The organism is Lebetimonas sp. JS138 (genome assembly GCF_000523335.1).
In the GTDB taxonomy this organism is placed as follows: Bacteria; Campylobacterota; Campylobacteria; order Campylobacterales; family Nautiliaceae; genus Lebetimonas.
Window position 1 is genome coordinate 197,501 of the sequence record NZ_ATHT01000001.1, and the last position, 461,373, is coordinate 658,873.

General features: G+C 31.6%; 482 protein-coding genes, 7 tRNA genes, 2 rRNA genes, 3 other RNA genes, 6 pseudogenes and 1 CRISPR repeat array (2 of these 501 only partly in view). Of the genes and pseudogenes, 146 read left to right on the forward strand and 354 right to left on the reverse strand.

Annotated features, from left to right (window positions below; genetic code table 11):
- The 5 genes from DZ67_RS0101060 to DZ67_RS0101080 all read right to left on the reverse strand — a co-directional run.
- Positions 1-1,138, reverse strand: partial view of a citrate/2-methylcitrate synthase gene (locus tag DZ67_RS0101060; RefSeq protein ID WP_024786860.1) — the 5' portion only. Its footprint begins 713 nt before the window's first position; the window shows 1,138 of its 1,851 coding nt (coding positions 1-1,138); the start codon lies at positions 1,136-1,138; its stop codon lies off the left edge, out of view.
- Positions 1,138-2,472, reverse strand: coding sequence for an ATP citrate lyase citrate-binding domain-containing protein (locus tag DZ67_RS0101065; RefSeq protein ID WP_024786861.1), 1,335 nt, complete (start codon positions 2,470-2,472; stop codon positions 1,138-1,140). Before DZ67_RS0101065 ends, DZ67_RS0101060 begins: the two co-directional genes overlap by 1 nt.
- An 84-nt stretch (positions 2,473-2,556) precedes the next feature.
- Positions 2,557-3,702 (reverse strand): glycosyltransferase family 39 protein, encoded by a 1,146-nt coding sequence (locus DZ67_RS0101070; protein WP_024786862.1) that lies wholly within the window; start codon positions 3,700-3,702, stop codon positions 2,557-2,559.
- Positions 3,699-4,262 (reverse strand): anthranilate synthase component II, encoded by a 564-nt coding sequence (locus DZ67_RS0101075; RefSeq protein WP_024786863.1) that lies wholly within the window; start codon positions 4,260-4,262, stop codon positions 3,699-3,701. The genes DZ67_RS0101070 and DZ67_RS0101075 overlap by 4 nt, the downstream gene beginning before the upstream one ends.
- A 25-nt stretch (positions 4,263-4,287) precedes the next feature.
- Complete coding sequence (locus tag DZ67_RS0101080; RefSeq protein WP_024786864.1) at positions 4,288-4,623, reverse strand: winged helix-turn-helix domain-containing protein; 336 nt, start codon at positions 4,621-4,623, stop codon at positions 4,288-4,290.
- A gap of 59 nt (positions 4,624-4,682) precedes the next feature.
- Between DZ67_RS0101080 and DZ67_RS0101085 the strand changes: the two genes are divergently transcribed.
- Entirely contained in the window at positions 4,683-5,579 is an 897-nt protein-coding gene (locus tag DZ67_RS0101085) for a methylenetetrahydrofolate reductase (protein WP_024786865.1), read from the forward strand.
- On the opposite strand, the gene DZ67_RS0101090 is transcribed toward DZ67_RS0101085, so the two are convergent.
- The 12 genes from DZ67_RS0101090 to ppk2 all read right to left on the reverse strand — a co-directional run bounded on the left by DZ67_RS0101090 (position 5,576) and on the right by ppk2 (position 18,766).
- On the reverse strand, positions 5,576-6,400 hold the full coding sequence (locus DZ67_RS0101090) for a hypothetical protein (RefSeq protein ID WP_024790521.1): 825 nt from the start codon (positions 6,398-6,400) through the stop codon (positions 5,576-5,578). The genes DZ67_RS0101085 and DZ67_RS0101090 overlap by 4 nt on opposite strands.
- A gap of 10 nt (positions 6,401-6,410) precedes the next feature.
- Positions 6,411-6,977 carry a helix-turn-helix domain-containing protein gene (locus DZ67_RS0101095; protein ID WP_024790522.1) on the reverse strand — a complete coding sequence of 189 codons (567 nt, stop codon included), beginning with the start codon at positions 6,975-6,977 and terminating at the stop codon, positions 6,411-6,413.
- A gap of 5 nt (positions 6,978-6,982) precedes the next feature.
- On the reverse strand, positions 6,983-7,570 hold the full coding sequence (locus DZ67_RS0101100; protein WP_024786868.1) for a tetratricopeptide repeat protein: 588 nt from the start codon (positions 7,568-7,570) through the stop codon (positions 6,983-6,985).
- Positions 7,539-9,554 (reverse strand): urea transporter, encoded by a 2,016-nt coding sequence (locus DZ67_RS0101105; RefSeq protein ID WP_024790523.1) that lies wholly within the window; start codon positions 9,552-9,554, stop codon positions 7,539-7,541. The genes DZ67_RS0101100 and DZ67_RS0101105 overlap by 32 nt, the downstream gene beginning before the upstream one ends.
- A 7-nt stretch (positions 9,555-9,561) precedes the next feature.
- Positions 9,562-10,896 (reverse strand): alanine racemase, encoded by a 1,335-nt coding sequence (locus DZ67_RS0101110; protein ID WP_024791698.1) that lies wholly within the window; start codon positions 10,894-10,896, stop codon positions 9,562-9,564.
- A gap of 10 nt (positions 10,897-10,906) precedes the next feature.
- On the reverse strand, positions 10,907-11,908 hold the full coding sequence (locus DZ67_RS0101115) for a carboxylate--amine ligase (RefSeq protein WP_024790524.1): 1,002 nt from the start codon (positions 11,906-11,908) through the stop codon (positions 10,907-10,909).
- On the reverse strand, positions 11,892-12,140 hold the full coding sequence (locus tag DZ67_RS0101120) for a PqqD family protein (protein ID WP_024786871.1): 249 nt from the start codon (positions 12,138-12,140) through the stop codon (positions 11,892-11,894). Before DZ67_RS0101120 ends, DZ67_RS0101115 begins: the two co-directional genes overlap by 17 nt.
- Before the next feature lie 70 nt (positions 12,141-12,210).
- Positions 12,211-13,659, reverse strand: a complete 1,449-nt coding sequence (guaB, locus tag DZ67_RS0101125) for an IMP dehydrogenase (protein WP_024786872.1) — start codon at positions 13,657-13,659, stop codon at positions 12,211-12,213.
- Positions 13,656-15,011, reverse strand: a complete 1,356-nt coding sequence (gatA, locus tag DZ67_RS0101130) for an Asp-tRNA(Asn)/Glu-tRNA(Gln) amidotransferase subunit GatA (protein ID WP_024786873.1) — start codon at positions 15,009-15,011, stop codon at positions 13,656-13,658. Before gatA ends, guaB begins: the two co-directional genes overlap by 4 nt.
- Positions 15,008-15,115, reverse strand: coding sequence for a hypothetical protein (locus DZ67_RS0101135; protein ID WP_024786874.1), 108 nt, complete (start codon positions 15,113-15,115; stop codon positions 15,008-15,010). Before DZ67_RS0101135 ends, gatA begins: the two co-directional genes overlap by 4 nt.
- The gene (gene ileS / locus DZ67_RS0101140; protein WP_024786875.1) at positions 15,108-17,852 is read right to left on the reverse strand and encodes an isoleucine--tRNA ligase; all 2,745 of its coding nucleotides are present in this window, start codon (positions 17,850-17,852) and stop codon (positions 15,108-15,110) included. Before ileS ends, DZ67_RS0101135 begins: the two co-directional genes overlap by 8 nt.
- A 116-nt stretch (positions 17,853-17,968) precedes the next feature.
- Positions 17,969-18,766, reverse strand: a complete 798-nt coding sequence (gene ppk2, locus DZ67_RS0101145) for a polyphosphate kinase 2 (protein WP_024786876.1) — start codon at positions 18,764-18,766, stop codon at positions 17,969-17,971.
- A 50-nt stretch (positions 18,767-18,816) separates the two neighbouring features.
- Here ppk2 and DZ67_RS0101150 point away from each other — a divergent pair, with 50 nt between their 5' ends.
- Genes DZ67_RS0101150 through DZ67_RS0101170 form a run of 5 tightly spaced genes read left to right on the forward strand, consistent with a single transcriptional unit; the run spans position 18,817 to position 22,593 of the window.
- The gene (locus DZ67_RS0101150; protein WP_024786877.1) at positions 18,817-19,824 is read left to right on the forward strand and encodes a CinA family protein; all 1,008 of its coding nucleotides are present in this window, start codon (positions 18,817-18,819) and stop codon (positions 19,822-19,824) included.
- Positions 19,825-19,835: 11 nt separating this feature from the next.
- Positions 19,836-20,852 (forward strand): bifunctional 3,4-dihydroxy-2-butanone 4-phosphate synthase/GTP cyclohydrolase II, encoded by a 1,017-nt coding sequence (locus tag DZ67_RS0101155; RefSeq protein WP_024791699.1) that lies wholly within the window; start codon positions 19,836-19,838, stop codon positions 20,850-20,852.
- Complete coding sequence (gene hemH / locus DZ67_RS0101160) at positions 20,849-21,742, forward strand: ferrochelatase (RefSeq protein ID WP_024789109.1); 894 nt, start codon at positions 20,849-20,851, stop codon at positions 21,740-21,742. The genes DZ67_RS0101155 and hemH overlap by 4 nt, the downstream gene beginning before the upstream one ends.
- Positions 21,717-22,139 (forward strand): D-aminoacyl-tRNA deacylase, encoded by a 423-nt coding sequence (gene dtd, locus DZ67_RS0101165; protein ID WP_024786879.1) that lies wholly within the window; start codon positions 21,717-21,719, stop codon positions 22,137-22,139. The genes hemH and dtd overlap by 26 nt, the downstream gene beginning before the upstream one ends.
- A 1-nt stretch (position 22,140) precedes the next feature.
- The gene (locus DZ67_RS0101170) at positions 22,141-22,593 is read left to right on the forward strand and encodes a DUF2914 domain-containing protein (RefSeq protein ID WP_024791700.1); all 453 of its coding nucleotides are present in this window, start codon (positions 22,141-22,143) and stop codon (positions 22,591-22,593) included.
- Positions 22,594-22,800: 207 nt separating this feature from the next.
- On the opposite strand, the gene dnaK is transcribed toward DZ67_RS0101170, so the two are convergent.
- From dnaK to panB, 6 genes are all read right to left on the reverse strand, one after another.
- Positions 22,801-24,684, reverse strand: coding sequence for a molecular chaperone DnaK (gene dnaK / locus DZ67_RS0101175; protein WP_024786881.1), 1,884 nt, complete (start codon positions 24,682-24,684; stop codon positions 22,801-22,803).
- Between the two features lie 10 nt (positions 24,685-24,694).
- Positions 24,695-25,240 carry a nucleotide exchange factor GrpE gene (locus tag DZ67_RS0101180; RefSeq protein WP_035906993.1) on the reverse strand — a complete coding sequence of 182 codons (546 nt, stop codon included), beginning with the start codon at positions 25,238-25,240 and terminating at the stop codon, positions 24,695-24,697.
- Positions 25,227-25,979: a hypothetical protein gene (locus DZ67_RS0101185; protein WP_024786883.1), complete on the reverse strand. Its 753-nt coding sequence runs from the start codon at positions 25,977-25,979 to the stop codon at positions 25,227-25,229. Before DZ67_RS0101185 ends, DZ67_RS0101180 begins: the two co-directional genes overlap by 14 nt.
- Positions 25,980-26,078: 99 nt before the next feature.
- Positions 26,079-27,080 (reverse strand): AI-2E family transporter, encoded by a 1,002-nt coding sequence (locus DZ67_RS0101190; RefSeq protein ID WP_024786884.1) that lies wholly within the window; start codon positions 27,078-27,080, stop codon positions 26,079-26,081.
- An 8-nt stretch (positions 27,081-27,088) separates the two neighbouring features.
- A complete protein-coding gene (gene ruvB / locus DZ67_RS0101195; protein WP_024786885.1) occupies positions 27,089-28,081 on the reverse strand; it encodes a Holliday junction branch migration DNA helicase RuvB in 993 nt (330 codons plus the stop codon).
- The gene (gene panB, locus DZ67_RS0101200; protein ID WP_024786886.1) at positions 28,081-28,857 is read right to left on the reverse strand and encodes a 3-methyl-2-oxobutanoate hydroxymethyltransferase; all 777 of its coding nucleotides are present in this window, start codon (positions 28,855-28,857) and stop codon (positions 28,081-28,083) included. The genes ruvB and panB overlap by 1 nt, the downstream gene beginning before the upstream one ends.
- A 49-nt stretch (positions 28,858-28,906) precedes the next feature.
- Between panB and trpA the strand changes: the two genes are divergently transcribed.
- From trpA to rnpB, 3 genes are all read left to right on the forward strand, one after another.
- The gene (gene trpA / locus DZ67_RS0101205; protein ID WP_024791701.1) at positions 28,907-29,632 is read left to right on the forward strand and encodes a tryptophan synthase subunit alpha; all 726 of its coding nucleotides are present in this window, start codon (positions 28,907-28,909) and stop codon (positions 29,630-29,632) included.
- A 211-nt stretch (positions 29,633-29,843) separates the two neighbouring features.
- Positions 29,844-30,218, forward strand: a transfer-messenger RNA (tmRNA) gene (ssrA, locus tag DZ67_RS10365).
- 30 nt (positions 30,219-30,248) lie between these two features.
- Positions 30,249-30,572, forward strand: an RNA gene (rnpB, locus tag DZ67_RS10305) — RNase P RNA component class A.
- Here rnpB and DZ67_RS0101215 read toward each other — a convergent pair.
- Complete coding sequence (locus DZ67_RS0101215) at positions 30,566-31,507, reverse strand: tetratricopeptide repeat protein (protein ID WP_024786887.1); 942 nt, start codon at positions 31,505-31,507, stop codon at positions 30,566-30,568. The two genes, rnpB and DZ67_RS0101215, sit on opposite strands and share 7 nt — an antisense overlap.
- Positions 31,508-31,591: 84 nt before the next feature.
- Between DZ67_RS0101215 and dnaG the strand changes: the two genes are divergently transcribed.
- On the forward strand, positions 31,592-33,211 hold the full coding sequence (gene dnaG / locus DZ67_RS0101220) for a DNA primase (protein WP_024786888.1): 1,620 nt from the start codon (positions 31,592-31,594) through the stop codon (positions 33,209-33,211).
- Entirely contained in the window at positions 33,189-34,151 is a 963-nt protein-coding gene (locus tag DZ67_RS0101225) for an argininosuccinate synthase domain-containing protein (protein ID WP_024786889.1), read from the forward strand. Before dnaG ends, DZ67_RS0101225 begins: the two co-directional genes overlap by 23 nt.
- 59 nt (positions 34,152-34,210) lie before the next feature.
- Here the strand turns inward: DZ67_RS0101225 and mrdA are convergent, their stop codons facing one another.
- The 10 genes from mrdA to DZ67_RS0101280 all read right to left on the reverse strand — a co-directional run bounded on the left by mrdA (position 34,211) and on the right by DZ67_RS0101280 (position 42,249).
- Positions 34,211-35,989 (reverse strand): penicillin-binding protein 2, encoded by a 1,779-nt coding sequence (mrdA, locus tag DZ67_RS0101230; protein WP_024786890.1) that lies wholly within the window; start codon positions 35,987-35,989, stop codon positions 34,211-34,213.
- A gap of 358 nt (positions 35,990-36,347) precedes the next feature.
- Positions 36,348-36,827: an N-acetyltransferase gene (locus DZ67_RS0101240; protein ID WP_035906994.1), complete on the reverse strand. Its 480-nt coding sequence runs from the start codon at positions 36,825-36,827 to the stop codon at positions 36,348-36,350.
- Positions 36,824-37,414 carry a ribosome biogenesis GTP-binding protein YihA/YsxC gene (yihA, locus tag DZ67_RS0101245; protein ID WP_024790531.1) on the reverse strand — a complete coding sequence of 197 codons (591 nt, stop codon included), beginning with the start codon at positions 37,412-37,414 and terminating at the stop codon, positions 36,824-36,826. Before yihA ends, DZ67_RS0101240 begins: the two co-directional genes overlap by 4 nt.
- A complete protein-coding gene (locus DZ67_RS0101250) occupies positions 37,411-37,860 on the reverse strand; it encodes an LptA/OstA family protein (RefSeq protein ID WP_024786894.1) in 450 nt (149 codons plus the stop codon). Before DZ67_RS0101250 ends, yihA begins: the two co-directional genes overlap by 4 nt.
- The gene (locus DZ67_RS0101255; protein ID WP_156919557.1) at positions 37,857-38,297 is read right to left on the reverse strand and encodes a hypothetical protein; all 441 of its coding nucleotides are present in this window, start codon (positions 38,295-38,297) and stop codon (positions 37,857-37,859) included. Before DZ67_RS0101255 ends, DZ67_RS0101250 begins: the two co-directional genes overlap by 4 nt.
- 44 nt (positions 38,298-38,341) lie before the next feature.
- Positions 38,342-38,839: a KdsC family phosphatase gene (locus DZ67_RS0101260; RefSeq protein ID WP_024791703.1), complete on the reverse strand. Its 498-nt coding sequence runs from the start codon at positions 38,837-38,839 to the stop codon at positions 38,342-38,344.
- A gap of 76 nt (positions 38,840-38,915) precedes the next feature.
- Positions 38,916-39,485, reverse strand: a complete 570-nt coding sequence (gene hisB / locus DZ67_RS0101265; RefSeq protein ID WP_024786897.1) for an imidazoleglycerol-phosphate dehydratase HisB — start codon at positions 39,483-39,485, stop codon at positions 38,916-38,918.
- Positions 39,486-40,172, reverse strand: coding sequence for a septal ring lytic transglycosylase RlpA family protein (locus DZ67_RS11140; protein ID WP_024786898.1), 687 nt, complete (start codon positions 40,170-40,172; stop codon positions 39,486-39,488). It lies immediately after the preceding gene.
- Positions 40,169-41,503, reverse strand: coding sequence for a lytic transglycosylase domain-containing protein (locus DZ67_RS10185; protein WP_024786899.1), 1,335 nt, complete (start codon positions 41,501-41,503; stop codon positions 40,169-40,171). Before DZ67_RS10185 ends, DZ67_RS11140 begins: the two co-directional genes overlap by 4 nt.
- The gene (locus tag DZ67_RS0101280) at positions 41,500-42,249 is read right to left on the reverse strand and encodes a TatD family hydrolase (protein ID WP_024786900.1); all 750 of its coding nucleotides are present in this window, start codon (positions 42,247-42,249) and stop codon (positions 41,500-41,502) included. The genes DZ67_RS10185 and DZ67_RS0101280 overlap by 4 nt, the downstream gene beginning before the upstream one ends.
- A 95-nt stretch (positions 42,250-42,344) precedes the next feature.
- Here DZ67_RS0101280 and DZ67_RS0101285 point away from each other — a divergent pair, with 95 nt between their 5' ends.
- Both DZ67_RS0101285 and mog read left to right on the forward strand, forming a co-directional pair.
- Complete coding sequence (locus tag DZ67_RS0101285; protein WP_024791704.1) at positions 42,345-43,661, forward strand: malic enzyme-like NAD(P)-binding protein; 1,317 nt, start codon at positions 42,345-42,347, stop codon at positions 43,659-43,661.
- A 257-nt stretch (positions 43,662-43,918) separates the two neighbouring features.
- Positions 43,919-44,434, forward strand: coding sequence for a molybdopterin adenylyltransferase (gene mog / locus DZ67_RS0101290; RefSeq protein ID WP_024786902.1), 516 nt, complete (start codon positions 43,919-43,921; stop codon positions 44,432-44,434).
- Here the strand turns inward: mog and DZ67_RS0101295 are convergent.
- On the reverse strand, positions 44,429-44,761 hold the full coding sequence (locus DZ67_RS0101295; protein WP_024786903.1) for a hypothetical protein: 333 nt from the start codon (positions 44,759-44,761) through the stop codon (positions 44,429-44,431). The two genes, mog and DZ67_RS0101295, sit on opposite strands and share 6 nt — an antisense overlap.
- On the reverse strand, positions 44,751-45,179 hold the full coding sequence (gene rpiB / locus DZ67_RS0101300; protein ID WP_024786904.1) for a ribose 5-phosphate isomerase B: 429 nt from the start codon (positions 45,177-45,179) through the stop codon (positions 44,751-44,753). Before rpiB ends, DZ67_RS0101295 begins: the two co-directional genes overlap by 11 nt.
- 41 nt (positions 45,180-45,220) lie before the next feature.
- Between rpiB and DZ67_RS0101305 the strand changes: the two genes are divergently transcribed.
- Entirely contained in the window at positions 45,221-45,997 is a 777-nt protein-coding gene (locus tag DZ67_RS0101305; RefSeq protein WP_024786905.1) for a pyridoxine 5'-phosphate synthase, read from the forward strand.
- Here the strand turns inward: DZ67_RS0101305 and asnB are convergent.
- On the reverse strand, positions 45,992-47,731 hold the full coding sequence (gene asnB, locus DZ67_RS0101310; RefSeq protein ID WP_024786906.1) for an asparagine synthase (glutamine-hydrolyzing): 1,740 nt from the start codon (positions 47,729-47,731) through the stop codon (positions 45,992-45,994). The two genes, DZ67_RS0101305 and asnB, sit on opposite strands and share 6 nt — an antisense overlap.
- A 41-nt stretch (positions 47,732-47,772) precedes the next feature.
- Here asnB and DZ67_RS0101315 point away from each other — a divergent pair, with 41 nt between their 5' ends.
- Complete coding sequence (locus DZ67_RS0101315; RefSeq protein ID WP_024786907.1) at positions 47,773-48,567, forward strand: hypothetical protein; 795 nt, start codon at positions 47,773-47,775, stop codon at positions 48,565-48,567.
- Between the two features lie 211 nt (positions 48,568-48,778).
- Here DZ67_RS0101315 and DZ67_RS0101320 read toward each other — a convergent pair whose 3' ends face one another.
- From DZ67_RS0101320 to DZ67_RS0101345, 6 genes are all read right to left on the reverse strand, one after another.
- The gene (locus DZ67_RS0101320) at positions 48,779-49,267 is read right to left on the reverse strand and encodes a hypothetical protein (protein WP_024786908.1); all 489 of its coding nucleotides are present in this window, start codon (positions 49,265-49,267) and stop codon (positions 48,779-48,781) included.
- Positions 49,264-50,166 (reverse strand): radical SAM protein, encoded by a 903-nt coding sequence (locus DZ67_RS0101325; RefSeq protein ID WP_024786909.1) that lies wholly within the window; start codon positions 50,164-50,166, stop codon positions 49,264-49,266. Before DZ67_RS0101325 ends, DZ67_RS0101320 begins: the two co-directional genes overlap by 4 nt.
- 45 nt (positions 50,167-50,211) lie before the next feature.
- Positions 50,212-50,736: a YqhA family protein gene (locus tag DZ67_RS0101330; protein WP_024786910.1), complete on the reverse strand. Its 525-nt coding sequence runs from the start codon at positions 50,734-50,736 to the stop codon at positions 50,212-50,214.
- Positions 50,736-51,761, reverse strand: coding sequence for an aspartate-semialdehyde dehydrogenase (locus DZ67_RS0101335; protein ID WP_024786911.1), 1,026 nt, complete (start codon positions 51,759-51,761; stop codon positions 50,736-50,738). The genes DZ67_RS0101330 and DZ67_RS0101335 overlap by 1 nt, the downstream gene beginning before the upstream one ends.
- A gap of 9 nt (positions 51,762-51,770) precedes the next feature.
- Positions 51,771-52,886, reverse strand: coding sequence for a sigma-54-dependent transcriptional regulator (locus DZ67_RS0101340; protein WP_024786912.1), 1,116 nt, complete (start codon positions 52,884-52,886; stop codon positions 51,771-51,773).
- A gap of 154 nt (positions 52,887-53,040) precedes the next feature.
- Positions 53,041-54,078: an AraC family transcriptional regulator gene (locus DZ67_RS0101345; RefSeq protein WP_024786913.1), complete on the reverse strand. Its 1,038-nt coding sequence runs from the start codon at positions 54,076-54,078 to the stop codon at positions 53,041-53,043.
- 99 nt (positions 54,079-54,177) lie between these two features.
- On the opposite strand from DZ67_RS0101345, the gene cowN reads away from it, so the two are divergent.
- Positions 54,178-54,489: a N(2)-fixation sustaining protein CowN gene (gene cowN / locus DZ67_RS0101350; protein WP_024786914.1), complete on the forward strand. Its 312-nt coding sequence runs from the start codon at positions 54,178-54,180 to the stop codon at positions 54,487-54,489.
- A 299-nt stretch (positions 54,490-54,788) separates the two neighbouring features.
- Positions 54,789-54,926 carry a hypothetical protein gene (locus DZ67_RS10520; RefSeq protein ID WP_156919558.1) on the forward strand — a complete coding sequence of 46 codons (138 nt, stop codon included), beginning with the start codon at positions 54,789-54,791 and terminating at the stop codon, positions 54,924-54,926.
- On the opposite strand, the gene DZ67_RS0101360 is transcribed toward DZ67_RS10520, so the two are convergent.
- The 16 genes from DZ67_RS0101360 to DZ67_RS0101440 form a co-directional block, all read right to left on the reverse strand.
- Positions 54,923-55,186 (reverse strand): hypothetical protein, encoded by a 264-nt coding sequence (locus DZ67_RS0101360; protein WP_024791705.1) that lies wholly within the window; start codon positions 55,184-55,186, stop codon positions 54,923-54,925. The two genes, DZ67_RS10520 and DZ67_RS0101360, sit on opposite strands and share 4 nt — an antisense overlap.
- Positions 55,125-55,841, reverse strand: a complete 717-nt coding sequence (locus DZ67_RS0101365; RefSeq protein WP_024790543.1) for a hypothetical protein — start codon at positions 55,839-55,841, stop codon at positions 55,125-55,127. The genes DZ67_RS0101360 and DZ67_RS0101365 overlap by 62 nt, the downstream gene beginning before the upstream one ends.
- Positions 55,842-55,932: 91 nt before the next feature.
- A CRISPR array of direct repeats spans positions 55,933-57,697; the repeat unit is 30 nt; unit sequence ATTTCAATACTCCAATTGTATCGGTTTAAT.
- Positions 57,698-58,088: 391 nt separating this feature from the next.
- Positions 58,089-58,388: a CRISPR-associated endonuclease Cas2 gene (gene cas2, locus DZ67_RS0101370; protein ID WP_024786917.1), complete on the reverse strand. Its 300-nt coding sequence runs from the start codon at positions 58,386-58,388 to the stop codon at positions 58,089-58,091.
- Positions 58,385-59,380: a type I-B CRISPR-associated endonuclease Cas1b gene (cas1b, locus tag DZ67_RS0101375; RefSeq protein WP_024786918.1), complete on the reverse strand. Its 996-nt coding sequence runs from the start codon at positions 59,378-59,380 to the stop codon at positions 58,385-58,387. Before cas1b ends, cas2 begins: the two co-directional genes overlap by 4 nt.
- Before the next feature lie 8 nt (positions 59,381-59,388).
- On the reverse strand, positions 59,389-59,877 hold the full coding sequence (gene cas4, locus DZ67_RS0101380) for a CRISPR-associated protein Cas4 (protein WP_024786919.1): 489 nt from the start codon (positions 59,875-59,877) through the stop codon (positions 59,389-59,391).
- Entirely contained in the window at positions 59,871-60,110 is a 240-nt protein-coding gene (locus DZ67_RS0101385) for a hypothetical protein (protein WP_024786920.1), read from the reverse strand. The genes cas4 and DZ67_RS0101385 overlap by 7 nt, the downstream gene beginning before the upstream one ends.
- Positions 60,107-62,347, reverse strand: coding sequence for a CRISPR-associated helicase/endonuclease Cas3 (locus tag DZ67_RS0101390; protein ID WP_024791706.1), 2,241 nt, complete (start codon positions 62,345-62,347; stop codon positions 60,107-60,109). The genes DZ67_RS0101385 and DZ67_RS0101390 overlap by 4 nt, the downstream gene beginning before the upstream one ends.
- Positions 62,316-63,074, reverse strand: coding sequence for a type I-B CRISPR-associated protein Cas5b (cas5b, locus tag DZ67_RS0101395; protein ID WP_024791707.1), 759 nt, complete (start codon positions 63,072-63,074; stop codon positions 62,316-62,318). Before cas5b ends, DZ67_RS0101390 begins: the two co-directional genes overlap by 32 nt.
- A complete protein-coding gene (cas7b, locus tag DZ67_RS0101400) occupies positions 63,064-64,044 on the reverse strand; it encodes a type I-B CRISPR-associated protein Cas7/Csh2 (protein WP_024786924.1) in 981 nt (326 codons plus the stop codon). The genes cas5b and cas7b overlap by 11 nt, the downstream gene beginning before the upstream one ends.
- Positions 64,037-65,971 (reverse strand): hypothetical protein, encoded by a 1,935-nt coding sequence (locus DZ67_RS0101405; RefSeq protein WP_024791708.1) that lies wholly within the window; start codon positions 65,969-65,971, stop codon positions 64,037-64,039. The genes cas7b and DZ67_RS0101405 overlap by 8 nt, the downstream gene beginning before the upstream one ends.
- A 43-nt stretch (positions 65,972-66,014) precedes the next feature.
- Positions 66,015-66,698 carry a CRISPR-associated endoribonuclease Cas6 gene (locus tag DZ67_RS0101410; RefSeq protein ID WP_024786927.1) on the reverse strand — a complete coding sequence of 228 codons (684 nt, stop codon included), beginning with the start codon at positions 66,696-66,698 and terminating at the stop codon, positions 66,015-66,017.
- 312 nt (positions 66,699-67,010) lie between these two features.
- The gene (locus DZ67_RS0101420) at positions 67,011-67,493 is read right to left on the reverse strand and encodes an LPP20 family lipoprotein (protein ID WP_051440275.1); all 483 of its coding nucleotides are present in this window, start codon (positions 67,491-67,493) and stop codon (positions 67,011-67,013) included.
- Positions 67,494-67,537: 44 nt separating this feature from the next.
- Complete coding sequence (gyrA, locus tag DZ67_RS0101425) at positions 67,538-69,979, reverse strand: DNA gyrase subunit A (protein WP_024791710.1); 2,442 nt, start codon at positions 69,977-69,979, stop codon at positions 67,538-67,540.
- A gap of 112 nt (positions 69,980-70,091) precedes the next feature.
- Positions 70,092-70,685, reverse strand: coding sequence for a ComF family protein (locus DZ67_RS0101430; RefSeq protein WP_236619488.1), 594 nt, complete (start codon positions 70,683-70,685; stop codon positions 70,092-70,094).
- Entirely contained in the window at positions 70,636-70,848 is a 213-nt protein-coding gene (locus DZ67_RS0101435; protein ID WP_024786931.1) for a hypothetical protein, read from the reverse strand. The genes DZ67_RS0101430 and DZ67_RS0101435 overlap by 50 nt, the downstream gene beginning before the upstream one ends.
- Positions 70,848-71,384, reverse strand: coding sequence for a DUF3293 domain-containing protein (locus DZ67_RS0101440; RefSeq protein ID WP_024786932.1), 537 nt, complete (start codon positions 71,382-71,384; stop codon positions 70,848-70,850). The genes DZ67_RS0101435 and DZ67_RS0101440 overlap by 1 nt, the downstream gene beginning before the upstream one ends.
- Positions 71,385-71,479: 95 nt before the next feature.
- On the opposite strand from DZ67_RS0101440, the gene DZ67_RS0101445 reads away from it, so the two are divergent.
- Positions 71,480-71,923, forward strand: a complete 444-nt coding sequence (locus DZ67_RS0101445) for a hypothetical protein (RefSeq protein WP_024786933.1) — start codon at positions 71,480-71,482, stop codon at positions 71,921-71,923.
- Here the strand turns inward: DZ67_RS0101445 and DZ67_RS0101450 are convergent.
- The 5 genes from DZ67_RS0101450 to DZ67_RS11010 all read right to left on the reverse strand — a co-directional run bounded on the left by DZ67_RS0101450 (position 71,913) and on the right by DZ67_RS11010 (position 78,081).
- Complete coding sequence (locus DZ67_RS0101450) at positions 71,913-73,292, reverse strand: transglycosylase SLT domain-containing protein (RefSeq protein WP_024791711.1); 1,380 nt, start codon at positions 73,290-73,292, stop codon at positions 71,913-71,915. The genes DZ67_RS0101445 and DZ67_RS0101450 overlap by 11 nt on opposite strands.
- A gap of 101 nt (positions 73,293-73,393) precedes the next feature.
- The gene (locus DZ67_RS0101455) at positions 73,394-73,669 is read right to left on the reverse strand and encodes a YggT family protein (protein WP_024786935.1); all 276 of its coding nucleotides are present in this window, start codon (positions 73,667-73,669) and stop codon (positions 73,394-73,396) included.
- Between the two features lies 1 nt (position 73,670).
- Complete coding sequence (gene gltX / locus DZ67_RS0101460; RefSeq protein WP_024786936.1) at positions 73,671-74,972, reverse strand: glutamate--tRNA ligase; 1,302 nt, start codon at positions 74,970-74,972, stop codon at positions 73,671-73,673.
- Positions 74,973-74,981: 9 nt separating this feature from the next.
- Positions 74,982-75,356, reverse strand: a complete 375-nt coding sequence (locus tag DZ67_RS0101465) for a hypothetical protein (protein ID WP_024786937.1) — start codon at positions 75,354-75,356, stop codon at positions 74,982-74,984.
- 112 nt (positions 75,357-75,468) lie between these two features.
- On the reverse strand, positions 75,469-78,081 hold the full coding sequence (locus DZ67_RS11010; protein WP_024786938.1) for an ATP-dependent Clp protease ATP-binding subunit: 2,613 nt from the start codon (positions 78,079-78,081) through the stop codon (positions 75,469-75,471).
- A 227-nt stretch (positions 78,082-78,308) separates the two neighbouring features.
- Between DZ67_RS11010 and DZ67_RS0101475 the strand changes: the two genes are divergently transcribed.
- The 9 genes from DZ67_RS0101475 (at position 78,309) to DZ67_RS0101515 (ending at position 85,197) form a co-directional block, all read left to right on the forward strand.
- The gene (locus tag DZ67_RS0101475) at positions 78,309-79,553 is read left to right on the forward strand and encodes a S41 family peptidase (RefSeq protein WP_024786939.1); all 1,245 of its coding nucleotides are present in this window, start codon (positions 78,309-78,311) and stop codon (positions 79,551-79,553) included.
- 9 nt (positions 79,554-79,562) lie between these two features.
- Positions 79,563-80,270 (forward strand): phosphoribosylaminoimidazolesuccinocarboxamide synthase, encoded by a 708-nt coding sequence (gene purC / locus DZ67_RS0101480; protein WP_024790558.1) that lies wholly within the window; start codon positions 79,563-79,565, stop codon positions 80,268-80,270.
- On the forward strand, positions 80,267-80,506 hold the full coding sequence (gene purS, locus DZ67_RS0101485; RefSeq protein ID WP_024786940.1) for a phosphoribosylformylglycinamidine synthase subunit PurS: 240 nt from the start codon (positions 80,267-80,269) through the stop codon (positions 80,504-80,506). The genes purC and purS overlap by 4 nt, the downstream gene beginning before the upstream one ends.
- Complete coding sequence (gene purQ / locus DZ67_RS0101490) at positions 80,506-81,171, forward strand: phosphoribosylformylglycinamidine synthase subunit PurQ (RefSeq protein ID WP_024786941.1); 666 nt, start codon at positions 80,506-80,508, stop codon at positions 81,169-81,171. The genes purS and purQ overlap by 1 nt, the downstream gene beginning before the upstream one ends.
- Complete coding sequence (locus DZ67_RS10190; RefSeq protein ID WP_024786942.1) at positions 81,168-82,274, forward strand: peptidoglycan DD-metalloendopeptidase family protein; 1,107 nt, start codon at positions 81,168-81,170, stop codon at positions 82,272-82,274. Before purQ ends, DZ67_RS10190 begins: the two co-directional genes overlap by 4 nt.
- Entirely contained in the window at positions 82,271-83,230 is a 960-nt protein-coding gene (locus DZ67_RS0101500; protein ID WP_024791712.1) for a hypothetical protein, read from the forward strand. Before DZ67_RS10190 ends, DZ67_RS0101500 begins: the two co-directional genes overlap by 4 nt.
- Positions 83,214-83,909, forward strand: a complete 696-nt coding sequence (locus DZ67_RS0101505) for a lysophospholipid acyltransferase family protein (protein ID WP_024786944.1) — start codon at positions 83,214-83,216, stop codon at positions 83,907-83,909. Before DZ67_RS0101500 ends, DZ67_RS0101505 begins: the two co-directional genes overlap by 17 nt.
- Before the next feature lie 62 nt (positions 83,910-83,971).
- Positions 83,972-84,358, forward strand: a complete 387-nt coding sequence (crcB, locus tag DZ67_RS0101510) for a fluoride efflux transporter CrcB (protein ID WP_024786945.1) — start codon at positions 83,972-83,974, stop codon at positions 84,356-84,358.
- Complete coding sequence (locus DZ67_RS0101515) at positions 84,355-85,197, forward strand: zinc-dependent peptidase (RefSeq protein WP_024790563.1); 843 nt, start codon at positions 84,355-84,357, stop codon at positions 85,195-85,197. The genes crcB and DZ67_RS0101515 overlap by 4 nt, the downstream gene beginning before the upstream one ends.
- Before the next feature lie 177 nt (positions 85,198-85,374).
- Here DZ67_RS0101515 and DZ67_RS0101520 read toward each other — a convergent pair.
- The 13 genes from DZ67_RS0101520 to DZ67_RS0101580 form a co-directional block, all read right to left on the reverse strand.
- A tRNA-Asp gene (locus DZ67_RS0101520) sits at positions 85,375-85,451 on the reverse strand.
- Positions 85,452-85,466: 15 nt separating this feature from the next.
- Positions 85,467-85,542 (reverse strand) — tRNA-Val (locus DZ67_RS0101525).
- A gap of 2 nt (positions 85,543-85,544) precedes the next feature.
- Positions 85,545-85,620, reverse strand: a tRNA-Glu gene (locus DZ67_RS0101530).
- A 2-nt stretch (positions 85,621-85,622) separates the two neighbouring features.
- Positions 85,623-85,698, reverse strand: a tRNA-Lys gene (locus DZ67_RS0101535).
- Between the two features lie 83 nt (positions 85,699-85,781).
- Positions 85,782-86,117 (reverse strand): hypothetical protein, encoded by a 336-nt coding sequence (locus DZ67_RS0101540; protein ID WP_024786947.1) that lies wholly within the window; start codon positions 86,115-86,117, stop codon positions 85,782-85,784.
- Positions 86,114-87,046, reverse strand: coding sequence for an NAD(P)-dependent oxidoreductase (locus DZ67_RS0101545; RefSeq protein ID WP_024786948.1), 933 nt, complete (start codon positions 87,044-87,046; stop codon positions 86,114-86,116). The genes DZ67_RS0101540 and DZ67_RS0101545 overlap by 4 nt, the downstream gene beginning before the upstream one ends.
- 107 nt (positions 87,047-87,153) lie before the next feature.
- The gene (locus DZ67_RS0101550; protein WP_024786949.1) at positions 87,154-87,657 is read right to left on the reverse strand and encodes a 4Fe-4S dicluster domain-containing protein; all 504 of its coding nucleotides are present in this window, start codon (positions 87,655-87,657) and stop codon (positions 87,154-87,156) included.
- Between the two features lie 10 nt (positions 87,658-87,667).
- Complete coding sequence (locus tag DZ67_RS0101555) at positions 87,668-88,750, reverse strand: hydrogenase large subunit (protein WP_024786950.1); 1,083 nt, start codon at positions 88,748-88,750, stop codon at positions 87,668-87,670.
- Positions 88,738-89,112 carry an NADH-quinone oxidoreductase subunit C gene (locus DZ67_RS0101560; protein ID WP_035907001.1) on the reverse strand — a complete coding sequence of 125 codons (375 nt, stop codon included), beginning with the start codon at positions 89,110-89,112 and terminating at the stop codon, positions 88,738-88,740. Before DZ67_RS0101560 ends, DZ67_RS0101555 begins: the two co-directional genes overlap by 13 nt.
- Entirely contained in the window at positions 89,102-89,593 is a 492-nt protein-coding gene (locus DZ67_RS0101565; RefSeq protein WP_024786952.1) for an NADH-quinone oxidoreductase subunit B family protein, read from the reverse strand. Before DZ67_RS0101565 ends, DZ67_RS0101560 begins: the two co-directional genes overlap by 11 nt.
- A 2-nt stretch (positions 89,594-89,595) precedes the next feature.
- Positions 89,596-90,423 carry a complex I subunit 1 family protein gene (locus DZ67_RS0101570; RefSeq protein WP_024786953.1) on the reverse strand — a complete coding sequence of 276 codons (828 nt, stop codon included), beginning with the start codon at positions 90,421-90,423 and terminating at the stop codon, positions 89,596-89,598.
- Positions 90,420-92,270 carry a proton-conducting transporter transmembrane domain-containing protein gene (locus tag DZ67_RS0101575; RefSeq protein ID WP_024786954.1) on the reverse strand — a complete coding sequence of 617 codons (1,851 nt, stop codon included), beginning with the start codon at positions 92,268-92,270 and terminating at the stop codon, positions 90,420-90,422. The genes DZ67_RS0101570 and DZ67_RS0101575 overlap by 4 nt, the downstream gene beginning before the upstream one ends.
- Before the next feature lie 74 nt (positions 92,271-92,344).
- On the reverse strand, positions 92,345-93,190 hold the full coding sequence (locus DZ67_RS0101580) for a 1-aminocyclopropane-1-carboxylate deaminase (RefSeq protein WP_024791713.1): 846 nt from the start codon (positions 93,188-93,190) through the stop codon (positions 92,345-92,347).
- A 39-nt stretch (positions 93,191-93,229) separates the two neighbouring features.
- Between DZ67_RS0101580 and DZ67_RS0101585 the strand changes: the two genes are divergently transcribed.
- Entirely contained in the window at positions 93,230-94,753 is a 1,524-nt protein-coding gene (locus tag DZ67_RS0101585; protein ID WP_024791714.1) for a DUF2867 domain-containing protein, read from the forward strand.
- On the opposite strand, the gene fbaA is transcribed toward DZ67_RS0101585, so the two are convergent.
- From fbaA to DZ67_RS0101600, 3 genes are all read right to left on the reverse strand, one after another.
- Complete coding sequence (gene fbaA / locus DZ67_RS0101590) at positions 94,746-95,807, reverse strand: class II fructose-bisphosphate aldolase (RefSeq protein WP_024786956.1); 1,062 nt, start codon at positions 95,805-95,807, stop codon at positions 94,746-94,748. The genes DZ67_RS0101585 and fbaA overlap by 8 nt on opposite strands.
- 12 nt (positions 95,808-95,819) lie before the next feature.
- Positions 95,820-96,689 (reverse strand): peptidylprolyl isomerase, encoded by an 870-nt coding sequence (locus DZ67_RS0101595; protein WP_024786957.1) that lies wholly within the window; start codon positions 96,687-96,689, stop codon positions 95,820-95,822.
- A 62-nt stretch (positions 96,690-96,751) separates the two neighbouring features.
- Positions 96,752-97,468 carry a YebC/PmpR family DNA-binding transcriptional regulator gene (locus tag DZ67_RS0101600; protein ID WP_024786958.1) on the reverse strand — a complete coding sequence of 239 codons (717 nt, stop codon included), beginning with the start codon at positions 97,466-97,468 and terminating at the stop codon, positions 96,752-96,754.
- A gap of 52 nt (positions 97,469-97,520) precedes the next feature.
- Here DZ67_RS0101600 and nth point away from each other — a divergent pair, with 52 nt between their 5' ends.
- The gene (nth, locus tag DZ67_RS0101605; protein ID WP_024786959.1) at positions 97,521-98,165 is read left to right on the forward strand and encodes an endonuclease III; all 645 of its coding nucleotides are present in this window, start codon (positions 97,521-97,523) and stop codon (positions 98,163-98,165) included.
- Positions 98,166-98,351: 186 nt separating this feature from the next.
- Here nth and DZ67_RS0101610 read toward each other — a convergent pair whose 3' ends face one another.
- The 12 genes from DZ67_RS0101610 to rpoD all read right to left on the reverse strand — a co-directional run bounded on the left by DZ67_RS0101610 (position 98,352) and on the right by rpoD (position 107,197).
- Positions 98,352-99,026 (reverse strand): class I SAM-dependent methyltransferase, encoded by a 675-nt coding sequence (locus DZ67_RS0101610; RefSeq protein ID WP_024786960.1) that lies wholly within the window; start codon positions 99,024-99,026, stop codon positions 98,352-98,354.
- Positions 99,016-99,627, reverse strand: coding sequence for an ATP phosphoribosyltransferase (gene hisG / locus DZ67_RS0101615; RefSeq protein ID WP_024790572.1), 612 nt, complete (start codon positions 99,625-99,627; stop codon positions 99,016-99,018). The genes DZ67_RS0101610 and hisG overlap by 11 nt, the downstream gene beginning before the upstream one ends.
- A 16-nt stretch (positions 99,628-99,643) precedes the next feature.
- A complete protein-coding gene (locus DZ67_RS0101620) occupies positions 99,644-100,261 on the reverse strand; it encodes a type III pantothenate kinase (RefSeq protein WP_035907004.1) in 618 nt (205 codons plus the stop codon).
- Positions 100,262-100,300: 39 nt separating this feature from the next.
- A complete protein-coding gene (locus DZ67_RS0101625; protein WP_024786963.1) occupies positions 100,301-100,603 on the reverse strand; it encodes a hypothetical protein in 303 nt (100 codons plus the stop codon).
- Positions 100,604-100,615: 12 nt separating this feature from the next.
- The gene (locus DZ67_RS0101630; RefSeq protein ID WP_024786964.1) at positions 100,616-101,443 is read right to left on the reverse strand and encodes a tyrosine-type recombinase/integrase; all 828 of its coding nucleotides are present in this window, start codon (positions 101,441-101,443) and stop codon (positions 100,616-100,618) included.
- Entirely contained in the window at positions 101,436-102,401 is a 966-nt protein-coding gene (locus tag DZ67_RS0101635; RefSeq protein WP_024786965.1) for a hypothetical protein, read from the reverse strand. Before DZ67_RS0101635 ends, DZ67_RS0101630 begins: the two co-directional genes overlap by 8 nt.
- A complete protein-coding gene (locus tag DZ67_RS0101640) occupies positions 102,398-102,949 on the reverse strand; it encodes a hypothetical protein (protein WP_024786966.1) in 552 nt (183 codons plus the stop codon). Before DZ67_RS0101640 ends, DZ67_RS0101635 begins: the two co-directional genes overlap by 4 nt.
- Complete coding sequence (locus DZ67_RS0101645; RefSeq protein ID WP_084043329.1) at positions 102,949-103,860, reverse strand: tetraacyldisaccharide 4'-kinase; 912 nt, start codon at positions 103,858-103,860, stop codon at positions 102,949-102,951. The genes DZ67_RS0101640 and DZ67_RS0101645 overlap by 1 nt, the downstream gene beginning before the upstream one ends.
- Positions 103,839-104,312, reverse strand: a complete 474-nt coding sequence (locus DZ67_RS0101650) for a GNAT family N-acetyltransferase (RefSeq protein ID WP_024786967.1) — start codon at positions 104,310-104,312, stop codon at positions 103,839-103,841. Before DZ67_RS0101650 ends, DZ67_RS0101645 begins: the two co-directional genes overlap by 22 nt.
- Positions 104,302-104,463: a hypothetical protein gene (locus tag DZ67_RS10525; RefSeq protein ID WP_156919559.1), complete on the reverse strand. Its 162-nt coding sequence runs from the start codon at positions 104,461-104,463 to the stop codon at positions 104,302-104,304. The genes DZ67_RS0101650 and DZ67_RS10525 overlap by 11 nt, the downstream gene beginning before the upstream one ends.
- A 32-nt stretch (positions 104,464-104,495) precedes the next feature.
- Entirely contained in the window at positions 104,496-105,293 is a 798-nt protein-coding gene (locus DZ67_RS0101660; RefSeq protein WP_035907309.1) for an NAD+ synthase, read from the reverse strand.
- A gap of 89 nt (positions 105,294-105,382) precedes the next feature.
- Positions 105,383-107,197 carry an RNA polymerase sigma factor RpoD gene (rpoD, locus tag DZ67_RS0101665; protein ID WP_024786969.1) on the reverse strand — a complete coding sequence of 605 codons (1,815 nt, stop codon included), beginning with the start codon at positions 107,195-107,197 and terminating at the stop codon, positions 105,383-105,385.
- Positions 107,198-107,285: 88 nt separating this feature from the next.
- Between rpoD and flgF the strand changes: the two genes are divergently transcribed.
- Both flgF and flgG read left to right on the forward strand, forming a co-directional pair.
- Entirely contained in the window at positions 107,286-108,071 is a 786-nt protein-coding gene (gene flgF / locus DZ67_RS0101670; RefSeq protein WP_024786970.1) for a flagellar basal-body rod protein FlgF, read from the forward strand.
- Positions 108,072-108,163: 92 nt separating this feature from the next.
- The gene (flgG, locus tag DZ67_RS0101675; RefSeq protein WP_024786971.1) at positions 108,164-108,952 is read left to right on the forward strand and encodes a flagellar basal-body rod protein FlgG; all 789 of its coding nucleotides are present in this window, start codon (positions 108,164-108,166) and stop codon (positions 108,950-108,952) included.
- 5 nt (positions 108,953-108,957) lie between these two features.
- On the opposite strand, the gene DZ67_RS0101680 is transcribed toward flgG, so the two are convergent.
- Complete coding sequence (locus tag DZ67_RS0101680) at positions 108,958-110,196, reverse strand: Y-family DNA polymerase (protein WP_024786972.1); 1,239 nt, start codon at positions 110,194-110,196, stop codon at positions 108,958-108,960.
- An 83-nt stretch (positions 110,197-110,279) separates the two neighbouring features.
- Between DZ67_RS0101680 and DZ67_RS0101685 the strand changes: the two genes are divergently transcribed.
- Complete coding sequence (locus tag DZ67_RS0101685) at positions 110,280-110,906, forward strand: LexA family transcriptional regulator (protein ID WP_024786973.1); 627 nt, start codon at positions 110,280-110,282, stop codon at positions 110,904-110,906.
- Here DZ67_RS0101685 and aat read toward each other — a convergent pair.
- From aat to ligA, 4 genes are all read right to left on the reverse strand, one after another.
- Positions 110,895-111,575, reverse strand: coding sequence for a leucyl/phenylalanyl-tRNA--protein transferase (aat, locus tag DZ67_RS0101690; RefSeq protein ID WP_024786974.1), 681 nt, complete (start codon positions 111,573-111,575; stop codon positions 110,895-110,897). The two genes, DZ67_RS0101685 and aat, sit on opposite strands and share 12 nt — an antisense overlap.
- Before the next feature lie 76 nt (positions 111,576-111,651).
- Positions 111,652-113,805 carry an AAA family ATPase gene (locus DZ67_RS0101695; protein ID WP_024786975.1) on the reverse strand — a complete coding sequence of 718 codons (2,154 nt, stop codon included), beginning with the start codon at positions 113,803-113,805 and terminating at the stop codon, positions 111,652-111,654.
- Positions 113,806-114,099, reverse strand: a complete 294-nt coding sequence (locus DZ67_RS0101700; RefSeq protein WP_024786976.1) for an ATP-dependent Clp protease adaptor ClpS — start codon at positions 114,097-114,099, stop codon at positions 113,806-113,808. It abuts the gene before it with no gap.
- Entirely contained in the window at positions 114,089-116,131 is a 2,043-nt protein-coding gene (gene ligA / locus DZ67_RS0101705) for an NAD-dependent DNA ligase LigA (protein WP_024786977.1), read from the reverse strand. The genes DZ67_RS0101700 and ligA overlap by 11 nt, the downstream gene beginning before the upstream one ends.
- Positions 116,132-116,269: 138 nt before the next feature.
- Here ligA and DZ67_RS0101710 point away from each other — a divergent pair, with 138 nt between their 5' ends.
- Positions 116,270-116,605, forward strand: a complete 336-nt coding sequence (locus tag DZ67_RS0101710) for a hypothetical protein (protein WP_024786978.1) — start codon at positions 116,270-116,272, stop codon at positions 116,603-116,605.
- A 9-nt stretch (positions 116,606-116,614) separates the two neighbouring features.
- Here the strand turns inward: DZ67_RS0101710 and DZ67_RS0101715 are convergent, their stop codons facing one another.
- Together DZ67_RS0101715 and DZ67_RS0101720 are read right to left on the reverse strand one after the other, a co-directional pair.
- Complete coding sequence (locus DZ67_RS0101715) at positions 116,615-117,631, reverse strand: GNAT family N-acetyltransferase (protein ID WP_024786979.1); 1,017 nt, start codon at positions 117,629-117,631, stop codon at positions 116,615-116,617.
- Positions 117,621-118,796: an amidohydrolase gene (locus DZ67_RS0101720; protein ID WP_024786980.1), complete on the reverse strand. Its 1,176-nt coding sequence runs from the start codon at positions 118,794-118,796 to the stop codon at positions 117,621-117,623. The genes DZ67_RS0101715 and DZ67_RS0101720 overlap by 11 nt, the downstream gene beginning before the upstream one ends.
- Positions 118,797-118,941: 145 nt before the next feature.
- On the opposite strand from DZ67_RS0101720, the gene dapE reads away from it, so the two are divergent.
- Together dapE and DZ67_RS0101730 are read left to right on the forward strand one after the other, a co-directional pair.
- Positions 118,942-120,039: a succinyl-diaminopimelate desuccinylase gene (gene dapE / locus DZ67_RS0101725; RefSeq protein ID WP_024791716.1), complete on the forward strand. Its 1,098-nt coding sequence runs from the start codon at positions 118,942-118,944 to the stop codon at positions 120,037-120,039.
- Entirely contained in the window at positions 120,030-120,254 is a 225-nt protein-coding gene (locus DZ67_RS0101730; RefSeq protein WP_035907007.1) for a hypothetical protein, read from the forward strand. The genes dapE and DZ67_RS0101730 overlap by 10 nt, the downstream gene beginning before the upstream one ends.
- On the opposite strand, the gene DZ67_RS0101735 is transcribed toward DZ67_RS0101730, so the two are convergent.
- Together DZ67_RS0101735 and DZ67_RS0101740 are read right to left on the reverse strand one after the other, a co-directional pair.
- Positions 120,241-120,978 (reverse strand): hypothetical protein, encoded by a 738-nt coding sequence (locus DZ67_RS0101735; RefSeq protein WP_024786983.1) that lies wholly within the window; start codon positions 120,976-120,978, stop codon positions 120,241-120,243. The genes DZ67_RS0101730 and DZ67_RS0101735 overlap by 14 nt on opposite strands.
- Positions 120,979-120,997: 19 nt before the next feature.
- Positions 120,998-121,759 (reverse strand): ABC transporter ATP-binding protein, encoded by a 762-nt coding sequence (locus tag DZ67_RS0101740; RefSeq protein ID WP_024786984.1) that lies wholly within the window; start codon positions 121,757-121,759, stop codon positions 120,998-121,000.
- A gap of 68 nt (positions 121,760-121,827) precedes the next feature.
- On the opposite strand from DZ67_RS0101740, the gene DZ67_RS0101745 reads away from it, so the two are divergent.
- From DZ67_RS0101745 to DZ67_RS0101780, 8 genes are all read left to right on the forward strand, one after another.
- Positions 121,828-122,526, forward strand: a complete 699-nt coding sequence (locus tag DZ67_RS0101745) for a flagellin (RefSeq protein WP_024791717.1) — start codon at positions 121,828-121,830, stop codon at positions 122,524-122,526.
- A gap of 172 nt (positions 122,527-122,698) precedes the next feature.
- On the forward strand, positions 122,699-123,481 hold the full coding sequence (locus tag DZ67_RS0101750) for a transporter substrate-binding domain-containing protein (RefSeq protein ID WP_024786986.1): 783 nt from the start codon (positions 122,699-122,701) through the stop codon (positions 123,479-123,481).
- A gap of 31 nt (positions 123,482-123,512) precedes the next feature.
- Positions 123,513-124,226 (forward strand): amino acid ABC transporter permease, encoded by a 714-nt coding sequence (locus tag DZ67_RS0101755; RefSeq protein WP_024786987.1) that lies wholly within the window; start codon positions 123,513-123,515, stop codon positions 124,224-124,226.
- Positions 124,219-125,037, forward strand: coding sequence for an amino acid ABC transporter permease (locus DZ67_RS0101760; RefSeq protein ID WP_024786988.1), 819 nt, complete (start codon positions 124,219-124,221; stop codon positions 125,035-125,037). The genes DZ67_RS0101755 and DZ67_RS0101760 overlap by 8 nt, the downstream gene beginning before the upstream one ends.
- An 8-nt stretch (positions 125,038-125,045) precedes the next feature.
- Positions 125,046-125,789, forward strand: a complete 744-nt coding sequence (locus DZ67_RS0101765) for an amino acid ABC transporter ATP-binding protein (protein ID WP_024786989.1) — start codon at positions 125,046-125,048, stop codon at positions 125,787-125,789.
- 12 nt (positions 125,790-125,801) lie between these two features.
- Complete coding sequence (locus DZ67_RS0101770; protein WP_024786990.1) at positions 125,802-126,602, forward strand: transporter substrate-binding domain-containing protein; 801 nt, start codon at positions 125,802-125,804, stop codon at positions 126,600-126,602.
- Positions 126,599-127,555: an amino acid ABC transporter permease gene (locus DZ67_RS0101775; RefSeq protein ID WP_024786991.1), complete on the forward strand. Its 957-nt coding sequence runs from the start codon at positions 126,599-126,601 to the stop codon at positions 127,553-127,555. Before DZ67_RS0101770 ends, DZ67_RS0101775 begins: the two co-directional genes overlap by 4 nt.
- A complete protein-coding gene (locus DZ67_RS0101780) occupies positions 127,555-128,433 on the forward strand; it encodes a DMT family transporter (protein ID WP_024786992.1) in 879 nt (292 codons plus the stop codon). The genes DZ67_RS0101775 and DZ67_RS0101780 overlap by 1 nt, the downstream gene beginning before the upstream one ends.
- On the opposite strand, the gene DZ67_RS0101785 is transcribed toward DZ67_RS0101780, so the two are convergent.
- The 14 genes from DZ67_RS0101785 to DZ67_RS0101850 form a co-directional block, all read right to left on the reverse strand.
- Entirely contained in the window at positions 128,430-128,723 is a 294-nt protein-coding gene (locus tag DZ67_RS0101785) for a hypothetical protein (protein ID WP_024786993.1), read from the reverse strand. The genes DZ67_RS0101780 and DZ67_RS0101785 overlap by 4 nt on opposite strands.
- Before the next feature lie 10 nt (positions 128,724-128,733).
- Entirely contained in the window at positions 128,734-129,285 is a 552-nt protein-coding gene (locus tag DZ67_RS0101790) for a DJ-1 family glyoxalase III (RefSeq protein WP_024786994.1), read from the reverse strand.
- Positions 129,286-129,287: 2 nt separating this feature from the next.
- Positions 129,288-129,809: a Uma2 family endonuclease gene (locus DZ67_RS0101795; protein WP_024786995.1), complete on the reverse strand. Its 522-nt coding sequence runs from the start codon at positions 129,807-129,809 to the stop codon at positions 129,288-129,290.
- 21 nt (positions 129,810-129,830) lie between these two features.
- Positions 129,831-130,538 carry a hypothetical protein gene (locus tag DZ67_RS0101800; RefSeq protein ID WP_024791718.1) on the reverse strand — a complete coding sequence of 236 codons (708 nt, stop codon included), beginning with the start codon at positions 130,536-130,538 and terminating at the stop codon, positions 129,831-129,833.
- A 16-nt stretch (positions 130,539-130,554) separates the two neighbouring features.
- Positions 130,555-131,919 (reverse strand): oxygen-independent coproporphyrinogen III oxidase, encoded by a 1,365-nt coding sequence (hemN, locus tag DZ67_RS0101805; protein WP_035907009.1) that lies wholly within the window; start codon positions 131,917-131,919, stop codon positions 130,555-130,557.
- A 77-nt stretch (positions 131,920-131,996) separates the two neighbouring features.
- Positions 131,997-132,872 (reverse strand): hydroxymethylbilane synthase, encoded by an 876-nt coding sequence (hemC, locus tag DZ67_RS09640; protein WP_035907014.1) that lies wholly within the window; start codon positions 132,870-132,872, stop codon positions 131,997-131,999.
- A gap of 69 nt (positions 132,873-132,941) precedes the next feature.
- Positions 132,942-133,922: a porphobilinogen synthase gene (gene hemB / locus DZ67_RS0101815; RefSeq protein ID WP_024791720.1), complete on the reverse strand. Its 981-nt coding sequence runs from the start codon at positions 133,920-133,922 to the stop codon at positions 132,942-132,944.
- Positions 133,923-133,978: 56 nt separating this feature from the next.
- Positions 133,979-135,004, reverse strand: coding sequence for a uroporphyrinogen decarboxylase (gene hemE / locus DZ67_RS0101820; RefSeq protein WP_024786999.1), 1,026 nt, complete (start codon positions 135,002-135,004; stop codon positions 133,979-133,981).
- 210 nt (positions 135,005-135,214) lie between these two features.
- Positions 135,215-136,303, reverse strand: a complete 1,089-nt coding sequence (gene hemA / locus DZ67_RS09645; protein ID WP_236619995.1) for a glutamyl-tRNA reductase — start codon at positions 136,301-136,303, stop codon at positions 135,215-135,217.
- Position 136,304: 1 nt separating this feature from the next.
- Positions 136,305-138,743, reverse strand: a complete 2,439-nt coding sequence (gene ccsA, locus DZ67_RS0101830) for a cytochrome c biogenesis protein CcsA (RefSeq protein WP_024791721.1) — start codon at positions 138,741-138,743, stop codon at positions 136,305-136,307.
- Entirely contained in the window at positions 138,740-139,159 is a 420-nt protein-coding gene (locus DZ67_RS0101835) for a thioredoxin family protein (protein WP_024787001.1), read from the reverse strand. Before DZ67_RS0101835 ends, ccsA begins: the two co-directional genes overlap by 4 nt.
- A gap of 68 nt (positions 139,160-139,227) precedes the next feature.
- On the reverse strand, positions 139,228-139,800 hold the full coding sequence (locus DZ67_RS0101840) for a cytochrome c3 family protein (protein WP_024787002.1): 573 nt from the start codon (positions 139,798-139,800) through the stop codon (positions 139,228-139,230).
- A gap of 55 nt (positions 139,801-139,855) precedes the next feature.
- Positions 139,856-141,424, reverse strand: a complete 1,569-nt coding sequence (locus DZ67_RS0101845) for a sensor histidine kinase (protein ID WP_024791722.1) — start codon at positions 141,422-141,424, stop codon at positions 139,856-139,858.
- Entirely contained in the window at positions 141,408-142,058 is a 651-nt protein-coding gene (locus tag DZ67_RS0101850) for a response regulator transcription factor (RefSeq protein ID WP_024789235.1), read from the reverse strand. The genes DZ67_RS0101845 and DZ67_RS0101850 overlap by 17 nt, the downstream gene beginning before the upstream one ends.
- A 175-nt stretch (positions 142,059-142,233) precedes the next feature.
- On the opposite strand from DZ67_RS0101850, the pseudogene napA reads away from it, so the two are divergent.
- The 9 genes and pseudogenes from napA to DZ67_RS10805 all read left to right on the forward strand — a co-directional run bounded on the left by napA (position 142,234) and on the right by DZ67_RS10805 (position 150,543).
- Positions 142,234-145,024: pseudogene (gene napA / locus DZ67_RS09650) on the forward strand (nitrate reductase catalytic subunit NapA).
- 9 nt (positions 145,025-145,033) lie between these two features.
- Positions 145,034-145,849: a ferredoxin-type protein NapG gene (gene napG, locus DZ67_RS0101860; protein WP_024791723.1), complete on the forward strand. Its 816-nt coding sequence runs from the start codon at positions 145,034-145,036 to the stop codon at positions 145,847-145,849.
- Positions 145,837-146,676 carry a quinol dehydrogenase ferredoxin subunit NapH gene (napH, locus tag DZ67_RS0101865; RefSeq protein WP_024791724.1) on the forward strand — a complete coding sequence of 280 codons (840 nt, stop codon included), beginning with the start codon at positions 145,837-145,839 and terminating at the stop codon, positions 146,674-146,676. The genes napG and napH overlap by 13 nt, the downstream gene beginning before the upstream one ends.
- The gene (locus DZ67_RS0101870; protein WP_024791725.1) at positions 146,657-147,148 is read left to right on the forward strand and encodes a nitrate reductase cytochrome c-type subunit; all 492 of its coding nucleotides are present in this window, start codon (positions 146,657-146,659) and stop codon (positions 147,146-147,148) included. Before napH ends, DZ67_RS0101870 begins: the two co-directional genes overlap by 20 nt.
- A complete protein-coding gene (locus tag DZ67_RS0101875) occupies positions 147,148-147,621 on the forward strand; it encodes a 4Fe-4S dicluster domain-containing protein (RefSeq protein WP_024791726.1) in 474 nt (157 codons plus the stop codon). Before DZ67_RS0101870 ends, DZ67_RS0101875 begins: the two co-directional genes overlap by 1 nt.
- Positions 147,622-147,630: 9 nt before the next feature.
- Positions 147,631-148,575 (forward strand): nitrate reductase, encoded by a 945-nt coding sequence (locus DZ67_RS0101880; protein WP_024791727.1) that lies wholly within the window; start codon positions 147,631-147,633, stop codon positions 148,573-148,575.
- The gene (locus tag DZ67_RS0101885) at positions 148,572-148,916 is read left to right on the forward strand and encodes a chaperone NapD (RefSeq protein ID WP_024789241.1); all 345 of its coding nucleotides are present in this window, start codon (positions 148,572-148,574) and stop codon (positions 148,914-148,916) included. Before DZ67_RS0101880 ends, DZ67_RS0101885 begins: the two co-directional genes overlap by 4 nt.
- 86 nt (positions 148,917-149,002) lie before the next feature.
- Positions 149,003-150,148 carry a multiheme c-type cytochrome gene (locus DZ67_RS09655; RefSeq protein WP_236619998.1) on the forward strand — a complete coding sequence of 382 codons (1,146 nt, stop codon included), beginning with the start codon at positions 149,003-149,005 and terminating at the stop codon, positions 150,146-150,148.
- Positions 150,145-150,543 (forward strand): hypothetical protein, encoded by a 399-nt coding sequence (locus DZ67_RS10805; protein ID WP_236619999.1) that lies wholly within the window; start codon positions 150,145-150,147, stop codon positions 150,541-150,543. Before DZ67_RS09655 ends, DZ67_RS10805 begins: the two co-directional genes overlap by 4 nt.
- Before the next feature lie 155 nt (positions 150,544-150,698).
- On the opposite strand, the gene DZ67_RS0101895 is transcribed toward DZ67_RS10805, so the two are convergent.
- The 17 genes from DZ67_RS0101895 to aroQ all read right to left on the reverse strand — a co-directional run bounded on the left by DZ67_RS0101895 (position 150,699) and on the right by aroQ (position 162,961).
- The gene (locus tag DZ67_RS0101895) at positions 150,699-150,935 is read right to left on the reverse strand and encodes a c-type cytochrome (RefSeq protein ID WP_024787012.1); all 237 of its coding nucleotides are present in this window, start codon (positions 150,933-150,935) and stop codon (positions 150,699-150,701) included.
- A gap of 14 nt (positions 150,936-150,949) precedes the next feature.
- Positions 150,950-151,117 (reverse strand): hypothetical protein, encoded by a 168-nt coding sequence (locus tag DZ67_RS10530; RefSeq protein ID WP_156919560.1) that lies wholly within the window; start codon positions 151,115-151,117, stop codon positions 150,950-150,952.
- Between the two features lie 18 nt (positions 151,118-151,135).
- The gene (locus DZ67_RS0101905; protein WP_035907016.1) at positions 151,136-151,828 is read right to left on the reverse strand and encodes a cytochrome c biogenesis CcdA family protein; all 693 of its coding nucleotides are present in this window, start codon (positions 151,826-151,828) and stop codon (positions 151,136-151,138) included.
- Positions 151,828-152,238, reverse strand: coding sequence for a DUF255 domain-containing protein (locus DZ67_RS0101910; protein ID WP_024787015.1), 411 nt, complete (start codon positions 152,236-152,238; stop codon positions 151,828-151,830). The genes DZ67_RS0101905 and DZ67_RS0101910 overlap by 1 nt, the downstream gene beginning before the upstream one ends.
- Complete coding sequence (gene hemG, locus DZ67_RS0101915; protein WP_024791728.1) at positions 152,235-153,461, reverse strand: protoporphyrinogen oxidase; 1,227 nt, start codon at positions 153,459-153,461, stop codon at positions 152,235-152,237. The genes DZ67_RS0101910 and hemG overlap by 4 nt, the downstream gene beginning before the upstream one ends.
- The gene (gene lgt, locus DZ67_RS09660; protein ID WP_236620000.1) at positions 153,449-154,273 is read right to left on the reverse strand and encodes a prolipoprotein diacylglyceryl transferase; all 825 of its coding nucleotides are present in this window, start codon (positions 154,271-154,273) and stop codon (positions 153,449-153,451) included. The genes hemG and lgt overlap by 13 nt, the downstream gene beginning before the upstream one ends.
- Before the next feature lie 22 nt (positions 154,274-154,295).
- Complete coding sequence (locus DZ67_RS0101925; protein WP_024787017.1) at positions 154,296-155,579, reverse strand: (Fe-S)-binding protein; 1,284 nt, start codon at positions 155,577-155,579, stop codon at positions 154,296-154,298.
- A gap of 78 nt (positions 155,580-155,657) precedes the next feature.
- Positions 155,658-156,461, reverse strand: a complete 804-nt coding sequence (gene fliY / locus DZ67_RS0101930; RefSeq protein ID WP_024787018.1) for a flagellar motor switch protein FliY — start codon at positions 156,459-156,461, stop codon at positions 155,658-155,660.
- Entirely contained in the window at positions 156,454-157,527 is a 1,074-nt protein-coding gene (gene fliM / locus DZ67_RS0101935; RefSeq protein ID WP_024787019.1) for a flagellar motor switch protein FliM, read from the reverse strand. Before fliM ends, fliY begins: the two co-directional genes overlap by 8 nt.
- Positions 157,520-158,197 carry an RNA polymerase sigma factor FliA gene (locus DZ67_RS09665; protein ID WP_035907018.1) on the reverse strand — a complete coding sequence of 226 codons (678 nt, stop codon included), beginning with the start codon at positions 158,195-158,197 and terminating at the stop codon, positions 157,520-157,522. The genes fliM and DZ67_RS09665 overlap by 8 nt, the downstream gene beginning before the upstream one ends.
- A complete protein-coding gene (locus tag DZ67_RS0101945) occupies positions 158,190-158,528 on the reverse strand; it encodes a hypothetical protein (protein WP_024791729.1) in 339 nt (112 codons plus the stop codon). Before DZ67_RS0101945 ends, DZ67_RS09665 begins: the two co-directional genes overlap by 8 nt.
- 9 nt (positions 158,529-158,537) lie before the next feature.
- Positions 158,538-159,404, reverse strand: a complete 867-nt coding sequence (locus DZ67_RS0101950) for a MinD/ParA family protein (RefSeq protein ID WP_024787022.1) — start codon at positions 159,402-159,404, stop codon at positions 158,538-158,540.
- Positions 159,401-160,621, reverse strand: coding sequence for a flagellar biosynthesis protein FlhF (flhF, locus tag DZ67_RS0101955; protein ID WP_024787023.1), 1,221 nt, complete (start codon positions 160,619-160,621; stop codon positions 159,401-159,403). Before flhF ends, DZ67_RS0101950 begins: the two co-directional genes overlap by 4 nt.
- Before the next feature lies 1 nt (position 160,622).
- On the reverse strand, positions 160,623-161,105 hold the full coding sequence (folK, locus tag DZ67_RS0101960; protein WP_024790629.1) for a 2-amino-4-hydroxy-6-hydroxymethyldihydropteridine diphosphokinase: 483 nt from the start codon (positions 161,103-161,105) through the stop codon (positions 160,623-160,625).
- A 126-nt stretch (positions 161,106-161,231) separates the two neighbouring features.
- Entirely contained in the window at positions 161,232-161,396 is a 165-nt protein-coding gene (locus DZ67_RS10650) for a hypothetical protein (protein WP_173391318.1), read from the reverse strand.
- A 38-nt stretch (positions 161,397-161,434) separates the two neighbouring features.
- Entirely contained in the window at positions 161,435-162,451 is a 1,017-nt protein-coding gene (locus tag DZ67_RS0101970; protein ID WP_024791730.1) for a M24 family metallopeptidase, read from the reverse strand.
- A 12-nt stretch (positions 162,452-162,463) separates the two neighbouring features.
- Positions 162,464-162,961 (reverse strand): type II 3-dehydroquinate dehydratase, encoded by a 498-nt coding sequence (aroQ, locus tag DZ67_RS0101975; protein WP_024787024.1) that lies wholly within the window; start codon positions 162,959-162,961, stop codon positions 162,464-162,466.
- A gap of 75 nt (positions 162,962-163,036) precedes the next feature.
- Here aroQ and mqnF point away from each other — a divergent pair, with 75 nt between their 5' ends.
- Positions 163,037-164,251, forward strand: coding sequence for an aminofutalosine deaminase family hydrolase (gene mqnF, locus DZ67_RS0101980; protein ID WP_024787025.1), 1,215 nt, complete (start codon positions 163,037-163,039; stop codon positions 164,249-164,251).
- Here mqnF and DZ67_RS0101985 read toward each other — a convergent pair.
- The 4 genes from DZ67_RS0101985 to cobA form a co-directional block, all read right to left on the reverse strand.
- Positions 164,241-164,864: an OmpA family protein gene (locus DZ67_RS0101985; RefSeq protein WP_024787026.1), complete on the reverse strand. Its 624-nt coding sequence runs from the start codon at positions 164,862-164,864 to the stop codon at positions 164,241-164,243. The genes mqnF and DZ67_RS0101985 overlap by 11 nt on opposite strands.
- Position 164,865: 1 nt before the next feature.
- Complete coding sequence (locus tag DZ67_RS0101990) at positions 164,866-167,085, reverse strand: FtsK/SpoIIIE family DNA translocase (RefSeq protein WP_024791731.1); 2,220 nt, start codon at positions 167,083-167,085, stop codon at positions 164,866-164,868.
- A gap of 23 nt (positions 167,086-167,108) precedes the next feature.
- On the reverse strand, positions 167,109-169,697 hold the full coding sequence (gene flgL / locus DZ67_RS0101995; RefSeq protein WP_024787028.1) for a flagellar hook-associated protein FlgL: 2,589 nt from the start codon (positions 169,695-169,697) through the stop codon (positions 167,109-167,111).
- Between the two features lie 83 nt (positions 169,698-169,780).
- Entirely contained in the window at positions 169,781-170,911 is a 1,131-nt protein-coding gene (gene cobA / locus DZ67_RS10195; protein WP_024791732.1) for a uroporphyrinogen-III C-methyltransferase, read from the reverse strand.
- A 165-nt stretch (positions 170,912-171,076) separates the two neighbouring features.
- On the opposite strand from cobA, the gene DZ67_RS0102005 reads away from it, so the two are divergent.
- From DZ67_RS0102005 to DZ67_RS0102015, 3 genes are read left to right on the forward strand one after another with little or no spacing between them, the layout of a single operon-like run.
- Entirely contained in the window at positions 171,077-172,468 is a 1,392-nt protein-coding gene (locus DZ67_RS0102005) for a CmpA/NrtA family ABC transporter substrate-binding protein (protein WP_024787030.1), read from the forward strand.
- Between the two features lie 9 nt (positions 172,469-172,477).
- Positions 172,478-173,293, forward strand: a complete 816-nt coding sequence (ntrB, locus tag DZ67_RS0102010) for a nitrate ABC transporter permease (RefSeq protein WP_024787031.1) — start codon at positions 172,478-172,480, stop codon at positions 173,291-173,293.
- Entirely contained in the window at positions 173,293-174,090 is a 798-nt protein-coding gene (locus tag DZ67_RS0102015; RefSeq protein WP_035003050.1) for an ABC transporter ATP-binding protein, read from the forward strand. The genes ntrB and DZ67_RS0102015 overlap by 1 nt, the downstream gene beginning before the upstream one ends.
- Positions 174,091-174,129: 39 nt before the next feature.
- Here the strand turns inward: DZ67_RS0102015 and DZ67_RS0102020 are convergent, their stop codons facing one another.
- The 12 genes from DZ67_RS0102020 to moaA all read right to left on the reverse strand — a co-directional run bounded on the left by DZ67_RS0102020 (position 174,130) and on the right by moaA (position 186,949).
- Entirely contained in the window at positions 174,130-176,082 is a 1,953-nt protein-coding gene (locus tag DZ67_RS0102020) for a molybdopterin oxidoreductase family protein (protein ID WP_024791733.1), read from the reverse strand.
- Complete coding sequence (locus DZ67_RS0102025) at positions 176,072-177,835, reverse strand: hypothetical protein (protein ID WP_024789263.1); 1,764 nt, start codon at positions 177,833-177,835, stop codon at positions 176,072-176,074. The genes DZ67_RS0102020 and DZ67_RS0102025 overlap by 11 nt, the downstream gene beginning before the upstream one ends.
- A 105-nt stretch (positions 177,836-177,940) precedes the next feature.
- The gene (gene xseA, locus DZ67_RS0102030) at positions 177,941-179,284 is read right to left on the reverse strand and encodes an exodeoxyribonuclease VII large subunit (protein ID WP_024789264.1); all 1,344 of its coding nucleotides are present in this window, start codon (positions 179,282-179,284) and stop codon (positions 177,941-177,943) included.
- Positions 179,285-179,324: 40 nt separating this feature from the next.
- Positions 179,325-180,308 (reverse strand): alanine racemase, encoded by a 984-nt coding sequence (locus DZ67_RS0102035; RefSeq protein ID WP_024787035.1) that lies wholly within the window; start codon positions 180,306-180,308, stop codon positions 179,325-179,327.
- A 24-nt stretch (positions 180,309-180,332) separates the two neighbouring features.
- The gene (gene rpsR, locus DZ67_RS0102040) at positions 180,333-180,617 is read right to left on the reverse strand and encodes a 30S ribosomal protein S18 (RefSeq protein ID WP_024787036.1); all 285 of its coding nucleotides are present in this window, start codon (positions 180,615-180,617) and stop codon (positions 180,333-180,335) included.
- Between the two features lie 10 nt (positions 180,618-180,627).
- Entirely contained in the window at positions 180,628-181,092 is a 465-nt protein-coding gene (gene ssb, locus DZ67_RS0102045) for a single-stranded DNA-binding protein (protein ID WP_024787037.1), read from the reverse strand.
- Positions 181,082-181,417, reverse strand: a complete 336-nt coding sequence (gene rpsF / locus DZ67_RS0102050) for a 30S ribosomal protein S6 (protein ID WP_024787038.1) — start codon at positions 181,415-181,417, stop codon at positions 181,082-181,084. Before rpsF ends, ssb begins: the two co-directional genes overlap by 11 nt.
- A 79-nt stretch (positions 181,418-181,496) precedes the next feature.
- On the reverse strand, positions 181,497-183,155 hold the full coding sequence (locus tag DZ67_RS0102055; protein WP_024787039.1) for a chloride channel protein: 1,659 nt from the start codon (positions 183,153-183,155) through the stop codon (positions 181,497-181,499).
- Positions 183,148-184,536 carry a chloride channel protein gene (locus DZ67_RS0102060; protein WP_024787040.1) on the reverse strand — a complete coding sequence of 463 codons (1,389 nt, stop codon included), beginning with the start codon at positions 184,534-184,536 and terminating at the stop codon, positions 183,148-183,150. Before DZ67_RS0102060 ends, DZ67_RS0102055 begins: the two co-directional genes overlap by 8 nt.
- 92 nt (positions 184,537-184,628) lie before the next feature.
- Complete coding sequence (locus DZ67_RS0102065; RefSeq protein ID WP_024789265.1) at positions 184,629-185,012, reverse strand: hypothetical protein; 384 nt, start codon at positions 185,010-185,012, stop codon at positions 184,629-184,631.
- Positions 185,013-185,022: 10 nt separating this feature from the next.
- Positions 185,023-185,814, reverse strand: a complete 792-nt coding sequence (locus DZ67_RS0102070; RefSeq protein WP_024790637.1) for an SIR2 family NAD-dependent protein deacylase — start codon at positions 185,812-185,814, stop codon at positions 185,023-185,025.
- 178 nt (positions 185,815-185,992) lie between these two features.
- Positions 185,993-186,949 carry a GTP 3',8-cyclase MoaA gene (moaA, locus tag DZ67_RS0102075; protein WP_024791734.1) on the reverse strand — a complete coding sequence of 319 codons (957 nt, stop codon included), beginning with the start codon at positions 186,947-186,949 and terminating at the stop codon, positions 185,993-185,995.
- Between the two features lie 82 nt (positions 186,950-187,031).
- Here moaA and DZ67_RS0102080 point away from each other — a divergent pair, with 82 nt between their 5' ends.
- Positions 187,032-187,814 carry a ferritin-like domain-containing protein gene (locus tag DZ67_RS0102080; protein WP_024787043.1) on the forward strand — a complete coding sequence of 261 codons (783 nt, stop codon included), beginning with the start codon at positions 187,032-187,034 and terminating at the stop codon, positions 187,812-187,814.
- Here DZ67_RS0102080 and DZ67_RS0102085 read toward each other — a convergent pair.
- The gene (locus DZ67_RS0102085; protein WP_024787044.1) at positions 187,811-188,410 is read right to left on the reverse strand and encodes a hypothetical protein; all 600 of its coding nucleotides are present in this window, start codon (positions 188,408-188,410) and stop codon (positions 187,811-187,813) included. The genes DZ67_RS0102080 and DZ67_RS0102085 overlap by 4 nt on opposite strands.
- Before the next feature lie 75 nt (positions 188,411-188,485).
- Here DZ67_RS0102085 and DZ67_RS0102095 point away from each other — a divergent pair, with 75 nt between their 5' ends.
- The 17 genes and pseudogenes from DZ67_RS0102095 to DZ67_RS0102175 all read left to right on the forward strand — a co-directional run bounded on the left by DZ67_RS0102095 (position 188,486) and on the right by DZ67_RS0102175 (position 205,438).
- Positions 188,486-189,040 carry a TetR/AcrR family transcriptional regulator gene (locus DZ67_RS0102095; RefSeq protein ID WP_024791735.1) on the forward strand — a complete coding sequence of 185 codons (555 nt, stop codon included), beginning with the start codon at positions 188,486-188,488 and terminating at the stop codon, positions 189,038-189,040.
- On the forward strand, positions 189,037-189,327 hold the full coding sequence (locus tag DZ67_RS0102100) for a hypothetical protein (RefSeq protein ID WP_024791736.1): 291 nt from the start codon (positions 189,037-189,039) through the stop codon (positions 189,325-189,327). The genes DZ67_RS0102095 and DZ67_RS0102100 overlap by 4 nt, the downstream gene beginning before the upstream one ends.
- 22 nt (positions 189,328-189,349) lie before the next feature.
- Positions 189,350-190,306 carry a TolC family protein gene (locus DZ67_RS0102105; RefSeq protein ID WP_024791737.1) on the forward strand — a complete coding sequence of 319 codons (957 nt, stop codon included), beginning with the start codon at positions 189,350-189,352 and terminating at the stop codon, positions 190,304-190,306.
- Positions 190,303-191,391, forward strand: a complete 1,089-nt coding sequence (locus tag DZ67_RS0102110; RefSeq protein WP_024791738.1) for an efflux RND transporter periplasmic adaptor subunit — start codon at positions 190,303-190,305, stop codon at positions 191,389-191,391. Before DZ67_RS0102105 ends, DZ67_RS0102110 begins: the two co-directional genes overlap by 4 nt.
- A gap of 142 nt (positions 191,392-191,533) precedes the next feature.
- On the forward strand, positions 191,534-194,629 hold the full coding sequence (locus DZ67_RS0102115; RefSeq protein ID WP_024791739.1) for an efflux RND transporter permease subunit: 3,096 nt from the start codon (positions 191,534-191,536) through the stop codon (positions 194,627-194,629).
- Positions 194,630-194,702: 73 nt separating this feature from the next.
- Positions 194,703-195,059, forward strand: a complete 357-nt coding sequence (locus tag DZ67_RS0102120) for a rhodanese-like domain-containing protein (RefSeq protein WP_024787049.1) — start codon at positions 194,703-194,705, stop codon at positions 195,057-195,059.
- Positions 195,059-195,265: a hypothetical protein gene (locus tag DZ67_RS09675; protein WP_051428156.1), complete on the forward strand. Its 207-nt coding sequence runs from the start codon at positions 195,059-195,061 to the stop codon at positions 195,263-195,265. Before DZ67_RS0102120 ends, DZ67_RS09675 begins: the two co-directional genes overlap by 1 nt.
- 103 nt (positions 195,266-195,368) lie before the next feature.
- A complete protein-coding gene (locus DZ67_RS0102130) occupies positions 195,369-196,130 on the forward strand; it encodes a sulfite exporter TauE/SafE family protein (RefSeq protein WP_024787050.1) in 762 nt (253 codons plus the stop codon).
- Positions 196,131-196,139: 9 nt separating this feature from the next.
- A complete protein-coding gene (locus tag DZ67_RS0102135) occupies positions 196,140-196,415 on the forward strand; it encodes a hypothetical protein (RefSeq protein ID WP_024791740.1) in 276 nt (91 codons plus the stop codon).
- Between the two features lie 72 nt (positions 196,416-196,487).
- Complete coding sequence (radC, locus tag DZ67_RS0102140; protein WP_024787052.1) at positions 196,488-197,147, forward strand: RadC family protein; 660 nt, start codon at positions 196,488-196,490, stop codon at positions 197,145-197,147.
- Positions 197,147-198,709: a class I SAM-dependent DNA methyltransferase gene (locus DZ67_RS0102145; RefSeq protein ID WP_024787053.1), complete on the forward strand. Its 1,563-nt coding sequence runs from the start codon at positions 197,147-197,149 to the stop codon at positions 198,707-198,709. Before radC ends, DZ67_RS0102145 begins: the two co-directional genes overlap by 1 nt.
- Positions 198,672-200,141, forward strand: a complete 1,470-nt coding sequence (locus tag DZ67_RS0102150) for an RNA-binding domain-containing protein (RefSeq protein ID WP_024787054.1) — start codon at positions 198,672-198,674, stop codon at positions 200,139-200,141. The genes DZ67_RS0102145 and DZ67_RS0102150 overlap by 38 nt, the downstream gene beginning before the upstream one ends.
- A 114-nt stretch (positions 200,142-200,255) precedes the next feature.
- On the forward strand, positions 200,256-200,927 hold the full coding sequence (locus DZ67_RS09680; RefSeq protein ID WP_051440276.1) for a restriction endonuclease subunit S: 672 nt from the start codon (positions 200,256-200,258) through the stop codon (positions 200,925-200,927).
- Between the two features lie 276 nt (positions 200,928-201,203).
- Positions 201,204-204,242 (forward strand): annotated as a pseudogene (locus tag DZ67_RS09685) (type I restriction endonuclease subunit R).
- A gap of 68 nt (positions 204,243-204,310) precedes the next feature.
- A complete protein-coding gene (locus tag DZ67_RS10535) occupies positions 204,311-204,466 on the forward strand; it encodes a hypothetical protein (protein WP_156919562.1) in 156 nt (51 codons plus the stop codon).
- Positions 204,463-204,933: a cyclic pyranopterin monophosphate synthase MoaC gene (gene moaC / locus DZ67_RS0102170; protein WP_024787057.1), complete on the forward strand. Its 471-nt coding sequence runs from the start codon at positions 204,463-204,465 to the stop codon at positions 204,931-204,933. Before DZ67_RS10535 ends, moaC begins: the two co-directional genes overlap by 4 nt.
- A 13-nt stretch (positions 204,934-204,946) precedes the next feature.
- Positions 204,947-205,438, forward strand: a complete 492-nt coding sequence (locus tag DZ67_RS0102175; protein ID WP_024787058.1) for an NTP transferase domain-containing protein — start codon at positions 204,947-204,949, stop codon at positions 205,436-205,438.
- Here the strand turns inward: DZ67_RS0102175 and DZ67_RS0102180 are convergent.
- On the reverse strand, positions 205,422-207,554 hold the full coding sequence (locus DZ67_RS0102180; RefSeq protein ID WP_024791741.1) for a hypothetical protein: 2,133 nt from the start codon (positions 207,552-207,554) through the stop codon (positions 205,422-205,424). The genes DZ67_RS0102175 and DZ67_RS0102180 overlap by 17 nt on opposite strands.
- A gap of 48 nt (positions 207,555-207,602) precedes the next feature.
- On the opposite strand from DZ67_RS0102180, the gene polA reads away from it, so the two are divergent.
- Both polA and DZ67_RS0102190 read left to right on the forward strand, forming a co-directional pair.
- Positions 207,603-210,209 (forward strand): DNA polymerase I, encoded by a 2,607-nt coding sequence (gene polA, locus DZ67_RS0102185; RefSeq protein ID WP_024787060.1) that lies wholly within the window; start codon positions 207,603-207,605, stop codon positions 210,207-210,209.
- On the forward strand, positions 210,206-211,297 hold the full coding sequence (locus tag DZ67_RS0102190) for a hypothetical protein (RefSeq protein WP_024787061.1): 1,092 nt from the start codon (positions 210,206-210,208) through the stop codon (positions 211,295-211,297). The genes polA and DZ67_RS0102190 overlap by 4 nt, the downstream gene beginning before the upstream one ends.
- On the opposite strand, the gene DZ67_RS0102195 is transcribed toward DZ67_RS0102190, so the two are convergent.
- The 5 genes from DZ67_RS0102195 to DZ67_RS0102225 form a co-directional block, all read right to left on the reverse strand.
- Positions 211,269-211,775, reverse strand: a complete 507-nt coding sequence (locus DZ67_RS0102195; protein ID WP_024787062.1) for a methyltransferase family protein — start codon at positions 211,773-211,775, stop codon at positions 211,269-211,271. The genes DZ67_RS0102190 and DZ67_RS0102195 overlap by 29 nt on opposite strands.
- Entirely contained in the window at positions 211,772-213,244 is a 1,473-nt protein-coding gene (gene rmuC / locus DZ67_RS09690; RefSeq protein WP_051428162.1) for a DNA recombination protein RmuC, read from the reverse strand. Before rmuC ends, DZ67_RS0102195 begins: the two co-directional genes overlap by 4 nt.
- A gap of 9 nt (positions 213,245-213,253) precedes the next feature.
- A complete protein-coding gene (locus tag DZ67_RS0102210; RefSeq protein ID WP_024787063.1) occupies positions 213,254-213,817 on the reverse strand; it encodes a M48 family metallopeptidase in 564 nt (187 codons plus the stop codon).
- On the reverse strand, positions 213,810-214,475 hold the full coding sequence (locus DZ67_RS0102215) for a 3-methyladenine DNA glycosylase (protein WP_024787064.1): 666 nt from the start codon (positions 214,473-214,475) through the stop codon (positions 213,810-213,812). Before DZ67_RS0102215 ends, DZ67_RS0102210 begins: the two co-directional genes overlap by 8 nt.
- Positions 214,476-214,692: 217 nt before the next feature.
- A complete protein-coding gene (locus tag DZ67_RS0102225) occupies positions 214,693-215,514 on the reverse strand; it encodes a TIGR00282 family metallophosphoesterase (RefSeq protein WP_024790652.1) in 822 nt (273 codons plus the stop codon).
- Between the two features lie 40 nt (positions 215,515-215,554).
- Between DZ67_RS0102225 and DZ67_RS0102230 the strand changes: the two genes are divergently transcribed.
- From DZ67_RS0102230 to speA, 3 genes are all read left to right on the forward strand, one after another.
- Positions 215,555-216,346, forward strand: a complete 792-nt coding sequence (locus tag DZ67_RS0102230) for a hypothetical protein (protein ID WP_024787066.1) — start codon at positions 215,555-215,557, stop codon at positions 216,344-216,346.
- 26 nt (positions 216,347-216,372) lie between these two features.
- A complete protein-coding gene (hisS, locus tag DZ67_RS0102235) occupies positions 216,373-217,536 on the forward strand; it encodes a histidine--tRNA ligase (protein ID WP_024791742.1) in 1,164 nt (387 codons plus the stop codon).
- 115 nt (positions 217,537-217,651) lie between these two features.
- Positions 217,652-219,478 carry a biosynthetic arginine decarboxylase gene (speA, locus tag DZ67_RS0102240; protein WP_024791743.1) on the forward strand — a complete coding sequence of 609 codons (1,827 nt, stop codon included), beginning with the start codon at positions 217,652-217,654 and terminating at the stop codon, positions 219,476-219,478.
- On the opposite strand, the gene DZ67_RS0102245 is transcribed toward speA, so the two are convergent.
- The 17 genes from DZ67_RS0102245 to thiC all read right to left on the reverse strand — a co-directional run bounded on the left by DZ67_RS0102245 (position 219,475) and on the right by thiC (position 236,275).
- Positions 219,475-219,999, reverse strand: a complete 525-nt coding sequence (locus DZ67_RS0102245) for a chemotaxis protein CheW (RefSeq protein WP_024787068.1) — start codon at positions 219,997-219,999, stop codon at positions 219,475-219,477. The genes speA and DZ67_RS0102245 overlap by 4 nt on opposite strands.
- A 9-nt stretch (positions 220,000-220,008) precedes the next feature.
- Positions 220,009-222,357, reverse strand: coding sequence for a hybrid sensor histidine kinase/response regulator (locus tag DZ67_RS0102250; protein ID WP_024787069.1), 2,349 nt, complete (start codon positions 222,355-222,357; stop codon positions 220,009-220,011).
- A gap of 2 nt (positions 222,358-222,359) precedes the next feature.
- Positions 222,360-223,313, reverse strand: coding sequence for a chemotaxis protein (locus DZ67_RS0102255; RefSeq protein WP_024787070.1), 954 nt, complete (start codon positions 223,311-223,313; stop codon positions 222,360-222,362).
- Entirely contained in the window at positions 223,303-223,971 is a 669-nt protein-coding gene (locus DZ67_RS0102260) for a UDP-2,3-diacylglucosamine diphosphatase (RefSeq protein WP_024787071.1), read from the reverse strand. The genes DZ67_RS0102255 and DZ67_RS0102260 overlap by 11 nt, the downstream gene beginning before the upstream one ends.
- A gap of 26 nt (positions 223,972-223,997) precedes the next feature.
- Positions 223,998-224,975 (reverse strand): N-acetyl-gamma-glutamyl-phosphate reductase, encoded by a 978-nt coding sequence (gene argC / locus DZ67_RS0102265; protein ID WP_024791744.1) that lies wholly within the window; start codon positions 224,973-224,975, stop codon positions 223,998-224,000.
- Complete coding sequence (locus tag DZ67_RS0102270; protein WP_024787073.1) at positions 224,968-225,336, reverse strand: HepT-like ribonuclease domain-containing protein; 369 nt, start codon at positions 225,334-225,336, stop codon at positions 224,968-224,970. The genes argC and DZ67_RS0102270 overlap by 8 nt, the downstream gene beginning before the upstream one ends.
- Complete coding sequence (locus DZ67_RS0102275) at positions 225,329-225,628, reverse strand: nucleotidyltransferase family protein (RefSeq protein ID WP_024787074.1); 300 nt, start codon at positions 225,626-225,628, stop codon at positions 225,329-225,331. Before DZ67_RS0102275 ends, DZ67_RS0102270 begins: the two co-directional genes overlap by 8 nt.
- Before the next feature lie 15 nt (positions 225,629-225,643).
- Positions 225,644-226,072, reverse strand: a complete 429-nt coding sequence (dut, locus tag DZ67_RS0102280) for a dUTP diphosphatase (RefSeq protein WP_024791745.1) — start codon at positions 226,070-226,072, stop codon at positions 225,644-225,646.
- A 33-nt stretch (positions 226,073-226,105) separates the two neighbouring features.
- A complete protein-coding gene (greA, locus tag DZ67_RS0102285) occupies positions 226,106-226,591 on the reverse strand; it encodes a transcription elongation factor GreA (protein ID WP_024787076.1) in 486 nt (161 codons plus the stop codon).
- A 32-nt stretch (positions 226,592-226,623) separates the two neighbouring features.
- On the reverse strand, positions 226,624-227,655 hold the full coding sequence (gene lpxB / locus DZ67_RS0102290) for a lipid-A-disaccharide synthase (protein WP_024791746.1): 1,032 nt from the start codon (positions 227,653-227,655) through the stop codon (positions 226,624-226,626).
- Complete coding sequence (locus DZ67_RS10540) at positions 227,630-227,788, reverse strand: hypothetical protein (protein ID WP_156919563.1); 159 nt, start codon at positions 227,786-227,788, stop codon at positions 227,630-227,632. The genes lpxB and DZ67_RS10540 overlap by 26 nt, the downstream gene beginning before the upstream one ends.
- Before the next feature lie 148 nt (positions 227,789-227,936).
- A complete protein-coding gene (locus DZ67_RS0102305) occupies positions 227,937-229,910 on the reverse strand; it encodes a RecB-like helicase (protein ID WP_024791747.1) in 1,974 nt (657 codons plus the stop codon).
- Between the two features lie 29 nt (positions 229,911-229,939).
- Entirely contained in the window at positions 229,940-230,533 is a 594-nt protein-coding gene (locus DZ67_RS09695) for a UvrD-helicase domain-containing protein (RefSeq protein WP_024791748.1), read from the reverse strand.
- A gap of 54 nt (positions 230,534-230,587) precedes the next feature.
- Positions 230,588-232,849 carry a PD-(D/E)XK nuclease family protein gene (locus DZ67_RS0102315; protein WP_024787079.1) on the reverse strand — a complete coding sequence of 754 codons (2,262 nt, stop codon included), beginning with the start codon at positions 232,847-232,849 and terminating at the stop codon, positions 230,588-230,590.
- 14 nt (positions 232,850-232,863) lie between these two features.
- Complete coding sequence (locus DZ67_RS0102320) at positions 232,864-233,628, reverse strand: GTP cyclohydrolase I (protein WP_024787080.1); 765 nt, start codon at positions 233,626-233,628, stop codon at positions 232,864-232,866.
- 49 nt (positions 233,629-233,677) lie between these two features.
- Entirely contained in the window at positions 233,678-234,793 is a 1,116-nt protein-coding gene (locus tag DZ67_RS0102325; protein ID WP_024787081.1) for an Mrp/NBP35 family ATP-binding protein, read from the reverse strand.
- A 96-nt stretch (positions 234,794-234,889) separates the two neighbouring features.
- On the reverse strand, positions 234,890-236,275 hold the full coding sequence (thiC, locus tag DZ67_RS0102330) for a phosphomethylpyrimidine synthase ThiC (RefSeq protein WP_024787082.1): 1,386 nt from the start codon (positions 236,273-236,275) through the stop codon (positions 234,890-234,892).
- Positions 236,276-236,458: 183 nt separating this feature from the next.
- Between thiC and DZ67_RS0102335 the strand changes: the two genes are divergently transcribed.
- From DZ67_RS0102335 to DZ67_RS0102350, 4 genes are all read left to right on the forward strand, one after another.
- Complete coding sequence (locus DZ67_RS0102335; protein ID WP_024790662.1) at positions 236,459-237,580, forward strand: bifunctional 2-C-methyl-D-erythritol 4-phosphate cytidylyltransferase/2-C-methyl-D-erythritol 2,4-cyclodiphosphate synthase; 1,122 nt, start codon at positions 236,459-236,461, stop codon at positions 237,578-237,580.
- Positions 237,555-238,421 carry a response regulator gene (locus tag DZ67_RS0102340; RefSeq protein ID WP_024790663.1) on the forward strand — a complete coding sequence of 289 codons (867 nt, stop codon included), beginning with the start codon at positions 237,555-237,557 and terminating at the stop codon, positions 238,419-238,421. The genes DZ67_RS0102335 and DZ67_RS0102340 overlap by 26 nt, the downstream gene beginning before the upstream one ends.
- Positions 238,399-239,574, forward strand: a complete 1,176-nt coding sequence (locus tag DZ67_RS0102345; RefSeq protein WP_024787085.1) for a sulfate adenylyltransferase — start codon at positions 238,399-238,401, stop codon at positions 239,572-239,574. Before DZ67_RS0102340 ends, DZ67_RS0102345 begins: the two co-directional genes overlap by 23 nt.
- An 82-nt stretch (positions 239,575-239,656) precedes the next feature.
- Complete coding sequence (locus DZ67_RS0102350) at positions 239,657-240,118, forward strand: phosphatidylglycerophosphatase A family protein (RefSeq protein ID WP_442911233.1); 462 nt, start codon at positions 239,657-239,659, stop codon at positions 240,116-240,118.
- 4 nt (positions 240,119-240,122) lie between these two features.
- On the opposite strand, the gene DZ67_RS0102355 is transcribed toward DZ67_RS0102350, so the two are convergent.
- From DZ67_RS0102355 to pstS, 31 genes are all read right to left on the reverse strand, one after another.
- On the reverse strand, positions 240,123-240,749 hold the full coding sequence (locus DZ67_RS0102355) for a ribonuclease T2 family protein (RefSeq protein WP_024791750.1): 627 nt from the start codon (positions 240,747-240,749) through the stop codon (positions 240,123-240,125).
- A complete protein-coding gene (locus DZ67_RS0102360; protein ID WP_024787088.1) occupies positions 240,746-241,300 on the reverse strand; it encodes an IMPACT family protein in 555 nt (184 codons plus the stop codon). Before DZ67_RS0102360 ends, DZ67_RS0102355 begins: the two co-directional genes overlap by 4 nt.
- Positions 241,300-242,226 carry a ribose-phosphate pyrophosphokinase gene (locus tag DZ67_RS0102365; protein WP_024787089.1) on the reverse strand — a complete coding sequence of 309 codons (927 nt, stop codon included), beginning with the start codon at positions 242,224-242,226 and terminating at the stop codon, positions 241,300-241,302. The genes DZ67_RS0102360 and DZ67_RS0102365 overlap by 1 nt, the downstream gene beginning before the upstream one ends.
- A gap of 83 nt (positions 242,227-242,309) precedes the next feature.
- Entirely contained in the window at positions 242,310-243,329 is a 1,020-nt protein-coding gene (gene mnmA, locus DZ67_RS0102370; RefSeq protein ID WP_024787090.1) for a tRNA 2-thiouridine(34) synthase MnmA, read from the reverse strand.
- Positions 243,326-244,099, reverse strand: a complete 774-nt coding sequence (locus tag DZ67_RS0102375) for a tRNA 2-thiocytidine biosynthesis TtcA family protein (RefSeq protein WP_084021772.1) — start codon at positions 244,097-244,099, stop codon at positions 243,326-243,328. Before DZ67_RS0102375 ends, mnmA begins: the two co-directional genes overlap by 4 nt.
- Positions 244,096-245,286 (reverse strand): hypothetical protein, encoded by a 1,191-nt coding sequence (locus DZ67_RS0102380; protein ID WP_024787092.1) that lies wholly within the window; start codon positions 245,284-245,286, stop codon positions 244,096-244,098. The genes DZ67_RS0102375 and DZ67_RS0102380 overlap by 4 nt, the downstream gene beginning before the upstream one ends.
- A 134-nt stretch (positions 245,287-245,420) precedes the next feature.
- Positions 245,421-246,110, reverse strand: a complete 690-nt coding sequence (locus DZ67_RS0102390; protein ID WP_035907024.1) for a 5'-methylthioadenosine/adenosylhomocysteine nucleosidase — start codon at positions 246,108-246,110, stop codon at positions 245,421-245,423.
- On the reverse strand, positions 246,110-246,850 hold the full coding sequence (locus tag DZ67_RS0102395; RefSeq protein WP_024787094.1) for a nitrilase-related carbon-nitrogen hydrolase: 741 nt from the start codon (positions 246,848-246,850) through the stop codon (positions 246,110-246,112). The genes DZ67_RS0102390 and DZ67_RS0102395 overlap by 1 nt, the downstream gene beginning before the upstream one ends.
- A complete protein-coding gene (gene fabD / locus DZ67_RS0102400; RefSeq protein ID WP_024787095.1) occupies positions 246,847-247,752 on the reverse strand; it encodes an ACP S-malonyltransferase in 906 nt (301 codons plus the stop codon). The genes DZ67_RS0102395 and fabD overlap by 4 nt, the downstream gene beginning before the upstream one ends.
- A 213-nt stretch (positions 247,753-247,965) precedes the next feature.
- Positions 247,966-248,454, reverse strand: coding sequence for an FKBP-type peptidyl-prolyl cis-trans isomerase (locus DZ67_RS0102405; RefSeq protein ID WP_024787096.1), 489 nt, complete (start codon positions 248,452-248,454; stop codon positions 247,966-247,968).
- A 35-nt stretch (positions 248,455-248,489) separates the two neighbouring features.
- On the reverse strand, positions 248,490-249,356 hold the full coding sequence (locus DZ67_RS0102410; protein ID WP_024787097.1) for a tetratricopeptide repeat protein: 867 nt from the start codon (positions 249,354-249,356) through the stop codon (positions 248,490-248,492).
- Between the two features lie 31 nt (positions 249,357-249,387).
- A complete protein-coding gene (locus DZ67_RS0102415) occupies positions 249,388-249,981 on the reverse strand; it encodes an OmpA family protein (protein ID WP_024787098.1) in 594 nt (197 codons plus the stop codon).
- A gap of 10 nt (positions 249,982-249,991) precedes the next feature.
- Positions 249,992-251,155, reverse strand: a complete 1,164-nt coding sequence (locus DZ67_RS0102420; protein ID WP_035907025.1) for a translocation protein TolB — start codon at positions 251,153-251,155, stop codon at positions 249,992-249,994.
- A complete protein-coding gene (locus DZ67_RS0102425) occupies positions 251,152-251,835 on the reverse strand; it encodes a hypothetical protein (RefSeq protein WP_024790673.1) in 684 nt (227 codons plus the stop codon). The genes DZ67_RS0102420 and DZ67_RS0102425 overlap by 4 nt, the downstream gene beginning before the upstream one ends.
- On the reverse strand, positions 251,832-252,209 hold the full coding sequence (locus DZ67_RS0102430) for an ExbD/TolR family protein (protein ID WP_024787101.1): 378 nt from the start codon (positions 252,207-252,209) through the stop codon (positions 251,832-251,834). The genes DZ67_RS0102425 and DZ67_RS0102430 overlap by 4 nt, the downstream gene beginning before the upstream one ends.
- Positions 252,196-252,747 (reverse strand): MotA/TolQ/ExbB proton channel family protein, encoded by a 552-nt coding sequence (locus DZ67_RS0102435; protein ID WP_024787102.1) that lies wholly within the window; start codon positions 252,745-252,747, stop codon positions 252,196-252,198. Before DZ67_RS0102435 ends, DZ67_RS0102430 begins: the two co-directional genes overlap by 14 nt.
- Positions 252,734-253,108, reverse strand: a complete 375-nt coding sequence (atpC, locus tag DZ67_RS0102440) for an ATP synthase F1 subunit epsilon (protein WP_024787103.1) — start codon at positions 253,106-253,108, stop codon at positions 252,734-252,736. Before atpC ends, DZ67_RS0102435 begins: the two co-directional genes overlap by 14 nt.
- Positions 253,109-253,117: 9 nt before the next feature.
- Complete coding sequence (atpD, locus tag DZ67_RS0102445; protein ID WP_024787104.1) at positions 253,118-254,521, reverse strand: F0F1 ATP synthase subunit beta; 1,404 nt, start codon at positions 254,519-254,521, stop codon at positions 253,118-253,120.
- A gap of 9 nt (positions 254,522-254,530) precedes the next feature.
- Positions 254,531-255,406 (reverse strand): ATP synthase F1 subunit gamma, encoded by an 876-nt coding sequence (gene atpG, locus DZ67_RS0102450; protein ID WP_024787105.1) that lies wholly within the window; start codon positions 255,404-255,406, stop codon positions 254,531-254,533.
- Between the two features lie 3 nt (positions 255,407-255,409).
- Entirely contained in the window at positions 255,410-256,909 is a 1,500-nt protein-coding gene (gene atpA, locus DZ67_RS0102455; protein ID WP_024787106.1) for a F0F1 ATP synthase subunit alpha, read from the reverse strand.
- Positions 256,910-256,924: 15 nt separating this feature from the next.
- Complete coding sequence (locus DZ67_RS0102460; RefSeq protein WP_024787107.1) at positions 256,925-257,440, reverse strand: F0F1 ATP synthase subunit delta; 516 nt, start codon at positions 257,438-257,440, stop codon at positions 256,925-256,927.
- The gene (locus DZ67_RS0102465) at positions 257,440-257,943 is read right to left on the reverse strand and encodes a F0F1 ATP synthase subunit B family protein (protein ID WP_024787108.1); all 504 of its coding nucleotides are present in this window, start codon (positions 257,941-257,943) and stop codon (positions 257,440-257,442) included. The genes DZ67_RS0102460 and DZ67_RS0102465 overlap by 1 nt, the downstream gene beginning before the upstream one ends.
- A complete protein-coding gene (locus DZ67_RS0102470) occupies positions 257,940-258,365 on the reverse strand; it encodes a F0F1 ATP synthase subunit B family protein (protein ID WP_024790676.1) in 426 nt (141 codons plus the stop codon). The genes DZ67_RS0102465 and DZ67_RS0102470 overlap by 4 nt, the downstream gene beginning before the upstream one ends.
- Before the next feature lie 32 nt (positions 258,366-258,397).
- Complete coding sequence (locus DZ67_RS0102475) at positions 258,398-259,213, reverse strand: ParB/RepB/Spo0J family partition protein (RefSeq protein ID WP_024787110.1); 816 nt, start codon at positions 259,211-259,213, stop codon at positions 258,398-258,400.
- Positions 259,210-259,989, reverse strand: coding sequence for a ParA family protein (locus DZ67_RS0102480; RefSeq protein WP_024787111.1), 780 nt, complete (start codon positions 259,987-259,989; stop codon positions 259,210-259,212). Before DZ67_RS0102480 ends, DZ67_RS0102475 begins: the two co-directional genes overlap by 4 nt.
- A complete protein-coding gene (locus DZ67_RS0102485; RefSeq protein WP_024787112.1) occupies positions 259,986-260,636 on the reverse strand; it encodes a biotin--[acetyl-CoA-carboxylase] ligase in 651 nt (216 codons plus the stop codon). The genes DZ67_RS0102480 and DZ67_RS0102485 overlap by 4 nt, the downstream gene beginning before the upstream one ends.
- A 95-nt stretch (positions 260,637-260,731) precedes the next feature.
- Complete coding sequence (gene fmt / locus DZ67_RS0102490; RefSeq protein ID WP_024787113.1) at positions 260,732-261,625, reverse strand: methionyl-tRNA formyltransferase; 894 nt, start codon at positions 261,623-261,625, stop codon at positions 260,732-260,734.
- A 51-nt stretch (positions 261,626-261,676) separates the two neighbouring features.
- Entirely contained in the window at positions 261,677-262,456 is a 780-nt protein-coding gene (gene pstB / locus DZ67_RS0102495) for a phosphate ABC transporter ATP-binding protein PstB (protein ID WP_024787114.1), read from the reverse strand.
- The gene (gene pstA, locus DZ67_RS0102500) at positions 262,456-263,265 is read right to left on the reverse strand and encodes a phosphate ABC transporter permease PstA (protein ID WP_024787115.1); all 810 of its coding nucleotides are present in this window, start codon (positions 263,263-263,265) and stop codon (positions 262,456-262,458) included. The genes pstB and pstA overlap by 1 nt, the downstream gene beginning before the upstream one ends.
- Positions 263,262-264,296 (reverse strand): phosphate ABC transporter permease subunit PstC, encoded by a 1,035-nt coding sequence (gene pstC, locus DZ67_RS0102505; protein ID WP_024787116.1) that lies wholly within the window; start codon positions 264,294-264,296, stop codon positions 263,262-263,264. The genes pstA and pstC overlap by 4 nt, the downstream gene beginning before the upstream one ends.
- Before the next feature lie 58 nt (positions 264,297-264,354).
- On the reverse strand, positions 264,355-265,356 hold the full coding sequence (gene pstS, locus DZ67_RS0102510; RefSeq protein WP_024787117.1) for a phosphate ABC transporter substrate-binding protein PstS: 1,002 nt from the start codon (positions 265,354-265,356) through the stop codon (positions 264,355-264,357).
- A gap of 118 nt (positions 265,357-265,474) precedes the next feature.
- On the opposite strand from pstS, the gene DZ67_RS0102515 reads away from it, so the two are divergent.
- The 3 genes from DZ67_RS0102515 to DZ67_RS0102525 are packed head-to-tail and all read left to right on the forward strand — an operon-like array spanning position 265,475 to position 267,455.
- On the forward strand, positions 265,475-266,035 hold the full coding sequence (locus DZ67_RS0102515) for a PhoU domain-containing protein (RefSeq protein WP_024787118.1): 561 nt from the start codon (positions 265,475-265,477) through the stop codon (positions 266,033-266,035).
- Complete coding sequence (locus tag DZ67_RS0102520) at positions 266,032-266,664, forward strand: response regulator transcription factor (RefSeq protein WP_024787119.1); 633 nt, start codon at positions 266,032-266,034, stop codon at positions 266,662-266,664. Before DZ67_RS0102515 ends, DZ67_RS0102520 begins: the two co-directional genes overlap by 4 nt.
- 20 nt (positions 266,665-266,684) lie before the next feature.
- Positions 266,685-267,455 (forward strand): sensor histidine kinase, encoded by a 771-nt coding sequence (locus DZ67_RS0102525; protein ID WP_024790677.1) that lies wholly within the window; start codon positions 266,685-266,687, stop codon positions 267,453-267,455.
- On the opposite strand, the gene DZ67_RS0102530 is transcribed toward DZ67_RS0102525, so the two are convergent.
- From DZ67_RS0102530 to DZ67_RS0102555, 6 genes are read right to left on the reverse strand one after another with little or no spacing between them, the layout of a single operon-like run.
- Positions 267,418-267,531, reverse strand: a complete 114-nt coding sequence (locus DZ67_RS0102530; protein ID WP_024787121.1) for a hypothetical protein — start codon at positions 267,529-267,531, stop codon at positions 267,418-267,420. The genes DZ67_RS0102525 and DZ67_RS0102530 overlap by 38 nt on opposite strands.
- A complete protein-coding gene (locus tag DZ67_RS0102535) occupies positions 267,524-267,808 on the reverse strand; it encodes a hypothetical protein (protein ID WP_024787122.1) in 285 nt (94 codons plus the stop codon). The genes DZ67_RS0102530 and DZ67_RS0102535 overlap by 8 nt, the downstream gene beginning before the upstream one ends.
- Entirely contained in the window at positions 267,805-269,673 is a 1,869-nt protein-coding gene (gene mnmG, locus DZ67_RS0102540) for a tRNA uridine-5-carboxymethylaminomethyl(34) synthesis enzyme MnmG (protein WP_024787123.1), read from the reverse strand. Before mnmG ends, DZ67_RS0102535 begins: the two co-directional genes overlap by 4 nt.
- Positions 269,660-270,406, reverse strand: coding sequence for a flagellar biosynthetic protein FliO (locus DZ67_RS0102545; RefSeq protein WP_024787124.1), 747 nt, complete (start codon positions 270,404-270,406; stop codon positions 269,660-269,662). Before DZ67_RS0102545 ends, mnmG begins: the two co-directional genes overlap by 14 nt.
- The gene (fliN, locus tag DZ67_RS0102550; protein ID WP_024787125.1) at positions 270,406-270,711 is read right to left on the reverse strand and encodes a flagellar motor switch protein FliN; all 306 of its coding nucleotides are present in this window, start codon (positions 270,709-270,711) and stop codon (positions 270,406-270,408) included. Before fliN ends, DZ67_RS0102545 begins: the two co-directional genes overlap by 1 nt.
- Positions 270,711-271,109: a hypothetical protein gene (locus DZ67_RS0102555; protein WP_024787126.1), complete on the reverse strand. Its 399-nt coding sequence runs from the start codon at positions 271,107-271,109 to the stop codon at positions 270,711-270,713. Before DZ67_RS0102555 ends, fliN begins: the two co-directional genes overlap by 1 nt.
- Positions 271,110-271,152: 43 nt before the next feature.
- On the opposite strand from DZ67_RS0102555, the gene DZ67_RS0102560 reads away from it, so the two are divergent.
- From DZ67_RS0102560 to DZ67_RS0102580, 5 genes and pseudogenes are all read left to right on the forward strand, one after another.
- Positions 271,153-271,884 (forward strand): sulfite exporter TauE/SafE family protein, encoded by a 732-nt coding sequence (locus DZ67_RS0102560; protein WP_024787127.1) that lies wholly within the window; start codon positions 271,153-271,155, stop codon positions 271,882-271,884.
- Between the two features lie 8 nt (positions 271,885-271,892).
- Positions 271,893-272,348 (forward strand): hypothetical protein, encoded by a 456-nt coding sequence (locus DZ67_RS0102565; RefSeq protein ID WP_024787128.1) that lies wholly within the window; start codon positions 271,893-271,895, stop codon positions 272,346-272,348.
- A gap of 162 nt (positions 272,349-272,510) precedes the next feature.
- Positions 272,511-275,286, forward strand: a pseudogene (gene uvrA, locus DZ67_RS09700) (excinuclease ABC subunit UvrA).
- 66 nt (positions 275,287-275,352) lie between these two features.
- Positions 275,353-275,628 (forward strand): DUF134 domain-containing protein, encoded by a 276-nt coding sequence (locus DZ67_RS0102575; RefSeq protein WP_024787129.1) that lies wholly within the window; start codon positions 275,353-275,355, stop codon positions 275,626-275,628.
- Positions 275,629-275,638: 10 nt separating this feature from the next.
- On the forward strand, positions 275,639-276,232 hold the full coding sequence (locus DZ67_RS0102580; protein WP_024787130.1) for a NifB/NifX family molybdenum-iron cluster-binding protein: 594 nt from the start codon (positions 275,639-275,641) through the stop codon (positions 276,230-276,232).
- Between the two features lie 10 nt (positions 276,233-276,242).
- On the opposite strand, the gene DZ67_RS10200 is transcribed toward DZ67_RS0102580, so the two are convergent.
- The 5 genes from DZ67_RS10200 to DZ67_RS0102605 all read right to left on the reverse strand — a co-directional run bounded on the left by DZ67_RS10200 (position 276,243) and on the right by DZ67_RS0102605 (position 279,851).
- Positions 276,243-276,554 (reverse strand): YfaZ family outer membrane protein, encoded by a 312-nt coding sequence (locus DZ67_RS10200; RefSeq protein WP_051428458.1) that lies wholly within the window; start codon positions 276,552-276,554, stop codon positions 276,243-276,245.
- Positions 276,555-276,782: 228 nt separating this feature from the next.
- The gene (gene accA / locus DZ67_RS0102590) at positions 276,783-277,685 is read right to left on the reverse strand and encodes an acetyl-CoA carboxylase carboxyl transferase subunit alpha (RefSeq protein ID WP_024787131.1); all 903 of its coding nucleotides are present in this window, start codon (positions 277,683-277,685) and stop codon (positions 276,783-276,785) included.
- 17 nt (positions 277,686-277,702) lie between these two features.
- Positions 277,703-278,920 carry a beta-ketoacyl-ACP synthase II gene (locus DZ67_RS0102595; RefSeq protein ID WP_024787132.1) on the reverse strand — a complete coding sequence of 406 codons (1,218 nt, stop codon included), beginning with the start codon at positions 278,918-278,920 and terminating at the stop codon, positions 277,703-277,705.
- A 76-nt stretch (positions 278,921-278,996) separates the two neighbouring features.
- The gene (gene acpP, locus DZ67_RS0102600) at positions 278,997-279,233 is read right to left on the reverse strand and encodes an acyl carrier protein (protein ID WP_024787133.1); all 237 of its coding nucleotides are present in this window, start codon (positions 279,231-279,233) and stop codon (positions 278,997-278,999) included.
- A gap of 363 nt (positions 279,234-279,596) precedes the next feature.
- Positions 279,597-279,851, reverse strand: coding sequence for an RNA recognition motif domain-containing protein (locus DZ67_RS0102605; protein ID WP_024787134.1), 255 nt, complete (start codon positions 279,849-279,851; stop codon positions 279,597-279,599).
- A gap of 93 nt (positions 279,852-279,944) precedes the next feature.
- On the opposite strand from DZ67_RS0102605, the gene DZ67_RS0102610 reads away from it, so the two are divergent.
- Positions 279,945-280,373 (forward strand): hypothetical protein, encoded by a 429-nt coding sequence (locus DZ67_RS0102610; RefSeq protein WP_024787135.1) that lies wholly within the window; start codon positions 279,945-279,947, stop codon positions 280,371-280,373.
- Here DZ67_RS0102610 and dnaE read toward each other — a convergent pair.
- The 21 genes and pseudogenes from dnaE to DZ67_RS0102755 all read right to left on the reverse strand — a co-directional run bounded on the left by dnaE (position 280,370) and on the right by DZ67_RS0102755 (position 299,596).
- Positions 280,370-283,731: pseudogene (gene dnaE / locus DZ67_RS11215) on the reverse strand (DNA polymerase III subunit alpha). The gene DZ67_RS0102610 and the pseudogene dnaE overlap by 4 nt on opposite strands.
- Complete coding sequence (locus tag DZ67_RS0102620) at positions 283,706-284,326, reverse strand: Crp/Fnr family transcriptional regulator (RefSeq protein WP_024787136.1); 621 nt, start codon at positions 284,324-284,326, stop codon at positions 283,706-283,708. The pseudogene dnaE and the gene DZ67_RS0102620 overlap by 26 nt, the downstream one beginning before the upstream one ends.
- A complete protein-coding gene (locus DZ67_RS09715) occupies positions 284,323-285,438 on the reverse strand; it encodes a homoserine dehydrogenase (RefSeq protein WP_328286461.1) in 1,116 nt (371 codons plus the stop codon). The genes DZ67_RS0102620 and DZ67_RS09715 overlap by 4 nt, the downstream gene beginning before the upstream one ends.
- A gap of 79 nt (positions 285,439-285,517) precedes the next feature.
- On the reverse strand, positions 285,518-286,687 hold the full coding sequence (locus tag DZ67_RS09720) for an LL-diaminopimelate aminotransferase (protein ID WP_035907035.1): 1,170 nt from the start codon (positions 286,685-286,687) through the stop codon (positions 285,518-285,520).
- A gap of 124 nt (positions 286,688-286,811) precedes the next feature.
- The gene (locus DZ67_RS0102640) at positions 286,812-287,015 is read right to left on the reverse strand and encodes a hypothetical protein (protein WP_024787137.1); all 204 of its coding nucleotides are present in this window, start codon (positions 287,013-287,015) and stop codon (positions 286,812-286,814) included.
- Positions 286,973-287,416, reverse strand: a complete 444-nt coding sequence (locus DZ67_RS0102645) for a hypothetical protein (protein ID WP_024787138.1) — start codon at positions 287,414-287,416, stop codon at positions 286,973-286,975. Before DZ67_RS0102645 ends, DZ67_RS0102640 begins: the two co-directional genes overlap by 43 nt.
- A 713-nt stretch (positions 287,417-288,129) precedes the next feature.
- A complete protein-coding gene (locus tag DZ67_RS0102670) occupies positions 288,130-288,798 on the reverse strand; it encodes a TrmH family RNA methyltransferase (protein WP_024787141.1) in 669 nt (222 codons plus the stop codon).
- Positions 288,785-289,219: a hypothetical protein gene (locus tag DZ67_RS0102675; RefSeq protein WP_024787142.1), complete on the reverse strand. Its 435-nt coding sequence runs from the start codon at positions 289,217-289,219 to the stop codon at positions 288,785-288,787. The genes DZ67_RS0102670 and DZ67_RS0102675 overlap by 14 nt, the downstream gene beginning before the upstream one ends.
- Positions 289,216-289,500 (reverse strand): nucleotidyltransferase domain-containing protein, encoded by a 285-nt coding sequence (locus DZ67_RS0102680; protein WP_024789362.1) that lies wholly within the window; start codon positions 289,498-289,500, stop codon positions 289,216-289,218. Before DZ67_RS0102680 ends, DZ67_RS0102675 begins: the two co-directional genes overlap by 4 nt.
- Before the next feature lie 203 nt (positions 289,501-289,703).
- Positions 289,704-289,931 (reverse strand): hypothetical protein, encoded by a 228-nt coding sequence (locus DZ67_RS0102690; RefSeq protein ID WP_024787144.1) that lies wholly within the window; start codon positions 289,929-289,931, stop codon positions 289,704-289,706.
- A gap of 72 nt (positions 289,932-290,003) precedes the next feature.
- Entirely contained in the window at positions 290,004-291,224 is a 1,221-nt protein-coding gene (locus tag DZ67_RS0102695) for a major outer membrane protein (RefSeq protein ID WP_024787145.1), read from the reverse strand.
- Between the two features lie 169 nt (positions 291,225-291,393).
- Complete coding sequence (gene fabI / locus DZ67_RS0102705) at positions 291,394-292,176, reverse strand: enoyl-ACP reductase FabI (RefSeq protein ID WP_024787146.1); 783 nt, start codon at positions 292,174-292,176, stop codon at positions 291,394-291,396.
- Positions 292,173-292,859, reverse strand: a complete 687-nt coding sequence (locus tag DZ67_RS0102710) for a triose-phosphate isomerase (protein WP_024787147.1) — start codon at positions 292,857-292,859, stop codon at positions 292,173-292,175. Before DZ67_RS0102710 ends, fabI begins: the two co-directional genes overlap by 4 nt.
- Positions 292,856-294,052: a phosphoglycerate kinase gene (locus DZ67_RS0102715; RefSeq protein WP_024787148.1), complete on the reverse strand. Its 1,197-nt coding sequence runs from the start codon at positions 294,050-294,052 to the stop codon at positions 292,856-292,858. Before DZ67_RS0102715 ends, DZ67_RS0102710 begins: the two co-directional genes overlap by 4 nt.
- A gap of 63 nt (positions 294,053-294,115) precedes the next feature.
- On the reverse strand, positions 294,116-295,099 hold the full coding sequence (gene gap / locus DZ67_RS0102720) for a type I glyceraldehyde-3-phosphate dehydrogenase (RefSeq protein ID WP_024787149.1): 984 nt from the start codon (positions 295,097-295,099) through the stop codon (positions 294,116-294,118).
- Entirely contained in the window at positions 295,100-295,426 is a 327-nt protein-coding gene (gene rsfS, locus DZ67_RS0102725) for a ribosome silencing factor (protein WP_024787150.1), read from the reverse strand.
- A complete protein-coding gene (gene nadD, locus DZ67_RS0102730; RefSeq protein ID WP_024791751.1) occupies positions 295,404-295,946 on the reverse strand; it encodes a nicotinate (nicotinamide) nucleotide adenylyltransferase in 543 nt (180 codons plus the stop codon). The genes rsfS and nadD overlap by 23 nt, the downstream gene beginning before the upstream one ends.
- The gene (locus DZ67_RS0102735) at positions 295,934-296,356 is read right to left on the reverse strand and encodes a DUF523 domain-containing protein (protein WP_024787152.1); all 423 of its coding nucleotides are present in this window, start codon (positions 296,354-296,356) and stop codon (positions 295,934-295,936) included. Before DZ67_RS0102735 ends, nadD begins: the two co-directional genes overlap by 13 nt.
- A gap of 50 nt (positions 296,357-296,406) precedes the next feature.
- A complete protein-coding gene (gene argS / locus DZ67_RS0102740) occupies positions 296,407-297,999 on the reverse strand; it encodes an arginine--tRNA ligase (protein ID WP_024787153.1) in 1,593 nt (530 codons plus the stop codon).
- Positions 297,996-298,613 carry a guanylate kinase gene (gene gmk / locus DZ67_RS0102745; RefSeq protein ID WP_024787154.1) on the reverse strand — a complete coding sequence of 206 codons (618 nt, stop codon included), beginning with the start codon at positions 298,611-298,613 and terminating at the stop codon, positions 297,996-297,998. Before gmk ends, argS begins: the two co-directional genes overlap by 4 nt.
- Before the next feature lie 233 nt (positions 298,614-298,846).
- Positions 298,847-299,596 carry a response regulator transcription factor gene (locus DZ67_RS0102755; RefSeq protein ID WP_024791752.1) on the reverse strand — a complete coding sequence of 250 codons (750 nt, stop codon included), beginning with the start codon at positions 299,594-299,596 and terminating at the stop codon, positions 298,847-298,849.
- A gap of 111 nt (positions 299,597-299,707) precedes the next feature.
- Here DZ67_RS0102755 and DZ67_RS0102760 point away from each other — a divergent pair, with 111 nt between their 5' ends.
- Positions 299,708-300,169 carry a phospholipase D-like domain-containing protein gene (locus DZ67_RS0102760; protein WP_236618636.1) on the forward strand — a complete coding sequence of 154 codons (462 nt, stop codon included), beginning with the start codon at positions 299,708-299,710 and terminating at the stop codon, positions 300,167-300,169.
- On the opposite strand, the gene fliR is transcribed toward DZ67_RS0102760, so the two are convergent.
- The 4 genes from fliR to rpsB are packed head-to-tail and all read right to left on the reverse strand — an operon-like array spanning position 300,159 to position 303,423.
- Positions 300,159-300,926, reverse strand: a complete 768-nt coding sequence (fliR, locus tag DZ67_RS0102765) for a flagellar biosynthetic protein FliR (RefSeq protein WP_024787157.1) — start codon at positions 300,924-300,926, stop codon at positions 300,159-300,161. The genes DZ67_RS0102760 and fliR overlap by 11 nt on opposite strands.
- Before the next feature lie 42 nt (positions 300,927-300,968).
- The gene (locus DZ67_RS0102770; RefSeq protein ID WP_035003325.1) at positions 300,969-301,610 is read right to left on the reverse strand and encodes an ABC transporter ATP-binding protein; all 642 of its coding nucleotides are present in this window, start codon (positions 301,608-301,610) and stop codon (positions 300,969-300,971) included.
- 57 nt (positions 301,611-301,667) lie between these two features.
- Positions 301,668-302,591 carry a translation elongation factor Ts gene (gene tsf, locus DZ67_RS0102775; protein WP_035003073.1) on the reverse strand — a complete coding sequence of 308 codons (924 nt, stop codon included), beginning with the start codon at positions 302,589-302,591 and terminating at the stop codon, positions 301,668-301,670.
- 1 nt (position 302,592) lies between these two features.
- Positions 302,593-303,423 carry a 30S ribosomal protein S2 gene (rpsB, locus tag DZ67_RS0102780; protein WP_024789375.1) on the reverse strand — a complete coding sequence of 277 codons (831 nt, stop codon included), beginning with the start codon at positions 303,421-303,423 and terminating at the stop codon, positions 302,593-302,595.
- A 154-nt stretch (positions 303,424-303,577) separates the two neighbouring features.
- Between rpsB and luxS the strand changes: the two genes are divergently transcribed.
- Positions 303,578-304,111 carry an S-ribosylhomocysteine lyase gene (luxS, locus tag DZ67_RS0102785; protein ID WP_024787161.1) on the forward strand — a complete coding sequence of 178 codons (534 nt, stop codon included), beginning with the start codon at positions 303,578-303,580 and terminating at the stop codon, positions 304,109-304,111.
- A 135-nt stretch (positions 304,112-304,246) separates the two neighbouring features.
- Here luxS and ffs read toward each other — a convergent pair.
- Together ffs and DZ67_RS0102790 are read right to left on the reverse strand one after the other, a co-directional pair.
- Positions 304,247-304,344: signal recognition particle sRNA small type (gene ffs / locus DZ67_RS10370), an RNA gene on the reverse strand.
- 13 nt (positions 304,345-304,357) lie between these two features.
- Entirely contained in the window at positions 304,358-306,271 is a 1,914-nt protein-coding gene (locus tag DZ67_RS0102790) for a thioredoxin domain-containing protein (protein WP_051440277.1), read from the reverse strand.
- 252 nt (positions 306,272-306,523) lie between these two features.
- Between DZ67_RS0102790 and DZ67_RS09725 the strand changes: the two genes are divergently transcribed.
- Both DZ67_RS09725 and DZ67_RS0102800 read left to right on the forward strand, forming a co-directional pair.
- Positions 306,524-307,351, forward strand: coding sequence for a SagB/ThcOx family dehydrogenase (locus tag DZ67_RS09725; protein ID WP_024791754.1), 828 nt, complete (start codon positions 306,524-306,526; stop codon positions 307,349-307,351).
- Positions 307,293-307,934 carry a SagB/ThcOx family dehydrogenase gene (locus DZ67_RS0102800; protein WP_024791755.1) on the forward strand — a complete coding sequence of 214 codons (642 nt, stop codon included), beginning with the start codon at positions 307,293-307,295 and terminating at the stop codon, positions 307,932-307,934. Before DZ67_RS09725 ends, DZ67_RS0102800 begins: the two co-directional genes overlap by 59 nt.
- On the opposite strand, the gene DZ67_RS0102805 is transcribed toward DZ67_RS0102800, so the two are convergent.
- The 8 genes from DZ67_RS0102805 to DZ67_RS09735 form a co-directional block, all read right to left on the reverse strand.
- Positions 307,921-308,814, reverse strand: a complete 894-nt coding sequence (locus tag DZ67_RS0102805; protein ID WP_024791756.1) for a hypothetical protein — start codon at positions 308,812-308,814, stop codon at positions 307,921-307,923. The genes DZ67_RS0102800 and DZ67_RS0102805 overlap by 14 nt on opposite strands.
- A gap of 1 nt (position 308,815) precedes the next feature.
- Complete coding sequence (locus DZ67_RS10205) at positions 308,816-310,510, reverse strand: mechanosensitive ion channel family protein (RefSeq protein WP_024791158.1); 1,695 nt, start codon at positions 310,508-310,510, stop codon at positions 308,816-308,818.
- A 22-nt stretch (positions 310,511-310,532) separates the two neighbouring features.
- On the reverse strand, positions 310,533-311,150 hold the full coding sequence (locus tag DZ67_RS0102815; protein WP_024791757.1) for a MarC family protein: 618 nt from the start codon (positions 311,148-311,150) through the stop codon (positions 310,533-310,535).
- Between the two features lie 119 nt (positions 311,151-311,269).
- Positions 311,270-312,802, reverse strand: a complete 1,533-nt coding sequence (locus tag DZ67_RS0102820; protein WP_024791758.1) for an EAL domain-containing protein — start codon at positions 312,800-312,802, stop codon at positions 311,270-311,272.
- A 241-nt stretch (positions 312,803-313,043) separates the two neighbouring features.
- Positions 313,044-313,367: a hypothetical protein gene (locus DZ67_RS0102825; protein WP_024791759.1), complete on the reverse strand. Its 324-nt coding sequence runs from the start codon at positions 313,365-313,367 to the stop codon at positions 313,044-313,046.
- A gap of 18 nt (positions 313,368-313,385) precedes the next feature.
- Positions 313,386-313,616 carry a hypothetical protein gene (locus DZ67_RS0102830; RefSeq protein WP_024791760.1) on the reverse strand — a complete coding sequence of 77 codons (231 nt, stop codon included), beginning with the start codon at positions 313,614-313,616 and terminating at the stop codon, positions 313,386-313,388.
- Positions 313,617-313,618: 2 nt separating this feature from the next.
- The gene (locus tag DZ67_RS10545; protein WP_156919564.1) at positions 313,619-313,789 is read right to left on the reverse strand and encodes a hypothetical protein; all 171 of its coding nucleotides are present in this window, start codon (positions 313,787-313,789) and stop codon (positions 313,619-313,621) included.
- Positions 313,786-314,424 carry a type II toxin-antitoxin system HipA family toxin gene (locus tag DZ67_RS09735; RefSeq protein WP_024791761.1) on the reverse strand — a complete coding sequence of 213 codons (639 nt, stop codon included), beginning with the start codon at positions 314,422-314,424 and terminating at the stop codon, positions 313,786-313,788. The genes DZ67_RS10545 and DZ67_RS09735 overlap by 4 nt, the downstream gene beginning before the upstream one ends.
- Here DZ67_RS09735 and DZ67_RS0102840 point away from each other — a divergent pair.
- The 3 genes and pseudogenes from DZ67_RS0102840 to DZ67_RS10625 all read left to right on the forward strand — a co-directional run bounded on the left by DZ67_RS0102840 (position 314,417) and on the right by DZ67_RS10625 (position 316,257).
- A complete protein-coding gene (locus DZ67_RS0102840; RefSeq protein ID WP_024787171.1) occupies positions 314,417-314,683 on the forward strand; it encodes a hypothetical protein in 267 nt (88 codons plus the stop codon). The two genes, DZ67_RS09735 and DZ67_RS0102840, sit on opposite strands and share 8 nt — an antisense overlap.
- 575 nt (positions 314,684-315,258) lie before the next feature.
- Positions 315,259-315,498 (forward strand): annotated as a pseudogene (tnpA, locus tag DZ67_RS10815) (IS200/IS605 family transposase); the annotation flags it as partial.
- 3 nt (positions 315,499-315,501) lie between these two features.
- Positions 315,502-316,257 carry an RNA-guided endonuclease InsQ/TnpB family protein gene (locus tag DZ67_RS10625; protein WP_084021908.1) on the forward strand — a complete coding sequence of 252 codons (756 nt, stop codon included), beginning with the start codon at positions 315,502-315,504 and terminating at the stop codon, positions 316,255-316,257.
- Between the two features lie 485 nt (positions 316,258-316,742).
- Here DZ67_RS10625 and DZ67_RS0102875 read toward each other — a convergent pair whose 3' ends face one another.
- The 4 genes from DZ67_RS0102875 to DZ67_RS0102895 all read right to left on the reverse strand — a co-directional run bounded on the left by DZ67_RS0102875 (position 316,743) and on the right by DZ67_RS0102895 (position 318,479).
- Positions 316,743-317,081 carry a hypothetical protein gene (locus DZ67_RS0102875; protein WP_156919565.1) on the reverse strand — a complete coding sequence of 113 codons (339 nt, stop codon included), beginning with the start codon at positions 317,079-317,081 and terminating at the stop codon, positions 316,743-316,745.
- 97 nt (positions 317,082-317,178) lie between these two features.
- On the reverse strand, positions 317,179-317,520 hold the full coding sequence (locus DZ67_RS0102880; RefSeq protein WP_156919566.1) for a hypothetical protein: 342 nt from the start codon (positions 317,518-317,520) through the stop codon (positions 317,179-317,181).
- Between the two features lie 152 nt (positions 317,521-317,672).
- Positions 317,673-317,876 carry a DUF488 family protein gene (locus DZ67_RS11220; protein ID WP_024787174.1) on the reverse strand — a complete coding sequence of 68 codons (204 nt, stop codon included), beginning with the start codon at positions 317,874-317,876 and terminating at the stop codon, positions 317,673-317,675.
- A 48-nt stretch (positions 317,877-317,924) separates the two neighbouring features.
- On the reverse strand, positions 317,925-318,479 hold the full coding sequence (locus DZ67_RS0102895) for a hypothetical protein (RefSeq protein ID WP_024791762.1): 555 nt from the start codon (positions 318,477-318,479) through the stop codon (positions 317,925-317,927).
- Between the two features lie 708 nt (positions 318,480-319,187).
- Between DZ67_RS0102895 and DZ67_RS0102905 the strand changes: the two genes are divergently transcribed.
- Positions 319,188-319,979 (forward strand): hypothetical protein, encoded by a 792-nt coding sequence (locus tag DZ67_RS0102905; RefSeq protein ID WP_024791763.1) that lies wholly within the window; start codon positions 319,188-319,190, stop codon positions 319,977-319,979.
- 1 nt (position 319,980) lies between these two features.
- On the opposite strand, the gene DZ67_RS0102910 is transcribed toward DZ67_RS0102905, so the two are convergent.
- The 13 genes and pseudogenes from DZ67_RS0102910 to DZ67_RS09755 form a co-directional block, all read right to left on the reverse strand.
- On the reverse strand, positions 319,981-320,301 hold the full coding sequence (locus tag DZ67_RS0102910) for a hypothetical protein (protein WP_024791764.1): 321 nt from the start codon (positions 320,299-320,301) through the stop codon (positions 319,981-319,983).
- Between the two features lie 286 nt (positions 320,302-320,587).
- Entirely contained in the window at positions 320,588-320,731 is a 144-nt protein-coding gene (locus DZ67_RS10555) for a hypothetical protein (protein ID WP_156919567.1), read from the reverse strand.
- Positions 320,732-320,986 (reverse strand): type II toxin-antitoxin system RelB/DinJ family antitoxin, encoded by a 255-nt coding sequence (locus tag DZ67_RS0102920; protein ID WP_051433535.1) that lies wholly within the window; start codon positions 320,984-320,986, stop codon positions 320,732-320,734. It abuts the gene before it with no gap.
- Positions 320,987-321,133: 147 nt separating this feature from the next.
- Positions 321,134-321,298, reverse strand: coding sequence for a hypothetical protein (locus DZ67_RS10560; RefSeq protein ID WP_156919568.1), 165 nt, complete (start codon positions 321,296-321,298; stop codon positions 321,134-321,136).
- 451 nt (positions 321,299-321,749) lie between these two features.
- Positions 321,750-322,906 (reverse strand): annotated as a pseudogene (locus tag DZ67_RS09750) (IS256 family transposase).
- Between the two features lie 256 nt (positions 322,907-323,162).
- Positions 323,163-324,344: a CHASE4 domain-containing protein gene (locus DZ67_RS0102945; RefSeq protein WP_024791765.1), complete on the reverse strand. Its 1,182-nt coding sequence runs from the start codon at positions 324,342-324,344 to the stop codon at positions 323,163-323,165.
- 134 nt (positions 324,345-324,478) lie between these two features.
- A tRNA-Ser gene (locus tag DZ67_RS0102950) sits at positions 324,479-324,569 on the reverse strand.
- An 82-nt stretch (positions 324,570-324,651) separates the two neighbouring features.
- Entirely contained in the window at positions 324,652-325,023 is a 372-nt protein-coding gene (locus DZ67_RS0102955) for a NifB/NifX family molybdenum-iron cluster-binding protein (protein WP_024787184.1), read from the reverse strand.
- Positions 325,020-325,397: a NifB/NifX family molybdenum-iron cluster-binding protein gene (locus DZ67_RS0102960; RefSeq protein ID WP_024787185.1), complete on the reverse strand. Its 378-nt coding sequence runs from the start codon at positions 325,395-325,397 to the stop codon at positions 325,020-325,022. Before DZ67_RS0102960 ends, DZ67_RS0102955 begins: the two co-directional genes overlap by 4 nt.
- Positions 325,398-325,441: 44 nt before the next feature.
- Positions 325,442-326,032: a 6-pyruvoyl trahydropterin synthase family protein gene (locus DZ67_RS0102965; RefSeq protein ID WP_024787186.1), complete on the reverse strand. Its 591-nt coding sequence runs from the start codon at positions 326,030-326,032 to the stop codon at positions 325,442-325,444.
- Positions 326,032-326,739, reverse strand: a complete 708-nt coding sequence (locus DZ67_RS0102970; RefSeq protein ID WP_024789397.1) for a 7-carboxy-7-deazaguanine synthase QueE — start codon at positions 326,737-326,739, stop codon at positions 326,032-326,034. The genes DZ67_RS0102965 and DZ67_RS0102970 overlap by 1 nt, the downstream gene beginning before the upstream one ends.
- A complete protein-coding gene (locus tag DZ67_RS0102975) occupies positions 326,714-327,322 on the reverse strand; it encodes a fumarylacetoacetate hydrolase family protein (RefSeq protein WP_024787188.1) in 609 nt (202 codons plus the stop codon). Before DZ67_RS0102975 ends, DZ67_RS0102970 begins: the two co-directional genes overlap by 26 nt.
- Positions 327,319-327,879: a flavin reductase family protein gene (locus DZ67_RS09755; protein ID WP_024787189.1), complete on the reverse strand. Its 561-nt coding sequence runs from the start codon at positions 327,877-327,879 to the stop codon at positions 327,319-327,321. Before DZ67_RS09755 ends, DZ67_RS0102975 begins: the two co-directional genes overlap by 4 nt.
- A gap of 50 nt (positions 327,880-327,929) precedes the next feature.
- On the opposite strand from DZ67_RS09755, the gene DZ67_RS0102985 reads away from it, so the two are divergent.
- The gene (locus DZ67_RS0102985; protein ID WP_024790712.1) at positions 327,930-328,559 is read left to right on the forward strand and encodes an SIMPL domain-containing protein; all 630 of its coding nucleotides are present in this window, start codon (positions 327,930-327,932) and stop codon (positions 328,557-328,559) included.
- Here DZ67_RS0102985 and DZ67_RS0102990 read toward each other — a convergent pair.
- The 5 genes from DZ67_RS0102990 to DZ67_RS0103010 all read right to left on the reverse strand — a co-directional run bounded on the left by DZ67_RS0102990 (position 328,556) and on the right by DZ67_RS0103010 (position 334,898).
- The gene (locus DZ67_RS0102990; protein ID WP_024787191.1) at positions 328,556-328,972 is read right to left on the reverse strand and encodes a secondary thiamine-phosphate synthase enzyme YjbQ; all 417 of its coding nucleotides are present in this window, start codon (positions 328,970-328,972) and stop codon (positions 328,556-328,558) included. The two genes, DZ67_RS0102985 and DZ67_RS0102990, sit on opposite strands and share 4 nt — an antisense overlap.
- On the reverse strand, positions 328,962-330,002 hold the full coding sequence (locus DZ67_RS0102995; RefSeq protein WP_024787192.1) for a ribonucleotide-diphosphate reductase subunit beta: 1,041 nt from the start codon (positions 330,000-330,002) through the stop codon (positions 328,962-328,964). The genes DZ67_RS0102990 and DZ67_RS0102995 overlap by 11 nt, the downstream gene beginning before the upstream one ends.
- 71 nt (positions 330,003-330,073) lie before the next feature.
- Complete coding sequence (locus tag DZ67_RS0103000; RefSeq protein ID WP_024787193.1) at positions 330,074-332,503, reverse strand: ribonucleoside-diphosphate reductase subunit alpha; 2,430 nt, start codon at positions 332,501-332,503, stop codon at positions 330,074-330,076.
- 99 nt (positions 332,504-332,602) lie between these two features.
- Positions 332,603-334,675 (reverse strand): ferrous iron transport protein B, encoded by a 2,073-nt coding sequence (gene feoB / locus DZ67_RS0103005; protein ID WP_024787194.1) that lies wholly within the window; start codon positions 334,673-334,675, stop codon positions 332,603-332,605.
- The gene (locus DZ67_RS0103010) at positions 334,662-334,898 is read right to left on the reverse strand and encodes a FeoA family protein (protein ID WP_024787195.1); all 237 of its coding nucleotides are present in this window, start codon (positions 334,896-334,898) and stop codon (positions 334,662-334,664) included. Before DZ67_RS0103010 ends, feoB begins: the two co-directional genes overlap by 14 nt.
- Positions 334,899-334,995: 97 nt before the next feature.
- Here DZ67_RS0103010 and DZ67_RS0103015 point away from each other — a divergent pair, with 97 nt between their 5' ends.
- The 3 genes from DZ67_RS0103015 (at position 334,996) to DZ67_RS0103025 (ending at position 337,982) form a co-directional block, all read left to right on the forward strand.
- The gene (locus DZ67_RS0103015) at positions 334,996-335,532 is read left to right on the forward strand and encodes a Uma2 family endonuclease (RefSeq protein ID WP_035003079.1); all 537 of its coding nucleotides are present in this window, start codon (positions 334,996-334,998) and stop codon (positions 335,530-335,532) included.
- A gap of 1 nt (position 335,533) precedes the next feature.
- Positions 335,534-336,703, forward strand: coding sequence for a formate-dependent phosphoribosylglycinamide formyltransferase (purT, locus tag DZ67_RS0103020; RefSeq protein WP_024787197.1), 1,170 nt, complete (start codon positions 335,534-335,536; stop codon positions 336,701-336,703).
- A 109-nt stretch (positions 336,704-336,812) separates the two neighbouring features.
- A complete protein-coding gene (locus DZ67_RS0103025; protein WP_024787198.1) occupies positions 336,813-337,982 on the forward strand; it encodes an ammonium transporter in 1,170 nt (389 codons plus the stop codon).
- Positions 337,983-337,988: 6 nt separating this feature from the next.
- On the opposite strand, the gene DZ67_RS0103030 is transcribed toward DZ67_RS0103025, so the two are convergent.
- Positions 337,989-339,965, reverse strand: coding sequence for a methyl-accepting chemotaxis protein (locus tag DZ67_RS0103030; RefSeq protein WP_024787199.1), 1,977 nt, complete (start codon positions 339,963-339,965; stop codon positions 337,989-337,991).
- A gap of 52 nt (positions 339,966-340,017) precedes the next feature.
- On the opposite strand from DZ67_RS0103030, the gene bcp reads away from it, so the two are divergent.
- Complete coding sequence (bcp, locus tag DZ67_RS0103035; RefSeq protein WP_024787200.1) at positions 340,018-340,467, forward strand: thioredoxin-dependent thiol peroxidase; 450 nt, start codon at positions 340,018-340,020, stop codon at positions 340,465-340,467.
- On the opposite strand, the gene DZ67_RS0103040 is transcribed toward bcp, so the two are convergent.
- The 13 genes from DZ67_RS0103040 to mqnP form a co-directional block, all read right to left on the reverse strand.
- On the reverse strand, positions 340,464-341,597 hold the full coding sequence (locus DZ67_RS0103040; protein WP_024787201.1) for a CHAP domain-containing protein: 1,134 nt from the start codon (positions 341,595-341,597) through the stop codon (positions 340,464-340,466). The genes bcp and DZ67_RS0103040 overlap by 4 nt on opposite strands.
- Positions 341,598-341,617: 20 nt before the next feature.
- Entirely contained in the window at positions 341,618-342,073 is a 456-nt protein-coding gene (gene smpB, locus DZ67_RS0103045) for an SsrA-binding protein SmpB (protein WP_024787202.1), read from the reverse strand.
- 226 nt (positions 342,074-342,299) lie between these two features.
- The gene (gene proB / locus DZ67_RS0103050; protein ID WP_024787203.1) at positions 342,300-343,055 is read right to left on the reverse strand and encodes a glutamate 5-kinase; all 756 of its coding nucleotides are present in this window, start codon (positions 343,053-343,055) and stop codon (positions 342,300-342,302) included.
- The gene (obgE, locus tag DZ67_RS0103055) at positions 343,036-344,100 is read right to left on the reverse strand and encodes a GTPase ObgE (RefSeq protein ID WP_024787204.1); all 1,065 of its coding nucleotides are present in this window, start codon (positions 344,098-344,100) and stop codon (positions 343,036-343,038) included. The genes proB and obgE overlap by 20 nt, the downstream gene beginning before the upstream one ends.
- A 176-nt stretch (positions 344,101-344,276) precedes the next feature.
- Positions 344,277-344,534, reverse strand: a complete 258-nt coding sequence (gene rpmA, locus DZ67_RS0103060) for a 50S ribosomal protein L27 (RefSeq protein ID WP_024787205.1) — start codon at positions 344,532-344,534, stop codon at positions 344,277-344,279.
- A gap of 14 nt (positions 344,535-344,548) precedes the next feature.
- Complete coding sequence (rplU, locus tag DZ67_RS0103065; protein WP_024787206.1) at positions 344,549-344,857, reverse strand: 50S ribosomal protein L21; 309 nt, start codon at positions 344,855-344,857, stop codon at positions 344,549-344,551.
- Between the two features lie 171 nt (positions 344,858-345,028).
- The gene (locus tag DZ67_RS0103070; RefSeq protein WP_201768038.1) at positions 345,029-345,439 is read right to left on the reverse strand and encodes a RidA family protein; all 411 of its coding nucleotides are present in this window, start codon (positions 345,437-345,439) and stop codon (positions 345,029-345,031) included.
- A 7-nt stretch (positions 345,440-345,446) separates the two neighbouring features.
- Positions 345,447-346,322: a patatin-like phospholipase family protein gene (locus DZ67_RS0103075; RefSeq protein ID WP_024787207.1), complete on the reverse strand. Its 876-nt coding sequence runs from the start codon at positions 346,320-346,322 to the stop codon at positions 345,447-345,449.
- A gap of 184 nt (positions 346,323-346,506) precedes the next feature.
- Positions 346,507-346,899: a 30S ribosomal protein S9 gene (gene rpsI, locus DZ67_RS0103080; RefSeq protein WP_024787208.1), complete on the reverse strand. Its 393-nt coding sequence runs from the start codon at positions 346,897-346,899 to the stop codon at positions 346,507-346,509.
- Positions 346,900-346,904: 5 nt separating this feature from the next.
- On the reverse strand, positions 346,905-347,327 hold the full coding sequence (gene rplM, locus DZ67_RS0103085) for a 50S ribosomal protein L13 (protein WP_024787209.1): 423 nt from the start codon (positions 347,325-347,327) through the stop codon (positions 346,905-346,907).
- 88 nt (positions 347,328-347,415) lie between these two features.
- Positions 347,416-347,883 carry a DUF6115 domain-containing protein gene (locus DZ67_RS0103090; RefSeq protein ID WP_024787210.1) on the reverse strand — a complete coding sequence of 156 codons (468 nt, stop codon included), beginning with the start codon at positions 347,881-347,883 and terminating at the stop codon, positions 347,416-347,418.
- Positions 347,876-348,394 carry a hypothetical protein gene (locus DZ67_RS0103095; protein WP_035907047.1) on the reverse strand — a complete coding sequence of 173 codons (519 nt, stop codon included), beginning with the start codon at positions 348,392-348,394 and terminating at the stop codon, positions 347,876-347,878. Before DZ67_RS0103095 ends, DZ67_RS0103090 begins: the two co-directional genes overlap by 8 nt.
- Before the next feature lie 68 nt (positions 348,395-348,462).
- A complete protein-coding gene (gene mqnP / locus DZ67_RS0103100; protein ID WP_035907049.1) occupies positions 348,463-349,299 on the reverse strand; it encodes a menaquinone biosynthesis prenyltransferase MqnP in 837 nt (278 codons plus the stop codon).
- A gap of 132 nt (positions 349,300-349,431) precedes the next feature.
- Here mqnP and miaA point away from each other — a divergent pair, with 132 nt between their 5' ends.
- On the forward strand, positions 349,432-350,289 hold the full coding sequence (gene miaA, locus DZ67_RS0103105) for a tRNA (adenosine(37)-N6)-dimethylallyltransferase MiaA (RefSeq protein ID WP_024790714.1): 858 nt from the start codon (positions 349,432-349,434) through the stop codon (positions 350,287-350,289).
- 14 nt (positions 350,290-350,303) lie between these two features.
- Here the strand turns inward: miaA and DZ67_RS0103110 are convergent, their stop codons facing one another.
- The 12 genes from DZ67_RS0103110 to DZ67_RS0103165 form a co-directional block, all read right to left on the reverse strand.
- The gene (locus DZ67_RS0103110; protein WP_024787214.1) at positions 350,304-352,556 is read right to left on the reverse strand and encodes a tol-pal system YbgF family protein; all 2,253 of its coding nucleotides are present in this window, start codon (positions 352,554-352,556) and stop codon (positions 350,304-350,306) included.
- Between the two features lie 20 nt (positions 352,557-352,576).
- Entirely contained in the window at positions 352,577-353,908 is a 1,332-nt protein-coding gene (locus tag DZ67_RS0103115) for an NADH-quinone oxidoreductase subunit N (RefSeq protein ID WP_024787215.1), read from the reverse strand.
- On the reverse strand, positions 353,908-355,335 hold the full coding sequence (locus DZ67_RS0103120; RefSeq protein ID WP_024787216.1) for a complex I subunit 4 family protein: 1,428 nt from the start codon (positions 355,333-355,335) through the stop codon (positions 353,908-353,910). Before DZ67_RS0103120 ends, DZ67_RS0103115 begins: the two co-directional genes overlap by 1 nt.
- Positions 355,335-357,185, reverse strand: a complete 1,851-nt coding sequence (locus DZ67_RS0103125; protein WP_024787217.1) for an NADH-quinone oxidoreductase subunit 5 family protein — start codon at positions 357,183-357,185, stop codon at positions 355,335-355,337. Before DZ67_RS0103125 ends, DZ67_RS0103120 begins: the two co-directional genes overlap by 1 nt.
- On the reverse strand, positions 357,178-357,486 hold the full coding sequence (locus tag DZ67_RS0103130) for an NADH-quinone oxidoreductase subunit NuoK (protein ID WP_024787218.1): 309 nt from the start codon (positions 357,484-357,486) through the stop codon (positions 357,178-357,180). Before DZ67_RS0103130 ends, DZ67_RS0103125 begins: the two co-directional genes overlap by 8 nt.
- 2 nt (positions 357,487-357,488) lie before the next feature.
- Positions 357,489-357,956 carry an NADH-quinone oxidoreductase subunit J family protein gene (locus tag DZ67_RS0103135; protein WP_024787219.1) on the reverse strand — a complete coding sequence of 156 codons (468 nt, stop codon included), beginning with the start codon at positions 357,954-357,956 and terminating at the stop codon, positions 357,489-357,491.
- Positions 357,953-358,504, reverse strand: coding sequence for a 4Fe-4S binding protein (locus DZ67_RS11025; protein ID WP_024790715.1), 552 nt, complete (start codon positions 358,502-358,504; stop codon positions 357,953-357,955). The genes DZ67_RS0103135 and DZ67_RS11025 overlap by 4 nt, the downstream gene beginning before the upstream one ends.
- A 1-nt stretch (position 358,505) precedes the next feature.
- Positions 358,506-359,477, reverse strand: a complete 972-nt coding sequence (locus tag DZ67_RS0103145; RefSeq protein ID WP_024787220.1) for a complex I subunit 1/NuoH family protein — start codon at positions 359,475-359,477, stop codon at positions 358,506-358,508.
- 9 nt (positions 359,478-359,486) lie between these two features.
- Positions 359,487-361,136, reverse strand: coding sequence for an NADH-quinone oxidoreductase subunit C (locus tag DZ67_RS0103150; protein WP_024790716.1), 1,650 nt, complete (start codon positions 361,134-361,136; stop codon positions 359,487-359,489).
- 9 nt (positions 361,137-361,145) lie between these two features.
- Complete coding sequence (locus tag DZ67_RS0103155; protein ID WP_024787222.1) at positions 361,146-361,619, reverse strand: NADH-quinone oxidoreductase subunit B; 474 nt, start codon at positions 361,617-361,619, stop codon at positions 361,146-361,148.
- Positions 361,603-361,941, reverse strand: coding sequence for an NADH-quinone oxidoreductase subunit A (locus DZ67_RS0103160; RefSeq protein WP_024787223.1), 339 nt, complete (start codon positions 361,939-361,941; stop codon positions 361,603-361,605). The genes DZ67_RS0103155 and DZ67_RS0103160 overlap by 17 nt, the downstream gene beginning before the upstream one ends.
- Before the next feature lie 144 nt (positions 361,942-362,085).
- Complete coding sequence (locus tag DZ67_RS0103165; protein WP_024787224.1) at positions 362,086-363,795, reverse strand: ATP-binding protein; 1,710 nt, start codon at positions 363,793-363,795, stop codon at positions 362,086-362,088.
- Positions 363,796-363,839: 44 nt separating this feature from the next.
- Between DZ67_RS0103165 and DZ67_RS0103170 the strand changes: the two genes are divergently transcribed.
- Entirely contained in the window at positions 363,840-364,499 is a 660-nt protein-coding gene (locus tag DZ67_RS0103170) for a 16S rRNA (uracil(1498)-N(3))-methyltransferase (protein WP_024787225.1), read from the forward strand.
- Positions 364,500-364,508: 9 nt separating this feature from the next.
- Here DZ67_RS0103170 and rdgB read toward each other — a convergent pair whose 3' ends face one another.
- From rdgB to typA, 6 genes are all read right to left on the reverse strand, one after another.
- The gene (rdgB, locus tag DZ67_RS0103175; RefSeq protein ID WP_024787226.1) at positions 364,509-365,093 is read right to left on the reverse strand and encodes an RdgB/HAM1 family non-canonical purine NTP pyrophosphatase; all 585 of its coding nucleotides are present in this window, start codon (positions 365,091-365,093) and stop codon (positions 364,509-364,511) included.
- Between the two features lie 90 nt (positions 365,094-365,183).
- The gene (locus tag DZ67_RS10210) at positions 365,184-367,145 is read right to left on the reverse strand and encodes an EAL domain-containing protein (RefSeq protein WP_024791766.1); all 1,962 of its coding nucleotides are present in this window, start codon (positions 367,143-367,145) and stop codon (positions 365,184-365,186) included.
- 58 nt (positions 367,146-367,203) lie between these two features.
- Entirely contained in the window at positions 367,204-370,692 is a 3,489-nt protein-coding gene (locus DZ67_RS0103185) for an efflux RND transporter permease subunit (RefSeq protein ID WP_024790718.1), read from the reverse strand.
- Between the two features lie 8 nt (positions 370,693-370,700).
- Positions 370,701-371,741 (reverse strand): efflux RND transporter periplasmic adaptor subunit, encoded by a 1,041-nt coding sequence (locus tag DZ67_RS0103190; RefSeq protein ID WP_024787229.1) that lies wholly within the window; start codon positions 371,739-371,741, stop codon positions 370,701-370,703.
- A gap of 55 nt (positions 371,742-371,796) precedes the next feature.
- Positions 371,797-373,209 carry a TolC family protein gene (locus DZ67_RS0103195; protein WP_024790719.1) on the reverse strand — a complete coding sequence of 471 codons (1,413 nt, stop codon included), beginning with the start codon at positions 373,207-373,209 and terminating at the stop codon, positions 371,797-371,799.
- Positions 373,210-373,310: 101 nt separating this feature from the next.
- Positions 373,311-375,116 (reverse strand): translational GTPase TypA, encoded by a 1,806-nt coding sequence (gene typA / locus DZ67_RS0103200; protein ID WP_024787230.1) that lies wholly within the window; start codon positions 375,114-375,116, stop codon positions 373,311-373,313.
- Between the two features lie 118 nt (positions 375,117-375,234).
- Here typA and DZ67_RS0103205 point away from each other — a divergent pair, with 118 nt between their 5' ends.
- The 5 genes from DZ67_RS0103205 (at position 375,235) to DZ67_RS0103225 (ending at position 382,596) form a co-directional block, all read left to right on the forward strand.
- Complete coding sequence (locus DZ67_RS0103205) at positions 375,235-375,414, forward strand: hypothetical protein (protein WP_024787231.1); 180 nt, start codon at positions 375,235-375,237, stop codon at positions 375,412-375,414.
- On the forward strand, positions 375,402-376,076 hold the full coding sequence (locus DZ67_RS0103210; RefSeq protein ID WP_024787232.1) for a flagellar hook capping FlgD N-terminal domain-containing protein: 675 nt from the start codon (positions 375,402-375,404) through the stop codon (positions 376,074-376,076). The genes DZ67_RS0103205 and DZ67_RS0103210 overlap by 13 nt, the downstream gene beginning before the upstream one ends.
- 76 nt (positions 376,077-376,152) lie before the next feature.
- Entirely contained in the window at positions 376,153-378,066 is a 1,914-nt protein-coding gene (locus tag DZ67_RS0103215; RefSeq protein ID WP_024787233.1) for a flagellar hook-basal body complex protein, read from the forward strand.
- A gap of 125 nt (positions 378,067-378,191) precedes the next feature.
- Complete coding sequence (locus DZ67_RS11145) at positions 378,192-380,780, forward strand: flagellar hook-basal body complex protein (RefSeq protein WP_024787234.1); 2,589 nt, start codon at positions 378,192-378,194, stop codon at positions 380,778-380,780.
- 37 nt (positions 380,781-380,817) lie between these two features.
- Positions 380,818-382,596: a motility associated factor glycosyltransferase family protein gene (locus tag DZ67_RS0103225; protein ID WP_024790720.1), complete on the forward strand. Its 1,779-nt coding sequence runs from the start codon at positions 380,818-380,820 to the stop codon at positions 382,594-382,596.
- Here the strand turns inward: DZ67_RS0103225 and DZ67_RS09765 are convergent.
- The 14 genes from DZ67_RS09765 to DZ67_RS0103295 form a co-directional block, all read right to left on the reverse strand.
- Entirely contained in the window at positions 382,579-384,198 is a 1,620-nt protein-coding gene (locus tag DZ67_RS09765) for a helix-hairpin-helix domain-containing protein (protein ID WP_035907051.1), read from the reverse strand. The two genes, DZ67_RS0103225 and DZ67_RS09765, sit on opposite strands and share 18 nt — an antisense overlap.
- Entirely contained in the window at positions 384,188-384,487 is a 300-nt protein-coding gene (locus DZ67_RS0103235) for a DUF167 domain-containing protein (protein ID WP_024787236.1), read from the reverse strand. The genes DZ67_RS09765 and DZ67_RS0103235 overlap by 11 nt, the downstream gene beginning before the upstream one ends.
- Positions 384,488-384,548: 61 nt before the next feature.
- Positions 384,549-385,718: a lipid IV(A) 3-deoxy-D-manno-octulosonic acid transferase gene (waaA, locus tag DZ67_RS0103240; protein ID WP_035907053.1), complete on the reverse strand. Its 1,170-nt coding sequence runs from the start codon at positions 385,716-385,718 to the stop codon at positions 384,549-384,551.
- 10 nt (positions 385,719-385,728) lie between these two features.
- Complete coding sequence (locus DZ67_RS0103245) at positions 385,729-386,460, reverse strand: zinc ribbon domain-containing protein (RefSeq protein WP_024787238.1); 732 nt, start codon at positions 386,458-386,460, stop codon at positions 385,729-385,731.
- Positions 386,461-386,486: 26 nt separating this feature from the next.
- Positions 386,487-387,203 carry a Nif3-like dinuclear metal center hexameric protein gene (locus DZ67_RS0103250; protein ID WP_024787239.1) on the reverse strand — a complete coding sequence of 239 codons (717 nt, stop codon included), beginning with the start codon at positions 387,201-387,203 and terminating at the stop codon, positions 386,487-386,489.
- A gap of 13 nt (positions 387,204-387,216) precedes the next feature.
- Positions 387,217-388,083 (reverse strand): glycine--tRNA ligase subunit alpha, encoded by an 867-nt coding sequence (gene glyQ, locus DZ67_RS0103255; RefSeq protein WP_024787240.1) that lies wholly within the window; start codon positions 388,081-388,083, stop codon positions 387,217-387,219.
- Positions 388,084-388,092: 9 nt separating this feature from the next.
- Entirely contained in the window at positions 388,093-388,626 is a 534-nt protein-coding gene (locus DZ67_RS10215; protein ID WP_024787241.1) for a hypothetical protein, read from the reverse strand.
- Positions 388,619-389,899: an AAA family ATPase gene (locus tag DZ67_RS0103265; protein WP_024790721.1), complete on the reverse strand. Its 1,281-nt coding sequence runs from the start codon at positions 389,897-389,899 to the stop codon at positions 388,619-388,621. The genes DZ67_RS10215 and DZ67_RS0103265 overlap by 8 nt, the downstream gene beginning before the upstream one ends.
- A complete protein-coding gene (locus tag DZ67_RS0103270; RefSeq protein WP_024787243.1) occupies positions 389,896-390,759 on the reverse strand; it encodes a damage-control phosphatase ARMT1 family protein in 864 nt (287 codons plus the stop codon). The genes DZ67_RS0103265 and DZ67_RS0103270 overlap by 4 nt, the downstream gene beginning before the upstream one ends.
- The gene (locus DZ67_RS0103275) at positions 390,756-390,992 is read right to left on the reverse strand and encodes a glutaredoxin family protein (RefSeq protein ID WP_024787244.1); all 237 of its coding nucleotides are present in this window, start codon (positions 390,990-390,992) and stop codon (positions 390,756-390,758) included. Before DZ67_RS0103275 ends, DZ67_RS0103270 begins: the two co-directional genes overlap by 4 nt.
- Positions 390,993-391,055: 63 nt before the next feature.
- The gene (locus DZ67_RS0103280; protein WP_024787245.1) at positions 391,056-391,505 is read right to left on the reverse strand and encodes a DUF3972 domain-containing protein; all 450 of its coding nucleotides are present in this window, start codon (positions 391,503-391,505) and stop codon (positions 391,056-391,058) included.
- Complete coding sequence (gene purE, locus DZ67_RS0103285) at positions 391,505-392,002, reverse strand: 5-(carboxyamino)imidazole ribonucleotide mutase (protein ID WP_024787246.1); 498 nt, start codon at positions 392,000-392,002, stop codon at positions 391,505-391,507. The genes DZ67_RS0103280 and purE overlap by 1 nt, the downstream gene beginning before the upstream one ends.
- Entirely contained in the window at positions 391,999-393,255 is a 1,257-nt protein-coding gene (locus DZ67_RS0103290; protein WP_201767409.1) for a peptidase U32 family protein, read from the reverse strand. The genes purE and DZ67_RS0103290 overlap by 4 nt, the downstream gene beginning before the upstream one ends.
- Positions 393,255-393,938, reverse strand: a complete 684-nt coding sequence (locus DZ67_RS0103295; RefSeq protein ID WP_024787248.1) for a hypothetical protein — start codon at positions 393,936-393,938, stop codon at positions 393,255-393,257. Before DZ67_RS0103295 ends, DZ67_RS0103290 begins: the two co-directional genes overlap by 1 nt.
- Before the next feature lie 55 nt (positions 393,939-393,993).
- Here DZ67_RS0103295 and DZ67_RS0103300 point away from each other — a divergent pair, with 55 nt between their 5' ends.
- The 7 genes from DZ67_RS0103300 (at position 393,994) to flgK (ending at position 400,478) form a co-directional block, all read left to right on the forward strand.
- Positions 393,994-394,773 (forward strand): histidinol-phosphatase, encoded by a 780-nt coding sequence (locus DZ67_RS0103300; RefSeq protein WP_024787249.1) that lies wholly within the window; start codon positions 393,994-393,996, stop codon positions 394,771-394,773.
- Between the two features lie 41 nt (positions 394,774-394,814).
- Positions 394,815-396,056: an MFS transporter gene (locus DZ67_RS0103305; RefSeq protein ID WP_024787250.1), complete on the forward strand. Its 1,242-nt coding sequence runs from the start codon at positions 394,815-394,817 to the stop codon at positions 396,054-396,056.
- A gap of 258 nt (positions 396,057-396,314) precedes the next feature.
- Positions 396,315-397,313, forward strand: coding sequence for a flagellar basal body P-ring protein FlgI (locus DZ67_RS0103310; RefSeq protein ID WP_084021776.1), 999 nt, complete (start codon positions 396,315-396,317; stop codon positions 397,311-397,313).
- A 48-nt stretch (positions 397,314-397,361) separates the two neighbouring features.
- Positions 397,362-397,634, forward strand: coding sequence for a rod-binding protein (locus DZ67_RS0103315; protein ID WP_024787252.1), 273 nt, complete (start codon positions 397,362-397,364; stop codon positions 397,632-397,634).
- Between the two features lie 58 nt (positions 397,635-397,692).
- Entirely contained in the window at positions 397,693-397,872 is a 180-nt protein-coding gene (locus DZ67_RS0103320; RefSeq protein WP_024787253.1) for a flagellar biosynthesis anti-sigma factor FlgM, read from the forward strand.
- A gap of 31 nt (positions 397,873-397,903) precedes the next feature.
- A complete protein-coding gene (locus tag DZ67_RS0103325; protein WP_024787254.1) occupies positions 397,904-398,314 on the forward strand; it encodes a hypothetical protein in 411 nt (136 codons plus the stop codon).
- A 1-nt stretch (position 398,315) separates the two neighbouring features.
- Positions 398,316-400,478 carry a flagellar hook-associated protein FlgK gene (gene flgK, locus DZ67_RS0103330; RefSeq protein ID WP_024791767.1) on the forward strand — a complete coding sequence of 721 codons (2,163 nt, stop codon included), beginning with the start codon at positions 398,316-398,318 and terminating at the stop codon, positions 400,476-400,478.
- Here flgK and DZ67_RS0103335 read toward each other — a convergent pair.
- Positions 400,471-401,115 (reverse strand): hypothetical protein, encoded by a 645-nt coding sequence (locus tag DZ67_RS0103335; RefSeq protein WP_024787255.1) that lies wholly within the window; start codon positions 401,113-401,115, stop codon positions 400,471-400,473. The genes flgK and DZ67_RS0103335 overlap by 8 nt on opposite strands.
- Before the next feature lie 48 nt (positions 401,116-401,163).
- Here DZ67_RS0103335 and DZ67_RS0103340 point away from each other — a divergent pair, with 48 nt between their 5' ends.
- The 3 genes from DZ67_RS0103340 to DZ67_RS0103350 all read left to right on the forward strand — a co-directional run bounded on the left by DZ67_RS0103340 (position 401,164) and on the right by DZ67_RS0103350 (position 403,191).
- Positions 401,164-401,895, forward strand: a complete 732-nt coding sequence (locus DZ67_RS0103340) for a TIGR02757 family protein (RefSeq protein WP_024787256.1) — start codon at positions 401,164-401,166, stop codon at positions 401,893-401,895.
- 65 nt (positions 401,896-401,960) lie between these two features.
- A complete protein-coding gene (locus DZ67_RS0103345) occupies positions 401,961-402,647 on the forward strand; it encodes a F0F1 ATP synthase subunit A (RefSeq protein WP_024789458.1) in 687 nt (228 codons plus the stop codon).
- Between the two features lie 25 nt (positions 402,648-402,672).
- Entirely contained in the window at positions 402,673-403,191 is a 519-nt protein-coding gene (locus tag DZ67_RS0103350; protein WP_024787258.1) for a thiamine phosphate synthase, read from the forward strand.
- A gap of 61 nt (positions 403,192-403,252) precedes the next feature.
- Here the strand turns inward: DZ67_RS0103350 and DZ67_RS0103355 are convergent, their stop codons facing one another.
- Positions 403,253-404,080 carry a prephenate dehydrogenase gene (locus DZ67_RS0103355; RefSeq protein ID WP_024787259.1) on the reverse strand — a complete coding sequence of 276 codons (828 nt, stop codon included), beginning with the start codon at positions 404,078-404,080 and terminating at the stop codon, positions 403,253-403,255.
- Positions 404,081-404,150: 70 nt separating this feature from the next.
- On the opposite strand from DZ67_RS0103355, the gene bamA reads away from it, so the two are divergent.
- On the forward strand, positions 404,151-406,334 hold the full coding sequence (gene bamA / locus DZ67_RS0103360; RefSeq protein WP_024790722.1) for an outer membrane protein assembly factor BamA: 2,184 nt from the start codon (positions 404,151-404,153) through the stop codon (positions 406,332-406,334).
- Here bamA and flhB read toward each other — a convergent pair.
- Positions 406,326-407,375: a flagellar biosynthesis protein FlhB gene (gene flhB, locus DZ67_RS0103365; RefSeq protein WP_024787261.1), complete on the reverse strand. Its 1,050-nt coding sequence runs from the start codon at positions 407,373-407,375 to the stop codon at positions 406,326-406,328. The genes bamA and flhB overlap by 9 nt on opposite strands.
- A 40-nt stretch (positions 407,376-407,415) precedes the next feature.
- On the opposite strand from flhB, the gene bioD reads away from it, so the two are divergent.
- Complete coding sequence (gene bioD, locus DZ67_RS0103370) at positions 407,416-408,033, forward strand: dethiobiotin synthase (protein WP_024787262.1); 618 nt, start codon at positions 407,416-407,418, stop codon at positions 408,031-408,033.
- Positions 408,034-408,438, forward strand: a complete 405-nt coding sequence (locus DZ67_RS0103375; protein WP_084021777.1) for a hotdog domain-containing protein — start codon at positions 408,034-408,036, stop codon at positions 408,436-408,438. It begins immediately after the preceding gene.
- On the opposite strand, the gene DZ67_RS0103380 is transcribed toward DZ67_RS0103375, so the two are convergent.
- From DZ67_RS0103380 to DZ67_RS0103400, 5 genes are read right to left on the reverse strand one after another with little or no spacing between them, the layout of a single operon-like run.
- Positions 408,439-409,839 (reverse strand): DEAD/DEAH box helicase, encoded by a 1,401-nt coding sequence (locus tag DZ67_RS0103380; RefSeq protein ID WP_024791768.1) that lies wholly within the window; start codon positions 409,837-409,839, stop codon positions 408,439-408,441. It lies immediately after the preceding gene.
- Between the two features lie 17 nt (positions 409,840-409,856).
- On the reverse strand, positions 409,857-410,405 hold the full coding sequence (locus DZ67_RS0103385; RefSeq protein ID WP_024790723.1) for a DUF2393 family protein: 549 nt from the start codon (positions 410,403-410,405) through the stop codon (positions 409,857-409,859).
- Positions 410,402-411,070, reverse strand: coding sequence for a bifunctional phosphoribosyl-AMP cyclohydrolase/phosphoribosyl-ATP diphosphatase HisIE (gene hisIE, locus DZ67_RS0103390; protein ID WP_024787265.1), 669 nt, complete (start codon positions 411,068-411,070; stop codon positions 410,402-410,404). The genes DZ67_RS0103385 and hisIE overlap by 4 nt, the downstream gene beginning before the upstream one ends.
- The gene (locus DZ67_RS0103395; protein WP_024790724.1) at positions 411,060-412,121 is read right to left on the reverse strand and encodes a prohibitin family protein; all 1,062 of its coding nucleotides are present in this window, start codon (positions 412,119-412,121) and stop codon (positions 411,060-411,062) included. Before DZ67_RS0103395 ends, hisIE begins: the two co-directional genes overlap by 11 nt.
- 2 nt (positions 412,122-412,123) lie before the next feature.
- Positions 412,124-413,044, reverse strand: coding sequence for a branched-chain amino acid transaminase (locus tag DZ67_RS0103400; protein WP_024787267.1), 921 nt, complete (start codon positions 413,042-413,044; stop codon positions 412,124-412,126).
- 64 nt (positions 413,045-413,108) lie between these two features.
- Between DZ67_RS0103400 and DZ67_RS0103405 the strand changes: the two genes are divergently transcribed.
- On the forward strand, positions 413,109-414,572 hold the full coding sequence (locus DZ67_RS0103405) for an aldehyde dehydrogenase family protein (protein ID WP_024787268.1): 1,464 nt from the start codon (positions 413,109-413,111) through the stop codon (positions 414,570-414,572).
- Positions 414,573-414,663: 91 nt separating this feature from the next.
- Here DZ67_RS0103405 and recO read toward each other — a convergent pair whose 3' ends face one another.
- On the reverse strand, positions 414,664-415,281 hold the full coding sequence (recO, locus tag DZ67_RS0103410; RefSeq protein WP_024787269.1) for a recombination protein RecO: 618 nt from the start codon (positions 415,279-415,281) through the stop codon (positions 414,664-414,666).
- An 87-nt stretch (positions 415,282-415,368) separates the two neighbouring features.
- Here recO and gltB point away from each other — a divergent pair, with 87 nt between their 5' ends.
- From gltB to DZ67_RS0103435, 5 genes are read left to right on the forward strand one after another with little or no spacing between them, the layout of a single operon-like run.
- Positions 415,369-419,742 carry a glutamate synthase large subunit gene (gene gltB, locus DZ67_RS0103415; protein WP_024787270.1) on the forward strand — a complete coding sequence of 1,458 codons (4,374 nt, stop codon included), beginning with the start codon at positions 415,369-415,371 and terminating at the stop codon, positions 419,740-419,742.
- A gap of 33 nt (positions 419,743-419,775) precedes the next feature.
- A complete protein-coding gene (locus tag DZ67_RS0103420) occupies positions 419,776-420,045 on the forward strand; it encodes a NifU family protein (protein ID WP_024787271.1) in 270 nt (89 codons plus the stop codon).
- 18 nt (positions 420,046-420,063) lie between these two features.
- On the forward strand, positions 420,064-420,519 hold the full coding sequence (locus DZ67_RS0103425; RefSeq protein ID WP_024787272.1) for a hypothetical protein: 456 nt from the start codon (positions 420,064-420,066) through the stop codon (positions 420,517-420,519).
- Entirely contained in the window at positions 420,516-421,991 is a 1,476-nt protein-coding gene (locus tag DZ67_RS0103430) for an ArnT family glycosyltransferase (protein ID WP_024790725.1), read from the forward strand. The genes DZ67_RS0103425 and DZ67_RS0103430 overlap by 4 nt, the downstream gene beginning before the upstream one ends.
- The gene (locus DZ67_RS0103435) at positions 421,988-422,962 is read left to right on the forward strand and encodes an FAD-dependent monooxygenase (RefSeq protein ID WP_024787273.1); all 975 of its coding nucleotides are present in this window, start codon (positions 421,988-421,990) and stop codon (positions 422,960-422,962) included. Before DZ67_RS0103430 ends, DZ67_RS0103435 begins: the two co-directional genes overlap by 4 nt.
- A 33-nt stretch (positions 422,963-422,995) precedes the next feature.
- On the opposite strand, the gene DZ67_RS09775 is transcribed toward DZ67_RS0103435, so the two are convergent.
- On the reverse strand, positions 422,996-423,595 hold the full coding sequence (locus DZ67_RS09775) for a phosphatase domain-containing putative toxin (RefSeq protein WP_024790726.1): 600 nt from the start codon (positions 423,593-423,595) through the stop codon (positions 422,996-422,998).
- Between the two features lie 33 nt (positions 423,596-423,628).
- Between DZ67_RS09775 and DZ67_RS0103445 the strand changes: the two genes are divergently transcribed.
- The 3 genes from DZ67_RS0103445 to DZ67_RS0103455 are packed head-to-tail and all read left to right on the forward strand — an operon-like array spanning position 423,629 to position 426,227.
- On the forward strand, positions 423,629-424,564 hold the full coding sequence (locus DZ67_RS0103445; RefSeq protein WP_024787275.1) for a glycosyltransferase family 2 protein: 936 nt from the start codon (positions 423,629-423,631) through the stop codon (positions 424,562-424,564).
- Positions 424,565-424,570: 6 nt separating this feature from the next.
- On the forward strand, positions 424,571-425,416 hold the full coding sequence (locus tag DZ67_RS0103450) for a lysylphosphatidylglycerol synthase transmembrane domain-containing protein (RefSeq protein ID WP_024790727.1): 846 nt from the start codon (positions 424,571-424,573) through the stop codon (positions 425,414-425,416).
- Positions 425,409-426,227: a PLP-dependent cysteine synthase family protein gene (locus DZ67_RS0103455; protein ID WP_024787278.1), complete on the forward strand. Its 819-nt coding sequence runs from the start codon at positions 425,409-425,411 to the stop codon at positions 426,225-426,227. The genes DZ67_RS0103450 and DZ67_RS0103455 overlap by 8 nt, the downstream gene beginning before the upstream one ends.
- Here DZ67_RS0103455 and DZ67_RS0103460 read toward each other — a convergent pair.
- From DZ67_RS0103460 to DZ67_RS0103480, 5 genes are all read right to left on the reverse strand, one after another.
- The gene (locus DZ67_RS0103460) at positions 426,217-426,525 is read right to left on the reverse strand and encodes a phage holin family protein (RefSeq protein ID WP_024787279.1); all 309 of its coding nucleotides are present in this window, start codon (positions 426,523-426,525) and stop codon (positions 426,217-426,219) included. The two genes, DZ67_RS0103455 and DZ67_RS0103460, sit on opposite strands and share 11 nt — an antisense overlap.
- The gene (locus tag DZ67_RS0103465) at positions 426,522-426,776 is read right to left on the reverse strand and encodes a hypothetical protein (RefSeq protein ID WP_024787280.1); all 255 of its coding nucleotides are present in this window, start codon (positions 426,774-426,776) and stop codon (positions 426,522-426,524) included. The genes DZ67_RS0103460 and DZ67_RS0103465 overlap by 4 nt, the downstream gene beginning before the upstream one ends.
- 289 nt (positions 426,777-427,065) lie before the next feature.
- Positions 427,066-428,211, reverse strand: coding sequence for a murein transglycosylase domain-containing protein (locus DZ67_RS0103470; RefSeq protein ID WP_024787281.1), 1,146 nt, complete (start codon positions 428,209-428,211; stop codon positions 427,066-427,068).
- Between the two features lie 32 nt (positions 428,212-428,243).
- A tRNA-Thr gene (locus DZ67_RS0103475) sits at positions 428,244-428,320 on the reverse strand.
- Between the two features lie 55 nt (positions 428,321-428,375).
- Positions 428,376-428,451 (reverse strand) — tRNA-Asn (locus tag DZ67_RS0103480).
- A gap of 126 nt (positions 428,452-428,577) precedes the next feature.
- Between DZ67_RS0103480 and DZ67_RS0103485 the strand changes: the two genes are divergently transcribed.
- Together DZ67_RS0103485 and DZ67_RS0103490 are read left to right on the forward strand one after the other, a co-directional pair.
- Positions 428,578-429,234, forward strand: coding sequence for a molybdate ABC transporter substrate-binding protein (locus tag DZ67_RS0103485; RefSeq protein ID WP_024787282.1), 657 nt, complete (start codon positions 428,578-428,580; stop codon positions 429,232-429,234).
- Complete coding sequence (locus DZ67_RS0103490) at positions 429,225-429,890, forward strand: molybdate ABC transporter permease subunit (protein ID WP_024789480.1); 666 nt, start codon at positions 429,225-429,227, stop codon at positions 429,888-429,890. The genes DZ67_RS0103485 and DZ67_RS0103490 overlap by 10 nt, the downstream gene beginning before the upstream one ends.
- Here the strand turns inward: DZ67_RS0103490 and argJ are convergent.
- From argJ to DZ67_RS0103530, 8 genes are all read right to left on the reverse strand, one after another.
- Positions 429,887-431,062 (reverse strand): bifunctional glutamate N-acetyltransferase/amino-acid acetyltransferase ArgJ, encoded by a 1,176-nt coding sequence (gene argJ, locus DZ67_RS0103495; RefSeq protein WP_024790728.1) that lies wholly within the window; start codon positions 431,060-431,062, stop codon positions 429,887-429,889. The two genes, DZ67_RS0103490 and argJ, sit on opposite strands and share 4 nt — an antisense overlap.
- A 52-nt stretch (positions 431,063-431,114) precedes the next feature.
- Entirely contained in the window at positions 431,115-432,242 is a 1,128-nt protein-coding gene (locus tag DZ67_RS0103500; RefSeq protein ID WP_024787284.1) for a potassium channel protein, read from the reverse strand.
- 25 nt (positions 432,243-432,267) lie between these two features.
- Positions 432,268-432,453 carry a 50S ribosomal protein L28 gene (gene rpmB, locus DZ67_RS0103505; RefSeq protein WP_024787285.1) on the reverse strand — a complete coding sequence of 62 codons (186 nt, stop codon included), beginning with the start codon at positions 432,451-432,453 and terminating at the stop codon, positions 432,268-432,270.
- A 124-nt stretch (positions 432,454-432,577) separates the two neighbouring features.
- Positions 432,578-433,741 carry a 2,3,4,5-tetrahydropyridine-2,6-carboxylate N-succinyltransferase gene (locus DZ67_RS0103510; RefSeq protein WP_024787286.1) on the reverse strand — a complete coding sequence of 388 codons (1,164 nt, stop codon included), beginning with the start codon at positions 433,739-433,741 and terminating at the stop codon, positions 432,578-432,580.
- Between the two features lie 35 nt (positions 433,742-433,776).
- On the reverse strand, positions 433,777-435,384 hold the full coding sequence (locus DZ67_RS0103515) for a cation:proton antiporter (protein WP_024790729.1): 1,608 nt from the start codon (positions 435,382-435,384) through the stop codon (positions 433,777-433,779).
- Complete coding sequence (locus tag DZ67_RS0103520) at positions 435,377-435,763, reverse strand: secondary thiamine-phosphate synthase enzyme YjbQ (protein ID WP_024791769.1); 387 nt, start codon at positions 435,761-435,763, stop codon at positions 435,377-435,379. Before DZ67_RS0103520 ends, DZ67_RS0103515 begins: the two co-directional genes overlap by 8 nt.
- On the reverse strand, positions 435,764-436,510 hold the full coding sequence (locus DZ67_RS0103525; RefSeq protein WP_024789485.1) for a pseudouridine synthase: 747 nt from the start codon (positions 436,508-436,510) through the stop codon (positions 435,764-435,766). It abuts the gene before it with no gap.
- 107 nt (positions 436,511-436,617) lie between these two features.
- Positions 436,618-437,562 carry a KpsF/GutQ family sugar-phosphate isomerase gene (locus DZ67_RS0103530; protein ID WP_024787290.1) on the reverse strand — a complete coding sequence of 315 codons (945 nt, stop codon included), beginning with the start codon at positions 437,560-437,562 and terminating at the stop codon, positions 436,618-436,620.
- 128 nt (positions 437,563-437,690) lie between these two features.
- On the opposite strand from DZ67_RS0103530, the gene acnB reads away from it, so the two are divergent.
- Complete coding sequence (acnB, locus tag DZ67_RS0103535) at positions 437,691-440,288, forward strand: bifunctional aconitate hydratase 2/2-methylisocitrate dehydratase (protein ID WP_024787291.1); 2,598 nt, start codon at positions 437,691-437,693, stop codon at positions 440,286-440,288.
- Here the strand turns inward: acnB and DZ67_RS0103540 are convergent.
- From DZ67_RS0103540 to DZ67_RS0103555, 4 genes are read right to left on the reverse strand one after another with little or no spacing between them, the layout of a single operon-like run.
- Complete coding sequence (locus DZ67_RS0103540; RefSeq protein WP_024787292.1) at positions 440,274-440,618, reverse strand: phosphate-starvation-inducible PsiE family protein; 345 nt, start codon at positions 440,616-440,618, stop codon at positions 440,274-440,276. The two genes, acnB and DZ67_RS0103540, sit on opposite strands and share 15 nt — an antisense overlap.
- Before the next feature lie 36 nt (positions 440,619-440,654).
- Complete coding sequence (locus DZ67_RS0103545; protein WP_024787293.1) at positions 440,655-441,371, reverse strand: DUF445 domain-containing protein; 717 nt, start codon at positions 441,369-441,371, stop codon at positions 440,655-440,657.
- Positions 441,368-441,709: an arsenate reductase family protein gene (locus DZ67_RS0103550; RefSeq protein ID WP_024787294.1), complete on the reverse strand. Its 342-nt coding sequence runs from the start codon at positions 441,707-441,709 to the stop codon at positions 441,368-441,370. Before DZ67_RS0103550 ends, DZ67_RS0103545 begins: the two co-directional genes overlap by 4 nt.
- Positions 441,706-442,059 (reverse strand): rhodanese-like domain-containing protein, encoded by a 354-nt coding sequence (locus tag DZ67_RS0103555; RefSeq protein ID WP_024787295.1) that lies wholly within the window; start codon positions 442,057-442,059, stop codon positions 441,706-441,708. The genes DZ67_RS0103550 and DZ67_RS0103555 overlap by 4 nt, the downstream gene beginning before the upstream one ends.
- A 69-nt stretch (positions 442,060-442,128) precedes the next feature.
- Between DZ67_RS0103555 and DZ67_RS0103560 the strand changes: the two genes are divergently transcribed.
- A complete protein-coding gene (locus tag DZ67_RS0103560) occupies positions 442,129-444,039 on the forward strand; it encodes a motility associated factor glycosyltransferase family protein (protein WP_024787296.1) in 1,911 nt (636 codons plus the stop codon).
- A 9-nt stretch (positions 444,040-444,048) separates the two neighbouring features.
- Here DZ67_RS0103560 and DZ67_RS0103565 read toward each other — a convergent pair whose 3' ends face one another.
- Entirely contained in the window at positions 444,049-445,566 is a 1,518-nt protein-coding gene (locus tag DZ67_RS0103565) for a flagellin A (protein WP_024787297.1), read from the reverse strand.
- Positions 445,567-445,751: 185 nt separating this feature from the next.
- A complete protein-coding gene (locus tag DZ67_RS0103570; protein ID WP_024789492.1) occupies positions 445,752-447,269 on the reverse strand; it encodes a flagellin A in 1,518 nt (505 codons plus the stop codon).
- A 104-nt stretch (positions 447,270-447,373) separates the two neighbouring features.
- On the opposite strand from DZ67_RS0103570, the gene DZ67_RS09780 reads away from it, so the two are divergent.
- The 4 genes from DZ67_RS09780 to DZ67_RS0103590 are packed head-to-tail and all read left to right on the forward strand — an operon-like array spanning position 447,374 to position 452,100.
- The gene (locus tag DZ67_RS09780; RefSeq protein ID WP_024791770.1) at positions 447,374-449,194 is read left to right on the forward strand and encodes a hypothetical protein; all 1,821 of its coding nucleotides are present in this window, start codon (positions 447,374-447,376) and stop codon (positions 449,192-449,194) included.
- Positions 449,184-450,113, forward strand: a complete 930-nt coding sequence (locus DZ67_RS09785; protein WP_024790732.1) for a glycosyltransferase family 2 protein — start codon at positions 449,184-449,186, stop codon at positions 450,111-450,113. Before DZ67_RS09780 ends, DZ67_RS09785 begins: the two co-directional genes overlap by 11 nt.
- A gap of 11 nt (positions 450,114-450,124) precedes the next feature.
- The gene (locus DZ67_RS0103585) at positions 450,125-451,042 is read left to right on the forward strand and encodes a UDP-glucuronic acid decarboxylase family protein (protein ID WP_024787301.1); all 918 of its coding nucleotides are present in this window, start codon (positions 450,125-450,127) and stop codon (positions 451,040-451,042) included.
- Positions 451,039-452,100, forward strand: a complete 1,062-nt coding sequence (locus tag DZ67_RS0103590; protein ID WP_035003100.1) for a DUF354 domain-containing protein — start codon at positions 451,039-451,041, stop codon at positions 452,098-452,100. Before DZ67_RS0103585 ends, DZ67_RS0103590 begins: the two co-directional genes overlap by 4 nt.
- Here the strand turns inward: DZ67_RS0103590 and pseI are convergent.
- Genes pseI through pseB form a run of 6 tightly spaced genes read right to left on the reverse strand, consistent with a single transcriptional unit; the run spans position 452,090 to position 457,202 of the window.
- Positions 452,090-453,106, reverse strand: coding sequence for a pseudaminic acid synthase (gene pseI / locus DZ67_RS0103595; protein WP_024787303.1), 1,017 nt, complete (start codon positions 453,104-453,106; stop codon positions 452,090-452,092). The genes DZ67_RS0103590 and pseI overlap by 11 nt on opposite strands.
- On the reverse strand, positions 453,087-453,530 hold the full coding sequence (gene pseH, locus DZ67_RS0103600) for a UDP-4-amino-4,6-dideoxy-N-acetyl-beta-L-altrosamine N-acetyltransferase (protein WP_024787304.1): 444 nt from the start codon (positions 453,528-453,530) through the stop codon (positions 453,087-453,089). Before pseH ends, pseI begins: the two co-directional genes overlap by 20 nt.
- Complete coding sequence (pseG, locus tag DZ67_RS0103605; protein ID WP_024790733.1) at positions 453,499-454,347, reverse strand: UDP-2,4-diacetamido-2,4,6-trideoxy-beta-L-altropyranose hydrolase; 849 nt, start codon at positions 454,345-454,347, stop codon at positions 453,499-453,501. Before pseG ends, pseH begins: the two co-directional genes overlap by 32 nt.
- Positions 454,331-455,008, reverse strand: a complete 678-nt coding sequence (pseF, locus tag DZ67_RS0103610) for a pseudaminic acid cytidylyltransferase (RefSeq protein WP_024787306.1) — start codon at positions 455,006-455,008, stop codon at positions 454,331-454,333. The genes pseG and pseF overlap by 17 nt, the downstream gene beginning before the upstream one ends.
- Positions 455,005-456,213, reverse strand: a complete 1,209-nt coding sequence (pseC, locus tag DZ67_RS0103615) for a UDP-4-amino-4,6-dideoxy-N-acetyl-beta-L-altrosamine transaminase (RefSeq protein WP_024787307.1) — start codon at positions 456,211-456,213, stop codon at positions 455,005-455,007. The genes pseF and pseC overlap by 4 nt, the downstream gene beginning before the upstream one ends.
- Positions 456,213-457,202, reverse strand: a complete 990-nt coding sequence (gene pseB / locus DZ67_RS0103620; protein ID WP_024787308.1) for a UDP-N-acetylglucosamine 4,6-dehydratase (inverting) — start codon at positions 457,200-457,202, stop codon at positions 456,213-456,215. The genes pseC and pseB overlap by 1 nt, the downstream gene beginning before the upstream one ends.
- 65 nt (positions 457,203-457,267) lie before the next feature.
- Between pseB and DZ67_RS0103625 the strand changes: the two genes are divergently transcribed.
- Genes DZ67_RS0103625 through DZ67_RS11225 form a run of 4 tightly spaced genes read left to right on the forward strand, consistent with a single transcriptional unit; the run spans position 457,268 to position 459,573 of the window.
- Positions 457,268-457,477: a hypothetical protein gene (locus DZ67_RS0103625; protein WP_024787309.1), complete on the forward strand. Its 210-nt coding sequence runs from the start codon at positions 457,268-457,270 to the stop codon at positions 457,475-457,477.
- A gap of 41 nt (positions 457,478-457,518) precedes the next feature.
- The gene (locus DZ67_RS0103630) at positions 457,519-458,130 is read left to right on the forward strand and encodes a HupE/UreJ family protein (protein ID WP_024787310.1); all 612 of its coding nucleotides are present in this window, start codon (positions 457,519-457,521) and stop codon (positions 458,128-458,130) included.
- Between the two features lie 16 nt (positions 458,131-458,146).
- A complete protein-coding gene (locus DZ67_RS0103635) occupies positions 458,147-459,355 on the forward strand; it encodes an IS256 family transposase (RefSeq protein ID WP_024787311.1) in 1,209 nt (402 codons plus the stop codon).
- A 14-nt stretch (positions 459,356-459,369) separates the two neighbouring features.
- The gene (locus DZ67_RS11225; RefSeq protein WP_156919570.1) at positions 459,370-459,573 is read left to right on the forward strand and encodes a HupE/UreJ family protein; all 204 of its coding nucleotides are present in this window, start codon (positions 459,370-459,372) and stop codon (positions 459,571-459,573) included.
- 179 nt (positions 459,574-459,752) lie between these two features.
- Here DZ67_RS11225 and rrf read toward each other — a convergent pair.
- Both rrf and DZ67_RS0103645 read right to left on the reverse strand, forming a co-directional pair.
- Positions 459,753-459,868, reverse strand: a 5S ribosomal RNA gene (gene rrf, locus DZ67_RS0103640).
- 58 nt (positions 459,869-459,926) lie between these two features.
- Positions 459,927-461,373, reverse strand: a 23S ribosomal RNA gene (locus DZ67_RS0103645) (it continues 1,440 nt past the right edge of the window).

Here is a 461,373-nt window from a genome sequence, read left to right on the forward strand (position 1 = left end):
TATCAGGAGTAGCCACAGAACTAATAGGAATACCTGCATAAACAGCTTCTTCTCCCCTATCGTCACTGATTGTACAAACAAAATTTCTTGGTTTTCTAATTTTTCCTGCAGCAAGAGCTTTTGAATAATCTTCAGGAACAGGCGGAACATTAGGTTCTTTAATTTCTTCAATAACACCTTTTCCTTTTAATTCTTCATATACGCCTTTAATTACAAGAGGTAAATCGTTAAAGTTATCTGGAACGTGAATTCCGGCTTCTTTCATTGCTCTGTTTTTAGCTTCAGCAGTTTCAGCCTGGGCATTTGCACTGGCTCCGGCATGTCCAAATTGTACCCCACTGCTGAAATATTTTGCAATAGTACCTATACACCATCCGATAACCGGTTTAGTAATTTTACCTTCTTTTATTGCTTCGATTACTTTATATTCTTCTCTTCCACCTACTTCACCAAGTAATATCATATATTTAACTTGAGGATTTTTTTCCATTCTAAGTAAATGGTCGATAAATACGCTTCCTACGAATCTGTCACCACCAATAGCAACACCTTCGGCAATTCCGTCTGCATTTAGAGCTATAATATTTGAAAGTTCGTTAAATAAACCGCCACTTCTTGTTACAAGTCCGGCACTTCCGGGTCTATGAAGTTTAGATTTTACAATATTTTCAATGGTTCCGCCAATGTTTGCAACTTTAAATGCTCCTGGAACAATAGCACCCACAGTTGCAGGTCCTATTATAGTTACACCTTTTTCTCTTGCTTTTTTATTCATAAGCCTTGCAAGTCTTTCCGGAATTCCCTCAGCTGTTATCATAATTACTCTGAATTGATTCATATCAAGTGCTTCATTTGTTACATCATAAGCAGTTCTAAAAGAACCAAAATTAAGCAAAACATCTGCATTTGAATGATTTTTCACAGCTTCAGCAGTATTTTTATAAACAGGAATCATTACTTCATCTGTTCCAAAAAAGAATTTCTCAAATTTATTAGAACTTGTTGGAGCTACAATAGCTGCAACAGACGGTTTTTCCCTTTTAATTACATAATCATAATCAAGCATTCTTTGAATTGCTGATTTATTGTTATTCCAAAATATTGCCTGTGTATCCCTTGTAAATAGTGCATTACTCATTATTCAGCTCCTTTTTTGTCATCTTCAAGTGCCATTCTAACAATATCTGTAATATGTGTTTCAGGTCCGAAAACTTTAATTGGAAGTCCAAGTTTTTCAGCCGCCGCTTTTATATCTTTAAGACCTTTTTCATAATTCGGTCCGCCTCTTCTTACATAAATTCTGACACCTACATCTTTCATTTTATCTGCATATTTGTTAAATGCCTGGATAATACCTGTAAATGTTTTGGCTACATCTGTAAAGTTTGCAATAGCTCCACCAATTATTAAAATTTTATCTCTACCCTGAGGATCTTTTTCTCTTGTCATTAAATCAAGAACAGTCTCAGTATAAAATCTTGTTTCATCAGTAGTAGGACCACCTGAATATTCACCATAATTTGCTAATTCATTAACTCCACCGGCCAAATCGGCAATAGTATCCGCATAAACCACTGAAGCTCCTCCGCCTGCAACAAGTGTCCAAATTCTTCCCATTGGATTTAAAATAGTAAGTTTTAATGAAGCACCGCTTTTTGCATCAGCTTCGGCTATTGATTTTTCCTCAGGTGATTTTTCAGGCATACCAAAAGGTGTTGGAAATTCTATATCTCCCCATTTATCTTTCATTAAAAATCCAGCTGTATCGTCCAATCTTGCTACTAAATCTAAAATATAAACATTATTTCCTTGCAATACTAACGGATTTATTTCTAAATATGCAAAGTTTAAATCTCTAAAGAATTTATAAAACTGTTCCGCAAAAGTAACAAATCTTTCTTTGTTTTCTTCAGGAATGTCAGCCGGAACATTTGCCCTTACTAAATGCTCTAAATTTGCTTCATCCATATCTATCGGAATTTTAATTTCAGTAACTTTATCCCAATTTTCTTCTACTTCCATTCCACCGTGGGCACTTAGATATAATACATCATGATCAGCATCTAAAGTGGTAGCTGCTATATAATATTCTTCATCTTCAGTGTGCGGTGTAAAAGGTTCAACTATAAAATGGGTAAGCCTTCCTTTTTGCCCACTGAGCAAAGTCACATCATGGGAAGCTTTTTCATCTATCCATTTAGCCGCATCTTCAAGGGTAACATCTCCTGGTTTATTAACTTTAAATAAAACTAAATTGTTTTTACCCCTTTTACCAAAAAGCATATCAGGTTTTGCAACTAAAGGTTTTTCATTTAACCATGAATATTCTTCTTTTTTGGCCAATTCTCTTAACTCGTCTCCACTGGTAACCAATACACTTTCAAACGGATAATATAATCCGCTGAAATACTTTTCCCAATTTTGTTTAAAAAGTTTTTTTCCGTCATATTCACGAATAGGTTTTTGAGCCATTAATACTCCTTGAATTTTATTTTAAAAATTGTATCATTTATAAAAAATATTTGTGTTTAAATAATATATATTGAAATATTTTTCTTAAATAGTGTTTAATTTTGAAACATTTATTTTTAAAATTATCTTATTTTTGTGAAAAATCGAAACGCTGTTTTTATTTTTACTGTAAATCAATTTATATTTATCACCTTTTTTAATACCGTAAAACTCCAAAATTTCAGATAATTTTTCATTATTGCAGCTCATACTATATATTTTTTCTTTTTTTAAAATTTCAGCCAGATTTTTAGGAAAATAAAAACTGTAGCTTAATTTTTTTGCTGGCGTATATTTATTAAAAAACAAAGATATATCAAACATTATTAAAGATGTAAATAAAACAACAAATAATATTTTATAAAATTTTCTGAATCGTGGAAGTCTGACTTTATAAGATTTTAAAAACACTTTAACCATATTAATTACGAATCCTAAAGTATATGGAGCATAATCGTCTATTTTTATTTTCTGTCTGAAAGATAAAATCAGAGAAACAAAAAAAGCCGTTGCGGAAATAAAATATATTAAATCTTTTTTATAAAAAATATTTTTATATAATGCATACAAAAAATAGACAAATATAAAAGGCGAAAAAATTAAAAAATATGTACCGAATAGATCTAAAAAATAACCTTTCGGTCTGCCGTGTATTTTATATTCAAAGTAATTTGCATTAAAAGCCAATAAAATCAGACTAAAAATAAGCAGTTTTGTATCTCTTTTATAAATAGAATAAAAAATGAGCGCCAGATATAATGAAATTAAACTTTTGTCAACAAAAACATACAAAATTAACAGGATATAAGAAAAATTTCTGAATTTTTCATAACTATAAATAAATAACAGACTTAAAAAAATCAAATACACAGATTTATTGACTATCACAGAAGATATTATCATTCCCGGAATTAACATAAAAATATAAGTTGTGTAAATTATTTCTCTTTTTGTTTTCAGTTTTAATTTTGCTATATTATAAAAAATAACAACACTCAAAAATCCTGTAAATAATGAAGGGATACGCAACGCATAATCGTTTTTCCCAAATAAATCAAAAGAAAGATGTAAAATGTTTTTTAAAAAAGGAAAATGATTAATACTGTCTATTTCAACAAAAGAAAATGATAAAAATTCAACGCTGTATAAAAACAAAAAAAGATAAAAAATTATAATAGGCAGAAATTTCATAATTTAAGAAAATTGTTGATTATTTCTTTTCCGTGTTCACTCATAATCGATTCCGGATGATACTGAACTCCGAAAATTGGTTTATTTTTTACCCTCAGAGACATTACTTCATTATCATCAAGAGAATAAGACGTAGGTATAATAAATTCCGGCAGAGTTTTTTCATCCACCACAAGTGAATGGTATCTTGTAACCCTAAATTTTTCGGGAATATTTTCATATATATCATCATATATAGTTATTTCAATATCGCTTGTTTTTCCGTGCATCAAATTTTTTGCCCTTATTATTTTTGCTCCAAACGCATACGCAATTGACTGATGCCCAAGACATACACCAAGAATCGGTTTATCTATTTTCTTTATAACTTCCACACTGACTCCGGCTTCTTTTGGAGTCGAAGGGCCCGGGGAAATGATTATTTTTTCCGGATTTAATTTTTTAATTTCTTCTATATTCATTTCATCGTTTCTGATTATCTTCAAATTGGCCCCTAATTCCAGACAATACTGAACTATATTGTAAGTAAAAGAATCATAATTATCAATCATTAATATCATTAATAGCCTTTTTTAAGAAATTTTATCAAAATTTATCGTTATATTTTTCATTTATCTTTTTTTTAAATTCATTAATTTCTTTTTGTAAATTTTCAAAATTTTTAATAAGTTTTTTTCCGTAATCTGTCAAATATGTTCCTCCTCCGCCTTTTCCTCCACTTTGTTTTTCCACTACTTCTTTTTTAGATAAAGAATTAATGATATCTATTGCATCCCAAGCCGCCTTATAACTCATTTTCATCTCTTTTGCGGCTTTTGAAATAGAACCGTATTTATCAATTAATTTTAATAATCTTATCCTCCCTTTTCCCAAAAAACTTTTATTTTTTTTATCTATCCAGTAATTTATTTTTATTTCCATTTTTTTACTTTTTTAAAAATTATAACAAATTTGATAAAATTTCTTAAAAAAGGCTGTTAATGAAAGAAAAATTATTTAGTGAGAGTTTTTTAACGCTTGAAACAACTCCGCCTAAATTACCGACAATTGATCCTATGATAGAAAAATTAAAACATACAGAGGCATATAAATATGTAGACGGATTTACCACAACAGACTGCCCTTTAAGCAGACTAAAATACAATTCAATTATAGCAGCTTTTAAAATTCAGCAAACTTTTAATAAAAAAGTTATTGCAACAATGAGCATGAGAGACAGAAACATTATAGCGCTTCAAAGCGATTTACTTGGGGCAAACGATTTAAATGTTACAAATATTTTGGCACTAACAGGCGACCCGGCCAAAATGTCGGATCAGCCTAATGCAAAAGCGGTTGTGGAAGGAAGCAGTATAAAACTTCTTGAAATAATAAGGGCATTTAACAGCGGAATGGATTATGCGGGTAAAGAATTTAAAATAAAACCAAAACCAATAACTCCTTTTGCAGTAAGCAATTCATATGCAAAAAATTTTTATTCAATAGAAAAAAAAATTTATAAAAAAGTTAAACATTATGCTTTGGGAATAATTACCCAGCCTGTTTATGATATGGAAATTGTTGAAAAAATGCTTGATATTAGGGATAAAATAAGAAATAAATTTAAAGATGAAAGAAAAAAATTTGATATCGTTTTCGGTTTTTTTCCTATAACAAAACTAAAAACAGCCCAGTTTTTACATTCTCATGTTCCAGGCATTTATGTACCTGATGCATGGATAGAAAAATTAATAAAAGCACATAACATCAGCGAAGATGAAGAATATAAAGTTGGACTGGAACTCAGCAGAAATTTATTTAACAATTTGCAAAAAAAACACCCTAAAATTCACATCATGACAGCCAACAGATTTGAAATAGTAAAAGAGCTTTTTTAAAAAGCTCTTGAATATGACAACACATAAATATTTGAATAAGAATCCCCATTATCATCAAATTTATCTCTTTCAAATGAAACTTTAATATTATTAACTTTTTTGAAATTGTAATTTATATCTATTCCATAACCATTTTTATATTCGTCTCCGGTATTATAAACAACAAAACCATCATTTGCGATTTTATAGGCAAATTTACCAAATGTAGTTTTTAATGTTGTTGTCCAAGGACCTTTAAAATTTTGTAATTTCAAATCAAAGTTATTGTAATTTTTTTTAGGTGCAATACCATCTTTTGAAATATGAATATTATTATATTTTCCTTCCACGTAAAAACTACCAATATTTGAATAGTAATTACCAAAATTAAACCCTACTTTTGGAGTAATTTGTTTAACATTAAAATCTTTATAATCAGAAAAATAATAATCAACTCCAATATTATATTGTAAATATTTGTAATAATCAATTCCTCCAAAAAGTACTTTATTATAATGATATTTATCATACTGTTTCACCCAAAAATTATGCACTCCTGCATTAAATAACCAATTACTTTTATAATAAAAATTAATTTTTAATGTTAAATCTTTTTGTAACCAGTCTGGAATATTGTTTTTATAATCAATATTTAAATATTCCCCATCAATTTCAAATTTCACAGGCCATTTATAATAGCTATAATAAATTCCTCCTAATTTTGCTTTATCTTTTGATGTAGAACCGCTATAATTAATATAATTTCCATATGGCATAACAACAGATGAATTATATGCAAAACTTAAAACTGCAACACTTGATAAAAAAAGTATTTTTTTCATTTTTGCTCCTTTATTTTATTTTATAACCTAAATTTTTTTTATTTATAATATCAATACCTTTTTTTCTCAGGTTTGAAATTATAACTTTTATTGAATCAATATTTTCTATATAATCACAATTTTCAATCAATTCAATTTTTGAAATGTATCTGTTTTTATTGCTTAATAAAAAATCAATAATTTCTGTTTCAGCTTTTGTTAACTCTATTAAAATGTTTTTATGATATAAATGTTTTGTTTTAAAATTATAAATAAACTTTCCAAATTTTATTACCTCTTTTTTTGAAATTTTATTTCTTAAATATTTAAGTCTTAAAATAATTTTTTCATATTCACTGTATAAATAACAAAAATCACCAATATACAGAGCTTTTTTATAATATAATTCATCACATACATAATTTAAAAAAATTATATATCCATTATAAAAATTTTTTATTTTTTCAATTTCCCTGTAATTTGAAAAATCAGCTAAAATAACATCATAATGTTTAAAATTTACCTCATTGAAAAATGTTTCATTATCATAAACTTGTTTAAAATTAAATTCATTTGTTTCAAAAAAAGAATAATTCAATATATTCATTTTAAATATTTTTTTGCAATTATATTATTGGGATCTAAAATAATTACATTTTTAAATATCTCTTTTGCTTTTTGTTTATCCAACATTTCATATATTAACCCAAGTTGTGTTAAAAACAATACATTTGTTGGATAGAGTGTTAACATTTTATTTGCAACAGACAAAGATGATTTAAAATCTTTCTTATAATATAAAGCATTTGCCAAATAATAATTTGCATAAAAGTTATAATAATCTTTTTTTATTATAAGCTCTGAATATTCAATTGTTTTATCATATTTTCCCATATATAAATAAACTCTTGCTAAACCTAAAAGCGGTTCAATAGAATAAGGTAATATTAATGAGGCTTTTGTATAATGCTTTATTGAATTATTATAATTTTTATTTAAAAAAAAGAGATATCCTAGTCTTAAATTTAAAGTGTATCCATTAGGATATTTTTTATATAAAGGAATTAATACTTTTATAGCATCTTTATAATCCCCCATTTTTTCATAATTATAAGATTTATAATAAATATCTTTTATATTTAAAGCAAATAGATTTAAACTAACTATTATTAACATAATCCATTTTTTCATAAACTCTCCTTAACTCAAAATTTTTACTCTTAATCTTTTCAAAACCTTTTTCATAAAATGAAAAATAAACTTCACCAAAAGAAGACTTTACACACAAATTTTCTTTAAAATAACTATCTTTTTTTAAGAAAAATTTAAAATTAAATGGTAACAAAAATTCAATTAAAATTAATTTAAATTTATTAAGCCTTATGTCTATCGGTAATATATCTTCATAATTTATATTTTTATTAATAAGAGGAATTTTTGGAACTAATTTAAAAATTTCCTTAAGATATGAATCTTTTCCATCATACACATAAAAATAAAACAGTTTACCCTGCATATAAAAAAACAGTTTGTTTTTACCATCAAACAGGTAAAATTCCCCTTTGTCATTCATTTTTACAGTAAATTCAATTATATTTCCGTTATTATCTTTAAATTTGTAGATATCATCTAAAATAAAATTAAACCTTAATTTCATAGACTTATCTAAAATCGTAGCTTCTATTTCATCATCTTTTTTAGGCAGAGAATAAAAATAGAGTTTGTTATTTTTTATATAATCAAAAAATTTAAAAGGTAATGTTTCACTTCCTAAAACTCCGTACTTTTGAACCTGAATATGTATGTGAGGTTCTGGGGAATAACCGCTGTTTCCACATTTTCCTATAATATCTCCAACTTTCACATAATCTCCGACATTAACTTTTGCAGAATACTGCATTAAATGGGATATTTCTACAAAAAAACCTAAATCACTTTTTATAATTACATAATTCCCCCAATTATTAACCCTATCTACCTCTCCAATGATGTTGTCTTTTAAATCATCTCTTTTGGCAACAACATATCCATTAACAGGAGATAAAACATCTTGAGAAAAAGCAAAATAATCTTCTAAAAAAAGACCATCATTTCTATAGGATTTTCCGTTTTTTTTAATTACAAAATCATATGCGTATTTCCATTTCCCTTTATGGGTCCATTCCCCATCAAATGCCTGATAAACGCTCCATTTTCCTGAAAATGGCAAATGAATTTTAATATCGTTGCCTCCAAACCTGAATGTAGAACTCAAAAAAGAAATTAAAGATTTTTCAGGTGTCCCTTTTATTGAATAATTAAAATAAACATACCCTACACTATATAAAAGCAAAATCACCATTATTGTTATAAAATTAAAAGGAAGTGTATAAACCGGAAGTGAATATAACTGAAAAAATACTTGCATAGCATCAACAACAACAACTGAAACAATAACAGACAAAATTGCAATAAGATAATTTTTAAATGTTGGAAGTAAAAAAACACCCCCTATAGCCATTGCAATTAATATAAAATTAAAATTATATGCAGAATTTAATGCTTCATATTTATTTACAAAAAAAGAATGGAAAATAACTCCTGCATAAAAACCGATTATTGAAAGAAAAAATAAAATTCTAGAATAAATTAAAATTAATAAACTTATAACTACACCAGCCGCTTCAAAAGGTAAAAAAAATATTGTCCCCATAGAAATGAAATATTCTTTTAAAAAAGGAAAATTAACATCAAAAACAGGCGTATGGTTTAAAATATTATTAACAAGTGTTGTATATTTAAAGCTCGCTAAATAAAAAAACATACTCACTATTGCAAAAGGAAAAGAAAGAATAGGAAGTGAATATTTTATAAAAATTCTATTTAAAGAAAAAGAAATTAAAAAAGTCAGTATTGATAATATAAACGTCAATAAAATAGTGGCAATACTTACATCAAAATAAAATCCAACCCCCATTCCAACAAGCAAAGAGTTGTATAAATAAAAACCATATTTAATATATTCTTCTCTTATATTAATTAATTCTGCAAAAATTATAGTAGAAATAATGGCAACTAATCCTAATATACCTACACTTGGCAGTAAAAAAGAAAGAAAAAACAATATTACTGCTGCTTTTACATCTCTTAAAAAGAGAATAGAGATATAAGGCTTAAATAATATTTTTAAATCCATTTTTTTCCTATTTTAAATAATCCGGAATAATCTCTTTTTCAACAACATAATCCAAATCATCAGCTTTTCTTATTAAATGAATATTAGAATTCTTGTCTATAAGTACAACTCTTGGACGATATCTGATAAATTGCATTGACTGAGTGTAATTATATGCACCAACCGGCCAAATACTTAACACACTTCCTCTTTCAAGTGGAGGCAACATTATATTTTCCGCTATTACATCTATATTCATACAAAGAGGACCGTTAATTTGGCTTGGTTCATTTAAACCTTCATATCTTTTATCAAGAGCTATATCAAAATTATACCAAAATGCTGTATATAGTAAATTTACTCCAGCATCAACAATATAACTTTTTTTGCCATCAGGCATTCTTTTACTTGCAAAAACAGAAGTTAATAAATAACCTGCTTCATCAATTAATGCTCTTCCAGTTTCTAAATAAAGTTTTGGAAGTTTTTTTTCATTAAATTCATAAATTGCGTTTGTAATGGCTTCTGCATACTCATCTGCACTTGGTACAATTACTTCTGGAGACTGATATACTCCTTTTAGTCTATTTCTACTTGCAAATCCTCCTCCAATGTCAATATATTCAATTTCATAACCAAAATCATTTTCAACTTTTTGTTTTAAATTCATAAGTTTTCTAACTTCATTGGCATAAGCATTTGCACTTAACATAAATGTTCCTATGTGAGCATGAAGACCAATTAAATAAAGTTTTTTTCCTTTATATATTCTTTTTATTGCTTCATATGCTTCACCATTGTCTATATTAAATCCAAATCTTGACCATTGGGGATAAATCCCAGTATCCATATTACATCTTATAGCCACAGGAATATTAATTCCAAGTTCATCTGCAATATCTTCTAAATCATTTATTTCATACAAATGGTCTATATGAATTTTAGCACCCTCTTTAACAGCAACTCTTAAAGCCTCTTTTGGCTTATATGGGCCGTTAAAAATAATATCTTTCCCTTCAATCCCGTTTCTTCTTGCTTTTTGATATTCAAACTCACTTACAACTTCAGCCTTACTTCCAAGTTTATGATAAATTTTACATATTGCATCTAAATAATTAGTTTTATAACTCCACCAAAACTCAACTTCTGGATATCTACTCGAAAAAGCTTCTTTAAACTCTAAATATTTATCTTCAATAACCCTCTGACTAAAAACAAATAGTGGTGAGCCAAATTTTTCAACTAAATCCCTAACTTTTACTCCATCTATTTCACTTCTTATTTTTTGAGATTTAAGATGTGAACCATATTTACTTGCAAGTGCAAAATCAACTCTGTTTATTGTCGGTTTTTCATAATTCATTTTTTTCTCCTTAAAGTTCTTTTTTATTCATAAGTGTTAAAAATTTATTAAAATCTACACTCTTTTCTTCCACATATCTTATATACATTTTTTCAAGAGGATATTCCAAATTTTGTTTAACATTTTTACCATTTATTAATTCTATTAATATCTGAGGAAGATTAACTCCTAAATCAGTAGCAAAATACACCCATGCAGGAAATCTTGGATTTATCTCAATTAAGTAAATTTCATTTTCAAAAACCATTGCTTCAAGTTCAAAAGCCCCTCTCCAGTTTTTAGAAAATTCTATTGCCAAATTTAAAAGTTTTTCATTTTTAATACTAACAGCACTCCAAACTTTCCCTAAATCTGTTGTGGTTAATTTTTTAATAGCAACCCCGCCTTTGAGTTCATAGTTACTAATTCCTACATAATTAATTTCAATTCCGTTAATGACTTCCTGTGCCAAAAGAGGAAATCCCCATTCATTTGAAATTTTGTAAAAATATTCAATTGCCTCATCCAAATTATAAGCCTTATAGGCTTTGTAATAATTTCCTTTAACCATTACAGGAAAACCTAATTCTTTTGTAGCTATAATTAAATCATCAAGAGATAAAATTTTAATAGTTTTAGGATGTTTAACACCAAGTTTTTTACAAAATTCGCTAAGTTTTGATTTATCTCTCATTTCAAACTGTTTAAGGGTTGGTAAAAATGTTTTTAATCCCAATTCTTCAATGTTTTTCTGATATTTAATATATAAAGGTAGTTCAGCATCTAAGTTTGGTATTAAAACATTAATATCAGATTTTTCCTTAATATATCTGATTCTGTTTTCAAACTCTTCATAACCAAGAGTTGGATAAGGCATTAAATAAACTTTTTCAAATAAATCCTGATAAACTCCCGGCTCATTTGGGTCATAACTTAAGCCAATTAATTTATATTTATCTTTTAAACTTTTGGCAACTCCTATACCAGGAGCTGGATTGTCAGTGTTATTTAATCCACTAATTGCTATTTTCATTGATTAGCCCATAAATTTTTAATTTTTGAAAAAAATCATTAACATCAATATAAACTTCTCTCCAATCTTTATTAGTTTCAGATGAAATAATAGATATTATTTCATCTTTATTTTTACCTTCTTTAATTAGCTCAATAATTCTTTTTGCTGTATCATTTAACTGAAAGGTAATACCAAGAGATGGAATAAATCCCATATTATTTTCATCAATAACCATTTCATTTATCAACATAACAACTCCTTAATTTTTTAAAATGATAAAAAAGAAAGGTAAATGGAAAGTTAATGAAGAAAAAAGAAAATTATTGGTGATAATTAGGAGCTTCTTTTGTAATAGTTACATCATGCACATGTGATTCTTTAAGACCGGCACTTGTAATTTCCACAAATTCAGCCCTTTCCCAGAAAGTCGGTATATTTTTTGCACCGCAGTATCCCATAGAAGACCTAAGACCACCAATCAACTGGTGAATTACATCGGCAATTTTCCCTCTGTATGGAACCATACCTTCAATTCCTTCAGGAACCAACTTATCAGCCGCTGTTCCCTCCTGAAAATATCTGTCATTGCTTCCTTTTTGCATAGCACCGATACTTCCCATACCTCTGTATGCTTTATACTGTCTTCCCTGATACATAATAGTTTCACCTGGACTTTCTTCCGTACCTGCGAGTAAGCTTCCAATCATTACACAGCTTGCACCGACTGCCAAGGCTTTTGCGATATCTCCCGAATATTTAATACCTCCGTCCGCTATTACAGGTACATCAAATTCTGCCGCAGCAGCCGCACATTCATCAATCGCACTGATTTGAGGAACCCCTACGCCTGCGACTATCCTTGTTGTACATATACTTCCCGGACCTATTCCTACTTTTACACCGTCGGCCCCCGCTGCAATTAAATCTCTTGTTGCCCCTGCCGTAGCTACATTCCCGGCCACCACATCAACATCAAATCTTTTTTTGATATCACTAACCAAATCTAAAATACCCTGAGAATGACCGTGGGCCGAATCTACAACGATTACATCAACGCCGGCTCCTACAAGCGCGGCGGCTCTTTCAATTCCATTTCCGACCCCAACCGCAGCAGCCACTCTTAATCTTCCGTATTTGTCTTTATTTGCGTTTGGATAATCTTTTTTCTTTTGGATATCTTTAATGGTAATAAGCCCTTTTAAATAACCGTCTTCATCCACAATAGGAAGTTTTTCAATTTTATTTTTATGCAGGATTTGTTCTGCTTGCTCTAATGTTATTCCCTCTCTTGCGGTAATTAACGGCATAGGAGTCATAAGATCTTTTACCAATCTATTATAATTTTGTTCAAATCTAAGGTCTCTGTTTGTAAGAATACCGAGCAGTTTATCATTTTTATCAACCACAGGCACGCCAGAAATTTTATATGTTGCCATAATTTCAAGAGCTTTAGCAATAGTGTCTTCAGGGTAAACTTTGACAGGGTCTATTATAATACCGCTTTCACTTTTTTTAACTTTAATTATTTCTTTCGCCTGAGTCTCAATATCCATATTTTTATGAATTACCCCTATTCCTCCAAGTCTTGCCAATGCAATTGCAGCTCTTGCTTCTGTAACAGTATCCATAGCAGCAGAAACAATGGGAATATTTAAAGACACATTTCTTGTAAATCTTGTTTTTAAATTCACTTCTTTAGGCAAAACATTAGAATGCTGTGGAACTAAAAGTACATCTTCAAAAGTCAGAGCTTTATATTTTATTCTCATTTACTATCCTTTACAATGTTTTCAACTATTTTTGCACCGTCAAAAAGAGTCTGTTCGTCAAAATGTTTTGCAATAAGCTGCATACCTATTGGCATATTATCTTTATCTTTTGCAATAGGTTGAGAAATTGCAGGAACTCCCGCTAAGTTTACACTTATTGTATATATATCGCTTAAGTACATATCAAGGGGATCTTTTTTAGAATTAAATTCAAATGCTGTTGTCGGTGTGACAGGTATCAAAACCAAATCAGCCTCGCTGAATAATTTGTCATATTCGTTTTTAATGATATGTCTTACTTTTTGGGCTTTTAGATAATAAGCGTCATAATATCCGCTTGAAAGAACGAATGTTCCGAGCATGATTCTTCTTTTTACTTCTTCTCCAAACTGTGCTCTTGTCAATTTGTAAGTCTGTTTTAAATCTTTTCCTTCAATTCTGTTTCCGTATCTCATACCGTCAAATCTCGCAAGATTTGAGCTTGCTTCGGCCGTTGCCACTACATAATAAGTTGCCACATCTATTTTGGAATTCATCAGACTCTTATGAATAATTGTATGACCTTCTTTTTCAAGAGTGTTTATTACATCAAAAATAGCTTTCTTTATCTCTTCGCTTGCTTCATCTATATAATTATCAATTACCGCTATTTTTAATTTTCTGTTTTCATTAAATTCTATTTTTTTATTCTCAACAGGTGCTGAAGTTGAATCATTTCTATCATACCCGGCAATAATATTGTATAAAATTGCGGCATCTTCAACATTTTGTGTAATCGGCCCGATTTGGTCAAGACTGCTTGAAAAAGCCGTGAGCCCGTATCTGCTAACTCTTCCGTAAGTAGGCTTCATGCCCACAACCCCACAAAATGCGGCAGGCTGACGAATTGAACCTCCGGTATCACTTCCAAGAGCGGCAATTGCAAGATTGGCACCGACTACTGCGGCACTTCCCCCGCTGCTTCCGCCAGGAACCCTGTTTGGATTATTGGGATTTAATGTTTTTCCGTAAGTGCTTGTTTCTGTAGAACTTCCCATTGCAAATTCATCCATATTTGTTTTACCAAAAGGACTTAGTCCGTTATTTAGCATTTTTTCAATTACTGTTGCATTATAAGGGGCCACATAACCTTTTAAAATTTTAGACGCACACGTAATTTCCCAGCCTTTTACGTTTATATTGTCTTTTATTGCAACAGGAATTCCGTCTCCCAATTCATTTAAATCAGTACCTAAAAACTGTTCAATATACCCACCGAGCTCTTTTTTTTCTTTCGCTTTTTTCCTTATATCTTTTTTAATTTCCTTTATCTCTTCTTTAGGTAATGTTAAAGCTTCTTTCAGTGTTATCATTTATTCTCCTTTAAATTTTTAAGCCACAAATATATTAAATAACTCCCTACCGCCAAAAAAATTGCAGTTAAAGCAACAAGCCATGAAGGAACAGGTTTATCCATTTATAACCTTATTGCATCTAACACATAATCCGCCTTCTTCTTTTGCCAGATATCTCCAGCATCTTGGGCATTTATGCAGAGGAGATTTTTTAATTTTTATAACAAACTGCTCATCTTTTGTATGAAATTCGCCAAATTCCTCTCCTTCTATTTCATCACCAATCATACTGACAACAAAAAAATCAGCCATTTCTTCATTTATTAATTCCACATAATTCGTTTCAATGGCAAGTTCAAGAGTATCTTTTATAACTTTTTCTTTTTTAAGTTTATCAACAAGTTCAAAAAATCTTCTTCTTATTTCGAGAATTTCATCACTTATAGGATTTTCCACATCTGCCAAAGGGGTATATACAAAATCAAATACATCCTTTGCGTCTTCTTTTATAACATTAGGTGCATGCTCAACCGCTTCATCCATTGTATATGTAAGAACAGGTGCCAAAATAGAAACAAGACCTCTTGCTATTAAAGCCATAGCACTCTGGGAATTTCTTCTTTTAGGAGAATTTTTAGCCTCACAATAGAGTCTGTCTTTACAAACATCAAGATATATTGCGCTAAGCTCGGTAACTATAAAATTATTTAAAATATTAAGAGCTTTCGAAAAATCATATTTGTTAAACAGATATATAACCTCATCAAACACATTTTTAGCCCTGTTTAATATCCATTTATCTATATTTGAGGGAGCACTTAGATTTATTTCTTCCAAATCATTAACATTGGCAAGTAAAAATCTTATTGTATTTCTCAGCTTTCTGTATTGTTCAGAAACCTGTTTTAATATATTTTCCCCAAGTTTTATATCTCCGCTGTAATCACTGCTCGCAACCCATAACCTCAGGATTTCGGTTCCGTATTTTTTGGCAACTTCACTAGGTGCAACAACATTCCCTTTTGATTTGCTCATTTTTTCACCGTTTTCATCAACAGTAAATCCGTGTGTTAAAATTGATTTATACGGTGCTTTATTTTCAACTGCGGTTGAAACAAGCAATGAACTTTGGAACCAGCCCCTGTGCTGGTCGCTTCCTTCAAGATACATACTCGCCGGATAATTACCAGCATCGTATCTGCCTGATTTAAGCACTGCAAACCATGTAGAGCCGCTGTCAAACCAAACATCCAAAATATCATCTATTTTTTCAAGTTTAGGCGCCATTTCTTTTTTATTTTCAGGTAAAAGTTCCTCTATGCTCATTTCATACCAGGCATCGGCACCTTTTACTTTAAAAATACTATAAATATTTTCAATAATTTCATCGTCTATTATTAGCTCACCTGTTTCTTTATTTCTAAAAAACGCAATTGGCACTCCCCAGTCTCTTTGTCGTGAAATACACCAGTCAGGTCTGTTGCTGAGCATTGATGTTAATCTGTTTTTACCGGTTTTTGGGGTAAATTCAATATTTTCAATTTCTTTTAGGGCTTTGTTTCTTAGTGTATTACCTTCGTAATCTTTATCCATTGCTATAAAAAACTGTTTTGTCGCCCTGAAAATAACAGGATTGTGACATCTCCAGCAATGAGGATAAGAGTGGGTAAATTTAGAGGATTTTATTAAATTCTCACCAAGCAGTTCCAAAATTTTTTCATTTGCCTCGAATATATGCATTCCTACAAATTCGCTTGAAACTTCTCCCAAAAGTTTTTCAGTTTCTAAAGTTTTTGAATATTTACCTTCACTGTCAACCGGCTGTAATATATCCGAATATCCGTATTTTAACCATACTTTATAATCTTCTTCCCCGTGCCCCGGAGCCGTATGAACGCAGCCTGTTCCGCCGTCCATTGTCACATGTTCTCCGAGTAAAATCACAGAAGTTCTGTTGTTTAAGGGATTTATTGCTTTTAAACCTTCAAGTTCTTTCGAATCAAATTCTTTTACAATATCCCCTCTTACAACATCTTCACTTCTTAATGTCTCATAAAGAGGTTTGGCAACTATAAAATCATCGCTTGTCAAAACATATTTAACTTCAGGAGAAAGAGCTATTCCCATATTTGCCGGAAGCGTCCAAGGTGTTGTTGTCCAGATTATTATTTTGGCATGTTTAGTTCCAAGAGTTTTGTTTGCCTCTTTGCTTAGAGGAAATGTAACATAAATGGAATAATCTTGCTTTTCTTCATATTCGACCTCAGCTTCAGCAAGTGCTGTTTCATCATGCATACACCAAAAAACAGGCTTGCTTCTTTCTACTAAAAGCCCTTTTTTCGCTATTTCGCTTAATGCTTTATAAATATCCGCTTCAAAAGCAAAATCCATCGTCTTATAAGGATTTTCCCAATCTCCTATAATACCGAGAGCCTTAAATTCTTCTTTTTGTATTTCTATAAATTTGGCGGCATGAGTCCGGCAAAGTTCCCTTATTTTTGTTTTAGGAAGATTTTCTTTTTTTGCCCTTCCGATTTTCTTTTCAACCTGCTGCTCAATAGGAAGGCCGTGACAGTCCCAACCGGGTACATATCTTATATCAAAACCCTGAAAATAATAAAATTTATTGATTATATCTTTTAGAATTTTATTTAAAGCATGCCCTATATGAATATGACCGTTTGCATAAGGGGGACCGTCATGAAGATTAAATCTTTCATTGCCTTGTCTGTTTTGTTTCATTTTTTCATAAACATTTTCACTAAACCATTTTTTATATCTTTTTGGTTCGTTTTGAGGTAAATTTCCGCGCATGGGGAATGTAGTCTTGGGCAAAAGAAGAGTTTCTTTATAATCCATTAAAGTTTCCTTTTTTTGCGAAGTATTATACCATAAATGTTAAGTGAAAAATGAAAAGTGCAAAATGAAAAATAAATTATCTACAATTTTTCACTTTTAATCTTTAACTTTCCATTTTATTCAATATGCGAAACAAATTTCACAATAGTAGGATCAGGCAGAAAAAAATAATCTTTATCATCATAATCAAACTGGGAGATAATATCCCTTATTATATTAATTCTTGCTCTTTTTTTATCATTTGCATCAACTATAACCCATGGTGCATAAGGAGTTGAGCTTGCGGCAAACATATCATCTTTTAATTTTTGATATTCATCATAATGCTCATAACTTTTCCAGTCAAGTGTTGAGAGTTTCCATTTTTTTAGCGGATCCGTTTCACGGGATTTTAATCTTTTATACATTTCCTCCTTGCTGATGTTTAAATAATATTTAAAAAATTTTATTCCATCATCTACTATAAGTTCTTCAAATCTCGGACACTGACGGATAAATCTTAAATATTCCTCATGGGTGCAAAATCCGAAAACAACTTCAACCCCTGCCCTGTTGTACCAGCTTCTGTTAAAAAATACCATTTCTCCACCGGCCGGGAAATGAGGTACATATCGCTGAAAATACCATTCACTTTTTTCTTTATTGCTTGGTTTATCAAGAGCCACGCTTCTGGCAAACCTTGGATTTAAATGTTCAAGTATTCTTTTTATTGTTCCGTCTTTTCCCGCGGTATCCATTCCTTCAAAAACTATTAACATTCTTTTTTGATTTTTTTGAATCCATGTCTGAAGTTTTACAAGCTCTATTTGAAGATTTAAAAGTTCTTTTTCATAAAATTTATCTTTCAATTTTCCGTTTTTTTTAAACACTTTCTCTTTAGGCAAGGTATATTCAGGCAAATTGTTTTTTTTCATTTTTTACTCCTTTTTGATACAATAACTTAATTATAACAAAAGGATAAACAATGGAAGTAATTTTTGTAGGAAAAGCTTGGAAATTTAAAAAAAATCTAAGAGATGAACTTTTAAAAAAAATTGATTATGACAAACTTACATTTTTAGATAAATTCGATATTAATTTTAAGCCCCAAAAAGAAACACTGATTGTCACAGATGAAAATTCTTATCCTCTTGTAGCCAAAATATTTGCAAACCTTACAAATCAAAATTTAGTGGTAAAAGACAATTTTTTGGTTCCCGAAATGGCAAAATATTCTAAAAATTCCTTCTTAATTGATTTTTATTATCAAATAAATATAATATTATTAAAAGACCAAATACCTGAAATTTTAATAATATCCCCGGAATATGAAGAAATAAACATATTCAATCTGGATATAGAGAGTGCGAAACTGCTATTGGAGCCTGTTTTTAACGCCTATAAAATAAACCCCGTTATTTTCGAAGAAGCGGGAATAATAAAAATTTACACCGAACCTATTGATTTTAATATAAAAAAGGAAATTTTAAGCACTGTTCCCTATACTGTTTTTGGAAATATATTCGAGCATATTGTAAACAATCTACCTCCTAAAAAAATTACTTTTGCAGAAAGCTGCACAGGAGGGCTTATTGCAAGCACTCTAACAAAAATTTCAGGAAGCAGTAACTGCTTTGATGGAAGTGTTGTAAGCTATGCAAACAGAATAAAACACGAATGGCTTGGAGTTGAAGAGCTGACACTTGAAAAATACGGTGCTGTAAGCGAACAAACTGTAAAAGAGATGCTCCTCGGGGCACTTGAAATTTCTAAGGCAGATTATGCCCTGGCCGTTAGCGGAATAGCCGGACCTACAGGGGGAACACCTCAAAAACCAGTGGGAACTGTATATATAGGCGTGGCAAACAAAAAAGAACTTAAAGTAGAACTTTTACACCTCAAAGGTGACAGAAATTATAATCAGTATCTGGCAATGATGAATGCAATAAGACTTTTTATTACATTTAGCGGCCTTTATAGTAAAATTTCATAAAAAGGCAATTAATGGATTCAATTGAAAGAGTAAAAAAAGCAATAGAAGAAATTCAAAAAGGCAATATCATTATAATGATTGATGATGAAGACAGGGAAAACGAAGGGGATTTGGTTTATGCAGGAGTATTTTCAACTCCCCAAAAAGTAAATTTTCTGGCAAGCAAGGCCAAAGGTTTAATCTGTGTGTCTTTAACAAAAGAAATAGCGGACAATCTTAATTTAACCCCCATGGTTCCGCAAAATAAAGAGAATTTTTCAACAGCCTTTACAATAAGCGTGGATGCAAAAGAAACCAAAACTGGAATCAGTGCATATGAAAGAGATATGACTATAAAAAAATTAAGCTCACCTGTTTCAAAACCGGACGATTTTGTGCGACCGGGGCATATATTCCCGTTAATTGCAAAAGACGGAGGGGTACTAGTCAGAACCGGCCATACAGAAGGAAGTGTAGATATTTGCCGTCTGGCCGGGGTTTACCCCGTAGCGGTAATTTGTGAGATAATGAAAGAAGACGGAACAATGGCCAGAAGAGGAGATTTGAAAGAATTTGCAAAAAAACATAATTTAACAATTGTATATATTTCCGACATTGTAGAATACAGACTTCAGTATGAAAGCCTAGTGAGCATTAAAAAAAAAGAAAAAATAACTATTCAAGGTGTTGATTTTGAAAAAATAACTTTTATTGACCATTTAGGCAATAGACATTATGTCTTAGCAAACAATCCAAAAGAAACTACAAATGTAAAATTTTATTCTGTTATGAGTAATGTAGATTTTATTTTAAATGAAAAACTTATAGATGAATATAATAAAATATTAGATTATATTAAATATAATTCTGGTGTTATTGTTTTTATCAATTCAAATTCAAATGATAAAAATAAAGAGTTCGGAATAGGGGCTCAAATACTCAAAAACCTTGGAATAAAAAATTTAAATCTGTTTTCACACAAAAAAAGCGAATTTAATTCTTTGAAAGGATTCGGCTTAGAAATAAACAAATATCTGGAAATAAAATGAAAGCGGTAGTTTTGATGAATATGGGAGGGGCAAGAAGTGAAAAAGAACTTAAAGAATTTTTATTTAATATGTTTATGGATAAAAGAATAATAAACTCGCCTTTGAGATATTTTCTTGCGCCCCTTATTTCAAATATAAGATATAAAAAAGTATGGAAAAATTATGAAAAAATCGGCGGCAGCAGAATTTATAAAATTACTGAACAAATATCTAAAAAACTTAAAAACAGCAGTTTTGATGTTTTGTATTCCATGCGATACACAAAACCAAATTTAAAAGATTTAGATTTACAAAAATATGAAGAAATTATCTTTTTACCACTTTATCCACACTACTCTTTTACAACATACCAAAGTAGTGTTGATGAAATAAAAGAGCTTAATTTAAAAATTCCATATAAAATAATAAAACCTTTTTATAAAAATGAAAAATTTAATGAAATAATTAAAGCAAATATTTTAAATTCAATTGATAATCCTAAAAATTGGAATTTAATATTTTCAGCCCACGGACTTCCAAAAAGTATCATAAAAAAAGGTGATTCATACGAAAAAGAAGTAAATGAGCATGTAAATATTTTAAAAAAATTATTACCTGAATTTAAATCTATAAACTTAGCATATCAGTCAAGATTCGGACCGAGTGAATGGCTAAAACCTTATTTACACGAAAAGCTTAAAAAATATAAAAATGAAAATGTTTTAATTTATCCCATTTCATTTATGATAGACAATTCAGAAACAGATTTAGAACTTAAAATTGAGTATAAATACCTTGCAGAAGAAATTGGTATAAAAAATTATAAAGTGGTTGAATGTCCAAATGACAATGAAAACACAATAAATTTTTTAAAGGAATTAATTAATGAAAGCAATAATTCAAAGAGTTAATTATTCTACCGTTTTTGTTGAAAATAAATTAATTAGTGAAATAAATAAAGGATTAAATGTTTTAATCGGATTTGAATTAACCGATACAGAAGAAAATATTTATAAAATGGCAAAAAAAATTGCAACCTTAAGAATATTTGAAAATTTTTCAAAAAGTGTTTTAGATATTGACGGAGAAATACTTTTAATTCCAAACTTTACCATAACCGGAGTTACCAAAAAAGGGAGAAAACCCAATTTTCAATATGCTATGAAAAAAGAATTGGCACAGCAATTTTATGATAAAATGTTAAATGAATTGAATAATTACTGCACCTGTAAAAGCGGTAAATTCGGAGCCGAAATGAATGTAATAATACATAATGAAGGACCTGTAAGTTTAATATTGGAGATATAAAATGAAAAAAATTGCTTTTATGTTTTTGGCTGTTTTTGCGTTTTCATATAATTTAAAACAGTTTACAACATGCAAGAATGTAAAAAATCTCACACCTGTTGAAATAACTAATGTATTTACCACAAAAGACAAAAAAGTTTTTGCATTTGCAAAATTTACAAATATAGAGGAGAATAGACTGATAGATTTTGTATGGGAAAAAAATGTTAATGATATATGGAAGCTGTATGCCGATATACAACTTCCTATATACAAAGGCCTAAGATGGAGAACATATTCAAACATAAAAATCAGACCTTTTTTTACAGGTCATTGGAGAGTAAGTATTTATGACGGTAACAATCTAATTGCCATTAAAGAATTTAAAATTGTAAACGAAGAACGAAACAAATTCCGCTCAACAACATTAATCCATAATGTAAAAATTAATACACTGATTAAATATGCGGGATAAGAGAACAAATTTTTTACTACTACAGAAGGCAAAAGGCAAATAGCTACACAGCCTCCTGATTAAGGGTACTTTTTATTTCATATTATTTAATCAGTTTTAAATTTAAAATTAGGCACTGAGTAAATTATGCTTTTTATATTAAATAATAAAAAATATATACTAATTACAGTGACAGACACTTAATTTTAAAATAAAAAAAGCAGAGGATTATTCAACCTCTGCATCTATTACGTCGTCGTCCCCGCCTTTATTTTGTTGTTGATTCTGTTGTGCTCCACCTTGAGCCTGTCCGCTTGCCGCCATATTCTGAGCCGCTTTTTGCAACTGGGCTTCAAGCTCAGCTTTTAAGCTGTCAATTTTTGCTTTGTCTTCGCTTTGTGCCTGAATAAGTTCTTTTGCTTCTTTAATCTTAGCTTCAAGTGCGCTTATATCACCAAGTTTATCTTTATTGTCTTTTATGAATTTTTCAGCCTGATATGCAACAGCATCAAGTTCATTTCTTGCTTTTATAGCTTCAATTCTTGCTTTTTCTTTTTTATTTGCTTCTTCAGCTTCTCTAATCATTCTTTGAATTTCTTCTTCATTCAAAGTTGAACTTCCTGTAATTGTAATTTTTTGTTCTTTTCCGCTTGTTTTGTCTTTTGCGCTAACATTCAATACGCCGTTTGCGTCTATATCGAATGTAACTTCTATTTGCGGCACGCCTCTTGGTGCTGGCGGAATTCCTTCAAGATTGAATTGTCCAAGTGATTTATTGTCTTTTGCAAGTTCTGCCTCACCTTGCAATACATGAATTGTAACCGCTGTCTGGTTATCTTCAGCTGTGCTGAAAATTTGTGATTTTCTAACAGGTATTGTTGTACCTTTTTCAATAATTTTTGTCATTACCCCACCAAGTGTTTCGATACCAAGACTTAATGGTGTAACATCAAGTAACAATACATCTTTTACTTCACCTTTAAGAACTCCTCCTTGAATTGCCGCACCAAGTGCAACCACTTCATCAGGGTTTACAGATTTATTAAGTTTTTTACCGTTAAAATATTCGCTTACCAATTGTTGAACTTTTGGAATTCTTGTACTTCCTCCAACCATTACGATTTCATTGATTTCGTTTTTGCTAAGTCCTGCATCGTTTAACGCAGTATCAATATGTTTTAATGTTTCAGCCAACAAATCGTCAATCATTGCTTCAAATTTTGCTCTTGTCAATTTTTTAACCAAATGTTTTGGCCCTGTCTGATCTGCTGTAATAAACGGTAAATTTATTTCAGTTTCTTCTTTACTTGACAATTCTTTTTTAGCATTTTCCGCTGCATCTTTTAATCTTTGAAGAGCCATTTTATCATTGCTTAAATCAATTCCACTCTCTGCTTTAAATTCACTAATCAGCCATTCCATAATTCTTTGGTCAAAATCATCACCACCCAAAAATGCGTTACCATCTGTTGAAAGAACCTGGAATGTGCCATCTCCGATTTCAAGCACAGTTACGTCAAATGTACCTCCTCCTAAGTCATATACAAGAATTTTTTCTTCACCTTTTTTGTCAAGTCCGTAAGCAAGCGCCGCAGCTGTAGGTTCGTTGATGATTCTCAACACATTAAGTCCTGCAATTTTTCCAGCTTCTTGAGTCGCTTTTCTTTGTGAGTCGTTAAAGTATGCAGGTACTGTAATTACAGCTTCTGTTACTTCTTCTCCAAAGAATTCTTCTGCGTCTTTTTTAAGTTTCATTAAAATTTTTGCACTAATTTCTTGCGGAGTATATACTTTTCCGTCCACTTCCACCGCACAAGCTCCGTTTTTATCCACAATTTTATATTGAACGTGTTTTTTAGCTTCCTTGGCTTTTGGCTCATTACACATCATACCCATAATTCTTTTTACTGAATAAATGGTTCTTTCCGGATTTGTAATTGCCTGTCTTTTGGCAGGTTCACCTACCAACACTTCGCCTTTGTCTGTAAAAGCCACTACTGACGGGGTTGTGTTTCTACCTTCTTTATTTGGTATAATTTTTGCATCTTTTCCGTCATAGTAAGCCATTGCTGAGTTTGTTGTACCTAAATCTATTCCTATTACTTTTGCCATTTTTCCCTCCTTAAGATTTTTTATTTATTGTAACCATTGATGGTCTTATAAGTCTGTCTTTTAATTTATAACCTTTTTGATAAATATCCACTATTGCACCGTCTTCATGCTCTTCACTTTGAACATGCTGAATCGCCTGATGAATTTCAGGATTAAATTCATCATGCTCAACAGGCTCTATTCCGTGGTTTTTAAATGTATCAAGCATTTTTTTAAGTGTAAGTTCAACGCCTTCGAGAAGTTTATCGAAAGCTTCTTCTTTATTTTCTATATCACCGGCATGAACAATTGCAAGCTCTAGCGAATCAACTACCGGCAGTAAATCTTTTGCAAATTTTTCATATGCATATTCTATCAGTGCATCTGTTTCTTTTTTAATGATTTTTTTATCATTTTCACATTTTGCATAAGCCCTGAGTGCTTCATCGAGCTTTTGCTTTAATTCTTCATTTTCTTTTCTCAAAGCTTCCACATCAATTTGCTGTTTTTCATTTTGTTCTTGGTTTTTTTGATTATTTTTTTCATTTTCCATTTTTAACTTTTCATTTTTGTTCATCAGCCCCTCCTTCACTGAACAGGTTCAAAAAATTTGAATATATATCGCCTATCAATATATATTCATACCATTTGTCTTCAATTTTTTTCAAATCTTTATATATAAGTATGCTGTTCATAAAATTTAAACCTTTTCGAATTTTTTCAAATTCAAAATTTATAAAAGGTTTAATGTCGATTATTTGAGAAAATTCAAATAATCTTTTTTGATTATAACATAAATATTCATATACAGAATCAATTTTTTTAATTAATTCAGTTAAATTTAAATGATACAAATATGATTCAATCTGAGTGATATATACACCTTTAAGTGATTTTAAAAAATTAAAGATATTTTCATCATATTTAAATATCAGTTCATTTTTTTCAAATTCAAGAATTATAAATTTATGATATTTATAAACCTTTTTTAGCAACTCATTTTCAAAGATCTTGGCCGTAAAATAAAGGTTATTAAACTCTATTTTTTCTTCCAGCTTGTTAAAATCCAGATCAAATTCCTCAAAATATTCTCTCCAAAAAGCTTTTAAGGCTTTTTCGGAAGGTTTGGAACCGCTTGCCAAATGCTCTTTTTCTATCAATCCTGATTCTTTTAATTTTTGCAAATAGCTTCTTATACTCGAAGCTGAAAAAGGCAAATTTGCTTTTTCTTTCAGTTTAGTTGAGCTTATTGGAGATTCCTCTTTTAAATAATTTTTTATTAACTCCTCTAAAACTAACTCAACCTTATTTTTCATTTTGTCACTCTTTATGTTTAATTGACAATGTAATTATACAAAATAAATTTTATATTGTCAAGTTTTTTATATAAAATATTTAGGAAAATTTAGTCTATTTTACTCAATCTTCTCATAAAATCTAATTATTGACAAAAACATAGCGGTTACGGCGGGCCCTATAATAATTCCCCAAAGCCCGAAAGATGAAAGCCCGGCAAGAATAGAAAAGAATATAAGGAGTGAATTTACTTCAAATTCCCCTTTAAACAATTTTTTTACATTATCTATAATTATAGGTTTTATAAATGTATCCGCTATAACGGAAATCATAGCCACAGAATATATTGCAACTATTAACGCCCCCTCACTGTTTCCCTGAGCATATAAATATAAACTTACAGGTCCCCACATCAAAACACCGCCTACAACAGGAATAAGCGATGCAAAAGCATACATAACTGTAAAAAATATAAAGTTAAGCCCATATATACTTACAATAAATCCGAACAGTACACCCTCTAATAATGCCGTTAACACAGTGGAATAAAAAACTATACTCATCACTTCGCTTGTTCCAAAAAATATTTTTTCAAGCTTTTCATTTTCAAGAGGTATTATTTTTTGTAAAAACAAAAGTGTTTCTTTTCCGTATAAAACGGCAAAAAAGAAAAATATAACTATCAAAAACGCATCTTTTAAAAACACGGCGCTTTTTGCTGTAATTGTTCCTACAAAAGGCATAATGGTATTATAAATTTGAGTAATATGCTCCGGATTAATATAAGTTTTTACTTCATCTTGCATAAATGATGGAAGATAATGAATAAGATTCTGAGCTTTAGTCAAAATATTTTTTATTTCATTTATATCTATTTGAGTTATAACACTTCCCGCTTTGAAAATAAAATATAAAATAGGCCCGAAAATCAAAAAAGCAAAAATAAATGTAACTATTGTACTTACTAAATATTTATTTTTAATTTTTAATGAAATAAAATATATAACTTTTCCAAAAGCCACAGCCATTAATGAAGCAATAGCAATATCCAGCAGATAGGGTTTATATGTCAGATATACAAAATAACCTATAATTAATGTAAGAATTCCCAAAATTTTCATTTTTCCCCCTAAAATAGACTGCAAGACGTAAAATTTAAAATTTCATATGTTTTTCTTGTTGCAATTCTGCCTTTTGGCGTTTTTTCTATAAATCCGTTTGCAATTAAAAAAGGTTCAATCACCTCTTCTATTGTATCTGTATCTTCACTCAAAGCCGCAGAGATAGTTGAAAGTCCTAAAGGTTTTTTAGCCTCGGCCAGCAAACTTAAAAATCTGATATCAAGTTCGTCAAATCCGTATTCGTTAATTCCCAAAGCGTCAAGTGCGAAATCGGCAATATTTTTATCTATTGTTTTTTTATTTTCCACTTCGGCAAAATCCCTTACCCTTTTAAGCAGCCTTAAGGCAATTCTCGGGGTTCCACGCGAGCGTTTGGCAATTTCAACTGCGGCATCGTTATTTATACCGATATTCAGTTTTTTACTTGCAAGTTTAACAATAAGGCTTAATTCTTCAACATTGTAAAAATTAAGTCTGAAGCTCATTCCAAATCTGTCCCTTAAAGGATTACTCAGCATCCCGGCTCTTGTAGTGGCTCCTATAAGGGTAAATTTTGCAACATCAATTTTAATGCTTTGAGCCGCAGGTCCGCTTCCTATTACAATATCAAGCCTGAAATCTTCCATGGCTGAATATAAAACTTCTTCGATTGTAGATTTTAATCTGTGAATTTCATCTATAAACAGAATGTCACCGTCTTCAAGATTAGTTAAAATTGCCGCCAAATCTCCACTTTTTTCAAGCATTGGAGCGGCTATTGTTTTAATACTCGCATTCATTTCGTTTGCAATAATATTGGCCAAAGTTGTTTTACCAAGTCCGGGAGGGCCGAAAAAAAGAATATGATCAACCGTTTCGCTTCTTTTTTTAGCCGCTTCAATAAAAACTTTTAAATTTTTTTTAATCTGTTCCTGACCTATATATTCATCAAAATTTTTAGGTCTTAGTGATTTTTCGTATGTTTCTTCAAAACTTACTTTTTCTATTTCGACTATTCTCATTAATAAATCTCTTCAACGCTCGGAAATTTAGAATTTTTAACATCATCTACATATTTTTTGACAGCAACTCTAACCATCTCAGCCCCGTTTAAATAACGTCTTACAAATTTAGGTTTAAAGCTTTCAAAAAATCCAAGCATATCAGACCAGACTAAAACCTGGCCGGTCGTATATCTCCCTGCGCCTATTCCAATTGTAGGAATTTTTATTATCTCAGTTATTTCTTTTGCGACTTCTTCTTTTACTCCTTCGATTACAAGCATAACCGCACCCGCCTCTTCTATTGCTTTGGCATCTTCAAGCAGCTTTTGGCGGGAAATTTCGTCTTTTCCCTTTACTTTATACCCACCTTCACTTCTGCTAAACTGAGGCATTAAACCTATATGCCCCACCACAGCTATGGCGTTATTTGTCAATAATTTAACGGTATCCGCTTTTTCAGCTCCACCTTCAAGTTTAACGGCATCCGCTTTTGTCTCTTTATAAACCCTTATTGCGTTTTCAAGCGCTTTATTGGGTGTAGAATAACTTCCAAATGGCATATCGCATACAATAAAAGCTTTTTTTGCCCCGTTGCACACGGCTTTGGTATGATATATCATCTGCTCCATTGTAGCTGTCAATGTATCGTTTTCTCCCATAAAAGACATATTTAAACTGTCTCCCACCAAAATAATATCTGCAATATCATCAAAAATTTTTGCAAAAAGAGCATCATAAGCGGTAATCATAGTAAGTTTTTCTTTTTTTTGTAATTTTGAAATAGTATTTTTCATTACCTGCCTTTTGATATAATTTCATATAATTATATCACAAAGGAAAAGAATGAAAAAACTCATAGCATATATAACCTGCGCTTATCCGGATAAAAATTTCACCATTGATTTAATAAACTCTTTAAAAGAAAACGGGGTGGACGGAATTGAACTCGGTATTCCTTTTTCAGACCCCGTAGCTGACGGTCCAATAATTCAGGAAGCTGATAAAAGGGCATTGGAAAACGGTTTTAAAATGGACGATTTGTTTGAAGTAGGTGAAAAAACAGGAAATAAAATAGATACCTATTGGATGGGATATTTTAATAATTTTTATCATAAAGGTTATGATTTTATGGTAAAAAAAGCAAAAGAGACAAATATCAAAGGTTTTATCATTCCGGACCTGCCGTTTGAAGAAGCACAATATTATGAGAGTAAATTCCCTTTAATTTCCTTTGTGGCACCAACCGATTCTAAAGAAAGAATTAAAAAAATTCTTAAAAATCCAAAAGAATTTATATATCTCGTGGCGTATGCCGGAATTACAGGTGCCGCAAAACAGGAAGATTTAAAAGAGATTATTGAATACATAAAAAACATCACTTCAACCCCTTTATTTATAGGATTCGGTGTTAATGAAAAAACAGCCAAAGAAAAAGCAAAAGGCGTTGACGGGGTAATTGTAGGAAGCGCTTTTATAAAAATTCTTTTAGACGATTCGCTTAAAAACAGTGAAAAAATAGAAAACATTTCAAAAACGGCAAAAAATATAAAAGAAATAATTAATTCCTGAGCGTTTGTCTTATTTTTTAATTATAATACTTTTATTAAATTTAAACCTTAAATTTTTCTTAAAAAGGACTTGATTTTTTAAGGAAAAATTGATATAATTTTACTGTCAGCCGCAGTAAATGTAAGTTGAAAATGAAAAATTAAAGTGCAAAATGAAATGTTTTATAATATATTTTTAACTTTACACTTTTAACTTATAACTTATTTTTACTGGGGCTGACACGGATTTCGACGTGGGTAGAAAGCCCTAAGCTGCACGCGTGCCTGAGTAAGCACTAAAACGGCTCATTAAAAATAAACGCAGTAAATAACACAAATTACAGCCCAGCAGTAGCAAGAGCTGCTGCCTAATCATTAATTCGGGCGCCTTCGTCCGGTGAGGTTCGCCACAGCCTCGGACGAAGAGTAAAGTGTGGATAGAAATAAAGGCTTCGGATGCGGCCTTTATTTCGAAACTTTAGCATCCCTCTTTCCAAAAAGGCTTTGTTTGTTGGGCCTTGGAAAGAAGTAAAACCAATAAACTAAGCGTGTAGGCGCTTGGGGTACTCTACTGGCGGACTGGGGTTCGATTCCCCACAGCTCCACCAAAAGTTCAAGTTCTTGAATTTTTGATGGAGCTGGCATACCGGGAGGCTGCCCAAAAGGAGGAAAGTCCGGGCTGCGGCAAGGCAGGAGTCAGCCTAACAGGCTGCCGCCGAAAGGCGAGGGAAAGTGCCACAGAAATCAAACCGCCGATGGGGTTAATCCCACAGGCAAGGGTGAAAAGGTGAGGTAAGAGCTCACCGGGAATGTAGCAATACATTCCGCCGGTAAACCCACTCCGCAGCAAGAAGGGATGGTAAAGCCTTGCATATTTACCCTTCGCTCAAGCGGCACTGCAAAGTGTGCGCAAAGATAAATAGCCTCCAAAACAGAACCCGGCTTACAGGTATGCCTAAAGCTCTATATTCTTAAGATTTCTTTGCTCGGTTAAATTAAATATAACTTCTTCACTGAAAAGTTCATTACAGTTGGGACATCTTTTGGAATAAAGAGGAAAAGTTTTTTTACAGTTTTTACAAACATACTCAAATTCCAAAGTGGCAAAATCTTTTGGAAGATAATTTAAAACTTTAATTTCAAAAGGTGTAAATTCAGTAATTTTCCATTTACCGTTTTCTTTAAATTTTTTTGGTATATCACTCCTGTAAAAAATTAAATCAAAAAAATTATAAATCTCTTTATCATCAATTAATTCATAGGCTTTTTTAGGATTTGTTTGTAATAAATATGAAATATATTCCCTTTTAATAAAAGGATATTTTTTATAAACATCATCTATATTTTTAAATTCTTTGCAAAATTCTTTACAGCTTCCAAGTTTAAGATAATTCAAAACTGCGTTTGCTTTTTCTTTTTCCAGATTGACACCAAGTTCTTCAAATATTTCTATAATATCTACCGTTTCTTTATAATTGCCGAGTTTTTCGTCTATTATTAAAAGAGTTTTAAGCGTTTCTTTATCCCTTGGCCTGATTTGAAGAATCTGATATGCAACGGTTTTTGCTTTTTCCAAAAAACCGGCTTTTACATAAAGAGCTGTTATTTCTTTTAATATTTCAACACTTTTTACATTTTTATTTATCCACAGATAAATTTTTAACGCTTTTTCATAATCCCCCTCTTTTTTATAAGCACGGGCAAGCAAAATAAGCGCTTCAACAGAAGAATAATCAAGTTTAACATTTTCAATTTCCAAATATTCAAAATCTTTTAAAAAATTATGAAGTTTCTGTTCTTTTAAATATTCCCTAAACCTTCCGATGGCTATAGTTATTAGAGAGCTTAAAAGTATAATTATTATAAATAAAATAATCTGAAACAGAGGGTCACGCATATTTAATCCTTAAATAAATGAAAAATTAAAAATGTAAAGTTAAAAATTATCTTCAATTATACATTATTTTATTATAATTCCATTATGATAAAAAACGAATCGATAGAAAATTTAAAAAGTATCATAGATATTGTAGATGTTATAGGAAATTATATCCAGTTAAAAAAAGAAGGAAGCAACTATAAAGCCCTTTGTCCTTTTCATTCGGAAAAAACCCCTTCATTCGTAGTAAGTCCCGCCAAACAGATATACCACTGTTTCGGATGCGGTGCAAGCGGCGATGCCATAAAATTCGTAATGGATATGGAAAAACTCTCTTATCCGGAAGCTATAGAAAAACTTGCAAGTATGTACAATTTTAAACTTGATTACACATCATCAAAATCGTTTATAAAAATTGACATTTTAGAATCGGTTAATAATTATTACATTTCAAATTTATATAAAAACAAAACAGCTCTTGAATATCTAAAAGAAAGAGGCTTAAAAGATTCAACCATAGAAAAATTTTTCCTCGGATTCGCGCCCGATTCAACAACACAGATAAAATATTTTAAAAACGCCAAATTAGATTTTAAGGCTTTAAATGAACTTGGCGTTCTTGTAAACAACGAATATCCTCGTCTGATTGAGAGAATAACATTTCCTATTTTTTCCTCAAGCAATAAAATAATAGCTTTCGGGGGAAGAACCATAACAAATCATCCCGCAAAATATATAAACTTTACAAACACAAAAATTTTTAACAAATCAAAAATACTTTACGGGCTTAATTTTGCAAGGGAACATATTTTAAGAAAAAAAGAAATAATAATAGTGGAAGGATATATGGATGTGATAATGCTGCATCAGGCGGGATATGAAAATGCAGTTGCAACGCTTGGAACGGCACTTACCTTGGAACATCTTCCGATTTTAAAAAAATTAAATGCAAAAACAAATATTTTATATGACAGCGACAGTGCAGGAATTAATGCGGCTTTGAAAGCGGCCAAAATGCTTTATAGAGAATTTTTCGAGGGAAAGGTTATTTTGCTTGAAGGGGGCAAAGACCCTGCCGATATTGTTAAAAACGGCGAAAATTTAGAAAATTATATAAATAAAAGTATAAATTTTAAAGATTTTATAATTGAAAACACTATACAAAAATATGATATAAAAAATGCCGTTCAAAAACAAAAATGTCTTAATGAATTAAAAGAATATATAATAAAATTACCGGAAATTTTAAAAGAAGATTTTATCTTAACAACATCCCAGCTGTTACAAATAAACCAGAGACTTTTTTATATAAAAACAAACAAAAAACCTGAAAACCAAAATAAAAAACTGGATATAGCAGAAGCAAGCATTATAAAAACACTCTATGAAAACCCCGGTATAATGGATGAAATTGTTGAATATTTAAGCGTAGACGTTTTTAAAACCCACAAAAATGAATTGCAGCTTGTATATGCCGAAGATTTCAAAAATCCAGATTTGCTCGATATAGTTTTAAGAGATGAAGTTAAAATTCTTTCTTTCGAAGCGTTAAAAAATCAAATCAGAAAACTTTTAATTCCTTATTATCAGGAAAAAGTTCTAAAAATAAAATCAGATAAAAACTTAACCCCAAATGAAAAAATGCATAAATTAAAAATTTTTAATTTAAAACTTCAGCAACTTAAAAAAGGAGAGCTTGTTGAAAGCGATAGCACTCTTTAGCGGGGGGCTTGATTCAGCCCTTGCTATAAAACTTATTCAAGAACAAAATATTACGGTAGAAGCACTTTATATTGATATAGGATTTGAAACAAACAAAGAAAAAATTGAATTTTTAAAAAGAGCTTCTGAAAAATTAAATGTAAAATTACATATTGAAGACATAAAAGACGAATATATTAAAAATATACTTTTTTCCCCTAAATACGGATATGGTAAAAATCTTAACCCGTGTATCGACTGTCATGCGAATATGATTAAAGTTGCTAAAAATATTATGGAAAAAATAGATGCAAAATTTATAATAAACGGTGAAGTGGTTGGACAAAGACCTATGAGCCAGAGACTTCCTGCAATGAACGCAGTTACAAACCTTTCAGGTGCAAAAGGGCTTATTTTAAGACCGCTAAGTGCAAAATTACTGCCTCCTACCATTGCTGAAATAAAAGGATGGGTTGAGAGGGAAAAACTTTTGGGTATAAGTGGCAGGGAAAGGAGAGTGCAGCTTGAACTTGCTAAAAAATACAATATCGAGGATTTTATAGAATCTCCTGGCGGCGGATGCCTGCTTACCGATGCAAATTTTTCAAAAAGAGTTATTGACTTAAAAAACAGTCTTGGATTTAGCTCAAAAGAAATAGATATTTTAAAAGTAGGAAGACATTTTAACATAAACGGATATAAAATAATTATATCAAGAAACAAAGACGAAAATCCTGTACTTAAAAACTACAAAGGAGACTTGTTCGAAATAATGACATGCAATAATTTCCCTGGCCCTGTCGGTCTTATCCAAAAAAACACATCCCAGGATATAAAACAGCTTGCAAGTGATATGATGGTAAGTTATACAAAATTTGAAAAAGGAGAAATATTAATAGGGAACAAAAAATATCTTGGAGAAAAAAAAGATAAAAAAGAGTTTTCTAAGTATATAATTTGATTTTTATTAATTTTTCATTTTACATTTTACACTACTCACCACTCACCACTCACCACTCACTATTTTATGTATCCTTTTTTATAAAGCCAGGTATAAATTTTACTTACAATATCTCCCGCAGCTGAGCCTCCGTGCCCCCCGTGTTCTATTAAAACTGTTACCACAAACTGCGGTTTTCTGTAAGGTCCGTAAGTGCTCAGCCATGCATGAGAACGTTTAAAATAAGCAAGTTCGTCTTCTCTTTTTCTTTTTTTAACAGCCTGGGGGATAGAATAAACCTGTGCCGTACCTGTTTTCCCTGCTATTTGAAAAGGGGTATGAATATGTCTTGTGGCTGTTCCCCCCGGGGAATTACAAACTTCCCACATTCCTTTTCTTATTATCCATAAACTTCTTTTTTCTTTTTTACTTAAAACATCTTTTAAAACCGGCTTTTTAATATTATTGTCTATTTTTTCAACCAAAAAAGGTTTTGGCAATTTTCCACTTGCAATCAAAGCGGTATTTACAGCAACTTGCAAAGGAGTGGCCAAAAAATATCCCTGCCCTATAACAGCATTTAATGTTTCCCCTATAAACCACGGTTGGTGATATTTATTTACCTTCCATTTTTTATCAGGAACAATACCTGTTTTTTCATTCGGCAAATCTATTCCCGTTTTTTTGCCAAATCCCATTTTTTTAAGATTTTTGGACAAATAGTCTATTCCTATTTTTAAACCGAGCTGATAATAATATGTATCGACACTTCTTTTTATCGCTTTTATCAAATCTGTTTTTCCATGGCCTGAAGGCTTCCAGTCTCTGAATTTTCTTCCCCCTATTTCAATATACCCGGGACATTCTATTTTTTTCCACGGATTCCATTTCCCGCTTGCGGCAGCAATTAACCCTTCAGCGGGTTTGACAATGGAACCCGGAGGATAAAGACCGCTAACGGGTTTATTTAAAAGGGGATTATATATGTCAAATAAAAGTTTATTCCATTTATCTACACTTATGCCTTTTACAAAAAGATTGTCATCATACGAAGGATATGAAACAAGTGCCAAAATTTCTCCGTTTGTTTTCATTACCACAACCGCAGCACCTCGTTTATGTTCTTTTTTTAATAAATTGTAAATAAACGTTTGCAGATTTGTATCTATACTTAAAGTAATATTATGAGTAACAGGTTTTTTGACACTCAGTGTTTTTAATATTATGTTTCTTGCGTTTACAATAACTTTTTTTTCTCCCGCCTCTCCTTGCAAAATATTGTCATAATATTTTTCCACTCCTCTTTTACCGCTGATTTGGGTAAGTGATATCACACTGTTGTTTTTTAAATCGTTAATATTTGCACGGGAAACATATCCCAAAACATTAGCCAAAATTTCCTTATACGGATATTCCCTTAAGTAACTTGGCAAAATATAAAAATCCTCGTCTATTGACAAAAAAGGCTCTATTTTATAAATAGTGTTTTCATCCATATATTCAAGAATCGTCACAGGTTTGTGATTATATAAAGAATCATACATTTTATATGTTTTAATAAGCTTTGTTTCATTAATATCCGGAACAAGCTGTTTTAAAAAATCAATTTTTTCTTTTAATATATTTTCTTTTAAATGCGGTTTTAAAGCAATATCGAATCTTAATTTATTAAAAGCTACCGGCTTATTGAATCTGTCAAAAATAATTCCCCTTACAGGCGGCAGCAATATAGTTTTTTCTTTGTTTTCCTTTGCAAGTTTATTATATTTGCAATAAGAAAGAATGCTTAAATCATAAATCCTGTATATAAGAATTAAAAAAAACAGAAAAATAAATGTTATAACGATTTTGCTTCGCACTTAAAAACCTTGATTAATAAAATATCAAATGAATAATTGAACAGCATATACATTAACAAAACATATATATTTACAGACTGAACAAAATAGATAAATAAAAAAATATACACAATTAAGACAAATACAACATCCTGATATTCAGGATTAATATAATCTATAATTTTATTTACTAAAAAAAACTTCAAAAAAAGATAAATAAATAATAAATAATAAATATTTACATTATGAATAATTGAAAAAAAGCCTATATAAACCACTCCTAAAATCCATTCGTCACAAAATAAAAAAAATCCTATCAATATAGGAAAAAAAGGCAAAAGAGCACTAAAAGAATTTATAAAAAATATTAAAATTATTTTTATAAATGTGTTAAAAGTGCTGTTTCGTTGCAATTCGGAAAAAATTTGCATTTTATACAATCCGCCCATATTTTTTTATCCGGTATAGATTCTTTCGGTATTTCCACAAAACCGAGTTTTTCAAAAAATTCTTTTTTGTAAGTAAGCACCAAAACTTCTTTTAATCCTAAGCTTTTAGCTTCTTTTAATAAAGTGTTTACTATTTCTTTACCGATTCCTTTTCCCTGATAATTCTTTTTTACCCCGAGTGAACGAATTTCCCCCAAAAAAGGGGAAAAAATATGAAGTGCGCCTACACCTACGGGTTTTTTCCCATCGTAAGCGACAACATAAGAACGGATATTTGTAGCAACTTCGTCATCATCTCTTTTTAAGATTATACCCTCGTCTACATATTCTTTTACGACTTCCTGAATATCTTTTATATTTTTTAACTTCGGTTTTACTAATTTAATATCTTTTAATTTTTCATTTTTCATTTTTCATTTTCCATTTTATAATTTCCCCATAAAATCTGATTAATTTTTTCTTTTACTTTGTCAAAGCCTCTTTTTTTTATATTGGACACCAAAAGAGCATTTGGATAATCTTTTTTAAGTTTTGAAATTTCGCTTTGTTTTAGTTTGTCTATTTTTGTAAAAACAGTAATTATCTGCTGGTCTGGTCTTATAAATGAGTTTAAATAATTATCTACATTTTCATCTATTTCAAGATTCGGATGTCTTGCGTCCCTTAAATGAATAAAAAGTTTTATATTAAATCTGTTTTTTAAAAATTGATCCAGATTTTTACCCCACTCCTTTTTTAGCGACTTGGAAACTTTTGCATAACCGAATCCGGGTAAATCAATTAAAATAAATTTTTTATCATCATCTTCAATTTCAAAAAAATTAATAAGCTGAGTTTTTCCGGGTGTTGAAGATATTTTTGCTATTTTCTGGTTTAAAAAAGCATTTAAAAAACTGCTTTTGCCCACATTACTCCTCCCAAGAAGCGCTATTTCAAGCATACTCGGCTCAATCGCCTCTTTTATACTCGGGGCCGATTTTAAAAATTTCACTTTCATTTTTTAACCTTTATAATAATTACCGCAGGTTTGTTTACACCTTTTACAACCGCTTTTTTTGAAAATTTATTCAATTTTATATATCCGCCTTTTACGCTCTCATTAGTTTCTGTTTTCTTTACAAAAGCATTACCTTTTAAAATAATATCCCCGGAATTTACTTTATAATCCAAATAATCGCAGTATCCTTTATAAGTGGTGTTTTTATCCAGATTCAAAATAAATTTAACCCTCCCCAAAGCGACTAATTCTTTTAAAGATTTGTCTTTATTTAAATAAACTTTTATTTCATCGGCCAAAATATTGTCAATACCTTTTGTGGCGTTTACATCCCCTTTAAAATCCGAATAAAATTTATCAGGATAATAATTAAATGTTTTGCTTACAATTTTCAAATCATCCGCATGTAAAAAAACCAGCATTAAAAAAATTATTAATTTTTTCATTTTTTAACCTTTATATAATAAATTATATTTTTAGCATAAATATTCTTATTTCTGTCTATTTTAAAATATTTTCCTTTTCCTTTTGCTTTACCGGACGTGAAATTAAAATCATTTCCACTCAATGCTTTTTTTACTTCATAATAAATTACATTTTTGGAATGCAGGATATAATCACTGTTTTTATAAGTCGCATTTTTAGCTTTAATAACATTATTGTTTTTTAAAGCCCATTTCGCAAAATATTTTTCTTGTTTTACTATATCATTGGCATAAAGGTTATTGAATTCATAATAATTTTTAAAAATATTCAATTTTTTAAAAGTTCCGTTGATTTCCAAAACAAAATTATATTTTTTAAATGTTCCGTTAGCAACCTCGATTAAAGGCAGTGTATTATTGTTTTTATGTTTAACACTTTTATATGTTTTCGTAGACATAAAAACGGGAAACAACATTATAAATAATATAAGAAAAAAAAATATTATTTTTGCCATAATTCTAAAAATTTATTATATAAATTTTCTTCTTTTAACAAAATTTCAATCATTTCCGCAACGGCTCCTTCTCCGCCTTTTTTATTTAAAGGATAATTTACATATTCATAAATAAAAGATGAAGCGTCATAAGGGGCAAATGTTCTTTTTACAAGCTTTAACATAGAAAAGTCGTTCATATCATCACCTATAACCGCCACTTCATCCAATGTTATTCCAAAATGATTTGTTATTCTTTTAAGCTCATCCGCTTTATTTCTTATACCCTGCCTTACGATTGTAATATCAAGTTCTTTTGCCCTTCTTTCAACAATTTTAGAAACCCTGCCGGTGATAATCGCACTTTTTTTACCCAAAGCGTTCCACGATTTTATCATCAACCCGTCTTTGGTATTAAATAACTTTATTTCATCCCCGCTTTCACTGTAATATATTTTCCCGTCCGTCAAAGTCCCGTCAACATCAAGCACTATCAATTCAATCATATATTTACCTTTAATTTTTCACTTTAAACTTGGCTTTTGGCAACTCACTACTCACTACTCACAACTCACCACTCACTTATATAACCCCTTTTGTAGAAGGCACTCCGCTTTCTCTAAACTCAAGAGCCCTTCTAAGAGCCAGGGCAAAAGCTTTAAAAGCCGATTCGACTATATGATGTTTATTCGTTCCTCTTTTATAAATTATATGTGCACTTATTTTAAAATTAAATACCAAAGATTTAAAAAATTCTTCCACAAGTTCTAAATCAAAATCTTTTATTGCTCCGTCTATTGGCATTTCATAAACCAAATAAGGTCTGCCTGAAATATCCATAGCAACCTCAACTGCGGCTTCATCAAGAATTGCCACGGAATTTGAAAATCTTTCAATATTGTTAATCGGAAAAACTTCTTTATTTAAAGCCTGCCCTAAAACAATTCCGACATCTTCGACACTGTGGTGATAATCCACAAAAATATCACCTTCGCAGAAAATATTCATATCTATTCCGCTGTGTTTTGAGAAGGCTTCAAGCATATGGTCAAAAAAACCTATCCCCGTGGAAATTTCAGATTTTCCGCTCCCGTTTATGTTAACACTGATTTCTATATTTGTCTCTTTTGTTTTTCTTTTTATTTCAGTCATCTAATCTCCTACAATAAATCCGTTGATATTATTTTGAAGCTTAAATTTTTTGGCTTCGTTGTAACTTTCAAATCCGGTAATAAAAACTTTGTTTAAACCGTTTATAGTTTTAATAACCGTATTATAACCTAAATTTTTATATTTTTTAGCTGTAATTTCAGCTCCCTCATATCTTTGAAAAGCACCGATTTGAATCATATATCCGTTTACATAATCTTTTCCTTTAAAACCGACAACTTCCACTCTTACAGGTGCGGTTCCTGTAGCATCTATTCCGATTTTTTTGGCTGCCGCATAACTTAAATCTATAATTCTTCCTTTTACGAAAGGGCCTCTGTCGTTTATCCTTACAATTACACTTCTGCCGTTGTTTAAATTTGTAACTTTTACCATTGTGTTCATAGGAAGTGTTTTATGGGCTGCGCTATATTCATACATATTGTAAATTTCACCGTCGCTTGTATATTTTCCGTGAAAATTAGGTCCGTACCAGCTTGCTGTCCCCGTTTGTGTCCATCCGATTGGAACATGTTTTTTTGGAATATAAATATTACCGTTTACGGCATAAGCTTTTTGAGTCGCCTTTTTAGCCCCGGGTGTCGGATAAACCACTGTTTCATATTCTTTTTCGCTGCAACCCGTAAAAATAAGCAAAATTATCCCTATTAAAAACACTGTTTTTTTCATTTAAACTCCTGAGGAATTTTTAACACTTCTCCTATTCTTATTAAAGAAGATTTCAAATTGTTAATTTTTTTAATTTTATTAAAACTCACGCCGTATTTTCTGGCAATTTTTCTTAAAGAATCGCCTTTTTTAACCTTATAACTGACAAACACGGAATTTAAAGGGATTACAAGCTTCTGACCTATATGCAAAAATTTTCCTATTTTATTAAAATCCCTGATAAGTCTTATTTTAGTATCAAATCTTTTTGCTATTTTACCTAATGTATCCCCTTTTTTTATTTTATACACAAAAAAATGTTTTTTAGGATTAAAATGCAGCTTAAAATATGCAAGCTTTTCATAAGGAATATAAATATAATATTTATAAGGGGGTGTAAAAATATAATTCAGATGATAATTATGTTCCCTTAAATCTTTTAAAGAAACATGTAAAAGTCTGCTTACATATATAAGGCTTGTTCCGGGAGGCACTTCAACCTTTTCCCACGAAGCCGTTACCCCGCTGTTTAAAAGATAAGAATTCGAATATTTAATAAATTCATCACTGTTAAACAAAAAAGACATTGCCAGGATTTTTAAAATATATTTTCTTGTTTCTTTAGGGAGATACTGCCTTTTTAAACCTCTTTGATACTTTAACAGTCCGTTCAGACTTAAAGGCTCTTTTTTTAATTTCAAATAAAGTTTATGAAGAGGGGCATAAGCATATCTTCCGTGTCTTTGATAATTTTTAATTATTTTTCTGTATTTTTTAATTGTTTTATCTCTTTTACATTTTTTCCCCAGTTTTTTACACAGTTTATCCACTTTTGCCCTTACCACGGCCTCTACAATTCTGGCTTCCCCGGCATTATAAGCCATAACGGCCAGATACCATTTGCCAAAAAATTTATGCAAATTTTTCAAATATTCAATTGCCGCTTTTGTGGATTTTACAGCATCTTTTCTTTCATCGACATATTCGTTGATTCTGAGTCCGAATCTTTTGGCGGTAACGGGCATAAACTGCCAAAGTCCTATGGCTCTTTTATTTGACTTTGCGTCTATATTCAAGTAACTTTCTGCAAATGCGACAGAAATAAGCTCTTTTGGAATTTTGGAGGATATTATCTGATTTCTTATAAGAGGCAGATAATCATATCCGTTTTCCAAAAGATTTAAAAAGTAGTTTTTTTTCCTTTTTGAATAAATTTTATATAAATAATTTAATTTTTTATTGTTTATAAAACTGTTTTCAATATCCAAACTGTTTAATATTTGAATATTTTTATTAGTATATAAATCTCCATACAAAAAAACGGCTATTATAATAATTAAAAATTTTTTCATAATTTAAAAATCCTTTTAGCATTATTGGTTGTAATTTTTTCAACCTCTTCAGGACTGAGATTCCAGAGTTCACTGATTTTATCCCTTACATAAACAGTATACATAGGTTCGTTTCTTTTGCCCCTGAAAGGATGAGGTGTGAGATACGGGGCATCTGTTTCTATAACCACTTTTTCTTTTGGGATTTTAGGAAACACATTTACAAGTTTTTTAGCATTTTTAAATGTAATAACCCCGCCTATACCGTAATAAAATCTATCAGAAAATCTTAAAAGCTGCTCAGCCGCGTTAAAACAGTGAAAAACCCCTTTTATATCAGGGTTGTTTTCAATAATCTCTTGGGTATCACTTGTTGCATCTCTTACATGAACAATTATAGGTTTGTCATATTCCTTTGCAATATCAATTTGTGCCTGAAACATTTCTCTTTGTTTTAGACGCTGCTGTTCATCTTTTACCCAATAATAATCAAGCCCTATTTCCCCCACCGCAACGCATTTTGGATGATTTATATGTTCAAGCAGCAGTTTTTCTTCATATTTATCTATATCAACAGGATGTACCCCGACGGCAAAATATATTTCATCATATTTTTCAGAAAGTTTTATTGCCCTTGGTAAATCTTTAGGATCTGCCGCCGGAATTATAAATTTTTTAACCCCGTTTTTTTCTGCTCTTTTTATTACTTCATCAATATCATTTATAAATTTTTCATTATCCAAATGTGTATGTGTATCTATTATCATACTGCTTCCTTTTGTAACATTATCTTATAAAAAAGTATATATAGTTGTAAAGAATAGTAACTTTTAACTATAATTGTACAAAAAAAGGAGATTAAATGGCAAATAGACCAACTTTTACAAGAGAGGAAGCCTTAGAATACCACGCAAAACCGGTCCCTGGTAAAATTGCAATAGAAGTTACAAAACCTGTTAAAGATTCAAAAGACCTTTCAATCGCATATACCCCGGGAGTTGCAATTCCTTGTCTTGAAATAGATAAAGATGAAAACCTGGCATACGAATATACCAATAAAGCAAACCTTGTAGCGGTAATTTCTGATTCTACTGCGGTTTTAGGACTTGGAACATTAAAACCGGTTGCAGGCAAACCTGTAATGGAAGGGAAATCAGTATTATTTAAAAAATTTGCTTTTGTTGACGCATTCGATATAGAACTTCAGGTTCACGACATTGACGAAATTGTAAATGTTAGCTGGGCAATGGCGCCGACATTCGGAGGAATAAACCTTGAAGACATTAAAGCGCCGAAATGTTTTGATATAGAAAAAAAACTTCAGGAAAAATGCGATATTCCAATCTTTCACGATGACCAACACGGAACAGCAATCATTTCAGGTGCAGCTATAATTAACGGAGCAAAACTTACAGGCAAAAAATTAGAAGAGCTCAGAGTAGTAATTATAGGTGCAGGTGCCGCCGGACTTGCCGCTGCTGAAATGTATAAAGCTCTCGGAATTAAAAATATTGTAGTAACAGATTCAAAAGGTGCTATTACAACAAAAAGAACTGATTTAAATAAATACAAACAACCTTGGGCAGTAGATGAAGATATTGAAACTCTTGCAGATGCAATGAAAGGTGCTGATGTAATAGTTGGAAACTCAGTTGCAAACTGTATCACTCAAGATATGGTAAAAACTCTAAATCCAAACGCCATGCTTTTTGTTATGGCAAATCCAGACCCTGAAATCAAACCTGAACTTGCCCTTGAAGTAAGAGACGATTTAATCATAGGAACAGGAAGAAGCGATTATCCGAATCAAATAAACAATGTTTTGGGATTCCCGTACATATTCAGGGGTGCGCTTGATACACACGCAAAAGCGGTAAATATGGAAATGAAAATTGCAGCCTGTCATGCTTTGGCCAATCTAGCTCAAAAACCGGTTCCTCAATATGTAAAAGATGCATATAACGGAGCTGATTTGAAATTTAGTAAAAGTTATATCCTGCCTAAACCGTTTGACAGAAGGGTATTTGTTGACGAATCTGTAGCAGTTGCAAGAGCGGCACTCGAAACCGGCGTTGCAAGAATTAAAGTTGACAATATAGACAAATGGGTAGAAGGATATAAAAACCACCTAATTAATATGCTAAAAGAAAAAGAAGGAATCGATTACTACGCCGAATAATTTTTCCTCCTTCTTTTAAAACCCATAAAGATAAATTAAAAATAACTTCAAAGAAAAAAATAACAGCTCAATGTTTCATTTCGCTAACGCACCACTCAAATTTTGCTAAAAATTGCAAACAGCTACGCAGCTCTTACGGGTTAAATGCAATTTTTTTAACGCAAAATTTTCGTTAAATTATACAACGCTGTCATTTTTTTCTTTTTCGTTAAATAATTTAATCTTCTTTTGATATAATTTAGCAAAAAGGTTTTTTTATGCTAAAAGTTGGAATTGTTACAATGAGCGACAGGGCAAGTGCCGGAATATATGAAGACAAAAGCGGAAAAGAAATAGAAAAATTTTTAAATGAAAATATACAAAATGAATTTGAAATTATTTACAGACTGATTCCCGACGAGTTTAATGAAATTGTTAACACTTTAAAAGAATTAATTTCACTTAAATGCTCTTTAATTTTAACAACAGGAGGCACGGGACCCGCACCAAGGGACGTAACACCGGAAGCAACAAAAGAAGTAATAGAAAAAGAACTGCCGGGATTTGGGGAACTTATGAGAATGCATTCGTTAAAATATGTACCGACTTCAATTTTGGCCAGGGGAACTGCAGGGGTTGTCAAAAACACATTTATTTTAAATCTTCCTGGAAGCTCTAAGGCCATAAAAGAAAATTTAGAAGCGGTATGGGCGGCAATTCCGTATGCCGTTGATTTAATCGGAGGAGATTATATTGAAAGTAAAAGTGCTTTCAGACCCAAAAAAAAATCATAAAAGTGCTTCAATTTTATTTTCAAGGTCTTTAATCTTTTTCTTAAGCTGCTCATTTTCTATTCTGTATTGGGAATTTCTGTTTTTTACAGCTTTTAAATCACTTTTTAACTTATTAATTTCATCTTCAAGCAAAGACAGATTTCCAAGGGCCCTTTGAAGCTGAATCTGATATTTTTTTATCAGTAATTCCGCTTCTGCAAGATTTTCTTCCAATAATTTTTCGTTTTCATTAGTTTTTTCCCACAAATGTTTATAATAAAACATTTTAAATATTAAAAACAAAATTACTAAAATTGTAATTGATAAAAAAATCCAGTTAAATATCAATTTTTTTAACCCTTCTTTCGTGTCTTCCACCTTCAAATTCATGGGTCAGCCAAGCTTCGAGAATAGATTCCACTACACCCAAACCTACAATCCTGGCACCGAAACATAAAATATTGGCATCATTATGGCGTCTTGCCATTTCAGCCGTATAATAATCGTGACAAAGAGCGGCTCTAATACCTTTATGTTTATTTGCAGCCAGACTCATTCCAATTCCGCTGCCGCAGATAAGTATTCCTCTTGTTCCGGGATTAGCCAAAACCGCTTCGGCTACTTTATGTGCATAATCAGGATAATCCACACTTTCTTTTGAATAACACCCCAAATCCTCTACATCTATTCCTTTTTTTTGCAGATACTCTATTACAAAGGGTTTTATCTCAAATCCCGCATGGTCTGTTCCGATAAAATACTTCATATCTTTCCTTTTTGATAAAATTATAACAAAAAAGGAATAAAATGAAACTCGGAGTAAACATAGACCATATTGCAACATTAAGAGAAGCCAGAAAAATAAACGAACCGGACCCACTAATGGCTCTTGAAATTTTAAAAGAAGCGGGAGCCGACCAGGTTACAACCCATTTAAGGGAAGACAGGCGCCATATTAACGATTTTGATGCTAAAAGAATAATTGAAAGCAGTTTTTTACCGGTTAATATGGAATGCAGTATTAATGAAGAAATTATAGATATAATATGCTCTTTAAAACCCCACAGAGCGACAATAGTGCCTGAAAAAAGAGAAGAGGTTACAACGGAAGGCGGACTTGATCTGTTTAAAAATGAAAAAAGAATAATTAATGCCATAGAAAAATTACATAAAAATGATATTGAAGTTTCCCTTTTTATAGACCCGGATTTTGAACAGATTAAAAAAGCAAAAAATTTAAATGCCCAAATGATAGAATTTCACACAGGAAGATATGCAAATTTACATTTGGCGCTTTTTAGCAACTTAAATCATACACCTAATAAAGTTTTTGAACAAATGGATAGAATTACACTAAAAAAAGAATTAGACCTTGAACTTGATTTAATAAAAGACGCTTCAAAATTAGCAAAAGATTTGGATTTGGAAGTGGCCGCAGGGCACGGACTTAATTATCAGAATGTAAAAGAAATTGCAGATATTCCCGAAATAACCGAACTGAATATAGGTCACAGCATTATTGCCAATTCCATTTTTATGGGATTAAAAGAAGCCATTATTAAAATGAAAGAAATTATTTCATAAAAACTCCTTTTCATACCATCTGCTGAAAAGATATAAACTCCATAAATGCTGTTTATATCTCTTATGGCCTGTTTTTATAATTTCTTTTAAATATTCTTCGTTAAAAATTTTATTTTTTCTATTTATATCAACAATTTTTTTCAGTTCGTTTTCTTCTTTTAACCACTCCAGAAAAGGAAAAGCAAATCCCTTTTTTCTTCTGTTAACAATTTCTCCGGGCAGATATTTTTGGGCTATTTCTTTTATAATCCATTTTTCACTTCCTCTTACATTTTCTTCTAAAGAAAACACAAAATTCACCAAGTCCCTGTCTAAAAAAGGGCTTCTTGTCTCTATAGTATTACTCATAAACATTTTATCAAGTTTATTTAGTAAAACTTCTCCAATCCATACTTTCAAATCAAAATAGGTAAAATCAAAACTGCCCCACCCTTTTAAAAACCGTTTATAATCAACCTCTTTTGCCCTGACTTTCAAGACCCTGTTTATCTGCCTTTGAAAAAAAGTTTCGTTTATCCCCCTAAACACATCAACACCAGCAAAAAACCGCCTGAAAACCTCCCACTCTTTTATATCTTCATAATGCCTCTCAAGATATTTTTTAAGCCATTTTTTATTGGGCAGATATGCGTTTAAAAAACCTTCATATTCTTTATATCTTCTGTAGCCCAAAAACAGCTCGTCACTCCCCTCACCGCTTAAAACAACTTTTAGCGGGATATGTTTTGCAAGAAACCTTGCGGCAAAAAAACTACTGTCAGCAATCGGCTCGTCCATATAAAAAAGAGTTTTTTCAAAATTTTCAAAAAAATTATTTTTAGTAAAATTCACTTCAAAATGCTCTGAATTAATATGCTTTGCCGCAATTTTTGCATAATTTCTTTCATCATAATTATCATATCCATCATAACCGACGGAAAAAGTTTTAAGCTTTTGGAATTTAGAAGTAATTGCCCCGATAAGACTGCTGTCCACCCCTCCGCTGAGAAGCGAACCAATTTCAACATCCCCCTGAAGCCTTTTTTTTATGCTTTTAATAAGCAATTTTTCAACTTCTGTACAAACATTTTCCTTTTTCCATTTTCCATCGTGGCCGCTTTTCAAGCAGCCAGATGAGCAAGGCTCATTTTCCACTCTTTCAAAGTCGTACCATATTTTTATTTCTCCGTCATAATAACAACCCGCCGGAAGTTTATAAATTTCCTGATATATTGTATTGGGAGCGATGGAAGAATTGTATGCAAGATACTCAGCCAATGCATTAAAATTTAATTTCTTCCCTGTAAAAGGCAATATTGCTTTAATTTCACTTGCAAAAATACCTGTTTTTGTAAAATAAAGAGGCTTTTTACCAAATTCGTCTCTAAATAAAAAAAGCTTTTTGTCATAAACTGCAATTGCAAACATACCCTCAATTTTTTTCACAAAATCCACTCCAAATTTTTCCCAAAGCTTTGCAATTACTTCTATTTCAGTTTTTACATTTAAATTATATTTTTTTATTAAATTTTTATAATTATAAATTTCGCCGTTAAATACAAAAATCCTGTTTTCTACTTTTAAAGGCTGCATATTGATATTTACATTTTCAATTGCCAAACGGTTAAATCCGAAAACACCGCTTCTGAATTCAACAATATTTTGAAAATCCCTGCCTCTGTGAATCATCAAATCAAGGGCTTTCTTTACTTTTTTTAAATCATAACTGCCTATTATCCCAAATATTGCACACAAAATATTCCTTTTTTGATAGAATTCTAACAAAAAGGAAAGAAATGAAAGAAGTTTTCAAATATACCTTTATAACATTTGCGCAGTGGCAAAAATTATTATTTGTTATTTTGATTGTATCAATTTTTACGCTCATTGAAGCATATCCCGTAATCAGTATTATCGGATTTATTTTAGAAAAAATAATATATTTAAGTATAGGCGGTTTTTTAATTTATCTTGTAAACAACACAAAAAATACAGACGAATATTTCCATAATTTAAAAATTCAGCCGATAAGCAGTTTTTTATTCCATTTTATCCCTACCGCAATCGGAATTTTAACAGGTAATTTTATCATTATTTCTTTTTGGGCTTTTTTATTTGTAATAATTTTACAATTCAGCGGGAGCATGTATCTAATGGCAGATCCGCACTCATTTTTAATAAATCTTGAAAATGCTTCTTTCATTGCTCAGATTATGCTTGGAATTTATTTAATTTATTTACTTTTTTTCAGTTATATTTTTCTCGGTAAAATAGGGGAAGCTTTGAATAAAAGTGATTTTAAAGGCTCTTTTATTTCCATAATAAGTTCTTTAGTAGATTTTAGATTTTGGATAAGAACATTCAATTTCAGATATTTTATAATTTATCTTATCTGGTCTGTAAGTATTTTAATAATTTATTCAATTCTTTCATTTGCTTATTTATTTTATATTTTTCCTACAATTGCATTAAATCCAAATATAAGTTTATTAGTAATTCCTATTTTTGTAGGAATCACCACATTTATTAGCTATTTTACGTTTTTCTGTGCCCATTTCAGTTTTGTTACTACAAAGATTAATTGGCATTAACTAAAAAAATATAACGAAAAAGTAAAAAAATGACAGCGTTGCGGAATTTAGTGAAAATTTTGCGTTTAAAAAATTGCATTCAACCCGTCAGGGCGCTTGCGTTTGCAATTTTTAGCAAAATTTAAGTGGTGCTTTAGCAAAATGAAGCATTGAGCTGTCATATTTTTATCTTTAAAGTTATTTTAAAAATAATTTTTTTAATCAGTACAGATTAATTATTAAATTTTTTTTTATAAAAAATCAGGTAAGCAAATGTTACTGCAGGTACGACACTTAAGCCAAAAAGAAAACTTAATACATCAAATCTGTTTGATTTGCTTAAATATAAAAATCCTGCAACCAAAAAAACATATCCTAAAATCCTGATGATATTCATTCCGCCTTTAAAATTAAGTAAAATTGCCTCATACCATTTTAATCTGTTTTTTTTATATTTTTTAACTTCAATCTCTTCTTCATCGTCCATATTATGCGGGTCTTCATATTTTTTTAAAATATCCTCTCCTACATTGCCGTTTTGAAGATTATGCTTAACCATTCCGGCATAACCGAGAAAACTTCCTAAAATTATAAGTGAAGTCGAAAAAAAGGCAATCTGGGTATTATACAGCCAAAGCAAATTATTTTCCAAAAAACAAAAAACAATAATCCCCACATCCACTGCAAAAAGGATTTTAAAAACATTAAAAAATTCTTTCATACATACGCCTTATAAAATTTTACTCCGCCAACCCAAATTTCTTCAAGCATATTTTCTTTAATCAAATCATTAAAAATTTTTAAAGTATGCTCATCCAAAATATTTTTTACATCACTTTCACTAAAAGGTCTTTTTTTAAGTGTTTCAATAAGTTCTTCTTTTGTCAGATTTTCTATTTTATAATTAATTTTATCTCTTGTTGGAATAAAAATATTTTGATTTTTAATATTTTCTGCAAGTTCAAAAAGTTTCTCTATACTTACACCCTCAACATTATAAGCAGGGGGTCTGTCTATTGTGGATATATCTACCCTATCCGGCTTAATATTCGCCAAAACTTTGTTTAATTTTTTAAATTCCTCATCTTTGTCATTTATACCTTTTACCACCAAAATTTCTATAATCAGTTCACTTTTGTAAATTTTCCTAAATTCAATAATTCCTTTTATAATCTCTTGAATATCGATACCTTTGGCTGGTCTGTCAATTTTTTTGAAAATATTTGGGCTTACGGCATCAAGGGAAAGTTTTACAATATCAAGTTTTTTTAAGGAATTTTGAGTTTCTTTTTTCATAATGGTGGAAGAATTACTTAAAATTAAAAGTTTTTTATTTAATGTTTTTAATTTACCGATAAGTTCATCTAAATAAGGATAAAGAGTGGGTTCACCGTTACTTGTAACAGTCAATACATCAAACTGGTATTTTTGTACTGCATCTTTTACTTCATTAAAAATATCATCTACTTTTGGAGGATTGTCATAATTATTAACCGGTTTAGCCGGAGATAATTCACAGTATATGCAGTCAAAATTACATCTTTTTTTATCAGGGCTTAAATCAATTCCAAGGCTCATACCAAAACGGCGGGAGGCCACAGGACCAAATATGTATTTCATATTTCACTTCCATTTTTCATTATACATTTTTCATTATACATTTTTTTAATGAGCTCCTTTATGCATATAATAAAGTGCAAGGGCTAACGCTAAAATACTGCCGGCAAGATAAAGCATTTCAAGGGGTGTTGAAAAATTCATATGAATTACTTTTTTAAAAAAGCTTACAATCAACACCATTACGACAACTTTTCCGAGTTTGTCTTTAAGCTCATCTAAACTGTGAATTGCAAGAATTTTACTTCCTGTTTCACTTCCTTCCGCATCATCAATTTTGGAAATAAAAAGCTCATATAGGCCAAAAGAAAATAAAAGCATCACCACCGCAATCAAATACAAATCAACAGCACCTATAAGCCCTCCTATAAGCAGTGAATGGAAATTTTGGGGATGATAATGCGCAAAAAAGAATTTATAAGTCACAACCACCATATTCCAGACATCGTAACTTGCAACCGCAAATAAAGCTATTGCACCGAACATTCCGAAAATTACCGCCAGTATTACTATTATCCGACTGTTCCAGAGGGTACTTTCAAAAACTGCTTCAATTAAATTTCTTTTTTCCATTATTTCTCCATTTCTATCCATTTTTTTGCAATTCTCACGGCGTTTGTTGCAGCACCAACCCTTAACTGATCTGCAACATTAAAGAAATGAAGAATATTATCATCATATAAATCTTTTCTGATTCTTCCCACATACACATAATCGGTATCCGTAGCAATTACAGGCATAGGATATTCATTTTTTTCGGGATTGTCTATTACCTTTACATCTTCAAAATTTGCCAAAACTTCCCTTGCCTTTTCAACAGACACTTCTTTTTCACAATAAATACTAATAGCTTCACTGTGGCTTCTAAGAACCGGAACCCTCACGCAGGTTGCAGCCACTTTAATATCAGAATGCAATATTTTATTGGTTTCATTTACCATTTTCATCTCTTCTTTCGTAAAACCGTTATCCATAAATTTATCTATATGGGGAATTACATTAAGTGCAATCTGATATTGAAAAACTTCCCTTTCTTCCACTTTTTTATCCAATTTGAAATTAAAAACCGCCCTCATCTGCTCTAGCAGCTCTTCCATACCTTTTTTACCGGCACCGCTTACAGCCTGATAAGTGGCCACATCCACCCTGTTTATATTAAATTCTTTATGCAACGGTGCAAGAGAAATCACCATTTGAATAGTCGAACAGTTTGGATTGGCGATAATTCCTGTTTTTTTCCATAATGCAATATCCCCGGAATTCACCTCAGGTACAACCAAAGGAACATCCGGATTCATCCTGAAATAACTGGTATTGTCTATTACAACAGCCCCCGCTTCGGCTGCACACGGTGCAAATTTTGCACTCACACTCCCTCCCGCAGAAAAAAAAGCAATGTCTATTTCTTCTTCTTTGAATACATCACAGGTTAATTCTTTTACTTTTAATACATCACCTTTAAATTCAACTTCTTTTCCAACACTTCTTGCACTTGCAAGGGGAACAAGCTTTTTTACAGGTATTTCATATTCTTCTATAGCCCTTAAAAGCTCTTCTCCTACCGCTCCTGTCGCTCCTACTACTGCTACGTTAAACATTAATTCTCCTTATAATAAAAATAAATTTTCTTTTTTTATAACTTTTTCGCTTAAAATTGCCGCTCTTTCAATTATATTGATAAGCTCCCTTATATTTCCTCTGAATTCATAATTCAAAAGAGCTTCTTTTGCCTCATCGCTCAAATTTTTTTCTTCCAAACCGTATTCATTAATTGTTTTTTTAAGTATATCTTTTGCAATTGGAATTATATCTTTTTTTCTCTCTCTAAGCGGTGGGATTTTGACAGGAATTGTAGCAAGCCTGTAATATAAATCTTCCCTGAATTTATTGTTTTTTATCATTTCATCAATATTTTGATTTGTAGCACTTATTATTCTTACATCAATTTTAGTCGGTTTTGTGCTTCCAAGCCTGTTTATTTCTTTTTCCTGAAGCACCCTAAGGAGTTTTGCCTGAAGATTAAAAGGCATTTCAGCTATTTCATCTAAAAAAAGTGTCCCGCCCTGGGCCAGTTCAAAAAGTCCCGGTTTTGAAGCGGTAGCATCTGTAAAAGCCCCTTTTTCGTATCCGAAAAGCTCACTTTCTATTAAATTTTCAGGAATTGCACTCATATTAATTGCAATAAATTTACCGCTCCTGCCGCTGTTTTCGTGAATAAATTTAGCAAATTCCTCTTTTCCGACCCCGCTTTCACCAAGAAGCATTACACTGGCCATTGTAGGCGCCACTTTTTTAGATATATTTAAAACTTCTTTTGTTTTTTCATCTTCGGCAATAAAGGAAGGTTTAACCGCAGCTTTTTTACCCTTTGTTTTAGTTACAACTTTTTGATTTCTCTCAATCGCAGCAATTAAATCCTCGATTTCAAAAGGCTTTGTCAAAAAATCCTTAACCCCGAGCCTTAATGCCTCAATCGCCCTGTTTAACGTGGCGTTTCCCGTAATTAAAATTACTTCATATTTACCGTTTAATTCTTTTGCAAAGTCAATACCATCCATTTTAGGCATTGTAATATCAGAAATAATCAAATCTGTTGAATCATTCAATTTTTTAAGTGCGTCAATAGCATTTCTAAATTCAACGACTTCATATCCTTCGGATTTAAGTGCAAGTGAGAGAGATTTTCTCATATTTATATCATCTTCAACTACAGCTATTTTCACTTAAAAACCTTTTTTTAATTTTTATAAATTATAGAGAAAAATTAAAAGGTAGTCAAATGAAATTAAATAAACAGGATAAGAAGTTTACTTTTTTAATATACTCATTTTTTTAAAGAGAAGTATAAAAAAGTTTAACTGTTAACCAAACCTCTTCTTAATCTGTCTCCACGGCAGCATGTCCAAGATTATACGGAATTTGTGCCCGATAGTGATTTGGTGACATATTAAACCATTTTTTGAATGCCCTTGAAAAAACACTAATCTCCGTATAACCCAGGTACAGAGCGATTGTGGCAATATCAAGACTAAAATTGTGCAGGTAATGCAAAGCAAGTTTTTTGCGCACCGATTCAAGAAGTTTTGTATAAGAGTACCCTTCTTTTTTAAGATTATTTTGCAGAGTTCTAACAGAAACTGATAACTTTTTAGCTATAAACTCTATACTTATCCCATTATTTCCAATATGTATCAGAATCTGTTTTTCAGTCCGTGTATGCCAAGAGTTATCGTAAAGGTCTTCAATTATTTTCTTTGCCTGCTGTTCAAAATATTTTACCATCCCTTCATTTGGAGTTTGCAGCTCAACACAAAGCTTCTCTTTTGAAAACACAAGGGCATTTTCATAGGCATTAAATATTAACTTTTTTCCAAAAAGCCGATGATACTCTTCCGGTTCTTCTATCTCATTATGTTGAAAATAGGCATATTCCGGTTCAATATTCACTGCCGAAAGTTGTCTTATAAGGCTAATTACGGCAGCAAGATGAATTTCACTTTGATACCGGTTTAAAGCAACTAAAGGATTATTATAAAGATGAATGGCCAGTTTGTAACCTTTTTTAGTTTCTGTAAGAATAAACTCAAGGTTTTTACCTACTAAATGTGAATAATAACAAAGTTTTTCAAGCATTTCACTTACGGTTGCGGTATTGCTGAGCATATATCCAAGCAGTCCTAAAGATTGTGGGGAAGAAGCTTCTCCAAGATGAAGCGCTAAAAAAGGGTCATCACAAAGTTGTGAAGCCTTTTGAAAAAGAAAACGCAATTTAGAGCTTTTTATATATGAATGTTCCTTTGTAAAAATCTTCCGATCAATTCCCACAGCTTTTAATAAAAAATTGATGTCTATTTTATAATGTTTTTCTAACATTAATAAAACATATTGCAGAGTAATTACTGAAACATGTTCCAATTTTATCCTTTTTTTTCGCAATTTATCAAAAATATTTCTTTTTTTGTATATATAATTATACTGAATTTATTGGATAATAAGTGTAAAAAAGGATTGAAAATGGATAAAAAACCGAGAATAGATGAAAGATATACCAGCTTTGCCAATATAGATTGCTTTACTAATGCATGCAATGTTATCGGACACATGTTAAGAATCACAAAACAGCCGAATATGATGAATGCATACTGGGAAAAATATATTCCGCAAATTCCGGAAGCATATTTTAAACCTGAAAATAAAAATTTACAAAAAGAGGATGTTTTATATTTTGTATGTTCTAAGAAATTTTATCTTGAAGAGCTGTTTGAAGATGCCGAAGATGAAGCTGCACTTGCTGCATTAAGTGTTTGCGAATTAGAATGTTGTTAATACAACACCTATGATAAGATTTTTATAAAGTAACATTTGTTCTTTCAATCTTTAAATGCCTCTTTTACAATTTCAATACTTCACATAATAAGGGGATCAGGATTTTACTTTTTCTTGACATTAAATTCCAAGGGCTTAACGCAAGTTTATCTAATTTTGCTTTAAGACTTAACGACCTTGAAAACAGAGCTTTTGATATAGTTTGCAAGTATTTAGAAATAAATAACGATATAACAATAACATACCCTAAAACTTTCAGCATAATCGACACGCAAAAAGAAATAACGGTATTACAAGAAATGAAAGAACTTGTAAATTCTCCGACTTATTTTAAACTTAAAGCAATGCAAATAATAAGCAACGATTTAAACACTATTGACCCGGCAGATTTTGCGATTATTGCAAGTGAAGTGGAAGACAGTTTTAAGGAAACTTAAGCGGTTTCTGCTATTCTTTTGTTAAGATTATTTAAAATAATTCCTTTCAATTTCTTTAAAAATAGTTTATCACTCCCTTGACTTTTATCTTTTTCTATAATCTTTAATGCTTTTTTATCAAGTTCTATAACTTCTTTTTTGTTTTCAAAAGGAATTAATGCCTCTCTATCAGCTAAAAATAGATGTCCTTCTCCAAAATCACTCTCCCAAGTTTTTATATCTATCTTGTAACTTTTTAAAAGCTCTTTTAATTTTTTCATTTATTTTTCCTTTTCTAATTTCTCCGCCTACTTCTTTATGTAATTCTTCAAAACTTTTCTCATCAGGCTTAATTTTATAACTTGTCATAATTTCACCATTTTCATTAAAAACAACAACCCAATTATCTTTTTTATTATAGCACAAATTATCCCAACTGTTCTTATGAATTGCTAAAATATATGTATCCGCTTCAATTATACAATCTAACGTTTTCAAAATATAATCTTCTTCATTTGTAATATGTCCTAAATTTTTTCTTTTTACTATATGATTTTTAAATTTCTCTTTACTCATCCATAATTTATAAAAATCTTTTTTAACATTTTTTATTAATTCCACTCTTTTTAAAATTTTATTTTCAATTTCCAATTCTCTTCTTTTTTCAAAATTATATTTCCTATTGCTAAATAAATCCGCATATTTCCTTATCGGATACTTCGGTCTGATAGTATTAAAAATCTTTTCAATATCTTCGCCCTGCTTAAACCTGTTCAGCATATCGTAAGTGCCGAGTATTTCTCTCTGCTCTCTTTCGTCAAACTCATTCATTGTATCCTGCACGGTTTGTTTCCAGCTTTTCCTTTTGCCTGTAACTTTGCCGTAATACGGGGCATAAATACATCTGCAGTGAGGATGCAACGGTGTAGTCCTCATTTCCGCTTTTGGAACTATCCCACGACCAAATCCCATATTTAAATTTGCATAAAAATCACATATATCCGTTTTTGGATACTAAATGTTCACTATTTCAATACTCCAATTGTATCGGTTTAATATGATTATATAGTTCTTAAGTTAATCAATAATTTTAAAATTTCAATACTCCAATTGTATCGGTTTAATACGACTACAATAACATTCAAGTAATTTTGGGGATTAATTTCAATACTCCAATTGTATCGGTTTAATGCTATAAAAGGGCAAAACTTTTTGAAAGTATGAAAGCGATTTCAATACTCCAATTGTATCGGTTTAATACGAAAATTTAGAAGAAATAACAGATAATAATAAAATATTTCAATACTCCAATTGTATCGGTTTAATGTTTTCCGATAGAATGCGTAATGCTATTTTGAATTGATATTTCAATACTCCAATTGTATCGGTTTAATGTTTCTATACACAATAAACTTCCTTTTGAATAATATTTCAATACTCCAATTGTATCGGTTTAATTTCTTCAATATGATTCAAGTAATCTATTGGATCATATTTCAATACTCCAATTGTATCGGTTTAATAATTGCAAAAACTTAAATTCACTAATTGTTAAAAAAATTTCAATACTCCAATTGTATCGGTTTAATGTTTCTATACACAATAAACTTCCTTTTTTTAAATTATTTCAATACTCCAATTGTATCGGTTTAATAAATATGGCAGGCGATATGGAAAGACAAAGCAAAAATATTTCAATACTCCAATTGTATCGGTTTAATTTTATGATTTTATGCAAGAAATGAAGTAAACAATGAAATTTCAATACTCCAATTGTATCGGTTTAATCTTAATTCTTCCTTTTGTTTATTTTTTTCTTCTTCGTATGATTTCAATACTCCAATTGTATCGGTTTAATATAGATGTTCCTTTGATTGTTTTAAAAATTAAAAAATTTCAATACTCCAATTGTATCGGTTTAATATAATATAGTGCTATACTTTTTATAGGAATAAAGTTATTTCAATACTCCAATTGTATCGGTTTAATATTCTTCCGATAGAATGCGTAATGCTATTTTTTCAAATTTCAATACTCCAATTGTATCGGTTTAATAAAGCAGGATTTAACTCACTGCAAGCAAAAACAGTAATATTTCAATACTCCAATTGTATCGGTTTAATTGTCCTTCTAACCCACTTGATTGGGAAGATTATTTCTAATTTCAATACTCCAATTGTATCGGTTTAATCTACGGTTATCCAAGAAACAACAATTTGCATCTTTATTTCAATACTCCAATTGTATCGGTTTAATTATAAAAGCGAATGGGTATGCGAATAAGTTTAAGTATATTTCAATACTCCAATTGTATCGGTTTAATAAATAAGTGAAAAAGTAGCATATTATCTAAAAATTAATATATTTCAATACTCCAATTGTATCGGTTTAATTGGATTTCTTCCTTTTGTTTATTTTTTTCTTCTTCGTATCATTTCAATACTCCAATTGTATCGGTTTAATGAAGCTGAAGGTTTAGTTGATGAATTTGAAAAAAAATTTCAATACTCCAATTGTATCGGTTTAATACTTTAACTCTATTCATACCCTAACTCCCTTAAAATATTTCAATACTCCAATTGTATCGGTTTAATGAACCATCATTCCTTGTAGTTGGGTCTATATCTTTATTTCAATACTCCAATTGTATCGGTTTAATATTTAATGAAAATAATCGAAGGTTATCTGCTAAAAAATTTCAATACTCCAATTGTATCGGTTTAATAAGTAAATTTATGATGAAGATATTGGGAGATTAGATATTTCAATACTCCAATTGTATCGGTTTAATAGTTAACTTTTATTCATTTCAATACTCCAATTGTATCGGTTTAATATAGCTATGGAGCATATCCACTTACAAATCCAACCGTATTTCAATACTCCAATTGTATCGGTTTAATCAAATTAACATTCCTTGTAGTTGGGTCTATTTCTAATTTCAATACTCCAATTGTATCGGTTTAATATAAAGCCAACTGGGTATGCAACAGGTGTAAATAGATTTCAATACTCCAATTGTATCGGTTTAATACATCAAATTTCGGGCTTTTTGAAAAGTAATATCCCGAAAATTGGGGTTTTTCCAACCAAATTCAAAAAAAAATTAAATTTTCAAAAATCTTTTTCTAATTACGATTTTATCGATATTTGAGAATATTGTCAAGAAAAAAAGGTTGGAAATCAGATAAAAAGATTATTCTCTTTTTTACCAATTGTATCTTCTAAAAAGCTCTCTTTATTTTTAAGTTTTATTAAAGTTATAAAATCAAGTTCTTCATCTATGACTTTTTTAAGTTCTTTTTGAAGTTTAATTAAATTACTCGGCGATATTTCACCTCTGAAAACAGATTTTTGATGATGATTTAGATATTTTTTGCAGATTTTAAAAACCTTATGCACCCTTCTTTTTCCGGCTTCACTCTCTTCATCAGCAATATCATACATCAAAAAAACATAATTAACTTTATAATCTTTTTTCATCTCTTTTCCTTCAAGCTAAAAGGTTTAAATGGTTTATTTTGAATTAAAAATTTAATAAGTTTGTACCCATCAAGCTTAATAGCACTGTTGTAACTCACCATTCTTTTAAGTGTTTTATGTTTAAATTTTTCATTTAGTCTTTCCTCAAAAGCACTTATAAAAATTTTTTTGCCTTCTTCATTTAAAAGGGCATAATTAAATTTTTTATCAAAATGTTTTTCAACTCTCAGTTTTTTTCTGTTTACCAAATCAAAAATACTTCTAAAAACAATCACGGGCTTAAATGCTTCGCTTAAATCAAGGCTCAGACTAAACCTGCTTTCACTCGGAGTATGCAGAAAGCTAATAGACTGGTCTAAATGTGTCTTATAAATTGCACTTACTGTTTTAGTATAAAGCAGGGTATTGCCAAAAGAAATCAAAGCATTCATAGGATTATCAGGCGGTCTTTTAACCCTTTTATTAAACAAAAATTCCTCAGGCAAAAAATATTTGAAACTATCATAAAACCCAGCCCATATATTTCCTTCGATAAATAAAAGTTTATTGATATTATCCACTTTTTCAATAAACCTTGGAATATTCTCTCTTAAATATCTCAAAAATTCTTGAAGTTCATTTTTACCGTGCCTGAAATAGTGATACAAAACTTCATATATATTTTCACTAATCCCTAAAACAATCGCTTTTGCAATAATTAATCTTTCATTTTCATATGCTTTAACCTGTTTAATAGTCAAATTTCCACTAATATACTTTTCTTTTGGATAAAAACTCCCACTGTAATTTCCAAAATAATTAAAAAAATGCAAAACTATCCCAGCCCTACTGCAAAAATCCAAAAATTTTGAATTAAGACTTACTTCATTCATAAAATATATTTCCCTTACCGCCTCAACAGGAATATATTTCCACCCCTTTTCATTTCTAAAAGCAATTGAATTATCTTTTCTTTTAATTTCACCCATTGAAAAAATATATTTTGTTTTCATCCTATCCCTCACAAAAAACAAAATTCATAATAAGCACATTTTTTGCATTTACTCTCAAACACAGGCTCAGGCATAGGTAAACTCAGCAGATTTTCAATCTCTTTTATTATTTCTAAAAGCCTTTTTTCATTTTCATCGTTAAGTTCTATTTCAATTCTTTTTTTGTTTTGTTTTCTCTTTTCAAAAACTTCAAGCTTGCCTTTTTTTATAATTCCTTTTTGTTTAAGTCTGTATAAATAAAAAAGCAATTGCCATTTTGCCGCTTCCAAATCAGAATCACTCTTTTTTACTTCAATTACATAATCTTTTGTGATTTTATCTACTTTTATATTTTCGAAACTAACTTCATTTACTTTTGTTTCATCTATTTCGTGCAAAACCTTACCAATTCTAACATCTTCGCTGTTATCTTCAAGATTTATTTTATTATAAAAAAGCCAAAGTTTAGTTTTGCAGATAAAGTAGTATGAGATTAGCGTTCCCGTGAGGTCTACCAAAACAACCCTTCAACCCTATCTTTAACAAACTCAACTATTTTTAAACTACCAGTATCTTTGTCAAAAAATTCATTTGTGGATAGATAAATACCAAGTGCGTTTTCAAAATTTTCTTTTATCGTTGAAATAACTATATCTTTATCACTATCTTTCCAATAGTAAAAATTTTGATTGACCGTATATAAACTTACATTTTTCTTAATTTTTGAATATTTGCTTTCAATCTCTTTCATATTTTTTTTTTTATTTCTCTTTTTCGTTTATCTAATTCCACTAATTTTTCCCATAATTTTTTAGCTTTATCATCTAAAGGTATGAAAAAACTAAAACTAAGCGGTGATTCTTGAATAAGTTTAAAATTTTCATCAATATTTTTAAAATTTAATTCATTTAAATCTTTATCTATTATTTTATTATTGGGTTGTGGGTTATAGTATTTATCCAAAATTTTTTGTTCATATACATCTTTTTCATTAATCTTTTTGTATTTATCAAGTATATTTATAGTTTGTTTAATATCAAATTGATTGTATATTTTATAACCTTCAAACTCTTTATTATTAATAAATCTTGCAATTTTGATTATATCAGCTTTTCCAATCTCTTGTTTCTCTCCACTTCTATTTCTTCTTCCCATTGATTGAATAATCAAATCAAGTGGTGCTAATTCTTCAAAGCCATCTTCTAAAGATATATCAACACCTGCTTGAATTAATTGGGTTGCTACAACAATTTGTTTTATACCATTTTTTGAGTTTTGTTTTATTTTTTTGATAATAGATTTTCTAACAATTGGTGCAACAGCACTTGTGAGTAAAAATATGTTATTTTTAGCATAATTACTATCTATTTTCATAAGATATTCATATATATCATTTGCAATATTTACAGTATTTACCCTAAAAAGTAACTCTTTATTTGTTTTAAGTTTTTGATCTATTTTTTCATATAAGCTATCTTGTGAATATGTTTTTGAAATATCTATATTTATTTCATATCTGTTGAAAAAGTTATCTATCTCTTTTTGTTCTAATATCTTGTTTATTTCTTTAAATGTATAGCTATCTTTTAAAATCTCTTTTTTAATATTTGGAAAAGTAGCACTTGCGACAATAATTTTACAATTAAAAATTTCGCTCATAAATTTTAAAAATTTAGTAATTGTATACATATGTTTTAGTGGGATTAATTGAACCTCATCTATTAGAATAACACTATTGATAAATTGGTGAAATCTTTTTAAGAGAGCATTTTTTCTTTTAAAAATTCCATAAAATAGCTGGTGAAAAGATGTAACTATAAAATTACTTTCTAATGTATCTAATAAAAATTGTTTTTTATCTATATCATATTCATCACTACTATTGTCATTTATTTCAAATTCTCCACTTAATGAATGCTTTTCTAAAAATAATCTATTATCATTTGTATCAAATCCCATAAAATTTAAAAGTTCTTTTAAGATAGAAGCATTCTGCTCTATCAATGTGATAAATGGGAGTAAATAAAAAACTCTTTTATTTTTATCTTTTTCTTGTATCATCATAGCAAGCTTATAAAGCAAAAGTGTTTTTCCTGCTCCTGTTGGAAGTTTTATAAAAAATATTTTATTAGAGCTAATATTTTTATTTTCAAACTCTTTTATTAAACTTTTGTAAATTTTTTCTCTAATATTATCAAGTGGAGTTTTATTTTTATTTTTGAAATAATTGCTTTTAAATTTTTCAACTTTATTAGAATCTATTCTCAATTCATCAAAAGTTTTTAAAATGTTATCTCTAAAAATTGCATCTTCTTTGTCTGCATAAATGAGTAATGAAAAAAGCACCATAAAAATAAAAATATCATTATCTTTATAATCCTTAAACCTAAAAAAATATGGGTCTATATAATCAATATCTTCCATAAAAACTCTATTTTTATATTCATTTAGAAATTTTTCAAACTTTTCTGTGATATTTTCTAATTTTAAAAGTTTATAGTAGATACTATCTACTTCTTTACTATTTTTCTTTATACCTTTAAAAATTTCTAAAATTTTTTCTAATTCATCAACTTTTTGCATCTCTTCTGAATTATCTAAATTAAGATGATGATACCTAATAGCCATAAATACAAATGAAGCTAATCTTTCATCAAGTTGAAATTCATTAATAGCAACAAAATATCCAAAAAATGCAGAAATTAAACCATGTTCAGAAAGCTTTTTTTCTTTTATGCTTAAATTATCCTTTTTTAATTTATTTTGAAAATATATAGAAGTTTTTCCAAAATCATGACAATAACAAGCTATTTTTAACAATTGTTTAAACTCATCTTTTGAAATATTTAATAGTTTAAAATTAATATCAAGTTCATCAAATTTTTTTTTAGCTTTTTTATAAACTTCTCTTAAGTGAACTATCAATTTTCTATCTGGTTCAGTATGAGAAATCAAACTAAAAGAATTGATAGAGTCTATCTTTTTCATCTTTATACAATTTTCCTTTTAATTTATCTTTATTTGTAATTTCTATTGCATAATCACCAACAAAACTTATTATCTCTTTTGTTCTTGGCAAACTTCTATCTTGGTTAAAATAAACAGGAATTAATTCATTATAAAATGTTACCGGTTTGTTAATTTTAAATTTGATAAAATCCTTTTCAAATGAAGTATATAAGTTATTATTGATATTTTTTGCTAATTCAACATCAAATTTTTCACTAAACTCAATTTTTGCAAACAAAGATTGTAAGCCAAGATATGGATTATAAACAAATCTATTATTTTTTAACCTATCAATTAATTCCTTTTTTATTTTATCATCATCAATAATTAAAAATATTTTCCATTCCATATCTTTTAAAAATTCAAATCTTGTTGGACTCCTCTGTCCTCTTTGGGGAGGATTTCTTAATGGATTTTCATTAAAAGTAAATTTTGCACTTTTCCCTTGCATTAAATTAATTCCAATCAGATCTTTTTTAATTTTTGGGGTCAATAATTTTACTGAATACAAAAATTTTTCAAATGGTAATTTTTCTATATATTCATTTTTACCCCACCCCATTATAGCCCCAATCATTCCTAAAATTGCAGTTTTAGGCGGTATTACAAATGATTGAGGCTGAGAGTTTGCAAAAGGCTTTTTAAAAAGTGCATAATCACCATTTAAATTAAAACTAATTACCTCTTTTATCATTTTAAAGCTCACTTATAGTTTTACCTTGAATAGCAAAATATTTTATTTTATCTTTTAGTTCATTATCAACTTTTAAAAAATCTTTTTCAAAAGAAAATGTATCAATGTAAATTTTTACATTTTCTATCAAATCTTTTGAGTTATTTAAAAATTTGATAAGTTCATCAAAATTTAAATCATCTTTCATATCGTCAAATTCTCTATATTTAAATTTTTTTTCATTTTTTAACTTTATAGAATACTCAATATCAGGGATTTTATAGTAATCATCATTGTATTCTATCTCAATCAAAAGCCTTGATTGTTGAGAGTTTTTTGAACGAGTATTTTTATTGTTTATTTCATTCCAAAGTGCTATTTTCATCTTTTTCAAATCTTCTTCTTTGACTTTATTTTCTATACCAGTAGTTGGGTTAAAATAGCCTACACAAGAAAAAAGCCCATAAGGAAGATAACTATATGTTGCTATTGCTCCTTGTGCATTTCCTTCACTACTTACCATTATTGATGTGTTTTGAGTTGTTGGCAGGTAAACTTTATTTAGAGTTCTGTTAAACATTTTAAATTGAACTGCACCTGTTGCTTGAGTATTATATTCATCATTTTTTCCAGCAACTACAACACCAAACAATCTTACATCTATACATTTTTCTTTTAGTTGTTCTAAATTTTTTACGATATCAAATTCTTCTGTTTTTTTACTTTTCTTTACAACTTCCATTTTTTCAGATGATAATTCCACTGCTCTTGAACCAGTTGTTTTTTTGCCACTTTTATCAGAATAAAAAACTGTTTCATCTTCGTAATTATTATCAATGAAGTCACGAATATATCTTTTTAACCTTACATCAGATACTAAAGCAGTTTGAGTATCTTCATCATATCTTTGTTCACCTGTAAATGGATCTCCATTTGGAATACAATCTTTTGCATCATATAAAAACAAAAATTCTCTTTTATTTAGTTTTCTAATATCACTCATTATTTTCTCCTTCATTTTGTGGATTTGAATCTTGTTCAGATTTTACATTATTATATAACTCATTTCCTAAAAATAGCCCAAATATAAATTCATCTTTATTAAAAGTTACATTAGTTAAATGAATCATTTGCATTGTTGCTAATTTTATATTTATACTTTGCAATCCTTCATATTCATGAAATTTTGTTTTTGCAAAAATTTCGTTCATAAATGCTTCTACTGAATTTAGATTATTTCTTTCAATTCTTTTACCAACAAAAGATAAAATTTTTTTATCATAACCGTTAATTGACCAACTAAGTATTTGTAAACTTAGCCCAACACAAACTCCAAGTTTCATAGATGGTGAATCTTTTACTAAATTTGCATTATTTAAAAAGTAGGTTAGTTTTTCTTCATAAGTTTGACCAACAAAAAAATCTATGCTTTTTTCATCATTGTTCATTTTGATTTCTCCTTTATTTATTTCATTAATCCAGTTCAAAAACAACAAATGTTTAATTACTGTGCCATAATAGTATTTGTCTTTACTGTCCTCAGATTTGCTAATGCTATATTGCATATTTTCATTCATAACAATCATTAATCTATTTATATCTATTTTATCACCCAAAGCGATTTTTCTAAAAAGTGAGGTTCTAAATTTTTTATTTGAATCTTTATAAAAAATATTATAAATATGCTGTTGCCACTTAATATTTAATGTTTTATTAAATTTTGTTTTATAAGAATCTTTTAATTTTTCAAATAATTTTATTTTTAACACTAATTGTGAAGGAATAATATCTTTTACAAACTCTATTATTTCCTTACCACCCCCAGTTTTTGCAGGTTCCCAGAAATAAAAATTCAATAAAATATCAAAACGATTTGGATTTGAAATATTTTTATCTATTAAATTTATTAATCCATCTAAATTTGATTTAGACTCTTTTATATCATTTTGAAAACTTTTTAATACATTATCATTTAAACTAGTAGCAGTAATATAACTATATAACCCCATAAAATAAAAGTTGTTATGTGTTTCTAAAAAAGTTCTTCCAATCATAAAGTCTATATAAGCTTCTTTTGACAACAAAAAGAGATTTTCGTCATCTTTAAGATTGTATTTCACATTATTTTTATCAGTAGAAAATGGATAATAAAACCCCCCACTTGGATAAGCCTTTGCTTTTTTATTTGTATATATGTTGCAATTTGAAGAGTTTTTCTTTTTTATTAATTTTGCAGAATTGTTAAATTCAATATTTTCAAAAACTTTAAATAAAAGGCTATGTTTATAAAAATACATTTGTTTGTTATTTTTCTGTATAGTTATAATTATAGGAATTTTTTTACATAGCTCGTTTATTGTTTTAGTTTCTATTTTACCTTTTAATTCTGATTTTATTTTTGATTTCGCTAAATTGGCTAATTCATCTATTTTATCAATATTAGACAAAATAGCCTTAAAATATTTTGTTATTCTTGGATAAAATGGTATCTTATTATCAATTAACATTTTTATAATTTCTGGATAAATTATTCTATCAGCATCTTTTTTAGAAACTTTTTTCCCTTTAAAGTAATTTTTTTTGATTTCTTCATATACTTTATGGTATTTTGTTTCCATAACTAAAAAATTAATAATTTGCTCTAATGTTTTTTCCTTATTCTCGTATATAAACGAGCTTGGAAAAATATATAAAATATTGCTTTTTTTACCTCTATGAACACCATATTTTAAATATAATTCATTTCCCAATTTATCATAATCTTTATCTTCAGATAAATGTCTAATTTTGCTTTTTTCATCATTATATTTAAAATCTTTACCATTCCATTCTAAAATAATTTCTACATAATATTCAGGTAAACCTTTAAAAGTAAATACTGAGCCTAGTCTATTAGATACTCTTCCAATATCTATTATTTCTTTAATCATAATACACCTTTACAAAATAACTTTAAAAGTTTATCACAAACTTTTATCCCCATTTCAAAAATCCCCCTCCAACTGCACTGTTTTTGTGCCCTAAACCTGTGCCAAGAGCCGTGAAAGCCAGCTTTTGGAAGACTTCGTCACTTCTTGGTACAATATAAAACTTCCAGCCGAAAAATTTAAGCCCTTTATAAAAAAATGTCTGGGGTTTATTGTTTTTTATTTGAATATATTCCATGAAATTATTTTCAGGTTTTAATTTTTCATTAAAGACCATTTCGTATTTTCTTATTAAATTATCCTGAAGGGCGCTCATTAAATTTATTAAATCCCCGTTTTTTTGAAAAGTCCAAAAGTCTCCGTTTTTCATAACTACAAAAACAGGATTAAGTGAGAGCATATAATTTATCTTTTTATATTTTATTTTTTTAAATTCCACGCCTTTAACTTTAAAAATATTGTCTTCATATAAAAACAGTGAATTTAAAACCTTTTTAGCCAAGTTTTCATCGAAAGAGCGGAAATAAATATTTCCTTTTTCAAAAAATCCTTTAGCGTCAGCTTTTCCGAGATTTGAAAAAACATAATTTTTAGGCTCATTATTTTTATGTCTTTCAAAACCTGAACTAATCAAAGAAGTGGCAATAAGTTTTGAAACAGCCTCGGGTGATTTTTGAAAGTGTATAGGGGTTTTTAAATTTACATTTATTTTTAACTCAAAAAATTTCATTATTCTTCTTTCAAATAAAAATAAGCAGTTCCGTTATTTATAATGATATCAAATCTTTTAGGAGGAAAAGTAAGTTTTAAATAATTATTTTTTGAATATATATAACTTAGATTTAATATTATTTTATCTTTTTCTTTTTTACATAATTTTAAAGCATCTGTTTCATCTGATTTAATGGAAAAAATCAGTTTTTTGGGCGAATTTGAAAAAGTTAAAGCTTTTGAACAGTTAAGAGTATACTTTTTTACAGTTGCATTATTTGAAACTAATTGAAAAGAAAGATAATAATCGGCAAAAAGAAAAAGGGGGAAACTAATTATTATTAATAAATTTATTCCACATCCTTACATCAAGTTTTAAATTCATAGTTACATAATAAATCCCGTCTTCAAATTTTTCCGCCTGAATATCGGCTCCTCTAATAACGCCTTCAACGTAAGTATTGACATCTGAATTTTTAAGCATCAAGTCTTTTACAGTTTCTTTTGCATTTACTTTTACACCGTACATTTTTTCTGCAAGCTGTCTATAAGCATCTGCTATTGCAGCTCTTCTTGCAAGTATTTTAGCCTGGGCGGCATTTAGGGCATCAACAGGGGCAACACCTTCACCAGTTACATAAAGAGTGAGTATGTCACTTTTTTTTGATTCTGGTTTATTTAGAATAATATTTTCATTATATTCTTTATTTACTGCAACTTTTTTAGAAACCGGCTCTGTGTTTTTATTTGTCACCTTTGTACCTGCACATCCTATAAACAATAATGACACTGTAAGAATGATTTTTTTAATCATTTTTAACCTTTTTGTTTTCAAAATCGGAAAAAAAAGAAAAAACTTTAATTATTTTCTTCTTCTATTTCATCAGTTTCACTTGGAGTTTTGGCAATACTGACTACTTTATCCCCACTGTCGAGTTTTACTATTCTTACGCCCTGGGTATTTTTACCTGTTTTGGATATTGAATCTATACTGACCCTGATCATTTTACCGCTGCTTGTTAAAACCATCAAATCATGATTTTCTTCTGTGGCCACCACACCTACCAAATCACCTGTTTTGTTGGTAAGCTTCATAGCAATTACGCCTTTTCCGCCTCTGTTGGTTAATCTGTAAAGGTTGGCTTCGCTTCTTTTACCAAAGCCTTTTTCACTTACGCTTAAAATTTCCTGATTCTCATCTTTAAGAGCAAGGGCGCCTACCACCTCATCGCCTTGAATTTTAAAGGTAATACCTTTAACCCCTCTGGCCCCTCTCCCCATTTCCCTTACAGTATCCACAGGAAATCTTATGGCCTGTCCTTTCTTTGTAACAATAAAGAGTTCTTTATCCTCAGGCTCTACAATTGTAGCTGTTACAAGTTCGTCATTTTCATCTATCGTAATTGCCCTGACTCCTGTACTTCTTACATTTTTAAATTCATTTAAATTTGTTCTTTTGACAATTCCGTTTTTTGTAAAAAATGCCAAAGATCTGTTTTCATCAAAATCACTCGTTCTGATAATAGTCTGAATCTGTTCGTCTTTATCAAGGTTAATTAAATTAACTATTGCTTTACCTTTGCTGGTTCTGCTTCCTTCAGGAATTTTATAAACTTTCAGCCAGTGAAGCTGACCTTTGTTGGTAATAATCATCAGTGTATCATGCGCATTGGCAACATAAAAATCCTCTATAAAATCATCTTCATATGTTGTAAGTGCTTTTTTCCCTTTACCGCCTCTGTTTTGTCTTTCATATATTTTAAGAGGAACCCTTTTTACATAACCTCTGTGAGTTATAGTTAACACCATTTCTTCATTTGGAATTAAATCCTCTATATCTATTTCATCATAATCGTCTACAATATCGGTTAGTCTTGGGGTAGGATATTTTTTCTTAATTTCAAGAAGTTCGTCTTTAATAACACCGTTTAAAACTTCTTCACTTTTTAAAATGGAATTTAAATATTCAATTTTTTCCATTAACTCTTTATACTCTTTTTCAAGTTTTTCTATTTCAAGAGAAGTCAGGCGGGAGAGTTTCATATCAAGAATCGCCTGGGCCTGGATTTCACTGAGTTCGAATCTGTCTATTAAATTGGCTTTTGCTTCTTTTGTATCGGCAGATTTTTTAATTAATTCTACAACTTCATCTATATTAGCGAGTGCGATTCTAAGCCCTTCTAATATATGAGCCCTTCTTTTGGCTTCTTCTAATTCATAAATTGTTCTTCTGATAACAACAGTTTTTCTGTGTTTAATAAAAATATCAAGAAGTTCAAACAGGTTAAACAGTTTTGGCTGTTTGTCATAAATTCCAAGCATATTCACGCCAAAACTGACCTGCATCTGGGTATGTTTATAAAGATTGTTTAAAATAATTTCGCTCATTGCGTCTTTTTTAAGCTCTATTACAACCCTGATTCCCTCCCTGTCGCTTTCATCTCTTACTTCACTTATTCCGTCAAGCACCTTATCTTTAACCAAATCACTGATTTTTTCTATCAGTTTTGCTTTATTCACCTGATAAGGGAGTTCGTCAATTACTATTACTTCTTTATTTCCTTTATGTTCAATATGATGTTTTGCCCTTATTTTAATAGAGCCCCTTCCTGTTTTGTAGGCCTCTATTATTCCACTCTTACCGAAAATTGTACCCCCTGTAGGAAAATCCGGACCTTTTACAAATTTTAAAATATCCTCAAGTTTTGCATTTTTATTATCTATCATATAAATCAATGCGTCAATTAATTCACTTAAATTATGCGGAGGAATATTTGTAGCCATACCGACGGCAATACCGCTGCTGCCGTTTACCAAAAGATTTGGAAACCTGGCGGGCAAAACAACAGGTTCTTTTTCGCTACCGTCATAATTTGGAATAAAATCAACGGTATCTTTATCTATATCTTTAAGAAGCTCTTCGGCTATTTTGGTAAGTCTGGCTTCTGTATATCTCATAGCAGCGGCATTGTCTCCGTCAATACTACCGAAGTTACCCTGTCCGTCAATCAAAGGCATTCTCATAGAAAAAGGCTGGGCCATTCTCACAAGCGCTTCATATACTGCACTATCGCCGTGAGGATGATATTTACCTATAACATCCCCCACTATTCTTGCAGATTTTTTATATGGAGAACTGGCACTGATACCCATTTTATACATTGCATACAGGATTCTTCTGTGAACCGGCTTTAGACCGTCCCTTACATCAGGCAAAGCCCTTCCAACAATCACACTCATTGAATATTCTAAATAACTTTTTGCAAGGGTTTCTTCAATACTTACAGGAATTATTTGCATTCAAATCCTTTTTTAATTAATATTATACCAAAAAAGACGCAGAAATTAAGGAAAATAAAGCCTTTAAATACTGACGTAAAATTATTTTTGCAAATCATTATTTTTATAAAGTTTAAGACAAATCAGCCAGTACTATACTCAAATAAACATTCACACCATATTGGGATAAAACCTCTTTTGCCTCATTCAGGGTAGTGCCGGTTGTTTTTATATCATCGACCAAAATGACATCTATATTTTTAGGCCCTGAATATTTAAAATTTCTTGGATTTTTTAATCTAAATTCAAGAGACTCTCCAGCATATTTAACATTATTTGCGGAATGTAAAGAGTTAAACAAAGGAGTTAAAAATTTATTTTTCATTGATCTTGCAAGTATTGCCGTATGGGAAAAACCTTTTTTTATCCTGTCATCAACAGGAATTACAAAAAATTTTTCATTAATGTTTTGCGCAAAAATTTTAAATGAATTTTCGGCCAGAATTTTAAAAACCCTGTCTCCGAATCTGTGATATTTGTATTTGACAAGCCATTCAATTTCGTCATATCTGTAAAAACTTACGGTATTGTTTTTTATTTTTATATCAGGCTTTAAATATTTTTTCTGGCATTCATTACAGATAATTTCAAAACTGAAATTATTACAGATTATACATTTAAAAATCTTTATCCTTCGGTTTGTGTTTAAAAAGCAAATACAGAGCAATTGCGGCACCTATACTAAAAACACCCCCGCCTGCAAGAACCAGATTATCATTACCCGCCGTGGTTCCGCCCATAATCATACCGACAGCCACAAACATTATAAGTGCTGCGCTTACCCCCATTTTTTCACCGGTTGTTAGTTTTCTGTTTTGTAAATCGCGCATTAATTTCCTTTAAAATGAATCATATAATTATAATTGAGCAAATCTTCTTTACTTTCACATTCTGTAATTGAAATATATTCTCCCGAATTATAAAAAAAAGAATGCTGGTCAAACTCTTTTGCAATATTCAGTGCGTCGTCTTTTTCTATATCATAAACTATAAAAGAATATTCACCGTGGTCAAACAGCTCCCCCACACTCGAAAAATATTCATATCCAAATGTTTTCAATATAACTTCAAGTTCGGTATTTTTCAAAAAATTTAAAAAATCGTTTAAAATAAGACCTTTGGGATTATGAGCAGTTATTATTGCAAATTTTCTTTTTAAGACATCATAATCATCGGGAATAAACTGAAAAGAAAGCCACCCTCTCCCACTGATTGAATTAATTAAAAATTTTGTATATTTTAAATAATCTTTATATTTTTTTTTAAAATCAAGAACTATTTCTTCATCCACCATTAAAGCATCTTCCGCTTCGTCATAAATACATTTTCCTTTATAATCGCCTATTCCAATAACATTAAAACGCATTTTTGCCTCTTTTGGTTTTTTTCCATTTTACACAATTTTTTTTATTTAATCAATATGTTATAATACAAATTAACAATAATAAAACGGAGTCTGTAATGAAAAAATTGTTATTTATCTTGTTATTGATTTTTTTTAGCGGATGTTCTATCAAACCGGCATTAAAACACGACCCTTTTTATGAAAAAACACTAAAATATACCCAAAGGGCGCAGATAATCAACTCACTTGAAACCAAAGCACTGATTGACGCCGTTTATTTAAACGGTTTATACAAAAACAAATTTCAAAATCCGACATTTTTAATAGGTGTTTATAATGATTTTGATAATCAGTTAATAAATCAGGAATTTTCAATTTGTTTAAACGGACAAAAGCCTGTTAAAATTTCCTCCAAAATACCCGAATTTGTTTTATATAAAAATTTTCCTTTTTACAATTCATGGATGAGTTATTATTTAGTAAAATTCCCAGATACAGGCAAACCTTATATTTTAGAATACAAAAGCAAAGACTGGGGAGAAGCTAAACTTATTTTTTAAGAAGTTTATGGAGAGTTATATTTTCATCTCCGAAAATATGGGAATAAATAACATAATTTGTTATTACCTTTTTTCCATATTCTCTTGATTCATCTAAAGGTATTAATTCCATACTCAAAAAAGGCTCATATTTCCCTTTGTATTTAAAATTTGGAATTATTTTTCTCTTTACAAATCCTATTCCTCCGTTATAAGCATAGGCAACCGTTAAAGGGTCTTTAAGTTTTGAAAAAAGCCATTTCAAATGTTTTACCCCCAATATTATATTTTCTCTGTAATTAAACTGCCTGAAAACATCTCCTTTCATAGCTCTTACCAAAAACGGCATTATCTGCATAGTCCCGAGTGCGTAGCTTCTGCTGACACTTGAAGGAATAAACCTGCTCTCCTGCCTGGCTATTGCATAAACAAACGATTTAAAACTTATGTTTTTATCTTTATAAATATCGGGGGTTATAAAAATATTAATTTTATAATTAAAAGCCTTGTCCAAAACCAAGGCTTTTAAAGCAAGCGTTGCACTATTGTCAAGCTTTCTGGCAAAAGCAAATAAATCTTCTGACTTTTTAAAATCATTAAAAAATTTTAAAATATCCCAGGGGTTGCTTTCATTGTATTCAGGAGATTTTACAGAATTATAAATGATTTTATTTTTTATGAAAAATTTTTTATTCGCCTCTTCATATGCATATAAAGTATAAAAATCTATTCTTGTCCTTTTAAGAAGAGCATTAAAATATTTTTTTTCATCTGTTAAACGCCACAGCCAGAAATCTGTTTTTGAATTTTTCGTTATGCTTTTTAAGATATTTAGTGCTAATTTCTCTTTATTGCATTTCATAGCATTTAAAAAAAGCCACCATTTTGTTTTATCATCAAATTTTTTATAATCGATTTTTAAAAGAGAATCGGAAAGTTTAGGCAAATTGTTTAAAACAACACTTTTTACAAACATATAAAAATAACTGTCTTCAAAAATAGAAAAATTATTTATATACTGATCAATTCTTTTGTCCGGAAAATTCAAAATAAAATAATAGCCCAAATCCCTGTTTTTGAAAATTTTGGAAAAATCGTTATCAATAAAGCATTTTATGGCTTCTTTTACCTTGCCGTTTGCAAGTTTAGTATACAAATTAATCAATGTTTTTTTATCAAGCGTTGAAATTGTTTTTAGGGTTAACCCTCCGTCCTGAATACAGGAAACATCCACATCGTTTAAATATTCTTTTTTTACATTTATACATTTATAAATGTTTTCAAAAAGTTTATCTTTTTGAGCCAATATTTTTAAATGTAAAAAAGGCTTTGGTTTATAAAGGGAATTATATGCTTTATAAGCCAAAACAGTGGAATTTGTCTCTTTCATAAATTCCGTAAGATAAAAATCGCGTACATAGCTTTTTGGATGTGCAAGTATATTTGATAGATTCAGCGAAAAAAGAAAAAGAGGAATAAATAAAATAATTATCATAAGCTCATAATTATATTATTAATAAGTATCTGCAAAAATTCCAAAGCCAATATTAAAACAATCGGTGCAATATCAAACCCTCCGAAACGAGTAGGGATATAACGTCTAATCCATCTGTAAACAGGCTCCGTTACATTCCACAAAAACTGAACAATCGGATTGTAAGGATTTGGCTGCACCCAGGTTATCAAAGCGGCAATAATCACGACCCATACATATATGCTTATTATTAAATTAATAAACTGCAAAATCGATATTAAAATAGCATTCATTTTATCTCCTCTTTATTATTTCTTTAAGATACTGCAACATTGCCGTATATAAATCTTTTATTTCCGCCCCGTGTTTTTCATTTATTAAAAGCTCCCTTAAAGGCATAAACAGCTTTTTACCTTTAAGAGATGTGTTTTTCATTACTCTTTTTTTAAAATCGTCATAACTCTCTTCCAATTCATTTTCTAAAATCTCTTTTTTTAATATTTCTCTTTGCTGTTTAAACTCTTCATCTACGCTTTTTTCAAAAATCTTATTAAATTTTTCTTTTATCTCTTTTAAAGTAGAACTTTCGTCTCTTAAAATCTCAAGCAGATTTTCATAAATTTCATTTACTTCAAAAAGTTTATATAAATCAGTTAATTTTTTCAAATGCTGCTGATTTATAAATTTTAATTTTTCAATATCAAATTTGGCAGGTGCACGGGAAATTTTGGTTAAATCAAAAAATTCCACAGCCTCTTCAAGGGTGAATATCTCTTTTTCGAAGCTGTTTCCAAGCAATATCAGGTAATTGGCAATGGCTTCGGGTAAAAATCCCTCTTCTAAAAGCCATTTTACACTGCTTGCATTATCCCTTTTGCTCATTTTTTTACCCTCAGCATTTAAAATAATAGGCAGATGGGCATATTCTATTTTTTTATCATATCCGATTAAATTTCTTATATGAATCTGCTTTGGGGTGTTGCTTAAATGGTCTTCTCCCCTTATTACAAGAGAAATATCATAAATCATATCATCAATTGCGCAGGCGAAATTGTATGTAGGGGTTTTATCGGCCCTGAGGATAATAAAACTGTCGACTTCAAACGGGGAAAATCCCATCTCTCCTTTTATTAAATCTTTAAATTTTATATTTTTATCGGGCTTTTTAATTCTTACAACATATTTTTTATTTTCTTTTATATATTTTTGGAGTATTTTTTCGTCTAAATATTCACATTTACCGGAATATCTGTAAGGTCTTTTTTCGATTTTCGCCTTTTCTCTTTCAAAATTAATATCAGCTTCCGTGCAAAAACAGGCAAACGCTTTTTTTTCTTTTAAAAGTCTGTTTGCCATTTCCCCATGAAGATGAAAATTTCCGGACTGATAAACAACCTGGTCATATTTTATTCCAAAAAGGTTTAAAATATTAAGTATTTCTTTATCTTTTCCCTCGATATTTCTTTCTTTGTCCGTATCCTCAATTCTTACAAGATATTTTTCTTTTCTCTGTTTTGCAACTATATAATTAAAAATGGCAACCCTTAGGTTTCCAATATGCATATCCCCTGTTGGACTCGGCGCAAATCTTAACATTTATTTCCTTTAAAAAAATTTAAATACGGCTAAAACAATCATAATGATAAATACAAAATAGTTAATCCAGTATAAAATATTATAAGAATTATATGTAAATTTTTTCTTTTTTATTAAAAAATAAAATAAAATTATATTTTCTATCATAACTGCTATAAAAAATGTAAGTTTCACATGCAGCCAAACACCGGTTTTTGCCGCCGCCGGGTTTAATAAAATCAGTTTTGTCCCGTCAAATAAAACCAGCAACATAAAAACAAGGCTCAAAACACCAAAAAAAAATTTATCTTTTAAATCATTTTGTAAAGATTTGATAAACTGCAGAAAAAAGACTCCGTAACTAAAAAATAAGATTATATGCATACCATAAATCCAAAAATACATTTTTTAACCTTTTTGATGGAAATTATAACAAAAATTAAAACAAAAAACTCAAATATTTAGTGTCTGATACTTTTTTAAATTTTAATTAATAAAAGCCCGAAAGGGCTGAGAATTATTTATGATATCTGCCGGCTTCTGTACCGTTTACCTTAACCACTATAAAGTCTCCGTCTATATCAAATTCCACTTTGTCACCATCTTTAACTTTGCCTTCAAGAATAAGTTCTGCCAATGTATCTTCTATAACTTCAGCCATTGCCCTTTTAAGAGGTCTTGCACCGAATACCGGGTCAAATCCGACATCCGCAATAAAATCTTTTGCGCTTTCGCTTAAGATTAATTCAATATCCCTGTTAGCAAGTCTTGTTGTAATTTTTCTTAAAAGTATTTCAACAATCTGTTTAACCTGTTCTTTTCCTAAAGGATTAAATACAACCACATCATCAAGCCTGTTTAAAAATTCAGGTTTCATCCTTCTTTTTAGTTCCGCCCAAACAGCTTCTTTTCTGGCCTGAGCATCTTTTATTTCCATAATAATATCGCTTGCAATATTACTTGTTAGAATAATTATTGTGTTTTTAAAATCAACCGTCACACCTTTATTGTCTGTAAGCCTTCCGTCATCAAGCACCTGCAAAAGAATGTTAAACACGTCCGGATGTGCTTTTTCAATCTCATCAAACAATACCACACTGTAAGGTTTTCTTCTCACAGCTTCGGTTAACTGGCCGCCTTCTTCATATCCCACATATCCAGGCGCGGCACCGATTAGTTTTGATACAGAAATTTTATCCATATATTCGCTCATATCAAATCTTATCATTGCCTTTTCATCATCAAACAAAAATCTTGCTAATGTTTTTGCTGTTTCTGTTTTACCAACTCCTGTCGGTCCTAAGAACATAAAGCTGCCTATCGGTCTGTTTGGATCGCCAAGCCCGGCTTTATTTCTCTTAATTGCCCTTGCAACAGCTTTAATAGCCTCATCCTGTCCGACAACCCATTTTTTAAGCTCGTCTTCAATATGCAATATTTTTTCAAGTTCGCTTTGAAGCATTTTATTTACAGGAATTGCAGTCCATTTGCTTACAACATCGGCAACCGCTTCTTCATCTACAGCATTTTTAAGAAGAGTTCCCTCTTTTTGCATTTCTTCCCATTTTTTCTCAAGTTCTTCCACTTTTTTTCTGAGTTCTACAATTTTTCCGTATTCAATTTCGGCAGCTTTTGTAAAATCACCTTCTCTTTTTGCAATTTCAGCCTGGGTTTTTAGTTTTTCAATTTCTTCTTTTGTTTCGGCAATAGATTTTAATACTCTTTTTTCTTCTTCAAATTTACTTTCAAGTTTTCTTTTTTCTTCTTCAAGGTTTGCAAGTTCTTTTTCTATTTCATTTAATCTTTTTTCTATTTTTTCTTTATTTACGCTGCTTTCAAGCTCAAGCTGCAAAGCTTCTTTTTCCACCATAATCTGCTCAATTTCTCTTTTTATTTTGGCAAGTTCAAACGGTTCGCTTTCTATTTGCATTCTAATCTCAGCTGCAGCTTCGTCAATTGCGTCAATTGCCTTATCTGGTAAAAACCTGTCACTTATATATCTGTCGGTAAGTTTTGCCGCCGCAACCAAAGCTTCGTCTTTAATCAATACCTGATGGTGGGCTTCTAATCTTTCTTTAAGACCTCTTAAAATTCTGATTGCCTCATTTACACTCGGCTCATCGACCATTACAGGCTGGAATCTTCTTTGAAGCGCAGCATCTTTTTCAAAATATTTCCTGTATTCTTTCAAAGTTGTCGCACCTATGGTTCTTAACTCTCCTCTTGCAAGTGCCGGTTTTAAAATATTTGCCGCGTCCATACTTCCTTCGCTTGCACCTGCCCCCACAATTGTATGAATTTCATCTATAAATAAAATTACATCTGGATTTGCTTTTACTTCATCAACAACCGCTTTTAGCCTGTCTTCAAATTCACCTCTGTATTTTGCCCCTGCAATTAATGCCGTCATATCAAGCGCAATCAATCTTCTGTTTTGTAAACTTGTAGGCACTTCCTTTTTTACAATTCTCTGGGCCAGACCTTCGACCAGTGCCGTTTTACCGACACCAGGTTCACCGAGCAATATAGGATTATTTTTTGTTTTTCTGATTAAAATCTGCATCATTCTGTTTATTTCTTCGTCTCTTCCGATTACCGGGTCAAGTTCACCCGCCCTTGCTTTTGCCGTTAAGTCAATTCCATATTTGTTTAATGAATCAAGATTTTCATCCGCACTTTTACTCTCAATCTTTTTCTCTCCTCTTATTGCTTCAAGTGTTTTTTTAAGTTCCATTAAATCTACAAATTTACCAAGTGTATCTTTAAATGAATCAATATTTGCAATAAGCCATGTGTCAACAGCTATATATTTATCCCCAAATCTTGTGGCAAGCGCTTCGGAGTTTTGCAGACTTTGGATTAATTCTCTTCCTATTTTAATAGATTCTTTTGTAATATTGTCTACCTTTGGGAGTCTGTCAACAGCGCTTTTTAATTCAAGTTCTATTGCCGTTTTATCCACCCCCATTTTATTGAATGCCTGGTTAAGCACTGTATTTGTATTTGTTACAAGCCCCCATACCACATGCAACGGATGCACTTCAGGGTTTTTATTATGAAGCGCCAGACTTAGCCCGCTTTCAATTGATTCCATCATCTGATTTGTTAATTTTTCGAATAATTTTTCCATTATCTTCCTCCTTAAAGTTTTAGTTAATGTTATTATATCAAATTGAGTGCGTTTATGTCAAGTTTTTAATGCATTTTTTTATAAATTTTTTAATCTACTCACAACTCACTACTCACTATTTTCACTACTCACTATTTTCACTACTCACTATTTTCACTACTAACTATTTTATGCCATTGAAATTTATTTCCAATTATAATAGAATTTCATAAAAAAGGAATTTTTTAATGAAAAAATTAATCTTAGCCGTTTTTATGGTGGTTTCATTATTTGCAGAAACCAAAGAAACTCGTCTCGCAGCTTACGAAAAATTTGTAAAAGTGGTAAATATTATAGAGGCATATTATGTGGATGAACTTAATACAACCACTATAATTAATAAAGCACTAAAAGGTCTTTTACCAAATCTTGACCCACATTCGAGCTATCTTGACAAAAAGGCTTATCAGGAATTAAAAGTTCAGACAACAGGCGAATTCGGAGGCTTAGGAATTGTAATAGGCATAAAAAACGGTGTTTTAACAGTTATATCACCAATTGATGACACCCCGGCATATAAAGCGGGACTAAAAGCCGGAGACATTATTTTAAAAATAAACGGCAAAGCAACACTTGATTTGACACTTGACGAAGATGTCAATTTATTAAGAGGAAAACCTGGTACAAAAGTAACTCTTACAGTCGTAAGAAAAGGAAAAACATTTGATGTAACAATTACAAGGGCAATTATTAAAATCAAATCGGTTAAAGCTTATGCTCTGCAAAATTATCCTTCCATCGAATATATAAGAATCAGCAGCTTTGATAAAAATGTTGTAAGTTCTCTTAAAAAAATCCTTCTAAATCTTAAAAAATACCATAAAAAAGGTATTATAATTGATTTAAGAAACAATCCGGGCGGACTTTTGAACCAGGCTGTGGGCACGCTCGATTTATTTATCGACAAAGGCGTTTTAGTTTCACAAAAAGGAAGGGTCCCAAGTGAAAATCAGGTATTTTATGCACACTCAAGCGGAACATACAAAAACATTCCTATCGTTGTACTCGTTAACGGGGGAAGCGCAAGTGCAAGTGAAATAGTGAGCGGGGCACTGCAAGACAAAAAAAGAGCAGTTATAGTGGGAGAAACCACTTTTGGAAAAGGAAGCGTTCAGGCGATTATTCCTGTTAATAAAAATGAAGCGGTAAGATTAACGGTAGCTAAATATTATCTTCCGAGCGGAAGAACCATTCAGGCAAAAGGAGTTATACCGGATATTATAGTTCACCCTGCAAAAATAGAAAAAGTTAATGAAAACAAAGAAGGTTTAATTAAAGAATCCGAACTTAAAAACCATTTAAGAGCTGAACTAAATAAAACTAAACCTAAAAAAACAAAATATAATCAAAAAATTAAAAAAACAGACAATGATTTACAACTGATTACAGGGGCGAATATTTTAAAAGCACTGATAATTGCGAATCAAAAATAAGGAGAATAAATGCAACTTTTATATGAAGGAAAAGCAAAAAGAATATACAAAGCGCAAAATCCGGATGAAGTAATATGTGAATTTAAAGATTCCCTGACAGCTTTTAACGGTGTAAAAGCGGCAAGCGAGAGTGGAAAAGGAGAATTAAACTGTGCCATTACCACACTGATTTTTGAAGCTTTACAAAAAGAAGGAATACCGACACATCTGATAAAACAGATAGACAACACTAAACTGCTTGTTAAAAAAGTCGATATAATTCCAATAGAAGTGGTACTCAGGAACATTGCGGCAGGAAGCCTGTCTAAAAGGCTTGGACTTAAAGAAGGTAAAAAACTGCCTTTTACCATAATAGAATTTTATTATAAAAATGACGAATTAAACGATCCTTTAATAAATGACGACCATGCAATGATTTTAAATTTGGTAGATAATAGAAAAGAACTTGACATATTAAGAGAATACGGCAGAAAAATAAATGAATTCTTAACCGGATTTTTCGATAAAATCGGGCTTATTTTAGTTGATTTTAAAGTGGAATTCGGCAAAGACAAAAACGGAAATATTATTTTGGCTGATGAAATAACACCCGACAGCTGCAGATTATGGGATAAAAAAACAGGTAAAAAAATGGATAAAGATTTATTTAGATTCGATTTGGGAGATATTAAAGAGGCATACAGTGAAATATTGGAAAGATTAAAGGAAGCAAAATGAAAATAGCCATAAATGTTCATTTAAAAAAAGGGGTACTTGACCCTCAGGGAAAAGCTGTAAAGCATGCTCTTGAAACGCTCGGCTTTAATAATGTGGAAGACGTAAGGGTCGGAAAACAGATTTTACTAAACATAAATACAGATAACAAAGAAAAAGCAATAGAGGATGCTAAAAAAATGGCAGACGAACTGCTTGCAAATCCTGTAATTGAAAATTATGAAATAGAGGTTAAATAATGTTAGTGGGGGTCGTTGTATTTCCGGGTACCAATTGTGACAGAGACACCAAATGGGCTTTTGAAAAAATAGGAGCTAAGGCTGAATTCATCTGGCATACCGATAAATTAAAAAATTATGATTTGGTAATACTCCCCGGGGGATTCAGCTATGGAGATTATTTAAGAAGCGGGGCAATTGCAAGATTTTCTCCAATAATGAATGATGTAACAGAGTATGCAAAAAAAGGCGGCTTTGTTCTTGGAATTTGTAACGGTTTTCAAATTTTATTAGAATCACATCTTCTCCCTGGTGCCATGACAAGAAATGAGAATTTGCATTTTATTTCCAAATTTCACTATTTAAAAATAATAAACAATGAAAATAAATTTTTACAAAATTTTGAAGCCGGAGATATTATAAATATTCCTATAGCACATGCGGAAGGCAATTATAAAGTGGATAGTGAGACTCTAAAAAAAATGTATGATAAAGGGCAGGTAATATTAAAATACTGTGATAAAGACGGAAAAGAATTAAATCCAAACGGAAGTGACGACTCCATAGCCGGTATATGTAACGAAAATAAAAACGTATTCGGGCTTATGCCCCATCCGGAAAGGGCAATGGAGAGCATTTTGGGAGGAAATGACGGTATAAAAATGCTTGAAGGATTCTTAAAATGAAAAAATTATTACTTTTTTTACTTATACCGGTTTTTATTTTAGCGTATAGAATTGATATTCAAAAATGGAATAAATTTTCCACATTTTACGGATTTTTAAAACAAAACAGCCTTCCATATTCAATTTATTATAATTTACCGGCCAAGCTTAAAAGATATGTAAGAAATATTGCCAAAAACGAAACAATTTTTATATTAAGGGAAAACAATAACTTTAAAGAAGCCTTGATTCCAATAAATTCACAAAAACAGCTGCAAATCATAAAAAATAACAACAAATACTTTACCAAAATTATTCCTATAATTTACAATACAGAAGAAAAAAAAGTTCAGGTTACAATAAACAGCTATTTAAGTTATGATTTGTATAAAGCCACACATTTAAGCATTTTAACCAATAAAATAATTAATATTTTTAATGACAGGGTAAATTTTAGAACACTTCCAAAAGGAACGACAATTTCAATAATTTATGATGAAAAGAAAAGGTTTTCCGAAATCAGGGATGTAAAAATTGTTTTTGCACAGATTAAAAACAGATTTTACAGCGTTAACGCATTTTTAAATCCTATTGATAACAGATATTATGATGAAAAAGGAAGAAGTCTTAGGGGAATGTTTTTAAAAGCTCCTTTAAGATATACCAGAATTTCTTCACCTTTTGGAATGAGATTTCATCCTATTTTACATAAATGGAGAATGCATGACGGTGTTGATTTTGTAAATAAAATAGGAACACCAATCCACTCTGTAGCCGACGGTAAAATAATTTACAAAGGATGGATCAGGGGATATGGCAGAAGCGTTGAAATAAGACATAAAAACGGATATATGACTTTGTATGCGCACCTTCACGGATTCAAAAGGGGAATATATGTAGGTAAATGGGTTAGACAGGGGAGCGTTATAGGATATCTTGGAAACAGCGGACTCTCAACCGGTCCCCATTTACATTTTGGCGTTATGCACAATGGAAAATGGGTTAACCCCTTAAAATTAAAAAACAATGTAAAAATCACCCTTTACGGGAAAAAGAGAAGAAAATTTTTTGCATATATTAAACAGTTTACAAAAGAAAACAATATTAATATTGCTCTAAAATGAGAATAATCTTTTTTTTATTTTCTTTTTTATTTTTATATGCAGGCAATTTAATAATTACGTACCCCAATTTACAGAAATTTTATTACAAAAACCAAATTATTAATTTAAAAGCCAAACTTATTACCCCAAATATAACGGATTTAAATTTTTCTTTAAATAAAGGAGAAATAAATTACACAAAACAAAATCCTTATGTTTATTTATTAAATTTAAGATATAAAAACGACGGAAACAATACATTGTTTATTACATCCGGCGATTTTAACAAAAGCATAAATCTAAGTTCATTATATAAAACAAAAGCCGTTGAAAATATTCCAAAATTTTGTAATGTTACAGCACAAAATTTAGAGATAATAAATCCTATTTCTACCAATATAAACAATAAAATTTTATTATCATTTACTATTAAAACAAAAAATGCAAATTTAGAGGATTTTAAATTAACAAATGATGAAAATCTTACTGTGATTAATAAAAACGAAGCCGCCTATTTTACCTATTTACCAAAAAATACCAAAAATTTTATTTTTTATTATTTTAATACCGATATTCAAAATTACAAAAAAATATCTATACCGATAATTTTAAAAGAAAAAACAATAAGTACACAAACAGATATTAATCCGGAAGAAAAAACGTTTTTTACCCCTGTAAACATTCTTATTTTAGTTATAATTGCATTTTTTATATTAATTTTCTTAATTTATCAAAAAATTTTATTATTGATAATTCCGATTATTTTATCAATTTACCTGATTATCTCCATTTTTCCAAAAGGAGAAAAGGTATTAAAAAGAAATTCCAAAGTCAGAATTTTACCGACACAAAATTCAACGGTTTTTTATTCGCCTATAGTGGATACAAAAGTTGAAATTTTAAATATCAAAAAAAATTACACAAAAATAAAAATTGACGGTAAAACAGGATGGGTAAAAAATGAAAATCTTAAATAGTATTATCTCTTATTTAAAATTAATAAAAGCCGGTATCTGCCTGTTAATTACAGGGGCTTTATGCGGAATCGATCCTAAAAATGAGCTTAAATACCGTAAAAAATGCTCTCACATTCTTACAAATATGATTGCAAAAAAAGTAATTATAGAAGGCGAAATTGACAAAAATGCCAATATATTTTTAGGAAATCATACTCACAATTTAGATATAGCATTATTTGAATCAGTAATTGATGAAAAAATAATATGGATTGCAAAAGCGGAACTTGGCAAAATACCTGTCATTAAATATATGCTTACAAAAACAGATATGATTTTAGTGGACAGAAGCAATAAAGCTTCCACAATCAAAATGATTAGAGAAATAAAAGACAGAATTAAAAGAAATCTTAAAATAGCGGCTTTTCCGGAAGGCACAAGAAATAAAAAAAACCCTAAAAAATTACTGCCATTTAAAAAAGGCCTCAAAGGGGTGGTTGAAAAACTAAATTTAAAAGTTCAGCCGTTTGTAATAATAAATTTACCGTTTGCTTTTAAAAAAAATCCCTTTAGGGTGGAAAAACAGACAATAAAAGTTATCTTTTTACCATCTTTTTATCCAAAAGACAATCCAAACTGGTATGAAGATATGAGAGAAAAAATGCAGGAAATATTAAATAAAGAATATAAAAAATGTTGAATGATAAATGTTAAATGTTAGATAATGAATATTGATGTTGAATTTTAAATTAAAGGAGAGTTATGAAAATTGACACAATGTTAGCTATTGGAATAGGAGGATTTATAGGTGCAATTTTAAGAGCCTATACCGCAGGACTTGTAAACAGCGCTTTTAAACATGATATCCCTTTCGGAACATTAAGCGTTAACTTAATAGGAAGTTTTTTACTCGGAATATTTATAGCATTAATTCAATACGGAGCCATACAAAACGCCCATTTGAAATCACTCCTTACCACAGGGATGATGGGAGCATTTACAACCTTTTCAACATTTGCGGTTGAAAGTTTTTTTCTTATAAAAAACGGCCTTATTTTCGAATCACTTTCATATATTTTACTTAATGTAATCGGAAGTATAATATTGGCAGCCGCAGGATTTAAAGGTATAGAAGCCATCCTTAGATGAAAAATTTTAAATATCTTCTAATTTTTTTATGGTTTTTCCTTTTTATTTATCTTTTTTTTCAAATAATTGAATATATCAAATACAAAAAATGGTTAAAAAAAATTGAAAAAAACCCTCCTCCCAAAAAAATTTTGGATATCTTAAAATCTATTAAATATTATGAATTACTTCCTGAAAATCTAAAAAAAATTATAAATTTTAAAATTCAATGGTTTTTAAAAGAAAAAAAATTTTTCGGTATTTATACAGATATAAATGATGAAATAAAAACAAAAATCGCTTTTTATGCATGCCTACCCACTGTAGCTTATAAATATTTCTGTTATCCAAATTTAAGTTATATTTTTGTATATCCCAATACAATCATTTTACACAAAAAAGAAATTGAAAATATCATCTCCAATGAAGAAATATTAATAGAAGGAGAAGCGACAAAAGACGCCGTAATAATAGTATGGGACAAAGCAAAAAAAGAAATTCATAAATGTCACAGAAACGTAATAATACACGAATTCGCACATGAAATAGATTATAACAACGGAGCTATGGACGGAATACCCCCTTTGGAAGAAAGTAAAATAAAAGAATTTGCAAAAACAATGTTTAAAGAATATGAAAAATTTAAAGAAAACACCATTAAAGGAAGATTTTTGGGAAAATATCATCTTCTTGACAAATATGCCACAACAAACAAAGCAGAATTTTTTGCAGTTATGAGTGAATATTTTTTTGTAAGACCGGCAATTTTAAAAAAACATTTTCCTGATATTTACAAAGAATTGAAAAATTTTTATAAAATAGATACATATAAAATTTTAGGAGAAAATATTTTTTGCTGAAAAAAATAACTCTAACTAAATGCAGATAATAAAAAAAACTACAAAGATAAAAATAATTAGTTAATTATTTTAAATTATATTATTAATAGAATTTTTTATATTATATTTATAATATTAAATTTTAAGTGTCAGTCACCATTAAATACAATTTTTAATCTCCCATTATCCGTTAAATAGTGGCGGAGCCGACGGGACTCGAACCCGCGACCTCCGGCGTGACAGGCCGGCATTCTAACCAGCTAAACTACGGCTCCGTATGATAAAATATATGGTGGTCGCTGCAGGGCTCGAACCTGCGACCCCCAGCTTGTAAGGCTGGTGCTCTCCCAACTGAGCTAAGCGACCCATGGCGTCCCCAACGGGAGTCGAACCCGTGTCGCCGCCGTGAAAGGGCGGTGTCCTAGACCTCTAGACGATGGGGACAATGGTGACCCGTGTTGGATTCGAACCAACGGCCCTCTGCTTAAAAGGCAGATGCTCTACCGACTGAGCTAACGGGTCAATTGCCTTTGTGGACTGAAATTATAAGAAAAATTATACTTTATGTCAATAGAATCTGGCTTATTTTTCATATTTTTATAAAATTATTTATTTATAATAGGGTTTTTAGGAATATTTAAAATATCATTTACACTGTCTTTGTGACACTTCGTACAGGTATTCAATTTTTGATGCTCCGGAACAGGCGTATGAATAAGTTTTTCCCTACTGTGACAGTCAAAACAGTCGGCACCGCATTTATCCATTCCTTTTTGAGGATGGTTTGGATGGCATTTTGTACAGCTTTTTAAAAAATGATGTTCTTTGTAATATCTGTTTTGGGGATTATTTTCCATTTTCTTTAATTTTGGATGACATTCTATACAATCACTGCTGCATGCAAATAAAACAGCTCCTATAAAAAGAATCAATTTCTTCATTTACACTCCTTGTAATCCTTTTTACAGGCTTCTTTTAAGCAATATCGCGGTATTTTTCCGGTTAAAAAGTCCATTAAATTATCAAGACTTATTTGCATTATTCTAAAAAGAGCTTCTTTTGTATAATAAGCCATATGAGGGGTTGCAATAATATTTTCTTTTTTGCTCAAATTCCAATCGGGCAATACATCTGCGGCAATAATACCGTCAAAAGTTTCATAAACTTCTTTTTCAATAATTTCGGCTCTTGCCGGATTTATAATTACACTGCCTTTAAATTTTGAAATATTGTTTTTATTAATCAAATTTTTTGTATTAGGAGTCAAAGGAAGGGCAATAAATAAAAAATCACTATTTTCCAAAACTTCATCAAATGTGCAAAAATTAATACCTAGCTTATCATATATCTCTTTTTTTGTTCTTGAAAAACCGAATATTTCAGCACCAAATCCTCTTGCTATTTTTGCAATTTGTAAACCAATAGTACCTAATCCTAAAATACCTATATTTTTACCCTCAATTTCCGTACCTTTTAAATCTTTATAATTCAAATTGCCGTTTTTCAGCCTGTTTATTGCAATATAAAGTTTTCTATTTGCTTCAAGCAACAGTCCGTAAGCAAATTCCCCTACGGCAGGACCGGCATATCCTCTTACATTACTTACTTTTATTCCCCTTTTATAACATTCAACCAAATCAATATGGTCATATCCTGTTGAGCGGGTTTGTATATATTTTAAATTAGGAAATTCATCCAAAATATTTTTATCAATTTTAGAATGGACAAAAACACTTATCACATCAAAATCATATCTTTTTGCCTCATTGACAGTTTTTTTGTAAAAAAACGCTTCCACATCAATATTTTTTAAATTTTGCTTAAAAAACTCTTTTTCTTCTTCCTTTATTTCAAAAAAAGCTATTTTCATTTCCCATCCTTTTTGAACAGATATTCATATTATAACTCTAAAAATAATTAGTGTCAATAAAAAAATCACTTAAATAACTTGTAAGAATTTAATAAAAAAGAAGAAAATTAAGAAGAAGCTTCTTTTTTTGCAGCCTGTTTTTTTAATCTTTGCTGTTTTTTATAAACTGAAAGTTTTTCCCTTGATTCTTTAGCCCTCGCTTCCAACTCTCCCCATTTTTTTTCCAGCTCTTTAGGATTATCTATTTCTTTTATAAAATAGCCAAGCCCTTCTTCTTTATAAACTACACGTCCCAAAGGAGGCATTCTTTTTTCAGACTGCATAAGAGCTTCATTTACTTTTGGACATACACTTATACAGGCTCCGCAGTAAATACATAAATAAGGATTATAATTGTATTGCTTTTTTCCGCTTTTAACATCTACCACTTCAAATTTAATTGCTCCGGGAGGGCAGATATTTTCACATTTATCGCAAAAAATACAGTGCTCTTCATTGTAAATAATTAAACCTCTGTATCCTTTAGGTTCGGGGGAGGGCTCGAACGGATATTTTATTGTTTCTGGTTTTGAGACAAGGTTTTTTATTGATTCAATAAACATTTTTACCATTATTGCTCCTTTATCTTGCCGTACAGCTCATACAAGGATCAAAACTGAGCACAATTGCCTGGGCATCCGAATATTTAGCACCTAAAAACAGCTCTTTTAAAATCGGGATATTTGCATATGTAGGCACTCTTATTCTAACCCTGTCCATTACTTTTTTATTGCTGCCTTTTAAATAATAAAAACACTCACCCCTAGGTGCCTCAACCCTCACCACAGTTTCTCCGTTCGGTCTGCCTTTTACTTTGACTTTATGTTCACCTTCAGGCAGGTTATCCAATATGTTTTCACACATTTCAATTGAATTTAAAACCTCATCAAACCTCACCATATTTCTGGCCCACACATCACCCTCTCTTCTTAACTGCATTTTATACCCGACTTCTTCAAAAGGAAGATAATCAAATTCAACCCTTGCATCGGTTTCAAGCCCGCTGGCCCTTGCAATAGGACCCGCAATATTATATTTGGCAGCCATTTCTTTGGAAATGACCCCTACTCCTTTTGTTTTAAGACCAAATGTATAATCGCTGTCGTTAAAATCCATTACTTTTAAAACATTTTCTTTTAATTTTTTTAGTTTTTTCTTTGCAAATTCAACTATTTCCAAATCAATATCCCTGCTGACACCACCTATTACCTGATAATCGTACTGAACCCTGTTTCCGGTAATTCTCTCGAGAATATCCATAACATCTTCTCTTGCCCTGAATGTCTGCATAAAGAGATTTTCATAACCCACTACCTCGGCCACATGTCCGTTTGCAAGCATATGTGAATGAATTCTGTCGAGTTCAACTACAAGCATTCTTAAATAATCTATTCTTTTATTAACTTCCACATTCATCAACTTTTCCAATCCATGAACAACCGCCCCTGCATGGGTAATAGAACAAAGACCGCATACCCTTGCCGTAAGATAAGGTAATTGATTATATTCAAATTTTGTAATGGCGGCTTTTTCTATACCTCTGTGAACATATCCTATATGGGCTTCTACTTTCGTAATAATTTCATTTTGGGTTTCAAATAAAAAACTAATCGGCTCTGGCAAAGCTACATGTTGAGAACCAAAAGGAATTACTATTTTTCCCATGAGCTGTCCTTTCTAAGAGGTGCTTTAGGCGCATCAGGTGCAATAAATACACCCTTTGCCGCATTTTCCACATCAAGTCCGAATAAATCTGCAAGTTCCCATTCGCTAAGCCAGGCTGACGGAATAATATTTACAATACTTGGTATTTTTGCATCATAACTGACTTCCGGAATTCTGAAAATTTGAATAATATTTTTTTCTTTATATTTGGAAAAAAGCCAGTCAATCTGCAGTTTTCCGCCTAAATCTGTGGCATTTACGGTTATATAATGCCAGATATTTTCGTCATAAAAATTTTTAATCTCTTCTATTACATTTTCAAGTGTAACTTCTTTTATTGTAATTTGTGGATTAATCGTCATTATTAACTCCTAATTTCTCATAAATTTCCCCATGATTTCTCATATATTCCTTTTCTTTTGATTTAGTCTGCCAGATTTCAATAGCTTCAACGATTCCGTCAATCAAAGCTTCTACCCTCGGGGCACATCCGGGAATCCAGACATCAACGGGAATAATATTATCCACCCCGTTTTCAACATGGTAAAAATTTCTAAAAATTCCGCCTCCGTGCGCACATGCGCCCATCGCCACAACTACCTTGGGTTCAGGCATTTCAAGATACAGCCTTCTTAAAACATCTTTGCAGTTTTTTGTAACAGGACCTGTCACCAGTAAAATATCAGCCTGTTTAGGATTTCCTTTATTTAACGCTCCAAATCTTTCAATATCGAATTTCGGGGCAAGAGCCGCCAAAATTTCTATATCGCAGCCGTTACATCCGCCGGTGTTGTAATGTAAAATCCACGGTGATTTTTTTCTGTATTTACCAAATAAACCCATAACTACCTCCATAAAGCGAGTAATATAATATTGAGTGCGGCAAGAGGGATTAAAACAACCCATGAAAATTTAACCATTTTTCTAAAATCAAGTCTTGCAGTGGAATTATCAAGTATATTTACAAATAAAAAAGCAAAAATAACCAGAATTGATCCTAAAATATAATTACTTCCTCCAAATAAAAATACAAAGAAAAAGACATAAATATATTCTATCCACTTACCTGTATATATTGCTTCGTAAAAAGGGCCGCTATATTCTATTTCCGGACCCCCTATAATTTCCTGATGGGCTTCCGCAATATCAAACGGTGATTTTTGAAGCATCATAGGAATAATTAATAAAAATGATAGAAAAACAAGAGGCAGCTGATAAACAGGGGCTTGAGAATTTAAAATATCTTTAAAATTAAAACTTCCGCTTACTAAATAAAAAGCCACCGCCATTAACACCATAAATGGCTCATAACTTATCATATGCATAAGCTCCCTTAACGCTCCCAGTGCAGAATATGAACTTCTTACACTGCTTGCACCTATTACGAGAGCCAAAACAGCCAAAACATGGAAAAATACAGCTATTAATAAATCATTTCCCAAAAACAATACAAACAGAGCAAACCATTCCGCCACAAAATACATTATTCCCATTAAAGCGTGAAGAGAATGTATCATCATAGGTCTTTTATCCATAAGTTTTGCAAAATCATAAAACGGCTGCATAAGCGGAGGCCCCATTCTTCCCTGTATTCTAGCTTTAACTTTCCTTTCAATTCCAAAAACAAATCCTCCGATAACAGGAGCCAAAATGGCAAATATTAACCAAATCATAACAAACCTCCTCCGAGAACTACAACTAAAATAAATAAAGCTATCGAAAATGCTATAAGAATATTTTCATATTTTTTAATACATTCAAAATTAAATGTACCTATATACTTTGGAAAAATTTCACCGCAGTTATAAGGATGAACTGTGTCTACCTTAAATTTAACAAGATAAGGCAGGGCGTGAATCAGTGTAAGTATTACCATAGCTCCTAAAATCTGCCAAAAATAAAGCGTGGAATTACCCACATATAAAGTTAAATGATCGGAAGTAACAGCGGCATACGCCCCTGTTATGCTGTTTGCCACGGGAACGACAAAATCGGCTATAAAAGGCGCAATAAAAAGTCCGAGGGCAAGAAGCCATAAATAATACCAAATTGATACAAAATTAAATCTTTTAGGAAGCGAAATAAATTTAATATTTGAAATTCCGTGAGTTTTTCTAACACTGACTCCAAGAACTTTCATATATAATACGCTTAAAAAAGCACTTCCGGCACCTACATATAAAATCAATATCATATAACTCCCGTGACTTAAAAAATTACTTGCTTCCTCAATCATTAACCATTTACCTATAAAAGTACCAAACGGAACAAATGTCATATTTAAAAATCCGAAAAATAAAAACATAAGTGTAAGGGGGGCTTTTTCAATCAGTCTTCTCATCTGTTCTATATATTTTATCTGAAACACTTTTTCAAGTATACCGGCTTCAATGAATAAAAATCCTTTTGCAAACGCATGAAAAATAATAAGAATGATACTTGCAACCACTGCAACCGGAGTACCTACTGCGGCTGAGAGCATCATAAGACCAAGCAGGGATATTGTTGAATAAGCAAGTATTCTCTTAAAATTATTCTGTGTCAGAGCAATTATCGCAGCCACCACAAAAACATATCCTGTGGCTATTATTAACAGTTTTGCTAAAAGTGTCCCTTTGATAATGGGAGAAATTCTTAAAATTAAAAAAGGGGCGATTTTTACCATTGTAGCGGAATGAAGTATTGCACTTACAGGAGTTGGCGCCACCATTGCACCGAGAAGCCATTTATGAAACGGCATCTGGGCACCTTTAACAAGCGCACTGAGAGACAAGAATCCAAGTCCCGCCAAAGAAACAGATGCGGGATGATTTAACAAATCACTAAAATGATAAATTCCGTTTACATGAATAAAAATCATCAAAGCGATTAAAATTGCAACACCGCCTATCTGGTTCATCCATAAAGCCAAAACAGCATTATTAGTGGCTTCCTCATCTTTTCTGAAACCTATTAAAATAAATGAAGCAAGGGTGGTTGTTTCAAACAGGGCAAAAAACCATTCAATATTATTAACGCTTACAGCAAAATTCATAACACCCAAAAACCATATTATAATAGCCACAAATCTATGTTTTTCTTTTTCGCCATATTCCATATATTTTGTGGCATATATAGCAATGGGAACACCGACCAAAGCAACAATAAAATAAAATAATTTTGTTAAATTATCCACAAAAATATCAGGAGTGTCTGAATAATTTTTCATTAATAATACAATTATTAAAAAAAGAATTTGAATTATTGCCAAAGATGTTACCAAAAAGGATTTTTTAATAATCCCCTGGTATAAAAAATATCCCAAAAGTCCGAAATCATATACACCGATAAGATAATTCAGGAATTCGGGGGTTGAAATCAGAGGATATGAATGGTTGATATAAGCAAGAAATGCAAATATAATAAGCAGAGGTAATGTCAAAAATGTTAAAAAATTTGTTACTTTGTCATTTTTGGCATAAAAAATAAAAAACGCCAGAATCCAGGGAGTAACTATATTAAAAAAGACTATCCAACCCATTATAGCTCCTTGAAATTAAATTAAAATAAATTATACCTAAATGAACACTCATTTACAAGAAATATAAAAAAATTTTATATTTTATATTTCCTTTTATAACGGCTAAGCATACTTATATTTCCTTTTAATCCTCCCTGATGAATATATAAAATATTGTTTAAATTATAATATTCAACACTTTCCCATCCTATCGGGTCGTATAACAAATCAAACTCAATCCCAGCATTTTTAAGCTCATTCCATATTACAAATAAGTTTTTATAAAGTTTTCCAAAATGGTATTTTTTCCTCGGAGATAAAATTGTAGGTATTTTTCCTCCTCCGAGCATACAAAACTGTTTTTTTAAATACTTTTCATCTCCGACACACGGCAGAGTTAAAACCTCTACATCCAGATGTTTTGCCAAAAAATATGCCGTGGTTCCTGTGCCGCTTGGCAAAAAAACTTTTAAATTATTTTTTTTTGCGTATTCGTTTATTTCATCAGCCAGTATTTTAATACCCTCTTCGCTTTCCCTGATTCTTCCGCCCTCTTCTATAATCAACGTGTTTTTATCTTTTAAATTCAAAACGTATTCTCTTAACGCATCACCCCTTAAATTTATTTCAATTATTTTTGCGTCGTTTTTCAGACTTTCCAAATAGTTTCCTTCAGGATTTTGCTTTAAATATGCCGGAATATGATTTGTAAAATAGATAAATTCCCAGCCTTTGATTTTGCATAAACGGCTAAGGGAGGCAAAAGCGTTTGACTGATTAGAACCGAAAGATATTACCCTTTTAATTTCAGGAAACTCATTTTTATAAAAATAATAAAATTTTCTTGCCTTATTACCCTCAAACGGCCTAAGTAAATCGTCCCTTTTTATATGAAAAAATTTACCTCTAAATTCAAAAGGCGTTATTGGAGAGTTTTGCATAAAATATCCTTTTTGATACAATTTTACAAAAAGATGAATATGAAACCAAGAATAGCTATATTTGGAAGCAACGGATATATTGGTAAAAAATTAACAAGAGCTTTGTATAACCTTGATTATCAGTTAGTTCTTTTTTCAAGAAACAAAAGAAATTTAGAATATATAAACCACTCTCCTGTATTTAACGGATATAAACCAAATATCTGCATTGTAGAACAGATTATTTCGGCTTCTTATTACAAAGAACTGGTTGAAAATTTAAAAGGCGTTGATATTGCCTATTATTTAATCCATTCTCTTAGTGAGACAAAACAGGATTACAGAAAAAAAGATAATGATTTAGCTTCAATTGTTGCATGTGCGGCAAAAGAAGCCGGGGTAAAACAGATTATATACCTCGGGGGCTTCGGGGAAAGAGACAATCCAAACACTTCAAAACATCTAATTTCAAGACAGGATACTGGTAATTTTTTAAGAAAATATCACCCAAACGTTACGGAAATCAGAGCCGGAATTATTGTAGGGGCGGGATCTATGAGTTTTGAGCTTATAAGAAGCGCTGCTGAAATTTTACCGGCAATTCCATATTTTAAAAACGAAGGAAAATGTCAAATTACATTTGCGGATGACGTAATTGAGGCTTTAATAAAAGTTTTGGATAATTCCAAATATTACAATAAAATTATAGAGGTTGCTTCGGATGAAATTTTATCCTATTCAGAAATGGTAAAAAGATACGCCAAAGAGATTTTAAATAAAAATATAAAAACAATAAAACTTCCTAAATTCTTAGAAGAGAAACTGCTTAAAAATTTTGAATTAATTTCATTTATTCTCTCAAGAATAAGCGGAATTGAAAAGCATTTTATAAAACCCCTGGTTGAAAGCCTCTATTCTAATGCATTAGTTAAAGAAAAATCCGATATTATTCCAAATCCAACCGATTTTTCAACGGCAATAAGACTTGCAAGTGAAAGAAGAAATAAAGGCGAGCTTGAATGTATGTGGAATACACCTTATGAATATTCCGTATTCAATATATTCAAAATGAAACAGTTTTCAACCGCACTTAAAAATCATAAACTCTTAACAGAAGTGGTAAGCAATGTAATCCCAAAAGAAAAAGTTAAAAAAGTCTTTTATAATTTAAAAAGCCTCAGTTACAAAAACTGCGGATATTTTTCCCCCCAATGGATGTGGAAAGTAAGGGCTTTTATTGATAGATTACTTGGCGGCAGGGGTCTTGGTGTCAGAATGATAAAACCTGAAAGGTTAAAAGTAGGTGATAAATTTGATTTTTGGGTAGTAACAGCACTAAAAGACACACCAACACATAAATTAATAAGATTTAAATCAACTATGAAAATGCCAGGTGTTGGTTGGCTTCAAGGGGAAATTAAAAAAATTGATGAAGAACATTTCAAATTTTCTCTAACAGCCTATTTCTTACCAACAAGTGCTTATTCATATATTTACTGGTACTTTTTCTTCTTTGTACATAAATATATATTTGATGAAATGTATAAAAATCTGCTTGAGAGAGATTGTAAAGAGCTTAAATAGCTCTTAGGTCTTTATAAGCTTTAATTACTCTTTCTTTCATAGATTTTTCGCCCTCTCTTAACCATTTTCTCGGGTCATAATATTTTTTGTTAGGTTTATCGTCACCTTCAGGATTACCCACTTGAGACTGTAAGTAATCGTGATATTTTTCAATATATGCTTTTACTCCAGACCAGAACGCCCATTGGGTATCTGTATCTATATTCATTTTTACAACACCATAATCTATTGCTTCATGTATTTTACTTAGTTCGCTTCCGCTTCCTCCGTGGAACACAAACCTGATTGGTTTATCTGCATCAAGATTAAATTTTTCTTTTACATATTCCTGAGAATTTTTAAGAATAACCGGTTCTAACTTAACATGTCCCGGTTTATAAACACCGTGAACATTTCCAAAACTTGCCGCAATTGTGAAAAGGTCACTTATTTCACTTAATTCTTTATAAGCATAGGCAACATCTTCAGGCTGAGTGTAGAGTCTGGAATTTTCAATTCCGCTATTATCAACCCCGTCTTCTTCCCCGCCTGTCACACCTAATTCAATTTCAAGCATAATATCAAGTGCGCTTAATTTTTTTAGATATTCTTTAGATGTTGCAACATTTTCTTCAAGCGGTTCTTCGCTAAGATCTAGCATATGAGAACTAAAAAGCGCTTTTCCGTATTTTTCAAAATGCTCTTTATTTGCTTCTATTAGTCCGTCAATCCAAGGAAGAAGCTTTCTTGCCGCGTGGTCTGTATGTAAAATCACTCTGATTCCATAAGATTGCGCAAGAGTGCGAATATGTTTTGCCCCTGCTATTGCTCCAAGCACTGCGGCTTTTTGCCCTTCGTTATCAAGCCCTTTACCTGCAAAAAAATGCGCACCGCCGTTACTGAACTGAATAATTATAGGCATATTGACGTCTTTTGCCGCTTCCATTACCGCATTAACAGAATTTGTCCCTACAACATTAATAGCGGGAAGGGCAAAACCTTTATCCTTGCATATATCAAGCAATTTTGCAGCTTCGCTTCCACTTAAAACACCAGGTTTAAATTCACTAAACATTGTACCCCTCCTTTATTTTTGTGGAATTGAATATTTAACTTTATAACTTGCTTTTAATTTTTGAAGTTCTTTTTGAAGTTTAACTCTTTTTAAATAGCCGATTATTTGGGCTTTAACTTTATCAAAAGGAATATAAGCATTATTATTTTTATCTTCCACTAAAATTACATGCCATCCAAATCTTGTATGAACCGGTTTTAAAGTGATTTGTCCCGGTTTGAGGCTTTTTACAGCTTCGGCAAAAGGAGCAACCATCTGTTTTGGATTAAACCATCCAAGTTCACCGCCGTTTACTTTGGTAGGCCCGGTTGAGTATTTTTTGGCAAGCTCAGCAAATTTTTCTTCAAGAGCTTTTCCTTTAAGCCCTTTTAATTCATTAATTAATTTTTCAGCGGTTTTTTCATCTTTTACCAAAATATGTCTTGCTTTAACTTTTGGTGTTGTTTTAAAATAAATATCTTTATTTTTTTCATAAAAATTTTTAGCTTCCGAATCGCTTATTTTTATAGCATCCAATTTACTTTTTAGCCAAAATTCTATTGCCATTTTCTTCTCAAGAGCTTTAAACTGAGGCAGTTTTTCAACTTTTTTCGCTTTAGGATATAATTCAAGAGTCTCAATATACTGATTAACAAACTGTTTAACATGCTGAGCCGGAAGGTCTTGAAGCCTTATTCTTTTATCCCCTGTAATTCCCTGCAAATAAATATTTATATCTTTTACTGTTATTTTCTTACCGTTAAGAGTTGCTAATACGGTTGAGTTTTTAAGACCTTTGATAGGTGCTCCCTGAAGTCCGGCCCCCATCATACCTTTACCCTGCATTCCGGGAAATGCCATTAATGCACCTGCAACCAAACCAATACTAATTAATTTTTTCATAATAAATTCTCCTTAATTTTTTTATTTAAAATTTAGCATTTATCATTTAGCATTATACTATTTTATGCCATATTGTGTATAACATCATGCACATCATCAAGTTCTTCCAAAGCATCAATAAGATTTTCCACTTTTTCAGCCGTTTCGTCATCTACATCGCTTTCATTTGTTGCAACAAGTTGGACATTGCTTTCAAGTATTTCAATTCCGTCTATTTCATTTACCGCTTCCAAAACAGCGTTAAAATCTTCTGGGGCGGTTTCTATAACCAAAATATCTTCCATTTCTTTAATATCTTCTGCCCCTGATTCGATTGCCTTTTCCATAACTTCATCATCCCTGTCACTTCTGTTAACCACAATTACACCTTTTTTTTCAAACATCCATGCAACGCTTCCACTTGTTCCAAGCGTACCCCCGGCTTTTTTAAAAGCATGCCTGATTGCAGCCACGGTTCTGTTTTTATTATCTGTAAGACATTCAACCATAATGGCCACACCGCCCGGTCCGTAACCTTCATAAGTAACTTCGCTTAAAGTTACGCCGTCAAGATTACCTGTGGCTTTGTCAATAGCCCTTTGAATATTGCTCATAGGCATTGCATCCGCCCTCGCCCTGTCTATCGCCAGTCTTAAAGCGGGGTTATGCTCAGGATTACCCCCTCCGCTTCTTGCCGCTGTCATAATCGCTCTTACGTGTTTAGTAAAAATTTTGCTTTTTTTAGCATCCTCTTTTGCTTTAACATGTTTTACTTTTGACCATTTATTATGTCCAGCCATTATACTCCTTTACTAAAATATTTGTTATTATACTATAAAAAAAAGGGATTATATGGTACTGAGAACACCTGAAGAGCTTGAAGAGATAAAAAAAAGATTTTTAAAAAAATATAAAGGAAGCAAAACAGAGCTTGTTTATCATAACGATTATGAACTGTTGGTTGATATTATCCTTTCCGCACAATGTACAGATAAAAGAGTCAATATGATAACACCCGCTTTATTTAAAAAATACCCCGATATAAAAAGCCTTGCCGATGCCAAACTTGAAGATGTAAAAGAAATAATAAAATCCTGCTCGTTTTTTAATAACAAAGCCAAAAATTTAATAGCAATGGCAAAAAAAGTAAAAGAAGAATACGGAGGGGTTATTCCGCATGACCACTCCAAATTGATAAAACTACCGGGAGTCGGAAACAAAACGGCAAATGTTTTTTTAATAGAACTTGACAATGAAAACAGAATGGCGGTGGACACCCATGTTTTCAGAGTTGTACACAGGTTAGGAATTACAGATGCAAAAACGGTAAAAGAGACAGAAAAAGATTTAGTTAAAGCTTTTAAAACCGATTTAAACGAGCTTCATCAGGCTTTCGTATTATTCGGAAGGTATTTATGCACGGCAAAAAACCCAAAATGTGAAAAATGTTTTGTAACAGATTTTTGTGTCAGTAAAGACAATTTTAAAGCAAGATAGCTATTTTTTGACTCAATAACGGAAAAGTAAAAATATGACAGCGTAGTGGAATTTAGAGAAAATTTTGCGTTTAAAAAAATTGCACCGAGCCCTTAGGGCCTGCGTAGCTGTTTGCAATTTTTAGCAAAATTTGAGCTCTGCGTCAAAATGGAGCTCTGAGCTGTAATATTTTTATCTAGTTAATGCCTATTTTTCAAAAACCAAAATCAGTTTTTCCGCCTCTTCGCTTCCGTAAAGCGAAATCGGAATTATATCTTTGGGTTTTAAATTTGTATTTTTTTCCAAATCTTCCACACTGTAATAATATTGGGTTATATAATTTTGTTCTTTTTTATAACAGCTGTCCTTTTTTTCAAAAAGTGTAATTTCTGTAATTAATTTATTTTCTTCAAATTCAGAATATAAAACACCGAATTTATCATCACTTTCAGCTTTTAAAGTACCGACAGCCAAATCCTCCATGGCGTAAAATGTATTGATATCAAAAATGAAATATTTTTCTATTTTTTTTTCGACACATTCAAAAAATCTTTTTAATTCATCTTCTTTTAAATAATTGACAACATCAAAAACGGCTGAAGCTGAATGATAAGTTTTATCTAATTTACAGATATCAACCGCCTCACACTCACACCCTTTTTTTACCGCCTTTTTAACCTGTGCTTTGCTTAAATCAATCCCTTTTGCATTAATGCCGTTTTCTTTGGCCAATAAACAAAAATCCCCTCCCCCGCATCCTATATCCAAAATTTCATTTATTCCGAGGTCTTTAAAAATATCAATAAATTTAGTCCACAAAATCAGTGCCGCTTCTTTATCTAAAAACAGCTCTTCAACTTTGGAATAAAGTTCAAGCGCCATATATTTCCTTTACTCTCTCAACTAAATCCAAAATTTCTTTTTTCTTTTCGATAAAAGAATTTTTATTGGCAATCAGTCTTGCAGACGAATACATTATAATTTCTTTTTCTTCCATTCCGTTTTCCCTTAAAGTACCACCGGTTTGGACAATATCAACTATTACATCGCTAAGCCCTACAAGAGGTGCCAATTCGATAGAACCGTTAAGTTTGATAATTTTAGCGGGAATTCCTTTTTGGTTAAAATAATTTTTTGCAATATTTACAAGTTTACTTGCCACAATAATTTGTGTTTTATTTTTATAACTCTCATCCCCTTTTATTCCGGCAACTGAAACCCTGCATTTTCCAAGCCCCAAATCAAAAAGTTCCAATACATCCGAATCTAATTCTGTTATTACATCATATCCGACCACTCCTATATCTGCGGCCTGTTTTTCAACATATGTTGCAACATCCCAGTTTCTTACATTCATAAATTTAAATCCGCTTTTTTCAAAAACCAGTTTTCTGTTTTCAAATTCAAATTTTTCGTTAAAAATACTCTTAAAAATATCCAAAACTTCCTCGGCAATTCTGCCTTTTGGCAATGCTATTTTCATTTATTACCTTTATTTTTCATTTTTCTTCTCCATTTTCAATTATTACTTTTTTCATTCCCCTAAAAACCAAATCCTTAATATAAATTCCGTTTATGAATTCGGATAAATATTTACCGTCTCCCCCTGTTAAATAAACCGGGTTTATATTATATTTTTCCACAATGCATTTAATACTTCCAATACTTCCGCACCATAAGGCTTCTTCGGTGGAAGAAGGAAAATTCGCAGGTTTTATCAAATTTTTATTTAACTTATCTGAAATTGTAACAAAAGCTTTTTTATATGCAAAAATTCCCGGGAAAATCACTCCCCCCAAGTGTCTGCCATTTTTCATAAAATCAACTGTTACAGCACTTCCGGCATCTATTACAGTTCCGGTTTTGATACTTAAAGAGGCCATTATTCTATCAATTCCCAGATTTTTATAATCAGTGTCAAATTTTACATAATTTTTTAGATTTACGGCTTTTGGATTTAAATTTAAAAATTCTTTTTCTTTTGTCTCATTTACACTTATATAATAGATTTTACCATCAAATTTTTTAGACTCTTTTAAATCATATATTTTCCCTTTATCCCATATGTGATAATGAGTATTACCTATATCAGCCAATATCCATTTTCCATTTTCCATTTTCCATTTTCCATTATTCATTTCACAACTCACAACTCACTACTCACTATTAATTATTTTCCACTCTTTCATTCTTTCTTTTACTTTAGAACAAATCGGAGAATGTAAAATCAAAATCTTTTTTTTATATCTAAAATTAATTTCCGGCAAAAATTTTATTAACTCTTCATAATCTTTATTTAAAAACCTGCTTTTTTTCATTATTTCAAAAATCACACAATATTCATTTTTTAAATTGACCCCGAAATAAGCATTAATTTTTTTTCTTGTATTTAAATCAATTTTTTGTAGTTTTTTACAGATTATTTTATTTTTTCTCAAGATATCCACAATGTTTTTCATTCACAACTCACTTTATTCTATTTCTTCCAACGGATGATATTTTAACACTGTATCTTTAAGATTTTCTTTTTGAATATGTGTATATATCTGGGTGGTATTAAGAGAGGCGTGACCGAGCAGTTCCTGAACAACCCTTAAATCGGCCCCGCCCAACACAAGCGCTGTGGCAAATGAATGTCTGAGTACATGAGGAGATACATTCAGATATTTTTTGGTAATGTTAAATGCGGATATTCTGCTTAATTTATCACAGTTTTTATTTACAAAAACAAATTCATTGACGCAGGGTCTTTTATGTAAATATTCATTAAGTGTATTTAAAGCAGCATCCGCTATTGGCACTATCCTTTGTTTTTCACCTTTTGCCATTTCTACTTTTACCCAGCCGCCTTCTATATCACCTGTTTTTATATTTAAAGCTTCGCTTATTCTAAGCCCAGTGGCATACAAAAACAAAATCAAAGCCCTGTCTCTGAGCTCAAACCATGAAGATTGGGAATTTATATGCGATATTGAATTTAAAATTTCTTCTTTATTCAAAAATTTAGGAAGGGTTTTTGGGAGTTTGGCCTGTTTTATTTTAAATTTTTCATCAACAAAATTTCTTTTATATGCAAAATCAAAAAAAGAGTTAATAGCACTTAATTTTCTGTTTAAACTTCTTTTATTTTCAATTTCAGATAAAAACCTAATTACATCGCCGCTTTCAGCCTCAATAATTGGCTTTTTAATAAATTCTTCAAACTGCATTAAATCTCTTTTATAAGCATCATAGGTGTTTTTACTCACACCTTTATTTATCAAAAGATATTCTAAAAAAGCTTCAAGATATCTACTCAATAAAAAACACCTTGTTTTTATTATAAATCTTACAGTTTTGAATTTTTAAAGGAGAATCTGTATCAAAATCACCTTCATACACTTTATAATTTAAATTTTCATCTATTTCGATTAAATAATCTTCATGCTCAACCGTATAAATTTTACCCCTGCATACGCCTGGAAGTGAAAAAGAAGCATATGGAAGTTTGATTTCTTTAATTTTTTTAAGATTTAAATCCAATTTTACTATTCTGCCGTCTATTGTAAAAACATATAAATAATTTCCCAAATTTATTACATATTTTATATCGTCGTTGTAATGAATTAAAAAATTTGGATTAAATAAAGTTAAATTATGAGGGGTAGCCATAAACAGTTTGTCATTTACTATTTTAAGATAAATTACATTATCGTTAATATTTTTTTGTGAAACAATCAAGTTTCTAATAAAGCGTTTTTTAGTCAAATCCACAACAGCCACATTTCCGCTGAGAAGCGGGAACAAAACCAAATCATTATAAAAAACCGGGCTTGCATGTATGTATCTGGCTTCAATCATTCCGTCATCTGAATTTTTAAATACAAGAGCCTTTTTATCCAAATCATAAATACCGTATTCGTTATCTTCAAACACTACCGCAATTAGAGCGCCTTTTTTAGTGGCTGAATATATAAGCTGAGGCATTTTAATTACTCTTTTTTGAGAAATTATTAACAGTTTATCCCCGTTTACGGCCAAATCGTCGTTTATTTTTACAAAACTTCCCAAACTTTTATTGTTTTCATCAAAATATTCTTTTTTTTCTTTAAAAAAACCTTTTGTTTTTACAAACGTTAAATGTTTATATGTGTATTCGGCCAGTTTTTTATCCTGGGTATTTATATTTAAATTTTTATTATATACTTTTTCGGGTTCAAAATGTTTTGTTGAACAGCCCGCAAAAATTAAAGCCGCTAATAGTAAATATTTTTTCATTTTATTATCCCGTAATGTAAAAGATATTTTGCAATATCAGCAAATTTTGAATTTGGTTTGATATCATTGCTTATTTCAAGCGCTCTTTTTCTGTTTCCCTTTACCAGATATGCCCTGATTAAAGCAACCCTTACGGCATCTTTTAAAACTTTATAATCGGGATTTAATAAATAATTCTCCAAGGTCTTAATATCCCCTTTTAGCATAGCCGTTTTATATGCCGCAAATTCTTTAAGTTCGGGGGTTGAAATTTTATTAAGATTTTTACCTTCCCTTAAAAGATAAAGTTCATAGAGTTTTTTATTTTCCTTCAATGTTTCAAGTGCTTTTTTATTATCAGGGTTAACAATGAGTTCATCAAAAGCATTGTTTGTTTTAATAAGTTCCTGGGTCTTAATATAATTGTAAGAAGCCTGCCAGATTACATAAACAATTAAAATTACCGCAGCAATAATTAAATGTTTTTTATATTTGTTTATAAATTTTTCAAGTTTAAAAACCTGAACCAATAACTGCTCGTCCTGTTTTAATTGCTCTTTTATTTCCATTATTTACCTTTTTTATGAAATTTTAACAAATATTCGTCTATTTGCTTTAAAATATTTTGGTTTAATTCCAAATTCATTTGAATAACTTTCAGATTAAGACCGAATTGTTTCAATTTTACATAATCTTTTTTTGTAGTAACTATTTTTTTATCTTTAAACTCGTTTATATCTTTTTTCTTAAAGCAGTAATGGTCAGGAAAAAATTTATATTCTTTTACATCAACATATTTTAAAAGTCTTTTTGGATTCGATATAGCTGAAATTAGAACATCCCCGTTCACTTTTTCAACATTTCTTTTAAAATCGATATTTTCTTTTAAAATAATATCCGCAAATTTAAGTGCAACTCTTGGATATCTGTATCCTCCTGCCGGCAAAACAAAAGGATTTTTTAATTTTTTATCTATTACAATATTTAATTTTTCAAAAGGTTTGTCAAATCCGTCATCCAGAATGACAACTTCGGCCCCTATTTTTTTAGCTTTTTCAATTGCCTTTTTCCTCTCTTCACTCACTATAACGGCGGCTTTTGTGGAAGTAGCTATTTCCATCGCCTCATCTCCGCTAATTTCAACAGGAACAAGTATTTCATTAAAATCTTTAACTATAACCAATCCGCTTGAGAGTCTTTTATATCCCCTTAAAATCACAGCGACTTTTTTTTCTTTCAAATAATTTGCTATTGCTATCGTTATCGGGGTTTTTCCGCTGCCTCCCACAATTATGTTACCCACCGAAATAACGGGTATACCCATATCTGTATATTTTCTGGGAAATTTAAAATGTGCTATTATCATATAAAGAAATGAAACTGGTAAAAGAGAAACGATTACCGGCCAATGATACCATTTTGGTTCATAATACATTTCTTCGAAAAAAGTAAAAATTCTCATATTTTTAATAAAATCCATATTTCTTTATTTTCTTTTAATTTAAAAGTATTTGGAAAAATAGATAAATAATATTTTGTTAAATTAATATTTTGCATATCAGGATATAAAGCTAAATATCTTACACTAACATAATCTTTAATTTTTTTACCTAATTCAATAGCATAATAAATTAATATTTCAGATATTTTTTTATTACTTAATTTCTTTATTTTTTTACCTCTATAAGATTTTGCCACAAAAATGTAATCAATACTTATAACAGGTGAATTAGCTACCCTATCAAATGTTAAACCTATTAAACCTGCTTTTTTATTTTCAATTTCTAACACATAAACTGTACTTTTATTTTTATTAGTATCATTAATTAGTTTTTTTAAAAACTCATATTCCCTATTATTAAAAATTTCATCTTTAAAAAAACTTATAAAAGATTTATTTATTTTTTGATATTTAATAAATTTAATTACCATTTATTGTTTTTATATTAAATTTTTTTAGAATTTTATTTTCAAAAGCCGGAGTTTTTTCCCAATATTTTTCTAATAATTCTTCATTTTTTTTAGATAATTTTTTAGGAAGAGAAACCCTTTTTATTTTGCCATTTTCCAATTTATATGCCATTTTTAACCTTTTTTACAAATTATAACATAAATTTATAATCTGACATCTCTTTCATATAAAAAATCATGGCCCACAGTTCTTGATTTAAGTTTTGCAATAATAGGCATTTTTCTTTTAAACTGGTTTTTATAAATTTTGTTTATTACAAATTCCACCAAATCTTTATCAAATTTTTCCAAAAGCTCTTCTTTCGTAGCCCTGTTATCCACAAACTCCATTAAAACAGGGTCAATCTCAGCATATGAATACCCAAGTTCTTTTTCGTCACTCTGGCCTTTCCACAAATCCGCACTCGGAGGTTTATTTATAATAGCTTCAGGCACACCTAAATATTTTGCAAACTCAAAAATTTCCGTTTTATACAAATCCCCTATCGGATTAAGTGCACTTGCCAAATCTCCGTACAATGTTCCATAACCCAGCATTAATTCGCTTTTGTTACTTGTACCGATTACTAATGCCTTAAGTTCGGCACTTTTGTCATATAAAACAGCCATCCTCATTCTTGCAGAAAAATTTCCAAGTCTTACTTTATCATCTATAGGATAGGCATCAAGAAGTGGAGCAATAGATATTATTTCATATTCTATATCAAATTTTTTACATAATGTTTTTGCATCTTCTATACTTGAAGGGGAAGAAAACTGGCTTGGAAGCATAAAAGCTTTGAAATTATCACCTAATGCTTTTTTAGCCAAAACTGCCACAACGGCTGAATCAATCCCGCCGCTAATGCCGCAGATTCCTTTTTTCAATCCTGTTTTCGTTATTTCTTCATAAATAAATTTAACTAAGAAGTTTTCAATCAATTTCCATTTACTGTTTTCCATTTTACATTCTCCATTCTCACTACTCACCACCCCACCGCTTTGCAAGCGGCCGGGCAGGTTTTTCACTATTCACCATTTTCACCATTTATTTAGCTTTCAATATAATTTTTAAGAAGTTTACCTATATTTGGATGGCGCAGTTTTTTAATAGCGCTGCTTTCAATCTGCCTTACCCTTTCACGGGTTACATTAAGCGCTTTTCCAATTTCTTCAAGCGTTCTTTCACTTTTATCGGGCATAAGACCGAATCTCATTTTTATAACTTCTCTTTCCCTGTCATTAAGCTGAGAAAGAATTTCATCAATATGTTTTCTCAAATCTTCGTGAACCACTTCTTCATAAGGGTTAATAAAGGTTTTGTCTTCTATAAAATCTCCGAACTTTCCGTCTTCCTCTTCTCCGACCGGAGCTTCAAGGGAAATCGGTTCTTTTGAAATTTTTAGAATCTGTTTTACCTTTTCTATCGGCATTTTCATATCTTTAGAAATAATTTCAAGGGTAGGCTCTTTTCCGTTTTCCTGAACATGTTTTCTGATTATTTTATTAATCTGATTGATGTTTTCTATCATATGGATAGGAATTCTCACAGTTCTAGCCTGATCGGCAATGGCACGTGAAATTGCCTGCCTTATCCACCAGGTTGCATATGTCGAAAATTTATATCCTTTTTCAAATTCAAATTTATCAATGGCTTTCATAAGCCCTATATTTCCTTCCTGAATCAAATCAAGAAAAGGAAGCCCTCTGTTGGTGTATTTTTTGGCAATACTGACAACTAATCTTAAATTAGCCCTGGCCATCTTTTCTTTTGCTTCTATGGCAATTTTTTTACCTCTTTTTAACTGTTCAAGTATTACTTCAAGTTTTTCAGGTTCCATTCCGAATGTATTGTCGCTTGCCTTTTTCGCTTCAACTAATTTTTTTATATCCATATAAATATTAACCATTGTGTGTTCCGGAACCATAGCCGCAATATCCTCTTTGCTAAGAGAAGTGATTTTACTTAATATTTCCCTGTGGAGTTTTCTCAGCTGCTCGTTAAAAAGAGGCAGTCTGTATTCTTTTTTCTTAAGTTCTTTTTCAAAATCTTTATCGCCTTTTAAGGCAGTTTCAACAGTTTTTACTATTTCATTGATAAGTTTGGAAGTATATCCAAGTTCGTTTAATGCGAGTTTTACTTTTTTCTTTTTAAACGTAAGCGTCAAAATTTTCTGAAGCCTTTCAAGCTCATCCATATTGGTGGCGTTTATTACCTGGTCGTATTCGTCTAAAACTTTTTCCCACTCTTTTTTTGCTTTTTCCAGATTTTTAAAAAGTTCGTTTATTCTTTTTTCCCTGATGGATATTTTTTTATTTCTTTTTCCCTCTTTTGTATCTTCGTCTTCAACCTCTTCTTCGTCAACAAAATTTTTAAAAAGTTCTTTTACCCTTCTTTCCCTGTTAAGTAAAGGCTCTTTATATTTTAAAACCAAATCAATCAAAAAAGGGATTGAGCATATCGCATCAAGAATTATCTCTTCCCCGAGCTGGATTCTTCTGAAAATTTCCACTTCTTCATCTTTATCCAAAAGCGGAATATGACCCATTTCTCTCAGATACATCCTAACGGGGGAATCGGAACGGCTCCATTCGAGAAGCTCTTTATCTTTTAAGATATCCTCCGCCAGCTCTTCTTTTTTTCTTTCTCTCTCTTCTTCATTTTTTACAACATCTTCAAGATTTTTAAGTTTGGCGACTTCTGCTGCAGTCATTAATTTGATATTGTTTTCTTTCGTTTTTGTCAGAATTTCTTTAGTTTGAGATTTTGTAGGAGTTTTTGGTAAAATACTGACTATCTTTTCATAAGTAATAATGCCTTTTTTGTTTTCTTTAAATAACTTTTCAAGCTCTTTAGGTAATGCCATTAATTTTCTCCTTGAATAATAATCTGTAATTATATAATAAATGAACGGAACGCTATTTGCTTTCATTATACAAAAAAAAGGTTAATCAATGATTAACGGTTATTACGGCGCAACCGGCGGTATGGTTACACAATTTAATCGTCTTAATGTAATATCAAACAACCTGGCAAATGTAAACACTTCCGGTTATAAACAAGACGATATTATAATCGGCGATTATGAAAGAATATTTAATGAAAAAAGAGACAATCTTCCACTTGAAAACAATACAAAAGAAGCGGCAAAATTTTTAAACAGGGCGCTTAATAAAGTTCCTGTTGTTGTGGAAGAATATACCAAATTCGATATAGGCAATCTTCAAAAGACGGGAAATCCTCTTGATTTGGCTCTCAAACAAAAAAATGCATTTTTTTCAGTAAATACGCCTGATGGGGAAAAACTGACCCGTGCCGGAAATTTTTCTATTGATAAAAACGGCTATTTAGTTACAAAAGACGGATTTAAAGTATTAAACAATAAAAATAAACCTATACAGCTTAATACATCATATCCGATTAAAATAGGCCAAAACGGCAATATTTACCAAAACAAACAGTTAATCGCAACATTAAAAATAGTAAAAATTGATAATTTAAACACACTCAAAAAAATAGGAAACAATTTATTTGATTTTATCCCTGATACTGCAATAATAGATTCCAAAAACAGTGTTTTACAGGGATTTTTGGAAAAATCAAATGTAAATCCGGTTAAAGAAATGACAGATTTAATTGATACAAATAGAATGGTTGAAAGCTATCAAAAAGTAATGACAACATTTATGGACGACCTTAACCGTGATGCTATTGAAAAACTTGCAAATGTAAGAGGATAAAAATAGTGAGTAGTGAATAGTGAGTAGTGAGTTGTGAATAGTGAAAATTGGAATAATTTTTGCTTTTTAATAAAAAACTTTAAGGAATTAATATGCTAAGAAGTCTTTATTCGGCAGCTACTGGGATGTTGGCGCAACAAACACAAATAGATGTTGTTTCAAACAATATTTCAAATGTAAACACAATAGGATATAAAAAACAACGGGCCGAATTTGCAGATCTGTTTTATCAGACAATGGAATATGCAGGCACCGCAACTTCAACAGACACCCAGTCACCAACCGGAATAAGCGTAGGGCTTGGGGTCAGACCTACAGCCATCAGTAAGATTTTTACACAGGGAAATTTTAAAGAAACAGGAAATAACCTGGATTTGGCAATCCAGGGAGACGGTTTTTTCCAAATTCAACTGCCTGACGGAAGAATAGCATATACAAGAGACGGAGCTTTTAAACTCGACAAAGACGGGAATATCGTAACAAGCGACGGATATAAATTAATTCCCGGTATTACACTGCCGGCCGACACCGTTCAGGTTTCTGTGGGGACAGACGGAACAGTAAGCATACTCGAAGCCGGACAGACGCAAATGCAGCAAATCGGGCAAATTCAGCTTGCAAAATTTATAAATCCTGCAGGTCTTCATTCACTTGGAAGCAATTTATATATAAACACCTCTGCTTCAGGAGACCCTATTGTTACAACTCCCGGGGAGGACGGCACGGGTGAGATTAGACAGGGATTTTTGGAAATGAGCAATGTCCAGCTGGTTGATGAAATGACAGATTTAATCACAGGGCAGAGAGCTTATGACGCCGCTAGTAAAGCAATCGTCACAAGTGATGAAATGCTCCAGACTGTAAATAATCTCAAACGTTAATTTTTTTAAATAATTTTTTCCCCCGCCGTCACAACGGCTGAGAGCCCGAATTTACTTCTTAATTTATAAACCGCCCTGTTTAATTTTTCCATTTTTTTATCTTTTTCATAATCAAACAAATTGCTTGTTTTTTTAAATTTTCCGACACTTAAGGCAATAGAAACAATATAATCCTCTTTATTATCGGCCGTATAAAAAAGAGTGGTCATAATTTCCTTTAACAAAAGTTCATTAAAAATCCTTTCAATATTTATATGGGCTTTTTGGGGCTTTGAATATTTATATTTTATTTTTAAGTAATAAAAAGTGGGATTAAGTCTGTTTTTAGTAATTAAAAAAGACAAATATCTGCATAAAATTTCAACTCTTCTTACAGCTTCGCTCCTATCATAAATCGGATCAAACCTTCTTGAGATACCTATACTTTTTCTATTTTCCCTCTCTTTTACCTCTTCATTATCCCTGCCACAAACTCTGTTATATAAAACTACGCCGTTTTTTCCCCACGAATAAAAATATTTTTTATTGTTTTTTACATCTCCTAAAGTTGTAATTCCTTTTTCTTTCAGTCTTTTTTCTATTCTTTTGCCGATTCCCGGAAATTTCTCTATTGGAACATTTTTAATAAATTTATCAATATTTCTTACTGTTTTTACACCGTATGGTTTTGCGTAATTTGTGGCGAGTTTTGCAATCCATTTGCTTTTTGCCGCACCTATGGAAATCGGAAGTTTAAATTTTTCATAAATTTCTTTTTGAAGATTTTTTAAAAATCCTTCAATTTTTTCATCTTCGATCCAGCCTGCCAAATCCCCGAAAAATTCATCAATGCTATATTGTTCCACTGCCGGAATTTTTCTTTTTAAAAAAAGTTTTAATTTGTATGAAAGCAGATGATAAAGTTTATAATCAGGTAAAATAACCTCTAAATTAGGATAAATGATAAGAGCTTCTTTTAAGGTCATACCTGTTTTTATTCCAAGCTCTCTTGCTTCATAACTTGCAGTAACCACAATTCCCCTGATTTTGCCATTTTCTAAAAAATAGCTTTTATCAGGCTTTTTTTCGCTTACTATTATTTCTGAGGTAAAAGCGCCTTTATTTAAATTGTAAACATTTGCTTTTTCACTGAAAATTTCTTTGTCATTTCTTTTTACTACAACGCAGGGTTTATTTAATAAAGTTGAATCAATGCTTCTATGAGCCGATACAAAAAAAGCGTCTAAATCAAGATGTATTTTCATCTTTAATCCTTTAATTTATTTACAAAATATTAACATTTTGATAAAATTACTCTCAATAAATTAACAAATTGTTAAGGACTGAAATGGATTTTGAAAAAATAATAGAAAAAATTAAAGATATAATCTCAAATGAAGTGGGAGAGAGAAAAGTTTTAAATAAAGATGTGGCAAACGCTCTTGGAATTACACCTGAAAATTTATCCATACTTAAAAAAAGAAATAAAATCCCTTTTAAAGAAATAGCTCTTTTCTGTGCAAAAAGAAAAATATCTATAAACTGGCTTTTGTTTGACCAGAGCATTGATTCAATAGCCACTGAGACTGAAAAATTCTCTGAAATTAGGTATTTTAAAGATATAAATGCAAGTGCGGGCGGCGGGGCAATAAACTTTGATGAAAATTATGAAATTTTATATATTGACAAAAAAATAATAAATAAAAATTTAGATGCAATCAACGTAATAGGCGATTCAATGGAGCCTACTTTAAAAGACGGCAATATTATATTTATAGACAGAAATGACAAAAACATCATAAACGGGGGAATTTTCGTAATTTCCACAAATGTCGGAGTTTTTGTAAAAAGAATAAATTTAAAAAGCACAGGGGAAATTGAAATAATTTCAGATAATAAAATCTATCCAAAAGAAATAGTTAGCCCAAATGAAATAAATATAATAGGAAAAGTGATAGGAAAATTAGAGATTTAAAAACCCGCTTGCTTTTTGAATCATTGGGATAAAATCTTTTTTTTCATATATTTTTGCACCCATTCTCTGAAGATGTGCACTTGGGACCTGGCAGTCAATAAATTTAATTCCGTTTTCTTTTAAAACATTACAAAAATAGATTAACGCCAGTTTGCTTGCATCCGGTTTTAAGTGAAACATACTCTCACCGCTGAAATATTTGTTTATTGCAACCCCGTAAAAACCCCCAACTAATTCTCCCTCATAATAACTCTCAACCGAAAGGGCAAATCCGAGTTCGTATAATTTGGTATAAGCTTCTATAAATGGATCATTTATCCAGGTTCCGCTTTGCTTTCTTTTTACATTTGCACAATTTCTGATTACATCCTCAAATCTTGAATTTATTTTAAATTCCCATTTTGAGCTCCTGAGTTTTTGAGCTAATTTTTTAGTAATTTTTACCTCATCGACTTTTAAAATAAGCCTTTTATTTAATACATACCAGTGAAAAAGCCCGTCCTCATCCTGATACCATGGGAAAAAACCTCTTGAATAACCTTCAAGCAGTCTTTTGGGGTGTAAATCATAACTTGCCCCTACAAATCCTTCATCAAATTTTTCATAAGGGGAAGGAAAAGTGAAATCATCAAGAAGATATAAAGGAGGACATTCCCTAACTTTAATCATATATTTTTAACCTTTATTTTACTTTTTAAATTCATAATTTATAATTCATAATTCAAAACTCACAATTCACAACTCACTATTTTTTAACTTTTAAACTGAATTTATCTTTTATATAATCAAATCTTGCCACTCCTCCGTTTTTAAGCTCCCCAAATAAAATCTCTTCGCTCAAAGGCTCTACTATATTTTCCTCAATCACCCTTGCAAGAGGCCTTGCCCCCATTTTAGGGGAATATCCTTTTTTAGCAAGTGCGGCTTTAGCCCTTTTTGTAAGAGTTAATTTTACTTTTTTGGCATTTAATTTATCCTGAAGCTCATTAATAAACTTATCTACCACCATTAATACATTTTCTTTGCTTAAAGGTTTAAATCTCACTATGGCATCAAGCCTGTTTAAAAATTCAGGTGCAAAAAATCTGTTTATTGCATCTTCTTTAAATTCACTGAATTCCTGCATAAATCCAAGATTATTTCCCTCACCAACACCCAAATTGCTTGTCATTATCAAAACAACATTTCTAAAATCAGCTTTTCTGCCGTCATTATCGCTCAAAGTCGCATTATCCATAACCTGCAAAAGAATCTGCACTATATCAGGATGCGCTTTTTCTATTTCATCCAAAAGTAATACACTGTGAGGGTGTTTTCTTATGGTTTCTGTAAGTATTCCTCCTTTTTCATATCCCACATATCCGGGAGGTGAACCGATTAATTTGGCGACTGAATGCTTTTCCTGATATTCGCTCATATCAAATCTTATAAAATTAATACCGAGCAATTTAGCTAGCTGTTTTGCAACTTCTGTTTTACCAACACCTGTAGGTCCTACAAACAGAAAGCTTCCTATCGGTTTATCTTCGCGGGTTAATCCTGCTTTTTTCCTTTTAATTACCTTAACAAGCTCTTTTATAGCCGTCTCTTGTCCGAAAACTTTTGATTTTAAACTGTTTTCGAGATTTTTTAATTTTTCTATTTCATTACTCGTTGCACTCTCTTTTGGAATATTGGCGATACTTGCGATTATTGTTTCGATATCGTTTTTTGTAATTAATTTTTTGCCCTTTAATTTATATTTTGCACCGGCTTCATCTATTAAATCTATTGCACTGTCGGGGAGATATTTTTCTCTTAAATATTTTTTAGCTAAAATTGCCGCACTTTTTATTGCTTCTTTTGAATATCTAACTTTATGAAACTCCTCATATCTTGATTTTAAACCTTCAAGTATTTTTACTGTGTCTTCAACAGACGGCTCTTTTATATCTATCTTTTGAAATCTTCTGTTTAAGGCTCTGTCTTTTTCAAAATGGTTTTTAAATTCTTCGTAAGTAGTAGCCCCAATGCATCTTATTTCACCTCTTGCAAGTGCCGGTTTAAGAAGATTTGCAACATCCATATTGCTTCCGCCCGCAGCACCCGCACCTACAATCATATGTATCTCATCTATAAACAAAATAGGCTCTTTTTCTTTTTTAAGTTCGTTTAAAATAAGTTTCATTCTTTTTTCAAATTCACCCCTGTATTTGGTACCCGCTATCAAACTTCCCATATCGAGAGAATAAATTTTTTTATTTTTAAGCTCTTTTGGAACCTGGTTAAAAGCTATTTTTTTGGCGAGACCTTCAACAATTGCAGTTTTACCTACTCCGGGCTCCCCTACCAAAACAGGATTGTTTTTTTTACGTCTTACCAAGATTTGCATAACCCTGTTTATTTCTTTTTCCCTTCCTATTACATCGTCAAATTCTTTAGCTTCTTTTACAAGTTCGGTTGTAAATTCCCCCAATACTTTCGGCTCATTCTTTTCTTCTTTTGTTTCTGTTACATATTCGACTATTTCGACTCTTTCTATTCCAAATTCTTTTAAAAGCTGATTTGCATAACTTGTTTCATCTTCAAGAAGTGCAATAAAAAAGTCGATTTCATCGGCAACGGTTTTTTTAATTCCCTGAATATGCTTTATCATTCTTTCGGTTGCTTTGTGAAAAGAAAGGGTTTCCGTAGGTGTTACCACCACAGAGGCTTTTTCAATATATCTGTCAAGATAATAATCAAGTCCCCTTCTTATATAATCAACATCAACCCCTACATCTTCAAGTAAATTTCTTATGTTTTTATCTTTCAATAAAATATAAAAAGCATGGTCTATTGTTATATATTCGTTTTGTCTTCTTTTAGCTTCATTTATTATTTCGTTAAATATATTTTTTAAATTTTCAGTTATCTGCATTTATACCTCCTCTATTTTTGCTCTCAATGGATAGCCGGATGAACGCGCAAGGGTATGAACTTTATCTACTTTCATCTGAGCTATTTCATAAGGATAAATACCCACAACAGCGCTGCCTTCCCTATCCACTTTGAGCGTAATGTTTATAGCTTCGTCTTCACTTTTATTAAAAACTGAACGTAATATTTCTATTACAAAATCAAAAGTTGTGTAATCGTCATTAAGCAATATAACTTTATAAAGTTTTGGGGTAATAATCTCCAAATCATCTTCTACCAAAACTTTAGTCGGCATTTTGCTCTCCTATCATTTTCCACATTTCATCTTCGGGAAGAAGGGTAACACCAAGCTTTTTAGCCTTATCAAATTTGCTTCCCGCATCTTCCCCGTAAATTACATAATCTGTTCTTTTGCTTACACTGCTGCTTACATGTGCCCCAAGAGATTCAAGAAGTTCTTTTATCTCATCTCTCGGTTTTTTCATAGCTCCTGTTAAAACCACTGTTTTGCCAAGAAAAGGAGATTCTTTAATCTCTTTAGCTTCGGGGCTTTTAGGCTGAATTAATTCTATAAGCTCTTCAATTTTTTCTTTATTTACTTTTACATATTCTTCAATAGATTTTACCATCTCAGGCCCGAAACCATCTATGTGCATAAATTCTAAAGGGTCGTGTTTATAAAAACCAACCCCGAATTTTTCGCAAATTTTTTTGCTTGCGACTTCTCCTATATGTTCAATTCCGAGAGCATTTACAAATCTCCAGCATTCAGTTCCTTTTGTTTTTTTAATTGCGTTTATCAAATTCTCGGCTTTTTTTCTTGCAAAACCGGGGAGCCTTTCAAGCTCTTCAACTTTAAGTTTATATAAATCCCTTATATCTTTTACAAGCCCTTTTTCATATAAAAGTTTTGCCACGCTTTCACCAAGACCTTCTATGTCCATACAGTTTTTACTAGAAAAATAAATTATAGTATTCACAACCCTTGCCGGGCAGGAAAGATTTTGACATTTAATCAGAGCCCCTTCGTCCAGTACCTCGCTTCCGCATACGGGACAATGTGTGGGTCTACTTATTTTCTTTTCATTTCCGCTTCTTTTCCATGCCAAAACTTTGGTAATTTTAGGGATAACATCCCCGCTTCTGATTACTATTACATGATCACCTATTCTAATATCCATTCTTTCAATTTCATCAAAATTATGAAGAGTGGCCCTCTCTACTATAACCCCGCCTATTTCAACAGGTTCCAAAACGGCAACCGGAGTTAAAACGCCGGTTCTTCCGACCTGAATAACAACATCTTTTAAAATTGTCTCTTTTTCAATGGCAGGAAACTTATATGCGACCATCCATCTTGGATATTTTTGAGTGTAACCTAATTTTTCAAGTAAATTAAGCTCATTCACCTTAACAACCATACCATCAAGCATTACAGGCAAATCATCCCTGATTTTAACAAATTCGTTATATTTTTTTTGAATGCATTCAATTTCGTCTTTTTTGCACTCCCCTCTTTTAGGGGGTTCCCTGAATCCGAGAGAATAAACAAAATCCATTAAATTTTTATATGTTTTAAATTTATCAAAAAACATTTTTTTATCGTTTTCATACCTGTCGTTTTCCACCTCCGTGGAATTTAATATTTCAACAGGATATCCCACACCCCAAGGTTGAAACAACAGATGTCTGCTTGCCGTAATTTTAGGGTCAAGCTGCCTTAGACTTCCTGCCGCCGCATTTCTCGGATTTGCAAAAGTGCTTTCGCCTTTTTTAACTCTCTCTACATTTAATTTATCAAAATCCTCTTTTTTTATTAAAACTTCCCCCCGTATTTCAATAAGTCCTTTATAATTTATCTTTAAAGGTATGGAGTTTATAGTTTTTGCATTTAACGTGACATTTTCCCCGATATCACCGTCGCCTCTTGTTTCCGCTCTAACCAATTCCCCGTTATTATAAACCAGATTTAAACTGGCTCCGTCAAATTTTGGCTCTATGTATAAAGTATAATACTCATCAATTAATTTATTCACCCTGTTTAACCAGTCTTTAAATTCGGCTTCACTGAACACATCTTCCATAGACCACATTCTTGTTATATGTTTGGCCTTTTCAAATCCCTCAAGTACCACATCGCCTACCCTTTGTGTAGGAGAAGTCGGATCTATTTCATCAGGGTGCGCTTTTTCGTATTTTTCAACTTCACGGTATAATTTATCATATTCTTCATCTGTAACCAAAGGATTATCCAAAACATAATAATAATATGAATATTTTTTTAAAAGCTGGACAGCTTTTTTATATTCCTCATAATTTTTAATCATCTATCCTCTTTTTGTGTTTATTGTATCATATTTTGCATTATGTATACTGATTATATCAAAATTTATTTTAAATTTCAAGTTTCTTTAGTTTATATCACTAAACTTATAATATGCTATAATTTTTAAAAAAGGATTTCAATGAAAAAAATATTAGGATTTTTTTTAATCTTGATAATTTCAGGATGCACTCAGGAACAGCAAAATAAATTGGGCCATTCCATTCAGAATTTTACAGGCGTAAACGGTGTTGTGGATATTTATTCCGGAGGCAGGATTGTAATGAGATTTTTAAAAGTGGACAAACTTACAACTGCTCACGGAACTGATGACAACAAACCAAGACCTTACAGGTTCGGATACGGATATCTTGATAAAAATTTTAATTATAAAGTTGACCCCAACGAAAAGAAAAAATTATATTTTGAAATAACAAATTACGAGACATATGTTTATTACGAAAATCCTGTTGATTAAAAAACTTAATTAATTTAATTTATTTACCCTTTTTTTATCTTTTAAAATAAATTTTGTCAGTTTTTTACAATATTTGCTGTAACAGACATTTAATTTCTCTTCTATTTTATGCCTGTTTTCAAATTGAAGTCTTAAATAATCCATTCCATCGTACCTATAAAAAAGTATACCGCTGTAAAAAAATCCCTTTTTATTTGCAAATTCCACTATTTTTTCTGCATAATGGGAATGAAGATTAATATCAAGATATACCATATCCGCTTTTATTTTTGCTTTTGAAAAAATAAAATTAAATTTTTTTTCAAAATTTTTAACCCTGCTATCACATCTAATTATTGCAATTTTTAATATTTTTTTTATTTTTAACTTAAGTTTCGGTTTTATTCTTTTAACTTTTGTTTTTGTAACGGTAATTTTTAATTTTTTGATTCTCTCAAGCATTATTTTTTTATAAATCTCGGGAAGATAATAATTTCTTTTTTCTTTTTTAAATAAAAGGTAAGAAATCAAAACGCCGCTTCTTTTTTCAAATTTAAATTCTTTTTGAGATATCCAATGAGCGACTTCCCCGAAATGAAGGGCAGTTTCAACCATTGAGTGGGATAAATTCGCTTTTTGTGAGAAAGGATGAAACATAATGGCCTCGCCGTATATTGCATAAAGTTTTATACTTTTTGCTTTTTCTATCAGATAATCAAACATCTGATTCATAATACCTCTTCCTTTAAAATCAGGATGAACTACGGCGATACCGATTTCCGCATTGTATTTGTCATTGAGTATTAAAGAAAACTGACCTACTATTTTTCCCTGATATTCGGCAATTATAGGGATTAATCTTTTTTCATTGTATGCTTTTATCCACATATTGGCATCATAAAAATCTTTTCTATAATAAGTGTCTGCGTAATTTTTTCTAATTAATTCAACTATCCCGTTTGCATCTTCTTTTTTAAAATCCCTTATATTGACAAAAAGTTTTTCCTGTTTCACAAATAAAGGTGAAAATATATTACTAACTCTCATTTTTAAATTCTTTCACTAAATTTGCCATAACCTTTGCCCCTAACGGCAATGAATCTTCGTCTATATCAAATTTTGGATGATGTTGCGGAACACATCCTATATTTTTTTCCCTACTGCAGCATCCGAGTCTGAAAAATGCCCCCTTAACAATTTTTAAATAATTGGCAAAATCTTCCCCTCCCATTACCGGCTGTTTCAAGTCGATTGGCTTTGCCCCAATCTCTTTTGCAGATTTTATTACAGTCTCAACCATTTTGTCATCGTTTATAAGTTCGGGATTTCCAAAAAAATAATGAAACTTATAATCAGCCCCCATTGCAAAACAGATTCCCTTAATCGCATCTTCCATCATCTTTTTTATGGAATTTCTAACTTTATCGTTAAGGGTTCTAACCGTTCCGGTCATTTTTACATAATCACATATCACATTCGGAGCTTTTCCGCCCTCAACCGTACCCATGGAAATAACAGCGGGATGGAGAGGATCGATTCTTCTTGAAATAATATGGTTTATTGAATTGATAGCAAGTGCACCCGTTAAAAGCGCATCAACCCCTTCATGAGGTCTTGCCCCATGTGAGCTTTTTCCAAAAATTTCAATTTCAAATGTATCGGCACTTGCCATCATTTCCCCATATTTATAACCAATTTCTCCTGTATTTAAATATGGATACATATGAAGCCCGAATATTGCATTTACATTTTCCAATGCACCATCTCGTATCAAATCTTCACTGCCTCCCTCGGTGTCTTCTTCGCTGTGCTGAAAAATACCCCTTATATTAATCGGTAGTTTGTCTTTATGTCTGTTTAATGCAATAAGTAATCCTGCCAGCACTGCACTGTGTCCGTCATGCCCGCATGCATGCATAATACCGTCTTTTCTTGATTTATAAGGAACATCATTTGCTTCTTGTATAGGAAGAGCGTCCATATCCGCCCTAAATGCCAAAAAAGGCCTGTTTTCATCGACAACAATATCACAAACCATCCCATAGTGGTCTTTAAAAGTTTTACATTTAATTCCTTCACTTTCTAAAATACCTTTAATATAATCTCTTGTCGGTTTTTCTTTGTGTGATAAATCGGGATACATATGAAGGTGACGTCTGATGTCGATTATTTTCTTTTTCAGAGAGTCAATTTCTTTTAATATTTCTTTCACACCCTCTCCTTTTAATACTGGATTAATATATTATAACACATATTTAATAAATCCTTATAAAAAGTTTTATCTAAAAATTTTTAATCATTTGATTTAGTTTATTTTTTACACAAAATTTGCTATTATTAAAACAAAAAGGGAAAAAGTGGATGTAACAGAACTATTTAAAAAACTTTTAAGTTTTAAATCAATAACTCCGGATGACGCAGGGGCAATGGAGTTTATAAAAAATTATTTAAATGATTTTGAAGTAATTGAGAATGAAAAAGAGGGGGTTAAAAACCTTTTTTTATATAAAAAATTCACAGAGGGAGAGCATCTATGTTTTGCAGGGCATATTGATGTAGTGCCTCCGGGTGATGGTTGGAATACAGACCCGTTTACTCCGACTGAAAAAGACGGCTATATTTTTGCAAGAGGCGCACAGGATATGAAAAGCGGTGTTGCGGCTTTTCTCTGGGCGCTTAAAAATGCCAAAAATTTCAACGGCACATTAAGCGCACTGATTACAAGCGACGAAGAAGGCGATGCCATCTGGGGCACAAAATACATGCTTGAAACATTAAAAGAAAAAAATATGCTTCCAGAGTATGCAATAGTGGCTGAGCCTACTTGTGAAAAAGAATTCGGGGATGCCATAAAAATTGGTAGAAGAGGAAGCATTAACGGGGTTTTAAAAAAAACAGGCCTTCAGGGGCATGCGGCTTATCCGGAAAAATCAGTTAATCCGATTCATAAAGTAGCACAGGTGCTTGGAAAAATAGCCGGGGTCGATTTAGACAGCGGAGATGAATTTTTTGCTCCGAGTAAATTTGTTGTAACGGATATCAGAGCCGGTATGGAAGTTACAAATGTAACTCCGGGTGAGCTTAAAATGATGTTTAACGTAAGAAACAATACCCATACCACAAAAGAAGATGTTAAAAATTTTATTCACAAATATTTTAAAGATATGAATTACACCCTGGAGCTCAAACAAAGCGCTGAACCTTTTATAACCGACCCTAATACAAAGGTTGTTAAAAATCTGGATAAATCCATTCAAAAAATTACAGGGCTCACCCCAAAACACTCTACTGCAGGCGGAACAAGCGATGCAAGATTTTTTGCCAAAAATGGAGTAAAAGTTGTTGAATTTGGCGTAAAAAACGATACAATCCATGCACCAAATGAAAGAACAGATAAAAATGAAGTTATAAAACTATCACGTGTTTTTGAAAATGTAATCAAGGAATGGAATTGAGAAAAGTTTATGAACTTAAAAAGGGAATATTAATTAAAACAGTAGAAAACGAAATTTTAGAATTCGATGAAATAAGGGGAGATAAAGCTGTTTTTTATAACGATTTCGGAATAGAAGTAGAATATCCGGATTATCTGGATATAGATGAGATAGGGGAAATAATAGATTCAGACAGTCTGAAAAATCCGGATACACATTCCCCTACTCTTTTTTAAATTCAACATCCACAATATCTCCGAATTTTAAACCTTTTCCAACTAATTCTACTTTATAGCTCGTTACAAATTTTTCATCCGGCACATGCCAGATTTTAGTAATTTTAAAACTGCTTAATTTATTGTTAATATAAATTTTTTTAGTTTTTATCGAATCTATTTTATCAATAGGCACATAAATATAAAGTTTTTCCCTGCTTGTATCATACACCTTTGCCACCAATCTTCCGGGTGTAAGATAATCACCCCTGTTTACATAAATTTCGTAAACATATCCGTTTGCTTTGATGTTTTTTTTATTAATTAAATCCTCTGTTTTTTTAAGATTTGCCATATCACTGCTTAAGCTTAGTTTTAAATTAATAAGCTGATTATATGTGTTTATATAATCATAAAACTTTAAATCTTTTTCTATTTGGGATTTTGTTTTAAGATCTTTATATTTTAAATAGGTTTTTTCTTTTCTTTTCAAAGCTTCTTTGGTTTTTTTTATTTCATTTTTTAACAATTTAATTTGGGTTTTTAAATTGGTTTTATTAACTTTTTCCTGATAATCGTCCAATTTTACAATTGTTTTGTTATTTACGTTTTCGGCTTCAAAATTTTTGTCTGCAAATATCACCTCCCCGCTTACACTTGCTTTTATATCAAATTCATCAAAAGGCAGAACTTTTGCATCATAAGCCAAAAGCATACTTGCTAAAAAAATAAGCAATTTTTTCATTTATTTCCTTTTCGTTTAATTAAATTCCATCCGCCATTGCTTCGTATTTTTCACTGTTACCTTCTATAAAAGCCTGGACAATCGGATTTTTTGAATTTTTAAATTCCTCTACATCGCCGAATTCAATAATCTTCCCATTAAAAAGCAACGCTATAAAATCGGCACTTTTAAAAGTTTCTTTTAAATCATGTGAAATAACAACACTGGTCATATTATGTTTTCTTGTAAGACTTTCTATCATTCTTGTAATTTTATCACTGATAATTGGATCAAGCCCGCTTGTAGGTTCATCATAAAGAATATACTTAGGCTCCATTATAATTGCTCTTGCCGTAGCCGCTCTTTTTCTCATTCCCCCGCTTAGTTCGTGTGGGAATAAAAAAGCCACCCTTTTTGCCTCAAGTCCAACCATTTCAAGTGTTTGAAATACCTTTTTTTCTATCTCTTTTTTGGATAATTTTGTGTGTTCAACCAAAGGGAAAGCCACATTGTCAAAAATATTCATACTGTCAAAAAGTGCACCTTCCTGAAAAGTAAAACCTACCTTTTTTCTTATTTCATACAGTGTTTTTATATCCGCTTTTGCCACATCCACTCCATCTACCAGTATTTCTCCGCCTGTTGGTTTAAGAAGCCCCACTATATGCTTGATAATGGTGGATTTTCCCTGACCGGACATTCCCAAAATATATGTAATTTTCCCTTCAGCTATATCAAGGTTTATATCTTTTAATACCTCTTTTTTGCCAAATGTTTTTTTCAAATGACGAATCTCAATCATTTATATCCTTTAAAATTATTTAACATTTTATCAAAAATATGATATAATCAATTATAAAGGAGTGGGAAATGAAAGTTCAAAACCTAACACAAAACCATATAAACAACCATTTACAAAAAATTCAAAAAGATTTAGATAAAATATCCAATCCAAATATAGAAGAAACAGTAAACAAATTTGTAAATGATGTATTCCAAAACGATATTGATTCCAATTTACAGGAAATTAATAATTATAATGAGGCGATTGGTTTTACACAAATTGCAAACGGGGCTTTAAATTCAATCAGGGATAATTTACACGATATAAAAACACTTCAGGCTGCATTAAACAATGCCGCACTCAGTAATGATAATTTAAACATAATCGATTCCCAAATTCAAAAATATACCAAAAATATAAATAATACTTTAGAAAATACAACATATAACAATAAAAATGTTTTTGGAAGTTTTCAGTTTAACGAAATTAATATAAATACTTCCATGCCAAATTTTGATGCTGACAATCTCGATGAATTTGAAAAATCATTAAACAGTGCATTTTCAAGTATCGGAGCGGCCCAAAATGCTTTGAGAGACAAAGTCAATAATCTGTCACAAAATATAGTATCAGAATCTGCAGCTAAAGCTCAAAATGAGCCTGATGTGGCCAAAAAAGTTATAGATATGGAAAATGAAAAAATAAAATTAAATGCCTCTGTTTTAGCGCAGGTTCATCAAAACAGTCTAAATATAGAATATATTACATCTTTATTAAGAGATTAAAATTTTCTTTTTTTTACCGTTTAATGTTTTAACACACTTCTTTTTAATTACCCGGCCTTAATTATAAATACTTATACAAACAATAATTGATTAAAATATATGCAAAAAAATTTCTTTTATTTGTCATTGTTTTGTTATAATGATTTGAAAAAAAAATTCAAAGGAGCAAAAAATGAAAAAAATACTTGCCCTGTTTGTACTTTTAGGAGTAATTTTTAGCGGTTTAAATGCTGATTTACTCCAAGATGTTCAAAAAAGAGGTGTATTAAAAGCAGGTGTGAAATATGACTTTCCACCGTTTGGTTATGTAAACGAAAAAGGTCAGGTTGTAGGTTTTGATATAGATTTGGTTAAATACATTGCAAAAAAACTCGGTGTGAAACCTGTATTTACACAGGTTACTTCAAAAACAAGAATTCCAATGGTTCAAAGCGGGACTGTAGATATTGCAGCTGCCAGTATGACCCACAAAGTAAAAAGAGATTTACCGATAGATTTTACAATCAGTTATTATTTTGACGGTCAGTCAATTATGGTTAGAAAAGATTCCACAATTAAAAACTATCATGATTTAAGCGGTAAAAAAGTCGGGGTAATTCAGGGGGCTACAAGCGGAGACAATTTAAAAAGAGTAAATCCAAAAGTTAAACTTGTATATTTCCAGGAATATCCTCAGGCTGTTATGGCATTAAAAAGAGGAAAAATCGATGCGGTTTCAACAGATTATACATGGTGTGTAACCCAGGCTAAAAATTCACACGGTGCATTCAAAGTTGTAGGCGGAACATTTACTTTCGAACCTTACGGAATGGGAGTCAGAGAAAATGAATCAAACTTCAGAGATGCGGTAAATTTTGCAATACAAGATGCTGTAAGGGACGGAACTTATCAAAAACTTTATATAAAATGGTTCGGGACAAAACCAAACAGACTTCCTGAAGTTTGGCCTAAATAATTTCTCCCCTTTTTCGGGGTAAAGGTAAATAATGGGTTATGAATTTGACTGGCATGTGTTAATTGAATATAAGCAGCTGCTGATAAATGGATTAATTACTACAATAAAACTTTCGGTTTTAGGAATAATTTTTAGCTTTATAATTGGTTCTATCGTAGGAATCGGAAGAGCTTCCAAAAGCTTTTGGCTGAGTCTTATTTCAAGTTATTATGTTGAAAGTTTCAGGAACATTCCGTTAATTGTACAAATGTTTTTTATATATTTTACTTTCACTCTTTCACAAATTTTTCCGTTTTTAAATACATGGGGTGATTTTTTACATATAAATGACGTGGATGCATTTTTTTCAGCCCTTTTAGCGCTTATTTTATATACGGGCGCTTATATAGCGGAAGTGGTAAAAGCGGGGATACGTTCCATTCCAAAAGGGCAGTTTGAAGCTGCAAGATCTCTTGGAATGAACAGATTTCAGGTAATGTGGTATGTAATATATCCTCAGGCTGTCAGAATTATCATTCCACCTCTTACAAGCCAGTTTTTAAATTTAATAAAAAATTCTTCTTTAGCTATGACAATAGGTGTGGCGGAGCTTACTTTTTCAACGCAACAAATAGATGCTGAAACTTTTAGAGGCTTTGAAGCGGCAACAGCAGTTACAATCCTTTATATTATTTTAACTTTGAGCACTTCGTTTATAATGAATCTCATAGAAATAAAATTTTCAAAAGGCGTAAAAAATGCTTAAAAACATAGAAAATTATTTCAAAACACATAAAATAGTATTTTGGATTTTCAATATTATTGTAATTGCTGCGCTGCTTAAAATTTTTCAAATGCTTGCATACCCTGAGACCCATTACGAAGAACTTTTTACAAAAGATAACTTAAGATTTCTGTTTTTTGGAAGACCTGGGGAAATTGGAGGACTTGCCTTAACTTTTATTTTGGCTGTTGTTTCAATAATTTTAAGCTTTATACTTGGTTCAATTTTTGGAATCGCAAGATGGTCTAGTATTAAATTAATTAAAATACCATCGATTTTATATATTGAAATAGTAAGGGCAACCCCGCTGCTTATGGTGATATTCTGGGTATTTTTTGCAATACCGGTATTTTCAATGAGCTTTTTTCACACTCAGGCACATGTGTCACCTACCGTTGCGGCGATAATTGCATTTACCATATTTACAAGTGCTTATGTTGCCGAAATAGTAAGAGCCGGTATAAATTCCATTCCAAAAGGACAGTTTGAAGCTGCAAAATCTCTTGGAATGAATAATTTTCAGACATTTTTTTATATAATTCTGCCTCAGGCATACAGAAAAATGATACCGGCGTTTGTATCACAGTTTGTTGCACTTTTTAAAGATACGTCTCTTGCTTATACAATAGGCGTAATTGAATTTTTCAGGGCTGCAACAATTATCAATAACAGACTTTATATCAGTTTTGAAGTATTTTCTTTTGTAGCATTGGTATATTTCAGTATAGCATTCAGTATGAGTAAATTTTCTCATCATTTAGAAAAAAAAGTTGAAAAACAGCTTAACGCATAGGAGCATAGATGGATAATGACAAAATCATTCAGATGAAAGATATTGAAAAATATTATGGAAATTTCCACGCCCTAAAAGGTGTAAATTTCGACGTAAAAAAAGGAGAAGTTGTAGTAGTCTGCGGACCAAGCGGAAGCGGAAAATCTACACTTATCAGATGTATAAACAGACTCGAAGATATTGACAGCGGAAAAATAATTATTGACTCTAAAGATTTATATCACAAAAAAACAAATATAAACAAACTCCGTCAGGAAGTTGGAATGGTTTTTCAGCATTTTAATCTTTTTCCGCATTTGACAATACTCGAAAATATTACTTTGGCTCCGGTTAAAGTAAAAAAAATGCCAAAAAAAGAAGCCGAAGAACTTGCTATGAGCCTGCTTGAGAGGGTTAAAATTCCTCATCAGGCAAACAAATACCCAAGTGAACTTAGCGGAGGTCAGAAACAAAGGGTTGCAATTGCCAGAACACTGGCAATGAAGCCTAAAATCATTCTTTTTGACGAACCGACAAGTGCACTGGACCCGGAAATGATAGGTGAAGTACTTGATGTTATGAAAGAACTCGCAAAAGAAAATTATACAATTGTGTGTGTAACCCATGAAATGGGATTTGCAAGGGAAGTGAGTGACAGAATTGTATTTATGGATGCAGGCCAGATAGTAGAAGAAAATACGCCTGAAGAATTTTTCAACAACCCTCAAACAGACAGGGCAAAAAAATTCTTAAGCGAAATCTTACATCATTAAAAGGAGATAAAAATGAAAAAATTACTATTTACGGTTTTAGCTTTGGTATCAATGGTTTTTGCTGCCGATTTTAATCTTTGGCAAAAATCTACTTTAAATCAGGTTGTAAAAAAAGGCGTACTAAGAGTCTGTCTGGAGCCGGGTTATGTTCCTTTTGAAATGAGAGACAAACACGGAAGAATAATCGGTTTTGATGTTGATGTTGCAAAAAAAATGACTAAAGATATGGGTGTAAAACTAAAACTTGTTCCGACAGCATGGGACGGCATCATTTCTGCACTTATTACCAATAAATGTGATATCATAATGTCAGGTATGACCATTACCCAGAAAAGAAACTTAAAAGTGGCATTTACAAATCCATACTTTTTAGTCGGTCAAACGCTTCTTGTAAATAAAAAACACAAAGGTGTAAAAAGTTATAAAGATTTAGATAAAAAAGGTATGGTAATTACTACAAAACTCGGTGTTACAGGAGAAATTGCAGCAAGAAAACTCTTTAAACACGCCACAATCAAAACATTTGATTCAGAAAGCGCAGCTGTTCAGGAAGTTATAAACAACAGAGCAGATGCATTTATATACGATAAACCTTACAATGAATTATTTATGGCGGGTAAAGGAAAAGGGAAACTAATTTTTCTTAATCAGGATTTAACTTACGAACCTCTCGGATTTGCTATTAACCACGGTGATCCGGATTTTCTAAACTGGTTAAACAATTTCTTAAGACAAATCAAACATGACGGAACTTATGAAAAACTGTACAACAAATGGTTTAGACATACTGATTGGTTAAAAAGAGTTCAATGAAAAAGTCAATATTAAAAAAAAAAGAAACAGGCTTACTTTTAGCCTCTCTTTTTTATGTATTGGTAGGATATTTTTTATATAACGCTGCAAGCAAAATAAATTATACATGGAAATGGGATATGATTCCCAAATATTTTGTATATAAGGCTAAAATTCCTCTTACATCTCCATGTGACGGAAAGCTTCAGATAAAACAAAATAAAGCGGTAATAATCTGCGAAAATAAAAAAATTTATCAGTTTGATATAAATGGTTATAAATTACAATTTAAAAATGGTGAATATTTATTTCAGGATGATGAATTTGCATATAAAGAAAAATTAAAACCGGGTCCTTTTATTTTGGGAATTTGGGTAACTATTAAAATTTCAATTATTTCAATGCTTTTCGCTTTTTTAATAGGCCTTATAATAGCAATAATAAGGCTAAGCGGCATCCCGGCACTTGATTATATAGGAAGTTTTTATGTTACTGTTATCCGCGGAACGCCTCTTTTGGTGCAGCTGTTTATTTTTTATTTTATAGTGGCAACTATTTTTGCACTTCCGAGATTTTGGGCGGGTGTTATGAGTTTATCTATATTTTACGGGGCTTACATTGCAGAAATTTTAAGAGGCGCAATCCAGGCGGTTGATAAAGGACAACATGAAGCGGCAATGTCACTCGGATTTACACCGATTCAAAAAATGTATCTGATTATTCTGCCGCAGGCCTTAAAAAAAGCGCTTCCGGCTCTTATAGGTGAGCTTATCTCATTAATAAAAGACAGTTCACTTGTATCGGTTATATCCATTACAGACCTTACAAAAGTGGGAAGGGAAATTGTTGCAAACACATTTTCTCCATTCGAAGTATGGCTCACGGTAGCTGTTCTTTATTTGATGTTAACTTCAATATTAAGTTTTATCGGACATAAACTTGAAAAAAGAATGAAAGCGCAGGGCGGAATTTAGTGGATAGAATATTTGCAAAATATTCTGATTTTTTATTAATTTTAACAGCCTTTTTCTGGGGCTCCACTTTTATTCTAATGAAAAAGGCAATAGAAGATTTACCAACATTCTCTTTTCTTTTTGCCAGATTTTTTTTGGCATTTTTATTAATGCTTTTGATTTTTTATAAAAAAATTACTTTAAAAAAAGAAGATATTCTTGCTGCTTGTATTCTGGGATTTTTGAATTTTATAGCTTATGCCGCACAGACATATTCTCTTAATTTTGTACCCTCAAATATTGTTGCCTTCATAACAGCGTTATTTGTGGTATTTACCCCGATATTTTCTTTTCTGCTGTTTAAAAGAAACATTAAAATATATTCCATCATCGGAGTTATAATTGCTGTTATAGGATTATATCTATTAACACTAAGCGGAAAACTAATTTTTAATGTTTATGAAATTTATCCTCTTTTGTGTGCAATATTTTTTGGTATGCATGTAAGCGTAACAGATGTCTTTTCTAAAAAATACAATATTTATACACTGGTAACTTTTCAGTTTTTAGTTGTTGCAATTTTAAGCCTTTTGTTTGTACCGTTTGAATCTCACAAGATAAAAATCACACCCCTTGTGATTTTCGCACTTTTTATTACTTCGTTTTTTGCAACGGTATTTGCTTTTTTCGTTCAAACTTATGCCCAAAAATACACGTCTCCGACAAAAACAGCGATTATTTTCGCTTTAGAGCCGGTTACGGCTGCATTTTTTGGAATTATGTATGGAGAAAAATTAACCTTATTTCAAATATCAGGTGGTTTTTTAGTTATTTTTGCAACAATCATAAGTGAAATAGGAGATAAAATAATTAAGTTATTTAACCCCAAAAATTATTAATAAATTCTTGGGGCGATTTTTATTTCAAACAGATTTCTTTTTATATATAAATTACCGCTCATCGGATCATATTCAATCTCTTCAGGAATAAATTCATTTACTTCTTCTTTTAAATCAAAATAAATTTTCCTCTCAAAAAACCTCTCTATTACGACTTTTGAATCAAAAAATTTTCTCTCATTTCCAAAAACATATTCAATTAATGCGTCAAATTCTCTGTATTCATCAAATTCACGTATTTTTCCATGCCAGCTTTCAAGAAAATAATCCAATGCTTCAATTCCCCTCATTTTAAACTCCTTAACAAAAATCAGCCAATAATCCTGCCTTTAACTGATTATAAACTTCCTCACCTGCAAATTTTTTAACAATTTCAAGACCAAAACACATAGCTGTTCCAGGACCTTTACTTGTCAAAACATTTTTATCCTCTACAACTTTAGCATTACTTACATATCCTTCTTTTCTTATATTTCCTTCCCATCCGGGATACGCTGTGTATCTCTCTTTTAAAACTCCGGCGGTTTTAAGTGCATACGGACCTGCACATATAGCACCCACATATTTTCCTTTTTCATCCATTTCTTTTAAAAGTTTTTGAACACTCTCATCGTTTGCTAAATTAATTGCACCCGGAAGTCCGCCCGGTAATACAATTAAATCCAGCTCATCTGCATTTATAAGTTCTATTTTTGTATCTGGAATTACCCTTATATTATGGGCTCCGTAAATCACATCCCCGCCGACACCGGCGACAATTACATCAAGCCCCCCTCTTCTCATTACGTCAATAAGTGAGGTTGCTTCAATTTCTTCAAACCCGTTAGCCAAAGGAACACACACTCTTGCCATTTTTACCCCTTTTTTTTAAATATTTTACCAAAATCAATCTCTATATCACAAATATCAAACTTAAAATTTTTATCTCCTTCATAAACTTTATCAAATTTTGAATTCTTTAGCTTAAATATTCTTACCTTTTCAAAATCTGGATAAACCAAAATATAATATTCAACTTTTTCTCTTTCATAAAGTTTAAATTTAATCTCCTCATCTTTATTTGCTGTTGAATCAGAAACAATTTCTACTACAATTTTTGGAGCTGTTTTTGGATATTTTTCTATTTCTTCGCAATAAATTGCAATATCCGGCCTTACAACCGTTTTTTCATCAATAATCCAGTCAAGCTCTGGATAACTCTCACACTCACACTTTTCTAATCCATTATTAAAATATTGAACTAACCTGCTCATTAACAATTGATGCTTACTTACAGGACTTGGTGCCATTGCAAAAGGATATCCTTCAATTAATTCCCAGTCACCTTTCCAGTTTTTATAATCGAAGTATGTATAGGTCGGAGGATTAAAGCTCATATTAAGCCTTTTTTTATATTATTATACCAAATTTTTAATACTAACTCTTAAAAAGGGATACTCATCAACTTTTTTATAAATTATTCCAAACGTCCCTTTAAGTTCCGGAAGTTTTTTAATTTCTTTAACCTCTCCGTCAACCTCAACTTTAAAAGATTTAATTCTGTTTGCAATAATAAACTGATGTGAACATAAAAGTTCATTAGCCCTTATAACAAAATTGTCATCGCACGCATAAAGCACACTTCCGTCAAAACTCGGCAATTCATCTATTTCTTCCAAACAACATTCAAACTCTTTTTGGGTTTCCACTATCTCAGCCAAAATAGGATCGCTGGGTTCAAAAAAATTAGGCAAATCTACCCCGCTAATTTCAAATTCGCCAAACTCTCTTAAAATAGTTAAAAATTTTTTTATATTTTCATATTTTGGATGCAATAAAACATCTCTGCCAACAATTATTTCACCTCTTTTAAGTTTTTCCAAATCATATTCATCAAAATTACTTTCACTCATCAAATATCCGTCATCCATATCGTCAAAATAATTTTTTACCCTTTCAGGCACTTTTTCGTAAGTAAAATGTTTGGCAATCAAAGCAATTACAGCCTCTTCCGCCATCGGTTCGTAAGTTATTGAATCTTTATATTTTACCGGATGCAAAAAAATATCTGCATCTATTTTTTTTAAAGGCAGATTTCCTATTGAAATTTTTAATTTTTTATCCATTTTCCTCTCTCCTAATTTATACAGATTTTGAAAATACTTTTTGATTTTTCATTTTTTTAAAATATTCATCAAAAGGCAGCACTATATTTCTAATAAGCAAACTCCCTGTCCTGTTGACTTTTATTTTATTATTGTCAATTTCAACAAGTCCCCCGTCCACAAATTCCTGCAGCTCATTTATTTCATTTTTAAATTTATCAAAAAAATTAATACCAAATTTTTCTTCAAATCTTTTTATATCAAAGCTGAAATTTGCCATCATTTCCATTATTATATATTTTCTGATTTTATCCTCTTTATTTAAAATTATACCCCTAAATGTTGGAAGTTTCCCCTCGTCTATTACTCTTTCATAATTTTTTAAATCTTTATAATTTTGAAAATATGCATTCTCAGTTTCACTGATGGAAGTAAGGCCGACTCCTATTAAATCAGCCCCGCCTTTTGTGGTATACCCCTGAAAATTCCTGTGAAGTTCTCCTTTTTCAATCGCTTTAAATAGTTCATCCTCAGGCTTTGCAAAATGATCCATTCCAACCATTATATATCCGTTATTTTCAAAAAAATCTATCACATATTTGAAAATTTTTTGTTGTTCTTCAAGGGCTGGAAGGGTAGTTTCATCTATTTTTCTCATACCTTTTTTAAGCCATGGAACGTGAGCATAGTTAAACACTGCAACTCTGTCCGGATTTAACTTAATAACGAGTTCAAGCGTTTTCTTAAATGTTTCTAAGCTTTGATAAGGAAGGCCGTAAATCAAATCGATATTTATCGATTTTATTCCTGCATCCCTTGCAATGTCAACTGCTTCTTTGGTTATTTCAAAAGGCTGAATTCTGTTAACAGCCTTTTGAGTTGCTTCATTAAAATCCTGAACTCCAAAACTGATTCTGTTTACTCCAAATTTTTTCATAACATCCATATGAGATTTAGAAAAAAACCTTGGGTCTATTTCAACACTTATTTCGGCATCACTCTCAAAATTTTTAAAATAGCTATAAATCAATTCATAAACTTCTTTTAATTCATCAGGGGTGAAAAATGTGGGTGTTCCCCCTCCAAAATGAAGCTGTCTGACAATTCTGCCTGTATCAAGATATTCACTTAATATTTCAAGCTCTTTATTTAAATATTCAATATATCTTTTTCTTTTGTCTGCTTTTGAAGTATATACAACATTGCATCCGCAAAAATAACAGGCACTCCTGCAAAAAGGCAGATGAAAATAAAGACTTACAGGTTTATCGCTTTTAAATTCATTTATAATATCTTCAGGCTTTAAATCCTTAAATTCAACCGCTGTCGGATATGATGTATATCTCGGTGCGTGTCTTGAATATTTGGATAGTTTTTCAAAATCTATTTTTTCATTTATCATTTTTTACCTTTTCACTTGGAACTTGGCTACTTGGCAACTCTCAACTAACTCACCACTCACAACTCACTACTCACTATTTACAAAAATTCCTTTGCAAAGTCTTTTCCTGCATTTTCCCATTCGTCAAATGCAATAACCACCTCTTTTTTTATTAACTTACCATTTCTCTCAAGAATACCTTTTATTTTAATGGAATCATCAGGCATTATTTTTGCATTTACCCCCACAGGTGCATGACATCCCATATTCAAAGTATCGACAAAATCCCTTTCTATACTGACTTCTACAAATGTTCTCAAATCATGGAGCGGCTTAACGGCTGCGATTACTTTTTCATCATTTACAGTTTCAATTCCCAAAGCCCCCTGTCCCATTGCCGGAATAATTAAATCTGTGTCAATAATTTCTATATATTTAACCGATTTTTTAAGCCCAAGTCTTTTTATTCCAGCATGAGCCAAAATTATTCCGTCATATTCACCGTTTTTTAATTTATTGATTCTTGTATCGACATTTCCTCTTAAATCACTAATTATTAAATCATCCCTGAAAGCTTTAATCTGCATAGCACGTCTAATTGAGCTGGTTCCTACAACCGCATTAAAAGGTAAATCGGCCAGTGTTTCAAATGTTTCACTTAAAAAAACATCTTCAACTGCTTCTCTTTTAGGAACGGCGGCCAAAGTGAAATGTTTTGTGTCATACTCGGTTGGAAAATCTTTAAGAGAATGTACAGCAATCTGGGCTTCTCCTCTTAAAAGGGCTTCTTCAACCTCTTTAATAAAAAGCCCTTTTCCTCCAATTTCAGTTAAAGGCTTATCTAAAATTTTATCCCCTGTAGTGGTCACAATTTTTAAACTTACCTCATGACCCAGATTTTCAAGCCTTGCTTTAACCCATTCAGCCTGCCATAAAGCTAATTTACTCCCGCGAGTAGCTATTGTCAATTTCATTCAAATCCTTTAAATTTTTTGCATATTATACATTATCAATTTGAATTTTTCACTTTTCACTTTTCATTTTTAACTAAGTAATTTCGCCGCATCTTTACTGTGATAACTTATAACCATATCGGCCCCGGCTCTTTTAAAGCTTGTTAAAATTTCCATCATTAATGTAGAATAATCCATCCAACCATTCATACTTGCCGCTTTTACCATGGAATATTCCCCGCTTACATTATAAATGCAAAGAGGCTTAAGTGTATTTTCTTTAACCGTTTTTATAATATCCATAAAGCTAAGAGCAGGTTTTACCATTAAAATATCAGCGCCTTGTTCTTCATCTATTAAGCTTTCAAGCAGAGCTTCCCTTGCATTTGCCGTATCCATTTGATATGTTTTTCTATTTTTTGGGAGATATTCGTTTGCGACAGGTGCACTCTCAGCGGCATCCCTGAACGGTCCGTAAAATGCGCTAGCAAATTTGGTTGAATAACTCATAATCGGAATATGCGAAAAGCCGTTATTATCAAGAGCATCTCTTAAAGTAATGACAATATCATCCATCATACCGCTCGGTGCTATCATATCTGCTCCTGCCTTGGCATGAATTAGTGCCTGTTTTGCGCTGATTTCAAGAGTTGCCTCGTTATCAACCGTTTTTAGTTTCGGATTAATAATTCCACAGTGCCCGTGGTCAGTAAATTCACAAAAACATAAATCTGTAATAATGGCTATTTTATCGCCGAAAGTCTCTTTGGCTTTTCTTACACTTCTGGCAATCAGCCCTTCTTCGCTTAAAGCATCGCTTCCGCATGAATCTTTTAGTTTTGGGATTCCAAACAAAATTACGGCTTTTATTCCAAGGTTTATACACTCATTTATTTCATCCAAAAAAGCATTTTCTCCGTTTTGATAAATTCCCGGCATTGAAGGAATTTCATTTTTACCATCAAGCCCCTCTTTTATAAAAACAGGCATAATTAAATCATTTTTTGTAATATAGTTTTCCCTTACCAAATCCCTGATATTAGCATTAAGTCTTAATCTTCTTAAATTCATTTATTCTCCTTTTTCACTGTACATTTTATTTTTCTTAATCCTTATTCCTAAATCCTTCATCCTCTTTTTAACGTAATTTCTTTACATAAATCCACAAAATATTTTGCATTATCCACAGACACATCCGGTAAAATTCCATGCCCCAAATTGAATATATGTCTGTGCCCTTGCATTGTATTAGCAATTTTTTCAACAGCCTCTTTTGTCGCACTTTTTGAATAAAGACGCGTCGGTTCCATATTTCCCTGAAGGGTATAATTATCTTGAAAAATTTCAAGAGCATAATCCATTGGCGTATTCCAATCAACCCCCAATACATCAAAATCCCCGTCCATATCACTCATATAAAGCCCTACACCTTTACTAAAAAGTATTACAGGAACATTTGGATATTTTTCTTTTATCTCTTTTGAAATTGTTTTCATATAATTCCAGGAAAATTCAAAAAATTTATCCCTTTCAAGCGCACCGCCCCAGCTGTCAAAAACCATTACGGCGTTCGCTCCGGATTCAATCTGATTTGAAAGATATTCAATTAATTCTCTGGTATTAAAAGCTAATAGTCTATGAAGCATCATAGGATTTGTATAAACCATCCTTTTTATTTTTGCATATTGTTTGCTTCCCCTTCCTTCCACCATATAAGTGGCAATTGTCCAAGGACTCCCGCAAAATCCGATTAAAGCTTTTTCTTTACTTAATTCACTTCTTATTATTTTTACCGCTTCATACACATAAGATATTTTTTTATCTGCCCTGCAATCAAGTCTGTCTATATCTTCTTCAGAATCTATTGTTTTGTCAAAAACGGGACCGACCCCTTTTTCGAACCTCAGAGGTAACCCCATTTCCATTGGAAGATTAAGTATATCGCTAAATAAAATAGCAGCGTCCACATTAAGGTGTCTCACAGGCTGAATAGTAATTTCAGCGGCAATTGCAGGATTTTTTGTCATATCCAAAAAATTACCAACTTTCCTTCTAATTTCCATATATTCAGGAAGATACCTCCCCGCCTGCCTCATCATCCAAACAGGGGTATATGGAGTTTTTTTCCCAAAACAGGCATCAATAAAAATCATCTTATTCCTTTCATCTCACTACTCACAATTCACTATTCTCTATTTAAGTATCCCCTTATCCATATGATAATCACATTTATTAATATCCAAAATATCACCTTTTAAATTAAAAAGTCTTTTTAAAGATGAAACTAAAATATCAACTTCCGGGGAATCACGACCTATTTTTTAAGAGTTATATTGGGATTGTGTAAAAACCTTTTAAATGCATTATGAAGTACTTTTCCACTTCCTCTTTATATTCAGCCGGAATATTATTTTTTTCACAGCATTTTCCAACGAAGCCCCAGCACACTGTTTAGCTTTATCCTGCAAAAATTTTATAATAGGTTCAATTGATACCGACTGAAGATATTTATAAAATTCAACAACGCATTTTTCTATTAAATCATTTGCAAAAACAAGTTCTTTTTTTCTTTTTTTAAGATTTTCTTCGGATATATTTTTTAAATCATCGACTTTAATAATTTCTATAGCTTCATTTTCTGTTATTTCTATATCGCAGGGAATTGCCAAATCAAACCAGATTCTTTGATAATTTGTCACTTTAATATGTTCTTTTTTTATAATAGGATCTTTTGATGAGGTAGCTGAAAAAAGAAGTCTGTAATTATTTATAAGTTTTGGCAGTTTTTCCAAAGGGTGCACGTCAATATTCACCTCATCTCCCAATTCCTCTTTAAGGGCAAATGCGTTTTCCACGGTTCTGTTAACCAAAATTATATTAACACCTTCTTTTATCAAATTTTTGCATACAATTTTGGCAGTATCACCCACTCCTACAACAACAGCGGAATAACCGCTTAAATTATCGAGTCTGTCTTTTGCTTTTTTTACGGCAATTGATGCCACAGAAACAGGTTCTTCTGAAATTTGTGTCTGATTTCTGACTTTTTTTGCACATTTAAAAGAAAAATGAATAAGTCTTGTCAAATCCTGAGCCATATAATGTTTTTCATAAGCTTTTAAAAAAGCTTCCTTAAGCTGCCCTGTAATCTGTGCTTCGCCTACAACCATCGAATCCAGACTTGCAGCAACCCTAAAAGTATGCCTTATAGCATCTCTACCTTCATAAATTTCGGCACTGGTAAATTCTTCTTTTGTAATTACCTTTGAAAAAGCTTTTTCAAACAGCTCATTCAAATCTCTTTTTTGATCAAAAAAAACTTCGAATCTGTTACATGTGCTAAGGAGCATTACTTCTTTGAAATCTCTAAAATCTTCCAATTTCAAATTGGCAAGCTTTCCCCTTAAATTTATATCTGAATTTCTGTAATTAAAACTTATTATAAAATACATTTTAAGCCTTTGGCGAATATTCGTTTTTTTCTATTTTAAGCGGCTTATTTACCTTTTGGTACAGCACCATCGCAAGCCCTAAAATAACCACTGCAAACCAGGCACCCATTCCGGCAAAAATAATATTAATCCATCCGTATCCGTTCACCACTTCCTGACCGTAACTGTGAAGTCCCTGGGCAATATAGAAATTTACTCCGAAATATGTCATTAAAATAAAGAAAAAGCTCAAAAACGCCAATAATGAAAAAATAAATTCACCTCTGAGTTTTGGCATCATTTTAGCATGAATAACAAGTGCATAAACCACCATTGAAATTAAACTCCATGTTTCTTTCGGATCCCAACTCCAATATCTTCCCCAGCTTTCATTTGCCCAAACACCGCCAAGAAATGTTCCGACACTGAGCAAGGCCAAACCTATATATAAAGCGATATAAATGATATTATTGAATTCTTTAATTTGTTTTTTAAGTTTTTCTTTGTTAATAGCAAACAAAACAAGATTAAGAAGACCCAGCATCGCCCCGACTGCTAAAAATCCGTAACTAGAGGTAATCACCGCCACATGAACCAAAAGCCAGTATGATTTTAATACCGGAACCAGGTTTGTAATTTGAGGGTCAATATTGTTTAAATGCGCAACCATCATAAACATCCCAGCTACAAATAATCCAGCACCAAGTGCGAGCATTGATTTTCTAAAGAAAACAAGCGATGCAAAAGCGGCACCCCATGCAATAAATATAATTGATTCATACGCATCAGACCAAGGGGCATGTCCTGCTACATACCATCTAAGCCCCATATTGAATGTATGAAGCAAGAGGGCCAATGCACCTAAAACCACAAAAAAAAGTTCGGTTTTCGGATATTTTTTAAGTCTTAAAACTTCAATAAATCCTAAAATAATAATAATGAGTCCAAGTGTCGAATAAATGCCTATAAGCATAGGAAAAATTTGTAAATGATTGTATTTAATTTCCCATTCTATTCTGTTTTTGGAAGGAAGTATATCGGGTGTGTATGTTTTTTGAAGTTTATAAATATCATCTGCCGCTTTTTTCATTTCATTTATATCAAAAATTTTTATACTGTTTACCAAAGAATTAAATACATTCAAATATGCAGTGGCACTGAAAGGGTCCATCATACCCTTGTTTACACTTTTTTGAATTTGATAAGGAGAAAACCAAGTATTATTCATTTTTTTTGAATCAGGCGTTGGAAAAATTTTAAAAATCTGAGCAGTGTAAACCATAAAAGAGACATAAACCCTTTCGTTTATTTTTATCCATTCCCTGTCTAAGAGTGTTTTTTGAATATCGGGTGTATCAAAAGCCCTATTCACCTCTTTTGTAAATTTAAAATCCCCGTTAGGTAAAAAGAAATCGATATAAGGTGCATATTTTCCTTTTAAATGCAGGAGTTTTCTTATTTTAGGATGACCTATATAAATAAGGGGCAGTTTTTGAAAATATTGTGGGTTTGCAAGCATTCCCATAACTATCTGATTATAATCCATTCCCAATAATTTATATTTTTTTGTAATTTTATGCGCTATATCCAAATCCAACGTATCCATAGGTTCAATTCTGCCGCTTTTTTGCACCAAAATTCTCTCCCATACAGATTCAATGGATTTAGATTTTTGTATATAAGAATCAATATCAAAAGCATTCGCCGAGTGGGGAAATGTTAAAAATAACAGCAATGAAAAAAGACCACCTGTTTTTAATTTTTTAACGGTGATTTGAAATCTGCTTTTTTTATAAAGCATACTTGCTAAAAAGCCTATTGCCATTAACAGATATCCGAGATATGTCACATACATTCCGGGGTCGTGATTGACTGAAAGTATACTTCCGCCTCCGTCCGGGTCATAACTTGCCTGATAAAACCTGTATCCTTTATAAACTAAAATATGATTCATATAAATATGATAATGAATTTTTTTATTCCCGTCAATAATTGTTACGAAACTATCATAACTGCTGGGCTGCATACTTCCCGGATAATGTTTTAAAACAAATTTATCAAGCCTTACCCTAAAGCCCAAATCCTTAATTTCAATATCAGTAGGTTTGGCCCTGTTTTTAATAACGGTTATTTGATTTGCACTTTGCCCGTTTCTTAAATGTAAATTTCCCTCATATCCAAAATATCTTGTAATTCCTGCACCGAGTAAAATAACAATTACAGAAAGATGAAGAAGGAATATAGGCGTCTTTTTATAAGTTTTATATCTGAACATTACCCCTGTTAAATTAATTCCCAAAAGCCACATAATAAGTTCAAACCATTTGGTGCCGTAAACATACTGCCAGGCTTCAAGATCCGTTTTTAACAGTGTGGCGGCAGCCATTGCAACAATAAAGATTAAAGAAAGTATTACCGCAAGTTCAATAGAAAAGAAAAAATTATAAGTTTTTTTTATCATTTACCAGCCTTATATTTTTGATTTACATCCTGAAGAATTTTTAAAAAAATCTTAGGAGGTCTCGCGCCTATCATCCTGTAATAAAGTTCCCCGTTTGGTTTGATAAATAATATTGTAGGGGTTGAACCTGTAAAATAATTCTGAACCATCAAAGGCAGATTATCCTGATCCGCAAGATAAAACACAGGCACAAAATTTTTATTAATAAAACCTGCCACTTTATCATCAGTATAAACCTTTGTGGCAAGATACCTGCATGGAGGACAGTTTGTAAGTGACACATCGACCATAATCAGTTTATGCTCTTGGGAGGCAACATTTTTTGCCGCATTAAAACCCATTGCCCAATTAACCTTTCCGCTCCATTCAAACGCAAAAGCAAAAACGGCAACCATTAAAAACAACCATTTTTTCATTTAATTACCTTTTTTTCTGTATTGTAACAAAAAAATTATATGAATACTGATTAAGTATATAAAAAAAATTATTCCGATTTTTCGGAAGATAAGTTTTCTAAAAGATTAGGATGTGCAAAATGATGCATTGTATAATCGTTATGGCATTTTACACAGCTGACTTTTCCTCCGTTTTCTTTGACATTCCAATAATAAATTTTATGAATTTTTTGAATATTCCCATCAAGTCCAACAACGTGGTTTTTATCTTTAAGTTCTTCTATTCCTTTATGGCAGTGCAAACACGCATTATCATATACATAATTTTTCATTTCCCAGAAATTTTCTTTAAAATCCACTCTTTTAATAAGCCCTATATGAGCCATTGCATCTCTTGTACCGCTAATTCCTTTTGTTAACAGATAAGAAAACAGACTTTTATGGGAAAGATGACAGTCGGTACAATGATGGGCAGAAAATCCGTGAGGATTGTTTCCTCCGTGCACACTGAATTCAAAACTGCTAACCTCCGGTTTCATTTCATGACAGCTTCCACAAAATTGAGGCGTCCCTGTAACATCCACCATTACCGCTGCAAAATACGAAATTCCAAGCCCGATAATTGCGCCTATAATCAATGCGCCGAGTGTTGTTTTTTTCATTGATTTCCTTTTTTTATTGATATTATATATATATTTCGTGCTTAAAAAGTGCTTTTTAAATTTTTATTACAAAAACCGCCCCATTATTTGAATTATATGCGTGTAAATTACCGTTAAAGTGCTTTGTAATAATTATTTTACTCATATAAAGCCCTATTCCAGTCCCCTGGGATTGAAATTTGGTTGTAAAATAAGGCTCAAAAATTTTATCAAAAATATCTTTTCTAATACCTCCGGCATTATCTTCTATTTCTATTTTTTCTCCTATTTTAATCCAGATTTTTTTATTTTTTATATTTCTTTCATTCAAAACATCTACTGCATTATTTATTATATTCATAATTACCTGTAAAAATTCATTTTTGAAACCTATAATATTTTTTTCTTTTTTTTCAATTAATTCCACATCGATATTGTGATTTTTAAGTCTTCCTTCCAATAAAAACAGAACTTCTTTAACAGATTCATTGATATTAAATTCTTTCTTTTCTTTATCTTCTTTAAAAAAGTTCCTGAAATCGTCTATCGTTTTGGACATGTATTCTATCTGTTTAATTGCCTTATTTTTAAAATTTTGGATATATTTTTCATCTATTTTATTTTTTTTATATGCTATTTCAATATTTTGTACAAGCAAGGAAAGATGTGTTAAAGGGTGTCTCCACTGATGCGCTATATTTCCAAGCATCTCTCCCAAAGCCGCAAGTTTGGACTGCTGCATTAAAAGCTGTTCATTCTCTTTTACTTTTGCTACCTCTTTATCTATTTTTTTATCAAGTTCGTTATAATAATTATATAAAGGTCTTGAAAAAAATATTCCGAGAGGAACTGCGACAAAAACAGATAAAATCATCATAATAATTGCCAGTTTTTTGGAGATTTCACTTGTTTCGCGGATTAATTTCTTGTTCTGTAAAAAAATAATGTTATATTTGTCATTAAAATTCAGCACATAAATATCATTACTTATAAACCCCTGGGATTTTTTCATTAAATCTACAACAGGGTATCCGTATATGTCATATATATATTTGGCATTTGTAAAATCACTGTAATAGATTTTTCCTTTTTTATCTATAACCATAATGTTAAACATATCGTTATATTTTTCAAAAATATTTTTATATTTATAAACAATATTTAAAACTTTATTTTTAAGAGGTACCGAAATATTAAAAACAACATTATGATTTTTTATATTTTCTTTTAAAATCAAAGTCTTTAATTTCGGTTTTTGTGATTGATTTATTAAACACGCTATAGAATTATTTTTTTTACAATAAATATTTTTATTGTTTTGTATTAAAGAAATTTTATATATATTGTCTTCACTTGAAAGAATAAGTTTAAAAACCCCGAAAAGCAGATTTTCATTAATGTTAAACTCACTTGAAATTAACGGACTTTTTGATATTGCAATAGCCTTATTTACAGCTTTTTGCTTTTTTGTTTTATATTCTTTTACCAAATTTTTAGCATATAAAATTACATTCTGCTGAAAATTTTCATTTTCAATGTTTGTAAAAAAATATATACTTATGTATATAACAACAATAATTATCAAAAAGGCAAATAAAGCAAAGGCTATTGTTAAATCAAACTTAAATTCACTGTTTTTTTTCAATTTTATATCCGCATCCTCTTACATTTTTAATAAAATTTTCTTTTAATTTACTCCTTAATTTTTTAACCTGTGTTCTTAAAGTATTGTCACAAATGGCTTTTTCTTCCCAGACATAATCTTTAATTGTTTCGGAATCTACAACATTGTTAATATTTTTAACCAGAATTTCCAAAAAATATTTCTCATTGGGGGTAAGTTCCACTTCTTTATCATTATAAAAAAGCTTTAATTTTTTTATATCAAATGAATAATTTGCTGTAATTTTTATCCTGTCCGTTTTTTTGAAAACAAGCCTTTTTATTCTCAGTTCAAGCTCTTTTAAATCAAAAGGTTTTTTAATATAATCGGCAGCACCAATATTAAAGGCTTTTTCAATATGTTCTACATCTGAATAAGCGGTTATAAAAATCACCGGTGTTGAAGAAGAATAATTTTTTAATTCTTTATAAAATTCATATCCGTTCATTTCGGGCATATTTATATCCAATAAATATATATCATAATGCTCAGGATAAATCTTTTCAAGCGCCCTTTTGGGAGTTGAATAATAATCCACTTTATTTCCGCTCATTTCAAAATATTCTTTTATACTCTCACCGATAAATTCATCGTCTTCTACCAAAAGTATTTTCATTTTTTTTCCTTATTTAAAATAATTGTTTAATTTTATCATAAAGAGTGCCTTTTAAGTGCCGTAAATGTGCTTATAAAGTGCCTTAAAATTAAATTTATTATAAAAATATGTAACATTTTTGTCAATAAGTTGTATCATAATAGTGTTAAAAAGCGAAAAAGGAGTGCTTATGTCAATGACAAGAAGAGATTTTTTAAAAACAACTGCCGCAGTGGCAGCGGCTAGTGCAGCTGGAATTACTGTTCCGGAAGAATTAAAAGCACAGGCCGAAGCAAGTGAAGAAGGATGGCAATGGGATAAAGCCGTATGCCGTTTCTGTGGAACCGGATGCGGTATTATGGTTGCTACAAAAGGAGGAAAAATCGTTGCTGTAAAAGGTGACCCAGAAGCTCCGGTAAACAGGGGTATTAACTGTATTAAAGGTTATTTCAACGCAAAAATTATGTATGGTGCAGACAGACTTACCCAGCCGTTATTAAGGCTTGATGAAAATGGAAATTTCAGCAAAAATGCTCCGTTTAGACCAGTCAGCTGGAAAAGGGCATTTGATGAAATGGAAAAACAGTTTAAAAAATATTACAATGAATTGGGGCCAACAGGTGTTGCAATATTCGGTTCCGGCCAATATACAATTCAGGAAGGTTATGCGGCTGTAAAATTAGTTAAAGCCGGATGGAGAAGCAACAATATCGATCCTAATGCAAGACACTGTATGGCAAGCGCCGTTGTAGGATTTTATCAAACATTTGGAATTGATGAACCAGCCGGTTGTTATGATGATATAGAACTTACCGACACAGTAATAACCTGGGGTGCGAATATGGCCGAAATGCACCCGATTCTTTGGAGTAGAGTTAGTGATGCAAAATTAAACAATCCTGATAAATATAAAGTAGTTAATCTTTCAACTTATAGAAACAGATGTTCAAATCTTGCAGATATGGAAATTATTTTCAGACCAAATACAGACCTCGCAATTATGAATTATATCGGAAGGGAAATTATAAAAAGAAATGCCGTAAACTGGGATTTTGTAAAAAAACATACCATCTTTGCAACTGGAACCGTAGATACAGGTTACGGTATGAGAGAACCAAGTGTAGCTAAAAAACTTGGATATTCAGATAAAGAAATGCAAACAATTAAAAAACAGGCTGCAAAAGAAGTAAGCAAAGAAGAAGCAGTGGCATTAAGCGCAATCGGCAAATGGAAAGCCGGAGAAAAAATGGAAATGACTCACAGAAAAGGTCACGCACCGTTTTTCCATTGGCAAATAACTTTTGATGAATTTAAAAAAGCGGTTGAACCTTATACACTTGATTATGTAGCAAGCGTTGCAAAAGGCGACCCTGATGAAAGCATTGAAAGTTTTAAAGCAAAACTAAAAAAATTAGCTGATTTATATATTAATCCAAACAGAAAAGTTGTATCTTTCTGGACAATGGGATTCAATCAGCATGTAAGAGGTAGCTGGATTAATGAAATAGTTTATATGGTTCATTTACTTCTTGGAAAGCAATCAGTTCCGGGAAGCGGAGCATTCTCTCTAACAGGTCAGCCGAGTGCATGCGGAACTGCAAGGGAAGTTGGAACATTTGCCCACAGACTTCCGGCAGACTTATTAGTAGCAAATCCAAAACACAGAAAAATTACAGAAAAATTATGGAAAATACCATATGGAACTATTAATCCAAAAGTAGGAAGCCATTTTGTAAAAATTATGAGGGATATGGAACCAGGAAAAATTAAATGGGCATGGGTTCATGTAAACAACCCTTGGCAAAATACTGCAAATGCTAACCACTGGTTGAAAATGGCAAGAACCATGGATAACTTTATTGTTGTAAATGAATGTTATCCTGGAGTCAGCGCAAGAGTGGCAGATTTAATTTTACCAGTGGCTATGATTTATGAAAAATGGGGGGCATATGGTAATGCTGAAAGAAGAACCCAACACTGGAGACAGCAGGTTGTAGCCCCTGGAAATGCAATGACAGATATTTGGACAATGGTAGAATTTTCAAAAAGATTTAAATTAAAAGAAGTATGGCATATTGGAAGAAGCTAAAAAAATGGGTTATTCACCTGAAGACACATTATATGATGTACTTTATAATAGAGAAGAATATCGCAAAAACTTCCCATGGCCAGATCCTATTGCCAAAAATCCACAAACAGGAAAACTTCATCCAAATACTGAAGCAGCGGGAGACGGCAGAGAAATTATAGGAAGTGACGGCAAACCGTTTACTGGTTATGGATTCTTTATTCAAAAAGCTTTATGGGAAGAATACAGAAAATTTGGTATTGGTCATGGACATGACCTGGCAGATTTTGATACATATCAAAAAGTAAGAGGTCTAAGATGGCCTGTAGTTAATGGAAAAGAAACAAAATGGAGATTTAACACTGAATATGACCCATATGCAAGAAAATTCGCAAAACCAGGTGAAAAATTTGCATTTTACGGATCGCTTTTAAAAACAATTAAAAGAGGAAATCTGGCTCATCCTGTTAAATCAATGGGTAAAGTTCATTTGGCAAACAAAGCAAAAATATTCTTCAGACCGTTTATGGTTCATCCAGAAGACCCTAAATATGATAAAGACGGATATAATTTCTGGCTTTGCACTGGTAGGGTTCTTGAACACTGGCATAGTGGAACTATGACCATGAGAGTACCAGAGCTTTATAGAGCAATGCCGGAAGCACTTTGTTATATGAATCCAAAAGATGCAAAAGCTCTAGGTTTACAAAGATTTGATTTAGTTGTAATTGAAAGCAGACGTGGTAAAGTTAAAGCAAGGGTTGAGACAAGAGGAAGAAACAAACCTCCAAGAGGACTTGTAATGGTTCCATGGTTTGATGAAAAAATATTAATCAATAAAGTTTGTCTTGATGCAACCTGTCCTATGAGTAAAGAGACAGATTACAAAAAAGCGGCAGTTAAAATTTATAAAGCATAAAGGTAAATTTTGGATAGAAGAGGATTTTTAACACAAATGGCTCAGGCAGCAGCTGCGTCTGCTGTTGCCGGCACTGTTGTCGGAGCTTTTGTAGAGGAAGATAAGGTTAAACCTTTAACTCTTAGACCTCCCGGGGCATTAGAAGAGAGAGATTTTATAAAAACATGCATAAGATGCGGATTATGTGTTGAAGCATGTAAAAACAGAGAAAATAAGATGATAATAAACGGAGAGGAAATTGATACCTTAAAATTGGCAAGTCCCGGAGATAATGCTCCAATCGGTACACCTTTTTTTATAGCAAGAACGGGGCCTTGTTTTATGTGCGATGATATTCCGTGTATGTATGCATGTCCAACAGGTGCTTTAACACCTGAAATGTGCAAAAATGATAAAGGCGAAGTTACAATTGACTCGGCAAAAATGGGAATTGCTGTAATAGACCCGAGCAGCTGTATTGCTTTTTGGGGTCTTCAATGTACAGCATGTTACAGAGCATGCCCGGAAATGGATAAAGCTATAACTATTGAATGGAAACAAAATAAAAGAACAGGAAAACACGCTTACAGGATTCCTGTTGTTCACGAAGAATATTGCACAGGCTGCGGAATGTGCGAAAGAGCATGTGTTACTGAAAAAGCAGCCATTAAAATATTCCCAAGAGAAGTTTTTCTTGGAAAAGCGGGAGACAGATACGTTAAAGGATGGAGTAAAAAAGACCAGCAAAGGGTTAAAAACGCATCAACAAAAACAACGACAAAAACACCTTGGAGTAAAAAAAGCCCATTAAATAACTTAAATCAAGGTATAAAATGGAATCAATAATTAAAAACAGATATTTAATCTTAAGAAGGATATCCCAGCTTACAATTTTATTTTTATATTTTGGCGCTAATGCGTGGGGATGGAAAATACTCGTTGGAAATTTAAGTTTATCTAAAATTTTTGGCAAAATTCCTTTAACGGACCCGTATGCATTTTTACAAATGCTTTTTGCTGGTGCCGTAATAAGTACCGATATGATTGTAGGAGTTATTATTATTGCTGTTTTTTATGCTCTTATCGGAGGACGTGCGTTTTGTTCCTGGGTTTGCCCTGTAAATATGATTACAGATTTGGCCGCATGGCTTAGAAGAAAAACACATCATGAAAAAGACAATTTAATAAGTGCTATGAAGATTAAAAATTTCAGATACTGGTTTGCCGGTATTTTACTTATAATTTCAGCCATAAGCGGCGCAGCCGCATTTGAATTTATCTCTCCTATCGGTATTTTTACAAGAGGTGTTGCATTTTCACTAGGATTTGGATGGGTATGGCTGATAGCTATATTTTTATTCGATGCTTTTGTTTTAAAAAACGGGTGGTGCGGACATGTTTGCCCGTTAGGGGCCACTTATTCAATAATAGGGGCTAAAAGTTTAATCAGAGTAAAACATAATAAAGACAATTGCACAAATTGCGGTAACTGTCTGATGATTTGCCCGGAACCACAGGTTTTAGCACCTATAATCGGGAAAAAAAGCGATTTTATATCAGGAATTGAGTGTTCAAACTGCGGAAGATGTATTGAAGTGTGCGAAGATAATGCACTAAAATTTTCTATTAGAAATTACATAAAAGGAGAAAAAAATGAAAAAGCTAATAATTAGCTCTTTAACTGCTGCGGCAATATTAACAGGATGTCAAATGGCAAACACTCAAAAGACATCTGAAAAAACAGTAAAAGTTACAGGTATAAGACAAACATCATTAAATGCCGGAAGTGAAAATTTACCGGTTGTAAAATATAATAATCAGGCACCGGTTCCAGGACAGGTAAAACTTTATAAAAAATCTTTTGTAACGGCTCCCCCTATGATACCTCACAGCGTTAACGGAATGGTACCGATTACTATCAAAAACAATATGTGTCTAAACTGCCATATGCCTCAAAGTGCAAAAGCTATGGGCGTTACACCTATGCCAAAAGACCATTTTGTTGATAATTTTGAAGGAGACAAAAAAGAACCTAAAGTTGCTGGAAGCAGATATAACTGTACATTATGCCATGCTCCTCAGGCAAAATTAAACCCTGTTGTTGAAAATAAATTTGAAAATTTAAAAGCAAACACAGGAATGTAATGTTAGATAAATCAAAAAGAAATTTTTTCAGGAGAGTAACCTCTCCTTTTAAATCTTTTCTATACCCTCCATATTATAAAAAAAAAGAAGATTTTTTAAATTGTATTGAATGTAATGAAAAAGCCTGTGTTAAAGCCTGCCCCGAAAAAATAATAAAATTAAATAATGAAATTCCTATTTTAAATTTTGCATTTAACGGCTGCACTTTTTGCGATGAATGTGCAAAAGCATGTGGGAAAGTTTTAAAAACCGAATATAAAAAAAATAAAATAAATGCCGAATTTATAATCAATACAAGAAAATGCCTTGCCTGGAATAATACAATCTGTTATTCCTGTCAAGATATTTGCGAAAAAGAAGCAATAATTTATAAAGGAATGTTTAATCCAGTGATTGATTTAGATAAATGCACGGCATGCGGGTTTTGCATAGGTGTTTGCCCCAATGATTCGATAGAATTAATAGTTAAATAAAGGAAGAAAATGAAAAAATTAATAATTTTATTTTTGATAATTATAAATCTGTTTGCTTATAAAAAAATCATATACCCAAGTTATATTTCAAAACTTACATTTAATAAAAAATATTTAATCGCCGGACTTGAAAACGGTGAAATTATTATAAAAAATTTTAAAACACTTAAAAATATAAATACAATAATCCTACCAAAAATACACGATTTTATGGATGAACTGATTCCCATGCCGATATATTCACTCGATATATCGCCTGAAAATAACAATTTATTAATTCTTGCCCAGGGGGAAAATGCATTTAAAATAATCTATTTATATAATTTTAAAACAAAAAAATTAACAAAAATATTTTCTACAAAAGAAAATTTAATAGAAGCAAAATATATTTCAAAAAACAAGATTTTAATAGGTACACTTGCTGATGAGGCAATTTTATTTGATTTGAAATTAAAAAAAGAAATTTATCACAAACAGATAGGAAATTATGTTTTTTCCCTTTTTGTTTTAAATAAAGATAAAAATCTTGCCGCATTCGGAGATGAAAGCGGTATTGTAACAATTATAGATATAAAAAATGGAAAAACGGTTAAAACCGTAAAAGGCTTTAACAAAGGGAAAACATTAACTCTCGATTTTAAAAAATATTTAATTTTAAATGCCAGTGAGGACAGAAAAGTAAGTATTTATAATTTAAAATATGATAATTTTACAGTTGAAAACAACGTAAAATTTTTACCTTATGCAGCAGGTATTTCACCAAATTTAAAATATTATGCAATTCAATATAATGAAAAAAACAATATTGCGATATTTGATATGAATAATAAACTTATACAAACATTAAAAGGACACACAATGGCACTAAACGGGTTAAAATTTATTAAAAATAATGAAATTATTAGTTTTTCACCGGCAGAAATTATAATTTGGAAATTAAAGGAGAACAAATGAATATATCAAGTATAATAGTTAAAACAAAACCTGAGCATTATGATGCGGTTTATATGAATCTTATGGAAAGTGATTTATGTGATGTTCATATAGGCGATAAAGAAAAAGGAATAATTATTATTACAATAGAAGGGGAAAATGTTGAAGAAGAAATTGAAAAACTTTCCAAAATAGAAGATATGCCTTTTATAATAAGTGCAAATATGCATATGAGTTATAATGAAGAAGAATTGGACAAATTAAGAGAAAATATTGATATTAATCAAACTGTAAAAGAACTCAATACAGAAAAAAAAGCCGAAGAAATAAATTATAAAGGAAGTTTAAAAAATAAATATTAATTTAATAAAAAGTTAATTTTGGCACTTTTTGGACACTTTTTTATAATACAATATTAAAGAGTAAAAATAAACTCAAAGGAGACAAAATGAAAAAGGCACTTTCAGCCGGAGTTAGTATTGCAGCACTAACAAGTGTAGCATTTGCTGCAAACAGTTTGGATTCAAACCCAAATTATGTAAAACTTAAAAATTTCAAACCAAATCCTGCGGTTACAAATGAGCAGTGTTTAATGTGTCATAAAGCTCAAGATCCTGGTATTGTAGCTGACTGGCAACATTCAAAACATGCAAAAGCAGGTGTCGGATGTGTGCAGTGTCACGTTGTACCAAAAGATTATCCAACTGCATTTAAAGCGCACCCTATGCAGGGAAAAAATTGGACAGTTCAAATTGCGGTTTCATCCGTAACATGTGCAAAATGTCACGCAAAAGAAGTTACAGAATACCTTAATTCAGGACATGCAAGAGGTGCAGCACAATGGTTGGCATCAAATATGGGTAAACACGGCTTTTTAATGAGCAAACTTGCGTATAACTATGAAAATATGAAAGGAAAACATCCTTCATTAAACGGTTACAGTGCAAAAAAAATGGCTGCGGGAATCAGAAAAGACAATTCTGTATTCGCTTCAAACCAAAACAATCCAAGACAGGCAGATTTAGGCGTTGCAAATATTTGTGTACAATGCCACGGAACAACTGTAAAATTAGATTCTCAAGGCAGACCGGATGCGGCAACATGGCCAAGTGACGGTATAGCCACACTTTATCCAGATGGAGGCGTTGGAAACTGTTTAGCATGCCACAGCAGACATAAATTCTCAGCTGCCGAAGCAAGACAGCCAGCAGCATGTTCAAACTGTCACTTAGGGCCGGACCATCCGGATAAAGAAATTTTTGAATCAAGTGTTCACGGGCATATTTTTGATACAAATGAAAAAGATTACAATTTTGAAACAGGAAAACAAATTCCAGGTAAAACCCTTAGAGCCGCAACATGTTTTACATGTCATATGAGTGGAATTAACGGACTTAAAGCAACTCACAATGTTTCACTTAGACTAAAATGGAATTTATGGGCACCAAAAAGTTTCTTAAGAACAAAAGGTGCTGAAACAGCCGGATGGGCGTTCTGGAGTCATGGCGGAAAAATCATACCTGGAAAAACTATATTAAGAGGTAATCCAAAAGCAGGTAATCCACAGGGACCTGAAGCTGCAAGAGCCAGATGAAACAAGTTTGTGCGGCTTGTCATGAAGCTACATTTGTAAACAACTATTTCCAAAGAGTTGACGCTCAGGTAAAAAATTATAATAATTACTTTAATGCGGCAAATAAAATGCTAAAAGAGCTAAAAGCTAAAGGTTTAATAAAATCTGACGTATGGAGTGATCCGTTCTTTAAATTATATTATTATCTATGGCATCATGAAGGTAGAAGAATGAGACAAGGTGCAGCAATGGGAAGCCCGGATTATGCTCACTGGCATGGTGTTTTCCAAGTAATGCAAGATATAAGAGAAATGCAAGACATTTACAACTACAGAATGAAAATGCTTAAAAAATACGGCAGCGCCAAAAAAGTTCTTGAAAACGAACCGCCAATGCCTGTTGTTACTCACGAATAATTTCTTTGCCCTTTTTGGGCATTGTTTTCAATAATACATTTTAAAGTGTCTGGCACTTATTATTGCTAATCATAAAGATATAATTTTTTTATTTATTAAATTATTTTATATTAATTTTCCAAAACAAATCAAATATTTGTTTTGGAATTTCTATTTTATTTTTTACCAAATTCTTTTGCTACTCTTTTGATATCAGCTTCTTTTAAACCTTTTGCAACATTAACCATCATAGGATTACCTTTTCCGGCTTTATATTCTTTCATTTTTGCTTCGATTTGAGCTGGAGTTAGTGTATCTAATTTTTTAGCCATACCGCCGTTATGGCACATAGCACAGTTATCGCCTGCGAATAAAAATCCGGCCAATCCTATAAATACAAATAATTTTTTCATATTATCCCTTTTTATTATAATTCAATTTTATAAATTATCAGCATCATTAAAATTATACCTGTCAATTCTATTAAAACTGCTGACGTAACTACTCCTACAGCTCCCAAAAGGGTTCCTATTATACATAAAAACATCCCGAGTAAAAAAGTTTTATCACTCCAATATTCTTTTACAGCATCCATTGTTTCTCCTTATTTAATTTATTTAATTCCTTTATAAAAAAAATAAATACCTACTAATATTAACAAAATACCGCTTGCTTTTTCAATTAAACCCATATAATTTTTTGCTTTTTGTATAAATCTGATACTCCAAACGGTAAAAATAGCCATAAGTAAAAACGGAAGAGCAAGCCCGAGAGAATAAACAATCATCATAGAAACACTTTTTGCCGGGTCGGTTGCCGCCATTCCAACAATTGTGCCAAATATAGGCCCTATACATGGTGTCCATCCAAATGCAAAGGAAACTCCAAGTAAAAAACTCCCGGCATTTTGCAGATTTAATCTTTTTTCATACTGAAAAATTTTAAATTTAATAAAACCTCCAATATTAAGACCAAAAACAACTATTATAATACCTGCAATTACATTTAACCATTTATTTGCAAATATATTACCTATTAAATTTGCGGCAGCTGCACCAATCAAAACAAATACCAAAGCAAAACCCAAAATAAACAAAAAGGAATTAATTAAAATTTTAAGTCTTTCTTTTTTATTTAAATTCCTCTGTTCAATTTCTTTTGCACTTATTCCTGTTATATAAAAAAAATATATCGGCACAAGAGGCAATACACAGGGAGAAAAAAATGAAAGAACACCTGCGATAAAACTTACGACAAAAGGCATCTTGTCAAAATAATCAAACAGAGAATAAACCATATTTTCCATTATTTGCCTTTTTGATATTTTTCGTTATACTGTTTTAAAATTTCAAGAAAAATTTTGGCCGATCTTGAACCGAAAATTCTGTAATAAAGCTTATCATCAGGTGTAATCAACAATACATTAGGAGCCGCACCAGTAAAATAAACAGAAAACTCAATGGGAACTCTGTCTGTATCGGCATAAATAAATATAGGTATAAAATTTTTGTTTACATAATCAATTACAGGTTTGTATTTATAAACAATATTTGCCATATACCAACATGGAGGACAGTGATGAACGGAAATATCGACCATTAAAAGCTTATGCTCTTTTTTAGCCAGTTCAAATGCATTTTTATAATTTTTTACCCAATGAATATTATTTGCAAAAATAGAAGTCAAAAATAAAAAAATCAAAAACAATTTTTTCATTTCTTTAACCTTTCAGCAAGTTCGAAAGAATTTTTAATACAGTCATTGAAACTGATGCCATTATAAGCATTGCCTGTTAAATAAATATTAAATTTTTCTGCTTCGGTGAATATATCTTCAACTAATTTCTGATGACTCAGGGAATAATTAGGAATTGCGTTTTTATGAAGCTTTAACCACGTTATTTTCGGATTAGCATTTTTGATAATTTCATATATATCATCAAGCGCTGTTTTAATTATTTCTTCTTCATTTAAATCTTTAATTTCAGAATATCTGGCACCTCCGAGCATTGCCCTGATTCCATTTCTGTTGGGAAAAATATATTTGTCCATCAATATGCCAAGTGTTTTGTTTTTAATAGTTAAAATACCGAAAGATTTAGGTGTTATGCTCTCAAAATCAAGTCCGACAATGGCAACAGGGTTATAAGGAATTTTTTTTAACAAATCTGAAAGTTTTTCATATTTTTTTAAAATTTCTGATGCCGAATAAGCCTCCGTAGCTATTACAATTTTATCAAAATCTTTCAGTTCATCTACATCTTTTATTTCTTTAATTACAAAATTTGCTTTTGTTTTTTCTTTTAGTTTATTAATAAATTCACTCATTCCGTATTCAAATGAATGAAGTTCCCCCGTAGGTTCCCCTCCTCTTTTTAATTTAATCATGCCTTTAAAAAGAGAACCGTATTCACATTCAATTTTTTTCAGTTTGGGAAAAGCGGCATTCATAGAAGTTATTTCAGGAGTAGAGGCGTATATACCGGCCAACATAGGTATCATCATTTTTCTATAAAATTCTTTGCCAAGTCTTCTTATTGCAAATTCTTTTACACTCTCTTCCCTCTCACATACGGGTTTTATAAAAAATTCTTTCAAAATCCTAATTTTCCCTTTCAGGCTCATTATATCACTTGTTAAAAATTCAACAGGTTTTGAAGGAAGTTTAATCAGTTTATCATCATAAATATATCTGATTTTTGCATTTTCATCGGCTTTTATAGGTTTTATGCCTATTTTTTCACATAATTCAAGCGTTTTGGGAGAATTATTTAAAAACCCGTTTACACCTTCTTCAAAAAGATAATTCCCAACTTTTTGCGTATAGGCTTTTCCGCCCCATTTATCTTTTTCAAAAACAGTTATTTCATAATCATTCTGAAGATAATATGCAAGGCTTAACCCGCTTATACCTCCCCCCACAATTGCTAATTTTTGCATTTTTTTCTCCTGTAATAAAAAATTATAAAACCAATTATAACCAAAAAAGAACTTAAAATCTGTCCCATTGTTATATGACCGATAATAAATCCAAGCTGAGGATCCGGCTGGCGCCAAAATTCACACAGACTTCTAAAAATTCCATAAGTTATAAGATATAATGCTATCAATTCCCCTTTGCATTTGTAAAATTTTTTGTAAAACCAGTAAATAATTATAAAACTAACCAGCCCTTCAAAAAAAGCTTCATATATACCGATAGGATGCCTTAAAGCACCGTCTATATAAACCCCCCAGGGAACATCGGTAATTCTGCCGACAATTCTTTCGTTTAAAAAATTACCGAGTCTTCCGAAAATATATGCAAGCGGAACAGCAAGGGCTACAACATCCACAAGTTTCCACAAATCAATTTTTTTTATCTTTACAAAAAGCAAAGTGGCGAGAATAAATCCTATTACCGCCCCGTGGTAACTCATACCTGCAATACCTACAAATTTTCCGCCTTCAAACGGGTTAAACATTTCCCAGGGATGAAGCAGATAATAACTGTTATCCCCGGGCATATAAAATAAAACATATCCGAATCTTGCACCCAAAATAATTCCTATTTCAGCCCATATAAAATATTCGTCTATTATCTTTTTACTAAAACCCATTTTTTCACCGAATTTAATCCCCAAATAATAACCTAAAACAAGCGCTGTTATATACATAATTGCATACCAGTGAATATGAAAAGGGCCTATATTAAGGGCAACAGGATTTATATAAGAGTAGATATGCTGCCAAAAATTTATCAAATTAGCCATTTTTTATTCTTTTCTCTACTCACTACTCACTATTTTCACCATTTTCTATTGCCTTGGCAATAAGTTCGACAGGATGCATAAATTTTTTATTATCTCCTACTTTATCAAGATGTTCTGTTATCTGCATTCTGCATGCACTGCATTCCGCACTTACAATTTCGGCGTCTACCTTTTTAATCATTTCGGCTTTTTTCAACCCTTCTTTTCTTGCCAGATGAAATTTTTCACTCTGAATTGTAATACCGCCAAATCCGCAGCACATATCCGGATTTTCCATTTCATTTATTTGATAATTTTGACTTATAAGAGCTCTCGGTTCTTTTCTTATATTAAACACCTTACCGAAATGACACGCATCATGATATGTGATTTTTTCTTTTTCTTTTGGAAGTTTTGCAAGCCTTTCTTTTAAATCGGTATATTTATAAAACCATTCGGTGGTTCCAAAAATTTTGGATTTTATTTTTTTATGCCTTTCCAGCCACTCCGGCATATGGTATGTTATAAATTCTTCATAATCTTTTTTTAACATTGCGGTACATGTGGCTTCCGGGACAATAATTGCATCAACCTCATCGATAAAACTTTCAAAATATTTAATATTATATTCTACAAGTTCTTTTACTGTTTTAAAATCACCCGTAAAATAAGCCGGTGCCCCGCAGCAAAGCTGCTTTTTAGGGATAAAAATATCAACATTCAAAAATTTAAGCACTTTTATCAGGGCATCGCCAACTTCGGTATAATTGTAATTAGCCATACATCCGATAAATATAGCAACTTTTTTTTGAGGATTTTTTGCTTTTATCCTTTCTGGATATTTTTTTAAAAAAGGTTTTTTCTTAAAATAAGGGAGTAATCTTCCTTTATGTAAAAGAGGTATGGAAAAACGTGAGCGCATAGCATTTTTTTCTTGCTCGATCTTAAACCCGCATGTCTGAAAATAAAAACCGAGCCTGCTTACTAAATCATAAGCCCATCTGTTTTTTAAAAGATAAAAAAATGCTCTTTTAAACCAGGCTATTCCAAATTTTTCGGCAATTTCGGCTCTAACATTTTCAATCATAAAATCGGTGGGAATAGAATTGGGGCATATTTCAACACACTGGTTACACAAAAAACAGCTTTCAAAAATATCTTTTGCATTTTTATCAAGCTCAATTTCACCAACTTCGACACCCTTCAAGAGATCCAAAAAACCCCTCGGAGATGTGGCTTCGTCAGGATTTATTCCATGAATTGTACATCCCGGAATACACTTTCCACATTTTATACACATATCCGAAAATTCACTGAATTTAAACACCGCGTACCTTTTTTAATAGCAAAATATCAAAACAAAACTATTTTGTCAATTTTCACAACTCACTACTCACCATTTTAACTATTTTTTAAGAGTATTGAGTCTCTCTTCTTTTGTCCCTATAGAAGTAATTTGAATCCCGAAGTTTCCGTCAACTATTACAACTTCTCCCTCACCTATTTTTTTATCCTCTATCAAAATTTCAAGCGGTTCGTTTGCAAGCTGATTAAGTTCAACGATTGAGCCTATATCCATAGAAACAACATCTTTTAAAAGCATAACCTTTGTTCCAATCCTCACACGAAGCTGTAATTTTACATCTAAAAGCATTTCCAAATTTTTAACCTCTGGAAGAGACTTGGTTTTATCTGTCTCTTTTTTTTCTTCAATATGTGTTTTTTTACCGCTGATAAGAGAATATATTTTATTATCCAAAAGAATATGACACTCTTTTTTTATATCTTTTATAGAACAATTTAAAACGATGTCATCTGCATAATCAAATTTTTCTTTTTCCTGATTAAAAGTAACATCTTTAATCTGAAATTTTAATTTAGGCAGATTTTCCTGTGCTTCAAGGGTTGTTGAAAGTGATCCGAATATATTGGATACAATTTCTTTTATAGCATCCAAATCGTCTTCATTCATTTCACTTTTTGCCTCTCCCTCCCCTGCAAGCATTAAATCTCCGAGAATTGTGGCAATTTCCGGAGGTATAATAACCGTCAATTCACCTTCTTTGGACTGCAGGGTTATTTTTGCATAAGGAGGCTCAATATCTACTTTATGCTTTTCTTCTTTCAAAATTACATCAGGAGCTATTCCTATTAACCCCTCCACCACAGATTTTATTTCATTTATCAAAATATCTATAAAATTATTCATTTTTCTCCCCTGATGTTATATTTTCGATTTTTTCTTTTCTCATTTGTTCAAGTTTTTCCAAAATCTCTTTTACCTCATCGTGCTCGGTTTTTAAAATGTGTTTGATTTTGATACTTCTTCTGTATCTGCTGACCCCAAAATCTGCAATAAATTTTTCTCTGCCGTCCACTTTAACAACAACTGTGTCATTGGCCGGCCTGTTTAGCTTTATTATATCACCGACTTCCAAATCAATAATTTCCTTCATACTCATATAAGCATATCCGAGTATTGCCTCGAGCTCTATTTTTGCCCCTCTTATAAGAGCTCTCAGTTCCGTATTTCTACTTTTTCTGCCTGTTGTCCCGCTTAGCATTAAATCTCTGTTTGCAAGTTTTGGAAGAAGGGATTCAATAGAAATAACAGGATAACAAATATTCATCATTCCGCTTGTATGACCAATGACAATTTCCATAACAATCATAACAACAATTTCATTCTGAGCAACAATCTGAACAACATTGGGGCTTGATTCTTTTGCTTCTATTACCGGAAAAAGTTCCATTATAGGTGACCAGGCCTCTTTCATATTTTGTGTAATAACCCTTAAAATCTGGTCGAGCAGACTGAGTTCTATATCAGTAAATTCCCTGTTAGATTCATAAGAAGAACCCTCCCCTCCGAGTAATCTGTCTATCATAGGGAAAACAATTGAAGGGTTAATTTCAATTACACCTTTTCCGTCAAGCGGTTTTAAAGAAAAAACGTTAAACGACGTAGGACTTGGCAGAGACATTAAAAATTCACCGTAAGTCATCTGGTCGACAGAATGAAGCTGAATTTCAACAATACTTCTCATAAGTGCGGAAATATCACTTGCAAGATTTCTGGCCATTTTGTCATGTATCGCTCTTAAAGAACGGAGCTGCTCTTTACTGACCCTGTTTGGCCTTTTAAAATCATATAAAGTAATTTGACGCTGTTCTAGTATATCAGGAGCTTTTTCAAGCTCCTCAGGTGCCACGTTTTCTTCCTGAACAACTTCTAAAAGCGCATCAATTTCTTCCTGCGATAATAATTCAGCCATTTAATTTTTTCCTTATTTTTCTTATAGCATGTGAATGTATCTGGGAAATTCTGCTTTCGGATACATTTAATATCTCACTTATTTCTCTTAATGAAAGCTCTTCAAAATAATAAAGTTGAATCACAAGCTGTTCTTTTTCGCCCAACTCTTTTAAAACTTTCTTAATTATATCAATTAATTCTTCCTCTTCAACTTTTTTAGAAATATTTTCAAAATAATTTAGCTGCTCTTCTATGGGAAAAACATTATATATTTCTCCCGCTTTTTTTGCTTTTTTTATTTTTTCTATATTTTCGTTTAAAACTTCGGCCAAATATTCGTCACTTGGGGCAGTTCCGAATCTGGACATATAATCCTCCGTAATTTTATCAATTTCCTTTACGAGTTTTCTCTCAGCCCTGCTTATGGTATCAATACTTCTTAAAAAATCAAGCATTGCCCCGTAAACCCTTTTTTGTGCATATCCCCAAAAATTATCATTCATTTTAGGGTCATATCTTTTTGATAATTTCACAAGTTCTTCAAGCCCGATTGAAACCAGATCATTAAAATCAATACTGCTTGGCAGTCTTTCTTTAAGTCTTGCCGCCATTGCCTTTACCGCGGGCATATAATTAACCGCCATAGAATCCCTGTATTCTTTTAATGTCTGTTCGTAAGGATTACACATGTTTCTTCTTTAGAATTTTTAGTTCTTCTTCTTCAAATTTTTTTAAAAATTTATAATTTTCATAAATAATATCCTCTTTTTTTTCAAGTTCTTTTATCTGGGAATTAACAATTTTTTCTATTTCGTTTTTATTAAAAATAATATATTTTGAAAGCATTGTATATTTGATAAAAAAAGAAACACTTGCCAAAGAAAGAATATAAAAAGCAGATGTTGTGATAATCACAAACCACAAAAAATTAAAAGCATCAAATCCTTTTAAAATACCAAAAATAATTGAGATAAAAAACCCGCTTACAGTAGAAAAATAGATAAAATTTTCCGCCTTCATTTATTTCCTTTAAAACTGAGAAAATATCTTTTTAAAAAATCTTCCGATTCCTTTATTTTCAGTTTTAAGCACTTTTCGTTCCGAAATTTTTGCCAGTTTTTTTGCAATATTATATATCTGTTCACTGGAAAACGAATAAGGCTCCTGCTTTGTAAAAAGAGCCCTGTTTATAGAACAGTTGGTAATTATTTTATCTTTTTTTAAATATCCTATCATTTGAAGTCTTAAATCTTTTTTTAAATTATGTTTAGCCACATTGTTTATTTTTGAAAATATATTAATTGCTTCTTTTTCGCTGTTAACCTCATTTAAAAACATAAAAATTTTATCTTTTTTTTCACTTATCAGTTTTATCATGGCATATGCATCGGTAATGGCGGCAGGTTCAGGCACCGTAACTACAATAATATCATCGCTTGCCTCAAGGAACATTTGAACTTTTTTATCTATTCCTGCACCCGTATCAATAATAAAAAAATCATAACCATTTAATATTTCAAATTCCGAGAAAAATTTGCTGAGGGTAACTTCGTCTGCAAAATCCATTATTTCTTCACCGCTTTTTCCAGGGATTAAAATAAAATCCTTTTCTATTTCAACAATAATATCTTTTAAGGAGCATTCATTTTTAAGTACATTATATATGTTTTTATCACTTTTAACTTTTAATATTACATCCAGATTAGCTAAGCCTATATCAGCATCAAAAAGAGCAACTTTAAACCCCAATTTATGCAGGGCATAACCCAAATTTGCCGTAATTGTACTTTTCCCCACACCTCCTTTTCCACTGGTTATCGCTATAAAATGAACATTTGAGGGTTTGGTATTTTTTTCTTGAACCAGTTCTTTGAGTTTATCGGCTTGAGTTTTCAATTAAACTCCTTATTTAAAATACCTTTAAGCAAATAATCGGCCCCGGCCTGTGTTAAATCGTCCGGAACTTCCTGTCCTGTCGAAAAATAACTGACAGGTTTTTTTGTTTCAATTAAAAGAGAAAAAATATTTCCATAATTTTTTGTTTCATCAAGTTTGGTGAAAACAAGTGTATCGATAGGCAAAATTGAAAAATTTTTATAAATATCCAGTAAATCATCATATTTAGTTACAGCTGAAAGAACCAAATTTATATTAATTTCGGCAAACGTATCCACTTTTAAAAAATTTGATAATTTTTCAATTTTTTCTTTATCATGCTGGCTGCTTCCTACCGTGTCAATTAATATATATTCATTATGCCGCAGACTTTCAAGAGCCAGTGAAAAATCGCTCGGGTCCACCACTGTTTCTATAGGAAGTCTCATCATTTTTGCATAAGTCATTAATTGCTCAACCGCTCCTATTCTGTATGTATCTAATGTTATTATCCCAACTTTATGGCGTTTGGAAAGTTTGTAAGCAAATCTGGCGGCCAGTTTTGCAATGGTTGTGGTTTTACCAACCCCGGTAGGCCCCACAAACATCATAATTTTTTTATGTGGAGGAGTTATTTCCCTTTCCATTCTTACAGGTATCATTTTTTTAAGAAGTGTATAAAAATATCTTTTTATCGTTTCAGAATTTTTTCTCATTTTTAAAGGCATATATTTTATTGTAAGTTTCATTATTTCGTCCAAATGTTTTTCATTTATACCGCTTGCGCGGGAAAGTGCGTATATTTCACTGAATTCGGGAGGAAGTTCCAGTTCATTTTTATTTGCAATTTTCCACATACTCGCCTGTAAAAATTTTAATGTGTCACTTATTTTTGTAACCTGTTTTTTAAGTTCAATTATTTCGTCATTTTTTTTTGGCGTTAAATTCGGCTGATTTATAATTTCTTTATTTTCTTTTTTTGAGATAGAAGATATTTCTTTTGCCGCACTTGAAAGTTTTAACATAACCTCTTGTGCATGTTCTTTATCACTCATCGGTTTTCTGGGCCTGATATTGGATTCTTCAACAGCTACAACAATTTCATACAGACCCGGGCTTGTAAGGGTTTTTTTCTTAATTTCTTTGCTTGAAACAATTACAGCGTCATCCCCCACCTCTTCTTTTACTTTTTTCAAAGCCTCGGTATAACTTTCAGCCGTATATGTTTTTAACTTCAATTTAATCCTTTAAAATAAGTGGAATTAACACCGAATCCCTTTTTTTGAAAAAAGGATGCGGTAAAATTAATTTTTTTGTATTAATTTTTATTTCATTAAATATAATTATATCCAAATCCAACGTTCTTGGTGCATTTTTAAATGCTCTAACTCTTCCGAATTTTTTTTCCACATATAACAAAAAATTTAAAAGCTCAATTGGAGAAAAATTTGTTTTTATTATCATAATGGTATTATAAAAATCATTTTGAGCCAAATATCCAAAAGGGGGGTTTTTATAAATTATTGAAGTTTTTATAATATCTATTTTGGGATGGTTTGATAAAAACAGATAAAGTTTTTTGAATCTTCTTATGCAGTTTCCGATATTACAGCCAATTCCAATTAAAGCAATGTTTTTTTTATTGCTTTTTTTATAACTGTCCGGATAAAATGTAGTTTTTATAATTTTTCTGTTGTCATTAAATTTAAACCTTACATTCATTCTTAATTTTCCATTTTTAATTTTTCATTATCCACCGTGGCCGCTTTTGATAGCCGGGTGAATTTAATTCGCTTTGCTCATTTGCGCTCATTTTCCATTCTCCATTTTACATTTTTCATTTTTAACTTATCTTGGCATTCCCCTCCCTACAATATATCCGTATATTCTTCTTATTATTCTTTTGATGACAGGAGTAAAATCTCCTTTTTTTATAGCTCTTTTTATTGCGTTAATATCGCCTAAATATTTAGCTGTTTTATAAAGAATACTTCTAATTTTACCAATGCTCATTTCCCCCTCCTTTTTTAATACAATCCACTATTTATAATTTACACATTTTCGCTTAACACCTTGGTTTTACCGTTAAAATCAATCATAACCATGTCCTCTATTCTTACACCAAATTCATTTGGCAGATATATGCCCGGCTCTATTGTAAAAACCATACCTTCTTGAATAATTATATCATTTCTTGAATTAACAAAAGGCCATTCGTGAATATCAAGCCCTACCCCATGTCCAAGGGAATGGACAAAATATTTCCCGTATCCGGCATCTTCTATAACTTTTCTGGCTGTTTTATCAAGAGTGGAAATTCTCTCCCCCACCCTTACGGTTTTAATAGCTTTTTCCTGAGCTTTTAGAACAATATCATATATTTTTTGCATTTTTTGGTTTTTAAATTTTTGAAATTTACCCATCGATATATTCTTATTTATTGAAACGGTTCTTGTTCTGTCAGAACAATATCTTTTATATTTGATTCCCGCATCAAGTAAAAGCAAATCATTTTTTTTAAGTTTTTTATTTGTAAGTTTTGCATGTGGTTTCGCGGCATTTTCATTAATTGCCACTATCGGAGCAAAACTGAGTTCTCTTTTCCCCCTACAAGTTAGTTTTTCTTTAAATCTGTATGAAAGTTCATATTCATCAATACCGCTTTCAATTGCTTTAGAAAATTCATCAAAAGCTTTTGCACCAAGTTTCGCTGCTTTTTTAATTATTTCAAGTTCATTTTGTTTTTTTATCATTCTCTTTTTATGTGAATAGTTTTTATCATTTTTAAGTTTCACAGCCGCTGATAAATAATCATATTCTTCTTTTGACCAGTTAAGCGGGTCGATAATTAGTTTTTTAACCCTTTTTTTAAGAATAATTTCTCTTGCTTTTTTTATTAAATTTCTCTCTTCAATAACTTCGGCTTTTGCTTTTTTGGCCTCAAGGGTATATCTCCCGTCTGTTATTAAATATTTTTCTCCGTCAAGTGAAAGTAAAATGCAGTTATCGTTTGAATAACCGCATTCATAATAAATTTCGTTTTCTTTATTTAATATAAAATTTTCCATTTTTACCACTCACTACTCACCACTTTCACTACTTACTTTTTTTTGCGCTTCTTTTGCCATTTTAATTTCATTTAAAATCTGCATCATTGCAAGCAAGCCTAAATGATAACTAAAAGGTCCGAACCCGCTTACCGTTCCGGCTGCAACATCCGAAATAAGGGATTTTTTTCTAAAATCTTCTCTTGATTGAATGTTGCTCATATGAACCTCAACTACAGGTATAGGAATATTTCTAAGGGCACTGACGGCATCTCTTATTGCAATTGAATAATGAGTTAAAGCGGCGGGATTAATTATAATCCCGTCTGTTTTATCACTAACAGATTCCTGAATTGAATCCACAATATCACCTTCGTGATTTGATTGATAAAATTCAATTTCAAATCCGTTTTGTTTGGCTACAACCTCCATATTTTTATTGATGTCTTCAAGTTTCATAGGCCCGTAAATATTTACTTCCCTGATTCCCAACATATTCATATTTGGTCCGTGTATTACTTTAATTTTCATAAAATCTCCTTTTTTATTGTAATTATATTAAAATTTGGCATATAATTTGCTTTAACTTAATAAAAAGGAACAATTTTGCTTAAACTTAAAGCTGATTATGTATTAACTTTTAATGAAAAAAATGAAATTCTTTTAAATGCCGAAGTATTGTTTGAGAAAAAAATAATAAAAGTCGGATATAATTTAGATGAAACTCCCGCTGTTTATTTAGGTAAAAATTCGGTTTTAATGCCTGCACTTATCAACAATCATACCCATTTAGAATTTTCTTCAAACAAAACCACACTAAAATATGGAGATTTTATTACCTGGCTAAATTCTGTCATTCAAAACAGAGAAAATCTTTTTACAGGATGCAATTCCAAATGTTATAAAGATTCAATAAATGAAATGAAAAAAAGCGGAATATGTGCTTTCGGGGAAATAAGTTCAAGTGGAAACGATTTAAAATATTTAACCAAACAACCATTAAAAGTTGTTTATTTCAATGAAATTATAGGTTCAAACCCTGCTGTTGCGGATATACTGTATCAAGATTTTTTAGCACGCCTTGAAAACAGCAGAGAATATGAAAACGAGAAATTTAAAACAGGCATTTCTGTTCACTCCCCCTATTCAGTCCATCCTGTTTTAATGGATAAAGTTATAGATATTGCTAAAAAAGAAGAAATGGTCATGCAAACCCATTTTATGGAAAGCAAAGCGGAAAGACTCTGGCTTGACCAAGGAAAAGGAGAATTCAAACTTTTTTTCGAGCAGAATTTTAAACTCTCACATCCGCTGATAAAACCGATTGAATTTATACAAAAATTTAAAGACACCAAAACAACTTTTATACACTGTGTTCATGCCAATGAAAAAGAATTGGAAGAAATAAGCAATATAAAAGGATTTATATCACATTGTCCCATATCAAACAGACTTTTAAATACCGGATTACTTAATTTGGAAAATGTTAAAAACAAATTAATAGATTATTCGGTTGCAACAGACGGAAAAAGCTCAAATTATTCACTTAACCTTTTTAAAGAAATTAGAGCCGCCCTGCTTATGCAAGTTGAACTTCATCCAAAATATTTAGCAAAAGATTTATTAAAAGCGGTAACAATTAATGCGGCGAAATCTTTGGGACTTAATAACGGCAGTATTGAACCAACAAAAGATGCGGATTTAATAAGTTTCAAATTGCCTGAGAGGGTTAATGATATTGATAATTTGTTTCTTCAAATTATTTTACATACAAATGAAGTGGATTATTTATACATAAACGGAGAGGAAATTAATCTGTAATATTTATAATTTCCACTCTTCTGTTTAATGCCCTGTTTGTTGAAGTTGTATTTGGAACTAAAGGATAATCTTCCCCACATCCTTTTACAACAATCATTTTAGGATTTACACCGAATTTTATCAATAATTCAGCCACAGCCTTTGCTCTTCTCAAAGACAATTTTTTATTATACTCTTTTGAACCAATATTATCAGTATGTCCGGCAACTTCAATTTTTTTAATCTTAGAATTGGATTTTATAGCAAGGGCGATTTTTTGAATATCTTTATAATATATTTTTTTTACATCTGCCTTGTCAAAATCAAAATTAATTCTTAATGTTGCAATTATAGGACATCCATTATGGTCAACTGCCAGTCCTTTCGGTGTGTTGGGGCATTTGTCAAATTTATCTATAACACCGTCTCCGTCGGAATCTTTTACATTTTCACTTTTATACACAACTTTTTCTTTACATACAGTTTTTACTTTTTTTAAAGCAGTTTCATTTTTATCTTTCCATCCCGCCACTTTTTGATTACCGGCCAAATCAACAACATTTGTTGCCAACGGTTTATCTGCACATCCTGCGAATAAAAACACCAAGCTTCCCAAAATAATTAATCTTTTCATATTATCTCCCTTTTAAAATTTCTCTTTGTCCTTTACTGTTAGGTTTGGAGAGTATCCCCATTTTTTCCATCTGTTCAATTAAATTAGCTGCTCTATTATACCCAATATTTAGTCTTCTTTGAAGATAACTTATGCTTGTTCTTTTTTCTTTTAATACTATTTCTTTCGCTTCATCAAATAATTCATCCAGATCATCGATATTTTCAAGCATTTCACTCTCTTCGTCAAGGGTATTCAAAAAGCTTACGTCATATTCAGGCTCTCTTTGTTTTTTTAAGAATTCCACAACTTTTTCAATTTCCTCTTCACTGGCAAAAGGGGCATGAAGTCTTATTAAGCCTGTAATTCCCGGAGGCGTAAAAAGCATATCCCCACGCCCTAATAAACTTTCAGCGCCAAATTGGTCAAGAATAACCTTGCTGTCAATTTTCTGCCCTACTTTAAAGCTGATTCTGCTTGGCAAATTTGCTTTAATAAGCCCTGTTACAACATCTACACTCGGGCGCTGGGTAGCAACTATCAAATGTATTCCGCTCGCCCTTGCCATTTGTGCGAGTCTGGCAATGGAATATTCCACATCTTTTCCGCTTGTCATCATTAAATCGGCTAATTCATCTATAATTATAACAATATACGGCAGTTTTTCTTTTACTTTTTGATTAAACCCCTCAATATTTTTAACCCTCATTTTAGCCATCAGCTTATAGCGTCTTTCCATTTCCTTCACCATAGCGTTAAGAGCCACTATAGCTTTTTTAGATTCCGTAATTACAGGCGTCAGTAAATGCGGAATATCGTTATAAATGGAAAATTCAAGCATTTTCGGGTCAATCATTACAAATTTAAGCTCATCGGGAGAGTTTCTGTATAAAAGGGATAAAATCATAGCGTTAATTCCCACACTTTTACCGCTGCCGGTCGTTCCTGCTATCAATAAATGCGGAAGTCTTTTTAAATCGGTTACAAAAGGTTCCCCTACTATATCCTTGCCCAAAGCTATGGTCAGAGGGGATTTTGCCCTTTTAAATATAGAACTTTCAAGAATTTCCCTTAAATAAATTGTCTGCATTTTATCATTTGGTATTTCAATCCCCACCACATCTTTCCCGGGAATTGGAGCCTGAATCCTGATTGACTGGGCTTTAAGCGCCATAGCCAAATCATCCTGCAAAGCCAAAATTTTACTTACTTTTATATGCGGAAGAGGCTTAAATTCAAATGTGGTAACCACAGGTCCGACATAATATCTTACAACATCGCCTTCTATTTTAAACTGTTTAAGCTTTTCAATCAATATTTTAATTTTTTTATCAATTTCTGCTTCGTTTATTACTTTTTTCTCATTTTTAGGTTTTGCCAAAAAATCCATTGGAGGAAATTTCCAGTTTTTAGGCAAATCCCTTTTACCCGTTTCAATCTGGGAGAGCAATTTTTTGGTATCTTCTAAAACTTCAACTTTAGTTACATTTTTCTCTTTTTCATTTTCTTTTTTACTTTCAATCTCTTCACTTGGCTTCTTGGCTTCTTGACTACTACTTGCTTCATTTTCAATTATCTCTTTTTCCTCTTCAAAATCATTTTCTTCATCCAAAAGCCCATTCTCAATTTTTATCTCATTTTCAATTTCTTCACTTGAAACTTGGTCCTTGGTACTTGGTTCTTGCTTCTTGGCAACTTGGCTACTATTTTCTTCTTCATTGTCCATTATACATTTTCCACCATAGCCGTTTTTCAAACGGCCAGGTGAGCTTGATTCGCTTTGCTCATTTGCACTCATTTTCACATTTTCACTATTTTTATCATTTTCCATTAAGTTTAATATTTTATCTTCAAAAATCAAAAACACTCCCCAGGCAAACATTACCAATATTAAAATCCAAATGCCAAATATCCCTATGTATTTTTGCAAAGAAAAAATAAACAGTTTTGCAATTATCCCTTTATCAAAAATTTCATATTGTATTAAAAGTAAAGCAAAAAAAATAAAAATTCCGCCTAATACTTTAAGAGAAAAATCAAAATTAAATTTTTCTTTATAAAAAGCATATAAAATATAAATTAAAAAAAGTGGAAAAATATATGCTATATATCCAAACAACAATAAATTTGTTTTTCCAAGAAACGAACCGAATTTACCTACATATGAAAAAGAAGGAAAAATTGTAGAAAGAAAAAAATAAACAAAAAACGCAAATAACAATAAATATAAACTTTTTCGCAAAACCAGCCTTTTTAAACGCAATTTTACCTTAAATAATTAAGAAGCGTCAAATCATTTACTTTTGCGATAGAAGCCAAAAGTGCCTGATATGAAGTTTTCAGTGAATTTAGCCTCATTGTGGCTTCCCCTATGTCGGTATCTATATTTTTTGATTGAAGCGTTTTAGTATGAATCGTTAATGCATCGACTCTTTCGATACTCATATCAAATTCATTGCTTACAGCACCTATTTTTGCATGAAGCTTTCTTACATGATCACTCAAATGATCAATCTCTTCAATTGCACCCTGAATTCCAAAATTTCTGGGATTATCCGAATTTCCGTCCGGATAATTAGTTCCGTTTTTTACGGCATTAATTGCATTTTGCAACATACCGAAAAAATCCACTTTTGCGCTATCTATTGTAATTGCGTCATTGGCCTGAAAAGAAACATTGTTATTATCATCAAAAATAGAAATATCAATTTTTGAAGGATTGTTATTTAAATCTTTTATATAAAATTTTCCGTTTTCCATACCGCTTTTGACTTCTTTTTTTGCATTGTCAAGTGCAGTGAAATAACTGTTTTCATCATTATTAGCCGGAACATTTCCGCTTGTAATCATTGAAATTACATCACCGAGCTGCCTGAATGTAAATCCTTTTACTTTTTTTTCTTTTTGACATATTTTACAGTTATTAGGGTCGGTTTGTGAATAAGTGGTTATAATATCGTGTGCCGGTGTTTTATTGCCCTGGGAATCGAAAATATCATATTTACTGCCGTTTATCTCAAAATAACTCAAATGCCCGTCGCTGTCTTCACTGTCTTGAAGAACTATTTTTGCTGTATTAAAATCTCCGTTTTTATCTCTAAACCTAATTTCAAGCGTTTGTGGCATTTCATCAGTTCCCATAATATCCGTTAAACTTGTATCATCAGTAGCAATTCCTTGGGCATCAGGATTTTCAATTTTATAAATAACCCCGTCTTTTATATATGTTTTATAATCTTTTATAATTTGAGTTTTATTACCTTCTATTAAATTACCGTTTTTCCCCATAAATAACTTATCAAAATTAACTGCGTCCTTACTTCTGAATGCCTGAAGTTTGTTTCCGCTGCTGTCATCTGCCTCTATTGAAACAGAAAATTTGGAGGTGTCATTTTTATTTGTTAAAGAATTATCTGTTATTATCAGTTTTCCTTTTTCTATTTTTACGTCAACATCTCCAAAATTACTTTTTATTTTGTCTATCAAATCCTGCATGGTTGTAGTTGATGTAATATTTAAAGTAGCATTTACACTGTTTCCGTTTGTATCTGTCCCTCTTAATGTCAAATGGTCTATTGTCTGAATAGATCCATCACCGCTTCTAATTGCTTTTGAGCCTATTACATTTTGAATTAAATCAGAAGGTAAAGCGTCTCTAGAATTATCAATCAATCTAAAAATACTTCCAAATTTAAAAATTCTGTTATCAAAATAAGCGTTGTTTGCTTTTATTGTATCAAGATTTCTGATTGAATTAAAATTACTTTTTTGAAAAGAGGCAATATAATCCCCGTTTTTAACCACATCTCCAAGTGAATTTTCATCCCTGTCGCTTGCAACCATATAAAAATCCGTAATTAATTTTCCGCTATTTACGTCTTTTATCTGAATTTCACCCATTTTATTGATGCTTACATCAACTTTTTTAGTAGTTTGGATATTTCCGTAAAGTTCCCCTATTTTTTCCAAAAGTGTAGAAACCTTTTCGCTGTTTTTTAATGCAATTTTTGAATTTATCGTTTCACCCTGCGGGTTTTTCCCTTTTATATAAAAATAACTTATTCCGTCAGAATATGTTTTTGTAGCCGAATCATAATTATCCTCTACACCGCTTAGCATTCTAATTTCGCTATCTGCACTAACGGGGATATTTTGGGCAACACTGTCAGAATCGGGTATTTGATTATGCTCTTTTATATGTTTGTCAATATAAAGTTTTCCGTCACTTCCTCTTACTACAAACTGGGGATTGGCTTTCATTTTGTCAAACTGGGGAATATTTAAGCTTAAATGTTTATTATAATCATTATCCCTTCCTAAAAACAGGCTCTTTCCGTCAATATTATACTCCCTCTCGACGCCCGCACCCAAAAATGCCTTCACACTTTCGCCGTTTCCCTGATATTTTAATTCGTCATTAACAGGCTTTGTATTAAACATACTGCCGCTGAAGATATATTTTCCGTCAATTGAGGTGTTTGCCAAATCCTTTAAATGATTAAGCTCTCCTTCAAGTTCATCTGCTATTGCTTCACGGCTTGTTTTGTCATTTGTATCGTTTGCGGCGTTTAACAGTTTTGTTTTAAACGAATCGAGTGTTGTTACAATATCGTTCATTGTAGTGTCTGTTTCGTTTGCAAATGTCTTGGCAAAATTGGCGGAATTTTTAATCTGGGTAAATGTGTTAAGTTTCTCCTGAAATTTTAAATCATTTACAAAAACAGTTGGATTGTCATCCATATTTTGAATTTTTTTACCGGTTGATAATTCTGTAGTGGTTTTATTAAGCTCACTTAATGTTCTTTGCTGATTAATTAAAAAATTATTATACATTGTAAACTGGGTAACTCTCATTTTTAACCTTCCAAGGTCTCATTTTTTTTATATTATCAAGCAATCTTTATTCCATATCGGCAAAAAAATATAAATTTAAACCCTTAGAATACAATAACGGCCGGTTTTTCCATTTCTTTAGCTTTTTTAGCAAAATTTTCAAGGGTTGTCTTTATAACCTGTTTTTTAAGCGAATTTATTATTGCAACTTTTTTTAACGGGTCTATTCCTATTTCAAGTGCTTTTTTTTGTATATGTCTTGCACGGCTTAGTCCCATTAAAACTACTATTCTTAAATTTTCTTTTTTAAGCTCTTCAATCCAGTCAAGATTTATTCTTTTGTCTCTTAAATGAGCTGATACTATTAAAACAGTATCTTTTTTTCCTCTGATTGTTAGCGGAATTCCAGCAAAAGTAGGAGCTGATATTGCACTGCTAAGTCCCTCAACAACTTCAACATTTATACCTTCTTTGGTAATAGCTTCTAATTCCTCAGCACCTCTTCCGTAAATAAATGGATGTCCAGATTTTAATCTGCCGACAATTTTTCCTTCTTTAGCGTATTTTAAAATAAGAGCGTTTATTTCTTCTTGTTTTCTTGAATGTTTTCCTTTCTCTTTTCCTACATAAATTTTTTCGCAATTTTCTGGTAATAAATCTAAAATTTCAGGATTTATTAAATGGTCATATAATGCTACATCAAGTGTTTTTAATGTATTATAGGCTCTAATTGTAAGCAAATCTGTATCACCGCTTCCGCATCCTATTAAAAATACTTTTGAAGTCTCTTTTTTTATTGTTTCGTAATCTTTTTTTCTATCTAACTCAAAACTATCAGGCAAAATCCTCTCAATTCTGTCTCTTATTACTTGCGTTAATCTTGGACTTTTTCCATTACTACTTACACAAACTTCTAAATCACCTTTTTTAGCAATGCTTCCAAAATAAAAATCACAAAATTCCGGCTTATCAACCACATTTAATAAAAATTTTTTATTTTTAAGTAATTTTTTAGTTATTTCTTCATTACCCGTTGCATCAATAACTATATCATAATTATTTAAATCGCTTATTTCAAATTCTTTTATTTTTACAGGATAATTAAATTCATCTATTTTTTCTTTTGCTATTACATCAAACTCTACGTAACACTTATTTAAAACATCAGCCTTTTGTTTAGCAACTTTTCCTGCACCTATAATTAAAGCTTTTTTAATTTTTAAATTGATAAGCATTTTCTTCCTTTAATTTTAATGGATTATATCGGAATGTTTTTTTAAGTTTATTTATAAAATGTATAAATTTTTTAATTTTACTGATTAATTTTTATACAATATATTAATACTATTTTTATCTTTTTATTGTTAAAATTCGTCTGTATAAATTTAAAAGGAGATTTTATGAAACTTAAAAAATTATTAACAATCGGACTTGGGGTGTCGGTATTCGCTTCAACACTGCTTGCAGATGTGGAAAAGAAAAAAGTAACAATTGGATTTATTGCACTAACTGACTGTGCACCAATTGTAATTGCAAAAGAGAAAGGTTTCTTTAAAAAAGAAGGACTAAAAGTTAAATTAGTAAAAGAGGGCGCAGGATGGCCTGGAATTCAGCAAAAAGTAATTAATGGACAATATGATTTTTCACATGCTCTTGCTGGTATGCCAATTGCTGCAACTCTTGGACTTATGGGACATGCCCATTTAGTTGCACTTTTAAGCTTAGATTATAATGGAAATGCTATTACTTTTGGTAATAAACTGGTAAAAGAAATGGTTAAATTTGGTCTTGATAAATATAAAAGACCGGTAGGAAGCGAACCACTTAAAAAATATATTGATTACTTAAAACAAAAAGAAGGGAAAAATTATAAACCACTTGTATTTGGTATGGTAGGACCATACTCAACTCATAATTATGAAATTAGATACTGGATGGGAACAAGCGGAATAGACCCAGACAGCGATACAAAATTAAAACCATTCCCGCCTCCAACAATGCCTCAAAACTTAATTGCAGGAAATATTCAAGGTTATTGTGTTGGTGAACCTTGGAATGAAAGAATAGTTATGGCAAGAAAAGGCAGTGCCTTAGTTACAAACTATGATATCTGGAATAACAATCCTGAAAAAGTTTTGCAAGCTAGAGCAGATTTTGTAAAAAAATATCCAAAAACTACAAAAGCTGTAATGAAAGCTATTATTGAAGCCCAAATGTGGCTTGATGAAAGTTGGAAACACAGAAAAGAAGCTGCAAAAATTTTAAGTAAAAAACAATATGTTTATGCACCTGTAAAAGTTCTTGAAAAATCAATGACAGGAACATTCCAATATGTAGCCGGGCATAAGTCAGAGCCAAATCCAATGTTTAACGTATTTGCAAATTATTATGCCGCATATCCGTTTTATTCACACGGAATGTGGTTTATAACTCAAATGTATAGATGGGGACAGTTAAAAAGACCTGTTGATATGAAAAAAGTAATTGAATCAGTTTATAAACCGAAACTGTTCTCAGAAGTTGCAAAAGAAGTTGGTTATAAACTGCCACCAAGTCCATGGAAAGTAGACGGAATTGATAAATATAATAAATTTATGGATGGAAAAGTATTTGACCCGAACAAAGCTGTTGAATATATTTACAGCTTCAAAGTAAAACATCCGGCAGTTAGTGAAAATGAGCTTAAAAAAGTAAATACTTGGGAAGGAAGCCTTAAAACAGTTCAGCCAAAATATGAATGCCCATATGGTGTAGCCGGATGTGCAGACCCTAAATATGTAACAAAAAAATAAAGGTTTTAGATGAAAAAAGTGAATTGGGTTGTAAAAATAATTTTGCCAATACTTACATTTATTGCAATAATAGGGGTTTGGGATGCCCTTTCAGCCAATATTGAGAATTTACCGGGCCCAAAAGATGTCTGGATTGCAGCATTTGGGGGAAATGTTGACGGAGAAGTTGTAAAAGGGGTTTTAACTGATCCTTTTTATATAAATTCTGATGAGGATAAGGGTATTTTTTGGCAGGTGTTAGCCTCTTTGGAAAGAGTGTTTGGAGGATTTATCCTGGCGATAATAATAGGTGTTCCAATCGGTTTTATGATTGGAATGAGTAAAAAATTTTATTATGCCCTAAATCCTTATATTCAAATATTAAAGCCGGTATCACCTCTTGCCTGGCTTCCACTGTTTTTATTAATTTTTCAGGCAATTAACCCAACGGCAATTGCAACAATTTTTATTACATCAATATGGCCGATTATTTCCAATACGGTTTTGGGGGTTCAGAGTGTAAATAAAGATTATATCAATGTTGCAAGAGTACTTAAATTTTCACCGATAGAAATGGTGTATAAAATTATGCTTCCTGTATCGGTACCTTATATTTTTACGGGAATGAGACTATCCCTTGGTATAGCATGGATTGTAATTGTCGCTGCCGAAATGCTAACAGGTGGAACTGGTATCGGTTTTTGGATTTGGGATGAATACAATAATCTAAATTATCCGCATATTATTATTGGAATTATCATAGTTGGGATTGTTGGATGGATATTAGATACCATCATGGGTAAAATAGCAGACTTTTTTGATTACAGAAAAAGAGGGAGAGCGTAATGAGTATTGAAAATTATTTAATTTTAGAAAATATTGAAAAAAGATTTCCTATTCCGGGAAAAGAAGATTATGTGGCCATAACTGATATAAACTTAACTATCAAAAAAAATGAAATAGTCTCAATCATTGGGCACAGCGGCTGTGGTAAATCAACATTGCTTAATGTAATTTCACAGCTTGAGCCTCAGACAAAAGGTAATGTAATTTTAGAAAACAAAGAAATAAAAGGCCCGGGACCTGACAGGGCAGTGGTTTTTCAAAACCATTCTCTTCTTCCTTGGCTTAGTGTTTATAAAAATATTGAAATGGCGGTAAAAAAAGTAATGCCTGATTTATCAAAAAATGAATTAAAAGAAAGAGTGGAAAAATTTATTGACATGGTACATTTAACTCAGGCAAAAGACAAATATCCCGATGAAATTTCAGGCGGTATGAAACAAAGGGTTGGTATTGCAAGAGCAATTGCAGTAAGACCGAAAGTATTGCTTATGGATGAGCCTTTTGGTGCACTTGATTCATTAACAAGAGCAAATTTACAAGATCATTTAATGAGAATTCAGCAAAACGTTAAAAATACAGTTATTATCATTACACACGATGTTGATGAAGCTGTACTTTTAAGTGACAGGGTTGTTATGATGACAAACGGACCTGCTGCCACTATTGGTGAAATCCTTGAAGTAAATCTCCCTCGCCCAAGAGACAGGGTTGCTCTTCAGGAAGACCCTGAATATATCAGATGCAGAGAAGCCATACTCGAATTCTTATATCAAAAATTTGCAAAAGAAGACGAATAATATCCATTCTATTCCTCCTTTTTGCCCTCCTTAAAAAATTTAAATTTTTCTTATATTTACAGGAGTATGGTTGTAGTCCGGCTCTTTACTGACCGGATCTAAAATAGGGTTAGTTAAAAAATTTACTTTTCTATAATGCATAGGAATAGCTACAACTTTCTTTTTAATTTCACTTTTTTTGACTTTCAAATTAACTTCTCCAAATTGTGATTTAATTAAAACTAAATCACCTTCTTTTATATTCAAATCTTTCATATCTTCTTCATTCATTTCTACAAATTCAACCTCATCATTTATAACCTGAGCAGTTTTTGTCATACTGTGCCAATGATTTGCGAGCCTTGTTGTAATTAATAAAAACGGATATTTACTATCAGGTTTTAAGCTTCTGTTTTGTTTTTCAACCCATAAAAGATTTGCTTTTTTATTAGATGTTAAAGCTTCTTTTAAATTTTCTCCCCATCTAAAAGGTTTTTCTTTTAGTTTGTCATAATCACATTCGTAAATGTTCATATCTAAACTTAATTTTGTCATTTCTTTATATTCATTAAAAACTTCTTTGCTTGAATTAAAATCAAATCCGCTAAATCCAAGAGCTTTTGCTATATTAGCAAAAACTTCCCAGTCCTGTTTTGTCTGTTTTTTTCTAAAAGGCATTTGCAAAGTAATTAATCTATCCAAATTAGTCTGAGTACCTTCCTTTTCTCCCCAAGGAGCAACCGGAATTATCAAATTAGCAAATTTGCTCGTTTCACTTCCTTTATATGCATTTAGTTCAACTACTAAATCAATTTCACTAAAAGCTTTCTCAGTTTCGCTTCTATTTGGCAAGTGATACACAGGGTCTGTATGAGCTACAATTAAGACTTTTAATTTGCCTTTTTTTACCATTTCATCAGCAGTTAGACCAGGTTTATTTGGAATATTTTCAGTTTTCCAAAACTCTTCTACTTTTTTTACATTCTCAGGAGTATAATCTAAATGAACAGCTAAGGTTGTAGCAAGTCCCCCGACTTCTCTTCCTCCCATAGCATTAGGCTGACCGGTTAGAGATAAAGGACCGTTTAAATCTTTAAACATTTTACCTGTTAATATAAAAAGATTTATAAAAGCAATATTTTTTTCAACCCCCTCGCTGCTTTGATTAAGCCCCATTGTCCAGCTTCCGACAATATTTTCATTTTCTCTCCACATCTCAGCTAATTTTTCAAACTTATCTTTGCTAACCCCGGCAAGTTTTAAATATTTATCAATATCTACTTTTTTTAGTTCTTCAAAATATTCATCATTAAAATTAACTTTTTCTTTTAAAAACTCAAAATCAACCATTCCTTCATCTAAAAACTTTTTAGCAAGAGCTAAAAATAGATAAATATCCCCACCCACATTTATATCAATATACAAATCAGCTATTTTTGCCGTTTTTGTAAATCTTGGATCAATTACTACTACTTTTAATCCATTTTTTTTAGCTCTTTTAATTCTATTGAAAAATACAACATGCGCTTCTGCAATATTGCCTCCGGCTACAATATATAAATCTGAATTAATAGCATCTTCCATAGTTAAAGGCACATAATCGCTTCCTATTGTTTTTTTATATCCTACAACAGCGCTTGCCATACATGTTCTTGAATTAGTATCAACATTTGCTGTATTTATAAATCCTTTACCAAGTTTGTTTGCTATATAATAATCTTCATTTAAAAGCTGGCCTGAGAGATAAAATCCGATTTTCTCAGGAGTTGAAGCTTTTATTTTATCTGTAATGATTTTTATTGCTTCTTCATAGCTTATTTCTTTAAACTCTTCATTTTTATTTTTACGAAATAGTGGTTTTAAGATTCTATTATTTACAACTTTATCTTCAAGACTTCCTTTTTTGCATATAAGCCCTCTATTTGCAGGATAATCTTTTAGAGGTTTTATTCTGTTTTTAATCTCAAATCCGCATCCAACGCCACAATAACTGCAAACACTTTTAAATTTCATCTATCACCTCACTCCATACCTGATATTTCCCGCTTACCATATTATCAATAATTTCATAAATTCCGCCTTTATATCCAAATTCTTTTAAGCTTTTAACTTGTAGCGGATTGAATAGATTGTCAAATGCGTGTGTTTTTGTTATTTGATAAAATAGCTTATCTCCAATTTCTTTTATTTCAAAATATTCAATTTTATTTGATTTGAGAGGCAGGGTTGGTAAAAACTCAAAATGTTTAGCATTGAATTTCATAATAAATCCTACTGCCCACTCGCTCATATTAGTTTCTTTATACCACTCTTCATAAGGCAGTTCACTACCTTTATAAAGTTTCATCATAGGAATAATATATTTTTCAAGTTCATCCAATGCAACTTTTAAAACTTTTTTGCCTTCTTTTTTAGAATTTCCTCCCACATAAATTTCTACACCCGGGACTATACCGGAATCTTTTTTAACTTTTGCGCCTACAAATCCAAAATCTCCAACCCCGTGAATCCCGCAACCTTTAACACATGCAGACCAGTGAAATTTAACAATTCCATCAATCGGCACTAAATCATTAAGCCTGTTTGCCAAATTTATAGCATCGTGTTTATTTTCAATTACCCCAAAAGAGCATGTTTTTATACCTGCACATGCTACGAGATTGTTAAAATATGGATTTGGAGCATATTTTTTATATAATGAACTTTTTTCAACAATACCGGATACTTCAGTAATATAAAAGTTTTGGTCAAATGTTAATTTAATCACACCTCTGACACCTTTTGCAATTCTTGCTGCTTCAATCATATCACTTCCGCTAAAAATTCCAGAAGGAACTATAAATTTATATGCATATTTTCCTGAAACAAGTTCTTCTTTTAGGAAATAATTTATTTTAATATCTGTTAAAAGCTCACTTGTCTTAACAAATTTATAATCTAAATATTCTTCTAATGCTTTTATGAAATTTTCAATTCCGACTTCTCTAATTAAAAATGCAAAGCGGTTTTTATTTCTGTTGTCTCTAAATCCATATTTTTTATAAATTTCTTTAATTCCCCTAAATAACAAAACAGCCTCGTTAATATCTACAAAAATTTTAGAATCAATTCCCATCATACCGACTCTACCGCCCATAAAAACCCTAAATCCGTATTTTCCTCCGCTTTTAGCAAGTGCAAATCCCAAATCCTGGGTAAATACGTTTGAAGTGTTCTTAAAATTTCCACAAATACCAATATTGAATTTTCTAGGAAGCGTGCATACTTCTTTTTTTAAAAACTCTTCTTCTAATTTTTCTCTTAAAATCCTATCATCTATTACCGAGCTTTTAGAAATTCCTGCCATTGGGTCGGTTAAAATACCCCTGAAATTATCAACTCCTGTCTGATAGGTTATTACTCCCACACTTTCAAGTTCATTCAATACTTTATAAAGATTTTCTTCTTTAATATATCTAAGCTCAAGCTGGGCTCTTGTAGTAAGGTCTATATAATTATTTCCGTATTTTTTAGCAATTTCTCCAATTTTAAGAGCTTTTATCGGAGTTAATTCTCCGTCTTGGATTCTTACTCTTAGCATATAATCATCTGTATTTTTTTTATAAAAAGCCCCAAAACATTTTAGAAAAAAATTTCTGTCTTCCGGTAATAATTTGTTATTTTTCAGTCTTTCAAGAGCTTCAAAAGGAGTTGAGGTTTCTTTTATTTTTTCAATTTTATTAATTTTTTTGTGTCTGTTTGAAACTTCTTCTAAAATCTTTAACATTTTATTCCTTTTTTTAAAGATTTTATCAAAAATAGTTCCATTTAATAATCATATTATTGAATAAAATTTATACATTTATGAATAAATTTTTTTATTTATACAGTTTTACTGCCCACCGCTTACTATCTTAAGCGCTTTTGAAAGAATTGAAGTTGTGGCATTTTCAACATAAAATTCATCATCTTTTTTTATACAGTTTAAAGAAACTTTTTTATCCCCTATCCTAACCTGTGCAAAACCTTCTTTTTCTCTGTTTTTCGGATTCATTCTTTCATATGCGTTTTTAACGGAGTTTAATTCTTTTTCTTTAAAATAAATTATTTCATTCATTTTGTTTTTTAACTGATTTTTCAACAAATTTATTTCTTTTTCAAATTCTTCTATTTTTCTAAGCGGAGAAGAAAGAATCATACTTTTTTGAAGATTTATAAAATCATTCTCTTTTTTTCTTAAAATTCCATCCGTTAAAATATAAAAATTTTTTTGTAAAACCCTTATTTCATCAAGCCTCATATCAAATTTTTTAACAGGTGAATTTGATATAAAAAGCTCTTTTGTATGAATAAGTATTTTTTCTTTTTTTTGCAGAATCTGATTTATTTTATAATTAAAACTTTCCATCATTTCATCAATTGAAAGTAAAATTTCATTTTTATCAGGAAGTGCAATTTCCATGGCGTTCGAAGGAGTTGCGGCTCTTTTGTCCGCCACAAAATCACTTATTAAATAATCAATCTCATGTCCTACCCCTGAAATTACCGGTGTTTTTGCCTTAAATATCGCATCAGCCACAATTCTTTCATTAAAAGCCCATAAATCTTCACGGCTTCCGCCTCCTCTTCCGAGTATTATTAAATCAAAACCTTTTCCGTCATCAAAAATATATTCATCCGCCATTTTTATTTTCATTGCAATATCGCCAGGGGCGCCATCCCCCTGAACCAAAGTATTAAAAAGATAAAATTCACTTAAAAGCCATCTTTTTTTTGCAATCCTCAGCATATCCTGCAAAGCCGCCGCCGTTCTTGAAGTAACAATTGCTATTCTTTTTGGAAATTTCGGAAGCGGTTTTTTATTTTTTTCATCAAAATATCCGAGGTTTTTTAATTCTTCTTTTAACTGTTCATAAGCTTTTTGCAGCGCCCCTATTCCGCTTGGGGTAATACTTTGAGCTATTAGTTTGTATTCCCCTCTGGGAACATAAATATTTACAGCTCCGTAAACCAGGACTTTTTCACCCTCAGTGAGTTTAAATTTCATTCTTGAAAGATTACTTCTCCACATTGCACAGTTTATAGAAGAATTTTCATCTTTTAGTGTAAAATAGAGATGCCCTGAATTATGATAAACAGCTTTGCTCACTTCCCCTTCGACATAAACTATTTCAAAATGAGAATCAACAACGGATTTTATCTGATTGTTAAGCTGGGTTACACTTATTGCTTTCATTTATTGCCTTTTACTCTTCTCACCACTCACAACTCACCACTCACAACTCACTATTTATAACTTCTCTTTTTATTCTCGGGGAAATTTTCACTAAAATATCATAAGTTATAGTGTCAAAATTTTTAACAAACTCTTTCACATCATCAAACACAACCACTTCGTCAAAATCACCTTCAACTATCATGGAATCCATAGAAATTTTTCCAAGTGCATTTGTGTTTTTTAATTTGCACCCCTCTGTGAAACAAGGCAGTCCGTCACCGTATCCCACATCAACGGTTGAAACCGTTATATTTTTATCACTCATAAATTTTTTATTATATCCCACACCCTGAAGCGAAAAAATTTTTCTTTTTGAAATTGTTTTTGCAACTAATTTCATAACTGGTTTAAACCCTTCAATTCCACCGTACATTGCAATTCCGGGACGTACATAATCAAAAGTATAAGGCAGTTTGTCTAAAGCGGCTGAATTTGCTAAATGAAAATACGGTATTTTTAAACTGTTTTTTTCACAAAAATTAATAACTTTTTTTCTTATTTCTTCAAATCTCTTAAGTTGTATAAATGTATCGTTCCCAATTTCATCCGCACAGCAAAAATGGGAAAAAACGCCTCTTAATTCAAAATTTTTTTCTTTTATAATATTTAAAGCCTCATTTAACTCATCCGTTAAAATTCCGTTTCTGTGCATTCCTGTATCAATTTTTAAATGAATATAAGGGTGACGGTTTTTTTTAAGCTGAATTACTGAATTAATTCCGTAAGAAATATTTTTCGCATTTCTGTTAGTACCGGGGTAAAATACAATTACTTCTTCAAAAAAGCTTTTTACCATTTCGGCTTCAGAATTGTTTTTAACACAGACTTTTTTAATACCGTATTCATTTAGCATTTTTGAAAAAGTAATTATTCCGTGTCCGTAAGCATTGTCTTTAATTACGGCAAGTATATTAGGATTTATTTTTGAAATTTTATCGAGGTTAAAAAAAAGATTTTTTTTGTTTAAATAAACTGTAGCCATAAATAAGCCCCGAAAAAGGGGGAATTATTTGGCTTTAAGAGGTTTGATGGCCTCAAACGGATTTTCGACAACTCTTTTTCTGTCAACTACATAAGGGATTAACGCCACTTGTCTTGCTCTTTTAATGGCTTTTTGAACCATATCCTGATGTTTTTTACAGGTACCTGTTAATCTTCTTGGCATAATTTTATATCTTTCAGACAAAGAATATTTAATTAAGTCAATATCTTTGTATCCGATATAATCTACTTTCATTTCACAATATTTACATCTTTTTTTTCCGTATTTTTTCTTTGGATCCTGTGCCATTATCTATCCTTTAAAATGGTATTTCGTCTTCGTCAATATCTATTGACGGTATATCTTTGTTTTGTTTAGGCTGTGAATGTTCTTTAGGTGCTTGCGGCTGAGGAGCTTGATAAGAATTTTCATAATTTCTGTTTCTCTCAGCTTCCGCTTTTGTTTCCATAAACTGTATTTTTTCAGCAACTACAGAATGTTTGCTTCTTTTTTGTCCGCTGCTGTCAACCCACTGGTCTAATACCAATCTTCCCTCAACTAATACTTTAGAGCCTTTTCTTAAATATTGATTGGCTATTTCCGCGCTTCTACCAAAAACAGTGACATCTATAAACATAACTTCTTTTTTGTTTTCTCCGCTCACACTGTCTTTATATGTTCTGTTTGTTGCAATTCCGAATTTCGCTATTGCCGTCCCTGCAGGGGAATATCTGAGTTCAACGTCTCTTGTCAAATTCCCTACAAGGATAATTTTATTGTACATTTTTTGCCATTTCTTCGAAACGTTTTATTTCTTTTTTATTTTCATATTTAACTGTCATAAATCTTAACAAATCTTCGTTATATCTCATTTGTCTTTCAAGTTCAAGCATTGCGCCTGATGGAGCTTTGTAATAAATTATATAATAATCTCCTCTTTCAAACTTTTTAATAGGATATGCCAACTGTCTGATTCCTATTTTATCCATAGCAACAACTTCTCCACCTTCTTTAGAAATTACATCCTGAATATTTTGAAGGTTTTTTTCCTTGTCTTCGTCCGTTAATGTCGGTTTTAAAATAAACATTGTTTCATAATGTCTGAGCATTAATTCTCCTTCTGGCTAATTTAGCCCCTTAGCTTGGAGCAAGGAGGCATTGAAACGAAATTATACTAAAAATAAATTTTTATTTCAAATAGTATGCCGAATTAGCGGTCGAGAGCTCTTTTACAAGTTTTCTTAAATCAATAAACCCAAGATATTTCCCATTTTTATCAACAAACGGAACAAATCTGTTTCCTATAAGGCTTATCGCTTTAATCAACTCTTCCATAGACGGATTTTCTTTTATACAAAAAGGTTCCCTGGTCATTATGTCTTTTATTTTTATGTTTTTTTTATGCAGCAGGACACTTTTTCTTATATCTGTAAGGGTAACTATGCCTATTAATTTTTCCTCTTCATCTACTATAGGCAAAATTGCATACCTGCTTTTTTTTAAAATTTTTGAAGCCATATATACTGAGAGATTTTCTTTTAGGGGATTTATTTTCACTAAATATTTTTCCAGTTTACAGTTTTTTAAAAAGTTATAAATATCTTTATTATCAATATCTATACCTTTTTGAAGCAATGCCCTTTTAAAAAAAGAATCTCCCTGAAAACATGAAATTAAATAAACGCTGATGCTTGAAGCCACCAAAATAGGCAAAATCAACTGATAAGAATGGGTAAGTTCGGTTATAATAATTGAACTTCTAAGAGGTGTTTTTGTAATTCCGGCAAGCATTGAAGAAGCCCCCACCACCGCAAAAATTCTCGGATCTATCCCGTATTTTGTAAAAATATCTCCAAACCAGAAGCCTCCGAATGAACCTATAAAAATACTCGGAGACATTATTCCTCCAAAAAGCCCGCTTCCTATACTTAAAATAAGCCCTGCCGTTTTTGCGAGAAAAATTATTAAGATATAATCAAGTGAATAATTATTATTATTTAAAAGTGCGGTAATATGTTCATATCCCACTCCGGCACTTTCCGGGACAAATGCAACAATCATCCCTACAGCAAAACCTGAAAAAACAATATATCTGTGCCAGTAATGCCTGTTTTTTAACTTAAAAATTCTTAAATATTCAAGACCCTTTATAATTACAAGACACAACAAAGCAATAAAAACCGCCTCAAAAGGCACAAATATGACATATTCCTCATTCCAATGTAAATGAGGGACAATAAAAGCCGCAAAATTACCTATAAACTCCCTTGAAATAAAGGTTGCGGTTACAACCGAAACAATAAGGGGGATAATAACATATGAATTTATTTTACCGATTATTATTTCAAGCCCCAAAAGCGCCCCGGCTATCGGTGCATTAAATGTTGCGGCAATGGCGGAAGCAATGGCGGCTCCCAGATAAATAGGAAAATTTATTTTCTCTATTTTCAGTTTTTCCAAAAAAACTTCGCTCAAAAGTCCTCCCATTTTTGCTATAGGGCCTTCCCTTCCGACAGGCACACCGAATCCTATGCTTACGCTTGTTAAAAACAGAACCAAAAAGCCTTTTATTTTGGAAAATTTACCTTTTAAAAGAATCACCTTTTTTGCAATAAGCTCAAGCGTGACATTTTCAGAAGATATTTTAAATTTTTTTACCAAATAATCTGATATAAAAAACAAAAAAGGAACAGAAATCAAATAAAAATAATGGGTTTGAAAAATGTTCAGTTTATCATTTAAAAATGTAAAAATTTTTATCAGCCACCTGAATAAAATAGCTGAAAAACCGCCTATTGCCCCCAAAAGAAGAGGAATTATAAAAAAATGCCCCGTATTTTTAAGCATTTTTGTTTTTCATATGAGAATGTAGTGATTTCAAATCCCCTCTGAAAGGATTTTCAAGTCCAAGATAGAGACTGTAACCGAAACTTGTAAGATAACTTGTAATAACAGCCGCCGTCATAGGTATCACAACATCATCATGACTCATTTCCGTAATCATTACAATTGCGGCAAGCGGTGTTTTTGCAGCCGCACTCAAAGCAGCCCCCATACCGGCCAGTGTAAACATAGCAATTTCATCTGGAAAATAATTTCCGAAAATATTACCCACTGCAGCACCTATTATCAAAACAGGCAAAACAAGACCGCCGGGAATTCCAAAAGCCAGAGTAAAAGATGTTATAACTATTGTATATAAAATAAAGGCAATGTCCATTTTTATTGTAAAATGATTCTGGGCTAAATTTGAGAGAATTTCCATATTCGCAGGAGCAGAGAGTATATCGATATTATTGGTGGAATAATAAATTCCTATCAAAAAAGGAATTGAAATAAGCGTTCCGATTAACGGTCTTCTGTTGACAGGAATTATCCTTGATGTTTTTTGAAGAAAATGAAAAGTTATTGTATAAACATAAATAATTATTGAAATTACAATTCCCATTAATATAATATACGGAATATCATTTAAATACCAAATAGGCTTTTTAACCAAATTGATAAATGCGTGATTACCCCTGAAAAATGAAAAAGTCAGATAACTCGTAATGGATGCAACAATCATAGGCACAAAAGGCCTGTAATCAAAATCATAAGTATTTTCAAGCTCCATTGCAAAAATTGAACTTCCAAGGGGCGCTTTCAGTAATGCCCCTGTAAAGGCGCCCCCTCCGATTAAACCAAGCATATTTTTAAATTTTCTTGAAAATCCGTATGCTTTGCCAAGCCACTCTCCTAAACCTACCCCCAGGAAAAAAGAAGGCCCTTCCCTTCCCGCGATAAACCCTCCGGATAAGGTGAAAATAGAAACTATAAGTTTTAATAAAAGAGTTTTAACCTTTAAATAAAGAGGGGTTTTTAGATGTAAAACGGCAAAACCTATTCCAGGTCCCCCTATTTTTGAATCCTGGTTTAGGGCAAATCCGGTAATAACAGAAACCAAAAAAGGATAAATAAATAAATAAATTATATTGGTATTAAGATATTTGTTTATATGAACTATCAACAAATCCATAAAAGAGGCTATTACACCTGTAGTAATACCGATAGCAATGGCAAACGGGAGCCATTTACCGACAAAAAACAAAATTGAAAGCATATCCACTTTCATAACCTGGGAATGTATGATATTTTTATATGTTTTTTTTATGTAATCAATGAAATCCAAATGCTCGTTTTTTCCAAGAATTAGTTTGGCAAAAAAATTTTCCAATTTTTCTTTCATTTTTATCCCCTTGGGATATTATACAAAAATTAAAAATAAATTTAATAAAGTTTTAAAAAAAACTTTATTTTTTATCTAAAAAGTAACAATTTTTATTTACACTGATAATATATGACTATCTGCTGGGAAGGTATTTTTAATGCGATTTGTGAAACGTTTTTATCTGCGAAAACAATTACCTGTTTATCTTTTGTTACATAAACGTCAAACTGGTTTTTTATAGTCTGTATATAAGGCAGTGTGTCGTTTTTATCACCTATTTTTAAAAACAAAGAATTATTTAAGGGTTTTATATCTATTTTGTATAAGTTCTTCAAATCTTTTCTAATCTGTTTATTTGTTTTTACATCATTGGGCACATTAAATATTTTCCCGTTTTTTTTAAACGCAAAACCGAGTGTTTCACAACTGTAATTTTGATTCAGGTTAAAACCAAAAGAAAATACTGCAATTAAAAATAAAAAAATTTTTTTCATAAATTTTCCTTTATAAATATTTTCTGATTTTTTTTAGCGCATCAAGAGCGCCTTTTTTAATCTCAATATCAGCCCCGTGACTCTCAAGCGGATTTATTCTGATAAGAGTAGCGCCAAAGCTGTTTTTTACTTTTTCGCTCATATTTCTAACGGTAGGCACTTCACTTCCGGCCCCTATTTCAATAATAACCAGATTATCAACCCTTTGAAGCCAATATTCAAATCTGGCAATCTGAAGATTTACTCTTTTTTCAATAAATCTGAAATCTCCAAACATTAAAATATTCGGTCTTGCTATTATGCCACAATTTTTGCATTTAGGAAAGTTTAAAGCTTCAAACTTTTCTTCATCAATTTCAATATTTTCATTGTTTTCCCAAATTTCACTGCTGCACGGTTTAGTGCATTGCAAATAATGAATACTGCCGTGAATTTCTACAATTTTAAGTTCGCTAAATCCGGCTTTTTGAAACTGAGAGTCAACATTTGAAGTAAAAACAAATTTATCCTGCGGAAGATTTAGTAAAATATTAAAGCCTTCATGCGGCGTGGTTTCTCTATACATTTTGAGTCTATGACCATAAAAAGCCCATGCTAGTTTTGGATTAATATCAAACCATTTTGGATTTGCCAAAGCTTCAAATGAAAGTCCAAGATTTTTTGCTATAGGATAAGCTCTCCAAAATCCTTCTTTTCCTCTAAAATCAGGCAAACCACTATCAACCCCCATCCCGGCCCCGGCTGTTATTAATATATGGCTTGATTTTTTTATAGCTTCTGCGGCTTTTTTTATATTTTCCATTTTCCCCCTTAATTTTCCATTTTTAACTTTATTGGCTTCTTGGCAACTTGGTACTTGACTACTAACAACTCACCACCACGCCGCTTTATAAGCGGCCGGGCAGACTCACAATTCACCACTCACCATTTTCACTACTCACCATTTTCACCACTCACTATTTTCACCAATCACTATTTAATCACCCGCCCGTCTCCCAAAACGCCCTGTCGCTTATTTTTTCTTCCTGCCAGTCATTTTTTTCCGGCTTATTTTTTACAACATCTTTTAAAATTTCTGCGGCTTTTTTTATATCTCCGTTTCTAATGGCTTCTTTAATATTATAACTTTCTGTAAAGAAAAGACACGGTATCAGATACCCCTCGGCCGTTAATCTGATTCTGTTACAGCTTTTACAAAATTCTTCATTGTGAGGTTCTATAATACCGAATATGTTACCATCCTCCAACATAAAATTTTTACTCGCCTCGTTTTTTTTCGGAAGTTCTTTAAAAGAAAATTTAGTTTTTATTTTTTCCAAAACCTCTTTTGAATCCACCCTTTTAATTCCGGGATAAGCCCGCTCATTTTCCATAAACTCAATAAATCTGATTATCACATTTTTATTTTTCGCAAATTCCAGCAAATCCAAAATTTCATTATCGTTAATTCCCTTCATAACCACTGTATTTAATTTCACTTGAAATCCAACCTTTATTGCCTCGTCAATTCCTTCTAAAACATTATTCAAGCAGTCTCTCTGGGCTATTTTTTCGGCAACTTCAGATTTTAGGGAATCTATTGAAATATTTACTCTTTTTAATCCCGCATCTTTAAGTTTTTTGGCATATTTTTTTAAATAATACCCATTTGTAGTAAGTGCCAAATCAAGCTCCGGTTTATAATCATGGAGCATTTTTACGAATTTATCCAAATCTTTCCTGACCAAAGGCTCACCGCCTGTTATTCTTATTTTTTTAACACCCTCATCAATTGCCAATTTTAAAAACTCAAACATCTCTTCATACCTCATAACATTTTCATGTGGTATCCATTCAAAAGGGGTATTCGGCATACAGTAAAGACACCTGAAATTACACCTGCTTGTAACCGAAACCCGTATATAGTCTATTGTCCTGTTAAACGAATCTATTAACATAATTAGCCTTATATATAATATTATATAGCGGATTGTAACATAAAAAATAAAAAAATGCTATAATTTATAAAAAGGTTTTTAAATGTATTCCATTTTGGAAAAAGCTATAATTTCAACTGATGCCAATGAAAAAGAAAAATTAATAAAAGAAATTAACGTTAATCCCGAATCAAAAGAAAAACCGAAATTTTTTGAAAAACCAAGTTACGCAACACTCTGCAAAATTGTCCCTCCCGCCAATGTGCCAAGAAGAAGAGGATTTGAAACAGATGAAAAAAAAGCGGTATTGCTTCATGCTTTAATTCATATTGAATATTCAGCCATTGATCTGGCACTTGACGCCTGTTACAGGTTTAGAAATTTACCGGTTGAATTTTATAAAGACTGGCTGGAAGTTGCCGCTGATGAAATAAGGCATTTTAGACTCATAAATAATTTATTAGAAAAAACAGGGCATAAATACGGGGATTTTCCCGTTCACAATTCACTGTTCGAAGCCGCTCAGAAAACCCAGGATTTGATTTCACGTATGGCCGTAATTCCGAGATGGTATGAGGCAAACGGGCTTGATGCTAATGAAAAGATAATCCGTAGAGTGCAAAAATATAACGACCCTTTTGCACAAGAAGTAATTGCAGTGCTTAAAATTATTTTAAAAGAGGAAATCCCACATGTAAAAAAAGGCGATAAATGGTTTAAATTCTCTTGTGAAAAAGAAAATTTAAAACCCGTACAAACATATTTTCAAATAGTGGATAACTTTTTTAAAGACTGGAAGAAAAAAGATTTAAATGTGGCCGCAAGGCTAAAAGCCGGTTTCAGCTGTGATGAGCTTAATATTTTAAGCGGAGAAAAAGTCTGTTAAAAAATTCCGCACTCAACCCTTCCTCCGTCAGCCAAATCAGCCCTTATTACTTCAAAAATAAGTTTTAAATTTTCAGGTTTTTCCCCTGCAAGATTTTTTTCTATATCATTTGTAACCGTATGGACTTTTTTTATTGTAATGCTTTGTCCGGGGGCTAAATCCACATCTCTGTCTATATAATCTTGCAGAATTTTAACCTCGTCTTTATCTTCAATAATTAAATCACCTTTTAAATGAACAATTTTTTTAGGATATTTATTCGTAAGCGTATATGTAAGAGTATAATAAGGAATTACATCGCCATTATATTTGTAAGAGAAATTACTTACTTTTATATTTTTACAGCTGTTAAGCACCAATTTATTTTCAAGCTCTTTTTTTTGAGTTTCCTGCTGTTTTTGAACCTGCTCTTGAATTTTTTGTTGAGATTGATTTAACTCTTTTTTTAAACTTTCAATTTCTTTATCCCTTTGGTCAACTTTTTTTTCAAGCATATTCATTTTCTGAAGTATCAAATCAAGTTTTTTATTAATATCATCACTGTTTGCCGCAAACATAACTGAGACAATTGCCAAAACAGAAATTATTTTTTTCATTTTATTCCTTTTTTATTGACATTTTAGCAAAAAAATTTTATAATTCAATTTACTTATTAGTAAGTAAGGAAACAAATGAAACAAAAAATTATTAAAACCGCTTTAAAACATTTTGCAATCAATGGTTATAAAAATACGTCTATGCAGGACATTGCTGAAGAGCTTAATATTACAAAACCGGCACTTTATTATCATTTTAAAAATAAAAATGATTTATATAATGCAATTTTTATTTATTATTTTTCCAAATTGAAATTTAACATCTCGAGCGATATTTTTAAAGACTTAGAACATTATATTGACACCTTGGATAATTTTTTTAAAAAAGAGTCTCTCCTGGCAAAGCTGCTTTCAAAAGAAATATCATGTAAATTTAGAAATTTAAACAAAGAATCAGTTTCTATAATAAGTAAAATGATACAGGCTTTAAACAAAATATTAAAAGGCACAAATATAAATCCTTTTTTTATTCAAAATTTAATTATTTCATCTTTTACAACATATTTAAACACAATGGAAATCAGAAAAAAAATAACCTCACTTATTACATGCTGTGAAATTTCAAGCGAATTTGATTTAAAAAAAGAACTGATTTTAACAATAACAAATTATATAAAGGCGAAACAATGAAAAAATTATCTTTCGGATTAATTTTGGCGATTTCTTTGAATGCCACAAATTTAAACGAACTTTTTAATGCAATCAAAAAAACACCTGATACAAAAATTGACAATCTATTAATCAAAAAAACTAAAACAATAAAAAAAGAAATAATCGGCTCTTTAATGCCTTCTATTTCCTTATTTGCAAGTGCTGAGCATTTCTCAACTCCAACTAATTTAAGACCGCTGCCCCCTACCGAATCTCAAAAAATAGGTATTGCACACGGAGGGTATCCCTTTTTCTCAAAATATTGAAAAAATAGGATTTATTGCTTCAATGCCTGTTTTTGTAAAAAACATTTATGATACTAAAAATAAGATGTCTCATTTACTAAATGCAACCAAATACAAAGCAAAAATTAATCTTTTAAAAAGAGAAAGTCTTTTAATAACTGTGCTTAGCAAATATAACTATTTAATAAAATTAAAAAATGCCCTAAATGATGAAAAAAATTCAATACAAACAACTTTAGACGCAATTAAAGTGGGTGTCAATGTAGGCAGAATTCCGGCATTTAACGCTCTAAGATTAAAAGATGCCCTAAATCAGATAAACATCAAAATTTCAGGCCTTAATATGCAAATTGATGAAATAATTTCTGAAATTTATCAGTTAACAAAAATTAAATTAAATAAGCCATTACCAATTGAAATAGATTCAAATATAAATAAACAAAGCTTTTTAGCGCTAAAACCTTTAAAAGAAAATTTAAAAGCAAGCGAATATGATATAAAAACAGCAAAGGATTCATTCTGGCCAAAACTTATGCTTCAAATCAAAGGTTTTAGGGCATTTGCAAATGCATACAATAATGACGAGCATTTAGCGCTAAATTACGCAAGTGCGGGAATTTATTTAAACTGGAATATTTTTAACAAAAAAAACAGTGCCGAGATACAAAAGGCTAAAATAGACAAACTAAAAAATGCCCTAACAATCCAAAAAACAATAAAAGATTTAAATGCAAATGTTTTAAAAATAATATCATCTCTTAAAGAGATAAAAAAATCAATTTCATTAGCACAAAATTCAATTTCTTTAAGAAATGAACTGTTAAAAGGAGCAAAAGTGGCGTTTAAATTAAACAGAATGACAGTAGATGATTACTTAAAATATGAAGACAATTTGGCCTTAGCAAAAGCAAATTTAGCAAACTTAATTGCCAATAAAAACACATTAATCGCAAATTTAGCATTTATTTACGGAAATAACTTAGAAAGGATATTCAAATGAAAAAATTAATTTTTTGGAGTATTGTGATATTAATTACAATAGGTTTGGTAATAGGTGGAGTAAAGTTAATTAAAAAAAGAAGAGCCGAGGATGCAAAATTAGCAGCAGCAACTATTTATCCGATAGTTGTAAAAACTGTAAAACCAAAAACTGAAGCAACTTTAACATATCCGTATTTAGCATTAGTTAAAAATAATTCGCAAATTACAGTCACAACAAAATTTGCAGGTGAAATTAGACAAATTGCAAATTTAGGAGAAAAGGTTAAAAAAGGTGAAATTATTGCGACAATAGATGATTCACATTTAAAAGCCTCGCTAAAAGCAACAAACGAAAAAATAAAATCAATTAAAGAAAAATTAACTGCAGAAAATATTGCTTTTAAAAATTTAATTGCAACACATAAAAGAACGAAAGCACTTTTAAAGGTAAAAATGGCAAGTATTGAACAGTATCAGGCGGAAGAGAGTAAAATTGCAGATTTGAAAGCTCAGATTGCAGCAGATAAAAACACTTTACATTCTTTAAAAGCTCAAAAAAAAGCAATTTTAAATGATTTAGAGTATACTGAAATAAAATCCCCAATTAATGGTATTATTGCTCAAAAATTTGTAAATAAAGGTGATAATGCTTTCCCCGGAAAACCACTTTTAACAATAGCCTCAGGCAAAGGTAATTATCTGTTTGTAGCAGTACCGGACAATTTCAAAAAAGCAATTTATAAAAATAAAATGTATGATTTAATTGCTTTAAATTCCACATTCAACGGAATACCAAGTTATAAAATTGATGTAAATGACAAAAATCTGATTTTAGGAGAAAAAGTACAGGTTAAATTGGTTAGTTTCAATGGTAAAGCAACTGTTTTGCCTTACGGTGCAATTCTTACAATAAACGGCAAAAATTATGTATTTATTCCAAATGGAAATAAAGCCGAGATTCAAGAAGTTCATATTTTAGCCCAAGGTACAGAAGGAGTAGCTGTAAAAGAAAATATAAATTCACCTGTAATAGAAGCAAAACCTGATATTTTACTAAGAATTAAGGCAGGCTACCCTATAAAAATAGTGAGTAGTGAATGGTGAGTAGTGAGTGGTGAGTGGTGAGTGGTGAGTTGTGAGTAGTTAAGTTGCCAAGAAGCCAAGTTCAAAGTGAAAAGTGAGCTTTGCTCACCTGGCTGCTTGAAAAGCGGCCATGATGAAAAGTATAAAGTGTAAAGGATAAAAGATGTTTGAATTTTTTTATAAACGGGGCTATCTGTTAACCGCAATTATTATAGGTATGTTTGTATTTGGGGTTTTAGGGCTTATTAAAATGCCAAAAAACCTGTTTCCGGATGCAAACAGGCCTGAAGTTGTAATATTTACTAGCATACCTGGCGCTACCCCAAGCGTTGTTGCTTCAATGGTATCAAAACCTATAGAAGAAGAAATGGGAACGCTTAGCAATGTATATGAAATAAAATCCACTAACGTGCCAAACTTCTCAATAGTTCATGTTGTGTTTAATTATAAAAAAGGACTCCAGGCAGCAGCTGTTGATGTAAACAATGCCCTCAACCGCATAAAAGGCAAACTACCCCCAACAGCAACTCCGGCTATTTATTTGGTAGGTGACTTTACTTTACCTGTAGATGTTTTTTCTCTTTATCCAAAAAACAATACTATAAATTTGGCAGAAATAAGAAAAATCGCCGAGAGTTACATAAAACCAAAACTGCTTTCATCCCCTGATATCGGAAACGTTGAAATTTTCGGCGGATACCAAAGTGCGGTTATGATAAAAATTGACCCTAAAAAAATGAAAAAATATAATCTCTCTCTTGATAATCTTATTAATATCATCAGGGCATCCAATAAAGATTTGCCTATCGGTTTTATAAAAAGCAAAGACGGATTTTTAACTCTAAGTTTTTACGGTGAAAAAGATGATGTTAAAAAGCTAAAAGTTAGCTTTATTCTGCCAAATATCAAATTAAAAGACATTGCTCAGGTTAAATGGGTTTATCAGACAAACAACAGCGGTTATATAGGAGATGACAAACCTTCCATTGCCGTTTCAGTTCAGAGGGCCCCAAGCGGAAGCGTTCTTGATACAGCAAATACCGCAAGAGCTATAATGAAAAAATTTCAAAAAGAATATCCAAACATCGGAATGAAAATAGCCGATACACAGGTAGAACTTGTGAAAACTGCAAATACAAATATGCTTGAAGCTTTACGTGACGCCATTATTTATACACTTTTAGTATTACTTATTTTCCTTGGAAACTTCAGGGCAATTGTTGCAGCCGGATTTTCTATCCCAATGGTGTTTTTTGGAACAATTGCTTTTCTTTACCTAACGGGTCAAGGGTTAAATATTGTTATTTACACTGCTATTATATTGGCCCTCGGAATGCTAACAGACGATGCGGTTGTTGTGCTTGAAAATATTGAAAGACACTTAGAAGAGAATGAAAATTTAAAAGATGCCATTTATCACGGAACAAAAGAAGTGTTAAGCCCTATATTTGCAGGGACAATTTCAACTATTGCAATTACATTTCCTTTAATGTTTGCCGGCGGCTTTCCTCAAAAAATATTCAGACCGTTAATTGAAACATTGATTATAGCGCTTCTTATCAGCTGGTTTTTATCTATTACCTTTATTCCGAAACTATCGCTTCTTTTATATAAAAACGGTTTTGAAAAAACAAAAATAGAAAAATTCTTTGAAATGCTTTATCAAAAAACCATAGGAAAACTTATAATCCCTTATGTAGGGATAATTAAATTTTCAAACGGAAAATTTTATCCTCTAAGAAGAATGCTTATTATGGCGGCGGCAGTACTCACATTAATGCTAAGCCTTAAAAACATTATGCCGACAATCGGAAGAGATACAATGCCTCCTATGGATACTGGTATTATGAAAGTAAGCTTGGAATTTTCAAACAATATTAATGCAGATGAGGCTAAAAAAAGACTTGCTCCATTTTTTGTTTGGCTCGACAAACAGCCTTGGCTTGAGAGAAGTTCAGTATCAATCGGGACTGAAAAAGGTGTTTTATCCCTTGGAGGCGGAGGTACTGGAAACAGTGTAAGTATGACTATTACTGCAGTAAACAGGTTTAAAAGAAAAAAAACTATATGGCAGCTTGAAAATGAAGTTAGAAATCATTTAGCAAACCTTCAAGGTATTAAAAAATTAGCAGTATTTGACTTTGGTGCAACATCTCTTTCTACAATAAGTGCGCCTCTTGATGTTGAAATTAGAAGCGAAAATTACGAACATCTTCCAGATATTGCGCACAGGGTTGAAAGACTTCTATATAACATAAAAGGTCTTACAACCGTTAAAACAAGCTGGGACAGAGATATGCAGGAGGCTGTCATTAAAATTGACAAAAACAAAGCTTTAAGTTACGGAATAACGCCCCTTCAGGTAATTTCACAAATTGCTCTAAATGATAAAGTGGTAACCATAAACTCAGATCTCAGCAGTATGAATGTACAGTTTGTAAGAATTAGATTTAATAAAAATTATGAAAATCCTGAAAGTTTAAAATATTTACTAATCAGTACACCAAAAGGGGTTATTCCTCTAAAAGAAATAGCCGAAATTAAACCTAATTTTACATACAATAAAATTACAAGAGACGGATTACTCTACTCAATTGATGTGGAAGGATACAGAGCTAAAAGACCTGTCAGTAAAATTACAGCTGACGCTGATAATATATTACATAAAGCGGGAATCAAAAATTACGAACAGACCGGTGACATAAAAGAGATGAAAGATTCATTTTCAAGAATGATTAAAGCAATTGCTATTGGTATAATTGTATTAATTCTAACTTTAAGCGTAGTTTATGAATCATTTAGACTTGCATTTATCATGATTTTGGTTTTACCTCTATCTATGATTGGGGCGGCATGGGGAATGCTGATTATGCATAAACCTTCATGTATGCCAAGTTTAATGGGTACACTGCTTCTTTTCGGAATTATTATCAAAAACGCGGTATTGCTTATTGACTTTTATAAAAATTATAAAAAAGAAGGCAATAGACCTTATGATGCAGCGCTTCAGGCTATCAGAGTCAGATTCAGGCCTGTTATGATGACAGCTTTTGGAACAATTGCGGGAATGATTCCTATTGCCCTTGAACAGGCTGTCGGACTTGAGAGACTCTCACCTCTTGCCGATGTGGCAATTGGCGGACTTTTAATAGGAACTCTTCTTACACTTGTATATGTTCCAATGATTTCTTACGCAACAGACCCGGACAATAAAAAAACAAATATATTTGAAAAAATGGAAGAAGAGCTCGAAAAATAATTCTTCTTTCTATTGACACAAAAAAAAGAGTGTGATATAATTTATTTACTAACCAGTAAGTAAGGAGAACAAAATGACAAAATACGCTACACCAAAAGGTCAAAAAGAAATTAGAATTTCACTTGAAGAGTTTAAAAAAGAATTCAATGAAGAAAATGCTGTATTAATTGATATAAGAATGCCTTTTGAGAAAAAAGTTTGGAATTTACCATTTGCAATTGATATTCCGGCAAATGAGCTTGAAAACAGACTAAACGAACTTCCAAAAGATAAACTTATTGTAACAGCATGTCCTGAAAACAGCAGAGCTGCTTTTGCAGCGGCTTTTCTAAAGGAAAAAGGATACAATGCAAAATTTTTAGCAGAAGGTCTGCTTGAACTTATGAAAGCTTTTAAAGGCGGAAAGGCAAAAGAGCTTAAAGTTGATTAATGCAAAATGCTTGTTATCCTCTAAATGAAGGAGAAATATTACACGAGGTTCATAAAGAGTGGCCTCTTTTTGTTTTGCATATTTACGGAAGTAAATTAGAAACTCTTAAAATTTCAAAAAGAATTATGTGCACTTTAAAACATCTGCCTTTGCGTTTACAGGTTTTTTACCATCACGATACTATGCAAGCAATTGAAGAAGGATGAGGAAATGACCCCTGCATTAAAATGAATGGAAAAATTCTGTTTGAAGGTTTAATTCAGGCAGAAGAAATAAAAGAAATTTTTGAAAAACTGTTAAAGGAAAGAAATGAATGAATTAATCTATTATGGAACTTATTTTATTTTAACTTTAATATTTTCCACAATATTTGCAACGGGAGGGGTCGGTTCGGCCATTGTTTTAGTACCCCTTTTTAATTCACTTGGACTTCCTTTAAATGTAGCAAAGGCTTTCGGGCTTTTTATAAATTCAATGAGCACAATTACTGCCAGTATTATGAACTTTTTAAGGGGAGTTCTTAATATAAGAGCCACTCTTCCTCTTGCAATTTCTTCAATTATAGGGGCGCCTATCGGCGCATATTCAAGCAAATTTATCCCGCCTGTTTATGTAAAAATTCTTCTGGCTTTATTTATTATATTAGCCGTATTTTTAATGTTTAAAAAGAAAAAAGAGGCCAAATTTCATTATACCAAACAGTGGGTAATGGTTGCTTTGGGTTTAAGTGTCGGGTTTTTATCCGGACTTATGGGAGTAGGTGGAGGAAGTTTAATTTTACCTGCTTTGATTTTACTCGGATTTGATGCAAAAGTGTCCGCTTATATGGTAAGTTTTGTCCTTCCGTTTTCAACGCTCAGCGGATTTTTTACGTACTTAAGCATTACACGTATAGACTGGCTTATGCTTTTAAATGTAAGTGCAGCCGCAATTTTGGGTGGATATTTGGGTGACAAAATAATGCATTACTGCTTAACTCCGCAGCAGGTTAAAAAACTGATTGCAGTTATTTTAATTTTACTTGATATTAAAATTATTTATTCCATTTTACATTATTATCATTTGGTTTAAGGAGAAAAAATGCATACACTTTTAGCAAAACTTGCAGACTGGCTGATAGAAAAAGAAGAAAAAGATGCTGAAAAATGTGATATTCCGGATGAAATAATAGACGAATGGCTTGAAATTTTAAAAGAAAGAAAAAAAGAGTTAAAAGAAACAGCACCTCATTCAGAAGAATATGATATGATAAAAGAATTAATTAAAAAAGTTGAGCATATTAAACATTTAAGAGAAAAAAATGTGAAATTAAAAAATAAGACAATGATTAAATATAAATATCTAAAACTACATTGATAAAAATATTATCGCCAAGCCCTTTTTTGCTATACTTATAAAATATTACAAAAAAGGCATATTGGGTATACAATGAAAAAAATTAAAGAGCTTGAAAAATTTGAAAAGCCAAGAGAAAAACTTTTGGAAAAAGGGGCAAAGGCTCTTAAAGATTATGAGCTGGTTGCCGTATTGCTTGGAAGCGGTGTTAAAGGAAAAGATGTTATTAAACTTTCACGGGAAATTGTAAAAATTTTAAAAAATGACTTTGATGAAATCAACATAGAAAAACTTCTTCAAATCCACGGGCTTGGTATTGCAAAAGCCTCTCAGATAATAAGTGCAATAGAACTCTCAAAAAGATATCTTTTAAAACAATATAAAACTGTCACCTCAGCTAAAGATATTTATGAAGAACTGAAAGAATTCTATGATAAAAAACAGGAATATTTTATAGCGATCTATCTTGACGGGGCAAACAGGATTTGTGAAAAAAGAGTTATAACCATAGGCACGTTAAATCAAACTCTTATACATCCAAGAGAGGTGTTTGCACCTGCAGTTGAAAATAGATGTGCAAGTATTATTGTAGCGCATAACCATCCATCAGGAAATCTTACTCCAAGCAAAGAAGACATATTTATTACTCAAAAATTAAAACAAAGCGGCAAAATTCTCGGAATTGAACTGTTAGACCATATAATTTTTAGTAAAAATGGATTTATAAGTTTGCAACAAAAAGGAATTTTATAATGGCAAAGAAAAAAAACAGTGAAACTTTTGAGCAAAGCTTATGGAAAGCGGCCGATAAACTGAGGAAAAATATTGATGCGGCAGAATATAAGCATGTGGTTTTAGGGCTTATATTTTTACGCTACATATCAGAAGCATTTGAGGATTTGTATGAAAAACTCAAAAAAGGAGAAGGTGAATACGAAGGAGCAGACCCCGAAGATATAGACGAATACAAAGCCGAAAATGTCTTTTTTATTCCTCCTGAAGCCAGATGGAGCTATTTAAAAGAAAGAGCAAAAAATCCGGAAATAGGAAAGATAATAGATAATGCAATGGAACTTATAGAAAAAATTAACCCTTCTCTTAAAGGTGTTTTACCAAAGGTTTATGCAAGGGGGAATATTGACCCTATTGCTCTTGGGGGATTAATTGATTTATTTAGCAATATTGCAATAAACGAGGCAAAAGAAAAAACTTCAGATATTTTAGGGCATGTGTTTGAATATTTTTTAGGGGAATTTGCGCTTGCTGAAGGAAAAAAAGGCGGTCAATTCTATACTCCAAGAAGTGTTGTTGAGCTTTTAGTTGAGATGCTTGAACCATACCGTGGAAGAGTGTTTGACCCATGCTGTGGAAGTGGCGGGATGTTTGTGCAATCAGAAAAATTTGTGCAGGAACATCAAGGAAAAATCAACGATATATCCATTTACGGGCAGGAGAGCAACCAGACAACCTGGCGGCTTTGTAAAATGAATCTTGCAATTAGAGGTATTGACAGCTCACAGGTAAAATGGAATCCAGAAGGCTCTTTTCTAAACGATGCCCACAAAGACTTAAAGTCCGATTTTGTCATAGCAAATCCTCCCTTTAACGACAGCGACTGGAGCGGAGAGCTTTTAAGAAAAGATGCAAGATGGAAATATGGCGTGCCGCCTGCTGGCAACGCAAACTATGCATGGATTCAACACTTCATCTTTCACCTTACACCTCATGGAAAAGCTGGCTTTGTCTTAGCAAAAGGAGCACTTACTACAAAACAGAGTGCAGAATATGAGATAAGAAAAAATATGATTGAAGATGATATTGTAGATTGTATTGTAAATTTACCTGCAAAACTATTTTTAAATACGCAAATTCCGGCATCTTTATGGTTTTTGAGAAAAAATAAAACTACAAGAAAAAAACAGATACTATTTATTGATGCAAGGGATATGGGCAAGCTTATCAACAGAAGACAGAGAATTTTAACCAAGGAAGATATTAAAAAAATAGCAGACACTTACCATAAATGGCAAAAAGAAGATAAAAACTATGAAGATATAAAAGGATTTTGCAAATCCGCTACCATTGAAGAGGTAAGAGAGCTTGATTATGTATTAACACCCGGGCGTTATGTGGGACTTGCCCAAGAAGAGGATGATTTTGATTTTGAAGAAAGGTTTAATAAATTAAAAGCCCAGTTTTTAGAGCAGTTAGCTGAAGAAGAGAAGCTCAATAAATTGATATTAGAGAATTTGGCAAAGATAGATATGAAGGGTAAAAGTGAAATTAGAAAAAATTTTAAAACAACCAGAAAATAGAAAACTTGAATTTAAAGAGAGTTTGCCGAGTAAATCCGATTTATGCAAAACAGTTGTCTCTTTTGCAAACGATGCCGTAGGTGAAATATATATAGGTATAAAAGATAATCCAAGAGAGGTAATTGGAGTGCCTGAAGAAGATTTATTAAAAATAGAAGAAATAATAAGCAATGTTATCCATGATAACTGCTATCCTCTTATTTTGCCTGAAATTTCATTTGTAAATCATAATGGAAAATATGTTGTTAAAATTAAAATTTACAAAGGTAATAACCCGCCTTATTATCTTAAAAGCAAAGGAAAAGAAAAAGGAACATATATTAGAGTCGGTTCTTCAAACAGGCTTGCTAATAACGATATGATAGAAGAGTTAGAAAGAGAAAAACAGGGCATTTCTTTTGATTCGCTTCCGGTATATTCAAAAACTATTGATGAATTGAATTTTTCTCTGTTTTCAAAACAGTTTGAACAAATCACAGGTGAAAAGCTCACCAAAACCATTTTAAAAAAATTAAATCTTATAATTTCAGACCAAAACAGAGAATTTCCCACAAATGCATTTTTACTGCTTTCTAATGATGAAATAAGAAATGTACGTTTTCCCTACGCAAAAATAGAATGCGCAAGATTTAAAGGAACAATACCCGGAGATTTTATAGACCAGAAGAGCATTAATGAGCCTATAAGTTTTCAGGCAGAAGAAGCATATAAATTTGTTCTTAGACACATTTCTCAAGGCTCAACATATGAGGGAGTTTATAGAAAAGACAGATGGGAATATCCAGTTATTGCAATTCGTGAAGCAATAAGAAATGCAGTTATTCATCGTGATTATTCTTTAACAGGAAAAGATATAAAAATTGCCATATTTGATGATAAGATTGAAATTACTAGTCCGGGTAAACTAATGCCCACTATCGATTTTGATGATATGGAATCTGGCCAGTCTGATATTAGAAACAGAGTGCTTGCTTTAGTCTTTAAAAAACTTGGAATAATAGAGCAGTGGGGAAATGGATTAAGATTGATTGCCAAAGAGTTAAAAAAATATCCTGAAATTAGGTTTGAGTGGAGCGAGCCCGGAATTTCATTTAGAATAACATTTAGAAAAGTAAACTACCGTCCAGAAACCCAAAAGAGTGTTTCAACAGAATCCGCGACCAATTACGACCGATTACGACCGATTGCGGACAATTACGAACGATTACGAACGATTACGAACGATTACGAACGATTAACATTGGAAGAAAAGAAGATATTACTTTATCTTTTAGATAATGGAAAAATCACGAGAAAGAAAGCAACTGAAATTCTTAATGTTCAAAACACTAAAGCATATGAAACATTAACATCATTAGTCGAAAAAAATCTTATTCAAAGGCAAGGGAAAGGTAGAAGCACTTATTATGTTTTAAAGAAGGATGAATTGTGAAGGGTGAAGGATGAAGGATGAAGGATGAAGGATGAAGGATGAAGGATGAAGGGTGAAGGATGAAGGATGAAGGATGAAGGATGAAGGATGAAGGATAAAAAGGAGATTTAAGGGATGAGTGAAAAATTGCCTAATGGGTGGAAAAGGGTTAAGTTGGGAGAGGTTGCTGTATTTAATTACGGAAAATCTCTTCCTGAAAAAAATCGAATTAAAGGAAATATACCTGTTTACAGTTCTGCTGGTATTACTGGATGGCATAATGAAGCTTTAGTAAAATCAAAAGGAATTATTGTTGGTAGAAAAGGAACAATAGGGAAAGTTTATAAAGCAAAAGTTCCTTTTTATCCAATTGATACTTGTTATTATATTTTACCAAATGAAAATTACGATTTTGATTTTATGTATTATTTGCTCATTTATTTGAAGTTAGATGAATTAAATGAAGACAGTGCTGTTCCTGGTCTAAACAGAAACACAGCTTATTCTCAGGAAATTCTTCTCCCACCTCTCCCCGAACAAAAAGCCATAGCCTCTGTGCTTTCATCTCTTGACGATAAAATTGACCTACTTAACCGCCAAAACCAAACACTTGAAAAAATGACCGAGACACTTTTTAGAAAATGGTTTATAGAAGAGGCAAAAGAGGATTGGGAAATAGTTTCATTAGAAGAAATTGCAGAAGTAAAAAATGGGTTTGCTTTTAAAAGTAAAGACTATGTTGAAATAATTATATTACAAAAGATAAAAAATTTGAAAAATATATTCTTAATAAAGGAGATATTGTAATAGCAATGACTGATATGAAAGATAATGTTGTCATTTTAGAAGAAATTAAAAAATTAATAAATAATTATTTACTATATTTGTACTAAAGCTAATAGCGGAGTTCAAGTCAATTTGACAATTCAATCAATTAGAAATATTGATATAATCATACCCCAAATCCGCACTCTCGAAAACTTACGAGACACACTCTTACCAAAACTCATGAGCGGGGAAGTGAGGATGAAGGATGAAGGATGAAGGATGAAGGATGAAGAATGGAAGGATGAAGGATGAAGGATGAAGCAGTATTTAAGGTCTGCAACAAGTATAGGTGCGAACATTCAAGAAAATCCTTTAAGAGAATCATTTGAAGATGTGATTTTGTTTGAGAGAGATTTGATAGCAAATAATGAGATTTTCCACAAAATGCTCACAGAAGGTATCAAAGTAACATAATCAAAAAAGATAGGAAGTGAGCGAGGCGATATTGTATGGCTTATCGATTTTCAAAACCCGCAAAATAACGATTTTTTAGCAGTCAACCAGTTTACCGTCATTGAAAACCATAAAAATAAAAGAGCCGATATTGTCATATTTATAAACGGACTGCCGCTTATTGTGATGGAACTTAAAAACCCAACTGATACGAATGCCACTATAAAATCAGCCTATAATCAGCTCCAAACCTATAAAAAAACGATACCATCCTTTTTTACATACAATGAGATTTTAATCATTTCTGATGGACTTGAAGCAAAAGTGGGGAGTTTATCGGCTGGGTATGATAGATTTATGGCATGGAAAAGTGCCGATGGGAAAAAGGAGGCTTCGCACCTAATCAGCCAGCTTGAAATCTTAATACAAGGACTTTTAAACAAAGAAACGCTTATTGATTACATTCGATATTTCATCCTTTTTGAAAAAACGAAAAGAGAGATTAACGGACAGATTACCGTTCAAACCATAAAAAAGATAGCAGCTTATCACCAATACTACGCCGTCAATAAAGCGATAGAGTCAACACTGCGGGCTATTGGGAAAAATGCAGCAGATTTTGTAGTCAAAGAGCCACCGGCACTGTATGGGCTACCTGATGTCAAAGAGCAAACCCATGGGGATAAAAAAGCAGGAGTGATTTGGCATACCCAAGGCTCTGGGAAGTCTCTTTCTATGCTCTTTTATGCTGGGAAAATTATCCAAACCATCAACAATCCAACAATTGTGGTGATTACCGATAGAAACGACCTTGATGATCAGCTCTTTAACACTTTCGCTTCTGCAAAACAGATTTTAAGGCAAGAGCCTGTGCAAGCTACGAGCAGAGAGGAGTTGAAGAAGCTCTTAAAAGTAGAGAGTGGGGGAGTGGTATTTACAACCATTCACAAATTTTGGCCAGAAGAAGGCAGTGTTTATGAGACTTTATCTCATAGAGACAACATCATCGTCATTGTCGATGAAGCCCACAGAACCCAGTATGGCTTCAAAGGCAAGGTGGATAAAAAAAGTGGAGAGATCAAGTATGGATTTGCAAAATATCTGCGAGATGCCTTGCCAAATGCAACCTATATCGCCTTTACTGGGACACCGATTGAAAAAACAGATAAAAACACACCAGCTGTATTTGGAAACTATATAGATATTTATGATATTGCAAATGCTGTTGAAGATGGAGCAACGGTGCCTATATATTATGAAAGCAGGCTTGTCAAGATAGATTTAACAGATGAAGGTAAAAAACTGATAGAAGAGTATGAGCAAGAGCTGGAAAACGGACTTAGCGAAGTTGAAAAAGCAAAAGCAAAATATTCTAAACTTGAAGCGTTGGTCGGGGCTAAGCCAAGAATAAAAGAAATAGCTAAAGATATTGTGAATCATTTTGAAAGCCGTCTTGAAGTAATGGATGGAAAAGGTATGATAGTTACCATGACTCGGCAAATTGCGGCAAACCTTTATGATGAAATCATCAAACTGCGCCCCGAGTGGCACAGTGATGAGCTAAAAAAAGGAAAAATAAAAGTTGTAATGACTACTTCATCGTCAGATGAGCCGAAAATTGCAAGATTTTATTTAACAAAAGAAGAAAGAAGAACGCTCGCTGAGAGATTTAAAGATCCAGAGGATGAGCTAAAACTTGTAATTGTTGTAGATATGTGGCTTACAGGCTTTGATGTGCCGTGTTTGCATACGATGTATATCGATAAGCCTATGAAAGGGCATACCCTCATGCAGGCAATTGCGAGGGTAAATAGAGTCTATAAAGACAAAACTGGCGGTTTAATAGTCGATTATATAGGTATTGCAAGCGATTTGAAAGAGGCTTTGTCCTTTTATAGTGAGAGTGGAGGTAAAGGAGAGCCTGCGAAACTCCAAGAAGAAGCAGTGAAAATAATGCTTGAAAAGTTGGAAGTGGTAAGGGATATGCTACATGGGTTTGCGTATCAAAGATATTTTAGCGCTCCTACACAAGAGCGATTGCATATCATCTTGGAAGCTGAAGATTTTATCCTCGGGCTTGAAGATGGCAAAAAGAGATTTATAGATGCAGTAAGTGCACTCTCAAAAGCCTTTTCGCTGGCTGTACCGCATGATGAGGCAATGAAAATAAAAGAGGAAGTGGCATTTTTTCAGGCTGTAAAATCAAGACTTGTGAAGTTTACTACTGAGGGTGAAAATATTTTCAACTATGAAACAGCGATCAAACAGATTGTAGACAAGGCGGTATCTTCAAAGGGTGTGATTGATATATTTGATGCAGCCGGACTAAAAAAGCCTGATATCTCTATTTTGTCTGATGAATTTTTGGCTGAAATTAAGGGTATGAAGCAGAAAAACTTAGCCATTGAGACACTCAAAAAACTTCTCAATGATGAGATTAAAGGCAGAATGAAAACAAATGTGGTAAAAAGCAGATCTTTGAAAGAGTCTTTGGAAGAGCTTATACGCAAGTATAACAACAGGCTGTTGAGTGCAGCTGAAGTGATAGAGGAGCTTATCCATTTAGCCAAAGAGATTCAACAAAGCGACAAAGAGCCTCAAGAGATGGGATTAACTCCTTATGAGTATGCATTTTACTGTGCGGTTGCGGAAAATGAGAGTGCAAGAGAGCTTATGGGAAAAGAAAAACTAAAAGAGCTTGCTGTGGTTTTATTTCAAAAAGTAAAACAAAACACTACAATAGACTGGGCTATAAGAGAAAGTGCAAGAGCAAAACTAAAAGTTATTATCAAAAGAACTTTGAGAAAATATGGATATCCACCAGATATGCAAAAACTTGCAACAAAGACCGTTTTAGAACAGGCCGAAGCTTTGGCAAATGAACTGGTGGAAGTATGCTGATTTTTTAAATTTAATAAAAAAACAATACAAAAGAAAATAAATATATTATAATTCTCAAAAAGGCCAAAATGAAAGATTTAATTCCCCTGATAGTTTCTTTATTAATAACTTTAATAATTTTAAATATTTTAAAACTCTCTTTTGTCCCGGGTTTTATTCTGGGAAGCATAACATGGTCGATTTTACATTATAATATTAAAAAATTTTTAAAAGGAAAATTATGAAACTGACACATATAAACGAAAAACATAATCCCAAAATGGTGGATGTGGGAGAAAAAAAAGTTACAAAAAGAGTGGCTACGGCAAGCGGTGAAATACATATGCAAAAAGAAACAAAAAAAGCTATTTTGGAAGAAAAAACAAAAAAAGGTGCGGTTTTGCAAACAGCAATAATAGCTGCAATTATGGGCGGTAAAAAAACAAGCGAATTAATTCCGATGTGTCATAATATTTTAATAGACGGAATAGATGTGGATGTAGAAGAAATTGAAAACGGGTTTAAACTAATTGCAACCGCAAAAACCACTTCAAAAACCGGTATTGAAATGGAAGCCCTAACTGCCGTAAGTATCGGGCTTCTTGCTATTTATGATATGGCAAAAGCAATAGACAGAAGTATGGAAATAACAAATATTCATTTAGATTATAAAGCCGGTGGAAAATCGGGGGAATTTAAAAGAAGTGAATAGTGAGTAGTGAGTAGTGAAAAGAGAAATATATATTACATGTTTTATTTTAGTGGGTGGAAAATCGAGCAGGTTCGGTGAGGATAAATCAAAACTTTTTTATAAAATTCAATTTGATAAATGTAAAAAAATATTTAAAAAGGTCTGTTTTGTGGCAAAAAACAAAAAATTTAAAAATTACCCTTTTTTTATAGAAAAATCTAAAATATACGCTCCAATTTTTGCTTTGGAAGAAATTATAAAAAAAGAAAAAAAAGTTTTTGTTTTAAGTGTTGACACCCCTTTAATATCTGAAAAATCAATAAAAAAGCTCCTTTTTTCACACGCTACAGCTTCACAAAATCCCTTAATCGGATATTATGATTATACAATGCTGCCGAAAATAAAAGAATCGATTAAAACAGATTTGAGACTTTTTAAAATAAATCCCAAAAAAATAAAAATTAACAATAAAGAATTAATTAATATAAATAAAAAAAGCGATTTAAAACTTATTCGTAAATTCTAAAAGGCAGATTTTTATATATTAAATTATTTATATTCCCTTCACTTACTCCGCTTAAATCAACATTTATTTTCAATTTTTTGGCTTTTTCTATCATATCCCCTATTTCCAAATCAAAACCGAATAAATTTATATATCTTTTAAAAGCTCTGATTATTTTATCGTCAACTTTTTCGCCTTTTAGTTTTTTAGCCAAAAGATAAATAATCTGCTGTAAATACGCACTTTTTATTAAATTGGCAATTCTTATAGAATATTCTTTAATTTTAAATAAATCCCCTACGGTATTTAAAATAGCTTCGATATCGCCTTTTGCGGCAAATTTTTCCGCAATTGCCAGTTTTTCTTTTATTTCGTTTTGAATCTCTTTAAAATCATTTACATCTTCCAAAAACGGATACATTTTTACATATTCGAAAATTGCATGATAATCCTTTGATGCAAGCAGTCTTTGAAAATCCATTAAAATTTTTGCTTTCTCTTTATCTTCATTTGCTTTTTCTTCATATCCGGGAAAATTTTCCAAAATCTCGGCATAAGATAAAACTTTTTTATAATCTCCGTCTTTTAATAAAATCTGAATATTCTGATCAAGTGTTTTTGCAAAATTTATTGCTCTTTTATATTCTTCAGTTTCTGTTAAAAACGGAAATCTTTTAACTAAAATAAAAAACTCTTTAAAATCTTTTTTTGCCAGTTTTTCTTTTAATAAATTATAGAGCTGCTTTTCATTAAAAAGAGCCTGAATTAACGGTGTTTTTTGAGAAACTCCCCTAAAAGGTTTTAATAAATCTCTTGCTTTTTCAATATTGTTTTCTTTTAACATTGCCTCTTTTGCCAAATCAAAAACTTTTTTCCAGTCGTCTTCCATTTTTTTATAATAAATTGTATCTTTAAATGAAGGATACTGATTGGCCAGAGAATATGCCAAAGGATATTTTAAGGTAAACACCGCATTTTTAAATTTGTCAAATTCCCTGAAATCCTTAAGCAAATTTTGTATGATGGCCCTTTTTACAGGGATATCCGCAAAAGGTTTAAAAAGCTCTTTTGCACTTTCGATATCACCTTTTTCCAAAAATTTATGAGCTATATTTAATGTTTTATTCCATTCGTTTTCAAGCAGCTTATATGCGTTTGTAGACTGTAAAAAAGGATTTTTGTTTATAAGCTCATAAGCCATAGAATATTTTTTGGAAGAAATTAACGACCTTAGTTCCCTCTCTTCTGAAAGTAAATCATAAATGTATATATCCCCATCGAGTGTTCCTACAAGCAGATAATTTTTATCTTTAATATATTCTATAGAACTTGGCTCTGAAGGGAGTTTAATAAATTCATTTGTTATCAGTTCATAGTTTTCCAGAGAATATAAAGCCACTTTTTTATCAGTGGAAACAACAAAAAGAAACCTGCCATTTTTATCTATGCATAAATCAACAATCTGATCGGTCATATTGGGCAGCCTTTTTAAGACTTTTCCTTTTGCATAATTCCATACAATCAATTCCCCTGTTTTATCTCCGCTTATCATCTGTTGATTGGGGATAAATTTAAGCTTTGTAACAGCGCCTCTGTGTGATTTTTTTCTGAAAGACAAATCCATTGACGCAATGTTTGTAATAGTTATGCTTCTGTCATAACTTCCTGTGGCAGCCCACAAAGAATTCAGGCTGAAATCGGTTGAAAGTATATAATCGGCATGCGGAGGAAGTGCCCCTACCATTTTTCCGGTAGATATTGACCATAAATATGCCCTGCCGTCTTCTCCGCCTGTTAAAATATATTCTTCATCTATATCAAAACTTACGCTTAATACATTTCCTTTATGCCATCCAAGCAAAAAAAGCTGTTTTTTATTCTCTATATCCCAGACAGATGTTTTTTTCTTTCCGTCAACGGCAATCGCCAAATATTTGCCATTCTCAGAAATATCCACACCGTTTTCCAAAGGTCTATTTTTAGGAAGTTTTATCCTAAATCCTCCAACAAGTTTATAATCTTCAATAGAATATATTCTTAATGTATTTTCTTCATCCACCACACAGAATTTACTGTTTCCAATATATTTAATCTTATTTATAGCTGTTTTTATAACCAGTCTTTTTATTGCTTCCAAAACCCATCCTTTAAAATTATGCTAATATTTTAACAAAAAAGGCAATTTATGACCACACTTACAATTATTGACACATTCGGATTTTTATTTAGAAATTTTTACGCCCTGCCTCCGCTTAAAAGCAAAAAAGGCATTCCTACAGGAATGATTACAGGATTTATGAATTTTATAGCAAGCCTCGGGCGTGATTTTCCAACCGATTATGTGGTATTTACACTCGATTCAAAAGAAAAAGAAACTTTTAGAAAAGAACTTTATAAAGATTATAAGGCAAACCGTCCGGAAGCACCTGAGGAACTTAAAGCCCAGCTTCCGATTGCCATAGATTTAATTAAGGAAATGGGTTTTAAGATGATAGAAAAACCCGGATTTGAAAGTGACGATTTAATTGCAAGCTTAGCCAAAACAGCAGCTAAAAACGGGATAAAAGTAAAAATAGTAAGCCATGATAAGGATATGTATCAGTTGATTGACGATGATAAAATAGTGATTTTTGACCCAATTAAAAAAACAGAAATAAACGAAGTTGAATGTTTTAAAAAATTCGGGGTTTATCCAAAAGATTTTAAAGATTTTCAGGCATTAGTCGGAGATTCAAGCGATAATGTCCCCGGAGTCAGAGGAATAGGAGTAAAAACAGCCTCAAAACTCATAAACGAATATCATACGCTTGAAAATATATACGCCTATATTGATGAAATAAAAGGGGCTGTAAAAAAAAGACTCCTTGATGGAAAAGAGAGTGCATTTTTAAGTAGAAAGCTTGTAACCTTAAAAACAGATTTGTTTGAAAATATAAATTTAGAAGAATTTAAATACCCTGAAATAAACCCTGTTTTGAAAGTGGCCGACAAACTTATAGATCTTGATATTCAAAGCATAGTGGACAGAGTAAAAAAAGACGGCCTTTTTGTTAAAACTAAAGCACCCGAGATAAAAAGAATTGAATTTAACGCCGTTTTAATAGAAAATGAAAAAGAGCTCTTTGAGATGATTGATTCAATTAAAGATGAAATTGTGGCATTCGATACAGAAACCGATTCTCTTGAAAATCCCAATATAGTCGGATTCAGTTTTGCCTTTAGGGAAAATGAGGCCTATTATGTGCCTGTGAATCATAATTATCTTGGGGTTACCAAACAGATACCCGAAAATAAAGCAATTGAAGCGATTAAAAAATTATTATCCAAAAAAATAATAGGGCACAATTTAAAATTTGATTTTAAAATGTTGAGAAAATACGGAATTGACACCCCCGCCCCGTTTGCCGACACAATGATTCTTGCCTGGATAATTGACCCCGATTCTCCGGTAGGGCTTGACAGTGTTGCGAAAAGATATCTTGAGCATACAAATATAAAATTTAAGGAAGTTGTGGGAAAAAATCAAAATTTCTCAAATATAGACATCCAAAGTGCCTGCAAATATGCCGCCGAAGATGCTTTTATAACATTAAAACTGTATCATAAACTAAAAGAAAAATTATGGAAAGAAGTTAAATGGGATTTGGAAGAAATTGAGTGGCAATTTATAAATTTGTTAATTGATATGGAAAACGAGGGGATAAAACTTGATATAGAATATATGAATAAACTCCAGAAAAAAATAACCGAAAAATTAGACTCCCTTACCAAAGAGATTTATTCTCTTGCGGGAAGCGAATTTAATATAAAAAGTCCTAAACAGCTTGGATACATACTTTTTGAAACCTTGAAACTTCCTGCAAAAAGAAAAACAAAAACCGGATTTTCCACCGATGAAAAAGTGTTAAAATCATTAAAATCCGCTCATCCTATAATAGAAAAACTGCTTGAATACAGAAAATTTGACAAATTACTTTCAACATATATAATACCGCTGAGCGAGCATGCAAAAAAAGACAAATTCCATAAAATTTACACCAATTTTCTTCAGACAGGAACATCCACGGGAAGACTTTCAAGCAAAAATCCAAATCTTCAAAACATCCCGACATCAACCGAAATAAACATAAGAAACGCTTTTTATACAGATAAGCTTTTTGTAAGCCTTGATTATTCCCAAATTGAACTTAGACTCCTTGCACATTTCAGTGAAGATTCTTCAATGATAAAAGCTTTTTTGGAAAATGCCGACATACACCAGAAAACAGCCGATATTATAGGAACCACAAGAAGTATTGCAAAATCTATAAATTTCGGTCTAATCTACGGAATGGGGCCTAAAAAGCTCAGTGAAACCATAAATGTTTCCATAAAAGAGGCAAAAGAATTTATAGAAAAATATTTTTCATCATTCCCTACAGTAAAAGATTTTCTGGAAAAAATCAAAATAAATGCAAGGGATAATGGATTCGTGGAAACACTTTTTAAAAGAAGAAGATTTTTCGATTTTGCAAGTGCAAACGCGCGGACATTGGCAATGTTTGAAAGAGAAGCGGTTAATACAATTTTTCAGGGAAGTGCGGCAGATATTATTAAAAAAGCAATGCTTGATATTAAAAATTTTAACCCAAGTGCAAAAATGATTCTTCAAATCCACGACGAACTTATTTTTGAAATAGAAGATGAAAGTGAAGCCGAAGAATATAAAAAAATAATGGAAAATGTTGTAAAACTAAAAGTACCTTTAAAAGTAGGAATTAGTTTTGGAAAAAGGTGGGGGGAGCTTAAATGAATGTAAAATGGATAATGAAAAATGGGAAATTAATATTTTTACTGTTTTTAATATTTTTTACCGCTTGTAGCGAAAAGCAGATAAATATTTATGCAGTTGCAAAACCCAATGAAATACAAAACGAAAAAATAAGATTTATAAAAATAGATAAAATTCAAAATGACAAAACAGACCTTAAAGACAAAATTATTCAAAAAATAAAAGTTGTTAATAATATAAAACCAGACTATTTTCATATAAATCCAACAAATTACAAATCTGTTTTGAGCGGAACAGAAAAAATAAACAAAAATGATATTTTTTATTACAAAAAAGTAAAAATAATCTATAAAAACAACAGATGTAAAGTAACCCTTTATCCCTGTAGGGAAATAGGAGGCAGATTTTTCTGCAACTATTCAAACCCGATTCATTATTCTTTAAAAAATTTTAAAAATATCAGAAAAAACAGCTATCAAAACGGTAATTATATTTTAATTAATAACTTTATTTATAAAGAACGGATATATTGTAAATCTGAATTTACCACAATAAAATGCGAAAAAAAAGAAATTACTCTTAAAACCAAATTAAACATAAAAGATAAAAACAGTAATTTACTTTTTTCAAAAACCTATAAAAAATTATCAATAGACGACGCGTGTCAAAATATAAAAGAAATTTACCCAAATGAAACAAAAGAATATAAAGCATATTTAGATTTTAATCAAAAAGCCATCACCCTTGCATATGATACAGCCTCTAATTTTATAGAAGATATAGCCCCCCATTATATTACTTTCAGTGCAAAATTATTTGACAATGCGGATATAAGTATGAAACATTTTGATAAAAAAACATTTGAAAATATTATAGATACAATAAACAAAAACCCGTCCGAAACAAAAAATTTATTAAATAAAATGCAAAAACTTTCAATTAAATACCCAAAAAGCTGTGTTATAAAATACGATTTGGCCGTTATGTATTTGAAAATAAAAAATTTCAAAAAAGCAAAAAATTTATTAATAAATCTAAATAATTGCAATGAAGATATTCAAAAAGAAAGGGATAGATTATTCAATATTTTACAAAAGGTTTATTTCTGATAACCTCAATCCCCATTTTCAAGCACTTAAGTGAAAATCTAAATGGAGGTGTTTTTGCAATATATTTGCAATAATTTTCGCCAAATTTTTTAATAGCTTCGCTCTCTTCCACAAACAAAATAAACATAGCCCCTAAAAATACAAGCCAGCCTGAAAATAAAATAGCAATTAATTTAGAGCTTAAAAAAGCAACTCCTACCATCAAAAACATATTTCCGAACTGCCCGGGATGTCTCATACAGCTGAAAATTCCAATATTAACAAATTTATCCGGAGGGGAAAATTTTTCTGATTTTTCCTTATGCCCGTAAAGTTTTAGTGTTCTTCCTGCAATCGAATTTAAGACAACGGCATAAATTATAAACAAAACCCCTAAAATTTCTAAAAACAGATTTTTTTCAATTAATCTCGGGGCAAAAAAGCAAACTCCTAAATCGGCTAAAAACAAAACTATCCAGTATGTAAATCTTTTTTTCATTTTTCACTTTCTATTTTTGCAATTTCAACATAATCTTTCGGCAACTCTTTTTTAGGTTTAATCCCCGCTTTGTCTTTTAATCTGCTGATTTGTGAAATTACATTTCCCCTTCCGGTAATCAGTTTGTTTTTTGCGCTTTCAAAAGATTTGCCGGCTTTGTCTATTGAGTCTCCCACTTTTTCAAAATCTTCTATAAAACCTCTTATTTTATCGTATAAGTTTTCGGCAGATTTAACAACTTCGGCAATGTTTTTTGCCTGTTTTTCGTATCTCCAGGAAACTTCAATACTTCTAAGAGCAGCCAAAAGGGTAGTAGGAGATGTTAAAATTATCCTTTTTTTAAATGCATATTCAAATAAACCCGGCTCATTTTCAAGTGCCAGCATCAAAGCCCCTTCAATCGGTACAAACATTAAAATAAAATCAAGTGAATTATGATTTAGGGATTCATATTTTTTTTCGGCCAGTGTGTCAATGTGTCTTTTTACCGAAATCAGATGATTTTTAAGCGCTTCTTCTTTTCCCCCAACATATTCGTCATATGCATTTAAAGAGACTTTTGAATCTATTATGACAATTCTTTCATTTGGAAGATATACTACCACATCCGGTCTTAATATTTTATTTCCGTCTTTAAACACCACTTCCCTTTTAAACTCTTCCCCTTCCCTTAAACCGCTCATTTCAAGTATTCTCTCAAGCACAACCTCACCCCAGTTTCCAACCTTTTTAACATCCCCTTTTAAGGCTTTTGTCAGATTATTTGCATCCTGGCTTAGCTGCTGGTTTAATTCTTTCAAATTCTTAAGTTCATTAAAAAGTGAAGATATGTTTTTAATTTCACTTTCATACAGTTTATTTACTCTTTCTTTAAAATCTTTTAAATTATTGTTAAGAGGATTTAATATATTTTCAAAATTTTTAATACCGTCGTTTGAAAGTTTTTTGGCATTTTCTTCTAAAATTTTATTTGCAACATTTTCAAAAGCCGTTTTTAACTCTTCTTCGCTTTTTTTGATAATTGAGAGTTTTTCTTCGTAAGCTTTTTGCTCTTCATTTAGCTTTGTCTGAAGTTCTTTTATTAACGCTTTGTCTTTTTGGTTTTCTTTCAAAAGAGCGTCATATTTTTCTTTTATCTCTTCCAAAAACGAAAGTTTTTCACTGAAAGCCGATTTTTCTTCAGAAAGTCTGTTTTTTTCGTTTCTTAATTTTTCATATTCTGTTTTTAGATTTTCATATTCTTTTATTTTTTCTTCTAAATTTTCAATCTCTTTTTGCATAACGGCTGCCTGAGCCATATGATTTTGAAAATTCTCTTTTGTTTGTCCGTATATTTTATTCAATTCTTCAAACTCGGCTTTGACTTTTTCATTTTCCGATTTTGTTTTATTCATCACATAATACATAAAGCCTATAGCCACAAAAGCTAAAACAACAATTAAAATAACAATTAAATAAATTTCTTTCATCCCGTCTCCTTAAATTATTTTTTCAAATTTTCTCAAATTTTTACGTCTGATTTTGACGCCCGGCAGATACTTTTCAACCAAAGTCCAAAAATTCCTGCCGTGATTTTTATGTTTAATATGGGCTAGTTCATGCACAACAACATATTCAATCAGCTCTATAGGAAGTTTTGCAAGAAAATAATTAAAACTGACGGAATTTTTATAACTGCAGCTTCCCCATCTTGTTTTATTGAATCTAAAAGATATTTTAGCAGGATGCAGATTCATTTTATTAGCATACTTATAAACAATCGGCAAAATAACTTCAGGCAGTTTATTTTTATAGATTTCTTTTTCGTCAATTCCGTTTTTTATATATTTTTTTCCAAAAAGATAATAATAATTCACATTTTTTTGTTTTTCAATTATGTGGTCAATATGCTTTAAAATGGACTTTTTTACAAAATCATTTGACACAAATCTGTTTGCACTAACCTCCACATGAGAATCATAAATTCTTAAATAAATATGCTTTATAGGCTTTTTTATTATTTTATATTTTATTTCAACCCCGTTAAAAAAAAGTTTATCCATTTTTCATAAACTCCACTATTTTACCATGAAACCTTGCATAACACAAATTCAAATCGTTTTCATAAATTTCAGCCAATTTACCCCAGTTTTCTTCCACTCCCCGCTCAAACCACTCTTTCATATCATCATAACTTTCAAACTCAAAGCCTTTTTTCTTAAGGAGTCTTTTTGTGTATGCATCCATAACCATAGTTTCTTTGAAACAGGCATAGCATAATATACTGTCAGCCGTTTCGAATCCTATTCCTTTTTGGCTTAAAAGCCACTCACGGGTTACATTTTCTTTAAAATTTTCAAAATCACCAAAATCTCTTAAAATATTTCTTGAAAGTGCTATCAGTCTTTTTGCTTTTTGATTGTAAAATCCGGCAGATTTAATAAGCTCAGCCAAATAAGAAGGCTCAAAACTTGCCACTTCTTCAATTCTCCATTCTCCATCACGGCCGCTTGAAAAGCGGCCAGATGAGCAAAGCTCACTTTTCATTTTTAACTGATTTAACGCTTTTTCAACATTCTCCCATTTAGTATTTTGCGTTAAAACCGCCCCTACCACCACTTCAAAAGTACCTACATTAGGCCACCAGTATTTTGGCTTATTTTTTAACAGCTCTTTTTTTCTAAGTTCTTCTAACAGTTCATATGAATTGCTAAATTCCATCTCTCCTCCATTTTCCACCATGGCCGCTTTTCAAGCAGCCAGGTGAGCTTAATTCGCTTTGCTCATTTTCGCTCATTTTTCACTTTTCACTTTTCATCATGGCCGCTTTTCAAGCAGCCAGATGAGCTTAATTCGCTTTACTCATTTGCGCTCATTTTTCACTTTTCACTTGAAACTTGGCTACTTGGAACTTGGCAACTTGTCAACTCCCAACTCACTACTCACAACTCACAACTCCCAACTCACTACTCACTACTTTCGCTTCCTGCGTTACAATAAGTTCTCCATCATCAAAAGCTTTATATTTTTTGGCTGAAATCGATTTTTTAGCATCCGTATTAATAACAACCGCCTGAAAAATTGTTTTGCATTTCTTAGGCACGTCAAAATTATGCTTAAGCCCTGTGAGAGAGTTCATAATAGGGGCGTTTTCTTTTATGCCTATTACATTATCCCTGCATCCGCTAAGCCCTATATCCGTTAAATAACAAGTCCCATCATTTATTTGTAAATCATCGGTTCCTATATGTGTATGGGTTCCGATAATCGCTCCAACTTTTCCTTTTAGCAGATGAAAAAGAGTTCTTTTTTCAGCAGTGGCTTCTGCATGAAAATCTATAAAAACAAATTTTTCTTCTTTTAAATTATCTACAAAATTTTTAATCTCAATAAAAGGGTTTTTTCCGTAAGGCATCGTAAAATTCCCCATAGCACTTATGACAATTATATTTTCATCTTCATAATACCATCTGCCCGGTGCTTCAAAATAATTAAGCGGCCTTAGGATTTTTTCTTCACTAAGAAGTGTAAGTGCATCTTTTTTCTTATCAAACGTATGGTTTCCGCCCGTGAAAACATCAATACCTGCTTTTTTCATCTCTTCATATGTTTTAACTGTAATTCCAAATCCATGGGTAATATTTTCATAATTTCCTATTACATAGTCAATATTTTCTGTTTCTTTTATAAGCGGCAGATATTTTTTTACCGTTTTTCTGCCCGGCTTTCCCACAATATCACCTATAAAAAGTATATTCATTTATCACCTTTGATATAATTTGATTATGAAAAAGTTTATATTGTTTGTAATTATAGTCAATTTATTCGCCGGCAGTATCAATGACACTAATTCAACCCATAAAATAATAGTAGGCTATAAAAAAAATTTTATTGACAAAATAAATTATTTTGTACCGGACTTTTTAAAAATTTCAACGGAGACATCATTTGTAAATATAAGAATTTATGAAGATACATTAACTCAAAAAACACCTTCGGCTTCTGTGGGTATAAATATTAAACTGCCCGAATTTTTTGTAAAAAAAATTAAAACAAAAAATAAAAATGTAAACAATGCCAAAAAAAAAGAGTATTCGTCAATCATTTTTAAATTAAGGCCGTTTATAAGAATAAAAAAACACAGAATTTTTTTCTTTCAAAACATAATCGAATATAAAAAAACTTATTTAAACAATGAATTTGGAATATCAAATAAAATAAATTATTATCCGTTTGAAAATTATTGGGAAGAAAATATCAATTTTGCCTATTTCAAATATTTAAAAAACATTTTTGGAGCCAATTTAAATATTTCTACAGATAAAGAAAATTTCCCGACAAAATATTATTCTTTAAATTTTTCTGTTTCTAATTTCAAAAGAAAATTTATCTCTTCTTATGGATATGAAATCGGGGGAAGCACTGATAATAATCCTTTTATTTATTATCATAAGTTATTTATAAATTTCAGAAAAACACTTTTTAATAAAAAATATATATATCTGGAATTAATGCCTTATTTTTTAATTTCAAAAGATTATGACTTCAAATTAAAACCGGCTGTTTCTTCATCTATAAATATAAAATTTTAGATAAAATTTCAATAAAAAGGCTATTGATGATTAAAGCTCTAAGAGGCATGAAAGATATTATCGAAGATAAAAGATTTTTAAAAATTTACGACACAGCAAGAGAAGTCGCCGAAAGTTACGGATACGGATATATAGAAACGCCTATTTTGGAAGAAACCGGACTTTTTAAAAGAAGTGTCGGGGAAAGCAGTGATATTGTAAACAAAGAAATGTACGAGTTTAAAGACAGGGGCGGAAATGATGTATGTCTCCGTCCCGAAGGCACCGCAGGGGTTGTAAGAAGTTTTATCGAGCATAAATTTGACAGAGTGCAAACTCCTAAAAGATTTTGGTATTTCGGCCCTATGTTTAGATACGAAAGGCCCCAAAAAGGAAGACTCAGAGAATTTCACCAGTTCGGAATCGAAAGTTTCGGAGAATCAAGCGTATATGAAGATGTTTTAATAATCGCCGTTGCAGCCGATATTTTTAAAAAATTAAACATCGATTTTACATTAAAAATAAATTCTCTTGGCTGTGAAAAATGCATGCCTGAATATAAAAACAAATTAGTTTCATTTCTTGAAAAAAACAAAGACAAATTATGCGAAGACTGCCAAAGAAGAATAAACCAAAATCCGATTCGTACACTTGATTGTAAAAACTCTTCATGCCAGACGATTTTAAAAAACGCTCCGAAAATTACAGACAATCTGTGCGAAAACTGTTTGAGTGATTTTGAAAAATTAAAAGAAGGGCTAAACGCTTTAAAAATACCTTTTGAAATAGATAAACACTTAGTAAGAGGTCTTGATTATTACACAAAAACAACATTTGAATTTATAAGTAATAAAATAGGAGCTCAAAGTGCAATTTGCGGCGGCGGAAGATATGACAGACTGGTTGAAATGCTTGGAGGAAAACCGACTCCCGGTGTCGGATTTGCGATAGGAATTGAAAGAATTATGGATTTGATTTATATAAACAGCGAAAGAAACGGTATCTATATGGGTGCATTAATTCAGGAGGCTCTCCCTTTTATATTAAAAAAAGCAAACGAACTTAGAAGAGAAGAAAAAGTATTTGCAGAAGTTAAAATAAAATCACTTAAAGCGCATTTAAAAGCTGCGGATAAAGGAAACTATAAAAAAGCCCTGATTGTGGGGGAAGACGAATTAAAAAGCGGAAAATTTTTTGAAAAAGAACTATAAAATAGTGAGTAGTGAGTTGTGAGCCTGCCCGGCCGTTTGAAAAACGGCGGGGTGGTTAGTGGTGAGTAGTCAAGTTGCCAAGTAAACTTTTAACTTTTAATTAAAAGGATTTTTTATGGATTACGGCCTAAATATTTGGGGTGAAAATAATTTTTTTATAGACAATGACAGACTGAGAATAAATTATGCAAACCAGCCGGCACTTATTGATATAGTAAAAAACCTTGAAGCTCAGGGTATAAAAGGCCCTATTTTACTTCGTTTTCCGCATTTAATAAGAAAACAGATAAATTCACTTTACCAAAATTTCAATCAGGCCATAAAAGAATTTGATTACAAAGGTGAATTTAAAGCTGTATTTCCCCTAAAAGTCAATCAGTTTCCTACATTTGTAAAACCTTTAATTAAAATAGCCAAAAATTATAATTACGGCCTTGAAGCCGGAAGTAAGGCGGAGCTTATTCTGGCAATGACTTACAATAATAAAAATTATCCCATTACCATAAACGGTTTTAAAGACAGAGAAATGATACGACTTGCGTTTATTGCCGGATTTATGGGTTATAACGTAACTATTACCATAGAAGGACTTAACGAGCTCAATTCCATTTTGGAAGTAAGCCGTGAATATAAAAAAGTACCGGTATTTATAGGAATCAGAATAAGGCTTCATACAAGCGGAGTGGGAATATGGGCAAAATCAGGGGGATATGAATCAAAATTCGGGCTTAATTCCACTGAAATTATTGAAGCTGTTGAAATATTAAAAAAAGAAAATCTTATCGACAAAATTAAAATGATTCATTTTCATATAGGAAGCCAGATAAATGACATAGGACCCCTTAAAAAGGCAATAAGGGAAGCCGGAAATATTTATGCAGACCTCAGAAAAATGGGCTCAGTTAATTTAAGCGCCATTAATATAGGCGGAGGTTTGGCAATAGAATATTCCCAGTGGGAACATAAAAGGGACAGAAACTATTCCATCAGGGAGTTCAGCAATGATGTTGTATATCTTTTAAAAGAAATTGCTTCTAAAAAAAATGTCCCTATGCCGGACATTTATACAGAAAGCGGCCGCTTTATCGCTTCCCCCTCAACTGTGCTTATAGCGCCTGTAATTGAACTTTTTTCCCAGGAGTATAATGAAAAAGCCCTTAGACTCAAAGAAAAAAATCCGGATTTGATTGAAGAACTTCTCGATTTATTCAAACTGATAAATGAAACTAATTATATAGAATATTTTCATGATGCACTTGATCATTTTGAAAGCCTCTTAACACTCTTTGATTTGGGAATAATAGATTTAACAGACAGAAGCAATGCGGAAATTCTGGTTAATTTAATAATAAAAAAAGCAATTGTTTTTGCGACATACAGGGGATTTAAAAATAAAGAATTAAAAGCGATAAATGAAAAAATACAGGAAAAATATTTAGCAAACTTTTCCATTTTTCAAAGCCTTCCCGATTTTTGGGGATTAAAACAGCGCTTTCCTTTAATGCCTATAACAAAACTTAATATAAATCCAAACAGAAGTGCCACAATTTGGGATATCACCTGCGACAGTGACGGTGAAATACCTTTTAATAAAAAAACGCCTCTTTATCTGCATGATGTAGATTTAAACAAAGAAAATTATTATCTTGCATTCTTTTTGGTTGGAGCTTATCAGGAAATTTTAGGAATGAAACATAATCTGTTCAGCTATACCAACGAAGCGGTTATAACTTTTGATGAAAACGGAAATTACAAAATAGATTTTCTTGAAAGAACTCAAAAAATAAGGGATATTTTAATAGATTTGGATTATGAAATAGATGAAATAGAGCATCTGTTAAAAAGCAAAATTAAAAAAAGCAGTTTAAACGGAGAAGAGCAAAAAGAACTTTTAGGAGAGCTTTTTATTTTATTAAACGATACGGTTTATTTAAAAGATTAACCGTTATTTCCCACTATTTCCTCTTTTTTTACTAAATTATCAACTTTTAATATTGTAACAATTCTTCCGTCATCCATTCTGCCGATACCTTCTATGATTTCATCATCATTTTCATAGGTGCTCGGAGGCGGCGCAATATTTTTTTTGGGAATTCTCAGGGCTGAGGTAAGCCTGTCTATTATAAAAGCGACATCTTCGTTTTTTATTTTCATTACAATAAATCTTGTGGCATCCGGATCTATTTCCGGCTCAGCGGCGGTATTGAATTTTATTCTCAAATCTATCAGAGGCAAAACATTGCCTCTTAAATTAAACACCCCTAAAACATAAGGGGGAGTAAAAGGGACTTTGGTCCATTCTATAGGTTTGATAATTTCCTGAATGGATAAAATAGGTACTGCAAATTCCTCTTCTCCAACTATAAATCCCACAACCTGAATATAATCATCCAATACATTTTTTTCTTCACCGCTTCCTAAAGCTTTTTTCTGCTGTTTTAATATTTCATTTAATCTGCCCATTTATTATCCTTATAATCCCAAATTTCTTCTGACTACATTTTGCAAATATTCCGGTGTGTACGGTTTGGTGATATATTCATTCATTCCCACCTCAACCCCTCTGACCCTGTCCGATTTTGTAGTTCTGCTTGTCACCGCTATTAAAGGCAGTTTTCTGTATTTATTGTATTTTCTGATTTCCTGAGCCAGTGTATATCCGTCCATTCTCGGCATTTCTATATCTATAAGCATAGCATCGATATCGTTTTTTTTGAGTTTTTCAAGAGCTTCCATACCGTCTTTGGCTTCTATAACCTGTACTCCGAGAGGCTCAAGTGATTGTTTCATTATTTTTCTGTCCATCGGTGAATCATCTATTATCATTACAACATAATCTTCGGGTTTTTCCTTTTTCTTTTTACTTTCTCCGATAGCCGCTGTGGCATTAACCCTGTTATGTGTTTCTTTTGCAAGTTTCATTAAACTGCCCACATCAAGAATCAATGTAACCTTGCCGTCACCTCTGATTGTCGCACCTGCAATTCCCGGAATTCCTTTTAAAAATTCCCCCAGTGATTTAATAACTATTTCTTCCTGGCCAATAAAACTGTCAACTATCAAACCTATTTTTGTCGCTCCAAGACCCAAAATTACCACATATAAATATTTATCCGGTTCAAGAACTTTTTCTATTTTAAAAACATCAGCCATATTAACAAGAGGCAGTATTTCATCTCGCAGTTTCAATACACTTTTTCCTTCAATTGTATAAATATCTTCTTCGACAATTCTAACGGTTTCGATTACATTTGAAAGAGGTACGGCGAAAAGCTCTTCCTGACTGGCTACCAGCAATGCCTGAATAATAGCAAGGGTTAGAGGAATTTTAAGTTTAAAGGTTGTGCCTTTACCTGGGATTGAATCCACTTCTATAATACCGTTTAATTTTTCAATATTTGTTTTTACAACATCCATTCCCACACCGCGGCCGGAAACTGATGTAACTTTAGCAGCAGTTGAAAAGCCGGGTTTAAAAATAAGCATAAACGCTTCTTTATCGCTCATATTTTCAGCTTCCTGGGAAGTAATAAGCCCTTTTTCTATAGCTTTTTGTTTTAAAGCATCAGGGTCCATTCCGGCACCGTCATCTTTTATTTCAATTACAATCATATTACCTTCGTTATATGCTTTAAGCCAAACTGTGCCTTCTTCGGGTTTTCCTTTTGCTTTTCTTTTTTCAGGCTCTTCAATTCCATGGTCAATGGAATTTCTAATCATATGCACCAGAGGGTCACCGATTTCTTCTATAATGGATTTATCAAGCTCTGTTTCTTCACCTTCAATAATTAACCTCACTTTTTTACCAAGCTCACGGGAAAGGTCTCTTACCAGGCGGGGAAATTTATTAAACACTTTTCCAATAGGAAGCATTCTTGTCTTCATAACTGCTATTTGTAAATCGGTTGTAACAATTGATATACTTGAGACCACTTGATTAAGTTCTTCTAAAAATTTTTCGCCTTCATATCTTTCTTCCACGTCGTTATAAATTTTAATAAGCCTGTTTTTTGCTAAAACAAGTTCTCCGATTAAATTCATAAGCTGGTCAAGCCTTTTTACATCAACTCTGATTGTCTGTTCGGCGGTAGAAATTTTTTTAATCTCTTTTTTCTTTGAAACTGAAGGTTTGGTTTCCTGTGGCTTTGCAGGTTTTGTTTCCTGTTTTTGAGCCGGAATATTTTTTTCCTCTTTTTTTTCTTCGGTTTTTTCTTCTTTATTTCCTTCAGAGTTTCTAAGTTTCACCAAATGCTCTAACACTGCGTCAAGCTCTTCCGGAGAGAGAGAATCCAAATCAAGTTCATCCGCATTTTCAAGTGTAATTTCGTCCAGATTAATATTACCTACAGCATTTCCTTCTTTTTTTTCATTTTTACCATTTTCACTGCTTTCACTACTTACATTTTCACTGTTTTCACCGCCTAAACTTTTTCCATTTGCAATTGCATCAAGTTTTTTAACCACTTCGTCAATATCTATTTCAGGTGAACTGTCATCCCCGTTGTCCCTTATATATTCAAGAATTGCTTTCATCAAATCAACTGATTCCAAAATAACATCCATAATATCCGGCGTTATCTTAAGTTCCCCTTTTCTCGCCTTATCAAGAACAGCTTCCATATGATGGGTTAAATGAGCCAGTTTTTCAAAATTTAAAAAACCGCTGCTTCCTTTAATGGTATGGGCAACCCTGAATATTTTATTAAGTAAATCCAAATCATCCGGATTATTTTCAAGCTCAATCAAATCCTGGTCCATCTCTTCTATCATTTCGAAAGCTTCTATTAAAAAATCTTCCAATAATTCCTGAATATCATCCATTTTTATTCCTTATTTGAATTTTTAAGCACATCTGCTATAGATTTATAAAATTTACTCGGATCGAATTTGACAAGATAGCCTTCAGCACCGACGGCTTTCCCCCTCTCGTCTGAAAATGCGTCCGAAATTGAAGAAGAGAATATTAAAGGGATATTTTTAAATCTTGAATCGTTATGAATTTTAGCAGCCATATGATACCCGTCCATTTTCGGCATTTCAACATCACTTAAAATAAGTTTTAATTTTTCTTTTAAATTATCGCCGTATACAGAATAAAGCTCTTCTAATTTCTGAAGCCCTTCCTCACCGTTTTTAGCTTCAATAACATCAAATCCCATTTTTTCCAATGCTTCTTTTTCCATTTTTCTTGCGGTAAGAGAATCGTCTACTAAAAGCACAAGACCGGAAAATTTTTCTATTTTATCTGTTTCAAATTCCAGATTTGCTTCAAAAAGCCCCATTTCTTCAACAATGCTTTCCAAATCCAAAATAAGCATTATTTCACCGTTTTCAAGTTTTGTAATTCCTGTTATTTTACTTTTATCAAGTTTTCCCTGCCCGACTCCAAAACTTGCAGGTTCTATATCCGCCCATGAAATTCTTCTTATCCTTTTTGCATCATGAACAATAAAACCTATAAGCATATTGTTAAATTCAGCAATAATTACTCTTTTTTTTATAGGAGCTTCGTTTTCATTAGGCTCTTTTATCCCCATCCATTTGGCAAGATTGACTACAGGGACAACCACTCCCCTCAAATCAAAAATTCCCTCAACAAAATCTTCACTGCCGGGCAATTCGGTAAGTTCGGGCATTTTAATTATTTCTCTGACTTTAGCGACATTTATACCGTAAATTCCTTCATATATTTTACCGTCTGCATCTTTTTTAAACAGTCTGAAATCGACAAGCTCCAGTTCGTTTGAGCCGGCTTTTAATATTTTGTCATCGGCCATAATTTAATTCCTTAAATGTTATTTTGTTATCTAATTGTATTATATTATATTTTCCGCTGCAAAAAAAAGACGGAAGAATCTTTATTGAAGAGATACTTTTGGAAATATGATAATGCCCTATGATTATATAATCATATTTTTTAGCAATATTTAAATTTAAATCTATTTTTTGACATTTTATTTTCTTATTCAAAAATTTTTTAAACAGCCAGTTATTTATAAAATTAAAACTCAGTATATGAATCAAATTAAGCGTTATTTTATTTCTTATTATCATTGAATACAATTTATAAAAAAAGCTTTCGTTATCCAAATCCCCGTGAGATAAATAAACAGATTTTTCAATGTCTGTAAACGCATCTGCAAAAGTAACCGCGGGGAAAAATTCATCAATACAAAAATCGTGATTTCCGTAGATATAATAAACTTCTGTTTTTTTAGATAATTTATTAATAAGTTCAATCGCTTCTTGATTGTATTTTTTTAAATATTCAAAAGGCAAAAGAAGATGAAAAATATCCCCCATAAAAAAAACCTGAGGAGGATTTTTTTTAACTAAAAAATTTAAAAAATTTAAAAAGCTCTTATCACCTTTTTTATAATGCGAATCGGCTATAAAAACAGCTCCGTTTTTTATATCAATCTCTTTTATTCTCACTACTCACCACTCACTACTCACTATATTTATGGTACATAGGCTATTTTGGGAAGCGCCGTGTTTTCAGGCAAATCAAAAAGCAGATTTGCATTTGCAACAGCCTGGGAAGAGGCTCCTCTTAATAAATTGTCAATTACACTGTTGATAAAAAGCATATTTTTGTTTTTCATGGCAAAAATATCGCAAAAATGGGTTCCAGCCACATTTTTTATTTCCACCGGGTTGTTTCTTACTCTTATAAATTCTTCATTTTTATAAACTTCATTTAAAACTTCCATCGGGTCGATATCTTTTTTCAGTTTGGCATAAATACTGATTTGCATACCCCTTGTAATAGGCAAAAGCTGAGGCACAAATGTTACATTAAGGCCGGTTTTTTCAGCTATTTCTATACTGTGGCGGTGTTTAACCGGATTATAAGCGAAAAAATTTTCATTGTCTTTTACAAAATGGGTTGTAGATTTTAGCCCTTTTCCAGCCCCGCTGACCCCGCTTTTAGCATCTACAAACACATCTTTTTCAATATAATCCAAAAACGGATAAAGCCCCAGAATGGTTGCTGTGGGATAACATCCCGGATTTGCCACAAGAGACACTTTTTTTATGTATTCCCTGAAAATTTCCGGAAGCCCGTATGCCGCATTTTCCAAATGAACAGGGTCTATATGAGAGCAGTAATATTCTTCGTAATTTTTCTGATTCAGTCTGTAATCGGCAGAAAAATCCACAATTTTTGTATATCCATAAATTTTTTTAACTATTGCCATAGCGGTTTTGTGGGGCACAGCCAAAAATACCAAATCAAATGTCTTTAATTTTTCAGTGTTAAGTTTTTCAATTTCAGCCTCAAACACACCTTTTAAAGCAGGATAAATATTTTCTATCCTATCTCCCCCTTCGCTTCCGAAAAGTCCCTTCAACTGAAAATGGGGATGATTAAGTAAAATTTTTATAAGTTCAATTCCTGTATATCCGCTCGCCCCTACAATAGCCGTTTTAATCATTTAGTTCCTTTAATTTTCTTATTAACTTTTCAAGTTCAGCTAATTTATTAGCACATATTTCATAAATTATTTCTGAATCAACATCAATATAATGATGTGAAAGTATTTCTCTTGTTCTAATAATTTTTGACCAATATTTTTTATCATTTACTTTTAATAACAGCTTATCATTTTTTTTATAAATATTTTTAACTGCTTCTCCTATTGCTTGAAGTCTCATAGAAATACTGTCTAATCTCATTAAATTTTCTTCATTTTTTAAAAAATCATCACTACAAGAAATAGGCTGAAATCTAAATCTAATATGCCTAATACTCTCAAGAATAAAATCTAAAAGTTTATTTGTATCAGATTTATCCATAAATTACTTTCTTCTTAATATTTTCTAAAAATTTAGCGTTTTTATGAGGATAAACTATATCAATCTTTTTTTTGAAAAACTTTTCTAAAAACAAAAGAACTCCAGTTACATTATCAAAGTTTTTTTCTTCAAATTCAACATAAAAATCTATATCACTATCTTTTCTAAAATTTTCATTTGCAAAACTTCCAAAAATACCTATTTTTTTTACTGAATATTTCTTTCTTAAAACAGGTTTAATTTTATCAAGCTTTCTTAAAATATATTCTTTACTTAATTCCGCATTATCCATTATTCATTCTCCATTTTATTTTCCCGTGCTTCCAAATCCGCCACTGCCTCTTTTTGTATCATTTAAATCATCAACTTCAACTATTTTAGCCTGAACCACCGGTGCAACTACAGCCTGAGCAATTCTCTCACCTTTTTTTATTTTAAATTCTTCATCACTTAAATTTATAAGCAAAACTTTTATCTCTCCTCTGTAATCAGAATCGATGGTGCCAGGTGTATTTAAAACCGTAATTCCGTGCTTATACGCCAGCCCGCTCCTTGGTCTTATCTGTATTTCATAACCTTTTTCAATTTCAAATGCCAAGCCTGTGCCTATAAGTTTTCTCTCACCCGGTTTTATAATAACATCATCAGCAGAATGTAAATCAAACCCGGCTGCCTCTTCACTTTGATAATCCGGAATTATTGCTTCATCACTCAATTTCTTAACTTTTAAAACCATATTTTTCCCTCATTTTACATTTTCAATTTTTCATTAACTAAAGCAGATATCTTCATAACATATTTTATCTATTTCATATGCTTTAATTCCTCCCGGAAGATTAACTTCAACCTCATCCCCTACTTCTTTTCCTATTAATGCCTTTGCAAGCGGGGAATTATATGAAATCAGTCCTTTTTCAGGATTGGATTCAGGGCCTCCCACTATTGTATATTTTACCTCTTCGTCACTGTCCAGATCTATTAAATAAACAGTGCTTCCAAATGCCACTCTGTTGTGCGCATGTTCTTTAGGATCCACTACCACGGCCCTGCTTAAAATATCACTGAGTTCTGCTATTCTTCTTTCTATATGGGACTGTTTTTCTTTTGCCGCATGATATTCCGCATTTTCTTTCAAATCCCCAAGTTCTCTTGCCGCATCAATCTCTTTTGCAACTTCCGGTCTTGCAATTGTTTTTAAATAATCAAGTTCTTTTGCTAATTTTTCAAAACCGTATTTGGTCATAGGTTCTTTCATCTACACCCTTTTTAATAAAAATTATATCAAATTTATTCAGTTAATAATTCAACAACTCTCTTAGAACTGCCATATTTCAAAAGTTCCCTTAATTTTTTTGATTTTTTTTGAAATTCTTCTAAATTGCTCGTTTTATAATCTTTCAAAAGCTCATTAATATCAAATTTTTGAAGATATTCTTTATGAAACTCCCCTAAATTCTCTTTTTCAAAAATAATATTTGCTAAACCTACATAATTTAGTTTAACAAACATTTTTGCAATTAAATACTCAATCTCCCTTGCTTTATACATTAAAACAAAAGGAGTTCCGATTATTGCCGCTTCAAGGGTTGCAGTCCCTGAGCAGATATATGCAAAATCGCTTTTTAAAAGAGTTTCTTTTGCATTAAATTCAATCTGAAATTCATTTACATCACCGTAAATTTCTTTAATTTTATCTTTATAAACCGGATGAACCACCAAAATTTTGTTTTTATCAATTTTTTTGGCTAAATTTCTAAAAACCGGCATAAGCGATTTTATTTCACTTTTTCTGCTGCCAGGCAAAAAAGCCACATTTCCTTTTTCTTGATCGTCTCTGAATTCAGTTATTTCATCGAGTAAAGGATTTCCTACATATATACCACTTTTCCATATCTCACGCTCAAATGGAAAAATATAAGCCTTTTTATCCACAAATCTATTTACCTCTTTAATTCTTCCTTTTTTCCAGGCCCACACCTTTGGCAGAATATAATAAATTATCTCTTTAGAAGGATATTTTTTTTTAATTGACTTTGCAAGTCTAAGATTAAATGAAGGTGCATCGATTAGTAAAACCTTGTCTGCTTTTTCACTCATCTTTGTTAACTCTTCAATAGTATGTTTAGCCAATTTAATTTTAGGCAAAACATCAAAAAATCCCATTACATTGAATTCATTGCTGTCAATTACTGGCTCTCCCAAACTTTTATCAAAAACACCTTCAATTTTACACTTTTCATTTTTAACTTTACATTTTTTAAAAATTTCCTTTAAATGTAAATTTGCACTTGGCTCAATTGCGCTTGTCAGTATCTTCATCTTCAAATTCCACACTTGCCTGATTTATATTTTTACTTTTTACATTCTTTTTTTCATTTTTTGTATTTTCTTTTTTCTTTTCTATGACTTTTCCGTCAACCGTTTTTTTTCCAAAATATCTCGGCATACACATCAAAACTCCTTAATCAATATGGATGTTTTTTATTATTTAAATTTTACAACTTTAATTCTTTTTTACTAACTTGCACCGTTTTTATATTTTTCAATAGCTTTTATTATATCATCTTTACTTATTTTCTTAATTTTCCATTTTTCCTTTTTCATTTTCCATTTTTATCCACCTCCCTAAATTCCTGCTCATCTACATAAAAAAGATATCCTTTTGCTTTTTTGCCTGTAAGTTTTTCTACAACTTCCATATAATGTCTTACCTGATTTAAATAACCGTTTTCATCTTTTGGTTTTGTGGATTTATAATCGATAATAACATACCCGTCTTTTTTTTCTATAAGCAAATCTATCCTTCCAAGCTGTTTTTTATAAATAAAAGGAATTTCTTTTTTGCCGTCTTCAAGCTGCGGTTTTGATTTTTTATATAGTTTTTCAACTTCATCTATATCGCAAAAATCACCGTAAATATTATTTACCGCTTCAATATCACTGCATTCAAAAGAATAATGCAAAGCATTACCAAAAAATATAGCTTCATAATCGTTTGGTTTGTACTCTTCTTCATCTACTTTTAGTTCCTGTTTTCCGTAATTTTTTAAATTAATCCTCAGAGGTTTTATCTCATTTTGGTCTTTTTCATCATTTGAAGGAATAACTTCTCCTCTCACCTCTTTATTTAGTTCAGTTACAAATGCCGATTTTTCATTTTTTTTGAGAATTATTAATGAATTTTTAGCCCTTGTAAATGCCACATATTCCACATTTTTTTTATCTTCAAGAGTCAATCGGCTTTCTACGTTTTTTATTCTTTTATATTCATCATCAATATATTCCCTGTTTGCAATTTTAAGTTTAATATCTTTTAATTTCGCATTTTCGTAATAAAACAGAATATTGCTTCTGTCACTGTTTTCTTTTGATAGTCTGTCAAGCACTATTACATTGTCAAATTCAAGCCCTTTGCTTTTGTGAATAGTTATAACGGTAATCCCGTCAAATTCTTTATACGGAAGTTCGTCTTTATAATTATCAATCTCGCTCACAAAGTCTTCTAAAGTGTCATATTTCGAGGAGTGATATAAAAGTTTTAAACTTGCTTCATCTGTTAAATCATATTTATCAATAATTTTTTTTATCATTTTAATCGGCCTGTCTTTATCTATTTTTATCACTTCATCGCTGTATTTTTTTCCTATTAATGAGAGAAAATTTAATTTTTCTATTTTTTGGGTATTGTCATTTAGGTATTTCATAAGGGAAATTATTGCTTTTGCACTGGGTTGTGAAATTACTTTTGCTTTTTTTGCGGTAACTACTCTTTTACCTTTATCTTCTAAAAATTCAGATAAAGCTAAAATATCGTCATTTGTATATACGAGTACCGCTATATCTTTGTCCTTTACCCCGTTTTCATTTAAAAACTTTATTTTTTCATATACGCCCTCAAACGCATCTTCTTTAATTTCATCCACCTCCACATATCCCTTTTCATCCCTGTGGGCTTCTTCTTCCAAATTAAATTTGCTGTTTACAAAATCGACTATATTTTTTGCACTTCTGTAGTTTACTTTTAATTTTTCAACCTCAAGTTCGTTGGCTCTGTATCTTTTGGCAACCTCGCTAAAAAGCTCTTTTCTTCCGCCCCTAAACCTGTAAATGGCCTGTTTTATATCCCCCACATAAAAAAAACTTCTGTTTTCCGCTCTGCCAACCCCGCTTGCTATTTCATCCACAAGCGGCTCAAATATTTCCCACTGCGCTGTTGATGTATCCTGAAATTCATCCATTAATATATGGTTTATTTTTGAATCAAGCCTAAAATACAAAAAATCTTTATCAACGGGATTTTCCCTTAAAAGAAAATATACCAAATGTTCAATATCTTTAAATGAAAGAATGTTTTCCTCTTTTTTGATTTTGAATTTTAAATTTTTGTATTTCTCATAAAAATAAAACAGGTTTTTAAAAAATTCATACTCTTTAAAATCAAAATATTCTTTAAAAAATTGTTTTAATTTTATTAATACATCATCAAACCAAGGTTCATAACATTTCTTAAATCCTCTTACTTTTTCTAAACTTCCAATATCCAAAAAAGAAGGAATTGTTTTTACTTTTAACATTTCGTAAATATTTTTTCTAAAAAAATTCTTTACTTATTTACATTTTCACTTTTAACTCCTTGAAGTTCTTTGTCTTTTTCATACAAATCTTCAAAAAGATTTAATAATGAAGAAAATTTTTCCTCTTTTTTGGCTATATCGATTAATAACTTAAATTCATCTGTTTTTAAATCTTTTAAAAATTCTTTAAAAATTATCTCCCTGTCAATATCTCCCACATCGAAATTACTTCTAAATCCGGCAAAAAAGCTGAATTTTCTTAAGATTTTATTTATAAACGAATCAATTGTCTGAATATTTACATCGTTTGTAAGAAATTTTTTAATTAAAATATCTGTCTTACTTAACAAATCGTTTTCATTTATTCCCAACTCGTTACATATCATTTCAATAATATTTTTTTTCTCTTTTCTTTTTTTTTCATCTAATTTATCATCACTTTTTTTAAGCAGGTTTAAAAACTTAACAATCCTCTCTTTCATTTCATTGGCGGCTTTGTTTGTAAAAGTGATGGCAATAATATTTACAGGATTATCTAAATTAAGAAGTGCAATATATCTGTTTGCAAGCCTGAATGTCTTACCACTTCCCGCACTTGCTTCAACACTCAATAATTTTTTCATTTCTTTTCCTTTCTTTCACCGTTCACCATTCACTATTCACCACTCACTTTTATTTTAATCTCTCCCGCATGCAATTTTATAATCGCAGTATTTACAGATACTGAGTGCTTTTTTTGTTTTTTCTTTTCCGTTTTTATCTATATAAATAATGTCCTCGGCGGCTTTTATTTTTTTAGGAAGATTATTTAAAACCTCTTTCAGTTCTTCCATTTTCACGACACCTTCAATTTTACCCGGTTTTTCACTTCCCAAATCCCAAATTACAGTTTTTATATTTTTATCTGGATAGTTTTGTTTGGCCCAGAGAAAATAAAACGTTGTTTGAAAATCATAAATATATTCTTCATTTTCCCCTGCCTTGGAAGAAGTTTTATAGTCTATTAAAATTATTTCATTTTCTTTATAATCAATTCTGTCCACCCTGCAAGCTAACTCTTTGCCTTCAAAAATAAATTTTTTTGTAACCTCTGTTTCGTTTTTTGAATATTTCATCTGATCAAAATCTATTTTGCAAAAAGTTTTAATATTATCTTCCCATTTTACCAATACGTCAAAAAGCAGTTTTTTATCGTTTATTCTTTTTGTAATTTCTTTCATTAAAATATCAAAATAATCTTTATCATTTTCCATTTTTAACTTTTTATTTCTAACAATGTCGGCAACCGCTTCATGAAAAATATTTCCAAAAAACTCCTCTTCATCTTTTTCGTTAAATATTCCCAGTATTTTGGAAAAATAATATTTTTTCGGACATTCCACAAGATTTTTCAACTGAGTCGGATATAAAGGATATAATATTTCAAATTCATCTGAATATTTTGTAATTTCTTTTGGTTTGGAATATTTAAAAGCAATTTCCCTGTATTTTTCATCTCCGTTTTTTCCCAAAGAAAATCCAAGCTCATATAAAAACCTGCTTGGCGATTTTTCTTCGTTTTTTACATAACTTATTGCCACTTTTTTTGCACTGTTTATTAATTGATAATAATAATGTTTTTGCAGATTTTCCCTGTCGTTTCTTGTGGGAAGTTTTGCCTGGCGTCTTATAAAAGTATTCAAAAACAGATCACTTTCACTGACTTTTGGTACAATATCTTCATTAAAATCAAGAATTATCACCCCGTCAAATTCCATACCTCTGCTCTCTAACACACCCATACAGGTAATTTTGCCGCTGTAAACATCATCAATCTTTAAATTTTTAAATCTCTCCAGTACAAAAAACAAAAAGTCTTTTTTATTTTCAAACATATTTTTAAACTTTTCAAGTTTGAAAAGTTCTTCGTCTATAATCTTTAATTCTTTATTGGCAGCGGTTTTTTTTATAAAATCACTCAGCTCTTTTTTTTCAAAAGCCTCAAGGTAATCTTTGCATTTTTTAAAAGCAATATCACTATTTGAAGTTATAAATTCATAAATTGATTTTAATAATATATATAAATTGCTTTTTGTAAAACTCTCCCCCATTGCAAAATTGAGATTTTTATATTCATCAAACAGTTTCAAATATTCGCTGAATTCTTCATCAGGCAAAATTACTGCTATTTTTTCAGGTTCAATTCCCTCATTAACCATTTGAGAAATTTTTGCAAATACAAAATTCACCTGATTTAATCTTTCAGAAAAATAAGCAATTTCAATCTCAGGTGAATTGATTTTTTTATCCAGTTTTTGAAGTTTACTGTTATGAAAATCAAGTTTATAAATATAACCTTCAGGGGCTGCGATTTTTAATGATTTTTCAATCAGTATTTTATTGAATCTGTCTACACTGAAAGTAATTTCAACAGGAATTTTAATTTTTTCCAAAACTTTTAAATCAAACTTGCTAAGATAGCCGTCTAACACCATCTCAATTTTATCAATACCTTCAAGCAGGCCTTTGTTTATTCTAAAATCCTCAATTAAAAACTTATCTGTATATCCGTCTTTTTCAATTAAATTTTTATAATTTTTTCTAATTTCCTTTAAAATTTCCAAATGTTCGGCATAATCTAAATAAACATCGCTTAAAATTACATTATCAATATCCACATCTTCTAAAAACAGCTCGTTAAAAAAAGAAAAAATAAAACTGCTGTCATCAAAAAAATTTATAAATTCCCTGCTTATTCCGAGTTTTTCAATATCTACATTTTTAATTGCTTCAAAAAGATATTTTTTTCTTAAATCCTCATCAATGAATTTTCTACCCTCAACCACAACTATTTTACCTAAAAATTCCCCTAACGTATAAAATTTATCCAGAAACTGATTATCCTTATCTTCAAGCCATTTTCTTATTTGACGCGAGGTTGTGAAAATCTTGAGGTTCATCAATTGCCTTTATATTAATAATTTCTTACAAAATCCAAAAGTTCCCTATTTTTTCTGAATTTTCCCCCGAAATATTCCGTTGTAAATCCGTCCGCATCGCTTAGGGCACCTCTAAGGAATTCGCAGGAATGTTTTATGTTTTTCAGTTTTACATAAACATCCTCTGTTTTAGCCGTATCTGAAATTTCTTTATAGATTGCTTTTGTCAAATCTTCCTGAAGCCAGCCGCGCTGGGCAATAAACCTGACCACTCTTTGAAGTTTTGAAATTCCTAAAACATATTCTTTTGGAATGTAAGAAATTATTACCTTTGCATTATTAAATTTTGTAGAAAACGGGGCAAAATGATGACTGCAGACCGCCGTTAAATCAACTTCTTTTATTATTGGATTTTCAAAATCAGAACTTATTTCATTTGGAAATTTGGCAAGTCTGACGGGTTTATTGAATCTTCCGCCCATTAATTCCCTGTCGTCTTTTGTATCAGTCCCGCTCCACATTTTAATGATTCTTCCTGCCGTCCCAATATTTCCCTCTTTTAAATTTTCAGCGACATTCGGGTCGTTCACATCGATTTTAAGTGCGTCAAAAACCTCTTTTAATTTTTCGGTTGCTATAAGTCTCATCAAATAATGAACATCGTCATTCCAGTCATCGTTAAAATCATACACATTTTCATTTATTTTAAATTTAGGGGTTTTATTGTATATTTCGAGAGCTTTTTCAAAAGGCGTGGATAAATTTTTCGATTCATAAATTTTTTTTATTTTACTAAACAATTTTAAACCTTTTTTATAAATTTAAAAAGCCTTAAAAAGGCTAAAGAGTTTAATGCATACTGCAAGCACTTGGAGCCCCGTTTACTCCGTAAATAGGCTGAATCATTTCATTTCCGGCCATATCTTCCTCTAATACATAATCAATAAATTCAATAAGTTCTTTTGCTGCTTTTTGAAATCTTTTTGCACTTTCACTCTCAGGCCTGTTAATAAGTATAGGTTTCCCCATATCCCCGCCTTCTCTTATTTCCGGCTCAATCGGAATCTGGCCTAAAACTTTGGTATCATAATCTTTTGCTAAAGTAGCGGCCGCACCTTTTCCAAAAATATCATATTCCATTCCGCAGTTCGGACATATAAATCCGCTCATATTTTCAATAACACCTGCAATTGGAATATGAAGCTGTTTAAACATATCAAAACTTCTTTTTGCATCATCAACCGCCACTGTCTGAGGAGTAGTTACCGCTACACCTGCAGTTACAGGAACCTGCTGAGCCATAGTCATTTGAGCATCACCTGTTCCCGGAGGCATATCAATTACCACTATGTCAAGCTCTCCCCATGCCACATCTTCCATAAACTGCTGAAGCGCCTTAACAAGCATTGCACCTCTCCACATTAAAGCCTTTCCTTCCGGAAGCAGATTTGCCATAGACATAAATTCTATTCCGTATACATCAAAAGGTTTAACTTTATTTCCAACAACTTCCGGTTTTCTGTCCTGCATTCCAAGCATTCTTGCAACATTTGGGCCGTAAATATCACCATCGAGTATTCCTACTTTTTTCCCTTCTTTAGCCAAAGCCAAAGCTAAATTTACAGATGTGGTTGTTTTTCCCACACCTCCTTTTCCGGATGAAACCATTACAAAACTTTTGACGCTTGGCATTTTATTAACGCCCCTGCTTGATGTTTCCCTTGGTTTTTTAGGCCTTATTATCTGAGTTGTGGCTTCAATTCCTGCTTCTTTTAAAACCTCAACTGTTGCATCATTAAGTTTTTTTGCTATTTCATCATCGGTTGATGGTATCTGATATGTAATAATTGCTTTTTTATTATCATCACTGACTTCTATATCTTTTACAAATCCAAAATCAACAACCGATTTTTTAAAACCTGGATATACAACTTTTTTTAAAGCTTCTTTAATTTTTTCTTTCACTTCAACTCCTTAAATTATGATTTTTGATTGTTTATATTACTTTTTTTTAATTTTGTCAACCATATTTTACTATCACTACTCACTACTCACTACTCACTAATTACTATTCTCACTCTTTATTTTTTCCATCGCTTCTTTTTTAAACTCGTCCCAGTTAAATTCTCTCATTGCTTCCTGGGTTACTTTGTAAGAGCAAAATTTAGGCCCGCACATAGAACAGAATTCTGCTTCTTTAAATACCTCCTGCGGAAGTGTTTCATCGTGATATTCCCTCGCCCTTTCTGGATCAAGTGCTAATTCAAATTGTTTATTCCAATCAAAATGATATCTTGCATCGCTTATTGCATCGTCTTTTTTCCGTGCATAAGGTATTTTTCTTGCTATATCAGCCGAATGTGCTGCAATTTTATATGCCATCATTCCCTCACGCACATCTTTTTCATTCGGAAGTCCCAAATGTTCTTTTGGGGTTACATAACAGAGCATACTCACCCCATACCATGCAGCCATTGCGGCACCTATTGCACTTCCGATATGGTCATACCCCGCACCGATATCAAGCACAAGCGGCCCCAATACATAAAAAGGTGCTTCGTGGCAGTAAATCTGCTCCAATCTCACATTTCTTTCTATTTCATTAATAGGCACATGCCCGGGACCTTCTATCATAACCTGAACATCTTTATCCCAGGCTTTAAGTGTAAGCTCTCCCAATGTTTTAAGCTCTTCAAGCTGAGCTTCGTCGCTTGCGTCATACAGACATCCGGGTCTTAAACCGTCTCCCAAAGAAAGTGAAACGTCGTATTCACGGCAAATATCGAGTATTTCATCAAAAACGGTATAAAAAGGGTTTTCCTTATGGTGTTTTAACATCCATGATGCGGTTAAACTGCCGCCCCTGCTGACTATTCCCATTTTTCTTTTTGCAATAAGAGGCATATGCCTGAGAAGCAGCCCCGCATGAATGGTAAAATAACTGACCCCCTGCTTAGCCTGTTTTTCAAGCACTCTTAAAATATCATCGTAAGTCAGTTTTTCAACATCACCGATTTCATCAATAATCTGATACATAGGGACAGTTCCGATAGGAACCGGTGAGGCGTTAATAATGGCAACTCTAATTTCATCCATATTTTTAGCCCCCGCCGTCAAATCCATAACGGTATCAGCCCCGTATTTCACGGAAGTTTGAAGTTTTCTCACCTCTTCATTTACATCGCTTGCCAAGGCGCTCGCCCCGATATTTGAATTTACCTTTGTTTTGCTGACTCTTCCTATTGCCATAGGTTTTAAATGCTTATGATTTATATTTGAAGGGATTATCAGCCTTCCTCTTGCCACCTCGCTTCTTATTAATTCGGCGGGAAGATTTTCAATTTCGGCCACATATTCCATCTCTTCAGTTATAATGCCTTTTTTTGCGTAATACATTTGAGTTTTTATTTTATCTTTTTTTCGTTTTTCCAACCATTTTCTTCTCATAAATTTCCTTTATTTTATTTTAAATACTTTTTACAAAAAAAACCTTAAAATAAGCTTAATTTTTCAATTTTTCACTTGAAACTTGGCTTCTTGGCTTCTTGGAACTCACCACTCACTACTCACCATTTACCATTTGTAACATTTTTTTGTATAATTTCGTAACATATTTACAAAAGGAAACATTTGAGTGTTACTTTAATAATTTTAAGCGCAGGCAATTCCACAAGATTTAATTATACCGTAAAAAAACAGTGGATAAGAATTAATTCAAAACCCCTCTGGCTGTTTGTAGCTGAACGGTTAAACAGTTTTTATAATTTTAAAGACACGATTATTACGGCAAATCCTGATGAAATAAGGCTTTATAAAAAACTGAGCGATTATAAAATAGTAAAAGGAGATAAAGAAAGACAGTTAAGCCTTCAAAACGCTTTAAAAGAAGTAAAAACACCTTATGTAATGGTTACGGATGTGGCAAGAGCGTGTATTCCAAAAGAAATTATTTTAAATTTAATAAAAAACAAAGAAAAAGCCGATTGTATAGTGCCTTTTTTAAAACCGGTGGACACTGTTGTATTTGAAAATAAAACAATTGACAGAAACAGCATAAAACTTATTCAAACACCTCAGCTAAGTGTTAGCGAAATTTTAAAAAAGGCGATTCAGTGTGATAAAATATTCACAGACGAAAGAGCTTTGATAGAACATATAGGCGGAAAAATTTTATATATTGACGGAAGTGAAGAAAGCAGAAAAATCACATATTTTAAAGATTTAAATCTTCCATGTCTAAAACCTCCAAAAAAAGTTTTTTTAACAGGAAACGGGTATGATACCCATAAATTTATAAAAAATAAAAAAATGCTGCTTGGAGGAATTCCAATAGACGTAGATTACGGATTAAAAGCCCACAGTGACGGTGATGTGGTAATACATTCGCTTATTGATGCACTCCTTGGAGCTGCCGGATACGGAGATATCGGGGAATTTTTCCCGGACAATGATGAAAAATACAAAAACGCCTCTTCGGTTAATTTGTTAAAAGAAATAATTGAAATTTTAAATAAAACAGGTTTTGAAATTATAAATGCCGATATTTCCATCATAGCCGAAAAGCCGAAACTGCAAAATTATAAAACAAAAATAGCCAAAAATCTCTCAAAACTTTTAAGAGCGCCTGTAAACGTAAAAGCAACTACAAACGAAAAAATGGGATTTACCGGCAGAGGCGAAGGAATAGCCGTTATTTCTACAGCCACATTAACATATAAGGACTGGTATGAAGATTACAATTGTGGAAAATGAATTATACCTGGCTCAAAGTATTCAGAATAATTTAAGCGAAAAATTAAATGCAAAATGTGAAATTTTTGCTTCTTACGACGAAGCGGCAAATTCAAATGCCGATATATTTTTGGTAAACACCAATCTTCAGGGAAATTTAAAAAATTTTATTTCAAACCAGAAAGAAAAAATAATTATTCTTTTAGCCCCTTATGTAACTCATTCAAATGTTACCCAGCCAATTGAACTCGGTGCGGACGATTATATTCAAAAGCCTTTTTCAATAGAAGAGCTTATAAGAAAAATAAACCATTTAAAAGAATTTTATTACCTAAAAAGTAAAACAACATGTTATAGTAATTTTATTGAATATTTACTAAAAGATATTGAAATAACACTTCCCAAAAACATATCTTACCCGCTTCTTATAAAAACAAATTTTATCAGAGCCGTGGATAAAATAGTGTTTGAAATAGCAAAAAAAGAGAATCTTCCCATTAAAATAATTGATTTGAATAAAAGCGATGAAAAAGATTTCTTAAATACTAATACTATTTATTACTGTTTTAATATAGAAAAAAACTGGCAGAATTTACCTAATCTTTTTTTTAAAAGAAAAGTCATTATATCCGTCAGTAAAGATTTTGATAATATTTTGGACGAATTTAATGAATTGGATATCGATTATCCTAAAAAAATCTTTTTAAATGATGAAATTCTTTCCATAGAAGAATATATCAAATTTGTAATTAACAATCACCAGCATAAATTCCCCGATACGGAGCTCAGCAAAAAACTTGGAATAAGCAGAAAAAGTTTATGGGAAAAAAGGAAAAAATATGGCATTTTCAAACAAAAATAAAATTTTTATAGACAAAGAGGCATATTATACACTTGCAATGGTTCAGGCCGGATTGCTATCGCCTATAGATAAATTGATGAATAAAAAAGAAGCCGAAACTGCAAATAATGAAAAAAAATATAAAGGGAAATCCGTTCCTTTTTCTTTTATACTCGCACCTGCGGGGAAAAGAAACGAAGAGGTTTTAAAAAATAATCCGAAAAAAATAGAACTTTTTTACAACAACAGAAAAATAGGGGAAATTAACGTAGAAGAAATTTATGAAATTGATCCGCTAAAAAGAGTAGAAATTATTTACGGAAGTAAAGATTATAAAAATTACCCGCAAATAGCAAAAACATTAAAAAGGCTCGGTAAATACGCAATTGCAGGAAAGTTTTGGGTCGAAGATTACGGAATAAAGAAAAAAATAGATTATGTAAAAGAATTTATAAAAAATAAAACAAATGTAGTAGGTATGACCATGCATGCAAAACCTGTTCACAGGGTACACGAAAAAATAATGCGTCAGGCGATTGAAAGAAATGATTTATTAATAGTTTTTTTAGTAAAAAATATACAAGAAGAAGAGGTACCTTATAAATTAAGGTTTGATACGTTAAAATATTTAGTGGAAACATACTTTCCAAAAGACAAAATAATAATTATTCCTTTGGTGAACACCTATATATTTTCCGGGGTAAACGAAGCGATACTGGATGCCATAATTGCAAAAAACTTCGGTTGCAATAAATTCATAATGGGCCAGACACACAAAGGGCTTGGAATATATTATCAGGCAGACCATTTAAAAAGTATTTTTGATTCTATGAATTTGGAAATAGAAGCAAAAACTATTAACGAATATGTTTATTGTAATGTTTGCAAAACAATTGTAAGCGTAAATTCATGCCCTCACGGAAGTCATCACCATATCAGCTATCACAGTGATTCTATTTTTGAACTCTTGAAAACCGGTCTTATGCCTCCCACTATTCTTATGAGAAAAGAAATCAGCGCCAAATTTTTGGCTAATATGTTTCCAAACAGATTTAAAAACCTTGAAAAATTGTTTTACGACATTTCACCTAATAAAGGGCTTATTGAAGAGAGCAGCGATGAAGATTTTTATATTTCTTTAATGAAACTTTATCAGACAAGTTCACTTACTTAATAGTGAGTAGTGAGTTGTGAGTAGTGAGCTTGTAAATAATTTAAAAGAAGTTTATGAAAAGTTAATAGAATTTAAGTGGTTTATATTAACAGGCTTTTTTAGCGGACTTCTTCCAAAAGCACCGGGAACATGGGGAAGTCTTGTAGCCACAATTTTAGCGTATATAATAATAAAATTTTTTCCGAATCCTTACATAACAATTTGGCTTTTAATAATACTTTTTAGCATTACAGGAGTTAGATTTACAAACGATTATGAAAAAGCGGGCGGAATACATGATGACAAAAGAATTGTAATTGACGAATTTGCAGGAGTTTTGATTTCAATCGGGATGTTTGGGGATTTAGAAAAAGATACGTTAATTAAATTATTTTTAGCATTTGTTTCTTTTAGGTTATTGGATATAAGCAAGCCTTCCATTATAGGGAAGATAGATAAAAAAGCCCCCGGCGGACTCGGAGTAATGGGAGATGATATTGTCGCCGGAATTTTTGGGGGGATAATGGCTGGAATTTTATATATCGGATATATTAAATTGTTTTAAATTTTTACGGAAAAGCTATAACACCTCTTTGACACTGCTTTTTATGCATATCTTTAGCATTGTCTATAAGTTCATATAAATCTTCCTTAACGGGATTTCCTCTTAAATTAATCCTAATTTCCGTAATAAATCCGTCTTTGCAAATAAGCTGAAATTTTCTTGCATTTCCTTTGCCAAAAACCTGCCCGAATATCCATCTTATTCTTGCCAAAGATACGCTGCTTCCCATATGCATTACAAAAAACTGCTGAATAAATGTTTCATTAAACTGCTGATCTAATTTAATGGCCGTAGTAAAATATGTTTTAGCATCGCTTCCAAAACAGGTTCCGTGTTTTTTCCATTCATGCTTTGCAAGAGAAAATTTTGCCCCGGGCATATATTTAATCAAAATTTTCATAAAATTTTTATCCAGATTCATAGGTTTGTAAGCACAGTATTCTTTTTTCGGCCAAAGCCCGTGCACACTAAAATGCGTCAGCGAATAATCCCCTCTTTTCCTTGTCAAACACACAGGATTTTTCGGATGAACCCTGCAAAATCCGTTTTGCCAGCTGAGTGCCAAAATATTATTTTCAGAAATTGCAAAAAGGGAACTTAAAAATATTAACAGTAAAAATAATTTTTTCACAGGTTTTCCTTTATAAGATTAATTTTTTCAATATCGTCTCTTATTATATATTCAATCCCCTCTGTTCCAAAACCTCTCTCAATTACAAAAATATTGAATTTTTTAATTAAATATTCTATTTTTTTTGTTTTATCATAATCAACTTCGAAAGTGTATTCAAAAATATCTTTGTATTCAATAATTTTAGCATTTAAAACAGCATTTTTTGCAGCGTCGCTGTATGCCCTCGCAAGGTTTCCCACACCGAGCAATATCCCTCCGAAATATCTTATAGTAACAATGCCCACATTTATCAAATCATATCCCTGAAGTACTTTGAGAGTGGGCCTGCCCGCGCTTCCTCTTGGCTCTTTGTCATCATTTGAATGTTCTATAATCTGATTGCTTTTATTTAAATATCTAAAAGCTGTTACAAAATGATTTGCTTTTTTATGGATATTTTTAAGCTCTGCAAGTTTTTTTTCAAATTCATTGTAAGGGACAAGAAAAGAGTGAAATTTTGAATTTTTTATTTCAATGCTTGCCGCACTTAAATTTTTAACAGTATACATTAACTAAAAAGTTTGTTTACACTTTCATTGTATACGATTCTTCTTATCACCTCTGCGAAAAGTTTTGCTGTTGAAAGAATTTTTATTTTTTTACAGGTTTTTTTGAAAGGTATCGTGTCACTTATTATAACTTCATCCAAAACAGAATTTTTTATTCTGTCAATTGCGGGACCGCTGAGTACACCGTGGGTTGCAAAAGCCATTACTGAAACTGCACCTTTTTCCTTAAGTGCTTTTGCGGCATGGCAGATGGTTCCGGCAGTGTCAATCATATCGTCTATTAAAATTACGTCTTTGCCTTTAACATCGCCTATAATATTCATAACTTCGCTTACATTGGCTTTTTCCCTTCTTTTATCAACTATTACCATATCAAGACCCAATTTACTTGCAAAATATCTGGCTCTTGCAACACCGCCTATATCAGGAGAGGCAATTATAGGATTTTTTAAATGTTTTTCTTTAAAATATTCAAAAAAGAGAATACTTCCGTATAAATTATCCACAGGTATATCAAAAAAGCCCTGAATTTGACCGGCATGCAGGTCAATTGTAACAACTCTGTCAATTCCTGCTTTTTCCATCATATTTGCAACAAGCTTTGCACTGATTGGAACCCTAGGGGCGGCTTTTCTGTCCTGTCTCGCATAACCGAAATAAGGGATAATTGCAGTAATACTGTTTGCACTGGCCCTTCTCATGGCATCTGTAATAACAAGAAGTTCCATTAAATTATCATTTGCCGGAGCACATGTCGGCTGAACAATAAAACAGTCAATTCCCCTGACACTTTCACCTATTTGAACATTGATTTCCCCGTCGCTGAATCTGTTAACGGTAATTTTACTGAGCGGCCTGTCTAAATAATCGGCTATATCCTGAGCGACTTTCGGATTGGCTGTTCCGCTGAAAAGTTTAAATTTCATTTTTCTCTCCTTCATTTTGTTATTGAAATGTTACCAAAATTTTTTCCTACATTCACTATTCACCATTCACAGCTCACCACTCACTATCTCTTCGTCCCTCTTATCCATCCACCGCCGAGAAGTTTTTCTCCATCATAAAATACACACGCCTGACCTTTTGCAACTCCAATTGCAGGTTCAAGAAATTTAACCACTGCTTTGCTTTTTGTTTCCATCTTTACAACAGAAGGTAATTTTGGGGCTCGGTATCTGACTTTTGAAAGAGCTGCAAATTCATTTTTTTCTACAAATAAATTTACACCTTTTAAAAAAACCACTCTTTTTTCCAAATCCGCTTTATCGCCTACAATCAGTTTGTTCATTTTTGAATCAATGCCGATAACATACTGGGGCTTGTGTGATTTAAATAAATTAAAGCCTTTTCTCTGACCTATGGTATAAAAAGCATAACCCCTGTGGTACCCTATTTTTTTGCCTTTTTTGTCTATCACCGTTCCTTTTTTTTCGGGTTTGAAATGATTTTTAAGAACATCTATATAATTCGTGTCTATAAAACAGATATCCTGAGATTCTTTCTGGGACGCAAATTCATCAAGTCCTATTTCTTTTGCAATTGCTTTTATTTCATCTTTGCTGTAATTTCCCAAAGGAAAAATAAGTTTGGGAAGCACTTCTTTTTTTATACCGAATAAAAAATAACTTTGGTCTTTGTTTTTATCTTTTGCTTCATATAGAAATTTCCCGTCGTTTCTTACATAATGCCCTGTCGCCGCTTTCTCGCATTTATATTTTTCCAAAAATTTCATAAAAATTCCAAATTTTATTTTTATATTACACATAGCACAGGGATTGGGGGTAGAACCTTCTTCATAACTTTTTACAAAATATTCATACACTTCTTTTTTAAATTCTTCCTCCACGTCCTCAACAAAATATTCAAATCCGATTTTTTTAGATAATTTTTCTATTTTTTTTAAATTTTGAGAATGATTGAGTTTATGCATTTTCATATATATGCCGATTACTTCATAACCTTTTTGTTTTAAAAGATAAGCACTTACAGCACTGTCCACCCCTCCACTAATTCCAAGCAATACCCTCATTTTAAATATTCCTTCATAAAAAAAGTATCACAGTCTATATTTGAAAATGCGCTCTCAAGTCTTTGAAAGAGTTTTGGATTTTCTTTTTCCATAACTTTAAGCCAGTTTTTTATTTTTTCCCTTGCATACGGTTCTTTGCCGTCACTTGCTTTAAATGCAAGACAGCTCTCTTCTCCACTGATTATTGGAAAATTATTTTTATTTGCCATATATTCTATCCATTTTTCCCGAACTTTTATCATAGGCCTGATTACATCAAGCCCTGTATAAGCTCTATATTTTGGAGGCATTGAACGCATTATACCGTTATAAAAAAGTCCCATAAAAAAAGTTTCCACCGCATCGTCAAAATGATGCCCTAAAGCCAATTTATTATATCCAAGCTCTTTTGCTTTTGTATAAAGTGCACCTCTTCTCATTCTTGCACAAAAACTACAGGGAGACGACCCGGGACGCTTTTTTTCTTCCAAAATTTCAAAAATAGGTGTTTTATACCAGATATATTCAATTCCGAATTTTTCACAATGCTCTTTCAAAGGGGTATAATCTATTCCACTCCCTGCATCTATAGTAACAGCAGCCAAATCAAAATTAAAAGGTGCAATAAGCTGCATTCTTTTTAACACATGAAGTAATACAAAAGAATCTTTTCCTCCGCTAAATGCCACTAAAACCTTATCGCCCGATTTAATAAGCTCAAACTCCCCCTGAACACGCCCTACAAATTTTGTAACTTTTTTAGAAAAAAATATATCTTTTATGGGATTCACTTAATTTCTTCCCCATTGACAAACAGTTTTGAATTTTTCAAATTTATATTAAGTATAACTTTTCCGCCCTTTTTATTGGCAAGAGCAAAAACAAATGCGCTTTTAGGAAATAAATTCATAAGAACTGTGGCTATTTCTGGCGAACTCTCGTAATAAATATGGGAATTTAAAAAACTTAAATTATTTTCCTCTAAATCTTTTTGCAGATTATTATCAGGTTTTATTTTTAAATCGGCATCAATCAAAAAATATCCCAAATCTTTTTTTGTAACCTCAATATTTTTAATCTTGGAATTTAAATTAATTTCAAATCCTTTTTTTAAAAGTTCAAGTGTCAATTCTTTAGTTATATTGACATCATTTGTATTTGCAATTGAAATTAATGATTTCGTATCTAATTTTGAAATATTTACATTTAACATAAATTGGTTTATATTTAAATAATCGCTTATAAATTTATCAAAAGAAAATTTGCTTATTATATTTGTTTTTTCTTTAAAATCTGTATTAGTAAGGGTATGAATGTTTTCTATTTGAAACCTGTTTTTTCCAAAATTTAAAAACACATTAAAATTATTTTCACTTTTAAAATTGTCTTTTTTATAAAATGAGCTGTTTTTGATATTTTTAATTTCCAACAACACATTTTTCATTTTTAAATACACATCACCAATATTTAATTTATTATTGACAATTTCACTGTATTCAAGAATTCCTTTAATATCTTTAACCCCAGCATTTATGTGGTTAAACGGCAAATTTATATCTTCAAATTTATAAGTATAAACCTTAAAATTAGGAGTAGTTGCAAAAAATTTGATTTTTTTGTCAAATAAAGTGTTTATTTTGGCTTCGTCTGCTTTATCATTTAAATCAATTTTTTCCAAAACACCTTTAAAATTAACTTTTGTAACAGGCAGATTGTTAAATGTTGTTTCCACTTTAAAATATAAATCTTTAATAAAATTATTATTCAGTTTTTTACCAGGAATATCCACCAAAAAAATCCTGTCTGTTTTTAAATATCCGCTTTTATTTTTAATTTCTTTTATTTTTATCCCCTGTTGCTGTTGCAAGCTCAAAAGCATGGTGTCAAATTTTGAATTCATAAGTTTTGAAAAAATAAAAGGCGTTATTGCCATCATTATCAAAAGAGTCAAAAACATTACAACTAATTTATTTTTCATAAAATTCCTTTTTTAATTTTACTTTTTTCACTATGACCGCTTTCAAGGAGCAAATCCCATTTTCCATTTTCCACCATGGCCGTTTTTCAAACGGCCAGGTGAGCTTTATTCGCTTTGTTCATTTTCGCTCATTTTCAATCTTCCATAACTTTCAGCATTTCTATCAAAAATTTGGCGCTAACTTTGCTGCTATCTTCTAAAAATTTATCAAAATCAACCCCGGCACCTTCTTCTGCGCTGTCACTTATGGCCCTTAACATAAAAAAAGGAACATTTTCATTAAAACATACACATCCTACCGCCCCGCCTTCCATTTCAATGGCGCTTGCTTTAAATGTTTTGGCAATCCACTCTTTACGCTCACGTGAATGGATAAACTGATCTCCGCTTGCAATAATTCCTTCTTTTAATTTTATATTTAAATTTCTTGCAACTTTTTTAGCAATATTATTTAATTCTTCATCACAGTCAAAAAAAACCTGACTCTCAGGAATAAAACCCGGTTCATAACCAAACACAGTTAAATCAATATCATGCTGGCATGTTTTTGTGGCAATAATTAAATCCCCTATTTTTAAATCCCGTTCAATTGCACCTGCAACACCGCTGAAAAGTAAAATTTCGGCATTGAATTTTTCTATTAAAACAGCGGCGGTTAAAGCGGCATTTACTTTGCCTATTTTAGAATAAGCCAAAACCAAATTAATATTTCTAAATTTGGCAATATAAAACTTATTATTTGCGTATTCTACAACTTCTTTTAATTTTAAATATTTTAAAATAGGCTCAAGTTCCTCCCTCATAGCACACATAATAGCTACCATCAGTTTTTCCTTAAAAAATATTTTTGGGTAAAAGTAAGTTTATTGTTTAATTCGCATTCAATCAATTCTTCTTCAAAATATTCCGCTTTTATCTCAATTTCGCCCTTTGGATTAACAACCCTGCTCCCCCCCCAAAATCCAAGACCGTCTTCAAATCCTACACGATTGCAAAAAGCAACATATCCACCGCTTAAAATAGCCATTGTTTTTAAAATACTTTCCCACTGTTCTTCAATTAACAGTTTTTTTTCTTTAAATTCCCTTGCGGGGGAAGCTGAAATTACAATAATTAAATCCGGTTTCTCTTTTGCCACAAAATCAATTGCATCGCCGCTAAATACATCTTCGCATATAAACATAACAGTTTTCCCAAATTTAGTATTAAAATATTTAAAATCATCTCCTCTGAAGAAAAATCTGCCTTCTTCAAACACCCCGTAAGTTGGCAGATATTTTTTATTATGAATTATTAATTCTTTTTCCAAATAAACGGCACTATTATATATTCTGCTGTCTATTTTTAAAGCAGCCCCCAATACCACATCTTTATTAAATTGAAGCCTTTTAAAAAAATCTACATTAAAAGCATCTTCAAGCAGGGCGTCTTTTATTTTATATCCGTTCATACTGAGTTCCGGGAAAATAATTAAATCGGCATCCGTTTTATTTACATATTCAATGTGTTTATTTAAATTATCGGGGCTTAGTTTCGGTTTTATCTGTGCAAGTGCTATTTTCATAACGCCAACACCTTCTCAAGACTCACCATATCTGTAATAGGATATGTTTTTTTCTTTGTAATTTTTCTGTTTATACCCATTAAAACTTTTCCTCCGAATTCTACAAAAAAGTCTGTTTCATCTTCATAATTTTTGATTGACTGTTTATATAAAACAGGCTTTGTAAGCTGAATCGGTAAAACTTCCAACGCTTTTTGTTTAGTATTATATTTTTTTGCAGTTACATTGCTTACAACATCTTTAAATTCATTTTTCAATGATTCTCCCAATAATTCCCTTAAAGGTTCGGTTGCACTTTCAAGCAATGGACAGTGACTTGCCACGCTCATATTAAGAAGCATTACCCTTTTAGCACCTTTTTCTTTTAAAACTCCTTCCAATTGAATTAAATCATCTCTGATTCCGGCTATTACAATTTGACCGTCACTGTTATAATTTGCAGGCCACACCTGTAAGCCTGATTTTTTACATACTTCTTCCACTGCATTGTCATCAAGCCCCAAAACCACCATCATACTCCCGATTTTATCTTTAAAGGCCGCATTCATTAATTTGCCTCTACTGTGCACTAATTTAATGGCATCAGCCAAATTAAAGGCGCCGGCACTGAAAAGTGCACTAAATTCGCCCAATGAATGTCCAAGAGAAAAATTATAAGTAAAATCCCTGTTTTGCTCAAAAAGTTTAAAAGCTATTGCTGAATACAATAAAATTGCCGGCTGGGTGAATTCGGTTTTATTAATTTCATCATTTTCCTCAAACATCAGTTTTTTAAAATCAATTTTTATTGCATCGCTTGCAATTTCAAACATTTCACGGGCTTTTTCTGAATTTTCATAAAAATCTTTTCCCATTCCAATAAACTGGCTGCCCTGTCCCGGGAATAAAAGAGCGAGTTTCATTTCATTCCTTTTTTTATATAATTATAACAAAGTGAAAAGTGAAAAATGAAGGAACTGATTAAATGGAAGTAATATATAAAAATTACTTCAAAGATAAAAATTAACAGCTCAGTGCACGATATAAAAAATAAAAGAAGAATTAATTAAATTAATAAATATTATTTCTCTTACATAATAGCGTCAGACACTAATTAATATAAAAAGAGCGGCAGCCTAATGGCATCCGCATCCTTCCCCACATTCACACGCATTTCCGCCGACCTGACCTGTTAAAGCTTCGTCTGCTGTTGCATCTCTTTTACCTACAACTTTTACGTCAAAATATAAATCTTCTCCCGCTAACGGATGATTATAATCTATTGTAACATTTTGATCGTCGAAATCTTTTACTGTTACCGCAATAGTTTGCCCGTCAGGAGATTGACCGTAAAGTGTCATTCCTTTTTGAAGTTCAATTCCTTCGAATTGTTCTCTTGGAAGAGTTTGAACAGCTTCTTCGTTTCTTTCCCCGTAAGCTTCACCCGCAGGTACAGTTACGCTTTTTTCTTCTCCGGCTTGCATATTTACTATTTCTTTTTCAAGACCAGGAATAATTTGTCCTTTTCCTGCTACAAATTCGAGCGGAGCCTGTCCTTTATTGGTATCAACAACTTCACCTTCAGAGTTTTTCACTGTATATTCTATTGAATAAACTTCTGCCATAATGTTCCTTTATTATTTTTAAGCAGTATAACATATTATTTCAATTTTTCCAACTCTTTTTTTGCCAACTTTAAATATTTTGAATTTTTAAAATCATTAATCAGTTTTTCAAATGTAAGCAAAGCCTCTTTTTTCATTCCGAGTTTTTCAAAACTTATACCTGTATGATATAAAAGCTTATCGGTAAAAGAGGTTTTTTTAGGATAAAGGGTTATACTTTTTTTATAAAATGCCAAAGCATCTTTATAATTTTTGTTTTTAAAAGATATTTCACCCAGATAAAAGCTGCTGGTCGCCGGCATATAATTTGAATTCAGTGATATTAAAAACAAATTTTTAGCCTTCTTTAATTTACCTGAAAAATATAATTTTTTTGCTTTTTTATATGCAGCTTTAGGTGAAATATTTTGTTTTTTTATCTGATTTAAAATATCCTGAATAGAAGATGTTAAGTATTTAAAATTCTGATTTTGTATTTTCACTATTTCATTTATACTCTCTTTTAATTTGGAATAATTGTTGTTTAATACAGTAATATTGTTTTCCATACCGCTGATATTGGCCTCAAGATTTGATATACGCTTTTTTATATTAACCATATTGTTATTTAATAAATCTATTTCATCAAGCATTGTCTTGATTGCCTGGGATTTGTCTTTCAAATCGTTAATAGTTTCGTCATATTGGACAAATTTTTGTGTAAATTCGTTTTTTATTTTTTTTAACTCATTTTTTAATGAATTTATATTTTTCAGTACGTTGTTTATTGATTTTTTATTATTTAATATAGCTTTTTCATCAGGTGTTAAACCGTAAGGATTGGGAGAATTTAAATTACCAGCATTAAAAGGGTTAACATCTGCAAATAATAATAACGGAAGTAAAAAAAGAAGTTTTTTCATACAATTCCTTTTTAAAGGAATTGTATCTAAATTATGGAAGATAAGTAAAATTATCCCTTCTGTTTAATCTCCAGCACCATTTGGCATGAGCTGTACATACCGGATTTAATTCACCATAACTTATTACAGTTAATTTTTTAGGATCAACACCAAGTTTTATAAGCGCATTTTTTACACTGTTTGCCCTTTTTAACCCTAAAGCGTAATTATATTCTTCTGTTCCCCATTCGTCACAGTTACCTTCAATTCTTATAGTGTAATTAGATGGATTGCTTTTAATAAGTTCAGCTAATTTTTCCACTTTCGGCCACTGGTCAGCTCTTATATTGTATTTGTCAAAATCAAAATAAATTACTATACCTGAGAGTTTTTTTGCAAATTCTTCATTTGCGTTTTGTGCACTAACTTTTGCTCCTCCCAATGTTTCTTCTTCAACGTTTGCATTTTCGGTATTTACACTCGCATTTTGCTCTGAAGCATTTGCATTTGCATTTACATTTTGTTCTGTTTGCTGTGACTGTGTCCCGGTATTTACATTTTGGGCATTTTCCAAACTCGGCTGTTTAGAACATCCTGCTAAAAACAAAACTGCCGCTGCTACACCTACCAATAATTTTTTTTTCATTTTTTCTCCTTTACCAGTCAAATGATTGTAATATTTTTGGCAACTTATAATAAAAAACCTTGTTTTCATTTAAACGTATTATACCAATTTTACTGAAAAAATTCTCTCTTTTTATAAACATTATTGAATTTCCATCCACTGAAAAATTGGCATACATATTCTGACCGCCGAATGTAAGTCTTTTTAAGCTGTCATCATCTTTATTAATCAAAAAAAGATTAAATGTATTGCTTTTAAAAGCGTTGTTTGTTTCTCTTACACTCACAACCAGATAATTTTTATATGTATCAACACCTATTTGATTTTTACCCTGATACAAAACTCTCGATACATTCCCGCTTTTTAAATCTTTTGAAAAAACAAGGGGTATACCGTATCTGTCACTTACAAATACTATTTTATCATAATTATCTCCCCAAAATTTGCCGCTTACATCTATACCAGAATATGTTGTAAGCCTTATTAATTTTTTAGTGTTTATATCATATTCATAAACATCCGGGAGCCCTTCAGGGGCCAATGTCAATAAAATTTTATTTCCTTTTACATCAGATACAATTGCAAGGCCCGGTGAAGTTAAAATTTTTTCTTTTTTCCCGGTATAAATATTATATTTATATATTACGGCATATCTTCCGAGTTTTGTATAATAAATTGTGCTTTGTTTTTTATCCGCCCATTTAGGGAAAATATTGAGCCCTCCACTAATCAATCTTTTTTTATAAGAAAGCGTATAATCGGATATATAAATATTTGCTTCTTTTGGCGCAACAAGCATGGAATAAACAACTTTTCTGATTAAAAATTTTGCATCGGGCAGATTAAAATATCTGTTTAAATCATATACGGCTTTATGTACCAAAAAAGGGAAAAACGCATATGTATTTGATTTATAAATTTTGGTTAAAACAATATTATTGTTGTTTATATATTTTACTTTTAATGTTTTATTTTTATATTCAAAATCAAATTTAAAAGAAGTGTTATTGTCATTAAAAGAGTAATTAAAATGATCAAGCACCTTTAAATCCATTTTAAGAATTTTAAAAACATTTTTATCTCCTCTGAATTCTATCGATATATGAGGCTTATTTTGCAGATATTTTGTAATTACAATTTCATTTGCAAAAAGTGATATTGCAAATATAAAACATAATAGTAATTTTTTAATCATTTATTGGCCTTTGTTATAAATTTTACCGTAATATCAAATTTTTTATCAAATGTTAATTTTTCTATCTCCCCAATCAATTCCCGCTGTCTGTTTTCATCCAGATTACTTTCTAATATATAAGCATTGGTTTTACTGCCGTCAAATACAATGTTTATTTTAGCATATTCTCCGATTATATTGGAAATGTTATTCCAAAGAGGAGAGAGCTTTTTAACTATTAAATTTTCAATTTCTTTATCACTTAAATTTCCCCCTCCCCCGATTAAAGAAACATTAAAATTAATGGTTTTCACTTTTTTTAATTCTTCTTCAATCCCTTTATACCTGCTCATATCAAGCTGTGATTTACGTTTTATTTTTTCTGTATCGACATTATAATTAACTGTTTTGAAAATATCGTTAATTTTTATATTTTTTCCGCCTTTTGTAAAAGCTGAAATTGAACCTTTTTTTATTTTTTTTACAATTTTTTTTACCGGTTTATTTTTTTGTTTATTAATCTGCTTTTTGACAGTACTTTTAGGAGTGTTTATAATAGATTTTTTATTTGCAGGAACTACAATTGCGGTATGTATTAAAACTTCTTTTTTTTTCTTGGGTTGATTAAAAATAAGCACAAAAAAAAAGATAATTATAGAATATACAATTAATGTGAGAAAAAAAGATACAAAGATTCTCATTGGGTAAGAAGCCCTATTTGTGTAAAGCCTGTTTTAACAACAGCCGCATATATTTTCATAAAATCTTTATATTTTATATCTTTATCTGCCGCAATATAAACTAAAGCGTTTTTATTAAAATTTCCGTATTTTAAATTGAAATTTTCCAAAAAATCTTTAAACGGTAATTCTTCCTTATTGACATAAACTTTTAAATTTTTATTAATAACTATATTAATGGCCGCTTTTTTCACAGCCGGTGATGTTCTGCTTCCTTTTGGCAGATTAACGCTTTTTTCCTGATATGTGTTCATGGTGACTGAAACCATTAAAATTGCCAACAACACAAGCATAATGTCCACAAAAGGAGTAATATTAAGTTCAGGTTTTTTCATCTGCTAAGAAAACATCCTTTTGTATTTTTAAAATACTTTCCAAATCTTCTATTTTTTTAGAGAGAATCTGATGAAAACTGTAAGCGGGAACAGCGGTAATTATACCAACGGCCGTTGCAATTAAGGCATCTGCAATAGAAGGTGCAATCATATTGATAGTGGTAACCTTTTCCATAGAATTAAAAGCGTCAAGTATACCTATTACAGTTCCGAAAAGTCCGATAAAAGGGGCTGTAGATGCAACAATACTTAAAAAAACTATAAAACTGCTTGCCTTTTTTTTGGCTGCTTCAATACATGCGTCAAAAGAATATTTATTTATCTCTTTTGAATTTTCAATACAGCTTTTTAAAGAAGATTTAATAGAAAAATTATTACTCATACGCAAAGAATATAAAGATTCCTCTTCATTTTTTATCCAGGAAGACAAAGTTAAATATTTATAAAAAAAAACAAAAAAAACAAAAAAAAGATAAATTCCCAGCCATCCCAAAACAACGATGTTTACAGGATTGCTAAGAACCTTATCTAATAGCATTCTCTATCTTTGCTTCAACATCTGCGTAAAGAGCGTCACTTGAAATAGCTTCTTTTAGAAGTTTTTTAGCCTCTTCCATTTTTTTGGCAATTTCACTTTCATCGGGTCCCGTAACAGGAACGGCAGATGAAATTAAAACATTGGTATGATCGGGGGCTACTTCAACATATCCTTTATCAATAGCGATAATCTCTTTTTTACCGTCAGGTTTAATTAAAGTGATAATTCCGGGATGAAGAGAAGTAACAAGCGGTGCATGATTGTCCAATACACCGAATTCCCCTTCTATTCCGGGGAAATATGCTTCTTTAACTTCACCTTCATAAACTTTGCCAAGAGGTGTTACAATTTCTACTTTCATATTTTACCTTTATTTAGCCTTCATTTTTTCGGCTTTTTCCTTAGCTTCGTCTAAATCTCCCACCATATAGAACGCATTTTCAGGTAAATCGTCAACTTTTCCTTCAAGAATTTCTTTAAATCCTGCAATAGTTTTATCATGTTCTACATATCTACCGTCTGCACCTGTAAATACTTTAGCTACAAAGAACGGCTGAGATAGGAATTTTTCAATTTTTCTGGCTCTTGCAACAATTAATTTATCTTCTTCACTAAGTTCATCCATACCCAAAATTGCAATAATATCTTGAAGATCTTTATATTTTTGCAATACTTCCTGAACTTCTCTTGCTACTTTATAATGTTCTTCTCCGACAATTTGAGGGTCAAGAATTCTACTTGTTGAATCAAGCGGATCAACTGCCGGATAAATACCTTTTTCAGCAATTTTTCTGTTAAGAACGGTTGTCGCATCCAAGTGTGCAAATACATTTGCAGGCGCCGGGTCTGTCAAGTCGTCAGCAGGTACATATACTGCCTGGATAGATGTAATTGAACCGTTTTTAGTTGATGTAATTCTTTCTTGCAGTCTTCCCATTTCTGTTGCAAGTGTAGGCTGATAACCAACCGCACTTGGAATTCTTCCAAGAAGCGCTGACATTTCCGCACCCGCTTGGGCAAATCTGAAAATATTGTCGATAAACATCAATACATCCCTGTGCTCTTCGTCTCTGAAATATTCAGCCATAGTAAGACCGCTCATAGCAACCCTGTTTCTACATCCTGGAGGTTCGTTCATCTGACCGTAGCACAAAGCAACTTTATCCAAAACGCCGCTTTCTTTCATTTCGTTATAGAGGTCGTTTCCTTCCCTTGTTCTTTCGCCTACTCCGGCAAATACTGAATAACCGCTGTGTTTATATGCAACATTATGGATAAGTTCCATAATAATAACTGTTTTACCGACACCTGCACCACCGAACAGACCTGTTTTACCACCTTTCATATAAGGGCATAACAAATCCACAACTTTAATACCTGTTTCAAAAATTTCCATTTTTGTTGACTGGTCTTCAAACGCAGGAGCGCTTCTGTGAATAGACCATCTTGGCGCATCCGCAGGGACCGGTTCACCTTCATCAATCACATCACCGGTAACATTAAAGATTCTTCCAAGCACTACTTCACCTACAGGAACAGATATAGGTGCACCTGTTGAAACCACTTTTGTACCTCTGACAAGCCCGTCAGTCAAATCCATTGCAACTGTTCTTACGATATTATCTCCTATTTGAGCGGCGACTTCCAATACCACTTTTTTCTTTTTACCTTCTGCTTCAAACTCTACATATAAAGCCTCGTTAATAGCCGGTAGATTTTCTTCAAATTCTACATCAACTACAGGACCTAAGACTTGTAAAACTTTACCTTCCATATTACTCCTTTATTTTTTCATTGCTTCAATAGCAGTCACTATTTCAATCAATTCTCTTGTAACATTTTCCTGTCTGACTTTATTAAACTGAAGTGTCAATTGATGAACCATATCTTTTGCATTGTTTGTTGCCGCATCCATTGCCTGCATTCTGGCACTGTGTTCCGCAGCAAGAGAATCAAGCAAAGCAAAATAAAGTGAATATTCCAAATACTGTTTGACTAATGTCTCTAAAATAATTTCGTAATCCTGATCTGGTTCAACCTCAAGATAAACATTGCTTTCTTCTTCTTCCACTTCAATTGGTAAAAGTTCTTTTACTTCTACTTTTTGAGTCAGTTTGTTCACATATCCGTTATGAACAAGTATAATGTTATCTATATTGTTTTGAATAAAGTCATGATAACTCGTTTCTATAATTTCTTTAGCCTTTTCGTAATCAGGGGCGGAACTGAGGCCTATAATTTCCTCACTCATTTCTATTCCCATAAATTTAAAATATTCAATCGCCTTTTTCCCTATTACCTTTAGTCTGATTTTAACTTTTTTTTCTTTTAATTCTTTTATAAGATTTAAGGTTTCCTTGATTGTATGGATATTAAATCCTCCACAAAGACCTTTATCGGCGGTAATGACAATTAAATCGATTTTTTGAGTGTTTACTTTTGCAAATGCCCTTAAATCGATAACATCCTTAACTGCGCTGAGTTTAGATGATATTTCATGCATTACTTCATCTATCTTTTTGGCATATTCCCTTGAGCGAATCAACGCTTCTTCCGCTCTTTTTAATTTAGCGGTGGAAACCAGCTTCATCGCCCTGGTTGTTTTTTGAGTATTTTTAACACTGCTTATTTTTTGTTTTAATTCTTTTAAGGTTGCCATTTATTATCCCTCAAACTGAGTTTTAAATTCTTCTAGGGCTTTTTTCAATATCTCTTCTGTTTCGGCATCAAGAAGTTTTTTACTTCTGATATTTTCAAAAATCTGAGGATATTTTGCTTCTACAAACGGATAAAGCTCATCTTCAAATTTTCTTATACTTCTTACAGAAATATCATCAAGATACCCTTTTGTTCCCGCATAAATAATTACGACCTGTTTTTCTACCGGTAAAGGCTGGTTAGCAGGCTGTTTTAGAATTTCAACCAATCTTTGTCCACGCTCTAACTGTTTTCTGCTCGCTTCATCCAAATCACTTGCGAATTGTGCAAATGCCTCAAGTTCTCTGTATTGAGCCAAATCCAATCTTAATGTACCGGCAACCTGTTTCATCGCCTTAATCTGAGCGGCTCCTCCAACCCTTGAGACTGATAAACCGACATTAATTGCAGGTCTTATACCTTTATTGAATAAATCTGTTTCAAGGAAAATTTGTCCGTCTGTAATTGAAATTACATTTGTCGGAATGTATGCCGCAACATCCCCGCCTTTTGTTTCAATAATAGGCAAAGCTGTTAAACTTCCCGCTCCTAATTTATCGCTTAATTTCGCAGCTCTTTCAAGAAGTCTTGAATGCAAATAAAATACATCCCCAGGATATGCTTCCCTTCCCGGTGGTCTTCTAAGTAAAAGTGACATTTCTCTGTATGCATCCGCATGTTTGCTTAAATCGTCATATACAATCAATCCGTGTTTTCCGTTGTCTCTGAAATATTCTCCCATTGTAACACCTGCATAAGGTGCCAAAAATTTAAGAGACGCAGCTTCACTTGCACTTGCGTTTACAACAATTGTGTATTCCATAGCACCGTGTTCTTCAAGTGTTCTTACTATATTTGCAACAGTTGATTGTTTCTGACCTACCGCAACATAAATACAAACAACATCCTGACCCTTTTGGTTGATTATAGTATCAATCGCAACAGTGGTTTTACCCGTTTGTCTGTCCCCGATTATAAGTTCTCTTTGTCCCCTTCCAATCGGTACCAAGGCATCAATTGCTTTTAAACCTGTTTGAAGCGGTTCGTGAACAGATTTTCTTGCCATAATTCCAGGCGCTTTTTCTTCTACATATCTGTATTCGGCAGCTTCAACAGGCCCTTTTCCGTCAATCGGCTCACCCAAAGCATTTACAACTCTACCGATAAGCGCATCCCCAACCGGCACGGAAATTAATCTTCCAAGTCTTTTTACAGAGCTTCCTTCGGTAATATCTGTTCCACTTCCGAGAACAACGACACCTACATTGTCTGCTTCAAGGTTGAACACCATACCTTTTTCACCGGTTTCAAATTCAACCATTTCACCAGCCATAACATTTGTAAGACCGTAAACTTTAGCAATACCGTCAGCTGAATAAATAACTTTACCTACTTCTTCAACATCTACTTTCAAATCGAAATTTTCGATTCTCTCTTTTATTATTGAAGTGATTTCTTGTATCACATATACTCCTTTCTTTTAGATTGCTTTTAATATATCTGTAATTATATCTTGTTTAATTCTGTTTTCGTCTATGGAAACTTCAACATTCAACACATCAACAAAAACTTTAATTCCGTTAATATCTTTTTCCTTTAAACTAAGTTTTATTGCAGCATTAAATTTTGAAGAAAGTTTATCTTCAAGCGCTTTTAGAGTTTCTCCACTTATATGACCTTCCGCGGTTCCGTCGAAAGTATTATTGGAAATTGAAAGCTTGGCATGGTAATTTTTAAAAATATCTTTAATTATGTCTATTCTTTTATTTTCATTTAAAATTCTAACAAAATTAATAAATTTTTTATTTTCACATTCTGTAACAGTTTGTATAAATTTCAATTTTTCTTCTGTACTTAAAAGGGGAGATTTCAATATAAGCATAAATTTTGGGTTTTTGCTTAAAAAAGCCAGTTTTTTTAAAGCTTCAAATATTTCTTTTTGTTCTTCTTTGTTTAAAGAAGCCATAAGAGCTTTTGTATATTTTTCAACTATCATTATGCAGCCTTTAAAATAAGTTTTGCAGCGTCTTCACTGCTTATATGTATATCTTTAAAGATTTCATTCATAAATGATTTAACAACATCTTTTTTGGCTTTTCTGAGTTCACTCTCTTTATAAACTTCAAACAGTTTATCCATTGCCGCAAGTTCACCTTTTGTATCTTCCATAATTTTATTGGAGATAACAACAGCTTCGTTTTTTGAATTTTCAATTATCTCTTTGGCTGTTATTTTAGCTTCTTCAAGTTTTGCTTCCAATTCTTCTTTTTTAACTTTGGCTTCTCTTAATTTATTTTCAACTTCCTGAAATCTTGAAGCTATATTTTCTTTTCTTTTTTTAAAAAAATCAACAGCCCTGTTTCCGACCAAATACCATAAAATTGCAACAAAAATTAAAAAGTTAATCGTTCTTGGAATAAAATCGGTTGAACTTATCCCGCCTTCCGCTGCAAATGAAAACACACTTAAAATCAATGTTAAAAAGGATATTTTTTTCATGCCACATTCCTTATTTTATTTTCAAGTATTGTTTTAATTTCATCTTTTCCTTTTAAGAGTTCATTCAAAATTTTCTCTTTTTCAATTTCAATTTCTTCAGCAAGTTTTGCTTTTGCTTCTTCTATTTGAGCCTGTTTTTGAGCTTTTTGCTCTTCTGAGAGGGCTAAAGCTTTTGCTCTTGCTTCTTCTCTTATTTTGCCGGCCTCAGTTTTTGCTTTCTTCAAAATTTCTTTAATCTCATTTTCCAGTTTTTCTGTTTCTTCGGAATTGACATTAATCATTTTCATCTGTTCGGCAAGTTTAATTTCTCTTTCTTCCATAAAATTAATCAATGGTTTAAAAAGCCATTCGTTTAACAAATAAAGCGTAATTAAAAAAATTACAGCTACACCGACCATCAACCAGATATTCAGTTCAAGCATTAATTCTCCTTTTTTGAAATTTTAACATAATTTTAACTTATTATTTCAATTAATTTTTTTAATTTTTCAATATCTTTTTCATTTTTCCACATAATTTTAATATATTTATTCCCTATTTCCACTTTTATGCCTAATTTTTTTAAATTATCGGCCAACTTTGTAACTTCTGGTAGTATTGTTTCTTTGTTTTTTATTTTATTAACGAGTTTTTCCGTCTCTCTTACATTTAATTTTTTATTATTAATTTCATTTATAACTTCTTCCAATTCTTCTTTATTTAAATTAGACATAATTTTTGCATGTCCGACACTGATTTCGTTATTTTTTATTTTTTCCTGAACAAATTCGGGTAAGCTCAAAAGTCTTAATAAATTTGTCACATAGCTTCTGCTTTTTGAAACAATTTTTGCAAGCTCTTCATGGGTGTAACCGTGTTCGCTCATTAAATTTTGCAATGATTTGGCTATTTCAACAGGATTTAAATCTTCTCTTTGTATATTTTCAATTAAAGCATATTCTCTCAGTTCATTAATGTCCAAATCCAATATCAAAGCTTTTATTTCTGTTTTACCAAGTTTTTTAAAAGCCCTCAGTCTCCTCTCTCCGGCTATTAAAATGTAATTATCTTCGTTTTTTATAACTACTATAGGCTGTAAAAGTCCGTATCTGTCAATAGAAAGTGCAAGTTCTTCAATAGATTTTTCATCAAATTCTTTTCTTGGCTGAAATGGATTGGGTTTTATTTTTTCTACTTTAATTTCTTTTAAACCCTCATCCGGCAGATCTTTTAAATACCCGGCCTCCACGTCTTCCAAGATAGCTCCAAGCCCTTTACCCAGTCTTTTCATCTGTTTTTCTCCAGGATAGATTTTGCCAACAGTTCATAAGCAAGGGCGCCTGAGCTTTTAATATCATATGTAATTACAGGCATACCAAAACTCGGAGCTTCTGCAAGACGGACATTTCTCGGTATTACTATAAATTTATTATCACTTTTAAACATATTGTCTCTGAAATGTTTAATTATATCGTGCAAAACCTGTTTTGAAAGATTATTGGATTTTGTGTACATAGTAGGAAGAATCCCTTTAATTTCAAGCTTTGGATTTTTGGTTCTTCTTAAAAGTTTTATGGTTTGTAAAAGCTGCCCCAGTCCTTCAAGCGCAAAATATTCCGTCTGGACAGGAATAATCACACTGTCGCTGGCGGAAAGCGCGTTTATTGTAATAATTCCGAGCGTGGGAGGTGTATCTATAATTATATAATCGTAATTATTTTTAATTTCTTTTAATTTTTTCTTTAAAACTAATTCTTTATCTTCTAAATCGTCAAATTCTCTTTCAATCCCTACAAGTCCTATGTTGGAAGGAATTAAATCAAGAGTTGAAATTTTGGTATTTAATATTACTTCATTTATAGATTTGGAGCCTATTAACACATGATAAAGGTTAAATTCATAATCGCTTTTATAAAAACCGAGAGATGATGTTGTATTTGCCTGAGGATCAGCATCTATCAAAAGAACTTTTTTTTCATTTATTGCAATAGATGCCGCCAAATTTACAGCGGTGGTGGTTTTACCAACGCCCCCTTTTTGATTCGCTACAGAAATTATTTCTATCATCTTCTTGAATAAACCCTTTTATTTTTTATTTTCAAACTTCCATCATCCTCTAAGATTCCATCTATATCAAATAAATTTTTAGTTTTTTCAAATTCTTTTTGATACTCATTAATAATTTCTTCCCAGCTGTAATTATATATGTTTTTCAAAAAGCCTTTTAGAATTTTATCATTTTTTATTTTCAAATCCAAACCGGCAAAATTATTTGAGGGTGATTTTTTTGTATTAACTCCTATACCTACTGTTAAAATATCTTTTTTAAATTGGCTTAAAACCCCGCAAACTTTTTTTAAATCTTTTGTATATAAATCATTTGGCCACTTCATAAACAAATTTAAACCAAAATTTTCCAATGTTTTTTTCATTACAAAAGCAAAAAAAATCGAAAGACTCTGAATCGGAATATTAAGATTATTCTTTAGGGCAAATGAAAAAAACAAATTTCCCCTCTCCCCCAGCCATCTGTTTCCCCTGCTTCCAATCCCTTCTGTCTGATATTCGCTCCAAACACAAACAGGCAGTTTGTATTTATCTATATTTTCAATCAAATATTTCTGGGTTGAATCAATCTTATTAAAATATATTATCTCCCATACAACATTTACAATTCTCCATTTTTCGCATTGCTCATTTTCGCCCATTTTCATTTTACACTTTTCACTTTCCACTTCTCTCTTGGTTTCTTGGCAACTTGTTTACTCACCACCCCGCCGCTTTACAAGCGGCCGGGCAAGCTCACAACTCACAACTCACTTAACATATTGTCTCCTATTTTAAGTCTTTTTCCATTGATATAATCAACCGCTTTTACTTCTTTTTTACCGGGAACCTGAATTTTAATAAGTTTAATTTTACCCCTTTTACATCCGACAACAACGCCTTTATTATCAATCTTAATTATTTTGCCTTTTTCATTTTCTGAATCAATATCAATAAGTTTCATTTCATTTATTTTAAACTTTTCACAAAATATCCCGGGCCAGGGCTGGAATGCCCTGTATTTTCTGTCTATAATAAGGGCTGAGCTGAAATCAACAAAACCGTCTTCTTTTTTTATTTTAGGAGAATAAGAGCTCAATGCATCTATTTGAGGGAGCGGTTTTATATTATTAAAATTTTTAATAGTGTAAATAATTTGATTTGCTGCAATATCCGCCAGTTCATCAAACAAATCTATACTTGATTTATTTTTAACTTCTGTATAATCCCATGCCAGTATATTGCCGGTGTCAAGCCCTTCATCCATAAGCATTGAAGTAACACCCGTATATTTATCCCCGTTTAATACAGCACTTTGAATAGGACTCGCACCCCTGTATTTTGGAAGTAAAGATGCATGCAGATTAATACATGGGGCAATTTCCAAAACATCTTTTTTTAATATTATACCGTAAGCAGCCACCACAATAAAATCGGGCTTAAAATTTTTTAAATCATGAGCATTAAGTTTTGTTGGTGTAAAAACCGGTATACTATGTTTTAGGGCATATTTTTTAACAGGCGTCGGAGTTAATATTTTTTTTCTGCCGACAGGTTTGTCAGGCTGGGTATAAACCGCCAAGACATCAAAATATTTGTTTAAATTATCAAGTATTTTTACCGCATAATCGGGGCTTCCCATAAAAACAATATTCATTTAAAACCTTTTTTAACATTATACTAATTATTGCCGGTTAATCTATAAATCTTATCCGAATTTTCCTGCAATATAATCGGCTGTATGTTTTTGTTTAGGTGAAAGGAATATCTGCTCGGTAGTTCCAAATTCAATAAGTTCGCCCAAATACATATAAGCGGTATAATCACTGACCCTGCTTGCTTGCTGCATATTATGAGTCACTATTACAATAGTTACAGTATCTTTAAGTTTTGTTACAAGTTCTTCAATAGCTACAGTAGAAATCGGATCGAGCGCACTTGTAGGCTCATCCATCAATAAAACCTCTGGTTCAACTGCAATAGCCCTTGCAATGCAGAGTCTTTGCTGCTGACCTCCGCTGAGGCCCCTTGCATCATCTTTTAATCTGTCTTTTACTTCCTCCCATAAAGCGGCGCCTTTTAAGGCCTCTTCCACTTTTTCATCAAGGTTTTGTTTTTTACCCATAAGTTTAAGACCGTAAGCAATATTATCATAAACACTCATCGGAAAAGGAGTGGGTTTTTGAAAAATCATACCTACTCTTTGACGAAGAGCTATAAGTTCATTTTCTTTTTTAAATTCTAAAATATTTTCCATTTTATTAGTTTCTTTGTTTTTAAGTAAAATTTCACCTTCATATTTATTACCCGGATATAAATCGTGAATTCTGTTAAAACTTCTTAAAAGGGTGGATTTTCCGCATCCGCTAGGCCCAATCATAGCCGTTATTTTTTTTTCATAAATTGGCATATTTATATTTTTAAGGGTCTGTTTTTCCGCCCCGGCGTAAGTAAAATAAAAATTTTTGACATCCATTACTTTTATCATTATTTTTTCCTTTCTCTGATAACATATCTTCCAAGCAGATTAACAATTAAAACAAAAATGGTAAGTAAAAAAGCGCCCGCCCAAGCAATATCCACCAAATGTTTATCCGGCATTGTTGCAAGATTGTAAATAGCAACAGTCAGACTTGGAAACTCCTCATTTAAATTAAGTGTAAAATAAGCACTGTTTCCGCTTGTAAAAAGTAGTGGCGCAGTTTCCCCGGCAATCCTTGCAAATGCAAGTAAAAGTCCTGTCATTATACCAATTTTTGCAGCTTTTATTACTATATCAAAAATCACCTTATATTTCGGTGCACCTATTGCCACTCCGGCTTCCCTTAGCTCTTTTGGAACGAGCCCCAGCATATCATCGGTTGTTCTTACAACAATAGGAAGCATCATAATGGCAAGGGCAATTGCACCAGCCCATCCGTTCATATGACCCATGGGATTTACAACGATTGCATAAACAAATACGCCTATAACAATGGAAGGCGCACTCATCATAACATCACTTAAATTTCTTATAAACTGGGCATATTTATTCCCAAAAGAATACTCCTGCAGATAAATTCCAGCTAACATTCCGATAGGAACTCCGATTATTACAGCAATAAAAGCTAAAATAAACTGCCCGATAAAAAGATTTCTAAGACCGTTATCAACCAAATCGTGAGTAAAAATATACAAATCAAGCGATTTGACACCTTTAATTGTCAATGTAATTAATATCCAAAATAAAAAAACAAGCCCTAAAATTGCAGCAAGAGTTGAAAGCAAAAGAATTAATTTATTAATTATAAGTCTCATTTATTTTTCCTTAAAAAATAAAATTTTGCTGTTACTATCACTATAAAAGATACAACAAATAAAACAAGTGATAAATAAAAAAGAGCCGCCAGACTCATACCGCTGCTTTCTGAAAAAGAGTTTGCCAAAACCACAGGGATGGAAACCGTCGGGTCGGTAAGTTTTTTAGGATAGTTAAATACTCCCCCTATTACAAACGCAACAGCCATTGTCTCACCAAGAGCCCTTCCTAGGGCTAAAATAATACTTCCTATTATTCCGCTTTTTGCATAAGGAAAAATCACATCTTTAATTACTTCAAATTTTGTAGCCCCCAGAGCATAAGCGGATTCTTTCAATACATCGGGAGTTGTATTCATACTGTCACGCGTTAAAGAAGCCATAAATGGAATTATCATAACGCCAAGCACCAGTCCGGCCACCAGTAAATTGACGCTCGGACCTCCGAAAATATGTGAAATAAAAGGACCAAAATAAAAAAGACCCCACATACCGTAAATAATACTCGGTATTGCAGCAAGAAGTTCTATTGCTATTCCAACCGGTTTGGCAAGCATCGGCATAGCAATCTCGCTTAAAAATATAGCAATACCCATTGCAACAGGAACCGCAAAAAGCATAGCTATAATAGTTGATAGAATAGTTCCTACAATAGGTATCAATCCGCCGTAAATTTCTTTTGTTTTATAATTTTGGCTATTTTCTCCTCCGCCTGATATTGCACTGTCAACATCATCCCCGCCAAGACCGAGAGACGCATCAACATTATCGGAATCGGACATATTGTCTGAATTGTCTTGATTATTTCCCACAGATACAGAAGCATTGGAATTAGTACTGTTTTGAACAGTTGCACTGTTTTTTACAGGTATTTGAATAGTTACACCCCATCTCGGATCAACCAGAAAATGCAGTCCGTATTCTTTAATGGCGGGTTTTGCATAAATAAACAAAACAATAAAAATAGCTGAAAGGATTAATAAAATAACCGTGGCGCTTATTGAAGTTAATTTTCTGAAAAGAAATTCCATATATGGCCTTTTTAACTAAAATTATAGAAAAAAATAAAAAGGATTTAAAGTCCTTTTTTTATTTTTCCGGAGAAATTCCTTTTTCAGCCCAGTATTTTTTAACCAACGCTTTTACACTGCTTGGAAGCGGAATATATCCAAGTTTAGAAGCAACTTCGTCATGGTCGTATGCATAAGAGAAAAATGATGTAACCCTTTTAGCTGTTTTTGGATTATCATAATGAACTAAATCAAATGTAGGGGCTAAAATCGGATAACCTTTTTTAGGATAAGCAATCAATTTAAAAAAATCATTTTTAGGTGAAAATCCTCCGTAAGCCGCACCTTTTGCAAAATTTGCCGGAGTTGCCGCATAAAATGCCCCGTCTTTTCCCTGAACTTCTGCCAAATTTAACCCGTTTTTAACAGCATCCGCATAATCAACATAACCTATTGAATATGGATTTGTTTTAATAGCAGTACTTACACCGAAGTTTCCTTTTCCTGCGACACCTCTGCCCTGTGCGTCGGTAGGCCAGTTAACTGCTTTATGAACACCGAAATGATGAAACCAGGTTGTGCTTAATTTACTTAGATAATATGTAAAGTTAAAAGTTGTTCCTGATTTGTCGCTTCTGTGAACAAAAATAATTTTTTTATGAGGCAGTTTTTCATTCGGATTGTATTTTACTATCCAAGGGTTGTCCCAGTATTGAATGCTTCCAAGGGCTATACCCTCTATTGCAATTTCGCTTAGTTTTAAACTGTGAACACCAGGAATATTGTATGCAAGTGTAATTCCCCCTATTACAGTAGGAAACTGTGCCAAATGATATTTTCTCAATGTCCTGGGAGTCAAAGGTTTGTCTGTTCCGCCGAAATCGACATGTCTTGCCTCTATTTCTTTAATACCGGTCCCGCTTCCTGTTGCTGTATAGTTTACCCTGTTTGAAGTTTCAGAATAAAAACCTTTTATCCACGCTTTGTTTACCGGATATTGAAATGAAGATCCAGTACCGTTAATTGTCCATGCAAATGCGCTTGCACCAAGTAATGCTCCAAAAGCCAATTTTTTTAACATTCTCTCTCCTTAATTTTTTTGTCTTGAAATTATAAAAAAATAAAATAACATTTTGATAACAAAATTTTTTTTTACATTATTATATAATTATACATAAATATATAACAAAGGATTTAAAATGCTTTCAAAATTTGAAAAAGAACTAAATAAAATAGAAAAATTATTTGAAAAAACAGTTGAAATTTTAAGCACCACACTTAAAGAAAAAGAGATAAAAGATGATTTTTTCCTTATTGACCTGAAAGACCTTGATGACGAAGTTATAAAATTCATTGCCCTTCTCCATCCGCAGGGTGAATTTTTACGAGAAGCGATAGCAATACTTAAAATCACCCCTTTTTTAAACAAAATAAAACGCTCAATCAAATATTTTATTAAAAAATACGATTTTAAAAACGAAAAAATTGACGCACTTCACCAAAGTGCCATAACATCGCTTGAAACGCTTAAACTTGCCATAAAGGGGGATACTATTGAAGATGCATATTCAACAATTATTTCCCAGGAAAAAATTGCCGATGAAATATACAAAGAACTGTTTAAAGAGATAAAATCAAAAGAAAATATAGATGAAATTTTAAAAATTATGAATGTTGCAAAAAGACTTGAAAGAATTACAGACAGCGTAAAAACAATTACAAAATATCTGCTTTTTGCAAAAGAAGGAATGGATTTTTGATAAAAATTGCCCTAATAGAAGATGAAGAGGATTTACTTGATTTACTGGAATTTAATTTAATAAAAGCTGGATTTGATGCAGTAGGATTTTTAAATACAAAAAAAGTAAGAGATTTTATTATAGAGGAAAATCCTGACCTTTTAATAGTGGACAGAAATTTGCCGGATATTGAAGGAAGCGAATTTGTTAAAAATTTAAAAGACGAGGGTTTCAATATTCCCGTTATTTTTTTAACCGCAAAAACAGCTGAAGAAGATGTATTGGAGGGCTTTGAAAAGGGTGCGGATGACTATATTAAAAAACCGTTTTCCATAAAAGAACTGATTGCAAGAATTAAAGCCGTTTTAAAAAGACACAATAAAAAGAGCAATTTCTTATCATATAAAAATTACAAACTTGATTTAATAAATAAAAATTTACTGATAGATAATGAAACAGTCGATTTAACAAAATCAGAATTTAAACTGTTAAAAATATTTTTTGAAAATCCAAAAAGAGTAATTTCCAAAGATGAAATAGCTGAACTTTTAGAAATAAATGAAAAAAGCGTAAATGTCTCCATTAACAGATTAAACCATAAAATTGATTTAATAGAGTCAAAAAGAGGAATCGGATACACATTAAAATAATATAAAATGGATAATGTATAATGAGAAATTTAAAAGTAAAAATTAAAAAATTTGTTTGTAAAAACGAAAAAAAAGAGATAGAAAAATTAAAAAAACAGCTTAAAAAAATAAAACTCGAAAATAAAAAACTAAAAATTCAAAATGAATTTAAAGACGATATCATTTCAGCAATTTCCCATGAATTTAAAAATCCCATATCAATAATCAACGGTTATATCGAAACTATCTTAAATAACAGACTTGATGTAAACACAAATCAAAAATTTCTCGAAAAAATACATAAAAACTCACTAAGACTTACAAATTTAATAGACAGGTTATATTTAGTTACAAAAATAGAAAATCAGAAATTAAAACCAAATTTTAAAGAAGTAAAATTAGACAATTCAATAAAAGAGCTGATAAAATCGTTTGATGAAGAAAGGCTGGTTTTAAATTTAAAGCCTGTAATAATAAAAGCAGATAAAAATCTGATAGATATCGCCGTTTCAAACCTTATTTCAAACGCCCTGAAATATTCAAAAGAGAAAGTTATTATAGATTTAAATGAAAATTTTTTAGAAATAACAGACAAAGGAGTAGGCATAGAAAAAGACAAAATAGATTTAATAACACAGAAATTTTACAGAATTGCAAAAAACGACTGGGATAATTCCCTGGGGCTGGGGCTTTATATAACAAAAAAAATTCTTGATATGCATAATTTTAAATTAAAAATCCAAAGCGAAAAGAAAAAAGGAAGTAAATTTTCTATTATTTTGAAAGAAGATAGGGAACACCGATTACAATAGATGTTAAAACCAAAAGCGCTATAAAAATACCTATCATAAAAAGCCAGAAATTAAACGGTTTTTCTTTATTATTCATTGCAAAACTCCTTAACATTTTTAAAATTTGCCTTAATTACAGTTTTATCCTCAGGCGTGCACAAATATATATTATCATCTGCGCCGCAGACATTTAAAATATCAATAACAGCATCTATATTCATAGCTTTAAAATTATATTTTTCTTTTAAATATGCTATTGCTTCAATATCATTTACCCCGAATACAAATTCATCCAAATTATTAGCTATTAAAGCGGCTTTATCAATTCTTTCAAATTTTTTTCCATCTGCCGTATAAACATAAATATAATTCATTTTCTTTTCCTCATATTAATATACATATGTATTATATCGATAGCGGCGGGAGTAACTCCGCTTATTTCACTTGCCTGAAAAAGAGTAACGGGTCTGTGTTTTTCAAGTTTTTCAACTATTTCGCGACTGAGTCCCGGAATCCCTCTGTATTCAAAATCTTCCGGAATTTTAACTTTTAGCATTTCTTTCATTTTATCAATCTGTGCTTTTTGCCTTTGGATATAATGATGATATCTTGCCTGAATCAAAATCTGCTCGAGTGCGTCATCACTTAAAGATGAGAACTCAGGAAACATTTTAAGAAGTTTCTCTTTTGTAAACGTATGTCTTGCGACTATTTTTCTTATTTCCATTTTGTTTTGTATTTTCTCTTCTCCAAGTTCTTCAAGTTTTGTATTTATTCCTTTGTTTGGAGTTACGAATGTTTCATTTAATATTTTTAGGCCTTTTTTTATTTCTTCTCTTAGTTTTAATACTTTCTCATATGTTTTTTCATTAAGTAGACCAAGCTTATATCCATAATCTGCAAGTCTTAACATTGCATTGTCTTCTCTTAATAAGAGTCTGTATTCACTCCTGCTTGTAAACATTCTGTAAGGTTCATTTGTTCCTTTTGTAACCAAATCGTCTATCAATACGCCTATATATGCCTCATCTCTTCTGAAAATTATCGGTTCTTTCCCTTCAACTTTAAGCACAGCGTTAATTCCGGCCATTATTCCCTGCGCCGCCGCCTCTTCATAACCGGTGGTTCCGTTAATCTGCCCGGCAAAAAACAGTCCTTCAATCTCTTTTGTTTCCAAAGAATGTTTAAGGTTTGTAGGTTGAATAAAGTCATACTCTATGGCATAGCCGTATCTTACTATTTTTGCATTTTCAAGTCCCAAAATTGAATGGATAAACGCATCCTGCACATCCATAGGAAGAGAAGTTGAAAGACCGTTTAAATAATATTCGGTTGCCTCTCTTGTCTGAGGCTCTATAAATACATGGTGTCGTTCTTTATCCGGAAATTTATTCAGTTTATCCTCAATACTGGGGCAATACCTTGGCCCTATTCCTTCAATCTGGCCGGTAAAAAGAGGGGCTCTATAGAAGTTGCTTTTAATAATATCGTGTGTTGTTTCATTTGTATATGTTATGTAACATGGGAGCTGCTCGGGATTAAATGTTTTTTTGTCTGTTCTGAATGAAAACGGTTTTGGATTTTTATCGCCTTCTTGCAGTTCCATTTTAGAAAAATCGATACTTCTTGCATCAATTCTTGCAGTAGTCCCTGTTTTTAACCTTTCCAGTTTAAAACCCAGATTTTCAAGTGATTTTGATATTTTTTTTGCAGGAAGTTCGTGAAATCTGCCCCCTTCGAGTTTTACAGGGCCGAAATGCATTATCCCCCTCATAAAAGTTCCCGTGGTTAGAATCAGTGTTTTTGTCTTATAAACATTTAATAAATTTGTTTTAACACCTGCGACTTTCCCGTTTTTTACTATTATTTCATCCACAATTTCCTGGGCTATTTCAAGATTGGGTGTATTAAGTAGGGCGGTTCTCATCCATATTCTGTATCTGTCCATATCAATCTGGGCTCTGCTTCCCCTGACAGCGGGGCCTCTGTTTTCATTTAAAATTCTAAACTGAATTCCTGCATTGTCGGTGGCAAGAGGCATAAGCCCTCCAAGTGCGTCTATTTCTTTAACAAGATGCCCTTTTGCAAGTCCTCCTATTGCCGGATTACAGCTTGGAGCTCCAATCTGCTCTACAAGCATACTTAAAAGAAGGGTCCTTTTACCCATTTTCGCTGCAGCTGCGGCAGCTTCTATTCCCGCATGCCCTCCGCCGACAACTATACAATCAAATTGTTTCATCTAACTCCTTTATATTGTCTGCATTTTTTATATATTTTTCTATATCATTAATTTTATTATTTAGTTTTAACATTTCATCAAATTCAGCTTCATTTTTCGGGGCTTTGAAATTTTTCTCAAAAACATCCAAAAGTATATTGGTGTTTCCGATAAGCATCAAATATTTTTTATTTTGATATTCAAACAAAACAACTTTGTTTTTGGCATCAATAAATTTTTGTGAAAGAACTTTCATATCATTTTTTAAAGCCGGTAATTTTGACGAAAACCCTCTTTTTTTTAAATAAAGCAGGATTATAGCCAAAATTATTAAAATTGTAACTACAACAATATACCTCGTAAAAGAAAAATTTTCTTTTGGCATCGTGGGCAGATTTGTCTGGAGAGGTTTTAAAGACTGGATTCTAAACCTTATTCCGTAACCGTCCGGCGTAAGCGCCACATTTACATTATACTTATTTTTTGAAGCTATTTCCACTTCAACAGAATTTTTTACCGGAGTTATAATAACGGATTTTACAAAAAAATTATTAAAATTTTTTTCTACTGCATTATCGGTTTTTATATTTTTTATTAAAAATCTGTTTTGTGCAAGTTTTATAATTTTGCCGTCGAATTTGGAATCGAGAGAAAAAAGAATATCCAGCATGTTTTTGTTTTCAAAAAAATTAACGTCAATCAGATTTGCCCCGTAAATTAAACACGCCAAAAATAAAATAATTATTTTCTTCACTATTTTTCCTTTGTCAGATAATATACCAAAGAATTCGCATCCAAAACCTCATTTATTCTTATGGCAAGATTTTTTTCATAAACCATCACTTCGCCTTTTCCTATTATCCTGCCGTTTATATAAACTTCGGCGCTTTCCCCTGCAGGTTTGTTTAAATCTATTACACTGCCTTTTTGGAGGTTTAATATTTCCCTTAAACTCATTTCCACCCTTCCCAAATCACTTTCAAACAAAACCTCGGTATCTAATAAATGGCCGTAATCCGGAATTAATTCATAAATTCTCTCTTCATTTGGATTTTGCATTATTTTTCCTTAAACAGAATATAAAAACATACCGTTTTGTATTTAAACGCCAACACATCGTCATATTCAATATTTTTATTAAATTTTCCTAAAAACTCAGGGGTGGATATATTAAAATTTATTTTTTTCTTTTGGGCAATAATTTTGGCATTTCCCACTATCAGATTTGCAATTTCATTAGTTAAATCTTTCGGATCGTAGTTTTTATCTCCGAACCAGTATAAAGAAACCATATCAAGCTTTTCGGCAGGCACAACTATATAAATATCGGCTTTTTTATACCCGTCAATTTCTATTTTACTGACAAATCCGTTTATTTTCTCTCCGCCACATTCATCAAATTCAGTGTTTAGCGAATTTAAATAGTTTTTTACGGCTTCTTTTATAATTTCAATCATATCTTTCCCTTTTGGATATAATTTTATCAAAAAAAGGCTGATTTTGATAAGTGCTATCCTAATAGGAATATTTACAGGCTTTGCAAGCGGATTTTTTGGAATTGGTGGAGGGACTATTTTGGTGCCCGCTCTTTTATTTTTGGGATTTGAATTAAAAGAAGCAATAGGAATCAGTGTTATACAGATGATGATGAGCTCTATTTTTGGAAGCTATCTTAATTACAAAAAAGGCCTTCTTAAAATAAAAAACGGTATCTCCCTTGGATTAGGAGGTGCACTCGGGGCAATGCTCAGCGGTATTATAGTAAAATATACGCCCAAAGAAATTTTGGGTATAATTTTTTTGACGCTTGTTTTTATTGCGATAATCAGGTTTTTTATAACCGTCGAAGAGCCTCAGCACGAGCCTCCGATAGACAATAAAAAACTTTTTTTTATCGGAATATTTGTTGGAACGATAGCAATAAGCGTAGGGGTGGGAGGGGCTATTTTAATAACCCCGATACTTGTAGGTTTTTTAAAATACAAATTAAAAACAACAGTAAGTCTTAGTCTCTTTTTTGTGGTATTTTCTTCCGTTTCGGGATTTATTTCACAGTCCCTTGCCGGCCATATTGATTATAAAGTCGGATTTTCAATAGGTATTGCAAGCTTAATCGGTACTTTTTTTGGTATAAAATCATATCACAAACTTCATCCCAAACATCATAAAAAATTACTCTTAATCTGGTATATAGGGGTATTTGTTTCTATGATATACAAACTTTATTTTTAAGGATTTTAATGGATATTAAATTAGTAGCGGAAATTATAGTTTTTTTACTTATTGTTTTTAGAATTTATATTTTGGAAAGCTTTAAAATAAAAAGTGCATCCGACAAACTTTTTGCACTTTATTATCTAAAAAACCATAATCCTGTTTTGGGATATATAATTATTTTTTATATATTTGAAATTATAATTATAGAAATGGCATTGTTGCACAAAATAGACATTGCGTTAATCATACTTGCAACATTGGAAACTTTTATGATATACAGGCATATATTTATTTCGCTCAAAACAGACGATAAGGATGATTATCTCGACACGGTGATAAAAAGAATGTTTTCTACACTTACATATTCTGAATATATTGAAATAAAAGACCAGCTTTATAAAACACAGCCGAAATGGAAACTGTATGCCACTGAAATGTTTGTATTTTTATTTGCCGTATGGAGCATTGAAATAGGATAATTTTAAATTATGAGTTATGAATTATGAGTTATGAGTTTTGAGTTATGAGATGAGTAATTTATAAATTTTAATAATTCATAATTCACTACTCACTACCCTGCCGCTTTTCAAGCGGCCGGGCGGGCTCACAATTCACTACTCACCATATTTTAAAGGAGATTAATGGATAAAATAAAAGTTATAGGTGCCAGGGAAAACAATTTAAAAAATATAAATTTAGAAATACCTAAAAACAAGCTCATTGTTTTTACAGGTCTTTCCGGAAGCGGAAAATCAACTCTTGCATTTGACACTCTCTATGCCGAGGGCCAAAGAAGATATATTGAGAGTTTAAGCTCTTATGCAAGACAGTTTTTGGAACAGGCCGGAAAACCGGATGTGGATAAAATAGAAGGGCTCACCCCGGCTATTGCAATAGACCAGAAGACAACCTCAAAAAACCCGCGCTCAACCGTGGGAACTGTTACGGAAATTTATGATTATCTGAGACTTTTATATGCAAGAATAGGGATTCAGCACTGTCATATATGCGGTAAAAAAATAACTAAAATGACTCCCCAGGACATCATTAACGAAATTTTAAAACTGCCAAAAGGGGCAAAACTTATAATTTATGCCCCAATAATTAAAGAAAAATTAAGGCATGATGGAATAATCAGGGCTTATATAGACGGAGTTCTCATCAGGCTTGATGAGGAAGTTGAACTTAAAACATACAATCAAAGCGGTAATTGACAGGGTTATCATAAAAGAAGAAAACAAAGCAAGAATAGCCGAAGCTGTTGAAAAAGCGCTGAATAAAAGTTTCGGGGAAGTCGAAATAGAAATACTTAACGCCAAAGAATTAGGAATGGAAAAAGATTTTATTCATTACAGCGAACATAAGGCATGTTTTAAATGTAAAGTCAGTTTTGAAGAGCTTGAGCCTACTTCTTTTTCTTTCAATTCCCCCAAAGGTGCATGCCCGAAATGCGACGGACTTGGGGTTGTTTATTCACTCGATATTGAAAAAGTAATAAAAGATAGACCTTTAAATAAAGGTGCAATTCCTCTAATATGGGGTTTTAATAAAAAATATTACCAGGAGTTTTTTAAAGCATTTTGCAAAGAAGTGGGAATAGATATGAATAAAAGTTTTTACGAACTTGACGAGCTTCAAAAAAAACTGATTTTAAACGGCACCGCTTATGACATTACATTTATTTACGCAAAACACACCATTTCCAAACCATGGCCCGGACTCAGACAAATAGCGCTCGATACCTACAAAGACGATATAAGCGAAATAATGAGCGAAAGCACCTGTCCGGTATGCCTTGGATATAGACTTAAACCGGAAAGCCTGGCGGTAAAAGTAGCCGGAAAAACAATTGCTGAGATTATTTCTATGCCGATAGAGGAAGCATATAAATTTTTCAGCAATAAAAAAAATTTTGAATATTTATCCGACAAAGATAAAAAAATATCCGAACCTATTTTAAAAGAGATAAAAGAAAGACTCTTTTTTTTAGTGGATGTGGGGCTTGGATATTTAACACTGAGCAGGGATGCAAGAACAATAAGCGGTGGCGAAAGCCAGAGAATCAGAATCGCCAGCCAGATAGGAAGCGGACTGACCGGGGTGCTGTATGTATTGGATGAACCGAGCATCGGCCTTCACGAAAGAGATACTTTAAAACTTATCAATACACTGAAAAATTTAAGAGACAGGGGAAACACCGTTATTGTGGTAGAGCATGACAGGGAAACAATTTTAAATGCGGATTTCATCGTAGATATAGGTCCAAATGCAGGAAAAAACGGAGGAGAAGTTATTTTTGCGGGAAATGCGGACAAACTTATAAAAACCAATACATTAACAGCACAGTATTTAAGATATGAAAAAGATATAAATTATCAAAAAAACCGCCCCCAAAATGAATGGCTAAAAATTAAAAATGTCAATATACACAATATTAAAAATTTAAACACTAAAATTCCTTTAAGGAACCTTGTATGTGTTACAGGTGTAAGCGGCAGCGGGAAAAGTTCTCTTATACTTCAGACACTTCTTCCTGTGGCAAAAGAAATATTAAATCATGCAAAAAAGATACAAAAAGTAAAAGGAGTGGAAATAAAAGGCCTCGAACAGCTTGATAAAGTCATATATCTTGACCAAAGCCCGATAGGCAGAACACCAAGAAGCAATCCAGCAACTTATACGGGTGTTTTTGATGATATAAGGGCACTTTTTTCCTTAACTCCCGAAGCCAAGCTACGCGGTTACACTCCGGGCAGATTCAGTTTCAATGTAAAAGGAGGGAGATGTGAAGTTTGTAAAGGTGAGGGACAGATAAAAATAGAAATGCATTTTTTACCCGATATAATGGTAACCTGTGAAGCATGCAAAGGCAAAAGATACAACGATCAGACACTTGAAATTAAATACAGGGAGAAATCCATTGCGGATATACTTGAAATGAGTGTGGATGAGGCTTATGAATTTTTTGAAAAAATTCCTAAAATCAAACAAAAACTAAAGACTCTCAAAGATGTGGGGCTTGGATATATAACCCTTGGACAAAACGCCACAACACTAAGCGGCGGAGAAGCCCAGAGAATAAAACTGGCAAAAGAATTAAGCAGAAGAGATACCGGAAACACCCTTTATATTCTGGATGAACCCACAACCGGTTTACATTTTGCGGATATAGATAATTTAATGAAAGTTTTATCACACTTGGTAGATTTAGGAAACAGTGTCATTGTAATCGAGCATAATCTTGATTTTATAAAAAACGCCGATTATATAATAGATATGGGACCTGAGGGGGGAAGCAAAGGAGGAAAAGTAATAGCAGCCGGAACAATAAAAGAAATAATAGAAAAATATCAGGATGTCAGTTATACGGCTAAATATTTAGCTAAAGAATTAAAAAGAATTAACAAATCTAAATAATTTTTCTTGACATATGTTCAAAAAAGTATTATAATTGTATTGAACATATGTTCTAAAGGATTTAAATTGCCTAAAAAAATCAGAAGAAGAATAAGAGGTAAATTTCATCATAACTGTTTTAAACCCTGCGGAATGCCGGGACATAATTTGGAATATATTAATTTATCCAGAGATGAAATTGAAGCCATCAGACTTGCCGATTATAATGAAATGTATCAAGAAGATGCGGCAAAAGAGATGGAAATTTCCAGACCGACATTCAGCAGAATTTTAAACAATGCAAGAAAAAAAATAGCTTCTGCCTTACTTGAAGGCAAAGCAATAGAAATAGAAAACTTTTAAGGAGTGAAAAATGAAAATAGCATTTCCAACAAACAATAAAGAAACTATAGCAAGTCATATTGGACTTTGTAAAGGTTTCTTGATTGTAGATACAAAAATAGGAGAAAGAACTTATATTGAAAACCCTGTTATGAAAACAATTCAAGAAGAACATATTGATTTAAAAGGAACAAAAGAACATCAAAGAGGCCTTGGTACAGGCAGGCTCATACCTCCACTATTGGCAGAAGCCGGAGTCAATGTTCTGGTATCACATGAATTTGGTGAAGGTATGGGAGTAAATCTTGAACGAGAGGGAATTATTCCTTATGAAACTGATGAAAAAAATATCGAAAACGCATTAAATCAAATTAAGGAGGAAGATATGAGAGAATTTGAAAGAGGATATGGAAGAGGTTTCGGATATGGAAGAGGTTTCGGATACGGCAGAGGATACGGTTACGGAAGAGGTTTTGGAAACAGAGCATTTGATGAAAGAGATGAGCAAAGAGGATACGGATACGGAAGAGGGGCCGGATTTGGACGTGGTTACGGATGCAGAGGCAGAGAATTGGGCCGTGGCTACGGAAGGGGGTTCGGTTTTAGAAGAAGATGGGAGGATTAATTCCATCTTCTTAAAAATTGTAACCTATTCCTCCATAAATAGAGTTGTTATAATTCTGATTAAAACTTATATCTCTATAACCAAGAAAAATTTGGGCATTATCTATTGGAAAATATCCGATTTGCGCATCTATTCTGCTAAATCTGTCGGCTTCGTCAAAACTTAATATTTTTGGAGCGTATTCACCTTCTGCTTTTACATATACAGGCAAAGAAACATTGGGTAAATACGTAAAAATTCCTATTCCCACAGGTATTGCGGTATTGCTTTTAGTATGGACTGCATCTATTATTACAGAAAATTTGATATTTTGATATTCCATACCTATTAAATTTCCTTCGGCTTTAACACCTGCCGAAAAAAAATTGTGTTTATTAGAATTATTGTTATATATAAACTGCGCCCTGGCTTTTATATTATTGTCTATTATTCCGCTTTCTGTGCCTATTGCAGCAGTAGAATTGCTTATCTGTAAATTAATATTATTGGCAACCGAAAGTTAAAACACTTAAAATTAATTTTCTCATTTTTTAATCCTTGTTTTTTGTTGTTATTTGGCAGATGTTTCAAAAGAACCGTAGTTTAAATATTTTTCAAATCTTTGTTGTAATAATTCGTCAGTTGAGAGTTCTTTCAAATTTTTTATGTTTTTGAGAAAATATTCCTTTATGTTATCAGCGGTAGTTTTATAATCTCTGTGGGCACCCTCAAGAGGTTCATCAATAATATCATCTACAAGACCTAATTTTTTAAGTTCCTGAGCAGAAATTTTAAGTGCTTTTGTAGCTGTTTCTGCTTTGCTTCCGTCACCCCACAAAATTGCTGCACATCCTTCAGGAGATATTACACTGAAAACTGAATATTTAAGCATTGCAAATTTGTCTGCCACACCTATAGCAAGTGCGCCTCCGCTTCCGCCTTCCCCTATAACAATAGAAACGGTAGGTGTTTTAATTCTGCTGAGTTCAAATAAATTTTTTGCAATTGCTTCGCTTTGTCCTCTTTCTTCTGCCCCTATACCCGGAAATGCCCCTGGGGTATCTATTAAAAAAAGTATAGGTAAATTAAATTTTTCAGCTAATTTTGCGACCCTGAGAGCCTTTCTGTATCCTTCGGGATGGGGCATACCAAAATTTCTTGTTATTTTTTCTTTTGTATTTCTACCTTTTTCTTCTCCTATTACCACACATTCAACATCACTGATTTTACCTATATAACATACAATTGCCGGGTCGTCTCTAAATTCCCTGTCTCCGTGAAGTTCGTATTTTTCATTCATAATAAGATTTATTATATCCTCAGCATGCGGCCTGTCAGGATGACGGGCAAGTTGAAGCTTTTGATATGGAGTTAGGTTTTCTATCTCTTTTTTAAGTTCTTTCTCGAGTGTTTCGGCTGCATGTATATCGCCTTTTATTTTTGAAATATCTATCTGAGATTTAATCTCTTCCAAAATCCAAACTTGCCAAATTATACCTTTTTAAAAATTACAACGCCGTTTGTTCCGCCAAATCCAAAAGAATTGCTCATAGCTACATTAATTTCGCCTTCTCTTGCCACGTTAGGTACGTAATCCAAATCACATTCCGGATCCGGTTCTTCATAATTAACAGTAGGAGGTAAAATGTTTTTTTCCATTGCCATAAGCGTAATAACAGCTTCTATTGTTCCCGCAGCTCCTAAACAATGGCCTGTGGCGCCTTTTGTTGAACTAACCGGAGGACATTTTTCTTTTCCTCCAAACAATGCTTTAATAGCCATTGTTTCGTATAAATCATTATATTTAGTAGAAGTTCCGTGGGCATTGATATAATCTACTTTTGGCTCTCCCGCCATTTCATAAGCCATTTTCATGGCTCTGTATGCACCTTCTCCCCCAGGGGCAGGAGTGGTGATATGATTTGCATCTGCACTTTCCCCTATTCCCATAATTTCTGCATATATTTTAGCGCCTCTTTCAATTGCATCTTCATATTTTTCCAATATTAAACAAGCTCCGCCTTCACCCATTACAAAACCGTCTCTTTGTGCATCAAACGGACGTGATGATTTTTCCGGTTCATCATTTCTTGTTGAAAGCGCTTTCATTGCTGAAAATCCGCCTACCCCGACAGGACATATACAGGCTTCGCCTGCAACAACCATCATTTTATCTGCCATTCCGGCTTTCATTGTTTTAACAGCCTGAGTAATGGCATGGGTTCCCGCCGCACAAGCGGTTACATTTGCGAGATTTGGACCTTTTAATTTATATTCAATGGAAACAAATCCACCAAGCATATTAACAAGTGCACTTGGAATAAAAAACGGGGAAATCCTTCTTGGACCCCTCGTTTCTACAATAACACTCGCTTTTTCAATCACCGGAAGTCCACCTATTCCGCTTGCCGCACTCACACCGAATCTATTCTCATTATAACTTTCAAGCCCGCTGTCGGCCATGGCCTCTTTGGCAGCGGCAAGTCCAAAATGAATAAACCTGTCAGCTTTTTTTACATCTTTCGGATTCATTATGGTTTTAGGATCGAATCCTTTAACTTCCCCTGCAACCTGAGAAGCATAACCGTCAGGGTCAAAATGCGTAATTCTCCCAACACCTGTTTTTCCGGAAATTATATTATCAAAACTCTCATTTTTGTTTAAACCAACCGAATTTATCATTCCTATACCAGTTACAACTATTCTCATAGACATCCTTTTAAAGTAGTAGGTAATAAATAAAAAATTTATTTATTACTTACCACTCTCAAAAAGAGAGGGGAAATTAAGAGTTTTTAGCTTTTTCTATATAATCAACTACGTCTTGGACAGTCTGGATTTTTTCAGCTTCGCTGTCCGGAATTTCAATTTCGAATTTTTCTTCCAAAGCCATAATCATTTCAACTACGTCTAAGCTGTCAGCACCCAAATCTTCTACGAATCTCGCTTCCGGTTTAACTTCTTCTGGGCTTACATTTAACTGCTCAACTATTACTTCTTTTACTTCATCAAATAATGCCATTATTTCTCCTTTTAATTTTTTAACATTTTACCAAAAATTAACATTCTTTTACAAATTTTTGAAAAATATAAATATAAAAATAATATAACATAGAGAAATAATTATGCCAATCCCCATAAATAATTTTACAATTATTGAACAGTTACTAATTATAAATTACTAATAACTTTTCACGACTCACTATTCACCCATTGCGAAATTGTCAGAATAATTATCAATTTTAATATTATTATGATTGTTAATTTTTCAGAAAATCAAAAACAGATATTAAGCAAATAAAATTTAATCAAAAATAAAAAAAGATTTTACATGCTACCAATATAGTGACAGACACTTTTTCTTTAAGGTATTAAAGAGAAGAAATTATTCTCCTCTTGGAGCTCTTGGTCTAGCTTCGTTTACTCTAAGTCTTCTGCCTTGGAATTCTTTGCCGTCAAGTTCTTCTACAGCTGTGTCGGCTCCGCTTTCCATTTCAACGAATCCAAATCCTTTGCTTCTACCTGTTTCTCTGTCATTAATAATCTTAACTGAAACTACTTCCCCATATTCTGCGAATAAAGGTTTTAAATCTTCTTCAGTTGCTTGATAGTTAATGTTTCCTACGTAAAGTGTTTTCATGTTTCTTTTCCTAAAATTAAATTTGCAGTGACATTATAACACTGTTTGAAAAAAAAAGCAAATAAAATGTTAAAATTTCAAAAAAGGACAAATATGTCAGTAAAAACACATTATATTGAATTCAGAAACGCCTTAAGCAAAAACGATATCCAAAAAGCCCGGGAAGAATTTGAAAAAGCTTTTAACGAAAGCTTTTTATATTATCAGCAAAAAATGGCAAACAATGAAAAGTTCGATGTTTCCAACGAAGAAGAATTATTTGTTTTAGTTACACTGTTTGATAATATTGTAGGATATTATAAAGAAAAAATGTATGAGGAAGGGATAAGCTACTGCGAAAATTTAATCGAACTTATTGATTCTCCAAAACTTAAAGAGATGTTTAAAGGTTTTTCTCTTGGAATGCAAAAAGGAATAGATATAGATACTTTTTTTAGGGAATATGTGGATTTAAGTAAAGTTGATAGTGAATTTCCAATGTTTTTGTGTAATTTTAAAGAAAAGATAAAAGAATTGATTTAATTAATTGAGGTTCTTAGATTTGTATTTACTTTTAAACTGAATCCAAAAGGAGTTTTTAAAAGTAAAACAGCTCTTTTTTCTCCTGGATTTTTTATAATTTCATTATAAATTTTTATCAAATCTTCCTCATAATTTTTACCAATTTCCTTTTCTATAACACATATCTGTTCTTTTTTTGCACCTTTTTCATTTTCCGCTTCTTTTAATGGAAGAATTTTTTTACAGGTAATTCTTAAATAATCGGCAACCTTATCCACATGTGCCTTGATTGCCAAAGGTTCATCAAGATTTAATTTTTCAAGATGTTCTAAATCCCTTTCAAATATCATAATATCTATTTTACCGTGAAAATCCATTAAAGTTGCAATTGCAAATTTATTGCCTCTTTTTGAAATTCTAACTTTCATAGTATCAATTTTACCTACAAAAAGCGCTTCTTTTCCTATAATTTCCTCTATATCGCTTGAAAGGTTATAATCAAGCTTTTCTATTTCTTTTTTAAAAGGGTCAAGAGGATGTGCCGATACATAAAACCCAAGTGTTTCATATTCGCCTTCAAGAAGTGTTTTAATATCAAATTCGGCTAATTTTGGGATTTCCAATTTTTCTTCAATTTCCTCATCTTCCATATCAGCAAATAATGAATTTGCATGATGCATGGCATTTTTTCTCTCCTGCACCCTTTTTTTATATTCCAACATATCTTCAATTGCATTTAAAAGGGCTTTTCTTGAATAACCGAAATCATCCATTGCCCCTGATTTCACAAGCTGTTCAAGCACTTTTTTATTTACTTTGCCTGTATCGATTTTTAAAATAAAGTCATTTAAATCGCTAAACGGCCTGTTTTGAGTAATACTTTCAATAGCTTTGCTGCCGACCCCTTTTATCGCACTGAGCCCAAATAAAATTTTTTCACCTGTAGGGGTAAACTCGGCATTTGATTTATTTACATTAGGAGGTAGAATCTCTATATTGAGTGATTTGGCTTCTTCTATATATTTAGCAATTTTATCGGTATTATCCGCTTCATAGGTTAAAAGTGCCGCAAAAAATTCTGCGGGATAATATGCTTTTAAAAAAGAAGTCTGATATGTAATATATGCGTAAGCGGCCGAATGTGATTTGTTAAATCCGTAACCTGCAAATTTTTCTATTAAATTAAACAGATTTTTGGCATTTTCATAAGAAAAACCCCTCTGGGCTGCACGGGTTGCAAATTCTTCCGAATATTTGGCCATAACATCCGCTTTTTTCTTTCCCATCGCCCTTCTTATGATATCCGCTTCCCCCAAACTGAATCCGCCTATTGCCTGAACTATCTGCATAACCTGTTCCTGATAAACAATAACACCGTATGTAGGTTCCAAAATAGGCTTTAGGGCTGTTTCGAATTCATCATTTTCCGTGTTTTCTTTCTATATAATCATCAAGCATTCCGCTCTCCATTGGTCCGGGGCGGTAAAGGGCAAGCATAGCTATAATATCTTCGAATGTAGTAGGTTTTAATCTTTTTGCCAAATCCCTCATACCGTCCGATTCTATCTGAAACAGACCCAGAGTTTTACCCGATTGGATTAATTTAAATATATTTTCATCTTCCAGATTTAAATTATCTATATCCACATCTGTGTTTTTGTTCATTTTTATATTTTTAATAGCCCTGTCTATTACCGTTAACGTTTTTAATCCTAAAAAGTCGAATTTAATCAAATCCACAGGCTCAAGATAATTCAGTGAATACTGCGTTACAATCGTATCATCATTTTCTGAGGGCCTGTATAAAGGGGATTTTTTCCAAAGCTCTTCATCGCTGATTACCACTCCGGCGGCATGCATACCCGTATTTCTTTTTAAACCTTCAAGCTTTCTTCCGAAAGAATATAATCTGTTATATAACGGCTCTTCTGTAATAATATCTTTTATTTTAGGTTCAATATCAAGGGATTTGTCAAGCGTGATACCGAGCTGGTCCGGAATCAGTTTTACAAATTTATCCGCTTCGTCATATTTTATTCCGAAAATTCTTGCAACATCACGGAGCACTCCTTTTGCAAGAAGTGAACCGAAAGTTACCACCTGGGCCACATTTACCTTGCCGTATTTTTCCCTTACATATTCGATAATCTCCCCTCTTCTTTCCTGACAAAAATCCATATCGATATCCGGCATTGAAACCCTCTGGGGATTTAAAAACCTCTCAAACAAAAGCTGATACCTGATGGGGTCTAAATTTGTTATTTTTAGCGAATATGCGACCAGGCTTCCGGCTGCACTTCCCCTTCCGGGGCCCACAGGAATTTTTCTTCTTTTAGCCTCTCTTACAAAATCCCAGACAATCAGCATATAACCGGGAAATTTCATTTTTTTTGTCAATTTCATATTCGAGCCTATCTTCATATTTTTTATGCAGCTCTTTTGGAATCTGTTTCAATCTTTCTTTTAAACCTTCACGGCATTTATATTCAAAATATTCCACATCTTTTTCAAAATTTAACCCTTCTTTGGAAGCATATTCTTTTGTAAATTTAAATGTAGGGGGTGTAGGATTCCCAAGAGGAATTTCCAGATTAATACCCTCGGACAGTCTGTCCGTATTTTCAATAGCCTCCGGTAAATCGGCAAATTTTTTTTCAAATTCTTCAGGGGAAGGAAAATAATTTTCTCTTACTTCGAATTTTCTGTGCAAATCGTCAAAGAGTTTATTGTTTTCTATGCATTCAAGTGCGTCTTTATAGATATAATCCCCTTTTTGAAGATAAAAAATATTACTGCTTGCAAGAATAGGTATATCAAATTCATTTGAAATGGTTAAAAAATCATTTTCAACAAGTCTTTCTTTAAAAGAATCACGCCTTATTTCCAAAAAGATTTCATTTAAACTGTTTTTATAAATTTTTATAATTTCCTTTGCCTTTTCCAATCCGCCGGCACCTTTTAAAACATTATCTTCATCAAACAGATTCAGATGAAAACCTATTTCACTCTCCATCATCGGAAAAACTGTAATAAGACCCTGCTGATTTTTAATTAGTTCTTCAAAAGGGATAAAAGGAACTTTTTTATAATAATACAAATAGGCAATTGAGCTTAAATACATTAAATTATCATAGCCGGTTTTAAGCAGAATCATTCTTGAAAAAACATCATCTCTTTTTATAATTACTTCGCTTCCTATAATCGGTTTTATTTCAAATTTTTTGCATTCTTCATAAAATTCAATTGCGCTGAACATATTGTCAAGTTCTGTTATTCCAAGCGTTTTGTATCCATACTCTTTTGCTTTTTTAACAAGCTCTTTTATTTTAATGGTTGAATGTAAAAGCGAATAATCACTGTGTATATGAAACGCTACCATTTATAATATCCCTTAATTTTTCTTTATCCGTTACTTTTATTGATTTTTCACAATAACATATAATTCCGTCATTTTTGAGCCTGCTTAAAATTCTGCTGAGAGTCTCCGGGCTCATGCCGAGTTCTTTTGCCAGCATATATTTTTTCAAAATAACCCTTTTTGTTGCATCATATTTTTGAAGTTTATTAAATTCCACTTCCTGTAAAATCTGATTACTGAGCATTTTTATGATTCTGTCGCTGAAGGGGGGTTTTGAAATATAGTTGGAAAAATTTGAAAAATCTATTTCTATCAAATCACTTTCGCTTTGAGCTACTGCGCTAAGACAATAAGGCCTGTTTTGTATCTGAGAAATAAGCCCGAAAACATCTCCGCAGCCAAACTGGTTTTTAGGTATAACATCCCCTTTTTCATTTGAATCATACATTAAAATATGACCTTTTATTATTGCAAAAAATTTATTTCTTTTTTCCCCTTCAAAAAATATTATTTCATTTTTAGTATACTTTTTTATTAAGCAAAAAGAGGCAATTTCTTTTAAAAGTTCGTCTTTTACGTTAAAAAAAAGAAAGATTTTTCTCAGTTTATTTATCATTCTTCTATTCTGATATAATTAATCGGTTTTAATACAAATTCTTCTTTTTCTATTTCGACCACTGCTTTTTTTATATTTTTTTCAAGAGACTTATGGGTTGCAAAAAGGAGAAAACTTTCAACCGAAATATCGTTTTTTGCCAGAATATGCGCAATTTTCTCAAGTACTCCAATTTCATCGTTTACTGCAATTCTTAAATAATACTTTGTTTCAATTTCATCAGGAGTTTTTAAAGTTAATTTTTCAATTTCAAGAGGTCTTTTGTATCCGAGCATAGGTTTGTTTTGGCCTCTGACAATTTCTATTATATCACTGATTACGGCACTCGCTGTTGCATTTCCTCCGGCTCCGGGACCGTAATATACGCTTTCTCCGACAACATCGCCTATTACACTGACGGCGTTCATAACACCCCCAACCTTTGCAATCATTTTATTTTTTGGAATAAGTGTCGGATGAACCCTGAGTTCCACTTCGTTATCTATTTTTTTGGCAATTCCGAGAAGTTTTATTTCATAATCAAATTCCCTGGCAAATTCAATATCTGTTAAATTTATATTTTCTATTCCCTCAATTAAAATATCTTCCGGTTTTGCATCAATATTATAGGCGATACTTGCCAGGATTAAAAGTTTATGGGCAGTGTCAAAACCGCCGACGTCAAAAGTGGGGTCGGCTTCTGCATAGCCAAGCTTCTGGGCTTCTTTTAAAACTTCATGATAATCCCTGCCTTTTTTCATTTCGGTTAAAATATAATTGCACGTACCGTTTATAATACCCTGAATTTCATCAATATGATTTGCACTGAGTCCGTCTCTTAATGCTTTAATTATAGGAATTCCGCCCGCCACACTCGCTTCATATTCAAACGGTGTTTTAGCCAATTTCTGAAGCTCGAATCTGTGATAAGCGAGAAGTGCCTTGTTTGCGCTGACAACCGCCTTATTATGTTTTAAGGCATCACTAACCACTTCATAAGCTTCTTCTACTCCCCCCATTAATTCCACAACTATATCAATATTTTTATCTCTTGTAACTTTTTTATAATCATCGGTAAGTTCAATATCAACATCTCCCCCCTTACGGGAATTATTTCTTTCCCCGCCCTTGATGTTATTATGTCAAAACCTTAACAACACTGCTTCCGACAGTTCCAAGACCCACTATCCCGATTTTAACCATTGCTTTCCTTTAAATAGCGGCCTGTCGAATTCTTTTTTCATTTTCAATTAAAGCAATTCTTACATACTCGTCCCCGTAAGCCCCAAATCCTATTCCAGGGCTAAGCGCAATATGGGCTTCCGTTAAAAGCCTTTTGGAAAACTCTAAACTTCCTAAATGCCTTGCAACTTCTGGAATTTTAGCCCAAACAAACATTGTGGCTCTCGGTTTTTCTATCTCCCATCCCGCATTTGCAAAACTTTCAATCAGGACTTCTCTTCTTTTTTCATATGTTTCAACCACATCTTTGACCAAATGTGTATAATCCCTGAGTGCCACTGTTGCAGCCACCTGAATAGGTGTAAACATTCCATAATCAATCCATGATTTATATTTTTGAAGAGCGCCTATAAGCACAGGATTTCCTACCATAAAGCCCACTCTCCATCCAGCCATATTGTAACTTTTTGAGAGGGTAAAACTCTCAACCGCAACTTCTTTGGCTCCATTGGCCTCGAAAACAGACGGCGTTTTATATCCGTCAAACGTAATATCCGCATATGCAATGTCGCTTATAATATAAAGTCCTTCACTTTTTGCAAAATCAACCGCCTTTTGCCAAAAATCTTTATTTACAGTTACCGTTGTGGGATTATGTGGAAAATTTAAAACCAAAAATTTAGGTTTAGGCACTGATTCTATCATGGCCTGTTTCAACTGGGCAAAAAAATCGTCTTCATTTAATTCATACTCTTTATTGTATGTAAGTTTTACTTTTCTGACACTTGCCCCAGCAAGCATAAAGGCATATGAATGAATTGGGTAAGTTGGATCGGGCACAATGGCCACATCCCCCACGTTTGTAACGGCCTGGGTCAAATGGACATAACCTTCTTTGCTGCCCATTGTCACAACAGCTTCTGTTTCGGGATTAAGGGTCACATTATATCTTCTTGCATACCAATTACAGACGGCTTCTCTTAATTTATAAATACCTTTACTGACTGAATATCTGTGATTTTTAGGCTTTCTTGCCGCTTCAACAAGTTTATCAACAATCGGTTTTGGAGTAGGACCGTCGGGATTTCCCATTGAAAAATCGATAATATCTTCCCCCGCCCTGCGTGCTTGGAGTTTAAGCTCGTTTATTACGGCAAAAATATAATTTGGAAGTCTTTCTATTCTTTCAAAATGATTCATTTTATTCCTTTAATTAAGATACCTCTTTTAAAATTAATTTTCGAAAAGTTGTCTTTTATTTTTATATACGCTGTATATTCCGGTATATCTACCGCCATACTTTTAAATGTTTTTTTATATGAAATTATATAAAAACAATATAAGGATACCAATTGTCAAATTTTGAAGTAACTATTTTTATTTTTTTAAATCCGTTTGGGTTTACCCAGTATTCTCCTTTTGCATTAATAAGTTTTTTTTCTTCGCCTGTTAAAGGAAAAGCCGGCAGATAAGCATTTTCACAGTCTATATAATATTTTTGTTTTTTATTATATTTTTCACTTTGCATCCGTAATTTTTTAGAGTGTTTATAAAAATCAGAGGATTGATATAATGATTTGTTTTCATTTCTATATTTAGAGTATAATTTCCGTTTATTAAGGAAATATGTGAAGGGTAAAAATAATAATAACCCATTAAATTCAGTGTTTTATATAAAATTTTAGCTTCCAGAACAGGATTGCTGTTTTGAAAATCAAACTCAGTGTTTATAATTTTCGGTTTATCAAAAAAAAGATTTACAAGCCCCAGATTTTCAAGTTTTTTTACCGTGTCTTTCAGGGATAAATTAGTGTCAATACTGTTTAAAAGTTTTTCATAATTTTTGTATTCTCTCTCACCTATTAAATTGACTATATACATATTTTTGGCAAATAAAACAATTCCTATTAAAAAAATCAGTTTTTTCATTTTTCAAACCTGTTTGGTTTTTTCAAATATTCAAATTTTCCGTTTTTTAAAAGAATCCTGAGAATTTTTTTTGTATTCGGCGTAATGTTTTTATCATTATAAATAATAGTTAAATTTCCATGCCCAAATTTAATATAATAATTTCCCTTTAATATTTTAGGATTGGTTGTAAGAAATTCCACACTTTTATTGTTGTCAATGTTTATTGCCCTGAACCATACTTTTTCATTTGGAATAATTGTAATATTGTATTCTTTGGCAATATTTTTTTCTCGGCGGTATTTAAAGAAACATTTGATTCATTATTTTCAATATTTTTCTGTATTGTTTTTTCGCTCACACTGTTTTTGAATGTTTCATTATTCTCTGTAATGTTATTTTCCAAAACCTCGTTTTTTTCACTGTTGTTAATTTCGGCGGTTTTAATATTTGTTTTTGATTTTATAAAGCTGAAATATAAAAAAGCGCTTAATACAAATAAAATTATTATTAAAACCCATAAATAACTTTTTCAGTATCAACATCATCTTTTTTATTTTCATTATAATAATTTTCATACTCCTCAATCAGTTCACCCAAATCAACTCGATAAGTCTAACAAATCCTATAAATTTTACCCTTGGCAGTTTATCAAATTCTCTGTTTTTAATAAATCTGAGCGAAATAGGTGAAATTTTTGATTTATTTCATCTATTGAATGATTTTCAAAAAACTCATCTGCATTCATTGCTAATCCTATCTATTAATATTGCAGCGGCACTTGCAACGTTGAGCGAATCAAAATCCCTTTTCATTTCAATTGTAATTATATCATCTAATTTTTCTTTTACCCTTTTGCTTAAGCCCTCTCCTTCGCTTCCCAAAACCAAAGCTGTTTTATCAGGTGTATCAACCCTGCATTTTCCATTCATATCGGCACCAATAATTTTATAATCTTTTGTTTTTAAAATATTAAGCAGTTCCAGTATATTAAAAAAAGAAATTATCCTCATATCAATTGCTGCACCAGCACTTGCGCGAATAATATTTGGCCATTTAAGCTCTTTAATTCCAGTTATTATAACTAAATCTATACCTAGAGCATAAGAAGTTCTAACTATATTTCCAATATTTCCCATATCTGTAATATTATCCAAAACAACTATTTTTTCACCTGTTATTTCATATTCTTGTGGAGTAAAATCTATTTTTGCAAAGTATCCTTGATGATTTTGATTATGGGAGAGTTTTTGTGCTAATTTATTGTCTATAAATTTAATTCTAAAATTTTTAAATTTTTTTAGTTCATTTTTAGATTTTTTTTTACTTATTAAAATTTCTTTTACTATTTCTGGATGTTTTTTTATAATATATTCAACTACTCTTTTGCTATATACTATCACAATAACCTTCTTTTTTTATATAGTCTAAAGTTTTATTAATAATATCAAATAATTTTGGAGTATATTCTAAAATTTCAATAAAAATTTCTTCTAATTCTTCTTCAATATACTCATTTACAAGTTCATTTCTTAAATTTTTCATCTCTATTAATAATTCATAATTATCAACAAAACCCCTTTTTTCCGCTCTAATTACAATATCAAGTTTTTTATTAATATCTTCCAATTCAACTAAATCCAAACTTCTTAAAACTCTATTTATTAAAATATCAACACATCTTCCAAATCTGTTTGCCAATGCTTCAAAAAGTTCATATTCTTCTTCGTTTAAATCAATTTTAGAAACTTTTTCAAATGACTTTTCAAGCCAATATTTTGACTTTAGAAGCATCTTTACATTTTCACATAAAACATCTTTCAAATTTCAACTCCGTTATTTGTTATAAATCTGTAAAAAGCACTTTTATTTATATTGTTAGTTATAATTAAATCAATTTTTCTATCCCCAAATAATAAAAAAAATTTTATTTTTATTTTTTGTTTTATTTTAAAATTTATTTTATCGGAAAGTACAAAAATATCAATATCTCCTCCTTTTTTTCTATCATCAATTCTGCTTCCAAAAATATAAATTTTAGCTTTTTTATCATATAATCTAATAATATTTTTAATAATTTTAATTTCTTCTTTTTTTAATCTCATTAACCTTCTTTTTTAATGAATTTTATCATAAATGAAACATATTTTCAATTTATTTTTGTGTCTGTCACTATTTCTAAATATTATGAAATTATACAGATTTTAAATCTAGCTGATTATTTCATTATATTTTAGTGGCTTTAAAAGCACTAAATGCTATTGAAATTATAAAAACTATCAATGCTAAAATAAAAAGCAATTCCATATTATAAATCCTTTAAACTCTTAATTTTTTTAATTATAGCATAATTTATTAACACAATTATAAATGACAAAATAATTATACCAACAACATCTAAAATTAATAATATATTACTTACCTTTCCTATATTTGAAATACCCCATCCAACCATTCCTAATACTGTAACAATTAATATACTAAGCCATACTTTTAAAAAATTTATTTCTTCTTTTATTTCATCAATTTTTGCCAAAATCAGCCTTTAAATTTTAACAAATTATGTCTGTCACTTTTTTATTAAACAAAAGCCCAAAAGGGCAAGAAATTAGAAACTGTAAATAAATTGCGCTCTAACTTCTTGTTGGTCAGGATTTCCTAAATTATTTCCATCACCGTTATAATTTAAATTAGCATAATATGCTGAAACACCGAATTTTTTATTGAATTTATATCCTCCGCCAACATCAAATTCATTACTGTCAACATTTTTGGTTGCATTTATAGTTCCGGCATTTTTACCGTTACTTTGATTAATACTTACATATGAAGCCCAAACATTTGTTTTTTCATTTATATTATATCCAGCTTTTGCATACCATACATCTACATCAGTTAAGTTTGCTACATTATATCTTAATTCTGCTGGAACTTGTCCAATTACAGCATAGTCACTTGTAGCAATTACTCCGGCTTTATCGTTAGTTGAAGCGTATCCAACCTCACCATTAATTCCTGAAACATTTGCATTTAATGCTATATTGAAATAATTATGATTACTTACATTTGTTAAACCTAATGATTTATCATCTAATTTTGAAGTAGCAAAATCAGCTTTAATTCCAACACCATAATCTTTTAAGAAGTTTAAGTTTGTCATCACAATAAATGCGTTTTTAACAGCATCTGTTATATGATAATCCCAAACCTGAGCACTTCCGAATGCATCGTTTGCATAAATAGCACCGGCTGTATAAACATCTTTTGCCCCATTATTTGTTGCTGCACTGATTGGAAGATTTAAATTACCTTGATCAACTGTTCCATTAGCATTAAAGATATGATCAACCCATCCACCAGCTACTGTTAATCCATTTCCTGCATTATACATTGCAACTACACCTGCACCGTGAGCAGTTGTATATGGATCGCTTGAAGCAAACGGTAATGAACCAAGAGGAACAACACCCACATTAGCAATTAATCCGTTGTTTGCATAGTTTAAGTAGAATAAGCTATCTCCCAATCCAGTTGTTCCAGCTGTAGAAACATTTGAAGAAGCTTTATCTAATACATTTGTTTGTGCATGAACCCTCCAAACGATTTTCATATTTTCTGCAACAGGAATACCAAATACTAATTTAGCATTTGTTCTCCATCTGTTGTAATCAGTTGTAGCTGTATTTGTTTTATCTTGATGATAATAATATCTGATTCTCATAAATCCGTTAAGACTCACACCTTTGATTGCATCTGTTAGAGGAGTTGCACTTGCAACACTCATTGAACCCATTGCCACTAAAGCCGCTAAAGATAATTTTTTTAGCATCTTCTCTCTCCTTTAATTAATTTTTTTGTCTCACAATTATAACGTCAAATTTAAAAAAAATCAAATAATTTTGGTATTTTTTTGAAAAATTTTCAAATATGTTAACATTTTATTAACAAATTTTCTAACACTCATAACTTTTTCCAACATTTTCACCACTCACCACTCACTACTCACCATATCTTGGCATACCCATTATATTATATCCGCTGTCAACAAAATGCACTTCTCCCGTTACTCCGCTTGAAAGCTCACTTAGTAAATACATTCCGGAATTTCCGACTTCATCAATTGTAACATTTTTCATTAATGGAGAATTTTTTTCATTATATTTAAGTATTTCGCTAAAATCTCCTATTCCGCTTGCCGCAAGTGTTTTAATAGGCCCTGCGCTTAAGGCGTTTATTCTAATTTTTCTCTCCCCTAAATCCACTGCTAAATATCTTACGCTTGCCTCAAGTGCAGCTTTTGCCACACCCATTACATTATAATGTGGAATATATCTTGTGCTTCCAAGGTAAGTTAATGTCAAAATACTTGCCCCGTCATTTAATATTGGCTCCATTTTTTGAACAAGCTCTATTAATGAATAGACACTGATTTCCATTGCTATGTTAAAAGCATCTTTTTTTGTATCGATAAATTTTCCGTCAAGAGCCTCCCTTGGGGCAAAAGCTACAGAATGGACCAAAAAATCAATTTTTCCGTAATCTTTTTCAATATTTTCTTTTAAACTAATTAACTCTTCTTCTTTTGTAACATCAAGAGGATAAATATTTTTAACATCAAGTTCGTTTGCAACTTTTTCAACCCTTGATTTTAATTTATCATTTTGGTAAGTAAGAATTATTTCAGCCCCTTGCGATTTACAAGCTTTTGCAATCCCGTATGCAATCGAGCGGTTGTTTGCCACACCTACAACTAAACCTTTTTTTCCCTGCATTAGACTCATTTACTCTCCTTTGTTTTTTGTATCATCTGTTTAAACACTTCAACATCCAGACTTGCACTTCCGACCAAAACCCCGTCCACATTTTCGATTTTTAAAATATCTTCAATGTTACTTAATTTCACACTTCCGCCGTATAGAATCGGCCTTTTGGTAAATTTTCTGATTTCTTTATGAGTTTCTTGGATTTGTTCTAGTTTTGCACTGACCCCTGTGCCTATCGCCCAAACAGGCTCATATGCAACTATTAATTTTTCATATTCTAAATCTATTCCTATAAGCTGCTCTTTTAAGTATTCTACAACTGCTTCTATTCCTTTTTTTCTAATTTCAAGCGGTTCGCCAATACAGTAAAATATTTCAAAATTATGATTTTTAAAAAAATCAAATTTTTTTGCTATAAATTCCTGGCTTTCACCTAAAATATGCCTTCTCTCGCTGTGGCCTATAAGGATTCTTTTTATATTAAATTCATTAAGCTGCTCTAAACCGATTTCCCCGGTATATGCACCGCTTACTGTAGGATATGCATTTTGGGCACCAACGACTTTGTCTTCAAATAAAGCACTCTGAGGAGGAAAAACGGCAACTTTTACCCCGTTAAATTTTATTTTTCCAAGTTCTTTTAAATATCTTTTTGTCTCTTTTCTTGTTTTATTTGTTTTAAAATTTGCTGCTACTATCATTTTATCTCCAATGCTGCAATTGCAGGAAGTTTTTTGCCTTCAAGAAGTTCCAGACTCGCTCCTCCACCGGTAGAAATAAATGTCATTTCTTCATCATCTCCGGCTCTGGCAACCGCATCTGCGGTATCTCCGCCGCCCACCACTTTAATTCCGTGACTTCTTGCAATTTCATGGGAAATTTTAAACGTTCCCCTTGCAAATTTATCCATCTCATATACACCCATAGGTCCGTTCCACAAAATTGTCTGGGCATCCCAAAGTACCTCTCCAAAAAGCCTAACACTTGCAGGTCCTATATCAAGCCCCATCCAACCGTCCGGAATTTCCTGGGATGGGACATATTTAACCATTGCATCTTCAGCAAATTTATCGGCTACCACTATATCAACCGGCAGATAAAATTTAACCCCGAGTTTTTTGGCTTCAGACATAATTTTTAAAGCTTCATCTATCAAATCCTCTTCCACCAAACTTTTTCCTATATCATATCCGAGCGCCTTTAAAAATGTAAAGGCCATTCCCCCGCCTATTATCATTTTATCCACTTTTTCAAGCAGATTAATAAGTGCCTGAAGTTTTCCGCTTACTTTACTTCCCCCTACAACCGCTACAAACGGCCTTACAGGCTTTTTAAGCAGTTTATAAAAGAAATTGATTTCTTTTAAAAGTAAAAATCCCGCCGCTCTGTGTAAATTGTCATAAAACCTTGTAATTGCCTCGACACTTGCATGCGCCCTGTGGCTGACTCCGAATGCATCGTTTATGTAAAATTCGCCGTATTTGAAAAGTTCTTTTGCAAATCCCTCATCGTTTTTGGTTTCTCTCGGATCAAATCTCAAATTCTCAAGCAGTAAAACTTCTCCGATATTTAAATTAGAGGCCTTACTTTTTGCATCAGGTCCAACAACATCATTAGCCATAATAACTTCTTTATCCAGAAGCTTAGAAAGTCTTTTTGCAACAGGTTTCAGGGAATATTTTTCATTAAATTCGCCTTTTGGCCTTCCAAAATGGGAGCCTATTACTATTTTACACCCGTGGTCAATTAAATATCTGATAGTCGGAAGCGCCATTCTTATTCTTCTGTCATCCGTTATATTGCCGAATTCATCCAACGGTACATTAAAATCACATCTTAAAAAAACACTGTTTCCTTCTTTTAGATTTAAATCTTTCGGTGAATTTAATTTCATCTCACTCCTTTTTATAAAATTTTAACATACATTTAATTTAATTTAACATTTTTCATTTTACATTTACCATTTATATATGTATTCCGCCATTTCAATCATTCTGTTTGAATATCCCCATTCATTATCATACCAGCTAAAAATTTTTACTAAATTTAAATTTACTTTTGTCAAATCAAGGGCGACAATAGAGCTTGCCGGGTTTGAATTTATATCAGAGCTTACTTTATACTCTTCATCCACTTCTAAAATACCTTTTAAATCGGTAAGTGAATGAAATTTTATAACTTCGTTTATTTCTTCTTTTGTGGTTTCTCTATTTAATTCAAGCGTCAAATCCATAAGTGAAACATTGGCAACAGGAACCCTTACACTAACCCCGTCAAGTTTACCTTTTAAATTTGGTAAAACTTTATAAATTGCTTTTGCAGCGCCAGTAAATGTTGGGATAATATTTTCCGCCGCCGCGCGTGAACGTCTGATATCACGTATATTTGGGGCATCAAGAAGTTTTTGGTCCATCGTATAAGAATGAATGGTGCTCATAAAACCTTTAATTATTCCAAATTTCTCATCAATAATTTTTGCAACAGGCCCAAGACAGTTTGTAGTACAAGAAGCGTTTGAAATAATATTTTCGCCTTTATATTCTTTGTGATTCACCCCTAATACATAAGTCGGGGTGTTATCATTTGCCGGAGCTGAGATGATTACCTTTTTTACATTTCCTTTTAAATGCCTTTTTGCCAAATCAGAGCTTAAAAATTTACCTGTGCATTCAAGAACAACATCCGCTTCATCAAAAGGAATATCAAGAGGATTTTTTTCTTGAGAGTAATTTATAATATTTTCACCTATTTTTAGGGTATTTTTATCAAAAACTTCAACGTCTCTTTCTAAAATTCCCCTTGTTGTATCATATTTAATTAAATATGCGGCCAGATTAATATCCATTAAATCATTAATAGCCACTATTTCTATATTTTTTTTTAACGCTACCCTTAAAACACTTCTTCCGATTCTACCTATTCCATTAATTGCAATTTTCATTTATTGCCTCATTTTTGATTTTAAATCTTTAAGAAATTTATCCATCTGATATTTTGCCCTGTATTCCTCACTCATCAAATGAATTAAAATATCCCCCAGATCAATGGCAATCCAGTCATTACTTTCATCAACCCCCAGAAATGTCTCGCCCATCGGTTTTAAAGTTTTTTTAAGATAATCAAGCAGTGCGTGAGCATGTTTATCAGCCATAGCAGTGGCCACAATTACATAATCAACAAAATAATCCTTATCTCTTAAGTCATATTCCATAACATCAAGTGCTTTTTTTTCTTCCAATAAATTTTTAATTTTTGCAATTCTTTCCATAAAACTCCTTTATTTCATTTTCTATTATTTTTGGTAAATATTTGAAATTACAGTTTCTAATTTCCGTGGAACTGATTGGAACGTTAACATCTAAAACTTTTTTAATATTATACTTCTTAAGAAGATTTAAATCAATTTCTCCCCTTTTAGCAACCACCAGCTGGGTTTTTTTTAAAATTTCATCAATATTTTTCCATTTGTCAAGTGTTTTTAAATTATCGCTTCCTATTATAAAATATTTTGGCTTAAATTTTTTTATCGTTTCAATTGAATATATAGGTCTATTTTGTTTTATTTCAAAATCAGACACCTCAACTTTTGGATAATTTTCAAAAAGTTTTTTCAGCCATTTAACCCTAAGCTCAGCCGGAGCGTGGAAACAGCTTTTTAAAGGATTCAGATAATTTGGCATTATTATAAGTTTATCTATATCAAGCACTTTTAATGCTTTTTTGGCAACTTCAACATGCCCCAAATGAGGAGGGTCAAAGCTGCCCCCGAAAATCGCTATATTTCCCATTCGCTTATAAGCTCAATTCCGTTTTCTTTTAAAATTTTAGAAGTTAATCCCGGTGCATCGCATTTGCATTCACATCCGTTTATATAGGCGCTTGTTTTTTTAATACCGCAGCTTGGAGACTTTTCTTTTCCTATAAAAATTTTAATATTTTCTCTCTCACAAATTCTGAGAGCTTCTTTTGCCCCCTTTAAAAAAGCCTCGGTTTTATCCACACCGTTTATATCAATAATTTTATCCCCTATAAACCTTGCTGCGGGGCGGGGGGTCGGAAGGGAAAAAGCCTCCGGACAAAAAGGAATCAGCTCATAAATTTCATTTAATTTATCAAGTTTTTCCTCTTCAAGAGGTTTTGATTTACCGTCATATCTGCAGGGCTCACCCAACATACATTTGCTAATCATGGCTTTCATATTTTATTATCCTTTTTTTCACAACTCACCACTCACTATTTTCACTATTTTTACATCTTTTCTTTTGCATTTATCCCGAGAAGTGAGAGTCCCAGTTTTATAATAATCCCGACAACCGCCAAAATTTTTAGCCTGATTTCTTCCCTCTCACTTCCAATAACTTTATTTTTATTATAAAATTTATGAAATTCGCCTGCCAAATCTATTAGATAATTTGTAAGTCTGTGAGGTTCCCTGTTGATAAACGCATCTTCTAATACATAAGGCAAAGTCAAGGCAAAAAACAGAAGTTCTTTTTCATCTTCCTCTAAATTTTTGAGTTCTATATTTTTTACATCGTCATAATCCATATTTTTATTTCTAAAAATCGAACGGATTCTTGCATGGGCATAATTTACATAATAATTTGGATTAGAACTGTCTTCTTTTTTCAAATCCTCAACATCAAACTCAAGATGTGTATCCGCTTTTTTAGTCAAAAAGATAAAACGCAGGGCATCCGCCCCCACATCTTCCACAACATCCCTCACCAAAATAAAATTACCGGCCCTTTTACTCATTTTATAAGGTTTGCCGCCTTTTAAAAGTTTTACCATCTGGGAAAGTAGTATTTCAAGTTTATCCGGGTCAAACCCCAAAAATTTAATTGCAGCTTTTACCCTTGCAATATATCCGTGATGGTCCGCCCCCCAGATATTTATGTATCTGTCATAATTTCTTTTAAATTTATCCCAGTGATAAATAATATCACCGGCTAAATAGGTAGGTCTTCCATCTTCCCTTACCACGACCCTGTCTTTTTCATCTTTAAATTCAGAGGATTTTATCCATACTTTACCCTCTTTTTCATACAAAGCGGAGTTTTTGTCAAGAATGTCTTTTACCTCATCCCAATATTTATATAATTCTTTTTCACTTACCCACTTATCAAAAGGGGTAACATTTAAAGAAGCGATATCTTTTTTTATTTCATTTAACATTTTATCCTTTGCCCACATATTGAGCTTTTCATCATTAAAACTGTTTTCTTTGTTTATGAAATAATCTTTGCCAAATTCTTTAATCGCTTCAGATGCCAAATCTTTTATATAATCACCTTTATAATACTCTTCGGGCCAGGTCACATCAAAACCTAAAATTTCCCTTGCCGTCAAATAAACAGAAAGTCCAAGAAGCGAAATCTGGCGGCCTGCGTCATTTACATAATATTCGGTATCTATTTTATAACCTGTATGTCTTCCTATTCTGGCAATGGAATCACCGTAAATAGCGCCTCTGGCATGACCGATATGAAGAGGGCCTGTCGGGTTTGCGGAAATATATTCAAGCAAAATCCTCTCTTGTTTTTGACCTTTGCCAAAATTTTCTTTTTCTTCTAAAACCTTATTTGCAAATTCATCCAAAAATTTATCGCTAAGTTTTAAATTTACAAATCCGCTAAGTGCTTCAACTTTTTCAAATTCAGCGCATCCGTTCAATTTTTCACAGAGGCTTTTTGCAAATTCGTTCGGGTTTATTTTATTTTCTTTTGCATATTTAAAAACAGGGACGGCAAAATGACCAAAATCTTTTTGCTTCGGTTTGTTAATAGGAGGATTTTCACCTAAATGTTTTTTAAAAATATCGGCAACTCTTTTCTTCATTCATTTCCTTTCCACTCGTTTATAAATTCATCTACATTATATTTGCTTCTTTTTATAAGAGACGCAATTGCAACCGCTTTTAAAAATTCTTTGGATTCATCGAATTCATTGTTTATTAAAAGATAATCATACTCATCTATTTTTTTCATTTCGTTTAATGCGTTAATAAGTCTTATTTCAAGGGATTCTTTTGTTTCAGTTCCTCTTTTTTCAAGTCTTTTTATCAATGTATTCATATCTTTTGTAGTTATAAATACGCCGGTTGTAATATTTGGATACAATTTTTTTACATTTTCATATCCCTGAACATCAATATCCAAAAACACTATTTTACCTTCACTTAAAGCTTTGTCAATCTGTCTTTTGCTCGTTCCGTAAAAATTTCCGTGAACTTCCGCCCATTCCAGAAAATAACCCTCTTCAATGTCTTTTAAAAATTCTTCTTTACTCACAAAAAAATAATCAACACCGTCAATTTCCCCTTTTCTCATAGGACGTGTTGTAGATGAAATACTGAAATACGCCTTTTTTTGAAGCTCTTCACATGCGCTTCTCGCCAGACTTGTTTTTCCGCTTCCGCTAGGACCCGATACAACTAAAATACTTCCATCCATTTTAATCTCCAAAATCTATAGTAATGGTAACTTTTGCTTTTGCTTTTTTCAGTTCATCCCAATTTATATTTAAGATACTTCCGAGTGTTTTTTCTTGTAAATTTCCTTCTTCATTTGGAGCTTTTTTATTTTCTTCTATTTCAGGCAGCTCTTCATTTTTAACTTTTAACTTTTCACTTTTCCTTCAATCTCTTCTCCCAAAGCTTTTGCCAAATCCTTTTCATTTATACTTTCTAATTCCAAATCTTCATTATTTTCATCTTTTTGGGTGTTAATATCTTCTTCTGTTTCGATTTCCGGCAATTCTTCCTCACTTGGAACTTGGCTACTTGGCAACTGCTTGGAACTTCCTCACCTTCTTTATCTTCATCTTCCAGATTTTGTAGTTCTTCCTCACTGATGGAAATAGTATCTTCTATATCTGAATCGGGTGCTTCTTCCAACAGTTCGTCTTCTGTAATCAACACTTCGTCTTCAGGTAAATTTTCCAACTCTTCGAGTTCTTCAAAATCCGGTTTTTCATCGCCTTCTTCCACCAATTCATCTATATCATCCAGGGCAAAATCGTCTATTTCTTCTTTTTGGGTATTTTCCAAATCAAAATTTTCTTCTTCCAAATCCAAATCTTCATTAAAATTTTCAATATCGAAACTTTCTTTTGTTTCATTTTGGATATTCGGCAGTTTTTCCAACACATCCATTAAATCGGTAGGTAAAAACGGTTTTGTAAGATATGTATCAAAACCTGGTAATTTTTCATCTTTTTTAGAAAGAATCAAAACAAATTTTGCATTTTTGAACTTTTCTTTCAAAGAATTCAAAAATTCTTCATCATACAAATCTTTTTCCAAAAAAACAGCTTCAAAATTATCTTCCGGAACAAACTCCCTGTTTCCGATAATAACATCGTCACCTTTCTTTTCAGTACTCAGCGTAAAAAGTTTTTCTATAGTCGGATTGGCAGAAATTAAAAGTATTTTCATGGCTGACCTCATTTTTTTATTATAATTATATTAAAAAAGGTGGCAAAATTGAAAAAAATCCTGTTTTATTTATTATTTATCCTGTTTTTAAATGCGAACAATGTTTATTTTATGCCCTTTGAGGGAAAAAATGCTCAAAAAGAATTATGCAATATTTTCACCCATGCCAAAAAAAATATAAAAATAGCAATGTATACATTTACCAATAAAAAAATTGCAAAAGCCCTGAAAATAGCCGCAAAACACGGAACAAAGATTTATATTATAGCTGATTTGGAAGAATCAAAATATAAATATTCCGTTATTCCAAACCTTGCGGCAATAAAAAAATTTGATATTTATCTTTTAAGCGGTAAAAATTATAAAAACGGCAACAAAGCAAAAATGCATGTAAAAATGTCTATTATAGACAATAAATATTTGATTATCGGAAGTGCAAATTATTCTTACAGCGCTTTTTTTAAAAATTATGAATATATCTTAATCACTCAGGATAAAAATTTAATAAATAAATTCAACAAATATTTTTATATGTTGAAACAAAATGCCAAAGCTTACAGGCTCAGCCGATAATTTTTAAAATTACATTAAAAGCCTGAATAAATTCTTTTTGAAATACATTTGCAAAAGAAGCCATAATCGCAATCAGAATTAAAAAAGAAAGTCCAATTTTTATAGGAAACCCTACTACCAGCAGGTTAAACTGAGGCATTGTTTTCATAATCATTCCAAAAATTATGTCGCTTAAAATAGAAACGGCCAAAACAGGAAAAGCCATTGCAATTCCAAAAACAAAATATTTAAACATATAAATAACAAAAAACTGATACATTGAATGAATATCAAAAACAGCCCCAAACGGCAGGCTTCCTAATGTTTTACTTATTAAAAATATTTCTAAATGATCCCCTCCGAAAGCAAAAAATATCAACAGTGCAACCCAGGTAAAAAATTCACCTATAATATTTGTATTGAGCCCCGAATTTGGATCTATTACATTTGCCAAAGTAAATCCCATCACAAAACTTATCTGTTCGGCTGCATATTTTAAAATATCAAAAATAAGCGTAAGGGCAACTCCCACAAAAAAAGCAAAAGCACTCTCAAACAAAACAGCCAATATCACATTTATAATATTAATTTCAAATGTTATTTTCGGGCTAATAGGGAAAAAAAGTATTGTAAGCCACAGGGCAAACGCCGCCTTTGCTTTCATGGGAATAGTCGGATATGAGAAAAAAGGCAAAAACGCCAAAAAAGAAGATATTCTAATAAACAAAAGCAAAAATGTAACAGTATTAACCGGCGTTAAATAATTAATTAATTCCATTTTCACTCACTACTCACCAACTCACTATTCACTACTCATAATTCACAACTCACTATTCACTAACTGTTTGTTTTTCAATTCATAAATTTTATCAAATTTTTTAGCTATTTCTATATCGTGGGTTACAGTTACAATAGATGCACTATTCTCGTCAGCATATTCTTTTAAAATTTCTATTACTTCGTTTGCATTAACATTATCTAAATTTCCGGTAGGCTCGTCAGCAAAAATAATTCTCGGTTTTTTTGTTAGAACCCTTGCAATACTAACTCTTTGCTGCTGGCCTCCACTTAAGGTTTGAATATTCTGATTTATTACATCTTTTATTTTGAGTCTATCAAGCAAATCAAAATCAACTTCCCTGTTGCATAAAATTGCGGCAGCCTGAATATTCTCAAGTGCTGTGAATGTGTTAAAAAGATAATGAAACTGAAAAATTACACCTATTTTATTTCTTCTAAATTCAATTAACTCTTTTTCTTTTAGTTTATAAATTTCTTGTTTATCAATAAAAACTTGTCCCTCATTTGGTTTTAAAAATGAAGATAAAATATGAAGAAGTGTGGATTTTCCGCTTCCGCTGGAACCTATTATGGCAATTTTTTCTTTGGGTTTTATTTCAAGATTTACATCTGAAAAAAGAAGATAATCAAATGAGTGTTTTAAATTTATTGCTTTTATCATTTTTTTCACTACTCACTATTCACTATTTTCACTTAAGCGCCAAAAGGCGCTAAGTAATTATTGTAAAGCTGCCGCTACTTCATCAGCTAAAGTACATCCGTTTTTAACCAAACCTTCTCCGACTTCAAATCTGATAAAGTCAACAAGTTTTGCACTTCCTCCGGCTTTTTTTGCCGCATTTTCAAGTGCTTTAGCAACATTTTCTTTTTTTTCTGCTTTTACATATTCTTGCTCAGTAAGACAATTTTCTTCATAGAATTTTTTAATTTTTCCGGGAATAATTTTTTCAATTACATTTTCAGGTTTACCCTCTTTTAGAAGCTGGGCTTTTGCAATGTCTTTTTCTTTTTCAATTACATCAGCCGGTACACTCTCAGGATTTAGAAAAGAAGGTTTCATAGCCGCAATATGCATGGCAATATCTTTTAGAGTATCTTTAATTGCTTCACAGGTTTCATCTCTGTCGCATTCAGCCGCAACCAAAACGCCTACTTTTCCCCCCGCGTGGATATATCCGTTTACTATTCCGTTTTCCGGTGCTTTGATTGTTGCCATTCTTCTGACAACAATATTTTCACCTATTTTTGCTATTTTTACTTTTAATTCTTCTTCGAATGTACCCTCACCAAATTTTGTTTTATTTAAGTTTTCAACATCGGTGATATTTTCAGTATTAACAGTTTTAACCGTTTCACTTACAAATTCAACAAATTCATCTGTTTTGGCAACAAAATCTGTTTCACAGTTTACTTCTACGATACTTCCTTTTTTCATATCAGGGGTAATACTAATTTCAACTCTTCCCTCAGCCGCATTTCTGTCTGCTTTTTTAGCGGCTTTTGCAAGACCTTTTTTTCTTAATATTTCAACCGCTTTTTCTTCATCGCCGTTTGCTTCAACCAATGCTTTTTTACAATCCATCATTCCGGCACCGGTTTTTTCTCTTAGCGCCTTTACCTGAGCTGCTGTAATGTTTGCCATATTATGCCTCCTCTTTAATATCTTCTGTTTCTTTTTCGATTTCTTCTTCGCTTTTAGTTTCTGCCGCTGCTTCTTCTTTTACTTCTTTAATTTCTTCATTAATTTCTTCAGGTGTAATTTCTTCCACTTCTTCTCCTGCGCTTCTTGCCATTTCTTTACCTTCAATTATAGCATCAGCAATTTTTTCACAGAAAAGATTTACACTTCTGATTGCATCATCGTTTCCCGGGATTGGATAATCAACCACGTCAGGATCACAGTTTGTATCAAGCGGAGCAACCACAGGAAGTCCAAGTTTATTTGCTTCTGCAACTGCAATTCTTTCTTTAACCGTATCAATAATAAACAACATATCCGGCAATGTTTTCATATGTCTTATACCACCGAGAACTCTTTCAAGTTTTGCTTTTCTTCTGGCCAAAATCAATCTTTCTTTTTTAGTTAAAAGGTTAATTTGCCCGCTCTCTTCCATTTTTTCAATAATTTCCAATTTTCTTATTGATTTTTGAATTGTTGGAAAGTTTGTAAGCATACCGCCGAGCCATCTGTGGTTAACATACGGCATACCGGCTCTTTCGGCATGGGTTTTTACAGCATCAATTGCCTGTTTTTTAGTTCCGACAAAAAGAATTGTTTTTCCTTCAGCCGCCGCATCTCTGACTATGCCGCATGCATATTTAAAAAATCTTAATGTTTTTTGTAAGTCAATAATATAGATATTTTTTCTAACACCAAAAATGTATTTCTTCATTTTTGGATTCCATCTTCTTCTTTGATGTCCGAAATGAACACCGCACTCCAATAAATCTTTCATTGTTACATTACACGCCATTGTTTCTCCTTGAATTATTTTTTTATTTTGGCTGGGTTTAGCCTCCCTCTCCGTTAACAGCATAGCTGCAACCCGACCAAGGAATAAAGAGGTGAGAACTAGAAATGAAATTGTATCAAAGTTACGATATAATTGCAATAAAAAAGGATAAACTATGCCAATGCTTGACAGTTTTTTAGTTGACCATGTAAAAATGCCGGCCCCGGGCCTAAGAATTGCAAAAAAAATGAAAACACCAAAAGGTGATGTAATTACAGTTTATGATGTAAGGTTTGCAAAACCAAATAAAGAAATAATTGACGAAAAAGCAATGCATACGCTTGAGCATCTGTTTGCAGGGTTTATGAGAGATAATCTTCCTAATTTTGAGATTATAGATATTTCACCTATGGGATGCAGAACAGGATTTTATATGAGCATAATCGGAAAACCGAATGATAAAGAAGTAATTGAAGCGTGGAGAAAATCTATGCAAAATATTTTAGATACTGATACTATCCCGGAAGCAAATATCTATCAATGCGGCAGCTGTTATATGCACTCCCTCCCAGGTGCTAAAAAAGTTGCTAAACATATAATAGAAAGCGAAATCGTTATAATGGACAATAAAGAGCTGGCACTAAATCCTAATAATATTCCAAATATATGCGATGTAAATCTTAATGAAGTTAAAATTTTAGGGATTTAACTTCTTCTTTTATTCATTTATAATAATTAGTGTTTGACACTAAACTTAGCTAAAAATATTAATTTATAATTCAATATTTAGCATTTATAATTCACAATTCAACACTCAACATTCATAACTTATAATTATTTTTCAGGCGCCCCAGGAACCTGCGGCACAGGGACATAAGAGGTGCTCTGCTCCCTTCCGGGCCTGAAGCGTTGCCTCTTACACCCCTTGCACAGGGCTGGGACAGGTGAAATTATATCATAAAATATTTAAAATTTCTTTAATTTCCTCCAAATTATTACTTTTTTTAATACATTTATAAATTGTACATATTTCAAAACTTTCACCTTTTTTCCATAAAACATAAGGATATGAAAAATCTCCTTTATATAAAGGAGTTTCAGAAGTTATTATATATTCACCCAAAATATTTTTTATAGCGGCTTTTGTAATAGTTGCATAATAAAGCGGATAATTTTTTACATAATAGCTTCCCTCTTCAATTATTTTATCGGCTTCTTTTTTCAGTTCAATATTATAATTTAAAAGCGATAAATCCAAAAAATCATTTGCCAAAACACCCAAAGAGCTTGCATAAGATGAATCGCTAAAATCAGCTTTTACGCTTTTTTCCTGGTTCATATACCAATTTTTGTTTTTAAATTTAAAAACTTCTTTACTTAGTTTATTTGCAAAATTTAAATATTTTTCATCATAAGTATATTCATAAGCGGTTATCAAAGCACCTATTAAAAATGCATAATCTTCAAGAAGCCCTTCTTTTTTATTTTTTTTATTTTTATTGAAAGAATGATAAAGTTTATCTTTATACATAACTTCGATTAATTTTTCTAAACTCTTTTTTGCAATTTCCAAATATTTTTCATCAAATTCACCTGCTGCAAAAAGAGTTTTTATCATCATAGCATTCCAGGAAGTTATTTTTTTAGTGTCAATAAACGGAAATTCTCTTTTTTCTCTTATCTGTTTCAGTTTTTCTAAAGCCTTTTCATGATTTTTAGGTCTATCTCCATGAACTGTAGGATTATTAAGGCCATGGAAATTCCCATATTTTTTTATTCCGAAATAATTCAGAAGTTCTTCTTTGTTTTCAAACTCACTAAAAGCCTTTTCAACCTCATCAAAATCATATACAAAATATTTTCCCTCTGCTCCATTGCTGTCTGCATCGCTTGCAGAATAAAAAAGACCGTTTTCATAGTATCTGTTAATCATTTCGTCAATACTTCTAAATGCTACCTCTTTAAATAAAAGATTTTTTGTAATTTTATACATTCTCAAATAAACAAAAGGCAAATTTGCATTGTTATAAAGCATCTTTTCAAAATGAGGCACTTCCCATCTCTCATCAACTGAATATCTGTAAAATCCGCCTTCAATTTGGTCAAATATACCGCCTTTTACCATTTTTACAAGCGTTATATTTAAAATATTTAAAATTTCTTGATTTTTAGTTATCATATAAACATCAACAAGCAAATCCAATGTGCTCTCCATCGGAAATTTTGGAGCACCTTTAATTCCTCCATATTCCAAATCAAACTCATTTTTTACCTGTTTTATTATTTTTTCAATTAAGCTTTTATCTGCATTTTCTTTTGGCATAACTTTGTTTTCATTTTCCCTGTAATATTTTTCGAAATTATCTGCAATTTCCAAAATTTTTTTGGGATTTTCCATCCAGTCGTTTGCAATAGATAAAAGTATTTCTTTAAGTCCCGGACCGTATTGTGAATAATGAGGCGGCACATAAGTTGCAGAATAAAACACTTTCTTTTCAGGTGTCATAATAATAGTAAGAGGCCAACCTCCCGAGCGTCTGTGCATTAACTGATAAGCTTTTTGATAGTATTTGTCAATATCGCTCATCTCTTCCCTGTCCACTTTTATTGACACATAATATTTATTTAAAATACCGGCAATTTCTTTGTTTTCAAAACTCTCCCTCTCCATTACATGGCACCAGTGACATGTTGAATAACCTATACTTAAAAAAATAAGTTTATTTTCTTTTTTTGCCTTTTCAAAAGCTTCTTCACCCCATTCATACCAGTCAACAGGATTGTCTGCATGCTGCTTTAGATAAGGACTGTCAGCATTTTTTAAATGATTTGCCATAATTACTCCTATAAATAAAAAAATTTTTTTCATTACATTCCTTATAACAAAAAAGATAAATTTTGTCTAATTTTTGATATGATGATACTGACTAAATAACGAAAAAGTAAAAATATGACAGCGTAGCGGAATTTAGCGAAAATTTTGCGTTAAAAAAATTGCACCGAGTCCTTAGGGCCTGCAAAGCTGTTTGCAATTTTTAGCAAAATTTGAGCGTTGCATTAGCAAAATGAAGCTCGAAGCTGTCATATTTTTATCGATATCATATAATAAAAAAGGGAAATAATGAAAGCAATTGATTATCATAATAAGACACGTCATTTTCCAAATAAATTTGCAAAAAGCTTAGGATATTTAGACTGGGCAAATCAGCCAAACCCATATAAAGAATATATAAATGCTAAAAAAATACTGTTGCCAAATCCAAAAACAGAAAATTTAACTTATGAAAAACTATATTTAAAAAATGAAACAAAAGAAATTAATCTTAACACAATAGCTACTTTTTTAAGATATTCGGCTTCTATTAATGCCAAAAAAGTTTTAGGAATGAATGAATGGTATGTAAGGGTCAATCCGTCAAGCGGAAATTTACACCCGGAAGAAATTTATTTGATTTTAAACAACGGAGTTTATCATTTTAATGTAAAAGAATTTGCTTTAGAAGAAATTGCAAAAGGTGAAAATCTCGTTGAAAACGGCTTTTTTTTGGTTTTTACTTCAATTCCGCTTAGAGAAAGCTGGAAATACGGGGAAAGAGCACTTAGATACTGCCTGCTTGATACCGGGCATTTAATTGCGGCAGGCCGCTTTTCATCAAACCTGCTTGGCTGGAAAATGGAATATATAAACGACATTGATGAAGAAAGACTCAGCCCCTTAATTGGACTAAACAAAGCGAAATTTTATGAAAATGAAGAAGAAATTTTTGAAGCAGCTTTTTATGTTTATCATGATAAAAAACCAAAAATTAATTTTGAAAATTTTAAGAATTTAGATTATCATTTAGAATACAAAAAAATAGCAAATGATTCAGTAAGATGGGATATAATTTTTGAAACAGCTAAAAGAATTAAAAACAAAAGAAAATTTTCAAACCGCACTTTTAGATGAAAAACCGGAATTTTTACCATCTCCATTTAGTGCATATGAAATAATTGATAACAGAAGAAGTGCACTGGGATTTATTCCAAGCTACATTGAAAAAAAAGATTTTTTTGATATTTTGGATAAAACACTTCCAAGAAATATATCTCCTTTTGATGTAAAAGTTACTCTAAACAGAGTTGATTTCATAATTTTTGTAAACAGGGTTGATGGAATAGAAGAAGGAATTTATTATTTTTCAAGAAAAGAAAACAAACTTACCAACCTTCATAAAGGAAATTTCAGCGAGGCCAGTAAATTTGCGAACTGCATTCAGGATTTGGGAAAAGACTCAGCATTTACTATTAATATGGTATCGCAAAAACCCAAAAAAGAGTATGAATATAAACTGTTAAATTTTGAAGCGGGAATAATAGGAGAGGTTTTATATCTTGAAGCCGAAGCCAAAAATTTAAGAGGTTGTGGTATCGGATGCTTTTTTGACAATTTAATTACTGAAGAGATTTTAAATAATGTTAATTATTTGGCACTTTACGGATTCAGTGTAGGAAGCCCGAAAACTGATGGGAGGATAGTTAAGCTAAATTGAGCCTGTCCTCTTTTTTTTCCATTACATAATGAAAAATACTCAAAATTCCAAAAGCCGGTGCATAAAAATTTAAAACCGGAATAAAGTTTAAAATTACACTTAAAATACAAAAAGCCCAGATTTTCTTTTTATCAATTTCTTCTTTTCCAAAAAGCATAAAAACACTCTGTAGCAGTGATTCTTTAATCAAAACAGCCCAAAGAAAAACAATTATTAAAATATTTACAAAAGGCACAAACATCAAAGGATAAAAAATTATCATCCCAATTAAAAATATTAAAAAATCCCTTATATTTATAAAAATAATTTTTAATAAATTAAATTCTTTTTTTGTATCAACCTGAGGATACTGCCCTTCTTTTATCTCTTCTAAAATTTTCACACTGAAAATTAAAAAAATAAAATAAAAAGTCGCAATATAAAAAGAATAAAACATAAATGCCAAAAGTATATTTGAGACTACTTCTTCAATGCTCTGATATGGAAAAATTCTGAGAAGATTTTTTATATAGCCTGAAATTTCAGAATGATAAACAAAAAAAACAAATGCCCAAAAAAAAGTTATAACACTTACAAGTGCAATTGAAGAAAATATATTTTTAAAAAATCTGCCAAACAAAGAATAAATGATTCCCAAGCTTGCCAAAATCAGTTGTATCCACACAATCATTATAATAAACTGGCTTCCTGCGTTTTGTAAAAATTTAAAAGGCATAATGGAAATCAGGAAATTTGTTAATAATAACCCCCTGTTCCAAAACCACAGAGACATAATAATCCAAAAAGCCGCCAAAACACTGCCTAAAACAATAGATAATTTTTGCATTTTTGGATTTTTTAAATCCTTAAATGCTTCACTTATTGAATAAATAAATTCCATATCAATCCTTTTTTATTTTAATTTCAAACGGTACCGTATCTTTAATATGCAAATCCTGCTGAGGAAAAGGAATTGTAATTCCAGCTTCATTTAATGCATTATAAACTACTTTTAAAAATTTGCTTCTTGTTCTTCTTGGCATCATAGCATATTCACCTCTTACCCAGACAAACAGTTCAAAATTTAAGCTGCTATCTGCCATTTCTATAAAAACAACCAACGGTTTATATTGCTCTTTTCTTAAAAAAGGAAGAGACGATTTATCTATAGCTTCAAGAACTATTTTTTCAACTTTTTCTATATTGCTCCCGTAAGCCACTCCAAAAGGAATTCTAAATCTAACAATTTCATCTCCAAGTGTCCAGTTTATAACCTTGTTTTGTATAAAATCCTGATTGGGAATAATTAAATCAATGTTGTCATTTGTTCTTATTACGGTCGAGCGCATTGAAATGTCTATAACTTTTCCTCTTGTATTTTCATCAATCTCAATATAATCATCCACTTTTATCGTTTTTTCAAACATTAATATAATTCCGCTTACAAAATTACTCACTATATTTTGAAGCCCAAAACCGATACCAACTGAAAGTGCTCCGGCAATTATTGCAAGGGAGCTTAAATCGAGTCCGGCTATTTTAAGGGAAAAAATAAAAGAAAGAAAAATAATTGTGTAATATCCTATATTTGCAAGCAGCGTTGCGCTTGAATAAGAAATTTCATATTTCTTTCTAAGTGAATAAATCAGTTTTTTATAATATTTGCCGATAAACCAGCCTATAAATAAAATAAAAATAACTAATACTAAATCAAGAGGCGTTATAAAATTGTTTCCTATTTTGAAAAGGGGATATTTAATTAAAGAAATAAATTTTTCTAACGTATGTTCCAACTCTTTTTTTGAATTATAAATGATAGCTTTTGTCCCAAATCTGAATGTTTCAAAATCATTTATTATTTCTCCTAATTCATTTAAATCAAGTTTATTGGCATAATAATCTATACTTTGGGCTGTTTTAAAGGCAGTTTTATCTTTATTTTTTAATTCATCAAGAAACAATATTAAATAATTTTTTAAAAGATTTTTATATATGTTTTTTTGTTTTTGAATATTTATGTTTATAAGATTTTGTATGTTTTCAATATTTTTTTCGTTATTTAAAATCTGCCATTTTTGAAGATTTATTTTTAATTTTTCAAGCTCTTTTTGTTTGTCATTCAACAGCTTATTCCAGTAATCAATATTATTTTGGGCCAAAACAGAATTAAATTTAATATCAAAAAGTTTTTGATAAACCTCTTTTTCAATATTTTGAAAATTTTTATCTAAATAATCATATTTTTTATTGTATATATCTAAAAGCTTTTGATAATACAATGTCTGAAGTTTGGAAGTTATATCGTTATCTGATGAAAGAATATCAATTTTTTTATTAGTTTCTTTTATAATGGAAGGCAGATTATTATATTCTTTTTTTAAATCAGTTAATTTAAAAAATAGTGATAAATATTCATTTTGATTTGAAATATTTAAATCGATAGCAGGATTATTATAATTCAATTCTTTTATTTTTTTAACTAAAGCTAAATCTAAAGTATAATCAGGTGAATTTTTATTTATTTGTTTAATAAGCCCGTTTAAATCACCGCCAAACAGATTAATAAAAAATAAAAATAAAATAAAAATAAATCTCATTATTTTTCCCTTCGAATTAAATTTAAGATATTAGCCATAACGCCTTTACGCCTCCTATCAAAAACAAAAATGAAATAGCGCCTATTATAAGTCCCATAATCCTTGTAACTATTTTAATTCCGTTAACACCTAAAAATTTCGAAATAAAAGAAGCATTTTTTAAAGTAATATAAACAATCAATGCAGATAAAACAATGGCTGTAAACAAAACACCTTTATCAATCAGCTTTTTACTTTTTTCACTTAAAACAATAATAGTGGTAATTACCCCGGGGCCGAACAAAACGGGAATTGCAAGCGGAATTATCGCTATATTTTCTTTTTCCTGAGCCGCTTCATGCTCATCTTTTGTGGTATTTGTAGGAGAAATTTCTTTACCCTGAATCATATTTAAAGCAATAATCAAGAGTACCACCCCGCCTATTGCTTTAATAGAAGGCAGATTAATACCGAATATTTTAAGAACCCATCCGCCTGCAATCATTGTAATAATAGAAGCAATTAATACGGTAAAAGATGTTACTTTGGAAACAGACGGAATATCTGAATATTTAACAAGAGATATCATAACCGCCGCAGCGGCGATTGGATTTAAAATAGTTATCAAAGAAATAGTATCAAAAAGGATAGCTTTTAGCATTAACGGCCTTTTTGATAATTATACAAAAAAAAGAAGAATTAGTAGATAATTTTAGCTACCACTCTTCTGTTTTTTGCTCTTCCCTTAGGTGTGGCATTTTTCCTTAAAAAAAGGAAAAATCACATATTCTTTTTTAAATATTCAACCGCTTCTTCAAAAGGCATAGGTTTTGCAAAATAATATCCCTGGATATAATCTACACCCAATTCTTTTAAAATATCCAGCTGCTCTTTTGTTTCAACGCCTTCCGCAATTGTTTTTACATTTAACATTTTTGCAAATAAAATAATGGTAGAAACAACTATTTTAATTCTTTCTTCAAATATTCTGTCTACAAAACTTTTATCAATTTTCAATACATCAAAATCTATACTCACACTTTGTTTCAAATTGGAATAAGCAACCCCAAAATCATCTATTTCAAATTTAACCCCAACCTCTTTTAACTTTTTAACAAAATTTTGAGTTAACTTGGTATCTTCAATAGATTCTCTTTCAGTTATTTCTAAAGAAAAATTTTCAAAGTTTAACTCGTTTGATATTACTTTGTCTTTAAAAAATTCTAAAAAGTCACTTTCCATATCAAGTTTTGAAACATTAATAGAAACTCCTATATCAGGATTTGCAGTTTTAAATATTTTTAAATGTTTAACTACATTTTCTACTACAATTTTTGTAATCTCCGGAATAATTTGAAGCTCGGTTGCTATATTCATCAGTTTTTCCATATTAACAAATTTTCCGTTGTCTTTTAGCCTTGAAAGTGCTTCGAACTGAACTATTTCATATGATTTTATATCAACTATAGGCTGAAAATATACTTCAAACAGTTTTTCCCTGATGGCTTTAAACAATAATTCTTTTAAATGAACCCTGTACTGAACTTCCTCACTCATCCATAATTCATAAATTACAAATTTATTAACAACATTTTTTGCAAAAACATATGCATAAATCAAACCTTCAAGCGCTTTTTCCTTTTTAATATTTTTTGAATCAACCAAACTGCCGTTTATTTCCAAAAAAACTTTCTGTCCGTTAACTTCAATACCTTCATTTGAAAAAATATTATAGATTTTGTTTGTTATATTTTTAATGGTTTCTATATTCCATATATTGGCTTTTAAAAACAGTAAAAACCTGTCATCATACATTCTGTAAACTTCATCAATCTTTTTAATATGTTTTTTTAGCTCAATACCTATTTGTTTTAACAATTTATTACCAAACTCAAAACCGAAATTTGCATTAATTGAAGTAAAATCTTTTATATTAATCATACATAAAGTATATTCACCTTCGTATTCATTAAAATCTTTTTTAAATTTGTTTAAGTTTCCTAAATTTGTTATTTCATCATAAAAAGTCAAATATTTAAGTTTACTAAAATATTTATTTTTTTCATAAGCCATCATTATTGACGTTCTGATTGATAAAATAATATTAACAATTTCCTCTGTGTAAAAATCAGTAAATTCAGAATATAAATTAATTGTCAAATCATAAATCAGTCTAACAGAAATTGAAGAATAAAATCCGTTTTTTATTTGGTTGTCTTTCCATGGGGCAACCTTTTCATTTGTACAAGTATTAGGATTTATTCCTAAGATATTTCCGTTATATAGTGCTTCTCCGGTAGGACCCTTTGACAATACACCGTTATTTATCTCGATGATTAAATTATTGAGACCGCTTCATTTTTTGTGTAAAGCATAAAAATCATTTTAAATAAGGTTTTAGTCTGTTTTCAAAAATTATACCAAATTGAGAGATAATTTCAGCCCAATTTGATATGGATTTTAGCCATTTTTTTGAAATATCCTTATATATTAAATATACCAGTCTTTTTAACGAATCATCATCATTAAATCCTCCTTTCGTTTTTCTTCAAGTTCAAGTAATAGAACCAACATATTTCATTGAATATCTAATTTGATGTATGCCATGCTCGTTAATTATTTTTGGTGGTGGAATTAAAGCATCTTTTATGCAGCCGTTTTTATCAACACCGACATAAAATTTATGATAAAAGATAAAATCTATATTTTCCGGAGTTGTCACTATCCCTCTTTCAATTGAATAATAATCAAGCGTATTATCAATGTCCCACTTGGTTTCTAAATGGTTTTTTTCATTTTCGTCAAGTTTTTTAATTTCAGGTTTAGATTTTTCATTAGATTTTTTAATTTTTTCATCTTTTATTTCAAACTTTTCCATTTTTTACTCCTTTGTGTTTTAATTTAATTCAAAATTCCCGTTTTTTTCAAGTATAACAGGAATTCCGTTGTTATCAACAGTTATTGCTTTGAATCCATCGACTATCAAAAGATACGCTCTTTTTTTTCTTTTTTTATTCCAAATAAAGATAATTAGCTTATAAGCCGTAAAAAGAGTGATAAACAATAACGCCATAAACAAAAATGCCCCAAGTATTGCACTGATTGCCATTTCTATATTATTATTCATTTTTATACTTTATAAACTACCAACTTTGGAGTTTTCCATTTGCACGAATAGCATATATCAAACGCCTTTTTATGCAAAATCTGAGAACACTCTGCCTGAATATCATAATTTGGCAGATACTTGCTTGTGAATGCAAATAACAAAAACGGAATTAAAAGTAATAATTTTTTCATTGTTTTACCTCCATCGGCACAAAATCGTTTACTTCTAAACAAGCATTTATACATCTTTTATCATTAACTATATAAGAGATTAGATTTACAAATTCTTTATTAATTCCTAATTTTACTGCTCTTTTTTTAAACTCTAAAAATTTATTTCCTATTTCCTCAACAATTGAATTAACTTCCTTTTCAGAAATACCTATTTTAGCACCTACTTCATATAAATCTTTCAGTTCAATATCATCTGTTTTACCGTTTATTGTCATTTGATGATGTTTTGTATAACCCGTTCCAAATGCGTATGTAATATCATACGCAGGGGATAGACGCCAATTTCCATTTTTATCCATCATAAAGGAAAAATTTTTTGCGTGGTCGTCTTGATTTCTTCCTATAATATTAAAAACCATTCTTTTAAACAATTCTTTTATTTGAGAATAATCCTGTGTCAAATAATCGGTTAAATTCAATACGCTTAAATAACTGTAATGAGCCGGTATCCTGAAATCCAGATGTTCCATTGTAGCAATGGTATGAAGATGTAATTTTTCATTATTTTCTTTTCTGTCAAATCTTTTAACAGCGTAATGGATTAACCCGTTTTTATCATAAATCAAATCTATTTCAGGAACGTCTATGCCCACTTCAAAAGAGAAAGAATATTTTATTGCTTTATGGGACAATTTAACTAAAAATCAAAAAATAGCTTTAAAAATAATTCTTTTAAGCGGTGGAGAAAATATTTATTCTGATGAATATGTTCCTGAAATGATAAAAGCCCCTTCTTTGCAAACAGCTATTAAAAATTTAATTAAAAAAGATATTATAGATAAACAAAATAATATATATTATTTTCAAGACCCGTTTTTTGAGTTTTGGTTAAAGAAGAATATATTTTTATGATTATTTAAATAAGTTAAAATCATTGTAGTGATGGCATACTGAGAGGGAGAGGGGAACTCCCTCTTGGTATCTTGCTACCACAATTATAGCATAAATTATTTTCTTCCTTAATATTGCTTTTTAATTATTTCTCGTGTTTTGGTTTGTGTTTGGTTGTATGAGTTACCCAATAAGCAAATATCAAAGCTCCTGTTGCAAATAAAGCCCAAAATATATAAATACTCATATTATTTTTCGTGGCGTGGTTTGTGTTTACTTGTTTGAATTACTGAATATATTGCTAATATTGCTAATATCACTCCAAAAGTAGTCCAGATTATATGTCCCATTTGCTTTTCCTTTCCAAGTATATACCTGATAGTATTAAAATTAATCCTAATATTGCATCTACCCAGTTGATTATTTGGATATTTGATAGACTTATTCCATAACCTGCATTTACAAAAAAAACGCCGTAAAGCCCTTGCCTTTAGGCATAGGGATATAAGGCGATAAAAGAGTTGATAGGAAATTTAATTTCCTTGAAACTCTTTTATTAATTTGTATTATATTAAATAATTTGATATAATACAAATATGAAATGCGTAGATAAATATAAATCAAATAGAAATATTGTTTATTCCTGCAAATATCACATTGTTTGGTGCCCTAAATACAGGAGAAAAATATTAGTTGGAGAAGTAGAAAAAAGATTAAAAGAAATAATACAAGAAGTAGCTAAAGAGTGTGATGTAGAAATAATAGAAATGGAAACTGATAAAGACCACATTCATATTCTTTGTGAAGTTGACCCTCAATTTGGAATTAATAAATATAAAATAGATAACAATATTATCTGGCTTAACGGCTATAAGTTTAAATTCTGGTTAAGCAGAGAAATAGACGGAAAAATAAAAACTGTAACCGTTAAGCGAGATAATATCGGGGATTATTGGATTTGTATTGCAATAGAAAAGGAATATAAAAAAATCAGTGCCACATCGGGTAAAATCGTGGGCATTGATTTTGGATTGAAAACTTTTCTAACTTTATCAGATGGAACACAAATCCAAGCTCCAAGATATTATCTCCAAACCTTAAAAGAACTTCAAAAACTTCAAAAACAGCATTCTAAAAAGAAAAAATCATCTAACAATAGAGAGTTTGCAAGAAAAAAACTTGCAAAACTACATAAAAAAGTCGCAAATTCAAGAAGAGATTTTTTTCATAAATTAGCAAACAAATTAGCAAAAGAATATGAATATATAGCAATAGAAGATTTAAATTTAAAAGCAATGCAAAAGTTATGGGGTAAAAAAATTATTGATTATGCTTTTAGCGAATTTGTAAATATTCTCTCTTATAAAGTAAATGTTATAAAAATAGACAGATATTATCCTTCGAGTAAAACCTGTTCTAACTGCGGATATGTAAAAGAGGATTTAAACTTAAAAGAGAGAGTTTGGATATGTCCTGTATGTAAGACAAAACACGATAGAGACATAAACGCAAGTATAAATATTTGCAAGGTTGGGGCATCAACCTTTGGCATAGATGGTGTAAGACCTATTATTAAACAGGCTACCATCGCTTAAAGCCAGAATCCCCCGCCTTTAGGCGTGGGGAGTATGTCAAAAAAAATCCAAGTCCAATATTTTTAAAAATTTCTCCTCGTGTTTCTATATCATACCACATTTTTTTGATTATTTTCATATTATGACCTCTTCTCTTGCTTGTTTTTAATATTTTGTATTTTAATCGTGGTAGGTTATAGAGTGGTTGTTCCACTACCGCAAGTGGCGGTAGGGTGGGGATATGCGGTTAGAATACCGCAGGAGGTGTGCTGTGAGGATATTATTAATCCTCATAGTAGTAGCGGTGGTGGCGACACCGCTCTACTAAAAAGTGAGGGATTTTCCCTTGCCATCTCCTACACAATTATATCACAAATTTTTTTCTTCCTTAATATTGCTTTTTAATTATTTCTCGTGTTTTGGTTTATGTTTAACATCGCTATTAAAAATTATTATTATTCCGATTAGTGTTATTAATCCTCCAATTATTCCCAATAATATTCCATTCATTGTAAATCCTCCAATTTGTCAGTTTCTATTTTTAATTTCCAAGTTAAATATAAAACTATAACTATTATAGCAATAAATCCAAAAGTTACTAATAATTGTTTAAAAAAAGGCAATTTATCAAATGCATTAAAAATAAAAGCTATCATACCAAATAATGCAGTTAAAACAATTCCCCAAGCTAATCGGTAATTTGATACTTTTTCTTTTTGTTTATCTAATTGGCTCATATTATCCTCTCTTCTTTTGCTTGTTTTAAATATTTTGTATTTTAATCGTGGTAGGTTACCATCGGCTAATCCGGCAAGGGTGGCGGGTAGGGAGTTGGGATAGCCCAACTGAAAGGTAGCCGATGGATAGGATAGTTATAGTCCTATTGATAGTGACTCTTGCCCTGTATCTCCTACACAATTATATCACAAATTTTTTTATTACTCATAATTTATTCTTAAAAGATTTTATTTTTACTTTTTTATTTTCCATCTTTTTTTTATTTTCTCTGTCAATAAAGGTTAAAATTTCTTTTAAAATAAAATCTTTTAATTTATTAAACGTAGGAGCTTCTCCTTTTATTAACCCTTCTAATTTTTCATCTTCTTTTTCCTGTTGTTTATATTTCAAAATGGTTGTTATATAATCGTCTGTATAGGTAATATAATATTTTCTGACATTATAAAGGAACTCTTTTGGAGTTAGGATTTTTTCTTTTAACATATAAGCAATATCATAAAAATCCCTTATTTTAGTTACCTTCTTTTGTAAAAATATTATATGCAATATCCCTGTTTCTTAATATATAGGCTTCATTTAATTTCTCTTTTTCGGATATATTCTCAAATAAGTTTTTTTCAGGCAAAAATTTTTTATATTTTTTTATAAGCTTTTCTTCAAGTTCTTCTTGAGATATTAATTTATCCGGATAAATATGATTAATACTTAATTTGTTTCTTAAAAATCTTGAAATTGTTTTTCTTTAAGAAAAAAAATAAATTTTCCTTATCAAACCAATCAACATATTTTGAATAAGGCATACTCCTAACATCAATAACTACATCAATATTATATTTTTTTAGTAAATTAGTAAAATTATCTAATGTGTGAATAGAATGTCCTATTGTAAAAATTGTTTTCATTTTTTTTTACTTTTGTGTTTAATTCAAAACAGGGGCAGCCTACCCCTCTTACCATCTGCTTATCATATTCCTGTCTATTGAACCGACCTGTCTGCTTACAGAACTGATATTTGAATTGACGCTTGCCAAATCGGCTGAGATGACTTTTTGGAGTTTTAGTATATCTCCTCTTATTGTTCCTGTACTATCGCCTAAAAGTTCTGCTATATGAACAATATTATTGCCTAACGCTTCATAAAGCTCATCGCCGTTTTTGTCTATATATTTTTTCAATTCCTCAACAGCTTTGTCTATTTTGTCAAGTTTTTCTTCGTCAATATCGTCTTTGCTAAATTCTCTTTCATCTATTTTTTTCATGATGAGATTAAAGGCATTGTCAAGGGCCTGCAATATTTTCATCTGTTTTTCTCTTTGTTCCTTGTTTTCTTCCATATCCATTTCAGCTTTTTCTTTAACGATTTCCATTTTATTTTTAACGACATCTACCGCTTTGCCTATCGTTTCAGTTAAAACGCTTTTAATCATAGTGTTTATATCCTGGGATATGAAAGACTGCATTTCCATTCTTAATCTTTCTTTTTCTTCTGATAGGGCGTTATACATTTTTTCCCTGTTTTCGTAAAGATGTTTGCTTAATTTTTCGTCTAATTTTTCATCTAATTTTTGCTATCACTTTTTTGTCTATCACCTCTTCGACTATTTGGGCTAATTTTTCTTCGCTGCATTGTATCATAGCGTCTCCTTTTTTTCTAATTATATAATTTTTTTATTGACCATATTTCAACTGCAATTACATTTCTTATAATTCTTCTCATTAGCTTTCCTTTTTTCTATTAACTCGTTAAATTGAATTCTCTTTTGTGTTAGTTTAGCAAATAATTTTTTAATTATACAACCTGCTTTGATTTTTAAATTGTAAAAATCATCTTCAAGCTCTTTAATCCTTTGCTCGTATTCTTCTATTATTTTTTTGTATTCTTCAGTTCCCGACGCCGCTTTTTTAAGCTCCTCGTTTTCGGTTTTTAAGCTCCTCGTTTTCGGTTTTTAGTTCTTTGAATTTAGGCATCAGTTCAATCATTCGTTTGCGTCTTATCTCTTCCCTCTTAAAAAAAGAAAAAAATTGATAAATTTTATCTTTCTCTAGATATAAAACAATCTATTATTCCTAAATATACTTTATTAGAAGAATTAAAATATCATAAAAAATCAAATTTAATAAATAAAGAAGTAAGGCCAATAGGTAATCAAAATATAGGTATTATAAAAAAAATTTTGTATCCTAATGATCCAAATTATCAAAAAGAATTAGAAATGATTGTAAATTATTTTAAACAAAAAGGTAAAAAAATACAAATCCAGCAAGAACCTATTGTAGGAATAATATTTAAAAAGAATAATAACAATATAATATATTCTTACCTTGCAAGTCATTTAAAATTTTACTATTCGCCTAAAGATATAAATAGAAATATGACTATTCCAAATGTTGAAAGAAAGAGTTTTATTGAAAATGCCATAAAAAAGAGTAATATTGCTTATTTAAATATTCAGCCTTATCAAAAACAATTTTATAGATTTTATCCTGTAAAATTTATAGGTTTTAAAAAGGTAGATTATATAACAAATTTATTAGTTAAAACGAATGAAGATATTATAACTATTTATCCTAAAAGGATACCTACTATTTTGAAAAAAGAAAAAAATATAATAAAAACTATTATTCTAATTGATGGAACGATTAATACTTCTAAAACCACATACATAAAAAATCTTTTTAAAGGATTGAAATCAATTTATGAAAAAACAAATGTAGAATTCAAATTAATAAATAAAAAAGATTATTCCATTGAAGAATTTAATTCTCAAAATATTGTAAATAAGGTTTTACAATATAAAAATGATAATGATTTGATTCCGCCTTTGGTGATTACAATCGGATCAGAAAAAAATTTAGATTATTATGAAGACATGAAAAGAAAATTATTTAAATATGGATTTATTACTCAAAATATAATATATGAACATTTAATTACTTCCAAAAATTATGAAATAAATAATTTACTTTTGCAAATTTTAGTTAAATATGGGATGAAATACTATTAAATTAGTTCGCAAATACTATTAAATTAGTTCGCTTTCTTGCAGTGTTATAAGAAACTCCGCTTAATTTTGCCACCTGATAAGCGTTTACCGGTTTGCCTTGTAATCTTAAAAGATTAACAGCGTTTTGAATCTTCTCTTTTGTCTTTGTAGTCTTAACAGCTCTTGCCTTTTCCGGATTTCTTAACCTGTTAATAACTTTTGACTTTGTTAGCAGTGTATTAATTGCGTTGACGATTTCGGGGTCGCTTATTTTGCCCGTTATTACTGCGTCAATCAGTCTGTTAGGCAACGTAAATTCTATGTTTTCAAGCTTTAATCTCATTTCAATCCTTTCATTTTATATTATAGTTTAACTATTTAATGTATATTATATAATAACTATAGCTAAAAATCAAGTATAAAGACTGCATACACTTAAAAAACAATAAAAAATCGTTAAAAAAATAACGAAAAAACGGCAAAAGATGATAAAAAATAATCAAAAATTGATTAATTTAGCTTAAATGCTTATTTATATTGTTATAGTTTATATATAGTCAATATATATTATAGAATAATACTATTAAAATATAGTAAATAAATATATATAACTCTGTGTTATAGAATAACTATATATAAACTATAATATAACTTGCTTGTAGTTTTTCAATAATTTGTTTTAAAGTTTCAAAATCTTCTTTTGAATATTTACCACTTTTCTTTACTTTTTCAATATCTTTTTTAAAAGATTTTTCTATTTTAATTTTTAACATTTAAATACCTAAATCGTCAAATAATTCTTTAGTAGTTTCATAGGTTTGAATATTTTTATTATTTTCAATGTTGTTAATTCTTTTCTCTAATTCTTTACTTGGAACTTTTAAATCAAATGGAATACCTTTCTCCATAGCAACTTTTGCTAAAAAGATATTTACAGCGTCCCCAAAAGATAATCCTAATTTTTTAAATACTTCTTTTGCTTCATCGTAAAATTCTTTTTCAACTCTTATACTGGTTTGCATTCTCATAGCAATCCTTTTTTATTCATTATACACCAATTGGAGTATAAAATCAAGTTTATATAGATTTGAATTGTGTTAAGTTTTAATAGAGATTTTTTATGAAAAAAATTGCAATTAATAATAATTTATTAAGTTGACTATAAGAATTACAATTTAAAAAAACTTATCCACTAAATCTTTTCTCTTTTCCAAATAATTAATTACCAATACAGCTAAAAGTAAAAACGCACTTATTTTAAAATTCCCTACTATTCCAAAATAAACAGCTGGAACAATGAAACAAAAGAGAATATAAATATATTTAAGTTTTTCTATCATTTTTATTTCTCGTGTTTTGGATTGTGTTTAGTATCCGGTTTTACTAATAAAGCAAATATAAGACCTGCTAATAAAAATGCTCCAACTCCTAAGTAAGTCATTAATACGCTATTCATCGCTTGCTCCTTTATTTATTAAATTATATCACTTATTGTCAATTAATTATTATTATCCTAAAAGTTACTTTTAAAGTAAATTTTAGCTTTAATAACTTTACCAAATTTAGCTGTTATAATAGAAAAGGCTGTTTCAATACCTTTTCTTATTTTTCTTTTAATAAAATATTCTTTATCTTTTTTCATATTGTTTCTAAAAACAGGTTTTTTAGCTTTTCTTTTAGTCTTTTTATAATTCTTTTTATATTTTAAAATTAGAAAAAGTGATAAAAAATAGAGTTAGAAGCTTTTGAAAAAGAAAGAGACCGCTTCATTTTTTGTGTAAAGCATAAAAATCATTTTAAATAAGGTTTTAGTCTGTTTTCAAAAATTATACCAAATTGAGAGATAATTTCAGCCCAATTTGATATGGATTTTAGCCATTTTTTGAAATATCCTTATATATTAAATATACCAGTCTTTTTAACGAATCATCATCATTAAATCCTCCTTTCGCTAACTTGTCTGTTAAATCCTTCAACAGTATTGGTAGTGTAAATAATCCTTCTAATAGGTTCTGAATACTCAAAGTAAGTTGATAATTCTTCCCAGTTGTTTTTCCAAGAATTAACAGCTAATGGGTATTTTAAGTTCAAGTAATGCAATTTCAGCTGCATCTTTTATATACTTTTTTTAAATCAGCCATAAACTCTTTTGGGTACTTAGAACCAACATATTTCATTGAATATCTAATTTGATGAATAATACACCTTTGTACTATAGTTTGAGGAAAAACAGAGTTTATTGCTTCACTAAACCCTTTTAATCCATCAACCGAAGCTATTAAAATATCTTTTACTCCTCTGTTTTTAAGCTCTGTTACAATGTTTAACCAAAATTTTGCACCTTCATTCTCTGTTATCCACATACCAAGTAAATCTTTTTTGCCTTCTAAATTTATTCCTATTACAAAATGTAATGCTTTGTTTTTATAAAAACCGTTATCATCTTTTATTTTAAACACCATAGCATCCATATATACTATTGGATATATGGGGTCTAATGTCCTATTTTGCCACTCTCTTATTTCAGGAGTTATTTTATCTATTATTCTTGAAATTAAGCTATCACTCATTTCTACATCATACATCTCTTTTACCTGTTTTTCTATATCTCTTAAACTCATCCCTCTCGCATACATTGCTATTATCTTATCATCTATCCCACTGATAGTCCTTTGGCCTTTTTTTACTATTTGAGGCTCAAATTCACTCTTTCTGTCTCTTGGAATATTTAACCTAATCTCTCCACTGTCACTACGAACTGTTTTTGAGTAATAACCATTCTTTGAAATATCATTATTCTCTACGAACTCTTCAATCTCTGCTTTTAGCATATTCTCTATCATATTCTTCATAAATTCTTTTGTTAATTTTGATATATCTTCTTGAGTTTTACATTGTTTGCTTAATTCTTTAAAATCTATATTATTTAATACCGCTTCTTTTCTCATAATATATCCTTTCATTTTATTTTTTTCTTATTCTAATTTATCTTACACAAATTTTGAAGCGGTATCCATATTTGTTACATATATATTCGATTATTGCTTTTTCACTTTTTGCTTTAATTAAAAATTTATTTATATCTCCTAAAGCAATATTTAGTCTTTTTGAAATTTCTTCGATGGTATAATCTTTCCAAAAGCCAAATATATCTTCGCATCTGTTTTTTTGATAAAAAGCATTTTTCTATATTTTTAGAAACATTTATAATTTCTTTATTAGTACATTTTTTTCTTTTAAAGTTATTTTTTCTCCGTTTAATCTTTTTTGATTTATTTTTCTGATTTTTTCTCTTATGCTTTCATTTTCTATATAATCCAACGGATTTATTTTATTAAAATCTTTTCTATCTATATTTAAAATATTTAATAAAATTTTATTGGCATAAAGCAGATTTTTTCTATAAATAGCCACACCAAAAGGTGCATATTCATCCAAAATTTTATATATTTCTTCATAGTTATAAAGTTTTTCATACATTTTTTCAAAAACAGAGGCAATTTTTTCAAATTCTTTTAAAAAATATTTATACTTTGTAACTTTTTCCAATTCTCTGATATCATCTAATCCTTTAACTAAAGTATTAAAGACAAAATCAATATCGTTAATTATCTTTTTAAGAAAAATCAATCCAAAAATAAATAATAAAATTAAAACTATTGTCTCAGCTAAAAACATTTTTAAAAAATGTTTTTCAAAAATCAACAGTTTTTTACTGTAATCAATAGAAAGAGCCAAAATAATTTTATTATTTAGAGGATAATAAATTATTAAATTTTCATTTTTAATGTTATATAGTCTATTTTTATTTTTTATTACAATATTAACAACATTAAACCCGTTTTTTTCAAAAATTTTTTTACTTAATATTTCATAAACTACTAATTTACCGTATTTTTTAGTCTCATTGGTATTTGTAATATCTGTTATATAAACAAAATATATATTATTATTTATTAAATAAACACTAAATCCATTTTTTTTGTAGTTAAAAGGGGGCAGTTTTTTTAAAATTATCTCTTTATTGTTTTTTACAGCTCTGCCATAAACTAAATTTAAATTTTTATCTAAAAATATCATGCCATCAATTCCAAGATTTAATAATGTATCTCCTCCCCCGAAATTTGATTTGATAAACTCTTTGTTTCTATTTTGTATAAAATTATATGCATCATCCCACTCAGCCCAGTCATTTGTTATTTTTTCCAGAAACTGTTTTTCTTTTTTTATAATAAAATCAACCTGAGATAATTTTTCCTGAACATAATCTTCAGTAAAATTATTAAACAAATTATGGTAAGAATATGAAAAAAACCCGACAATCAATAAAATGGAAATAAATACATAAAAAATATAATACTTTAGCAGCTTTTGGTAAATATTCATTATATCCCTTTTAATAATTAAATAAATCCTTTTTATAATAATACCAAAACAAATATTCATTTATCCATCTTAATAAGATTATTAACAATAAAATGAGAAATATTAGTGACAGACACTTTTAGTATAAGAAAAAATGGCGGAGAGGGCGGGATTCGAACCCGCGGTACCCTAAACGGGTACAACGCCTTAGCAGGGCGCCGGTTTCAGCCACTCACCCACCTCTCCTTTTGTGGAGTAAAATTATACCAAAAATTTTACTTATTGCAAGAAATATAAAAAAGGATTTAATAAATTTTAAATCCTTTTATTAAAATCTGTGATGGGAACAGGATTTGTCCAAACTCATTTTTTCTGTTTTACCTTTTAAAAATCTGTTTACTGCCTCTTCTACTGTATTTGTAGAATCATCATAATATACATCTATTCCCTCATTTATAAATCCTTCAAGGGGTCTTGGGCCGATTCCCGCAACAATCAAGGCATCAGCTCCGAGATTTTTAATATTGCTAACGGCATTACCGCATGCCCCATCGCCATGGCCTGAATTTTGAGCAAAATCAACATCTTTTATTTCACCGTTTTCAATATCAACCATTACATAAAAAGGCGCTCTTCCGAAATGAGCCCCTCTTTTCGCCATTAATCCGTCAGGGGTATTTGTAGGAATTACTATTCTCATTTTAATTCTCCTTTTATATTTTCTAAAATTTCAGGTGCCCTCTCACCTGCGTTTTTTCTAACTTTTATTATTTTTATACCTTCAAGTTCCAACGCATCTTTCATATTCGGTCCGACCGCTCTTACAACAATATAATCACACCCGTCAACTTTTGATGCTTTTACATGTTTGTGATGATGGGCAACTTCATCTTCGCTGTGTTCCTCCTGATGCCCTTCTTCATGTTCGTGCTCTTCTTTTGCGTGAGTGTTTTCATTTAAAGAAAGTAATTTAAAATTATTTCCTTCATATTCAAATATTGCAAAATACGGTGCCCTGCCCGTTCTTGTTACAATTTCTAAATTTTCACCCCCTACCGGAACTGCTATTTTCATTATCATCCTTTTTTTATTTAAAATAACACAATTTTATTTATAAGTCAATTTTTAAGAGGCTTTGGATTAATAAAGTTCTCACCTTTAATAATTTTATCCCACATATAATAATCACTCCATTCCTTTTTTATCTGATCGCTGAAAATAATCTCTTTTAAATTAATTTCTCCCATATTTTCAATATTATACGCATCTTCCCTAAAACACCGGGCATATCCCGTATCCGTTTCGTGGACTATTACAGAATTAACTTTTATGTTTTTTTCATTGTTTCGAAACACAGTTAAACCTAAAACTCTATCAACCATTAAAAAGAATACCCTGCTAAACTGTTCGGCAGATGGATTTACGGGCAATATTATCCATCTTTCGCTAAATTTTTTAGCAAATTCAATATATTCGGAGTTATCATATTTCCATAATGTTATGGCATGGTCAAAACTGTCTATTAATTCTTTAATAGTAGTTTTCATAAGACCGAAATCATATACCATCCCTCCGTTATCCAAAAAATTTGATTCAAGCAAAATTTCCACTTTATAGCTGTGCCCGTGAATTGAGCGGCTGCAACGTCTGCTTGTACAGTTTCTTACAATATGTGCATTTTCAAATTTAAAAAGTTTTCTAATAATCATCAAACTCCCTTTTTTTTACCAAAAATTCTGATATGAAGCCTGTCGGAATAGCAAAAATTGTTTTTCAGACAAAATTCAAATACGCTTTTTGCATTATTTTCAAGCTTTTCTTTACTTTCTCCCATAGGCATACAGTAAATATCCAAATTTATTCCTTCGGTTATATCAAAAATTTCTTTCTTTAATTTTTCTAAATTGTTTTTATCCACAACAAATTTAAAAAAACTTTTTTTTGCGTTTTTTGCAATATTTTTTATAGCCTCTTTTTTTACTCTTTTATCATACATTTCCCCGCTGTTAGATAATTTAACACTCATAGCAAAAACAACATCTTTATATCTTGGATATTTTTCAAAATCTATATTAATAGTGGCATTTGTTTCAACGGTAATATTTCCTCCGTAATTTTCTACCAAAGGGTAAATCTGTTTATAATAAAGAATAGGCTCGCCGCCTGTAATCACCAAATCTTCATTTTTTTGTTTTAAAGAATTTATTCTGTTTATTATTTCGTCAATATCAATCTTTTTCCATTCTTTTTCGTATTTTTTATTAACGGCATAATAACTGTCACACCCCTTTTCACCAAATCCCGGACACTTAAGGTTGCATCCCCCAAGCCTTAAAAAGATACTTACTCTTCCGGCATATTTTCCCTCGCCCTGAATGGAGCGGAATATTTCAGATACAGGTAAATTCTTTTTCAATCAAAACCTTTTTGTTTTTTAAAATTCTTACTGTAAATTTATCTCCTTTTTCTACCCCTCCGACGCCTTTTGGCGTTCCGCTCATTATAATGTCTCCATCTGCAAGCCCAAAAATTTTATCAATATCTTTAACTAAAAAATCCGGCTTATAAATCATTAAAGAAACATCGCCTTTTTGGACTAATTTTCCATTTTTATAAACCTCTATTTCCAAATTTTCAGTTTCATCAATTTCAACGAAATCACTAAAAACTGCGGCATTTTTAAACGCTTTTGCCCTCTCCCATGGAAGTCCTTTTTGTTTTAACTTACTTTGAATTTCCCTTAAAGTCAAATCAAAACCAAATCCAACACCCACAATTTTCTTATTTTCAATTAAAAAACAAATCTCTCCTTCATAATGTGTTGGAGAATAATCAACTATTTTTAATTCATTACTTATTGAAGAATTAGGCTTTATAAAATATACTGGTTCACTTGGTATTTCATTGTTAAGTTCTTTTATATGCTCTACATAATTTCTACCAACACATACTATTTTGCAGGGAGTTATTTTTTGATTTTCAAATTTAATTGTTTTCATCTATTATCCATTTCACAAAGTTTCGCATATCCTTTTCCAACCCTTGCAACCGGTTCAAATTCTCCTTCAAAATACATTTTTTTTATTTCAAGAAAAAAAGCGACATTTACCATTTCTTCTTTTTCAAAAGTTCCGTATAATGTGGTTAAAAATGCCCTTTTACATCCTTTTACAATCGGTGGAAAATTCTCATCAATCCTTTCAAGTTTTATTCCAAACTTTTCAGCTTCGCTTTCTCCATAAGGCAATACTTCACTTGTTTTATCCATTTTTTCTGTTAATTCTATAGGCACTAAACATACTGTCGCTTTTTTTGTCTGTTTAATATTTACCAGAGTATCTTTTGGCTCATTTATATCATGTCTTTTTTTCTTTGCCACACTTACCATAACAATGGAAGGCTCACCGCATACACCCATAAAATAACTAAACGGAGCCAAATTAACTAATCCGTTGTTTTCTGTTACTATCCAAGCAATCGGACGGGGAATTATATTATCCGACATTAATTTATATCTTTTAGTATTTTCAATTTTAGAAAAATCTATTATCTCCATTTTATTCCTTATGATATAATAATAACGATATTATATCTTAAAGGATTGAAATGAAAAAAATATTTTTTTTATTTTTAATGTTAAATTTTTTATTTTCTTATGAAATCACCAATATAAAAATTTTTAAAACGAAATATAAACCGAATATTTATAAAACAAAATTAAATATAAAAATAAAAGAAAAAAATCTTGAAAAATTAATAAAACAAATAGATTTTAATATTAAAAAAGCAAACAATATTTGCCAAAAAATCAATTATACAATTTATCCAGATTATATTTATAATAAAAATAACAAAAAATTTGTAGGATATATAGGGAATATGAGCCTTGATTGTCAGTTTAAAACAGATAATGTTAAAAATTTTTCGGAAATTTTCACAAATTTAATCGGGGAAAAAACATTATCCGCCATTAGTTTGGATTTAAATAAAAATGATAAAACCAAACTGATTAACAACCTGAGATCAAAAGCATACTCTTTTGCTTTAAAAGATGCAAAAAATTTATCAAAAAAATTAAAATTAAAATGTTATCCCACAGATATTAAAATAAATTCCAATCCTGTAAATGTCAAACCGATGTTCAAACCTATGTATAAGAGCATAAATACATTACCTTCCCCAAAAGAACAAACAGAAGAAAGTATAAGTATTTTTTATAAAATAAACTGTTTTTAAATACCCCACACGGTAATTACAATTTTTCTAACACCCGGGCGGTTTCTGTGTTCATTTAAATAAATCCCCTGCCAAGTCCCAAGATTTAATTTTCCATTGGTTATCGGAATATTCAAACTTACCCCGAACATAGAAGATTTAAAATGGGCGGGCATATCATCCGCCCCTTCCAATGAATGGTTATAATTATATCCGTCAGGCACTAAAGAAGAAGAAATTTCTTCCATATCAATTCTGACCTCAGGGGAGACGTTTTCATTGATAGTAAGGGATGAGGAGGTATGCTTTAAAAACAGATTTATTATTCCGACATTTACATCGCTTATGTTTACTGAATTTAAAATTTTATCCGTAACAATAAAAAAACCCCGACTTGGGACTTTTATAGAAATTTCTTTTTGTCTAAAAATCATCGAAGCTTAAACTGCCTTTGGAATAGTTTACAACATTGCCTTCGAAAAAGTTGGTTTTTTGCTCATTAAAACTAGAAAAGCTGTCAAACCAGCTGATAGGATTTTTAAGTCCCGCTTCTGGAAATAAAAGCTCGATTCCCATGGCATTTGCCCTTTTATTTGCAAGATATTTGGTAAACCTGTCTGTTAATTCCCCGCTTGTTCCCAAAATCTGGTCTTGTGTAATATACCATCCCCAGTCTCTTTCAAGCTCATAAGCCGCATAAAGCATATCTTTTATATTTTTTATAACTTCAGGAGTAAAAAGCTTTGGAAATTCTTTTTTTATCTCTTTAAAAATATTTGCAAAAAGGGCTGTATGCGTCACCTCATCCCTTTGGATAAATCTTATCATCTGGGCACTTCCAATCATTTTACCTGCTCTTGCCAACACATAAAAAGCGGCAAATCCGTTATAAAAATAAATACCCTCTAAACACTGATTGGCCACAATCATATAAATCTTTGCCTCGTCATCGCCCGCGAGAGCTTTAGCTCCCCACTCTTCATATACATTGCCTATAAATTCGTTTTTCTTTCTAAGATTTTCATCTGTTCGCCACATCTCATATATTTCATCCGTATTAAGGGAAATACTGTCGACCATTACGGCATAACTCTGGGAATGAAGAGCCTCTTCATATGCCTGCCTGACCAGACACATATTAACCTCAGGTGCTGTAATCCAAGGGTTTACATGGTCGGGCGTATTGTTTGTCTGAATTGAATCCATAAAAATCAGTTGGGCCAATGCCTTATCGTACATATTTTTTTCCGCCGGCAGTAAATTTTTATACTGTCTTGCATCATCTGTTAAATCAACTTCCCTTGGAAACCATGTGTTTGCAAGCATCATCTCCCACAAATTATATGCCCAGGGATATGAGAGTTTATTAAGATTAATCATTCCTTCCGTACAACCGTTAATTATAGAGGTGGTTGAGCCTCTGTGCATCGGACAGTTGTAATTAAACAGCTTTTTTATATTCATTTTCTACCCCTTATTTCAATAGTTTTTTATATTTTTTCATTTTACATTTTCCATTTTAAATTTTACATTAATTATTGGCATCCGAAGCATTCAACACTTCTGTCCATTACTTCTTCTTTTACTTCAGGAGACTGGCTTCTTAAATAATAAAACGATTTTAATCCCAATTTCCATCCAAGCGTATAAATTTCATGGAGATACTTCCCGCTTGCTTTGTCTGTAGTAATAAATATATTCAGACTCTGCCCCTGGTCTATCCATTTTTGTCTTATTGCGGCGGCTTTTACCAAAACTCTCTGGTCAAGCTCATACGCCGGAGTATAAAACATATAGGTTTCAGCACTGAGATTTGGCACAACTACAGGAATAAGTCCGCTTAAATTCTCCTCATACCATTTTCTTTTATAAACAGGTTCTATTGTCTGGGTTGTTCCTGTCAAAATAGAAATGGAACTCGTAGGCGCAACGGCCATTAAATATCCGTTTCTAATTCCGCCTTTTACCTTTTCCCTTAGACCTTCCCAGTCATACTTCATTGCCGTAAACAAATCTTTTTCAACAAGTTTTTTAGCTTCTTCATTGGCTGTATCCATAGGAAGTATGCCTTTAGACCATCTGCTGCCCTCAAATTCGGGATATTTTCCTTTTTCCCTCGCCAAATCACAGCTTGCACTGATTGCATGATAGCTTATTCCTTCAAATATTTCATCTATTATTCTAAAATGCTCATCACTTCCCCAAAAAATCTGTCTTTCGGCCAGCATTTGAGCTTCACCCATAGCCCCAAGTCCAATTGCCCTGTTTTTAAGATTCGTATCTTTTGTTTTTCTGACAGGATAGAAATTTAAATCAATTACATTATCAAGCATTCTAATAGCAATCGGTACAACCTCGCCAATTTTTTCAGGTGTATTTACTTTGCTTAAGTTTATACTCGCAAGGTTACAAACAGCTGTTTTCCCGTCAAACGGCACTTTTTCAACAATATAAACTTTTTTACCTTCAATTGAATCAAGCGAAGTTATTTTTTTGGCTTTTTTAGTTACTTTTACACCTCCGCTTTCCACCTCAATTTCGTCATTTTCTTCAAAAACAGAAAAACTCTCATCCTCAAAAGTCACTTTTACCTTATAATGATTCGGCTCGGTATTTTGAAATATTTCTGTACAAAGGTTTGAACTTCTGATAATTCCTGAATGGTTATTTTGATTACGTCTGTTGGCATTGTCTTTAAAACAAAGAAACGGATTGCCTGTTTCATAATATTCAAGCAAAATTTTTTTCCATAATTCCTTTGCTTTTATTTTTTCTTTTGTAATATTCGGGTCGTTTTCATATTCTATATATTTTTTTTCAAATTCCTCCCCGTATAAATCAGTCAAATCTTTAGTTTCATACGGGTCAAACAGGCTCCATAGTTCATCGTTTAAAACCCTTTTCATAAATAAATCAGGAATCCATAAAGCGGGAAATAAATCATGCGCCCTTCTTCTCTCTTCCCCTGAATTTTTCTTTAAATCCAAAAAGTCCATAATATCCATGTGCCATGGTTCAAGGTAAACGGCTATTGCCCCTTTTCTGGTTCCGAGCTGATCCACCGCAATTGCCACATCATTTGTAATTTTTAGCCATGGAATTACTCCGCCTGCAGCATTTTTATGGTTGTCGATAAAACTTCCGAGCGCCCTTATTTTACTTACATCCCATCCAATTCCGCCTCCAAATTTAGATAAAAGTGCCATCTCTTTATAATCATCAAAAATACCTTCTATATTATCGTTCATACTTCCTACATAACAAGAGCTGAGCTGATGCCTTGTAGTTCTTGCATTAGATAAAGTTGGAGTTGCTACCATTACTTCAAATTTAGAAATTACATCATAAAATTTCTTAGCCCAATATCCTCTAATTGATTTTACATCATTTAAATTTATTTTTTCCTTATCTTCTTCTGGAATAGAAGAAAGATTTGTTTCATTTTGAGCAAGAAACATGGCAACGCCCATAAAAAGCTGCTGAGGCAGTTCTATAGGGTTATTTTCCCTGTCTTTAATGATATATCTGTCATAAAGCGTTTTTATTCCAAGATAAGTAAAGAGCAAATCCCTTTCGGGTTTTATATAATCATTCAGTTCATTTAAATCATATTTTTCTTTAAGCCCCGGTAAAATCCTGCCTGCAGTTTCGCCTTTTTTAAAATATTCCTCTAAAGAGTTATAACCTGTAAAGCCTGAGACTTTATGATACAAATCGTATAAAAAAAGCCTTGCGGCAACAAAATTCCAGTTTGGCCTGTCTATATCGATTTTATCAACAGCTGTTTTAATTAACGTCTGCTGAATCTCTTCTGTTGTAATTCCGTCACGAAATTGGAGCTTTGCATCAAGCTCTAATTCGCTGTAATCCACACCTTCAAGACCTTCACAGGCAGCCATGGTATATTTTCTAATTTTAGAAATATCTAAAAGTTCTCTTCTGCCGTTTCTTTTAATAACAGTAATTCCTGAATACATTATTCTCCTTTGAATGTAGAAAAAATTTTATGAAGTCTAAAAGAAATAATATCAAAAAAAACTTAAAAAAAAATAATGAAAAAGAGATTAAGAGAAGAGTTTTATCAAACTAACCCCTATAAACGCCGCAATATAGGCAAATACGTTTGGATAAACCGTATAAAAAATTCTCCAGGCCCACTGTGGCACTTCTGCATAAAATGTACTCATGGCTGCAACACACGGGGAATAAAACATAACAATTATAATCATTGCAACCGCAGCAGTAAACGGCATAGAATTTTTTATTTTTTCTATTAATGCTTTACTTGTTTCATCCGCTTCACCAATTCCGTATAATTCGGACATAGTTCCGACAACCGCCTCTTTTGCGGCAAGTCCCACAAGAAGACTGACATCTTCCTTCCATCCCAAATCAAGAGGCTTTGTAAAAGGTACCATTAATTTTCCCACTCTGGCTATATATGAATTTTCTAAAATTTCCTGCTGCATTTTATTTGCTAAAACTTCTTTTTGATTTGCGTTTGCACTTTGAATCAAAGGCTCATATTTTTTAACAATATCGGCTCTCGGATAAGCGCTTAAAAACCAGATACCAAATGCTGTAATACCGATAAAAACACCCGCTTTTCTTAAAAACAGTTTTGTTTTTACCCATAAATCAAAAATAACAGCTTTTATTTTTGGAAATCTGTATTTTGGAAGTTCCATAACAAACGGCTCCGGCTCCCCTTTGAATAAAACTATTCTTAATATTTTTGCAACAATAAGCCCCGTCAAGGCACCGCCCAGATAAATGGCAAACATAACATCGCCCTGGAGTGAAGGTGCAAAAAAAGCACTTACCAATAATACATAAATAGGAAGTCTGGCCCCGCAGCTCATAAATCCTATAACAAGCATTGTTATAAGTCTGTCTTTTGGATTTTTGAGCGTTCTTGCCGCCATATATGCAGGAACTGAACAACCAAAACCTGATACAAGAGGAATAAATGCCCTCCCCTGCAGTCCAAATCTTTTTAAAACACCGTCCATCACATAAGCGGCCCTTGCCATATAACCGGTCTGCTCAAGCAGATTTAGCCCCAAAAACAAAATCAGGATATTTGGCAAAAACATAACAACCGCCCCGACTGCCGGAATTACACCTTCAACAAGTGCTTGTTTTATCATACTCTCGGGCATTGCATTTCCAACCCAACTTCCAAAAATATTAAATCCGGCATCAATCCAGTCCATTGGAACTGCACCCAAAGAAAACGTTAACTGAAAAATAGCCCACATTACAAATAAAAATATAGGAAGCCCTAAAATAGGATGAATTAAAATTTTATCTATTTTTTCTGTTAAAGTCTCTTTTTTTGCTTTTTTTGCTATCTGGGTGACTATTCCTTTTGCTAAAGCAAGTCTTTCTTCAAAAAGAATGGTTTTTGTATCTTCTTCAGAATATTCACCCCTTAAAATATCTTTTGATTTTTTAAGTTCGGGCATTAAGTCCGCAAACCATGGTTTTTCATGAATTATTTTGTAAATATCCTCATCATCTTCAAGAAGTCTTATCGCCACAAATCTTTTTGAAAATTTATCACAGTCTTTAATAAAAGGTTTTAAGTTTTCGATTGTCTCTTCCACTGTTTCAGAATAATAAATTTTTGGAATGTTCTTTTCTTCATATGCTTTAATTACTTTTTGAAAAAGTTCTTCCAATCCAAATTTCTCTTTTGCCGAAACGTTTTCGGCCTTTATGTTTGTAAGTTTAAAAAACTTGTCTGTATCAATTTCCCCGCCCTGCCTTGAATATTCGTCATACATATTAAAAGCGATTGCCATAGGCCTCCCTAAATCCGCTATCTGAAAAGAAAAAACCAGATTTTTTTCAATCTGATTTGAATCAACTACATTTAAAATTAAATCATATTCCTCATTTAGTAAAAATTTTTTGGTTACATCTTCTTCCGGTGTATATGTATGAAGAGAATAAGTGCCCGGTAAATCGATAAGCTTTATTTTGTAACCGTCTCTAACAAACTCCACTTCTTTTTTTTCAACCGTAACGCCTGAAAAGTTTCCGACATGAAGCGTTGCGCCCGAAATGGAATTGATTAAATGGCTTTTCCCGACATTGGGCTGACCGACAAGGGCTACTTTAATCTCTTTCATTTTCTCTCCTTACTTCAATCTCTTTAGCTTCTTCTTCTCTTAATGCTACCGGGATATTGTTAACTTCTACTTCATAAGTGTTTTTTGCAAGTGTGTGTTTTAAAACCTTTACCTCTTCTCCTCTTGCAAACCCCATCGAAAACAGCCTGCTTTTTAAAGGTTCTTTTGCCAAAATTTTTTTAATAATTCCGCTTTCGCCAATTTTTAGTTCATTAAGCCTCAAGTCATCTCCTTTTTTTAAAACAATATTACCACTACTTTAAAAAAACTTTTTTGATATACATCAATAAATGGTATAATTATTTAAAAAAAGGTAAATTATGGCAGCACCTATTTTAAAATATACCTATGAAGATTATAAACTATGGAAAGGCGATTGGGAATTAATTGAAGGTTTTCCAATTGCTATGGCACCTAGCCCCATTATCAATCATCAATATCTTTCTACAATGTTTGCAATTCAAATTGGAAATTCCATAAATGACAATAAATGTGAAGAGTGTATTGTAATAGTTGAAGAAGATTATATTGTAAATGAAACTACTGTTTTAAGACCAGATGTTGCAATGATTTGCAATGAAGAAAATAATTTTATTACAAAAGCACCGGAAATAATTGTAGAAGTAATTTCTACTTCAACCGCAAGAATTGATGAAAATGAAAAATTTAAAATTTACGAAAAAGAGGGAGTGAAATTTTATATACTTGCATATCCGGATTTTAAAATGGCAAAAGTTTATGAAAACAAAGATGGATTTAAAAAAATAGGTGATTTTTCAAATGAAAAAATAACCATTAATGCAAAATGTAAAATTGAAATAAATTTTAATGATATATTTAAAAAATTAAGGGGATAAAATGAAATTGACTACTCCACTAAAATCCAATTCAATAAAAATAATGCTTCTTGGCTCAGGTGAGCTTGGAAAAGAAGTGGCGATAGAAGCCAACAGACTGGGATGTGAGGTAATTGCGGTGGACAGATATCCAAACGCACCGGCAATGCTTGTAGCTGGGAGGAATTATGTAATTAATATGAAAAATAAAGATGAAGTTCTTGATGTAATAAGAAGGGAAAAACCCAATTTCGTATTGCCCGAAATTGAGGCTATTAACATAGAAGCTCTTTTTGAAGCCGAAAATGAAGGTATTCATATCATTCCAAACGCCGAAGCTGTTAATAAAACAATGAACAGAAAAAACATAAGAAAATTCGCGGCTGAAACTTTAGGACTTAAAACAAGTAAATACAAATTTGTAACAAACTATGAAGATTTAAAAAAAGCCTGCGAAGAACTCGGCTATCCGGCTGTGGTAAAACCTGTTATGAGCTCTTCGGGGCATGGACAAAGTATAGTAAAATCTTCTGAAGAAATAATAACCGCCTGGGAATTTGCAAAATCAGATGCCAGGGGAAGTGCAGATGAACTGATAGTTGAAGAGTTTATTGATTTCGATTATGAAATAACCCTTCTTACAGCTAAAAATGACGAAGAAATTGTTTTTTGCCCTCCAATTGGACATATTCAAAAAGGGGGAGACTATATTTTTTCCTGGCAGGAAATGAGAATGAATGAAACAGCCTTAAATAAAGCCCAATACATAGCTAAAACAATAGTTGAAGGTCTTGGAGGAAGAGGAATTTTCGGAGTAGAAATGTTTGTAAAAGGCGATGAGGTATATTTTAGCGAAGTTTCTCCCCGCCCTCACGATACCGGACTTGTAACAATGATTACCCAAACGCAAAGCGAATTCGCCCTTCATATAAGAGCCGTTTTAAATCTGCCTCTTGGTTTTGAATTCCTTACACCTGGGGCAAGTGCCGCTTATAAAGCAGATAAAACTTCTTATACTCCTGTTTTTAATTTTGATAAAGAAATTTTCAGCACTAATTCAAGATTTATAGTTTTTGGAAAACCTTATTCTCATCCTGGAAGAAGAATGGGAGTATTATTAGTAAGCGACAAAAATTCAAAAAACGCTTTAGAAAAAGCCGAACTTCTAATATCCAAAATTTCAATTGATTAAAATTTAATCACTTTTTTCTTTTCTTTATCTTCATCTTGTGAGTTGTGAGTTGTGAGTTGTGAGTAGCCAAGTTACAAGTGGCCAAATAGCCGAATAAAAGGAGGGCAAAATGGATATGGCATGGGTAGTCGACACCTTTTTTGCACTGTTTGCATTTACATTAATTATTTTAATGGTACCCGGTTTTGCAATGCTTGAAGCCGGGCTTGTCAGGACAAAAAATGTATCAACCGTTTTAACGGTTAATACCATGATTTATATTGTTGCAAGTTTGGTGTTTTTCTTTTGGGGATATACATTGGCTTTTGGAGGCTGGAATGAAAGCTCTATGAGTATGTATGCCGCATTTTTGTTTCAAATGGCATTTGTAGGTAAAACCGTTAATATTATGAGCGGAGGAGTTAGTGAAAGGACAAGGATAATTCCACTTGCTATTTTTACAGTTTTTATGGCAGGGCTCATATATCCTCTAATTGTTAATTTCACATGGGGAGCCGATTTGCTTAAAGGAACATTTCTTGATATTTCAAATATGCATGACCTGGCAGGTTCAACAGTAATCCATTCAACCGGTGCATGGGCACTTTTAGCTGCAATATTAATTATTGGCCCTAGAAAAGGAAGATATAAAGATGGCAAAGTAAAAGTGGTTCCTGCCAGTAATATTCCTTTGGTAGTATTGGGCGCTCTGCTTTTATGGATAGGCTGGTTCGGATTTAACGGCGGAAGCGTGGGAAGCATTTCAAGCAAAAATGCCGCTGACACAGTGGCGATGGTTGTTATGAATACAAACAATGCCGGTCTTATCGGCGGACTTGTTGTTATGATTTTGAGTTATCTAACATATAAAAAATTTGATATCACAATGATTTTAAACGGAGCTTTAGGAGGTCTTGTGGCAATTACGGCGGGTGCGGATGTGTTAAGCCCTGTTGCTTCAATTATAGTTGGGTTAATAGCGGGAATTTTGGTATTTTATGCCGTGCCTTTTTTTGATAAATTAAAAATTGACGACCCGGTGGGGGCACTTTCAGTTCATTTGGTAAACGGAATTTGGGGAACAATTGCGACCGGAATCTGGGGAAAAGGTGTAAGTTTAGCTGCTCAAATCAAAGGTGTTATAGTAGTTGGAATTTTTGCATTTATTGCTTCTTATATTATTCTTTATATTATAAACAAATTTATACATTTCAGAGCAGGCGAAGATGAGGAGGTGGAAGGACTTGACGTAAAAGAATGCGGAATAGAAGCTTATCCGGAATTTAAAAGGGCAATTTAAGCTCTTTTAAATTCTAAACTGTGAGAGTTCTTTCATTAAAGCATCTGCTAAACGGTAAATATTGTCAATAGTTTTTGCATTATCTTCTATATATTTTTCATTATTGGCTGAAAGTTCTAAAATTTTATTCATATGAACACTGAATTCCTGCATTTTTTTAACAATATCATTAACGGCGTTTACATTTTCTTCCACACTATTAACAACATTGCTCATTTTAGTCGAAACATTTTCTATTTTTCCCTGAACATCGTTTGCAACTCCGGCAATTTCATTAACTTTTTGAACATTTTGGTTCATTTCCTCATTTGCATCGCTGATTCCCTGAACAATTACATTAATAGTCGCATCTATTTCGCTCAAACTTTTCTGGGTTCTCTCAGCTAATTTTCTAACCTCATCCGCAACAACGGCAAATCCTCTTCCGTGTTCACCCGCCCTTGCCGCTTCAATTGCGGCGTTAAGCGCCAAAAGATTAGTCTGTTCGGCTATTTCTTTTATTACTGATAAAATACTTTTTACACCTTCGGCATTATTCGTAAGTTCATTCATTTTCATGGCCAAATCGTTTTCATTCTGGGAATTTTCCTGAATCTGTTTTATGACCCGTTCTATTTCAGAAATGGTATATCCCAATGCATCATTTGCTTTTAAAATAAGATTTTTAATCTCCTCAGAAGAATTTGCCTCATTGGTTAAATTTTCTTCAATATGTCTGGATTCTTCGGCGGTGGAGATTATGATTTCATTTTCTCTGTTGATATTGTTTTCTATAATTTCAAAATCTTTTTTAAGCTTTACAGATACAGATTTATTTTGATTTGAGCTGTTATACGCAGAAGAGAGCACCTCTCTTAAACTTTCGACAAATTCTCTCAAACTTTTTCTTATGACTCCGAATTCATCATTTTCATATATTCTTATATCAATGGAGAGATCTTTACTTTTGGCAATCGTTAATATTAACGATTTTAAAGAATTAATTTTCATTTCAAGATTTTTTACACTTGTTATTCCAAGAATTATCATAAATATGTTTGCCAAAACTCCCAATATAAACACTAATGGATAAGCATGAATATTATTAATATCATTTTGAATAATATTAGCTATTTTATCGTCAATTTTTTCTAACCTGTTTATTTTTTCAGTAATAGTTTTAAACCAATAAACCGGATCAACTTCAAAATTTCCTGTTTTATGTTTAGAAATGGCAATCTCTCTTAATTTTTCGACTTCTTTAAATGAAGGGGCTTTTATTATTTTAAAATACATTTCTTTGATATTTTTATTTGCAAATGTTAAAAAATCATCATTGAAAGCCTTTTGTTCGGCAACCAATGTAACAAATTTGGTATACATCCCTGGCAAAAATTTATCTGCACCGAATGTTGCACTAAGAACTGCCCTTTCAATCCCCGCTCTTTCTTTTGCTTTTAAAAAACTTGAATAAGCGGCCAGCTCCATTGCAATTTTCGCATTAGGGGCAAGTTTGGCAGTATTTCCTATAATTTTCAGCATATATGAATTCATTGTTGTATACCATTTAACTTCATTTTTTAAAGAAATTTTTAAATTTTCTACTTTGGCTCTTATATTGTTGATATTTGAAAGATAATTATTCAGTATGTTAATATATTTTTTTGTTTCGTTATCCAAAAAAGAGACGTCAATACTTTTCAGTACTTTTTTATACATCGCTATTTTTTCATCTGTCAATTTTCTCTGTTTAGCAAGTAAATTAACAAATTTTTTTCCCTTACTTCCTATAAACCCGGCACTCATACCCCTTTCTTCTTGTGTTTCGTGAATTAAAAGGCTCAGGCTTCTGCTTAATTGCATTATGCTTGAAAGCTCTTTTTTTATGGTTAAAGTATGTTGCCAGTTTAAAAAATCCCTTACATTATAAAATGTTAAAAAAATTGAGGCTAACAATACAATAATAATCATTATGGTGCGTAATGTTAAATTTTTAATACCCATTTTAATCCCTTGTTAATATTTTTTTATTATTATATATAAAAAAAGGAAATTCATGAAAAATTTCTGCCTCCCAAATCAGGACAATATAGAAATATGTTTAAAAGATTTAAAAGGGAAATGGATAATACTTTATTTTTATCCAAAAGACAACACACCCGGATGTACCACTGAAGCAAAAGAATTCAGCCAATTATTGGATGAATTTGAAAAACTAAACGCCGTAATTTTAGGAATAAGTCCTGATTCTGCTAAAAAACACTGTAATTTTATTGAAAAACACGGATTAAAAATAACGCTTTTAAGCGACGAAGAAAAAAAAGTATTAAAAGAATTCGGGGCATGGGGCAAAAAGAAAATGTATGGAAAAGAATATGAGGGAGTAATCCGCTCAACTTTTATCATCAATCCTGAAGGTGAAGTTGTAAAAGAATATAAAAAGGTAAAAGCAAAAGGTCACGCAGTAAAAGTTTTGGAAGATTTAAAAAATTTAGTCAAAAATTAAAACCATGAAATTAATTTTTCAAAAAAACTTTCATTTTTTATTTTTTCTGAAGCTATAATATTATTTATTATTTTATTAAAAAATCTTTTTGTTACATAAAAAGAGTGATAATTTTGAAAAGGTTTTAATATTTTATTTTGCCACTTGTATAAATTTAAATATCTGAAATTAATCAGCTGCGTAATTAATTTTAAAAAATTTCTTTTAGTAATTATATAGGTTTTATCAACATAACAAGGGATACTCCACCCTATCACAGGCCCTATCCTTCCTATATAAGGACCTAATATCCCGCTTCCTATTTCTATCCAGTGACCGTTTTTTTTCAAAAAATTTATATGCCTGTTTACAGAAATTGTATGAGTTTTTTTCCTGATTACATTCTGTTCAAAACAGTATATTGTATATCCATTTTTTATTTTTACAACTTTTTTTACAATACAGGTGTGCCCAAAATATATATTAGATTTGGAATGAAAATTATTGGCAAAAGATAAAATACTTCCGTTTACAGGCGGATGTTCTTCAAAAATTCTATTAAATTTTTTAGAATAAATGTAATTATCCCCTTTTCTTTTTATATCATTGATATTTTTAAATGCAAAACTGGCTCTTGGTTTTACTTTAATATTAATATTCGATACCTGATAATAAATTACTTTTATTTTTTTAGAATTAAAACTTCCTGTCAGGTTATTATATTCTTTAGCCGTGGCAATCCCGTTTCTTTGAATAACTTTTATATGAAAAACTTTCCTGTAAAATCTGTTAACCAATTCTGAACATTGATATTTATCATTCATATTATAATTATTGGCTTTTTCTTTAACATTCATATAGCTTGAAACACATTCTCCGTAATGATTATATTTTACGAATTCTTTTTTGGTTTTTTGCTGAAAATCGAGAATTTGCACAGGTGTTAATTTTTTATAAGGCTTGTCAAAATATTTATTGCTTAATTTATTTATAAAATCTGAATAATTAGGTTCAAATTTTTCCATTTTAAATAAAAATTCTTCTTTTGTTAAAGAATTATCCAATTTGGAATGAAAATTTATCCAAAAATCGTTCCCGGCAAAAAGAAAATTTATTGTAAAAAACAGTATAAACAATATAAATTTTAACATCTTTTTATCCATATTTTAAATTAAAACCCGTATCTTTTCATAGCAGCTCTTGCTTCTCTTTGAAGCTCTTTTTCTTTCATTACCCTTCTTTTGTCATGAAGCTGCCTTCCTTTAGCAACCGCTATTTCGAGTTTTGCCCTGTTTCTTTTGTTAAAATAAATCCTAAGAGGAACTAATGTATAACCCTTTTCACTTGTATATCCGGCAAGTTTTGCTATTTCATTTTTATGAAGCAATAGTTTTCTGGGTCTTTTTTCATCATGCCTAAAGGCCTTATAAGTAGTGTCGAGATTGCTTATGTGCCCCTGCATCCACCAGGCCTCGCCGTCTTTTATTTTTACAAATGAATCTTTTAAATTCGCTCTTCCCTGTCTCAGGGCCTTTACCTCACTTCCTTTAAGCTCGATTCCGGCTTCGTATTTGTCAAAAATATCATAATCATGATATGCTTTTCTGTTCGTTGCAACCGCTTTCATTTTTCACCTTTTCACTTTACACTTTTAATTTTTCACCATAGCCGTTTTTCAAACGGTCAGGTGAGCAAGCTCACTTTTAACTTTTCATTTTTCACTCTAAACTTGACCTCTTAGCTTCTTGGCAACTTGGCTACTTGGAACTTGCATACTTAGAATTTGGCTACTTGGCAAGCTCACAACCCCGCCGCTTTTCAAGCAGCCGGGCAAGCTCACAATTCACCACTCACTATTCACTTATAAACAGCGTTCCTTTAATATGATTTCCTTTTAAAAATTCTTTTACACTCTTTAAATCATTGCCGTTGGTTAAGAACATAGGTATTTTTCTATCCATTAAAAATTTGGCCGCTTTAAGTTTTGTTACAATGCCCCCCGTTGCAAATTTATCATTGGGATTACATTCGGCATTTAACCAGGTGTCTTTTATTTCTTTTACAGTCTTAATAGGCAGGGCGTTAGGATTTTTCTTAGGATTGTCCGTATAAAAAGCATCAATATCGCTAAGCATTATAAGCAAATCACCCCCAAAATAATATGTTACATAAGCACTCAACTGATCATTGTCTCCAAAAATTATCTCTTCTACAGAAACTGAATCATTTTCGTTTATAATTGGAATAACTTTATTTTTTAGCAAAACATTTATCATTTTTTTTGCATTGCTGCTTCTTTTTCTACTGTCAAAATCTGCCGCCGTTACCAAAACCTGAGCTACTGTAATATTGTATTTATGAAATCTTTCTTTATATTCCCTCATTAATAAAGGCTGCCCTATCGCCGCAAGAGCCTGTTTGTTTTCCAGTTTATTTTTATCCATAGGACATTTCGTATAACCTGCCCCCACGGCACCTGAAGTGACCAAAATTATTTCATATGTTTTATTAAGTTTTGCTAATAAATCAACAATTTTATCCATTCTCTCTGAAAGTTTTCCGTTTTCATATAACGTCGCAGTCCCTACTTTAAATATCAGTCTCTTCATTGTTTACACTTTCTACTAAATTCATTAATGCATATTTTAAAGAATCTATATTAATATTACTTACAGAACTTATAGGCAAAACAAATGTGTCTTCTTGGAAATAGCAAGGATAATCAGGATTTGCCCTATATTTGCATTCTGTTTTTACAACTCCAAATTTTTCAAAAAATTCTTCTATTTTTTTCTTATCGGCAATATCTGATTTTGTTAAAGCTATGGCGTATTTTCTATTAGCTAAAATCTCGGAATAATTTTTAAGCTCTTCTTTCAATGTTTCAAACTGATAAAAAGGCTCTCTAAAAGAAGCCATATCTATCATATAAAGAATTATTTTTGTTCTTTCTATATGTCTTAAAAACTGAAGGCCAAGTCCCTTGCCTTCGTGAGCCCCTTCAATAATTCCCGGAATATCAGCCATTACAAAACTTCTAAAATCATCTACCTTTACAACTCCGAGTTTTGGAGTAAGTGTGGTAAATTCATAGTTTGCTATTTCGGGTTTTGCATTGGATAAAGTGGAAATGAGTGTTGATTTCCCCGCATTAGGAAAACCGACAAGCCCAACATCCGCTATTAATTTAAGCTCCATTATTATTTCAAGCTCTTTTCCCTCCTCTCCCGGCTGGGCGTATCTTGGAAGCTGCTGTCTCGGGCCTCTGAAATGCCAGTTTCCAAGCCCTCCTCTTCCGCCTTCAAGCAATATTTTTCTTTCCCCGTCTTTTTTCATATCAAGTAAAATTTCACCTGTATTTGCATCTTTTATTATTGTCCCGGGCGGTACTTTAATTATTAAATCCTCACCCCTGCTTCCATGTTTTTTCCGTCCTTCCCCCGGTCTGCCGTTTTTTGCTTTAAGAAGCTTTTTTCCTTTTAAATGGGATAAAGTATGGGTATTCTTGTCACAGATAATTATAACATCTCCGCCTTTTCCTCCGTCTCCTCCGTCAGGCCCGCCTTTTGGAATAAATTTTTCTCTTCTGAAACTGACACACCCGGCTCCGCCTTTGCCTGATTTGACTGTTAATTTGACATTATCTACAAACAAATTAATCCTTTTTTTGAGAATTTTAACATAAAAAAACATAATATTTGATTTCCGATTTTAAAAATTAAATGTTAGATATTTATAAAGTAGATGTTAAATGCTGAATTTAAAATTAATTTCATTTATAATTCAACACTCAACATTCAAAATTAAAAAAGGCAAAGCCTTTTAGAAGTTTATTTTGCAGGATAAACTGAAACTTTTTTTCTGTTTTTATCTTTAATTTCAAATTTTACAAATCCGTCTATTAATGCAAAAATAGTATGATCTTTTCCAAGTCCGACATTGTTTCCGGGATGAACTTTTGTTCCTCTTTGTCTGATAATAATATTCCCGGCTCTTACAAATTCTCCACCAAATTTTTTAACGCCTAACCTTCTACCGGCAGAATCTCTGTTATTCTGTGTAGAACCTTGCCCTTTCTTATGTGCCATTATATCTCCTTAAATTATGCTTTAATTTCTTTAATTTTAACTCTTGTAAAATTTCTTCTAAATCCTCTTTTTTTCTTAGAGTCTTTTCTTCTTCTTTTTTTGAAGATTATAACTTTTTTTCCTCTTGCGTGATTAATAACTTCAGCAACTACTTTTGCACCTTCCACCACAGGAGTGCCGATTTTTGTATCATCGCTTTTTACTAATAAAACTTCATTAATTTCAATATCACTTTTTGGCTCTGCTTCAATTCTGTCAAGTTCAAGTACATCACCTACTTTTACTTTATATTGTTTACCGCCATGTTTAATAACCGCATACATATGCTTCCTTTTTTCTTTTTTAGTGTGAAATATTACACATTTTTCCTTAAACTAACCTTAAATTAAGTAAAACTTAAGGTTAGTTTTAAATGTTAAATGGTAATTTAACATTCAACATTCACAATTTATAATTTACTACTCACCATTTTCACTATTTTCACACTTTCACCACTAACTTATTACCGCCACACACTCTATTTCCACTTTTGCACCTTTTGGCAATTCTTTTACAGCAACAGTGCTGCGTGCGGGTTTATGTGAAAAATATTTTCCGTAAACTTCATTCATTTGGGCAAAATCATTTATATCACTCAAAAATATCGTAGTTTTTACCACATTTTCTATTTTTGCCCCCGCTGCATTTAGCACAGCTTTTAAATTTTCGCAAACCTGTTTTGTTTGTGTTTTTATATCAGAATTTAAAAATTCTCCACTCGGAGTTAGAGCAATCTGTCCTGAAGTAAAAATCATATTTCCGAGCCTAATAGCCTGAGAATATGGGCCTATTGCTTCAGGAGCGTTTGAAGTATGAATTTTTTCCACTTTTTCTCCTTTTTTTGAAATTATATCATTAATTTTCATTTCTTATTCACCATTTTAACTGTTTCACACTTTCACTATTTTCACCTTTTATTATTCCCTTCTTTTTTGCACTGTTTATGGCATCTTTTGTAAATTCTTCACCTATTTTAATGAGTTCTATTGCCCGGTGAAATTCATACCATTTCGCTATATTTTCCGGTATTTCTATTTCAATATCCGCGCTGTATTCGGCTCTTCTGTATCTAAATATAGTATCCATCATTAAATCAATTGACTGATTCACGGGGTCTTGTTTTTCTTTAAAAATTTTGTACCAGATTTCTTCCATTAAATTCTGTTTTTTTCTAACTTCTTTAGATAATCTTATTTTTATTTCTTTATCATTTCCATATAAATTAACAGCAATTATTAAATCACTCATATCACTCATAACAGGGGCTATTGGCATTATATTGAGAACTCCTCCGTCAACCAAAAGCATTTTGTTTAATTTAACCGGCTGAAAAATTCCGGGAATAGAAGCTGAAGCTTTAACTGCTTCCCACAAAGGTCCTTTTTGAAACCAGACTTCTTTTTTTTTATTCAAATCTGTTGCAACAGCCGTAAATTTAACTGGCAAATCTTCTATTTTATAATCACCTACCAGTTCTTTTATTTTATTAAATATTTTATCCCCGTTTAGCCAGCCGTTTTTTGCCAAAGGATTGTTTAAAAATTTTACCATATCCAAAACATCAAGATTTTTTACCCAATTTTCATATACTTCAAGTTTGTTACATGCCTCAAGAGCCCCTATTAACGCTCCCATTGAAGTACCGGAAATAGATATTATTTCAAAACCGTACTTTTTTAATTCTTTAATAACACCAATATGGGTATATCCTCTCGCACCACCTCCGCTTAAAACCAATGAAACTTTCATATAAAACCCCTATAAATAATGTAAAATGAAAAATTGAGAATGGAAAATTTTTAATTTATCAAATATATTTTACATTCTCTTATAAATGATATTATATATTAAATTTTACATTTTCCATTATCAATTTTTAATTAATTTTGTGTCTGTCACTATTATTAAACAATAAGAAGAAAAAAGAAGAAACTTATCTTTTTGAAAATTGTGGAGATTTTCTTGCTTTCTTTTTCCCGTATTTTTTTCTTTCAACTTTTCTCGCATCTCTTGTAAGTAAACCTTCAGGTTTTAAAACAGCTCTGAATTCAGGCGCATACTCAACTAAAGCTTTTGAAATACCATGCTTAAGTGCATCAGCCTGAGCAGCAAAACCTCCTCCAAAAACTTTAGCTTCCACATCTACAGAAGTTTCCTGTTTTGTAAGCATTAAAGGCCATTTAACCCTGAGTTTAAGAGCCTCTCTTCCGCCTAAAAATTCATCTAATGTTTTACCGTTTATTGTAATATTACCGCTACCGGCTTTTATCCAAATTTTAGCCACTGATTCTTTTCTTTTTCCTGTTGAATAAATTTTTCCGTGCATTTTCATTAGTTACCCTTTATTTGAGCTGTATGAGGATGATTTTCACCTGCATAAACTTTAAGTTTTTTAAGCATTTTTCTTCCAAGTTTTGTTTTTGGAAGCATTCCTCTTGTAGCCAGTTTAAATAATTTTTCAGGATTGTTTTTTAGAAGTTTTTCAACTGTTTCCTCTTTTACGCTTCCGAAATATCCCGTATGTTTATAATATTTGTCTCCAAGTTTTTTATTTGAAGAAAATTTTACCTTATCTGCATTAATAACCACAACAAAATCGCCGCAATCTACATGAGGTGTATAAAAAGGTTTATGTTTTCCCCTTAAGTATGTGGCTATCTCTGTAAGTACCCTACCAAAAATTTTATCTTTAGCATCTATTAATATCCAATCTCTTTTAACATCTTCTTCTCTAATTGATTTTGTAAATTTCATTATCACACCTTTTGTGAATTTTTTAGGTGTAGAATTTTAAACTACAAACCTTAAAAAAACCTTAAATTAAGTTTTCTTTAAGGTTAAATCAGCCCAAATTTGAAAATTTTAATACAAGTTCCACTTCGCCGGCGGGAATTCTGAGTTCTCTGCTTATTTCTTCTATGGAATAGCCGTTTTTATATAGTGAGCGTATTCTTTCTTCATCCTGCGTGTTAACATTACTAAAATCAAAAACTTTCTTTTTATTTTTACATTCGACAACAGAAATTTTTTCTTCCAGTTTCTGAAGTTTTGTTAAATATTTTTTTTCCATTGACTTAAGATTTGTAAGCATTTCATCTATTATATTTTCCAAATTCTCTAAATCATTGTCACCTTTGATATTTTTTATCTCTTTTTTTAATTTGAAAACCTCCTGATTCAAATCCTCCAGCATTAATTCCATTGCCCCGAATTTACTTTCATTTACTTTGTCTCTGTTTATTATGTAAAAAAATAAAAAAAGCATAAATCCGCTAAGCCCTATAAACATTATCAACGTTATTTTATCCATTTTCAGCCTTCATCTGTCTTATCATCGCCCTTTCCCTCGCCATTATATAGGCATTATAATCTTTTTCATCCCTTTCATGCATAAATTCGATTTTTGCAATATTTTTATCAACACCTTTAAAAATAACAGGCACAATCCTCGGAGGAAAAACAGGAAGTTTCATTCTGCCGTAATATTTTTTATTTTTTTCGAATAAATTGTTTTTTATTTTAAAATAACCAAAACCTATTTCAGTAATTTCGGTTTTATTTTTTAACTTTATAAAATTTTTTTCTTCATTTTTAACAATAGCGCTTAACTCGTCCACTTTTCTGTGGAGCGCTATCAATAATTCAAGCAAAACAGGGTCGGTTTCTTTTGTCTCCCCCCTGGCTTTTGCAAGCTTTACATACTGTCCTATCGGGTCGTCGCTTTCACTTCCGAGCATATCAAACTCTTTTTGAAGTTCATTATTATATTCATCAAATTCAAATTCAACAATTACCGGTATCAGTCTAATCTTATCTGCCATTATCATTCTCCATTATTATTCACCACTCACCACTCACCACTCACCACTCACTACTCACTACTCACTAATTATGCTTTGTCCAAAATAATAAAAATTAAAAATATAATACCCAAAAAACCGTTTACATCAAAAAAAGCTTTTGGTATATTTTTAAAATCCCTGTTTACCAATATATGCTCATAATAAAGCATTGCAGCAGAAACAATAACTCCAAGCCATCCAAAAAAACCAAGATGTGTATAAGCGGCAAACAATACCCAAAAAACTACCGTAAAAATATGAAACATTCTGGATATAAAAAGAGCCCCTCTTTCACCTACCAATGCGGGAATTGAATGCAGATGCTCTTTTTTGTCAAATTCAATATCCTGCAGGGAATATAAAACATCAAATCCCGCCACCCAGAACATTACACCAATCGCCAAAAAAACACTCCAGCAGGGAATTGAACCGGTAACTGCTATAGCCCCGGCAATCGGAGCTAAGCCTAAAGAAATTCCCAAAATAAGATGAGCAAATTCACTAAATCTTTTAAAATGTGAATATCCCGCCAAAATAAATAAAACAGGAACTGATAATTTAAAAGCAAGGGAATTTATCAAATATGCGGCAATTACAAAAACAAAAGCATTTATTCCGATAAATAAAAGCATCTCTTTTTCTTTTACTTCACCCGTAACAGAAGGTCTGCTTGCAGTTCTTGGATTTTTTGCATCAATATCCCTGTCTACATATCTGTTATAAGCCATGGCGAAATTTCTTGCACTTGCAGCGGCTATAATCGCCAAAATCAGCAGTTTCCATCCAAACCACCCATTGGCCGCCACAATCATGGCAATCAATATAAAAGGTATACTAAAAATTGTATGCTGAAATTTAACCAATTCCATATATTTTTTTATCATCTCTCCTCCATTTCTCAACTCACAACCCCGCCGCTTTGCAAGCGGCCGGCCAAGCTCACAATTCACAACTCACAACTCACTACTCACTACTCACCTTTAATTATTGTATAATTGTAGCAAAAAAGGATAATATTGTTTGCCATTATAGGGCCTACAGCGTCGGGAAAAAGTGATTTGGCAATAAGATTGGCAAAAAAACTAAATTATGAAATTCTTTCGCTTGATAGTTTAAGCATATATAAAGAAATTGACATAGCCTCGGCAAAACCGGATAAAAAAGAATTAAGCGAAGTAACACATTACGGAATAAACGAAATATATCCAAACGAAAAATTCGACGTAACAAAATTTATAGAAATATATAAAAAAATCCCACACACAAATATAATAATTGTGGGGGGGACCAGTTTTTATTTAAAGGCCATGATTAGCGGAATTTCAAAAATGCCACAAATCAGTGAAGAAATAAAAAAAGAGGCAAAAAAACTGAATTATGAATTTCTAAAAAAAATAGACCCTGTTTACGCAGATAAAATTTCAAAAAACGATTCTTATAGAACCCAAAAAGGAATAAAAATTTATCTTGCTGCAAATTTAGCGCCCACAGAATATTTTAAACAAAACCCTCCAAAACCTGTAATTAAAAATCTGCCCATTTTTGAAATAGAAATGGACAGAAACATCTTAAGAGAAAGAATAAATTTCAGAACCAAAAAGATGTTTGAAATGGGTCTTATTGATGAAGTGGCATATCTTGAGTATAAATACCGCGACAGAAGACTTCCGGCATTAAAAGCCATTGGAATAAAAGAAGTGTTAGACTATTTTAATGGAAAATATGATAAAAACAGTCTTTTTGAAAAAATCGTCACAAACACTTCAAGACTTGCAAAAAGACAGCAGATTTTCAATAAAACACAGTTTCCAAATAAAATTTCGGCACCTCTTGAAAAACTCGAAAATATTATATTAAAAGAATTTAATTTTTAATTTTTCATTTTACATTAAAATAAATTTTTTGCGTCCCTACAAATCCCTTTCCAGAGTTTTGAATTTTTAACTTTTAAGCATTTATCAATATATTTTTTATCTTTTGTAAGATTTGCCAGCATAAAATATGCCCTTGCCCTGTCTTCTCCGCTTATTCTGTTTAAAAGACTTTTTAAAACTTTAACAGCCTCTTTTTTATTTTGTGAATACTGGGCGTATGTAAATTCCACAAAAGGGGAATATGGGTACGCCCTAAATTTATCCTGCAAATCAATAATTTTTTTTGAATATGTAGCCGCTAAAAGATTATCACTGTTTTTTAGTGCCCGGTTTACTATTTTTATAAATGCGTCTGTATTTCTTATGTCTTTTGTTTTATCCAGCTCTTTTGCAAGTTTTAATGCTTCATTATATCTTTTAAGCTTCCATAATGCAAAGAATTTTTTAAGTTTATATTCATAACATCCTTTTTTCATTACACTGCATAAATCATCAACAGCTAAAACTAAATTTTTATAATCCCTGAGACCTTCAAGTGCCGTTATTTTTCTTTTCATCCATTTAATAAAAATTTTATCATCTGGTGAGTCTAAATATTTATTGCAAACCACAGACGCTATATCGTAAGTTTTGGTTTCAATTGCGCATTTATAAACATTTTCGTCATATTTTTTATCTAAAACAATCTTTTCAGCTTTAATTAAATTAATAGCTTTAAAACATTTTTTATTTTTAAGCAGATAAATGATATATTTCTTATAAAATTTATTTAAAAACTCTTTTTTGTTTTTAAAAATTTTATCCGGAATTTCTTTAATTTTATTTTCAAGTTTTAAAATTTCATCATATTTTTTGAGCTTATAAAGAATCATTACTTTTTTATATAATGCTTTATATGCTATGTCTCCTTTATATTTTTTAAGAATTTCATCAATTATTTGCAGCTGTTTTGTCAGATTTTTTTCCGGAACCTGAAAAATAACTTTATCCCTCAACGCACTCATTGCATCAGAATAATCCCCGTACGGAAATTCATTTAAATATCTTTCTATCCAGTAAAGCGCTTTTTTATAATTACCAAGTTCATAATACCAGTTTGCCAAATTGTATTCAAGAGGTTCATACAAATCATCCAATTTTTTAAGTTTTTTTATTAAATCTTCTCCTATGTTGACGGCAAGTTTATACGCATTGTGGCCTGCAAGCAGTTTTGCAAGTTCATAGGCTTTTTGAGTGTCTTTTAAAAGATAATTTTTATTTGCTTTGTATATTTTTTCATAATATTTAATTGCCTTTTTTATATCCCCCTTGTCCATATATCTTTGGGCAAGCCTTGAGGCGGCAAGAGAAGCTGTTTCAATATCATTGGTTGAATATAGTGCTTTTTCATAAAATTTAAAGGCTTTTTTATCATCACCCATCATATATAACTGGTCGGCTAAATAAATCATAGCCTTATACGCTTCTTTCGTGTTCGGATATTCATTTATTATTCTTTGAAAAAGATAACCTGCATCGCTCATAAAACCGATTTTAGAATAATTTTTTGCCATTAACAGTAAAACTTTCGGAAGATTGTCGTCAAATGCAAATCTTTTAATCCATTCCTTACCAAAGCTGATAACGTCACTCGCATCATTTTGAGCATCTAAAATTTTAAGTTTTAAAAATAAAATATCCGGTAAAAAAACCGAGTTTGGATAAGTTTTAACAAAACTGTCAATTTCCACCATTACATCTCTGTGATGTTTATAAGCGCTTAAAATTTCAAAATATTTTAAAACATCCCCGCTCTCTTCATTAATTGGATTGCCGTTTTCATCTATCGCCCCTATAAAGGGTTTAGGAGAATCTGTAAAATAAAATTTCAACCCGTTAATTTTTGGCTCATATAATTTTTTATCACTTGCTATTACAACCCATTTTTTTGTTTTTTGCATTTTAAAAGGATTTATTAAAGCATTCTTATACAAATGTTCATTAAAATTTTTTAACTGATAAAATCCTTTTATTTTAATTATTAAAAGAAATTTTTTATTTTGAAATTTTGGAGTAATATTAAAAAAAACAGAATTTGTTTTAAATACTGGAGTTGAAGGGATATCGTTAAATTCACAAATTATTTTTTTAACATTTTTTTTGCAGACAAACGGTTTATCGTTATATAAAGTCAGTATTTCATATTTTTGTTTATTTTTAAAATAATCAATGTTAATTTCCAAAGAAAACAAATAAATAAAAGAAAATAAAAAAAGAAAAAATTTCAATATATTTCCTTAAAATGGAATTACATTGAAATTGTAGCATTAAATACGCCTGAAGCAAAAATCCCAAAATAAATTGTACCGGCCAACAGTATTAACTGACCTATCAAGCTGCCAGGTGTTATCGACAATTTAACATTATTTACAGGTTTGTCAAAATAGATATGTTTAACAATCCATGCATAATAAGCAACCGCCAAAGCGGAATTAAGAACAGCTATCAACACTATAGGCCAAAGACCGGCGTCAACTCCGGAATAAAATGCGACAGCTTTACTCATAAAGCCTGCCAAAAGAGGAATTCCCGCAAGCGAAAACAGCTGGACAGTAAATAAAAATGCATGAACAGGGGCTTTTATACCCAAACCTTTTATATCCTCAAGGAATTTAACCCCGCCTTCTCTTCTTAAATCATTTAAAATCAAAAATACGCTTGTCTGCATAAAAATATATGCAATTGCATAATAAAGCACTCCTGCGTATGAATAAACGCTTGCCGCTGCGGCAAAAGGAATAAGGGCATAACCGCTGTGCGCGATGGAAGAATAAGCCAATATTTTTGAAATTCTTTTTTGCCACAAAGCCATAAAATTGGCAAGCGTCATAGTAATAATCGCAAAAAAACTAAAAATCAATACTGTCGCCAACGGATAAGCAATCATAAATTTATAAAATGCCTTAAAAATAGCTATTAACATTACACTTTTAATAACACCGCTTAGTATAGCAGCGGCTGCATGATTAACCTGGGAATATGTATCGGCAGCCCACGCATGCATCGGTACAATTGTAAGTTTGTAAAACACACCTGCAAGCATTATAGCTACGGCAATTAATGTAAATTTACCGTTTACACTCATTTCGGAATATGTAAAACTCTCTGTTGTAAAAGAGAAAAACGCAAATCCCAGCAAAATAATACCACTTGCTACTGCACCTGCTATAAATGCTTTAACCGCACCTTCCGCATTGTAAAAATTTCTTATATTTGCAACTAAAATATAAGAAACTATCGCAATAGACTCAAACAAAACAATAAATACAAAAAAATTATCTGTTTCGAGTATTGCGAGTGAAAGACCTGCTATAAAAAGCATTTGGGCTATTAGCGGCCTTTCAAATCCTGTAAGTGAAAGAGACACGGCCGCAAGTGTCGCAAGTAAAACATATTCAATCAATTTTGTGGCACCGTCGCTAACGAACAATGGAAAAACACTGCTTAAACTTTGATTTGTATAAACAAAATAAGCAGATGCTATAAATGCCAAAACTGCAATAAGTTTAGCAATAAATATATTGCTTTTATAAAACACTGGTACCAATAATCCCGCTGCAATTAATATTATAAAACTCATTACATACCTCCAAGAAAGCCGAATGCTTGATTTGCCAAATCAAAAATAGGCTGTGGATTTATTCCAAAATAAACAATTAAAACAGCAAAAACTCCCAAAGCAAATTTTTCTGCTATGCTCATTGAAAAATCAGATTTTATTACCGTTTCTGATGCTTCGCCGTGAATCGAACGTCTTACAGCCCAAATTATGTAACCGGCACTTATCAAACTTCCCAAAGCAATTATTGCTATCCACCAGCCATAGGCTTTAATAACGGAAACTATAATTGTAAGTTCGCCTACAAATCCCATAGTACCAGGCAGTCCCAAAGCTGCCATACCGGCTAAAATAAATATTGCGGAAGCATATGGCGCATATTTCATAATACCTCCCATTTCATCCATATACCAAGTATGTGTTTTATGATGCAACCATCCCGCAATCAAAAACAGAGGTGAAATAACCAATGCATGCCCTATCATTTCATATAAAGCCGCACTAAGCCCGTCATATGTCATAGTAGAAACAGCAACCACAACAAGACCCATATGTGATATTGAAGAATAAGCAACCATTCTTTTAATATGTCTTTCAAATATGGCTAAACTTCCTGCAAAAAGTGTTGTTGTAAGCCCTATAATTACCATCCAAATAGCAAACTCTTTTGTAGTTTCAGGCATAAGTTCAACTGTAAACCTGATAAGTCCGTAAGCTCCCATTTTAAGTAAAACACCTGCCAATAATACAGAAATTGAACTAGGTGCCTCTACATGTGCGACAGGAAGCCAAGTATGAAGCGGAAAAACGGGCAGTTTTGCTGCAAATCCCAAAAACATCAGCCACCATATAAGTGCAGGAGTGGTAAGTGCCGCTTCTTTGATTAATGTTAAATCCCAGTATCCTGTCTGTTTAAATAAAAGAAAAAATCCCACAAACATAAACATTGCAAAAACGTGTGTAAAGAGGAAAAATTTTATTGCAGCATATATTCTTTTTTCTCCTCCCCAAATTCCTACAAGAAAATACATCGGAACCAAAGTCAATTCCCAGAAAATAAAAAACCATAATACATTAGTGGTCATAAAAACACCGAAAATAGGACCACTGAACATAATGAGCAGACTAAAATATGCCGCTTGGTTTTTTTCTTCCCAGGACGTAAATACAACAAGAATCAATAAAGCTGATGTTAAAAGCAGCATTGCAATACTTAAAGCATCAACCCTAAGTGTCAAATCAAACCCAAACTGAGGAACGTTTAAATAATTTCCGAGCTCCAAAAATCCAACCTGAGGCAAATCTTTATACCAGCTAAACGCAATAAAAAATTCCACAATAAACCAGCCGAGTGCTATATATTTTGTATATTGTGGAGTTGATTTTGTCAAATAATAGACTAATACCGATAAAAATATCGGCGCAAAAATAATATCTACCGCTACCATCACAGACCCTTTACAATTATTAAGATTGCCAATACAATAATTGCAACACCGATAACCATTTGTCCCATATATGTTCCTATTTTACCAGTATGCCCTCTTCTGAAGATTTTATAAATTCTATAACTTGTAGGGACGCTCCCGTCAACAATATAATCGACAACATAAGTGTCAAACCACCTCGCAGATGCTGCAAGGGCATTTACTATTATATTTTTGCTAACCCAGGTAATCATGGCCTCCACATAATAACCGTTGAATAGAATTTGATGAATTGTCTGCACAAAATGGTGGGACCCTATTTTATAAAGTAAGTTCAGTCCTTTTACATAAAGCCCCACAACAATTAAGAAAATAACAAACATAGTTGTAAGCATAAATATACCAAGCCAGGCTATATGCTCTTCTACACCTACTTCTCCTGTAATATAATGTACTATATTACTTTGCCAAATAGCAATAATAAGTGTTATAAAAGCCAATATTCCAAGAGGTAGTCTAATCCACAAATTACTTGGTTTATGTACGCTTCCCGCTATATCTTCATTTCTAGGTTCTCCTAAGAAAACCAAAATCCAAAGTCTTGTAATATAAGCGATTGAAAGAAGCGCCGCTATTGTTACAAAAATTTTAGTAAATTCATTTCCGTGAAGCCAGGCTGCCGTTACAACCATTTCTTTTGAAAAAAATCCGCTAAACGGAGGAACCCCCGCCAAAGAAAGTGAGCCCATGGCCATAAACAGGGCTATATAAGGAGCTTTTTTTACTAATCCCCCCAGTTTCCATGCATCTTTTGTGTGATGGGAAATATATATAATAGCACCTGCACTTAAGAACAATAACGCTTTAAAAATAGCATGATTTACCAAATGCATCATTCCAGCAGCCAAACTTCCAACTCCAAGGCCTACAAAAGCAATTGAAAGATGTGACATTGTTGAATAAGCGAGTATTTTTTTAATCTCTTTTTGTACAAGAGCAGAAGTTGAGCCTATAAATGCCGAAAGAGCGGCAACATTTGCCACAACATATAACGCATCTGTATAAGCATAAAAATCAAAGAGTCTTGCTACAATATAAATACCACTGTTAACCATAGTTGCACCATGGATAAGAGCTGAAACTGTAGTTGGACCTTCCATTGCATTCATTAGCCAAGGATATAATGGAAACTGACCAGATTTACCAATTGCACCCATAAAAATAAAAAGAGCTGCAACCAGCGCAACTGTTTTATTAATCTCTCCTGCATCTGCTAAATGATTTAGCTCTACTAAATTAACTGTTCCTACATAATAATAAAGTAGTCCAATTGCTGCTAAAATAAACACATCTCCTAATCTTGTATATAAAAATGCTTGCATACCTGCATTAGCAGCAGATTTTTTATAATACCAGAAACTGATTAAAGCATAACTTGCAAGACCCATAAATTCCCAGCCGACAAACGCGCCTATCAAATCTTTTGTAATTACAAGCAATATCATCCCGCCTATAAAAAACAATACTTTTGCGTAATATCTCGGTTGGTCCGGATCACTTCCCATATAATCATGTGCAAAATGAATATCAGCAAACCCAAGACCGGTCGCTATCAAAAGCATTACAATGGAAAGATGGTCTATATAAATTCCAAAAGGCAAATTAATTTCACCATAATGAATCCATGTATAATCAATATTTATAGGAGAGCCTGAATGTGTTAAAAATATAACAATACTTGCCAAAAACAATATTGCACCTGTAACTTCTGCTACCCAAAAAGCCAGAGGCTGTTTTAGTTTACCTAAAACATACGCCAATACTGCACCAATAAACGGAGCGTATAATAAAATGTTTACTGCATTATTCATCTCTCACCGCCTTATCCAGGTTATCAGGTATTATTTCGCCTGTCATCCTTGAACTTAATATAAATATCAAAATACCTGCTGCCGCTTCAAGTGTGGCAATAACTATAATTACATAAGCTACGGCCAAACCTCTTGTAAATCCAAAATGATACGCCGCACTTGCCAAAAGCAGAATTACCGCATTTAAAAGCATTTCAAGAGAAAAAAATATTTTTAAAAAATCACTTTTACTTGTAACACCGTATAATCCAACGCCAAAAAGCATAAGCGCAAAAAAAGCGTCAATATAAAAACTAACCATTTTTATTCCTTTTCATGTTTTAGAGTGTGCAGCATTCTAATACTTCCATATAATATACTTGCTCCCACTACACCTGTAAAAATCGCTATTTCAGCATAAAAATCGGTAAACACCTTTACCTGTTCTTCAAGAGGTATAGGCTTGCCGGCATTTGGAATTTCAGGCATTAAAAACGGAATTATCACCAACCCTATCAAAACAAACGTAACAACCGCAACAGCCCACGGCCTAATTTTAAATTCAGGAAATTTAGCACCTATAACCGTCACACCGAATAGTGTTAAAACAACAATCCCCCCGGTATATACAAATATTTGGAAAAGTCCTAAAAGTTTTTCACCCATTCCTATATAATATATACCGAGTAAAAACATCATCGTAACAAATGACATCACAGCACCCACGGTATTTTTTTGTGTTAGGCTCATAACAGCAAGAACTAATGCCAAAAATAAAATCAGTATACTCATTTTTCTTCTCCTTTTGGAGCTTCAGACTCTTGTTTTTTAGCTTCAGCTTCTGCTTTTTTCTTTGCTTCAGCTTCTGCTTTCTTTTTAGCCAGCATCTCAGCTTTTTTTCTTGCTTTTTCCTCTTCTTCTTTTTTCTTCTTTTCAATCCACTCTTCCGGCACGTCAACCCTTACCCAGAAATTTTCAAGAGTGTCGTGTGTTCCATCATGCGTAATCATTTCTATATCCCCGCCTGAAAGTTTAATGGCTTTTTCAGGTTTAGTAGGGCACACATCTTCACATAAACCGCAAAAAATACAAATAGCTAAATTTACTTCCGGTACTTTATTCGGTCTTTTAATAGGAAGCGGCTTCATTTTAATAGCGTCCACAGGACATATTTTATTACATGCATCGCATCCGGTACATATATCATATCTTACATTATGTTTTCCCCTGAAAACGGAAGATTTATGTGCCGGCTCTTTTACCACATCTTTAATGGCCTCTCTCGGCTCGGTTATTGCTTTTAAAACCCTTAATACTCTTTCACTAATCTGGAATAACATTTTAAGCTCCTAATATATAAATTCTTGCAAATGTAACCCAAACCAAATTGAGTATAGCCATAGGCGTGAGCCAGCTCCAGGTAAATTTCAACATCTGATCAAGCCTGAGCCTTGGATTTGACGCTCTTATTGCAACAACCATAATGGCAATTAAAACTATTTTAATAAACAGCCACCAAAAACTCTCAAACCCCAATCCTCTGTATCCGCCGAAAAAAAGCACCACCGCACTGGCACTTACAACAAGTATTTCGGTAAATTCCGCAAATTTAAGCAAAACATAATTTGTTCCGGAATATTCAGTATAAAACCCGTAAACAATTTCTTGTTCGGCATCCGGAATATTAAAAGGAGGCTGTTCAAGAATTCCAAGCATAGCTATTATATAAATAATTGCACCCGGCAGTAAAATCAATGTAGTAAGCCATGTATTACTTTCCATAATTTCATATAAATTCATAGTTCCAAAAAGAACTGCCGGTGAGAGTGAAGCAAGAAAAAACGGCGATTCCATTGACAACATTTGTGAAAGTATTCGCATCCCTCCAAGAAGAGAATATTTGTTATTACTTCCAAAACCTGTAAGGAACAGTAAAAACGGTTCAACCCCTATTAATACAACAAGTCCCAAAACTCCGTAATTTGTATCTATAATCCCATGCCCGTTATTAACCAAAGGACTCCATGGAATTAAAAACACGGGAAGTGCAGCCACCAAAGGGGCAATTATGGGAATAATATTAAAAAGATACGGATCAGCACTTTTAGGAGTCACATTTTCTTTTACCAAAAGTTTAAACACATCATATACCGTTTGTAAGCTGCCGGCAGGCCCGTTAAAATGAGGGCCCACTCTTTTATGAACATAAGCCAGAGCTTTTCTTGAAAAATAAAAAATAAAAAAAGTCCAGCCTAATAAAAATATAAGTCCAGGAAACACAAAAATATAAAAAAGTATTTCACCTATTCCCATTTTATCTCCTTATCTGTCTAAATCGCCCTGACATATATGCATACTTCCGTAAAGCAGCGGAATGTCAGATAATGTTTTTCCTCTTAAGAGCTTATCAAGTACCATTGTATGGTTTACACTCGGAGCTTTAAGTTTAAGCCTGTAAGGGCTGGTTGCTTTTTCACCTGTTACTAAATGCATAAGCATTTCGCCCCTCGCCCATTCAACCCTTGCTACAGCCTCACCTTTTGGAAGTCTTTTTGGGATTCTTACCAAATGATCTTTCATTGGGTCCATTTCTCCCGCTTCAATACCGGCTTCAATTTTTTTCATTGCCTGTTTTATTAAATCAATAGCCTGGTTTATTTCTTTATAGATTATAAAAAGCCTGTCTCTTGCATCTCCGTTTTCACAGGTTACATAATCTATTTCAAGCTCCCCGTAACCCGCATAAGGTTCATCTATTCTTACATCTGTTTTATATCCGCTCGCTCTGGCTATAGGACCTGCTAAATAAAACTCTTCCACATCGTTAAGAGTAAATACTCCAAGATTTTTTGCCCGTGTGGTCATAAGCGGATTTTTCATAAAAATATCTTCGATATCAGGTTTAACACTTTCCCATTTTTTAATTGCTTTTTCTATTTCCCCAAACCATGTTTTATAATCACTTAAAGGAAACCTCACTCCCCCCGGTTCAACACTTGCGGTTGCGATTCTTGCACCGCTGTAATCTTCCAATACATCCAGGAAAAATTCCCTGATATCCAGTGTCCACATTAAAAATGTCTGAAGGCCCATAGTTCCGAAAAATCCGCCCATTGAAATCAAATGGCTTGCAATTCTTCCGGTTTCACCTAAAATTACCCTCATATATTTTGCAAAAGGGGTTATTTCTTTTCCGGCAATCTCTTCTACCGCCTGGGAATAACAAATCATAGGATTGGGATTGTCCATAAAGCAGATTCTCTCAACCGCCGTAATAGCCCCTATAAAATCTTTTCTCTCAGCTAAATTTTCAAGTGCCCTCCATACATATCCTATGTCTGGGTCTATTTTTTCAATAATTTCCCCGTTTGTGGTAACTTTTAATCTGATTGGCCCGCTTGCAGGATGCGTAGGCCCCCAGTTTAATATTGTATGAGCGCTCTCATGCCCTATTTTTTGCTCATTTTCATCGAAATCGTCAAAAAAATCTTTTGTAATGGTATTAATATTTTCTATTAAATTTTTTTCATGGGAAACCCAGTCAAAATCTTTTCTGAAAGGAAATTTTCCGTAAAAATCCTGGGAAATTAAAAAATATCTGAGATTCGGATGATTTTTAAATTTTACTCCAAAAGTCGAATATGCTTCAAGTTCGTGCCAATCAGCACTTGGAAAAAGAGGAGTTATTGAATCAATCTCACATTTTTCAAGCTCTCTTGGTAAATCAACTTTAAGCCATACATTTCTTTTATTTTTTAAATCTTCCAGAAAATAATTCATTTCAATTTTATCTTCATCAATAAAATCGGTAGGTGAAACGGTTGAGCAGGTTTTAACCCCCTCTTCTTTAAGGGCTTTTACTACATTTAATAAATCATCTTTATTTTTAAGTTTTGCTTTCACCCATGTTTTTTTATAATCTTCAATATATTCGTTTTCATAATTTTTTAAAATATCTTTAAGTTTCTCCATTGCCATCCCTTAAAATTTCATTTGTTTCCAGAGACCGCCCTGACTTGACGCACTCGGCTCGCCTCTTTTTATTTTTTCTTTAAGCTCTTCAAGCCCGGCGATAATGGCTTCCGGTTTTGGAGGACAACCCGCCACAAACACATCTGCAGGCAGAATTTCGGTCATATTTTTAATTACCGATGGAGAATCATTATAAGGACCCCCGTCAAACGCACATGCACCGATTGCCACAACATATCTGGGTTCCGGCATCTGCTCATATGTTCTAAGAAGAGCAGGAAGAATTTTTTTACTTACAAGCCCTGTAATAAAAATAATATCGGCCTGTCTCGGAGTTGGCGTCATTATATATCCGTATCTTTCCCAGTCATATCTCGGCCCCATGGATGCCAACATTTCAAGAGAGCAGCAGCCGCTGCAAAAATGAACTATCCAGGGTGAACGGCTTCTAGCATAATTAAAAAAATCAAGCACTTTTAGCATTTCTATACTCCTTCATACTGATAGTAATAGCCGCGAACAGCAATACACCAAATATCATCGCCCAGTTTAAGGCATTTTTATTATCTGCAAAAACAAACAAAGAAAAGAAAAGCCCAGCCATGTCAAAAACAATAAATGCAATAGCAAAAATAAAATAATTGAAATTGGCTTTGTTTGGAACTTCGCTGCTTGGCGGAAGCCCGCATTCAAAATGATCGTTTTTAATTTCACCCGGATTATAAGGTGCTACGATTATACCCAACAGATACAATAAAACCACTCCTGTAATCAGACCTGCGGCTATTGCCAAAATCAAACCCATTTTATCTCCTTTTTAATTTCAGTATAACAAAATTATAAAATATTTTCTCTCAGTTTAATAATTATAAGAAAAATTTATGAAAAAACAAATCTTTACAAAAATTTTACAGGTTTTCTGTTACATTAAGTAATAAATATATATTCACTAATTTAAAAAACCTATCTCTTTTTCACTGTCAAACGCATTTATTTTTTCTTTTCCAATCTCTTCTATAAAATCTTGAGTTTTAAACACAGAATTTTTTCTCATAGCAACTTTTAGGGCGGTATTTTTTATTATAACCTCAATTTGAGCGCCGGTTAGTTCAAATGATGAGAGTTTTTTAATATCAAAATTTTCTTCGTATTTAGCATTTTTAGGAAGCTTAAGCTCCCATAATTTCAATCTTTCTTTGAAAGACGGTTTTTTAAATTCTATTTTTATATCAAATCTTCTTGAAAATGCTTTATCGAATGATTCAAGCAGATTGGTTGTGGCAATTAGAATCCCGTCAAATTTTTCGATTCTTTCTAAAAATATATTTTGCATCTGATTGTGCATTTTATCGGCACTGCTGAAGGTTGCGGTTGTTCTTGTACTCAAAAACTGATCAGCCTCGTTTAATAAAAGCACAGGTTTTGTTTTGAGCTTTTCCGCAACCATATTATATTCGTCAAAAAGTTTCCTTACATTTTTTTCACTCTCACCCACATACATGGAAAGTATTTTAGAGCAGTCAAGGCTTAGAAGAGGCTTATTAAGCTCTTTTGCCAAAGCCAAAGCCGTAACTGTTTTGCCGGTTCCCGGATGTCCGTAAAAAATTATTTTAGCCTCTATGCCGTTTGAGCTTTTTATTCCCCATTTTTTTAATTTATTTATTACTTTTTTATCTATCTGTTTTAACAAAGTATTCAGACTCTCTTTTGTATTCTCATCCAAAACAATATCTTTTAATGAATATTCGGGCTCAATAAAATCAAAAAGCGTTTCTTTTACAATATGTTCAATTTTATGTTTTGTTCTTGGATGTATCAAATCTTTGAGTATTTCATCATTTATAAAAAATATTTTTGTAAAACCGCCGAAAGCACCTATCAGTTCGTCATAATCCACAATTTCCTCGCTTACAAGCTTTGAATTCTCATCCAGCAAACTTCTGTTTTTTATTCTTTCTATCTCATCACTGCTGACAAGATTTAATAAATAATTCATTTCCCTTGCATTTTCATTCGAATTGGTGTACTCTTCTTTTAAAAGAGCCAAAAATATTATTTCCTCTTTTTCATTTAATTCATACTCTTTTATAAAATTAATTACCGGCAGGTCAATTTTTGTTTTTTTAACTTTTTCTTTAATTGTATTTTCAATAAGTTTTAATTTGCTTTGAAGCCTTTTTATACTTGAGCTTGTTTTGGAAAAAGAATTTTTTATATTTGCAAGCTGTTCGTATATTTCTATTCTTAAAAATTCGTCGTGCAAAAATTCCAGATGGTCACTGTAAGGTTTATTTTCAGGCACCACAAGTTCGAGTGAGCCCTGCTCTATTAACCTTAAAAAAGCGATGGAAAGAGAAATACTAGAATTAAAAAGCTCCAGATTGGTCATATCGTTTATTTTAAACTGTCCCACTGAGCTTATTACAATCCATCCCTCCTCTATCAGATTTTTTATTACGTATATATTTTCAAGGGCTTTGAATTTGTCTTTTCCGAATATCGAAAATAAAATTTCCTTTACGCTGACATCCTCTTTTGAATCCAGATAAAATTCAAGCATTATTTTTAATATTTCGGTTTCTTCTTTTTTTAAATTTAAAACTTTGTAAACAGTGCTGTTTTGGGGATTTTTTAAAAAAGATATTATATTATTTACCAAACCCTCTCCTTAATTTTATTATAATTATATCAAAAAGGCGCTAAATGCAGTTTTTATATTATCCCGACCCTCAAAACAGGATTATTTTAACAGGTGAAAGCCATAAATACCTTTTTAAGGTAAGAAGAAAAAACAGAAACGAACCTGTAAAAATCAGGAATTTAAAAGACGATTGTTTATATATTTATAAAATAGACGAAATAAACAAAAAAGAGGCTTTTTTGTCTCTTATTGAAAAAAAATATTTTCCAAACAGACCAAAAACATTTTTTCATATCGCATGGTGTGTAATTGAGCCTAAAAACATGGAAAAAATAATTCCTTCGTTAAATGAAATAGGAGTGAGCAAAATAAGCTTTATATACTGCGATTTTTCCCAGAGAAATTTTAAATTAAAACTTGAGCGAATTGAAAAAATTCTTATAAATTCCTGCCAGCAGTGCGGAAGAAGTGACAAAATGCAAATAGAAATTTTAAATTCAAGTAAAGATTTTTTTGAAAAATACCCTAATTTCAGCGCACTTGATTTTAACGGAAAAGAAATAGAATTTAACAAAAACATAACCATGCCGATTTTAATAGGGCCCGAAGGCGGATTCAGCGAAAAAGAAAAAGAAAAATTCAGAGAAATTTACAAACTTCAAAGTTTTATATTAAGAAGCGAAAGCGCAGCGTGCGGCATATGTGCTAAAATATTACTTTAAATGAAAAAATTATTTAATAACTTTTAATATATTCTCAGCTAATTTCAGGGCTTTTGTTCTGTGGGATATTTTTTGTTTTATTTTTTCATCCAGTTCACCCAATGTATTATCAAACCCTTTTGGAATAAACATAGGGTCGTATCCAAAACCTTTATCACCCTTTGCTTCATCTATAACATCACCATGCATAAAACCATGCGTAGTAAAAATTCCATAAGGTGAAGCTATTGCAATTGCTGCTGTATAAAAAGCCGGGGTTTTTTTTATATTTCTTTTTTTAAGTTCGCTTATCAGCTTTTTTAAATTGTCTTTGTCACTTGCTTCACTTCCGGCAAACCTTGCGGAATAAATTCCGGGAATTCCACCGAGGGCGGGAACGCTTATTCCGCTGTCATCTGCCATTACTAAAAATTCCGGAAGTTTTTCAGCAACGGCTTTTACTTTTATAATCGCATTTTCTTTAAAACTTTTTCCGTTTTCCTCTATTTCAAATGCCTGAATTAAATCCGTATAGGGGATTATTTCAAAATCTTTTAAAATTTCTTTTATTTCCCTGACTTTACCTTTATTTGAAGAAGCCAAAACTATTTTCATAAAATTTCCTTATTTTTAACTTTTTTTCTATCAAATCATTTTCTTTTTTTTATTTTCAAGTTTTTCTACAAAAACAGCGCCTGAATAAAATTATATCAAAGGTTTAGGAGCGGAAAAATAATACCCCTGGGAATAATCGACACCCAGTTTTTTAATAAATTCAAAAATTTCTCTGTTTTCAACATATTCCGCCACAGTCACCATATTCCCTTTTTTGGCAAATTCCACCATTGTCTGGACTATCATTTGTGATTTCTTATCTTTAAGAATATTTTTTATCAGACTGCCGTCTATTTTCAATCCGTCAATCTGAAATTTAAACAGATAACTGAAATTGGAATATCCGCTTCCAAAATCGTCTATAAAAATTTTAACCCCGTAATTTTTCAGTTTTTGCAAATAACTTAATATATAAGAATCCGATGCAATGTCTTCATTTTCCAGAAGCTCAATCGTTATCCTTTCGGGTTCGGGAAAATTTTTTATCAATTTATATATTTTTTCTTTTATATTATCATCTTCAAAATCCTCCAAAGAGAGATTCAGTGAAACTTCTTCTTTTCTTTCTTTAAATAAATTAAGAGTTTTTTCAAAAACAATCAGTGTTAAATTTTTATAAATATTAACACTTTTCGCCACATCCAAAAATTCCCCCGGTGAATATACTTTTCCGTTTTCATCAATCATTCTTATCAGTGATTCATATTTTACAATTTTTTGTGTCTTATTATCTACTATGGGCTGAAAATAAGGAATTATTCTGTCTTCTCTCATAGCTTTTTCCAAAATATTTAAAGTTTTCTGATTTTTTTCAAAACTCTGGGCCAAATCTTTTATTTCGCAGTAACAGAGACATTTTACTTTTTTTCTTTTTGCATATTCCACTGCAATATCAGCTACAGTAAAAACATCTTTTTCTTTTTTTGAACCGATTCCCGCCCTGAAAAAAAGATTAATTTCGTTTTTATTTACAATATACGGTTTTTCCAACTCTTTAATAATTTTTTTAATATATAAACAGTTTTCAAAACATTCGTATTCATCCAGTAATACGGCAAACTCGTCTATATTTATATGATAAATTTTATTATTAATAAGTTTTTTTAATCTTTTTGCGACTTCCTGAATAATTAAATTGCCCATTTCCTGGGAAAAATAATCGTTTACTTCCCTGAATTTATTAATATTAAGTATAGCCAATGCATTTTTATCTGTTTTTTTCATATCTTCCATTAATTTTATTCTGTTTGGCAAATTGGTAACAGGGCTGAAATAATATCTCTTAATCATTTCGTTTTTATAATATTTAATAGAATTTACGGCTTTATTTATAGATACTTTTAATTTTTGAAATTCAATAAAAGACATTGTGATATTTAATTTTTCATAAATACCTTTTGAAACTTTTTCATCAAAGAATTTCAAAAACAGGGTTATATCCCTTTTTAAATTATTTGTAAATTTATAAAATCCGCACAGCGTGGCAATTAAAGCCAGAAACAGCAAAAAGAAAGAAATTAAAAATGTTAAATTAAATTTCATAAAAGATCTTTTAAAAGGCGCTTTTGCCTCTATATATCCAACAACGTCGCCTTTTTTGAATCCTCTTATTTTATTTGAGCTTTTAATCCCTCCACAGCTGAAAATTTTATGTTTTTCATAACCGTGGCATTTCAGGCATTCATTTTTCATAACAATAGGTTTATAATAAGTAATATAATTTGAATTAATCTTATATATCTCTTTTTTATTTTTAATTTTTTTAAAAAAACCGTTATTTTTTAGCTCAGGATTCTTAAATAAAGAAAACAGTTTAAAATCTATATTTGTATTTTTTTTATATATTTTTATAATGGATGAAAAAGGAGTGTAAGTATCTTTCATTTCCGAATATTTAACACTGAATATGGCTTTGGTGCACAACCTTACTTTGTTTACTTCTTCATATATAAAAAAATTTAATAATATAAAATAGAGTATTACAAGTATCATTGTTGCAGTAAACAAAGAAAGTGCGATAATTTTAAGCTTCTTAGATAAAATTGAGCCCATATTCACTCTTTTTTGAAAAATTATATCATAATTTTTCGTTATGTAAAGAAAAAAAGAGTTAAATCTCTTTTAATCCGTATACTATATGTTTTTCTTTTTTATGTTTTGAAATTAAATATCTCCAGTAAAGAATAGGCACAACAATAACCGAAAGCGCAGTTGAGGCGAAAACACCGAAAATAAGGGCTACGGCAAGACCCTGCCATACCGGATCGAGCACAATGACAAATGAAGCCAAAATAATAGCAAGGGCAGTTAAAACAATAGGTCTGAATCTTGTGGCCGCCGCTTCAATAACGGCCTCGTTTATACTTCTGCCCTGTTTAATTAAATCGTTTGTAAAATCTATAAGTAATAGCGAATTTCTGACAACAATACCGGCCAGTGCGATAAAGCCGATCATACTTGTTGCCGTAAAATATGTTTTTGAATGGAAAAACGCCAGAGTTATCCAGTTCATTATTGCATGTCCCGGAAGTACTCCTATAAATGTAAGAGGCACTGCCGCAAGTACGATTCTTGGGACTCTAAAGTTTTTATAATAAGCAACCATCAAAAGATAAATAAGAATTACCGCAACTCCAAACGCGCTTCCGAGGTCTCTGAACACATCAAATGTAAGCTCCCATTCCCCGCCCCAGATTAAATCATAACTTTTACCTGTTTTTAAATCAGTGGCTTTTAAATTAAGTCTCGGATTACCGTCATAAGTAATTTTATATCCGGGAACACCTTTGTCTTTAAGATTAAAGAAAATATCGAGTAGTGCATAAATACTTCCTCTTTTATCCATTTCGCCGGTAACCATTACCATAGGGCGCAAATCTTTACTCGTAATCATTCCGTCATATTTAACAGGTTCAATTTTTACGACTTCTTTTAAAGGTACCAATCTGTGTGTAGTCATAGACATTAATTTAATTTTATCAAGGCTTTCCAGATTTTTTCTGTATTTTTTCTCAAACCTCACAAAAATACCAACCTGTTCTTTTTCACTTGGAATATGGGCAACACTGATTACAGCTCCCTTTAATCCCATACCGAGTATTTTTGCAATCTGCTCTACACTGATTCCAAAAAGCGCCGCTTTTTGCTTATCAGGAACAATTTTATATTTTACAATCTGTCTGTCTCTCATAATATCAATATCCACAACCCTGTCGGTATGTTTATATAAACTTTCTATATAATTTGCCAATTTCAGTCTGCCCTCTTCATCTCCCCCGAATACCTGCATAAGAAGCGTGGCCATTACAGGAGGTCCAGGAGGTTCCTGAACAAGTTTTATATTTGCATTGTCAAAACCGCACTGGTTCTGAATAACAGGTCTTAATCTGCTCACCATATCGATAGAACTCTCTTTTCTTCCATCTTCTTTAGGAAACAGATTAACCCTTATTTCTCCGTAATTTTCACCCTGTTTCATAGAACTTCCCCTAAGAAGACCGTTAAAATCAACCACTCCGCTGATTCCTATAAACTGTTCAAAATCTTTTATTTCTTTTTGTTTACTTAAAATATTTGCCACACAGTTGCTGACTTTTGTGGTTGTATCAATACTGCTTCCTTTTGGAAGGTCAATTGTGATATTAAACGTATTTTTATTTGCTCCCGGAAGCATTTTAAAAAGAACTATTTTATACACAGGCAAAATAAGTGAACCTGCAAACAGTAATAAAACAACACTAAAAAACACTATCCTTTTAGGGGTTGAATTTAAAAGAGGATTCAATATAGAATGAAAAACCCTGAATGTTTTTGTTTTTCTAATATCAAAAGGCTCGTGTTTTTCCTTATGCTCAGGTAAAAATTTAACAGCAGCCCAGGGGGTAAACATATACGCAATTACAAGCGACGCTATCATAGCAATTGGCACATTAAACGGAATCGGTCCCATATAAGGGCCCATCATTCCTGTAACAAAAAACATAGGCAAAAATGCCAAAATAATGGCAAGTGTAGCCACATTTGTAGGATTACCGATTTCATTTGTGGCATAAACAGCGGCGTAATCTCTCGGCTTATCACCTATTGAAAAATGCCTGTGTATATTTTCTATAACCACTATGGCGCTGTCAACCAAAAGTCCCAAAGCCAGAATAAGGGCAAACAGGGTGATTCTGTTTATACTCTGGCCTGCAAGCATTCCTATAAACAGTGTAATTGATAGAATAAGAGGGACGGTAAACACAACGATTAACGCTTCCCTAAATCCCAATACCAAAATTAATAAAAAGAAAATTACAACAAGGGAAACTATCAAATGGTTAAGCAGTTCGTTAACCGCATGATTTGCCTTATGCCCGTCATTTCTTGTTATATAAACATGGACATCTTTTGGCAGTGTTTTTTGAAGTTCCTTTGCCTTGGCTATTACATCCCTTGCAACAAAAACGGCGTTGGTACCTCTTTTTTTACCAACAAAAACAGTTACCTGGTTCTGTTTTATACCAACTGGAAATTTATTTTCGCTTTTTCCTATAAGGGGATCTTCATAAAAAGACTTTCCGGCTTCATAAAAAGTTTTATGTTTGTGTTGAAAATCAACACCGTCTTTAACTTTTGCAATATCTTTTATATAAATAGGCCTTCCCATATAATCCGCAACAACCAGATTTTTAACATCTTTAACTGAATTGATAAATCCGTCAAATTCCAAAGGAATAGAATATTTTTTATTATCCATTCCGCCTAAAGGATAATCAACATTTGCAGCTTTAAGAGCCATGACAATCTGAGCGAGAGATAAATGATAAGCGGCAAGTTTCTCTGGGTCTATTAAAATATTAAACTGCCTTTTATGTCCCCCTTTTATTCCGATGACACTTACATTTTTCACTTCTGCAAGAGGACTAAGCAATCTTTGGGCGATTCTGTAAAGCTGGGCGTCATTATATTTTTTACTTGAAATGGCCAAAGTTACAATCGGCACTTCGTCAATATCAACAGGTTTAATCAAAGGTGTCCATACGCCTTTTGGAAGTTTATCCATATTTTGCATAACCCTGTCATAGAGCTTGCTTAGACTTCTTACCTTATCCTGTCCTATTTTAAACCTTACAGTCACAACTCCGGCACTGTTCATAGCCATACCGTAAACATGCTTGACGCCTGTCATGGCTTTTAAAATTCTTTCAAGCGGCTCAACTATTACATTTTGAACTTCTTTAGAGCTGGCTCCAGGATAAACCACTATAACATTGGCAGCTGGCACGTCAATTTGTGGATTTTCTTCTCTTGGAGTTAGAAGAATGGCAATCAATCCCATTAAAATAAGAGCTAATGCAATTACAGGGGTTAAAGGGTTTTTTAAAAAAGTTCTGGCAAGTTTTCCCGCTATATTTAGTTTTAATTCTTCTTCGAGATGAGTTAATTCCTCTTCTTTTTGAGAAACTTCTTTTTCTCTTTGAATTACTTTATTTTCAAGAGCTTTTATTTCATTCTCAAGCTTTTGTATTTCACTTATGTCACATGATTGTGACTTTAATTCATTTAATTCTTTTCGTTTTTCTTTTAATTTAGCTTTTATTGCTTTTAATTTTTCCATTCCCGCTCCTATAATTTTTGTCCGTCAATCATATTCGCAGGCGGATAAAGAATTACCTTTTCTCCTGCATTCAATCCTTTGAGCGCAATATAATCCCCTTCTTGGGCAATTTGCTTAACGGCTATAAATTTGGCAATTCCGTCTCTATTGACAAAAACCCCCATAATCCCTTCCCTGCTCGTCAAAGCGGCAAACGGAACAAGAACGGCTTCTTTTTTTCCTAAAATTATCTTCGCTTTTGCATACATTCCTGGAAGCAGTTTATCATCATATTTATTAAATTTGAATTTAACTATATAAGAATGTGTTGCGGGATCGGCACTCGGAATGATATTCTCCACCTTTGCCTTATATTTTTTATTAATGGCCGGAACAAAAATTTCAACTTTCATTCCAAGCTTAAATTTATCAATATCGCCTTCTTTTACAAAACTTTTTGCTTTAAGAGAGCTTAAATTGCTTAAAATTAAAACAGGATATCCAGGAAGCGCCATTTCACCCACATTTTTCATTTTTCTTGTAACCACCGCATTAATAGGGGATTTTACTTTAGCATATTTTATTTGATTTCTTGCCATAACAAGAGCCGCTTTTGCTCTTTTTAACAAACCTTTTGCCATATCCACCTGTTTTTTCCTAATATTCATATTTAATGTCATTTTTTCAAAATCTCTTTTGCTTACGGCACCTGCGGCATATAAATTTTTAAATCTTTCATAATCCCTTTTTGCATCTGCATAAGCCATTTCGGCCATCAGCACACCGCTTTGGGCCTGTAAAAGAGCACCCCTTGCCTGATTTAGCATTGAATACACATCGGTAGGGTCAACAACAAACAAAAGTTCGCCTTTTTTAACCTTTTCACCTTCTTCAGCTTTTATTTCTTTAATATATCCCATAACTCTCGGGGCCAGCATAACCTGTCTTTTTGCATATATATCGGCAACATAATCTTTTTTTATATGAATAACACCTTTTTTTGCAGTTGCAAATTCATAGGCAAACAAACTCAATGCAAATGCTGAAATTAACGCTATCTTTTTAATCATTTATACTCCTTTATTTTCCATTTTTCACTACTCACTACTCACCAATCACGACTCACTATTTAACAAAGTCTCCAATGCTTGCTTTAAGTTTAGCCGCCGCAACAGCTTCATCATATTTTGCCTTAATAAGTTCCGCCCTTGCTTTTCTTGCATCCGCCTCTTTCATTAAAAGAATAGTCATATTTATCATTCCCTGTTTATACATATAGGTATATTTTTTTAAAATTTCTTCCGCCAGTTCTTTGTTTGTTAATTTATTTTTTATTATTTTAGTTTTTGTTTTTAAATTCAGATATTTCTGTCTTACATCAAGTGCAATAGCTTTTTTCATATATTGATAATAATAGCCTGTCTGAAGTGCTTCAATTTTACTTTTTTCAATGTCGGCATCTTTGCTTTTATCAAAAATATTATATTTTAAACCTATTGCCGCGAGCCAATAATCTTTATCACTTCTTATATTGGCCACAGTGTTATCATTCCATCCATATTCCAAATGTGCCCCTATCATAGGATAATTTTCAGCAGAATCAAATTTAACCTTTTTTTTCATAGTCTCATAATTTTTTTTCATCCATTTTAAGTCGTTTCTGTTTTTTAAAGCCTCTTTAATTAATGTTTTTAAATTACTATCAGGAGAAATAATTACTTCAAAATCACCAACAGACGTAATATCGTAATCATCACTTAAAAATCTTAAATAAGACAAAGCCAGGGCGTATTTGTTTTTGGCCTCTTGTAAATATGCATCAACCTGGGAATCCCTTTTTTGGGCCTGCAGTAAATCAATATCGGTTGCCATGCCCTCTTTTTTAAATTCTTTAACCATTTTTACAAAAGAGCTTGTTGTTTCCTTTGCCTTATTTAAAGCATTTATAAAATATTTAGCGGCGACAGCCCCGTTATATGCTTTTAATACTTCCAAAGCCAAAAGAGTTTTATCTCTTTGAAATTTATATTTGTTTGCCAATATCTGAAGTTTTGCCATTTCTTTTGCATAAGTTAATTTAAACCCTGTAAAAATCGGAATCTCATAAACAAAATTTGTAGCAAAATTGCTTCTCGGGGCAGGATAATTTAAATCATGCGGTTTAATAGCTAAAATTCCCTGCATTGCGGCCAAATCCTGAGGTGTTAAAGAATTTGAATTCGCCTTCATCAAAGCGCCGCCCAAAGGGGCCAGAAAATCGCTGAAGCCAAAATCGCTGAAAGTGGCTTCCCTGCTGCCTAATTTCATACCGAATACATACATAGCATTATTTGTTCTGCTTATTTGCTCGTTAAAAATAAATTTGCCCCATTCCATTCCTCTAACTTTATCCAAATCGCTTTTGGCTTTGTCAATATTAAGCTTTTTTGCCTTTAGCTCTAAATTATTAGAAAGAGTTTCTTTTAAAACTTCGTTAAATGTCACATTTTTGGCTAAAAGCAGACCTGACAAAGCGGTTAGAATCAAATATTTTTTCATACCGCTCCTTTAAATATTTTTCGAATTGTAACAAAGATTATAAAGATTTTAAGAAGATATAAGAAAAAGTTATAAGAAAAAGGGAGAAAAATTATCTTTTTTTATTTTTTCCTGCTCATTCTTTTTCTCTCGGTAGGATCGAGATATTTTTTCCTTACCCTTATAGATTTAGGGGTAATTTCCACAAGTTCATCATCTTCTATCCATTCAAGGGCTTTTTCAAGGGTAAGCTGAACAGGGGGAACCAGTTTTATCGCTTCATCGCTACCACTGGCACGGACATTGGTTAAATTTTTACCTTTAATAGGATTTACTTCCAAATCGTTACTTCTGCTGTGTTCACCGACTATCATCCCGTTATAAACTTTATCCCCGGGTTTTATAAACATTCTGCCTCTCTCTTGCAAATTGAATATTGCATATCCGACAGCCACACCGTTTTCCATAGAAATCAAAGCTCCGTTTTTTCTTGTATAAGGTTTGGTAGTGGCGGGTCTAAATTCAAGAAACGAGCTGTTAAGCACTCCCTCACCTTTTGTATCGGTCATAAATTCACCTCTATATCCTATAAGTCCGCGTGCCGGCATTTCAAATTCAATTCTTGTACTTCCGTCGCTTAAAGGCATCATATTTTTCATAACGGCGCCTCTGGTTCCAAGTTTTTCTATTACAACTCCGCTGTAAATATCCGGTACATCTACAACAACATATTCATAAGGTTCAAGTTTAACCCCGTTTTCCACTTTAATAATAACCTCAGGACGAGACAGGGAAAATTCAAAATCTTCACGTCTAAGATTTTCAGCAAGAATTGCTATTTGAAGCTCTCCCCTTCCGCTTACTTTAAATTTACCCTCACCCAGTTCTTCTATTTTCATTGCAATATTTGTCTGCATCTCTTTAAACAGTCTGTCCCTAAGCTTTGGAGCTGTTACATTTTTACCCTCAGTCCCCGCAAGAGGTGAATCGTTTACGCTTAAAATAACACTTATGGTAGGTTCTTCTATATGAAGTGCGCCTAAAGCCACAGGATTATTCCTATCGGCTATCGTATCCCCCACATTAAGGGCTTCAAATCCGGCAACAGCCACAATATCCCCCGCTTTCGCCTCGTCAATTTCCATCCTGTCAAGTCCTAAAAATCCCATCAGTTTGGTAACTCTTCCGTTTATTTTTTCACCGTCGGCTTTAACCAGTGTTACTTCTTCACCCTTTTTAACTGTACCGTTAAAAATTCTCGCAATTCCTATTCTTCCCACATAATTATCATAATCAAGAGTAAATACCTGCATTTGCAACGGGGCGCTTTCGTCACCCGCAGGGGCAGGAATATATTTTGTAATTGCCTCAAAAACGGGCGTCATATCATTATTATTATCCTCAAGTTCCCATTTTGCATATCCCTCTTTGGCAGCGGCATAAATTATAGGGAAATCAAGCTGGTCCTCAGTAGCACCCATACTTACAAACAGATCAAACACCTCATCAACAACCCTGTCCGGTTCAGCTGCGGGTTTGTCTATTTTATTTACCACCAAAATAGGTTTAAGCCCCAGTGAGAGCGCTTTTTTTACAACAAATTTAGTCTGGGGCATTACGCCTTCCTGGGCATCTACAAGAAGCAATACACCGTCCACCATTTTCAAAACCCTCTCAACTTCCCCTCCAAAATCACTGTGCCCCGGAGTGTCAATAATATTAATTCTGAATTCATTCCATCTGATAGCCGTATTTTTACTTAAAATTGTAATTCCTCTTTCTTTTTCCAAATCATTACTGTCCATTACCCTCTCACCCAAATCTTTCCTTGCGTCAAGGGTGTGGGACTGTTTGAGTAGTTCATCCACAAGTGTAGTTTTTCCATGGTCAACATGGGCTATAACTGCAATGTTTCTAATATTCTTCATTAATTACCTTTAAAAATTTTTGAAATTATACATCAATTTCACTGTTTTCACAATTTCACCATTTTCGCTAAAAACTGCTTGGAATATTTTTTGCTTGCTAAAAATAAAAAGGTTTTTAATGCCTCATTTGATAGAATTATTAACACATACAGATAATAAAACAAAACCGAAAATCAAGCCCGCACAAAATTTTTTATTGCAGATTCTAAAAGATATGGAGCCCCTACTCACAACTCACTGCCTGATTGGAACAATATTTGCTTTAATATTAAAAAAGGTTAAAAAATGTCATCAGTAGCAAATATAACCAACAATGCAACACAGGCCGGCAATGACAAAGTTTACAATCCAAATTCACAGCTCGATAAAAACGCTTTTATGAAGCTGTTTTTAAAACAGCTTGAAATGCAAGACCCAACAAATCCGATGGATACAAATAAAATGCTTGAACAAACTGCTTATCTTTCAACTATGGAGATGAATGCAAATATGCAAAAAACAATTGATACATTGGCAAAAACGCTAACTTCTACCAATGAACTTTCAACCGTTTCTGCAATAGGGAAAATGGCTGATACTGGAAACAGATATATTAATGTTACAGATAATGATACGAAAAAAGATTTTGAATTATATTTTGGAGATAATATACAAAGTGGAAAAGTTCAAATTAAAGATAAAGCTGGAAATATAGTTAAAGAATTTGATTTAAACCCCCACACAAAAGGAATTTTAAGTTTTGAATGGGATTTAAAAGATAATAACGGAAACAGAGTAAAAAGTGATAGTTATGAAGTAAGCGCAACATATACAGACCCTAATGGAAATAAACATACAACAGCAATTGGTGCGTATCCTATTGAATCAATAAGATTTGAAAACGGAAATGCCTTCGCCAAACTCGGAAACCAATATGTACCGTTTGACAAAATAAAAGAAATTTATCAGTGGCAGGGATAATATTTAAATGTTGAATGTTAAATTATGAATATTGAATATTAGATGTTGAATAATTTTGGTTAATAAAAGGATTAAAATGACAAGGTCATTTTTTAACGGTGTAAGCGGAATGAAAAGTTTTCAAACGGGGATTGATATTTGGGGGAACAACATATCAAATATCAATACCGCGGGATACAAAGAAACAAACCCTGAATTTTCTTCAATTTTTTCACAGACTCTGAAAAATTCACCGATATTTTCGGATGTTGGACTTGGAAGCAGACTCGATGCCAATGCCATTAATTTATCGCAAGGAAGTTTTATCGACTCAGACAATCCTTTCGATATTGCTCTTGGTGGTAAAGGCTGGATTGGGGTTAAAAACGGGGACAATATTTACTATACACGAAACGGAAGCTTTAAAAGAGACAAAGAGGGTTATTTGGTTGATAACAACGGGAATTATCTATTAGTTGCCAACGCAAATAATATAAAAAACAATAACGGAAGCTATGAAATAAACCAAAACATTCCGACAGATAATTTAATAAATAATCCTCTCTCCCCCATTTCACTGCCAAATTCAATGATTTTACCCGCAATTGCCACAAGCAAAGTGAATCTTTTTACCAATTTGAATGATGCCGACCAGATAAACTCAACCGCTCCGGCGACACTTAATAATGATTTCAGTGCATTATACTCAAATGACGGAAAAGATTTAAAAATAAGAGACGGTGATTCATTCGTTTTCGGTTTCGGAAATCCGGCAACATATTCCAATAATTTAATTTCAAGTGAAATATGCATAACAGACGATATAAAAGACGGAAAAGATTTGGTTTATGATTTTAGTATTAATGATAAACAGATAAATCTGAGTGTGCCTGATGGAAGTACAAAAAGCGAAATTCAAAATGCCCTTGTCAATAAATTAACACAAAATGGAATAGATGCGACAATATCAGACAACGGAATAGTGATTTCTGACCCAACAAAAATAATTTTACACTCAAATAATGACAATTTACCAAATATTGCAGCTGAAAAATTAATTTATAAATCAACCCCCGCCAAAGAAAATGAATTTGACACTGTGCAAAATTTAATCGATAAATTCCAGTCCCTGGCAAATAATATCAATCCGGATATCTCGGTTTCTCTTGACGATAAAGGAAGAATTGTTACAACAAATCCTACCGCTAAAACTATTAATTCATATCTTCTCAAAACAGAAAATTCCAATGACTTGTTTATTAACAATCTCGGAAGAATTGGAAATGAAATTTATCCCCAGACAAGTGCAAAAAGCAATGCTTTTAAAGTAAACAAACATGATTTTGGAGGGAATATTTATGACGCAAACGGTAACAAAAATATAATTTCTTTTTCTTTTACAAAACAGAAAATTTTAAATAATCAGATTCAATGGAACGGAGTAATTACAATAAAAGATGCAAACGGAAACATTATAAACACTTCAAATCAGATTTTCACGTTTGACGAAAACGGAAAATTACTATCCCCTAAAACAGTGACACTTAATTCACCTCAAAATATAAATATAAATTTTGATTTAACGTCATACGCCAAAACAGATTCCAATACAAGTTATTCTTTTTCCCAAAATGGACTTGAAAAAGGTTACCTTCAAGGATATGATATTAATGACGACGGAGTTATTTTTGCAAATTTTTCAAATTCCAAAAGTGTGGGGCTCGGACAGATTCCGATTTTCCATTTTCAAAACCCTCAGGGACTTGAAAGTATCGGGGGCAATCTTTTTAGAAAGACAAATAATTCAAATAAAGCATTTTTATATGAAAGCAATGGAGAATACATTCCTTATGCAAAAGTAATTTCTCATAAACTTGAAGCTTCAAATGTAAATTTTGCCAAAGCGATGACAGAGCTTATAATAAACCAAAAAGCATTCTCAGCGGCGGCAAAAACTGTAACAACCAGCGATGAAATGATTCAAAAAGCAATTAATTTAAAAAAAGGATAATATAGTAGTGAATAGTGAGTGGTGAGTGGTGAGCTTGCCCGGCCGCTTTTCAAGCGGCGGGGTGAGTAATTGAAAAAGGAACGGTTTTTGCTTGATAAAAAAAACTTTATTTAAAGGAATGAATCATGATGAGAAGTCTTTGGAGCGGGGTTAGCGGCCTAAACGCTCATCAGGTTGCAATGGATGTGGAAGCCAACAACATTGCAAATGTAAATACTGTGGGATTTAAATACTCTAGAACCAATTTTCAAAATCTTTTAAGCCAAACAGTAAAAAGCGCTACAGCACCACAGGGAAAACTCGGTGGAAAAAATTCACTTCAGATAGGCCTTGGAACAAGTGTCAGCGCAGTTGAAACATTGTTTAAACAAGGAAGTATTCAAAATACCGATAAAAATACAGATATGGCAATTAACGGAGACGGTTTTTTTGTTGTGAGTGGAGACGGAGGAAAAACATATAAATATACAAGAGCCGGAGATTTTACATTTGATGCAAACGGTAATTTTGTTGACCCAAACGGAATGATAGTACAAGGATGGCTTGCAGACCCGGACACACATACAATAGATACCGCAAAAGGGGTTCAGCCGATATCTATTCCACCAGGTCTTACCACACCGGCAAACGCTACAAGTAAAATTCAAATAAAAGCAAATCTAAACAGTGGGGTTCATATTAAAGAAATGAGCGGAACAAGACCTACTGTTGATCAGACTGCAGATATTAGCGGATTATATAATGCAAATGGTGAAAAATTATCTTTAACCCCTGATAAAGACACTTTGACTTTGGCAATAGAAGACGCAAATGGAAATATAAACAATTATACATTTACTTACGGAAAAAGCACATCAAATACAGACAGAAAATTTACCACCATAAAAGATTTATTAGACGAAATCAATGAAATAATAAAAGATCCGACCGGTACAAAACCATCATCAGAATACAAAGTTTATTTAAACGGAAACGGACAAATTGTGGATCCAGAAAACAAAATAAAAACAGAAACCACACTTTCATCTACCAATACGGAATTAGAAAATATTTTCAAAGGTTTAAACGGACCCTCAACCACTACAGAGCCTATGAAATCCTTAAAAAACAGTTTTATCGGTGCCGACGATGTAGGCGAGCTTTTTAATGCAAGCGGTGATGCGTTTAATATAGAAGAAGGACAGGGAATTAAAGTTAATATAAACGGACTTGGGGAAACAAGAAATTTCATATATTCAAAAACACCTATAAATGAAACCGAAGGCTGCGGAAGTGCAAGCGGGTCTTATCAGCCAAAGGAAAATACCGTTTCTGATTCGAATGAAGGGCTTCACTGGTTATATAATTCCACAACAAAAGATGATAATAACCGTGCATTTATGAATGTCAATCAAAAAATATCATTTCAAATTGATAAAAACGCAGACGGAACAATAGATGACACCTTAACATATGTTTATGGAAAAGATTTCCAGACATTCAGTGATTTATGCTGCCTTTTGAATTCAGATTTTACAAGCAATAATATAAATGACAATGTAAGTTTTGAAAACGGTAAAATGAAAGAAACCCAGGATATTATTAAAAATGTACAATTAAAAGATTCCAATGGAACAATCAACGATTCAAATTCAAACACCCCTCTTGGGAAATTGTCTCAAATTTTCAAATCTTTGGGCAGCGGCACATCAACAGATACATTTTATAAAAATGACACATATTATTTTCACGATATTCAGGATTTGGCATATGTATGGCAATTGGCGATAGATGACAGCGGAGATACTTCAAATTCAACATCCGGAAACAGCGGTATTGTTTCAATAGATGAAAACGGAAAATTAAATATAAAAAACACCTCAGCAAATTCATTTAATATAAATTTATCTGGTTATCCGGATGATAAAAAAGACAATAATTTATTTACGGAAGCTTTTTCACCGATAAACGGAAGTTTGGCAGCAGGAGGATCAACCTTTTCACAGGCTATTAATGCCGCAACTCACACAACAAGCATTGATGTGTTTGATTCGCTTGGCAGCAAGCACACTTTAACACTTCATTTCAGAAAAGCACATACATCTGAAAATCCGAACGATCCGACAGTTTGGAAATGGTATGCCGATGTCCCGGCACCTTCGTCTCTTGATCAGCCGGCAAACGGATATGTAAAATTCAATCCTGACGGAAGTTTAAATTCCTATAATCCTCCTAGTTTAATATTTAATCCTAACAATGGAGCCAATTCAGGACAGGCCATACAGCTTGATTTAGGAAACATTGGCAAATTTGACGGAATCACATCTTTTGAAGCACCTAGTTCCACTAGCGGACAGACTCAAAACGGTTATCCGGGAGGAGATTTGCAAAGTTTGGTAGTTGATCAGACAGGAACGGTAATAGGGGTATTCACCAACGGCAGAAGTTATTCCCTTGCTCAGGTTGCATTAGCAAAATTTGTTAATAATGAAGGCTTAATGAGTGAGGGCGGAACTCTGTTCAGCTCTTCGCCAAATTCAGGTGAACCGATAGTAGGGACTGCCGGAACGGGGGGAAGAGGGACAATTCAACCAAGCAGCCTTGAAATGAGCAATGTTGACTTAAGCAGAAGTTTAACTCAGTTAATTGTAATTCAAAGAGGTTTCCAGGCAAATTCAAAAACTATTACAACAAGTGATGAGATGTTAAATACGCTTTTACAGCTTAAAAGATAGTATAATTCGCTAAAACTTCTGTTTTAGCGGAGAAATTATGAATCTTTTTCAAAAAAATATAAAGTTTTTTTATCAAAATATTCCTTCGTTTTATAAATTAATAACTTCAATAAAAACAAGAAGATACCAGCTTGTAAACAATAATATACTTGATACACAAACAAATACTTATCTTTATCCGAATTCTATTGATGAAGATTCAATCATATTTTCATATAATCCTGTACAAAATTCTTTATGGGAAAAAAATTTTTTTTATATTAATCCAGAAAAATTAGATGAAAAAGAATTTTATTTAACAGGCAAAATAGTAAATTCTTTAACTGACAAAGCTAAAAATTTAAATTATACCGATGGATTTTATTTTGAAAATAATTTTTTACCTGCAACTGTTATTTTAGGATTATTATCAGGCAAACATATAGAAATATTAGCACAAAAATATAATTTTCAGTCTCTTTTTATATATGAACCGGAACCGGAATTTTTTGCAATAAGTCTGTATTTTATAGATTATGAAAAACTTTATAAAAAATTAAGGGGAAAACTGTTTGTTTTCATAAAAAACAAAATTAATTATTTTGCAATTGAAAAATTTTATTTTGAAAGAATCATAACTTCAAATTTTGCCAGATTCACCCTCACCACCTATGAAAACAAATTTATAATAGATGCCAAAAATAAATTTAATAAAATTTCCGTTTTAAAAAACAGAGGATGGGGAACTTTCGAAGATGAAATAAAAGGAATAAAAAATCATTTGCAAAATATTGGGAGATATCCTCTGTTAAATAAATCAAAAAAATTAAATATTCCTGTTTGTATAGCAGCCAATGGAAAAAGTTTGGAAAAAAATATTGAATTTATTAAAAAAAACAAAGATTCCATGATAATAATTTCAGTAGGAACTGCGCTTAAACCTTTAATAAAAGCAGGACTGCAAAGTGATTTTCATATAGAACAGGAAAGAATAGATACATTAATTGAAGCTTTAAAAGATATATTACCAAATTACAGGGGTTATTTCTTAGGAGCAAGTGTTGTAAATCAAAAAATTTTCCAAATGGCAAAAAAACCTTTAATGTATATCAGGGAAGCTTTTACACAGGAAAACAATTATTTTACTTTAAAATATTCCTCCCCAATAGTCGGAAACACAGGTATGGCATTTGCAAGTGAATTTAGTAATGAAATATATCTATGCGGAATGGATTTAGGTTTCAGACTGGGGGAGAGAAAACATTCATATGGAAGTTTTTATGACAATAAAGAAGACACAGAACAAAAAGGGATTAAAGTAAAAGGAAATTTAAGTGATGATATATATAGCGATTCATTGTTTTTAAGCAGCAAAAGCAATATAGAAAAATTAATAAAAGAAAAACAGACAAATGTTTATAATTTAAGTGACGGCGCTTATATTGAGGGTTCAGTTCCAATAAAAGACAAAAAATTACCCCTTATTGATAAAGAAAAATATATACGAGAAATAATAAACTGTTTTAATAAAACTGATTATAAAGATGAAAAACCGGATATTAAAAATCTGCTTTTGGCAATAAGCAAAGCTATGGATATAAAAATTGATTCAAAAGAAAAGCTTACATCGCTTATTGAAGGGCTTGAAGATTTGATTAAAACATATGAGCAAATCGACAAATCAGGGTTTTTGCTTCTTAGAGGCTCTTTATTCCATATTTTAAATAATTTATATATCCTCTCGTATAAAATAGATTTTAAAAATTATAATAAACTCACAAAAATAATAAAAAAAGAAATTTTTAAATTTAATGAAATTTTAAATAAAATTTTTTAACGTATTAATTAAATCTTTCTTTTCAGCCCAGCCTCTTCTTGACTGATTCAATCCGTATTTCATATTATAAAGCTCTTTTTTATTTGTAGCATAAGAATTAATGCACATTCTTACACCCGTTTCTTTTGCAAGTTTTATTTTAGAATCATCCAAATCAAGCCTGTCTCTTCTTGCGTCAATTTCGAATATTTTATTTTTTTCTTTAGCTGCTTTTAATATTTGCTCAAACTCAATATCGATTCCGTCAAATTCCTGAATTTTTCTGCAAATTGGATGTGATAAAATATCAATATGATTTAAAGCGTTGATTATTCTTTTTGTCTGGGTAGGTTTATCTAAATTAAAATTATCCTCCACACTTCCGTAAACTATATCAAAATCTTTAATTTTATCTTTTAAATAATTTAATTCACCGTTTTTATCTATTTTGCATTCAATAGCACTGTAAATTTTCAGTTTTGATTTTAATTTTTTTATTTTTTCCAAATCTTCAATATTTTTTGTACAAATTCCCAAAAATTCATAACCTTTTTTTTCAGCCTCATCGATAATTTCTTTAATGTTTTTATTAAAATAAACTTTTAAATCGCCTTTTATATCATCCTCCCTCACAAGTTTTGGTAAATTATTATTTTTAGCAGCTTCAATTTCCCCCCTGTTTTCTCTGAGTTCAGGTTCTATATATCTCAGCCCCATTGTTTCATACACTTCTTCTTCGCTTTTTCCGGCAATTCTTTTTGTACCTTTGTATATTCCGTATTCATTTACTTTTAGCCCCATATCTATTGCCATTTTTCTTATTGCTATATTGTGGGCTTTGCTTCCTGTAAAATAATGAAGAGCACTTCCGTAACTCTCTTTTGTAACCGCCCTGAGGTCAATCTGAAGAGAATTGTCCAAAAAAACCGTACTTCTTGTTAAACCTTTTGAATATACTTCTTTTACCCTTTTATATTTTGTAAAATATTCACTTACCTTCATATAATCATCCGCAATAACCAAAATATCCAAATCTCCGACTGTTTCTTTTCTCCTTCTGTAACTTCCGGCAATATCTACAATTTCAACACCTGGGAAATCAAGTAAATATTTTCTGATTTCTTCTGCCACTTCTTCAACATCGGCCCATAAAAATCTGATACCGGCTTTTTTAAGCTGCTTAACGCCTTTTAATATTTTTTCAATCAGTTTAGGGCCAAATCCGGGAAGTTTATCAAGCTCACCGTTTTGGGCATATTTTCTAAGTTCTTCAAGACTTGTAATATGAAAAGCGTCATAAATTTCTTTTATTCTTTTTGGACCGAGGCCTTCAATGCTAAGCATATCGATAAGTCCCAGAGGAATCTGTTTTTTAAGCTCTTCCAGTTTGGAAAATTTTCCTGTAATTACTATTTCTTTTATATATTCGCTCAAATCATGCCCTATTCCAGGCAATTTTGTTAAATCAAACTCCTCTTTTACTAGCTTTTCAAAATCTTTACTCGTTCCTTCAACAAGCCTTGCGGCATTCCTGTATGCTCTTACTTTAAACGGATTTTCCCCTTTTATATCAAGCAAATCCGCTGTAAGAGAAAGTATCTTGGCAATTTCACTATTGCTCATTGTATTCCTTTAAAAATTCTTTTATTTTAACATTTAGCGGCAATATAATTTGCTTCCTTTTACTTGTTTCTCCTTTTATTATTATATCGCTTTTGGGAATCTTAAATGTTTTGGATAAAAATTTAACCAATTCTTTATTTGCCGCACCCTCTACAGCAGGAGCTTTTATGTTTATTTTTAAACTGTCGTCCCCATAAAGACCTGCTATTTTATTTTTTGAAGAATTTGGCTGCGCTTTTACATAAATTATAACCTTATCATCTTTTATTTCATAAAAATTTTTTTCCATCTTTGTCCTTTATTTTATCTTTTTCTGCTCACAACTCACAAATCACTATTCACTAAATAAATTATCCATTTTCAATTATATTAATAATTTCTTCTAAATTTAGAATATTTTTTATTTTAGTAATCTTTGCCGCTTTAATTTTTTCTTTAATTTCATCAATTTCACAAATTTCAATATTTTCAACTTCGTTATATAACGCTGTTTGGTTAAAATAATATTTACCGCTGATTATGGGTTTGTTAAAATAAGCAGCCTCAACCGGATTATGCCCTCCAACATTATCAACAAAACTCCCCCCTAAAATTACAATATCGGCAACTTGATATAAATTAATCAACTCTCCCATCTTATCAATTAATACTAAATCTTCATCTATATTAATTTTCCATTTTCCATTTTCCATTTTCCATTTTCCATTATTAAACTTTTCACTTATTTTTTCCACTTTCCCATACTTTTTCATAATATTATATACTTCGTCAAATCTTTCCGGATGTCTTGGTACCACAGCAACCTGAAATTTATTTAAATCAAGCTTTGGCAAAATCAGCTCTTCTTCATTTTTATGTGTTGAAGCCAAAATTAGTAAAGGCTTTTTTTTAATAAACTCGGTTGTGATTTTTGGATTAAAATATGTCTTTATATTTCCTGTAACTTTTATATTTTTTGCCCCTAAATTCAAAAGCCTTTTTTTATCCTCCGCGCTTTGTGCCAAAACAATATCAATATTTTCAAAAATTTTTTTATAAAACCATTTAAATTTAAGATACTTGGGATAACTTTTTTCACTGATTCTGGCATTTAGTAAAACCGTCTTATTACATCTTCTTTTTGCAAGATAAAAAAACATATACCATAATTCGGCTTCCATTACCACTAAAGTTTTACAAGGTTTTAGCCAAAAAGGTAAAAAAATCTCAAACGGCAAAAATCTGAGATGAACATTTTTATATCTTTTTGCTTCGGCATAACCCGTGTTGGTTATTACACTTAAATTAACTTCGTCAAACTGCTCAATAAGCGGTTTTAATGCTTTTGTTTCACCAAGGGAACATGCATGGAAATAATGTAGTTTTTTTGTAAAAGGCGAGTTGTTTATCAGAAAAAATCTGGAGGGGATAGATTTTTTGTATTTTTTTTTAAAGCTGAGATAAATTAAAAAAGGAATTGAAATTAAATATAAAATAAAAAGAAAAAAAAGATAAAAAAAATTAAATATTACATTTTTCACTACTCATAACTCACTGCTCACTTTTTTCACTATCTTCGCTTTCTTCAACAAACAACACTCTTCCGCAATGAGGACAAGTTACTATTTCTTCACCTTTAATCACTTCTGTATAAACTTTATCGCTGATTTTCATATTACAACCGCTGCATGCCTGTTTTCTGACAGGAGTTACAGCCGTTATACCCGCCCATCTCTTAATTTTTTCATAAAATCTGAAAATTTGAGGATTCATTTCATTTATAAGTTTTTCTTTTTTCTTATAAATCGCTTCTTTTTGTTTTTTAACTGTTTCCAGTTTTTTTTCAACATCAACACTCAAAACAGTGATTTCAGAATCTATTTTTTCAATCTCTTTTTTTATGTTTTCTTTTTCTTCATTTTTAAGTTCAAGCTGTTTTTCAAATTTTGCAATTTCTTCGTTTGCCGCTTCAATTTGTTCACGCGCCAGTTCCTCTTCTATTTGAAGCGCTTTAAATTCTTTTTCTGTTTTTGCTTTACTCTGTTTTTCTTCTATAGAAATAAGTTTATCTTTAAGTTCTTTTATTGATAATTCGTTTTTACTTTTTTTTAGTTTAATATTTCTAATCTCTTCTTCAAGTTTTTCAAGTCTCTCTTCAAGAGCTTTTTTCTGGTTTTCAAGTTTGGTTACAGGAGCTTTAATATTAATCTCAACAGGTTCGAGTTCTTTTAATTTCCTTTCATATCCGTTGAGTTCTATTAACTCTTTTAAAAATTTATTCATTGCTGACCTTTTTTATTGGAATTATATCAAATTAAGTCAAACGGATTAGTTGAATTGATTTTTATAATTTCAATCTCCATATCTTTTATATTATCGTATAATGCTTCCGCAAAATATTTTTCACTTTCAAAATGTCCTACATCAATCAGACTGATTCCTCTCGCTTTTGCATCCATAGCTTCATGATACTTGATATCCCCTGTTAAAAAACAATCAGCTTTTATCTGGTCTAATAAGCTCATTCCGCTGCCTGTTGTAATTCCAACTTTTTTTACAAAATCATTGGCTTTTACTACCCGTATATATTTTAATTTCATTTTTTCTTTTATTAAGTTAACCAGTTTGTCAAATTTCATATAAACCTCACTGTAAAAAACAAAATCTTCCTGAAATCCTTCTATTTCTAAAATTTTTTTAGCAAAATAATTATTTAAATGTGTTTTGTCAAAATTGGTATGCATTGCAATTAATGAACAGTTTTTTTGGATAAGTTTAATTAAATATTTTGTAGAAAAAGAATTGAAATTTACTTTTTTTATACCTTTAAAAATCAAAGGATGATGCGTAATAATCAATGAATTCGGCTTTATTTTTTCAATTACACTATCATCAATATCAAGAGATAAATATATCCTTTCAATCTTTTCATTTATACCAACATTTATTCCGCTGTTGTCCCACTCTTCCTGAAGTGAAAAAGGGCTTATTTCATCCAAAAATTTATAGATATCCTTTAATTTCATATATTACCTTTCACTATTCACTACTTTCACTACTTTCACCATTTTCACTCTCCACATATTTCTCGGCCACCATTTTGGCAAGCTCTCTTATTTTTAAAATGTAATTTTGCCTTTCTGTTTGGGAAATAGCTTTTCTCGCATCCAACACATTAAACACATGGCTGGCCATTATTGTATAATCATATGCAGGAAGCGCTAAATTATTTTCTATACATTTTTTTACTTCATTTCTGCAGTCTTCAAACCATCTAAAAAGCATATCAACACTGGCCACTTCGAAATTGTATTTTGAAAATTCATATTCGCTTCTTTTGTGCATATCTCCGTAAGTTGTAGATTCATTCCATTTTATATCAAATACATTATCAACTCCCTGAAGATACATTGCAAGTCTTTCCGTACCATATGTGATTTCAACCGGCACAGGAAATGTTTTAATACCCCCGACTTGCTGAAAATATGTAAACTGGGTAACTTCCATACCGTCAAGCCAAACTTCCCATCCGAGACCCCATGCTCCGAGTGTGGGTGATTCCCAGTTATCCTCCACAAACCTTACGTCGTGTTCAGCAACATTTAATCCTAAATATTCGAGAGATTCTAAATACATATCCTGGATATTCTCAGGACTCGGTTTCATAATAACCTGAAACTGATAATAAGCCCCCAGCCTGTTTGGATTTTCACCGTATCTTCCGTCTGTCGGTCTTCTGCTCGGCGCCACATATGCCACATTCCAAGCACCTTTTCCAAGACTTCTTAAAAGAGTTGCCGGATGAAACGTCCCGGCCCCACTTGGAAAATCATAAGGCATTACAATATTACATCCCTTATTTTTCCAAAACTCCTGAAGTTTTAATAATAAATCACTAAAATACATTCATTCTCCTTATTTTACAAAATTTTTAATCTTAAAATATTCTTTTTGAAACCATTTTATATCATTAGTTTTAACATCTTTTACAATATGTTGTTCTTTTAAATATTCTAAACCGAATTGAATAGTATTTTTGCAAATACCCCTTTTCCATTGTGGTTCATCATTATAAACAATCCCTACATATAACTCATAATTATTAAATTTTAAATTACAATTTTTCTTAGAAATTGATTTTAATACTTCAATTGAATCTAAAATCTTTTTTTTTATTTCATCATTATCTATTTGACTGCATTTTTGATTTTTAAATTCTATTAAAAATAATTTTTTTTCATTTTCATCAAAAAATATTGTATCTACACTACTTGGTAAAGGATGTGAAAAAAAATTCTCCACGAAATAATCAAAATCAAACCTTTTATCTCCACAATCACATAAATGTACCTTTTTAGCGCTATCCATTGAAATTTGTTTCAAAACATTGAAACAATTTATCGAATTAGTTTCACATAATTTTTTTAAACAAAAAAACAATTCAGCCATTTTTTTCCATTAACTGTTCATCTATTTTATCAAATTCATTAAATGGAGCACTCAATTTTTGAAAAATTCTTTCTAATGTTAATGCATTAGAATCTTCTATTTTAAAAATTTTTTCATTTTCCGCTAAATAAAAATCAATATTTTCTAATTTATACAATTCTGCATATTTTTTTAAAGCTTCTATAATATATGGAGAATGGGAATTAACAAGAATTGAAAAATAATTTTGTTTTACCATTTTTACGATTATCTTTGCATATAATAATTGCCATTTCGGATGTAAATGTACTTCCGGTTCATCCAAAATAAGTATTGAATTTCTTAATAACCACCTTTTTTTCAAAAGCATCATTAAAATTCCAAAACTTTTAATGCCTGTAGCTGTGTTTTTTATAGAATATGTCATATTGTTTCTTTTAAATTCAAACTTGCCACTTTTTACTATCACTTCTCCATTTATAATTTGAGATATTTTCTCAATGAGTAAATCAAAACTTTTTTCCAATTCAAAGTCTCTTGGATCAAAAGAAAGTCCTGATAATTTTCTTTTTAAATCTTTAATAGTGGGAATATATTCTTTAGACGCAATTTCTTCTTCATTTAATAAATCGATTAATTGAAATATTACAGGAGAATCAATATATGTGGCATCTGTAAAAATTTTTCCTCCATCATAAAATTTTACTATTTCATTATTTCTAAAAATAACTGTTGTATTTTTAGAAAGTGTTGCAAGTTCAATTTTGGACTCTGTAGAATTTTTATTTGTTATTTCTCCGTCAAATAAATAATTTATAATTTTTTTTAAAGTACCAATCCTAAAATCATCTTTATATTTAAAATCAAAAAATTTTAAAATATCTTCTTTTAATTTTAAAAAATGTTTTTTTATTTCATTGTTTTTAAAATCAATTTTTTTAAAAATATTTTCAATTTCTTTTTTTTTATCTATATTTATATTTTTATTTTCTAAAAGTTTTGTTATTTTTTCTTTTAACATATTAACTTTATTAGCATTTTCATCATATTCTTGTTTATTTTTTGATATAAAATTTAAAAGATTTTTAAAATTTTCAAGATTATATAAAATTTGTCTATTTCTAACAGAATAAAAAAAAGCACCTCTGCACATTTCAGTAGTTTTTATTAAAGAAAACAAACTTTTCCCAACAGTACTTTTTCCTGTATCATTTTCCCCTGCTATCACAGTTAGTCCATTTAATTTTACATCAGCTTCTTTTATCATTCCAATATTTTTAAGCTTTAAGTTCATTTATTGCCCTTCAATATTACATTATCGCCTTTTTCACATCCGCATGCATTTGCTACTACACCGCATTTTACTTTAAACAGATAAAAGACTTCCCTTCCGCATTCACCAAACAAAACTTCAAAATTACCCATTCCCTTACTAATTACTAAATCAGCATTATAAAATATTTCCTTGCTTTTGGAATTTGCATATTTTAAACTAAATCCCGGAGTATCCACTCCCGTATCAATAATTTCGGCAAAATTACTGATTTCAGAGCCTTTTAAATCATTAACGGTTATATCATTAATTATAGGTTTTCCTCTTACTAAATAATAAACTTTTATTTTTGGATATATTTTTTTAATCACCTTGATTAAAATTTCATCAAAAACATTTTCTCCCGCATTGTCTGCCAGATAACACAATGTTTTAGCCTTTTTTAATTTATTTTCTAATTTATTAAAATCATTATGGATAAAATTCATATTAAAAATATTTTCAATTTCTTTGTTTAAATCATACTCCTGGTTTACTCCCAAATCTATTATATTTCCCGCAATGGCAATCTTACAGGCATCGAAAAGAGGGTTTTTGGAATTTTTTAATTTTTCTTCCAAAAGCGGTTTAAAATTTAAGGCCTCTTTTATTGAAATCTCTTTTTCTTTTTTAAAAGGGTCGTTTATATTTAATTTTTTTCTGATATATTCATAAACTTCTTTAGCGATATCGGGAGGGGTAAAAGATAAATCGTATTTGGATAAAATCAAAGCGACACCCCTTAATATATCACTTGCTTTGTTTTCATCCAAATTAAGTCTTTTGGTGACATTCAAAGCCTGATTATAGATACATACGTAACAATCTCTTTTTATTTTCATTTAATTCCAAGCTCCTTTTTAATAGCCGCTTCATTAAAGCCGCAAATCCATCTGCTTCCCACCAAAATTACGGGCACCCCCCTGCATCCGTGCCTTTCACAGTCTTTGGCTGCTTTAGGGTCTTTACTTATATCAACTTTATTAAACCTGATTTTATTTTTTCTAAAAAACTGTTCGGCCCTGCTGCACCAGACACATCCAGGAGCCGTAAATAAAACCACTCTTTTTGCCATTTACACTCCTTTTTATATAATTTTAAATGTTAAATGTTAGATGTTAAATTCATAATTCAACATTTATTTTTCACTTTCTTTCTTAAGCACTCTTCCCCACATAAGTTTATATTTTTTCCTGCAAAATTCAAGCTCATCCTGAGTAATTTCAAGCTGTTTTTGAAGCCTTTCAATTGTAATTTTAGCTTCTTCGTAAATTTCCTGTAAAGAATAGATGGATTCTTTCAAAAATCTGTTTTCATCTTTTAGCGATTCAATGGTTTCATCTTTGCTCATAAGCACTTTTTCATGCATATTCAGAAATGTTGCCAATGTTTTTTTGGCTATGTCATTACTGTTTACAATTTCTATTTCATTTAAAGGCACTATTTGATTTGTGTTCTCCGCTTCTATATAAATAATACCCTCACTTTTTTTACATTTAAGTTTTTTTTCTTTGCATAAGGAAAAAATCTCTTTTTTACTTTTACCGCTTATTTTTTCAAATTCTTCGATTGTCAAAAGAGTTTTCATTAATCTAATTTCACCTCAACTTCTAATGAATCCATTTCAACTTTTTTAGCCTGTGAAATTCTGTCTTCTTCAAGTTTTGTATTCAGCTCTTCGTCGCTCAAAGCCAAAATCTGAAGAGCTAAATATGCTGCATTTTTAGCTCCCGCTTTACCGACTGCAAGAGTTGCAACGGGCATACCGCCCGGCATCTGCACGGTAGAAAGAAGCGCATCAAGCCCGTCCATCATTCCGCTCGGCATTGGAACACCAATTACAGGTCTGGTTGTAATTGATGCAACAACACCTGCTAAATGTGCGGCCATTCCCGCCCCGCAGATAAAGACTTTAGCACCACGCTCTTCGGCATCTTTTACATACGCATGAGTCCTTGCGGGGGTTCTGTGGGCGGATGTAATCAACACTTCATAGGGAATTTGAAATTTTTCTATAACTTTTATTGCCTCTCTCATTATTTCATAATCGCTTTTACTTCCCATTAATACACTTATAAATTTCATATCTCTTCCTTTCTTAAAAACGTCAAATAAGGGAGTTTACACGGCAATTTTATCGGATTTAGATTACCGCTGTGAACACTGCTTAATTCTTTGTTGCCTTGTGTAATAATTTTATTTAATTTAAGCAGCCACCTGCCGTTTTCATTATAAACTTTACCTATTTCATTTTCACATGGTGAAATTTTAACATTTTTTGGCAGTACTATTTCAAGCACATCGCCGGGATATGTTTTATATTTACACATAAAATGGCCGCCATCTTCTGTCACAACCCCACTTACCTGCCAGTTTCCGGTGGTTAATGAAGTTTTTAAATTTTGGGTATCGTTTCTAATATATGGCCTTTTTACAATATATGCATCGCTTAAACCTCTGTTTTTGGTAGTTAAAATTTCATTGAGATATTTTTTGCAGTCGCATTTGCCGCTTTTTATATATTCATCAATTGCATCTCTGTAAGCTTTTGTCACAACTCCCACATAATAAGGAGCTTTTGTTCTCCCTTCAATTTTCACCGAATCTATTACACCGGCTTTTAAAATTTCAGGGATATGTTCAATCAGACATAAATCTTTTGCATTCATTATATAAGTGCCGTCTTGATATTCTTCTAATTTAAACATTTTTCCAGTTTCTGGGTTTTCGGCATAAAGCACATAAGGATACCTACAGTCATTCGCACAGCTTCCTTTATTGGGGTTTCTTCCAAACTGAACGGCGCTTAAAAGGCATCTCCCCGAATATGCAAAACACATAGCCCCGTGAACAAATATTTCTATTTCAATATCAGGCACTTTCTCTTTTATTTTTATCAAATCTTTTAATGTGGCTTCTCTTGCGGCAATTATTCTTTTAACACCTAAATCCCTGTATGCTTTATAATCCCATGAATTCAAGGCATTTGCCTGGGTTGAGAGATGAATGTCAATTTCTGGCGCTATTTCTTTTGCTTTCATTAAAACGCCAAGCGTTGAAATTATAAAAGCGTCAACCCCCGTTTCTTTTAGTTTTTTTATATGGGATTCTATAAGCGGAAGCTGATTTTCAAATGGAAAAGCATTCACGGTGGCATAAACTTTTACACCTTTTTTGTGGGCATATTCAATAGCTTCATTAAATGTTTCATAATCGAACTCTTTTCCGCTGTGACACCTCAGGGAAAAATGGCTAACCCCGGCATAAACGGCGTCCGCCCCGTAGGCAATGGCAATTTTTAATTTTTCAAAATCTCCGGCAGGTGCAAGCAGTTCCACTATTTGGCTCCGAATTTTTCAAGCAGTTTTTCAATATCTTCGTCACTCACCACTTCTTCTGTTTCATCCCCCTGAAGATGTCTTGCGCTTTTGACTCTTGCCTCATCTTCAATTTTTCCTTCAAAAAGCCTGTTCATATATTTTATAAGAGCCCTCATTATATTTATAACCCTTTCTATTTTTTGCCTATGAATATCTTGATACTGCATAATATCCATTACGGTAAATATTTCATTTTCAGCCGATTCGTTTTCTTTTGAAATCTGCTCTGCGATTTTTATTATTTCTTCTAATTTTTGGAGTTCTTCTTCAAATTTTTTAATATGGGGAAACGTAGTGTGAAGTTTTGTAAAAAGAGCTTTTTCTTCAGTTAAAAATTCTATAATTTTTTTAATTTTTTCGTTTGTATCGCGTATTGCGGCGGAAATTTCATCCATTTTTTCCAAAATCTGCACCGCCTTTTCCTCACTCTCTTTTGTAACTTCGTCAAGCTGCGCCACAACTTTGTTTTTTGAATCCGCAGGAGGAGGAGTTATAGGCTCACCTTCATCAACATTTTCATTATCTTTAGTTTCTTCTTTTACTTCCTCTTTTTCTTCTGTTTTTGAATCTTCTGTTTCATCTATATTATCTATATCGTCTAAACCCCCCGCCATTAAAGCGTCTAATTCTTCCTGGGTCATAACTCACCTCATTTTTTTAATTAATTATATATAATTTCACTAAAAAAGGCAAAACATGCTTATTGATATTCACAACCACACACCCCTTTGTAATCACGCCACAGGCATCCCCGAAGAATTTATAAAAAAAGCGATAGATAAAGGAATAGATATATACGGTTTTGCAGACCATGCGCCGATGGATTTTGATAAAAAATACAGAATGGGCTTTGAAGATATGCCGAAATACGAAAATGAAATAAACGCTTTAAAAGAAAAATATAAAGACAAAATAAAAATTCTTTTAGGGTATGAAGTGGATTTTACGCCTTTTATTGATAAAAGAGTGCTTGAGAGAAAAGTGGATTTTTTAATAGGAAGCGTTCATTTTCTAAACAACTGGGGTTTTGATAATCCCGAATTTATTAAAGAATGGGGAAAAAGGGATATTGATGACGTTTATAAAGAATATTTCTCCAAAATAAAAGAAATGGCTGAATCTAAACTGTTTGACATAGTGGGACATCTTGACTTAGTGAAAGTTTTCGGCTTTAAACCTAAAAAAAATATAAAAGATCTGGCAAAAGAAGCGATAAAAGCCATTAAAAAATCCGATATGGCAGTGGAAATAAACACTTCAGGTCTTAGAAAAAAAGTAAATGAAATTTATCCGTCTGTTGAATTATTGAGAATAATTAAAGAAGAAGGAATAGATATCACATTCTCAAGCGATGCGCATAAACCTCAGGATGTAGGATACAAAATCACTCAAGCAGTAGAACTTGCAAAAAAAATAGGATTCAGTGAAGCTGTTTATTTTGAAAAGAGAAAAAAACAGAAAATTAAATTAACATAAATTTAAACTATTAGTATTAAACTAACAAAAAAAGGATATAAATGGTCTATTTAAGTCTTTTAATGGCTATAAGGTTTTTGGGGCTTTTTATTGTTATGCCGCTTTTATCGTTATATGCATTAAGTTTAAACGGGGCAAATGCGTTTAATGTGGGTGTGGCGATGGGGGCATATGCCCTTTCACAGGTTTTTTTACAGATTCCTTTCGGCAGATGGGCCGATAATTATGATAAAAAAAAGATTTTAATAACAGGCCTTTCATTGCTATTTTTGGGAAGCATAGTCTGTGCGTTTTCAACAGACATATATATGCTGATTTTTGGTAGGCTTTTACAGGGTGCTGGCGCAATAGGAGGTGTAATTCTGGCTTATATAGCGGATTTGACCGATGAAAACACAAGGGCAAAATCATTTGCAAAAATGGGACAGTTTATTGCCCTGAGTTTTGCGCTTTCTATGGTTTTGGGACCTACCGTAGGTGCAAAATGGGGGGTTGACAAACTGTTTTTACTGACCGCACTTTTAGCACTGTTTTCAATCTGGCTGGTTACCAAAAAAATTCCGAATCCACCAAAAATTGTCCATCATCAGGCAAAAGCCACTTTAAAAGAAGTCTTAACGCATAGGGAGCTTTTAAAACTTTTTTTCTCTGGTTTTATGCAAAAAGGTCTTATGACTGTCTTTTTTATGATTACTCCTATTGTTTTTACAAAAAATCTCGGCTGGGATAAAATGGATTTATGGAAAGTTTATATTCCGGCATTGATTATAGGTATTTTCGCACTGCCTCTCGGTGCAATTTTGGCTGAAAAAAAAGAAAAAGGGAAACTGGTTTTTATTTTAAGCGCCGGTTTAATAACGATATCTTTGTTTTTATATTCAATTGAAAATATTATCAGTGATTTTTTGGCGGTAATAATATTCTTTTTCGGATTCAATATGCTCGAGCCTGTTCTTCAAAGTTTTGTAAGCAAAGTGGCAAGGGCAAATCAGAAAGCAACCGCACTTTCAACATCAAACACTATTCAATATTTAGGAATTTTTTTAGGCGGCGCGGGGGCAGGTATTTTTATGAAATATAATTTATTAAATTTGTTTTTAATTTTAAGCGCAATTATCGGAATTTTATGGGTAAGCGCACTTATTAAAATGAAACCTGTTAAAAAATTTAAAATCGTGGAATATAAAGAATTTGATAAAGATTTTATAGAAGAGATTAAAACCGAACAAAATGTATATGATTTTTATGAAAAAAACGGTGTTTTGATAGTAAGATACATTTAATTGCTTAGGTGAATAGTGAGTGGTGAGTAGTGAGTTTTAGGCTGTCAAGTGGCTAAGTATCAAGTTAAGAATGTAAAGTAAAAAGTGAAATTTTACATTTTTAACTTTTCACTATTTATTATTTAAATCTCTACTCACAATTCACAACTCACAATTCACAACTCACCACTCACAACTCAAAACTCACCACTCACCGCTCTCACCACTCACTATATAATTGGAACGAAATTTGCTGCTTTTAAATAAAAAAGGCTTTAAATGTCAGCAAAAGTCGACGGTTTTGAAAAATTTTTGGCAATTATGTTTTTTACAATTTTTTATATGTTCATTTCTACCAATCTTTTTGCCGATAAAATTAAAAATATTTCATCAATAATAGGTGTAAGGGACAACCAGCTAATCGGGTACGGACTCGTTGTAGGATTAGACGGCACCGGAGATTCGACATCTTCAAAATTTACAAATCAGACCCTTTCAAATCTGCTTAAAAATGTAAATGTAAAACTTGACCCAAAAGACATAAAATCAAAAAATGTAGCTGCCGTAATGGTAACTGCAACCCTCCCGCCGTTTGCTAGGGAAGGAGATAAAATCGATGTGACAATATCTTCAATAGGTGACGCCACTTCTCTTGAAGGGGGAGTATTGCTTATTACACCGCTAAAAGGTGTAAACGGAAAAATTTATGCCCTGGCACAGGGGCCTGTAAGCATGGGAGGATTTAATCTAAAAGGAGGCTTAAAGCAAAAACATTTTACAACAACAGTAAAAATTCCAAACGGGGCTACGGTTGAAAGAGCGGTTGTATGGGATATATATCATCAGAATTTTGCCACTCTTTCACTTAAAAGAAGTGATTTTGATTTGGCTGTTAACATTCAGAATACATTAAATAATAAATTCCGCTCTCATGTCGCCGTTGCAGTTGATCCAAGAACAATAAAACTTAAAAAACCGCAAAAGCTTTCCATGCCGGAATTTTTGGCAGAGGTTGAGAATACCGATATCACTGCCCAAATGCCTGATGTTATTGTAATAGATGAAAGAACGGGAACAATAGTTGCTGGAAGTAATGTAACGGTAAAACCGACAGTTATTACTTACGGTGATTTTGTAATAAAAATTAAAAAAGAAACAACTATTTTAAATTTAACGCAGATGTTTCAAAAATTTAAAGCAACGCCGCAGGACATTATCGCTATTTTGGAAAACTTAAAAACCAGCAGCGCAATAAACGCAAAACTGATAATAAACTGATAATAAATCTTAGATGATGGATGTGTAAAATTTAAAAAGGAGAAGAAAATGAGCAATTACAATATAAACATAGGTATTCATCATAAAATAAATTTAAAAGAAAAAAATCTGAAAAAATTAAAACAAAACTGTAACGCATTTGAAAGTGAAATATTAAATTTTTTTTTAAAAAAAGCCTTAAAAGATGAATCAAAGCTTTTTCCCGAAACACCCGGGGAAAAAATTTACAAATCTATGCAAATAGAACAAATTTCAAAAGAGCTGGGCGGAAATTTCGGATATTCACAGCTTTTATTTAATTATTTAAAAAAAGATATTTAAAAAAATTTGAAATTTGCCGATATGGTTGGGTAGAATAACAATAAAAAAAGGTTTATAAATGATATCAAGAGTTGGAATAAATCAAACAAATTTAATATCTACCCAGCCAGAAAAAAAAGAAGTTAAAAAAACACAAAATTCTGGAAGGGTAGAAGAGATTAAAAAACAAATCGAAGCCGGAACATACAAAATAGACTTGGACAAAACAGCAAAAGCTTTAGCCAAAGCGCTTCTTTAATCTCTTCACCCTTCCCACAAAAGGAAGGGTTATGCTTACAAAAAAAATAAATGAAATAAATGATGTTTTAAACAATTTAATCTTTTTAACAAAAGAAGATATAACTGCTATAAAAAATGCAGACCACGAAACTATATTTTCACACACAAAAACAAAAGAAAATTTAGCCAAAAATTTTTCTTTTTTAAAAAGTGAAATAGATTCAATACTGCTAAGCAGAAACAAACCCATAGAAGAAATTTTTTCACCTCAGGAAGAAATTCTATTTGATGAATTCAGGGAAAATTTAAGCAAATTTAATTCCCTTCACAAAAAATTTTCTGTATTGGCCCTTGGTGTCGCAAATTTTTATAATGCACTTATGAATGAAATAAAAAATGAAAAACCTCTAAATTATAAAAATGAAAACATCTTAAATTCAAAACTCAGCTTAAAGGCATAAAATGGGAATTTCATCAGCTTTTAACATAGCACAGACCGGTCTAAACGCACATCAAAAGGCAATTGACGTAACCTCAAACAATATTGCAAACGCATCAAATAAGGCATATACAAGACAAAGGGCTGAATTTTCCACGCTTGGAGATGTAAACACCATCCCCGGCGATATAGGAATTGGGGTTCAGATAAAAAGCATTGTCCGGATAAAAGATATTTTTTTATTTAACAGGTTTACTCAAGCTTCGGCTAATTTACAGAATTTATCGGCTCAGGAAAAATACCTTCAGGAAATTTCAACATATTTCCCGGATACCACAGACAATGGTATATATAAAAATTTAAAAGATTTTTTTGATGCATGGCAAAATTTAGCATCAAACCCCAATGATTCAAGTGTAAAAGTAGATTTGGCATCAAAAACAAAAATTTTGGCTGATTCCATAAAACAGGTCAGAAATTCAATTACAGATATAAAGCAGAATATAAACAGCGAAATAAAAACGAAAACAGATGAAGCGAATGATATTATCAAAAAAATTTCCGAACTTAACAAAAACATATACGCAAATGAAGCAAACAATATTGACCATGCAAACGATTTAAGGGATGAAAGGGATAAACTTGAAAAAAGACTAAAAGAACTTTTAGATGTCAAAATTTATAAAAACGGATTAAAATCATTTAAAAGCGGGGGAAGTTCAAATATTGATTACGAAAAAAACTATTCCATTTCTCTTAGCGGATATCCTCTTCTTGACAATTCCACATATTATCCTATCAAACTGACGGACAATCACGGAGATGTGGATATAAATATTCAAAAAGAAGACCATACGCTCACTGATATTACAAATAATATAAACGGGGGTGAAATAGGAGGGCTGTTAAATATAAGAGGCAAAGAGATAAATGAAAAAGGTGAACCGACTGACGGAATAATAGGGGAAATTCTAAATAAACTCGATACTTTTGCAAGCAGCTTAATAAAAAATGTAAATTCTCTTTATTCCCAGGCGGCACAGTCGAATGCAGTGTCTGATCAGATAAATGTTCCAATAAGTATTTCCCATGATTTGGCCAACAAACCTTTAAGCTCTTTGAATAATATTTTATTACACCCTATAAGAAACGGAAAAATCACATTAAATATTTATGATGATAAAGGGAATTTTATTAAAAATATTTCAGTATCCGTTAACAAAAACGATTCATTAAACGATGTAATCAATAATATAAACAATGCTTTTAACTCAAACGGGATAACCGACACCCAGGCAAAACTCTTAAACGGGCAATTAAAATTTGTTAACAGTCAAAACGCTGAAGCTTCAAATGTATTGGTAAAAGATGACGGAAGTACGCTTTTTAGTGCAATGAATGAAATAGAATATCTGCCTATAAATAAAATAAATCAAACCCAACTTCCGCTTCCGATGGAAAACGGCTCTTTTGATTTAGTAGTATATAATGACAAAGGGAAAGAGTTAACCAAAAGCAAAGTTATTATCAACATGAATTCAAATGATCCTAAATATTCCACTATTGAGGGAATAGTTTCTCAAATTAATACACCAAATATCGACGATAACAACGACAATAATCCAGATAACGACGTTGACGATTACTATAACGCCGGTTATTTAAACGGAAAATTTATTCTTTCCAAAAAAACAGATGAAAATACATATGTGGGAATAGATGAAGACAGCGCAAAATTTGGAGGGGCTATTGGAATAAACAAATTTTTCACGGGAAACAACGCTGAAAATATAGATATAAAAAAAGAGCTTTACGAAACCCCGAGTAAAATTCAGGCAAATAAAACACCGAGCTCAGGAGACAATAAAATAGCGAATTCCATTTTACAGCTTCAGTTTGAAAAACTCAATTTTTATGAGAAAAACAATATTTCCAATGAAACTGTTTTTGAATATTACAGAAATATAACAGGAGAACTTGCCGATAAAACGAAAAACATATCTTCAAAAAAAGAAGTTGCCCAGACACTTATGACAAATATTTCAAACGAATATTACAGTGTCAGCGGGGTTAATATAGACGAAGAACTGATTAATCTGGAAAAATTTCAAAGAGGATATCAGGCAAATGCAAAAGTCATTACCACTATAAACCAGATGCTTGATAGCCTCTTTAATATCAGATAGATTTATCATAATCTATCTGAATAATATCTTCCAATAAATCCCATCCAAAATGCATAACATCAATTTCTGTTATTTTATCCAGATATTTTCCGTTATCATTCATAATGGTATATAATTCTGCCGTCATTTCGGACTTTGGATAAAAATTGCTCGCAACGACATCTTGTTTTTCCCCGTTCATTTCCACATTGTTTGGTAAAAGCAAATCACAAAATTTGTTATAAATTTCATTATCCGGTTTTTTAATGTCACAAGCGCTGTAGCCTATTTTTATTTCATTTATATCGGGATTTTTTTCATATTCAAAATATCCGTCGCCGTTTGTTTTTAAAAGCAGAATAATATCCCCCGTTTTAAAATTTTCATTTATTATTTTGTCAATATCTTTATTAATATAATCAATATCCTCCGCCGTAAAAATTTTATTTTCAATTTCTATTTCAATGCCCTCAGGATTGATTCCTGTCAAATCTTCATTTAAACTCAACGCTTCCGCTTCCCCGCTGTCAAGATAAGCCGCAACATTCTCTTTTAGTCTCTCAATTTCTTTTGAATCATCCAAATCGTAATCATCTAAATTTATAAGATATGAATAATCATAAATTTTAATAATATTCGTATCGCCTCTGATTATCATTTTGTCTCCTCTTTTTATATAATTATAACAAATTATCAAAGAGAAAAAATGGAAAAATTAAAAAAGAAATTAGACAGTTTGATAGATAACAATATTTATGAAATAAATGAAAAAAAACTCGATCCAATTATGATAGCCCAAAAACATAATGATGAATATATAGCGTTAACTGCAGCCCTCTTCTCCTACGGAAATGTAAAAGCCATTTTGAAATTTTTAAATTCAATTGATTTTAATTTTCTTGAAACAAAAAAAATACCGACAAATCTTTATTACCGTTTTCAGACCAAAGAAGACATATATCAGTTTTTTAAAGCATTAATCAGTATGAAAAAAGAATATTCTCTAAACGATTTGTTTTTAAAAGGTTATAAAAAAGAAAATAATGTAATTGATGGACTAAAAGAAATAATAAAAAAAATTTATGAAATTAATCCTTACAAATCAAAAGGATACGAATTTTTAATAGGCAAAATCCCAGGTAACAAAACCAAAGGTGTCAGCCCGTATAAAAGATGGAATATGTTTTTAAGATGGATGGTAAGAGACACTGAGCCTGATTTAGGATTATGGAAAAATGTTAAAAAAAGCGATTTAATTATTCCGCTCGATACGCATACCCATAAAGTTTCTTTAAAATACGGTTTATTAAAAAGAAAAACATATGATCTGGCAGCTGCTATAGAATTAAGTGAAAATTTAAAAAAATTTGATCCAACCGACCCTCTTAAATACGATTTTGCACTTTACCGAATAGGACAATTTAAAATAAATTTGTAAAAAAATTTAAAATTTATTTTAATTAAGCATTAAATTTGATACAATTACATAAAAAAGGACTTTATATGGAAGATAGAATTTGGCTGATTTTTGGATTTTTAGGCCATTCTCAGGAAGTTCAGCTAACAGTTCATGTTTTATTGGCGGCTTTTTTATCCGTTTTTGTTGCAAAACTTGCCACAAGAAATCTTCAAATTGTTCCAAACGGATGCCAAAATGTTATGGAAGCTGTAATTAACGGAATGCTATATGTAGGAGAAGATATTACAAACAAAAAAGTTGCAAGAAAATATCTTCCTCTTGCAGGAAGCCTTGCTATTTTTATTTTTATGGGTAACTTAATGGAAATAATCCCCGGATTCGAACCTCCTACCGGAAATGTTAATTTAACGCTTACCTTGGCATTAATCGTATTTTTTTATTATCATTTTGAAGGAATAAAATCTCAGGGAGTGGGACATTATATTGCCCATTTTGCAGGACCTGTAAAATGGCTCTCTCCCCTTATGTTCCCCGTTGAGGTAGTTTCTCATTTTTCAAGAATTATTTCCCTTGCATTCAGGCTTTTTGGTAACATTAAAGGTGACGATTTGTTTTTACTTGTTTTATTGATGTTGGCACCCTGGGTATTTCCTCTCGCAGGATTTGCCTTAATGAGCTTTTCTGCATTCTTACAGGCATTTATTTTTATGGTATTGACTTACGTATATATTTACGGAGCAGTAACAGGTCAGGAAGAAACACTCGAATAGGTAAAACCTATTCTTCTTCAATTTTATGCTAACTTATTTTATAACTGATCCCAAATATCCCCTTACAAATATATTTAACTCAATAAAAAAATATAAACCAAATTTTGTGTGTTACAGAAATAAAAAATATTTTGATGAAAATGAAATAATTGAATTTGTCAGTTTTGCCAAAAAATATTCAACTGTTTTTATAAATTATGATGATTTAAAAAATGATAAATTACTTCAATATTTTGACGGTATTCACTTTCCGACTTCTAAGATAAATTTAGCCCTAAATTATCCAGATAAATTAAAAATAGCTTCAGCCCATTCAATAGAAGAAGTAAAAAAAGCCAAAAATCTAGGATTTGATTATATTACTTTCTCTCCTGTATTTTATTCAAAAGGACGCAAAGGTGTAGGAATTGAAAAATTAAATGAAATTTGTGAAATTTTTCCAAACACCATAGCACTCGGCGGAATTATCAGCGAAAAAGAAGTAAAAGAAATTGAAAAATCAAAAGCCATTGGATTTGGTGGCATCAGATATTTTTTTCATTAAAAAATAAAATTCAATTTTTTCCTACTCACTACTCACCATTCACAATTCACTTTTACATCAACTACATTATCTTATGCAGTTTGTTTCCATTTTCCATCCAAATTCTGAGCTCGTCCCATTCACTGTTTTCTATTAAATTTTTTGCCAGTTTCAGCTCTTTTTTAAATGCTTCTATAGCCTTTAAAAGATTGCTTTTATTTTCTCTGAAAATGTCTTCCCACATTTTGGCATTGCTTTTTGCAAGCCTGCTCATATCTTTAAATCCACCTGCGGCAAGAGTAACAATATTTTCTCCCTCTTCCTGGTTTAAAACCGCATTTGCCAAAGAAAAACTTATGATATGCGGCATATGGGAAATAAAAGCCGCATGTCTGTCATGGGAAGAGGCTTTCATAAACTTTATTTTCATTTTTAAGTATTGGAACAAATCAATTGCCACTTCTTTTTGTTTTTTACCGCTATCTTCTATATCACAAACAACCATTATTTTATTTTCATACAAATCTTCTATTGCAGCGTTCGGGCCGGAATACTCCGTTCCGGCCATAGGATGGGAAGCAACCAGATTTTTTCTTATATTTTTTGGACACTCTTTTATGATTGTCTCTTTGGTAGAACCAAAATCTATAATACTCACATCATTTTTAAGCGGCATTTTCGAAAGTTCTTTTAATGCCGAAATAATCCCTCTTATCGGTACAGACAAAATAATAACGTCAGCTTTTATTAAATCAGAAAATTCAACTATTTCATCCACAAGGCCCAATGTTAAAGCCTCTTTTTGATGAAGGGGATTATGATCAACTCCTATAATTTTTTTGAAATAATTTTTTGAAGAAAGTGCGAAGCTCCCTCCCATTAGTCCCAAACCTACTACAGCGCAAACCATATAACCTCTTTTTGAAAAAATTATATCACATATTTGGTATAATTTCTCTTAATTTGAAAAAAGGATTATAATGAAGAAAATTATTTTTGCATCTTTACCTTTTATTTTATTTGCAAATATTAAAACAATAACTTATCAGGGTTTGATACATATATCCCCCGTTACGGCAAATACAATAATTTCTGTGCATCCTGGAGATGAATACAATATAAAAAAAATAGATGAAAGTATTAAAAAACTGTATGAGACAGGTTATTTTAAAAAAATAAAAGTTGATTACACCAACGATAAACTTACATTTATATGTCAGGAAAAACCAATTATTTCAAGACTGGAATTTGAAAACCTCTCAGAAGAACTTAAAAAACTTTTAAAAGAACAAAACATTCTTCCCAAAAAAGGAGAAATTTACAAAAAAGAAACTTTTGAAAAATTAAAAGATTTTATCGAACAATATTATCTGGCAAAAAAATATTTTAACACATATATCAATATAGAAAAAACCTATATCAGCCCCACAAAACTTTATATAAAAGTAATAATTGTAAAAGGTAAAAAAATAGATATAAAAGAGGTTAATTTCTACGGTGCAAAACAGATAGATAAAAGCGATTTAATTGATTTAACAGAAAATCAGCCAAAGACCTTCTGGTCATTTTTACCAATCTTTAATTCAGGCGAGCTTAATGTATTCAAACTGCCTGAAGACAAGAACAATATACAAAATTATTATTTCAATTTAGGCTATATGGACTCAAAAGTGTCCATGCCTCTGGCCAAGGCAAATATTGATGATTACAAAGCCGTAATTGATTATAAAATACACGAGGGGAAAAGATATAAGGTAAAAAAAATAAATATAGACTATCCTAAAAATATTAAAGTAAAAACACCTGAGCTTGAATTAAAGCCCGACAAATATTTTAATGTATCGGCTCTTAGGGAAGATTTAAAGAATATAACACATGCTTTTCAAAATATAGGTTACGCTTATGTAAAAGTATTCCCTGAAATTAAAAAGAAAGGGGAATTTGCTTTTATTACTTATAAAGTAATACCTGGTAAAATTGTATATATAAGAAATGTGACAATTTCCGGAAACACAAAAACACTTGACAGGGTTATAAGAAGAAATATTTTTATAGCACCAGGAGATAAATATTCTTACCAAAATATTACAGATTCAAAATACGCCCTTCAAAGAACGGGTTATTTAGAAGATGTAAAAATAGAAGAAAAAAAAGTATCAGACAATCAAATAGATTTAAACGTAAAAGTAAAAGAAGGCCTCAGCGGAACACTAAAAGCCGGTATCAGCTACGGAAGTTATTCCAAATTCGGTGTTTCTTTTTCTATTACGGAAAAAGATATTTTCGGAAGCGGACAAAAACTCTCAGCCAGCGCCGATTTATCAGCAACCAGTAAAACTTACGCTTTTTCATTATATAATCCAAGGGTGTTTGATTCAAAATTTTCAATGAACACATCTATTTTTAACAGTGAATTTCAAGGTATTTCATACACTTCCAAGAAAAAAGGGTTTACATTAGGCATCGGTAAAATGCTAAGCAGAAATTTAAATTCAAATATTACATACGGATTTACAAAAACAGAATTAACCAATTACGATCAAAATTTAACATATTTAAAACCGACCAGTACAAAAAGCTATGTTATCGGTTCGATAAGATACAATTCAACAGATAATTATTATTTTCCAACACTCGGAATGAATGCCGGTACAAGTGTTGAATATGCCGGGATCGGGGGAGATGAGAAATTTATAAAAACAATAGGCAGTTTTAAATATTTTTATCCTCTAAAAAATTCAACATATGAAACATATGCCGTATTAAAATACAGAATAAAAGCCGGGGCAATAAAAAACAATGGTTATTTGCCTATCGATGAAAAATTTTATTTAGGTGGTATAGGAAGCGTAAGAGGTTTTGCTTCTTATTCTATTTCTCCTAAAGACAGCAACGGAAATTATATAGGTGGTAAATATGAATTTATAACAGGGCCCGAAATTTCCACACCGATTAACAGAAAAATAAAACTCTGGGCCAGCGCTTTTGTTGATTACGGTGCTGTGGGAGAGAACAGCTTAAATATTTCAAGAGCGTCAGCCGGTGTTGCAATTAACTGGATAACTCCTGTAGGACCTCTTACTTTAGTGTTTGCAAAACCTATTAAAAAAGAAGAAGGGGATAACACCAAAACATTTGACTTTTCTATCGGGGCATCATTTTGAGTTAGCCCTGAACACATAAGCCAGAATTTCCGCCACAGCTTTGTATAATTTTGGCGGAATAATTTCATCCAAATCCACTAATTTATATAATTCTCTTGCAAGCGGCGGATTTTCCACAATCATTATTCCGTTTTCCCTTGCTATTTCTTTTATTTTTAGCGCCAGATGATTGGTTCCTTTTGCTATAACCCTAGGAGCTTCGTCTTTAGTTTTATCATACCTCAGTGCCACCGCATAATGGGTAGGGTTTGTAATCACAACATCGGCTTTTGGAACTTCGGCTATCATTCTTTTTCTTGCCATCTCTCTTTGGAGTTGCCTTATTTTGGCTTTTATTTCAGGATTTCCTTCGGTCTGTTTGAATTCATCTTTAATTTCCTGTTTACTCATTCTGAGAGACTTTTTATAAGAGTATCTTTGATAAATAAAATCTATCAGGGCAAACACAAAAAAAACTCCGAGCATAGCCATTATAATTAAAGCAGCTTTATTTTCAAGCCATTTAATCTGATTAAAAAAATCCATAAGTTCAAGATTTGGAATTTGGGTAAAAAATGTCATAAAAAGCCAAAAGCCCACCAAAAAAGAAATAAAAACCTTTAAAGTGGTTTTAACCCCTTCTACCATTTTTTTTAAAGAAAAAAGATTTTTAAGACCTTTAAAAGGGTTTAATTTATCAAATTTAGGAGTAATTGGTTTTGTGGTAAATAAAAAACCAAACTGGCTTACATTTGCCAAAATTCCAGCAATTACTACAACTAAAAAAATAGGAAACATTACAACAAAAAAATAAAAAGCGCCTTTTACCAAAATATTAAAAATCAGATTTTTATTAAATTCGACACCTATAAAAGAATAAAAATATTTAAAAAAATCTTCAAAATAAAAAGCAATATATTTAACATAAAAAAATAGAACCAATAATGCCAAAAAAAGCACAATAAAGCCTGCTGTTTCTATTGATTTTGCTACATTTCCCTCTTCTCTTGCTTTTTGAATTTTACGCGAGGTGGGCTGTTCGGTTTTTTCTTCGTCAGCCATTAACTGCCTTTTTTATTATAATTATACAAAAAGGTTTTGAATGAATATATTTATTTCGGCAGATAATACAAATTCCGGAAAAACATACACCGCTATAAAACTTATTGAAGCTCTTTCAAAAAAAGGGTATAAAGTAGGCGTTATGAAGCCCATTGAAACTGGAGTGGAAAAATATCCGGAAGATGGAAAAAAATTATTTGAAGCAGCATTAAAATACAATAAAAATTTAAATAACCTGACACTAAAGGATATTGTACCTATCCAGCTGCACCTTCCGGCAGCTCCAATTGTTGCGGGAGAGATTGATTTTGAAAAAATAAAAAAAGCTTATTATAAAATTAAACCATTATGTGATATTTTACTTATTGAAGGTGCCGGAGGTTTATTAGTTCCAGTAACAGAAAATTTTAAAATGCTAAATTTCTTAAATTTTTTTAATGCAAAACTTTTTTTAGTTATTTCAAGCCGTCTTGGAATGATTAATGATTTTTTATTAAATAAATTCTATTTGGAAAACAACAGTATTGATTATATCTGGGCTATTAATCTGTCTGATAAAAATTATTTTGATATATCCCATCCTTTTATGAAAAAATTCAATCCTATGTTTATTCAAAAAGATTTAGATAAAATAATAAAAAAATTATTAGGAGAATAAATGAACGAATTTGAAGTGGAATTAAAAACACATACAAAATATCTGCCTAAATTCGGAAGACTGATTGAGCTTAAAAAAGATTACGCAAAAGTAATATTGGATACCTCGGAAGAAATGGCTGTCGATGAGTACGGCTTAGTTCACGGAGGATTTACATTCTCGGCAGCTGATTTTTGTGCCATGGCCACTGTAAACGAACCTTATGTTGTACTGGTCAGAAGCCAAAATGAATTTTTGGCCCCTGTTAAAGTAGGTGAGAGTGTTGTATTTGAAAGTGAAGTAATGATGAAAGAAAAAAGAAAATGGGAAGTGAAAGTAACAGGAAAAATAGATGAGATTAAAGTTTTTGAAGGGATTTTCGGATGTGTTGTTTTAGATAAACACGTATTAAAGAAGAATGTATAATTATCTTCTTCTTCCTCTATTATATCTATTGCCTCTTTGATTCCTGTTTTTGTAATTTCTTCTGCCTGAATTAGAATTGGAGCTATTAAATTTTTCTCTTTCAATCAATCTTTTTGCCTCTTTTAAACTTTTGCCTATTCTTTCTTTTCCTTTTGCTTCTTTTTCAAAAAGCATGGCCGCAAATTTAGTTGCAATGGTGAATAAATCAAATTCATTTTGAAGTTCTTCTATGATTTCTATAGATTTCGGACTTGCGTCAATATTATTAATTTTTTCTATTATTTTTTTAATTTCTGTATTTTTAACATCTTCAAGTGTAGGTATTTCTTTAAGAGTTATTTTCGAAATTTTTTCTATCTTGCTAAGAGCTTTAAATTCATACGGAGTAACAAGCGAAATAGCCATCCCCTCTTTCCCTGCCCTTCCTGTTCTTCCAATTCTATGAACATAACTTTCAGGATCAAGAGGCAAATGATAATTAAACACGTGGCTTACGTCGTTAACATCAAGCCCTCTTGCAGCCACATCTGTAGCTACCAATATATCAAGTTTATTGGTTTTAAAATTTCTTATAATAGTTTCTCTTTTTCTTTGTTCCATATCTCCGTGAAGTCCGCTTGCATTTAATCCAATGCCCTTTAAATATTCTGCAACATCATCCACATCCCTTTTTGTTCTACAAAATACTATAGCCTTGCTTGGGGCTTTATAATCAATAAGTCTGATTAACGCGTCTTTTCTTTCATGCTCATCAATAACATAACAATATTCTTTAATATTTTCATTTATTAAGTTTTGTGTTGTAATTTTTACAAATTCAGGCTCTTTTAAAAATGTTTTTGCAAGGTTTAAAATCTCTTTTGGCATTGTTGCGCTGAAAAGCAGTTTTTGGGCATCATTTGGCACAAATTTGAAAATTTCTTTTATATCGTCCAAAAAGCCCATATCAAGCATTTCATCCGCTTCATCAAGCACTACAAATTTAGGAGCTATATCTATTCTTCCGCTGTTAAGTAAATCAATAAGCCTTCCCGGAGTCGCAACTATTACCTGAGAAGTTTTTATCTGTGAAATCTGTCTATTGTAACTGCTTCCTCCGTATACACTGGCTGTATGAATTCCCAAATCTCTGCCGTATCTAAATATTTCTTCACTTACCTGAATGGCAAGTTCTCTTGTAGGGGTTACAATTAATGCTTTCTCCCCTTTCTTAAGCATATTCAAAATAGGAAGTCCGAATGCAGCCGTTTTACCGGTTCCTGTCTGGGCCTGTGCCACTATATCTTTTCCTTCTAAAATCAGGGGGATCGCTTTTTCCTGAATAGGAGAAGGTTTTTCAAATCCAATCTCACTTAATCTATGCAATAATTCTTTTTTTAAATTAAAATCGCTAAAATTCATCTGTTTCCTTTTTATTTTTAATGACAATACAACTTATAATTAATATAGGTGTTTGTAAAATAGGGAGGATAAGGCACAATGGCAGAAAAATTTTTAATCTCTCCGGGAATCAAATTTTTTACAATTATTCTTGTCGCTTTAATAGTATTTGGCTTTTGCTGCTGTTTTTCTTTTGCTCCAAATATACTAAGGCCTCCAGGTTTAAAAAAAGTTCCTTTTGGAACCTTTCCGCCCCATCCGTTATTTACAAGTTTTATTTCAAGCTTGCAATAATTTATTTTAAATTTACCTATATTTTTAACTTTACCTTTAACTACTAACGTTTCATTGATAAGCACTCTTCTGTTTCTAACATCAATCAGTTCGGCTTTTTTGGTATATTTTTCCAAAATAATAATACTAAGTACCGCACCAAAAGACGTAACCAAAAAAGAAGCAAATATCATACTTATAACAAGCCCGGTTTTATTACCGGCAGCTTTAATGGATAAAAAAGTCAAAAATATAAATAAAATTAAAAAAAAAGCCAGGCTCAGCCAGTGAAGAAATGTAAAATAGGGAATCATTTTTTTCGGTTCCTTTTTTCTTCTATACCGCTTACGCCTTCTCTTCTTTTCAGCTCTTCCAAAATAGCCTCCGGATGTATATTTTTATACGCCAGAGCCACTAAAGCATGAAAAGCCAAATCAGCAGCTTCATAAATTATTTCATCTTTTTTATCATCTTTAATAGCAAAACAAAATTCACCTGCTTCTTCAACAACTTTTTTAAGTATTGTGTTTTCACCTTTTTTGTATAAAGAGGCTACATAAGAAGTTTTGGGCGAAGCGTTTTTTCTATCAAGTAAAGTATGATAAAGCTTATCTGTGAAATTATACTCTATTTCTTCCTCTTTGTCGAGTATTATTTCACCGCTGTCCAATTTGGTAAAAAAACATGATTTCCTGCCTGTATGACAGGCAACTCCGTTTTGTTTCACTTTAAGTAAAAGTGTATCATTGTCACAGTCAAGCAAAATTTCTTTAACTTCCTGGGTATTGCCGCTGCTTTCCCCTTTTTTCCAGAGTTTATTTCTTGATCGGGAAAAATAGTGGGCAAACCCTGTTTTTTGGGTAAGTTCAAGCGCTTCTTTATTCATATACGCAAGCATTAAAACCTCATTTGTATCCGCTTCCTGAACTATTACAGGCACAAGCCCCCCGTTTTTTTCAAAATCAACTTTATTTACCATTACTCAAAGCCTTTTTTTTATCATCGATATTCATCCATATATTAGGAACTGCCCCACCAGGGGTTAAGAATATCTTTACATTAGGATTGACTTTAAGCGCATCGTTAAATTTGCCCTGAACTTCTATTTCTTTAAGTTTTAACAAATTATTTGTAAGTGATTTAGAAATAATTATATTTGCTTTTGCTTCAGCGCTGGCTTCAATAAGTTTTGCATCAGCTTTCCCCTGGGCTTCTATTTTTGCCGCATTGGCTTTACCCTGGGCTATTGCCGCTTGTTTCTGGGCTTCCTGCTCGGCTCTTAACACTTCATATTTTGCCCTTTCGGATTCTTGTTTTGCAATTTGAACCCTTTCTATCTGTTTTCTTATATTTTCAGGCAAAACAATATCCCTTAATTGAAAACTTTCAAAAATAACAGGTTTATGGTCTATTTTATTTAACGTGTCTCTTATTTGTGTTTCTATCTGCATGGCAATTTCATTTCTTTTTACAGGTAAATCTTCGGCCGGGTATTTTCCTATTACATTTCTTACCACATCTCTTACTATAGGATTAATTATTTTATCTTCCCAGTTCAGACCGTATGTTTTTATGGTGTAAGCCGCTTCATCGGGGTTTATCCTGTAACTGACAGAAAGTTCAACCGTAATAGGCAAACCTCTTGCATCAAGCACGTTAATAGCGGGATAAACTTTTATTGTTCCGTATCTGTCGGGCATAGTTCCGGCTTCTTGTATTCTTTTATAACTTATCATATGAACCTTGGTATCTACAATAATCACCTTTTGAATAACAGGGACATAAAAATGCATTCCGGGATATAGCGGCTCTTTGGAAAATTTTCCTGTCGTGGACAAAATACCGATTTCTCCTTCGTTTACAATAATCCAAGGTCTGAATAAAATTCCAAAAACAATGATTATCCCTATTATTATTAAAGCGAGACCGCTGCCTCCTTTTATAAATTTCGGAGGTTCAAACTTCGGAGGTTCGAAACCCGGTTTTTTGTTATTGTTTTTATTCATCCAATCATTTAAATCAGCAGGCATAATTATCCTTCAATAAGCGTCAAATAATGTTTGTAGCCTTTATCTTTTCCATAAACTACATCAAAATACGCTTCTTGTAATTCTTTTGTAATTTCCCCTCTTTTACCGCTGCCTATAATTCTTCCGTCAACTTCTTTTACGGGAGTAACTTCTGCGGCGGTTCCGGTAAAAAACGCCTCGTCAGCGATATAAACCTCATCTCTTGTTATTCTTCTTCTCTGAATTGGAATATCTCTTTCACGGGCAAGTTCCAAAACAGTCGCCTGGGTAATACTTTCAAGAGAATTGTCATTTGGAGGGGTTATTAAAACACCGTCTCTTACAATAAAAAAGCATTCCCCGCTTCCTTCAGCGACAAATCCTTCCTCATCAAGCATTAAAGCCTCTTCATATCCGCATTCAACCGCTTCATATTTTGCCATTTGAGAATTTAGATAATTAGCGGCAGCTTTAGCTTTTCCAAACATTGATTTTACAGAGTTTCTTACTAAAGAAGAAATCTTAACCCTGATTCCGTTTTCCAACCCTTCTTCACCGAGATATGCACCCCATTCCCATGCGGCAATTGCAACCCTTACAGGAGCTCCTATATGATAAAGTCCCATTTTTCCGTAACCAAGAAAAATCAAAGGTCTTATATAAACATTTTCTTTAAAATCGTTTTTTCTAAGTAGTTCTATCTGGGCATCTTCCAATTCTTCCTGGGTAAAAGGCACATCAATTTTTACTATTTTAGCAGAATTTAACAGCCTTTTTGTGTGGTCCTGAAGTCTGAAAATAGCAAGTCCGTCTTCGGTTTGATAAGCCCTGGTTCCTTCAAAAACTCCGTTTCCATAATGAAGTGTATGAGTTAAAACATGTACTTTTGCCTCATTCCATGGAACAAAATTTCCATCCATCCATATGTATTTTGCTTCGTTCATTTTTAGCCTTTTTTAGCGATATTTTATCATAAATTTGCTATAATTAATACAAAAAGGAAAAACAATGGGTTTCTTGGAAAGATTTTCGGAAATATTTAACACAAAAAAACAAGATTTTATTGCAAAAAAACTTATAGGCTCAAATGAAGAAGACGGAGAAATCGGAGAAATTATCAACCCGTATCTCAAACAGGTAACTACAAAATATATTAAATGCGCCCCTGAAGATGCAAAAAGAGCCCTTGAAACAGCAAAAAATGCATTTGATAAAACAAAAAACTCCTCTTTGGCACAAAGAATCGCCTGGATTGAAGATGTTGCAAAAAAACTTGAAGAGCAAAAAGAAGAATTTGCACAATACATCACCCTTGAAGTTGCAAAACCGATTTCGCAGGCAAAGGTGGAAGTAACCAGGTGCATTGAAAATTTAAAAATAACAGCTGCTGCGGCTTACGATATTGTCGGAGAAACAATTCCCACAGATGCAACTTTTAGCGGTGTTAAAACTACATCATTTTATAAAAGAGTCCCGCTTGGGGTGGTAGTTGCGATAACACCATTTAATTTTCCTCTTAATCTTGTAGCCCACAAAATTGCCCCTGCCCTCATCTCCGGAAACAGTGTGGTATTAAAACCGACTCCGGAAGCTCCATATACAGCCTATGCATTTGCAAAACTTTTTATTGAAAGTAAATATGCAATTAAAGATGCCTTAAGTGTAGTTTACGGAGATGCCGAAGTTGGAAGTACTCTTATTAAAAGTGGAGTTCCGAGAAAAATAAGCTTTACAGGAAGCGTTCCTGTAGGAAAAATAATTACACAAAATGCCGGAATCAAAAAAATAACACTTGAACTCGGCGGAAACGCAGCAACATTTGTAGAAAATTCGGCTGACCTTGACTGGGCGGCAAAAAGATGTGCAATAGGGGCTTTTGCAAACTCAGGTCAGGTATGTATTTCACTTCAGAGAATTTATGTAGATAGCGAAATTTACGAAGAATTTGCCCAAAAACTGGCAGTTGAGGCGGCTAAATTAAAAGTCGGCAATCCTTTTGAAGAAGATACATTTATGGGGCCTTTAATTAATGAAGATGCGGCAATCAGGGCTGAGAGATGGATAAATTCCGCAGTTAAAGAAGGTGCGAGAATAATTTCCGGAGGAAAAAGGGAGGGGAACATTTTAACTCCTACCATTTTAGCAGATGTAACGGATGATATGAATATAATCTGCGAAGAAGTGTTTGCCCCAATTGTCAGTTTAGTAAAAGTCAAAAGTTATGAAGAAGCTTTAAATAAAATAAACAACTCACCTTACGGTCTGCAATATTCAATTTTTACCAACAGAATAGATTTGATGCAAAAAGCAATCAACGATTTTGAAGCCGGAGGCGTAATAATCAACGACATTCCGACATTAAGATTTGACATCCAGCCTTATGGAGGGGTTAAACTCTCAGGTATTGGAAGGGAAGGTCCTAAGTTTGCAATTGAGGATATGACAGAAATTAAAACAGTAATAATTAGATAAATGTTAAATGCTAAATTATTATTTTAATTAAACATTAGGCATCATTTTTCACCACTCACTACTCACCACTCACTACTCACCACTCACTTTTTTATATTCCAAGAGATAATATTTTCCAGAGTTTTTCTATTTCTTCGTCAGAAAAAAGGATAGTTTTTTTTTCGTTAAACAATATATCTATTTTTTCCGCGTCAAAACCGTCGGACATAATACATTTTTCGTGGGCCACTAAAAAACTTCTTGCAAGCGCAATTTTTTTATCAACTTTTTTTTCGCACAAAAAACAGTTTTTGTCTTTATAGAGTCTCCCCTCTTTTTCAAGCAATCCCGCATAATGTTCGATTATTGCCCTTTTTGCATCTCTTTGATGCAGAGATTCGGCCAATCGAAACAATGAATCATAATAAAAATTATCAACCCTGCTTACATCTGTAAAATGAATATTTAAAAGTCTTACATATTCTTTAAAATAAAACAGTTTTTCCCTTTCGAATAAAAATTTAAAAGGAATCTGAGCCACATTTCTTAATCTTTTTATAGTGCTTTTATAATTTTCTTCTACAACAAAATCTATAAAAAAACCACTATTTATATAAGAATGTCTCGCACCGTAAAATCTGTACAAACTCAGCACTTCAGTATTTGTTATAATTTTTACAATTAAATCTTCGTCTCTTACCCTCACTGTGTTTAATATTAAGCCTCTCATAAAAAAATTATATCAAAAAGAGCGTTAAAAATATGCTATAATTAGAAATTATAAAATTAGGATAAATAACCTCTTAAAAGGAAATATATGTCAGGATTAGAATTTAAAGACAACTGTGGCTTCGGAGTAATAGCCAATATTAAAGGAAAAACTTCTCATAAATTAGTAAATGACGCACTAATTTCACTTGAAAGAATGATGCACAGGGGTGCTATTGCAGCTGATGGAAAAAGCGGTGACGGCAGTGGACTTCTTTTTTCAATGCCTGAAAAATTTTTTAAAAAGATAGCAAAAGAAAACGGTATAGACTTACCTGAAAATTTTGGTATAGGCGTAATTTTTTTAAAAAATGAAAATCAAAAAACAACAGTGGAAGAAATATGCGAAAAAAATGATTTAAAGGTGGCTCTTTGGAGAGAAGTACCTATAAATATTGAAGTTTTGGGGGAATTTGCCTTAAAAACCCTTCCTAAGATTTATCATGCATTTATAATTCCAAATTCCATTATAGCAATAAAAAGATTCGAAGAACTTTTATATCTGACAAGAAAAGAGATAGAAAATTTTATAGAAGACAAAGAATTTTACATTCCTTCTTTTTCAAGCAAAAAAGTGGTTTATAAAGGTCTTTTAATGCCAAATTATTTAAAAGAATTTTATCCTGATTTGGCAGATAAGGATTTTGAAATTTATTTTGCTTTGTTTCATCAAAGATTTTCTACAAACACCCTGCCGGAATGGAGACTGGCACAGCCTTTCAGATTTATAGCCCATAACGGTGAAATAAATTCAATACAGGCCAACAGAATAAACACGCTGATTAAAAGCGAATCAGTAAAATCGGATGTATTCAGCAAAGAAGAATTACAAAAGCTCCTTCCGGTAATAAGATTCGATGAAAGTGATTCAAGCTCACTTGACAGGATGATGGAATTTTTAATAATGAACGGAATGGATTTTTTCAAGGCTGTAAGGGCGCTAATTCCAATGCCTTGGCAAAACGCCCCTTATCTTGACAGCGAATTAAAAGCGTTTTATGAATATTTTTCAACACGTTTTGAAGCATGGGACGGACCTGCCGCTATCAGTGTGAGCGACGGGAGATATATTGCCGTAGTACTTGATAGAAACGGGCTCAGACCAGCAAAATATACAATCACAAAAGACGGCAGAATTTTAATAGCAAGTGAATACGGGGTACTTGATTTGAACGATACAGAAATAGTAGAAAGAGGAAGACTTCAATCCGGCCAGATGATTGGAGTTGATACAAAATTTGGAGTAGTGCTTAAAAATAAAGATATAGACGAATATCTTAAATCAAGCAATCCTTATACAAAATGGCTTAATGAAAATATGATTTATCTTCAGGAATATATTGAAAATCCATACAGTATAGACGAAAATATCAATTTAAACGATTTGGTTTATAAACAAAGATACGCCGGAATAACCAAAGAAATTATAAATTTGGTAATAAAACCTATGATGAGTGATGCAAAAGAGCCTACCGGAAGTATGGGAGACGACTCGCCTCTTGCATGTTTTAGCGATTATCCTTTTAGAAGTTTTAACGACTTCTTCAGACAAAAATTTGCCCAGGTAACCAACCCTCCTATTGATTCATTAAGAGAAAAAATCGTAATGAGTTTAAACACAGGTTTTGGAGAAGTTCACAATATTTTGGATGAAGCACCGGAGCATGCAAAAAGGGTAAAAACAACCTCTCCTATTCTCACCCAGACAAAGCTTGAAGTATTAAAAAGCTTCGGTGACGAAAATTCACCTAAATTTGAAAGTGACTATAAAAACGCCTTTTATTCAACACTGTTTAAAAAAAATTTAAAAGAGACTCTTGAAAAATTAACAGATAAAATAGTAAAAGACGTAAAAAACGGTGTTAGAATCATTTTTCTTGACGACAGAAATATAGATAAAGACCACAAAGCCATACCGATGGCCATGGTAATCGGCAGACTCCATAAAAAACTTCTGGATAACAAATTAAGACATCTTACAAGCATAGTGGCTATTACAAATGAAATTACAAACCCTCATGATGCGGCTGTACTGATAGCGTATGGGGCAAGCGCCATTTATCCGTATTTACTGTTTAAAACAGTTACCCAAATAGCAAAAGAAGAAAACATAGACAGGGAAGACGCTTTATTTAACGTTCATTCGGCACTTAATAAAGGTATTTTAAAAATAATGTCAAAAATGGGAATTTCCACAATTGCAAGTTACAGAAATTCTGCCCTAATGGATATAATCGGCTTAAGCGAAGAAATTACAAAAGAGTGCTTTATAGGAAGCAAAACCCTGCTTTCTGGATTAACATATAAAGATATAGAAGAGAAAATTAATATCCGTCACAAAAAAGCATTTGAAGAAGACAAACTCGATGCCGGAGGAGTTATAAAATACAGACGAAACGGAGAATACCATGAAATAACTCCGGAGCTGACCAAAACATTCAAAAGAATGTTAAGCGGAGAAAAAAAGGATTATGAAGAATTTAAAAAATTAGTTGAAAACAGACGGCCGACATATATAAGAGATTTCCTTGACATAAATTCAGATAAAAAGCCGGTTTCAATTAATGAAGTGGAAAGTGCCCAGAATATTGTTAAAAGGTTTATAGGCGCAGCTATGAGTATAGGAGCATTAAGTCCCGAAGCCCATGAAATAATTGCCCAGGCTATGAATGAACTCGGAGCTAAAAGCAATTCCGGTGAAGGAGGGGAAGATAAAAAAAGAAATAAAACAATAAAACAAAGTAAAATTCGCCAGGTTGCATCAGGAAGATTCGGTGTAACGCCTGAATATCTGGTCAATGCCGAAGAAATTCAGATAAAAGTGGCCCAGGGTGCAAAACCAGGTGAAGGAGGACAGCTGCCGGGCTTTAAAGTTTCTACATATATTGCCAAACTAAGACACACCACACCTGGTAAAACATTAATTTCACCTCCTCCGCATCATGATATTTACTCAATTGAAGATTTGGCTCAGCTTATATTTGATTTAAAACAGATTAACCCAACAGCCACAATCAGCGTAAAATTAGTTTCAACCGCCGGGGTAGGGACTATTGCCGCCGGGGTAGCCAAAGCATATGCCGATAAAATAGTAATAAGCGGAAGCGAAGGCGGAACAGGTGCCGCCCCTCTAACATCTATAAGACATGCCGGCAACCCATGGGAAATCGGCTTGATAGAAGCCCACAATTCATTAAAAGAAAACCAATTAAGGGAATTTGTTTCTCTGGAGACAGACGGAGGATTAAAAATTGGAAAAGATGTAATATTCGCTGCCCTTTTGGGAGCGGAATATTATGCGTTTGGTACAAGTTTGTTAATGGCGGTTGATTGCATATTTTGCAGAAGCTGTCAGACAAATAAATGTCCGGTAGGTATTACTACTCAAAATCCCGATTACAGGGCTAAATTTAAAGGCAATGTTGATAAAGTAAAAAAATATTTACTTAATCTTGCCGAAGATGTTAGAGAACATCTGGCAAAAATGGGATACAAAAGTTTGGATGAAATAATAGGCAGAAACGACTTAATAAAAATAAAAGACATTCCAGAAGCTAAAAAATTTGATTTTTCAGCACTCTTTAGAAAAGTAGAAGGTTTAAACACAAAACAAAAAGAAAACGTTCCGTTTGATAAAAACGAGTTTGAAAAAGAATTACTAAATAAAGTAATAGAAACAATTAAAAATCCAAACCATAAATCTGTGGTAAAAGCAAAAATCATTAATTTAAACAGAAGTTTCGGGGCAAGAATAAGCGGTGTAATAGCAAAATATTACGGTGACAACGGTTTAAATGACGATTCTATTATTTTTGAATTAAAAGGTGTAGCAGGGCAAAGTTTTGGGGTATTTTTAAGTAAGGGCGTAACATTGAAACTAAACGGAGTTGCAAACGATTATGTAGGTAAAGGCATGGCCGGGGGGAAAATTATAATTACCCCTAAAAAAGAAGGGGCGGCGGCAGGTAATACATGCCTTTATGGGGCAACTGCCGGAAAACTCTTTATTGCGGGTATTGTAGGTGAAAGATTTGCAGTCAGAAATTCCGGAGCCGTTGCAATAGTGGAAGGAACGGGAGATCATCCTTGTGAATATATGACAGGCGGGGAAGTTATAATTTTAGGAAAAACAGGTATCAATTTCGGTGCCGGTATGACCGGCGGAGTGGCATTTGTATATGACAAACATCACGATTTTGTAGATAAAATAAACCCTGAACTTATAGAAATCAGGAGAATAGATATAGATGAAAACGAAAAACCGAAAATTTATCTTAAAAAAAGACTTATAGAATATTATAATGCCACAGGAAGTGAAAAAGCTAAATTTATTTTAGATAACTTCAGAAGCGAAGTAAGACATTTTTGGCTTGTAACACCAAAAGACAACCGCCCGCCGCTTGATCCAAACGATATGGATTAATTTTTTTCTTTAATAAATAAAAAAAGGATTCTAATGAAAAATTTTGATGAAATGAACTTAAAAGAAAAAATAGAAGCAATTGAAGAGGTAATAAAAAAAGATATTTTGCCGATGCTTGCTTTTGACGGTGGAATGGCGGAAATTCTTGATGTCAGGGAAAGCAACGGGGAAACACATGTATATATTAGATACGGAGGTGCCTGTGCCGCCTGCAGCAGCGCCGGAGGTGCGACACTTTTTGCCATTGAAGAAACACTTAGAAAAAGATTAAATACAGATAAAATCAGGGTATTTCCTATTTAATAGTGAAAGTGGTGAATAGTGAAAATAGTCAGTAGTAAAAAATTATTTTTTCTTCTTTTTACAATTGCATTTTTAATACCGATATTTATTACTATTTTTTTCTCCCATTTTTCTCCGTTTTGGAAAGTTTTATTCTTAGTAATTTATCCCAAAATGAATTTAATTTATTACGGATTTTTAATTTTGTTTTTATTCTTAAGTTTTAGTAAAAAATATTCACATTTTGCCGTTATTACAGGAATTTTGTATGTTATATTTTTTTATTTTTATTTATGTATTTTTTATTATGCCCTGCCTTATTTCAAAGCAAAAGAAATAGCAAAAAAAGAAAATGCTATTTTTACAACTGCCGATAATTTAGGAAAAATAAAAGATTACAAACTTTTATATAAAAATTCAGTTTTTGTTGTAATAAAAAAAACAAAATATAACCATACAAATCCGTTTAATTACAAAAAACAAAGAAATCAATGAACACAAAACAGTTTAAATTCTGGCTATTTTTAGCAATACTGATTAATTTTTTCTTAACACTTTCCCTTACTCCCCTTTTTAACCTTGATGAAGGTGCTTTTAGCGAAGCTACAAGGGAGATGCTTCATAACCACAATTACATTACAACATTTTTAAACGGGGAATACCGTTTTGACAAGCCTATTTTAATTTACTGGCTGCAGTTAATTAGCATTAAAATTTTTGGCATAAATGAATTTGCTTTTAGGCTACCGAGTGCTGTTGCCGCCACTTTTTGGGCTCTTGGAATTTATTTTTTTACTAAAAAAATATATAATGAAAAAACAGCGCTGATCAGCAGTTTTTTAATGGTTACAACCTTACAGATTGGCCTAATTGCAAAAGCGGCTATTGCAGACAGTTTACTTAATATGTTTATAGCTTTTTCCATGTTTAGTATTTATCTTTATTTAAAAGAAAAAAAAGAAAAATATCTGTTGTTTGCTTTTGCCTTTATAGGATTTGGCACTTTAACTAAAGGTCCGGTTGCAATTATGATTCCTTTAGTTGCCACTTTTATTTATATGTTAATAAAAAAAGAAATTAAAGAATTTTTTAAAATGGTTTTTAATATAAAAGGCATAATTATTTTTTTAATTATTGCACTTCCGTGGTACGTGGCAGAATATATGCAAACGGGAGACAAATTTATTGAAGGATTTATTTTAAAACACAATATTCACAGATTCACATCGCCTATGGAGCATCACAGGGGAAACTATTTTTATTATATTCCTGTTGTTTTAATCGGACTGCTTCCCTGGAGCAGTCTTTTTATTACTTATTTAATAAAATTAAAAAATTTAATAAAAAATGATTTTACTCTTTTTGGCAGTATCTGGTTTTTCTTTGTATTTTTGTTTTTTTCAATTTCCGGGACTAAATTACCCCATTATGTAATTTACGGATATACCCCGCTTTTTATTTTTATGGCTTTAATGACAAATAAAATTAGAGAAATATATTTGTCGTTTCCTTTAATTTTATTTATTCTGCTTTTATTGGCTCTCCCTTTTGTACTGGAAAACATTAAAAACACTGAAGTGCATTTAGCTTATACTGCAATCAAGCCTTATTTTGACTGGTTTTATTTTTTAAGTTTTATAATTTTACTTATTTTATCATTTATTAAAATGAAAGAGTTTAAAATTATTTTTTTAGGCTTTGCAAGCATATTTATATTAAATTATGTAGGATGGATTTATGCTCACGCAAGAGCAATTCCTGTAAAAGAAGCTGCTGTTTGGGCTAAAAAACATAATATTAAAAAAGTTTATTTAAAAACAGATTTACCGTCATTCAGTGTCTATTTTAATAAAATAACACCAAAAGAGCCCAAAAAAGGAGAAATTGCCCTTCTTAAAATAACTAAAACAAAAGGTTATAAAATAATTTATAAAAACGGACTTATTGCACTGGGAGTTAAAAAGTGAAAACATTAATAATAGGAGGAGGGCCTGCCGGGGCGACAGCCGCAAAACTTTTAGCAAAAAAGTATGATGTTACATTAATTCAAGACAGGGATTGGGATAAACCATGCGGAGGAGGGACTAAAATAAAACTTTTCGATGAAATGGACATTCCAAAAAATTTAATAAAACATAAATTAAATTATATTTATATGAATTATAAAAACACCAAAATAAAAATTGATTTAAAAGGTGAAAATTTAGCAATTGTAAAAAGAGCAGAATTTGACAAAACATTAAGAGAACTTGCCCTAAAAGAAGGTGCAAAATTATATTATGGAAAATTTAAAGGATTTAAAGAAAAAAAAGCTATAATTGAAATAAATAAAGAAAAAATTTTATTTGATTACAATATTTTAATAGCAGCTGATGGAGTTAATTCATCAGTTAGACGTGCAATAAACTTACCTCCTATTCCAAAAACAATAACACATTATGCAAAAATTGATAAAGAAATTGAAACTTGTGAATTTTATTTTGATGAAGCCTTAGGCGGCAAATATTATGCATGGGAATTTCCCCATATTAACAAAACGCATATAGGAAGTGTAGATAAAACAAGTTTTAATAATTTTTGTAAATTTTTAAATATAGAAGTTAAGCCAAAAGGCTATTTTATTCCAACCTGGCAAGAAAATATTGTTATTCAAAAAGATAATATCTATTTTGTAGGAGATGCCGCTTCTCAGGTAATGCCTATGAGTTTTGAGGGAATTTATTATGCCATTCATTCAGCCAAAATCTTAGCAGATTCAATTATAAATCAAAAAAATTATAAACAGCAGTGGAATAAAAGATTTTTAAAAGAATTTAAATTTATGAAATTTATTGAGAAAATTCATCAAACAAGATTTAGAGGTTTAATGGTCAATTTACATAAATTTGAATGGATGAGAAATTTTAGCGTTAATTTATGGCTACACAATAATAAATGATAAATGTTGAATTATGAATTTAAAATCCAGAATTTAACATTTATCATTTTCCACCTGGCTGTTTTTCAAACAGCCAGGTGAGCTTAATTTACTTTGCTCATTTGCGCTCATTTTCCATTGTTTATAGCTTTCATCCATAGCTTTTGTAGGAGAGCCTAAGTATGGAAAATGGCCGTATTTAAGGCTTAACATTGAATTATTTTTTTCACCTATTAAATATAAATAGGCTGCACTTACAAGCCCCGTTCTATCAGCCCCCGCCCTGCAGTGAATCAGCACAGGTTTTTTAGCATTTTTTATAATTTTTAAAACTTCATTTATTTTTTTAGGTGATTGAAACTCTTTATCGCTCATTTGAAAATCAATATGGGTTATATTATGCTCTTTACAAAACTTTATTTCATATTTATACCACTTTTTATCAGGATGGGCTCCTCTTAAATTAATTATTGTTTTAAAACGGTATTTTTTATAATATTTGGGAAAATCATATTCATACAGCTGGGCACTCCTGTAAATTCCGTCAGCTACCTTATGAAAATTGCCAACCTGTCTGATAACTCCAAGCCACATAACAACTAAAACAAGTATACTCCAAAAAATTAAAAACAGAAATTTAACTAAATTTTTCATAATTGATATAATATCATAAAAAAAGGGATTTTAATGAAAATTTCCGTGGTAGTGCCTTTAATGAATGAAGAAGAAAATATAAAATATTTAATTGAAGAAGTAGATAAAGCCCTAAAAGACTTTGATTACGAATTAATTTTAGTGGATGACGGAAGCACAGACAATACTGTAGAAGAAATTAAAAAAAGAATGAACGATAAAACAAAACTTGTTATTCTAAACAGAAACTACGGCCAAACATCTGCAATGGCCGCAGGTATAGAAGTGGCAAGCGGAGATGTAATCGTTACAATTGACGGAGATTTACAAAATGACCCAAACGATATTCCTATGATGATTGAAAAACTAAACGAAGGTTATGATGTAATTGCCGGTATAAGGGCAAAAAGACAGGATGAACCTGTCAGAAAATTTTTAAGCAAAATCGCAAATAAAATTATTAGAAAAATAACAGGCGTTTATATTACAGATTATGGATGTACTTTAAAAGTCTTTAAAAAAGATGTTGCAAAAAATCTCCAGTTATATGGGGAACTTCACAGATTTATTCCCATTTTAGCTAAAATGTATGGGGCAAAAATTACAGAAGTACCTGTTAGACATCATGAAAGAAAATTTGGAAAAAGCAAATACGGATTTAACAGAATTTTTAAAGTAATAAGCGATTTGATGTATTTAGTGTTTATGCAGAGATTTGGACAAAAGCCTATGCATTTTTTTGGGACAATCGGTTTTATAATGTTTAGTGTGGGGGCCTTGATTGACCTGTATCTGTTTATTTTGAAACTATTTGGAGAAAGCATAGGCAACAGGCCTCTTTTAACGGTAGGAACCGTATCTATTATTGCCGGTATTCAATTAATTACCACAGGATTTTTAGCAGAAATTATGATAAGAACTTATTATGAATCACAAAACAAAAAACCTTATGTTATAAAAGAAATAATAAATAGTAAAAACAGTGAGTAGTGAGTAGTGAGTAAAGAATTAAAGAAAAAAATTAAATTACTAATAAAAATAATTTTTATTATTTCAGCTTTTATAATTATTGTAAATAAAATTGATATTAATAAATTAAAAGAGATAAAGCTAATTCACCCAACTTTACTGATTTTGGCATTTGTTACTTTTAACCTCTCCCAAATTATTTCTGCTATGAGGGTTCACACATATTTAAAAAACATAAACGTAACACCAACATTTAAAACGCAGCTTATTTTATATTATCTCGGAATGTTTTATAATATACTTTTGCCGGGCGGTATAGGAGGGGACGCATATAAGGCTTATAAATTTCAAAAAAATTTTGAGGTAGGATATAAAAAAATAATAAAAGCCCTTTTAATTGACAGAATATCAGGTCTTTTTGCAATTTTTTTTATTATTTCCGTTTTAATTTTTTTCAGCAGATTTGATATGTTTATTATTTATGCCATTATACTTCTTGTCATTAGCCCTTTTATTTTATATTTTATTCATAAACTGCTTTTTATTGAATTTAAAAAAAGTTTTTTAAAAACATTTGTTTTTTCACTTATTATTCAATCCCTTCAGTTAATAAGCTTTATTTTTATAATGCTAAGTTTTAACATAAAACTTCATTTAATTGATTACGGGATTTTGTTTTTAATTTCTTCAGTTGTAAGCGTAATTCCTATTTCAATCGGTGGAGTTGGTTTAAGGGAACTTACTTTTCTTTATTCTTCAGATTATTTTCCAATAAATGCAGAAGTGGGAATTTTAGCAGCCTTTTTATTTTTTGTAATAACTTTGATTTCTTCAAGTATAGGAATTCTATTTTTAAGGAGCAAACATGTTTAACACACCTATTTTTCAGCTAAACAATATTTCAATCAAACTTGAATACAAAAACCCGGCAGGCAGCATAAAAGACAGACCCGCTCTTTTTATGTTAAAAGACGCTTTTTCAAAAGGATTCAGGGAAATTGTGGAAGTTACAAGCGGAAATACCGGAATTGCCCTTAGTTTTTATGCCAAAAAATTTGGTATTAAGCCTACTATTTTTATGCCGAAAAGTTTTTCAATAGAAAGGCAAAAACTATTAAAAATGTACGGGGCAAATTTAATTTTAACGGACGGCACAATAGCTGATGCTATAAAAGAGGCAAAAGAATACATAAAAAAACATAATGCTTATTATACAGACCAGTTTAATAACCCCTTAAATGCTCTTTCACATGAATACTCAACTGCACTTGAGATTTTAAATCAGGTTGAAAAAATAGATTATTTTGTCGCAGGTGTCGGAAGCGGAGGAACTATTACAGGTATTGCCAAAGTTTTAAAACCATTAGGAGTTAAAATAATAGCTGTTGAACCAAAAGAAGCACCTGTGATTTACAATAAACTTAAAAATGAAAATTTACCAATAAATAAACATAACATTCAGGGCATAGCAGCGGGGTTTATACCAAAAATAATTGATTTAAACTTACTTGATGATGTGATTTTGATTAAAAGTGATGAGGCGGTTGAATATATGAAAAAACTGCCGAATTTAGGAATTACAGGGGGAATTTCAACGGCCGCAAATATATTAGCAGCAAAAAAGTTAAACGGAAATATTGTTACAATATCACCTGACGGAATAGAAAAATACCTCAGCCTTTAAGGCGTTTTTTTATTGTAAAAATAAGACATAAAAAAACAAAAAAATAAAATCCCCCTATAATTAAAAAAGCATAATAACTTTTCATAAAAAGTTTTAAAAATTCATATACACCGAAACTTATAAAAATTAAAGACAGAATAAAAAATATTAATCCGATAATTCCAATAAACACAGCATTTAAGTATTGTGCTGTATCTTTTTTTATTTCTTCTTTAAAAGAAAATAACAAATTACTTCTAATTAATAATAAAACAACTTCTAAAATAGAAACAATTATATTGCTTCTTTTATCATTCATTTACTAAGTCTGCCAAGCAAAAATCCTATAATACCGGCTACCGCTATTGAAAAAACAGGATGTTCTTTTGCTTGAGACTTTGTTTGTTCTAATATTTCTTCGAGTTTGGCTTTTATTTCTTTTATTTTTTCATTGTCAAGTTTTGAATTTACACTGTTTTTAAGCTCATCTAAAATGTTTGTAACTTTTTTTTCATCTGCATTTTTAATTGCATCCTCAAGTTTTACCAAGGTATTGTTTATTTTTTCCATTTTTTTCCCTTTTTTTTATTTTAAATATTATATCATTTTTTGACACTGACTAAATAACGGAAAAGTAAAAATATGACAGCGTAGCGGAATTTAGCGAAAATTTTGCGTTTAAAAAATTGCACTTAACCCGTAAGGGCTGCGTAGCTGTTTGCAATTTTTAGTAAAATTTGAGCGGTGCTTTAGTAAAATGAAGCTCTCAGCTGTCATATTTTTATCTTTGTAGTTATTTTTGTATATTTCTACCATTTAGTCAATGCCCATTTTTTTAAATTACTTTTCTCAATTAAAATTATAATGCAATAAATTTATTTCTGTTTTTTAATACTTTAGGAAGATAATTTCTTCCCTCACTTGTAGGTAATCTATGAATTAATCTATAATAAACTTCATTTGGAGAAAGTAAATTGGCAATAGCAACCGCTCTGTCTTTTCTTATATTGAATACTCTTAAAACATTACCTATTCCGCTGTTATAAGAAGCTATCATCATATATTCACGGCTTAGGGGATTTTTTATTTTTGAAAGGTATTTATAATATAAAAGATTTAAATATGCACTTCCAATATTAATATTATTCTTAGGAACAAATAAAAATTCTTTACTTGGAATATGTTTATATCCGTAAGCTCTTTCATAACCTTCAACCCCCGCGGTAGTAGGAACTATCTGCATAAGTCCAAATGCTGGAACATAACTTACAGCATAAGGGTTAAAATCGCTTTCTGTTTTAATAATTCCAAGTATCAGACTCTTAGAAATTGAATATTTTTTTGAATAGGTTCTAATAAAAGGCAAATATTTTTTAGCCCTGAGAGTTTCGCTGTTTTTGACTAACGGGAATGACACATAATAAATTTTTTGATTTTTATATACATAACTTTTTAGATTATGTCTTATTAAATAACTGGAATACCTGTTTGCCCTCCATTTATATAAAACCAGTTTCCCTTCAAAATCATATATTTCACCCGCCAGAAAAGGTTTTCCTTTTAAAACTATTTTATCACTGAATAAATCTACGCTTCTTGGGTCATCTGGCATAAGCATTGTGTTAACCAAAGCTTTTTGCAAAATTTTTTTATAATTTTTATCAATTGTTTCAACCCTTACTAATCCTTTGTCAAAATCAATAATAGCTCTTGCCCTGTAATGATTTGAATACTTAACCAGTTTTTTGATAGTCGGCTTCTCTGGATTTTGCCAAATAGAAATTGCTTTTGTAAACTCTTTAACTTCTAAATTAAAATGATACAAAAAACTTTTTACATCTTTTGCAAGAGCCTGGGGATGTGTTAAATAATAATCTTTTTTCCTGATTAAATAATGCTTTAACGCAGACTTCGGATTTTTAGAAATTGCTACGGACGCAATATTTTGATAATCACTAACACTGCAGCCGGTTAAAAATAAAATAGCCAAAAATATTTTTTTCATAGACATAATTATATTAAAAATTTAACAATATATGGAGCCGGCGACGGGATTCGAACCCCCGACCTGCTGATTACGAATCAGCTGCTCTGGCCAACTGAGCTACGCCGGCATTAGTGACAGACACTTAAATATAAAAATTGTTTAAAATTTTTTCATTTATATGATGGCTCCGGCGAGAGGACTCGAACCTCTGACCCGACGGTTAACAGCCGTCTGCTCTACCGACTGAGCTACGCCGGAATAATTATGGATTGAAATTATATCAAAAAATAAAAAAAATACAATTAAATTTGAAATTTGCTTGACAAAATAAAAAAATTATTTTAAAATACGTTATATAAATAAATATATAACGAAAGGATAAAGATGAAAAAATTTATTTTACTAATTATTTCATTAAAAATTTTTGCAAACTGTATTATAGGAATCACCGGTGGATATAAAGAAATCTTTAAACCTTTAATAAAACAATACAATTTAATACACAAAGAAAAAATAACTGTAATTTACGGCCCTCTGGGAACGCTTATTGCAAATGCCAAACTTAAAAACATTTCTATGATATTCGGAGAAAAAGAAACATTAAAACAAAACGGTTTTAATTCTTTTATTCCTATTGGTAAAGACAACTTAACAATTATTTGCAGAAAAAAAACAAATTTAGACGATTTAAATCAAACAAAAATTGCAGTTCCTAATCCAAAAGGAACTATTTATGGCAACAGGGCAGAAGAATTTTTTAAAAATATTCATATTCATCCTATAAATGAATTAACAGTATCAATGATGCCTCAGGGAATTAATTATTTACAGATGAATATAGTAGAGTGTGCAGTCGCAAATGAGGTAATGGCACTATTTTTAAAAAACAAATATTCATATATTGAAATAAAAAAGAATTATACACCTATAATTTTAGGTTTTTCATCAATAAAAAAAAGTAAAACGTGTGTTGATTTTATTAAATTTTTAAAATCTGAAAAAATAAAAAAATATTTAAAAAGCAGGGGGATATGCATTTAAACGAAGAAGCCATATTTTCAATTGTTCTTACGCTTAAAGTGCTGGGGGTAGATTTAATACTGCTGCTTACAATAGGAAGTTTAATATCTTTTTATCTGGCGGAATCACATTCCTTTTTCGCTAAAATTTTTTCTTTTATACTTGATTTACCCCTGGCCCTTCCGCCTATTGTAACAGGTTTTTTACTTTTATATTTTCTTTCACAAAACACTGTTTTAGGCCAAACACTGTTAAAATTAAATATAAATCTTGTTTTTAATTTTTATTCGTTAATTTTGGCCGGTTTTATTGCATCTCTTCCTCTTTATTCCAAACCTGTGATTTCAGCAATAAAACATTATCCTATGAATATAAAAGAAGCTGCATATATAAGCGGTAAAAGCAGGTTAAACACATTTATATTTATAATTCTGCCCGGAATAAAAAAAACATTTTTAGTATCGGTTATTTTATCCGTAACAAGAATATTTTCAGAAATCGGTATTTCTTTAATGCTAGGAGGAAATATCCCGTTTAAAACAAATACCGTTTCACTTGAAATTTTTACAAGCGTATTCAACGGAGATTTAGATACCGCTTTTCATTTAAGTATTATTATGTTTATAATTTCTCTTTTATTTTTTATAACATTAAAAATTTTGGAAAAAGAACATTAAGTTCTGTATTCCGCATTTATCTTTACATAATCATAACTCAAATCACAGCCAAATGCCCTGAATTTGCCATCACCTATTCCGATATCAACTTCTATTTTAAAAGAATCTTTTTTCATAACTTTACGGGCTTTTTCTTCTGTAACTTTGTCAAAACAGTTTTTCCCCTTATCATATATTAAAACATCTCCTATTTCAATGGATAAAGTGTTTTCATCGCATTCGATCCCGCTTGCCCCAATTGTTGACGCAATTCTTCCCCAGTTAGGGTCTTCTCCGAAAATTGCCGTTTTTACAAGAAGCGAATTTGCAAGAGCTTTGGCGGCAATCTTGGCTTCCAATTTATTTTTAGCGCCTTTTACATTAAAAGCCACCAGTTTTGTAGCACCCTCCCCATCTTTTACAATATCAGTTGCCAGTTTTAGCATTACCTGATTCAATGCTTCCCTAAAAGCCCCTTCTTCATAATCACCCTCGTTTGTACTCATTAAAAAAACGCTGTCGTTAGTGGATGTATCCCCGTCAACACTTATTGCGTTAAACGTATTATCATTAATTTCACTCAATATTTTTTTCATTTTTTCTCGGGGAACATTTGCATCAGTCACTATAAAACAAAGCATTGTAGCCATTGCAGGGTTTATCATTCCGGCTCCCTTGGCAACACCTGCAATTTTAAATTTTCCAAAATTTCCTTCTACTTCAAAAGCTATTTCTTTATAAAAGCTGTCTGTGGTCATTATTGCTTTTGCAAAATTCTTGGAATTTTTAGCATTAAAATCAAATTTTTCTATAGCACTCTTTATTTTTTCTTTATTTAGTTTTACCCCAATTACTCCGGTTGAGCTCATTATAGGATTTATTGCATCTATTTTTTCATTTAAAAAACTTAAAATCTCTTTAATGTCATTAATTCCCTCTTCCCCGGTTAAGGCGTTTGCATTTTTTGAATTTGCCAGAATAAAATTTGTTTTTTCAATATTTTTGTTTAAAACATATTTAACTGGCGCCGCTTGAAATTTGTTTGTAGTAAATAAATAAGCTATATTCATGATTTTTTCACTTCTTATAAATCCCACATCAAAACCATCTTTTTTGAATCCTGCATTTACACCGTCTGCATAAATCCCGTCTATTGCACAAAGTCCGTTTTTTATTGGTGTTATTCTAAACATTTTAATCCTTTTAATTTTTCTCACAACTCACAACTCGCTACTCACTATTCACTTATATAAAATCAATATTTTTGGGTCTTTTTGTACTTCTTATTACAAACCTGGCTTTAACCATGTCTTTTGAAGTACCGATTACCAACACTTTATCCCCAGGTTTAAGAGTATATTCGCCTTTTGGAACAGGCACGAATTTTCCGCTTGCTTCTTTTACTCCGACAACACTTACATTAAACAATTCTCTTAAATGTGCGTCTTTGAGTTTTTTATATGCAAGCCACGATTTTTTACTTACAGTTATTTTTTCCAGATTAAGAGGGCTATCTGTAGAATATACAAATTCCTCCAAAATATTTTTAACATCTGGATTTGCGGCTATTGCCGTCATTCTTTTAGCAATCAGCTTATTAGGTGAAATTACTTCATGGGCCCCCAGTTTTTGAAGTTTTTCTATATCTTCTTCTGAATTTGCTATTGAAAGAATATAATAAGGATGCCTTTTTAATTCTTTTTCGTATAATTTTACACTGCTGATCAGTGCTATATTGTCGGCTACATTTTTGGATAGAGATATTACACCTTTTGCACTGCTAAGAGATGCCTTTTTAATAGAAACCGTGGTATGAGGATCCCCTTTTACAAAAAAAGGATATCTGTTCTTTTTGGCAATTTCTTCCAAATTATCATTATTGTCTATAACAACAAAAGGAATATGGGCATGTCTTAGTTCTTTTGTCACATCTATGGTATATTCGTTATGAAAACACACGACATAATGATTTTTAAGTCTTGCTATTTTATAAAGCATTCTGTTCTCCTTAAGTAGTGCAAAAAGGCGGCCTTTATTAATCACATCCACTAAAATACCCACCGCATAAGAAAATACGGCAAATCCTGCAATAATCAAAAATATTGTAAAAAGTCTGCCAAGCGGTGAAATGGGGGCTATTTCACCAAAACCCACCGTGGTAAAAGTAATTCCAGTCTGATAAATTGCATCCATCAAAGAAAAATGATCAATTGCAATATATCCCAAAGTACCGAATAATTCGATTAAAACAGTAAGTATTATCGGGGCTCTGAAAGGTTTTAGCTCTCCCCAGATTTCATAAGAAAGGTCTACTTCGGGCTTTTTTGTTCTTTCCCAGTTAAAGAGTTTAGCAAGTTTTTCTTTAAAAGTCATAAAAACCCCATAAAGAGGGGGAAGATTATACAGATTTCTTTAGGTTTCTAAGACAACTTGTACAAATTTTAACTTTTCTTCTGACTCCGTTAATTTCAATTTTAACGTTTTGAATGTTCGGATCAAATTTATGTCTGATTTTTTTATTTGAATGGCTCACTCTGTTTCCAAATTGAGGACCTTTTCCACAAATTTCGCATTTTCTTGCCATTTAATATCCTTTTACTTTATTTGAGTTTGAAATTATATCAAAAATTTTTTATTTTTACTTTTTATTTTTTCCTTTTATAACGGAAATTTTCTATTAAAATAACTTATCCTTACCACTCACTTCTTTAATGAAGCTCTTCATTAAGCTTAACCTCACGTCTGCTTCTAAATGCTGTCATTTTCCCTTTTGTTGTGTCAAATCTGTAATGAATTCCGTTAAGTCCTGCTAATTCCAACCCTTTAAAATATTCTTTATATTCCGCCTTCCATTCAGGGTTTACCTCTTTTATTTTATAAAATTCATCTTCACCAATAAATATTTTTGTGCCCTCTAAAACCGCAATTCCGGCATCTACTATACATCCGTCTCCCAAAGGGATTCCTGTTACAGAATTTGCGCCAAGAAGCGTATTTTTACCAATGGTAATAGGATTTCCGTTTGTACCGCTAAGCACTCCTAAAATACTCGCGCCTCCGCCTACATCCGCACCTTCTTTTACAACGGCGGATGAACTTATTCTACCTTCAACCATTACCGCACCCTCTGTTCCGGCGTTAAAGTTTATATAACTTGCCCCCGGCATTACAGTGGTTCCGGGAGCCAACTGAGCACCGAATCTTACTTTGCTTGTATCAAGAATTCTTATATTTTCATCCGGAATTATATGTGCAAGGAATCTCGGAAATTTATCCACATATTCAATTTCAGGAAATGAATCTTTAAGCTTCATTTCAATTTCATGGGCTTTTAAATATTCAAGCTCAATCGGTACATTTCCAATCCACGCCGAATTATGCAAAACACCAAAAGCCCCGCTCAAATTTACTCCCCTTAAAGGTGCTTTTCTTGTGGAAAGGGCGTATAATTTCAAATAAACAGCCTCAACCGACTTTGGAGCCTTATCTTCAAATAAGAAACAAATTCTGTAATTATCGTATAACTCTTCTTCAAAAATTTCTTTTAAAACCTTTAAAACCTGTATATTTTTATGTTTTTCGCCTACGGCCTCACTTATTAAATCTTCTCCGAAATAATTTAATGCCGTATCTACAAAATCTTTGGAAATAGGCGCTACAAATTCGCTTTTTTCAAAATCAACATCAACGCCGCATTCAATCAAACTTCTGATAAATACTGCTGCTGAGCCAAAATTTTCATTCCAGTTTATTACGGGATAAGTGGCCTGAAGTACTTTATCATGGTTTAACTGTCCCAAATCGACTCTTGCAATTCCAAAAGCCATCGGTTGTCTGTAATTAGATATATTTTTTACTAACTTTTCAAACATTTATATCCTTTTTTACAAAATTATACCAAATGTTTTTAATTTTCCAATTCACATTTAAGCGCTAAATTTATCAGTATTTCGGCAAGTTCTTTACTTTTATCCACTACATAAACATTTTTTTCTTTATAATAATTAACCTCATCCTCATTTTCACTTAAAACAATAATATTCAGATTTGGATTAATATCTAAAATATTTTCTACAATCATATGGGTGTGTTCTTCATTCTGTGTGGTAATAATTACCGCACACGCATTTTCTATATCCAGACTTTCAAGCACTCTTTTATTTGCAGCATTGCCAAAAATAACATTATCGCCTTTATTTAAACCATCTTTTACCAATTCTATCTGCTTGTCTATCGCTACATAAGGAATTTTAAAATTGTTAAGTTTTCTTGCTATCCTTTGACCTATCTTATCATTGCCAATTAGTACAATATGCCCTCTGGCTCCTGCCGAAAAAATATTATATTCTTCAAAATTCTGTATATCTTCGTCAAAAATGTCTGCTATTTTATAAATATACTTAATGATAAAAGGCGTTAAAAGCATAGAAATTACAGCGGCAACCACCAGTTCTTGCAGTAAAAATTTTTCTAATAAAGAAAATTTACCCAAAAGTGCAAAAATTACAAAAGCAAATTCGCCTATCTGAGAAAGTATAAAACCGCTTTTTAAAGCCACTCTTTTATGTTTTACAAATTTTTTCAAAATTAAATAAATTAAAAAGGCCTTGAGTGTCATAACAGTTAAAGTAATTAAAACAATTGAAAATACATGGTTAAATACAAAATGAATATTTACCATAAGACCTACGGAAATAAAAAATATGCCTAAAAGCAAATCTCTAAAAGGAACCAAATCCGCTTCTATCTGATATTTATATTTTGTTTCGCTCAAAATCATACCCGCCAAAAATGCTCCGAGAGAATAACTGAGTCCAAAAAAATGGGCTGTCTCAGCCGCAGTCAATACAACCAACAAAACAGTTGAAAGAAAAATTTCATCAGATTTTGTTTTGGTGGCTTTTGTAATAATAAACGGGGCAATATATTTACCGAAAATATAAATAAAAACACCCAGAGACGCCATTGCTTCTATTGTTTTAACAATCAGGGGTAAAAACGGGGCGTCTTTGTTTACTATAAGTGAAATTGCAATTAAAATAGGGATAACAGCGATATCTTGAAAAAGCAATATGCCAAGAGCCACTCTTCCGTAAGGTTTTGAAATTTCACGGGATTCATTTAAAAGTTTTAAAACAATAGCGGTGGAACTGAGTGCCAAAGCACTTCCTACAATAAAAGAAACCCTTATATCCACATTTAAAACAAACCAAAAAACAAGTCCGAAAAAAACACCTGCAATACTCATTTCCAAAAAACCGTATAAAAAAACCTCTTTTTTCATTGTTTTTAATTTTTCCGGAGAAAACTCAAGTCCGATTAAAAACATTAAAAAAACAATTCCTATTTCTGCGACAATTTCTATCGTATGATGTTCAATATGAAAAATATTCGCAATAACAATACCTGTAAAAATATATCCTATAATAGGAGGAATTTTAAATTTAGCCAAGGGTATGTTAAAAATTAAGGCAATAAAAAGTAAAATGATTATAATTAAAATGGGGTTAATCATTAATTACCTTAGCATACACGCTCCTTTCTCTTGGTCCGTCAAATTCAACCAAAAAGACACTTTGCCATTTTCCAAGCATTATTTTGGCATTTTCCACTATTAAAGTAAGATTACTGGTTAATAAAGAAGCCTTTAAATGAGCCCTTGCATTTTTATGAGCGTAATCTTTATATGGAACAATGTTTTTTAATGTCATCAATAAATCCCTTCTGAGAGTCGGATCACTTTTTTCAAAAATAATGACACTTGCCGTTGAATGAGGGCAAAAAACACTGACCACACCGTTTTTAACCCCGCTTTTAATTATTATTTCTTTGATATCGTCTGTTATGTCTATTATTTGAGATTTATGCTCCGTTTTAAATCTAATCGTTTTCATTTAACTCCCTTTTAAAAAATCTTTTAGTATTTTATATTCTTTTTTATCAAAATATCTTGTCTTTCCCTGAGGCAAAGCATTAAGGCTCACCCACCCGTAACTAAGCCTTTTTAAATCCATCACATCCCTTCCGAAATGAGCGAAAAAGCGTCTAAGTTCTCTGTTTTTCCCCTCTTCTATAGCAACTTTAAGTGTTGAAAATTTAGGTGAATTTTTTATAATTTGAACATTTAAAAAAGGTTTTAAAGTAATATTGTTTATGTCGGTATTTTTATGGGCACCTTCAATTCCCACTTCAATACCTTCCCCCATGGCTTTTAACATTTCTTCTGTTATAGAGCCTTTGATTCTGAGCCTATAAACTCTCGGTAAATTGGATTTCATCAAAGCTTCGGCAATTTTTGGCGAATCGGTTAAAATCAAAAGCCCTTCGCTTGCAAAATCAAGTCTTCCGACTGGGATAAAATGTTTAAATTTTCTTGGAAGGGAATCATATATTGTTTTTCTGCCCTGTGGGTCTTTTTTTGTTACAAGTTCTCCTTTTGGCTTATTATATACAATACAAGTATATTTTGAACTTATTTTTACTGGTTTTGAATTTACAGACACTTTGTCGCCGTCTTCCACTTCATATGCAGGATTTGTAACAGTCTGTTTATTTACTTTTACCCTTCTCTCAAATATAAGCCTGTCCGCTTCTCTTCTTGAATAGGTCGTATGATGGCTTATAAATTTATTAAGTCTCATTTATTTCCTTTAATTTTTCACTTTTCATTTTTCACCATAGCTACTTGGAACTTGGCAACTTGGCCTCTTGTCAATTTGACTACTCACTACTCACAACTCACTACTCACTATCTTATTCCCGCTTCAACCAATTGATGTATATGAATCACACCGACTACGTTTTCTTTGTCGTCTATTACAGGCAGCAGCTGAATTTTATTGTTTTCCATATATTTAAGCGCATTACTTGCCAAAATATTTTCATTTATCGTTTTAGGATTAATGCTTGCAAAATCAATTGCTTTTTTATTTAAATCAAATTTTTCGCTCATCATAGCCCGTCTGAGGTCACCGTCGCTTAAAATGGCTTTTATTTTTGAATTGTCCAAAAATAAAATATGCCCTATTCTCCCCTCTGTCATTTTAATAATAGCCTCTTTTAAAGAATCATTCTCATCGGCTACAGGAAAATCTTTTTTCATTAAATCTTTGACTTTTATAAAAAGTTTTTTTCCTAAACTTCCTCCTGGATGAAAAGATGCAAAATCCTCTTTTGTAAAGTTTCTTTTTTTCATCAGACAAACCGCCAGGGCATCCCCCACAGCAAGTGTAAGGGTGGTCGAACTTGTAGGCGCCACATTCAAAGGACACGCCTCCTTTTGAACATGTATATTCAAAACCACGTCTGCATATCTTGCCAGTGTTGAATCAGACTTACCCGTCATTGCAATCAAAGGCACATCAAATCTTTTAATATGGGGAAGGATTTTTATAAGCTCTTCGCTCTCCCCAGAATAACTTATTGCAAGCACGCTGTCATTTTTCCCTATCATCCCAAGATCCCCGTGAAGGGCCTCAGTCGGATGGATAAAAAAACTCGGAGTTCCGGTACTTGCAAGTGTTGCCGCTATTTTACCCCCTATAAGACCGGATTTTCCAACACCCGTAACTATTAATTTACCCGGTGTATTATATGCTATTTCAACCGCTTTTTCTATGCCGCTGATATCCGCATGTAAAAGCTCGTTTGCCTCTATTTGCAAAACTTCTTTTGCAATTTTTTTAAAGTCCACTATTTTCCTTTTTGTTAAAATTATAACAAAATATTTTGTTACTATATTACACATCAAATAATTAAAAGTGTTAATTGATGTAACAATTTGTAAAAATAATTTTATAATTGCAATAAAAAAGGACAGATATGAGCTTTATTGAAGAATATAAAAAACATACTGAAGAAAGAGCTAAACTTGGCATTCCGCCGCTTCCGCTTACAGCTAAACAAACAGCTGAGTTGGTTGAACTTCTTAAAATGGTTCCAATCCCGGAAGAAGAATATTTAATGGATCTGTTTTTAAATCATATTAATCCTGGTGTTGATGAAGCTGCATATGTAAAAGCGGCGTTTTTAAACGATATTATTCAAGGCAAAACTTCATCTCCTGCAATCTCCCCAAAAAGAGCTGTTGAAATCTTAGGGACTATGCTTGGAGGATACAATGTAAAACCTCTAATTGATGCTTTGTCTCATAAAGATGAAGAAATCGCACAAGAAGCTGCAAATCAGCTAAAAAATATTTTACTTGTATATGACGCATTTCACGATGTTGAAGAATTAGCAAAAGCCGGAAACAAATATGCTAAAGATGTGCTTGAATCCTGGGCAAATGCCCAGTGGTTTACTTCTAAAAACCCTCTTCCTGAATCAATTAAAGCAATAGTATTTAAAGTACCAGGTGAGACTAATACTGATGATTTATCTCCTGCCAGCGAAGCATTTACAAGAAGCGATATTCCGCTTCATGCAACAAGTATGCTAAAAGCAAAAATACCTGATGCCCTAAATAAAATAGCAGAACTTAAAGAAAAAGGGCTTCCTGTTGCTTTTGTTGGTGATGTAGTTGGGACTGGAAGCTCTAGAAAATCAGCCGCAAACTCACTTATTTGGCATATAGGTGAAGAAATTCCTTTCGTTCCAAATAAAAAAAGAGGTGGAATTGTTATAGGCAGCGTAATTGCCCCTATTTTCTTTAACACACTTGAAGATTCTGGCGCTCTTCCTATCGAAGGTGCGGATGTCAGCAAACTCGAAACAGGAGACGAAATAGAAATCAGACCTTATGAGGGTAAAATTCTAAAAAACGGAGAAGTTATTAGTGAATTTAAACTAAAACCAAATACACTTCCGGATGAAGTAAGGGCAGGAGGAAGGGTTCCGTTAATTATAGGTAAAAACCTGACTAAAAAAGCTAGAGTTTCTATTGGAATGGAACCTGAAGCTGATATCTTCATAAGACCTGCCCAACCAAAAGGAAAAGAAGGAGTAGGATATACACTTGCCCAAAAAATAATCGGTAAAGCCTGCGGAATGGAAGGCGTTAGACCTGGTATGTATGTTGAACCGACAGCTACAACTGTCGGCAGCCAGGATACAACAGGTGCAATGACAAGAGATGAAATTAAAGAACTGGCCGCTTTAGGATTTAATGCGGATTTGGTATTACAGACTTTCTGTCATACAGCGGCTTATCCAAAACCGGCTGATGTCAAGCTTCATCACACACTTCCGGCATTTATTACAAGCAGGGGGGGTGTGGCGCTTAGACCGGGAGATGGGGTAATCCACTCCTGGTTAAACAGAATGATTTTACCGGACACTCTTGGAACAGGAGGAGACAGCCATACAAGATTCCCTATGGGTATCAGCTTCCCAGCAGGAAGCGGGCTTGTAGCGTTTGCAGCCGTTACAGGCTCAATGCCTCTAAATGTACCGGAAAGCGTATTGGTTAAATTCAAAGGGGAATTACAACCTGGAATCACTTTAAGGGATTTGGTTAATGCTATTCCATATTTTGCAATAAAACAAGGACTTTTAACCGTCGAAAAGAAAAACAAAAAAAATGTGTTTAACGGAAGAATTTTGGAAATTGAAGGCGATATAATAAGAAACCTCACAATAGAACAGGCTTTTGAATTGGCTGACGCATCTGCCGAGAGAAGTGCGGCTGCGTGCACTGTTGATGTAAGCGAAAATCAGGTTGAAGAATATCTAAAATCAAATATCAAAATGCTTGAAGCCATGATTGAAGCCGGATATGAAGATAAAAGAACGCTTCAAAGAAGAATTGATAAAATGAAAGAATGGCTGAAAAATCCAAAACTTCTAAGAAGAGATGAAAACGCAGAATATGCGGCAGTTATTGAAATTGATTTAGATAAAATCACCGAACCTATTGTAGCTTGTCCGAACGATCCGGATGATGTGGCAACAATTTCTGAAGTATTGGCAGATGAAAACAGACCTCACAAAATTGACGAAGTGTTTATCGGAAGCTGTATGACAAATATAGGACACTATAGAGCAGCTGCCGAGATACTAAAAGGTGAAGGGCAGGTTCCTACAAGATTATGGATTGCACCTCCTACTAAAATGGACAAAGAAAAACTTACAGAAGAAGGATATTATGCCGTGTTCGGCCAGGCGGGGGCTAGAATAGAAATTCCTGGATGCAGCCTATGTATGGGTAATCAGGCAAGGGTTAGAGACTTTGCAAATGTATTTTCAACTTCTACAAGAAATTTTGACAACAGAATGGGTAAAGGTGCTAAAGTTTACTTAGGAAGTGCGGAACTTGCAGCTGTAACAGCACTTCTTGGCAGAATCCCGACACCAGAAGAATATAAAGAAATCTATGAAAGAAAATTAGCTGGAATTGAAGACAAAGTTTACAACTACCTCTACTTCCACAAAATGCCTCAAGAGGATGTTAAACATATGCTTAACTTAACTATTCTTTAATTCCTCTTTTTCTGCTTTATAAGTTATTTTTATTGACAAATATCTAAAAAAGAAAAATATCCCTATTAAAGCCACAAGTGAAAAAATAGTCTTTTCATTTTTATGTCCGACAACAAAAATAAAAACCTCTCTTATAAAAAATATAATTCCTGCATCAATCATATATCTCAGTTTTATCCTTTGTCTTTTGAAAAAGACAAAAAGCATCTGCACCACTTCTATAATTACAATATATTCCAAAATAAGACTTACCAAATGATAAAAATCATAATGAAAAATCAAAAGAAACAAAAACAGTAATGAAGCGATTATAATTTCAACATTTAGCACAATTCCCCTTTTTTGTGGAATTATGCTAAAACAAAATTACATTTGAATAACAAAATATTGAACAAAACCTATAATACCGCCGAGAACGGCTCCTGCAACATTAATAAACCCAAAATGCTTTTTCATTAAAACAAACAGCATATCTTCTAATTTTTTTTCATCAAATGAATTTATTTTATCTTCCACAATTTTTTCAATATTAGCTTTTATTAAAATTTTGGGCAGTTCACATTCCATAAAAACATATATTTCGTTTAAAAGCTTGTTTTTTACCTTTTCTTTATTTACAAATTTATTAAGTTTTATTCCGAGATTGACCTCACTCAATAATCTTTCAATGGTAGATGCATCTATAAAAGAGCCGAGCATCGGAAATTTTGATTTTATCAAATTATCTATCCATGTTCCAAGATTTTTGGCAAGTTCGTCTTTTGGGGTAAGCTCCGTTATATCCTGTGAGAGAAATTTTTCTATTTCTCCTTCCAAAAAAATTTCAATCTCTTTTTTTACCCCTTTATTTGTTACAATTTTTTTTATTTCCTCTTCGCTTAATATGTAATTTTTTACAACAGCGCCAACCTTTTTTGCCAGTGTGTTTTTTTCTCTTGGAATAACCCCCTGGGGGAAAATAAGGATATTTTTTAGTTTAACTGGTTTATAAGGTCTAAAAAGAAGTTTTATTGCAACATAATTAGTCACATATCCGATGGCTGCACCGACTCCCACACTTATGGTTAAAATTTCAATATTCATTCAAAAATTTCCTTATATTTTTCTTCATCAAATCCTACAACAACTTCACCGTTACCCAATTCAATTACCGGCCTTTTAATAAGCAGATTTTCTTTACATAACCACTCTAACATCGCTTCATCGTCAAGGTTTAATTCTTTTAATTTAAGCTGTCTGTATTTTGTACCCCTTTTATTAAAAAGAGTATTAATATCAACTTTTTTAAGCCATTCCTTTACTTTATCACATCCAACAGGTTCTTTTTTAAAATCATGAAACTCATATCCAATATTCCTGTCATTAAAAAATTTTAAAGCCTTTTTAACACTTCCACATGTTTTTATTCCATATACTTTCATTCTTCCCCTTTAATTGGTTTAATATTAAGTACTTCTGTTATATAAAAAAAACCCCCTCTGAGCCCTACAGCATCAAGACCCGTGTTTTTTGCAATTTCAACCGCCTTTTTTAAATCAGTTAATATTCCTCTGTCGTCCATAATCGCATATTTTTTACTTTTATCAAGCATCATAAGTTTACTTGCAAAATATTCATCAAAAGGTATATTTTTTGAATTGGGCAGTTTCCCATAAAATTCGACATCTTCCGGACCTCTTATATCGATAATTATTCTTGTATTTACGTCGTTATAATCCGGAAAAGGGTCTTTTGCAAGTTTGATATTGCTTTTTTTCTTCTTAAAAAACATATGCTCTCCTTTGTTATAATTTTATCAAAAATACCGATATAAGCTTAAATATATCAAAAAAGGAAAAAAATGTCTCCAATCTTTGAAAAAAACATAAAAGCTTTATTTAATCAAAATCCAAATTTAGCAACAGAACTTTTTGGTTTTCAAAATACCAAATTTGAAATATTCCAACAAGGGGATGACCCGGCAAACATAAACTTAATAGATAAAGAAAAAAAACTTCCGCTTTATGAAACCAAACCATTAGATGAAATTGAATCACAAAAAAAAATATTTGATCAAAAATATTTAAGATATCCTGTTTTATTTTTTTATGGGACAGGAAACGGTATTTTAATAAAATTACTGCTTGACAACCCCATAAGAAAAAAAATAGTAGTTATTGAACCGGACACTCAAATTTTATTTATTGTTTTAAATTTAATAGATTTTTCAAAAGAGATTGAAGAAAACAGATTAATCCTTTATAAATCAGCCCAGTTCAATTATCCGGAAGCAATAAAAATAATGACCCATCCGGATATTATTCTTTTTGTCAAAACATATGAATTACAAATTAACACAAAATATTATGAAAAATTATATAAAAAAGACATTATTGATATAAATCAGTTATTTACAAGGGCAATAAAACAAGCCGTTATTAATTTTGGTAATGACACAATAGATACATTGATAGGAATAGAGCATTCTATAAAAAATATGCCTGAAATGCTCAAAAACCCGCCGATTCAGTCGATTAAAGGAAAAAAAAATTCGGATATCGCAATTATTGTCTCAACCGGACCTTCTCTTACAAAACAGCTGCCCCTGCTTAAAGAAATACAAAATTATGTGAGTATTATCAGCGTGGACGCTTCTATGCCCATACTTGAAAAATGGGGCATTATTCCGGATTTTGTAACAAGTCTGGAAAGGGTAAAGGAAACAGCTAAATTTTTTGACAATACATCAAAAGAATTTCAGGAAAAATTTATCACAATCCATGCATCGCTTCAACATGAAAATGTTTTAAAAAATTCATACGGGCCAAAAATTCTTTCTATGAGAGGTTTTCAATATAACAGATTCCTAAATCTTAAAAAATACGGATATTTAGGTGTTGGAATGAGTGCTGCTAATATGGCTTATGAACTTGCTTATATGCTTGGATTTAAAAAAATTGTTTTAATTGGACAGGATTTGGCTTACAGTGAAGATGGAACAAGTCATGCAAAAGGACATGTATACGGGGAAAAAGAGATAGAATACAAAGAAACCGATGAATATGTCACGAAATACGGGGGAAACGGGGTAATCAGAACGTCAAAAACATGGCTTATGTTTAAAAACTTTTTTGAAAAAGATATATATGAAACAAACCTTGAAGGAATTTTAACTATTAATGCAACTGAAGGAGGGGCAAGAATAGAAGGCAGTATAGAAATGCCTTTTAGCGAAGTTATTAAAAAATATGTCAAAAAAATTCCAAAATCAAAAATAAAACTTAGAAAACCGAGAATTGACGGTTATATTAAAAATCTACAAAAAGCATACAATAAAACATTGAAGATGATTAAAATAGGAGAAAAAACAAAATCAGACATTGAAAAAGTGTTTATTGAAGTAGCTAAATGTTTTGACGAACTGGTGGAATTAAACAAAAACAATCATCTTGAAAAGATAGATTTTAAAAAATTAAACAGACTCTCTGATAAAATTGATAAAATAAAAGAAAAAATCGAATCAAAAACTTTTATGCAGTGCTATGGGGAAACTATGGTTCCATATCTGATAAACAAGGAAACAGACCTTGCTAAAATTCAAATTCAAAATCCAAAAACCGACATTGAAAAAAAAGCAAAATTAATAGACTGGATAATGAATCACAGAGAATGGCTTTTTAATTTAGCAGGAAGCATAAACGCACAAATAGTTGTTGTAAAAAGAGCCCTTCCTTTTGTAGAAAAAGAATTAAAAAAAGAAAAATCTTATTGATTTTTCTAATTATTGTAACAATTTCAATACATTCTGCTGTACTGCGTTAGCCTGAGACAAGGCAAAACTTCCTGATTGTGCTAAAAGATTATGTTTTTGGAAATTAGCTGTTTCAGCTGCAAAATCTACATCTCTGATTTGAGATTCAGCCGCTTTTACATTTACCTGTGTTACGGAAATATTGTTTATTGTACTAACCAACTGATTTTGTACAGAACCTATATCTGCTCTTACTTTATCAAGAAGTTTTTGTGCACTCTCGGCAATATCCATAACAGCCATAGCACCTTTTAGTGTTGTAACTCCTGCGCCTATTCCGCTTGCATTATCCGCTCCTACCACAGAATTTGCATTTGCTCCAATGGCACTTGCCTGATCTGCACTGAAAGAGCCTTTAATAGTTCTTAAATTAATAGTGGCCTCGGCCATGTTACTGGTAATACCTATTTTTGAAATACCTGTTCCGGTAATTTTAATATCTCTTGCATCTAATCTTGTTAATGTAAGCCTTCCGACAATTGTATCTGATGCCGATGCATTTGCAAAACTTCCCCCTCCAAGTATTGAAGAGCCTGATGTAGTAGAAACCTGAATTGCCCTACCGTCCAAACTTCTTAGATTAAGTCTGCCTTCATGATCTATATAAGCTTCCACACCGGTTTCATCTTTTACCGCATTAATTGCATTAACCAATGTTCCGTCACTGTCTGCTTTTTGAACAGTAAGATCACCTATTTCAACCCCGTTTATTTTTAATCCGTGAACGGTGCCTGCTTGTATTTCACTTGAACCTGTTCCATGTACCTGCCATGATGCCCTGACACCTGTTAAATCAGAGTTTTTATTTATAACTTCCGCAAGTACTCCTATTCCTGTTCCTGCACTTGTTGATACTTTTACTGTTTCTAATTGTATATCTCTTCTTCCGTCTGCTGATTTAAATGTTAATTTATAGCTATTAAGTGAATTGGAAGCAGTAGAAACAGCAACATCCGCAGTTGTTTCAAATCTTGTGTTTCCTATTTTGTCTGAAGATGTGGCACCTATACTCGCCTGAACTGTTTCATTTGAATAAGCACCTATTTGGAATTTTTGATTGGTAAAACTACCGCTTAAGAGTTTTTTACCGTTATAAGATGTTGTTTGAGCAATATTGTCAAGCTCTTCCATTAATCTTGTAATATCTTCTTGAAGCGCTTTTCTTGTATCTGTTGTCTGTCCGTCCTGTGCGGCCTGAGTGGCTTTTACTTTAATTGTATCAAGAATTTTTACCTGTTCGTCCATTGCTTTGTCGGCAATTTGCATAACGCCGACGGCATCATTGGCATTTCTAATAGCCTGACCTAAACTGTCAGCCTGATCTCTCAAAGAATCTGCAATCTGAAGACCTGATGCGTCATCCGCAGCTTTGTTTATTCTAAGTCCAGTTGAAAGTTTTTCCAAAGAATCGCTAAGTTCCCTGTTGTTGGCCACAGCTGCCGCATGTGCATTTAATGCAGCAATGTTTGTATTTATTCTAAAGCCCATATGCTTCTCCTTAATATTTTAAAAAAAGAAGCAAAAGCTATTCCGAAAAGTTAAAATGTAAAATGGAGAACGGAAAATGAGCGCAAATGAGCAAAGCAATTACCTGCTTGAAAAGCGGCCACGGTGAATAATGGAAAATTAAAAATAAAGAAAAAGGCAAAAAGCCTTAAAAAGCCGTAGAAATATTATTGTAAAAGTCTCATTACATTTTGTTGAGAAGCATTAGCCTGAGACAATGCATAACTTCCTGATTGTGCCAATAAATTCCATTTTTTGAAATTAGCAGTCTCAGCTGCAAAATCTACATCTCTAATTTGAGATTCAGCCGCTTTTACATTTACCTGTGTTACTGAAATGTTGTTAATTGTACTTACTAATTGATTTTGTACAGAACCAATATCACCTCTGATTTTATCAAGTAATTTAGCTGCACTGTCTGAAATATTCATAACAGCCATAGCACCTTTTAGAGTTGTAACCCCTGCGCCTATTCCGCTTGCATTATCTGTAGCTATTAATGAGTTAGCATTTGCTCCAATAGCACTTGCCTGAGTCGTATTAAATCTGTTTTTGATTGTTCTTAAATTAATAGTGGCCTGAGCCATTTTACTTGTTACACCAACCAAAGAAGCATTTGTTCCACTGATTTTAATATCCCTTGCATCAAGTCTTACAAAAGTAAGCCTTCCGACAATTGTATCTGTTCCTGAAGCTTTGTTAAAACTTCCGTTTCCTAATACTGTTGATGCTGATGTGGTAGAAACCTTAATTGCCCTACCGTCCAAACTTCTTAGATTTAATCTTCCCTGCTCGTCTACATATGCTTCCACACCGGTTTGGTCTTTTACCGCATTAATTGCATTAACCAATGTTCCGTCACTGTCTGCTTTTTGAACAGTAAGGTCACCTATTTCCACACCGTTTATTTTTAATCCGTGAACAGTACCGGAACTAATCTCACTTGAGCCTGTTCCCTGTACCTTCCATGAAGCCCTGACACCAGTTAAATTAGAGTTTTTATTGATAACTTCCGCAAGCACCCCTATACCTGTTCCGGCACTTGTTGATATTTTTACATCTTCTAATGTAATATCTCTTTTCCCGTCTACTGATTTAAATTTTAAAGCTACATCTTTTAATGAATTTGCCCCTGCTGAAACAGCAACATACGCAGTTGTTTCAAATCTTGTGTTTCCTATTTTGTCTGAAGATGTGGCACCTATACTTGCTGTTATTGTTTCATTTGAATAAGCACCGATTTGGAATTTTTGATTGGTAAAACTACCGCTTAAGAGTTTTTTACCGTTATAAGATGTTGTTTGAGCAATATTGTCAAGCTCTTCCATTAATCTTGTAATATCTTCTTGAAGCGCTTTTCTTGTATCTGTTGTCTGTCCGTCCTGTGCGGCCTGAGTGGCTTTTACTTTAATTGTATTAAGAATTTTTACCTGTTCATCCATTGCTTTGTCGGCAATTTGCATAACGCCGACGGCATCATTGGCATTTCTAATAGCCTGACCTAAACTGTCAGCCTGATCTCTTAAAGAATCCGCAATCTGAAGACCTGATGCGTCGTCTGCTGCTTTGTTTATTCTAAGCCCTGTGCTTAATTTTTCAAGAGAATCATTTAAATTTCTGTTTGTTACCATTTCTGCAGCATGCGCATTAAGAGCCGCTACATTTGTTCTGATTCTAAAACTCATTTTTAACTCCTTTTAATTTTATGATGGCTTCCTTGCCATCTTGGATATATATCGGCCGATAAAATATTTTTTTGATATAATTTTTCAAAAAAAGTATAAAAATAATGAAAAAAATAAGAGAAAATATTATAAATTTATTAAAAAAAGGCGATTTGCCTTCAAATGCTTATATAAATTATTATGATAAAGTAAAAAACATAAAATTTAAATATAATAAGTTTTTAGAAAAAAATATTGAAGCTTTAAAAAATTATTATCCAAATGCATTAAATGCTGAAAAAGGTATAATAAATAATGTATTGTTTATTTTAGAAATGTTTAATTCAAGCAAAAATGCTTTAGAAGATTATCTATTTAGATCACTTCATTTTAAACATGATATAAAAGATGTTTTTTACTCTCTTGATTTTTTTCAAAAAACTCCTTCACTTACAAAAGAAATATTTTTAAACACATTAAATAAAATTTTAAATCCAGACTATTTTTTTTCGCTTAATGAACAGACAAGAAGAAATATTTTTATAAATATTTTAGCTGTTTGGCACAATAAAAATATTTTTGTAAAACCTTTTTGGCTTGAACAACTACCTCTTTTTAAAAAATTAATTGATTCTGCCATTACAAAAGATTTAATAGAAGATATAATGTATATACATTTTTATTTTTACCATTTTTATGGAAATTCCACCCAGACTATAAAAGACTGGGAAAAATTTAATGAAATCGTAGAAAAGCCTTTAAGTCAATATTATAAAAATTGGGGTGAAAAAAACAATCTGCCAAAACCACCGCAAACTTATAATAACAAAAAGAAAAGAATAGGTTTTTTAATAGACAGATTAGTTACCACTTCTCCTTTAATAGTAGAATATTCATTATGGAAAGCATTAATGCAAAATGAAGAATTTAAAAATAATTATGAAATATTTGTTTATTCTATGAATTATGTAGATAAAAACCCTGATGAAGAAGAATGGGTTATTAAACTTAAAGAAATAGGTATTGAAGTTTATACTCCTCAATTTAAATTTTATAAAGAGGGATATTATTACAAACATTTGCCAAAAGCTCTTGATTTAAGAGAGCAAATTTTAAAAGATAAAATTGATATTTTAGTTTCAGGTTTTGGATATGATATTCCAAATTTTCTTTTTTCAACTCGTTCAGCACCTAAGCAAATTTTTTGGTCTCATGGAAACTGCACAAGCAAAATTGAAAATATTGATTTAAGAATTTCGCATTTTGAACAAGAATGCAAAAATCAAGAATGGAAAATTTTTAATGTTCCAATGGCAAAAGAATTTTTAATAGGGCCTGAATATTGCAAAATAGAAAGTAAAAAAATTAAAGAAGAATTTTTAAAAAAATATGGAAAAGATACTGTTATTTTAGGAACTATCGGAAGACTAATTAAAATAGACAGCGATGAATATTTAAAAGTCATTGCTGAAATTATGAAAGAAAATCCAAACACAATCTATTTAGCCTGTGGAGAAGGAAATCAAGAAAGCATTAAGAAAAAACTTAAAAAATACGATATAGATGAAAATAGATTTATTTTTACAGGCCAAATTAATCCGCATGTATATGGATGGATTATTGATGTTTGGCCGGATACTTTTCCTTTAAGACAAGGACATAGTATCATAGAAGCTCAGGCAAAAGGGGTTTCTTTAATCCATTATGGACCTAATTATACAAAAGAAGATTTAGAAAAGTTAAAAATTGGATATAATTATGGTTTTAAACAATTAAATATAAAATTATTTTATCCTATTGCAAATGATAAAAATAAATATGTTAAAATTGCTAATTTTCTTATAAAAATTAAAGATAAAAGATTAAAAATTGCAAAAGCTTTTCAAATAGATATTTTAAAAAATATAGAATCAAATTTTATTGAAAAGGTTATTAATGTTAATTAGTATATTAATTGATAATTATAATTATGGAAAATTTTTATCAGAATGTATTGAAAGTGTTTTAGATCAAACATATCAGAATTTTGAAATTATTATTGTTGATGACGGAAGCAGTGACAATTCAAAAGAAATAATTGAAAAATATGCTAATAAAGATAAAAGAATTAAACCTATATTTAAAAAAAATGGAGGGCAGGCAAGCGCATTTAATGAAGGTTTTAAACATTGCAATGGGGAAATAATTTGTTTTTTAGATAGTGATGATAAATTTCTACCAAATAAACTTAAAAAAATTAAAGAAATATATGAAAAAGGTTATGAATATATAGTTAATGATTATAAATTAATTGGAAATACTGCTTATAAAGGTCCATATTATCCATATGGAGGATATAATATGTTTTTAGTTTATTATTTAACTTTTTTTGCAGGAAGCACTACATCTAATATTTCAATATCAAAAAAACTGGCAAACCAAATTTTTCCAATTCCTTATGAAAAATTTTTTAAAATCAGAGCTGATGATGTTATTGTTTTTATATCTAATTTAATGACAGAAATGTTTTTCATTGATAAAGAATTAAGTGAATACAGAATACATGGGGACAATTTATTTGCATGTAATAATTCTGATACTTTAAAAGATAAATTTTACAGAGATTATATATTACATAAAATAAAGAAATACTATTTAGATAAAATTAATATAGAAAAAAGATTTTTTGAAAATCCATATGATTTATATTTAGAATTTACTACAAAGCAAATTTATGATTTTAATATTTTTAAATTATATTTAAAATTATTGTTTTTAGAAATAAACGCTCCATTTATCAAAAAAATTCAAATAGCAAAAAAAATGTTAAATTTTTATAAAAGACAGAAAAAGACAAAACTTAAGAAAAAAACTCATTTACCATAAAAGGAAATAGATTGAAAAAAATTTTAATAGCAGGCGGAGCCGGTTTTATAGGAAGCCATTTATGCAAAAAACTACTTGAAGAGAATAATGAAGTAATTTGTATTGACAATTTACTCACAGGCCAGAAAAATAATATCTATAATCACAAAAATTATACATTTATTAATCATGATATAGTAAATCCAATTGATATAAAAGTTGATGAAATATACAATTTAGCTTGTCCCGCATCACCAAAACAATATTTTAAATATCCTATATATACAACAAAAATTTCTGTTATAGGAACTTTGAATTTATTAGAATTAGCAGATAAATATAATGCAAAATTTCTTCAAGCTTCCACCAGTGAAGTATATGGAGATCCTTTAATACATCCTCAAACCGAAGAATATTTTGGAAATGTAAATACCATAGGTCCAAGAGCTTGTTATGATGAAGGGAAAAGATGTGCAGAAACATTATGCAGTAATTTTAAAAGAGAAAAAAACATTAATGTAAAAATAGTTAGAATTTTTAATACTTACGGTCCAAATATGAGAGCTGATGACGGAAGAGTTATTAGCAATTTTATTATTCAGGCATTGACAAATCAAGATATCACTATTTATGGAGACGGTAAACAAACAAGAAGTTTTTGTTATGTGGATGATTTAGTAAATGGACTTATTAAAATGATGAATTCAAATGAAAACGGCCCTATAAATATTGGAAATCCTGAAGAATATTCAATAATAGAAGTTGCTGAAAAAATAATAAACTTAACAAACCCGAAAAGTAAAATTAAATTTTTAAATAAAATGGAAGATGATCCAAAAGTTAGAAAACCTGATATTAAAAAAGCTAAAAAACTTTTAAATTGGCAACCAAAAATATCTTTTAATGAAGGATTAAAAAAAACCATTAAATATTTTAAAGAGCAATTATGAATATACTTTTTGATTTGGATATGTCAAAATGGGCACTTTTTTTTATACCTATAATAAAAAAATTAAAAAAAAACCATACTGTAATTGTAACTTCCCGAGGAGGAAAAGGATATTCAGAGCTTAATAAAATTTTAGATTTATATAAAATAAATTATATTTCTATTGGAGAATTTGGAGGCGCAGATTTAGAAAACAAATTAAAAGCCAGTATACAAAGACAATTACAATTAATCGATGTAATAAAAAAATACTCTATCGAAAAAATCGTAAGTGGAAGCGTAGTTGACAGTAGCAGAGTTGGATTTGGATTAGGTATTGAAGTTATTAACTTTTATGATATGCCAATTAAAGGTCATACAACAAATTTAAAATCAGCCCTTCCCCAAATAAAACTCTCTATTCCATTATCCACTAAAATATTTAAACCATTTATTATACCAGATGAAATTTATTTAAGATTGGGATTAGAAAAAGAACAAATTATTGAATATAATTTTATTGATCCTTTAATTTGGCTTAAAAAATTTAAATTTGATAAAAAATATATTGAAAGTTTTTATAATAAATACAACATAAATAGAAATAAATTTACAATAGTTATAAGAGAAGAAGAGTATAAATCAAGTTATGTAAATAAAAAATATCCTTTTTTATATGAAGCAATTCCAGAAATTTATAAAAAATTTAATGCAAATATTATAATAATTCCAAGATATGAAAGTAACTATCTAAAAAAAGAGTTTCCTTTTGCTTATGTGATAGAAGAAAAAATTTTTCTTCAGCATTTATTAAAAGACGCTGATTTATTCATTGGAGGTGGCGGAACAATAAATACTGAAAGCTGTTTTCTTGGCACTCAGACAATTTCAACAAGAAGTTTTATAAGCCATTACGATAAATGGCAGATTGATAATAATTTAATGTATTGGACAAACAATAAAGAAGAGCTATTAAATTTGGTAAAAAAAGCAACAGAATTTAAATTAAAACCAAATACTGAAATTTTAGATCAAATGGAAGTAAATTCAGATTTACTAATAAATAACATCATCCAATAACTTCCCAACTAAGTCTTTCCCCTCTTTCCAAATCCCTGCAAGCTTTTTTCCCTAAAATTTCAGGCAAATATTTTGGATAAAGCCCATATCCTGGACGAATTGCTCTTATATTTTCACGGGTAAATTTTTCACCTTTTTTAATATCTTTTACAACATATAAACTTCTTGCAAATTCTCTTCCTTTTTTTGGTTTAAAATCTACCTCTCCAATCATTTCTTCAACTTCTCTTACAGTTTTAACCATCTCTTTAAATTCTTTTGGAGTTAGACTAAATGCCCTGTCTGGAGAATCAATAGATTTATCTAAAATAAAGTGTTTTTCAACTATTCTGGCACCAAGTGTTACTGCTGCAATTGGAGCTGAAATTCCAAGGGTATGGTCTGAAAATCCGACTTCTACATTAAAAATTTCTTTTAGTGCAGGAATTGTTTTTAAATTTACTTCACTTCTAGGTGCAGGGTAGGCTGATGTGCATTTAAGAAGAGCAATTTCGGTATTATATTTTTTAGCTAAATTTACGGCATTTAATATATCTTCAAATTCTGCTATTCCAGTAGAAATTATTACAGGTTTTTTTTGAGAAATAACATATTCAACAAACTCATAATCAGTTATTTCAAAAGAAGCAATTTTATACGCAGGAGGATTAAATTGCTTTAAAAAATCTACATCTTTTTTGCTAAAAGGTGAACTAAATACTTCTAAATCTAAACTTCTTGCATAGTTAAAAAGTTCCTCATGCCACTCAAGTGGAGTCATTGCAACTTTATATAATTCATACAAATTTTTCCCATCCCAAAGCCCGCCTTTAATTAAAAAATCATCTTTTTTACAATCAATTGTAAGAGAATCAGGAGTATAAGTTTGAAGTTTTATTGCATCAGCTCCGCTTTCTTTTGCTGCATATATTGTATCTTCTGCCGTTTGTAAAGAATGGTTATGATTTGCACTAAGCTCAGCTATTATAAAAACTTTGTCTTTTGTATCAATTTTTCCTATTTTCATTTTCAAGCTCCATTTTTATTAAGTTATTTTTTTTATCAGTCTCTTTAAATCCATATTTTTTGTATAAATTTATAGCTTTTAGATTATCTTCATATACATAAAGTATAAGTTTATTTAAATTTAACATATTAAAGCCATAATCAATAATTTTTTTAATTAAAATTTTTCCAACACCTTTTTTTTCAGGATTTTTATGAATTCCTATTTCTGCTGAGTTTTTATTTATTTTAAAATTTATCACTCCTAAATCATTTACTTTAAAATATAGTCTTGATTTATCGTTTTTTAGTTTTTCAATAAATTCTAAATGATTTTTTAAAGAAATTTCATTCTTATCAAACATCCATTTCCTGATTTCTGGATGGTTTCTCCATTTTAAAACTTCTTTTTTTTCATCTAATGTTAAATCTGTGAAGTTTTTCACTTATTTTCCTTATATCTCTAATTTTTAATAGAGGGATTCTTTTTTCTTTTAAATATTTGGCTATTTCTTTTTGATTATCGGCTATTTCAATAGCAATAAAAGGTAAATTCATATGAATAGCTTCCCACGAGATAGTGCTTGGCGTAATTATTGCAAATTTACTTTTTGCCATTCCCTTAGCCACATTTTCGTCAATATGCAGTTTGCACCATTTATTTACTTGGCAAAATCTTTTTAGTTTAATTAAATTTTTATTAGAGCTTGTTGTATAAAAATTTACAGGAAATTTCAGTTTTTTTAACTCTTTTAAAACCTTAAGTCCGATTCCCTTAGCATCAGTTCCTCCAAAAGAGATAAAAATCCCTTCTTTTTTATCTTTTTTCTTTTTTGCTTTTTGAAATTCTTCCCTGATTAGCGGGGGAAGTATTGTAACTTTGCAAAAAGGCGGGATTTTACCAATGTATTTTTCTTTTTTAGCGTATAAATTTACATTTATTACTTCATCTGCATAGTGTCTATAGTATAAGTCGTCAAATACTATTAGCTTAATTTCAGGAAATAATTTTTTAAACTCTTTTTCATTTTCATAAGTAAAATTGTAATTATCAACAATTACTTTTTGTGGTTTTAATTTTTTTACTTTTTTAAAAAACTCTTTTTCTTTTTTTATTTTCACAACTGGTAAAGAAGTTAGTTTTTTATTGCATTCTTTGCATATAATTAAAGAATTTTTTATATTATATTTTTTTATAAATGTTTCCATTCTTTTTAAATGTCCAAGTCCTATTTTGCTTGAAAAATCAACTCTTATTATCACAATAAGCCTTATACATCATTTCTGCTTTTATAAAATCTTCCATTGTATCTATATCTTGAACTAAATATCTTGGAATAATTATCGGAATATTTCCGTCAAATTTAAATTTTTCAGTGCAATTTATTTTTTTCCAGTAAAACTGTCCGGCATCATGGAAAGCTTCTTTTAAATCCTGACTTCTTTTTTCCATAAATTCAGGAAAAAACATTTTTGCTTTATCATGATTTATTTCAAATCCCCTCCATATGGGAAAATCATATGTTGTAGCAGAAAAAGAATAACATACATCTGAATTTTTTAATTTTTCAAACCCTTCTTTTAAATACTTAACTTCTAAAAAAGGGGCTGTTGGATAAATCATACAGGCATATTTATATTTTTTTTCTTTGTTAAGTTTGTTTATTGCATGTTCGAACACATCAACACTTGAAGTATAATCATCTGATAACTCTTTTGGTCTATAAAGTATTTGGGCTCCGTATTTTTTACTAATTTCAGCTATTTCTTCACTGTCGGTTGAAACAACTGTTTTTTCAAACAAATTACTTTTTTTAGCCGTTTCTATCGAATAAACAATTAACGGTTTACCACAAAAAGATTTTATATTTTTTTTAGGTATCCTTTTACTGCCGCCTCTTGCCGGTATTATACATATATTCATTTAAGAGCCTCAAATAGTTTTTCAATCACATAATCCTGCTCTTTTTCACTCAGAGAATAATAAAGAGGGATTGAAAAAGCCTCTTCATAATATTTGTACATCTTTGGCAGATTTTCACTACCGTACCCAAGCTTTTTATAATAAGGCTGTTTGTTTATAGGAATATAATGAAGCTGCAAAAAAATTCCAGCTTTTCTTAATTTATAAAAAAGCTCGGCTTTTGTAATATCAAGTTTACTGAAATCAACCCTTACAACGTATAAATGATAAGCTGAAAATTCATTGAATTTATAAAGCGGCTTAATTATTGAATTTTCAAAAGCTTTATCATATCTCTTAGCAAGATAGTGTTTTTTTTGTATAAACTTATCAAGTTTTTTAAGCTGACTTAAGCCAAGAGCACACTGCATATCTGTAATTCTATAGTTAAAACCAAGCTCTTTCATTTCATAATACCACGGATTTAAATTGCCTTTTTTATCATAAGCCATATCTTCATTTTCCATTTTCCATTTTCCATTTTCCATTCTAACAATTCCGTGATTTCTAAGAATAAGTGCTTTTTTGTAAATTTCTTCATTATTTGTCAAAATCGCTCCGCCTTCAGCTGTAGTTATATTTTTTACTGGATGAAATGAAAATGTTGTTATATCACTTATTTGACAATCTCCAATTTTATTAATTTTCCATTTTCCATTTTCCATTTTCCATCTATAAGTTGCCCCTATCGCATGCGAAGCATCTTCTAAAATTTTTATATAAGGATAATTTTTTTTGATATACACTAATTTTTCCATATCAACAGGGTTTCCGGAAAGATGAACAGCATATACGGCTTTTATTCTGTTTCCAAACTGGTTTATAATTTCTATACATTTATCCAAATCTATATTTCCATTCTCTTTTATATCTATAAACAGCGGAATAGCCCCGGCATAAAGAATAGAATTACTTGTAGCCACAAATGAATTCGGAGTGGTTAAAACCAAATCACCTTTGTTTAGTAAAATCAGACTTGATATGTGAAGCGCCGCCGTTCCGTTACTGACAGCCACAGCATATTTAGCCCCTGTATATTTACATAAAGCTTCTTCAAATTCTTTTATTTTTGGTCCTGTTGTTAAAAAATCACTTTCAAGAGTTTCTAAAATAGCTTTTTTGTCATTTTCATCAATAAACTGTCTTGAATAAGGTATTCTTTTCATTAAATAAATTCCTTGGCTAATTTTAAAAATTCTTCACTGTTTAACCACCAGTCATTATTATCGGAAGAATATTCAAAACCGATATCTTTTTCCTCTCCTTTTTCCCCTAAATTATTAACGCTGTAATCAACCGGAGTATGAAATTGAATTGTAGGCTTTATTACAAAATGGTCGTTAAACTCAATGCACCTGTCATTTTTGGTAATCATTACTTCATGTAATTTTTCACCAGGTCTTATTCCAATTTCTTCCAATTCACATTCAGGACATAATGCTTTTGCTAAATCAGTCATTTTCATTGAAGGAATTTTGGGAACAAATATTTCTCCGCCGTGCATTCTTTCGAAATTTTTTAAAACAAATTTCACACCCTGCTCAAGCGTAATTAAAAACCTTGTCATATCCTTGTGGGTAATAGGAAGCTTTTTTCTGCCCTGTTTTATCAATTTTACAAAAAATGGAACCACACTTCCGCGTGAGCCTATTACATTACCGTATCTCACAACGGCAAACCTTGTTTTTCTTTTACCTACTAAATTATTTGCAGCAATAAAAAGCTTATCACTAGCAAGTTTTGTGGCACCGTATAAATTAATTGGGGCAGCCGCTTTATCAGTTGAGAGGGCTATTATCTTTTCTACTTCGTTTTCAATTGCACATTCTATTACATTTTCAGCACCATTTATATTTGTTTTTATACATTCCATCGGATTATATTCGGCAACCGGAACATGTTTAAGAGCCGCTGCATGAATCACATAATCCACATCTTCCATTGCTTTTTTAAGCCTGTTTTTATCCCTTACGTCACCTATAAAATATCTCATACATTTTTCATTAAAAACCTGAGCCATTTCATACTGTTTAAGCTCATCCCTGCTGTAAATAATAATTTTGTTAGGTTTATAATTTTTTAAGATTATTTCTGTATATTTTTTACCAAAACTTCCGGTACCGCCTGTAATAAGTATGTTTTTATTATTAAACAATTTATTCCTTTTTAAATAAAAAGCAATTTTTATTCCATAAAACTTTAGTAAAATTTTATAAAAAAATGAAAAAAATAATTTTATTAATAATCTTTATTCTTCTAAACGCTCATCCTCTTAATATTACAAAAATGACACTGGATTTAAATAAAACCATACCTACTTTATATATGAGATTTGCTATTTTTAATATACAAAAAGCATTGCATAAAGAAACTATTTCAAAAAAAGAAATTCAATCATATATTTTAAATCACATAAAAATAGATAACTGAAAATAAATCCTCTTTATACGAAAATAAAAAACGAAGTTATAGTGGATAATTATTTCAATTTAAAATGTAATAACATTAATAAAATATATTTTGATATATTTTTTGATATAGACAAAACGCAACAGGGAATAATAAAAATTGTAGAAAATAATTCTACAAAAATTATCGTATTTAATCCTAATAAAAAACGTTATATTTTAAAAAATAATCAAAATGAATTTTTAGCTTTTTTAAAAGAGGGGATTTTCCATATTTTAGAAGGAATAGACCATATATTCTTTTTATTAATGCTTATTATTTCAGTTTTATTAAAAAATAACAATCTAAAAAAAAGTATAATAGAAATAATAGAAATTGCAACTGCGTTTACAATTTCTCATTCTATTACGTTAAGTTTAAGTATGTTTAATATTGTAAATCCACCTGAAAATTTAACAGAAGTATTGATTGCTTGTACAATATTATTTATGGCATTAAATAACTTATATTTTTGGATAAAAAAAGAGTGGTTGCTAGCTTTTTTATTTGGATTTATACACGGATTCGGATTTGCAAATGCATTAAATGAAATGAATGTAGAACATATAAATTTTATTAAAGTGGTTTTCGGAGAGAGTGTTAGCAATTCCGTGTCAGTCAAGGTAAAATACTAAAGAAGAAAGGACTGACATGGAGAAATTTAATTTTGACAAAGCAGTAAAAGATTTATTAGCAGGTAAGAAGATAGGTGGAAAAGATGGAGTATTAGCTCCACTAATTAAAGAATTGGTAGAAGCTGCACTTGAAGCAGAGATAGAATCCCATATTGCAGATGAAGTATTAAGTGGTAAAAAAAATCGCAGAAACGGTTACAACAGAAAAACAGTAAAATCAACATCAGGAGAATTTGAACTTGCTACCCCAAGAGATAGAGAAGGTAGATTTGAGCCTCAAATAGTAAAAAAACATCAAACAACAATAAGTGATGAAATAGAAGAGAAGATATTATCATTATATGCACTTGGAATGAGCTATAAAGATATAAAATCACATATTGAAGAGCTTTATCAAATTTCTATTTCATCAGCTACAATAAATGCAATAACGGATAAAATAATACCAAAAATCAAAGAGTGGCAATCAAGACCTTTAGAGAGTATATATCCATTTGTATTTATGGATGCAATTCATTATAAAATCAAAGAAGATGGGAAATATGTAAATAAAGCGGTTTATACAATTTTAGGTGTCAATATTCAAGGTAAAAAAGAAGTTTTAGGGCTTTATTTAAGCGAAAGTGAAGGAGCAAATTTTTGGCTTCAGGTTTTAACCGATTTAAACAACAGAGGAGTAAAAGATATACTTATTGCAAGTATAGATGGACTTAAAGGATTTCCAGAAGCCATTAACGCTATATATCCAAATACAGAGGTTCAGTTATGTATAATTCATCAGATTAGAAATTCTTTAAAATATGTAGCTTCTAAAGATAAAAAAGAGTTTATGAAAGATTTAAAAAAGGTATATCAGGCTGTAAATAAAGAACAAGCCGAAAGTGAACTTGATAGACTTGAAGAAAAATGGGGGAATAAATATCCTATAGTCATTAAATCTTGGAGAAACAAGTGGAATAATTTATCTAATTATTTTAAATATCCTCAAGATATAAAAAAAGTTATATACACAACTAATATTATTGAATCAGTTCATAGACAATTTAGGAAATTAACCAAAACAAAAGGTGCTTTTCCTAATGAAAATAGCTTACTCAAACTCTTATATATGGGTATTCAGAATGCAGAAAAAAAATGGACTATGCCTATTAAAAACTGGAATCTTACACTCTCTCAGCTGGCTATTTTCTTTGAAGGTAGATTAGATGATGCTTTAAACTTATGATATAATCTCCTCAGTTGACACGGAATTTTGAACGGTCTCTTTTCGGATTTAATATTGGAGTGGAAATAGGCCAGATAATGATTATTACATTAGTTTTCTTTCCTCTTTATTATTTTAGAAAAAGCAAATTAATCAAATTGATAATTTATATAACAATAATTCTTTCAATATTGTGGATAATTGATAGAAGTTTTAATTTACATTTTATGCCATTTTAATTATATTTAATATAAAAGAATGAATAATTAATATAAATAAAGATAAACAAAGAAGTTAGGAATAAACGATATATATAAAGGAGATAATGAATATTATACTCTGTATATCAAAGGTGCCAGACCCAAAATGATAGTAAATAATAAAAAAGGATTAACGATAAAGAAGATAACATATTAAAGCTTAGCGGGGACCTACTTTCCCACACCCGCAGGGCGCAGTATCATCAGCGCTGGAGGGCTTAACTTCCTGGTTCGGAATGGTTCAGGGTGTTTCCCCTCCGCTTTGCCCACTAAGCTTAAATATATTATCTCATAAATTAAAAATTAGCTGTTAAAAGTCTTGTCTCACGTCCGCTTAAAAGCCATTCGGGTTATTAGTACTGGTCAGCTCAACCCCTCGCAGGGCTTACACCCCCAGCCTATCAAGCAGGTAGTCTTCCTGCACCCTCATGGGAAGGCTCATCTTGGAGTGGGCTTCCCGCTTAGATGCTTTCAGCGGTTATCCCTTCCGAGCTTGGCTACCCAGCGCTGCCCTTGGCAGGACAACTGGTACACCAGTGGCTCGTCCAACCCGGTCCTCTCGTACTAGGGTTAGCTCTCCTCAACCTTCCTGCGCCCACGGCAGATAGGGACCGAACTGTCTCACGACGTTCTGAACCCAGCTCGCGTACCGCTTTAAATGGCGAACAGCCATACCCTTGGGACCTGCTCCAGCCCCAGGATGCGATGAGCCGACATCGAGGTGCCAAACCTCCCCGTCGATGTGAGCTCTCGGGGGAGATCAGCCTGTTATCCCCGGGGTACCTTTTATCCTTTGAGCGATGGCCCTTCCACTCAGAACCACCGGATCACTAAGACCGACTTTCGTCTCTGCTCGAGGTGTCTCTCTCGCAGTCAGGCTGGCTTGTGCCTTTACACTCTTCAGACGATTTCCAACCGCCTTGAGCCAACCTTTGTGAGCCTCCGTTACTCTTTAGGAGGCGACCGCCCCAGTCAAACTACCCGCCAGGCACTGTCCCCCAGAAGGATTACTCCTGCGGGTTAGTAGGCAGGATATCCAAGGGTGGTATCTCAAGATCGGCTCCACCAGAGCTGGCGCCCTGGCTTCTCAGCCTCCCACCTATCCTGCACATGGATATCCCACCTACAATGCCAAGCTGTAGTAAAGGTCCACGGGGTCTTTCCGTCTTGCCGCGGGTAGGAGGAATTTTCACCTCCACTACAATTTCACTGGATCCCTCTCTGAGACAGCCCCTCATTCGTTACGCCATTCATGCAGGTCGGTATTTAACCGACAAGGAATTTCGCTACCTTAGGACCGTTATAGTTACGGCCGCCGTTTACCGGGGCTTCAGTTCACCGCTTCGCCTTATGGCTAACGGATCCCCTTAACCTTCCGGCACCGGGCAGGCGTCACACCCTATACCTCCTCTTACGAGTTAGCAGAGTGCTGTGTTTTTGGTAAACAGTCGACAAGAGCGCTGTGCTGCGACCCCTTTCGGCTCCACTCGCAAGGAGCTTCACCTACTCGGGGCACACCTTATCCCGAAGTTACGGTGTCAGTTTGCCGAGTTCCTTAGAGAGGGTTCTTCCACGCGCCTTAGAATACTCATCCCGCCCACCTGTGTCGGTTTACGGTACGGGCTACTAACAACTCAATCGCCTTAGAGGCTTTTCTCGGCTCAGGGCATCTCCGATTCCCCCTCCGCTCCGAAGAGCTTTGGAGGCCTGTCGGGTCTCGGGCTATTGAAGAGCGGATTTGCCTACTCTTCACCCTACACCCTTCGAACCACTATTCCA

Bases quoted from the DNA above. Each gene is read 5' to 3' on its own strand.
- DZ67_RS10205 (WP_024791158.1), bottom strand. From the start codon at position 310,510: ATGAGATTTATTTTTATTTTATTTTTATTTTTTATTAATCTGTTTGGC.
- DZ67_RS0102945 (WP_024791765.1), bottom strand. From the start codon at position 324,344: ATGAATATTTACCAAAAGCTGCTAAAGTATTATATTTTTTATGTATTT.
- DZ67_RS0103385 (WP_024790723.1), bottom strand. From the start codon at position 410,405: ATGATTCCCTATTTTACATTTCTTCACTGGCTGAGCCTGGCTTTTTTT.
- DZ67_RS0102060 (WP_024787040.1), bottom strand. From the start codon at position 184,536: ATGAAAGAAAAATTGGAAAATTTTTTTGCCAAACTAATTCTTGGAAAA.
- DZ67_RS09755 (WP_024787189.1), bottom strand. From the start codon at position 327,879: ATGGAGATAATAGATTTTTCTAAAATTGAAAATACTAAAAGATATAAA.
- DZ67_RS0102380 (WP_024787092.1), bottom strand. From the start codon at position 245,286: ATGAAAAATAAATTAGTTGTAATGTTTTTGACTCTTTTGATAATGATG.
- speA (WP_024791743.1), top strand. From the start codon at position 217,652: ATGGATTACGGCCTAAATATTTGGGGTGAAAATAATTTTTTTATAGAC.
- DZ67_RS0101620 (WP_035907004.1), bottom strand. From the start codon at position 100,261: ATGGAAAATGGAAAATGGATATTGGCTGATATAGGTAATACTCATTAT.
- crcB (WP_024786945.1), top strand. From the start codon at position 83,972: ATGAAAATTGACACAATGTTAGCTATTGGAATAGGAGGATTTATAGGT.
- DZ67_RS0101435 (WP_024786931.1), bottom strand. From the start codon at position 70,848: ATGCGCGATTTACAAAACAGAAAACTAACAACCGGTGAAAAAATGGGG.
- DZ67_RS0103125 (WP_024787217.1), bottom strand. From the start codon at position 357,185: ATGAATAATGCAGTAAACATTTTATTATACGCTCCGTTTATTGGTGCA.
- DZ67_RS0103265 (WP_024790721.1), bottom strand. From the start codon at position 389,899: ATGAACTTAAAGCTTAAAAATATTGGAATGATAAAAGAAGCTGATGTA.
- atpC (WP_024787103.1), bottom strand. From the start codon at position 253,108: ATGAAAGTAGAAATTGTAACACCTCTTGGCAAAGTTTATGAAGGTGAA.
- DZ67_RS0101325 (WP_024786909.1), bottom strand. From the start codon at position 50,166: ATGAAATACATATTTGGTCCTGTGGCCTCCCGCCGTTTTGGTATGAGC.
- DZ67_RS0102070 (WP_024790637.1), bottom strand. From the start codon at position 185,814: ATGGAAAATATAAAAAAAGCCGCAGAAGCTATAAAAAAATCAAGCCAT.
- ntrB (WP_024787031.1), top strand. From the start codon at position 172,478: ATGAAAAAAGTGAATTGGGTTGTAAAAATAATTTTGCCAATACTTACA.
- DZ67_RS0102195 (WP_024787062.1), bottom strand. From the start codon at position 211,775: ATGAAAAAAAGATTTACATACTGGATAGTTTTGTTTTTAGCCGATTTA.
- DZ67_RS0101385 (WP_024786920.1), bottom strand. From the start codon at position 60,110: ATGAAAGAGATTGAAAGCAAATATTCAAAAATTAAGAAAAATGTAAGT.
- DZ67_RS0103270 (WP_024787243.1), bottom strand. From the start codon at position 390,759: ATGAAAATAAAAAGAGATTGTTACGTATGTATCTATAATCAGGCTTTG.
- cas1b (WP_024786918.1), bottom strand. From the start codon at position 59,380: ATGAAAACAAAATATATTTTTTCAATGGGTGAAATTAAAAGAAAAGAT.
- folK (WP_024790629.1), bottom strand. From the start codon at position 161,105: ATGAATGTAAGGTTTAAATTTAATGACAACAGAAAAATTATAAAAACT.
- dnaK (WP_024786881.1), bottom strand. From the start codon at position 24,684: ATGGCAAAAGTAATAGGAATAGATTTAGGTACAACAAACTCAGCAATG.
- DZ67_RS0103280 (WP_024787245.1), bottom strand. From the start codon at position 391,505: ATGAAAACTCTTTTGACAATCGAAGAATTTGAAAAAATAAGCGGTAAA.
- DZ67_RS0101320 (WP_024786908.1), bottom strand. From the start codon at position 49,267: ATGAAAGAATTTTTTAATGTTTTTAAAATCCTTTTTGCAGTGGATGTG.
- DZ67_RS0102620 (WP_024787136.1), bottom strand. From the start codon at position 284,326: ATGATAAATAAACTGAGAAAAATCTTTCTTTTTTTTAACGTAAAAGAC.
- DZ67_RS0102790 (WP_051440277.1), bottom strand. From the start codon at position 306,271: ATGAAAAAAATTTTTTTATTTATAGGAGTAATTATGGCAAATCATTTA.
- DZ67_RS0102395 (WP_024787094.1), bottom strand. From the start codon at position 246,850: ATGAAAATAGCACTTGCACAGATAAAACCGAAACTAAGCCCCGATAAT.
- DZ67_RS0101550 (WP_024786949.1), bottom strand. From the start codon at position 87,657: ATGGTAAAAATGTTTATTGAATCAATAAAAAACCTTGTCTCAAAACCA.
- ccsA (WP_024791721.1), bottom strand. From the start codon at position 138,743: ATGATAAAAAAAACTTATAATTTTTTCTTTTCTATTGAACTTGCGGTA.
- DZ67_RS0102105 (WP_024791737.1), top strand. From the start codon at position 189,350: ATGCCTGTTTTTGTAAAAAACATTTATGATACTAAAAATAAGATGTCT.
- rpmB (WP_024787285.1), bottom strand. From the start codon at position 432,453: ATGGCAAGAAAATGCGAAATTTGTGGAAAAGGTCCTCAATTTGGAAAC.
- DZ67_RS0102770 (WP_035003325.1), bottom strand. From the start codon at position 301,610: ATGATAAAAGCAATAAATTTAAAACACTCATTTGATTATCTTCTTTTT.
- DZ67_RS0102015 (WP_035003050.1), top strand. From the start codon at position 173,293: ATGAGTATTGAAAATTATTTAATTTTAGAAAATATTGAAAAAAGATTT.
- DZ67_RS0103380 (WP_024791768.1), bottom strand. From the start codon at position 409,839: ATGAATTTTAGCGATTTTAATTTAAAAAAAGAATTATTGCATAGATTA.
- DZ67_RS0103470 (WP_024787281.1), bottom strand. From the start codon at position 428,211: ATGAAAAAAATATTTTTGGCTATTTTATTTTTAACCGGCTGCAGTGTT.
- DZ67_RS0101420 (WP_051440275.1), bottom strand. From the start codon at position 67,493: ATGATTAAAAAAATCATTCTTACAGTGTCATTATTGTTTATAGGATGT.
- rplM (WP_024787209.1), bottom strand. From the start codon at position 347,327: ATGAAATTTACAAAATCAATTAGAGAAGAAGATGTTAAAAGAGATTGG.
- DZ67_RS0101770 (WP_024786990.1), top strand. From the start codon at position 125,802: ATGAAAAAATTACTATTTACGGTTTTAGCTTTGGTATCAATGGTTTTT.
- DZ67_RS0102020 (WP_024791733.1), bottom strand. From the start codon at position 176,082: ATGAAATTTAAAAGTGTTTGCAGTTATTGTGGCGTTGGATGCGGATTT.
- DZ67_RS0101080 (WP_024786864.1), bottom strand. From the start codon at position 4,623: ATGGAAATAAAAATAAATTACTGGATAGATAAAAAAAATAAAAGTTTT.
- purT (WP_024787197.1), top strand. From the start codon at position 335,534: ATGAAATTGACTACTCCACTAAAATCCAATTCAATAAAAATAATGCTT.
- DZ67_RS0103190 (WP_024787229.1), bottom strand. From the start codon at position 371,741: ATGATTAAAAAGATAGCGTTAATTTCAGCATTTGCATTGAGTTTGTTT.
- argJ (WP_024790728.1), bottom strand. From the start codon at position 431,062: ATGTTTAGAATAACACCAATAAAAAACGGACTTTGTGCAATAGACGGG.
- DZ67_RS0102695 (WP_024787145.1), bottom strand. From the start codon at position 291,224: ATGCTAAAAAAATTATCTTTAGCGGCTTTAGTGGCAATGGGTTCAATG.
- DZ67_RS0102275 (WP_024787074.1), bottom strand. From the start codon at position 225,628: ATGGATAATGCGGAATTAAGTAAAGAATATATTTTAAGAAAGCTTGAT.
- DZ67_RS0102115 (WP_024791739.1), top strand. From the start codon at position 191,534: ATGTTTGAATTTTTTTATAAACGGGGCTATCTGTTAACCGCAATTATT.
- DZ67_RS0103375 (WP_084021777.1), top strand. From the start codon at position 408,034: ATGAACGAATTTGAAGTGGAATTAAAAACACATACAAAATATCTGCCT.
- flgL (WP_024787028.1), bottom strand. From the start codon at position 169,697: ATGAGAGTTACCCAGTTTACAATGTATAATAATTTTTTAATTAATCAG.
- DZ67_RS0102215 (WP_024787064.1), bottom strand. From the start codon at position 214,475: ATGGAATTTAGCAATTCATATGAACTGTTAGAAGAACTTAGAAAAAAA.
- gltB (WP_024787270.1), top strand. From the start codon at position 415,369: ATGTCAGGATTAGAATTTAAAGACAACTGTGGCTTCGGAGTAATAGCC.
- DZ67_RS0103325 (WP_024787254.1), top strand. From the start codon at position 397,904: ATGCTTACAAAAAAAATAAATGAAATAAATGATGTTTTAAACAATTTA.
- DZ67_RS0103015 (WP_035003079.1), top strand. From the start codon at position 334,996: ATGGCAGCACCTATTTTAAAATATACCTATGAAGATTATAAACTATGG.
- DZ67_RS10520 (WP_156919558.1), top strand. From the start codon at position 54,789: ATGAAAGAACTTGTAAATTCTCCGACTTATTTTAAACTTAAAGCAATG.
- DZ67_RS0103155 (WP_024787222.1), bottom strand. From the start codon at position 361,619: ATGCTAAAAGTGCTTGATTTTTTTAATTATGCTAGAAGCCGTTCACCC.
- DZ67_RS0101285 (WP_024791704.1), top strand. From the start codon at position 42,345: ATGGCAAATAGACCAACTTTTACAAGAGAGGAAGCCTTAGAATACCAC.
- DZ67_RS0103625 (WP_024787309.1), top strand. From the start codon at position 457,268: ATGAAAAAAATAATTTTATTAATAATCTTTATTCTTCTAAACGCTCAT.
- DZ67_RS10650 (WP_173391318.1), bottom strand. From the start codon at position 161,396: ATGAGCATTGGTAAAATTAGAAGTATTCTTTATAAAACAGCTAAATAT.
- DZ67_RS0101315 (WP_024786907.1), top strand. From the start codon at position 47,773: ATGAAAGAAGTTTTCAAATATACCTTTATAACATTTGCGCAGTGGCAA.
- DZ67_RS0101735 (WP_024786983.1), bottom strand. From the start codon at position 120,978: ATGAAAAAATTGCTTATTTTTTTAGCAAGTATGCTTTTGGCTTATGAT.
- DZ67_RS0101185 (WP_024786883.1), bottom strand. From the start codon at position 25,979: ATGAAAAATAAGGTTGAGTTAGTTTTAGAGGAGTTAATAAAAAATTAT.
- DZ67_RS0101365 (WP_024790543.1), bottom strand. From the start codon at position 55,841: ATGAGGACTACACCGTTGCATCCTCACTGCAGATGTATTTATGCCCCG.
- DZ67_RS0103305 (WP_024787250.1), top strand. From the start codon at position 394,815: ATGGTCTATTTAAGTCTTTTAATGGCTATAAGGTTTTTGGGGCTTTTT.
- rpsR (WP_024787036.1), bottom strand. From the start codon at position 180,617: ATGGCACAGGATCCAAAGAAAAAATACGGAAAAAAAAGATGTAAATAT.
- argC (WP_024791744.1), bottom strand. From the start codon at position 224,975: ATGATTAAAACGGCTATTGTAGGGGCGAGCGGATATACAGGAATTGAA.
- purS (WP_024786940.1), top strand. From the start codon at position 80,267: ATGAAAATAGCCATAAATGTTCATTTAAAAAAAGGGGTACTTGACCCT.
- DZ67_RS0102530 (WP_024787121.1), bottom strand. From the start codon at position 267,531: ATGAATAATAAAGAAAAACCGTTTAATTTCTGGCTTTTTATGATAGGT.
- DZ67_RS0102100 (WP_024791736.1), top strand. From the start codon at position 189,037: ATGAAAAAATTATCTTTCGGATTAATTTTGGCGATTTCTTTGAATGCC.
- cowN (WP_024786914.1), top strand. From the start codon at position 54,178: ATGGATAAAAAACCGAGAATAGATGAAAGATATACCAGCTTTGCCAAT.
- DZ67_RS0102760 (WP_236618636.1), top strand. From the start codon at position 299,708: ATGCCCTTTGAGGGAAAAAATGCTCAAAAAGAATTATGCAATATTTTC.
- DZ67_RS0102315 (WP_024787079.1), bottom strand. From the start codon at position 232,849: ATGAACCTCAAGATTTTCACAACCTCGCGTCAAATAAGAAAATGGCTT.
- DZ67_RS0103545 (WP_024787293.1), bottom strand. From the start codon at position 441,371: ATGAATATTGAAATTTTAACCATAAGTGTGGGAGTCGGTGCAGCCATC.
- xseA (WP_024789264.1), bottom strand. From the start codon at position 179,284: ATGAAAGCAATAAGTGTAACCCAGCTTAACAATCAGATAAAATCCGTT.
- DZ67_RS10540 (WP_156919563.1), bottom strand. From the start codon at position 227,788: ATGTGTATGCCGAGATATTTTGGAAAAAAAACGGTTGACGGAAAAGTC.
- DZ67_RS0102535 (WP_024787122.1), bottom strand. From the start codon at position 267,808: ATGAATTATATTTATGTTTATACGGCAGATGGAAAAAAATTTGAAAGA.
- DZ67_RS0101170 (WP_024791700.1), top strand. From the start codon at position 22,141: ATGAAAAAAATTGCTTTTATGTTTTTGGCTGTTTTTGCGTTTTCATAT.
- DZ67_RS0101905 (WP_035907016.1), bottom strand. From the start codon at position 151,828: ATGGAAAATATGGTTTATTCTCTGTTTGATTATTTTGACAAGATGCCT.
- recO (WP_024787269.1), bottom strand. From the start codon at position 415,281: ATGAGAGGCTTAATATTAAACACAGTGAGGGTAAGAGACGAAGATTTA.
- DZ67_RS0101575 (WP_024786954.1), bottom strand. From the start codon at position 92,270: ATGGGTTGGATAGTCTTTTTTAATATAGTTACTCCCTGGATTCTGGCG.
- DZ67_RS0101695 (WP_024786975.1), bottom strand. From the start codon at position 113,805: ATGCAGATAACTGAAAATTTAAAAAATATATTTAACGAAATAATAAAT.
- DZ67_RS0101755 (WP_024786987.1), top strand. From the start codon at position 123,513: ATGGGTTATGAATTTGACTGGCATGTGTTAATTGAATATAAGCAGCTG.
- DZ67_RS0103345 (WP_024789458.1), top strand. From the start codon at position 401,961: ATGGAAGATAGAATTTGGCTGATTTTTGGATTTTTAGGCCATTCTCAG.
- DZ67_RS09665 (WP_035907018.1), bottom strand. From the start codon at position 158,197: ATGTGTAATCCTTACGAACAGACATTAAAAGAATACAGGGATTCTATG.
- smpB (WP_024787202.1), bottom strand. From the start codon at position 342,073: ATGAAAGCGGTTGCAACGAACAGAAAAGCATATCATGATTATGATATT.
- gltX (WP_024786936.1), bottom strand. From the start codon at position 74,972: ATGTTAAGATTTGCGCCGAGTCCAACAGGGGATATGCATATTGGAAAC.
- DZ67_RS0103445 (WP_024787275.1), top strand. From the start codon at position 423,629: ATGAAAATTTCCGTGGTAGTGCCTTTAATGAATGAAGAAGAAAATATA.
- gap (WP_024787149.1), bottom strand. From the start codon at position 295,099: ATGAAAATTGCAATTAATGGAATAGGTAGAATCGGAAGAAGTGTTTTA.
- DZ67_RS09780 (WP_024791770.1), top strand. From the start codon at position 447,374: ATGAAAAAAATAAGAGAAAATATTATAAATTTATTAAAAAAAGGCGAT.
- DZ67_RS0101075 (WP_024786863.1), bottom strand. From the start codon at position 4,262: ATGATATTAATGATTGATAATTATGATTCTTTTACTTACAATATAGTT.
- gyrA (WP_024791710.1), bottom strand. From the start codon at position 69,979: ATGCAAATAATTCCTGTAAGTATTGAAGAAACCCTTGCAAAAAGTTAT.
- DZ67_RS0103335 (WP_024787255.1), bottom strand. From the start codon at position 401,115: ATGATAATCAGAGGCGATACGAATATTATTAAAATTTATGATTATTCA.
- DZ67_RS0102990 (WP_024787191.1), bottom strand. From the start codon at position 328,972: ATGATTTTTAGACAAAAAGAAATTTCTATAAAAGTCCCAAGTCGGGGT.
- bcp (WP_024787200.1), top strand. From the start codon at position 340,018: ATGAAAAATTTCTGCCTCCCAAATCAGGACAATATAGAAATATGTTTA.
- hemB (WP_024791720.1), bottom strand. From the start codon at position 133,922: ATGAATTTAAGAAGATTAAGACTTAATGCTAATATCAGGGATTTGGTA.
- DZ67_RS0102985 (WP_024790712.1), top strand. From the start codon at position 327,930: ATGAAAAAAATATTTTTTTTATTTTTAATGTTAAATTTTTTATTTTCT.
- DZ67_RS0101555 (WP_024786950.1), bottom strand. From the start codon at position 88,750: ATGGGAAAAATAGTAATTCCTTTTGGTTCTCAACATGTAGCTTTGCCA.
- DZ67_RS0101540 (WP_024786947.1), bottom strand. From the start codon at position 86,117: ATGAAGAAATTGATTCTTTTTATAGGAGCTGTTTTATTTGCATGCAGC.
- DZ67_RS0101610 (WP_024786960.1), bottom strand. From the start codon at position 99,026: ATGGCGCTTGAACTTTATTCCAAAGTTGAAGAGCTGTTTTTAGATAAA.
- DZ67_RS0102425 (WP_024790673.1), bottom strand. From the start codon at position 251,835: ATGAGAATCTTTGTATCTTTTTTTCTCACATTAATTGTATATTCTATA.
- pstC (WP_024787116.1), bottom strand. From the start codon at position 264,296: ATGGAATTTCTTTTCAGAAAATTAACTTCAATAAGCGCCACGGTTATT.
- DZ67_RS0103350 (WP_024787258.1), top strand. From the start codon at position 402,673: ATGCTAACTTATTTTATAACTGATCCCAAATATCCCCTTACAAATATA.
- cas7b (WP_024786924.1), bottom strand. From the start codon at position 64,044: ATGAGTGATATTAGAAAACTAAATAAAAGAGAATTTTTGTTTTTATAT.
- DZ67_RS0101885 (WP_024789241.1), top strand. From the start codon at position 148,572: ATGAATATATCAAGTATAATAGTTAAAACAAAACCTGAGCATTATGAT.
- DZ67_RS0101685 (WP_024786973.1), top strand. From the start codon at position 110,280: ATGGATTTTGAAAAAATAATAGAAAAAATTAAAGATATAATCTCAAAT.
- DZ67_RS0103090 (WP_024787210.1), bottom strand. From the start codon at position 347,883: ATGGATAAAATAACGTTGATAATGTTTATAGGGCTTAGCGGATTTATG.
- gmk (WP_024787154.1), bottom strand. From the start codon at position 298,613: ATGGATGGAAGTATTTTAGTTGTATCGGGTCCTAGCGGAAGCGGAAAA.
- rsfS (WP_024787150.1), bottom strand. From the start codon at position 295,426: ATGGAAAGAATTGCAAAAATTAAAAATTTATTGGAAGAAAAAAAAGCA.
- DZ67_RS0101465 (WP_024786937.1), bottom strand. From the start codon at position 75,356: ATGTATTTTTGGATTTATGGTATGCATATAATCTTATTTTTTAGTTAC.
- DZ67_RS0101515 (WP_024790563.1), top strand. From the start codon at position 84,355: ATGAAAAATTTTAAATATCTTCTAATTTTTTTATGGTTTTTCCTTTTT.
- DZ67_RS0102485 (WP_024787112.1), bottom strand. From the start codon at position 260,636: ATGAAAATGGGCGAAAATGAGCAATGCGAAAAATGGAGAATTGTAAAT.
- DZ67_RS0103205 (WP_024787231.1), top strand. From the start codon at position 375,235: ATGCCTCATTTGATAGAATTATTAACACATACAGATAATAAAACAAAA.
- DZ67_RS0103570 (WP_024789492.1), bottom strand. From the start codon at position 447,269: ATGAGTTTTAGAATCAGAACAAATGTAGCGGCTCTTAATGCGCATGCT.
- mnmA (WP_024787090.1), bottom strand. From the start codon at position 243,329: ATGAGGGTATTGCTTGGAATTAGTGGAGGGGTGGACAGTGCTGTAAGT.
- DZ67_RS0101750 (WP_024786986.1), top strand. From the start codon at position 122,699: ATGAAAAAAATACTTGCCCTGTTTGTACTTTTAGGAGTAATTTTTAGC.
- DZ67_RS0101870 (WP_024791725.1), top strand. From the start codon at position 146,657: ATGAAAAAGCTAATAATTAGCTCTTTAACTGCTGCGGCAATATTAACA.
- DZ67_RS0102135 (WP_024791740.1), top strand. From the start codon at position 196,140: ATGCATACACTTTTAGCAAAACTTGCAGACTGGCTGATAGAAAAAGAA.
- yihA (WP_024790531.1), bottom strand. From the start codon at position 37,414: ATGAAAGTGAAATTTTTAAAATCGGCCCCGAGTATAAAAGAGGCGATT.
- DZ67_RS0101560 (WP_035907001.1), bottom strand. From the start codon at position 89,112: ATGACGATTAATCCACAAATTACAATAAAAGAAGTTACACTTGAAAAT.
- DZ67_RS0101625 (WP_024786963.1), bottom strand. From the start codon at position 100,603: ATGAAAAACATTGTGGATATCTTGAGAAAAAATAAAATAATCTGTAAA.
- fliN (WP_024787125.1), bottom strand. From the start codon at position 270,711: ATGCAAAATCCAAATGAAGAGAGAATTTATGAATTAATTCCGGATTAC.
- DZ67_RS0103235 (WP_024787236.1), bottom strand. From the start codon at position 384,487: ATGGAAAAAAATTTTTATGAAATAAAAGATGATAAGGTTATAATTTAT.
- DZ67_RS0103185 (WP_024790718.1), bottom strand. From the start codon at position 370,692: ATGGAAAAATTAAAAGCAATAAAAGCTAAATTAAAAGAAAAACGAAAA.
- DZ67_RS10805 (WP_236619999.1), top strand. From the start codon at position 150,145: ATGAAACAAGTTTGTGCGGCTTGTCATGAAGCTACATTTGTAAACAAC.
- ligA (WP_024786977.1), bottom strand. From the start codon at position 116,131: ATGATTAAAAATTATGAGGAATATAAAAAAGCTGTCCAGCTTTTAAAA.
- DZ67_RS0101545 (WP_024786948.1), bottom strand. From the start codon at position 87,046: ATGAAAATAGCTTTTTTTGAAATAAAGGAAGAAGAAAAAGAGTTTTTT.
- DZ67_RS0102225 (WP_024790652.1), bottom strand. From the start codon at position 215,514: ATGAATATACTTTTTATAGGTGATATTGTGGGAAAGCCGGGCAGAAAA.
- DZ67_RS0101715 (WP_024786979.1), bottom strand. From the start codon at position 117,631: ATGAGAGTTAGTAATATATTTTCACCTTTATTTGTGAAACAGGAAAAA.
- hisB (WP_024786897.1), bottom strand. From the start codon at position 39,485: ATGACTGAAATAAAAAGAAAAACAAAAGAGACAAATATAGAAATCAGT.
- DZ67_RS0103510 (WP_024787286.1), bottom strand. From the start codon at position 433,741: ATGTTTGAAAAGTTAGTAAAAAATATATCTAATTACAGACAACCGATG.
- DZ67_RS0102755 (WP_024791752.1), bottom strand. From the start codon at position 299,596: ATGAAAATACTTTTAATTTCTGCCAATCCGACTATAGAAAAACTTTTT.
- pseI (WP_024787303.1), bottom strand. From the start codon at position 453,106: ATGAAAATAGGAAAAATTGATACAAAAGACAAAGTTTTTATAATAGCT.
- DZ67_RS0101360 (WP_024791705.1), bottom strand. From the start codon at position 55,186: ATGAAAAAATTAAAAGAGCTTTTAAAAAGTTACAAGATAGATATAAAA.
- DZ67_RS0101240 (WP_035906994.1), bottom strand. From the start codon at position 36,827: ATGAAAAATGAAAAATTAAAAGATATTAAATTAGTAAAACCGAAGTTA.
- DZ67_RS0102245 (WP_024787068.1), bottom strand. From the start codon at position 219,999: ATGGGCAGATTAAATGAAATATTAAAACAGCAGAAAAAAGCTTTAGGA.
- DZ67_RS0103635 (WP_024787311.1), top strand. From the start codon at position 458,147: ATGGAGAAATTTAATTTTGACAAAGCAGTAAAAGATTTATTAGCAGGT.
- DZ67_RS0103295 (WP_024787248.1), bottom strand. From the start codon at position 393,938: ATGACCCAGGAAGAATTAGACGCTTTAATGGCGGGGGGTTTAGACGAT.
- DZ67_RS0101100 (WP_024786868.1), bottom strand. From the start codon at position 7,570: ATGAAAAAATGGATTATGTTAATAATAGTTAGTTTAAATCTATTTGCT.
- DZ67_RS0103210 (WP_024787232.1), top strand. From the start codon at position 375,402: ATGTCATCAGTAGCAAATATAACCAACAATGCAACACAGGCCGGCAAT.
- DZ67_RS0101660 (WP_035907309.1), bottom strand. From the start codon at position 105,293: ATGGAAAACAGTAAATGGAAATTGATTGAAAACTTCTTAGTTAAATTT.
- argS (WP_024787153.1), bottom strand. From the start codon at position 297,999: ATGAAGAAAAGAGTTGCCGATATTTTTAAAAAACATTTAGGTGAAAAT.
- DZ67_RS0101775 (WP_024786991.1), top strand. From the start codon at position 126,599: ATGAAAAAGTCAATATTAAAAAAAAAAGAAACAGGCTTACTTTTAGCC.
- DZ67_RS0101150 (WP_024786877.1), top strand. From the start codon at position 18,817: ATGGAAGTAATTTTTGTAGGAAAAGCTTGGAAATTTAAAAAAAATCTA.
- DZ67_RS0101795 (WP_024786995.1), bottom strand. From the start codon at position 129,809: ATGAGCTTTAATCCTCCGACCTATACATACTTCGATTATAAAAACTGG.
- DZ67_RS10535 (WP_156919562.1), top strand. From the start codon at position 204,311: ATGAAAGATTTAATTCCCCTGATAGTTTCTTTATTAATAACTTTAATA.
- pstS (WP_024787117.1), bottom strand. From the start codon at position 265,356: ATGTTAAAAAAATTGGCTTTTGGAGCATTACTTGGTGCAAGCGCATTT.
- panB (WP_024786886.1), bottom strand. From the start codon at position 28,857: ATGAAAAATACTATTTCAAAATTACAAAAAAAAGAAAAACTTACTATG.
- DZ67_RS11220 (WP_024787174.1), bottom strand. From the start codon at position 317,876: ATGAAAACAATTTTTACAATAGGACATTCTATTCACACATTAGATAAT.
- ssb (WP_024787037.1), bottom strand. From the start codon at position 181,092: ATGTACAATAAAATTATCCTTGTAGGGAATTTGACAAGAGACGTTGAA.
- rdgB (WP_024787226.1), bottom strand. From the start codon at position 365,093: ATGAAAATAGTTTTGGCTTCTTCAAATAAAGGTAAAGTCAGGGAAATA.
- DZ67_RS09765 (WP_035907051.1), bottom strand. From the start codon at position 384,198: ATGAGCAATAGTGAAATTGCCAAGATACTTTCTCTTACAGCGGATTTG.
- DZ67_RS11025 (WP_024790715.1), bottom strand. From the start codon at position 358,504: ATGTTATTCCAGATTAGTGAAAGAGTATTAAGGGTTTTAAAAGCAATA.
- DZ67_RS09675 (WP_051428156.1), top strand. From the start codon at position 195,059: ATGCAAAATGCTTGTTATCCTCTAAATGAAGGAGAAATATTACACGAG.
- rpoD (WP_024786969.1), bottom strand. From the start codon at position 107,197: ATGGCATTACCTAAAGAGCTTGAAAAGTTATTTAAAGAAAACAAAAAA.
- DZ67_RS0102210 (WP_024787063.1), bottom strand. From the start codon at position 213,817: ATGGATAAACTTTTTTTTAACGGGGTTGAAATAAAATATAAAATAATA.
- aat (WP_024786974.1), bottom strand. From the start codon at position 111,575: ATGATTAAAGTTAGGGAATGTCCTCCTTTATATCTTCTTGATGATTTC.
- DZ67_RS0102110 (WP_024791738.1), top strand. From the start codon at position 190,303: ATGAAAAAATTAATTTTTTGGAGTATTGTGATATTAATTACAATAGGT.
- DZ67_RS0102025 (WP_024789263.1), bottom strand. From the start codon at position 177,835: ATGTTAAAGATTTTAGAAGAAGTTTCAAACAGACACAAAAAAATTAAT.
- DZ67_RS0102480 (WP_024787111.1), bottom strand. From the start codon at position 259,989: ATGATAGAAATAATTTCTGTAGCGAATCAAAAAGGGGGCGTTGGTAAA.
- DZ67_RS0101110 (WP_024791698.1), bottom strand. From the start codon at position 10,896: ATGAATTATGAAAAACCGACAATAAACAGAGTTGATTTTGCACTTGCA.
- DZ67_RS0103560 (WP_024787296.1), top strand. From the start codon at position 442,129: ATGTCTCCAATCTTTGAAAAAAACATAAAAGCTTTATTTAATCAAAAT.
- flgG (WP_024786971.1), top strand. From the start codon at position 108,164: ATGCTAAGAAGTCTTTATTCGGCAGCTACTGGGATGTTGGCGCAACAA.
- hisG (WP_024790572.1), bottom strand. From the start codon at position 99,627: ATGAAAATAGCATTGCCAAAAGGCAGAATTGCCGAGGAAGTTTTGGAT.
- DZ67_RS0101850 (WP_024789235.1), bottom strand. From the start codon at position 142,058: ATGAAAATACTTTTGGTAGAAGACGATGAATTTATCGGTGAGAGTATA.
- DZ67_RS0102420 (WP_035907025.1), bottom strand. From the start codon at position 251,155: ATGATTAAAAAATTACTATTATGTTTTATATTTGCAATATCACTTTTT.
- DZ67_RS09725 (WP_024791754.1), top strand. From the start codon at position 306,524: ATGAAAGCAATTGATTATCATAATAAGACACGTCATTTTCCAAATAAA.
- DZ67_RS0102825 (WP_024791759.1), bottom strand. From the start codon at position 313,367: ATGGAAAAGTTTGAAATAAAAGATGAAAAAATTAAAAAATCTAATGAA.
- DZ67_RS0103590 (WP_035003100.1), top strand. From the start codon at position 451,039: ATGAATATACTTTTTGATTTGGATATGTCAAAATGGGCACTTTTTTTT.
- mqnP (WP_035907049.1), bottom strand. From the start codon at position 349,299: ATGATAAAAAAATATATGGAATTGGTTAAATTTCAGCATACAATTTTT.
- DZ67_RS0103395 (WP_024790724.1), bottom strand. From the start codon at position 412,121: ATGCCTGCTGATTTAAATGATTGGATGAATAAAAACAATAACAAAAAA.
- DZ67_RS0102515 (WP_024787118.1), top strand. From the start codon at position 265,475: ATGCTTTCAAAATTTGAAAAAGAACTAAATAAAATAGAAAAATTATTT.
- DZ67_RS0101895 (WP_024787012.1), bottom strand. From the start codon at position 150,935: ATGAAAAAATTATTTGTATTTATAGGATTGGCCGGATTTTTATTCGCA.
- DZ67_RS0102955 (WP_024787184.1), bottom strand. From the start codon at position 325,023: ATGAGAATAGTAATTCCTACAAATACCCCTGACGGATTAATGGCGAAA.
- DZ67_RS0103550 (WP_024787294.1), bottom strand. From the start codon at position 441,709: ATGAAAGTATATGGAATAAAAACATGTGGAAGTGTTAAAAAGGCTTTA.
- DZ67_RS0101880 (WP_024791727.1), top strand. From the start codon at position 147,631: ATGAAAAAATTAATAATTTTATTTTTGATAATTATAAATCTGTTTGCT.
- DZ67_RS0102340 (WP_024790663.1), top strand. From the start codon at position 237,555: ATGAAGATTACAATTGTGGAAAATGAATTATACCTGGCTCAAAGTATT.
- DZ67_RS0101595 (WP_024786957.1), bottom strand. From the start codon at position 96,689: ATGAAAAAATTAATTAGTATTGGTTTGGTTGCAGGTGCATTAATGGCA.
- DZ67_RS0101475 (WP_024786939.1), top strand. From the start codon at position 78,309: ATGAAAAAATTAATCTTAGCCGTTTTTATGGTGGTTTCATTATTTGCA.
- DZ67_RS0102360 (WP_024787088.1), bottom strand. From the start codon at position 241,300: ATGTATACTGTTAAAAATTTAAGTGCGGCAAGCATTGAAATAAAAAAT.
- DZ67_RS0101135 (WP_024786874.1), bottom strand. From the start codon at position 15,115: ATGGATAAACCTGTTCCTTCATGGCTTGTTGCTTTAACTGCAATTTTT.
- DZ67_RS0103420 (WP_024787271.1), top strand. From the start codon at position 419,776: ATGAAAAATTTTGATGAAATGAACTTAAAAGAAAAAATAGAAGCAATT.
- DZ67_RS0103455 (WP_024787278.1), top strand. From the start codon at position 425,409: ATGTTTAACACACCTATTTTTCAGCTAAACAATATTTCAATCAAACTT.
- DZ67_RS0101835 (WP_024787001.1), bottom strand. From the start codon at position 139,159: ATGAAAAAATGGTTGTTTTTAATGGTTGCCGTTTTTGCTTTTGCGTTT.
- polA (WP_024787060.1), top strand. From the start codon at position 207,603: ATGACCACACTTACAATTATTGACACATTCGGATTTTTATTTAGAAAT.
- fabD (WP_024787095.1), bottom strand. From the start codon at position 247,752: ATGAAACTCGCTCTTTTATTCCCGGGACAGGGCAGCCAGTTTATTGGA.
- DZ67_RS0102565 (WP_024787128.1), top strand. From the start codon at position 271,893: ATGGATATTAAATTAGTAGCGGAAATTATAGTTTTTTTACTTATTGTT.
- guaB (WP_024786872.1), bottom strand. From the start codon at position 13,659: ATGAGAATAAAATATAAAGCTCTGACTTTTGAAGATGTACTTTTAGTT.
- DZ67_RS0101105 (WP_024790523.1), bottom strand. From the start codon at position 9,554: ATGGATTTAAAAATATTATTTAAGCCTTATATCTCTATTCTCTTTTTA.
- DZ67_RS0102255 (WP_024787070.1), bottom strand. From the start codon at position 223,313: ATGGCCGATGACAAAATATTAAAAGCCGGCTCAAACGAACTGGAGCTT.
- tsf (WP_035003073.1), bottom strand. From the start codon at position 302,591: ATGGCAAACATTACAGCAGCTCAGGTAAAGGCGCTAAGAGAAAAAACC.
- rplU (WP_024787206.1), bottom strand. From the start codon at position 344,857: ATGTATGCGGTTATTAAACATGGCGGTAAACAATATAAAGTAAAAGTA.
- purQ (WP_024786941.1), top strand. From the start codon at position 80,506: ATGTTAGTGGGGGTCGTTGTATTTCCGGGTACCAATTGTGACAGAGAC.
- rpiB (WP_024786904.1), bottom strand. From the start codon at position 45,179: ATGAAGTATTTTATCGGAACAGACCATGCGGGATTTGAGATAAAACCC.
- DZ67_RS0102365 (WP_024787089.1), bottom strand. From the start codon at position 242,226: ATGAAATTTAAACTTTTCAGCGGAACAGCCAATCCGAAAGTCGCTCAG.
- DZ67_RS0101910 (WP_024787015.1), bottom strand. From the start codon at position 152,238: ATGAAAAAATTGTTTTTGATTTTTTTATTTTTGACTTCTATTTTTGCA.
- typA (WP_024787230.1), bottom strand. From the start codon at position 375,116: ATGAAGAATATTAGAAACATTGCAGTTATAGCCCATGTTGACCATGGA.
- rmuC (WP_051428162.1), bottom strand. From the start codon at position 213,244: ATGAAAGAAATTTATTTAATTGTTATTTTAATTGTTGTTTTAGCTTTT.
- hemG (WP_024791728.1), bottom strand. From the start codon at position 153,461: ATGCAAAAATTAGCAATTGTGGGGGGAGGTATAAGCGGGTTAAGCCTT.
- DZ67_RS0102710 (WP_024787147.1), bottom strand. From the start codon at position 292,859: ATGATAGTAGCAGCAAATTTTAAAACAAATAAAACAAGAAAAGAGACA.
- DZ67_RS0103525 (WP_024789485.1), bottom strand. From the start codon at position 436,510: ATGAGACTTAATAAATTTATAAGCCATCATACGACCTATTCAAGAAGA.
- DZ67_RS0102405 (WP_024787096.1), bottom strand. From the start codon at position 248,454: ATGGCAGAAGTTTATTCAATAGAATATACAGTGAAAAACTCTGAAGGT.
- DZ67_RS0102840 (WP_024787171.1), top strand. From the start codon at position 314,417: ATGCCCACTTCAAAAGAGAAAGAATATTTTATTGCTTTATGGGACAAT.
- fbaA (WP_024786956.1), bottom strand. From the start codon at position 95,807: ATGTTTAGTGAATTTAAACCTGGTGTTTTAAGTGGAAGCGAAGCTGCA.
- hisIE (WP_024787265.1), bottom strand. From the start codon at position 411,070: ATGGTAAATAAAGTTGATTTTGAAAAAAACGGGGGGCTTGTGCCTGTA.
- rpsF (WP_024787038.1), bottom strand. From the start codon at position 181,417: ATGCTCAGACATTATGAAACAATGTTTATTTTAAAACCGACATTAACG.
- DZ67_RS09655 (WP_236619998.1), top strand. From the start codon at position 149,003: ATGAAAAAGGCACTTTCAGCCGGAGTTAGTATTGCAGCACTAACAAGT.
- dnaG (WP_024786888.1), top strand. From the start codon at position 31,592: ATGATAAAAAACGAATCGATAGAAAATTTAAAAAGTATCATAGATATT.
- DZ67_RS0103120 (WP_024787216.1), bottom strand. From the start codon at position 355,335: ATGGTAGCGGTAGATATTATTTTTGCGCCGATATTTTTATCGGTATTA.
- dut (WP_024791745.1), bottom strand. From the start codon at position 226,072: ATGGTTTTAAAAGTTAAGAAATTGAGTGATGAAGCAATAATTCCGGAT.
- DZ67_RS0103430 (WP_024790725.1), top strand. From the start codon at position 420,516: ATGAACACAAAACAGTTTAAATTCTGGCTATTTTTAGCAATACTGATT.
- DZ67_RS0101260 (WP_024791703.1), bottom strand. From the start codon at position 38,839: ATGATTGAATTGATAGTGCTTGATGTTGACGGGACTTTGACGGACGGG.
- DZ67_RS0103555 (WP_024787295.1), bottom strand. From the start codon at position 442,059: ATGTTTTTTAAGAAGAAAAAAAGCAATATCAAACTTGCAAAAGACCCT.
- acnB (WP_024787291.1), top strand. From the start codon at position 437,691: ATGAGCTTTATTGAAGAATATAAAAAACATACTGAAGAAAGAGCTAAA.
- DZ67_RS0102190 (WP_024787061.1), top strand. From the start codon at position 210,206: ATGAATGTAAAATGGATAATGAAAAATGGGAAATTAATATTTTTACTG.
- DZ67_RS0101155 (WP_024791699.1), top strand. From the start codon at position 19,836: ATGGATTCAATTGAAAGAGTAAAAAAAGCAATAGAAGAAATTCAAAAA.
- DZ67_RS0103460 (WP_024787279.1), bottom strand. From the start codon at position 426,525: ATGAATGATAAAAGAAGCAATATAATTGTTTCTATTTTAGAAGTTGTT.
- DZ67_RS09680 (WP_051440276.1), top strand. From the start codon at position 200,256: ATGAGTGAAAAATTGCCTAATGGGTGGAAAAGGGTTAAGTTGGGAGAG.
- DZ67_RS10560 (WP_156919568.1), bottom strand. From the start codon at position 321,298: ATGATAGAAAAACTTAAATATATTTATATTCTCTTTTGTTTCATTGTT.
- gatA (WP_024786873.1), bottom strand. From the start codon at position 15,011: ATGATAACACTGAAAGAAGCTTTAACATTACCTAAAGAAGAGATAAAG.
- DZ67_RS0103500 (WP_024787284.1), bottom strand. From the start codon at position 432,242: ATGACTTTTAAAGAAAAACTTGCTAAACTCTTTAACTGGGAAAGAACA.
- cas2 (WP_024786917.1), bottom strand. From the start codon at position 58,388: ATGAAAAAAGATTATAAAGTTAATTATGTTTTTTTGATGTATGATATT.
- DZ67_RS0101790 (WP_024786994.1), bottom strand. From the start codon at position 129,285: ATGGCAAGAGTGTGTGTTCCTTTGGCTAACGGGTTTGAAGAAATTGAA.
- DZ67_RS0103515 (WP_024790729.1), bottom strand. From the start codon at position 435,384: ATGATTAACCCCATTTTAATTATAATCATTTTACTTTTTATTGCCTTA.
- DZ67_RS0103070 (WP_201768038.1), bottom strand. From the start codon at position 345,439: ATGAAAATTAATGATATAATTTCAAAAAAAGGAGAAAAAGTGGAAAAA.
- DZ67_RS0102975 (WP_024787188.1), bottom strand. From the start codon at position 327,322: ATGAAAACAATTAAATTTGAAAATCAAAAAATAACTCCCTGCAAAATA.
- aroQ (WP_024787024.1), bottom strand. From the start codon at position 162,961: ATGAAAATTAAAGTAATACACGGACCAAATATGAATATGTTGGGAATC.
- DZ67_RS0102805 (WP_024791756.1), bottom strand. From the start codon at position 308,814: ATGGAATTTATTTATTCAATAAGTGAAGCATTTAAGGATTTAAAAAAT.
- DZ67_RS0102470 (WP_024790676.1), bottom strand. From the start codon at position 258,365: ATGCTTGAACTGAATATCTGGTTGATGGTCGGTGTAGCTGTAATTTTT.
- feoB (WP_024787194.1), bottom strand. From the start codon at position 334,675: ATGAAAGAGATTAAAGTAGCCCTTGTCGGTCAGCCCAATGTCGGGAAA.
- DZ67_RS0102130 (WP_024787050.1), top strand. From the start codon at position 195,369: ATGAATGAATTAATCTATTATGGAACTTATTTTATTTTAACTTTAATA.
- DZ67_RS0101120 (WP_024786871.1), bottom strand. From the start codon at position 12,140: ATGTTGATAAATGAAATGGTTATTGATGAAAATAATATGGGATTTATT.
- DZ67_RS0102645 (WP_024787138.1), bottom strand. From the start codon at position 287,416: ATGAAAAAACTGATTTTTTTAATAGGAATTGTTTTATTTGCCAAAAAT.
- hemE (WP_024786999.1), bottom strand. From the start codon at position 135,004: ATGATTTTTATTGATGCCTGTTTTGGGAAAAAAACTCCATATACCCCT.
- DZ67_RS0103520 (WP_024791769.1), bottom strand. From the start codon at position 435,763: ATGAAAACGATTAGATTTAAAACGGAGCATAAATCTCAAATAATAGAC.
- DZ67_RS0103030 (WP_024787199.1), bottom strand. From the start codon at position 339,965: ATGGGTATTAAAAATTTAACATTACGCACCATAATGATTATTATTGTA.
- flgK (WP_024791767.1), top strand. From the start codon at position 398,316: ATGGGAATTTCATCAGCTTTTAACATAGCACAGACCGGTCTAAACGCA.
- DZ67_RS0102035 (WP_024787035.1), bottom strand. From the start codon at position 180,308: ATGGCTACAGTTTATTTAAACAAAAAAAATCTTTTTTTTAACCTCGAT.
- DZ67_RS0101785 (WP_024786993.1), bottom strand. From the start codon at position 128,723: ATGAGGGGAATTGAAGCATTGGATTATTTTCTTGAAAGCTGGCATGGA.
- ppk2 (WP_024786876.1), bottom strand. From the start codon at position 18,766: ATGAAAAAAAACAATTTGCCTGAATATACCTTGCCTAAAGAGAAAGTG.
- bioD (WP_024787262.1), top strand. From the start codon at position 407,416: ATGAATATATTTATTTCGGCAGATAATACAAATTCCGGAAAAACATAC.
- dtd (WP_024786879.1), top strand. From the start codon at position 21,717: ATGAAAGCAATAATTCAAAGAGTTAATTATTCTACCGTTTTTGTTGAA.
- rpsB (WP_024789375.1), bottom strand. From the start codon at position 303,423: ATGGCGTGTAATGTAACAATGAAAGATTTATTGGAGTGCGGTGTTCAT.
- DZ67_RS09785 (WP_024790732.1), top strand. From the start codon at position 449,184: ATGTTAATTAGTATATTAATTGATAATTATAATTATGGAAAATTTTTA.
- DZ67_RS0102830 (WP_024791760.1), bottom strand. From the start codon at position 313,616: ATGAATAATAATATAGAAATGGCAATCAGTGCAATACTTGGGGCATTT.
- DZ67_RS0103400 (WP_024787267.1), bottom strand. From the start codon at position 413,044: ATGAACGAAGCAAAATACATATGGATGGATGGAAATTTTGTTCCATGG.
- DZ67_RS0102080 (WP_024787043.1), top strand. From the start codon at position 187,032: ATGTATTCCATTTTGGAAAAAGCTATAATTTCAACTGATGCCAATGAA.
- DZ67_RS10525 (WP_156919559.1), bottom strand. From the start codon at position 104,463: ATGGCATATAAATTGGAAAATGGCAAAATAAAAAGGGTTTCTCTTCCT.
- DZ67_RS0102345 (WP_024787085.1), top strand. From the start codon at position 238,399: ATGGCATTTTCAAACAAAAATAAAATTTTTATAGACAAAGAGGCATAT.
- DZ67_RS0102920 (WP_051433535.1), bottom strand. From the start codon at position 320,986: ATGAGAATGCAAACCAGTATAAGAGTTGAAAAAGAATTTTACGATGAA.
- DZ67_RS0101190 (WP_024786884.1), bottom strand. From the start codon at position 27,080: ATGAAAATTTTGGGAATTCTTACATTAATTATAGGTTATTTTGTATAT.
- DZ67_RS0103195 (WP_024790719.1), bottom strand. From the start codon at position 373,209: ATGAAAAAATATTTGATTCTAACCGCTTTGTCAGGTCTGCTTTTAGCC.
- DZ67_RS10185 (WP_024786899.1), bottom strand. From the start codon at position 41,503: ATGAAAAAATTTTTAATTATTATAATAGCCGTTTTTTTGTATGGAGAT.
- DZ67_RS0101390 (WP_024791706.1), bottom strand. From the start codon at position 62,347: ATGAAAAAGATAGACTCTATCAATTCTTTTAGTTTGATTTCTCATACT.
- DZ67_RS0101765 (WP_024786989.1), top strand. From the start codon at position 125,046: ATGGATAATGACAAAATCATTCAGATGAAAGATATTGAAAAATATTAT.
- DZ67_RS0101565 (WP_024786952.1), bottom strand. From the start codon at position 89,593: ATGGGTTTATTTGGTAAATACAGAAAAAAATCACCGTGGATTTTACAT.
- nadD (WP_024791751.1), bottom strand. From the start codon at position 295,946: ATGGGAAATATAGCGATTTTCGGGGGCAGCTTTGACCCTCCTCATTTG.
- DZ67_RS0101455 (WP_024786935.1), bottom strand. From the start codon at position 73,669: ATGAATGCTATTTTAATATCGATTTTGCAGTTTATTAATTTAATAATA.
- DZ67_RS0101730 (WP_035907007.1), top strand. From the start codon at position 120,030: ATGGAATTGAGAAAAGTTTATGAACTTAAAAAGGGAATATTAATTAAA.
- DZ67_RS0103215 (WP_024787233.1), top strand. From the start codon at position 376,153: ATGACAAGGTCATTTTTTAACGGTGTAAGCGGAATGAAAAGTTTTCAA.
- DZ67_RS0101740 (WP_024786984.1), bottom strand. From the start codon at position 121,759: ATGATTGAGATTCGTCATTTGAAAAAAACATTTGGCAAAAAAGAGGTA.
- fliR (WP_024787157.1), bottom strand. From the start codon at position 300,926: ATGGAATTAATTAATTATTTAACGCCGGTTAATACTGTTACATTTTTG.
- DZ67_RS0102120 (WP_024787049.1), top strand. From the start codon at position 194,703: ATGACAAAATACGCTACACCAAAAGGTCAAAAAGAAATTAGAATTTCA.
- pseF (WP_024787306.1), bottom strand. From the start codon at position 455,008: ATGAATATATGTATAATACCGGCAAGAGGCGGCAGTAAAAGGATACCT.
- DZ67_RS0102895 (WP_024791762.1), bottom strand. From the start codon at position 318,479: ATGTATAACGCCCTATCAGAAGAAAAAGAAAGATTAAGAATGGAAATG.
- purE (WP_024787246.1), bottom strand. From the start codon at position 392,002: ATGAAATTTATAAGTGTATTAATGGGAAGTAAAAGCGATTATGAAATA.
- hemA (WP_236619995.1), bottom strand. From the start codon at position 136,303: ATGTATTTTATAATAAGTTTTAATTACAGAAATTCAGATATAAATTTA.
- ileS (WP_024786875.1), bottom strand. From the start codon at position 17,852: ATGGATTATAAAGAAACTCTTCTTTTGCCCAAGACTACATTCCCCATG.
- trpA (WP_024791701.1), top strand. From the start codon at position 28,907: ATGAAAAAACTCATAGCATATATAACCTGCGCTTATCCGGATAAAAAT.
- nth (WP_024786959.1), top strand. From the start codon at position 97,521: ATGGTACTGAGAACACCTGAAGAGCTTGAAGAGATAAAAAAAAGATTT.
- DZ67_RS0101070 (WP_024786862.1), bottom strand. From the start codon at position 3,702: ATGAAATTTCTGCCTATTATAATTTTTTATCTTTTTTTGTTTTTATAC.
- DZ67_RS0101800 (WP_024791718.1), bottom strand. From the start codon at position 130,538: ATGGATAAAAAATTAAAAATTTCAATAGGAAATCTGCCTTTAAAAAAA.
- acpP (WP_024787133.1), bottom strand. From the start codon at position 279,233: ATGGCATTATTTGATGAAGTAAAAGAAGTAATAGTTGAGCAGTTAAAT.
- pseC (WP_024787307.1), bottom strand. From the start codon at position 456,213: ATGAAAAGAATACCTTATTCAAGACAGTTTATTGATGAAAATGACAAA.
- DZ67_RS0102460 (WP_024787107.1), bottom strand. From the start codon at position 257,440: ATGATAGTTGAAAAATATACAAAAGCTCTTATGGCTTCTTTAAACAAA.
- DZ67_RS0101645 (WP_084043329.1), bottom strand. From the start codon at position 103,860: ATGGATTTTATTAAAAATATGAGAATTTTTACTTTTTTCGAAGAAATG.
- DZ67_RS0101085 (WP_024786865.1), top strand. From the start codon at position 4,683: ATGAAAGAAAAATTATTTAGTGAGAGTTTTTTAACGCTTGAAACAACT.
- ruvB (WP_024786885.1), bottom strand. From the start codon at position 28,081: ATGAGAATAGTCGAAATAGAAAAAGTAAGTTTTGAAGAAACATACGAA.
- DZ67_RS0101065 (WP_024786861.1), bottom strand. From the start codon at position 2,472: ATGGCTCAAAAACCTATTCGTGAATATGACGGAAAAAAACTTTTTAAA.
- DZ67_RS0103485 (WP_024787282.1), top strand. From the start codon at position 428,578: ATGAAAAAATTTATTTTACTAATTATTTCATTAAAAATTTTTGCAAAC.
- DZ67_RS0103300 (WP_024787249.1), top strand. From the start codon at position 393,994: ATGCTTATTGATATTCACAACCACACACCCCTTTGTAATCACGCCACA.
- DZ67_RS0102960 (WP_024787185.1), bottom strand. From the start codon at position 325,397: ATGAAAATAGCAGTTCCGGTAGGGGGTGAAAATTTAGAAATTGTAACA.
- DZ67_RS0102410 (WP_024787097.1), bottom strand. From the start codon at position 249,356: ATGAAAAAACTTCTTTTTTTACTTCCGTTATTATTATTTGCAGATGTT.
- DZ67_RS0103025 (WP_024787198.1), top strand. From the start codon at position 336,813: ATGGATATGGCATGGGTAGTCGACACCTTTTTTGCACTGTTTGCATTT.
- DZ67_RS0103275 (WP_024787244.1), bottom strand. From the start codon at position 390,992: ATGGCAAAAAGAGTGGTTTTATTTACGGCTCCTGGATGTGTCTGGTGC.
- moaA (WP_024791734.1), bottom strand. From the start codon at position 186,949: ATGTTAATAGATTCGTTTAACAGGACAATAGACTATATACGGGTTTCG.
- DZ67_RS0101985 (WP_024787026.1), bottom strand. From the start codon at position 164,864: ATGAAAAGATTAATTATTTTGGGAAGCTTGGTGTTTTTATTCGCAGGA.
- DZ67_RS0103310 (WP_084021776.1), top strand. From the start codon at position 396,315: ATGTCAGCAAAAGTCGACGGTTTTGAAAAATTTTTGGCAATTATGTTT.
- DZ67_RS09775 (WP_024790726.1), bottom strand. From the start codon at position 423,595: ATGAAAAATTTAGTTAAATTTCTGTTTTTAATTTTTTGGAGTATACTT.
- hemH (WP_024789109.1), top strand. From the start codon at position 20,849: ATGAAAGCGGTAGTTTTGATGAATATGGGAGGGGCAAGAAGTGAAAAA.
- DZ67_RS0101710 (WP_024786978.1), top strand. From the start codon at position 116,270: ATGAAAAAAATATTAGGATTTTTTTTAATCTTGATAATTTCAGGATGC.
- pstA (WP_024787115.1), bottom strand. From the start codon at position 263,265: ATGAGACTTATAATTAATAAATTAATTCTTTTGCTTTCAACTCTTGCT.
- DZ67_RS0101250 (WP_024786894.1), bottom strand. From the start codon at position 37,860: ATGAAAAAATTAATAATTTTTTTAATGCTGGTTTTTTTACATGCGGAT.
- lpxB (WP_024791746.1), bottom strand. From the start codon at position 227,655: ATGAAGATACTGACAAGCGCAATTGAGCCAAGTGCAAATTTACATTTA.
- DZ67_RS0102145 (WP_024787053.1), top strand. From the start codon at position 197,147: ATGGCAAAGAAAAAAAACAGTGAAACTTTTGAGCAAAGCTTATGGAAA.
- DZ67_RS0101840 (WP_024787002.1), bottom strand. From the start codon at position 139,800: ATGAAAAAAACAACACTCGGCGCATTGATTATAGGCGCAATTATCGGG.
- DZ67_RS0101330 (WP_024786910.1), bottom strand. From the start codon at position 50,736: ATGGAAAAAAGAAATTTAATTGAAGCAGTTTTTGAAAGTACCCTCTGG.
- moaC (WP_024787057.1), top strand. From the start codon at position 204,463: ATGAAACTGACACATATAAACGAAAAACATAATCCCAAAATGGTGGAT.
- DZ67_RS0103135 (WP_024787219.1), bottom strand. From the start codon at position 357,956: ATGAGTATACTGATTTTATTTTTGGCATTAGTTCTTGCTGTTATGAGC.
- DZ67_RS0103130 (WP_024787218.1), bottom strand. From the start codon at position 357,486: ATGGTTAGTTTTTATATTGACGCTTTTTTTGCGCTTATGCTTTTTGGC.
- DZ67_RS0101640 (WP_024786966.1), bottom strand. From the start codon at position 102,949: ATGGAAATAAAAGAGCAATTAAAACAGGACGAGCAGTTATTGGTTCAG.
- fmt (WP_024787113.1), bottom strand. From the start codon at position 261,625: ATGAATATTGTTTTTATGGGAAGCCCCGATTATGCGGTAAAAATACTT.
- bamA (WP_024790722.1), top strand. From the start codon at position 404,151: ATGAAGAAAATTATTTTTGCATCTTTACCTTTTATTTTATTTGCAAAT.
- DZ67_RS0101745 (WP_024791717.1), top strand. From the start codon at position 121,828: ATGAAAGTTCAAAACCTAACACAAAACCATATAAACAACCATTTACAA.
- greA (WP_024787076.1), bottom strand. From the start codon at position 226,591: ATGAAAGAACCTATGACCAAATACGGTTTTGAAAAATTAGCAAAAGAA.
- DZ67_RS0102065 (WP_024789265.1), bottom strand. From the start codon at position 185,012: ATGAAAAAAATTTTTTTATTTTTAATTGCAGTATTTTCTTTTGGTTTT.
- DZ67_RS0101680 (WP_024786972.1), bottom strand. From the start codon at position 110,196: ATGAAAATACATCTTGATTTAGACGCTTTTTTTGTATCGGCTCATAGA.
- DZ67_RS0102555 (WP_024787126.1), bottom strand. From the start codon at position 271,109: ATGATTGAAATTATAAAAGAAGCCGTAAAAAACTATTTAAATTCGCTA.
- DZ67_RS11010 (WP_024786938.1), bottom strand. From the start codon at position 78,081: ATGGAAAAATTATTCGAAAAATTAACAAATCAGATGATGGAATCAATT.
- DZ67_RS10530 (WP_156919560.1), bottom strand. From the start codon at position 151,117: ATGGATGCTGTAAAAGAATATTGGAGTGATAAAACTTTTTTACTCGGG.
- DZ67_RS0102610 (WP_024787135.1), top strand. From the start codon at position 279,945: ATGTCAGTAAAAACACATTATATTGAATTCAGAAACGCCTTAAGCAAA.
- DZ67_RS10545 (WP_156919564.1), bottom strand. From the start codon at position 313,789: ATGAAAAAATTATTACTTTTAATTCCGTTTTTGTTATTTGCATTCACA.
- mog (WP_024786902.1), top strand. From the start codon at position 43,919: ATGCTAAAAGTTGGAATTGTTACAATGAGCGACAGGGCAAGTGCCGGA.
- DZ67_RS0101580 (WP_024791713.1), bottom strand. From the start codon at position 93,190: ATGCAAAACTCTCCAATAACGCCTTTTGAATTTAGAGGTAAATTTTTT.
- DZ67_RS0102965 (WP_024787186.1), bottom strand. From the start codon at position 326,032: ATGATTATTAGAAAACTTTTTAAATTTGAAAATGCACATATTGTAAGA.
- rpmA (WP_024787205.1), bottom strand. From the start codon at position 344,534: ATGGCACATAAGAAAGGGCAAGGTTCTACACAGAATAACAGAGATTCT.
- DZ67_RS0101945 (WP_024791729.1), bottom strand. From the start codon at position 158,528: ATGAAGGCGGAAAATTTTATCTATTTTTCTACTGTAAGCGGGTTTTTT.
- thiC (WP_024787082.1), bottom strand. From the start codon at position 236,275: ATGAGAAGAAAATGGTTGGAAAAACGAAAAAAAGATAAAATAAAAACT.
- lgt (WP_236620000.1), bottom strand. From the start codon at position 154,273: ATGGCTAATTTGATAAATTTTTGGCAGCATATCTACTCTTATATAAAT.
- purC (WP_024790558.1), top strand. From the start codon at position 79,563: ATGCAACTTTTATATGAAGGAAAAGCAAAAAGAATATACAAAGCGCAA.
- DZ67_RS0101700 (WP_024786976.1), bottom strand. From the start codon at position 114,099: ATGCCGACTAAAGTTTTGGTAGAAGATGATTTGGAGATTATTACCCCA.
- DZ67_RS0102430 (WP_024787101.1), bottom strand. From the start codon at position 252,209: ATGAAAAAACCTGAACTTAATATTACTCCTTTTGTGGACATTATGCTT.
- DZ67_RS0101875 (WP_024791726.1), top strand. From the start codon at position 147,148: ATGTTAGATAAATCAAAAAGAAATTTTTTCAGGAGAGTAACCTCTCCT.
- DZ67_RS0101500 (WP_024791712.1), top strand. From the start codon at position 82,271: ATGAGAATAATCTTTTTTTTATTTTCTTTTTTATTTTTATATGCAGGC.
- atpD (WP_024787104.1), bottom strand. From the start codon at position 254,521: ATGGAAGGTAAAGTTTTACAAGTCTTAGGTCCTGTAGTTGATGTAGAA.
- atpG (WP_024787105.1), bottom strand. From the start codon at position 255,406: ATGGCAACCTTAAAAGAATTAAAACAAAAAATAAGCAGTGTTAAAAAT.
- DZ67_RS0103315 (WP_024787252.1), top strand. From the start codon at position 397,362: ATGAGCAATTACAATATAAACATAGGTATTCATCATAAAATAAATTTA.
- napH (WP_024791724.1), top strand. From the start codon at position 145,837: ATGGAATCAATAATTAAAAACAGATATTTAATCTTAAGAAGGATATCC.
- DZ67_RS0102735 (WP_024787152.1), bottom strand. From the start codon at position 296,356: ATGAAAGCCATGATTAGCAAATGTATGTTGGGTGAGCCCTGCAGATAT.
- DZ67_RS0101335 (WP_024786911.1), bottom strand. From the start codon at position 51,761: ATGTTTAACGTAGCAGTAGTAGGAGCGACAGGAGCGGTAGGAGAAGAG.
- DZ67_RS0103355 (WP_024787259.1), bottom strand. From the start codon at position 404,080: ATGGTTTGCGCTGTAGTAGGTTTGGGACTAATGGGAGGGAGCTTCGCA.
- DZ67_RS0102815 (WP_024791757.1), bottom strand. From the start codon at position 311,150: ATGCTAAAAGCTATCCTTTTTGATACTATTTCTTTGATAACTATTTTA.
- DZ67_RS0101585 (WP_024791714.1), top strand. From the start codon at position 93,230: ATGAAACCAAGAATAGCTATATTTGGAAGCAACGGATATATTGGTAAA.
- DZ67_RS0103565 (WP_024787297.1), bottom strand. From the start codon at position 445,566: ATGGGCTTTAGAATAAATACAAACATTGCTGCATTAAATGCACATGCG.
- DZ67_RS0101600 (WP_024786958.1), bottom strand. From the start codon at position 97,468: ATGGCTGGACATAATAAATGGTCAAAAGTAAAACATGTTAAAGCAAAA.
- fliY (WP_024787018.1), bottom strand. From the start codon at position 156,461: ATGAATAATTTTATAGATATTTTGATAAATGAAATAAAATCTGTGGTG.
- DZ67_RS0102910 (WP_024791764.1), bottom strand. From the start codon at position 320,301: ATGAGATTAAAGCTTGAAAACATAGAATTTACGTTGCCTAACAGACTG.
- DZ67_RS0103245 (WP_024787238.1), bottom strand. From the start codon at position 386,460: ATGAATAAATTTTTAAAAGAGTTAATAGAACTCAACGGATATGAAAGG.
- pstB (WP_024787114.1), bottom strand. From the start codon at position 262,456: ATGATAAAAGTAATGGATGTCAAAAATTTTTATTTTACTTACGCCGGG.
- DZ67_RS0102095 (WP_024791735.1), top strand. From the start codon at position 188,486: ATGAAACAAAAAATTATTAAAACCGCTTTAAAACATTTTGCAATCAAT.
- DZ67_RS11140 (WP_024786898.1), bottom strand. From the start codon at position 40,172: ATGAAAAAAACAGTGTTTTTAATAGGGATAATTTTGCTTATTTTTACG.
- DZ67_RS0103320 (WP_024787253.1), top strand. From the start codon at position 397,693: ATGATATCAAGAGTTGGAATAAATCAAACAAATTTAATATCTACCCAG.
- mnmG (WP_024787123.1), bottom strand. From the start codon at position 269,673: ATGAAACAATTTGATTGTATAGTTGTCGGCGGAGGGCATGCGGGAATA.
- DZ67_RS11145 (WP_024787234.1), top strand. From the start codon at position 378,192: ATGATGAGAAGTCTTTGGAGCGGGGTTAGCGGCCTAAACGCTCATCAG.
- DZ67_RS0101180 (WP_035906993.1), bottom strand. From the start codon at position 25,240: ATGAACAAAAATGAAAAGTTAAAAATGGAAAATGAAAAAAATAATCAA.
- DZ67_RS0102640 (WP_024787137.1), bottom strand. From the start codon at position 287,015: ATGCAAAGTGAAAAATATAATAAAAAACAAAAATATTATATAGACTGT.
- DZ67_RS0103250 (WP_024787239.1), bottom strand. From the start codon at position 387,203: ATGAAATTAAAGGATATCTATAAATTTTTGGATGAAATAAGCCCTTTT.
- cobA (WP_024791732.1), bottom strand. From the start codon at position 170,911: ATGCTTATCAATTTAAAAATTAAAAAAGCTTTAATTATAGGTGCAGGA.
- DZ67_RS09720 (WP_035907035.1), bottom strand. From the start codon at position 286,687: ATGAATCATTTTGAAAGAATAGAAAGACTTCCAAATTATATTTTTGCC.
- DZ67_RS0101970 (WP_024791730.1), bottom strand. From the start codon at position 162,451: ATGGAAAATTTTATATTAAATAAAGAAAACGAAATTTATTATGAATGC.
- hisS (WP_024791742.1), top strand. From the start codon at position 216,373: ATGATTAAAGCTCTAAGAGGCATGAAAGATATTATCGAAGATAAAAGA.
- DZ67_RS0102475 (WP_024787110.1), bottom strand. From the start codon at position 259,213: ATGAAAAGACTGGGTAAAGGGCTTGGAGCTATCTTGGAAGACGTGGAG.
- DZ67_RS0103225 (WP_024790720.1), top strand. From the start codon at position 380,818: ATGAATCTTTTTCAAAAAAATATAAAGTTTTTTTATCAAAATATTCCT.
- DZ67_RS0102580 (WP_024787130.1), top strand. From the start codon at position 275,639: ATGAAAATAGCATTTCCAACAAACAATAAAGAAACTATAGCAAGTCAT.
- DZ67_RS0101440 (WP_024786932.1), bottom strand. From the start codon at position 71,384: ATGCGTTTTAATGTTATTGGAATAGGCGATTATAAAGGAAAATGTATT.
- DZ67_RS0102605 (WP_024787134.1), bottom strand. From the start codon at position 279,851: ATGAAAACACTTTACGTAGGAAACATTAACTATCAAGCAACTGAAGAA.
- proB (WP_024787203.1), bottom strand. From the start codon at position 343,055: ATGAAGAGACTGATATTTAAAGTAGGGACTGCGACGTTATATGAAAAC.
- hemC (WP_035907014.1), bottom strand. From the start codon at position 132,872: ATGAAATTGACAATAGCTACTCGCGGGAGTAAATTAGCTTTATGGCAG.
- DZ67_RS0103075 (WP_024787207.1), bottom strand. From the start codon at position 346,322: ATGAAAGTTTCATTGGTTTTAAGCGGAGGTGGTGCGAGAGGATATACC.
- DZ67_RS0101405 (WP_024791708.1), bottom strand. From the start codon at position 65,971: ATGATTAAAGAAATAATAGATATTGGAAGAGTATCTAATAGACTAGGC.
- DZ67_RS10555 (WP_156919567.1), bottom strand. From the start codon at position 320,731: ATGTTAAAAATTAAAATAGAAAAATCTTTTAAAAAAGATATTGAAAAA.
- DZ67_RS0103150 (WP_024790716.1), bottom strand. From the start codon at position 361,136: ATGGAGAAACTTAAAGATATTTTAAAAAATTATGAAAACGAATATATT.
- DZ67_RS0101505 (WP_024786944.1), top strand. From the start codon at position 83,214: ATGAAAATCTTAAATAGTATTATCTCTTATTTAAAATTAATAAAAGCC.
- DZ67_RS0103160 (WP_024787223.1), bottom strand. From the start codon at position 361,941: ATGGGTTTGATTTTGGCAATAGCCGCAGGTCTGATTACAGGAGTGGTT.
- DZ67_RS10200 (WP_051428458.1), bottom strand. From the start codon at position 276,554: ATGGAATATCAAAATATCAAATTTTCTGTAATAATAGATGCAGTCCAT.
- DZ67_RS0102055 (WP_024787039.1), bottom strand. From the start codon at position 183,155: ATGCTTAAAAATACGGGGCATTTTTTTATAATTCCTCTTCTTTTGGGG.
- DZ67_RS09695 (WP_024791748.1), bottom strand. From the start codon at position 230,533: ATGAAAAAATTATTGAGTGTTGAAGCAAGTGCGGGAAGTGGTAAGACA.
- DZ67_RS0102905 (WP_024791763.1), top strand. From the start codon at position 319,188: ATGATTGTAAATTATTTTAAACAAAAAGGTAAAAAAATACAAATCCAG.
- fabI (WP_024787146.1), bottom strand. From the start codon at position 292,176: ATGAGTCTAATGCAGGGAAAAAAAGGTTTAGTTGTAGGTGTGGCAAAC.
- DZ67_RS0103490 (WP_024789480.1), top strand. From the start codon at position 429,225: ATGCATTTAAACGAAGAAGCCATATTTTCAATTGTTCTTACGCTTAAA.
- luxS (WP_024787161.1), top strand. From the start codon at position 303,578: ATGCCAATGCTTGACAGTTTTTTAGTTGACCATGTAAAAATGCCGGCC.
- DZ67_RS0102270 (WP_024787073.1), bottom strand. From the start codon at position 225,336: ATGGATAAATCTGATACAAATAAACTTTTAGATTTTATTCTTGAGAGT.
- DZ67_RS0102465 (WP_024787108.1), bottom strand. From the start codon at position 257,943: ATGAAAAAAATATCCTTTTTAACATTGATTTTAAGTGTGTTTTCATTT.
- DZ67_RS0102715 (WP_024787148.1), bottom strand. From the start codon at position 294,052: ATGAAATTAAATTCACCGAAAGATTTAAATCTAAAAGAAGGAAACAGT.
- DZ67_RS0102680 (WP_024789362.1), bottom strand. From the start codon at position 289,500: ATGAGATTAAAAAAAGAAGAAATTAAAATTATTAAAAATATTATTAGA.
- DZ67_RS0101115 (WP_024790524.1), bottom strand. From the start codon at position 11,908: ATGAAAATAGCAATTAGTGGATTAAATAACACTGACAATCCAGCTCCT.
- DZ67_RS0102995 (WP_024787192.1), bottom strand. From the start codon at position 330,002: ATGAATATAAAAAAGCTGTTTAATTACAACTGTCCGATGCACAGAGGC.
- DZ67_RS0102085 (WP_024787044.1), bottom strand. From the start codon at position 188,410: ATGAAAAAAATAATTTCTGTTTTGGCAATTGTCTCAGTTATGTTTGCG.
- hemN (WP_035907009.1), bottom strand. From the start codon at position 131,919: ATGATAAATGAAAAAATAGATTTTGAAAAACTATCCAAATATTCAAGA.
- DZ67_RS0103170 (WP_024787225.1), top strand. From the start codon at position 363,840: ATGCAGTTTTTATATTATCCCGACCCTCAAAACAGGATTATTTTAACA.
- DZ67_RS0101305 (WP_024786905.1), top strand. From the start codon at position 45,221: ATGAAACTCGGAGTAAACATAGACCATATTGCAACATTAAGAGAAGCC.
- DZ67_RS0101215 (WP_024786887.1), bottom strand. From the start codon at position 31,507: ATGCGTGACCCTCTGTTTCAGATTATTTTATTTATAATAATTATACTT.
- DZ67_RS0102305 (WP_024791747.1), bottom strand. From the start codon at position 229,910: ATGTTAAAAGTAAAAACAATTCCTTCTTTTTTGGATATTGGAAGTTTA.
- DZ67_RS0101410 (WP_024786927.1), bottom strand. From the start codon at position 66,698: ATGAAATTTTTTGAGTTAAAAATAAATGTAAATTTAAAAACCCCTATA.
- DZ67_RS0103095 (WP_035907047.1), bottom strand. From the start codon at position 348,394: ATGGCAGATAAGATTAGACTGATACCGGTAATTGTTGAATTTGAATTT.
- DZ67_RS0103115 (WP_024787215.1), bottom strand. From the start codon at position 353,908: ATGAGTTTTATAATATTAATTGCAGCGGGATTATTGGTACCAGTGTTT.
- DZ67_RS0101570 (WP_024786953.1), bottom strand. From the start codon at position 90,423: ATGATTTGGTTAATATTTGCCATTTTGGCTCCTGTTATCGGAGGATTT.
- flgF (WP_024786970.1), top strand. From the start codon at position 107,286: ATGATTAACGGTTATTACGGCGCAACCGGCGGTATGGTTACACAATTT.
- DZ67_RS0101280 (WP_024786900.1), bottom strand. From the start codon at position 42,249: ATGATAATAGATACACATACACATTTGGATAATGAAAAATTTATAAAT.
- DZ67_RS10215 (WP_024787241.1), bottom strand. From the start codon at position 388,626: ATGGCTGAATTGTTTTTTTGTTTAAAAAAATTATGTGAAACTAATTCG.
- DZ67_RS0103145 (WP_024787220.1), bottom strand. From the start codon at position 359,477: ATGGGAATAGGTGAAATACTTTTTTATATTTTTGTGTTTCCTGGACTT.
- DZ67_RS0101760 (WP_024786988.1), top strand. From the start codon at position 124,219: ATGCTTAAAAACATAGAAAATTATTTCAAAACACATAAAATAGTATTT.
- radC (WP_024787052.1), top strand. From the start codon at position 196,488: ATGAAAAAAATTAAAGAGCTTGAAAAATTTGAAAAGCCAAGAGAAAAA.
- DZ67_RS0102390 (WP_035907024.1), bottom strand. From the start codon at position 246,110: ATGGTAGCTATTATGTGTGCTATGAGGGAGGAACTTGAGCCTATTTTA.
- DZ67_RS0103465 (WP_024787280.1), bottom strand. From the start codon at position 426,776: ATGGAAAAAATAAACAATACCTTGGTAAAACTTGAGGATGCAATTAAA.
- DZ67_RS0101445 (WP_024786933.1), top strand. From the start codon at position 71,480: ATGAAAAAATTGTTATTTATCTTGTTATTGATTTTTTTTAGCGGATGT.
- flhB (WP_024787261.1), bottom strand. From the start codon at position 407,375: ATGGCTGACGAAGAAAAAACCGAACAGCCCACCTCGCGTAAAATTCAA.
- DZ67_RS0102435 (WP_024787102.1), bottom strand. From the start codon at position 252,747: ATGCTATTAGATAAGGTTCTTAGCAATCCTGTAAACATCGTTGTTTTG.
- DZ67_RS0101650 (WP_024786967.1), bottom strand. From the start codon at position 104,312: ATGGTAATTAAATTTATTAAATATCAAAAAATAAATAAATCTTTTATA.
- rpsI (WP_024787208.1), bottom strand. From the start codon at position 346,899: ATGCACGGAAAAATTTATTCAACAGGAAAAAGAAAAGAATCAGTGGCT.
- fliM (WP_024787019.1), bottom strand. From the start codon at position 157,527: ATGGCTGAATTATTATCGCAGGAAGAAATTGATGCGCTTTTAGAAGTT.
- DZ67_RS0101635 (WP_024786965.1), bottom strand. From the start codon at position 102,401: ATGAAAAAATATTTACTATTAGCGGCTTTAATTTTTGCGGGCTGTTCA.
- DZ67_RS0103405 (WP_024787268.1), top strand. From the start codon at position 413,109: ATGGGTTTCTTGGAAAGATTTTCGGAAATATTTAACACAAAAAAACAA.
- DZ67_RS0102595 (WP_024787132.1), bottom strand. From the start codon at position 278,920: ATGAGAATAGTTGTAACTGGTATAGGAATGATAAATTCGGTTGGTTTA.
- DZ67_RS0102415 (WP_024787098.1), bottom strand. From the start codon at position 249,981: ATGAAAAAAAAATTATTGGTAGGTGTAGCAGCGGCAGTTTTGTTTTTA.
- DZ67_RS0102250 (WP_024787069.1), bottom strand. From the start codon at position 222,357: ATGGATGATATTCAGGAATTATTGGAAGATTTTTTAATAGAAGCTTTC.
- DZ67_RS10190 (WP_024786942.1), top strand. From the start codon at position 81,168: ATGAAAAAATTATTACTTTTTTTACTTATACCGGTTTTTATTTTAGCG.
- DZ67_RS0101090 (WP_024790521.1), bottom strand. From the start codon at position 6,400: ATGAAAAAAATACTTTTTTTATCAAGTGTTGCAGTTTTAAGTTTTGCA.
- DZ67_RS0102525 (WP_024790677.1), top strand. From the start codon at position 266,685: ATGAGAAATTTAAAAGTAAAAATTAAAAAATTTGTTTGTAAAAACGAA.
- DZ67_RS0103040 (WP_024787201.1), bottom strand. From the start codon at position 341,597: ATGTTAAAATTTATATTGTTTATACTGTTTTTTACAATAAATTTTCTT.
- DZ67_RS10210 (WP_024791766.1), bottom strand. From the start codon at position 367,145: ATGGGCTCAATTTTATCTAAGAAGCTTAAAATTATCGCACTTTCTTTG.
- DZ67_RS0101450 (WP_024791711.1), bottom strand. From the start codon at position 73,292: ATGAAAGAGACAAATTCCACTGTTTTGGCTTATAAAGCATATAATTCC.
- DZ67_RS0101255 (WP_156919557.1), bottom strand. From the start codon at position 38,297: ATGTCTACGAAAACATATAAAAGTGTTAAACATAAAAACAATAATACA.
- DZ67_RS0103340 (WP_024787256.1), top strand. From the start codon at position 401,164: ATGGAAAAATTAAAAAAGAAATTAGACAGTTTGATAGATAACAATATT.
- DZ67_RS0102005 (WP_024787030.1), top strand. From the start codon at position 171,077: ATGAAACTTAAAAAATTATTAACAATCGGACTTGGGGTGTCGGTATTC.
- glyQ (WP_024787240.1), bottom strand. From the start codon at position 388,083: ATGTATTTTAGTGATTTATTATTAAAACTTCAGGAGTTTTGGAAAAAT.